Raw genomic sequence first — 461,373 nt, forward strand, 5'->3', positions numbered from 1 at the left:
CATGATCTGCACATCGCGCGGCGCTGTCTCGAAGCCGGTGAAGCGCAGACGCAGCAGGGCAACGCCGCTGATCGGAAGAATCAGCACGGCGGCCCAGATCCAGCCGAACACACGTGGGAAAATACCCGCCACATGCTCTAGGCGTTGAGCCCGCGAGGCGCCTGCGAGCCTGGCCGGGCGCAGGATCGTCCAAGTGGCGAGCATGCCGCCCAGCCACATCAGCGCGCCTAGCACGTGCAGGGTTTGGAAGACGCCGTCGGCGCTCATGGTTATCTCCAGCCAGCACATCGAAGTCGAGCAGGGTATGATAGCGACCCGATGAGAAACACTGAAAATATATCCAGCCTTTCGCCATGACCAGTCGATGATCAGTAACGAACTCAAAACCACCATCCAGGGCGCATACACGCGTTTTCTCGAAGCCAAGAGCCTCAAGCCGCGCTATGGCCAGCGTCTGATGATCGCCGAAATCGCCAAGGTGTTGGGCGACATCGCCTGCGACGAAGAAGGTCGCCGCACGGGTGATCCGGCAGTGGTGGCGGTCGAGGCGGGCACGGGTACCGGCAAGACGGTCGCCTACAGCCTGGCCGCGATTCCGGTTGCCAAGGCGGCCGGCAAGCGCCTGGTGATTGCCACGGCCACGGTTGCGTTGCAGGAACAGATCGTCTTCAAGGACCTTCCGGACCTGATGCGCAACAGCGGCCTGAGCTTCACCTTTTCCCTGGCCAAGGGCCGCGGCCGCTACCTGTGCCTGTCCAAGCTCGACGTGTTGCTGCAGGAAGGCCATGCGCAGAGCGCGACCGCGCAGTTGTTCGAAGAGGAAGGCTTCAAGATCGAAGTCGACGAGGCGAGCCAGAAACTGTTCACCAGCATGATCGAGAAACTGGCCGGCAATAAGTGGGACGGCGACCGCGACAGTTGGCCGGTTGCCCTGGAAGACCAGCAGTGGTCACGCCTGACCACCGACCATAGCCAGTGCACCAGCCGCCATTGCCCGAACTTCCAGCAGTGCGCCTTCTACAAGGCACGTGAAGGCATGGGCAAGGTCGATGTGATCGTGACCAACCATGACATGGTGCTCGCAGACCTGGCGTTGGGCGGCGGCGCGGTACTGCCCGATCCGCGCGACACCGTCTATGTATTCGACGAAGGCCATCACCTGCCCGACAAGGCCATCGGCCATTTCGCCCATTACAGCCGGTTGCGTTCCACGGCCGACTGGCTGGAAACCACGGCCAAGAACCTGACCAAGCTGCTGGCCCAGCATCCGCTGCCCGGCGATCTGGGGCGGTTGATCGAGCAGGTGCCGGAGCTGGCGCGCGAGATCAAGACCCAACAGCAATTCATGTTCAGCGCCTGCGAGCAACTGGCGGACTTCAAGCCCGGCGAAGACATGGAAGGCCGCGAGCGCCCGCGCCATCGCTTCGTTGGCGGTGTGGTCCCCGAGCACATGCGCGAAATGGGCATCGAACTGAAAAAGGGCTTTTCCAAGCTGACCGATCTGTTCACGCGCCTGAGCGAGCTGCTCAAGGAAGGCATGGACGGCGAAAAGAACGTCGGCATCGCCAGCCATCAGGCCGAGGAATGGTACCCGCTGTTCGGCAGTCTTCTGGCACGCGCCCAGGGGAGCTGGGAGCTGTGGACGGCGTTCACCGCCGAAGACCCCGAGGACAGCCCGCCCATGGCGCGCTGGCTGACCCTGGCCGACGGTGGCGCGCTGTACGATATCGAGGTCAATGCCAGTCCGATCCTGGCCGCGGAGATGCTGCGTCGCAACCTGTGGAATGTTGCCTACGGTGCTTTGGTAACCTCCGCCACCCTGACCGCCCTGGGCAAGTTCGATCGGTTCCGCATGCGCGCCGGTATTCCCAAGGCCTCGGTGACGGCGATCGTGCCCAGCCCGTTTCACCATGAGCAGGCAGGCGTGCTGCGCGTTCCCGACTTGCGCGCCGACCCCCGCGATGCGGCGGCGCACACGGCGGCCATCATCCGCGACCTGCCGGAGCTGGTGGAAGGCTATCGCGGATCGCTGGTGCTGTTTTCTTCGCGCAAGCAGATGCAGGACGTGTTCGACGGCCTGGACCGCGACTGGCGCAAGCAGGTGTTCATTCAAGGCAACCTGTCCAAGCAGGAAACCCTGAACAAGCACAAGGCCCGTGTCGATGGTGGTGACTCAAGCGTACTGTTCGGCCTGGCCAGTTTCGCCGAAGGGGTCGATTTGCCAGGTGCCTATTGCGAGCACGTGATCATCGCCAAGATCCCCTTTGCGGTACCCGACGATCCGGTCGAAGCAGCCTTGGCCGAGTGGATCGAGGCACGTGGCGGCAACCCGTTCATGGAGATCGCCGTGCCCGATGCCTCCCTGCGCCTGATCCAGGCCTGCGGGCGGTTGCTGCGGACCGAGCAGGACCGCGGCACCATCACGCTGCTCGACCGGCGCCTGGTGACCCAGCGCTACGGCAAGGCAATTCTCAATGCACTGCCACCGTTCCGCCGCGAGATTTCGTGAGCGCCCTTGCAGGCCAAGTAAAACAATTCTCTCCGGCGGGGCGGTTCCCAAAGCGCTGAATCGCTGAAACAATGCCCCGTCATTTTTTTCGCCGTGCGGTCGATGGGAGTCAGGGTGCAGATACAAGGTCACTTCGAACTGCAATTCGAAGCCGTACGTGAAGCGTTCGCGGCATTGTTCGACAATCCCCAGGAGCGCGGTGCCGCGCTGTGCATCCAGATCGGCGGCGAAACGGTCGTCGATCTCTGGGCCGGGACCGCCGACAAGGACGGTGCCGAGGCCTGGCACAGCGATACCATCCTCAACCTGTTTTCCTGCACCAAGACCTTCACCGCGGTAGCTGCCCTGCAACTGGTCGCCGAGGGCAAGCTGGCGCTGGACGTTCCGGTTGCCCAGTACTGGCCGGAGTTCGCTGCGGCCGGCAAGCAGTCGATCACCCTGCGCCATTTGCTCAGCCACCAGGCCGGCCTGCCGGCCCTGCGTGATCTGCTGCCACCCGAAGCACTCTACGACTGGCCACGCATGACCGCCGCGCTGGCAGCGGAAACTCCATGGTGGCGATCCGGTACAGGCCATGGCTATGCCGCCATCACCTACGGCTGGCTGGTCGGCGAGCTGTTGCGACGGGCCGACCAGCGTGGCCCTGGCGAGTCGATCGTGGCGCGCGTGGCCAAGCCACTTGGTCTGGACTTTCACGTTGGGCTGGCCGACGAGGAGTTTCATCGTGTCGCGCACATTGCCCGTGGCAAGGGTAATGTCGGCGACGAGGCAGCCCAGCGGTTGTTGCAGGTGACCATGCGCGAGCCGGCGGCAATGGCCACGCGCGCTTTCACCAATCCGCCCTCGGTGCTGACCAGCACCAACAAGCCAGAGTGGCGGCGCATGCAACAGCCAGCTGCAAACGGGCACGGCAACGCCCGCAGCCTGGCCGGTTTCTACACTGGCCTGCTGGATGGCAGCCTGCTCGAATCCGAGATGCTGGCGCAGCTTACCCAAGAGCACAGTTTGGGCATGGACAAGACCCTGATGACGTCGACCCGGTTCGGCCTGGGCTGCATGCTCGACCAGCCCCAGGTGGCCAACGCCACCTTCGGTCTAGGCGCAGGTGCCTTCGGCCATCCTGGCGCCGGTGGATCGGTGGGCTTCGCCGATCCGGAACATGATGTTGCCTTTGGGTTCGTCGTGAATACACTGGGCCCCTATATACTGATGGACCCTCGCGCGCAGCACCTGGTACGCGTTCTGCGTGGTTGCCTCTGAAGCAATTGATCAGAAATCGACCAGCGGTCATCCGTTGGGCTATGCCTGCTCTACTCTATCAATCAATAATTTAGGCCGGTTTGTTAAACCGGTTTGTATTTACCAACACCTTGTGGAACCACCATGTCACCGAATAAATCCATCGCGTTTGCCTTGTGCCTGGCCGCTACCGGTTGTGCTCAAACTCCCCAGGATTCCTCGGCCCAGGGCGGGCATAGCTGGTGGCCATTTGGCCGTGACGCAGTTGCCAGCAAGGCGGCTGACAAGGAAGTCGAGCAGGCCATCACCGAGAAGGTGGCCAAGGCCGATTCCAAGTCCGACAGCGAAAGCCGCTGGTGGTGGCCGTTCGGCGCCAGCAGCACGCCCGCCCAGGCCAAGGTTGCCGAAGTGCCCAAGGTCGACCCCAAGGTCACCCAGGCCTGGCTGGACGCCTATGAGCCCAAGCTGCGCGAAGCGATCAAGGACAGCAAATTCGAGCTCGAGCGTCGCGAAGACCTGCTGGTGATCACCGCGCCGGTCGACTCTTCGTTCAACCCGGATCGCCCCTCGATGCTGCTGCCGATCAGCCTCGGCCCGATCACCCGCGTGGCCAAGGCCATCGACGCCGACCACAAGACCGCCGTATTGGTCCTGGGCCACGCCGACACCAGCGGCGCCGCGCCGTTGAACCAGAAACTGAGCCAGGAGCGCGCGCAGTCGATCGCTTCGATCTTCCGCCTCAGCGGTCTGCAGCGTGACCGCCTGATGCTGCGTGGCATGGGCTCGGTCATGCCGCGCGCCGCCAACGACAGTGTCGAGGGTCGCTCGCTGAACCGCCGTGTGGAAATTCTCCTGACCCCGCAGAACACCATGCTGGCCCTGCTGGCCAAGTACAACCAGCCGACTTTCACCGCCGCTGAAATGCTTGCCACCCAAGACGTCAAGGCCGTGCCTGCACCGGTTGCCAAGCCTGCTGCCAAAGCTCCAGCCAAGGCTGCAGCGAAAAAAACCGCCGCCAAGCCTGCCGTGGCCAAGAAAGCCGCACCGGCTGCCAAGAAAACCGAAGCCAAGAAGGCTGTTGCCAAAAAAGCTGTGAGCAACGACCAGGCCAAGGCGCACTGATGCAAGGATCGATGCCATGACGCAAGCCCTGGCCGACATGCGCCGTAGCTACACCCGCGATGGCCTGGACGAAGCGCAAGCGCCGTCCGAGCCTTTCGCGCTGTTTCGCCAGTGGTTCGCCGATGCGGTCGACACCGAACAGGCGCCGGTGGAAGCCAACGCGATGACGCTGGCGACCGTCGACGCCGACGGCCGTCCGCATTGTCGCGTACTGCTGCTCAAGGGCCTGGATGAACAGGGCTTCACCTTCTTCAGCAACTACGACAGCGCCAAGGGCCAGCAGCTGGCAGAACGGCCGTTTGCGGCCATGACCTTCTTCTGGCCTACCCTGGAGCGGCAAGTCCGCATCGAGGGGCGGGTGAGCAAGGTCAGCGCGGCCGAGTCCGACGCCTATTACCAGGTCCGCCCACTGGGCAGCCGTCTGGGGGCCTGGGCGTCGCCGCAGAGTCAAGTCATAGCCGACCGAGGCGAACTGGAGGCGCTGCTCCAGGCTACCGAGCAACGCTTCAGTGGTACCGAGCCGCAGTGCCCTGAGCACTGGGGCGGTTATCGTCTTGTGGCTGATCGCATCGAGTTCTGGCAGGGGCGACCCAGTCGCCTGCACGACCGCCTCAACTACCGCCTCGACGCCGGTTCGTGGATTCGCGAACGCCTGGCTCCCTGACCGGCTCTGACCTTTTGCCACTGGGCGTTGTCCAGACGTTCAGTGGTTAGTCGAGCATCCCGGCCTGCGTCTATCCTATCTGACGTAAAATTTTATAGACCGTGTCGTGACAGCCGTCGGCCTGCGGCGTCTAATGTACACATGTCCCATGGAGTCCTGCCAAAATGCGCAAGTCAGTTCTGTTAGTTGCCTGCTTCACCACAATGTCCCTGCTGCTGGGCGGGTGTGCCTCCAATCTGTCGGGCGACTCCTACTCGCGCGATGAAGCGCGCCGCGTGCAAACCGTGCGCATGGGCACCATCGAGTCGCTGCGTCCGGTCAAGATCGAAGGCACCAAGACGCCAATCGGTGGCGGCGCAGGCGCCGTGGTCGGTGGTGTCGCCGGCAGCGCGGTAGGCGGTGGCCGTGGCAGCATCGTCGCTGCCGTGATCGGTGCCGTGGCCGGTGGCCTGTTGGGCTCGGCGACCGAGGAAGGTTTCACCCGCACCCAGGGCGTCGAAATCACCGTTCGTGAGGATGACGGCAGCATGCGTGCCTACGTTCAGGCCGTGCAGGAAAACGAAGTGTTCCGCGTCGGCGAGCGCGTACGCATCATGACGGTAGACGGCACCAGCCGCGTTTCGCACTAAGCGGATCCTGCTACGAAAAAACCGGCCTTGGCCGGTTTTTTCATGCCTGCGGATTGGCCGTTTAAGCCGACTGCAGGCCGAGGATGTCGCGAACAACGGCTTCGGCGATGCGCACGCCGTCCACGCCTGCGGACAGGATCCCGCCCGCATAGCCAGCGCCTTCACCGGCCGGGAACAGGCCCTTGAGGTTGAGGCTCTGGTAGTCGGCACCGCGGGTGATGCGCAGGGGCGAGGACGTACGGGTCTCGATACCGGTCAGCACGGCATCGTGCATCGAGAAGCCCTTGATCTGCCGTTCGAATGCCGGCAGGGCTTCGCGAATCGCCTCGATGGCGAAGTCAGGCAGCGACAAGGCGAGGTCGCCGAGAGTAACCCCTGGCTTGTAGGAAGGCTCGACGCTGCCCAGTGCAGTAGAGGGCTTGCCGGCAACGAAGTCACCCAGCAACTGAGCCGGGGCCTGGTAGTTGCTGCCGCCCAACAGGTACGCCGTGGATTCCAGCTGCTCCTGCAGTTCGATCCCGGCCAGCGGTCCGCCCGGGTAGTCCTGCTCCGGCGTGATGCCGACGACGATGCCGGAGTTGGCGTTGCGCTCGTTGCGCGAGTACTGGCTCATGCCGTTGGTGACCACGCGACCGGGTTCGGACGTGGCGGCGACCACGGTGCCGCCGGGGCACATGCAGAAGCTGTAGACCGAACGGCCATTCTTGGCGTGGTGCACCAGCTTGTAGTCGGCCGCGCCCAGCTTCGGATGCCCGGCGTATTTGCCCAGCCGGGCCCGGTCGATGATGCCCTGTGGATGCTCCACGCGAAAACCGATGGAGAACGGCTTGGCTTCCATGAACACCTTGCGCGCATGCAGCATGCGGAAGGTATCCCGGGCGCTGTGTCCCAGGGCCATGACTACGTGGTTGGCGTGCAGTTGCTCGCCGCTTTCCAGCACCACGCCTTGCAGCCGTTCGCCATCGACCAGCAGGTCGGTAACCTTCTGCTCGAAGCGTATCTCGCCACCCAGGGCGATGATCTGCTGGCGCATGTTCTCGACCATGCCGGTGAGACGGAAAGTACCAATGTGCGGCTTGCTGACGTAGAGGATCTCTTCGGGCGCGCCGGCCTTGACGAACTCGTGCAGAACCTTGCGGCCATGGTGTTGCGGGTCCTTGATCTGGCTGTAGAGCTTGCCATCGGAGAAGGTGCCAGCGCCGCCCTCGCCGAATTGCACGTTGGACTCGGCATTGAGCACATTCTTGCGCCACAGGCCCCAGGTGTCCTTGGTGCGCTGGCGCACTTCCTTGCCGCGCTCGAGCACGATGGGCTTGAAGCCCATCTGCGCCAGCAGCAGGGCGGCGAAGATCCCGCAGGGTCCGAAGCCGACCACCAGAGGCCGCTGGGCGTAGTCCTGCGGCGCGTGCCCGACCACCTTGTAGCTGACGTCCGGGGCCACGTTGACATTGTGGTCATCGACGAAACGCTCGAGCACGTCGGCTTCGCCGTTCACTTGCAGGTCGATGGTGTAGATGAACTGCAGTTCGCTGTTCTTCTTGCGCGCATCGTAGCTGCGCTTGAACAGGGTGAAGTCCAGCAGGTCGGCGTCGGCGATGCCCAGGCGCTGCACGATGGCAGGACGCACGGCGTCGTCGGAATGGTCCAGGGGCAACTTGAGTTCGGTGATTCGTAGCATGACAGGTCCAAAGATCCGGGCGCGCCCCGGGGGCATAACAGAACCCGGCATTATAAACGCGATGCGCTGTCCGGCGTCAGGTAAAAAACGCCGGACGGTTTGGCCTACTGGTTGCGCGCCCCGCCGAAGGTGGCGCAACCGCGCTGTACTTCGCCGTTCACGCGCAATTCAGCGGCCAGGAACTGTACACCCTGGTTGCGTTGATCGACGCAGCGCTGCGGTGCCACCCACAGCTCGATGCGCTGGTTGTTGGCTTCGGTGGAAAGGTTGAAGCGGCCGCCGCCGACCTGTTCTTCGACGTAGGGCAAGGCCAGAGGCGCCTGGCCTTCGCGATCCACGACCATGCCCTGGCCGGTGACCTTGACCTGCCAGCGCGGGGACTCGCCACCGGCGCTCAGGCTGGAGAGTTTGAAGTCCGGGTCTTTGCAGGCCGCCAGCGAGCGGTCGAGTCGATATAACTGGTGCAAGCGCAGCTGGCCGTCGGTGCCGCCGTTGGTGCTGGCATCGAAACGTCCGCGCAGGTCGGCGTAGACCACAGGGCGGTCGCCGGCCAGCTGCGACGCTTCCTGCAGAACCCCGGTGCCATTGCTGTCGGTGACCGCGTAGCGGCGCGGGTCGCCGCAGGGTTGGAAGAACAGCCGGCCGTTGTCACCTTGCAGCGCGCCTTGCATGCGGGTGAGGCCTGCAGTGGAAGGGGCGTCGGGTGCACGGTTGAACGGCGATTGGCAGCTGGCGAGCAGCGGTAGCAGGGCAACGATGGCGAGGGAGCGGGGCAGGTGCATCATGGGTCTCCTGAACGATGGAGGCACGGTAGCACAGGGGGCGTGAAAAGCGTGTTCACGGGGGATTTTGTGTCGGTAATGCTGGCCTCTTCGCGGCCACGGACCGCTCCCATAATTTGTGGGAGCGGTCCGTGGCCGCGAAAAGGGCGGCGCGCAGGGTCTGGCGCGCCGCGGTGATGCTTTCGCGGCCGATGACCGCTCCCACAGGTGGTGTGAAAGTGTGGTCGCCCGTGGGGGCGGAGCAGATTAATCAACCGCCCAGGTAGGCCTCACGCACCTTGGGGTCGGTGAGCAGGGTTTCGCCAGTGCCTTGCATCACCACCCGGCCGTTTTCCAGCACGTAGGCCCGGTCGGCGATCTTCAGGGCCTGATTGGCGTTCTGCTCGACCAGGAACACGGTCACGCCGTCACGGCGCAACTGCTCGATGATGTCGAAAATCTGCTGAATGATGATCGGTGCCAGGCCCAATGAAGGCTCGTCGAGCAACAGCAGCTTGGGTTTGCTCATCAGCGCGCGTCCGATGGCCAGCATCTGCTGTTCACCGCCGGACATGGTCCCGCCCCGCTGGTTGAAGCGCTCCTTGAGCCGCGGGAACAAGCCCAGGACCTTGTCCATCTGCTCCTGATAGTCGCCCTTGTCGGTGAAGAACCCGCCCATGGCGAGGTTCTCCTCGACGGTCAGGCGGGCGAACACCCGGCGGCCTTCGGGCACCACGGCAATGCTCTTGCGCATGATCACCGCAGACTCCTGCCCCACCAGCTCCTCGCCCATGTAGCGAATGCTGCCTGAATGCGCCCGTGGCGAGCCGCACAAGGTCATCAACAGGGTCGACTTGCCTGCGCCGTTGGCACCGATCAAGGTAACGATCTCGCCCTGGCGAACCTCCACGTTGATCCCATGCAACGCCTGGATCTTGCCGTAGAACGTGGAAACGTTTTCGAACTGCAGCATTTACGCTTCCCCCAGGTAGGCTTTGATCACGTCAGGATTGTCGCGGATCTGTTCCGGTGTGCCATCGGCCAGGGGCGTGCCTTGGTTGATCACGACGATGTGGTCGGAAATGCTCATCACCAGCTTCATGTCATGCTCGATCAGTAGCACGGCTGCGTTGTGCTCTTCGCGGAGCACGCCGATCAGCGCCTTCAGGTCATCGGTTTCCCGCGGGTTGAGGCCCGCAGCGGGTTCGTCGAGCATCAGCATGCGTGGGCGCGTCATCATGCAACGGGCGATTTCCAGGCGGCGTTGCTGGCCATAGGCAAGCGTTCCTGCGGTGCGGTTGGCGAACTCCTTGAGGTTGACTTTTTCCAGCCAGTATTCGGCGTACTCCATCGCGTCCCTTTCGCTCTTGCGGAAGTTCGGCGTCTTGAACAGCCCGGCGAAGAAATTGGTGTTCAAGTGCCGATGCTGGGCGATCAGCAGGTTCTCCAGCGCGGTCATCTCCTTGAACAGGCGCACGTTCTGGAAGGTGCGCACCACGCCCTTGCGGGCGATCTGATGGCCGGGCAGGCCCTGGATCGGCTGGCCATCGAGCAGGATCGTCCCGCCGCTGGGCTTGTAGAAACCGGTGAGGCAGTTGAACACCGTGGTCTTGCCGGCGCCGTTGGGGCCGATCAGGGCGACAACCTGCTTTTCCTTCACGCTCAGAGCCACACCGTTGACCGCCAGCAGGCCGCCGAAGCGCATGCTCAGGTCAGTGACTTGCAGAATGTTCTGGCTCATTTGCGCAGCTCCAGGTGGGGACGCTGCATCGGAAGCAAGCCTTGCGGACGCCAGATCATCATCAGCACCATCAGGGCGCCGAACATCAACATGCGGTAGTCGCTGAATTCACGCATCAACTCGGGTAGCAGGATCATCACGATGGCGGCGAGGATCACCCCCAGCTGCGAACCCATGCCACCCAACACGACGATGGCGAGAATGATCGCCGACTCGATGAAGGTGAACGACTCCGGGGTAACCAGGCCTTGGCGCGCGGCGAAGAAGCTACCGGCAAAGCCTGCGAACGCTGCCCCCAGGGTGAACGCGGAAAGCTTGATCACGGTCGGGTTCAGGCCCAGCGCGCGGCAGGCGATTTCGTCTTCGCGCAAGGCTTCCCAGGCTCGGCCGATGGGCATGCGCAACAGGCGATTGATGACGAACAGCGCGGCCAGGGCCATCATCAGGGCGATCAGGTAGAGGAAGATGACCTTGCCGATCGGGCTGTATTCCAGGCCGAAGAACTGGTGAAAGGTCTGGCTGCCCTCGGCGGCGCGGCGTTCGAACGTGAGGCCGAAGAAGGTCGGCTTCTCGATGTTGCTGATGCCGTTCGGGCCACCGGTGATGTCGGTGAGGTTGCGCAGGAATATGCGGATGATCTCGCCGAAACCCAAGGTCACGATCGCCAGGTAGTCACCGCGCAGGCGCAGCACCGGGAAACCCAGCAGGAAGCCGAAGGTGGCCGCCAGCAGGCCCGCCAGCGGCAGGCACTCCCAGAAGCTCAGGCCGAAGTAGTGCGAGAGCAGGGCATAGCCATAGGCGCCGACCGCGTAGAAGCCCACGTAGCCCAGGTCGAGCAGGCCCGCCAGGCCGACCACGATGTTCAGCCCCAGGCCGAGCATGACGTAGATCAGGATCAGGGTGGCGATGTCGACCGCGCCGCGTGAACCAAAGAACGGCCACACGAACGCCAGCAGCACAAGGGCCAGGATCACCCAGCGCTGGGTGCTGGGCAGGGTCAGGAAGTTCGAGGCCTTGGCCGGTATCAGTGGTCGGCTCGAATCGCGGCGCAGACCACCGATGCGCTCGGCGAACAGCACCCGCAGGAACATCAGCACCGAACAGCCGGCGATGGTCAGCAGGGTGCCCGTGCTGGCGTTCTGCACAACCAGGGTGACGCCAGAGAAGGCCAGCTTCAGGCCCAATACCGGGTAGGCCACGGCCCATACCAGTGCCGCGCTGAAGAGCGCGGATCGAAGAGACTTGCTCATACTTTCTCAACCTCCGGACGGCCCAGGATGCCGGTCGGCCGGAACAATAGAACCAGAACCAGCAGGCCGAACGAAACGACGTCCTTGTACTGGTCACCGAAGATATCCGCGCCGAAGGCTTCGGCGACGCCCAGCACCAGGCCGCCCAGCATGGCCCCCGGAATGCTGCCGATACCGCCCAGTACCGCTGCGGTGAAGGCCTTGAGCCCGACTAGGAAGCCGGCACTCGGGTTGATCACCCCGTACTGCATGCTCAGCAGCACGGCCGCGACGGCGGCCAGCGCAGCGCCGATGACGAAGGTCAGGGCGATGATCGCGTTGGTGTTGATGCCCAGCAGGTTGGCCATCTTCATGTCCTCGGCGCAGGCGCGGCAGGCACGACCCATGCGCGAGCGGGAGATGAACAGGGTCAGGCCGTACATCGCGGCCAGCGTCACCAGGAACACCAGGATCTGCATATAGGAAATCTGCACTTCCTCGGCGCCACCGGGGCCGAAGGTCAGGCTGCCAGGGAGCAGGTTGGGAATGGCGAAGTTGCCCGAGCCCTGGGACAGCTGCACCGAGTTCTGCAGGAAGATCGACATGCCGATCGCCGAGATCAGTGGAATCAACCGGTTGCTGTTGCGCAGCGGCCGGTAGGCGACTCGTTCGATGCTGTAGCCATAGGCACTGGTGACCAGGATGGCGGCGGCGAAGCCGGCGATCATCAGGATCGGAAGACTGTGGATGCCCAGCATGGCCAGGCCTGCCAGGACAATGAAGGTGACATACGAACCGATCATGTACACCTCGCCATGGGCGAAGTTGATCATGCCGATGATGCCGTACACCATGGTGTAGCCGATGGCGATCAATGCATAGGTGCTGCCGATGGTCAGGCCATTCACCAACTGCTGCATGTAATGGAATAATTCAGGCATTTACCGCGCTCCTAAAAACCTGTTCGCATTTCTCCAGCCATGTCCGAGCGCTCTCCTTGGCGCAGTGTTGCCGGGCAGGGCAGGTGAACCGCTGGTCACGGTTTCAAGATTTTCAGGGGGCCAGGCGGTGCTTTGCACCGGCTGTACCCGTCACTCGTAAAACAAAGCCCACTGCGGTGCAGTGGGCTTTGTGGGGGTATTGCCAGGCTTACTGGGCGGCTTCGGTCTTCGGCTTGCCGAAGTGCCACTCGTAGACCACGAACTGGAAGTTCTTCAGGTCGCCCTTGTCGTCGTAGCTCAGCTCACCCATCGGCGTCTTGAAGGTACCGGCGTGGATGGCTGCGGCCACCTTGTCGGTGTCTTCGCTCTTGGCGGCGGTGATGCCGTCGGCAATCACTTGCACGGCCGAGTAGGACGGGTAGACGAACGGACCGCTCGGGTCCTGCTTCTTGTCCTGGAAGGCTTTGGTCAGGGCGACGTTGGTCGGGTCCTTGTCGAAAGACTTGGGCAGGGTGACCAACAGGCCTTCGGAGGCTTCTCCGGCGATCTGCGAAATCGAGTCGTTGCCCACGCCTTCAGGGCCCATGAACTTGGCGTTCAGGCCTTTTTCCTTGGACTGGCGCAGGATCTGGCCTAGTTCCGGGTGGTAGCCGCCGTAGTAGACGAAGTCGACATTGGCCTGCTTGAGCTTGGCGATCAGCGAAGAGAAGTCCTTGTCGCCGGCATTGATGCCTTCGAACACGGCGACCTTGACGCCTTTGCCTTCCAGGGTGGTCTTGACCGCGCTGGCAATGCCTTCGCCGTACTGCTGCTTGTCGTGGATCACGGCCACGGTCTTGGGCTTGACCACGTCGGCGATGTAGTTACCGGCGGCAGGGCCCTGGGCGCTGTCCAGGCCGATGGTCCGGAAGACCAGCTTGTAGCCACGCGCGCTGAGCTCGGGGCTGGTGGCCGCCGGGGTGACCATGATGATGCCTTCGTCTTCGTAGACGTCGGATGCAGGCTGGGCGGAGCTGGAGCACAGGTGACCGACGACGAACTTGACGCCGTCGTTGACGACCTTGTTGGCGACTGCAACGGCTTGCTTGGGGTCGCAGGCGTCGTCGTATTCGACCGCTTCGAGTTTCTTGCCGTCGACGCCGCCCTTGGCGTTGATCTGCTCGATGGCCATCTTCGCGCCGTTGAACTGCATCACGCCGTATTCGGCGACCGGGCCGGTCTTGGGACCGGCGATGCCGATCTTGATGGTGTCGGCCGCCATCGAGTGGCTGGCGACGCCGGCCAGAACCAGAGCGGCAAACAGTTTGGAAATCTGCTTATTCATTAGTGCTCCCTTTTTGCGTTGTAGTTTTTATAGTCCTGGCCGAACAGGCGACGGACCGAATCTTGGCCATCCTCGCCGCTTGACCCCCTCGGCGAACATGGCAGACGACATCCGAATCTGCACCCGACAACTGTACCGGTACAGTGTAGAGCGCCGGTTTGTCGGTTGGAAAGCTGGTGTTTGCAGCGAATTCGACTGGTTGTCGCGATATCGACATAAACTTATAGATTCAAGTACCTGTCGACGACTACAAGGGCCAAATAAGGCCATTTCGCCGGGACTGAACTTGCACCTATATATTGCAACCGGGTTTTTCCAGACAGCTCGGACCGCTATGATGGCGCCGATTTTTTCCTGACGGTAAAACCCATGACTGAAAACGTTAGCACCCTCTATGCCAAGCTGCTCGGCGAGACGGCAATTATCGAATGGCAGGCGCTGCAACCCTTTTTCGCCAAGGGTGCCCTGTTGTGGGTCGATCCTGCGTTGGATTTGATCGCTGTCGCACAGGCGCTGGCCGAGGACGCTCAGGCGTTGGTGGCTCAGTGGCTGGCCGCAGGCCAGGTCGAAAAGCTGTCTGCGTCGCGGGCCCTGGATTTTTGCGAGCGCGATCCAACGCTGTGGGCTGTGGTGGTCTCGCCCTGGGTCGTGATCCAGGAAAGGGCAGCGCTATAAGCGACGCACCGTTGCGGTGCGACACTGTCGGTAACAGCCGGGTGTAACCGTAACGCCATGCCGGGCAGGTACGGGCCTGCCAGGCATGGCATGGATCAGCCGGCCACCAGGACCCGAATCGCCTCAAGGCGCAGGGCGGCCTTGTCGAGCATGGCCAGGCCTTCCTCGCGCTGCTTGCGCAGGGCGACCAGTTCACTGTCACGCACGGTTGGATTGACCGCCTGCAGGGCGGTCAGGCGTGCCAGTTCTTCATCCGTCTCGGCGGCCAGGCGATGTTGCGCCTGTGCCACGCGTTCGGCATGGCGTGGCGCGATCTTGCTTTCACCGGCAGTGATGCGCGGTGCCAGCACGTCGCGCTGGGCCTGGATGAACTTGTTGGCGCTGGCCTTGGGTACGCTTTCGAGCTGGTCGTTGAGGGTTTCGAACGACACCCGCGAGGACAGGTCGTTGCCGTTGGTGTCGAGCAGGCAGCGCAGCGCGGCAGGCGGCAGGTAACGCCCCAGCTGCAGCGAGCGAGGTGCCACGACTTCGCTCACGTAGAGCAATTCCAGCAGCACGGTCCCAGGCTTGAGCGCCTTGTTCTTGATCAGCGCCACGGCGGTATTGCCCATGGAGCCCGCCAGAACCAGGTCCATGCCGCCCTGCACCATGGGATGCTCCCAGGTGATGAACTGCATGTCCTCGCGCGACAATGCCTGCTCGCGGTCGTAGGTAATGGTCACGCCTTCGTCGTCGCCCAGGGGGAAGCTGGCATCCAGCATCTTTTCGCTGGGACGCAGGATGAGGGCATTGTCGGAGTGATCCTCGCTGTCGATACCAAAGGCATCGAAGAGGGTTTCCATATAGATGGGCAGGGCGAATTGATCGTCCTGCTCTTCGATCGCGGCCACCAGGGCCTGGCCCTCGCCATCGCCGCCGGAGTTGAGCTCCAGCAGTCGGTCGCGCCCGGTGTGCAGCTCGCTTTCCAGCGCCTCGCGGCGGCTGCGCGCTTCGTCGATCAAGCCTTGCCATTCGCCGTCGTCGGCATTTTCCAGCATGGGCAGCAGGCGCGGGCCGAACGCATGCTGCAGCGCATTGCCGGTAGGGCAGGTGTTCAGAAAGGCGTTGAGCGCGCTGTGGTACCACTGGAACAGACGCTCCTGCGGACTGTTTTCCAGGTACGGCACGTGCAGTTCGATAATGTGCTTCTGGCCGATCCGGTCGAGACGGCCGATGCGCTGCTCCAGCAGGTCGGGGTGCGCAGGCAGGTCGAACAGCACCAGGTGGTGGGCGAACTGGAAGTTGCGCCCCTCGCTGCCGATTTCCGAACAGATCAACACCTGGGCGCCAAATTCCTCGTCGGCGAAGTACGCCGCCGCGCGGTCGCGCTCCAGGATGCTCATGCCTTCGTGGAACACCGTGGCCAGGGTACCGGAGCGCACGCGCAGGGCGTCCTCGAGGTCCATCGCGGTTTCGGCGTGGGCGCAGATGACCAGCACCTTGGTGCGCTTGAGCATCTTGAGGGTGTCGATCAGCCATTCAACGCGCGGATCGAAGCGCCACCAGCGCTCGGTTTCACCGTCTTCGGCCTGGGCCTGGAAGCTGACTTCCGGGTACAAATCGGCGTGCTCGCCCAGGGGCAACTCGAGGTACTGATCGGGGCATGGCAGAGGGTAAGGGTGCAGCTTGCGTTCGGGGAAGCCTTGCACGGCGGCGCGGGTGTTGCGGAACAGTACGCGCCCGGTGCCGTGACGGTCGAGCAGTTCGCGGATCAGACGCGGGCCGGCTTCCTCGTCGCCGGCGTTGACCGCCGCGACCAGGGTATCGCCATCGGCGCCGAGCAGGCCATGAATGGTCTGTTGCGCAGTGGTCGACAAGCGGCCTTTGTCCAGCAGCTCCTGCACCGCTTCGGCGACCGGGCGGTAGTTCTCGCTTTCGGCGCGGAAGGCCGCCAAGTCGTGGAAGCGGTTCGGATCGAGCAGGCGCAGGCGCGCGAAGTGGCTGTCCTGGCCCAGTTGCTCAGGGGTCGCAGTGAGCAGCAGGACGCCGGGAATGACCTCGGCCAGCTGCTCGACCAGGGAGTACTGCGGGCTGGCCTTTTCTTCGTGCCAGACCAGGTGATGCGCCTCGTCGACGACCAGCAGGTCCCAGCCGGCGGCGAACAGCGCGTCCTGGGCCTTCTCGTCTTCGGTCAGCCATTCCAGCGAAACCAGCGCCAGTTGCGCGTCCTCGAAGGGGTTGCTGGCATCACTCTCGATGAAGCGCTCGGCATCGAACAGTGCCACCTGCAGGTTGAAGCGCCGGCGCATCTCCACCAGCCATTGGTGCTGGAGGTTCTCCGGGACCAGGATCAGTACGCGGCTGGCGCGCCCGGACAGCAGTTGGCGGTGAATGACCAGGCCGGCCTCGATGGTCTTGCCCAGGCCTACTTCGTCGGCCAGTAATACCCGGGGCGCGATGCGGTCGGCCACTTCGCGGGCGATGTGCAGCTGGTGCGCGATGGGTTGCGCACGCACGCCACCCAGGCCCCATAGCGAGGACTGCAACTGCTTGCTGGTGTGCTCAAGGGTGTTGTAGCGCAGCGAGAACCACGGCAGCGGGTCGATCTGGCCGGCGAACAGGCGGTCACTGGCCAGACGGAACTGGATGAAGTTGGACAGCTGGGTTTCAGGCAGCGTACGAGGCTCGTTCTGCGCATTGAGGCCGTGGTAGACCAGCAGGCCGTCGGCGTCGTCGACTTCGCGTACGGTCAGTTTCCAGCCTTCGAAATGGGTGATCACATCGCCCGGAGAGAAGCGCACGCGCGTCAATGGGGCATTGCGCAATGCGTACTGGCGGGTTTCGCCGGTGGCCGGGTAGAGCACGGTGAGCAAGCGACCGTCCTGAGCCAGGACGGTGCCCAGGCCGAGTTCCGCTTCGCTGTCGCTGATCCAGCGTTGCCCCGGTTGATACTGCTGCGCCATGCTGCCTGTCTCCCGCTTTTGAAAAGGCGCTGATTCTAACGGATTGGGGGGCGCAGGGCCAAAGGTATGCTGAATAATCTGGGCGTCGCGCCCCGATCCAAAGGCCCGTGCCCGAGCTGCACGCAAATCCAATCTGCCGAGCGTTGTGCAGACGCGTTAGGATAGCCGCCTGTTTTGCTCAGTCTTTGATCGGGAGTAGCCATGAGCACCGTGAATCGCGCAGCGGTGGAAGCCGTCCTTCGCCAGTACACCGACCCCTACCTGAACCAGGATCCGGTCAGCGCCGGCTGTGTGCAGGCCATCGATATCGACGGCGGGCAGGTGGAGGTGCGTCTGCAGTTGGGGTACGCCGCCGGCCTGTTCAAGAATGGCTGGGCCCAGGTGTTGCAGACTGCCGTCGAAAACATCGCCGGGGTAGACCGTGCCCGTGTGCAGATCGATTGCGTGGTTCAGGCGCACAAGGCCCAGGCGCAAATTCCGGGCCTGGCCAACGTCAAGAACGTGGTGGCCGTGGCCTCGGGCAAGGGCGGGGTCGGCAAGTCGACCACGGCAGCCAACCTGGCGCTGGCCCTGGCTCGTGAAGGTGCGCGGGTAGGGATTCTCGACGCTGACATCTATGGCCCCAGCCAGGGCGTGATGTTCGGCATCGCCGAGGGCACACGGCCCAAGGTCAAGGATCAGAAATGGTTCGTGCCTATTCAGGCGCACGGGGTGGAGGTGATGTCGATGGCCTTCCTCACCGATGACAACACGCCCATGGTCTGGCGTGGCCCGATGGTGTCCGGTGCCTTGTTGCAACTGGTCACCCAGACTGCCTGGGACGACCTCGATTACCTCGTCATCGATATGCCACCTGGCACCGGCGACATCCAGCTGACCCTGGCGCAGAAGGTGCCGGTGGCGGGTGCCGTGATCGTCACCACGCCCCAGGACCTGGCCTTGCTGGATGCACGCAAGGGTGTCGAGATGTTCCGCAAGGTGCACATCCCGGTACTCGGCGTGGTCGAGAACATGGCCGTGCACATCTGCTCGAACTGCGGCCATGCCGAGCATCTGTTCGGCGAAGGTGGGGGTGAGAAGCTCGCGTCGCAATACGGTGTGGAGCTGCTGGCATCACTGCCCCTTTCGATGCTGATTCGCGAGCAGGCCGACGGTGGCAAGCCGACGGCCGCAGCTGAGCCGGAAAGCCAAATCGCCATGGTCTATCAGGAATTGGCCCGGCACGTCGGGGCGCGGATCGTCTTGCAGGAAGCCGATGCACCCGTGATGCCCAGCATCACCATGACCGACGACTGATTGCTGCCGAAGGCGCGGCGGGTGCACTGTGGTGTGCTCGCCGCTTTTGGGAAAGCCAACGAATTGCGGGCATAAAAAAACCCCGCCGATGAGGGCGGGGTTCTTTAGAAGCTGTTCAGCTCAAGTTAGATAGCTTGAACTTCTTCAGCTTGCATGCCTTTCTGACCGCGGGTAGCGATGAAAGAGACCTGCTGGCCTTCTTTCAGGCTTTTGAAGCCGTCGGACTGAATGGCTTTGAAGTGTACGAACAGGTCGTCACCGGATTGTGGAGTGATGAAGCCGAAGCCTTTTTCATCGTTGAACCACTTGACGGTACCGGTTTGGCGATTGGACATGGTGTATCTCCTTGGACAAAGTTAACTACGGTTCGGGAAAAGCCCTGGCCGAGACTGAGTGCAAAGAGCAGGAAAATTCATGGGGATGTTGGACATCGGGTAGAGATTCTCAGTGACACAAGCAACACAGTGACGCCACCTTACCCCTTTTTCGAGAACGTGCCAATGGTCTTTGCAGGTTTCTTGCAAATGTTGATCGCAGCCGTTGCTTCTACCTGTGGCAGATTCGCCGGGCCATTGGGCGAGGCAGCCTTTGAACCATGGCGCGAGGCCCGGTAAGATGCCGTTCGAATTCTATTCACCTCGCTATTCAGGACACCCGCCATGAGCATCAAATCGGACAAGTGGATTCGCCGCATGGCGCAAGAACACGGCATGATCGAACCCTACGTCGAACGTCAGGTACGTGGCGAAGGCGCCGATCGGGTGATTTCCTTCGGGGTGTCCAGCTACGGCTACGACGTGCGCTGCGCCGATGAATTCAAGGTGTTCACCAACATCAACTCGGCCACCGTCGACCCGAAGAACTTCGACGAAAAGAGCTTCGTCGACATCAAGAGCGACGTCTGCATCATTCCACCCAACTCCTTCGCCCTGGCACGCACGGTCGAGTATTTCCGCATCCCGCGTAACGTGCTGACCATCTGCCTGGGCAAGAGTACCTACGCGCGCTGCGGCATCATCGTCAACGTCACCCCGTTGGAGCCTGAGTGGGAAGGGCACGTGACCCTGGAGTTCTCCAACACCACGACCTTGCCGGCCAAGATCTATGCGAACGAAGGGGTAGCGCAGATGTTGTTCCTGGAGTCCGACGAGGAGTGCGAAGTGTCCTACAAGGACCGCGGTGGGAAATATCAGGGCCAGCGCGGCGTGACCTTGCCACGCACGTAGCCTCGTCAGGTACGTGAAATCGGCCGCAGCGAACTAGTTGCCGATTCGCCACTCCATATGAGTGACTTGCCCGGTTTACCCACCGTATTCCGGGCCATTGCTCAGGAGTGTCTATGAAAATCGACCCGACTATCAGTGCCCAACTGGCTCAGCTGCAACCCAACCAGATTGGCCTACTCGCCTGGTCGCTTCTGGCCGACTCGTACGGCCACATGGCCGGCGGAGTACCTGGCCAACCCGATCCCGATACCCCGCAACCGAGCGAGCCAGGCAGCCCGACCATCCCGGACGAGCCACCGCCTTCGCCCGTGGCCTGATCGCTCAAGCGACTCGCCAGACCCCGCCGTCACCGACCACGTACACACGTTGATCGGTGGCGTCGTCCATCTTGTATCCGCCCGTGAACGCACCAAATGCCGGCAGTAGGCTGACCTTGTTGCGCAGTAGGTAACAGGGCAGGCGCAAGCTCTGGCGGCCTCGCCCATGCAGACGGTACACCGGGTGTATGTGCCCGGCCAGGACGTGCAGGCTGGGGTGCGCATCGGGTTCGTGCTGCAGTGCGAACGGCCCCATCTCCAATGGCTCGGTAACCACTTCGAAACGTAATTCGACCGGCGGGTCGCCTGCGCGTTTGTCATGGTTGCCTCGGATCAATGTGATGCGCAGATCCGGTAATTCCGTTCGCCAGGCTGCCAAGGTGCTCAGGGTCCCCGCGGAGTGCGATCCCGGCGCATGCAGAAAGTCGCCCAGAAACACCAGATGCTCGGTGGGGTACTTGCCCAGCATCCGGTCGATCACTTGCAGGTTGCTCGTAGTGGTGCCTTGCGGCACCGGTTGGCCCAGCTTGCGATAAGCGGCGGCCTTGCCGAAGTGCGCATCGGCAATCAGCAGGGTCTGGCGCTCGGGCCAGTAAATCGCCTTGTCTGCCAGCAACCACAGTTCGACGCCAGCCAGTTGCACACTGCAATATTCACTCATCCTGCGGCTTTCTCCAGATCGCCGACCATGCGGCGGATGCGGTCGGCGAGTTTCTCCGAGCTCAGGCTCTCACGGAATCGCTCGACCAGCAGCGGGAAGCCCAAAGGGGTCGGACGTTTGATGGCATGCAGATCCAGTTGGCGATTGGCGATCTGCGCCAGTACCTGTTCCAGGCGCTGTACTTCGAGCTCCTGCTTCAGCACTTCTTCCTGGGCCTGGGTCAGCAGCAGGTTGCCGGCATCGTATTGCTTGAATACCTGAAAAAACAGGCCACTGGATGCCTGGACCTGCCGGGTACTTTTCTGCGAACCGGGATAGCCGCCGAACACCAGCCCGGAGATCCGTGCGATCTCGCGAAAGCGCCGCAAGGCCAGTTCGCCAGCATTGAGGCTGGCCAGAACGTCTTCCAGCAGGCCCTGTGCGCTGAGCAAGGCCGGGTCCAGCTGGGTGGCCCAGTCCACTTCGGTGGCGCTGAGCAGTTCCAGGCCGTAGTCGTTCACGGCAATGGAGAATGTCAGTGGCTGGCGCTGGGCCAGGCGCCAGGCCAGCAGGCTGCCCAATCCCAGGTGGACCTGGCGGCCACCGAACGGGTAAAGGAACAGGTGCCAGCCTTCGCGGGACTTGAGCGTTTCCGCCAGCAGAGTGGTTTCACTGGGCAATGCCGACCACTGCTGCTGCACTTCGAGCAGTGGCCGCACGGCGCGCATTTCGGGGCTGTCGTACACGCCGCGTGCAGCGGCGCCCAGCTTCGCCACCAGGGCGTCGGCCAGCTCGCCGGACAGTGGCATGCGCCCGCCATTCCAGCGCGGTACGGCAGCCTTCTTGGCCGTGCTGCGCTTGACGTAGGCGGTCATGTCCTCGACCCGCACCAGTTCTAGCTGGCGGCCGGCGAACAGAAAGCCGTCACCGGGTTTGAGACGGGCGATGAAGCCTTCCTCGACACTGCCCAGGGAGCGCCCGCCACCGCCCTTGCTCCAGTACTTGAGCTGCAGGCTGGCGTCGCTGACGATGGTGCCGATACCCATGCGATGACGGCGGGCCAGCCGTGCGTCGGGCACGCGCCACAGGCCGTGCTCGTCGGGTTCGACCCGGCGATAGTCGGGGTAGGCGGTCAACGAATGCCCGCCGTAGCGCACGAACGCCAGCGCCCATTGCCATTCATCGTCGCTGAGGTCGCGATAGGCCCAGGCGGTGCGTACCTCGGCCAGTAGTTGGTCGGGCAGGAAACCGCCGCCCAGGGCCATGCTGACCAGATGCTGAACCAGCACATCCAGCGGTTTTTCCGGTGATTCGCGCGGCTCGATGCGCCGCTGCGCCACGGCATCGTGGGCTGCGGCCGCTTCCACCAGCTCCATGCTGTGGGTAGGCACCAGGGTCACCCGTGAGGCTCGACCGGGGGCGTGTCCGGAGCGGCCGGCGCGTTGCATCAAGCGGGCGATGCCTTTCGCCGACCCGATTTGCAACACTCGCTCCACCGGCAGGAAGTCCACCCCCAGGTCCAGGCTCGAGGTGCACACCACGGCCTTGAGCTGCCCCTGCTTGAGCGCGCGCTCGACCCACTCGCGCACTTCCCGTGACAACGAACTGTGGTGCAGGGCAATGATGCCCGCCCAGTCCGGACGAGCGTCGAGGATTGCCTGGAACCAGATTTCCGACTGTGCGCGGGTGTTGGTAAAGATCAGGCAGCTGCTGCTGCCATCGATTTCGGCCACCACCTGGTCGAGCATGCGCAGGCCCATGTGGCCGCCCCAGGGAAAGCGTTCGATGGCCGCCGGCAACAGCGTGTCGACTTCGATGGTCTTGGCCTGGGCGCCTTGCACGCTGACGCTGGGTTGCCCGGGGAGCAGCACCTCCTGCGCATGGGCCTGGTTGCCCAGTGTGGCGGAGATCCCCCAGACGATCAGTTGCGGATTCCACTGCCGCAGCCGAGCCAGCGCCAGTTGCAGTTGCACGCCGCGTTTGTTGCCGATCAGTTCGTGCCACTCGTCCACGACCACCATGGCCACGCTGCTCAATTCCTCGCACGCCTTGTCGCGGGCCAGCAGCAGGGTCAGGCTTTCCGGCGTGGTGACCAGCGCCGACGGCAAGCGGCGGGTCTGCTTGGCGCGGTCACTGCTGCTGGTATCGCCGGTACGCAGGCCCAGACTCCAACCGATCTGCAACTCATCTACCGGAGCCTGCAAGGCTCGCAGGGTATCGGCGGCGAGTGCGCGCATGGGCGTGATCCACAGCACCGTGAGCGGTGCCATGACGGGTTTGCGCTTGCCCTTGGGTATGACGGGCCCGGACTTGGCGAAACGTTGCAGGGCCGCGAACCACACGGCGTAGGTCTTGCCGGCACCGGTGCTGGCGTGAAGCATGCCTGAATCACCCCGCTTGACGGCGGCCCAGACCTCCTTCTGGAAAGGAAACGGCTTCCATTGACGGCTGGCGAACCAGTGTTTGGCAAAAGCGCTGGGGGTCGGCATGCCGTATCGAAGTGTCCTGAGGTGTTTCTACAAGGACCTCGACGACCCGGAATGGTTTGATAATTGTACAAAAGCGTATGCGTGTATCAGTATCCGGTCATTTCCAGATAGCCTTCGCCACCGTGGCTGCCGGTCAGGGTCACCGGGCCTTCCCAATAGGGCGTGCCTACCGCCATCCAGGCCTTGGGGTTCAATGCAGTGGTTTGCACATGCAAGGCGTGGCTGGGGATATCAATGGCCCAGCGGGTGGGGATTTGGCGACCGGCCACGGCGGTGTCCTGCAGCGGCCGAAGGCTGATGCTGCCCGGCGCCAGCGGTGTACTGCGGCCTTGCGCGTCGATCCAGTTGCCGCTGAGGAAATGCTGTCCGCCCGCGCCGCGCAGGCGAAACACCATCAACTGCTGACCGTCGTCCAGATGCAACGAAAACCAGTCCCACCCGGACTGATCGGCCGCCAAGGGCTGGCTGCTCCACTCCCGATCTAGCCAGGCACGACCCTTGACCTGGTACTGCTTGCCGTCGATCTGCAGCTGCCCGGCCGCGGTGAAGAACGGCTGGCTGTAGTAGTAGGATGCCTGCCCGGCATCGGACTTGCGGCTGTAGCCTTGCTCGCCCTGCAGCACCAGCGGGCGCTCACTGGTCAGCGCCAACTGGTAGCCAAAGCCGTCGCCATGGGCCTGTACGTCCATGGCTGCCAGGGCATGCTCTGCACCAGGCTGGCTGCGCAAATGCCAGTCATCGATCCAGGCATTGAACGGCACCGCGTTCACACCCGCTTGGCCAATGCCACCTCGAGCCAGGGTTTGCGCACTGTGATGGCCCGTCGCGGAAGTGAGTCCGGCGTGGCCGATCCACAGATTGCGGTTGCTCCAGCCCGTTTCCGTGCTGCCCGGCGCCAGGGCGCTGCGGAACAGGGTCCACTGCACGCCGAAGCGCTGCCCTTGAGCGTCTTCCAGGTTGGCGGTCAGGTACCACCATTCGATGCGGAAGTCCGGATGGGCACCGTGGTCGGCAGGGAAGCTGAAGACCTTGCCCGGCTTCACTTGGGCGAAATCGCCCGCCTGACCGCCCAGACCGGCAAAACCGGCCGGTGGCGGAGTCGGGTCGCAACCGCTCACTGCAAGCAACAGCGCCAGCAACAGGGTTTGAATCGGCTTAGCGTTCACTGGCCATTACTCGCAGCAGGTCGGTGGGTTGGCTGCGTTGCAGGCGCAGCATGGGCCAGGCCGAGGCGAGCATCGCCGCGATCAGTGCCAGGCCGCACAGTTGCAGGATCTGCAGAGGAAAAACCTGCAAGGGCAGGCGCCAGCCGAATGCCTGCACGTTGATCACCGCGACCAGGCACCAGGCAAGCAGAATGCCCAGCGGAATGGCGAGCGCCAAGGTCAGCACGGCGAGGATCAAGGTCTGCGCCACGCTCAACAGGATCAGCTGGCGACGGCCCACACCCATCGCCCACAACGGCGCGAGTTGGCCCAGGCGGCTCTGGCTCTGGGTCAGCAGGCCGATGAACAGGGCCACGCCGGCCACGCCCAGAGTCAGGGCGTTCAAAGCGGCCGTGGCGCTGAAGGTGCGTTCGAAGACTTGCGAGGCCCAGCGTTTGAGCTGCCGTTGCTCCACAACGTGGCTGTCGTCCAGGCCGAAAGCCTGCTGCACCTCGTTTTTCAGGGACGCAGTATCGGCCTCGGCCATGCGCAGCGCGAAACGGGCAGGCGAGGTGCCGGGCCAGTGCTGCTGAAACTGCTCGGCGCTGACCAGGATATGCCCTTTGGGATTGCCATAGTCGGCGTAGATTCCCACCACGGTGGGGTTCCACTGGCCCTGCGCGGCGGGCAGGGCGAGGCGGGCGCCGATGCCCACACCCAGGCGCCGCGCCAGCTGCTCGCTGAGCATCAGGCTGTCGCTGGAAAACAGGGTGTCCCATGGATTGCCGGCGGCCTGTTCGAGCAGCGGCCAATGCTGCCGGTACAGGGGAGCATCGATGACGGCAGCCAATTCGGTCGGCCAACCTTGTTGACGGATCTGCATCTCCCATCCGGGCAAGACCTGCTGCACTTCGTGGCGTTGCTGCAACCATTGCTGCAGCGCTGGCGCCTGCTCGGGGTGCTGCGGGCGCAGGTACAGCTCGGCGCTCAGGCGCTGTTCGAGCCAGCCAGTGAACGTCTGGCGGAAACCCTCGGTCATGCTCGCGGCGCCGATGTTGGCGGCCAGCCCCAGAAGTAGGGCCATGAGTGCCAGGCTCAGCCCCGGCAGTTGCTGGCGGCAGTCGGCGAGAAACCACTGGCCAAGCACCCCCCAACGACACCGCGCCAACAGGGCGAGGGCACTGCTGAGCAGGACCGGCAAGGCCAGCGCGGCTGCCAGCAAGAGGCTGCCCATCAGGATAAAACCACTGGCCAGACCGTTGCCGAACACCGCGCACGACACTGCAACCAGTGCTGCAACGGCGGCCACTACAGCCTGGCGTCGCAGCCATTGCCGATGAGCCTGGTGCCAGGCCTCACCGCCGGACAACGCCAGCAACGGCAGACGTGCCGCGCGCCACAGGCTGTCGGCCCCTGCCAGCAGTACGCCACCCAGGCTCAGCGCAAGGCCTGCCAGCCACCACGCCGGGCTCAGATTCAGCTGCCCGGCCACTTCTGCGCCATACAGGCCACGCAGGCTGGCCGCGACGTCCGGCAGCAGCAGGCTGGCCAGCCAGTAACCGCTGGCAATGCCGGCCAGGCCACCGAGCAGCGCCAGCAGGCCAAGCTCCAGCACCAAGGCCAGTACCAACAGGGCCGCGCTCACGCCGCAGGCGCGCAGGGTGCGCAGCAAGGCGCGGCGCTGCTCCAATGCCAGGCCGATGGCGGCGTGCACGATGAACAGGCCAACCACGAACGCCAGCAGGCCCAGGGCCGTCAGGTTCAGGTGAAAGCTGTCGGTCAGGCGTGCGAGATCGCCATCGGCGTCGCTGCGGTTGATCTGCAGGCGATCGGTGTAGGCGTCGGGCAGGGCTTGCTGGAAGGTCTTGGGCAGCAGCAGTCGGCTGAGTTGTTCGGGTGTTTGCAGGGCTGCCTGGGCCGCGCCGATGTCCATCAGCAACACGCCCGGTGCCATTTGCGCGCGCGTGTGCAAGGGCGGCAGTGCTTGGCCGGTGCTGGTGTGCAGGCGTGCGCCTTCTTCGGCACCCAGCTCGCGCAAGGTCTGCGGTGCCACCCAGGTCCGGCCGGGCGTGCCGATGAATGCGCTCAGCTCGTCGACGTTGGGCACCGCGCCCGCTACCGGGCTGCCCACCGGCAGGGTCAAGGGCTCGATGCCCACCACTTGCAGGCGCAGCTGCGGATGGGAGACCAGCGTGACCCGGCCTTCGAGGACCGGAGACACGGGCCAGCCTTGCAGGCGCAGGGCAATGAAGGTGGATTGTGCAAAATCCGCGCCGTCGCGGGCGACGATGTTCGCCTGCGCTTCACCTCCGACCATCTGGCTTGCCAGCGCGTAGCTTTGCCGAGCCTGGCTGTTCAACGCGAGCACGCCGGTGAACAAGGCGGTGGCCAACCACAGGCCGGTGATCAGTGCCACGCCTTGGATCGGATGCCGGCGCCAGTGGCTGAGCAGGCTGCGCAGGGTCCAATACAGCACCCCCACGTCAGCGATCCGCCCCGGAGACGATGCGGCCCGCCTTGAGCACGACGCGTCGGGCCAGGCGCGCAGCCACCAGTGGGCTGTGGGTGACCATCAGCAGCGTGCTGCCACTGGCCTGCAGCAATTCGAGCATCAGGTCCAGGGCCTGCTCGCTGGTGGCCTCGTCGAGGTTGCCGGTGGGTTCGTCGGCCAGTAGCAAGGGCGGGCGCGAGGCCAGTGCGCGGCCCAGGGCCACGCGTTGCTGTTGCCCGCCGGACAATTGCTCGGGGTAGCGTTGCAACAGTGCCGACAGGCCCAGGCGTTCGGCCAGCTCGCGCTGCCAGTCCGGGTCCAGGCGGCCGGCCAGGCGTGCCTGGAAGGCCAGGTTGTCGGCGACGGTCAGGCTGCCGATCAGATTGAATTGCTGGAAGATCAGACCTATGTCACAGCGCCGCCAGCGGGCCAGCTGCCGTTCGCTCATCTGTGTGAGCACCTGCCCGGCCGCTTCGATCCGGCCGCTGTCAGCCACATCCAGCCCCGCCACCAGATGCAGCAAGGTACTCTTGCCACTGCCCGATTCACCCATCAGGGCCAGGCTGGCACCACGTTCCAGATGCAGGTCGATGCCCTGAAGCACGGGCAGCGGGCCTTGCGGTGTGGAATAGGTCTTGTGCAAACCCTGGATACGCAACATGGGCAGGTTTCTTCCTGAAGATGAGGCTGCGGCGCTTCAGGCCTCGGCAGCGCTGGGGGCTGTGACTGTGAGTGCCAGCCCCCGGGCAGGTTCAAGCTTTGTTGCGTATCAGCCGACGCAGCGCGAAACGATTGGGATGACACGCCCAGGCCACCTCGCGCGGCAGCGGTAGAGGTTCGTCGTCCAGCCAGGCAGCAATCAGTTCACCCGAGATCGGGGCGGTGATCAGCCCCCGTGAACCATGCCCGCTGTTGACGTACAGCCCCGGCAGCCAAGGACACGGCTGCTCAGGCACCTGGCGGGCATCCTTGGCCAGAATCGCGAAGCGCTCGGCGAACGCCTGGGCGTCGGCCACCGGGCCGATAATCGGCAGGTAGTCGGGGCTGGTACAGCGAAATCCGGCCCGGCCCTGCAATTGTTCGGCGGGCAACGATGCGGTGTCCAGGCGTCGTGCCAGATCCGGCGAGATGGCCTCGAGCAAGGCCAGGTTGTCGAGGTTGTCGCGATGGCTGGGTGTCAGATCGTCGCTGTGGAAGTCGAAGCTGGCGCCCAGCGTATGTTCGCCCGATCGGGCAGGGGCCACGTAGCCCTCGGCGCAGACCACCGTCGACAGCGCAGCGCTGCACGCCGTTTCAGGCAGGCGGGTGATCTGCCCGCGAATGCGCTTGAGCGGCAGTGCGGCGGTCTGGGCAAAAGCATCGACGTGCGCGGCACAGGCCAGCACCACCACCGGGGCGCTGGCCAGCAGTCGGTCGCCTTCCCAGGCCTGCCAGTGGCCATCGACCTGGCGCAACGCGGCCACCTGGTGATGACGCAACAGGGTGATGCGCGGGTGTCGCACCAGGTGCAGGCACAGCGCGGGCGGATGGACCCAGCCTCCTTCGGGGTAGAACAGGCCGCCGCTGGGCAACTCGACACCGGCATGTGCCTCGGCCTGGAGGCGATCCAATCGGTGCAGCAGTTCGGGCTGGAACGCATCGGCCAGTTGCTGCTGACGTTGCGCTTCCTTGTCGTCGAAGGCCAGTTGCAGCACGCCGCAGGCGTCCCAGTCAGGCCCGCGTTGCAGCTGTTCGAGCAGGCGGCGAGTGTGGCCGAAGCCTGCCAGGATCAACTGCGAAAGGGCCGTGCCGTGGGCCGAGAGCTTCAGGTACAGCACGCCCTGGGGATTGCCCGAAGCCTCCTGGGCGACCTCGCCATGTCGTTCCAGCAGCGACACCCGCCAACCGCGTGCGACCAGGCTGGCGGCCGTGGCGCATCCCGCCAGGCCGGCGCCGATGACCAGCGCGTGGCGCTCACCGGCAAGCGGTTCGGGGCGGGCGAACCACGGCTTGGCCGCAGGTGCTGTCGCGCAGCCATCGCCCAGGAACACGCCTCTGGACACATGCCATTTGTGGCCGATGCCCGCTACCCGTTTCATCTTGAAGCCGACCGCCGCCAGGCCGCGACGCACCCACCCGGTACTGGTGAACGTCGCCAGCGTGGCGCCCGGTGCTGCCAGCCGCGCCAGTTCGGCGAACAGCTCGGGTGTCCACATCTCGGGATTGCGCGCCGGGGCGAAGCCATCCAGAAACCAGGCATCGACCTGGCCCTCCAGGCACGGCAGCTGCTCCAGCGCATCGCCGATGAGCAGCGTCAGGGTGACCCGGCCGCCCTCGAAGACCAGGCGCTGGAAACCTTCATGCACGGCCACGTACTGCCTCAGCAATGCCTGGCTGTAGGTCGAAAGCTCTGGCCACAGGGCCAGGGCGCGGGTCAGGTCTGCGGCGCTCAGCGGGTATTTTTCCACGCTGACGAAATGCAGGCGGGCGCCAGGTGCGGCCGAGGCGGTGAAGCACTGCCAGGCACAGAGGAAACCCAGCCCGGTGCCGAAGCCGGTTTCGCCGATGACCAGACGGCCGTCGTCGGGGAGGGCGGCGAAGCGTGCCGCCAGCTGGTTCTGCTCGATGAACACGTAGCGGGTTTCAGCCAGACCGTCCGCGGCGAAATAGACGTCGTCGAACGCGCGCGATCGGGGGTGGCCGGTGTCGGTCCAGTCAAGCTGGGCGAGGGTGCTCGGGGTTTTCATGACGGCTTCGGTAAATGGCAAGGGGGCGAGGCAGCGCGCATTGTAGCGTGCGCGCAGCGCTTCGCGCGCCCGCAGACGTTTCAACGGCAACGCCCGCGCAGGTCGTTGCCGTTGCAAGGTGGTGATTATGCGCGTCCCTGCGCCAATCGCACTGGCTACTGTGCGCGCTCCCCCCTTCGGCAAGGAGCCGAACATGCACACTGTCCACCCCCCGATGAGCCAGGGCGGCAACGCCCGCGACCACCGCCATGCGCACATCGTCGCGCAGCGACTGCCCACCTGGCTGACCCAGGCCAGCCCGGCGATGCGCCAGGCATTGAGCGCCAGTCAGAACGAGAGCCACGCCGCCAAGCTTGCCCTGGCCCCCGTGCTGGCCGGATTGCGCGACGTCACGCAGTTTTGCGCCGACCAGCTGGGGCAGGCGATCCATACGCACTTTCAACTGCAGATCGATCCGCGCGGTTATTCGCTGGTGCGCGCCATGCACAACGTCGGCATAGGCTTCAGCCATCGCTTTGCCATCGAACAGAACCTGCTGGTGGCCGCCATGCAGAACTTCGAAGCGAATCTGCAGTTTCATCAAGGTTCGATGGTGCTGCCGGTCGGTGGGCTCGAGTACGTCACTGCCGGCAAGGACATTGATTTTCGCGCGCGCAGCGACACCCCGGCGATCGCCATCGATCCCAAGCGCTTCGCCACCGTCTGCCGTAGCCTGGACCTGGGCCAGCAGTACCAGGCGCATCTGGACACCGTATTCAAGCCCGAACAGAAGCCCGAACAGGTGACGGCGCTGTTCAAGCGCAATGACCGCGCCCACTTCACGGTGCAGGCCCACATTGCCCGCCTGCGCGGAGATGTCGAAGAAGACGGCTACCGCATGCTGCTGCAGATTGCCGAGCAGACCACGCCTACCTGGGCAGGCCACGCGGTGCGCTACCACTGGCTGCGTCTGCTGGGCAGCCCGGATTTCGCTGCCGTGGCGCTGTACGGCGTGCAGTTGATCGAATCGACCGTGGATGGCCGCTGCATCGTGCTGATGCCAGGCGAGCCGGATCATCCGATCAAGCAATACGCCTCGTTCCAGGCGTTCGCCACACACTTGGCGCAAAAACTGAGCAAGGCCGATTATCTGCGCTACTTCAGTGCGTTGGCCGGCGAGAAGTTCGCTGCAGCGTTCATCGAACGTCTGCGCCAGCGACTTGCCAGCCCCAGCGGTGAGTGGCTGCAACGGTTGAACCTGGAAAAACGCCCGGTGGTGGGCGATCTGTTCGAGTTGCAACACAACGACCGTGTGCTCAAGACTTATCAGGATGCTCGAGTGCTGGCGGTGCCGACCGCCGACGAGGACGCCATTGCGCTGGAGCGCGAGCGTCGGCGTTATCTGGATGCCGGGATGACCTTGCTCAATATCGCAGGCCTGGTGGTCCCGGCACTGGGTGCGGCGATGCTGACATGCGCTGCGGCGCAGCTGCTGCATGAAGTGTTCAGTGGTATCGACGATTGGCGCCAGGGCGATGATCACGCAGCCTTCACCCATGCCATGAGCATTGCCGAAAACCTCGCGACCATGGCGGTCTTCGCTGGCGCCGTACAGGCAGGCAAAGCCTGGATCGCGCCAAGGGTGCCGGAAGTGGCAGCCGGGACCCAGCTGGCGGAACTGCTGCCAGTGACCCTGGCCGATGGTCGCCCCCAGCTATGGCGTCCGAACCTGGACGATTACGTCGCCACCCAAGCCTTGCCAGACGATTTGCTGCCCGATACCGATCGCCTCTATCACGATGAAACGCGCGACAGCGTGATCATCGACGGGCGCGTGCACGACGTCCGTTTCGACGATGGACACCAGCAGTGGCGCATCACTCATCCGCGCGATGGGAGCGCCTATCAGCCACTGATCGAAGAAGCCGGTAGCGGTTGGCGACTGGCGGCCGAGCAGCAACCGCACGTGCGCAGCAGTGCCCTGCGCGAGCGTCTGGGCTGGCGCCTGTCGGGCATGGATGCGCAGGATGTACGGCATGCCCTGGCCAGCACCGGCCTGGCGCCGGACGCGTTGGACGAGGTCTATGCCCAAGCCGACAAGCCCACGGCCTTGCTGGTCGACGCACTGCAACGTTTCGCCCTGCATCGTCAGGTGCAACGCGCCGGGCTCGCCGACAGCGCCGCCGAAGCCCGCTTCGCCGAACTTTACGACGCTACGCACTTCGGCAGCGGTCCGGCCACGCAGCTCGTTCGCCGGGATTTTCCTGCCTTGAGTGTCGCGGCCGCTGAAGAGGTGGTGCTTGACGTAGCACCGGGCAAACAAGCGCAGATGCTCGCCAACCGACGCATTCCCCTGGAACTGGCCGAACGCGCGCGTGCCTACCAGCAGTGCCAACGGCTCAACCGCGCATTCGAAGGCCTGTGCTTCAGCGCAGCGCAATCGCTGGACAGCCTTGAGCTGGAACAGGCCATCAAGGGGGTGCTGGGCAAGACCGCGCAGGCCGACGCGGTGCGCGACTATGCGCTCGCCCACCGCGACGCCTGCGCCCGCTGGCTGGGCCAGACGCCGTTGCCGGAAAGTTTCAGGGCGCCGATGCGCGACGGCTACGGGCGAGTGGGTTACCCCATGAGCGGGCGGCGCGAGGTCGCGCTGTCGCGACGGGTGTTGGTGGCACGCATCCGCCGTCTCTATCCGGGCACCAGCGAGCGCGCCGCGCGCGAATTGCTCGGGCTGTACGAGCAGACCGGCATGAGCCGCGCCGACATCATGCAGGGGTTGGACAACCTCACCTACGAGCGAGCACAGATGCATGCCCAACTGGACGCCTGGTCCCGTCAACCGGCCCCGGCCAATCTACCCGCCCGCTACAACGCCAGCAGCGGAGACCTGGTGTACTACCGCGCCGACGTCACCGCGCGACTGGACATCGCCTGGCGCCGCCAGCTGCCGTCCGAACGCATCGCCAATGGCTACAACTATTATCTGAACCTGACCTACGTGCCGCTGCTGGGTTTCCCCGCCCTGAGCGCCGACCTGCGCTTCGTCACGCATCTGAACTTGACCGGCAGCACCTTGGATGCCCCGGCGCTGACCAACCTCTTGGGCAGCTTCACCCAATTGCGCAGCCTGACCCTGCGCGAATGCGCCCTGACCCATCTGCCCGAGGCGGTCGATCGACTGACTCACCTGACCGAGCTGGACCTGACCCTGTGCGACCTGACCCTGGACCAGGCGCTGCTCGACCGCCTCGGCCGGTTGCCCAACCTGAGCCTGCTGAGCCTGAGCGGCAACACCGTCGGGCAGATCGCCACATCCACGGGCTTCGCCCGGCTGCAGCAGCTCAATCTGGCAGGTCTGGCCCTGCCACGCTGGCCGCTGTGGGCATCGCGCCTGCCGACGCTGCGCACATTGAACCTGTACCGCACCCGGCTGCGCCACATCCCCGATTCGGTCTTCGCCGAGCAGAACGAGGGGGCTGGTGTCGATGTCTTCATGGAGCGCAACGCGCTGGATGCCGCGAGCCTGCGCCAGCTCGATCGGCCCCGGCCGAACGGGCGCTTCCAGTTCTTCGCCCATCGCACCAATGATATACGCCCATCACGGGTCGGACGGCCGCTGGTGGATGTATGGCTGCAAGGTGCGAACGAAGTCGAGCGCCGCCACCGCGCCCAGCTGTGGCAAGGGCTGGTCGACGAAGAAGGTTCCGAAGCCTTCACCCACCTGATCGATAACCTGCGCCGGACATCGGACTTCACCCGCGATGCGGCCGAGTTGACGCGGCGCGTGTGGAACGTGATTGCCGGAGCCTCTGCAAACCGTCAGTTGCGCCAGCGCCTCTACACCATGGCCGAACAGCTTGACACCTGCGTGGACGGCGAGCGTTTGATGTTCAGCGACATGGAAGTGCAGGTGTTGCAGCACGACGCGCTGCAAGGTGCGACCTGGGCCCAGCGTGGCCGACGCCTGTTCGAGCTGGCCCGTGGCTTGTTTCGCCTCGATCAGCTCGAGGCGATCGCCCGGCGTATCATCGCCGAGCGTCGGCGCCTGGGCGTGGGCGTTGACGAGGCGGAAGTGCGCATGGCGTTGCGGGCCTATCTGGCCCGCCGTCTGGCCTTGCCCGGTCAGCCGCAGAGCATGGCCTACGCGGCGACTGCGGGCATCGGTGTTGACATCTACGATGCGGCGCAGCGCCAGGTGCTGGAGGCTGAAGCCCAGCCGGCGTTCACCGCGTTCATGAACCGTCAGTCCTTCTGGGTCGACTACTTGCGTGAGCGCCATGCGACCCGGTTGGAGCAGCACCTGGCACCGTTCGCCGAGGAGCTGAGTGCGCTCGACGAGAGCCAGGAACCGGGCAGTAGTGGTGATTACCTGCGGCGCGCCAACGACATCGCGCGACGTCGCGAGGACGCCGAGAGCGCGCTGCTGGCCGAACTAACCCTGCTCGAACAGGTCGGCTTCAATAGCGATACGCAGCGTAGCGCCGAGCCCAGCGAGGTTCAGTCAAGCTAACCGACGAGGAATGCCTGCCCCATGTTCGAATCTGCCGAAATTGGTCATGCCATCGATAAAGACACCTATGAGGCGCGTTTGCCTGCCCTGCGCGAAGCGCTGCTCGAAGCGCAGTACGAGCTCAAGGAGCAGGCGCGCTTTCCGGTGATCGTGCTGATCAATGGGGTCGAAGGGGCGGGCAAGGGCGAGACGGTCAAGTTGCTCAACGAATGGATGGACCCGCGCCTGATCGAGGTGCGGACCTTCGACGAAAAAACCGATGAGGAACTGGCCCGTCCGCCGGCCTGGCGCTATTGGCGCCAGTTGCCGGCCAAGGGCCGCATGGGCGTGTTCTTCGGCAACTGGTACAGCCAGATGATCCAGGATCGCGTACATGGCGATATCAAGGATGGGCGTCTGGAACAGGCCATCAACGGTGCGCAACGGCTGGAGCGCATGCTCTGCGACGAAGGCGCGCTGATTTTCAAATTCTGGTTTCATCTGTCCAAGCATCAGATGAAAGCGCGGCTCAAGTCACTGCGCGATGACCCATTGCACAGCTGGCGGATCAGCCCACTGGACTGGCAGCAATCCAGGACCTACGACCGCTTCGTGCGTTTTGGCGAGCGCGTGGTCCGCCGTACCAGCCGCGATTATGCGCCGTGGCATGTGATCGAGGGCGTCGACGCCAACTACCGCAGCCTGGCGGTGGGGCAGATTCTGCTCGAGGGCTTGCAGGCAGCCCTCGAGGCGCCTGCCGAGCCAGCCCGCCAGGCCGTGGCCGCGATTGGCGAGAGCATCGACAAGCGCAGCCTGATCGGCAGCCTGGATCTGAGCAAGCGCCTGGAAAAGCACGACTACGAACAACAGCTGATTGCCGAGCAGGCTCGTCTGGCCGGCCTGATGCGCGACAAGCGCATGCGTCGCCATGCTCTGGTGGCGGTGTTCGAGGGCAACGATGCGGCCGGCAAGGGCGGCGCGATCAAGCGCGTCGCCGCAGCGCTCGATCCTCGCCAGTACCACATCGTGCCGATTGCCGCGCCCACCCAGGACGAGTTGGCCCAGCCTTACCTGTGGCGGTTCTGGCGACAGCTGCCGGCGCGGGGCAAATTCACCGTGTTCGACCGCTCCTGGTACGGCCGTGTGCTGGTGGAGCGCGTCGAGGGTTTTTGCAGTCCCGCCGATTGGCTGCGTGCCTACGGCGAAATCAACGACTTCGAGGAGCAACTGACTGACGCGGGTGTGGTGCTGGTCAAATTCTGGCTGGCCATCGACGAGCAAACCCAGCTTGAACGGTTCCAAGAGCGTGAACAGATCCCCTTCAAGCGGTTCAAGATCACCGAAGACGACTGGCGCAACCGGGAAAAATGGGGCGCCTATCGCGATGCCGTGGGCGACATGGTCGACCGCACCAGCAGTGAAGTAGCGCCGTGGACGCTGGTCGAAGCCAACGACAAACGCTGGGCACGGATCAAGGTGCTGCGCACCATCAACGATGCCCTCGAAGCCGCGTTCAAAAAAGACAAAAAGGACTGAGCCATTGCCTGGCGGCGCCTGCGGCCGATGACCGCTGGTACGGGATGCGACGCGGACAAAACGGTCGATAACCGATAGAGTGCGCGCCCTGTTCATACATCGAGGACCCTGCCCATGCCCCAGACTTTCGACATCGCCGTGATTGGCGCCACCGGCACGGTCGGCGAAACGCTCGTGCAGGTGCTCGAGGAACGGGACTTTCCGGTAGGCGCCCTGCATCTTCTGGCGAGCAGTGAGTCGGCCGGCGCGTCGGTTGCGTTTCGCGGCAAGAACGTGCGCGTGCGCGAAGTCGATCCGTTCGATTTCAGCCTGGTTAAACTGGTGTTCTTCGCAGCCGGCCCTGCCGTCACGCGCAGCTTCGCCCCGCGTGCCACGGCGGCTGGCTGCACGGTCATCGACCTGTCGGCAGGTTTGCCGGTGGCCCAGGCACCCAATGTCGTGCCGGAAGCCAACGCTGCGCGGCTGACTGACCTGCCGATACCTGTGCAGGTCGCCAGCCCCAGCGCCGCTGCCACTGCCCTGGCAGTGATCCTGGCACCGCTGCGGGCCGTGCTCGAGCTGCAGCAGGTGCACGTCACCGCGTGCCTGGCAGTGTCGGCCCTGGGCCGCGAGGCCGTCAGCGAACTGGCCCGGCAGACCGCCGAGCTGCTCAATGTGCGTCCGCTGGAGCCGCGCTTCTTCGACCGTCAGGTGGCGTTCAACCTGCTGGCCCAGGTCGGCACCCCCGATGAGCAGGGCCATGTGCCGCTGGAGCGCCGCCTGGTCGATGAACTGCGCGAGCTGCTCGGCATGCCGGCGTTGAAGATTTCAGTCACCTGCGTGCAGGCCCCGGTGTTCTTCGGCGACAGCTACAGCATTGCGCTGCAGACCGGCACGGTGCTGGACCTGGCAGTCATCAATCAGGCTCTGGCAACCGCGCCCGGTATCGAAACCGTGGAAGACGACTACCCTACAGCGGTAGGTGATGCAGTAGGGCAGGACGTGGTGTACGTAGGGCGGGTGCGCACCGGCATCGACGATCCCCAGGCGTTGAGTCTGTGGGCCACGGTGGACAACGTGCGCAAGGGCGCGGCCTTGAATGCGGTACAAGTGGCCGAGTTGTTGATTAAAGGGCATGGCTAAAAGATACTTGCCGACAATTTGCAGAGAGTTCGCACGCTTTGCCCAGCTGTTCGCATGCGACAGCGCAAGCTTCTTCTCGCTTGCCGAGGAATGTTCAAACAAGGATTAGGCCATGGTTCAAGTTCGCAAACTGGTGTTAGCAATGGCTGCCGCTTCGGCGCTGTCCTCCGGTATCGCCAACGCCCTGGAGCTGGGTGAATTGACCCTCAGGTCCGCGGTGAACCAGCCTCTGCTGGCCGAGATAGAACTGCTCGATGTGCGCGGCCTGAGCGCGGCTGAGGTCCAGCCGGTGCTGGCGCCGGCCGAGGAGTTCAGCAAGGCGGGCGTCGAGCGCCAGGCCTTCCTCGACAGTCTGCGCTTCACCCCGGTGATCAACGCCAATGGCCGCAGCGTCATCCGCGTGACTTCGACCCAACCCTTGTCGGCACCGCTGGTGAAGTTCCTGGTCCAGGTCAACTTCCCCAGCGGCCGTTTGCTGCGCGACTACAGCATGCTGCTCGATGCGGCGCAGTTTGCTCCGCAGACCCCGCAGGCGGCGCAGAATGCGCCTCAGCCTGCGCTGAGCACGCCAGCCGCCACCGCCAACCAGGCGTCCTATACCACCGGCACGCGTGACACACTGTGGGAGATCGCCGCACGCAATCGCCAGGGCGGCTCGGTCCAGCAAGCCATGCTGGCCATTCAGGCGCTCAACCCCGACGCGTTCCTGGATGGCAACATCAACCGTCTCAAGACCGGGCAGATCCTGCGCCTGCCCGACCCGCAGCAGACCTCCGCCACCGCGCCAGGGCCGGCAGTGGCCGAAGTCGCGCGGCAGAATGCTGCCTGGCGCGAAGGCCGCCGCCTGGGGCCTCGTGCCCAGCAGGTCGACGCCACCCGCCGTGGCAATGGCACGCCCGCGCCGGCTGCTGCGCCGCCGCAGGACAATCTCAGCCTGGTGTCGGGCGCCAGTGAGGCCAATGGCCCGGCGGGCGACGCCAGGGCACTCGACCAGAAACTTGCCGTGACCCAGGAAGCCCTGGACTCAACGCGTCGCGACAACGAGGAACTGCGCAGCCGCAATGCCGACCTGCAGAGCCAGCTCGACAAGTTGCAGAAGCTGATCCAGCTCAAGAACGACCAATTGGCCAAGATGCAGGCAGCAGGTGCCGATGTCCCGGTACCCGCCGAAGCCTTGGTCCCGGCTGAGGCCCTGGCGCCTGCGGGCGATGGCAGCGGGCCTGCCGCCGGTGACCCCGCCGCGGCAACCAACGCCGAGCTGATCCCGGCGCCGACGGTGCCGGGCGCTACCGAACAGGTCAACCCCGACGCGGCTGCCAGTACCCCGGTATTGCCCCAGGGCGAGCCGCTGGATGCCGTCAACGATCCGGCCGATGACGCCGCTGCCGAACAGTCGGGCGACAACTCGACTTTGCTGATGGTGGTCGGTGCCAGTGCCCTGGCGGCGTTGCTGTTGTTGCTGCTGTTGCTGGCCCGTCGCCGCAAGGCGCAGCAGGAAGCCGAGAAGCACATGCGCATGGCCCGTGCCCTGGCCGAAGAGCCTGACCATGGCCCAGACCTCGACCTGCCGCCCAACAGCTTCGAAGGGCTGGAACGCCCATCCGCGACCGTGCACCTGACCCCGGCGATGGTCGCCGCCTCGGTGGCCGGCGCCAGGGCCAGCGCGGCGCCAGCCACCTTCGCTGAACCGCCGGCGCAGACCGTGGTGCCCACGCCACCACTGCGCCCCAGTATCGACACGGACGAAGGGCTGTTCGCGGAAGTGGAGCAGAGCATTGCCCGTGGTCGTCTCAATCATGCAGCCGAGCTGCTCGAAGCGGCGACCGAGCGTGAACCCAAGCGCAGCGACCTGCGCTTGAAGTTGATGGAGGTCTACGGCCTGCAGGGTGATCGCGATGGCTTCGTCAGCCAGGAGCGGCAATTGATCGCCACCGGCCAGAACCATGCCGACGTGGAGCGCCTGAAAGCTCGCTTCCCGGCCATGCTCGGCGTCGCCGCAGCAGCTGCCGGTGCGGCTGCCACAGCAGCGCAGATGGACGCTGATTACGTCAAGCAGCTGCTGCAGGATGAGCCGGGGGCTGCCGATTCGCTGGACGGTACCTTCGATACCGATTTCGATCTGAACCTGGACGAAACTCAGGACCCTGCACCAGCGGCAGACAGCAACATCGACTTCGACACCTTGCTGGCCGAACAGAAAGCGGCAGCGGCGGGCTCGGCCGACGATAACGAGACGACGTTGCCGGAAGACTTCGACCTGTCGTTGGCCGACGAAGCCGAGCAGCCCCCTGCAGCGGAATCGCGCCTGACCGAAATCAACGCCGAGCTGGAAAAACTGTCGGACGGCTTTGCACGCACCCCCATGGCCGAACCGTTCGCCATCCCGCCCAAGCCCGAAGACCTGCCGCCGATCGAAGGCGAAGACGATTTCGACTACCTCGACGGGGGCGACGAAGCCGGCACCAAACTGGACCTAGCCCGTGCCTACATCGAGATGGGCGACAACGACGGCGCACGCGACATTTTGGGCGAAGTGCTCAAGGAAGGCAGCGCCGGGCAGCAGGGCGAAGCACGCGAGATGCTGGGGCGTATCAAGCGCTAACGCGGCGCCGCCATTTCAGGATCCGGTATAATCGCCACCATCGCTTAACCAACAGGCAACAACTTCGTGCAAACCATCGACAACTCGGCCGCCGAATCGGCGGCCGACGGCTTTTATCGTATCGCCCTGGGCGTGGAATACAAAGGCTCGCGCTACCGCGGCTGGCAGCGCCAGGCCTCCGGTGTACGCACCGTGCAGGAAACCCTCGAAGACGCCTTGGGCAAGGTCGCGGCCTCGCCGGTCTCGCTGATGTGTGCCGGACGTACCGATGCCGGTGTACACGCCTGCGGGCAGGTGGTGCACTTCGACACCCAGGCCGAACGCAGCATGAAAGCCTGGGTGATGGGCGCCAACATCAACCTGCCCCACGACGTCAGCGTCACCTGGGCCAAGGTCATGCCGCCGACCTTTCACGCGCGCTTCAAGGCCATTGCCCGACGCTACCGTTACGTTATCTACAATGACCAGATCCGGCCCGCCCACCTGGGCGAGGAAATCACCTGGAATCACCGCCCGCTGGACGTCACCCGCATGGCCGCCGCTGCCCAGGCGCTGGTCGGCACCCATGACTTCAGCGCCTTCCGCGCCGGTCAGTGCCAGGCCAAGTCGCCGATCAAGCAACTGCATCACCTGCGGGTCACCCAGCACGGCAAGATGATCGTCATCGACGTGCGCGCCAATGCCTTCCTGCACCACATGGTGCGCAACATCGCCGGCGTGCTGATGACCATCGGCACCGGCGAGCGGCCCATCGAGTGGGCCGCTGAAGTGTTGCAAAGCCGGGTGCGCCGCACCGGCGGCGTCACCGCCCATCCGTTCGGGCTGTACCTGGTGCAGGTCGAGTACCGTGACGAGTTTCCTCTGCCGGAACGCTACATCGGCCCGCACTTCCTCACCGGGTTCGACACACTGGCTGACGTCGCCGACAGCATTTGCTAACATCCGCCGTTCCCAGCCAAGTCGAGGTACTCGCCGACATGTCAGCCGTTCGCAGCAAAATCTGCGGTATTACCCGCATAGAGGATGCTTTGGCCGCTGCCCACGCGGGTGCCGACGCGATCGGGTTGGTGTTCTATGCCAAAAGCCCGCGGGCAGTGAGCGTGCAACAGGCGCGCGCCATCATCGCTGCGCTGCCACCGTTCGTGACCGTGACCGGCTTGTTCGTCAACGCCAGCCGTTGCGAGCTGGGTGAAATCCTCGATGCCGTGCCGCTGGACCTGCTGCAATTCCATGGCGACGAAACACCGGCCGAGTGCGAGGGTTACCACCGTCCCTACATCAAGGCCCTGCGCGTACGCCCCGGCGACGATATGCAAGCCGCCTGCCGGGCGTACCGCAACGCCAGCGGCATCCTGCTCGACACCTTCGTGGCCGGCGTGCCCGGCGGTACTGGCGAAGCCTTCGACTGGTCGCTGGTGCCCGAGCACCTGGAGCAGCCAATCGTGCTCGCCGGTGGACTTCACGCCGGCAACGTCGCCCAGGCCATTGCCCAGGTCAAGCCCTGGGCGGTGGATGTCAGTGGCGGGGTCGAGTCGAGCAAGGGCATCAAGGATCACGGCAAGATCGACGCTTTCATCAGGGCCGTGCGCGGGAGCGGCATGTGACGGCGCGCCGCCCGGCACCGTCCATACGTTTCGCGAAATGCGCGGCACGCAGGTCCCAAGCCTGCGCCACGCTCGCCCACGCATTCGTTTCATATCTGAACACGCTCAAGAGCATGCGCGGGACCTGGCCAGGCCAGCAGTCCCCGGTACTGGAGAAATAAAGCATGAGCAACTGGTTGGTAGACAAGCTGATCCCTTCGATCATGCGCTCGGAAGTGAAGAAAAGCTCGGTGCCCGAAGGCCTGTGGCACAAGTGCCCATCCTGCGAAGCCGTGCTGTACCGTCCGGAACTGGAGAAGACCCTCGACGTCTGCCCCAAGTGCAACCACCACATGCGCATCGGCGCACGTGCGCGCCTGAACATCTTCCTCGACGAAGACGGCCGCGCTGAGCTGGGCGCCGATCTGGAACCGGTCGACCGCCTGAAATTCCGCGACGGCAAGAAGTACAAGGATCGCCTGACTGCCGCGCAGAAGCAGACCGGTGAAAAGGACGCGCTGATCTCCATGAGCGGCACCCTGCTGGGCATGCCCGTGGTTGCCAGCGCCTTCGAATTCTCGTTCATGGGCGGCTCCATGGGCGCCATCGTCGGCGAGCGCTTCGTGCGCGCCGCCAACTATGCCCTGGAACATCGCTGCCCGATGATCTGCTTCGCTGCCTCCGGTGGCGCGCGCATGCAGGAAGCCCTGATCTCGCTGATGCAGATGGCCAAGACCTCGGCGGTCCTGGCGCGCCTGCGCGAAGAGGGCATCCCGTTCATCTCGGTGCTGACCGACCCGGTCTACGGCGGCGTTTCCGCCAGCCTGGCCATGTTGGGCGACGTGATCGTCGCCGAACCCAAGGCGCTGATCGGTTTCGCCGGCCCGCGCGTGATCGAGCAGACCGTACGAGAGAAGCTGCCCGAAGGCTTCCAGCGCAGCGAGTTCCTCATCGAGCATGGCGCCATCGACATGATCATTTCGCGCCAGGAATTGCGTCCACGCCTGGGCAGCCTGCTGGCCCAGTTCATGGGCTTGCCGACGCCGACCTACGTAGCAGCTCCGATCGAGCCCATCGTGGTCCCGCCGGCGCCTGCCAACGTATGACCGAGCGCAGCCTGAGCCAGTGGCTCGCGTACCTGGAACAACTGCATCCGGCCGCTATCGACATGGGCCTTGAGCGTTGCCGCGAAGTCGCGCAGCGCCTGGGCCTGGGCAAGCCGGCCGAGCGTGTGGTCACCGTGACCGGCACCAACGGCAAGGGCTCGACCTGTGCGTTCATCGCAGCGTTGCTGCAGGACCGCGAGCTGAAAGTCGGGGTCTATGCCTCGCCCCATCTGCTGCGCTACAACGAACGGGTGGTGATCGATGGCCAGCAGGCCACCGACGCTCAGCTGTGCGAGGCATTCGCCGCCGTGGAAGCGGCGCGTGGCGCGACTACGCTGACTTATTTCGAGATGGGCACCCTGGCCGCGCTCTGGCTGTTCCAGCGTGCACAGCTGGATGCCGTGGTGCTGGAAGTGGGCCTGGGCGGTCGCCTCGATGCCGTCAACCTGGTGGATGCCGACGTGGCCGTGGTCACCAGCATCGGTCTGGACCACGCCGAGTACCTGGGCGATACCCGCGAATCGGTGGCCTTCGAGAAGGCCGGTATCCTGCGCGCCGGCAAGCCGGCCCTGTGCGGCGATATCGACCCTCCGCAGCCCTTGCTCGATCAGGTGTCCACGCTGGCTTGCCCGTTCTATCTGCGCGGTCGCGACTTCGACTTCACCCTGCAGGACGACCATTGGTCGTGGCGCGGCGTGGACGTCGAGGGCTATCCGGTCGAGCTGTTGTCGTTGCCATTGCCTTCGCTACCGGTCGAAAACGCCGCGCTGGCCCTGCAGGCCTACATCGCGCTCGATCTACCTCGCGATGCAGCGCGCATTGGCTGGGCCTTGGCGCACGCCCGCGTGGCCGGTCGCCTGGATCGCCACCGCGTGAGCATCGACGGCAAGCACGTCGATATCCTCCTCGACGTGGCGCACAACCCGCACGCCGCCTGCTTCCTGGCCGACCGGCTCGCCCAGCGACCTGTCGCCGGTCGGCGTCTGGCCGTGTTCGGCCTGTTGGCCGACAAGGATCTGCCAGGTGTGGTCGAAGCGCTTGCTCCCGTGGTTTCGCACTGGGCGCTGGCCCCGTTGAAAACCCCGCGCAGCCGGCCGGCCGCCGAGCTGGATGCCGCGCTCCTGAACCTTGGCGCTGCCACGACGTCTCACGCAAGCCTCGCCGATGCGCTCGAAGCGCAATGCGAAGCAGCAGGCGAGGGTGACGAGATTCTGGTGTTCGGCTCGTTCCACTGTGTCGCCCAGGCCTTGAAATGGATGTATGGCAACGTAGAGCGGGAGAACGTGGATGGCATTGCCCAATAAGGTGTTCAAGCAGCGCATGATCGGCGCATTGGTGCTGATTGCGCTGGCCGTGATTTTCCTGCCGATGCTGTTTTCGCGGCAGGACAACACCGTGCGCCAGGTGCAGGTGGAGGCGCCGACTGCACCGCAGACTCCGGCAGCGCCGCAGGTCCAGGTCGAGCCGGTTGCCGTGCCCGAGCCGCAGATCATCGAAGCCAAGCCCGTTCCCGAGAAGGCCCCTGTGCAGGCCGCTGCGCCGAGCCAGCCAATCCACCCGGTGCCGACCGCTCCTGCAGCATCGGCGAAAAAGCCGGTGGAATCGGTGCAGCCTTCCGCACCCGTTGCCGCAGCCAAGGTGGCCCCGGCCGCCAAGCCGGACACGGCAAGCAAGATCGACCCTAACGGGCTGCCGGTCAGCTGGTCGGTGCAGTTGGCCAGCCTGTCCAACCGCGCCGGCGCCGATACTTTGCAGAAGAGCCTGCGCGCGCAGGGCTACAACGCCTACGTGCGGTCGTCCGATGGCAAGAATCGGGTCTTCGTCGGCCCGTTGGTCGAGCGTGCCGAAGCCGAGCGTCTGCGCGATGTGATCAACCGCCAGCAGAAGCTGCAAGGGTTCGTGGTGCGCTTCGAGCCGGAGCGCGGCTGAGGACCGGGTTCGCCATAGGATCGTGTCGCTTTGTTCGCGGCCGCTGACCGCTCCTACGGGTAGTGGGATTGTGTTGCTTTCTTCGCGGCCGCTGACCGCTCCTACGGGTAGCTGTGGGAGCGGTCAGCGGCCGCGAAGGGGTGCGCCGCGGTGCAGGCGACAATCGCCGCTTACTCCCAGGCCTGCGCTCTGCTAAAATGCGCCGCCTTATCCGTATGCAGGCCGCACCGTGGCATTTACCTGGGTCGACTGGGCGATCATCGCGATCATCGCCATCTCCGCACTGATCAGCTTGACACGCGGCTTCGTAAAGGAAGCCCTGTCGCTGGTCACCTGGATAGTCGCAGGCGCCGTGGCCTGGCTGTTCGGCGGTTCCCTGGCCACGTATTTCGAACACTATATCCAGACCCCTTCGGCGCGAGTCATCGCCGGGTGTGCCGTACTCTTCGTGGCCACCTTGCTGGTCGGCGCCATGGTCAACTACCTCATTGGCGAACTCATTCGCGTCACCGGGCTGTCGGGCACCGACCGCTTTCTGGGCATGGTCTTCGGCGCCGCACGCGGTGGCCTGCTGGTGGTGGTGGCTGCCGGGCTGATGAGCCTGGGGCCGGTTCAACAGGATGCGTGGTGGCAGGAATCACGGCTCCTGCCCCAATTTCTTTTGGTTGCTGACTGGTCGAAAAACCTCATTCTGGGGATGTCCAGTCAGTGGCTCGCCAGCGGAATCAGCGCACCGGCTGACATTCCGTTCAAAGAACACCTCTTGCCTGCCGCGAAAGCGCAGTGAGTGGTGCTCAGTTCAGATCCATTAAGTAGGGGTTGCGTCGCATGTGTGGCATCGTCGGTATCGTCGGTAAGTCGAACGTCAATCAAGCGCTGTATGACGCGCTAACGGTCCTCCAACACCGCGGCCAGGATGCTGCCGGTATCGTTACCAGTAGCGATGGCAAGTTGTTCCTGCGCAAGGACAACGGGCTGGTACGGGACGTTTTCCAGCAGCGCCATATGCAGCAGCTGATCGGGCACATGGGCATTGGCCACGTGCGTTATCCCACGGCGGGCACCTCGACCTCGGCCGAGGCCCAGCCGTTCTACGTCAACTCGCCCTATGGCATCACCCTGGCGCACAACGGCAACCTGACCAACGTCGAACAGTTGGCCAAGGAAATCTACGAATCGGACCTGCGCCACGTCAACACCAGTTCGGACTCCGAAGTGCTGCTCAACGTGTTCGCCCATGAGCTGGCGGTGCGCGGCAAGCTGCAGCCTACCGAGGAAGACGTGTTCGCCGCCGTCACCGACGTGCACAAGCGCTGCACCGGTGGCTACGCGGTAGTGGCCATGATCACCGGCTACGGCATCGTCGGCTTCCGCGACCCCCACGCGATCCGCCCGATCGTGTTCGGTCAGCGTCACACCGACGAAGGCGTGGAATACATGATCGCCTCCGAAAGCGTGTCCCTGGACGTGCTCGGCTTCACCCTGATCCGCGACCTGGCACCGGGCGAAGCGGTGTACATCACCGAGGGCGGCAAGCTGCACACCCGTCAGTGCGCGCCGAACCACCAGTACGCACCGTGCATCTTCGAACACGTCTACCTGGCGCGTCCGGACTCCATCATCGATGGCATCTCGGTGTACAAGGCGCGCTTGCGCATGGGCGAGAAGCTGGCCGACAAGATCCTGCGCGAGCGTCCCGAGCACGACATCGACGTGGTCATCCCGATTCCGGACACCAGCCGCACTGCGGCGCTGGAACTGGCCAACCATTTGGGCGTGAAGTTTCGCGAAGGCTTCGTCAAGAATCGCTACATCGGCCGAACCTTCATCATGCCCGGCCAGGCCGCGCGCAAGAAATCGGTCCGCCAGAAGCTCAACGCCATCGAACTGGAATTCCGCGGCAAGAACGTGATGCTGGTGGACGACTCGATCGTCCGCGGCACTACGTGCAAGCAGATCATCCAGATGGCACGCGAAGCGGGCGCCAAGAATGTCTATTTCTGCTCGGCTGCTCCAGCCGTGCGCTACCCGAACGTCTACGGCATCGACATGCCGAGTGCGCATGAGCTGATCGCGCACAACCGCAGTACCCAGGAAGTGGCCGATCTGATCGGTGCCGACTGGCTGATCTACCAGGACCTGCCCGACCTGATCGACGCGGTCGGTGGGGGCAAGGTCAAGATCGAGAACTTCGACTGCGCGGTGTTCGACGGCAAGTACGTCACCGGCGATATCGACGAGTTCTACCTGAACAAGATCGAACAGGCGCGCAACGACTCCAACAAGAGCAAGTCTCAGGCAGTCAGCGCGATCATAGACCTCTACAACAACTGATTGGGAGCAACGGCATGACACAGGAATGGGATGCCGGGCGACTGGATAGCGATCTGGAAGGGGTGTCGTTCGACACCCTGGCCGTTCGCGCCGGCCAGCACCGCACGCCGGAAGGCGAACACAGCGATCCGCTGTTCTTCACCTCCAGCTACGTTTTCCGCACTGCAGCCGATGCCGCAGCGCGTTTTGCCGGCGAAGTGCCGGGCAACGTCTATTCGCGTTACACCAACCCCACCGTGCGCTCTTTCGAGGAGCGCCTGGCCGCCCTGGAAGGCGCCGAGCAGGCCGTCGGTTTTGCCACCGGCATGGCGGCGATCACCGCGGTGGTCATGAGCCTGTGCAGTGCGGGCGACCATGTACTGGTTTCCCAGAGCGTGTTCGGTTCGACCATCAGCCTGTTCGAGAAGTACTTCAAGCGCTTTGGCATCGAGGTGGACTACGTGCCACTGGCCGACGTCGGCGGCTGGGAGCGGGCCATCAAGCCCAATACCAAGCTGCTGTTCGTGGAATCGCCGTCCAACCCGCTGGCCGAACTGGTCGACATTACCGCCCTGAGTGCGGTGGCCAAGGCCGCTGGCGCCATGCTGGTGGTGGACAACTGCTTCAGCACACCGGCCCTGCAGCAGCCGCTGGTTCTGGGTGCCGACATCGTCGTGCATTCGGCGACCAAGTTCATCGACGGCCAGGGCCGTTGCATGGGCGGCGCTGTGTGCGGTCGCAGCAAGGAGATGAACGAGGTGCTGGGCTACCTGCGCACCGCCGGCTCGACCCTGAGCCCGTTCAACGCCTGGATCTTCCTCAAGGGCCTGGAAACCCTGAACCTGCGCATGCGTGCCCATTGCGCCAGCGCCCAGGTGCTGGCCGAGTGGCTGGAAGCGCAGGACGGTATCGAGAAGGTGCATTACTCGGGCCTGGCGAGCCATCCTCAGCACGAACTGGCCAAGCGGCAGACCAAGGGCTTCGGTGCGGTGGTCAGTTTCGAGGTCAAGGGAGGCAAGGAGGGCGCCTGGCGCTTCATCGATGCCACGCGCTTGATCTCCATCACCGCCAACCTGGGTGACAGCAAGACCACCATCACCCACCCGGCCACCACGTCGCACGGGCGCCTGTCGCCCGCCGAGCGGGAAGCGGCCGGGATTCGCGACAGCCTGATCCGGGTGGCAGTAGGCCTGGAAGACGTGGGCGACCTGCAGGCCGATCTCGCGCGCGGGCTGGCGGCGCTGTAAGCGTTTCTTCGCGGCCGCTGACCGCTCCTACGGTGATCACCGCAATGACAAGGATCACCGTAGGAGCGGTCAGCGGCCGCGAATGCTTTCTACACCTTCGCAATCGCTCGAACTGAACCTTTTTCAAAAAAACTTCATACAGGGTATTGACTTAGGTTCGGTACCTGCGTAAATTTCGCGGCCTCAGCGAAGCAAAGGGTGATTAGCTCAGCCGGGAGAGCATCTGCCTTACAAGCAGAGGGTCGGCGGTTCGATCCCGTCATCACCCACCATTTCGTTGAAATGCAGCTGAGAACGCAACAACGAGCAACACGTGCTGAAGTTAGAGAGCACACACTGCGCAGCGGTAGTTCAGTCGGTTAGAATACCGGCCTGTCACGCCGGGGGTCGCGGGTTCGAGTCCCGTCCGCTGCGCCATTTTATGCACTGATTCGGTTCGCCGGGTCAGCGATCGAGAAACTCGAGAGTTCTCGATCAACAGGTTTCAAACGGACGCAAGTCCGAGCGATACGCAGCGGTAGTTCAGTCGGTTAGAATACCGGCCTGTCACGCCGGGGGTCGCGGGTTCGAGTCCCGTCCGCTGCGCCATACATAGCTTCGAGGCCCTTGAACTCCTTGAAGCGAACAAAGAAAGCGACCTCAGGGTCGCTTTTTTTGTGGGCGCGATTTGGCTTGGCCGTTGTCCAAACCTTTCGGCCATCCTTGAGTACCGTCATCCATGAGCAGCAAGAACCCCTGTATCAGCGTCTGCAAATTCACCGACGACACCTGCATCGCCTGCGGACGGACCAAGCCTGAGTGCAAGGCCTGGAAGAAGATGGACAAGGATGAGCGCCGCGACGTGAACGAGCAGGCCAAGCTGCGCTTGAAAGACATGAAGGGCACCGCCAAGCGGAAAAAGAAGAAAGCCTGAAAAAATCGGCTAGCCTTGGATGCGCAACATCTGTGTTGCGCGTATCATTCGCGGCCCTCCGGCGCGCCTGCGCCGAGCAGTATTCCATTCGACCCACCGGGAGGTGCTTACGATGAAAGATCTCGATCAGCAAGACGGCAGCCAGGAAATCGGCCCCGCCGGCGAAAAACTACAGAAAGTATTGGCCCGTATCGGCGTGGGTTCGCGCCGTGACGTAGAGGCGTGGATCAGCGAAGGCCGGATCAAGGTCAACGCCAAGGTCGCCACCCTCGGCCAGCGCGTCGACTTGCACGACGCCATCACCGTCGATGGCAAGGTGATCAAGCGCGAAGAAGCCTCGGAAACCGTGCGCCGCGTGATCATCTACAACAAGCCCGACGGCGAAATCTGCACCCGCGACGACCCTGAAGGCCGCCCGACCGTCTTCGACCGCCTGCCGCGCCCGCGCGAAGGCCGCTGGATCAACGTCGGCCGCCTGGACATCAACACCACCGGGCTGTTGATGTTCACCACCGATGGCGAGCTGGCTAACCGTCTGATGCACCCCTCGTTCGAAATGGACCGTGAGTACGCTGTACGTGTCCGCGGTGAAGTCGACGAAGACATGCTGTTGCGCCTCAAGAACGGCGTGATCTTGGAAGACGGCCCTGCGCGTTTCACCGACATCCAGGAAGCGCCGGGTGGCGAAGGCTTCAACCACTGGTACCACTGCGTGGTGATGGAAGGCCGTAACCGCGAAGTGCGTCGTCTGTGGGAATCCCAGGGCCTGGTGGTCAGCCGCCTCAAGCGCGTGCGCTTCGGCCCGGTGTTCCTCAACTCCGACCTGCCGATGGGCCGGTGGCGTGAGCTGACCCAGGGTGAAGTTGATACCCTGAGCGCCGAAGTGGGGCTGGCAGCGGTCGCCATGCCGTCGATGACCACCAAGACCAAGGACAAGCTGGAACGCATGCAGCGCAAGTCCTCGCGCCCGATGGGCCGTGGCGAGCGTGTGCGTACCCTGCGTCCGGCCCACGACGGCGCGCCGTCCACCGAACAGCGTCCGGCTCGCCAGCCGCGTGGCGATTCGGCGCCGGCTTCGCGCAAGGACAGTGGCCGTGGCACGCCCGTGGCCGAGCGTCCGGCGGACATGAACAAGCGTCCGGCCAAGCCAGCCGCCAAGCCGGGTGCCAAGCCCGCTGCAAAACGTCCAGGCATCAAGCTGGTGGACGACGCGCCTTCGGGCAATCGTCGTGGCCCGGCAGCGGGTACCGGCCAGCGTCCAGGCTTCGGCCGTCGCAAGCCCAAGCCCGAGTAAGGACAGCTGATGTCCACGTGCGCCAACCTTCCAGGGTTGGCGTTTTTTTGTGGGGTGTCGGTGGGGGCCTCTTCGCGGGCAGAGACCCGCTCCCACAGAACACCAGCGTGAAGCGATAGGCTATTGCGCCTTCAATACTTCAAGCATTGAACAAGTGACTTCTCCCTGATGACTGAACAAAACCAGCTCAAGCGTGGGCTGAAGAATCGCCACATCCAGTTGATCGCCCTGGGCGGTGCCATCGGCACCGGTTTGTTCCTGGGTTCTGCGGGCGTGCTCAAGTCGGCTGGGCCGTCGATGATCCTGGGTTACGCCATCTGCGGCTTCATTGCCTTCCTGATCATGCGCCAGCTGGGCGAGATGATCGTCGAGGAGCCGGTTGCCGGCTCTTTCAGCCACTTCGCCCACAGCTATTGGGGCCGCTTTCCTGGTTTTCTGTCGGGATGGAACTGCTGGGTGCTGTACATCCTGGTGGGCATGTCGGAGCTGACCGCCGTCGGCAAGTACGTGCACTACTGGTGGCCGGAGATACCCACCTGGGTGTCGGCCGCGGTGTTTTTCCTGATGATCAATGCCATCAACCTGACCAACGTCAAGGTGTTCGGTGAAACCGAATTCTGGTTCGCCATCATCAAGGTCGCGGCGATTGTCGGCATGATCGCCCTGGGCAGCTACCTGCTGGTCAGCGGTGACGGTGGCCCGCAGGCAGGTATCAGCAACCTGTGGTCCCATGGCGGCTTCTTCCCCAACGGTGTCGGCGGCTTGGTCATGGCCCTGGCGATCATCATGTTCTCCTTCGGCGGGTTGGAAATGCTCGGTTTCACGGCCGCCGAGGCCGACAGCCCGAGGACGGTGATTCCCAAGGCTATCAACCAAGTGATCTATCGCATTCTGATCTTCTACATCGGCGCGCTGGTGGTGCTGTTGTCGCTGACCCCCTGGGATGGCCTGCTGGCCAGCCTGAATGCGTCGGGCGATGCCTACAGCGGCAGCCCGTTCGTGCAGGTGTTCTCGATGCTGGGCAGCGACACGGCGGCGCATGTGCTCAACTTCGTGGTACTGACCGCAGCTTTGTCGGTGTACAACAGCGGCACCTACTGCAACAGCCGCATGCTGCTGGGCATGGCCGAGCAGGGCGATGCGCCACGGGCGCTGGCCAAGGTGGATGCCCGCGGTGTGCCGGTACGTGCGCTGCTGGTGTCGGCGGCAATCACGCTGGTGGCCGTGGCGTTGAACTACTTCGTGCCACAGCAGGCCCTGGAGCTGTTGATGTCGCTGGTGGTCGCGACCCTGGTGATCAACTGGGCGATGATCAGCTATTCGCACCTCAAGTTTCGCCAGCACCTGTTGCGCCAAGGCCAGGCGCCGTTGTTCAAGGCGCTGTGGTATCCGTACGGCAACTACCTATGCCTGGCGTTCGTGGCGTTCATCCTGGTCATCATGCTGATGATTCCGGGCATCCGGGTGTCGGTGTACGCCATTCCGCTGTGGATCGGCGGGATGTACCTGTGCTATCGCCTCAAGCCCAAACCCCTGTCCTGACTGGAGCGCTGCATGCTGGAGATCTCCAACGCCGTTCATCTGCCCGACGCTGAAATCGAACTCAGCGCCATCCGCGCGCAAGGCGCGGGAGGGCAGAATGTGAACAAGGTTTCCAGTGCCATGCATCTGCGCTTCGACATCGGCGCGTCGTCGTTGCCGCCGTTCTACAAGGAGCGGCTGCTGGCGCTGCGCGACAGTCGGATCACCAGCGACGGCGTGATCGTCATCAAGGCGCAGCAGTTCCGCACCCAGGAGCAGAACCGCGCCGATGCCTTGCAGCGCCTGCGCGAGCTGATCCTAATGGCCACCAAGGTCGAGAAGAAGCGGCGCCCGACCAAGCCCACCCTGGGCTCCAAGACGCGCCGCCTGGAAGGCAAGACCAAGCGGGGCGCGATCAAGGCCGGGCGCGGCAAGATCGACTTCTGAAGGGCGTTATCGTCAGACCCGCGTGTCTTCAGCCGGTGGCAGTTTGGCCGCCTGGCGATACAGATAGAAGGTCAGGCCCAGGCCCGTGCACGCAGCAGCAGCGGCAAACAGGAAAATTGCACTGAAGCCGTAGCCTGCGGCAATGGCGCCGGCCACCGGCCCGGTGATGCCCAGCGACATGTCGATGAACAGCGAGTAGGCACCCACTGCCGCGCCGCGGCTGGACGCCGGCACCAGATTGACCGCTTCGACCCCGAGCGCCGGGAATACCAGGGAAAAACCGAAACCGGTCAACGCCGCACCGGCCATGGCCAGTTCCTGGCTGGGCGCCAGCCACAGCAGCAGCAAGCCCAGGGTCTCCACGCTCAAACAGACGATCGCCACGCGAAAGCCGCCCAGGCGGTTGATCAAGTTGCCGAACAAGAGCCGGGCGAGGATAAAACTGGCACCGAACAGGCTCAGGCACAGTGCTGCGTTGTCCCAGGCATTGCTGGCGTAGTACAGGGTGATGAACGTGGCGATGGTGCCGAAGCCGATGCCACCCAGGGCCAGCCCGGTGCCATGGGGCAGCACGCGACCCAGAACATGCAGGAACGGCAGGCGTTCGCCGACCACTACGGGCGCGGGGACCTTGTTCCACGCCAGGGCGATACCCATGCCCGCCAGCACGATGATGCTCGCGCCCATGCTCCACAAGCCCAGATGCTTGACCATCAGCACGCCCAGCGGCGCACCGATGGCCAGCGCGCCGTAGCTGGCGATGCCGTTCCAGGAAATGACCTTGGCCGTGTTGGCTGCCCCGACGCGGCCAATCCCCCAGCCGATGGACCCGGAACCCACCAGGCTTTCCGCCGACCCCAGCAGCACCCGACCCAGCAGCAGACTGGTCAGGCTCAGTGCCGGCCAGCTTTGCAGCCACCCGGCCAGCAGCATGAACAACCCGCTGATGCCGCAGCCGACCAGCCCGTAGATGACCGCTTTCTTGCTGCCCAGGTTGTCGATGATCTTGCTCGCCTGGGCGCGGCTGAGCAGGGTGGCCAGGTACTGAACGCTGATCACCAGCCCGGCGATCACGGCGCCGTAGCCCAGGTCGCTGTGGACGAAGCCGGGCAATACCGCCAGCGGGATGCCGATGCTGAGGTAGCCGATGAAGGTGAACAACACGATGGAGACGACTTGCAGCGTGACCGTCATGGGGCGCTGGGAGTGGGGCATGGGTAGTCCGGAAATGGGCTGGGGAGTGGAAAAAGATGCAGGCCATAGCCTGACGTTCATGATAGACGCGCAAGACACAAAAAAATCAGCCCGCTTTGGATCTTCGGCTTTTCGAGTTGCGCAGGGTCTCGATGATTGGCGCCGCAAGGACAGACATCTGGGCAGTTGTCGGTCGGAGGATGACATTTGCGGAGCTCTGACGGAGGCGGGCTGGCCGGGTATGTTCGTTCGTTTTTGCATTTCGAGACTGATCGTGATTACTCAACAACAAGCTTCACTTCACAGCAAGACACCGGCCATCAGCGTCCGTGACGGTCGTGGATGCGTCATTCGGTCGATCGCCTATCTGCGCAGTAGCGTCGATGACACTGCCCAACCCATGGTTACCGTTACGCGGCATGACGCGCAAGGGCGACAGCGGGAAAGCTTCGATCCGCGTCGGCTCGCGGCGGGCTCGACCGATCCGGGCCCCAATATGTGCTGGTCCTACGGTCTTTCGGGAAATGTGGCGCGCGAAGACAGTCGCGATTCCGGCAGCTCCCTAATCCTTCGCGATGCCCAGGGCAGGGTTTCTCTCTGTCGCACCGGCAATGACGTCATCAAACACTATCGCTATCAGGCGGCGACCCTGCCAGGCCGCCTGCTGGCCATTGAGCTACAACCTTCGCCAAACGCAGCCTCGGTGGTGGCGGAGCGATTCGTGTGGGGTGCTTCCGGGGCTGAGGCGCGCAGTGCCAATGTGGCTGGACAACTGATACGCCACTACGACGGCGCGGGACTGCAGGTGGTTGAGTCGCAGTCGGTGCACGGTGCGGTGATACGTCAAAGTCGGCAGCTGCGACGCGACAAGCGTTTGTCAGACTGGCCTGGCGAAGTCGAATCGAGTTGGTGCGAAGCGCTTGCCGACGATGTATTGACGAGTGTGGTCACGCTCGATGCGTGCGGGCAACCGTTGCTCAAGGTTGACGTCGGCGGTCACCGCCAGCGTTACCGATACGATGTCAGCGGACAGTTTGCCGCCGGCTGGCTGCAACTCGCTGGGGCAGCGGAGCAACCGGTCGTCAAGGCAGTGCAGTACGGTGCCGACGGTCAACTGCTGTGCCAGATCCAGGGTAACGACGTTATCGGTCGCTATCGCTATGAGCCAGGCAGCCAGCGTCTGCAGGCAGCCAGCATCAGTCGACCGGCAGGGCATCCTAGTGGCGCGCGAACGTTGCAGGACTTGCAGTACCGATACGACCCTGTAGGTAATGTGCTGGCGGTGGTCGATGATGTTCAAGCCACGCGCTATTGGCGCAACGTACGCATCGCTCCGGAAAGCACATTCAGCTATGACACGCTCTACAGGCTGACCAAAGCGACCGGCCGAGAGATGGCGCAGCGCGTTGCCGGTCGAGGCCGCTTGCCGGCTACCGTCCCCCAGTTTCTGGATGCGGCGACCTACACCCAGTACACACGTACCTACAGCTACGACATCGGGGACAATCTGATAGGCATGCGCCATCAGGCTGCCGCCAGCGGCAACGACTTCACGCTGGACATGACGGTCGCTCGTACCAGCAATCGTGCGGTGATCAGCGACATGTGCGCGGACCCCGAGCAGGTGGACGACTGCTTCCTTGCTGCTGGCCAGCAGAAGCGGCTTCCCGAGGGTCAGGCCTTGTCGTGGGGAATGGACGGTGACCTCGAGGAGGTTGGACACTCTGGAGCCGCCTTGTGGGAGTGGTACCGCTATGGCGGCGAGCACCAGCGCCGCGTGAAAGTCAGCACGGCACGGGAGGGTGATCTGACGTGCGAGCAGACAACGCTCTACCTGCCGGATATCGAGCTGCGCTCCACCCATCGGGCCGGCAGGCTCACCGAGCAGTGGGAGGTCCTGAATGTCGCAAGCCCCGGCCCGGTACAGGTGACGGCTTTCAACTGGCAGGTTGGAGAGCCCCAGGGCTTGCAGTCCAGTAGACTTCGCTACAGTCATCGCAATCAGATCGGCAGCGTCGGCCTGGAGCTGGACGCCGATGGCCAGATCGTTTCGCGGGAAGAATATTACCCCTTCGGTACGACAGCCCTGTACGCGGCACGCACTGAAATCGAATCCAGCTACAAGACCCTGCGCTATTCAGGCAAGGAGCGAGACGCATCAGGGCTCTACTACTATGGATATCGTTACTACCAGCCTTGGGCGGCCCGTTGGCTGAGTGCCGACCCGTCGGGTGCGGCCGACGGCTTGAATCTGTACCGCATGGTGCGCAATAACCCGGCCACCTTGCATGACCCCAATGGCTTGCAGCCGCCGCCACCTCCACCGATGCCAGGGGCGGCAAGTGAACCACCCCCTCCGCCGCCCCCTGCGATGTCAGCCGCCGTTCCAATGATGCTCCCGCCCCCGCCACCGCCAGGCAGTGGCTTGTCCGGGCCGCCTCCGCCGCCACCCCTTGGGGGCGTGGGTTCGTCGGCTGGTGTGGCGCCGCGCAAGAAATGGGTGATCAAGGAAGATCCCGCATTGCATAAACAGCAAGGCGGGGACTATCCCTATTATTCATCCATGACGATTGCCCTGCAGAAAGCCAATATCGAGCACTATTCGAATATTCCGGATCCTGAAAGCTTTCTGAAGATCTGGAAGACGGTCGCCGATACGATGAAGCCGTCACCCCAACACATCAATCTGGAAAAGTTGAGTGAAATACAGGGCACTCTGGCGCGCATGGACAAGGAGTGGTCGGGTTATAACAAGGCCACTGTCAGCGAGACGTTTCGTGGAGATACGCCAGCGGTGCTGGGCAGTTATCCGTGGCTGGCAAGTTTCGTCGAGCAAACCCACGCCAGCGATACGGCGATGGAGCAGCGATTGGACCTGGACATGGATTCACCGATCATTATGTCTACCTCGAAAGACCCGTTGATGGACTACGTCAAGCCGAAGAACATCCTTTGGCATCTCACATTGGATGAAGGGCACGCGGGCGTTTCCGAAGGCTTGTATGCCTCCGAGGGTGAAGTGACATTCCCGCTCTACAACCGCATGAGGATCGAATCGGTGGCGTCTATCCCGAAGGGTCAAGCCTATCAGGGTAACGCAGAACGATTCGGCACGGCTCACCGGTATGTCATCAAGGCAAACATGCGCCCGCGAGGCTGATCACACATGCCAGTGCCTCGGCAGCCACCAACTGCGGATAGCTGATCCAGCTATCCGCTTCTGCCAGTTTTTCAAACCGTTGCCAAGCGTTGGATGTCAGCTATTGGTACAGCCGTTACCCATCACATGGTATTCCATGATGTGGCGCTTGCCCTGCGAGTCTTCGTAGGTCAGGCGCGCTGGCACCACGGCACAGACGTTGGGGATCGCCGAGTTGGAAATGACATGGGCGATGTCCGGATGCTGTGAATAGTCATAGGGTTCTACCACGGGTTTCTGTGTGGCGGCAGTGGTCGTCTCATCGGCCAGGGCGATACCGCTCGAGCCAATCAGCGCAAGAATTAACAAAGCTTTCATGTCGATTTTCCTATTTTAAAGGCGTCAGGGTGCACGCAGCCCTTGTGAGGTCACGTGTGAAACTTGAGAGTGGGAAAGTGCGATCGACAGGCCTTCGTGGGGGGATACAGTCGTTGTCGATCGCGGTGCCGTTGCTGGCGAAGTGGATTCTAGGCGCCCGTACCGTGGGTAAACAGAGCCGGTTCGGATAAACAGTTTTATCCGAATCTGCACTAATCGCCTGTGGCCGGGCGGGTAGCGTTACTACCATCGTCGAATGGCTGCACAGGCCAGATACCCTTAAAACGTTTGCATACAACAACAACTATTTACTCGACCGAGGTATGAAAGATGAGTGCGGCTTCCCTGTATCCCGTTCGTCCCGAAGTGGCGGCGTCCACGCTGACCGACGAGGCGACCTACAAGGCCATGTACCAGCAGTCCGTGGTCAACCCGGACGGTTTCTGGCGCGAGCAGGCGCAGCGCCTCGATTGGATCAAGCCGTTCACCAAGGTCAAGCAGACCTCGTTCGACGACCACCACGTCGACATCAAATGGTTCGCCGACGGTACCCTCAACGTTTCCTACAACTGCCTGGACCGGCACCTGGCCGAGCGCGGCGATCAGGTCGCGATCATCTGGGAGGGCGATGATCCTTCGGAAAGCCGTCACATCACCTACCGCGAACTGCATGCCGAAGTGTGCAAATTCGCCAATGCCCTGCGCGGCCAGGACGTGCACCGTGGCGACGTGGTGACCCTGTACATGCCGATGATTCCCGAGGCGGTGGTGGCGATGCTCGCCTGTACGCGCATTGGTGCGGTGCATTCGGTGGTGTTCGGCGGGTTCTCGCCCGAGGCACTGGCGGGGCGCATCATCGATTGCCAGTCCAAGGTGGTGATCACCGCCGACGAAGGTCTGCGCGGCGGCCGCAAGACGGCGCTCAAGGCCAACGTCGACCGGGCCCTGACCAATCCTGAAACCAGCAGTGTGCAGAAGGTCATCGTGTGCAAGCGCACCGGCGGCGACATTGAGTGGAACCGTCATCGCGACATCTGGTACCACTCGCTGCTGGAAGTGGCGTCGAGCACCTGCGCGCCGAAGGAAATGGGCGCTGAAGAAGCGCTGTTCATCCTCTACACCTCCGGTTCCACCGGCAAGCCCAAGGGCGTGCTGCACACCACCGGCGGCTACCTGGTGTATGCCGCGCTGACCCATGAGCGGGTGTTCGACTACAAGCCTGGCGATGTCTACTGGTGTACGGCGGACGTGGGCTGGATCACCGGCCACAGCTACATCGTCTACGGCCCCCTGGCCAACGGCGCCACCACGCTGCTGTTCGAAGGCGTGCCCAACTACCCGGACATCACCCGGGTGTCGAAGATCGTCGACAAGCACAAGGTCAACATCCTCTACACGGCACCCACCGCGATCCGCGCGATGATGGCCGAGGGCTCCAAGGCGGTCGAGGGCGCCGATGGCTCGAGCCTGCGCCTGCTGGGTTCGGTCGGCGAGCCGATCAACCCCGAGGCTTGGAACTGGTACTACAACACGGTCGGCAAGCAGAACTGCCCGATCGTCGACACCTGGTGGCAGACCGAAACCGGCGGCATCCTGATCAGCCCGCTGCCGGGTGCGATCGGCCTCAAGCCCGGTTCGGCGACCAAGCCGTTCTTCGGCGTGGTGCCGGCGCTGGTGGACAACCTGGGCAACATCATCGAAGGCGCCGCCGAGGGCAACCTGGTGATCCTGGATTCGTGGCCGGGCCAGTCGCGCACCCTGTACGGCGATCACGATCGTTTCGTCGATACCTATTTCAAGACCTTCCGCGGTATGTACTTCACCGGCGACGGCGCGCGCCGCGACGAAGATGGCTACTACTGGATTACCGGGCGGGTCGATGACGTGCTCAACGTTTCCGGGCACCGCATGGGCACGGCCGAGATCGAAAGCGCGATGGTCGCCCATCCCAAGGTGGCCGAGGCCGCTGTGGTGGGCGTGCCTCACGACCTCAAGGGGCAGGGCATCTACGTCTATGTCACGCTCAATGGCGGCGAGCAGACCAGCGAGGAACTGCGCCTGGAGCTCAAGAACTGGGTGCGCAAGGAGATCGGCCCGATCGCGTCGCCGGATGTGATCCAGTGGGCGCCGGGGTTGCCCAAGACGCGCTCGGGCAAGATCATGCGGCGCATCCTGCGCAAGATCGCCACAGCCGAATACGACGCGCTGGGCGATATCTCTACCCTGGCCGATCCGGGCGTGGTGCAGCAGTTGATCGATACCCACAAGGACATGAACCGGGCTTCCGCGTGATGTGATGTGATCTTGAGGACGTCTTCGCGGGCAGAGCCCGCTCCCACAATGTGTGGATTGCAGTGATGCATTGTGGGAGCGGGCCTCTGCCCGCGAAGGGGCCATCAGGGCCGTCCACTGCTGCTTACCGCTTGATCTCTATTCACCCCCGCCAACAACACCAGACTTGCCGTCCCACAAGGCTTTGCCAATAATGGGCGCGCTCACGACCCGTGGGCGAGCGAGTATTTCTGTGCCTGTGCATGATTAACAAATCCTGTCAATGCTTCGCTCTGGTCGACTTGGTGCTTCTGTAACTTCTTGTCGCATGGAAGCAATATCGACTGGCACAGTGCCGTTAAAATGCGCTCACTCGCCGAACCCTGCGGCGTCGCCTGTTCAGCCTCATTTTTCGCATTCTGGGCCTGCCCTCACTCTGCCCTTACTGCCCTTTTTCGCTGGAGCTCACCCGATGAAGAAACTCGCACTGTTTGGCGCATTGGCACTGTCCGTGCTGTCGGCGACATCGTTCGCCGATGAAAAGCCGCTGAAGATCGGTATCGAAGCCGCCTACCCTCCGTTCGCCTCCAAGGCGCCGGACGGCAGCATCGTCGGCTTCGACTACGACATCGGCAACGCGCTGTGTGCCGAGATGAAGGTCAAGTGCACGTGGGTCGAGCAGGAATTCGACGGCCTCATTCCTGCTCTGAAGGTCCGCAAGATCGACGCCATCCTGTCGTCGATGTCGATCACCGACGACCGCAAGAAATCCGTCGACTTCACCAACAAGTACTACGCCACGCCGGCACGGCTGGTCATGAAGTCCGGCACTCAGGTGAGCGACTCCATGGTCGAGCTCAAGGGCAAGAAGATCGGCGTGCAGCGCGGCACCATCCATGATCGCTATGCCAACGAAGTGCTCAAGCCACTGGGCGTCGAAGTGATGCCGTATGGCTCGCAGAACGAGATCTACCTGGACGTGGCTGCTGGCCGACTGGACGGTACCTTGGCCGATGCCACGCTGTTGCAGGACGGCTTCCTCAACACCGACGCCGGCAAGGGCTACGCCTTCGTGGGCCCGTCGGTGAACGATCCGAAATACTTCGGTGACGGCATCGGCATCGCCGTGCGCAAGGGCGACAAGGCCAATGTGGACCGCATCAACGCGGCCATCCAGGGCATTCGTGCCAATGGCGAATACAAGAAGATTCAGGACAAGTACTTCGACTTCGACATCTACGGCAAATAAGCCGGCAGACGTCACCTGACTGATGGTGCAAACGGCGGGGAACCGCGGTTTGCACCATTTTTCATTCTCCGGGCGAGGATCTCTACATGTTGAAAGGCTACGGGGCCGTCATTCTCGATGGCGCTTGGCTGACGCTGCAGCTCGCCTTGTCGTCCATGGCACTGGCCGTCGTGCTGGGTCTGCTCGGCGTGGCCTTGCGCCTGTCGCCGGTACGCTGGCTGGCCTGGCTGGGCGATCTGTACGCCACGGTAATTCGCGGCATACCCGATCTGGTGCTGATCCTGCTGATCTTCTACGGCGGCCAGGACATCCTCAATCGCGTAGCGCCCCTGGTAGGGTACGACGACTACATCGACCTCAATCCGTTGCTGGCCGGTATCTTTACCCTGGGCTTCATCTTTGGTGCCTATCTGTCGGAAACCTTTCGAGGGGCCTTCATGGCCATTCCCAAGGGCCAGGCCGAGGCTGGCATGGCCTATGGCATGAGCAGCCTGCAGGTGTTCTTCAGGGTACTGGTGCCGCAGATGATTCGGCTGGCGATCCCGGGCGTGACCAACAATTGGCTGGTGCTGACCAAGGCCACGGCATTGATTTCGGTGGTCGGCCTGCAGGACATGATGTTCAAGGCCAAGCAGGCGGCGGATGCCACCCGCGAGCCGTTCACCTTCTTCCTCGCAGTGGCGGCGATGTACCTGGTGATCACCAGCGTGTCGCTGCTGTTGCTGCGCGCCCTGGAAAAACGCTACTCGGTGGGCATCAAGGCGGCTGAACTATGATCTTCGATTACAACGTCGTCTGGGACAGCCTGCCGCTGTACCTCAGTGGCATGCTGGAAACCCTGAAGCTGCTGGCGATTTCACTGTTCTTCGGCCTGCTGGCGGCGCTGCCGCTGGGGTTGATGCGGGTGTCCCGGCAGCCGCTGGTCAATGGCATTGCGTGGCTTTATACCTATGTGATTCGTGGCACGCCGATGCTCGTGCAACTGTTCCTGATCTACTACGGACTGGCCCAGTTCGAGGCCGTGCGCAACAGTGTGCTGTGGCCATGGCTGTCGAGTGCCACGTTCTGCGCCTGCCTGGCGTTCGCCATCAACACCAGTGCCTACACCGCCGAGATCATTGCCGGCAGCCTGCGTGCCACACCGCCGGGCGAGATCGAGGCGGCCAGGGCGATGGGCATGTCCAAGGCCGGGATGTACCGGCGCATCCTGCTGCCATCGGCACTGCGCCGGGCGCTGCCGCAATACAGCAACGAAGTGATCATGATGCTGCAGACCACCAGCCTGGCCTCGATCGTGACCCTGATCGACATCACCGGCGCGGCGCGCACAGTGAATGCCCAGTATTACCTGCCGTTCGAAGCCTACATCACGGCCGGTGTGTGCTACCTGTGCCTGACGTTCATTCTGGTGCGCCTGTTCAAGCTGGCCGAGCGCCGCTGGCTGGCCTACCTGGCTCCGCGCAGGCACTGACCGCGTGCAGCGGAAACCCTTTCGTCACGGGCCAGTGACCCGTGACTGACCGATTTGCGAGACCCCCGATCATGTACAAACTTCAAGTTCAGGACCTGCACAAGCGCTACGGCTCGCACGAGGTGCTCAAGGGTGTCTCGCTGGCGGCGAAGGCGGGCGATGTGATCAGCATCATCGGCTCCAGCGGATCGGGCAAGAGCACGTTCCTGCGGTGCATCAACCTGCTCGAACAACCCCATGCGGGCAAGATCCTGCTCAACGACGAAGAGCTCAAGCTGGTCCCCGGCAAGGACGGCGCGCTCAGGGCGGCCGATCCCAGGCAGTTGCAGCGCCTGCGCTCGCGCCTGTCCATGGTGTTTCAGCATTTCAACCTGTGGTCGCACATGACGGCGCTGGAAAACATTATCGAGGCGCCGGTGCACGTCCTGGGCGTTTCCAAGAAGGAAGCCTTGGAGAAAGCCGAGTATTATCTGGCCAAGGTAGGCGTCTCGCACCGCAAGGATGCGTATCCCGGGCACATGTCCGGCGGCGAGCAGCAACGTGTGGCCATCGCCCGCGCGCTGGCGGTGGAGCCGGAGGTGATGCTGTTCGACGAGCCGACCTCGGCACTCGATCCCGAGCTGGTCGGTGACGTGCTCAAGGTGATGCAGGCGTTGGCCCAGGAAGGGCGGACCATGGTCGTGGTGACCCACGAGATGGGTTTTGCCCGCGAGGTGTCGAACCAGCTGGTGTTCCTGCACAAGGGGCTGGTCGAAGAAACCGGCGATCCGCGCGAGGTGCTGGCCAACCCACGCTCAGAGCGGCTGCAGCAGTTTTTGTCCGGCAGCCTCAAGTGACACTTGCTTGAAACGCTTGCTGGGTGTTTTGGTGGGCGCAGGGCATGCTTGACGCGGCGCAGTGCAATTTCCCATTCTGCTTTTGATACTTAAGGTTTCGGTCCGCATCAGATGACAGCCCAACGAATCGGTTTCCTCTATTGGCCCAGCACGCGAGCCCTGACCCTGGCGCTGGCCGAAGAGGCCCTGCGAGTGGCGCAGAAGGTGCACCCGGACGTGACCTACGAATTGCTCTTTCTGCAGGCCGAGCCCCCCGTACCGGGTGGCTGGCAATTGCCGGGCGAGGCGTGGCACGGTCGCCTCGAAGGCTGCCAGAAGCTGTTCCTGCTGGCCGACGAGCCACCGGCGGCGTTGGCGCCGGCCCTGTCTACCGCGCTCAAGCAAACCGTGCGCGCCGGGTGCCTGGTGGGTGGGCTGTCGGCGGGGGTCTATCCACTGGCGCAGTTGGGGCTGCTCGATGGCTACCGTGCGGCTGTGCATTGGCGCTGGCAGGATGATTTTGCCGAGCGCTTTCCCAAGGTCATCGCCACCAGCCATTTGTTCGACTGGGATCGCGATCGCATGACCGCCTGCGGCGGTCTGTCGGTGCTCGACCTGCTGCTGGCGGTGCTGGCCCGTGATCACGGCGCCGAGCTGGCCGGTGCGGTGTCCGAGGAACTGGTGGTTGAGCGTATCCGCGAAGGTGGGGAGCGCCAGCGCATTCCCTTGCAGAATCGCCTAGGGTCCAGCCATCCGAAGCTGACCCAGGCGGTGCTGTTGATGGAAGCCAATATCGAAGAGCCGTTGACCACCGACGAGATCGCCCAGCACGTGTGCGTATCGCGGCGGCAGTTGGAGCGCATTTTCAAGCAGTATCTGAACCGCGTGCCCAGTCAGTATTACCTCGAGCTGCGCCTGAACAAGGCCCGGCAGATGCTGATGCAGACCAGCAAGTCGATCATCCAGATCGGCCTGTCGTGCGGGTTCTCTTCGGGGCCGCATTTCTCCAGCGCCTACCGCAATTTCTTCGGCGCCACCCCCCGCGAAGACCGCAACCAGCGCCGCAGCAGCAGCCCGTTCGAGCTGTCCTCGGTGCCGGCCGAGCGCGGCTGATCTCCTTCTGCGCTGTACCAGATGAACCGAGGTATGGCTTTCGCGGCCACGGACCGCTCCCACAGGGCGCGTGTTCTCTGTGTGGGAGCGGTCATCGGCCGCGAAGCAGGCACCGCGGTGTGCCAGCTGAACCGCGGTGTCGCGTTCGCGGGCAGAGCCCGCTCCCACAGGGTACGCATTTTTCGTAGGAGCGGTCATCGGCCGCGAAGGGCGCGCTGCGGAACCTCTGACACGACACAGGCGCCAGCGTCTTTCTATCCCTATATGTCGCATTCGCGACAACCCCCGTAGAATGGCGGTTTGGCGCTGTAACAAGTTGTCGCATGGCGGCAATGCCGCGCGTGCACCAGTCCTTACAATTCCTCATCGCTCGCCCATTTTGCGCTGAGCGTTCCTTGACAGGAGACTCCGATGTCCGTTGAGCAAGCCCCCGTGCAACGTGCCGATTTCGACCAGGTAATGGTGCCCAACTATGCGCCGGCCGCTTTCATTCCCGTGCGCGGTGCCGGTTCCCGGGTATGGGATCAGGCCGGTCGCGAGCTCATCGATTTCTCCGGTGGCATCGCTGTCAATGTCTTGGGCCACGCGCACCCGGCCTTGGTCGGCGCGTTGACCGAACAGGCCAACAAGCTGTGGCACGTGTCCAATGTCTTCACCAACGAACCGACCCTGCGCCTGGCCAAAAAGCTGGTCGACGCCACCTTCGCCGACCGCGTGTTCTTCTGCAACTCGGGCGCCGAAGCCAACGAGGCCGCCTTCAAACTGGCCCGGCGCGTGGCGCACGACAAGTTCGGCCCCGAGAAATACGAGATCGTATCGGCCATCAATAGCTTCCACGGCCGCACGCTGTTCACCGTCAGCGTCGGCGGCCAGCCGAAATACTCCGACGGCTTCGGCCCGAAAATCACTGGCATCCGCCACGTTCCCTACAACGACCTCGAAGCATTGAAGGAGGCGGTGTCCGACAAGACCTGCGCCGTGGTGCTGGAGCCGGTCCAGGGCGAAGGCGGCGTGGTGCCGGCCGACCTGGCCTACCTGCAAGGTGCCCGCGCCCTGTGCGACCAGTTCAATGCCCTGTTGGTGTTCGACGAAGTGCAGAGCGGCATGGGCCGCAGCGGCGAGCTGTACAGCTACATGAACTACGGCGTGACCCCGGACATCCTCTCCAGCGCCAAGAGCCTGGGTGGCGGCTTCCCCATCGGCGCGATGCTGACCACCGACGCCCTTGCCAAGCATTTCGCGGTCGGCGTGCACGGCACCACCTATGGCGGCAACCCCCTGGCCTGCGCCGTGGCCGAGGCTGTGCTCGATGTGATCAACACCCCCGAAGTGCGGGCGGGCGTCAAGGCCCGGCACCAGCGCTTCAAGACGCGCCTGGAGCAGATCGGCCAGCGCTACGGCGTGTTCACCGAAGTTCGCGGCCTCGGCCTGCTGATCGGTTGCCCCCTGACCGACGCCTGGAAAGGGCGCGCCAAGGACTTTTTCAATGCGGCCGAGCAGCACGACCTGATGATCCTGCAGGCAGGTCCCGACGTGGTGCGCTTTGCCCCCAGCCTGGTCATCGACGAGGCCGACATCGACGAAGGCCTGGACCGCTTCGAGCGCGCCGTGGCGCACCTGACCCAGGCCTGAATGGCCTGTTCGCAGCGTTGGCCCCAGGCCGGCGCTGCCTTGGCAATCGACCGTTGCAATCGACCGCTTCAATCGCCTGCTTCAATGGACAAGGAGTGACACCATGCTGGTAATGCGCCCTGCGCAAATGGCTGACCTGGCCGAGGTTCAGCGGCTGGCCGCCGACAGCCCCATCGGTGTCACCTCCCTGCCGGACGATGCCGGTCGGCTGAGTGACAAGATCACCAAGTCCGAAGCCTCTTTTGCCGCCGAAGTCAGCTTCAACGGTGAAGAAAGCTACTTCTTCGTCCTCGAGGACCTGGCCACCCAGCGTCTGGTCGGCTGTTCGGCGATCGTCGCCTCCGCGGGCTACTCCGAGCCCTTCTACAGCTTTCGCAACGAGACCTTCGTGCACGCCTCGCGCGAGCTGAAGATCCACAACAAGATTCACGTGCTTTCGCAGTGCCACGACCTGACCGGCAACAGCCTGTTGACCAGTTTCTACGTGGTGCCCGAGCTGGTCGGCAGTATCTGGGCCGAACTCAACTCGCGCGCGCGCCTGCTGTTCATGGCCAACCATCCGGAACGCTTTGCCGATTCGGTGGTGACCGAGATCGTCGGCTACAGCGACGAGCAGGGCGATTCGCCTTTCTGGGATGCGATTGGACGCAACTTCTTCGACCTCAACTACGCCGAGGCCGAACGCCTGTGCGGCATCAAGAGCCGCACGTTCCTCGCCGAACTGATGCCGCACTACCCGATCTACGTGCCACTGCTGCCCGACGCAGCCCAGGAGGCCATGGGCCAGGTGCATCCACGGGCGCAGGTGACCTTCGACATATTGATGCGCGAAGGTTTCGAGACCGATCACTACATCGATATCTTCGACGGCGGGCCGACCTTGCATGCGCGCGTGTCGGGCATTCGCTCGATCGCCCACAGCCGCGTGGTCCCGGTCAAGCTGCTCGCGGCCAGCGATGAGCGCGGCGGTCCGGGCCGTCCCTATCTGGTGTCCAACGGCTTGCTGCAGGATTACCGCGCGGTGCTGCTGGAGCTCGACTGGGTACCCGGCAAGCCGGTCGGTCTGGACCTGGCGACCGCCGAAGCGCTGGGTGTGGGCGAGGGCGCCAGCGTGCGCCTGGTTGCAGTTTGATACCTGGTTGAACAGGCCGAGTTCTGCGGGTGCCGTACGGCGCTCGCTCGAGGAGAAAGCATGATCGTTCGTCCCGTACGCAGCAGCGACCTGCCAGCGCTGATCGAATTGGCCCGCAGCACCGGCCCCGGCCTCACCACCCTGCCAGCCAACGAAGAACGGCTGGCGCACCGGGTCGGCTGGGCCGAAAAAACTTTCCGTGGCGAAGCCGAGCGTGGCGATGCCGATTACCTGTTCGTGCTCGAAGACGACGACGGCACGGTGGTGGGTATTTCGGCCATCGCCGGCGCCGTGGGCCAGCGCGAGCCCTGGTACAACTACCGGGTGGGGCTGACGGTCAGTGCCTCGCAAGAACTGAACATCTACCGTGAAATTCCCACGTTGTTCCTGGCCAACGACCTGACCGGCAATTCGGAACTGTGTTCGCTGTTCCTGCGCGAGGGCTATCGCAAGGGCTTGAACGGACGCTTGCTGGCCAAGGCGCGGTTGCTGTTCATCGCCCAGTTTCCGCACCTGTTCGGGCGCAAGGTGATCGCCGAGATGCGGGGCATTTCCGATGCCGCCGGTCGTTCGCCGTTCTGGGAAAGCCTGGGTCGACATTTCTTCAAGATGGAGTTCAGCCAGGCGGACTACCTGACCGGCGTCGGCAACCGTGCCTTCATCGCCGAGCTGATGCCCAAGTTTCCGCTGTACAGCTGCTTTCTGTCGCCTGCAGCACGTGAAGTGATCGGCAAGGTTCACCCCGACACCGAGCCGGCCCTGACCATGCTCAAGGCCGAAGGCTTCAGCTACCAGGGTTACGTCGACATCTTCGACGCAGGCCCGGCCGTGGAATGCGAGACCAGCAAGATCCGCGCGGTCCACGACAGCAAGAGCCTGGTGCTGGCGATCGGCACCCCCGGGGACGACGCGCCGCCGTTTCTGATCTATAACCGCGAGCGCGAGGAGTGTCGCATCACCGCAGCACCCGCGCGCTTCGCCTCCGGCACGCTGGTGGTCGACCCCTTGACCGCCCGCCGCCTGCAACTGAGCGTAGGCGACCAGGTGCGCGCGGTGCCCATGACCCCGCTAGCACGGGAGGTGCTCTGATGAATACCCTGTACATCGATGGCCAGTGGCTGGCAGGCGAAGGTGAACAACTGACGTCGCTCAATCCCGTAGGCCAGGCCGTGGTCTGGCAAGGGCGCAGTGCCAGTGCCAGCCAGGTGGATCAAGCCGTCCTGGCCGCGCGGCATGCCTTTTTCAACTGGGCGAGCCAGCCGTTGTCGGCGCGCATCGCCGTGCTGCACGCGTTCGCCGAGCGTCTGAAGGCCTGCGCCGACGAGCTGGCGCAGTGCATTGGCGAAGAAACCGGCAAGCCGTTGTGGGAAGCGGCCACCGAAGTCACCAGCATGGTCAACAAGGTCGCCATTTCGATTCAGAGTCACGCCGAGCGCACCGGTGAGAAGGGCGCACCCCTGGCCGATGCCACGGCGGCCCTGCGGCACAAGCCCCACGGCGTGGTGGCGGTGTTCGGTCCGTACAACTTTCCCGGGCACCTGCCCAACGGCCACATCGTACCAGCGCTGCTGGCGGGTAACTGCGTGCTGTTCAAGCCTAGCGAGCTGACGCCCAAGGTGGCCGAGCTGACCGTGCGCTGCTGGGCCGAAGCCGGGCTGCCAGCGGGCGTGCTGAACCTGCTCCAGGGTGGTCGCGAGACGGGCATGGCGCTGGCCGCCAACGCCGGGCTCGACGGGCTGTTCTTCACCGGCTCCAGTGCCACCGGCAATCTGCTGCACCGGCAATTCGCTGGTCAGCCGGGCAAGATCCTGGCGCTGGAAATGGGTGGCAACAACCCCCTGGTGGTCGAGCAGGTCCAGGACCTGGATGCGGCGGTCTACACCATCATTCAATCGGCGTTCATTTCCGCCGGTCAACGTTGCACATGTGCGCGGCGCTTGCTGGTGCCCACCGGCGAGTGGGGTGACCGGTTGCTCGAGCGGCTGGTGCAGGTCTGCGCCACCCTCGAAGTCGGCGAATACGACCGCCAGCCGGCGCCGTTCATGGGCTCGGTGATCTCCCTGCACGCGGCGCAGGCGCTGCTCGAGGCGCAGGAGCAACTGCTGGGCAGCGGCGCGGTCAGCCTGTTGAGCATGACCCAGCCACGGGCCGACGCTGCCTTGCTCACTCCCGGCATTCTCGACGTCACCCTGGCCCATGGCCGTCGTGACGAAGAATTGTTCGGGCCGTTGCTGCAAGTGGTGCGCTACGCCGATTTCGATACGGCCATCGCCGAGGCCAACGCCACCGAGTATGGGTTGGCTTCCGGTTTGCTATCGGATTCCGAAGAACGCTACCGTGAATTCTGGCTGCGCAGCCGGGCCGGTATCGTCAACTGGAACAAGCAACTGACCGGCGCCGCCAGCAGCGCGCCGTTCGGCGGTGTCGGCGCGTCCGGCAACCACCGCGCCAGCGCCTACTACGCCGCCGACTATTGCGCCTATCCGGTGGCCTCGCTGGAAACCCCCGCGCTCAGTCTGCCTTCGACCCTGAGTCCGGGCATCACACTGTAGAGCGTCGTAGCAACGTTGCGTACAAGAACAGATCCACGGAGCCGAACCGATGAAACCCTGTGAAGTGAATTTCGATGGCCTGGTGGGGCCTACCCACAACTACGGTGGGTTGTCCTACGGCAACGTGGCGTCGCAAAGCAACAGCCAGCAAGGCTCCAATCCGCGCGAAGCGGCGCGCCAGGGCCTGGCCAAGATGAAGGCGCTGATGGAACTGGGCTTCACCCAGGGTGTGCTGGCGCCCCAGGAGCGTCCCGACGTGGCCGCGCTGCGGCGCCTGGGCTTTGCCGGCAGCGATGCCGACGTGATCGCCCAGGCGGCGCGTGACGCCATGCCGCTGCTGGTGGCCAGCTGTTCGGCCTCGAGCATGTGGGTCGCCAACGCGGCCACCGTCAGCCCCAGCGCCGACACCGCCGATGGCCGCGTGCATTTCACCGCCGCCAACCTCAACTGCAAGTTCCACCGCAGCATCGAACATCCCACCACCAGCCGTGTGTTGCAGGCGATGTTCGCCGACGCCACGCACTTCGCCCACCACGAGGCCCTGCCTGCCGTTGCCCAGTTTGGCGACGAGGGCGCCGCCAACCATACCCGCCTGTGCCGTGACTACGGCGAAGCTGGCGTGGAATTCTTCGTCTACGGTCGCAGTGCCTTCGATGCGCGCCTGCCCGCGCCGCAGAAATACCCGGCGCGTCAGACCCTGGAAGCGTCCCAGGCCGTTGCCCGGCTGCATGGGCTGGGTGAGGAGGGCGTGGTGTTCGCCCAACAGAATCCAGCGGTGATCGACCAGGGCGTGTTCCATAACGACGTGATCGCGGTCGGCAATGGCGAACTGCTGTTCCACCATGAGGATGCTTTCCTCGACAGCGACCGCGTGCTGGCCGAACTGCAGACCAAGCTCGCCGCGCGCGGTGGCCGCCTGCAACCGATCAGCGTGCCCCGCGCCGAGGTGTCCGTGGACGACGCCGTGCGTACCTACCTGTTCAACAGCCAGTTGCTCAGCCGCGCCGACGGCAGCATGCTGCTGGTGGTGCCGGAGGAATGCCGCGCCAACCCCCTTGTCTGGAGCTACCTGGAGCGCCTGACCGGGCAGGGCAGCGGTATTGCCGAGGTCAAGGTGTTCGACCTCAAGCAAAGCATGCGCAACGGCGGAGGACCTGCGTGCCTGCGATTGCGCGTGGCGCTCAAGCCCGAGGAACTGGCGGCGGTCAACCCGGGCGTGATCCTCACGCCTGCGCTGCATGACACCCTGAACGACTGGGTCGAGCGCCATTATCGCGACCGCCTGGTCGAGGCGGATATGGCCGACCCGCAACTTCTGCTCGAATGCCGCGAGGCATTGGACGAGCTGACCCAGATCCTGGCGCTGGGTTCGGTCTATCCTTTCCAGCTCTGACGATCATTTCCAATTCTGAATATCACCGAGGTACATGTATGTCCGACGCCCTGCGCTTGATTCTCGAAGACACCGACGGCACCCAACTGGAAACCTCCTGCACGCGCTTCTGCGTGGTCTGGCAAGGTAAGGAAGTCTGGATCCAGCACGATGGCCGCGGCCAGTTGCTGATCGGCGTCGATGTGGAAGAAGGCGATGCCGAATACGCCAACCTTCTGCTGCGGCCCCTGGCGACCAACCTGGTCAGCCTGCAGCTGGAAATGGAACCGGCCGATGCCGGTGCCGAGGAAGAAGACGGCCACGTTCACGGTCCGGACTGCAACCACTAAAACTTCATCCTTCAGGGACGCCGCCCCATGCTCGCTCTTGGCAAACTGCTCGAATTGACCTTGGCCGGCCACGAGCCGGCGCAGAAGATCCAGCTGACGACCGGCGGCGTTTGCCTGCGCTGGTTGGGGGAAGGCGCCCTTGAGGTGCGTCCCTCGGCAGCGACGGACAGTGGCCTCGACCTGCTACTGTCGGCGGGTGTGCACGGCAATGAAACCGCGCCCATCGAACTGCTCGACAGCCTGCTGCAGGCCATCGCCCGGGGCCAGCTGGTCCCCCGCGCACGCATCCTGTTCCTGTTCGGTAATCCCGAGGCGATGCGCCGCGGCGCTCGCTACATCGAGCGCGACGTCAATCGGCTATTCAACGGCCGACACACGGCGGTCAGCGGCAATGAAGCGCTGCGTGCCTGCGAACTGGAGCGCCTGGCCACGACTTTCTTCAGCCTGCCGCAACGCACGCGCCTGCATTACGATCTGCACACTGCCATCCGTGGCTCACGGATCGAGCAATTTGCCCTGTATCCTTGGAAGCAGGGCCGCGAGTATTCCCGGCAAGAGCTGGTGCGCCTGCAGGCGGCAGGCATGCGCGCCGTGTTGTTGCAGAACAAGCCTTCGATCACGTTCAGCGCGTTCACCTACGAGCAGCTCGACGCCGAAGCCTTCACCCTGGAGCTGGGCAAGGCCAGGCCGTTCGGGCAGAACGCCGAGGTCGACCTGAGTCGTCTGGAGACCAGCCTGCGGCAGTTGATCGAAGGGGTCGAGACGGACCTCGAGCAGCCACTGGATCAGTTGGCGCTGTTTTCGGTCTCGCGCGAAGTCATCAAGCACACCGATGCCTTCCGCCTGCACCTGGATGACGACATCGAGAACTTCACCGAATTGGACCAAGGCTACCTGTTGGCCGAGGACGATCGCCAGCAGCGCTGGGTCGTGGAAGAGCAGGGCGCGCGGATCATCTTTCCCAACCCCAAGGTTGCCAATGGCCTGCGCGCCGGCATTCTCATCGTGCCGACGCCGCAGGCCTGAGGCTCAGGCGCTTTTCTGTTGCTGCTGCAGGCGACGCAGCGCGCGTACTTTCTGCACGGTGTCGGCCACGGTGCGCGCGGCTTCCGCGCCCTTGTGCAGGAAGTGGTTGAAGAAGTAGGTGCGATGCTGCTCGCCATCGTGGAAGTGATGCGGGGTCAGTACCACCGAGAATACCGGCACTTCGGTTTCCAGCTGCACTTGCATCAGCGCGCTGACCACTGACTGGGCGACGAACTCGTGACGGTAGATACCGCCGTCGACCACCAGGGCCGCGCCGACCACGGCGGCATAGCGGCCGCTCTTGGCCAGCAGCTTGGCGTGCAGCGGGATTTCGAAGGCGCCGCCGACTTCATAGAAGTCGATGTCGGCTTCCTGATAGCCCAGTGCGCGCATTTCTTCGACGAAGCCCTTGCGGCTCTGGTCGACAATATCCTTGTGCCAGCAAGCCTGGACGAAAGCGATCCGATCGTGGGTGTGGCTCTTGCTATCAATTGCAGTGGGTTGCATCGGTTCATTCCTGTTCGAGAAAAAAACAGGGCATGTGGATCGAAGGGGATCTGTGGGTACATGCGCATGGCACGGCCCTGCGTTGGCCTTTTGAAGGTGTCGCAATCCCGTTCTCTCTTCATCCGGACTATGACCGTCGGCCCCGGGATCACACCGGGTCTGCTGACCTTGCAGGCCGTTGCCGACTTGCAAGCGCTCGCGGGCTCGACGCATTGCGCGCCATCACCGCCGGTGGGGAGTTGCACCCCGCCCTGAGAACGTTCGCCACCCCATGGGGCAGCGCGAGTTTTGTAACATACTTGCGGACGCGCTGAACAGCGGCCCGGACAATTGTTTCACCAAGGCTTGATTCATGGCCGCGCAACCCGCAGTAATAGAGGCTGACACGAACCCGAGGCCATCATGTCCATCATCGACCTGCGCAGTGACACCGTTACTCAGCCCACGCCCGGCATGCTCGCGGCCATGCACGCAGCACCGACCGGCGATGATGTCTATGGCGAAGACCCGACGGTCAACCGCCTCGAAGCCGAGCTGGCAACCCGTCTGGGTTTCCAGGCCGGGTTGTTCGTGCCCAGCGGCACCATGAGCAACCTGCTCGCCCTCATGGCCCACTGCGAGCGTGGCGAGGAATACATCGTCGGTCAGCAGGCGCACACCTACAAATACGAAGGCGGCGGGGCTGCCGTGCTCGGTTCGATCCAGCCCCAGCCATTGGAATTCCAGGCCGACGGCACGCTGGACCTGGACCAGGTCAAAGCGGCGATCAAGCCCGACGATTTCCATTTCGCCCGCACCCGTCTGCTGGCCCTGGAAAACACCATGCAAGGCAAGGTGTTGCCCTTGTCCTACCTTGCCCAGGCGCGTGACTTCACCCGCGAAAACGGCCTGCAACTGCACCTGGACGGCGCTCGTTTGTACAACGCGGCGGTCAAGCTGGGCGTTCCGGCCGGTGAAATCACTCAGTATTTCGATTCGGTCTCGGTGTGCCTGTCCAAGGGCCTGGGCGCGCCGGTCGGTTCGGTGCTGTGCGGCACCAAGGCCTACATCGCCAAGGCGCGGCGCCTGCGCAAGATGGTCGGCGGCGGCATGCGTCAGGCTGGAATTCTGGCAGCAGCCGGGCTCTATGCGCTGGATCACCAGGTGCAGCGCCTGGAACAGGACCATGCTCACGCTGCCCAGCTCGCCGAGGGCCTGCAGGCTCAGGGTTACACCGTCGAGCCGGTACAGACCAACATGGTCTACGTGCAGCTGAACACGCGCGCCAGTGAGTTCAAGGCATTCGCGGCCGCCCGTGGCGTCACCGTGACGGCCGCGCCCCGGCTGCGGATGGTCACTCATCTGGATGTCGATGCGGCGCAGGTCGAGCAGGTGGTCGGTGTATTCGCCGATTTCGCGCGCAGCTGAACGCTTTGCTGTCCAATTGAGTGGACCAATCGTATAAACACACTGTACCCAGGCCGCAGGGCCTATATAATGCGGCCCTTTGCCGTCGCATCGCCTGCCGGGCGTGCGCACTGGCCTCTGGCCGCAGCCTGTCGTGGAAGAACCTATGAAAAGCGCAGAAATCCGTGAAGCCTTCCTTCGCTTCTTCGAGGAGCAAGGCCATACCCGAGTCGCCTCCAGCTCCCTGATCCCGGGCAACGACCCGACCCTGCTGTTCACCAACGCGGGGATGAACCAGTTCAAGGACTGCTTCCTGGGCCAGGAGAAGCGCGCCTACACCCGTGCCGTGAGCAGCCAGAAATGCGTACGCGCCGGTGGCAAGCACAACGACCTGGAAAACGTCGGCTACACCGCCCGCCACCACACCTTCTTCGAGATGCTGGGCAACTTCAGCTTCGGCGACTATTTCAAGCGTGACGCGATCACCTATGCCTGGACGTTCCTGACGTCCGAGCTGTGGCTGAACCTGCCCAAGGAAAAACTCTGGGTCACGGTCTACGCCAGCGACGACGAAGCCTACGATATCTGGACCAAGGAAATCGGCGTGCCGGCCGAGCGCATGGTTCGCATCGGCGACAACAAGGGCGCTCCCTATGCGTCCGACAACTTCTGGACCATGGGCGATACCGGCCCCTGCGGTCCCTGCACCGAGATCTTCTACGATCACGGCGCCGACATCTGGGGTGGCCCGCCCGGCTCGCCCGAGGAAGACGGCGATCGCTACATCGAGATCTGGAACAACGTGTTCATGCAGTTCAACCGCACCGCCGATGGTGTTCTGCACCCGTTGCCGGCGCCGTCGGTGGACACCGGCATGGGCCTGGAGCGGGTCAGCGCGGTCCTGCAGCATGTCAATTCCAACTACGAGATCGACCTGTTCCAGAGCCTGCTCGAAGCGTCGGCCAGCGCCATCGGCTGCGCCAACGAGGGCCAGGCCTCGCTCAAGGTCGTGGCCGACCACATCCGTTCCTGCGGCTTCCTGATCGCCGACGGCGTGCTGCCGTCCAACGAAGGCCGTGGCTACGTGCTGCGCCGCATCATTCGTCGGGCCTGCCGGCATGGCAACAAGTTGGGTGCCCAGGACAGCTTCTTCTACCAGATCGTCGCCGCGCTGGTCGCGGAGATGGGCGATGCCTTCCCGGAACTCAAGGGTCAGCAGGCGCACATCGAGCGTGTGCTCAAGGCCGAGGAAGAGCAGTTCGCCAAGACCCTGGAGCAGGGCCTGAAGATCCTCGAACAGGATCTGGCCGAGCTCAAGGGCAGCGTCGTGCCGGGTGATGTGGTGTTCAAGCTCTACGACACCTACGGCTTCCCGATGGACCTGACCGGCGACATCGCCCGCGAGCGCGAGTTGACCCTGGACGAGGCGGGCTTCGAGCGCGAAATGAACGCGCAGCGCGAGCGCGCCCGTTCGGCCAGCTCGTTCGGCATGGACTACAACAGCCTGATCAAGGTCGATGTACCCACCGTGTTCCTGGGCTACGACGCCAATCACGGCAATGGCAAGGTCATTGCGCTGTACAAGGACGGTGTCGCGGTCGACGTATTGAAAGAGGGCGAGGAGGGCGTGGTCATCCTCGACCAGACGCCGTTCTACGGCGAATCCGGGGGCCAGGTCGGTGACCGTGGCTACCTGCTGGCCGGCGGTTCGCGCTTCGACGTGCGCGACACCACCAAGACCAGCGGCGCCTTTGTGCACCACGGCGTGGCCGTGCTCAGCGACCTGGCGGTCGGTGTCGAAGTCAGTGCCGTGGTCGACGAAACCCTGCAGCGGGCCACCGGCCTGAACCACTCCGCGACCCACTTGCTGCACGCGGCCCTGCGCCAGGTGCTGGGCGATCACGTGCAGCAGAAGGGCTCGCTGGTCGACAGCCAGCGCCTGCGCTTCGACTTCAGCCACTTCGAGGCGATCAAGCCCGAGCAGATCAAGGCGCTGGAAGACATCGTCAACGCCGAGATCCGCAAGAACACCCCGGTGCAGACCGAAGTGATGCCGATCGACGAGGCCCGCAAGAAGGGCGCCATGGCGCTGTTCGGCGAGAAATACGGCGACACCGTGCGCGTGCTGACCATGGGCGGCGATTTCTCGGTGGAACTGTGCGGCGGCATCCATGCCAAGCGCACCGGCGACATCGGCCTGCTGAAAATCACCAGCGAAGGTGGCGTGGCTTCAGGCGTGCGCCGTATCGAAGCGGTCACCGGCGCGACTGCGCTGAACTACCTGAACCAGGCCGAAGAGCAGCTCAAGGAGGCCGCGCAGCTGGTCAAGGGCAGCCGCGACAACCTGATCGACAAGCTCTCGGCAGTCCTCGAGCGCAACCGTGCCCTGGAAAAGCAGCTGGAACAGTTGCAGGCCAAGGCCGCCAGTGCCGCTGGCGACGATTTGTCCGCCTCGGCGGTCGAGGTCAAGGGCGTGAAGGTGCTGGCTGCGCGCATCGACGGTCAGGACGGCAAGGCGCTGTTGGCGCTGGTCGACCAGTTGAAGAACAAGCTGGGCCAGGCCGTGATCCTGCTCGGCGGCGTGCACGAAGACAAGGTCGTGCTGGTGTCCGGCGTGACCAAGGACCTGACGACCCGGCTCAAGGCCGGCGACCTGATGAAACAGGCCGCAACGGCCGTTGGTGGCAAGGGCGGCGGTCGTCCGGACATGGCCCAGGGCGGCGGCGTCGATGCCGGTGCCCTGGATGCGGCACTGGCCCTGGCCGTGCCGTTCGTGGAACACGCGAACTGATTCAACCCTCGCCAGGGCCCGTGCTGTCCACGACGGGTCCGGTGTTGTACTTAATGGGCGCCCGTCACGGGCTGAGGCGGCTTTGAAATGGCTTTGATCGTACAGAAATTTGGCGGCACCTCGGTGGGCACTGTCGAGCGTATCGAACAGGTTGCCGACAAGGTGAAGAAATTCCACGATGCCGGCGATGACCTGGTGGTCGTGCTGTCGGCCATGAGTGGCGAGACCAATCGCCTGATTTCACTGGCCAAGCAGATCAGCGACCAACCGGTCCCTCGCGAGCTGGACGTCATCGTCTCCACGGGCGAGCAGGTCACCATCGCACTACTGGCCATGGCCCTGATCAAGCGCGGCGTGGATGCGGTGTCGTACACCGGCAATCAGGTGCGCATTCTTACCGACAGCGCGCACAACAAGGCGCGCATCCTGCAAATCGACGACCAGAAGATTCGCGCCGACCTCAAGGCCGGCCGAGTGGTCGTGGTGGCAGGTTTCCAGGGGGTCGACGAAAGCGGCAATATCACCACCCTGGGCCGCGGCGGTTCGGACACCACCGGCGTCGCCCTCGCGGCTGCGCTGAAGGCCGACGAGTGCCAGATCTACACCGACGTCGACGGCGTCTACACCACCGACCCCCGTGTGGTGGCCCAGGCCCAGCGCCTGGACAAGATCACCTTCGAGGAAATGCTGGAAATGGCCAGCCTCGGTTCCAAGGTGCTGCAAATTCGCGCGGTGGAATTCGCCGGCAAATACAACGTCCCGCTGCGCGTCCTGCACAGCTTTCAGGAGGGGCCGGGCACCCTCATTACCATTGACGAAGAGGAATCCATGGAACAGCCGATCATTTCCGGCATCGCCTTCAACCGCGATGAAGCCAAGCTGACCATCCGTGGCGTGCCAGACACCCCCGGCGTGGCCTTCAAGATCCTCGGCCCGATCAGCGCGGCGAATATCGAAGTCGACATGATCGTGCAGAACGTTTCTCACGATAACACCACCGATTTCACCTTCACCGTACACCGCAACGACTATCAGGCGGCCCTGGCCGTGCTGGAGCAGACGGCGAGCGAGATCGGTGCGCGGCAGGTGGTGGGCGATACCAAGATCGCCAAGGTGTCGATCGTCGGTGTCGGCATGCGCTCGCACGCGGGCGTGGCCAGCCGCATGTTCGAGGCCCTGGCCAAGGAAAGCATCAACATCCAGATGATCTCCACGTCCGAAATCAAGGTTTCGGTGGTCATCGAAGAGAAGTATCTGGAGTTGGCCGTGCGCGCGCTGCACACGGCCTTCGAGCTCGATGCCGCCCGACAGGGTGATTGACAGGTAGTGAGAGAAGGGCGCGGCTATCACCGCGCCCTTTTTGTTTTCGGGCTATGTCCGTGGCTTCCCACCACGGGTGCGTGCCCTTTTTGCAGACTGTGTTGTCCCTGAAATGAAAGCGTAAGGAGAAAGGTATGCTGATTCTGACTCGCCGGTGCGCGGAAAGCCTGATCATTGGCGACGGTGAAATCACCATTACGGTACTCGGTGTGAAAGGTGGCCAGGTACGAATCGGGGTGAATGCACCCAAGGAAGTAGCCGTCCACCGTGAGGAAATCTACCTGCGGATCAAGAACGAGAAGGACGACGAACCAAGCCATTAATTTTTATCGTTTTTTATGTTTGCAAACGGGGAAGAAGCTGGTTAATATACGCCCCGTGTTGCGGAGAGCTGGCCGAGTGGCCGAAGGCGCTCCCCTGCTAAGGGAGTACACCTCAAAAGGGTGTCGGGGGTTCGAATCCCCCGTTCTCCGCCATTATTTGCGTAGTACGTTGAACCTGGCTTTTTCTGTAAGTTGTTGAAATTACTGAAAAAAGTGCTTTACAAAAGAATTCGACGGCCTATAATGCGCGGCAACAAATGCACTCGTAGCTCAGCTGGATAGAGTACTCGGCTACGAACCGAGCGGTCACAGGTTCGAATCCTGTCGAGTGCACCAATCAAGAAGCTGTTTTCAGCAATGTCTGCGGCTTCTGCTTCAACCAGTGGTAACCTGGTCCAACAAACTGCCAACTGCACTCGTAGCTCAGCTGGATAGAGTACTCGGCTACGAACCGAGCGGTCACAGGTTCGAATCCTGTCGAGTGCACCATACAAGTGAAAAGCCCGCATTTATTGCGGGCTTTTTGCTTTCTGCGTTTTGGGTTTCTTGATGGGCAGCGTCTGCTCCCCAGCCAGATACCTGGGCGTTCTCCTTTTCTTCGAACGACTGGCTTTTTTCGGTGCCTTCAGTAGCGGCCTGGATGGCGCTGCCGACGGAGTGCGCGTCCCGTCCTTGACGATGGTCACCGGCAAGGGGCGAGGCGCAGCCTTGCGCGCCATGGGCTTTCTGCCGGATGAGGGGTTCAGCGCTCGCTGATAGACCCACGGCTGGGTTTCGGGGCAGTTCGAGTGAGTGAACGTGATATGGCCTTGGGGGCCTTGGCAACGCTGCACCACGGCGGCATTGGCCGAGTGTGCCGCCAAAGCCAGCAGCAGGAGCGTGGAGAAGGGTCTGTGCACCGTGTTCGTCCTTGGTTGCGGTTGTGTCGCCTTGCAGACTAGCCACCACGGTTGCCGGACGCATTGTGCTTTGTTTACCGAATGCGTCGTTCCACCTCCGGTGCTGCGCAATTGCCTGCGCTGCACGCAAGCATTTGTTTCACCCTGATTTTTTCACTATGAATCCGTACAAGTTGTGTATGATTGCGCCCGTCAGCCCCGCCGGGGCTTTGGAAAACCTCCATGGACTTACCCAGTAGTTACTCATTGAAGCTGTATACCAATCAAGAATCGACTGATTGATTCTCCCGGCGTGCCCACTGCTGGGAGTGGAGTTCGCCTATGTCTGAAGTAGAAGCAAAAAAAACGCAGGAAAGCCTGCAGGATCGCCTGGCCCAGGTCATCGACCTGTTGCAGCGCCAGCGCATCGTCGAAAGCCTGGCTCATCGCCAGGAAGGTCAGCACAACGAGCTGGTCGAAAACCTGGTTCACCGGCAGAACCTGGTCGAGCTGCAACGCAAGCTCGACGATCTTCACTCCGCCGACGTCGCCTATATCCTCGAAGCCTTGCCCCTGGAAGAACGTCTGACGGTCTGGCAGTTGGTCAAGGCCGAGCGCGATGGCGATATCCTGCTTGAAGTCTCCGATTCGGTGCGTGAAACGCTGCTCGCCGACATGGACGACCACGAAATTCTCGCCGCAGCCAAGGAAATGGACGCCGACGAGCTCGCCGACCTGGCTTCCGAACTGCCGCGCGACGTGGTTCACGAGCTCATGGAAACCCTGGATGCACAGCAGCGCGAGCGCGTGCGTTCGGCCCTGAGCTACGAGGACGAGCAGGTCGGGGCCTTGATGGACTTCGAGATGGTCACCATCCGCGAAGACGTCAGCCTGGAAGTGGTGCTGCGCTACCTGCGCCGACTCAAGGAACTACCTGGCCACACCGACAAGCTGTTCGTGGTCGATTCGGACGGCATTCTCAAGGGTGTACTGCCGATCAAGCGGCTGCTGGTCAACGATCCGGATAAACAGGTGGCCGATGTCATGGCCAGCGATACGGTGAGTTTCCACCCTGACGAAGATGGCTACGAAGCTGCACAGGCGTTCGAGCGTTACGACTTGATCTCGGCCCCCGTGGTCGACAAGCATGGCAAGCTGATTGGCCGTTTGACCATCGACGTGATGGTCGACCTGATTCGTGAGGAAAGCGAAAGCGAAGCGTTGCGCACGGCCGGTCTGCGCGAAGAAGAAGACATCTTTGCCTCCGTCTGGCGTTCGCTGCGCAACCGCTGGTCGTGGCTGGCAATCAACCTGATCACTGCCTTCATGGCCTCGCGGGTGATCGGTCTGTTCGAAGGCTCGATCGAAAAACTGGTGGCCTTGGCGGCCTTGATGCCGATCGTGGCCGGTATCGGCGGCAACTCCGGCAACCAGACCATCACCATGATCGTACGCGCCATGGCGCTGGACCAGGTCAGCCACGGCAACGGCAATACCAAGCGGCTGATGCGTAAGGAATTGGGCGTTGCGCTGGTCAACGGCGTGGTCTGGGGTGGTGTGATCGGGGTCGTGGCGTATCTGTTGTACGGCAGCTGGTCGCTGGGCGTGGTGATGACGGCGGCGATGACCTTGAACCTGCTGCTCGCTGCGTTCATGGGCGTGTCGATCCCCATGGCCCTGGCCCGGTTCGGGCGCGACCCGGCGATGGGCGCCAGCGTGATGATCACCGCTGTCACCGACAGTGGCGGCTTCTTCATCTTCCTGGGCCTGGCCACGCTGTTCTTGATGTAGTCCAACACCCCGTCGCCGGACCGCCGGACCGCCGGACCGCCGGATAGACATCCGGCGACGGGGTAGGACTCTTGTTTTCATCCCTTCGATTTACGCCTGCACCCCCTCGAAGTGTTTCTTGGCCAACGGCTTGCCGATAGGCCCGCGCCAGATGCGTTGCGCCTCGGGGCCGTGCTCCTTTTGCCAGCGCAAGCCGAGCATGCGTTGCTCCGGGCGCTTGATGTGCGCCTTGTCGAATTGCTCGAAGGCGGCCCGTTCCCGGCCATAGTGGAAGTGGGCATACCACAGCGAAACGGGCGGCTGGACGCTGATATCGCGAATCACGTACTCCTGAAGAAAATCGGCTTCGGCGCGTGCGGTACCGATGGGGATGCGATCTCCCACCTTGACGATGTCCACTTGGCGCTGCTCCAGAAGATAGTCCAGGTACCCTTCGGTTGGCGTCTGGCTGCTCATCGCCTGTCGGATACGCAGGGCTCGACCTTTGGCCCGCAGCTCCTCGGCACGCACGCGCAGACGTTGTACCAGCTCATTCGAGGGTTGCTGCTGCTCGATGGCTGCGGCGCGCAATTCCAGTTGTTTGCCCTGGTTGACCATCAGGTCTTGCAGGTTCGCCGGCGCCTCGCCCGGCACTGCATAACTTTCCACTCGGCGTTCATGGGCAGCGCTGGCATCCAGCCATTTTCGACCTTCGGCGAGCAGTTCGGCCAGGGGCTGCGAAGGCCCTGGCTGCGGCGCGTCCTGCAGGCGCCATTGGCCGCCTGCGCGTCGGTAGGTTTCAAGCCTGCCGCCGGTGCCTGTAAGGGTGAATATCTGCTCGCCGTCTGCCTTGCGGCTTTCCTCGCCGATGAAAAAGTCATGCTCGTGGGTTTCGAACACCCGGCGGGTGGCAGAGCCAGGCTGCTTGGGCTTGCGGGAGACGCTACTCAGGTGCGGCATGGTTTTGTCCACGTGGTCGATGAGCCGATCCAGGGACTGGATGAGCCGCTCGAACGCCTCGGGGTCGAAGCGATCCGGGCGGTTGCGTATCCAGGTGTTCAGCTGCTTGCGGTAGTCGACATAGATCTGTCGTGAACTGAGCAGCACGCTTTGCCGGTCGCGCAACCCGGCCGTGGTCTCCGACAAGCGCAAGTGACTTTCCAGACCGTGGTGAAAGCGGTTGCGCATGGCCTGGGTATCGAGCAGGTGGAACATGTCCGAGATTTTGCTGACGTCTGCGGTTTCGTGTGCCAACTGAGTCAGGTTCGAGGCGCGGGCAATCTCCAGGTCAGCTGCACCCACAGCGTCCAACACCTCACGCAGGTGGGCACGATCGCTGCGCAGGGTGACCCGATCGGCCCACGTTCGTGCGTGCTGCAGGCGCTGCTCCATAAAACCGTATTGCTGATCCAGGGTCAGGCGTGTGCGACGCTGTTCGAGCATTTGCGAAAGAGGCAGATCGAACAGCTCGCCGGGCGCGCGGGGCTGGTTGAGCGTTTCGGTCAGCTCGTTGATCCAGCGTCCGGCCAGTTTGGCCTGGTTGATCCTACGGCCAGCGACGATGTAGGCCACTTCGCTCTGGAACTGCTTGTTACGCCTGAGAAAGTCGCGAGACACATGCACCTCATGTTCCTGCAGCAGCACGTACAGCGCTTCGGCCCGCTCGATGTCACTGGCGCAGGCCGCTTCGGCACTGGGGCGCCGCTGTGGGTCGGCAGCATGTTCCATGATCAACGATTCATTAAGGTTCAACTGCTCGCGCAGTACCTTGTTTCCATGCTCGATACTGCTGGAGAGTTCGAAGTGGCGACGGTACTGGCGATCCACCAGCCAGCGCGGCAGGCGCTCGCGGATGGCGGCAGGCCAGAGCGGTTGCAGGCCATCGGCGGCGCGATGGCCCAGGTAGCCCAGGACGCCACCGCCGCCGGCCAGGCCGTCCTTGATCAGCGTGCCATACAGCGCACCGTGGGTTTGCCAGCGCCCGGTCGGATCCAGGGCGATGGGCTGGGCATAGCTCTTGCTGGCGGTGCCGTGCAGGCGCCAGGTCTGCGGGCTGGAGTGAAGGGTGACACGGTAGGGCTGACCGTCGCGCAGGATGAAATCGCCGTCGGCATGGCGATAGACAGCACGGTACAGACCCTGGGTGGCCGGTTTCAGCTCGCTCAGGTCCAATGGCAACCTGTATTGATAGCCGGCAAAGGGGTTCGAGCCGCCGGCCATGGCTTGTTTCGTCGCGACGGGTGCACCTGCGCGCCGTGCCAGCATCGACCACTGGCGACCGCGGGTCAGCAACCCGCCGCCGGGCGCGGACACAGCCCCGGGCACGATATCGATGGCCGCATCGATCAGTGCCGCGAGCATGGCTTCGAGCTGGTTCAGCCCTTCACCGAACGCACCGGTGCGCAGTGCGCCGACTGCGGCGTTGGCGGCTGCCCAGGCGTCATACAAGGCCAGTGCAGTGCCCACGAACGGTAGCATGCCGAACGCCATTTTCAGGTAGTCGAACACATTGCCGTGGGACAGTGCCGCCTGCTCCAGGTACAGGGCATCGTTGCTGCGGCCACGCCGACGTTGGGCTTCGATGAGTTGACCCATGTACGCATCGAGCAGGTGGCTGGCCATCGAGGTCGTGGCCGGCCACGGGTGGCCGACGCCGATCAGCCCGTCGAACCGACGCAGCCCTGCCTGCTCGATGCGGGCCTTGTGGCTGGCGGGGCTGCCGCTAATCGCTCGATTGGCCAGGTAGTCGACCACCTTGCCGTCCAGGGTCAAGTCGAATAGTCCCAGGCGTGCGGCCGCAAGGCTGGGGTATTCGCGCAGGCAGCGATGGTCGGGAGCGTCCGGCAGGTAGAGCAGGGTCTGGCCGCCGTTGCGGTCGTGAACGAAGGTCACGCCGGACAGGGTGGTGGGGCGGTCGTCGGTATCGCGGCCGCCGACCATCAGGCGCGCCGGCAGCAACTGCACATCGCGGCCATCCGATTTGAAAGCTGCGGCGTTGCTGGCATCGGTGGCGAGCACTGCCAGGCGGTAACCGCTGGCACTGATCCGGCCTTGGTGCCGGGCGTATTCACTCTGTAGGTGCAACATCAGACGCACGGGTTCGAGCAGGCATTCGCGTTGATGGGCGTTGGCGTACGGGTGCTGGCTGGCACTGCCGAGAAAGGCCTGGCGAATCTTGTCTTCACAGGCTTGTGCAAGGTTGAGGTCGGTGACTGTTTTGCGCACATAGCTCAGGTCGATACCGGCCAACACCCGCCCACGTTGTTCGGCGTCGGCGCCGGTTACCTGAACGCGCATGAAGCCCAGGCGCTGCAGCAGGTCGGCATCGATATTGTGCTGGGCCAGGTTGGCGAGCGGCCAAGACGTCCACGTGGGGCCGGCTGTGGCCGTGGTCTGCTGCGGTGTGCCCGGCGCGCCGGAACCGGCCACCGGGTGTTTGCGCTGGATGAGTCGGTCGGGAATGTCGATCAGTACATCCACCCCATCGGTCAGCTTGAAATCGCTTTGCAGCCGTTGCTGAAGCCGTGCGTTGGCAAACTGCCCCAGGTCCGGGAGGTCGCGTTCCAGTTGCGAGTTGGAGGCGCGCGCCGCGCGGATGTAATCGCTGATCAACGACTTCAGGCGCTGACGATCGTCCATTCCAAGTGCCTTCAACCAACTCGGCGAGCCAGCGGTCAGGCTTTCACTGAAGCCTTCCTGGGCCAGCTGCACGTAGGCCCTGTCGCGCGCGGCATGAGCGGGCACCAGCAGGTGCTCGTAGGTCTGCGCCGTCAGTTGCTGCAAGCTTTCCAGACGCTCTCGCGAATGGGTGGCCGAGGGCAGACGCTCGATGAGTCCGCTGGCCTGTTCCTCGCAAGCGTGCAGTTGACCCTGAAGGCCGTGGTCGAAGAAATCTCCGGTGATGGGGGACAGTTGCAAGGCAACGGTGTCGGTGTCGGCGCTCAGCCGAAACAGCGTGCGTTTGAGGTGAGCCAGCGATTCGAACGGCTCCAGACCACCGCCTAGCCCTGGCCAATAGGCCAGAACGAAACCTTCACCTGCCAGGGCATTCGCCGGCATGAATGCGACCACGCCGTGCAATTGCTGAACCTGAGTCGTGCTGGCGGCGTCGCTCGCGCGGGTGAAGGAAAGTGACACTGCGCAGGCGATGCCGTGTTCGGCTTTGCGCTTGCTGGCTTGAGGATTCGACAGCATCGCCTGCATCAACTGCACTTGAGGAAGGCTTAACAGGCCCAGCGCTTCCTGCAGGGCGACTTCGGCGCGCACGCCGTCCAAGCGTGCCTGGTACAGGGCCGAATAGTGCGCATTGGGCAGATATCGCAAGCGATACAGATCTTCCAGCTTGTCGGCCGCCAACAGACCGGCTGCAGCCTGTGAAGCGCGCGTCTGGGCATGGGTCAAGGCCGCGAACAGGGCTTTCAGACGCACCCACCCAGGGCTGTCGGTGCCTGCCCGCAGGTCGTCTGCGAGCAGGTTCAGCATTGCCTGATGCTGACGCTTGAGTTCGGCCCAGCGATGGCTCTGTGGAATGTCCGGACTCAGGCTGCCGAACGCTGCAAAATTGTCGGCGTTTTCTGTCGGCTCAGGCGTCTGGAAGGCGGGCAGGGTGGCGAAGGGCACCTGGCATGGGGGCTGGCGGGTTGCCGTGGTGGCTGCGCAGGCCTCCTCGCCATTGCAGGGCGTGGATGCGCGCGCGGCTTCCAGGTACCCATGGCGGCAATGGCTCAGCCACTGCTTGCAGGCACTGGAAAGTCGTGCGGTTTGGTAGCTCAGTTCGACGGCCGTATCGACGGGCAGCGTTGTGCTTTGAAACACGCCAGAGCGGTTGCGCAACAGGTCGGTCTGCAACGCCTGGCGATCGGCGAAGGCCCGCAGCGCCGGGTTCTGCGTGGGTAGATAGAGCAGTTGCGCAGCGCTGTCTGCCGTTATGACCAAGGCGCCGACTGCCCTCAGCTTGGTACCTTCGCCAGGCTTCAGCGCAACCGTCTCGACCAGGACCGGTTGCGTTTCGCTGTCGCCAGCGCCTTCGAGCAGCCTCAGCAGCGGCAGCAGTTGGGCGTGGGTCAGTTGGCCATGGTAGTAGGCCAGCTGCGCAGCCGCTTGCAGGTGATCGAGAAACGACTGTTCGGCTGCAACGCGACGCGAGGCTGACGTGTGCGGCGCACGGCCGTTCCAATAGTTGATCCAGCGCTGTTTGTGCTGCTCTTCGAGCGTCTGTTCGGCCAGTGCAGCAGGCGGCGGCAGAGGATCGATCGCACGCGGTACTTGCGCCAGCAGCGCCTGCAGGCGTGTACGTGCGCGCTCCCAGAGCAGTGAGCCTTCCTGCACCAGGTTGTCATGGCGCATCGGGTAGGCACGGTACGGCAGGGGGCGTGAAACGAAGAGGGTATTGGCATCGCTCATGTAGGCGGTTTCCTGATGTCGAGGCGATGACCGAAAGGGTCGTCGCCCGGGCATTACGAACCGTCTGCGAGGGGGCAGGGCGCTACTTAGATAGCGTTTTCGGCCAGCGTTGCGCCTGCCGGACTCAACTGCCGGACTCACCGCACTGCGCTGACGCCGTCCAGGGTGGAGAACGAGGTGTCCTTGGCCGTGAGAAGAAAGTCGCGCATGTACGGCGCATCGAGCATGTCGGTGCGCACCGCCGCATACAGCGTGGCGAACAGGCCCTTGTCGCCCAGGCGCTTGGCCTTCACATAGCCGCGCGAACTGTATTCGTGCAGCGCCCAGTGGGGCATGCCGCAGACGCCCCGACCGCTGGCCACCAGTTGCATCATCATCACCGTCAGCTCGGACGTGCGCACCTGCGCCGGCTCGATGTCGGCGGGCTCGAGGAAACGCGTGAAGATGTCCAGACGATCACGTTCCACCGGGTAGGTGATCAGTGTTTCGCTGGCCAGGTCTTCCGGCACGATAAACGGCTTGCCCGCCAGCGCATGCTGGTTGGCCACCGCCAGCATGGCTTCGTAGGTGAACAGCGGCACGTAGGTGATGCCTGGCAGCTCCAGGGGGTCGGAGGTCACCACCAGGTCCAGGTCGCCGCGGGCCAGGGCGGGCAATGGCGCGAAGGCGAAGCCGGAGGCCAGGTCCAGTTCCACTTCCGGCCAGGCATCGCGGAATTGGTCGATGGTCGGCATCAGCCACTGAAAGCAACTGTGGCATTCGATGGCCATGTGCAGCCTGCCCGCCGTGCCACCGGCCAAACGGGCAATGTCACGCTCGGCGCCGCGCAGCAGCGGCAACGTGGCATCGGCCAGTTGCAGCAGGCGTAGCCCGGCGCTGGTGAAGCGGATGGGTTTGGTCTTGCGTACGAACAGCTGCAGGCCCAGGCGCTCCTCCAGTTCCTTGAACTGGTGGGACAGCGCCGACTGGGTCAGGTGCAGGCGCTCGGCGGCTTCCACCAGGCTGTCGGCTTCGCGCAGGGCGTGCAGGGTTTTCAGGTGGCGGATCTCGAGCACCTTGGTCTCCATGAGTAGAACTTGTGATCAACACGAGAAGATTGAGTTTGTCTCATGTTGCCCTGGTTGTCGACAATGGCGCCATTACTTACAAGGAGCTGCACCCATGGCACTGGCCCACACCCTCGGCTTTCCTCGCATCGGCGCCGACCGCGAACTGAAGAAGGCGCTCGAAGCGTATTGGAAAGGCGACATCGACCAGGCCGCGCTGCGCCAGACCGGCCGCGAGCTGCGTGCCTGCCACTGGCAGTTGCAAGCGCAGGCTGGCATCGAGCTGCTGCCGGTGGGCGACTTCGCCTGGTATGACCAGATGCTGGCCCATTCGGCCGCGTTCGGCGTAGTGCCCAGCCGCTTCGCAGGTGCCTTGGGCGCCGACGGCAGGCCTACGCTCGATACGCTGTTCGCCATGGCGCGTGGCGCCGGAGCCTGTTGCGGCGGTGCAGCGGGCGAGACCCGACATGCTCTGGAACTGACCAAGTGGTTCGATACCAACTACCACTACCTGGTGCCCGAATTCAGCGCTGACCAGCGTTTCGTGCTCAGTTGGGAGCAGCTGTTCGAAGAGGTCGACGAAGCCATCGCGCTTGGCCACAAGGTCAAGCCGGTGCTGATCGGGCCGCTGACCTACCTGTGGCTGGGCAAGGCCAAGGGCGCAGCCTTCGACAAGCTCGACCTGCTCGAACGACTGCTGCCGGTGTACGGTGAAATCCTTTCGCGCCTGGCCCGGCAAGGGGTGGAGTGGGTGCAGATCGACGAACCGATCCTGGGCCTGGATTTGCCCCAAGACTGGAAGAATGCGTTCGAGCGCGCCTACCACATTCTCCAGTACTCACCGCTCAAGAAGCTGCTGGCGACCTACTTCGCCAGCCTGGACGACAACCTCGGCCTGGCCGCAGGCCTGCCGGTGGACGGCCTGCACGTGGACCTGGTGCGTGCCCCCGAGCAACTGCCGGCAGTGCTCGACCGCCTGCCCAGCTACAAGGTTCTCTCGCTGGGCGTGGTCAACGGCCGCAACGTCTGGCGCTGTGACCTGGAGGCTGCATTGGAGCAGTTGCAGCAGGCCCGCGCGCGCTTCGGCGCCAACCTGTGGGTGGCCAGTTCCTGTTCGTTGCTGCACAGCCCGGTCGATGTGCGCCGTGAAGACCGCCTCGATGCCGAACTCAAGAGTTGGCTGGCCTTCGCCGTGCAGAAGTGCGAAGAAATCGCCGTGCTTGCCCAGGCGCTGAACACGCCCGATGCGCCCCAGGTGCGCCAGGCGCTGGCGCAAAGTCAGGCGGTGCAAGCCAGCCGCGAACGCTCACCGCGTATTCACAAGCCCGCCGTGCAAGCGCGGCTGGCCGCAGTGTTGCCGGCCGATTGCCAACGTTCGTCGACCTTCGCCACGCGCAGCGAAGTGCAGCGCGCTCAGTTGCGTTTGCCGGCATTTCCCACGACTACCATCGGCTCGTTCCCGCAGACCGCGTCGATCCGGCTGGCCCGGCAGGCTTACAAGGCCGGCAAGCTCTCGGCCAATGATTACACCGATGCGATGCATGTGGAGATTCGCCATGCGATCCAGGTCCAGGAGCGCTTGGGGCTGGATGTACTGGTGCATGGCGAGGCCGAACGCAACGACATGGTCGAGTACTTTGCCGAGCAGTTGGATGGCTATCTGATCACGCGTTTCGGCTGGGTACAAAGCTATGGTTCGCGCTGCGTCAAACCGGCAGTCATCTACGGCGACATCAGCCGTGAGCGCGCCATGACCGTGGACTGGATCACCTATGCCCAGCGGCAGACTGGCAAATGGGTCAAGGGCATGCTGACCGGCCCTGTCACGTTGTTGATGTGGTCGTTCGCCCGCGAGGACTTACCCCGGGAAGTGCAGGCCCGGCAGTTGGCCCTGGCGGTGCGCGACGAAGTGCAGGACCTGGAGCGCGCGGGTATTCGCATCATCCAGATCGACGAAGCAGCGTTTCGCGAGGGCCTGCCGCTGCGCCGGGCACAGTGGCCAGCCTACCTGGAATGGGCGGTGCAGGCGTTCAGGCTGTGCGCCAGTGGCGTGGCCGATGCCACGCAGATTCATACGCACATGTGCTACAGCGAATTCAACGACGTGATCGAGGCCATCGCCGCCATGGACGCGGATGTCATCACCATCGAGACCTCCCGTTCGGACATGGAGCTGTTGCAGGCCTTCGAGGCTTTCGAGTACCCGAACGACATCGGTCCGGGGGTGTACGACATCCATTCACCGCGGGTCCCGGACACCGAACAGATGCTGCGCTTGCTGACCCTGGCGGCAGCGCGCATCCCGGTCGAACGGTTGTGGGTCAACCCCGACTGTGGGCTCAAGACCCGTGCCTGGCCTGAAACCGAGGCGGCGCTGGTCAACATGGTGGCAGCCGCGCGCCAGGCCCGGCAGCGGCTGGCCTGACACTGAACCAAGGACCGTACAGCGGAGTTCATCAAACGGTCACAGAAGTGTGGCAGCGCGCTGTACGAAAAGTCATCAGACTTGCGCCTCAATGGGGTTCTGCGTTCTGGTGTAAGTCATGCGTCTATTGGTGTTCCTGGCCGCGCTGCTGTGCGGTCAGTGGGTTTTTGCAGCTGCGCGCTGCGATGTCGATGTTCCGCTTCAACACGCTCAACTGGCTCAGGTCAGCCTGGCCTATCAAAGTATCGGACGCACCCAGGACCCAGCACTGCTGCTGGTAATGGGGCTGGGTGGCCAGTTGATCGATTGGCCCGACGAAGTGGTCAGCGCTCTGTGCGAGCAGGGTTTTCGGGTGATTCGCTACGACAATCGCGATGTCGGCCTGTCGACCTGGTCGCAGCCGCCGCCGGCGGTTAACCTGACCATCGAGGTGCTGCGCTACAAGCTGGGTTTTGCCGTATCGGCGCCCTACAGCCTGACCGACATGGCCGACGATGCGTTGGGCTTGATGGACACGCTGCAGGTGCAGCGCTTCCATGTGCTGGGTGCGAGCATGGGCGGGATGATTGCTCAGCACCTGGCCGATCGTGCGCCCCAGCGGGTTCAGAGCCTGACGCTGATCATGTCCAGCTCCGGTGCACCGGGCTTGCCCGAGCCGCGTCCAGCGTTGCTTCAGCTGCTGGCCAAGCGCAGCGCGCCGAGCCGGGAGTTGGCGCTGCAGCAGCAGGCTGACTTGCTGGCAGCGTTGGGGAGCCCGCAGGTCGCCGACGATCGCGCCGAGTTGCTGCACCAGGCGCAGGTGTCCTACGACCGTGCGTTCAATCCGCAAGGGGGGCAGCGGCAGATCCTGGCGATCCTGGCCGAGCCCAGCCGGGTGGCCTTGCTCAACCGCCTGCGGGTGCCGACGCTGGTGGTGCATGGCACGGCCGATCCGCTGCTGCCGGTGATGCATGGGGTGCATCTGGCGGCGCATATCAAGGGCAGCCAGTTGCGGCTGATACCGGGGTTGGCGCATCGCTTCCAGGAGGCCTTCAAGGCGCCGCTGTTGGGGGCGGTACTGCCGTACCTGGCGCAGCAGCGGCAGCGGGAAGGGGTGTTGGCGGGGTTGTAACGGGTTTTGGGGTGTCAGGTAGGGCCTCTTCGCGGGCAGAGACCCGCTCCCACAAGTAAAGGCTCACTAGGTCTCTGTGGGAGCGGGTCTCTGCCCGCGAAGAGGCCCGCAAGCCAACCCCATATATCAGTTCAATCCGTACTTCTTGACCTTGTCGAACAGGGTGGTCTTGGCCATACCCAGCTCCTGGCTGGCCTGGCTGAGGTTGCCCGCGGTTCGCTGCAGAGCCTCGGTCAGCAAGTTACGCTCGAACGCCTCCACCGCTTCGGAAAAGCCCAGGCTGACCACGCTGGCCGCATCGCTCTTCTTGAAGGCCGGTAGGCCCAACGCATAGCGCTCGGCCACGTTGCGCAGTTCGCGGACGTTGCCGGGCCAGTCGTGGCTCATCAGGCGCGACACTGTCTGCGCATCGAGTTCCGGCGGCTCGCGGTCGAAGCGCAAGGCGGCCAGCTGCAGGAAATGCTGGAACAGCTCGAGAATGTCCTCACGACGCTCGCGCAGTGGCGGCAGCTCCAGCGTGACCACGTTGAGGCGGTAATACAGATCGCTTCGGAACTGGTTCTGCCGGCTCAACGCGTCCAGATCCGACTTGGTGGCAGCGATCAGCCGGCAATCCACGGCAATGCTCTGGTTTGAACCCAAGCGCTCCAGGGTGCGCTCCTGCAGCACCCGTAGCAGCTTGATCTGCAGCGGGATTGGCATGCTTTCCACTTCGTCGAGAAACAGCGTGCCCTGGTCGGCGTGTTCGATCTTGCCGATGCGGCGCTTGCCGGCGCCGGTGAAGGCATTGGCCTCGTGACCGAAAATCTCGCTTTCGAACAACTGTTCCGGCAGCCCACCGCAGTTGAGCGCCACGAACGGTTGCGGTTGGCGCCGGCTGAAGTCATGCAGGCAGCGGGCGACCAATTCCTTGCCGGTGCCGGTTTCGCCTTCGATCAGCACGTTGGCCGAGGTGTCGGCAACATTGGCGATCAGCTCGCGCAGGTTCTGCATGGCCGGCGAGCGACCGATGATGCGACCTTCCAGGGAACTGCGCTCGGCCAGTTGCCGACGCAACGAGCTGACCTCGCGGGCCAGGCCGCGCTGCTCCAGCGCGCGGCGGACCACGTCCACCAGGCGTTCGGGCGAGAAGGGCTTTTCCATGAAGTCGTAGGCGCCGCTACGCATGGCACCCACGGCCATGGAGATGTCGCCATGGCCGGTGATCAGCACCACTGGCAGGCTGGGGTCACGCGCCTTGAGTTGACTCAGCAGTTCCAGGCCGTCCATGCCGGGCAGGCGGATATCGCTGACGACGATGCCGGCGAAGTCGTCGCCGATGCACGCCAGCGCGGCCTCGGCACTGGCCACGCCCTGGCTGGGAATGTCTTCCAGCGCCAGGGCCTGCTGGCAGCCGAGCAGTACATGGGGGTCGTCTTCGACGATCAGGACGGTCAAGGCGTTCATGGCGACTCGCTGGGCGACGCTGCCGCAAGCGGCAGGCTGAGAATGAAAGTGGTGCCACCGTCGGCCGGGTGCTCGACGGCCAGGTTGCCACCGGCGGCGGCCGCCAGGCTGGCCGACAGGGTCAGGCCAAGGCCCAGGCCGTGATCGCCGGGCTTGGTGGTGAAGAACGGTTCGAACAGGTGCTTGCGGGTCTCGACATCGATGCCGTGGCCGTTGTCGCGCACGCGCAGGGCGTAGCGCTCACCCTCCATGCGGCCGTCCAGCCACAGCGTCGGTTCCGATGCGCCGGCGGTGGCATCCAGCGCGTTGCCGATCAGGTTGACCAGAATCTGCTCGAGACGGGTCTGGTCGATGGCCAGTTGCAGCTCGGCGCAGGTGCGTTGCACGCTCAGGTGGCTGGCCTCGATGCGGCTGGCCAGCACCTGCAGCGCACCGTCCAGGGCCTTGCCCAGGCTGGCCTGACCCTTGTCGTCGCCACGCCGAGCGAAGGAGCGCAGGCTGGCGGTGATACGCCCCATGCGGTCGATCAGTTCATTCATGGTGCTCAGGTTGGTGCTGGCCGTGTCCAGCGCACCGCGCTCCAGAAAGCGCACGGTGTTGCCCGACAGGGTGCGCAGCGCTGCCAGCGGCTGGTTGAGCTCGTGGGCGATGCTGGTCGACATCTGCCCGATGGCGGCCAGCTTGCCTGCCTGGACCAGCTCGTCCTGCGCCTTGCGCAGGGTTTCCTCGGCCTGGCGGCGCTCCCGAATCTGGCCCTTGAGGCGTTCGTTGCTGGCACGCAGGTCCTGGGTGCGCTCGGCGATGCGCCGTTCCAGATGGCTGTTGGCCTGTTCCAGGGCTTCACGGGCGGCCAGGCGGGTGGCCAGGACCTTGCGCCGTTCGTTCCAGGCGATCAGCAGAAATGCCAGCAAGGCAAAGGCCACGGCCACCAGCACGCCCTGGACGATGGCTTCGTGCCGCAGTTCCTGCATGGACGTCAACAGGGTGAAGCGCCAGGGCGTGTCGGCCAGGCGCCGCGACTGCGACAGGTAGGTGACGTTGATGTCCTTGCCCGGCTTGTCGGTGTGGGTGGCGAAGGTGAGCAGCTCCACGCCGTCGGCCAGGCGCTGACGGGCCAGGGGTTCGAGCTCGTTGAGCGGCCACCAGTAATACTGCAGGCTGCGCGCCAGGCGTTCCTTGATTTCCGGGGTCAGCGGGCGCACCGATTTCAACCGCCGCGCCGGATCGCTGGAAAGGATGATGATGCCGTTCTCGTCGCTGACGAAGGCCTCCAGGCGCGCTTTCTGCCAGCGTTCCTCGAGGGCCTCCAGGCGCACCTTGATCACGGCCACGCCGATCAACTTGCCGTGTTCTTCCAGGCCATGGGCGAGGAAGTAGCCTGGCTCGCCGGTGGTGCTGCCGATGCCGTAGAAACGGCCGGGCTGGCCGCGGATCGCTGCCTGGAAGTAACCGCGAAAAGACAGGTCTTCGCCGAGAAAACTGTCGGCATCGCGCCAGTTGCTGGTGGCCTGCACGCGGCCGGTGGTGTCGAGCACATAGATGGCGCGGCTGCGGCTGCGCCGGTTCAGGCCTTCCAGGTAGTCGTTGACCGCTTGGCGATGTTCGCCGTCGGGGTCGTTGAGCAGGGTCGAGACGCTGTCTTCGAGCTCCAGCAGGCTGGGCAGGTAGGTGTACTTGGTGATTTCGCTTTCGACCGCACGCGCGTGCAGTTCGAGCTGCCGCTCGCCGTTCTCGGACAGGGCACGAATACTGTTGTGCTCGCTGACCAGAAAGCCCACGTAGCCCAGGCCCAGCGTCAACAGCAGGATCAATGGCGGCAGGAACAGTTGGCGAATCAGGCGGGGCTTCACGATCAGGTCAGGCTTTGTGGCGGGCAGGCATTTCATCACAGTCGCCTTCAAGCAGCCAGCGTCCCGCGCCCGACAGTGCGGGCGCGGGACGGCCGGTCATCAGTGCTGCAGGATCTTGGCGAGGAATTGCTGGGCGCGGTCGGAGCGCGCGCTGACATCGCCGAAGAACTCTTCCTTGGGGCAGTCTTCGACGATCTGTCCCTGGTCCATGAAGATCACCCGGTTGGCAACCTTGCGCGCGAAGCCCATCTCGTGGGTCACGCACATCATGGTCATGCCTTCGTGGGCCAGTTGCACCATCACGTCGAGCACTTCGTTGACCATTTCCGGGTCGAGCGCCGAAGTCGGCTCGTCGAACAGCATGACTACCGGATCCATCGCCAGCGCACGGGCGATCGCCACACGCTGCTGCTGGCCACCGGACAGTTGGCCGGGGTGCTTGTGCGCGTGGGCCGACAAGCCGACGCGTTCGAGCAGTTGCAGGCCCTTTTTCGTGGCTTCTTCCTTGCTGCGGCCCAGCACCTTGATCTGCGCGATAGTCAGGTTTTCGGTGATGGTCAGGTGCGGAAACAGCTCGAAATGCTGGAACACCATGCCCACTCGCGAGCGCAGCTTGGGCAGGTTGGTCTTGGGGTCGGCAATGGAGGTGCCGTCGACCACGATGTCGCCCTTCTGGAAAGGCTCCAGGGCATTCACGCACTTGATCAGGGTCGACTTGCCCGAACCCGAGGGCCCGCACACCACGACCACTTCGCCTTTCTTGACCTCGGTGCTGCAATCGGTGAGCACCTGGAAGTCGCCATACCACTTGTTGATGTTCTTGATGGAGATCATACGGCTAACCTTTTTTGCAGACGCTTGACCAGAAGGGAGGCGCTGAAACTGATGACGAAGTACACCACGCCGGCGAAGATCAGGAACTCGTTGGCCCGACCGATGATGTCGCCGCTGGCACGCGCCGAGTTGAGGAAGTCCACCAGGCCGACGGTGTAGACCAGCGAGGTGTCCTGGAACAGGATGATGCTTTGCTGCAGCAGCAGCGGGGTCATCTTGCGGAACGCCTGGGGCAGGATGATCAGGCGCATGGTCTGGCCGTAGTTCATGCCCAGGGCTTGCGCGGCGCCCATCTGGCCCTTGGAAATGGACTGCACGCCGGCGCGCACGATTTCGCAGAAGTACGCCGCCTCGAACATCATGAAGGCCACCAGGCACGAGGTGAAGGCGCCCACGGGGGTGTCTTCGCCGGTGATCCAGCGCAGCACGAAGGGCACCGCCAGGTAGAACCAGGTGATCACCAGCAGCAACGGGATGGAACGGAAGTAGTTGACGTAGGCACCGGCGAAGCGCGACAGCAGCTTGTTCGACGACAGGCGCATCAGCGCCAGCACGGTGCCCAGCGCGATGCCGCCGATGACGCCCAGCACCATCAGCTGCAGGGTCATGACCATGCCGTTCCACATGCCCGGCAGGGCCGGAACGATTCCACTGAAGTCCATCATTTACCTCCCAGGGAGATCAGCCCAGGCACGGCGAGCTTGCGCTCGAACATGCGCATCAACAGCATCAGGCTCATGTTCAGGGTGAAGTAGATCAGCGTGGCCAGGGTGAACGCCTCGAACAGATTGGCCGAGAACTCCGCGGTCTGCTTGGTTTGCGCCAGCAGCTCCATCAGGCCGATCAACGAGGCCACCGACGAGTTCTTGAACACGTTGAGGAACTCGGAGGTGAGCGGCGGAATGATGATGCGGTAGGCCTGGGGCAGCAGCACGTTCCAGTAGATCTGCGACAGGCTGAAACCCATCGCCCGGGCGGCCGATTCCTGGCCGCGCGGCAGTGCCTGGATACCGGTACGCACCTGCTCGCAGACCCGTGCGGCGGTGAACAGGCCCAGGCAGACCACCACGCTCAGGAACGCCGAGGTGGTCGGATTGAGGTCCTGCTTGTACCACTCCTGCATCCCTTCGGGCAGCAGGTCGGGTACCAGGAAATACCAGATGAACAGCTGCACCAGCAGCGGCACATTGCGGAACAGCTCGACGTAGCAGGTCGCGATACCCGAGACCCAGCGGCTCGGTACGGTGCGCATGACACCCAGCACGGAGCCCAGCAGCAGGGCGATGATCCAGGCGACCACGGCAATGGCGATGGTCCAGCCCAGGCCGGAGATGTACCAATCCAGGTAGATCTCGCTGCCGACGCCAGTGGACTTGAAGAAGACGCTCCAGTCCCAGTTGTAATTCATGGGGAATACCCCTCGGAAATTGATTCACGGGCACAGGTTTTCACTCGAACGCCGGCTGGCGTTCGAGTGAAAACAGGGTGGTGCTTACGACTTCTTGTCGGGAGCCGGCTTGTCGTTGGGGTTGGCGATCAGTGCCTTGAGCTCGTCGCTCATGGGGAAGCCCAGGTTAAGGCCCTTTGGCGGGATTGGCTGGTTGAACCACTTGTCGTAGATGCCGTTGATGTCGCCGGAGGCATAGGTGGCCTTGATGGCGTCGTCGACCGCTTTCTTGAACGGCTCGTCGCCCTTGCGCACCATGCAGCCATAGATTTCATAGGACTGCGGGGTGCCAGTGACTTCCCAGTCGGTCGGCTTCTTGGCCTTGGCCATTTCGCCGGCGAGCAGGGCGTCGTCCATCATGAACGCCACAGCGCGGCCCGACTCGAGCATCTGGAACGACTCGCCGTGGTCCTTGGCCGAAACGATGTTCATGCCCATCTGCTTGTCGGCGTTCATCGACTTGAGGATGCGCTCGGAGGTGGTGCCGGCGGTGGTGACGACGTTCTTGCCTTTCAGGTCGTCGAAATCCTTGTAGGACGAATCTTTCTTGCTCAGCAGACGGGTGCCGATCTCGAAGATGCCAACGGAAAAGTCGACTTGCTGGGCGCGTTCGGCGTTGTTGGTGGTGGAGCCGCATTCCAGGTCGATGGTGCCGTTCTGCACCAGTGGGATACGGGTCTGCGAGGTCACCAGGTTGTATTTCACCTTCAGGTCGGGCATGTCGAGGTCCTTTTTCAGGGCCTCGACCACCTTGAGCTGGATGTCGTGCGAGTAGCCGACCGGCTTGCCGGACGCATCGGCGATGTACGAGAAGGGGATGGAGGCGTCACGGTGACCGAGGGTGATGGTGCCCGAATCCTTGATTTTCTTCAGGGTGCCGGTGAGTTCGGCGGCCAATGCTGGAGTACTGATCAGCGCGGCGGCAATGGCGGCGCTCAGGAGTTTTGGAACGATACGCATCATGAATCCTCGACTTTGTTTTTTTTATCGAGCCCGCAGGCCCTCGGGGTACGGCGAAGTCCGGAGGCTGGGTAAGCGCCGGTTTCGTTGAAGAGTGTAGAGCATGAGTCGTGCCAAGGCGGGGGAAGTGGCTAACAGGCAGGCTGGCTGGGGCGGCCGGGCAGAGAGTAGGGCATCAGGGTTGAGAGTCTCGTTCGGAAATCCGAATATCCAAGGGCGCCATGGACGGATTTCCGAGTCGCTGCAAGCATTCGCAGGCAGAGCGCTCGCCGCCCGCCCAGCTCCCACAGGTGAGACATAAGCATTCGCGGGCAGAGCCCGCTCCCACAGGGATAGCGGTGCCCGCGGTCCTTGTGGGAGCGGGCTCTGCCCGCGAAGAGGCTTTTAGATCAGCCCCAAAACTCAAAACCTCGGCTTCACCGCCTTCCAATCAGGCTTATACCTAGCCATCTGCCGCACGTCGTCCCGTGAACGAATCCCGCAGCGCAGGAACTGCTCGTGCAGCATGCCCAACTGGTCGCGATCCAGCTCCAGACCCAACCCAGGGGTGGTGTTGATCTTCACGCAGCCATTAACGATCGGCAGCTTGCCGCCCTTGATCACTTCTTCGTCCGGCTCTTGCCACGGATAGTGGGTATCACAGGCGTAATCCAGGTTCGGCACCGACGCCGCCACATGGGCCATGGCCATCAGGCTGATGCCCAGGTGCGAGTTCGAGTGCATGGACACGCCCAGCCCCCAGGTCTGGCACATGCTCGCCAGCACCTGGGTGTCACGCAGACCGCCCCAGTAATGGTGATCGGCGAGCACGATCTGCACACTGTTGCGCTCGACGCTGCGGCGGAATTCGGCAAAATCGGTCACCACCATGTTGGTCGCCAGGGGCAGCCCGGTGCGCTTGTGCAGCTGGGCCATGTCGTCCAGGCCGGGGCAGGGGTCCTCGTAGTACTGCAGGCTGTCTCCCAGCAACTCGGCCATCCTGATCGACGTCTCCAGCGACCAGTTGCCGTTGGGGTCGATGCGCAGGGGATGGTCGGGAAAGGCCTTCTTCAGCGCCAGAATGCAGGCCACTTCACGCTCGGGTTCCAGGGTCCCGGCCTTGAGCTTGATGCTCTTGAAACCGTACTGCTCGATCATGCGCCGGGCCTGGCCGACGATCTGCTCCTCGTTCAACGCCTCGCCCCAGTTGTCTGCAGCGTAGGGCGACTCGACGTGCTCGGCGTACTTGAAGAACAGGTAGGCGCTGAAAGGCACTTCATCGCGCACCGCACCGCCGAGCAGGTCGATCAGTGGCCGATTCAGCGACCGCGCCTGAAGATCGAGCAGCGCCACTTCGAAAGCCGAGTAGGCATTGGTAACGGCTTTGCTGGCATGGGAGCCGGGCGCCAGTTCGGCGCCGCTCACGTTGGCCGGCTTGTGCCGGGCCACCGTGCTGGCGACGATCTGGCGCAAGCCGTTCAGGTTGAACGGGTCCAGGCCCGGCAATTGGTCCTTGATGGCCATCTGGATGGCCAGGGCCGGGGCATCGCCGTAGCTTTCGCCCAGGCCGACGTAGCCGTTGTCGCTCTCCACTTCGATGATCGAGCGCAAGGCATAGGGTTCGTGGATGCCGCTGGCATTGAGCAGTGGCGGGTCGCGGAAGGCGATGGGGGTGACGGTGACACGTTTGATCTTCACAGGCGTTCTCCTCGGTATGCAGGCCCGCCGCAGCGGGCCGTTCCTTGTGGGGGCGCGGCGGTCAGTGCGCGGCGGCGGGTTGCAGTGGCTTGTCATCGGGCTTGTGCCCGCGCGGCCGGGTACGGGCGAAGAACACCACGATTGCGGCCAGCACCGAGGTGGCGGCCAGACCGTACAGGCCGCCCTGGATCGAGCCGGTCTTCTCTTCCAAAAAGCCGAACACGGTGGGCGCGACGAAGCCGCCCAGGTTGCCCACCGAATTGATCAGCGCCAGCACGGCGGCGGCGATCCGGGCGTCCAGATAGGCCTGGGGGATGGGCCAGAACAGGGCCGAGGCTGCCTTGAAACCCACCGCGGCAAAACAGATCGCGACGAAGGCGAACACCGGCCCGCCGTAGGTCGACATGAACATGCCAGCGGCTGCGATCAGCAGCGTCGTCGCCACCCATGCCTGCTGATGCTTGAAGCGCGCAGCCAGTGCGGCGAAGCCATACATGGCGGCAATCGAGATGATCCAGGGAATGGAGTTGAACAGACCCACTTCGAAGTCGGACACGTTGCCCATCTTCTTGATCATGCTCGGCAGCCAGAACGTAGCGCCGTAGATGGTCAGCGCCACCGAAAAGAAGATGAAGCAGAACACCAGGATCTGCGTGTCGGCGAGCAGCTTGAAGATCGATGGCTTGACCACGTGCTCGGCTTCGCGGGCACGCTGCTCCTCGGCGATTACCCCGCTCAGGGTCGTCTGCTCGGCAGGGGTGAGCCACTTGGCCTCATGGATGTGCGATTGCAGCCAGTAGTAGACGAACCCGCACAGCGCCACCGAGGCGCCGCCTTCGATCAGGAACATCCACTGCCAGCCATGCAGGCCCAGCCCGGTCACGCTCAGCAGGGCGCCGGTGATCGGGCCGGAGATGATCGAGGCGATCGCCGAGCCACTGAGGAAGATCGCCATGGCCTTGCCGCGTTCGCTGGCCGGCAACCACTGGGTAAAGTAGTAGAGCACGCCGGGATAGAAGCCCGCCTCGGTGACCCCGAGCAGGAAGCGCATGACGTAGAAGCTGGTTTCACCCTGGACGAACGCCATGCCCATGGCCACCAGGCCCCAGGTGAACATGATCCGGGTCAACCAGGCGCGCGCGCCGAAGCGCTGCAGAAGCATGTTGGAAGGCACTTCGAACAGCGCATAGCCGACGAAGAACAGCCCTGCACCCAAACCGTAGGCCGCCGCGCCAATGCCCAGGTCGGTTTCCATGTGGGTACGGACGAAACCGATGTTCACCCGGTCAATGTAATTGACGATGAACATCACGACGAAGAGTGGCAGCACATGCCGTTTGACCTTGGCCACCGCGCTGGCAAGCACGCTGGGGTCGATGGCACCGGATTGAACGTTCAAGGGCGACTCCGATCGTTATTTTTTTAGGAGGGCTCGATCATGAACTTGGGGTATTGTTTCAGTCCAATTCAAGTTGGCACTTGATTGATACCGAGGTTGAATCAATGTTCGAACTCAGTCAGCTCCGTTGCTTCACTACCGTGGCCACCGAGCTCAACTTTCGACGGGCCGCCGAGCGGCTCAACATGACCCAGCCGCCGCTGAGTCGGCAGATTCAGTTGCTGGAGCATCAGCTGGGCGTGGAGCTGTTCACCCGCAGCACGCGCAGCGTGGCGTTGACCGCAGCGGGACGGGCCTTTTTCGTCGAAGCGCAGAACCTGCTGGAACGCGCGCAGCAAGCCGCGCTTTCTGCGCGGCGTTTCGCCGATGGCGACATCGGCTCGGTGAACATCGCTTTCGTCGGCAGCGCGGTGTACGAATTCCTGCCCAAGGTCATCGCCGAAGCGCGGCTCAAGCAACCGCAGGTGAAAATCGACCTGTCGGAGATGAACACCTACCAGCAGCACGAGGCCTTGCGTGCCCGGCGTATCGATCTGGGCATCGCCCGCGCGCCGTTGCTCGACAGCGGTTACCTGACCGAATGCCTGGTGCGCGAGCCGTTCGTGCTGGCAACGCCGGCCACCCATCGGCTGGCCAATGCAGCCCAGGTACGTGTGCAGGATCTGGACGGCGAACCCTTCCTGATGTACTCGCACGCCGCCTATCCACCGTTCAACGAATTGCTCACCGGCATGCTGCGTTCGGCTCAGGTGACCCCGCAATACGTGCAGTGGCTGGGGTCGTCGCTGACCATCCTGGCGCTGGTCAACGCTGGCATGGGGGTGGCGTTGGTGCCGCGCTGCGCCACCAGCGTGGTCTTCAAGAATGTGGTGTTCCGCGATATCGATCTGGGGGGGGGTGTGCAGAGCGAACTGCACTTGATCTGGCGCGAGAGCAATGACAATCCGGCGTTCGCCATGCTGCTTGAGGCAATCAAGGGCGCGGCACGGGACGGCTGGGGTGGGGAAGAAAGTTGATCGAAAATTGATCAGTATCGGCAAAGCCTTGCGGGCCGTGGCTCACGGCGTGTTCTCCCAAGCTTATCCACAGGCAGGTGCACGTCGAATGTGTACAACCCATTGAAACCGCTCGTTTTTTGAGCAACGGTCGGAGACGCTTGCGGGCCGTGGTCTGCAGGGTATTGCACCCAGCTTATGCACAGGCTCATGCAAGCTTTTCTGGGATAACCGCAAAAGTGCCGATGACTCTCCCAAGTGCAGGCACACTTGGGAGGTCCAATGCCCATCAGCGGTTGCGTGCGTCCTTGGCATCCATTTCGGCATTGCGCTCGTGCACCTTCTTGAGCTGCTCATCGGTCAATGGCAGCTTCTGGGCGCTCTGCTTGAGCACCATCAATCCACCGACGATCGAGCCGATGGCCACCAACAAGATCAACCAGGCATACCAGGGCATGGGACACTCCTCGAAGGGTGCGCCGAAAATGCGCGGCGCTTGTGATTGTTGGAGCGACAGGGTGTCGCAGTGGTTCCATCATAGCCTGTTACGGCCAAGCCGAGTCGCCGCTTCACGTCACTGCAGGTGAGCGTGGGCGACGCCCGCGGCCCGGCAAAATCCGCTACAATGCGCGCCGATTTCGACCCGCCTTCAGAGAGCCCGCCATGTCCGCCTGCCAGACTCCCATCATCGTCGCCCTGGATTACCCGACCCGCGAGGCGGCCCTGAAGTTGGCCGATCAGCTGGATCCCAAACTGTGCCGGGTCAAGGTAGGCAAGGAGCTGTTCACCAGCAGCGCGTCGGGCATCGTCGAAACCTTGAACGCCAAGGGCTTCGAAGTGTTCCTGGATCTGAAATTCCACGACATCCCCAACACCACCGCCATGGCCGTCAAGGCGGCCGCGGAGATGGGCGTCTGGATGGTCAACGTGCATTGTTCCGGTGGCCTGCGCATGATGGCGGCCTGCCGCGAGGTGCTGGAGCAACGCTCCGGTGCCAAGCCGCTGTTGATCGGGGTGACCGTGCTGACCAGCATGGAGCGCGAAGACCTCGCCGCCATCGGCCTGGACATCGAGCCGCAGGAGCAAGTGCTGCGCCTCGCGGCCCTGGCGCAAAAGGCCGGTATGGACGGCCTGGTCTGTTCGGCACTCGAAGCGCAGGCGTTGAAGGCAGCCCATCCAGCCCTGCAACTGGTTACGCCCGGCATTCGCCCGGCGGGTAGTGCCCAGGACGACCAACGCCGTATCCTCACCCCACGCCAGGCGCTGGATGCCGGGTCCGACTACCTGGTGATCGGCCGTCCGATCAGCCAGGCCGCCGACCCTGCCCAGGCGCTGGCCGATGTGGTGGCACAGATCAACGCCTGATCAGGCCTGCTTGGGCTGACCGTTGGACGCGTGCAGCCCGCCGTCGACCGGCAGGTTCACGCCGTTGACGAAACGCGCATCGTGGCTGGCGAGGAAGGCAATCACGTCCGCCACTTCTTCGGCCTCGGCCGCGCGGCCCATGGGAATGCGCTCGGCGAATTTGTCCATCAGGGCCTTATCCTCGGCCATGCCGGCGGTCAATTCGCTCTTGGTCAGGGCAGGGCATACAGCGTTCACTCGTACGCCTTGGCCGCCGTATTCAAGGGCCAGGGAGCGGGTGAAGTTACTGACCGCGCCCTTCGCAGCGTTGTAGAAACTCATGCCCCAGTCGCCACCCAGGCCTGACACCGACGACACGTTGATGATGCTGCCGCCACTCTTGAGCAGATGCGGCATGGCGGCGCGGCAACCGTAGAAGACGCCGTCGACGTCGATCGACATCACGCTGCGCCAGTCCTCGAGCGAGGCCTCGGTCAGGGCACCCGACGGCGCCACGCCAGCATTGTTGACCAATATATCCAACTGGCCGAAATGCTCGACGGCGCTTTTGACCAACTGCTGTACGTCGTCCCATTTCGACACGTCACCGGTGGCGACCAAGCTCTGGCCGGGCTTGATGCCCTTGGCCACCGCTTCGAGCTTGTCACGGGTGCGCCCCACCAGCACGACGCGCGCGCCTTCCTTGGCGAAGCGCAGCGCCGTGGCGGCGCCAATCCCGGAGCCTGCGCCGGTGACGATCACGACTTTGTCCTGGAAACGATTCATGCCTGTGTCCTCTGTGAAGTGGAAGTACAGGTGTGAAAGCGCTGCCACGGGTGGGGTTCAGTCGGGTTGATGACAATCGTTTAATGAACGTGCGGCTCAGGCCTTGCGCGCATTGAGGATGAGCAGCGTCAGTACGCCGGCGATGATGCCCCAGAACGCCGAGCCCACCGAGAACAGCGTCAGGCCCGAAGCGGTGACCATGAACGTGACCAGTGCCGCTTCGCGCTCCTTGGGCTCGCTCATGGCCTGGGTCAGGCCGTTGATGATCGATCCGAACAATGCCAGTGCGGCAATCGACAGTACCAGCTCCTTGGGCAGTGCAGCGAACAGCGCCGCCAGCGTTGCGCCGAACGTGCCGGCAATGGCGTAGAACACCCCGCACCACACGGCCGCGGTGTAGCGCTTGCTGGGGTCTTCATGGGCCTGCGGGCCGGTGCAGATCGCTGCGCTGATGGCGGCCAGGTTGACGCCGTGAGAACCGAACGGCGCCATCAACAGCGAGGCGATGCCGGTCACCGAGATCAGCGGCGAGGCGGCCACCTGGTAGCCATCGGCGCGCAGTACGGCGATACCCGGCATGTTTTGCGAAGTCATGGCGACCACGAACAGGGGAATGCCGATGCTGATGGTCGCGGCCAGGGAGAAGGAAGGCGTGGTCCACTGAGGTTGGGCCACCTGCAGGCTGAAATGGCTGAAGTCGAGCAGGCCGAGCAGCCCGGACACCAGCGTACCGATGACCAGTGCCGCCAGTACCGCATAGCGTGGCGACAGCCGTTTCACGATCAGGTAGGTGAAGAACATGCACAGCACCAGGGCGGTACGGTGTTGCGCAGCGATGAAGATTTCGCTGCCGATCTTGAACAGGATGCCCGCCAGCAGCGCGGCCGCCAGCGAGGCGGGCAAGCGCTTGAGCAACCGCTCGAAACTGCCAGTCAGGCCGCAGATCGTGACCAGCACAGCGCAGGTAATGAACGCGCCGATGGCCTCGGCATAACTGACGCCGCCCAGGCTGGTGATCAGCAAGGCTGCGCCCGGCGTCGACCAGGCCACCGTGATCGGCGTGCGGTAGCGCAGGGAGAGGCCGATGCTGCACACCGCCATGCCGATCGACAGCGCCCAGATCCAGGAGGATATCTGCGCGGTGGTCAACCCTGCGGCCTGGCCGGCCTGGAACATCAGGACCAGGGAGCTGGTGTAGCCGGTCATCATGGCGATGAAGCCGGCCACTACGGCAGAAGGCGCGGTATCGGCCAACGGGCGCAGCGGGGCAGAGGTGATGGGGTTAGGCATGGCGGTCGGGTCCTTGTCCTGAACAGCGTCGGTCAAGGGTAAGCCAAGGCGTGCGGCCAGAAGCGGTACAGCGGCGCGATCAATCGACGATACAGCTGGGCGATGGCGATCAGGCGGCCGCGAAGCGCTCGTTCAGGTAATTGATGATGACCTTGGAGTCGTACATCCAGGTGACCTTGCCAGCTTCCTCGATACGCAGGCACGGGACCTTGATCTTGCCACCTTCGGCCAGCAGGGTTTCCCGAGCCACGGCATCGTTCTTGGCATCGCGCAGGCTCGCCGGCACGTTGAGCTTGTGCAGCGTGCGGCGGGTCTTGACGCAGAACGGGCAGGCATGGAACTGGTAGAGCGTCAGGCCAGTGGCCGCGCGGTCGACCTCGGCCTGCGCCTCGGCGCTGCGCTTGCGACGCGGTGGCCGCGTGAGCAGGTCGCCCGCCACGATCACCTGGCCCAGTCCGATACGCAAGGCTTTCATCAACATGTGGCAGTCCTCGAGATTGGGGTACGGCTTATTTGATCAGGCTGAGAAACTCGCTGCGGGTCGCCGCGTTGTCACGGAACTCGCCCAGCATCACCGAGGTGATCATCGAGGAATTCTGCTTTTCGACACCGCGCATCATCATGCACATGTGCTTGGCTTCGATGACCACCGCGACACCCAGCGCGCCGGTGACCTGCTGCACTGCATCGGCGATCTGCCGGCCCAGGTTCTCCTGGATCTGCAGGCGGCGGGCGTACATGTCGACGATCCGCGCGACCTTGGACAGCCCCAGCACCTTGCCATTAGGGATATAGGCGACATGGGCGCGCCCTATGAACGGCAACAGGTGATGCTCGCACAACGAATACAGCTCGATATCCCGGACCATCACCATCTCGCTCGCATCGGAGCTGAACAGGGCTCCGTTGGTGACCTCGTCGAGAGTCTGCTCGTACCCGCGGCAAAGGTACTTCATGGCTTTGGCAGCGCGTTTGGGCGTGTCGAGCAGGCCTTCGCGGGTAACGTCCTCGCCCAGCTGGCCAAGGATCTCGGTGTAGTTCTGTTCCAGGGACATGATCAAACCTGTGGGGAAATATTTCGCAGACGCGAAGGGTACGGCTCCGCTCGCACGGGTGCAAGCGGGGCGTTATTCGTCACGCCCTTCGAGCATGGTGCGCTTGAGCATCACGTAAACCGCGCCGGCGCCGCCGTGGCGGGGCTGGCAGGAGGTGAAGCCGAGCACCTGCGGGTGCTGGCGAAGCCAGGTGTTGACGTGGCTCTTGATCATCGGCCGCTTGCCGTCCAGGCGCACGGCCTTGCCGTGGGTCACGCGTACGCAGCGGATTTCGAAACGGGTGGCTTCGGCGAGGAATGCCCAGAGGGTTTCGCGAGCCTTTTCCACGGTCATGCCGTGCAGGTCCAGGCTGCCTTCGAAGGGAATCTGGCCGACCTTGAGCTTGCGCATCTGGCTTTCCTGCACACCATCGCGGGCCCAGTGCAGGTCGTCCTCGGGGCCGACGTCGATGACGAACTGATCGGACAGGCCATCGACGGTAGTGGTGCGGTTCCCGACGGTCGCTGCCTGGCGCAGCGCCTGCAACTTGGCCTTGTCGGCCTTGGGCTTGCCGGTGTCGGCGCGGTCGTGCCGAATGGGCTTGACGCCGCGCATCTGGTCCTTGAACAAGGAAAATTCGTCGTCTTGCATGAAGGTCTCCACCACGGGAGCGCTAGTCTACGCGACTCAATCGTGCTTTTTCATCAGGTGCGGGGCCAGATCGAGTTCACGGCTGCGGCGCATCCCGCGGCGACTGCGACGCCAGCACCACAGGCCCAGATAAAGTACCAATACCCCTGCGCCAGCCAGTATGGCAGCGCCGGTGGCGGTGGTGTCCAGCCCGGCGACCTGCGGTGGATGCCCCAGCAGAGTGGCGATGCCGGCCATGGCCAAGAGCAGGCCAAGGGTCAGCAGCACGGCGCCCAGCGCCGCGCCCAGGCGGTAACGCCAACCACCAGGGCCACGTTTTCTGAGCCTGCGCGCATTGAAACCCTGGGATGACTTCATTGAATCCTCGATGGCGATCGGGCCGGCTGGGGGTCAGAGCAAGTCGCCGGTCATGGCGACCGCCGCGAAGTTGTCGCGCATGATGGCCATTTCGGCTTCCTGCACCTTGGCTGCCGCCAGCACACCGTCGCCCTGGGGCAGATCACGGGTCGCGCAGGCATCGGCTACCAGGGTACAGCGATAACCGTAGTCCTTGGAGGCGCGCACGGTGGTGCTGACGCTGGAATGGCTCATGAAGCCGCAGACGATCAGGTCCAGGTGGCCGTAGCTCTGCAGCAGCTCATGCAGCCCGGTGTTGTTGAAGGCGTTGGGCATGCGCTTTTCCACCACCGCTTCGTCGCCCTGGGGTTCGAAACCTTCGATGAACTCGCCACGCCGGCCCTGGGGGTCGAACAGCCCGCCGACAGTACCCAGATGGCGAATGTGCACCACCGGACGCTTGGCTGCGCGCGCCGCCGCCATCAGCTTGGCGATGTTGGCCAGCGCCTCGTCCATGCCCGACAGGGCCAGGTCGCCACTGAGGTATTCCTTCTGTGCATCGATGATGATCAGGCTGGCGTTGGCGATCCGCGTGGGCGGGAAACCGCGGCCGCTGAGTTGGAACATCGTCTTTGGAACGGACATCGGGGGCTCCTTTGGCTAGGGCTTTTGCCGCATTGTCCTCTGCTCGAGCCGTTCTGTGAATCGGATTGAGCGAACATGGCAAAAATCGCCCACGGCCCTCTGTTAATATCCGTGCTTGATTCGACCGAGGAGCTTTTGTGATCACTTCCCGCTTGCGCACCGTGCGCGACCACATCCGTTGGGCCGTCAGCCGTTTTCATGGCGAAGAACTGTTCTTCGGCCACGGTACCGATAACGCCTGGGACGAGGCCCGCCTGCTGGTGCTGGGCGCGTTGAACCTGCCCTACGAAATTGCCGACAGCTACCTGGATTGCCGCCTCGAAGACGACGAGATCGTGCGCGTACAGCACTTGCTCAAGCGGCGCATGGAAGAGCGCGTGCCGGCGGCCTACCTGATCGGTGAGGCGTGGTTCTGTGGCATGTCGTTCATCGTCGACGCACGGGTACTGGTGCCCCGTTCACCCATTGGCGAGTTGATCGAGAACGGCTTCGAGCCGTGGCTGAGCCAGCCGCCGGCGCGGATCCTCGACTTGTGCACCGGTTCGGGCTGCATCGGCATCGCCTGCGCCGACGTTTTCCCGGAAGCCGAAGTCATCCTGGCAGACCTGTCTTTCGAGGCGCTCGAGGTGGCCAATCAGAACATCGAGCGGCATGGCCAGGAAGAACGGGTCTATACCGTGCAGGGCGATGGCTTTGAAGGCTTGCCGGGGCAGCGGTTCGACCTGATCGTGTCCAATCCACCGTATGTCGATGCCGAAGATTTTGCCGACATGCCGGCTGAATACCAGCACGAGCCCGAGTTGGGCCTGGCCTGCGGTGACGACGGCTTGAACCTAGTGCGACGCATGCTCGCCGAGGCGGCGGATCACCTGAACGACAAGGGCCTGCTGATCGTCGAGGTCGGCAACAGCCAGGTGCACGTCGAGGCGCTCTATCCGGAAGTGGATTTCGCCTGGTTGGAGTTCCAGCGCGGTGGGCATGGCGTGTTCATGCTCAGCGCCGAGCAGTGCCGCGAGCACCAGGCGCTGTTCGTTTCGCGCATCTGATCACGTTCGCTTACGTCACCGCGGCTGATGCTAGCGGTGGGTGGCGATCCATATCAGCAGCGCGGCCTGGAATACGGCGAACGCAATCAGGCAGGCGATGGTGAAGCGCAGGCCGCCTTCATCGCGGGAAAACTTGCCGATCCGCTCTTGCTGGGTGTGCAGTTTCAACTCCATCTCCTGCAACTGCTGTTCGGCCAGTTGCAGCATCTCGCTGGCCGCCAGCACCTCGACCACCTGGACCTTTTCCGGGTTCCAGGTGCTCAGCAACTGGCTGACGGCAATGGGATGATACTGGCCCTTGAGGCGTTGCACGTCGGCGTATTCGACGTTCAGGCCCTGGGTGCGAAGGGCATGGTCGCGGCCATCCAGGCCAGCCGGTTGCAGGGCTTCCTTGCTCGACAGCGTTGCGCCTTGCAGTGTGTAGTGCGGCCAGTGATGCTGCAGCCACGCGGTGGCCTGGGCCATGACGAAACGGCCCAGGCCGCGATTGACCGGCTCCAGTTGCAGGCCCGTTTCACTGCCCAGGCTGACCTGTCGCAGGTGATGGTCGACCCACACGTCCAGCCGGTTCTGCTCCTTGCGCACGCGCTGGCCGGGCAGCTGGATGTCCAGCCGCAACAGGCTCAAGGCAGGGTCGTGGCGCTCGGCCAGGCCGAACTGCACGAAACGCAAGGGCCGCGGCCCGGTGGCCCGGTCGGCGGGCAGGGGCGCCAGACGCAGCATCTTGAACTGCTCGGTAGTGACTTCGGCCCACGGCCGCGGCACTTCTTCGGGTTCATCGATGGCGGCGAGTGGCGGGTCTTGTTCGGTCATGGCGCGATCCTCTTCACGCACTTGTATCGGCCACCTCGACCCGCTCTTGAATGCGCACCGCGCAGACGCTCTCTACAGGCCCTTTATGAAGGGCACCACGACACGCCCCAGCTCCGCCGCCAGCGGACGGTTGTGGTCGCGATAGGACTTGAGCTGTGACGGCAGGTCCATCGGCACGATGCGCAGCACATGGTTCATGCCGGGAATGATCGCCAGCTGTGCATCGGGCTTGGCGCGCTGCAGTGCCTGTGCGTCACCGACGCCTACCTGGATGTCGTGGCTGCCCTGCACGATCAACGCCGGGACTTTCAATGCTGCGAAGGCCTGGGCAGGGTCCTGGCGCAGCAGCGAAATCAGGTAGGGCTGCACGCTCGGGCGAAACAGCACTTGCAGGGGCTGGGGCACGTCGGGGTCGTACTGTCCGGCTTCCAGGCGCTCGATCAGCTGATAACTGCGCGGTTGCAGTTTGGCCGGCAGGCGCTCGCCGATCTGCTCGCGCAGCACTTCGCCCAAGGGGCGACCGCTGCCCGACAGCGATACCACAGCGTTGGCACCGGCGCGCTGGGCCGCCAGGGTGGCGATCAGCGCGCCTTCGCTGTGGCCCAGAATGATCAGCGGGCCGAAACGCGGGTCGCGTTTGAGTTGCGCGCTCCAGGCCACCGCATCGTCGACGTAGCCCGCCACGCTCAGATCGCGCTCGTCGGGGGTGGCCTTGCGGCCGGTGGCAACGCCGCGCTTGTCGTAGCGCACGCTGGCAATGTTGTTCTGCGCCAGCAGTAGCGCGAGCTTTTTCAGGCTGTCGTTACGGCCTGCCTCGGGGTTGTTGCCGTCCCGGTCGGTAGGCCCGGAGCCGGAAATCATCAGCACCACCGGTACCGGCCGGTCGGCGCGTGGAACCAGCTGCGAGCCGTACAAGGTGCCCTGGGCGGTCTGCAGTTCGATGGGGCGTCTGGCGATGTCGGGCGTGGCGGCCAGTGCAGCGGCGCTGCCGGCGAACAGGAACAGGGCAACTAATCGGAACGTCGTGCGCAACATCATCGAGCCACTATGCAGGGAAGTGCGATTTGGACTGGGACGCGCGGGTAAGGTTCAGGGATGAACTGGCCGTCGACCCTGCGTATACTGGCGCCCTGTCTGATTCGGTTGATTTCGCGGAGCGCCCTGCATGTCCGGCAATACCTACGGCAAGCTGTTCACTGTCACCACCGCTGGCGAAAGCCATGGCCCGGCGTTGGTCGCCATCGTCGACGGCTGCCCGCCAGGCCTTGCGATTTCCCTGGACGACTTGCAGCGCGACCTGGATCGACGCAAGCCGGGCACCAGTCGGCACACCACCCAGCGCCAGGAGCCGGACGAAGTCGAGATCCTCTCCGGCGTGTTCGAAGGGCGTACCACCGGTACCTCCATCGGCCTGCTGATCCGCAACACCGATCAGAAGTCCAAGGATTACTCGGCAATCAAGGACCTGTTCCGCCCGGCCCACGCGGACTACACCTACCATCACAAGTACGGCGAGCGCGACTACCGCGGCGGCGGCCGCAGCTCGGCCCGCGAGACGGCCATGCGCGTGGCCGCCGGGGCGATTGCCAAGAAGTACCTGGCCACCCAGGGCATCCTGATTCGCGGCTACATGAGTCAGCTGGGCCCGATCCAGATTCCCTTCAAGAGCTGGGACGGCGTGGAAGACAACGCCTTTTTCAGCCCCGACCCGGACAAGGTCCCGGAACTGGAGGCCTACATGGACCAGCTGCGCCGTGACCAGGACTCGGTCGGCGCGAAGATCACCGTGGTCGCCGAAGGCGTCATGCCGGGCCTGGGCGAACCCATCTTCGACCGCCTGGACGCCGACCTGGCGCACGCCTTGATGAGCATCAACGCGGTCAAGGGCGTGGAGATCGGCGCCGGTTTCGCCAGCGTCGCCCAGCGCGGCACCGAGCACCGCGACGAGCTGACGCCGGAAGGGTTTCTCAGCAATCACGCCGGCGGCGTGCTGGGCGGCATTTCCTCGGGGCAGCCGATCGTTGCCCACCTGGCCCTCAAGCCCACGTCGAGCATCACCACCCCGGGTCGCTCGATCGATGTCCATGGCCAGCCGGCCGACATCATCACCAAGGGCCGCCATGATCCATGCGTGGGTATCCGCGCCACGCCCATTGCAGAAGCGATGATGGCCATCGTGCTGATGGACCACCTGCTGCGCCATCGCGGGCAGAACGCCGACGTCAAGGTCGACACCCCGGTGCTGGGCCAGCTTTGAGCACGATGTCGCCGCCAGCGGAACACACCGTTCCGTACTGGCGGCTGTCCACTTTCTACCTGTTCTATTTCGCCTTGCTGGGCTCGACCGCGCCGTTCCTGGCGCTGTACTTCCACCATTTGGGTTTCGACAGCGCGCGCATCGGCGAACTGGTGGCGATTCCCATGCTGATGCGCTGCGTGGCGCCCAACCTGTGGGGCTGGCTGGGCGACTACACCGGTCGACGGCTGGCCATCGTGCGCATCGGTGCGCTGTGTACGCTGGCCAGTTTCTCGCTGATCCTGCTGGACACCAGCTACGCCTGGCTGGCGCTGGTCATGGCCTTGCATGCCTTCTTCTGGCACGCCGTGCTGCCTCAGTTCGAAACCCTGACCCTGGCCCATCTGCAAGGCCAGACGGCGCGCTACAGCCAGATCCGCCTGTGGGGCTCGATCGGTTTCATTCTGGCCGTGGTGGGCCTGGGTCGAGTGTTCGAGAGCCTCAGCCTGGATGCTTATCCCTACACCCTGCTGGCGATCATGGCCGGGATCGTCGCGGCGAGTGCCTGGGTCCCGGATGCGCCCGTCGGCGAAGGCACACGTCGTACGCCGGGGGACGGCTTCATGAAGCAATTGATTCGCCCCGGTGTATTGGCATTCTACGGCTGCGTGGGGCTCATGCAGCTCAGTCACGGCCCGTACTATACGTTCCTGACCCTGCACCTTGAACAGTTGGGATACAGCCGCGCAGTGATCGGCATGCTGTGGGCGGTGGGGGTGGTGGCCGAGGTGTTGATGTTCCTGGCCATGAGCCGGATCCTGACGCGCGTTTCCCTGCGCCGGGTGCTGGTCGCCAGTTTTCTCCTGGCCGCGGTGCGCTGGCTGCTCCTGGGCAGTTTCGCCGAGCACCTGTGGCTGCTGGTACTCGCCCAACTGATGCATGCCGCCACGTTCGGCAGCTTCCATGCCGCTGCGATCCATTTCGTGCAGCGCAGCTTCGGTGCCCATCAACAAGGTCAGGGGCAAGCCCTGTATGCAGCGCTGGCCGGTGTCGGCGGCGCCCTGGGTGCTCTGTACTCCGGTTACCTGTGGCAACCGCTGGGCGCCGCGGGCACCTTCGCCCTGGCCAGCCTTGCCGCGTTCGCTGCAGCCCTGATCATGCTCAGGCGCACACCCCATGACCCTGCGCCCGTGGCCAGCCACTGAGACCCACTCGAGGAATTTGCATGACCCGCCTTACCGTCTACCACTGCAGCACGCCGGATATTCCCAACAAGGTGCTGAGCCACCTCGAAGACATCGCCGCGACCCTGGGCGAGCTGGCCATTGGTTTCGAACGTGCCGAGGCGACGTTGCCCGTGTCGTTCGAGATGAGCGCGGAGGAGGTGATGACGACCTGCCAGGGCGAAGTGGATGCCTGGATGGCCAAGGGCGGCTACGAGAGCGTGGACGTGCTCAGCATTGACGAGGATCACGGGCAGCAGACCTCTACCCGGAGCCAATGGCTGCGCGAGCACCGTGTTGCCGGAAAATGGGTGCTATGCGTCGTGGCCGGACGCGTTCAATTGAGTCTGCATGCCGGTGACTATGTGTACGCAGTGCTATGCGAGCGCGATGACCGAATCACGGTGCCAGCAGGCATGGCTTACTGGCTGGACATGAGTGATCGTCCGCGGTTGGTAGCGCTGCGTGTGCTGCCCGATCCAGACGGCTGGCGCCCCGAGTATGTAGAGCAGCCTGTGCACGACCGGTTTCAAGGATTCGATGACTGATTTCGGCCTTTCACCAGACGAAAAAAAACCCGATACCAGGATGCGCCAGGTATCGGGTTTTGCAAGGACAGAGCATTAGAAACAGAGGTAGAGCAACAACGTAGGTGGATCAATTCAGGTGGATCAATTTGGGCCAAGCACCGCTTGCCAGGCAAATCAGCGCAGGCTGATCAGGCCGAGTGATAGGTCGGCAGCGCGAAGCGGTTCTGGCTCTGCAGCATGTTGATTGCTGGCAGCTGGCTGGCTTCACCGGCCAGGTCGCGACGGATGGCGCTAATGACCCAAGTCAGTTGTTCAGGGGTGTGCAACTGGGCGTAAGAAATCGAGCGTTTGATCTGCTTGCCGTCGGTATCGCGCAGGGTCAGCAAAACGGCGCCATCAGGACGCGGTTGAGTGGTCACTTCGTACTCGGAGAAGACGGAAACGAATTTTTCGTGGAGGAAGTTCATGTGCAGCTCCTAGCAAGTTGGCGGGCATGTCTAGGTAGTTGCAGCGAGTGTGCCAAGTTCTGGTAAAAATAAAACCCTTTTAAATCAGTAGCTTGAAAATATAGCCAATTTTGGCTTCCGTGCAATTTGCATGAATGCTCTTCGGGCATGCTGCATTTTGCGCGGCGGAGCAGGGCGGGCGGTGGCTCGCCGGAAGGGAAACGCAGGCGCGAGAAGGATTTTTTCCCGCAGCACTACTGTCTATGACCACAAATCGCCAATAAATTCCTGCCTCGTGGGCGATAGCCAAGCTCTGTTGCAGGCTGAAGTCCGAGCGGGAAGACTGCCTACCGTGAACCCATTGCCAGGAGGTTTTGCCATGACCCAACCCGAAGCGCGTCAGATGAACGACGAAGAAGCTGCACAGTTTGCAGAGCAAGTGTTCGACGTCGCCCGCAACGGTGACGCGCAGATGCTCGAGCGTCTGCTCGAGAAGGGCCTGCCGCCCAATCTGCGCAATCACAACGGCGACACCTTGCTGATGCTCTCGACCTACCATGGTCATCTGGACGCTGCGCGCGTGTTGCTGCAATACAAGGCTGATCCGTTGATCGCCAATGACAAGAACCAGCTGCCCATGGCGGGCGCCGCCTTCAAGGGAAACCTGCCCATGGTGCAGCTGCTCATAGAGGAAGGGGCTCCGGTCGACGGCGCGTCGGCTGACGGGCGCACTGCCTTGATGATGGCGGCCATGTTCAACCGGACCGAAATGGTCGACTACCTGCTGGCCCAGGGCGCCGACCCGGCTGCGGTGGATGCGCAAGGCATCAACGCCCTCGGTGCGGCTCGCGCCATGGGTGCCACGCTGACCATCGAGCAGTTGCAGAAGCTGGCAGGCTGATACCCGCCTGGCCGATTTGCCTATATCCTTGCGGCCTTTTTCCAGCGTCGCAGGGGTTGCCTCATGAAACAGTCACTTGTCGAACTCATCGGTAACATCAGTTCCGGCTGCATGCGCCAAGAAGACATCGATCGCGTTGCCGATGAGGCGGCCCAGGCCTACGCCGATCCCCAGGCGTTCCTAGTGGCCAATCCGGACATCAATTACGACGACAGCTTTCCCATCCCGCTTGGCGAATGGATCGTGGTGGGCAGCCTGCCCGACACGGTGATTTTCCAGGCCGACACCTACCCCGAGCTGCTGCAGCAGATCATCGATTCGTTCGGGCCCGACGTTACCTTCAACATCAAGCCCAAGCAGTTGAGCAAGGTCGACGCATTGACCGCGCTCAATCGTATCCAGGTGCAACTGGCTGCCATGAGCAAGGACGAGGGCGGGTATGTGCTGTTCGATTTCAGCCAGCCACTGGACGATGAGTTGCAGATGGTGCTGGTGTACGGCAAGGACGCGGATCGGGTGGCGGCATTGGGCGCCGAGTTGCACATCACCGCCGTACCCGCCCTGGAGGCATTGCGCGTGGCCTTGCACGTCTGAACGCAGGCTTGACCTTTCATTCGCCGACCACGGAACCCCTGCGACACGCCGCTATCCTAGTTGATGCATGCCATCCACAAGGAGTATCACATGGGTTCCACTTTCAATAGCCTGATCGGCCTGATCATCCTCGCGCTGGACATCTGGGCGGTCATCAACGTCATCAAGAGTGGTGCCTCGACCGGGGCCAAGGTCCTGTGGGTACTGCTGATCATCCTGCTGCCGGTACTGGGCCTGATCATCTGGGCCATTGCCGGTCCACGCGGCAACGTGCGGGTCTGAATCAAACAGGTCGAACCTGCAACGGGTTCGACCTGTCCGCCCTGGCGACGTATCATCCCCGGCCCGACCGCCGTTTCGCGGCCGATGCGTAGACTCTGAACGGAATTTTCACCTGTCTTCACGGACAATCCGCGCCCAGAATTAACCTTCGCACCCTTAACAGACCTCAACGACAGACCTCAACGGACCTTTCCCACACATGGCTACTCCGGACGCCTTGAGTCAAAAGCAGGCCGCGCGCGGCATGCTGCAACCGACCGTCAAATCGCACCTGGCTTATACGCTGCTCAGCGGCCTGGCAATCATGCTGATGCTCAGCGGGTTGCGCCTGGCATTGCTGATGTACAACCGCGAGATGATCGGCGATACGCCTACCAGCACCTTCGTCGAAGCCTTCGCCAATGGCTTGCGCTTCGACCTGCGCCTGGTGGTGTACCTGCTGATTCCGTTGCTGCTGGCAGTACTCAGCGCGCGCGTCATGCGCTGGCGCGGGCTGTTCCGGGCGTGGCTGACGGTGGTATCCAGCGTGGTGCTGCTGTGTGGCTTGATGGAAATGGACTTCTACCGCGAGTTTCACCAGCGCCTCAATGGCCTGGTGTTCCAGTACGTGAAGGAAGACCCCAAGACCGTGCTGAGCATGATCTGGTACGGCTACCCGGTAGTGCGCTACCTGCTGGCCTGGGTCTTCGTGACCTGGCTGCTGAGCCTGGTGTTCAAGGGCTTCGACCGGCTGACCCGTCCGCGTGTCGCCACGGCGGCCGGTGTCGGCAAGCCAGTGGCGCCGTGGTATGCGCGGGTAGGTGTGTTCGTGGTCATTCTGCTGATCGCAGTGGTCGCCGCGCGCGGCACCCTGCGTCAGGGTCCGCCGCTGCGCTGGGGCGACGCGTACACCACCGATTCGAACTTCGCCAACCAGTTGGGCCTCAACGGCTCGCTGACGCTGATCGCCGCCGCGAAAAGCCGGATGTCCGAAGACCGCGACAATATCTGGAAGGCGACCCTGCCGCAGGACGAGGCGCAAAGCGCCGTGCGCAATATGCTGCTGACGCCCCATGACACCCTGGTCGACAGCGACACCGCTGCGGTTCGGCGCAACTTCCAGCCGCCTCAGGCCAATACCCTGCCGATCAAGAACGTCGTGGTGATCCTGATGGAGAGCTTCGCCGGTCATTCGGTGGGGGCATTGGGCGCCGAAGGCAGCATCACGCCGTACTTCGACAAGCTGGCCCAGGAAGGCCTGCTGTTCGACCACTTCTTCTCCAGTGGTACCCACACCCACCAGGGCATGTTCGCCACCATGGGTTGCTTCCCCAACCTGCCGGGCTTCGAATACCTGATGCAGACCCCCGAAGGCAGCCACAAGCTTTCCGGCCTGCCGGAGATGCTCAGCGCCGCGCGGGGCTACGACGACGTCTATGTCTACAACGGTGACTTCGCCTGGGACAACCAGTCCGGGTTCTTCAGCAACCAGGGCATGACCACGTTCATCGGCCGTAACGATTTCGTCAATCCGGTGTTTTCGGATCCGACCTGGGGTGTGTCCGACCAGGACATGTTCGACCGTGGCAACGAAGAACTGGCCAAGCGCGGCGCCGCCGGCAAGCCGTTCTACGCACTGCTGCAGACCCTGTCCAACCATGTGCCCTACGCCTTGCCGGCCAACCTGCCGGTGGACAAGGTCACCGGGCGCGGCAGCCTGGACCTGCACCTGACCGCCATGCGTTACTCGGACTGGGCCCTGGGCCAGTTCTTCGAGAAGGCGCGCAAGGAGCCGTACTTCAAGGAAACCCTGTTCATCGTGCTGGGCGACCATGGCTTCGGTAATCAGAAGCAGATCACCGAGATGGACCTGGGCCGCTTCAACGTGCCGCTGTTGCTGGTCGGTCCCGGTATTCAGGAGAAGTTCGGCAAGGTCAACCACACCGTCGGCTCGCAGCCTGACGTGGTACCGACCATCATGGGCCGCCTGGGCGGCGCCAGCCAGCACCAGTGCTGGGGGCGCGACCTGCTCAACCTGCCTGCCGGCGACCCCGGTTTCGCCGTGATCAAGCCGTCGGGCAGCGAGCAGACCGTGGCGATCATCAAGGGTGACCGTATTCTGGTCGAGCCGCGGGACATGGACACCCGTCTGTATCGCTATCAGCTGGGCCGCGAGTTCGATGCACAGTTGATCCCCGATACCGACGCCAACGCCGCCGACGTACCGCAATTGCGCGCCAAGCTGGACTCGTTCATCCAGACGGCGACCAAGAGCCTGCTCGACAACACTGCCGGTGCAGTGGAGAGCAAGCAGGAGTAAGTCACTACCGATCGGTAAAAAGGCCCTGCGGGGCCTTTTTACATGGGGGGATCGGGCTCGTCCCGGTCCGGCTTGGGCCGTCCACTGTCTGGAACGAATCCCTGCCGTTGCGAGTCAACGTTGTGTGAGCGTATCAGGCAGATTCCTGCCTGAATTCCGTCGAGGAGATGTACACCGATGAAAGAGTGGAAAATCAGCTTCTTCAACAAGGACGGCGTGCAGGACAGCATGACGATCAGTGCTGATACCTGTCCGTCGATAGAAGAAGCAGCGACCCTGGTTCGCTCCAAGCTGTATCCGGTTGCAGCCGAGCTGGATGAAGTCAATCTTCCCGATACCGTCGCCTCGCCGGTCGCCAAGACGCTCAAGTCGCAGCACAGCGTGGAAATTACGGCCATTACCGAAGTCGCGTGAATTTCAGCTGATCCGGGCCATTGGCACAGGCCCGGCCTTCGCGTTACTCTGCGGTCAAGGTCTTCGCGGATCTTGCTGCTCGTTCCCATACCCTGCGTCATGCCACACGCTCGATTCCAGCTGCTGCGTCACCGACGTCGCACCGCACTCATTCCTTGTCCGAGGAGGTTCTGGAAGTACTGAAAGTCTATCCGTCGTTATTGCTGAGGGAGACGATTCATGAGCACAGCCTATCAAGAAGACATCAGCAGCAATGTATTACGTCGCATGAAAGAGGGCGGTTTCGACTTTGCCCGCATCCACCCCATCGAGTTCTACGCGGTCTTTCCCGATGAAGACCGGGCGCGCACGGCTGCCGGCAAGTTTCGCGGCGAGTCGCTCAACGCTCAGATCAGCGAGCGCGACGACGGTGCCTGGCACCTGGAGTTGAGCAAGCTGATGTACGCCACCCACGGTGGCATCGGTGAATTCGAGCAGGATTTCGAAGCCGTCGTCGAGCCGCTGGGTGGTGAAATCGAGGGCTGGGGCGTGAAGCACGAAATGAGCCGCCCTGAGGCCTGAACCCAGGTGAACCACGGTAGCCCCGTGGTTCTTTTGCCGACCCTTGTCGAAGGCAAAAAAAAGCCGCCCACTAAGGGGCGGCGAATGGGAATTCGGAAAATCGAGATGGGCGCCAAGCTTCCGCCGGTACCGCTGAAAGAATTATCAACGAACGCCGCAAGCTATTGAATTCAACCCTGTCTATGCTGGTCATAGAGACAAGCCGCTTGAACAATCCGCTTCGCAATGAAGCGTATGTCATCGGTGTTCGGACATTGCCGCACAAGAACGGTGCACGGTTCCCGACAGGGAATCCCAAGCACTTGATTTAATGGCACATATGCCGATGGCACGGGCCTTGCGAAGGCTCTTGGGTCCGGGTGACAAGGAGTACGGCATGAGCCGCACCTATTATGATGAAATGTACGATGCCGACGGCCAGGTTCGCCCGCATTACCGGGAGTTCGCCCGTTGGTTGGCCGACACGCCGCAGGAACTCCTTGCCCAGCGTCGACGCGAGGCCGATTTGCTGTTTCATCGCGCCGGTATCACATTCACCCTGTACGGCGACGAGCAGGGCACCGAACGGCTGATTCCCTTCGATACCATTCCGCGCAGCATTCCTGCCAGCGAATGGCGGATCGTGGAACGCGGCTGCATCCAGCGCGTCAAGGCGCTGAACATGTTTCTGGCGGACCTGTACCACGACCAGCGCATCATCAAGGCCGGCATCATTCCCGCCGAGCAGGTATTGGCCAACGAGCAGTATCAGCTGGCCATGCAGGGGCTGGACTTGCACCGCGACATCTACTCGCACATTTCCGGGGTCGACCTGGTGCGCGACGGTGACGGCACCTATTACGTACTCGAAGACAACCTGCGCACCCCCAGTGGCGTGAGCTACATGCTCGAAGACCGCAAGATGATGATGCGGTTGTTTCCCGAGCTGTTCGCGGCACAGCGCATTGCGCCTGTGGACCACTACCCCAATCTGCTGCTCGACACCCTGAAAAGCTCGAGTGCCATCGACAATCCCAGTGTGGTCGTACTGACGCCGGGCCGCTTCAACAGTGCATTCTTCGAACACGCCTTCCTGGCGCGCGAGATGGGCGTGGAGTTGGTGGAAGGGGCGGACCTGTTCGTCCGTGACGACAAGGTGTTCATGCGCACCACCGACGGACCCAAGCCGGTGGACGTGATCTACCGCCGCCTGGACGACGCCTTCCTCGATCCCCTGGCCTTCAACCCCGACTCCATGCTGGGCGTCCCCGGCCTGCTGGCTGCGTATCGCTCCGGCAACGTGGTACTGGCCAATGCCATCGGCACCGGCGTGGCCGACGACAAGTCGGTCTACCCGTTCGTTACCGACATGATCCGCTTCTACCTCGACGAAGAGCCCATCCTCAAGAACGTGCCGACCTGGCAGTGCCGCAAGCCATCGGAGTTGTCCCATGTGCTGGCCAACCTGCCCGATCTGGTGGTCAAGGAAACCCAGGGTTCGGGTGGCTATGGCATGTTGGTGGGCCCGTGCGCGAGTGCCGCAGAGATCGAAAATTTCCGGGCGCGCCTCAAAGCCCGACCCCATGCCTACATCGCCCAACCCACGCTGTCGCTGTCGACCTGCCCGACGTTCGTCGAGAACGGCATAGCGCCCCGTCATATCGATCTTCGTCCCTTTGTCCTGGCCGGTCGCGAAACCCGCGTGGTGCCCGGCGGCCTGACCCGCGTCGCCTTGCGTGAAGGCTCGCTGGTGGTGAATTCGTCGCAGGGCGGCGGGACCAAAGACACCTGGGTGGTCGAGGATTAAGGATGCCTGCCAATGCTAAGTAGAACTGCCTCTGATCTGTATTGGATGTCACGCTATCTGGAGCGCGTGGAGAATCTGGCGCGCATGCTCGATGTGAGTTATTCACTGTCGCTGATGCCGCAGGATGGCCGGGGTGACGGGCTGGACGAGATCGCCATGCCGCTGTTGATCACCGGCACCCTGGAAGATTACCTCGAGCGTCACGGCCAGTTGCACGCCGAGCGCCTGTTGCACTTCTTCGCCCTGGACCCGGCCAATCCGGCCAGCATCTACAGTTGCCTGGGCGCGGCACGTGCCAGTGCCCATGCAGTGCGTGGACGCATCACCGCCGACATGTGGGAAAACATCAACTCCACCTGGCTCGAGATCCGTGGCATTGCCGAGCAGGGTGTGGGTCGCTACGGCATGAGCCGATTCTGCGACTGGGTCAAGGAACGCGCCCACCTGTTCCGCGGGGCCACCTACGGCACCCTGATGCGCAACGACGCGTTCCGGTTCATCCGCCTGGGTACCTTCATCGAGCGCGCCGACAACACCCTGCGCCTGCTCGATGCACGCTACGAAATGCTCGGCGAAGATGCCTATTCGGTCGACGACAGCTCGGCTCGGGGGTACTACCAGTGGAGTGCGCTGTTGCGCGCGCTGTCGAGTTTCGAGGCCTATACCGAAATCTACCGCGACGCGCCGGCGGCCAAGCCGGTAGCCGAGCTGTTGCTGCTGCGTGCCGACGTACCTCGCTCGCTGCGCGCCTGTACCGAAGAGATCAACCAGATCCTCGCAGACCTGCCTGGGGCCAACGGCCGTCCGGCCCAGCGCCTGGCGGCCGAGCTGGACGCGCGCCTGCGCTACACCGGCATCGACGAAATCCTCGACGAAGGCCTGCATGAGTGGTTGAACGAACAGATCCCACTGGTGCGCCAGCTGGGCAATGCGATCCACACTGCCTATCTGGAGGCTGTATGAGGCTAAACATCAGTCACGAAACTGCCTATCACTACGATGATGAGGTACGTGCCAGCATCCAGTACCTGCGCCTCACGCCCCACGACAGCGAGCGCCAGCGCATCTTGAGTTGGCAACTGGACCTGCCGCGCCCGGTGCGGGCCCAGCTCGACCCGTTCGGCAACATCCTGCACGTGCTGACCTTGGACGACCCCCATGATGCGATCATCATCGGTGCACGGGGTCAGGTGGAGATCGACGAAACCCGCGAGGCCGAGCACGAAGCGCAGTCCCCGCTGCCGTTCCTGCGTTTTACTCGCCTGACCGAAGCCGACGAGGCATTGCGGGCCTTTGCAGCCGAGCAGTGCCATGCGCGGCGCGACCGCAACGGTTTGATCGACCTGATGCAGGGCCTGCATCAGCGCATCACCTACACCACCGGCGCCACCGCTGTAGACACCAGTGCTGCCCAGGCTTTCGCCAGCGGCGCAGGGGTCTGCCAGGACCACACCCATGCTTTCCTGGCCTGTGCCCGTAGCCTGGGTGTGCCCGCACGCTATGTGTCCGGCTACCTGTTCACCGAGGATACCGAGCACATGGCTAGTCATGCCTGGGCCGAAGCCTGGCTCGACGACGCCTGGTACAGCTTCGACGTGACCAATCAGCTGGCGCGTCCGGAGCGTCATTTGAAGCTGGCGATCGGCCTGGACTACCTCGATGCCTGCCCGGTCCGCGGCATGCGTCGCGGCGGTGGGTTCGAGCAGATGCACGCCAAGGTGCTGGTTGCGCCGAGCGCGCCCGTGGTCACCGTGGCGACTGCTCCACAGTCGCAGCGGCAAACCCAGGGCTAGCCCTGCAAGACAGCCTGGAGCAGGGCGGGGGTGGCAAACTCATGAACCACCCGACCCTTCGTCTGCCTTTCTCAGCTGACCAGCCTGCCCAGATTGGGCAGGATGAGTACCAGCGTCATGGTGAACACGATGAGTCCGGCCTGGCGGATTTTTGGATGTTTGAACATGGCGAACCGCCTATGAGTTATGTTCTTCCTGGCGCCAACGCATGCCACAACCTGGGTTGAGCTTGACGAAAAGGTGCACCCCCACGACTCGATGTGCCCATTTGGCTGCATCAATAGTCATGCTTTTACCTTAGAGCCCTCGAACCACGTGCCTTAGAACACTTTGCTGCGGTGCGACATGCTTTTTCGATCAGGTTCGACTAAGGAACTCTTCTGCAAAATTCGAACATGCCGAGCTAGACGCTCAAGTAGCAGAATGCAAGGCGAGACCTGCAATCTACCGTTCATCGGCCAAATTCGCCGCAGCTTTACTTGCCAGCGAGACCGCTTAACGGGCAGGCTTGTCACCTGCGTTCCTTGTCCATCGAGTAACCTATGACCCTCAACATCTGCATCCTGGAAACCGACGTCCTGCGGCCTGAATTGGTCGAGCAATACCACGGCTATGGACGCATGTTCGAAAGGCTGTTTGCCAGCCAACCGATTCCGGCCCAATTCACCGTATTCAACGTGATGAACGGTGAATACCCACCGGTCGATGCTCGCTATGACGCGTACCTGGTGACCGGCAGCAAGGCCGATTCGTTTGCCACCGATCCGTGGATCGAAACATTGAAGGCGTTTCTGCTGGAACGCTATGAGCGTGGCGACAAACTGCTCGGCATCTGCTTCGGTCATCAGTTGCTGGCGCTGTTGCTCGGCGGCAAGGCCGAGCGTGCTACCCAAGGCTGGGGCGTGGGCACCCATGAATACAGCCTGGCCAGGCGTGCACCCTGGATGACTCCGGAAATCGAGACACTGACCCTGCTCATCAGTCACCAGGACCAGGTCACTTCACTGCCGCCGGACGCGTCGGTGGTGGCATCGAGTGAATTCTGCCCGTTCGCGGCCTACCAGATCGGCGACCAGGTGCTGTGCTTCCAGGGTCACCCGGAGTTCATCCACGACTACTCCCGGGCCCTGCTCGACATTCGTCAGCAGCACCTCGGCGAGCCGGTGTACCGGCAAGCCATTGCCAGCCTCGAGCATGATCACCACGGCATCACCGTGGCCGAGTGGATGATGCGCTTCGTGGCGCAAGGCGCCCGGCCCGCTGAATGAAGGAAGCCGTTGGCGACAACGGCTCACTGCGCGCGGCTATAGCCAGCCCGCGCGTTTGAAACCGATGAACAAGCCGCTGCAGCCCGAGATGATGACACCCAGCACGATGTAGTAGCCGTAGTGCCAGCTCAACTCAGGCATGTTCTCGAAGTTCATCCCGTAGATGCCGGCAATGGCCGTGGGAAACGCCAGGATCGCTGCCCAGGCGGCGAATTTGCGCTGGGTGAGGCTCTGCCGCGACGATTCCAGCAGCAGACCGATCTCGATGGTCTGCGTGGCGATGTCGCTCATGGTGCCCAGGTCTTCCATCTGCCGGTTCACGTGAATCTGCACGTCACGGAAGTAGGGGCGCATGTTCTTGTCGATGAACGGAAAGTCCAGCCGTTGCAGGTCCTCGCTGATCTCGACCATGGGAGCCACGTAGCGGCGCATGCGCAGCAGCTCGCGACGCAGACCGTGCAGGTGCTGGATGTCGGCTTCATTGAGCGAGCCACCGAGCACCCGACGTTCCAGCGATTCAATCTCGCCGTGGATGGTCTCGCTGACCGGCTGATAGTTCTCGGTGACGAAGTCGAGCAGTGCGTAGAGGACGAAATCCTCACCGTGATCCAGCAACAAAGGCCGGGCCTCGCAACGTTTGCGTACCGAGGCGTAGGAGGCCGAATGGCCATTGCGACAGGTGATGATGTAGCCGCGCCCGGCAAAGATATGGGTCTCGACGAACTCTACCTTGTCGCCCTGGCGGATGGGCGAGTAGGTCACGATGAACAGTGCATCGCCAAAGGTTTCCAGCTTGGGCCGGCTGTGCACTTCCAGGGCGTCTTCGATGGCCAGTTCGTGCAGGTCGAACTGCTTCTGCAATTGCGCCATCTGCTCGGCACTGGGCTGCTCCAGGCCGATCCACACGAAATGCCCCGGACGCCGCGCCCACTGCGCGCCTTCGTCGAGGCTGATATCGGTAATCTTCTTGCCCGCACTGTATACGGCGGCGGCGACCACTCGGCCCATGATGTTCACTTCTTCGATTGGCGGGGCGGCCCGGTATGGGCCTGCTGTGGATAGGAGTGTTCAGGCGCGGCGCAGTTCGGGGGCCGGAGCATTGATTGCGTGCCGCATCGGTATACGCCGGCACGGCGGTCGTCCGGCGCTTGTCGCAGGCCCAGGCAGCAGTCAGAAACCCTGGTCTTGATCGAGCAGGATGGCTTCGTCCAACGTCTGCAGAAACGCTGCCCGAGCCTTGAGCTTGGTTCTCGCGTGGGCTTTCATGTTCAGCTTCTGCAACCGTTGCGCTGCGGCAAGTGCGGCTGCCTGCAACTGCTCGGGCGCTACCACCTGATCAAGGAAACCGGCCTGCAATGCCCCGGCCGGGTCGAACATTTCCGCGCCGATCACCGAGCGCTCGAAGGCCGCGCGCCCCAGGCGATCGCGCGCCAGCTCGATACCGGCATGGTGCATGGTCATGCCGATCTGCACCTCGTTCAAACCGATGTGGAACGGCCCTTCGACTCCAATCCGGTAATCGGCCGACAGCAGCAGGAAAGCACCCTTGGCCACCGCGTGCCCCGGGCACGCCACGATGACCGGGAATGGGTGACTCAACAGCCGGCGGGCGAGGGTGGAGCCCTGGGTGACCAGGCTGATGGCGTTCTGCGGGCTCGAGGTCATGACCTTGAGGTCGTAACCTGCCGAGAGAATGCCGGGCTGGCCGGTGATGATCACCACCGCACGCGCCTGCACGGCCTGGTCCAAGGCCTCGTTGAACGCCGCGATGACCTCGGGCGAGATGGCATTCACCTTGCCGTTGTTCAGGGTCAAGGTGGCAATGCCGCCTTCGAATTGGTAGTCGATCAGCTCGCTCATGCGGTATTCCTTGTCATGTTGTGGCGCCGACGTTACCCAGCCTTGTCGGCCGGGTAAAGCGCCGTGACTGACTGCCCAGTCACGCCAGCCCCTGCAAAGAAATCCGCGGCTTTGCTTAAGCGCATGAAAATCTTGCAAAAAAGCTTTGCCATCAGCAACGCTTTCGACTACATTAGCGCGCCTCGACAGACCGAACAGGTTTGCCGAGAAACGGTGAAGTGTCCGAGTGGCTGAAGGAGCACGCCTGGAAAGTGTGTATACAGGAAACTGTATCAAGGGTTCGAATCCCTTCTTCACCGCCATATTCGATACGTCAAAAACCCCCGGAGCGCTTAGCGTTTCGGGGGTTTTTGGTTTCCAGGGAAATGATTCAGGTCATTCCCAGGGCGAAGAACGCAGAACCAAGACCGCTACGACTGCGGCCCCGTTGAACCCACGCATCATCACTGCGGTTTGCGAAACCTCAGTGTCATTCGATCGCTCTCGCCGATAGCCTGGTATTTCTCGACCTCACCTGACATGAGCAACGGCGGGAGGGACCATATTCCCTTGGGGTGATCCTTCGTGTCCCTGGGATTGGCATTGATCTCGCTCTTGGCCTCGAGAACGAAACCGGCACGCTCTGCTAGCTCGATTACGTACGCTTGCGTCACATAGCCCGTGGTGCGCATGCTGTGCATGTCAGCATGTTCTGGAGCCCTGTGTTCCTCGACGCCTAAAACGCCCCCGGGTTTGACCGCCTTGAAGAACGCGGCGAAATACTCATGCTCCTGGCCCGCCATTATCCAGTTGTGCACGTTACGAAAGGTCATCGCCAAGTCTGCCTTCCCAGCAGGTGCCACACTGATTTCTCTCGGCGGGTTGATATGCCGAACGATCACCCTGCTGAAAGTTTCAGGTTCGTTGACCTGCCGATCCTCGAACATCTCCAGAATCACGGGCATGTACGACTCCACGCCATCGGGTGAGAAATGCGCCGCATACAGGCGGCCATTTTCGGCCAGATAGGGCGCCAGAATCTCTGTGTACCACCCTCTGCCCGGGAGTATTTCCAGCACGGTCATGTCGGGTTGCAGGCCGAAAAACTCCAGCGTTTCGAGCGGATGGCGTGCGGCATTACGGGCAATGTTGTCTGGGCTTCGGTGGCTACCAATGACCAGCGACTCAAGCGTAGTACACGGCATAGAACGTATTTCCATCTGATTTAGTTGTTTGACAGTACTAATACTAGTAGCATCAAAGGACTAAATCAAGCATGGTTCCTCCTGTGAAACTGAAATCCTTCGAGCAGTTCAACTGCTCCCTTGCGCAAACCTTGTCGGTGATCGGCGAGCACTGGACGCTGCTGATCATCAGGGATGCGTTTTTTGGTCTTACCCGTTTCGATCAGTTTTACAAGAGCCTGGGCATCTCACGCAATGTCCTGACCCTCAGATTGAAAAAGCTGGTAGAGGAGGGCGTTCTGCACAAGTCAGAGGGTCCAGGCCATCCGGAATACCGGCTTTCGGAGAAAGGATTGGCACTGCAGCCCATCCTCGTTGCCATGACGCAATGGGGTGAGCATCACATGCCACACCCCGAAGGTGAGCGAATTGTTTTCACGGATCTGCAGAACGGCAGACGCATCAGGCCCGTGTCCATTTGCGCAGATGACGGCCGCGTGCTCGGCCCCAGCGATCTGCGAACCCAGTTTGGCCCTGGGGTATGGAATGGCGAGTCTGCCCCCCGTCAACCCGACACGCTGACAGCCGTCTTGAGTGGCTTGATCGGCACAGGCAGCGACAGCTCAGAACATTGACCACACCTATTTCACGTCCCTGTAAAAGGAGCTACCCATGAGCAATTCAAACAAGCCATTGGCCCTGGTGACCGGAGTGGGTCCGGGTACAGGAGCGGCAATTGCCCGACGCTTCGCCGAGTCGGGTTATCGCGTGGCCATGTTGGCCAGAGATGCGCAGAGGCTGGCCCAGCTGGAACGCGAGATTCCCAATTCCATCGCGGTCCCTTGCGATGTGGCTAATCATGAGGACCTGGCGAGCGCGATCCAGCGGATCGGCAACCCCGAGGTGGTGATCCACAATGCCGTAGGCGGGGCTTTCGGTACATTCACCGAAGTCGATGCAGACATCTTGCAGCGTAACTTCGAGATCAACACCATGGCGCTGTTTCACCTGGCACGACTGACGACACCTGCCATGATCGAGGCAGGTAAAGGTGCTCTGATCGTCACCGGCAATACCTCTGCGCTGCGGGGCAAAGCAGCCTTCGCAGGTTTTGCGCCAACCAAGGCCGCCCAACGCATTCTGGCAGAGTCCTTGGCCAGGGACCTGGGGCCCAAGGGCATCCATGTCGCCTACCTGATCATCGACGCCGTGATCGATGTGCCTTGGCAGCGCGAGCTGCGTCCCGAAGCTGCGGATGATTTCTTTATCTCCCCGACATCAATCGCCGGTGAAGTCCATCACTTGGCACATCAACCCAGGGATGCATGGTCGTTCCTGGCGGAGGTAAGGCCCTTCCACGAGCCTTGGTAACCGTCGCTCGCCACTAGCTCGCCTTGGATGCCACGATCCGAGGCGTCTGCGCTCGTGTGACGAGCCCGATACCCGCGGACACGAGCACCAGCGCTGCCAGATTTTTCCACTCGAAAATGCTCTCGCCTAGGAACAGTGCCGACAGTGCGGCGCCGAACACCGGCACCAGAAAAGCGAACACGCTGACCCTGCCGACCGGGTTGTATTTGAGCAGCAGGCTCCACAGCGTGAACGCCACCGCTGACAACAGGGCCAGATAGGCGAGCAGTAGGGCGGATGCCGGTGTCATCTGACCCAGAGTGCCACCCGTGGCGTAGCCGCCCATGAGCAAGGCCATGCCGCCGATAGCCAGTTGCCAACCGGTCATCACCATCGCATCCATGCGGTGGGAGACGTATTTGCCATAGATGGACGCGGCCGACACTACGAACGCGGCAATCACAATGAAGCCCTCACCGTGCAGGGACGGCAAGGCATCGAGTGGGCCCGCGCCGGCGTTGACTGTCAACACACCGGCAAAGCCGAGCAGGCAGCCCACACTTTTGCGCGTGGACAGTTTGTCGTTCTGGTAGACGAAGTGTGCCAGCAGCACGCTGAAAAAGGTGGTGGTCGCATTCAGAATCGAGGCGCGGACGCCCGTCGTGAACGCCAGGCCAATGTAGAAGAACACGTATTGCAGGCCGGTTTGCATGACACCCAGCAGGGCCACCTGGCCAAACGTGTGCCGGCTCAAGCGCAAGACCGGCTTGCCCATGATGGCGGCGAGCAGCAACACGCACAGGCCGGCCAGCAAGAAACGATAGCCTGCAAAAATGAGCTTGGACGACACGTCGTGCGGGGCGATCTGGAGCATTTCATACCCGTTCTTGATCGCCGGGTAAGAGCTGCCCCACAGGGCACAGCACAGAGTGGCTAGAAGCAGTACGATTTTAGGGTCGGATAGAAACTGCGACACGTTGCGCGCGGCGGGTGCGTTCATGGGGTGACCCACGATTCGACGACGGACAAAGTGTTTTCATCGCGCAAAACACACGGGCCACTGGCGCGTTTGCGTTCAATCGGGAAGGTTTCGGGGCAGGCAGGCAGTGACGAGTCCATCTGGGCGATCTCCATGATCTTATTTTTCTGGATGTGCAGTAATACCCTCTGATAAGACATCGTACAAGTAGGTCGACGTTCGTATGCCTGATGACAGTGCGCGCAGATGTCCCGGAATAAAAAAACCAGGTCTACAGACTTGCGGCCCGAGGATCTGGTTTATGTCGGCTTTTATCGACAATCCGTATCTTGCGTAAGGTTATGCGCAAAACGCCCACACTCGGCGGGCATTGAGTTCGCGCTCAGGCAACCAGGCGATGTACCGCAGCGGCGATCTCATCTCCGTGCTCTTGCTCTGCCTTGCGTAGCTCGTACGCTGTTTGTAGGTTGAGCCAGAACTCTGGAGTTGTATCCAGGCAGATGGCCAATCGCAGAGCCATGTCAGCAGAAACGCCGCCGCGCTCAAGTAAAATGTTATTTACGGTGGGCGTGGAGACATTCAAAGCACGGGCCAAGGCAGCAGCGCTAAAGCCCATCTCGCTCTGGAAGTCCTCGCGAAGAACCTCGCCAGGATGTACCGGACGCATGCCATTCTTGAACATGATGCACCTCAGTGATAATCGACAATTTCAACGTTTTCGGGGCCGCTTTCGGTCCATGTGAAACAGACTCGCCATTGCATGTTGATACTAATGCTGTGCTGTCCCCGTCTGTCATCCTCTAGGGAGTGAAGTCGATTTCCAGGCGGTGACCGCAAGTCTCGAAGCTCGTTTGCTGCATCCAGTGCAGCCAGTTTTCGCTCTGCGACTTGCTTGATGTCGGGCCAGCGCCTGGTTCTGCCAGTGGTAAAAAGCGCTTCCGTGTCGGCACATGCAAAGCTTCGGATCATGGCTTGAATGCTTAACGTTATTCGTTAAGGTTGAGTGTACGCCCTTCACCGTTATATTCAAGTGATCGTTGGCTGCACAGGTGCGGCCCGGATCAATTCGCCTTGGAGGCGGTCAGCGCCGAGTAGCTGTTCATCAGGTTGCGGTAGTTGGGGATGCGCTGGGACAGCAGGTTGCCCAGGCCTTCAATGTCGTTGCGCCAGTCGCGGTGCAGCTCGCACGCCACCGAGAACCAGTTCATCAGCTGTGCGCCTGCCGCGCTCATGCGGGCCCAGGCGGCCTGTTGCACGGTGGTATTGAAAGTACCGGAGGCATCGGTGACCACGAATACATCGAACCCTTCCGCCAGCGCCGACAGGGTCGGGAATGCGACGCACACATCGGTGACCACGCCGGCGATGATGATCTGCTTGCGGCCGGTGGCCCTGATCGCCTTGACGAAATCTTCGTTGTCCCACGCGTTGATCTGGCCGGGGCGGGCAATGTAGGGCGCGTCGGGGAACATCTCCTTGAGCTCCGGTACCAGGGGGCCGTTGGGGCCTTGCTCGAAGCTGGTGGTGAGGATGGTGGGCAGCTCGAAGAATTTGGCCAGATCAGCCAGGGCCAACACATTGTTCTTGAACTCGTTGGGCGAGAAGTCCTGCACCAACGAAATCAGGCCGGTTTGATGATCGACCAGCAGTACGATGGCGTCGTCTTTGTTCAGGCGATTGTAGGTGGCGTTGGTCATGGGAAAATCCTTTTGAGCTGAGGGTTTGGGATTCGGTTGTCGTTCAACCGGAGCTCAGATTAATTCCTGCATGGGATGCGATAAATACGCTCGAATAGCCTTTTCCGTCTCTCTGAAGTTGACAATTGTAGTCTGCGATCAAACGTTCCAAGCGGTTTGTCGATCACTCATGGCGATCACCTTGAAATCCGCTACCTAATGGGTTTGCCACTCATGCAAAAGTGTTCCGCGCCGATACAAGTCAACAAGATTAACAATCCTCCACATCGCGGATGCACCCATCATGCTGCAGACCATTCAAGCTCGTTATACCGCTACATTCGTAGGCTTTGTTCTGCTGGTCGCCGTGTTGACTGCGGTTGGAATCAGTTACTTCATCACACCCAGCCTGACGAGCACCGATGAACGCAAACTGGTTACCGAAGCGGGCGAAATCAGTGCCGTCATCAAGGGCGAGTTGGCACGGGTGCAGGCGCAGCAGCGTGTGATCACCGAAACGGTTCCGCAACTGGACAGCGACAGTATCGACCGCCTGCTACCGAGCATGGTCAATCAGTACGCAGAGCTGAAGGTATTCGGCGGCGGGATCTGGCCCCTGCCGAACAAGCGTACCGAGGGTCGGGCCAAGCACAGTACGTTTTATCATCGCGATGCCAGCGGCAAGCTCATCGTCAATACGCACTGGAATTCGCCGGAGTCGCAGAACTACTTCGAGCAGTCCTGGTACCTGGGCGGCCTCAAGGCTCCGGCGGGGCAGTGCAACTGGGCCGCAGCGTATCAAGACGACGCCAGCCCCGAGCCGCGCACCAACTGCGCCATGGCCATCACCAAGGATGGCGCCGCCTATGGCGTGGCCACCATCGATGTGACCCTGGGTTTCTTCAATGACCTGATTGCCCAGAAAGAGCGCGAGATCAACGCCGAGTTGATGATCGTCGAAAGCGACGGCAAGGTGCTGAGCAACCAACCGGAAATTCCAGGCAACAACGTACTCAAGAATCTCAGCGATCTGGCCGGCCAGTATCCCTTCGCTGCCGCATTGCAGGGTTTGCTGAAAACCCCCGGTGGCATGCGCTCGACGTTCATCGGCAGCAGTGGCAAGGAGTACACCCTGTTCCTTCTGCCCGTGGAAGGCACGCCATGGAAGATGGCGGTAGCGCAGCCCACCGAGGTGCTGACGGCGCAGAGCAGCCATGTGCTCAAGACCTTGGCGATGCTGCAGATCCCGATGGTGATCATCATGCTGCTGGTGATCGTCTTTGCCCTCAGGCAGCTGATGAATCGCTTGGCAGTGCTCAAGAGCAACATCGATACGTTGTCGGCCGGTGATGCCGACCTGACCAAGCGCATCGTGATCCGCGCCGAAGACGAAGTGGGCGCGGTAGGCCATTCCATCAACCGCTTCATCGTTTACCTGCAGAAGATGATCAGTGAAGTGTCGGACTCCTCTTCGCTGATCGCCGAGGGTATCGAGCAGTTGCGCGGACAATCCCGTGGCACCAACAGCATTCTCACGCGCCATGCGAGTGAAACCGATCAAGCGGTGACAGCGATCACCGAGATGAGCTCTACCGCTGATGACGTCGCCCGCAATGCGGCGCAAACGGCGAGCATGACCCAGGTGGCGAGTGAGAAGGCGCGGCATTCCAAAGTGGTGGTCGAAGACGCTTCAAGCAGTGTCCGCGAACTGATTTCAGAAGTTGAACTGGCAACCAGCAAGGTCCGGGCAATGGAACACGATGCCCAGCGCATCAACTCCGTGCTCGGCGTGATCGGTGATATTGCCGGGCAGACCAATCTACTGGCGCTCAACGCTGCAATCGAAGCGGCGCGTGCAGGCGAGCAAGGCCGTGGCTTTGCGGTGGTGGCCGATGAAGTCAGGGCACTGGCCGGACGTACCCAGACCAGTACCTCGGAAATCAATGAAATGCTGACGCGCCTGCAGCAGGGCGTGAGTGCGGCAGTCGTGGCGATGGAGAATACCAAGGAACGTTGCCAGGCCACGGTCGACAAGACCTCCAGGGTGAACGAAGGCCTGGATGGCATGACCGAGTCGGTGGTGCGCATCAACGATTTGAGCACCCAGATCGCCACTGCGGCTGAAGAGCAAAGTGCAGTCAGCGAAGAGATCAACCGCAACATGGTCGCGGTGCGGCAAATAGTCGACGAGCTGGTTGCCGGTGGTGCTCAGAGTGAGAAAAGTACATCGGCGCTCGCGACGTCCAACGACAATCTGATAGCGGTCGTGAGACGTTTCAAGGTGTGAAGGGCAGAGCTGTTGCCATCGGCGGCACGCCCGTCGGCAATGAGCTAAGGCACCAGGCAGGTGGCGTATGCGTTGCCTGCCTGGGCACTGAGCAGCTCGTTCGCTTCGACGCGGTTCCGGCCTCGGTTCTTGGCACGGTAAAGAAGACGATCCGCTTCTTTCAGAGCGGCGGTGTAGGCGTCTTGTTTCGGTGCATTGATCGCCACCACGCCCAAGCTGACCGTGACATTGCCCAGCGGACTGGCTGAATGCTCTATGCAGGCATCGACGATCGACTGCCTGACCTTTTCGGCCACGCTCAGCGCGCCGGCGAAATCCGTTTCAGGCAACAGAATCACAAACTCTTCACCGCCATAGCGCGCCGCAAGGTCACCCGCCCGATGCACGGCGGCGCCGATCAGGCCGGCCACCTGCACAAGGCAGTCATCGCCGCGGATGTGCCCGTATTGATCGTTGTACTGCTTGAACCAATCGATGTCCAACAAGATGATCGCAAGCGTCGAGCGATTCCGACTGGCGCGTCCCCATTCCTGTTGCACGGCAACGTCGAAGCGGCGTCGATTCGCCAGCTGCGTCAAGCTGTCAGTCTGCGCGATGATCTCCAGCGCATCCTGGGCGTTCTGCAATTCGCTTTCCGCCGTGATCAGTTGCTGGATCTGCTTGTACAACAAGACGCTCAACGCTATCAGCGCCAGGCAGATCAAGCCAAGCAAGCCCATCGACCGATAGGCGTAGGCCCACCACGGAGCGAGTACGTGTTGGGAAGACACACCGGCCGCTGCGACCATCGGCAGGCCGGCGACGCGTCGGTAGGCATAGATTCTTTCCACCGAATCCACCACGGACCTGGTCACGGCGATGCCGCTGTCGCTCTGGGGAAGATAGTGCGAAAAGATCTCGCCTTTGGCGAGATTGGTGGTCATCAACGCGGTCAAGCTGGGACGTCGAGCCAGCAGATCACCGTTGTTCAGCGCCAGGAAAATTACGCCTTGATCGTCCACGTCCATGCGTTCGAAGAAGGTTTGAAAGTAGGCGACAGGCACAGTGGCCAACACCACGCCGGCAAACGTGCCGTCGGCATTGTTGATGCGTCGGCTGATGGGGATGACCATATCCCCTGTGAGGCGACTTTTCACGATGGAGCCGATATGAATGGATCGGTCGACGTTGTCACGGTGATAGATGAAATAAGGGCGGTCGCCGTTGTTGTTCGTCCGCAGCCCTTGCGAGAAGGAATTGACTACCCAGTTGCCTTGGGCGTCGAAGATGAACAGCCCCTGGATCGCTTCGACATTCGTCACGTTTTGCGCCATCAGCGTTGCCAACCGAATGCGCTCGCCTGCGGCAAGACCGTCGTGCTCAACGCGCTCCACAAGGTCACGCAAGGTATTGTCAGCCTGCCGGACGGTATCCTGCGCTTGCTGTTCCGCGGCACGAACGATGTTGGACACCGCCACTTTCGCAGTCGCCAGCCGTTCCTCCCTGGACAAGCTCATCTGCCAGGCAGTAGCCAGAATCAACGATAGGCAGACCAGCGCAATAAAGCCCATCAAGGCTTTTTTCAGCGACGACGGCGAAAGTCTGGCTGGAGTGAAGTGACGTAGTTTCATAAAGGCGTCATAGGATTGTCGGCAAAACTGACAGATGCAGTTTTCGTACCGACCCCCGGGCCAGTTACGCTCTAAGTGGGCCGTTAACGCCATCCGCCCCTATCAATGCCGTGATCTGTGCAACGGGTAGGGCTCGTCCGAACAGATAGCCTTGGGCGAAATCGCACTCATGTTTGACCAGCCACTCAGCCAGTTGCTCATGCTCCACGCCTTCGGCTGTGATCTGCATGTGCAAACTTTTGCCCAGGGCCAGGACGGCTTTGACCATGTCGCTTTGGTTCTTCAGGGAAGTGTCGAAGAAGGACCTGTCGATCTTGATTTTATCGATGGCCAACTGAGTAAGGTGGTACAGGCCCGAATAACCCGTGCCGAAATCGTCCAGAGCGACACCTACACCCATCTCACGCAGCCGTTCGAGGTTCATTCGGGCACTTCCCATATTGGCGATGAGTGCATTCTCGGTGACTTCGACTTCCAGCTGAGCCAACGGAAAGTTGCCTTGCCGCGTGATCTGCTCCAGCCATTGCGGAAACTCGCTGCTTTCGATCATCGAGGACGTCACGTTAATCGCCAAGGTCAAGGCGCGTGGCCATTCTCGCGCTTGCGCAAAGGCTTGAATCAAAAGGCTCTCGGTCAATGGTTTGATCAAACCGAGCTCTTCGGTCAGCGGTATGAAATCCTGCGGCATGATGATGCCGCGTTCAGGGTGTATCCACCGAGCCAGGAGTTCGAACCCCGCCAGGCGTTGATCGGGCAGGCTGACAATGGGCTGGTAGAATGGCTGGATCTGTTGCTTCTCTATGGCTTGGCGCAGCTCTTGCTCGAATCGCATCTGCTCGCGTTGCGCTTCTTCGAAGCTGGCTTCATAGAAGTGGAACACAGCGCGGCCGCTTTTCTTTCCTCGGTACATCGCTCCGTCGGCTCTCTGCAGCAACGTCTCGGCGGCCGTACCGTCCTGCGGTGAAACAGCGATACCCAACGTCGCGCCCAAGGCCAAGCCTGGCAGCTCGGTGATTCCACTAGCGATCTTGGCAAGAATATTTTCTGCCAGCGTCGCCAGCTCGTGGCGGGAAAAATTACCCGTCACCGCCAGGGCGAATTCATCCCCTCCCAATCGTGCTACAGCTGCGTGCCAGCCACTGGTGACTTCACGCAGGCAATCGGCGACTGCACAGATGGCACTGTCACCCGCAGCATGACCATAGGTGTCATTGATGACTTTGAACCTGTCCAGGTCTATGAGAAACACTGCCGTTTCCTTGCCAGGCTGCTCCAGCCGTCCCGCGAGTTGCTCGTGAAAGACGCGACGGTTCAGGAGGCCCGAAAGCGGGTCGTGGCGAGCCAGCGAATCACTGTAGGCCTGGGCCTGCACCAGGTTGTTGTAGCTCAAGTGCAGGCGGGCAATCAGGCGCTTGAGGAGAACGAAGGGCATGACCATCGCGAACACGGCAAACCCGGTTGAAGTCAGAACGAAGCGCCAGCGCTCGCTGGTTTCGAAATCCCCGTCGTAGGGCAGGTTGAGGACCCACATGACAGTGGCTTCAAGCTTGAACTCCCATGCCACTGCCAGGAAGAAAATGGACAGCAGGTAGAAAGCGAGCAGGGCGTAGAGGTTGCTCCGCTCAAGATGCGGCGTGGGGATGACTGACATGGGTGCGCTCGTAGGGCAGGGTGGCCATGTGAGGTTATCGGTCATTCAAAGCAAGTCTTGACCCGATTTCGACCGATCTGTTGCCGGGCTGCACTCACAGCTCATCTGGCAACACACCTTGGTTTGCGGCATGCACATACCTACGGGCTTGAAAGACGAACGTTGTAAAAGCCTCTTCTTGCGGAAACCTCATGTAATAAACGTTAAGGCGCAGACGTCTCTTCCCGCTCATTGTTGTACAACAATAGGCAGATTCGTATACATGAAAGTGTAGCCTGTATAAGAACTTAATTCTGCCGGGGAGCTTTGAAAGGTGTACCCTCAGTTCACATTTATCAGAATTTACCCTCATGTCACCTGAAAGCGGAGCGAGCCAAAAAATCGCAGCAGCCCTGGCGTATCGGGTAGGTAGCCTCGTTGACCGCTCTCAAGTCGCTAGTGCGATTATCTCCATGTTCGAAGATATAAATGCCGCCCTTACGCCCATCATCGGACCCAAAGGCGTTGCTGCCTTATATCGGCGAAGTCTGTTTCTTTGCATGTCAACACATCCGATATATGCAGATAGATATAAAGGGCTCGCGGTAGCCATGAATTTGACTGAATTTCGCTCCATTTTAAGCGAGCAGGAAAAAACCGATGCAGTCTGTTTTAGCGAGCAATTGCTGAAAACATTCTATGAGCTCCTCGCCACCCTGATCGGACGATCACTCGCTGCACGATTGCTACTGGACGTGTGGGGAAACTTTCTTAGCGGCTCAGTTTCGCAGGACACACCACAATGAGTACCAAAGTAACCATCAACCGCCTGAAGACCGGCGTGCCAGGCTTTGATGAAATCCTCGGAGGGGGGCTGCCCGAGTTTTCGTTCAACTTGATCGCGGGTCCACCCGGATGCGGGAAAACCACACTTGCCCATCAAATGATGTTTGCCTTGGCAACGCCTGAACGTCCGGCCATTTTCTTCACGGTGCTGGGTGAGCCACCGCTCAAAATGTTGCGCTATCAGCAACAGTTCGACTTCTTTGACGAAAGCGCCGTCAATACTTCGATTCGCTACGTGAACCTTGCAGACGATACGCTGGCCGGGGATCTGGACGAAGTGCTTCGGCGCATTGTCAGCGAAGTGGAAACCCATGCGCCCGCGTTGGTGTTCGTGGACTCGTTCCGATCCGTGGTGTTGGCCAGCGAAACTGAATGCAACCCCAACAATAACTTGCCGCAGTTCGTGCAACAGCTGGGCATGTTGATGACCACCTGGCAGGCAACGACATTCCTTCTGGGCGAGTACTTCAACGAGCTCGACAGCAACCCCATCTTTACCGTTGCAGACGGATTGATCTGGCTTCGACAAAGCGTGCAGCGCAACTCGATGGTGCGCAAGATGGAAATCATGAAGATGCGCGGGCAACCGACGCTGCCGGGGTTGCATACCTTCCGGATCGCGGAAAGCGGCGTCACTGTATTTCCGCCTGCGTCCGTGGGCACTCAGCAAAGTGATGAGCTGTTTCACGGTGCGCCCTCGCAACGGTTGAGCATGGGCGTGACCCACTTGGACGACATGCTCGGGGGAGGGCTCCCGCAGGGATATTCGCTGTTGATTGCAGGGCCTTCGGGCTCAGGAAAGAGTCTGCTGGCCGCCGCGTTTCTCGAGGAAGGCGCGCGGTGTGGCGAGAAGGGCGTGATAGCCGTTTTCGAACAAAGGCCAAACCACTTGCGCAGCCTGGAGCTGACCCGATTGATCAAAAACGATCAGGTGGGTGTGGTCGACAGGCGTGTGCCGGATCTGTCCATCGACGAAATCGTGCAGCAGTTGTTCAGCGAGATCCAGAGACTGGGCGCGACCCGCGTCGTGATCGACTCGTTGTCAGGTTTCGAGCTGGCGGTTGCACCCGCGTTTCGCGAGGATTTTCGGGAGTCCTTGTCCCGCATGGTGAGTGCTCTCACCGGAACGGGAGTGACCGTGCTCATGACGTCCGAGCTGGAAGACCGTTACAACGATCTGCGCTTCAGCCCTTACGGAACGGCGTTTCTAACCGATGCGATCATTGTGCAACGTTATATAGAAGTCGACAGTCGCCTGCAGCGCATCATGGCGGTCGTCAAAGTACGGGCAAGCGCGCATTCCGATGAGCTACGGATGTATCGCATCGATGATAACGGCGTGCAAATTGGCGGCAGGGTTCAAGGTCAGGAGGGACTGCTCGGTGGTCGACCGACTCGGCGTTATTCGATGTCACATTCTGGAGAAGATATCTCATGAGAGGCCTTGGTGAATGACTCGAATGACACAAACGAGCGTGACGACAAGGAGGATGCTCACAGGCTGACTCCGACGGACCACAAGAAAAAGCGCCATGTTCTTGCCCACTTGGCCGCCCTGCAACGAGAGCTGCTCGAGGCTGAAACGGCGGCGGGCAATGGCGTACACATACAGCTGCTGGTCGAAGCCAATCAACGGCTCATACGCGCCGCTTTGGTTACGCCCGATCTTCCGTCGGAATTCGAACCGATGACGCTCCGAAGCTTGCATCAAGAGATGCAGGAAGCCAACGAGCACCTGGTACTCGCTGCGCTGCGCGCGCAAAAGCTCCAGGCCGATGCCGAAAAATCACTGTCGCAACAGAAGAATGCGCTGGCTTCGGTGGTCCACGAAATGCGCAACCCGCTGACGCCGATCACTTTGCTCGCCCAGCGCATGCGCCAGACACCCAGTGACAATGTTCCGCAGATGTGTACGCTGATTGAAGGTCAGGTCAAGCATCTTTCGCGGATGATTGAAGACTTGCTGGACATCTCCCGTGTGAGTACGGGCAAGTTGAGTTTGAATCGCACACCAGTAGATATCGTTTCCGTCCTCGCGGATGCAGTAGCCAATTGCGCATCTTTGGTGTCGTCGAAAAAGTTGGAATTTGAAGTTTCGATTCCGCCGGGTGTGGTCATGGTAAGCGGTGACAAGGTTCGCATCATGCAGATCTTCACCAATATCATAACCAACGCCGCGAAATACACGCCCCGAAACGGCACGGTGACACTGAGCTGCATCGAGGCTGAAAAGTATCTCAGCGTCATTATCTCGGACAATGGCATCGGCATACCTGCAAGCATACTTCCGCGCATATTCGATCCTTACGTCCAGGACGTCGAAGCCATCGGTTTCGATGGCTCGGGCTTGGGCATCGGGCTCACCGTAGTCAGGGAACTGGTGGATGCACACGGCGCCAGTATCGTTGCGCACAGTGAGGGTGCCGGGTTGGGTAGCCAGTTCACGGTTACATTCCCCGTAATCGAGGGATAAAGCCTTTCAGCTATCTGCGTGTGCACCAGGCGCAGCCAGCTTGTTATGTCCGAGATCGGATCAGCCCATCATTCGATTTCTTCATACGGCAATCCGACGTAGTTCTCGGCAATGGTCTGGCGCCCGGCGGCCGAGCCTACGAAATAGTCGAGCTCGGTTTGCTGGATGCGCTGACCGAAGGCATCGGTGTCGGGAAAGCGATGCAGCAACGAAGTCATCCACCAGGAAAAGCGCTCGGCCTTCCAGACCCGGCGCAGGCAGATCTGCGAGTACTGCTCCAGCAGATCGGTACGCCCTTCGCCATAGACCTTGAGCAGAATGCGATACAGGGTACTGACGTCACTGGCTGCAAGGTTCAAGCCCTTGGCGCCAGTAGGGGGGACGATATGGGCAGCATCCCCCAGCAGGAACAGACGACCGTATTGCATCGGTTCGACCACGAAGCTGCGCAACGGCGCGATGCTCTTTTCGATGGACGGGCCGGTCACCAGTCGCTGCGCGATGTGCGGCGGCAGGCGAAGCTTGAGCTCGTCCCAGAAACGCGCGTCCGACCAGTCCTCGACCTTTTCTTCTGCGCCCACTTGCACGTAATAACGCGTGCGGGTGGCTGAGCGCATGCTGCACAGGGCGAAGCCACGCTCATGGTTGGCGTAGATCAGCTCGTGATTGACCGGCGGGGTATCGGCGAGAATGCCCAGCCACCCGAAGGGGTAAACCCGCTCGAAAATCTTCAGCGCTTCGGGCGGAATCGCTTGTCGTGAAACGCCATGGAAGCCATCGCAGCCGGCGATGTAATCGCAATCCAGGCGAACCGTCTCGCCGTCGCGCTGGAAGGTCACATAAGGGCTGTCGCTCTTCATGTCATGGGGCTGAACGTCGTCGGCATCGTAGACCGTCAACGCACCCACTGCCGCACGGGCTTCCATCAAATCACGGGTGACTTCGGTCTGCCCGTAGACCATCACCGTTTTTCCACCCGTCAGCGCTTTGAGGTCGATGCGTTCACAGCGTCCGTCGAACGCCAGTTCGAACCCATCGTGGACCAGGCCGTGGGCATCCATACGCGCACCCACCCCGGCTTCGCGCAGCAGATCGACCATGCCTTGCTCCAGCACACCGGCACGAATTCGGGAGAGGATGTAGTCGGGGTTCTTGCGTTCGACGATGACGTTGTCGATGCCCGCGCGATGCAACAGTTGGCCGAGCAACAGGCCGGACGGGCCGCAGCCGATGATAGCGACTTGGGTTTTCATGAGATCAGTCCTCAGGTATGCGACTGCGGCCATGAAGCCGTGCAGTGCATTTTTATTGTTGTCTCCTGTATTTTTGATGACTGAACTCGAGATAAGAAGGCAATATCCGGCGTATTCCATGGACTTTCGGTGGATCGTTACCGGGGAGTGGCAAAGATGTCCAAAGCGCTCGCAATACCCGTTCCAGTGTTCAAGCTCTACGGGGAGACCGGCGCCTGGCCGACCCCCGACCTGATTCACTGCGAGTCGATCCCCGAGCGCAGCCAGCTGCACGGCTGGGAAATCAAACCTCATCGGCACAGCGACCTGGTTCAGCTGCTGTACGTGCAAGCGGGGCAGGCGAGCTTGAAAGTCGAGGACGTGGTCAACCACGTCGATTCTTCCTCGCTGCAGGTCGTTCCTGCGCTCAGCGTGCACACCTTTACGTTTTCGGAAGATGTCCAAGGCTACGTGCTCAGCCTCGCGCAACCCTTGGCCGAGCAACTGGGCGACTTGCTCAACAGCCCGGTGCTGACCACGGCGGCGTGTTATTCGATCGGGACCGAGCGCCCCTATCTGGACACGCTGTTTTCAACCCTTGCTCGGGAATACAACCAGCAGCAATCCGGTCGCGATGCAATGCTGCAATCATTGATCACGGTACTGTCGGTGTGGCTCAGTCGCCAGAAACAGGCATCTTTGCTGGCGCGCACCGAGCAGCCCGACCGTGGTCGCGAGTACGTGCAGGCGTTCACCCGGACCCTGGAATCGCGCTTTCGCGAGCACCTGCCCATCGAACACTACGCCGCGACGTTGGGGATCAGCACCGCGCACCTGAACGCCCTGTGCCGACGACTCTCCGGGCACTCCGCGTTGCAGATGATCAATCAGCGGTTGCTGCTCGAAGCCAAGCGCGACCTGGTCTACACCACCATGACCATCGGCCAGGTGTCCGACACGCTCGGGTTTTCCGATCCGGCGTACTTTTCGCGGTTTTTCAAGCGGGGCACAGGGCAGTCACCGAAGCAGTTTCGGGTGCAGCGGTAACAGCGCCGTGCTCCGCTCATTCAGGCACGTCTTGCGCATTGACGACCTTGGCCAATCGCACCACGGTCACGCCCGGGCCCAAGTGACGCAACGAGGGTTGAACCAGCACGCAGTTGTCGTAAGGCGTGACAATGGCCCGATCGCCGTCTGTCGCGATCACCGTGCCTGCTCTTTCGATCAACTCAAGGCCACGAAAATCGTCGCTGAAGCTGAAGTCCATGGTACTGGCTACCACGGCGTTGGTGACCTGCAAAAACCGCTGCTGTGTTGGCTGTAGAGGCGTCAGGAACGTGGCGACGTCGGTTTCCTCGACGGCGCCGGTGACCATCAAGAAGCGCGCGGCGATATCGCGCGCCACACGTTCGCTGCGCCGGGAAAAATGCTGGCCGGTTTCAATGAGCAACGCGTTTTTATGCGGCGTGGCATCACCGAAGCCTTGGTAATCGCGCATGCGCTTGCCGTTGGGGTGGCCGCCGTCGACGATGACCACCTCGGGCACGCCCAGCGCAGCGGCGAATTCCAGCCCTTTGCGACGCGCGCCGCTCATCATCACCGGCGGCGCTTCTTCGTGCATCGAATGGATGTCCAACAGAAGATCGACGCTGTCGATCACCGGCCGCAACGCGCGCGCCCGGTTCAGTTCGATGGATTCCTCGGCGCCCTCGAGCCGTTCGACCTGCCACACCCGGTTCATGTCTTCTTCGACATAGCGGGTGGCATCGATGTCCTGGGGATCGAAGCGTTCATAGGCTTCGACGTTACCGAACGCCAGCGTCAGACGGCCCTGGCGTGGTTTTATTCCTGCTTGCAACAGGGCATCCACGGTAATTGCACCACTGACTTCGTTGCCATGCGTCAGGGCCATGATCATTACATGGGGGCCTGGCTGGCCGCTGTCGAAAGTGTGCACATAGTCGATGCCATGGGTACCGGCCTGCCAGCGACTGATATCGGGGAATTCAACTTCCACTGGATAGGGCTGCAGCGTGGCACGGACTTGATCTAGGGTCTTCATGGAAATCTCCAACGATAAAACATTACTTGGCTGGCCTATGGGATGGCTGGCGTATTTTTATATCGGGTCAAGTGCGGTTCACTGTGCCGGGGCACGGCGCATGCGACGACCCAGGACGATAACTGCGACGACACTGATCAGCGCCGTACTGGTCACATAAAAGCTGGGCGCCAGTTTGCTGCCCGTGATTTCAATCAGCCAGGTCACGATCAAAGGCGCAAAGCCGCCGAACAAAGTGACCGAAAAGTTGTAACTGAGCGCCAGACCGGTACCGCGAATACGCGTGGGGAAAATGTCCGCCAGCATGGCCGGAATAGGTCCAAGGCATGCGGCAATCAAGATCCCTACGATGGCTTGCACCCACAGCAAGGTGGTGACCGTGGGGTAGGCATTGAGCAGGACGAACAGGGGGTAGGAGGAAAGGCCGGTGATCAACAGCGCAAGGCTCAGGACTCGAAAGCGTCCATAGGTGTCCGACAGCGTGCCGAACACAGGCGCCATCAACATCAGGGTCAGGCCTGTTACCAGTGCGCCCATGTAGGACGAAGTCGCGGTGATGTGCAGTTGCTTCAGCGCGTACGTCGGCATGTAGAGCTTATGGACGTAGTTGAATGCAGTGGCGCCGGCGACTACACCAATTGCCAGGATCAAACTGACACGACCGGTGACCAGCACATCGCGCAAGGGCGTTCGCTTGGGGGTATCGGCGGCCACTTTCTGAAAATCCGGTGTCTCGTCGATTTGGCTGCGGATATAAAAGCCTACAGGACCAATGAGCAGCCCAACGCCAAAGGCGACTCTCCAGCCCCAGTCACTGAGTTGCACGTCCGTGAGCACGTAACTTAGCAATGCGCTGACGCCAGCGGCCAGAACGGTCGCCAGTCCTTGGGTCGATAACTGCCAGCTGGCAAAGAAACCGCGGCGTTTGGCTTCGGCGTGTTCCACCATGAACGCCGTCGCTGCGCCGAACTCGCCGCCCGTTGAAAATCCCTGGAGCATCCTCGCAACGATGATGATCAGCGGTGCGGCCACGCCTATCTGCTGATAAGACGGCGTGAAGGTGATCATTGCCGTGCCTACCATCATGATCAGGATAGACATCGTCAGCGAAGCCTTGCGTCCGGCCCGGTCAGCGTAGGAACCCAACACCATCGCGCCCAGCGGACGCATCAAAAACGAGATGCCGAACGAACCCACGCTCAGTAGTAATGAAGTGGTTTCGTTGTCGGAAGGGAAAAAGAGTTTGCCGATGACCACGGCAAAGTAGCCGTAGATGAGCAGGTCGTAGAACTCCAGAGCATTGCCGATACTGGCGGCGATGATTTCCTTCCAGGGGCCGCGCTTGGGCTTGGCCAATGGAACATGGGTTGCGGTCGATTGAGTGGTCATCAGTGGATCCCGGCTTTTAGTGCCCCTGCGCTTGTCGCTGATAATGACAATGCACTGGCGGCGTTTTTATAGACGGGCCGAATTACCTGAGCGCCTCGGTCCGCTTACCCAGGCCTTAACTTGATTCATCCACAAAATCGGTACAATTGCTCATTGGGCACAGGTCTGGTCCAAATCAGCACGTCACTTGCCCCTGTTGGGTTACAGCCCGGCGCCATCGAAGTACTTTTATTCAATTGCCCGTTATGAGTGCGTCTTCAACGAGGCCATGCCATATGCGCATGACCCGTTCCGCCTGGTTGGAACGACTGCGATGCAGGGATATGTCGAAGCCGATGGCCATTTCCGCCCCGCCAGCGAGCACCAACTCACCTGCCTTCAAAGCGGTATCGACGACCATATGGGGGAGCCACGCCAGTCCGGCTCCGCGCTTGGCCATTTGCAGGATCGACTCGTAGGAATCGGCTTGGTAACTCATCCGCAAGGCTAGCCGCTGTGGCAAGGCGGCGAGATGCTGTGCCAGTACGCCACGCAAGGCGAGCGTAGGAGCAAAGGCCAGCCACGGCACGCTCGAGGCGCCGGCGCCCGAGCGTATCTGGAAACGAGGCAAGCCTTGGCTGTCCGGAGCACTGACAGGCACCATTTGCTCGCGCGCCAATACCAGGGAGTCGAACCGATCCGAATCGAGCAGAATCCTGGTCAACGGACTGGAAAATATCAGCAGCAAGTCGACCTCGCCGGCCGACACACGCGCGATGGCCTCCTGAGAACCACTGGTAACGAGCGACACGGGAAATGCGCCAAAACGTCGGTTCAAGCTTTCGTACCAGTCAGGAAAGAAGTGGCTGGCCAAGGTGCGCCCCGTTGCAATCCTCACAGGCTCGTCACGGCTCGATCCTACTGTTTGAAACTGTGCTCGAGCGTTGTTCAACAAGCCCAGGGAGTGACTGGCTGCTTCGAGAAACAACAAGCCTGCGGGTGTCAGTGACAAGGGCTGTTTTCGCTCGATCAGCGCGACGCCAAACCAGTCTTCCAACGCCTTTATCCGTCGGCCGAACGCCGGGTGCGTCACGCAGCGATTCTGCGCTGCGCGCGAAAGGCTGCGAGTGCGGGCGAGCTCAATGAAATCTTCCAGCCATTCCAATTGCATGTCGAGTTCCTATGGCGCCTACGGGATGATCACCCCACAGTAGGGTTCAGTGCTGTGGCACTGATTCAAGGTGAGCGGTCATTCGGTCTACAGCCGGGCGGGTACTGGCACTCCCTTGGCGCCGCTCGACGATAGAGTATGCGATGTCCGGCAACTGCGGCAGTGATGGGTCGGATATGGCCGGTAGGCAAAGCCCTGCTTCAGTGCGGCAGGTGATACCCAACCCTGCCTCGACTGCGGCGCGTAGACCCTCCAGGCTTGGGGTGGTGAGCGCCATGCGCCACGGCCGCCCGGCAGCATCCAGTACCCGCTGCGCGGCCAGGAGAAACGGGCAGGGCAGGGTGATGCCCACCAGCGGAACCACGTCGTCGAGCAGCAGATTCGGATGGCCGAACCACTTCATGGGCAGGCGGGTGACTCGGTTGCCGCCGAACGGCTCACCTGCGCACAAGGCAACGTCGATTCTATCTTCGCCCAGGGCCTGCAACAGTTCTGCCGTGCTCGCAACGACGATCGAAAAAGCAGCTCTTGGCGTGGCGGTCAGGACGTCGGCCAATGTTGGGCGCAAAACCGCTGCCACGAAATCCTGGACCACGCCGATTCGAACCGGCACCGCCGTGCCCGGTGCAAGGTCCGCGCGTGCTGCGTCTATTCGGCCAAGGATCGAACGCGCATGCCCCAGCAAAAGCGCGCCAGTGGCGTTGATCCGCAATGCGCGCCCATCCCTGTCGAAAAGCGGCTGACGAACGATGTCTTCAAGACGCCCAATCTGAAGGCTGAGCGCCGACTCGCTGCGCGCAACACGCGCGGCCGCCGCCAGCGAGCCGCAATCGACCACCGCGACAAAGGTGCGAAGCAAAGGAGACGGGATATCTGCAATCATGAGAAAAACTCAAGCCAGAGCCTGGGAAGACCTCAACTATAGTTTCGTTTTTCTCAAATAGAATTCGATCTCCATCACTGCAGGAGAACGAACATGCCTTTTGCCAGACTGACGATGTCACTTGATCTACCGGTCGACCAGCGCCGCGACCTCTGCAATGAACTGACCGACTTGATTGCCAGTGCGTTGGGAAAGCGTAGAGAGCTTACTTCGGTGTTGATGGAGGTAATGGACGTACACCACTGGACCGTGGGCGGTACTGATCAGCCGACGGCGGCCCATCTAGAAGTGTGCGTGACAGCTGGGACGAACACTGAAGAGCAGAAAGCCGTGTTCATGGTTGGCGCCATGGCCCTGTTGCGCAGTGCGTTGCCCGATCTCAATCCTGCGACTTACATCGTCGTAAAGGAACACCCCGGAACAGACTGGGGCTACGACGGAAGAAGTCAGGCTGACCGTGCGAGGCGAAGAGGGTAGCCGAGCGCTGCATTAGGGGGATGTCAGGACAATCATCCCCCTGCATTGCTGCTGTGCAACGAATTCAAAGCGGCGGACGTTGAAGTGCCACCCACGTCTGTACGCTGGGACGCTGCCATTGACGTTGCGCATACGCCACGAGAGCCGCGGGCACTGGATCGCCATTAAGTATGAGCCGGTTGAGCATAAGCGCGAGATCAACGTCGGCTATAGACCACTCGCCGAACAGATATTCCGCACCGTCCTTGAGAAGTGCTTCCGCTGCCTGGAACAACTTATTCGCTGCCGTGCTGGCAGCCGGCGACAAGGGGCCTGATTTCTCGCCGTAGAAGACGACAAGCGTGGAGCGCTCTTCCCGGATGGGCAGCAGGTCGCTGCGGATCCAAGCCTGAACCTGCCGTGCTTTCGCGAGTAGCCGTACATCGCGCGGATAAACCGGAAACTGAGGATAAGCGTTCTCGAGATATTCAGTGATCGCAGAGGACTCGGACACGGCGAAGTCACTGTCCGCCAGGGTCGGGACCCGCTGGGTTTGCGAGAGTGCTGCGTAGGCCTCCGTTTGATTCTCGAGGGCTTGCAGGTCCACGGTAGTCATCTGGAAGGCGATGCCTTTCTCAATCAGCGAGACGAAGACCGACATGGCGTAGGGGCTGATGAATCGCGAATCGACGTATAAGCGCAGTGGGTTCACTGAGTGATCTCCTTATGCAGAAGTCAGCACACTACGAGACTGGAGAGGGAGAGTGAAATCAATGGTTTTCATGGGGGTATTCCTGGTTGGAATGCACGGAATTTAAGATCAAATGCGGTTGAGGGAGATTTGACGATTGATCGTTATTTCTTCGTCAGAACTGTGCGCTTCCGGCTAAAAGCAGACTATGAGACTCAGGCGAATCCGAATGCAATCTAGATACACCCAAATCATCTTAGCCGAGCTTTAGCGGCTTGAGCCACCGGCGCTCATGAAGTAGCAACCGCCATAGGTCGAATGGCAGTCGTCCTTTATAAATGGTGCGGAAAGGCCAATGTTCGAAGCCCACAAGCATTCTAACTCATCGTGGTGTGTGAGGGAGATCAAAGTTTCTTGAGTACCACCATAATTTTGTAATTATGCTTCCGTTCTTTTTCGATCATGAGATTTTCTAAACCTCCGATGCTGCATAAATCATGTGATTCGTCATCCAGGCAGGTGAGCTAGTTTTCGAAGGTTAGCCGTTTTTCCACACGTTCTGTCCAGACATGGACCAGTACGATGGCGTACCGGTGTTCAAACTCCACCTTCCTTGATCTTACCTCTAGCGTGGCATGATAGGCATGATATCAAAACTGCTGAATATTATGTATGGTTTCAGCATTATCTCTGCGGTTGAAAATCTATTAGCTTCAATTAGATTCCAGCTTTCGTGGTGAGGTCATAAACGATCGCATCAAGGTGTAGTTTTTTTGGCGCTTGATGGGGCCTCAAACCACGCACGTAGGCCCTTGCTAATTGTTCAGGATTTGGCGATATTAGCAATGATTCACTCAAATGCTGCCATCAGCGAACTGTACTGTGGCGGATCATATTTCTACTCAACGCATTGTGGGATTGCTGCAACGTAGGTCTGAGAACGGAATCATCATGTGTCCGTCGCTCGATTCTCCTGATTCATCTCTGATTACAAGGAAAGGAGTACTGGATGTTCATTGGTCCGGAGCAGTACCCAAAGGCTCTTCGCGCGATGGTTGCCCAAGAAGCTTCGTTGGATGTGGCTGTAGCTTTCTGGGGCGCTGGCGCAGATGCAACAATTCATCCTGACGACGGAAAGCCGTTGAGAGTTATCTGCAATCTCAGAAGCGGGGGAACGAATCCTGCAGTGATCAAACTGCTATGTGATCGAGCAAAAACAATGGCTCATGTCCAGATCCGCCAGTGCGACCGGCTACACGCCAAACTGGTGGTAGGACCCACTTCGGCAATCATCGGCTCTGCAAACGTTTCTGCGAATGGGTTGGGATTTGAAGGGATTGAAGTTGCGCACTGGCTCGAAGCGGCAATTAAAACCGTCGACAGAGATGAAGTCGAGTCGGCACAGAAGTGGTTTAATCGGCTGTGGTTATCAACCGACAGCAGGCCAATCACAGACCAAGACCTAGCCGATGCTACCGAGACTTATAAGAAAAATCGGGATGGCCGTCCTGATTACAGTCGGAAGGGGCCGTTCGCTTTCGAAAACTATTCAGTGACCGATCTAGAAGGTCGGAACGCCTACGCCCTTCTGTACACTTCAAGACCTGGACCTGAGGCCGAAGCACGGGCCAAGCAGCACGAAGACGAGGAGCACATTGAGCATGGAAGCAATGGGCAGGGCGGCCAGGGCGTAGAGCGTTGGTCGTTTGAGACTTGGCCAGAAATTCTAGATACCACAGAAAAGAATGAATATCTTTGCATTATCTGGAACGAGAACGGTGGAGTCGCCGTTGACGGTGCATGTCGTATGACAGGTACGAAACTAAATTTCATTTATGAGGACAGCAATAAGGATGGTTGGGTGGATCTTGCCAAACCATCAACAACGCTACTCGGTCGGCGGCTTCTCCAAGTGGATTGTCAGCGGATCGCGAAATCAGTGAGGCCAAAGATCGAAGCGATTTGGAATGCTGCTGAGGAGCTTGATCCCGATGCCAGGCGCATTCACCTCTCCGAGCTTAAACGAATCCTTCAAGCGGAATAAACAGTCTTTGAGCGAGGCGGGCGGAGGTTGGATTCGATGATCGCCTTTATTATTAGGCATGCAACGTTCTCCATGACTCCATTGAGGTCTTGCTGCATCTGCCTGACGGGTGCACTCAGCCAGAGGCTGCTTCCAGCCGAAAGCAGCCTTTCAGCCACCGTCCCAAAACAGCCATTCCCTACATCACTCCATTCTTGCCTTCACCCCCCACCTCCGCTAACCTCCTCACCGTCGCTGCAAATTCAGCGACCGGGTTTAGCAGCTCGAACAATTCGTCAGGCGCACAGCGCCTCCATACCCATTGCCGGCGTTTTTTTTCGCCTGCAATGTCGATCTATGGCGGCTGTGCGTGGGGCACCTTCGGGTGCGCCGGGTGCCTGACGGTCCGGTCTGCTAACCCGCGTACAGCTGCCACCCTTTTCGTTTAGCAGCGGAAGGTGGCGGTTCATCAAAGCCGTCAGGAGTTGCACCATGGTCAAGCCGACCCCCGATCCACCCGTTGTCAATCTCCCTCCCGATCACCCGTTGTTTCATTTTTCCTCGGACCTTTCTGAAACCGACGGCGATGTATTGGCCGAGCGTTTCAGGCGTCAGCGTGTCGTGATGGAGCAAGCGCGGCGCAATGCGCAACGTGAGAGTCAGCCGCTGCGGCGCTTTTGGCAGTTTTGGCGGCAGTAGATTGCAGCAGGGCTTTCGCGGGCAGAGCCCGCTCCCACAGGGGTCTGACATAGCAGACCGGCAATAGGTATGCCTGTGCAGGGTTTATCGTTGATAAGGAGTTTGACCATGATCGATATCACAGAAACGAACGTCTTGCCGTTCGGCCACTTTGGCTCAGACAAGCAGCCGATATTCAGTGTCAATTCGGGCGTCGCGTTGGAAGATGCTTTGACGCAATTGTCCCACTTGCTCACATGCGCTCACGCTTCGGCGTCCGAAATGGGCGATACCCGAGTGGTAGATCCAGGACTGCTCGGTGCTACGGTGCACTGTATTGAAGGCGCGAAGGCATTGGTGGATGCGTTGCTGATTCGTGGCTAGCGATCTCTCGGAGAGCGGCGCGATTTTCGGAATCGCGCCGCAGCACGCTGCCAACTGTGCTGGCGCGGCTAGGCAGTCATCCTTGACGATCCGCTTTGTCTCACGTGCCGGGAACTGCTCAAGAGCATGAGCAGAAAAGTCGCGCTTCAGGTTGATGGCGACCTACTGCCAATCATTCAGCAGTGCATGGCGGCGCAGGCTCAGCACGGTGGATGGTGTCGAGTCGAAGAAGGGCATAACCAGGCGTTCAAGCGCCAAGTAATCGGCTATCAATGGTCAGGAGACAAGATGTTTATCAAGTCATCAATAGGGTTGCTGCTTGCATGCATGCTCATGCCCAGCGCAGATGCGGCAAGCCGTTGCGGAACAAGGCTGGTCAATCCAGGAGACAAGCTTGATGACGTTTTGCAGTCGTGCGGTAGGCCAGTTGCGCAGGCTAGCGATGGTCCGGTGGTGCGCAACAATGGTGTGCCAAGAGAGGGCTCGCAAAAAACGGATGTGGTCGTCTATGGCCCGAGGGGCGGGGCCTATCAGTACATGCTGTTCATCAATGACGAGTTGATCAAGGTTGACGTTCGCAGGGAGGCGCCCACCGGGAATATTCTCAAATGGTGAGCCTTGATTTCCTACTTCCGTGTTCAGGTCAGTGCCGGCGCGACCGAGCCATCGCTCAACCATTGCCTGAGCGTCCGCAGGAGCTGCATGACGTTCAGGGCTTTGAAGACCACGCGACAGAAAATTAGGGGCTACAGTGCTTTTCGCCTCCCATTCTATTCAGTGAGGCGGCGATACTGTTGGCCAACGAATGTCGTTACCACAATAAGCCAGGCGATCCAGGCGCAGACTATCTGCCAATGTCCTATCGCCGTTACGTCGCCCATGAAGAAGCCGACGGAGACGGAAAAAAGCAGGAGTGATACGCCTGCCAACAGCACTCGCGGAACGCCGACTACGATACGCCACCAGTTACCGGGGGCAAATCTGCGGGCAATCCAGCGATTGAGTGCTGTTATTGCTGAAAGGACAACAGCCAAAATGATCAGCAGCAGAGGGATCATGACGAGCGCCATGGCAGGCTCAACCTCGCCGCCGTCCTCTCCGGGCGTGTAGTGGGCCGCATGCCACATGTCCTGACACAGGACTGACAGGACGGGGATCACGACTATTGGAGCAATCGGAAATATCAACATGTTCACGATTGCGCGGTTGTCCTGGGGGTTCATCTCTCATCTCCTTATGAAGGATCTTGGTCATCAGAGCGCCTATGATGACTTCATCGCCGCGAGACTGTAAGGATCAATGCAGATCGAAGGGGCCAGTGATTTGCCCTCATTCAGCCGATGCACCAACGCCGTAGCCTTCCGGACAACCAGGAAACCACCACGGCAGGAATGGAAAGAAGGATCACGTAGATGAACCCGGCAGCCAGCAGCGGTGATGCGCCGGCCGACGCTACCGCCACCGGAAGTTGAGCGAACATCACTATCGCGCCTGCCGTCAGGCTGAAACGCAGAAACGTTGCGCCCAGAATACCTGACAGCACCAATGCTGCCGGGTAGACGGTGGTCCAGAAACTGGCAGCGTCCCACGGCTCCGCGGTATCCGTGAACCAAGACGCGGCAGCCCAGAAAGCGATGCTCATAATCCAGATCAAAATCATGTTCACGAACATCACTCGTTGGGCGTCTACCGATTGGTAGTGAACCCGGCAAAACGCTTGTTGAAGCCGGCGATACGTCCTTCCGCCTGTGTCTTGCGAACCTGGCCGGTATACACCGGATGTGAAGCGCTCGACACATCAAGGGCAACATACGGGTACTCGTTGCCATCCGTGTGAGTCTGGGTTCGAGTCGTTTCTACCGTAGAACCGATCAGGAAGTAAACGTCGGCGGCAGTGTCGTGGAACAGGACTGTTCGATAGTCAGGATGAATTCCAGATTTCATAATCATTACCTCGCGCCATTTGTAGATGTTATACCGTAACATCTGCATAGGAAGCTGTCGATGGGTCTCTATCAGTCCGAAGGCGTTGGTGGATGCGCTGCTGATTTGCGACTAAGCAGCAGTAGCGGCGCAGCGGCGCTGGGGAATCCCAAGTAGGTGGCGCACATCAAGGAATCGCGCCACAGATTGCGCCAGATGTTGGCGCGATTCTCGAAATCGCGCCACAATTGCGCCACGCCTTTATCGAATCGCGCCAAATATCAGCTCACGCGTAGCTTTCACACCAAGCTGAAAATACTCGCTTCCCCAGTCTGCATGTCATAGGCGACTAACGCTTCCTGAACGGCATCGGCGCTGCACACGATTTCACCCTGTCTGTTCCAGACGGCGGAACAGCCCGCCGCAACACAGTCATCGGCGGCCCCTACACAGTTTGCCATCAGTACCGTCATGGAATGCTTTTTAGCAATCATCGGATAATGCTCGTTAGCCAAGGCAGTCCCGCGTTCAGACTTCGCCACGCTTGCCAGATACACCTGAGCACCCGACTGTGCAGCTTCTTGGGCGTGGCTTGGCTGCAGTGATTCGTAGCAAATAGCAGGGGCCAAGACGACATCTGCGTGATTCAGCACAAGCTTGCGGCTACCGGCGGCGAAGAACGGTAATTCGTCGGCATGCAGAAGCTGTTTTGAGTAGCAGGTACGCGGCTGTCCAGGCTGGAAACTGATCATGCTGATTTCGATACCCTCGCGTCCCTGGGTGGGCGCGCCCACGGCGATGAGCATCCCATATCGATCGCTCAGTTGCTGGAACTCATCAAGACGGCTATCGCTCGTATCCATCGCCAAGGTATCAGCCAGCCTTGGCTCGTAACCGGTGAGGGAAAGCTCGGGAAAGAGCACGAGATTGGCGCCCAAATTTGCGGCCTGCTGGATGGCAGCCATATGTTTGGCGATGTTTGCTTCACAGTCGCCCGGTACGGGGCGGATTTGCGCGGCGATCAGCTTCATTTGCTCTTTCTCTTCAACGTGTAGTGACGGCTCTGAGGCGAATGAATCTGTGCCGAGAGCGAACTCAAAAAATACAGGGCTAGCTTGCACCAAACTGTGCGCTGATCGCCCAGCTTCTCGGCAAGCCGCTCAAGTTTCAACGCCTGGCGTGGATAGCGTATTACAACAATCTATTCGCAGTCCGGAGCTTCTACATGTTCTCCCACTTGAAAGTCCGCACAGGCATGATCGGCGTGTTGGTGTTATTCGTTATCGCGCTGATGTTCTCGATCGTCAACAGTTGGTCATCAGCGGTGCGCAGCTATGATCAGGTCGACGAGCTCAGGCACACTTCACAACAGATTGACGGCATCAACAATTCCCTGCTGTTGGCCATCCGTACCAGTGCCAATGTGTCATCGGCGTTCATCGAAACCGTGGGCGGTCGATTCGAGGATGCAGAAGCCCGGCTGGTGCGCAGTGAAGGCATCTGGAACGATGCCATTGCCAAACTCAATGCCTCGACGGCCGATATACGCGACCCGAAACTTCAGGCGCTCGCCGACGACTTGAAGGCCGCGTTCGCCGAGTACGGCACCGCCATCGTCGGCCAGCGCGCCGCCACTCGTGCACGCTCGGCGGACCAGTATTTCGTGGTCAACATCAGCGCTGGCAAGGGCATGACCAAACTTCAGGAAATCCGCGTGAATCTGGTCGGCGCCCTGGATGCTCGTGCCGCTGAGATCAACCAGGACGCCAGTGACCGCCTGGCGACCGCCAAGCGGCTATCCCTGGCACTGGCGTGTATCACGCTGGCGCTGGCGGTGATTTGCTGGATGTTCATCTCCGGCCGTGTACTGCGCCCGCTTCGTGAAGCCGGCGAGCACTTCAAACGCATCGCCAACGGCGACCTGACCCAAGAGGTCGTGGCCACGGGCCGCAACGAGATCGGTGACTTGTTCGTCGAGCTTCAGCGCATGCAAGCCAGCCAGCGCAACACCCTGATCCTGATTTCCGGTTCCGCGACCCAGCTGGCCTCGGCGGCCGAAGAGCTCAACGCGGTGACCGAAGAAAGCAACCGTGGCCTGCAGCAACAAGACATGCAACTTGAACAAGCCGCCACTGCAGTCAACCAGATGACCAGCGCCGTCGAAGAAGTCGCGCGCAATGCCGTGTCCACTTCGCAAGCGGCGACAGCGTCAAACACGCTGTCGGAGAAAAGCCGTCAACAGGTTCGCGAAAACATCGCCGGTACTCAGTTGATGACAACTGAAATCCAGGGCAGCGCAGAGCGTATCCAGCAACTGGCCGGCGAAGTACGCAACATCGGCAAGGTACTGGACGTTATCCGTGCCGTGTCGGAGCAGACCAACCTGCTGGCCCTCAATGCCGCCATTGAGGCCGCCCGTGCCGGTGAGGCGGGGCGCGGTTTTGCCGTGGTCGCCGATGAGGTGCGAACGCTCGCCTATCGCACTCAGGAGTCCACCCGCGAGATCGAGCAGATGATCGGCAGCGTGCAGACCACTGCCGAGCAAGCTGTCGACTCGATGCGCGATAGCACCCTGCGTGCGCAAGGGACTCTGGAAATCACACAAGCCTGCGGCGCGGTACTGGAAGACATCTTTGCTGCCATCGGTCAGATCAACGAACGCAATCTGGTCATCGCCAGTGCCGCGGAAGAGCAGGCTCAGGTCGCCCGTGAAGTGGACAGCAACCTGGTCGCCATTCGTGACCTGTCCGCGCAGTCTGCGGCCGGCGCCCTGCAGACCAATGCGGCAAGTCACGAGCTGTCGCGTCTGGCGGTCGAATTGAACGACCTCGTGTCTCGTTTTCGTACCTGAGTGAACCGAGATCAGATATAGGCTCCGACCACCCGCTTTACGGTGGTCAGCGCCTCACGCAGTGTCTCCATGCTCACCGAACCGAGCGCCAGCCGTATGGCATGAGGGACATGAGCCGAGGTGCAGAACGGCTCGGCCGTCGAGACCGACACGTGTTCGCGCATCAATTCCAGGGTGACCTGGTCCGCCCTTGCGTCCTCCGCCAGCGGCAGCCACAGAAAGTACGAAGCGGGGTGACGTATCACGGGCAACCCTGACAGCAGCGAGTCGGCCAACGCCTGCCGGGCTCGGGCATCTGCGCGCTTTTGCGTTTCCAGTGCGGCGACCGTGCCATCGTCGAGCCAAACGCAGGTGATGGCCGTCATGACGCCTGGGGTGTTCCAGGTCGTGGCCTTGACCGTGCGCTTCAAAGCGTCCAATCGGTCCATCGGCGCTGCGACGTAGCCGACGCGCAATCCAGTGGCGATGTTCTTGGAAAACCCCGACACATAAAGGGTTCTTTCAGGCGCCAACTCGATGATCGGCGGAGGAGGATCCTGCACCAGAAACGCGTAGGCTGCATCCTCGATGATTGTCAGATCATGTGCGCGGGCGATCGCCACCAGGCGCTCGCGGTGATCGGTCGGCAGCACCCAACCCAATGGGTTATGCAACGTGGGCATGGTGTACACGGCGCGCACTGGACGACGGCGGCAGAGCGAGGCGAGGGCATCCAGATCCGGCCCTTGGGCCGTGACAGGAACGGGCACCACTTCAAGGTGCAATGTTTTGGCCAGCAGCTTGAACCCCGGATAGGTCAGTGCATCGGCCGCAATCACGTCCCCCGGTTGCAGCAACGCCATCAAGCTCACCGCCAAACCATGTTGGGCGCCACTGACAATCAGAATCTGCTCGGCATCGACCGTGACGCCATGCTGGAGGAGATGACGGGCGATAGAAGCCCGTTCATGCAAGCGGCCCGCATGTGGCTGATAGCGCAAATGAGCTTCCAGGTCGCCGGACAGCGCCAGTTGGCGCAGGGCCCCGCGCAACAGATCGGCTTGCCCCGGCATGGCCGGATAGTTGAAATTGAGGTCGATCACGCCCGCCGCAACGTCCGGCTGATCGATGCCTTGTCCGGGCGGCAACGACGTCTCGCGCACGAACGTCCCGCGCCCGGTTTCCCCGCTGACCAGTCCCATGGCCTCCAATTCGGCATACACCCGGCTGGCGGTGACCAGGGCCAAGCCATGGGTGGCCGCAAGTTGGCGATGGGTCGGCAAACGCGTACCCGGCGGCAAACGCCCGGCGCGGATATCGGCTGCAAAGGTGTCCACCAACGACTTGTACCGGGAGCCCGCCATCTCGAAATGTATCCATGACAATTTTTTGATTGTCGTGATAGTCGGTCATAGGATGCGCTGCACGCAACCCAGCGCAGAGTGGACGCACTATGGAACGCACCTCTAACCAGAACCCGGCAACAGAGAAACCCGCGAGCGGTGTGATCAATGGCCTCATTGGTGTCGTGATCTTCAGCGGTTCACTTCCCGCTACGCGTATCGCGGTGCTGGAATTCGACCCGGTCTTTCTGACCGTGGCGCGGGCAGCCATCGCCGGCGTGCTTGCGCTGTGTCTGCTCTTGCTGTTCAAGGAACAGCGACCGGCCCGCCGGCAGATACTGTCGTTGATCATCGTGGCGATGGGCGTTGTGATCGGTTTTCCGCTGCTGACGGCCCTGGCATTGCAACACGTGACGTCGGCCCATTCCATCGTGTTCGTCGGCCTGCTACCGCTGGCCACCGCCGTGTTCGGTGTCCTGCGCGGTGGTGAACGTCCTCGGCCGGCGTTCTGGTTTTTCTCGGTGCTGGGCAGTCTGCTGGTCATCGGGTTCGCCGTCACCCAGGGACTGAACGCCTCACCGACCGGCGACATTCTGATGCTCCTGGCCATTCTGGCCTGCGGCCTCGGCTATGCCGAAGGGGCGAAGATTTCCAAGACATTGGGTGGTTGGCAGGTGATCTGCTGGGCGCTGGTGTTGTCGCTGCCGGTCGTGATGCCTTTGACCGCGTGGTTGGCGCCCGTGTCGTTTTCGCGCATCAGCACACCGGCCTGGTTGAGCCTGGCGTACGTGTCGCTGTTCAGCATGCTGATCGGCTTCGTGTTCTGGTATCGCGGCCTGGTGCAGGGCGGCATCGCAGCGGTCGGCCAGCTTCAGTTGCTGCAACCGTTCTTTGGCCTGGCGCTGGCCGCCGCACTCCTGCACGAACAGGTCAGCCTCGGCATGTTCGGCGTCACCGTTGCGGTGATCCTGTGTGTCGCCGGCGCCAGGCGTTACGGCCGGATCAATCCTCTTCCTTCACGGTAGCGACTTCATTCGCCTTGACCTTCACATGCTTGCCCGACACGTCTTCAAATTCATAGAAGCCATCCTTCGTCTTGGTGTCAGGCACGTCCTTGGTAATGTACTGTGTCCCGTCCTGCAACGTGACGACCGTGTTGGTGGAGCAACCGGCCAACGTGGCGGCGCACAGAAACGCAGCGCCATAGTAGAAGGTTTTCAGTTTCATGAAGTTGACCTTGTTCTGGATGTCCGAAGTTATCTGCGCAAACACAGACTTCGATGCTGATGCCTTGTCCGAGTTCCAGAACGGCCAGCTCGTCGATGGTCCGCCCAGAGCAATCGGATACATTCACGTCACGTGACTGGAGGACCCATGTCTCACTACTGGCGGCATCCCGCGGTTCCGCATCTGGAAATCCGCAACGTCGAAGACGGTCGCCGTTTCAGCCACGCGCGCCATTCACATTCGACGTTCTCGATTGGCGCGATTACGCAGGGGCAAAGTACTTACCTCAATGGCGACAGTAGCCGTTTGATCGGCGCCGGAAGTGTAGTACTCATGAACCCCGGTGCAGTGCATGCCTGCAACCCCGTTCATGAACAGCCCTGGGCATACCGCATGTTCTACGTGGATGCCCAGTGGCTTGCGGCGCTGCAACAGCAACAACGTTCGCGCACACAAAAAGGCTTCGTGCCTTTCGCGCAGACCTATAGCGCCGACGTCAGGCTGTTCGAAGATTTGGACGATCTGTACCACACGCTCACAGCCGACGACTGTCTGCCAGACACCATGCAGGATGCAGCATTGTTTTTTTTCCAGCGACTGGTAGCACGGCTGCAGCCCGCCAGTGATGACGCCAGAACTGAGCCGCAAAAAATGGCCCAGGCAGCGGCATTCATCCGCGAGCATTGCGCCAGTGAGTTGCGTCTGGAGGACATCGCGTCAGCCGTACAGCTGTCGCCTTCTTACCTGATCCGTGCCTTCAAGGCGTGCCATGGGCTCACGCCTCATGGTTACCTGATCGACTGTCGCCTCAAGCTGGCCCGCGACCATTTGCGCCAGGGGGAGGGCATAGCCCAGGTCGCGGCGCGCGTCGGCTTCGCCGATCAAGCGCATCTGCAGCGGCTGTTCAAGCGCGCCTTGGCGACCACCCCAGGGCAATATCGCGGCGTGCCTACTCAAGCAACAGATACACGGCGCAGCCCCCGAGCAATGCAGCCATGACACGATTGAACCCGCGCAGTCTCGCAGGGCTGTCCAGATAGTCGCGCAACGAAGCACCGGCCCAGGCCCAGCTGGCCAGTGACAGCCAGCAGACCACCAGATAGATCAGCGCGAAGACCCACACCATCTGCCTGTCGCCATCGGCGACGAACGCGCCCATGCCCGCAAGGCACGCGAGCCAGGCCTTCGGATTGAGCCATTGCATCAGCGCGCCCATGAAGGCGGAAGGGCGCGTCTGCGCCTGCACGGTGTCCATGCGGCCATCACTGCTTGCCAGTCGGTAGGCCAGGTACAGTAGGAAGATCACGCCAGCGATGCGAATGAGCTGCGTCAGCCAGGGCCAGCGGTTCAGCACTTCGTGCAGTCCCAAGCCCATGAGCAACAGCAGCAGGATGAACCCCAGGGTCGCGCCCGTGACGTGGGGCAAAGCGGCTCGCACGCCGTGGCGTGCGCCACAGCTCAGGGAGACAAGGTTGACCGGGCCGGGGCTTATGGAGGAGGCCAGCGCAAAAACGGCCATGGAAACGACGATACTCATCAGGCACCTTCAATACGGGTAACGGAGCACTGACGGTAAAGATCGATGCTGGGCTCGTATTGAAAGAAATTGCCCTTGGGGGGTGTGAACGGTTGATTTGCTGGGTTGCGGATGCTGTTCTTTAGTGAGCTGCGGTGTTGTGAGTTGGGCGTTTTTATTCGCGTTGTGAAAACACGATCAACCTCACGCCCCTGACTCTTCTATTTGCAGAGTTGCATGGCGAGGCTATCGAACTCTCGGTCGAAACTGGCGTTCTCAGCTGCGCTCAAGAAGCCTTGCTGTTGTACAAACTGATCGGTTTGATGGCGGATAGATGCGATGCGTTCGATCATACGGTCGGCTTCAGCTTGGGTGATCTTGCGGGCTTTTCGCGTGGTGCCGATGTCCGCGCTCAGAATGTTGGCGCGTACCGAGATGTGGGCTTGTCGGAGGTCGGTGATCTTTCCGCCTGTTTCGCCCACCAGTTCGCGTTGGGCTTTGATGTTGCAGCTTGGTAGATCAAGACTCTGCTGAGCTGCCGAGGCGTTCAGGCTCAAAACCAATAGCGAAGCCGGGATGCTGTATTTCATAGGTCTATCCAGTGTGAGCCGGTGGGTGTCGGTAGGGTTAGGCCGCAAGGTGCATCGACCGGTTCCCGAGGGAGGGCCAGCGCTGTCGGCAGTTCACCTTCGTAGCACAGGCACGAGGCCTGATACCCTGATGAGCTACCCAAGCTCAAGCCCTGCTGAAAAGGAATTCATCATGCTAGAACGTAACAAGTTGGTCCCTGAGTTGATGGTCACTGACCTGGATACCAGCTTGGCGTTCTGGGTGTCTTGCCTGGGTTTCGAAGTGGCTTATCAACGTCCAGAGGATGGCTTTGCCTACCTCGATCTGAACGGCGCTCAAGTGATGCTCGAGCAGGCAGATCCGCACGCCGGCCAATGGCTCACTGCGCCGTTGAGCAAGCCTTTTGGAAGGGGGATCAACTTGCAGATCGATGTCGCCGCTGTCGCGCCGATCATTCACAAGCTTCGCCAAGCGGGATACACGCTTTACCGCGAATGTGTGGACACTTGGTATCGGGTGGACCAGGGCGAGGTTGGGCAGCGAGAGTTCATCGTGCAAGATCCTGATGGCTATCTGATCAGGCTGGTTGAGCGTTTGGGGAAGCGGTGTATTGCTGCAATGGAGTAGGCGTACTTGGTTGGAAGGATGCATTGCTTGACCAGAAGAAGGCTGGATGAGCAGCAGCAGGCGCGATCTCATGGACCAAGGCCGTGGCGTCAATGACGGCTCTTGGCCGAAAGCCGCTAGCCACGACCGGATGCCTTCGACCCGAAGCAGACGCTTAGGACAGAGGAGCCCTGCGGCCCTCAGCAGTGATAGACGTTGGATGTGAATTGTGATCATCGAGCCCACAAAGTTGTTCTAGTTGCTCTCCCTACACAATAGCTACCGAAGTGTCCGGCTTCCATCTCTGTCTGCGTATTCAAGAAGCACACGTGGAGATGATCGCCCGTTCGCTTTATCGAGTAGTCATATCCGACGCGAAAGAAGCCTCGATCCGCTCCAGTCGACGTGTTAAGTGCGACCTCAATCCTGTGACTTTTCTGCGCATCGTAATGAACAATTCCTTCATGGTCTGGGAGCCATACGCACACGACCTCGGTCGCGTCTGGAACCGAAAAACTTTCAAAATACCAGCATTGCAGTGCTTTCAGATCGTCCAAGTTCAGGCTTTGCGCATCAAGGCAGGAGGAGTTTACCGCGATAGATTTTGCGGGATGCTCGTCTCGGATCGATTGAAAACGGTTTCTCAATATCGCGTTATGTATCAGGCCGTTAATCCAGGCGCGGCGTGCATCCACTGCGAAGTGCCTAATGTTCGCAGATGACGGTTTCTCGCTCGCAGCTAGACCTAGCTCATGGAGTTCGAATAGCAGAGATACAGCAAAATCAGTAGCCGTAGGTACGGAGCGATCGGATTTGAACGTATTGATCATGAGCCGTTTGAGGGCGGAAGATTTTGCTAAGCCAAGTGCTAATTTCGGATCGACGTTAGCGCTGATCGCTGCGCGTTTAAAGCAGCTCGTCCATAAAAGTCCAGGAGCGAAGTACCCTACCAGCATTCGCCAAATCGGCCCTAACGATACCTTGAGTATAGGACTGAGCAATTTCGCCCAAGCGGTTTCCATGCCTTGATCTCGGTGGTTTTGTGCACTGATGTTATTGAGCACGGAGCCGTTTATCAATCGTCAGAATTGTACAGCCAAGCGTCTATCGTCTTTTACGCGTTGGTCATGTTAAAAGCCACCTAAATCCACAGACCGCTCCTGGCCGATTGCAGCCCGTCGCCACCGGCTGCAGTCGGCCAAAAGTGGACGTATGTAGCTGGGGCTCCCCGGTTTTAATCACCCGGTTCGCCTGGTTTTTTTTCACATTGCGATAGCAAGCTCTTCGACATTGTCGCTTCCAAACAGGTTGTTTATCGCTTCGAGGGCGGTTCCCGGCATGGTTTGCGTGGCAAGCACTGCGAGCCGAGTCATGGGTCGGGATATGGAGACATAGAAGAGGTTGCGGGCACGATAAAAGCCCTTCGTATTCTTGCTATTTAGCGCCTTTGTCTTAACAAGCTCGAGTAGTTGAGGCCAGTTGTAGTGATTCCAGCCCCCTCCCAGCACTACCAAAACATTCTCAAACTCGGCGCCCTTGACGCTATGCTGTGTGGCAAAGGAGGTCTGTTTCTCAATGAATTTGACCACCTCGATAACCTCTCCGTAAGGTATTTCCCGCAGCTTGTTGTACCGCTGAAGTGCTGAGGCATCGTCAGGTATGGGGTCGCCATTTAGGGCTCTGAGCTCTTCGTCGCGCCGGAGCAGACGATCCGGTGGCGATGGGCGTTTCGTTTCTTTTAGGTGATCAATTACCTGTCCAATCGTGCCATCTGCACGCAGCATCTGGAGGGTATCCATGTCGCGACGCCAACAGGATTTGTCTTCATGCTTGGTGATCGTAGGGCCGGAGCCGAACACCCTGAACATATCGCCGAAGCGAGATGCGCCATAGGCCGCGCACATGGGTTCGACTACTTCTACAAAGAACTTGATCGCCGGGTCTTCCTTTTTTACGAATTGTTCGGTGCGACCGCTGAATACCTCGGCGATGTTGGGATAACCCTGTTCAGCGGCCAAGACGTTGTGGGTGAGCATCAGTACCTTCGTCTTGCTCAGGTCCCAGCCCTCGGCTTGCAGTCGCTGCATCAAGTCTTCTCGAGTGCGTCGCGCTAGGTCGGGTGGAAGATCCTCTTTGGACTGCCTGTCATTGGTCCGTTGACCTTTGTAGGCGTTGGTGTGAAAGAACCGTGCCTCGCCCTTCGCCTCGGGTTCATGGACGGCTTGCTTCAGTTCAGGGCGCAGTTTGTTCAGCACATCGACAACTGCAGGTACCGATCGAAAGTTTGAGCCTTTGGGAATTTCTTCTATCGGGTACTCTGCGAGCTCGTATTCACTGCGATAAATAGTCTGCCAGTGGTCCCCAAATAGACCAATGAGCGGACCTGTGGCGGGCCTCAAGAAGTGCTCGGTAATTGCCTCCATAAACTGGGGATGGGTATCTTGATACTCGTCGATGAAGATCACCGGAAACTGTTGGCTCAAGAGACGTCGAAACTTTTCCTTCTGCAGGAGATTGGCCATCATCTCCGGAATGTCGTCGTGGCTCAGCGTGATTCTGTCGGTATCGACGCTAAAGTATCCTAAGTTGTAATCCACAGACTTTGATCCGATTCCTCCGCCTTGTTCGATTTTTTCTTTCCGGTCATCCATTTCACCCACGAGGTCGCGCAGCGCTTTTTGAAACTGATGTAGGAACGCCCAGGAAAAGCCGTGGATGGTATTGACCAATATGGCGGGGTGATCCTCAATCTCCTGGGCAATTTCGTTACGGGCAACCTCGGTGTAGGTGATGCAAGCTACCTTTTGCCCTGCTTGAACCAAGGCTGGGCCTCGCTCTGTAATCAATCGCTTAAGCGCCGCGACCAGGGAATACGTCTTGCCTGCGCCGGCGCCGGCTTCAAGGCGAAAGCTATAACCAGCATCAAGGGCCTCATTGATCTTTCTTTGGGCCTCTTGTGCAGCAACGAGTGCGGGATTCTCAGTAGGCTCCTTCATACCGCCTCCTCCTTAACTGGTGCTTCCACGTTCTGCGCGGGAGGAGGCGGGGCAGAAAGCCATCCTAGGCCTTCCTGGATGTAGCGGGGTACCGTCCATTCCTTTTCGCGAATGGCAAACCGCAAAGCCGTATCCGCTTTCGCGAGCCCCTTGGCGATCTCCCATGCCTCAGATGCCTCGTCCTGTTCCTTAGGCCATTTAAATCGATCGGGGTTTGCTAGGACGAGTGCATCTTCATAGCTGCGGGCACAAATGTTAGTGCCAGGCTTCTCTGCAATCTGATAGGCAATGCGACGGTAACCGCTTTGCTTCTCTTCGGCAGTTTTGGCAACAAGCTCTGCCGGAGTAATCTGCCAGCCATCCTTATCCGCGGCGTCGTCGGGACGAAACCAATCCTTGATTGCTGCATTCGATGTCCGCTCACCTTCAGCCACGGGGCACTTGTCCCAAGTCGTAATCTTTTTCCCATGCTTGTTCTGCTTTTCCACCGGCTTGGTTGAATCCAGGTCGGTGACGACCAAAGTCTTGAGCTCGAGAAAGTCGAGGAGTGGATAAAAGATCTGCGCATATGCTCCGCCGACCTCGACGCAGGTCACATACTGTCTGGCCAGCTTGTGCTTGTCCTCGAGCGACTTATCAACTAATTCGCACAGACGGGGCATCAGTAGCCTCTCCGTTGTTCCCTCAACCATGATGGCCTTGTCCGCAAAGTACAGGTCACACTTGGTTAACGTCATGTACTGGTGCAGGAAGTCTTGGTCGTCGGGAGAAATGCTGCTCAAGCCCTTTTTGAAGTCTTTGACCTTGGTCTGACGGGCGTTTGCCGGGGTTGGCGACTCATTTAGGAAATACCGTACTGCTTCAAACGATGCGGTATTTGCCACATGCGGAGAATGCGTCGTGATGACGAACTGAACGTTCCACGCAGCCTCTTCAGGATAGCTCGTCGACAGTTTTCCAATGGCAGCATTGAGCTGGTTGATGAAAACTTCTTGCATCTGCGGATGCAAGTGAGCCTCAGGCTCTTCGATGAATATTAGGTGAGTTGCTGGACGGGTTGTCTTGGCTCGGTAGGCCTTGTGGTAACTCTCGAGCTGCAACAGCATGTAGATCAGGTTTCGAGTGCCGAGACCATTATAGCCTTCCGGGAGATGTACCCCGTCTGTGCCTGTGTAGACCACCTTTGTGTGGTCCGACAGCAGGGCCTCAATGTTCAATGAGGTCTCGGGTCGAAGCTCGGTATCATTGAGGCTCGGAAAGCCCAGTACCTCCATGGCTGGCAAAAGCTTTTTCAGCATCTCGTCGAAGTCGCCTTGAACATTGCGCTCGATGTCTTCGACGGATGCCTTCAGCTTCGCCGCCAGCTCCTGATCTGCAGCCGCAGCAGTTGGTGCGGAGGCAGTTTTGAATAACGCGCTGAGCAATTTCCCAATGACATCGGCATCGCCATGCTTCGCATGGTCGAGAGTTCTTTGTGCCCGAACGAAATTACACTGCAGCAAAGCCGTTAGTGCGGCCATGCCCTCAAAATCACGGCGATTGGTATCGTCGGTGGGGTCGATGGCGAACACATGGATGCTGTATGCCTTGGGCACCGTGTCGCGCAACGAGCGGAAGAAGTGTGTTCTTGGTTCGACACCTTCTGGTGCGGGAGGGGTATCGAGCAGTGTGTGGAGGGTTGCCAGTGTCGCTCGGTATTCGAGGCGCACAATGGCAGTGGTGGAGTCTAGATCCAAGTCAATGACGAAAGGCGAAAGAGGTCCTAAATTCGGGGCGGTGCTGTCGTAGCGGAAGATGAGCGTAAGAGCAAGCGTCGGGAGTGCCGCGAGTACGTCCTCCGGCTTTGTCGCTTGTTCTCTAAGCATCTTTGCAGCGAAGAATCGCTCGCGCTGTGCGGGCGAGAAGTCTTCAAGGCGAAACCGCGCCCCGGTCTCTCCAGTGAAGCGATCAAAAATGTCGGTAAACGATGTCTTTCCGCTGTTGTTGCGTCCCACGATCACTGTGGAATTTTCTTCCAGCATGATCTCAACATCCTGAAGCAGTCGGAATCCCTCGACTCTAACCTTCTCGACTCGCATTCTAGCTCCCCCGATTGGCTGTCCTATGCGGCTTCTTATTCGTCGGAAATGTATATTTTTTGTTCTTACTTTGTGAACGGTATGTGTGGCGCCTTGCTAACAAAACGTTACCGTCAAATACCACTTCTAGCCGAGCCAGCCCTTACTGTCTCATTTTTTCCATAAGCCTACGCGATTCGCGTTGCTTTTAATCATCCATGTTAGCGTGAGGTCAGCGAAGGGTCGCAAGTCGAGTAAGAAACCTGGCATGCAGCTGACGTCTTTGCAGCAGGCCAGTTGTCCTTTGACGAGCACTGATGGGGCGCTTTTGGCCGAACGCTGCCTGTGACTAAGCTCCTGGCCGAAAGCGGCCCGAGCAACGAGCGGATCACAACGTGCGCAACACTAAAACCATCCCACACATTCCAAGCCTAGGCCATCACCCAACAGCCCAATACATCGCCTGAACCCAGATATGCGGATGACTTTCCAAAGGTTCCCATCCATCCAAAAACACAAAACCTTGCCTAAGATAGAAATTGGCAACCCTTGCGTTTTCCGGACAAACGTCAAGATAAACCCCATCCACTCCAATCACCTCGGCACGAGCCTTCACCGCATCAACCAACCCAGCAGCCACTCCAGAACCCCGCACAGCACGCTCGACCCACATCCCGATCAAGCAATAACGACCTTCACCACCAACGGCCGCACCCACCATCCCGATCGGTCGGTCACCGTCGAACGCCAGCCAAAACGCGGTTCCAGCGGACGACGCTCGATCTTTCCACTGCTCGTCGGTGTACTTAGCCGCAGTCTGATAGCTCACGCCAAATGCCGTCGGCGTGTCCAAAAGGGCCGCAAGCCGTGTCTGTTTCAACAGCATCCAATCCGCTGTCTCTGTCAGTCGAATATGCACCTCACACCGGCGCCGGGCTTTGCAGCAACGGATACAACGACAACACCAGCAACGCCGCCATGCTCCAGTTGAACAGTCGCAACCAGCGCGGCACTCGCAGCACGTTGCGCAAGACGCTGCCGAAGCCGGCCCAGACGCACACGCTGGGCAGGTTGACCAGTGCGAACACCGCAGCGATGACCACCACGTTATAGACGTAGCCCTGAGCTGGAACATAGGTGGTGATGGCGCCAACCGCCATTACCCAAGCCTTGGGGTTGACCCATTGGAAAGCGGCGGCGCCGAGGAAAGTCATTGGCCTGCTGTCCTGGTCTCCTGCTTCGCTCACACTGCCTGAGGTGGCGATGCACCATGCCAGGTAAAGCAAGTAGGCAGCGCCTATCCAGCGCAGGGCGGTGTAGGTCCAGGGCACGGCGGTGAAGATTTCACCCAGTCCCAGTCCGACCGCCAACACCAGTAGCATGAACCCCAGGCTGATGCCCAGGGCGTGGGGAATGGTGCGCAGGAAACCGAAATTCACTCCCGAAGCCAGCAGCATGGTGTTGTTGGGGCCTGGGGTGATGGAGGACACCAGAGCGAAAAGGGCGAAGGCAGGCAGCAGGTCGATGAGCATGTCCGTAGGGTCTCTGGGATGTTGTAGAAGTGAAAGTACCTCACGACCCGGCCAGCGATACCGTACAGACAATGTTGAATTCACCAGTACACACTCACAGCCACTTGGCCTTTTGCAGGTGCGACCGGTCTTCTGCTCAGACCCAGAGGGTTGCTTAATAAGGGGAGCGGGGGTAGTGTTTACGCTATGCGCAGATGTATACAGCGTAAACAGTTACGTCAGGAGTACTGCCATGGGTTCGCCCGTTCTTTCTTTCCGTGTGGAAGCAGAGCTGATCGATCAGCTCGATCAGCTTGCCGAAGCCACCGATAGAGATCGCCAATACCATTTGAAACGCGCTTTGGCCCGCTATGTGGAATCCGAGTCGTGGCATTTTCGTGCTGTAGCAGAAGGCATTGCTGATGCAGAGGCAGGCAACTTGGTCGATTTGGATGCCGTGAAGGCTAAGTGGGTGGCGCGTGCCGAAAGTCGCATTAACCAGCAAGGCGGCAAGTGATCTCGACGGGATTTATGAGCACCACGAAGCGCTCAGAGGACCCCAAAAAGCAGAAGAAACCATTTTTCAGATGTTGGATAGCCTGAGCCAGTTGGAGGTGTTTCCCCAACTGGGCAAGGCGTCGGGCATTCCCGATTGCAGGGAGCTGATCTTCGCGAGGTATCCCTACCGTGCGATCTACAGCCTGAAAGGCAATGTCATTCTGGTGTATCGAATTTTGCACCAGCATGCAGAGCGCCCTGAGGAGTGGTAACGAAGACGTTCATTTCAGTAGTGTTGGTCACTCTGTTGGTCGCGCGTGCATCTGGTGTTCGCTTCCCTACGTAAACAAATAACTGTCCATCGCCAACACCCCATACTCCACGCCGCCTTCGATCACCCGCGTTTCATAACGCTCACCGGCCGCACCGACGGCGATGAACAAGGGCAGGAAGTGCTCGTCCGTAGGGTGCGCGCGTTCGGCTGAAGGCGCGTATTGCCGGTAGTCCAGCAGCGACTCCAGATTGCCTGAGGCCAGGGTCTGCGCCGTCCAGGCAGCAAAATCCTTGACGTATTGAGCGCCGTGGGGCGTGGCACCGCGGAACTCGTAGAGGTTGTGCGTCAGGCTGCCCGAGGCCACGATCATCACGTTCATGTTGCGCAGTGGCTTGAGCGCCTGGCCCAGCTTCCACGCCTCGCGAGTGTCGAGCGATGCCGGCATGGAGACCTGTATCACCGGGATGTCCGCGGCTGGCGCCAGGTAGAGCAGGGGTACCCAGGCGCCATGGTCCAAACCCCGATCGGCATCCAAACGAGAGTTCCAGCCGGCGGCCTGCAGCAGGTTGACGATCTGCGCGGCCAGGGCTGGTGCGCCGGGCACGGGGTATTGGATCATGTACAGCGCGTCGGGGAAGCCGCCGAAGTCATGAACGGTGGCGGGAGCTGCGCTTGCGGTCACGCCGACCTCGCCACGGGTCATCCAGTGCGGGGACACGATGACGATGGCTTGAGGCCGCGTCAGCTCACGCCCCAGCTCGGCCAGGTGTTTGCCCGCCAGGCCGGGCTCGACCGCGAACATGGGAGAGCCATGGGACACGAACAGTACGGGCGATCGAATATTCATCAGCGGGCTCCACATCAAGATGTTGCGGTTTGAGGACTCCAGCTTTCACCAAGCCGGCATTTGACCCAGTATTCAAAGCTGGCGCAGAGCCAGATGCCGTAGGCGAGCAGTTCCACGCCTTCTTCGGCAGTGGTCTTGGCCAGGCGCTGGTAACCATCGCCCATGACCTGGTGCCAGAACGAGCCCATGCCGAAGATCCTGGAGAAGATCAGCACCGCGAAGCCCGTCGCCAACGCGGCGAACGTCGGGGTACGCATGAACGACCCCAACGCCTGGACAGTTTGCTGTCTGTGCTTGGCGCTTACCGCGTTGCCGATGGCGATAATGGCGATAGCCACGAAGGGCCATAGCCAGGCGCTGTGGCTGATGGGGTCGAACAGGCCGTCCAGTTCACGCGTTAGCAGGCAGGCGAAGAAGCCTGCGGCGAGGAATTCGAAACCGCCTTTGCGGCCGGTTCCCGGTGCGGTCCAGAACAGCAGGGCGCACAGTGCGAGCATCAGCTCCTGGGTGATCTCGGTGAATGACATTTCCAGAATTTCTGTGTGAAACACGGCAATGTCCAGCCACACCATGGCAAAACACAAAACGGCAACCGAACATTTGGCCAGGGCGAACAGGAGCGGGTATTTCAAATCGGGGCGGGCGTACACGTGAAGCTCCAAAGCGGGACGATGTCTATAAGTCGCGCATCTAAGCGTCTGGCACGGGGAATGTGAAGCGTTGTTTAACGATAGTTAACATCGATGTATTTGATGCGATGAACAGCGCGCCGTGCCACGGCGCGCTGTTTGCCGAGGATTTAGAACGCCGCGGTATAGATCGCCAGCGCATCGGCTTCGCTGACCTCGCGCGGATTGTTGACCAGCAGCCGTTGCTGCAGCATCGCGCTGCGAGCCAGCTCCGGCAGACTTTCGCGGGTCACGCCGGCATCGCTGAGGCGTAGCGGCAGGCCGGTGGCTTGATGCAGCCTGAGCAGCTCGTCGATGAATTGCTGGGCCGCGTCGCCTGATTGCAAGCGCTCGCCCAGCACCACGGGGGCAAGTTCGGCGTACAGGCCCTGGGCAGCGGAGAGGTTGAATCGCAGCACTTGTTGCAGAACCAGCGCATTGGACAGGCCATGGGGCAGGTGGAAGCTGACGCCCAGCGGGTAGGCCAATGCGTGCACGGCGGCGACCGGCGCGTTGGCAAACGCCTGCCCGGCCAGACAGGCGCCCAGCAACATGGCCTGGCGGGCTTCCAGGTCGTGCGGCGTGTTGACCGCGCGCTCGAGGTTGGTCGACAACAGGCGCAAGGCTTCACGTGCCAGCAGGTCGGAGAGGGGATTCTTGCGGTGTTTGCTGGTGTAGGCCTCGATGGCATGCACCATGGCGTCGATGCCGGTGGCCGCCGTGACCGGGCCGGGCAGGCCGATGGTCAGTTGGGCGTCGAGAATTGCCAGGTCCGGCAACAGCTGGTTCGCCACTACGCCGGATTTGCCGGTGGCGGTGGTGACGATGGAGATGGGCGTGACTTCCGATCCGGTGCCTGCGGTGGTGGGCACCTGAATCAACGGCAAGCGCGGGCCGGTGGCCTGGTTCACGCCGTAGATGTCGCTCAGGCCCTGTCGCTGTGCAGGGTGCGCCAGGTAGGCGACCAGCTTGGCGGTGTCCATGGAGCTGCCGCCGCCGAAGCCGACGATCAGGTCGGCGTTCATGCGCCGTGCCTGTTCGGTGGCGGCCAGCACCAACGCTTCCGCCGGGTCGGCGAGCACATCGCTGTACACCGCGTATTCGATATCGGCGCTGGCGAAGCCCGGCAGCACGTCATCGAGCAAACCGTGCTTGAGGATGCCGGCATCGGTGACCAGCAAGACACGCCGGGCGCCGCGGCTGGCGCATTGTTCGGCCAGGCCGGCGGCGCTGCCGGTGGCGCAGATGAGGTGGGCAGTGCTGCTGAAGGTGAATCCTTGCATGGGTAACCTCATGTTCTTGTCTTTGGGGGCTATGGCTGTTCAGGTTCGGCAGGTCGATCCGCATCGATGATCTGCTGGGCGATGGCTTCCATGCTGGTCCGGCGCGTCATGGCTTCGCGTTGCAGGCGCCGGTGGGCATCGTTTTCGCCGAGGCGATGGCGGGCCATCAACAGCGCCTTGGCCATGGAGATCTTCGACACCGCCGGTTGCCGGCTTTGCAGCTTGCGCAGCTCGGCGAGCATGTCGATGCGCGCCCGCCAGGCGGCGCGGGCCATCAGCAACTGGGTCAGCAGACCGAACGGCCGCAACGGCCGTTCGATGACCGCCGCCGGTTGCGTTTCCAGCACCAGTTGCAGCATCGACGGGTTCTCGTAGCCGACCACGGCGATGATCGGCGGCGCCTGTTCGCTCAGGCTTTCCACCAGCGTTTGCGTGTTGCTGCGCTGGCTGAGTTCCACGGCCAGCAGCACCACGTCGACTGCTTCGGGCAGCGTCGTGGGCACCGGCCAGCGTTGTTCGACGATGCAACCGATACGCTGCAACTGGTCGAGGACGATGCGCGCCTCAGCGTCCTGGGGGTGAATCACCAGCACGCGCAGGCCCTTGAGTTCGCGCAGCAGGGACGGCGCGCTGGTCATCGCGACCTCCGGCAACTCATGGCTGCACGTCCATCTGGTAGTCGACCATGTAGGGGCTGGGCGGCACCGCTTCGGCGCTCTCCAGCACCGGCTGAAACTGGCGTCGGTGATCGAGCCGGGCAATGCGCGGCCACAGCCAGGTGTGCTGGGTCTGCGGGTCGATCTGCACCGTGCCTTGAGGCGCATCAAAACGCGCGCCGGCCAGGGCTTCGCGCAGGGCCTGCACCGAATCGTCGGCGGCGCGGCGCGCGGCCTGGGCGAACAGGTGCACCTGAAAATAGGCGGCCTCGGCGCCGGCAGTGATGGCGGCACCTTCGCCGAAGCGCGCGCGATAGCGGCTGACGAACGCCTGGCTGGCGGGCGTCTGCAACGTCGAGAACCAAGGCGCGGCCGAGATGTGGCCTTCGGCTTCTTCGTCGGTCATGGCCTGCACGTCGACCTCGTTGGTGGCCAGGCTGACGATGGGCAGGCGTGCAGGATCGAAGCCCGCCTGGCGGTAGGCCCGGTGCAGCGAGGGAATGTCGCTGCCGACGATGGTCGAATAGATGGCGTCGGGTGCGGTCTCGCGCACCCGCTGCATGACCCGCTCGAAGTCCTCTGCGGTGGCGTGGAACGGCAGGTAGATCTCGTCGACGATCTCGCCGCCCGCCTGCTCGAACAGTTCGCGCATGATGCGGTTCGATTCGTAGGGGTAGACATACGAGCCGCCCACGAACAGCACCCGTCCGCCATAGGTCTGCAGGACGTAGCGGGCCAGCTGCAACGAGTTCTGGTTGGGGGCCGAGCCGGTGTAGAAGCAGTACGGCGAGTATTCGAAACCTTCGTATAGGGTTGGATAGAACAGCAAGCGCCGACGGCTTTCGACCACCGGCAGCACGACCTTGCGTGTGCTCGACATGTGCGTGCCGAACAGTACCTGCACCTGATGGTGGTCGCACAGGTGCAGCGCACTGTCGCGGTAATCGTTCGGATCGGCGCCGGGGTCGCCATCGATCGCGGTCACGCGGCGGCCGTCGATGCCGCCGCTGTCGTTGACCTCGGCGATGGCCAGGTGGGTGGCATTGGCCTGTGCGGTTTCCGACGCCGCCGTGAGGCTCGCGCGGGAGAACAGCAGGCCTACCTTGTAATCGTCACCGTTCATGAGCTCAGGCTTTCCCAGTCGATGTGCTGTTCGAAGTGGTGCGCGGCCTGGTAAAGGGTTGCCTCATGGTAGTCGCGGGCGATGAGCATCAGGCCCACCGGCAACCCGGCAGCCAGCCCGCAGGGGATGGACATGGCCGGGTGGCCGGTGACATCGAACGGGGCGGTGTTGGCGTTCATTTCCAGGGCGCGGGTGACCCAGGTCGCGGGCGTGGCATCGGCTGCCGGCAGTTTCGGCGCCTTGAGCGGCACGGTCGGCATGAGCAAGAGGTCGTAGCGGGCGAACTGCTCGTCGTAGGCGGCGCGCAGCTGACGCGCGGCGTTCTGTGCACGGGCGTAGTACTGGCCGCCGAATCGCTGATGGGCATAGTGGCCTGCCAGCAGGCAGGTCTTCAGGTCATGGGGGAACGCGTCGGCCTGCTGTTGCCAGTCTTGTTGCGCGCGCATCAGGCTCTCCACGTACAAGCCCTTCCAGTTGGAGCCGTAATTGTAGCCGCGCAGCAGCTGCGTGGTGCCTTCCACGGCAATTGGCGTCCAGATGGCATGACCCAGCGCGTGCAGGGGGATGGAAACCTCTTCCACCTGCGCGCCCCATTCGGCGAACAGACCGGCGGCACGGCGCACTGCAGCGTCGACATCGGCTTCGGAATTGGCGTGGCCGAAGCCCTCGCGGACCACACCGATGCGCAGCCCCGAAACACCGGCGCCGAGCGTCTGGGTGTAGGCCTGCACCGGCATCTGCCGATCCTGGCGCGGATCCAGGCCGTCGGCACCGGCGAGCACTTCGAGCAGCAGGGCATTGTCGGCCACCGTGGCGCTCATCACGCCGGCGTGGTCCAGGGTCATTTCGATGGGCATGATGCCGGTGTAGGGCACCAGCCCGTGGGTCGGCTTCATCCCGTAGATGCCGGAATAGGCCGCCGGAATGCGCACCGAACCGCCTTGATCGGTGCCGATGCCCAGATCCACTTCGCCCGCGACGATCAGCGCGGCGCAGCCTGAAGACGATCCTCCGGTCGAGTGACCCGGATTGCGCGGATTGTGCACCGCGCCAGTGGCGTTGGTATGGCTGCTGCCCGACACGCAGAAAAACTCGCAGTGGGCCTTGCCCAGAATGCTGCCGCCAGCGTCGAGCACACGCGTGGCCACGGTGGCGTCGACGTCCGGCACGTACCCTTGCAGGGTGGAGGCGCCATTCATCATGGGTACCCCGGCCAGGCAGATGTTGTCCTTGAGGGCGACGCGCTTGCCGCTGAGCTTGCCGCCCGCCGCCCCATGCAGATCGGTGCGCACGTACCAGGCGTTGTAGGGATTCTGCGCAGGCGTCGGCAGGTGCCCGGCGCTTCTGGGGTAGCGTTGCGGGACGCTGGCAGGCTGCAACTGGTCGAGGCGGTCATAGTCCTGCCAGACGGCTTCGAGGATGTCGGCGTATTGCTCGAGTAACGGTGCTTGCAGGTGCAGACCCAGCTGGCGGCCGGTTTCGGCAAGCTCAGCCTGGGTGGGACGTTGAATGGACATGACGATGAATCCTCAGGAATGAAAGCCCATGAAGCGCTCGGCAAGCGCTTCGGCGGTGGTGCTGGCGGGGTCGACTTCATCGACCAGTTGGCCGTTCTCGATGATCAGGATGCGATCGGCCAGCGCCGTCAGGAAGTCGATGTCCTGTTCCACCAGAATGATGCCCAGGCCTTGTTCGCGACGCAGGCGTTGCAGGGTTTCGATGATCTCGTCGCAGATGGAGGGCTGGATGCCTTCGGTGGGTTCGTCGAGCAGGATCAGCTTCGGGTTGCCGCACAGGCAGCGCGCCAGGGCCAGCAGTTGTTGTTCGCCGCCCGACAAAGCACCACCGGGTTGGTCGAGCAGCCGTTGCAGACGCGGGAAATACGCCAGGATCCGCTCGATGGTGGCCGGGGCCTGGGCGAAGTGCTTCACGCAGCCCATGCGCAGGTTTTCGCCGACGGTCAGGAACGGGAAAATCTGCCGTCCCTGGGGCACGTAGCCAATGCCGGCCCGTGCCCGCTGGCTGGCGTCGGCGCGGCTCAGGTCCTGGCCTGCGAACTGCACGCTGCCCGACAGCGCCGGCAGCTCGCCGATAAGCGCGCGTAGCAGGGTGGTCTTGCCCATGCCGTTACGCCCGAGCACGCCGATGCAGCTGTCGGTGGCGCCGCGCAGAGCGATGTCGCGCAGCACCGGCACGCGCCCGTAGCCGGAACACAATCCATTGACTTCAAGCATGTTTGATCTCCTGTTTGCCCAGATAGGCTTCGCGCACCAACGGGTCCTGAGTCACCTCGGCAAAGCTGCCCTGGGCCAGAATCGCACCTTGATTGAACACGGTGACCGTGCCGGCGATCAGCCGGATGAATTCCATATCGTGCTCGACCACTACCACCGTGCTGTGCGTGTTGATCTCCTTGATCAGGGCGGCGGTCTTGCGCACTTCCTGATAGGTCATGCCGGCAGCGGGCTCGTCCAGCAGCACCAAGGTCGGCTTCGAGGCGAGGATCATGCCCAGCTCGACCCATTGCCGTTGACCGTGGGCCAAGTCGCCCACCAGACGGTGGCGGTGTTCGCTCAGGTCGATGCGTTGCAGCGTCTGCTCGGCGGTTTGCCGGGCCTGCGCGGCGCTCTGGTTGCGGCCGGCGGCCAGGCGCAGGTTTTCCAGTACATCGAGGCCGTCGAACACACTGGGTGTCTGCGTCTTGATGCCGATGCCCAGGCGCGCGATACGGTGCGGCGGCAGGCCGCTGATGCGCTCGGCCTGGAAGTGGCAGCTGCCGTGGGTCGGCTTCAGCTGCCCGCTGAGCAGTTTGAAGAACGTACTTTTACCCGCACCGTTGGGACCGATGAGGCAGCGAAGTTCACCGCGGTGCAGGGTGAAATCCACCGCTTTTACGGCGTGCACGCCGCCGAAACTGACGCCCAGACCTTGGGTTTGCAGAAGCACGCTCATACGGCGCCCTCCTGTGGCACGGCGCTGGTGGAGGCGGAACGACGCTTGAACACGCGCCCGGCCAACGTGCCAAGGCTGGGCAGCAAGCCACGCGGCAGCAGCATGACGAAGGTCAGCAGAATCGCACCCAATACCAGGCCGCTGTCCACCGTCTGCTGTTCGCCCAGGCGCGCCATCAGCGCCTGCAGGCCGATGCAGGCCAGGATCGGCCCGAACAAGGTACCGCGACCGCCGACGATGACCCAGATGATGATCTGTGCCGACTGCGCCAGGCCAAACACACCCGGGCTGACGAACGCGCCCCAGTTGGCGTACAGGCACCCGGCCAGGCCAGCGATGCCGCCGCCCAGGCTGAAGACGATCAGCTTGTGCAGGCGCGTGTCATAGCCGAGCAAACCGGCGCGCTGCTCGTTTTCACGGATCGCCACCACCACCTTGCCGAAGCGACTGGCGAGCAGGCCGCGCAGGCCCAGGTAGCAGAGAATCAAGGCGCCGCCGATCACCTGAAACAGTGTTTCGGGTTCCAGCACACGCTCCGGATCGAACGGCACGTTGAGCGTCGGGATCGCCGGAATGCCGTTGAAACCGCCGAGCAGCGCACTGCCGATGTGGTATTCGCTGCCCGAGGTGGAGTTCATCACGTTGAAGAGAATCAGCGTCACCGCCAGGGTGATCACGCCCAGGTACACATCGCTGATGCCACCGTAGAACATGAAGTAGCCCATGGCCGCAGCGAATAGCGCGGGCACGGCAATGGCCAGCAGCACCGGCCAGGTGCTGTCGCCGATGTTCAGCACACCGACCGCATAGGCATAGGCCCCCAGGCCGAAGAACGCGGCCTGCCCGAAACACAGGATGCCACCGAAGCCCCAGATGAACGCCAGGCTCAGCGCCAGCAGGGCCATGACCAGGTAGATGGTCAGCGAGAGCAGGGTGAACAGGTCCAGCCAATACGGCAGAACGCCGACCAGCAAGGCGGCCAGCGCGCAGCCGAGCACCGGCAGCAGATCACGAAATGCGACAGGCATCAGAACGCCCTCCGAAAGAAACGACCGGTGATGCCCTGGGGCAACACGCGAATCAGGACGATGGCGGCCAGCAGCAGGGCCACTTCGCCGAACACCGGGGTGCTGAAGAAGGTCACCACCTGGCTGATGACGCCGAAGGCGCCCGCTGCACTCAAGGTGCCGGTGATCACTGCACTGCCGCCGCCGATCACGGTGATGAAGGCCTTGGCGATGTAGCTGGCGCCCAGCGTCGGGATGACCCCGGTGAGCGGCGCGAGCACTGCGCCGCCGAGCCCGGCCAGCGCCGCGCCCAACCCAAACGTCAAGCTGTAGATCCGCCCGGGGTTAGCACCCAGGGCAGCGGCCATCTTGGCGTTCTGCATGGTCGCCCGGGCGCACAGGCCGAACTGGGTGAAGCGCAGCAGCGCCCACATCCCCAGCAACACCGCCACGGCCACGGCGATGACGAACAGCCCGTAGCCACTGGTTTGATAGGCACCCAGGGTGATGCCCGGCAACGGTGAGCTGATGCCCACGGTGGTGTTGCCGAACAGCATGGTCGCCGTGCCCGTCAACGCCAGGCTCAAGCCCCAGGTGGCCAGCATGGTGTCGATCATGCGGCCGTACAGGTGGCGTATCAGCAAGCGCTCGACCAGCATGCCGAACAGGCCCACCGTCAGCGGCGCCAGCACCAGGATCGAGATCCAGATCGGCACATGCAGGTGGTGGGTTGCCAGGACGGCGACGTAACCGCCGAGCATCATGAACTCGCCATGCGCCAGGTTGATGATCTTCATCATGCCGAACACCACCGCCAGACCGATGCTGAGCAGCACCAGCGTGGCGATGGCGCCGACGATCTGCAGGGAAAAAATCGCGGCCCAATCCATGTCCGTCTCCTTACAGCGCGATGCTGTATTGCTTGGCATCGCGCGGGTTCTTGATCAGGTCGCAGACCGCGGCAGTGTCCGAAGGAGCCTGCTGGGCGAAGCTTTGCACCACCTCCAGGCGGCGATCGCGCACCTCGGCGATGTGCACGTCCAGGATGCAGTGGTGGGTAGCCGGATCAATGCTGACCTTGCCGCTGGGCAGGTCCAGGCTGATGCCTTTCTCCAGCGCTTCGATGACCGCCATGCGCTCGATCGAACCGGCCTGGCGGACGCCCTCGGCCCACAGCATCATGCCCTGATACGCGCCCATCGCCAGTTCGGTGATGTACGGATAGTCGGCGCCGAAGCGGGAGTGGAAGCGTTCGACGAACGCGGTATTGAGTGGGGTCTGCAGTTCCTGCACGTAGTTCTGGCAGATCAGGATGCCGTTGCACTCTTCGGGCGAGAGCACGATGTGCTCGTTGCCCCCGGCGAAGGTGGTCGACGCGATCGGCAGCTTGCCGGTCATGCCGGCGGCCTTCCACTGGCGATAGAACGACATGTGAGCGCCGCCGACCAGAGCCGACCAGACGAAGTCGGGCTTGGCTTCCTGAATCTTCGAGATGGTGGCGCCGAAGTTGGTCACGTCCAGCGGGAAGAACTCGATCCCCACGCTCGACCCACCGGCCTGCTCGACGTATTTCTTCACCCAGGCGGTGACGATCTGCCCGTAGTTGTAGTCCGCCGCGACGATGTAGACCTTCTTGCCCCATTTCTGGGTCACGTGGGACACCAGCTTCTCCACGGTCTGGCCTGGGGTCACGCCGGTGCCGAAGAAGTTCCGATCGCACACGCCGCCTTCGTACTGGTTGTCGTAGAAGTACAGCGTCTTGTAGCGGTCCAGCACCGGACGCACCACTTCACGGGAGGCGGAGGTGATGCCCGCATGCACCACTGCGGCGCGATCCTTGAGCGCCGCCTGCTGCGCGTACTGGGCGTACAGCTGCATGTTGGACTGGGTGTCGTACTTGATCAGGCTCAGCGGCCGGCCGAGCAGGCCGCCCTGGGCGTTCAGCTCTTCGGTGGCGAACGTCAGTGCATCCACGATCGGCTTGCCATAGATGTCCAGGCCGCCCGAGCTGTCGTACAGCGAGGCGATCTTGATCGCGTCGTCGGCGGCGAAGGCCGACAGGCTCTTGAAGCTCAACGCCGACAATGCGGCAGCGGAAATGGCGGACGAACGCAGGAAGGTACGACGGTTGATAGCCATGCTCAGTGCTCCTGAAACCAGCCCGTCGGCCCATCACCTAGCGATTCGCGGACAGCCAAACAGGCCGCCGAGCAAAGGGCGAGGAAAGGGGAGTGGGGGCTGGATGAAATGCAGGCGGGAGGGGGTTAGGGCCTGATTTCACGTACCGACGACGCTGTCGGCTGAACGGGTGTCGAGCGTTTCGCTTGTGAACCGCAGCCGCATCGTTGGGGCCGGGTCACCCAGGGCGAGGAAGCCGCTGGGGGAAACAGAAGTCACGAAGCAAGTGACCTGATACAGAGAGCCAGATTGCTTGCCGATAATATTTCAGCAATAACCAGGCCATTAACGATAAGCACCTGATTTTAGTATGTTTTGCTCAATAGGCAGCTGTCAGACATGGCGCTGTTGGATTACCGAATGGGAATCCCGCACTCAAATCGAGCACGGGTGCCCGCCTTGGTAACATTCGAGGCAACACTTGCCGACGGTGCCTACCCCCCGGATGCAAGCCTTGAGATGGCCGCTCTGCTGCCGGCGCGTTCGCGCAGCAGGAATTTCTGAATCTTGCCCGTTGCCGTCTTCGGCAGTTCGGTAAAGATGACGTATCGCGGGCATTTGAATTTGGCCAGGCGCGTCTGGCAGAACGCTATGAGGTCTGCGGAGCTGGGTACGACAGCGCCTGCCTTGAGCTCGATGAAGGCACAGGGCACTTCGCCCCACTTGTCGTCGGGCTGGGCCACCACGGCAGCATGCAAGACGCTGGGATGGCAGTGGATGACATCCTCGATCTCGATCGAGGAGATGTTCTCACCGCCCGAGATGATGACGTCCTTGGAGCGATCGGTGATCTGCACGTAGCCGCCTTCATGCACCACCGCGACGTCTCCGGTGTGAAACCATCCTCTCTCGAATGCCTTGGCAGTGGCTGATGCGTTCTTCAGGTATCCCATCATTACAGTGTTGCCGCGCAGCAACAGCTCACCCGTGGTGACCCCGTCGTGCGGCACCGGGACCAAGGTGTCCGGATCGGCCACCATCAACCCCTCGAACGTCGCGGCCCTGGCGCCTTGTCGGACACGCAATGCGCGCTGCTCGCCATCGGTCAAGGCGTCCCAACCGTCTTGCCAGACACAACTGACAGGCGTACCGGACACTTCGGTGATCCCGTAGACGTGATCCACATCGAAGCCCAGGGCGACCACGGCGCTGAGCACCGATGCCGGCGGAGGGGAGCCGGCTGTCAGCACCCGGACAGGGGCACGCAGTGGTGCGCGATCACGTGCGTCGGCGATCATTGCCATGACCACCGGTGCGGCGCAGAAATGATCCACGCCGTGCGTATCGATCGCGTCGAACACGGCGTCGGCATTGACCTTGCGCATGCACACGTGGGTGCCTGCAGCCGCAGTGATCGCCCAGGTGAAACACCAGCCGTTGGCGTGGAACATCGGCAGCGTCCACAGATAACGTGGAGCGCGTGGCAGCGGCCAGTTGGTCATCTGCAACACGCTCATCAGGTAAGTTGCGCGGTGGCTGGTAACGACGCCCTTGGGATCCCCGGTGGTACCGGACGTGTAGTTCAGTGCAATGGGTTGCCACTCATCGACCGGCCAGACGCCTTCGAAATACGGGTCGCCGCTGGCGAGCAGTTCCTCATAGCCCACCACACCAATTGACGGGCCTAGGGGGGCGAAGGGGTCGTCGATGTCGATCACCATCGGTGGGTGTTCAAGTAACTCCAACGCAACGGCCACCATGCCTGCGTACTCGCGGTCCACCAGGATGGCCTTGGACTCGGCATGCTTGAGGATGAATGCCACCCCCTCGGCATCGAGCCTACAGTTGATGGTGTTCAGCACCGCACCGCACAGTGGTATGCCGAAGTGCGCCTCAAGCATCGCCGGCGTGTTGGGGCACAGGATAGAGACCGTGTCGCCGACGCCCAGCCCTCTGGCGACCAGTGCGCTGGCCAGACGCATGCAACGCTCGCGCGTCTGCGCCCAGGTCCGGGTGATCGATCCGTACACCACTGCAGCACGGGTCGGGTGGACCAACGCGGCTCTGTCCAGAAAACCCAGCGGTGTCAGCGGTAGATGATTGGCCGGGGTCTTGTCGAGGCGCTCGTAGAGGTCGGCAGGCGTCATGGGCGAGTTTCCTTGTTATTGTGGTGAAAGGTGGTGAACGTGCTCACCGCTTCGCGCTCTGTGACCAGGTCGTTCTCGACACTGGAGTCGTCGGCGTAGCCCAGGCTCATGCCGCACACCAGCATGTGCTCGTCGGGAATGCCGAGTACCTCGGCGATGACGTGGTGATATTTCAGAAAAGCGGCTTGGGGGCAGGTATGCAGACCACGGGCCCTGGCGGCCACCATCACGCTTTGCAGGAACATGCCGTAGTCCAGCAGGCTGCCTTGTTGAAGCACGCGGTCGATGGTGAATAGAAGGCCCACCGGTGCGTCGAAGAAGCGATAGTTGCGACCATGCTGTTCGTGCATGCGCTGCTTGTCGCCCTTGGCAATGCCGAGCAGTCCGTACAGCTCCCAGCCGACTTTCTTCTTGCGATCCAGATAGGGCGTCACCCACTCCCTGGGGTAGTACTCGTAGGGGTCGAGCAACGTGTCGGCGTACGCCGGGTTGTTGTCGATGTCCGCGATGGCGTTCGACAAACGCAGCTTCATGTCCCCGGTCACCACGTGAACGCGCCAGGGCTGCATGTTCACGCCCGTGGCGCAGAACCTAGCGACGTCGAGGATGCCCACCACGTCTTCATGTGCCACAGGGTCCGGCAGAAACGCCCTGATGCTGCGCCGAGAGGTAATGGCCCAGTCCACGGCCTGCGCCAGAAGCGGCGGGCTCATGGGGGGTTGTGACAGTCGATTCATACAGGCCCCGATTCAAGTGGGTTTGGATATCTCAGGATTCAGGGCAGCGGTGTGAGCGTTCGATGCCGAGCGCTTCGCCGAGCGTGTCTGGGAGGAATCGGCAAGCGACTGGTTGATCAGGGACACCGCGACGGCACCGATCAGCCCGGCAAGTGCAATGGCCATGAAGTTTTGCTCCAGGGGCAAGTGCATGGAGATCAGCCAACCGATCAGCACGGGGGCGACGATTGCGCCTATCCGTCCCACGCCCGATGCGAAGCCCACACCGGTGGCCCTGATGGTCGAGGGGTAGAAATCCCCGGCGTAGGCGTAGGCCAGCAATTGCGTGCCCAAGGTCGACGCGCCCACCGTGAACACCACCGCATAGAGCAGGGCAGGCGAGCGTGTGTAGGCAAGAGTGACCAGCGCCAGTGCGCCGATCACGTAAAAGCACACCAGTACGCGCTTGATGTTGAACCTGTCGCCTAGCCAGCCACCGCCCAATGCACCGGCGATTGCGCCAACGTTGAACACGATCACGAAATTGAGCGCCGAGCCCAGGCTGAACCCCGCCATCGCCATCAACTTGGTCAACCAGGAATTGAGCGCATAGACCATGAACAGCCCGGTCATGAACGCCGCCCAGATCATGACCGTGCTGAAACCGCGACCATCGGCGAACAGATTGCGCACGGGAGAATCCTGTTGGTCGAGTATCTCGGGGTTGCCCGCCATCACCGTGTCTTCGGAGATCGAATGGTCAGGGTCGAGCTTTCGCGCAATGTCTCGGAGTTGTTTCTGCTGACCCTGTTTGAGCATGTAGCCGATGGAGTCGGGCATGGTCTTGAGAATGAACGGGATCAATACCACAGGAAGGGCGGCAACGTAGAACACCCATTGCCAGCCATGACTTTCGATGAGCTGTTTGGCGGTGAGGGCAACCAGGATGCCGCCGACCGAGTAGCCGGCAAACACCAGCGTCACCAGGCGTGTGCGCAGTTTCAAAGGCGAGAACTCACCCATCTGCGCCGTGCAGATAGGCAGGACGCCACCAATGCCCAGCCCCGCGATAAAACGCATGATGCTGAAACTGATGGGGTCGTTGGTCAGCCCGGCGCCGGCGGTGAACAGGCTGAACAGCGCGACGCAGATAGCGGTCATCTTCGGGCGCCCGATGCGATCGGCCAGGGTGCCGAGGAAGATCGCACCGAGCATGGTTCCGAACAGCGCCGAGCCGGCCATGATGCCCGCACTGGTCGCTTCGATGTTCATGTCCTTCATGATGGCCGGTAGCGCCGCACCGACGACGGCGAGGTCATAGCCATCGATGACGAGTATCAGCACGCACCAGAACAGGATCAAACCGTGAAATCGGTTGAACCTCGAATCTTTTGCGAGGGCGAATACGTTGACTGACTGCATAGCGTGTCTCCTTCGGTTTTATTCTTGTTTTGAAGTGCACAGGTGTTCTATCGACCAGGCCACGGACGGGGCCATGGCTCGCGTTTGAATATCCTAGGCGCAGGCGTGGAGTAGGCCCATGTCCAAAGTCATCGTTATGACTGAGGTGTTTGGACACTTCCAAAACCGGGAGCAAGCAGGGCAGGCATGCTGCTTATCGATTGGCGAGAACCATGAAACCAGGAAGCCCTGTCAGGCCTGCGATTCATCGGTCCCGGTGCGGCGATAGCATCCAGGACTTACGCCCGTCCACTTCTTGAATGCCCGATGGAAAGCGCTGGCATCCTGAAAGCCGGTCTGCAGCGCCACCTCGTTGACCGTCAGCTCTTCGCGGCCCAACAGATGAATGGCCATGTCCCGGCGCAGATCGTCTTTCAAGCGCTGGTAGTTCAAGCCTTCGAGTTGAAGCCGTCGCTGCAGGGTCGAACTCGAAGTGCCCAGCGTTTTTGCCAACCTGTCGAATTCGGGCCAGTCTTCAGGATGCATACCTCGAAGCCTCTGGCGGACTTTCGCGCCAGTGCTTTCATCGTTGCGGTACTTGACCAGCAGGTTGCCAGGCGACTCGTCCAGAAAGCTCGCCAGGTGTGCAGGCGTTTGAACCACCTTGAGGGCCAAGAGACTGCGATCGATCCGCACGGCGGTCTGGGTGGCTCCGAACGTCAAGGACTCGCAAAAGCGCAGGCGGTAGTCGCTGTCATCCGCCGGCTGGGCCGGCCGGAAGCTGATGCCCTGGATCGGCAGCCGTCGGCCGCCCAGCCAGCAGAGCAACCCATGCACGAGAATGAGCCAGGTGCCGTAGCTGAACAGGCGCCTCTCGATGCCGCAATCATGAATGATCAGAACCGCCCAATCCCCTTCGTATGTCAGCTCGCCGTGGATATCGTCCAGCGCCATGCGCAGAAACGCCAGAATCCGACGCAACGCCTGTTCAAGGGAGTGACAGCTCAGGGCGACATGGCACAGCAGGCGGAAGCTGCCCCGGCGCAAGGGATGGCTGTCGATGGCGAAAAACTCGTCGTCCAGCACATCGGCAAGAGCGATCCAGAGTCGAGAAAACGCCACCGCGGAAACTCTCGCCTGGGGCGCATCGAGCAATCCCGGGTCGATGCCTGCTGCCCGCAGCACTGGCTGCACATCGACACCGCGCTGCAGGGCGCCGAACAGGGCTTCGTGCACCAGACTCATCGACGTGGTGCCTTTGTCTGCGATTACTGCCATGACCTGTCCATGTAAGCACTCCGCACCCGTGTTGAACCGCGCTTTGCAAGCTAAACAAACTTGAAAGTGCAGGCAATCGGCACTTCAACACGGGTCAAATAATTATTGGCCAATTGCTGCGCCTCATGCAGGTATATACTGCAATTCCACCGTCTTGTAGAACGCCGAGTGAGTTTCCATACTCGGTCACCCTTATGACCGACTGGAGAACCCCATGGCCGCAGTGATCCGTTTCAATCAACCGGGCGAACCTTCCGTGCTGTGGGAGGACACTGTGGCCGAGCAGGCGCCGGGGGAGGGGCAGGTGTGGCTGCAGCAGGCGGCCATTGGCGTGAATTACCTCGACGTCACCCAGCGCAACGGTGCGGTCAAGCTGCCGCTGCCATCCGGCCTCGGCCTGGAAGGCGCCGGCACCGTGGTTTCGGTGGGGCCTGGTGTCACCCACGTGCAGCCGGGCGATCGCGTCGCCTATGCCACAGGCCCGCTGGGCGGCTATGCGGCGCAGCGGCTCTATCCTGCGGAACGTCTGGTGAAGCTGCCCGCTGGCGTCAGCTTCGAGCAGGCGGCGGCAGTACTGTTCAAGGGCATCACAGCGCAATACCTGCTCAAATCCACCTACCCCGTAGGTCCGGAAACGACGATGCTGCTGTACGGCGTCGCCGGTGGCCTTGGGCAGATCATGGGCCAGTGGGCCAAGCACCTGGGGGCGTACGTCATCGGCGTGGTGTCCAAACCTGAAAGCGTCGAACGGGCCAAGGCAGTGGGCTGCGACGAGGTGCTGGTGTTCGATGCAGCCACGCTTGCCGCGGATGTGGCGAAACTGACTCAAGGGCGCAAGGTCGATGTGGTCTACGACCCGATCGGGCGAATTTCCTTCGAGGCGTCCCTGGACAGCCTGCGCCCCCGCGGCTTGATGGTGTCGTTCGGTGCGTCCTCGGGCGCTACGGCTGCGGTCGAGCTGTCCACCCTCAATGGCAAGGGCTCGCTGTTCCTGACCCGGCCGTCGATCGTGGCTCATACGGCGTCCATTGCGGAATACCAGGAGCGCGCTGCCGACGTGATTGCAGCAGTCGAGGCGGGCATCATCACGCCGCGGATCTGGAAGACCTATCCGCTGGCCGAGGCTGCCCGTGCCCATGAGGCACTCGAGTCGGGGCAGTCGGCCGGAGCGATCATTCTGACGCCATGACCCCGGACCTGCTCGACAGTCAGCACAGCGACGAGATCGCCGCCTTCCTGGCCGTCGCCAGCCAGGGCTCGTTCGTGGCTGCCGGGCGCTTGCTTCAGCGTCATCCCACGGTGATTTCCAAACGCCTGGCCGCCATGGAAAAGCGGCTGGGTGTGCGGCTCATGGAGCGCTCGACACGCCAGGTGCGCATCACCGACGTCGGCGCGAAGCTGGAGCAGCGCTTGCGCTCGGCGCTGTCCCAGATCGTCGAAGCCGAGCAGCAGGCCACGTCCGGCGTGGCGCAGGTGCGCGGCGTCCTGCGCCTGGCGCTGCCGGCGGCCATGGGACGCCTGTGGGTGGCGCCGCTGCTGCCTGATTTTCTAAGCGCGCACCCTGGCGTGTCGATCATTGCCGACTACAGCGAACACGTCGTCGACATCATCGAGCAAGGGTATGACCTGGCCTTGCGCATCGGTGAGCTGGAAGACAGCCGATTGATCGCCAACAAGCTCTGCGACCATCGCCGCCTACTCTGCGCGTCTCCCGCCTACATTGAACAGTTTGGCATGCCGCTGACACCGGGCGATCTGGTACGGCACAACTGCCTGCGCTTCAGCGGGCTGGCTTCGTTTCCGGAGTGGCGGCTGCACCATGCACAGCGCCAGGAGAGCGTGACGACCCAGGGCACCCTGACCTCCAACGACAGCGAAACCCTGCTCAGCGCTGCATTGGCGGGCACGGGCATTCTCGGCGCTGGCGAATGGTTGATGAGCCGTCAGCTGGCGTCGGGCGAACTGGTTCAGGTACTGCCCGACTGGCGGCTCGACTCGGAGGGCGGGGTCTATTTGATACGGCCTTCCTCGAAATTCCCGGCGGCCACGGTCCTCGCATTCAAGGCGTGGATCGAATCCAGATTCGCCAGTGGGCCGCCTTGGGGGTTGCTACATCCGTAGCGCTGCCATGTCAGTGAATGATCCAGTCAAACGATTTGTCCTGACGCCAGCGAGTCGGTAAACGGCATTGGCCCCTCGACGCTGGCGCGTTGCGCCATCATCAGGCCGCGGATCTTGTTCTTCACTTCAGTCAGTTCGACATGGGCGGCGGACAGATCGCGTTGGTAGGAAGCCAGCAGGTGCAGTGCCTGGTCGCGCTGCAGTGCGGTGACGCCATGGATTTCCACCAGTTTGGCGATATTGGCCCGCGCTCGGCGCAATTCGCTTGCCACCTCTTCGTACTCGGCCTGCACTAGGTCGGCCTGCTGCTTCCACATCTGTGCTTCGGTGGGCACGCCCAGGCACCCGAAGTCTTCTTCTTCTCTGTCCATGTCACTGCTCATAACTACTGGTTGCGCATACAGTAGTTCAGCCAGCACTCGGGCTCAAGAGAACGGCGACGCACGGGGGCTAATACCATGTTCTCCTTGCGTTGAACCGCGTGGGCGGCAGGCGTTCAGCTAGAGCGCTCGGCTTGGAAAGGGCGGAACCACGTCACAGTAGTATCACATTGATATTAAAGACTTGGAAAACTCGACCGATACCCCTATCACTGAGCAACGGCAGAAAATGGCTATGTGCCACTATTTGTGTTGTCAGTTTGCAATGAGTGATGGCACAATGTCATCACTGGTCATTACGTCCCCTGAATCGAGGGTCGTAGTGCCTTGGTTGGTCCGGCATGGCACGCAAAGCCTATAAAGACATTGCGTTCATGTCCGCTGACACCCGATCACGCTGTCAATCACGATCCGACAGGATCGCCAGGGAACAATGGCGGCCTGGATCACCGCGTAGCGCTATATGAATGCGCCGGTATCCAGGGTCTTTACAAACACTCGCGCAAGCGAACCTATTCTCATCCAGAGGGGTGAGAACCACGCAAGCAAGGTTGCTTTTATAATCCCAGAAATGGGATTGCTACATTGGAACACAATGAATCGATCTATCTGCCTGACGCTCGGTCTGCTTCTTTCCGGCTGTAATGGCATCCCAACTCCCTTTGTCAGCGATGCCGCCTACAAAGACGCTTTCATGGTCACCTCAAGCCTTCCCGCCCCTCTCCTGTATCAGGCCTCGGCCGTGCAATGGAACGAGGACTACGCAGTTTCCGCCAAGCACACACCTTACCTCAGTGACGTTGCGCACCGGGGTCGTGGCGATGTGGTCTTCATCAAGCGCAAGGCCCCTTCGGCACCGCACTGGCGCCAGGCCTCGGTCGGCGAGAGCGTCACTGCCGTCGGTTACAGCCCGTTGCTGATGCCCGTCAAAGGCAGCGGTCACGTGAAGGAGGGCAAGCTGATGCTCAAGAACCTGAACGATGGCGTGCTCTATTCCATCCATGATGGTCCGAGTGCCATGGGCATGTCGGGCGGTCCGGTGTATGCCGATGATGGCTCCGTGGTTGGCATGACGGTGGCCTTCGTGCCCACGCGCTATACCGAGTCCATGACCAACACCGATCTGGCCGATGCCAAACGCGTGAGCGTGTTCATGAGCTACAAGGAAATCGAGAAGGAATGGCGTCGCTTTCAGGGTGACGTCAAGGTACCGGCCCCGGTTGCAGGCTACGTGATACGTTGAATGGGTTGCGCAAGGGCAGGAGTGTTGTCGAGGCGGGGGGCGTGGCAGGAGAAGCACGGCTCGGGCGGCCTTGGCAGCCGCCCGAGCCCTTCACTCATTTCTGAGCGCGAGCTGCGTCACGCAGGGCCTTGATCTTGTCATGGTTGCGCATTACGCCTTCGAATTGCTTCTGGATCAGGGCGTGTGCCTCAGGGGTCACGTCCTTGTTTTCCAGAGCCTTGGTGTAGCTTTTCTTGGCTACGTCTTCGCCACGCTCGGCTTCGTTGAGCAGGGCAACGTCGTCTTTGCCAGTGATGGCCGACTTCAGGTCGACCCAACGGCGGTGCAGGTCGCCAGCAACGCTGGTGGTGGTTTCAGCCTCGCCACCCAGTTGACGGACGTAGGCTTGCAGCTCGGCAGCGCCGGAGGCGGTGTCAGCGGCAGCGGTGGTGAAAACGCCTTTGAGCTCGACGTTCTTGGTGTTCTCGGCGAGATCCTTGAAACCAGCCTCACCATCTTTCGATGTCTCGATGAGGTCGTTGAGTACCTTGATCGTTTCTTTATGAGCGTCGGTCATTTCAAAATCTCCGTGATGGACGGTCTGGCTCAGACCCAAGAGGCAGCCATGGCGTATGCATGGTACGTACGCTGTGATTAGGTAGCCCTGTTCTGCCGAAGGTTCCGATTTTTTTGCGATCGATGTGCGAAAGAGGGCTCGAGTCCGCCCGTCCAAGGTCGCTTGGATTCCCCAGACGTCCCGGAAACTCAGGGGCTTGGCGCTGTCGCGTCAGCCAATTGCCGGACCAGCTTATCCAATTCGTCGAGTTCGAACGGTTTGCGCAGTACTACTGCCCCGGCAATGGCGTCCAGCGCCAGAGTGTCGGCGTAACCGCTGATGAAGATGATTGGTAACTGCGGAACGAACTGGCGGGCCTTGCGTGCCAGTTCGGCGCCGTTCATCTCCGGCATCAGGAAGTCGATGACGGCCACGGCGCACTGCGTGTGTCCCAGTATCGCCAATGCCTTGCTGCCGCGATCGACTTCGAGCACCTGATAGCCTCGGCCACGCAGGTCGTCCACCAGCACCGTGCGCACTGCATCGTCGTCGTCGACGATCAGCACGGGGTGGGCGAGGGGGGTGGACGGCGCAGTCACCAACGTTGGCACCGCACCCAGCGAGGATGCCCGTGGCCGCTCGGCCGCCGGCAATACCAGCTCGAACGTCGAGCCCTGGCCCGGTTCACTGGTGATCTTCAGATCCCCGCCGCATTGACGGCACAGGCCGTAGACCTGTGCCAGACCCAGGCCGGTGCCGCGCCCGGATTCCTTGGTGGTGAAAAACGGCTCGCACGCCTTGGCCAGGACCTCTGGTGACATGCCAGTGCCGCTGTCGCTGACATGGATCGATACCGTGGGCGGCACGCCCGGTGGAGTGGTCGGCGAGCATTTGACGGTGAACCAACCGCCTTCGGGCATTGCATCCCTGGCGTTCAGGGCCAGGTTGAGGATGGCCATTTCCAACTGCAAGGGGTCGGTGCTGACGAACAGGCTGCGGTTTGGCGTCTGCATGTCGATGTTGATGTCCGGTCCCAGCGCGTTGCCGACCAGTTCGAAAGCAGCGGTGACGGTATCGGCGAGGTTCACCGCCGATACATTCAGCCGCTGGGTGCGTGAGAACGCCAGCAACTGCCCGGTCAGGCGAATGCCTTTTTCCGTGGACAGCGTGGCCCGCGTCACGTACTTCAATGCCTTGGGATCGCTTTCGACGTGGCGATGGAGCAATTCGAGGTTGCCGGAAATGCCCATCAGCAGGTTGTTGAAATCATGGGCGATGCCCCCTGTCAGTTGCCCCACTGCGTCCAGGCGCTGGGCACGGTTCATTGCCTGTTCGGCAACGATGCGTTGTGCCGACTCCTGTTCCAGTTCGACTCGCTTCTGGTCCAGCTCCAGTTCCAGTCGCTGCCTGATGGTGGTTTCCAGGCGGCGCTGCTTGAGCCGTTGCAGGTCCAGGCGGGCGGTGACTCGGCCGTCCTTGATGATCAGGATGACCAGCGGCATGAACACCGTGGCTACCACCAGCGCCAACGCCGCAGGCGCGCCGATGGCCTGAGCGTTGATGGCCGACAGCAACATCCAGCCGATTACCGGCAGGATGGCGGTCAGCAGCAACTGGCGACGGGTCACGGCGCCGGCACGATTGCTCAGCGTGACCACGTTCAACCAGCCCTGGTCGGCCTGGAACAGCATCATCGACACTGCCAGGCAGACCAGTGCCAGGGCCGTGTGCACCGCCATGGCGTTGAACAGCAGCACCGAGTACAGGTCTTTCACGCCATAGGCATAGCCCAGCAGGCCGATGCCGGCCACACCGAAAGCCAGCAGGGCAAGCACGTCGCAGGCCTTGTGGCGACCGCCGAGCTGAGCCATGCGGGCCACGGCCAGCAGCGCCAGGCAGGTTGCCGTGGCGGGTGAAACGTTGCCGATGACCAGGCTTGATGGCGCAAACAACCAATCGTTGACCGGATGACTGAAAATGTCTGCGCCGGTGAGCAGGTGCGCGCCCAGCAAGGCAAAAGCGATGCTTGCGGCGACTCCGGCGAGTAGCCAGCTGGGTCCCGCGCGGCGTCCCAGAAGGTTGGAAAGCGCCAGTCCGCAAAGGGCCATGGCGGTCAACGGCGACATGCCCCTCAAACCTGGAATCAAATGGTTCAGCAGGGGTTCACCCAGGGTGTACTCGCACAGCGCTGTGGCACCGGTAAGCAGCGTCACCCATGCCAGCAATTTGGCGACCCACCTGACCGAGGTGGCGGCGTGCAGACGGCTCAATCCCCAACCAGAGGTCTGTGCTCCGGTGTCCAGGTTGTCGTCGGGAGCAGGCATCGGCACTGGGCCTCCGTGGTTGCGTGGGTGATCGAGGGCAGATCGGTGTGCAGCCATTGCAACCTGGCCATGTCCTTTGTAGAGCCAACGCCGCCAAGTCTCAAGCGTTTGGCGATGTTCATCACTGCGAGAAGCTAGGCCCCCAACTGGACAGGCGGGGAATCGTTGCCAACTGGCAAACCCCTGTGCAGCCCAGCAATCTGGCAATGCCCGGCCGTTCATACGCAGAGATCAGCATGATACACATTCAACAGGTACACGATGTCGTTGCACGAACGCTGTGGGGCGAGGCCCGTGGCGAAGGCATCGCAGGCCAGATCGCCGTGGCGTGGGTCATCCGCAACCGTGTGCATGACACCCATGCGCGATCGTGGTGGGGCGAGGGCTACATCGGCGTGTGCCGCAAACCCTGGCAGTTCAGTTGCTGGAACCTGCGCGATCCCAACTACCCCTACGTCAGCGGTGCTCGTCCCATTGCGCCAGCGCAATGGGCGCAAGCCCTGGCGGTGGCCGAGCAGGTCGTGGCGGGCCGCGTGGCAGACCCTACCGACGGTGCCACCCATTACCACGCCGTGAGCCTATGCCCACCTCCGGCCTGGACCAAAGGCGCCAACTGCACGCTCGTGCTGGGCGGTCATGCGTTCTTCAAGGACGTGCCGTGAGCCAAGGCATGGCTTGGCAACTCTACCCAGTGTTACCGCCTCTGCAACAGTGTTTCGCCATGCAGCGCTATGGCGATTTGTCGCAGTTGGGGGTTTTTTTTGATATCGTTGCGTAACTAACTAATTAGTTAATGCTGTAGCGGCGCCTGGTTCCTTGCTGGGGACATCGACGGGCAGCCGCACAGGTCGTGGAACCATGTCACCCATCGTGTCATGACAAGCGTGTCTTACAGGCTTGCCTACACTGTGTTCGACCTTCCAGAAACGTTCATGCGTCAACAGGATCATGCAACATGACTAAGCCTCAACCTTCGCCATCGGTGCGCCGTTGGCCCATCTGGGCCGCTGCCTTGGGCGTACTCGTATTCGGACTGCTCTACCTGGCAGGCGGCGGCTACCTTGCCGCGCTGGGCGGGAGTTGGTACTTCCTGCTGGCCGGACTGGGCATGACCGTCGCCGCCATCGCCCTGTTCAAGTCACGCCTCTTGGGCGCCTGGCTGTTCGCCGCCGTCATGGTGCTGTCGGTGATCTGGGCACTGGTCGACGCCGGGCTGAACTTCTGGCCACAGATTTCCCGTCTGTTCGCCCCGGCCGTCTTGAGCCTGGTGGTGGCACTGGCCTATCCGACCTTGCGTCGCGCCAATGGCCTCAATGGCGGGCGCGCTGGCTATGTGCTCGGCGCCGTGCTGGCGGTGGCGGTGGTTGCCGGCGGCGCCGGCATGTTCGTGCCGCACGCTTCGGTCTCGCCGACCGGTGAAGGCCCGGGCCTGACCCAGGTCAACCCAGCCAGCGCGCAGAAAGACTGGGCCCATTACGGCAACGACGAAGGCGGCAACCGCTTCGCCGCCCTGGACCAGATCAACCGCGACAACGTCGCCAGCCTGGTACCGGCCTGGACCTACCACACCGGTGACGTCGCCATCAGCAACGGCAACGGCGCGGAAGACCAGGCCACACCGCTGCAGGTGGGCGACAAGGTCTTCGTCTGTACACCGCACAACAACATCATCGCGCTCAACGCCGACACCGGCAAAGAGCTGTGGAAAAACGAGATCAATGCCCAGGCTGCGGTCTGGCAACGTTGCCGCGGCCTGGCGTATTTCGACGCCAGCAGCCCAGTGGTTGAGTCCAGTGAAGGCAACACGCCGGTCCAGGCCGTGTCGGTCGCGCCCGGCGCCAACTGCCAGCGTCGCCTGCTGACCAACACCATCGATGCGCGTCTGATTGCCATTGACGCCGACACCGGCGAGTTCTGCCAAGGCTTCGGTACCAACGGCCAAGTGGATCTGAAAGCCGGCCTGGGCAGTGTCCCGGATGCCTACTATCAGTTGTCGTCCGCGCCGTTGATGGCGGGCACTACCGTAGTGGTCGGCGGCCGCGTCGCCGATAACGTGCAGGCCGACATGCCCGGTGGCGTGATCCGTGGTTTCGACGTGATCACCGGCGAAATGCGCTGGGCCTTTGACCCTGGCAATCCTGAAGACAAGCAAGCGCCTACCGGCGACAACACTTACGTACGCAGCACGCCCAACAGCTGGGCACCGATGTCGTACGATCCGAAGATGAACACCGTGTTCCTGCCCATGGGCAGCTCGTCCACCGACATCTACGGTGTCGAGCGTACGGCGCTGGATCACCGCTACGGTGCTTCGATCCTGGCGCTGAACGCGACCACGGGCGAGGAGAAGTGGGTCTATCAGACCGTGCACAACGATCTGTGGGACTTCGACCTGCCGATGCAGCCCACCTTGATGGACTTCCCCAAGCCCGATGGCAGCAGTGTGCCAGCGGTGGTGATTGGTACCAAGGCCGGGCAGATCTATGTGCTGGACCGCGCCACCGGTCAACCGCTGACCGCCGTGCAGGACATTCCGGTCAAGGGCTCGGACATTCCTGGCGAACCCTATGCCAAGACCCAGCCGTTGTCGGTAGGCATGCCGCAGATCGGCGCGCAACACCTGACCGAATCGGACATGTGGGGTGCCACGCCGTTCGACCAGATGCTGTGCCGTATCTCCTTCAAGAAGATGCGCTATGAAGGCTTGTACACCGCGCCGGGCACCGATGTGTCGCTCAGCTTCCCAGGTTCCCTGGGTGGGATGAACTGGGGCAGCCTGTCGACCGATCCGGTACATGGCTTCATCTTCGTCAACGACATGCGCCTGGGCCTCTGGGTGCAGATGGTGCCGCAGCAGAAGGACGCCAAGGCATCTTCGGGTGGCGAAGCGCTGAACACCGGCATGGGTGCGGTGCCGCTCAAGGGCACGCCGTATGCGGTGAACAAGAACCGCTTCCTGTCCATCGCCGGCATTCCGTGCCAGGCGCCGCCGTTCGGCACCTTGACCGCGATCGACATGAAGACCCAGAAAGTCGCCTGGCAAGTGCCCGTCGGTACCGTGCAAGACACCGGTCCGCTGGGTGTGAAGATGGGCCTGCCGTTGCCGATCGGCATGCCGACGCTGGGTGGCACGCTGTCGACCCAGGGTGGTCTGGTGTTCATTGCCGGTACCCAGGACTACTACCTGCGCGCGTTTAACTCGGCCACCGGTGAAGAGGCCTGGAAAGCCCGTCTGCCGGTTGGCAGCCAGGGCGGTCCGATGACCTTCGTCTCGCCCAAGACCGGCAAGCAGTACGTGGTCATCACCGCTGGCGGCGCGCGCCAGTCCCCAGACCGCGGCGACTACGTGATCGCCTACGCACTGCCCGACAAGAAGTAAGTAACCCGCCCATCGCCGCTGCCACACCCCTGTAGCAGCGGCGCAAGCCGCGTCATCGGTATACGCGGTGAACCAGGCAAACCGCGTCGCGTTTTTCGCGGCCACAGACCGCTCCTACAGGGTCGGTGGCGATGGTGTTTGTGGGAGCGGTCATCGGCCGCGAATCGGCGACGCGGTGAACCAGGCAAACCGCGTCGCGCCTTTCGCGGCCACGGACCGCTCCTACACGATCAGCGCACGCCGGTGTTTGTGGGAGCGGTCATCGGCCGCGAATCGACGACGCGGTGAACCAGGCAAACCGCGTCGCGCCTTTCGCGGGCAGAGCCCGCTCCCACATGACCTGCACAATGCTTCAAATCACCTCGACAATGACTTGAACCTTGCCGGCCATGCCGACTTCATCGTCGACGCCTTTGCCCAGCAGGCTTTGCCCCAGCGGCGAGCGTGGGGTGATGACCATGACCGTGCAGCCTTCGAATTCGAACTTCAGTCCCGCTGCATCGGGCCCCAGGAAAAACCACTGGCGCACGCCTGATTCCGACTCCAGCGCCACCAGCGCACCCAGTGCGATCCCTGCCTGCCCATCACGCAACTGCAACGCACGAAATTTCGCCAGCCCCTGGCGAATTTCTTCCATGCGTCGTGCCTGTCCGGTGGCCAGGTAGGACGCTTCCAGCCCCAGGGTGTCGTATTTGTTCTCGGCCACGTTCTCTTCATGGGTGGCGGTTTCATAGGCCGTCTGGGCCGCACGCTGAGCCACGTCCAGGTCGAGGGTCAGGCGTTCTATGATCGATTGCAGCAGGGCAGGCTTGTTCATGGGCAGACTGATGATGAGGACAAGAGGCAATTGTCGCACGAACGGCCGTTAGTGCTTCTGTGCGCAGGTGTTTATGAGGACAATAGCGGGCTTTGTGTAACCGTTTGCGTTGGAGTCAGCCATGAAGGCCACCTGGGACATTTTCTGCACGGTCGTGGACAACTACGGCGACATCGGCATCACCTGGCGTCTGGCCCATCAGCTGCAGGCCGAACACGGTATGCAAGTGCGCCTGTGGGTCGACGACCTGGTGCCATTCGCCCGTCTGTGGCCCGCGGCCAGCGCCGACCAACCGCAACAGTGGCACGAAGGCGTGGAAGTTCGGCACTGGAGCGGCGAATGGCAGGCGACCGAGGTTGCCGATGTGGTGGTGGGTGCCTTCGCCTGCAAGTTGCCGCCTGAATATGTGGACGCGATGGCGGTTCGCAGCCCGTCACCATTGTGGTTGAACCTCGATTACCTCAGCGCCGAAACCTGGGTCGATGGCTGCCACGGCCTGCCGTCGCCGCAACCGTGTGGGCTGCGCAAGTATTTCTTTTTCCCCGGTTTCACCACGGGTACCGGTGGGTTGCTGCGCGAAGCCGGACTGCTCGAGCGCCGCGAGGCCTTCGAAGCCGATCCCTCCGCGCGCCAGACGTTTCTGGCCGACCTTGGGGTCGAACCTGAACCCGGTGCGCGCCTGTTGTCGCTGTTCGCCTATGAACACAGCGGGCTGGCATCGTGGCTGGACGCGCTGGCTGACGACACGCGCAGCAATCATTTGCTGGTGCCCGAGGGACGAGTGCTGGCCGACGTGCGGCAATGGCTGGGCGACGCAGCGCTGGATGTTGGCAGCCAGGTGCAGCGCGGCAGCCTGAAAGTGCAGGTTCTGCCGTTCGTCCGCCAGAGTGACTACGACCGGCTGTTGTGGAGCTGCTACTTCAATGCCGTGCGCGGCGAGGACTCCTTCGTTCGCGCCCAGTGGGCCGCCGCGCCGATGGTCTGGCACATCTATGTTCAGGAAGAATACGCCCACTGGGAGAAGCTCGAGGCATTCCTCGACCGTTACGGCCAAGGCCTCTCGCCTGCCGCCTACGCCGCGCTGCGTGGCCTGTGGCGTGCGTGGAACCAGAGCGTGGAGGGCGCCGACATCGGCCCGGCGTGGCGCGAGGCGCTCGAACACTGGCCGGAACTGGTCGCGCACGCGCGTCAATGGTGCGCGATACAAGCCGCTCAGCCTGATCTTGCAACGGCGCTGGTGCAGTTTTACCGAAATTGGCTATGATACGCGGCCTAGATTTTTGTAAATCACCATCCAAATTCGGATATTCGTAATGAAAACTGGTAAAGAACTGAAACCCGGTACCGTGATCCGTCTGGAGAACGACCCATGGCTGGTTCAGAAAGCTGAATTCACCAAGTCGGGCCGTAACAGCGCGATCATGAAGACCAAGCTGAAGAACCTGCTGACCGGTTACAAGACCGAAATCGTCTACAGTGCCGACGACAAGCTGGACGACGTGATCCTGGACCGCAAGGAAGCGACCCTGTCGTTCATCAGCGGCGATACCTACACGTTCATGGACACCACCGACTACACCATGTACGAGCTGAACGCCGAAGACATCGAGTCCGTGCTGCCATTCGTGGAAGAAGGCATGACCGACGTCTGCGAAGCCGTGTTCTTCGAAGAGCGTCTGGTCAGCGTAGAGCTGCCGACCACCATCGTGCGTCAGGTTGACTACACCGAAGGTTCCGCTCGCGGCGACACCTCGGGCAAGGTCATGAAGCCTGCCAAACTGAAAAACGGTACCGAGCTGAGCGTTGCGGACTTCATCGAGATCGGCGACATGATCGAGATCGACACCCGTGAAGGCGGTTCGTACAAAGGTCGCGCCAAGTAAGCGATATGCCTGCTTGAAAGCGATGCAAAAACCCGACCTCGAGTCGGGTTTTTTTATGCCCAATTACCGCCTATTCCGTAGGAACGGTCATCGGCCGCGAAAAAATCGCCGCGATCCAACCTGATACACCGTGGCGCTTTCTTCGCGGCCACTGACCGCTCCTACGAGCAAGCGGGGCGGGGTGGTCAATGCGAATGCCGCGGCACCTCGGACCCCCGGCACCCCACCAGGAAATCGAAATCGCAGCCCTGGTCGGCCTGCATCACGTGGTCGATGTACAACTGCCGGTAGCCGCCCACCAGCAACGACTGCGACGGTGCCTGCCAGTCGGCCAGGCGAGCTTGCAGTTCGCTGTCGGGGATGTCCAGGTGCAAGCGCCCGCTGGCGCAATCGAGCTCGATGTAATCGCCTTCGCGCACCACCGCCAACGGCCCGCCTGCCGCCGCTTCCGGCGCCACGTGCAACACCACCGTGCCGTAGGCCGTGCCGCTCATGCGCGCGTCGGAAATGCGCACCATGTCGGTCACCCCTTGCGCCAGCAGTTTGGCCGGCAGGCCCATGTTGCCGACCTCGGCCATGCCCGGGTAACCCTTGGGTCCGCAGTTCTTCATGACCAGGATGGAGCTGGCATCCACGTCCAGGTCCGGGTCGTTGATGCGCGCCTTGTACATGTCGAAGTCCTCGAACACCACTGCGCGACCGCGATGGGTCATCAGCGCCGGTGTGGCAGCCGAAGGCTTGAGCACGGCGCCCAGCGGCGCCAGGTTGCCGCGCAGTACGCAGATGCCGCCGTCGGCCACCAGTGGATTGTCGATGGCGCGAATCACCTCGTCATCACCATAGATCGGCGAGTTCTGCACGTTCTGCCACAGCGTCTGGCCGTTGACGGTCAAGGCATCGGGGTTGGGGATCAGATTGTTTTCCCCCAGGCGGCGCAGGACGGCTGGGAGACCGCCCGCATAATAAAACTCTTCCATCAGAAAACGCCCCGACGGTTGCAGGTCCACCAGGGTCGGGGTGCCACGGCCGATGCGGGTCCAGTCGTCGAGCTCCAGCTCTACGCCGATTCGGCCGGCGATGGCCTTGAGGTGAATCACCGCATTGGTCGAGCCGCCGATGGCCGCGTTGACCCGAATGGCGTTTTCGAACGCCCCCTTGGTGAGGATCTTCGACAAGCGCAGGTCTTCGCGGACCATCTGCACCGCGCGCATGCCCGACATGTGCGCCAGCACGTAGCGACGCGAATCCACCGCAGGAATGGCGGCGTTGTGTGGCAGCGAAGTGCCCAGCGCTTCGGCCATGCAGGCCATGGTCGAGGCAGTGCCCATGGTGTTGCAGGTACCGGCCGAGCGCGACATGCCGGCTTCGGCCGAGAGAAACTCGTCGAGGCTGATCTGGCCGGCTTTGTAAGACTCGTGCATCTGCCAGACGATGGTGCCGGCGCCGATGTCGCGGCCCTTGTGCTTGCCGTTGAGCATCGGCCCACCGGTCACGACGATGGCCGGCACGTCGCAACTGGCCGCGCCCATCAGCAGGGCAGGGGTGGTCTTGTCACAGCCGGTGAGCAGCACCACGCCGTCGATCGGGTTGCCACGGATCGCTTCCTCCACATCCATGCTGGCCAGGTTGCGGGTGAGCATCGCCGTGGGGCGCAGGTTGGACTCGCCGTTGGAGAACACCGGGAACTCCACGGGGAAACCACCGGCCTCGATCACGCCACGCTTGACGTGTTCGGCGATGGTGCGGAAGTGCGCGTTGCACGGAGTCAATTCGGACCAGGTGTTGCAGATGCCGATGATCGGCTTGCCATTGAACTGGTGATCGGCGATGCCCTGGTTCTTCATCCAGCTGCGGTACATGAAGCCGTTCTTGTCAGCCGTACCGAACCATTGGGCCGAGCGCAGGGTGGGTTTGTTGTCAGGCATGAGGGCTCTCTTATTGTAAGACTTGTTTTTGTGTATGCCCTCAAAATAGGCCATTGGATCGTCGATTGGAAGAGCTTGTGAAGCAAATAGTAATACTATAAAGTCGATTTCAGTGAAGGCTGAGTGTCATCGAATGCCCCGAACAGGGGCGAACGTGCGCTGAAGCCTTCCCACCTAAAACAAGCATAAAAACAAGAAAGTGGAGATCGATCCCATGAGCCAGGAACTCGGGCTTATACGCCGCATCACCTTCAAATTGATCCCGTTCCTGATTCTGCTGTACCTGATCGCCTACGTGGATCGCTCCGCAGTGGGCTTCGCCAAGCTGCACATGGGCGCGGATGTGGGCATCGGCGACGCCGCCTACGGCTTGGGTGCAGGGCTGTTCTTCATTGGCTACTTTCTGTTGGAAATCCCCAGCAACCTGATGCTCGAACGCTTCGGCGCCCGTCGCTGGTTCGCCCGCATCATGATCACCTGGGGCGCCATCACCATCGGCATGGCGTTCGTGCAAGGTCCGCACAGCTTCTATGTTATGCGCTTCCTGCTGGGGGCGGCCGAAGCCGGCTTCTTTCCCGGCGTGCTGTACTACATCACGCAGTGGTTCCCGGTCCGTCACCGCGGCAAGATCCTCGGTCTGTTCATTCTGTCCCAACCCATCGCCATGATGATCACCGGGCCTGTGTCCGGCGCGCTGCTGGGCATGGACGGCGTGCTCGGCCTGCACGGCTGGCAGTGGTTGTTCATCGTCATCGGTACCCCAGCCATCCTGCTCACCTGGCCGGTGCTGCGCTGGCTGCCCGATGGCCCGCAGCAGGTCAAATGGATGAACCAGGCAGAAAAGGACTGGTTGGCCACTGAACTGCAGAACGACTTGCAAGCCTATGGCCAGACCCGCCATGGCAACCCGTTGCATGCGCTCAAGGACTTCCGCGTATTGCTGCTGGCGCTGTTCTACCTGCCGGTAACCCTGAGCATCTATGGCCTGGGCCTCTGGTTGCCGACCTTGATCAAGCAGTTCGGCGGCAGCGACCTGACCACCGGATTCGTGTCCTCGGTGCCCTATGTATTCGGCATCATCGGCCTGCTGATCATTCCGCGCAGCTCGGACCGCCTCAACGACCGCTATGGCCACCTGGCGGTGTTGTACGTGCTGGGCGCGGTGGGTCTGTTTCTCAGCGCCTGGCTGAGCGTGCCGGCTGCGCAGTTGGCTGCGTTGTGCCTGGTCGCGTTCAGCCTGTTCTCCTGCACGGCCGTGTTCTGGACCCTGCCGGGCCGCTTCTTCGCCGGCGCCAGTGCGGCCGCCGGCATTGCCCTGATCAACTCGGTGGGCAACCTGGGCGGCTACATCGGGCCGTTCGTGATCGGCGCGCTCAAGGAGTACACCGGTAACCTGGCCAGCGGCCTGTATTTTCTCAGCGGCGTGATGGTGTTCGGGCTGGTGTTGACCGCAGTGGTCTATCAGTTGCTCGAGCGCCGTCACGTGCTGCCGGTCGACACGTTCGCCGCCAGCGCTCGTTCCTGAACCCAGCAAGAGGAAGATCGATCATGCATCTGGTGCAATTTGAATTGAACAATGGCGAGCGTCGGGTCGGCGTGGTCGACGGCGAGCGTGTACACGAAGTGCGCGGCGCGAACAGTGTCCGTGAGTTGGCCATGGCCGCGATCGCCGCTGGCCATGGCCTGGCCCAGGCCGTGGACGGATGCGGCCTGGGTGAGCACCACGACTACCCGCAGCTGCGTGAACAGGGCCGCATCCTGCCACCGCTGGACCACCCCGACCCGGCGCACATGCTGGTGACCGGTACCGGCCTGACCCACTTGGGCAGCGCCGCCACCCGCGACAAGATGCACCAGCAGAGCGGGGACGCCGCGATCACCGACAGCCTGAAGATATTCCAGTGGGGCGTGGAGGGCGGCAAGCCTGCCTCGGGCCAGCCCGGCGTGCAGCCGGAGTGGTTCTACAAGGGTGACGGCAGCATCGTCGTGCGGCCCGGCCAGGCGTTCCCCGTTCCGCCCTTTGCCGAAGACGCCGGCGAAGAGCCCGAGCTGGGCGGGCTGTACGTGATCGGCCCGGACCGCCGCCCGTATCGCCTGGGATTCGCCTTGGGTAACGAATTCTCCGACCATGTGATGGAACGCAAGAACTACCTCTACCTGGCCCATTCCAAGTTGCGCAGTTGCAGCTATGGTCCGGAGCTGCGCGTGGGCGAGCTGCCCGAGCACCTGTCCGGCACCAGCCGTATCCGGCGTGCTGGCGAGGTGATCTGGGAAAAGGAGTTTCTCAGCGGCGAGGCCAACATGTGCCACAGCTTCGACAACCTCGAATACCACCATTTCAAGTACGCGCAGTTCCTCAACCCCGGCGACGTGCACATCCATTTCTTCGGTACCGCTACGCTGTCGTTTGCCGACGGCGTTGCCACGCAGTTGGGCGACCACTTCGAGATCAGCCTGCCGGCCTTCGGTGCACCGCTGGTGAACAGCGTCGGCCAGGCCGAAGCCGCGTTCGCGCCGGGGACCGTAGGCGTCCTCTAGCCGCTGCGCGCAGGCAGACCAGATCGATGCGGCACGGGTATCATGGTCCGACATCACCCAGGAGGTCCGACCATGACCCTGCCCAGCGCTCTAGAAACCTGCGACATGCTGCTGATCGACACGCTGCACGCCTTCGACTTTTCCATCGACGAGCAGCAGACCCTGCACGTCCAATGCATGGACGGCCGCGAGCTCAAGCGTTGGCAGTTCACCCTGCAGGAACAGCAGGCTGCCCAGCCGGGCGCCGAGCCGAACAGCTTTGTCGTCGATCATGCCGGCACGTCGCACCAACTGATCTGCCTCAGCGCCTTTTCGGCCCGCGAAGAAGAAGATGAAACCCAAACGTAAACGCGGCGGTCTGTAGAGACCGATCCACGTTCGCTCCTGCTGCCGCAACAATACGGGGTGGCGCGAAAGATTGGCCACCTACAACAGGCTTCGGAGAAACCTTCATGAAGCGAGTTCTGCTATCCATGCTTGTCAACGGCTTGGCCCTGACCTCCCTGCACGCCGGTGCAGCCGAAAAATATGACCTCTTGGTAGGCACCTACACCCAGGGTGCCAGCGAGGGCATCTATCGCTATGCTTTCGACAGCGCCACTGGCCAGATCGAAGCCCAGCCCCGGCAGACGGTCAAGAGTTCCAACCCTTCCTGGCTGACCTTGTCCCAGGACCAGCGGCGCCTGTTCGTGGTCAATGAAAACGGCCCCGGCCAGAAGGAGGTGATCGGCAAGGTCACCAGCTTCACCGTAGACGGCAAGACCCACGACCTCCACCAGGTCAACCAGGTGGCCACCAGCGGCGACGAGCCGACCCATTCCAGCCTGAGCCAGGACGGGCGCCACCTGTTCGTGGCCAACTATGCCGTCAGTGCCAATCCGGGCGGCAGCCTCAGCGTGCTGAAGGTGGCCGAAGACGGCACCCTCAGTAACGTCGTGCAGGAACTCAAGCACGTGGCCAGCCAGGTCAACCCCGAGCGCCAGGCCGGGCCGCACGTGCACTCGGTGGTGTCACTGCCTTCGGGTGGCTACGTCTACGCCAGCGACCTGGGTGCCGACCGGGTCTACGTGTACCGCTACCAGCCCGAGTCTGCCGAGCGTCCGCTGGTGCCTGCCCAACCGGCCTCGGTGCAGTTGCCGGACGGCAGTGGCCCGCGTCATCTGCTGTTCAGTCGTGACGGCAAGCACGCCTACCTGACGCTGGAGATGAGCGGCCAACTGGCCATGTTCGACGTCAAAGATGGCAACCTGGTACGCCAGCAGCTGCTCGAACTGGGCACCGTAGGCAAGGAAAGCGCCAGCGGCGCCTTGCACCTGTCTGCCGATGGCCGCTTCCTGTACGTGAGCAACCGTGGCACGGCCAACCAGATGCTGGTGTTCAGCGTCGCCTCCGGCAATGGCCAGCTCAAGGAGATCCAGCGTCGGCAGGTGGACGGCGATCACCCACGCGAATTCGCCCTCGACCCCACCGGCCATTTCCTGTTGATCGCCAACCAGAAGAGCAACCAGATCACCGTGCTCAAGCGCGATGCCGGCACCGGGATGCTCGGTGAGACGGTACAGAGCTTCAAGCAGGACGCGCCGTCGGACCTGAAATTCCTGACTCAGTAACATCCCAAACCGCAGCACGGCGTGCCAGGCACGCCGCGTTGCCGGGTCAGGGTGCTAGCCGCTGACCTCGACGCTGCTCAGCCCATTGCCCAGACGCCGCACCTGAATCTGCACCGGAATACGCTCGTGCATCTCCTGCACGTGGGAAATCACCGCCACCTTGCGCCCTTGTGCCTGCAAGCCGTCGAGTGCGTCCATGGCCAGTTGCAGCGATTCGGGATCGAGGCTGCCGAAGCCTTCGTCGATGAACAGCGACTCGATGCGCAGCGTGCTCGACGCCATCGACGCCAGCCCCAAGGCCAGCGCCAGCGACACCAGGAAGGTCTCCCCGCCCGACAGTGAATGCACCGAACGCAGTTCGTCGCCCATTTCGGTGTCCAGCACCAACAACCCGAGCATGCTGCCGCCGCGCTTGAGACGGTAGCGGCGCACCAACTGGCGCAACTGCACGTTGGCGTGGTGCACCAGCAGGTCGAGGTTGTAGGCCTGGGCGATTTTGCGGAAGCGATCGCCTTCGGCCGAGCCGATCAGTGCCGCCAATCGGGCCCAGCGCTGGTAGTGCGCGTCAGCCTCGGCAATCTGCGTCTGCAGGGCATGGTTGGCGCTGTGCCGGCGCTGGTCTTCGGCTTGCCGGGCGCGCAGCTCGGCGCAGTGGTGCTCCTGCCGTTCGACGTCCATCAGCAGGGCGGCGTGCTGTGCGTCCAGTGCCTCGACACTGGCAATCGCGTCGACCTGTGTCCGATGAGACTGCTGGCGCTGCTCGCGTTCGTGCAAGCGGATGCGTGCCTGTTCCAGGGCTTTTTCCGTGCTCTGCAGGCGGCTGCGCAGCTCATCGACCTGGGGTTCATCGATGGCGAGCAGTGCCTGCAACCCGTCGTCTTCCAGTTGCGGACGCTGCTCGCGCCAAGCGTGCAGGGCCTGCTCCACGTCAGCCAGGGTTTGCTGCAATTGGGCCTGCTGCGCAGTGTCGGCCTCCAGGGCGCTGGCGGTCTGCACTGTCCGGGTTCGTAGATCCTGTTGCTGGCGGTCGGTTTGCCGTTCCTGGTCGCGCGCCATCTCAACCTGATCGTGCAAGGCCGTCTGCCAGGCGGACGCCTGGGCATGCTCGCCCAGCAATTCGCGCAGCCGTGCCTCACAGGTCTGCAGTTGCGCGGACAGCGCCTGGACCCGCTGGCGTTGCTGCTCGCAATCGGTCTGGTGCCGCGCATGCTCGCTGCGGGCCTGCTCGATGCGGCGCGCGCGGGCGTCGAACTCGCCCTGTTCTTCATCGCGCTGTTCGATTTGCGCCAGGCGCTCGCCGATGCTTTGTTCCAGCGCCATGAACGTCTGCGCGGGGTGTTCGCGCAGGGCCTGCAGGCGAGCGGCGGGCAACTGACTGGCCAGCGCCTGCAACTCTTCGTCGAGCCGCTGCTGGTCGGCGTCCAGGTGGGCCTGATGCGCTTGTAGAAGCTGCTGCGCCTGCTGGCTGGCTTCCCTGGCCTGGGCCACGGCGCGTTGCAAGGCGCTCGCCTGCTGTTGCAAGGCCAGCAGGCTGTTCTGCTGACGTTCATCCTCGTCGATCGAACGCGTGTGGCCAGCCAGGGTGTCGCACAGCCAGTCCGCCGGCTGCTCGGCGTCGCACAGGGCAGGGTAGAGCGGATGCCGGGCCAGCTCAGCGTCACCCGGCTGGTCGAGCCATTGTTGCTCCTGCGCCTTGAGCTGCTTGTGCTGCTCGATCAGCGCGCCGACTTCGGTACGCAGCTCGACCAGGCGTTCGGACACCGGCTTCAACGCAGCGCGGGCGCGTTGCTCTTCGTCGTCATCGTGTGCCGACAGCGCCTGCAACAGCGCCTCCGGAGCATGATAGGGGTGCTCCACACTGCCACAGACCGGACAGGGCTGCTCGGGCTGCAAGCGTTCGCGCAACTGTTCGACGCTTTCACTGCGCGCCAGGCGCTGGCGTTCGAGCAGTTGCAGGGTCACCTTCAAGGCTTGCTCGGCCTGTTCGTGGGCTGCGCGGACCTCCAGTCCCTGAGCAGTCAGTTGTTCACGCCGGGCCAGCAGGCTGGCCTGTTGCTGACGCCCCTGTTCAAGACGTTCCTCAATTGCGCTGCGCCGCTGCCACAGCCGTTCCAGTTCCTGCACGGCGCGCAGTTCCTGGTGTTGCTGTTGCAGCCGTTGAGTCAGTTGCTGCACGCGCTCGGGCAGTTGCTCGGCGCTGCACGGCGCATTCTGAAATACCCGGGCAAGGTCGCTTTCATGCTCTGCAAGGCTCGTGCGTGTGGTGTGCGCCTGCGTCTGCAAGGCAGGCAGTTCGGCCTGGCCCTGGCGCAGGCGACTGCTCAGTGTCACCACCTGTTGCAGACGCGGCAAGTACGCCCCCCACGTGCCAGCCAGGGGGGCCAGCTCGGCGCTGCGCTCAAGCGCTTCGGCGACCTGCTGCAGGCGTTCGCCACTGCCGGCCTGCTGTTGCTCCATGACGTGCAGCGCCTGCTGCCCTGCGGACAGCTGGCGTTCGGCCTCGGCCAGTGCCGGACGCAGTGGTTCGATCTCGGTGTGCAAACGACCACGATTCGACTGCGCGTCGAAGGCCTGCTGCAGGAGCGGCTGGGCCTCGGCCTGTTGCGCCAGCGCTTGTTGCAACTGGTGCCCGGTCTGTTCGCGTTGCACGTCCAACTGCTCGCGCTGCACCTGTTGTTGCACCTGTTGCGCGCGCGCCTGCTCGATGCGCTCGGCCAGGGGCTGGAGCTGAGTCTGCAACTCATGCTGGCGGCTGAACAGGTGCCGTTGCGGTGCCAGTTGCTCGAGCATGTGTAACTGCAGACGCTGCTCGGCGCCTGCTTCCCATGCCTGGGATGCGTCTTGCACCTGCTGCCGTGCCGCCTGGCAGTCGTCGCTCAGGCGCCGGTCTTCGCAGTGCCACTGTTGTTGCTGTTCCACTTGCTTGAGGTGCGCCTGGTGCTGCCGCAGTTGCTCGCTGGCGGTGTGAAACTCCAGATCCAGCGCTTCGCGCGCTTCGGCGGCCAGTGGCGCGATACCGGTGGCCTGGTCCTGCCAGTGCTTGAGCTGCTCGCGGGCGTCGCGGCTCTTTTCGAAGGCGCGTTTGCCCAGGCGCGTATAGAGCGCGGTGTCTGTGAGCTTTTCCAGCAGTTCGCTGCGTTCGTTGTCGTCGGCTTTGAGAAAGGCACTGAACTCGCTCTGCGCCAGCATCACCGCACGGGTGAATTGCTCGAAGTTCAGCCCCAGGCGGGCTTCCAGCAGTTGTTTGTATTCACCTTTCTGGCTGGCGAGCAGCTGGTCATTGTCCAGATCGCGCAGCGACTGCCGGCTGTTCTGCAACTTGCCCGCCGGTTTGTCCCGTGCCCGGTTGGCCTCCCAGCGCGCGCGATAGCGACGACCGTCGACGCCGAGGAAGTCCACTTCCGCATAGCCCGCCCCGGTACCCCGACGCAACAGGGTGCGCGGATCGTAGCTGCCGATTTCACCGTCGGCGTCGGGCACCTTGGCACTCTGCGACGCATTGCCCAGGCGCGGTACGGCGCCGAACAGCGCCAGGCACAGGGCGTCGAGCAGGGTGCTCTTGCCCGCGCCGGTAGGGCCGGTGATGGCGAACAGACCGGCGCTGACCAGCGGTTCGGCGGTGAAGTCCAGTTCGAACGGGCCTGCCAGCGAGGCGAGGTTCTTCAGGCGGATGGCCAGAATCTTCATGGGGTTTCGCCCTCCAGCTGCACTTCCTGCAACAACTGCGCGAAGTCATCCAGGGTCTGTTCGTCCACCTCGCTGCCATAGCTGTCGAGCCAGGCGCGGCTGAACAGTTCGTGGGGGCTGAGCTGGTCCAGCTCAATCAGGGCGCCGACATCCTCGTTGTCGGCGTTGACCCGCCCGGCGTACTCGGCAGCGATCCGCACCAGACGCACGGCCTTGCCTTGCAGCGCGGTTTCGATGTGCTGGCGCAGGTCCGGTTGCGGCTCGTCGAGTACCACCCGCACTTCCAGCCAGGGGTAGCCCAGCACATCGGCCAACAGGTCCACGTCCGGTAGTTGCTGCAACTGTTCGCGGACCTGCGGCAACGGCGCCGGGCCGATGCGCAGCAGGTCGACCGCGCGCGGGATCAGGATCGGTTCCACGCTCACCAGCTGCTCGCCGGCGCACTCGATCTCGAGGATCTGGTGCGGGTATTCGATTTCGGAAAACGACAGGGGTATGGGCGAGCCGCTGTAGCGAATGCGCGATTCGCCGTTGACCTTCTGTGGCTTGTGCAGATGGCCCAGCGCAACGTAGCTGATGCTGGCGTCGAACAGGCTGGCCGGCAGCGCCTCGGCGCTGCCGATCACCAGGCTGCGCTCGGACTCCATCGACACCGAACCCCCCGCCATGTGCGCGTGGCTGATGGCGATCAGGGCCTGACCCGGCGAGCGTCGGGCATTGGCAGCGGCGATCAGCATCTCGTGCACCCGGGCGATGCCTTGCAGGTAATCCTCGCCCAGGGTTGCGCCGGTCACCTCGGCAGGGCGCAGGAAAGGCAGGGCCAGGCACCAGGCCTGCACCTCACCACTGGCATCGGGCAGCGGGAGCAACAACCGCTCGCTGTCGAGGCGGCCGTCTTCGAGCCACATCACCCGGCCCAGCGCGTGGGTGCGCAAGCGGCGCATCAACGGCCCGGGCAGTTCGATTCGCGAACCGGAGTCGTGGTTGCCGGCGATCATCACAATGGTCAGCTGCGGTTGTTGCTCGTGGGCGCTGACGATGAAGTTGTACAGCCGCTCCTGCGCCCGCACCGGCGGATTGACCGTGTCGAAGATGTCGCCTGCCACCAGCAGCACGTCGGGCTGGCGCTGGGCGAGCTGACGCAGCAGCCAGCGCAGGAAGCTTGCGTGCTCGAAGTCGCGCTCCTGACCGTGCAGGCTTTGGCCGAGGTGCCAGTCGGAGGTGTGGAACAGGCGCATGAAGGCTCCAGGGGGCAGGGAAGGCCGCCATGATAGCCGTTCGGCCCCGCGCTTCCCATGCGCCCGCTCGTGGCCAGATGTGACGAGTGATTTTTACGCTTTCTTTACGGCCAGGCCCGGGTATCGATCTCGCGCCTTTACGCCCAGGCCTTGGAGAATATCGGCAAGCGGCGCCCGCCGTGCCTGGAGATTTCCCCATGTCTGTTCTGGACGGCCTGTTCCTGCTGCTGGCCATCGGCTTGTTTGTGTACCTGCTCGTTGCCCTCTTGCGCGCCAGTGGAGGCTAGTCACTCATGCACAGTCACGATTTCGCTCTGATAGCGGCCTTTTTCGCCCTGATATTGCTGCCGGCGCCCTGGCTCGGACGTTTCTACTACAAGGTCATGGAAGGCCAGCGCACCTGGCTCAGTGTGCCGCTGCAACCCGTGGAAAAACTCTGCTACCGCTTTGCCGGTATCGATGCGCAACAGCAGCAGACTTGGCAGCGCTACGCCCTGGCCCTGCTGGCCTTCAACCTGGCAGGGTTCGGCGTGCTGTTCGCCATCCTCATGCTGCAGGGTTATCTGCCGCTCAATCCCCAGCACCTGCCGGGCCAGGAGTGGACCCTGGCGTTCAACACGGCGGTCAGCTTCATGGCCAACACCAACTGGCAGGCCTACAGCGGCGAAACCTCGCTCAGCTACCTGAGCCAGATGGCCGGCCTGGGCGTGCAGAACTTCCTCAGTGCCGCCACCGGGCTGGCCGTGCTGGTAGCGCTGTGTCGCGGTATCAGCCGGCGCTCGGCCAGCACCCTGGGCAACTTCTGGGTCGATGTGACCCGCGCCACTCTTTATGGTCTGCTGCCGTTGGCTCTGCTGCTGGCCGTTTTTCTGGTATGGCAGGGCGTACCCCAGACCTTCGCTCCCTACGTGGATGCGCTGACCTTGCAGGGCAATGCCCAGACCATCCCGCTTGGCCCGGCGGCCAGCCAGATCGCCATCAAGCAATTGGGCACCAACGGCGGCGGGTTCTTCGGTGTCAACTCGGCGCATCCGTTCGAGAACCCCACGGCCTGGAGCAACCTGTTCGAACTGGCCGGCATTCTGATCATCCCGGTCGCCCTGGTCTTCACCTTCGGCCATTACGTCAAGGACCTGCGCCAGAGCCGGGCGATCCTGGCCTGCATGTTGACCTTGCTGTTGCTGGGCCTGGGGCTGTCGCTGTACGCCGAGCAGCAACCCAACCCATCGCTGGCCAGTGCCATGGTCGATCAGGCCGCGCCGCTGGAAGGCAAGGAAAGCCGCTTCGGTACCACGGCCAGTGTGCTCTGGTCGGTGGCCACCACGGCCGCCTCCAACGGCTCGGTCAATGCCATGCACGACAGTCTCAGCCCGCTCTCCGGGATGGTCGCCCTGGTCAACATGATGCTCGGCGAGGTGATTTTCGGCGGTGTCGGCGCCGGTCTCTACGGCATGCTCCTCAACGTGCTGCTGACGGTGTTCCTGGCCGGCCTGATGATCGGTCGGACCCCGGAATACCTGGGCAAGAAACTCCAGGCACGGGAAGTTCGCTGGCTGGTCGCGAGCCTGCTGGTAATGCCCGTGGGGGTGCTGGTGCTCGGCGCCATTGCCGTCAGCCTGCCGGGCCCTGCCGGAGCGGTCAGCAACCCCGGCCCCCATGGCTTCACTCAGCTGCTGTATGCCTACACCTCGGCCAGCGCCAACAACGGTTCGGCCTTCGCCGGCCTGTCTGCCAACACGGCCTTTCACAACCTCATGCTGGCTTTGGGCATGTTGCTTGGCCGCTTCGGCTACATCCTGCCGGTGCTGGCGCTGGCCGGGGCCCTGGCCAGCAAGAACGCCAGCGCGCCGAGCGCCGACAGCTTCGCCACCCATGGCCTGTTGTTCATCACCCTGCTGACCGTGACCCTGCTGATCGTGGGCGGCCTGACTTTCCTGCCGGTGCTGGCCCTGGGGCCGATCGCCGAGCACCTGAACATGCACTTCTGAGGCCTGGACCATGAACCGATCGACCGTTGCCGCTGCCACGCAACCACAATCGCCCGCCGGGGCCACCTTGAGTGCCCTGTGGCGACCCGCGCTACTGCAGGCGTTCGTCAAGCTCGACCCCCGCCGGCTGCTGCGCAGCCCCGTGCTGCTGGTGGTGGAGTTGTGCGCCGTACTGACCACCGGCCTGTGCCTGCTGCCTGACCCGGCGGTGTCGGCCGGGGTTGCCGTGCAGATTGCCGTGTGGCTGTGGTTTACCCTGCTGTTCGCCAATTTTGCCGAAGCACTGGCCGAAGGCCGCGGCCGCGCCCGGGCCGACAGCCTCAAGGCCGGCAGCCAAGGCTTGCAGGCTCGCCGGCAATGCGCCGACGGCAGCTTCGAAACCGTTGCCGCCACCGCCCTGCGCAAGGGCGATGTAGTGCGCGTCGAAGCCGGGCAGATGATTCCCGGCGACGGCGAGGTGTGCGAGGGCATCGCCGCCGTCAACGAGGCCGCCATCACCGGCGAATCGGCGCCGGTGATCCGTGAATCCGGCGGCGACCGCTCGGCGGTCACCGGCAATACCCTGGTGGTGTCGGACTGGCTGCTGATCGAGATCACCACCGACCCCGGCGAGTCGACCCTGGACCGCATGATCGCCCTGGTGGAAGGCGCGAAGCGGCAGAAGACGCCCAACGAAGTGGCCCTGGACATCCTGCTGATCGGCCTGACCATGGTTTTCCTGCTGGTGGTCGTCACCCTGCAGCCCTTCGCCCGTTTCTCCGGGCAAAGCTTGCCGTTGGTGTTTCTCCTGGCATTGCTGGTGACCCTGATCCCGACCACCATCGCCGGCCTGCTGTCGGCCATCGGTATCGCCGGCATGGACCGCCTGGTGCGGCTCAACGTCGTGGCCAAGTCCGGCCGCGCCGTGGAAGCGGCCGGTGACGTCCATGTGTTGCTGCTCGACAAGACCGGCACCATCACCTTCGGCAACCGCCGCTGCAGCGCTTTGCATGCCGCGCCTGGGGTTAGCGACGCACAGATGGCCGAGGGTGCGCTGCTGGCTTCGCTGGGCGATGAAACGGCGGAAGGGCGCTCGGTGGTCGAGTTCATCCGGCCGCTGTTCAGCATCGACGAGCCGGCCACCGAACGTTGGCAATCGGTGCCGTTCAGCGCCCAGACACGGCTGTCGGGCGTCGACCTCGACCAGCAGAGCTACCGCAAGGGCGCGGTGGACTCGCTGCTGGCGTTCATCGGCCAGTCCAGGGCGCAGCTTGCGCCCGCGCTGGCCGAACACATCGAGCGCATCGCGCAGAGTGGCGGCACACCGCTGCTGGTGTGCCGCGACCGCCAACTGCTGGGTGTTATCCACCTCAAGGACGTGGTCAAGCCCGGCATTCGCGAGCGCTTCGAGCAACTGCGCAAGCTGGGCATCCGCACCGTGATGGTGACCGGCGACAACCCACTGACCGCCGCCGCCATCGCTGCCGAAGCCGGGGTCGACGACGTGCTGGCCGAAGCCACGCCACAGAAGAAGCTGGCGCGCATACGCCAGGAACAGGCCGACGGCCGCCTGGTGGCCATGTGTGGCGATGGGGCCAACGATGCCCCCGCGCTGGCTCAGGCCGACGTCGGCGTGGCGATGAACGACGGCACCCAGGCCGCGCGCGAGGCAGCCAACATGGTCGACCTGGACAGTGATCCGACCAAACTGCTCGACATCGTGCGCATCGGTAAGGAACTACTGGTCACCCGTGGGGCGTTGACCACGTTTTCCATCGCCAACGACGTGGCCAAGTATTTCGCCATCCTGCCGGCGCTGTTCGCCGCGGTGTACCCGTCCCTGGGCGTACTCAACGTGATGAATCTGGCCAGCCCGCAGAGCGCGATCCTCTCGGCCATCGTCTTCAACGCCTTGATCATCATCGTGTTGATCCCCCTGGCCCTGCGCGGCGTGCGGGTGCAGGCCGACAGCGCCGCGCAACTGCTGCGGCGCAACGTCCTGATCTACGGCCTGGGTGGCTTGGTGGTGCCCTTCATCGGCATCAAGGCCATCGATATCGTCCTCACCGCTTTGCACCTGGTCTGACCCTGGAGCTTGAATGATGAACAGTTTGTTGCGTCCGGCCTTGAGCCTGATTCTGTTGATGACCTTGCTCACCGGCGGTGCCTATCCGCTGCTGGTGTGGGCGGTAGGGCAGTGGGCCTTTCCCGCCCAGGCCAACGGCAGCCTGGTGCGCGATGCGCAGGGTGAGGTGCGCGGTTCAGCCTTGCTCGCCCAGGCCTTCACCGATGAGCGCTGGTTTCATTCACGGCCTTCGGCGGCCGACTACGCGACCCTGGCCAGTGGTGCGAGCAACCTGGCGCCGAGCAATCCTGCGCTGGGCACTCGCGTGCTGGCGCAGGCCGATGAACAGTTCGATGCGCAGCAAGGTCCGGTTCCGCTGGCGCTGTTGACCACCTCGGCCAGTGGTCTGGACCCTGATCTGCCACCGGCAGCGGTGAGCTATCAGGTCCCCCGGGTGGCGCGCGAACGCGGGCTGCCCGAGTCGACTCTGCGCGCGTTGGTGCAGGCGCAGACCCGATCGCCGGCCATCGGCCCGGAGGTAGTCAACGTGCTGGCTTTGAACCAGGCGCTGGATCGGCTAACGTCACAGTCCCGATGACCACGAGGCGATGCCATGAGCCCAGACCATGAGTGATTCCGGCCGCGCCGACGCCTTGCTGGCCGCCTTGCCCCGCAATGGGCGTGGGCGTTTGAAAGTGTTCCTCGGCGCCGCGCCCGGTGTCGGCAAGACCTACGCCATGCTCCAGGCCGCCCACGCTCGCCAGCGTCAGGGCATCGAGGTACTGGCTGCCGTGGTGCAGACCCACGGCCGCGCGGAAACCGAAGCGCTGCTGGTCGGGCTGCCCCAGCAGGCATTGCGGCGCAGCCAATACCGCGACGTGATCCTCGAGGAAATGGACCTGGATGCGGTGCTCGCCGCCCGCCCGGCGCTGGCGCTGGTCGATGAACTGGCGCACAGCAATGCGCCTGGCAGCCGCCACGCCAAACGCTGGCAGGACGTGCAGGACCTGCTCGCCGCCGGTATCGACGTCTACACCACGGTCAACGTGCAACACCTGGAAAGCCTGAACGACCAGGTCCAGTCGATCACCGGCGTGCAGGTGCGCGAAACCCTGCCCGACTGGGTGGTGCAGGAAGCCGATGACTTGCTGCTGATCGACCTGCCACCGCGCGAGCTGCTCGAACGCCTGCGCGAGGGCAAGGTGTACGTGCCGGAGCAGGCGCGGGCGGCCATCGACGCCTTCTTCACCCAGACCAACCTTAGCGCTCTGCGCGAACTGGCCATGCAGACGGCCGCCGCCCAGGTCGATGACGATCTGCACGAAGGCTACCGTAGCCTCGGCCAGCAGGCGCCCAGCGTGCGCGGACGACTGCTGGTAGGCATCGTCGCCGACGAGCAGGCCGAGCGCCTGGTGCGCCACGCCAGCCGCGTCGCGCGCCGTCGTCACTTGCCGTGGTCCGTGGTCCATGTGGACAACGGCCGGTTGCTCGACGAGACGGCGCGTCAGCGCCTGCAACTGGCCCAGCAGATTGCCGAACGGCTCGGCGGCGAGGTGGTGGAACTGCGCGATGCGGAAGTGGCCAGGACCTTGCTGCAACATGCCGGCGACCGCCGCGCCAACCTGATCCTGGTCGGTCAGTCGCGGCGCCGACGCTTCGGCGCAGGTCTGGCCGAGCGCTTGCTGCGTAGCCACAGCGGTGTGGAGATCAACGTGCTGGCGCGTGCCCAGGTGCAGCCATCCAAGCCAAGGCGTCCGCGGCCCGTCGGACGCTGGCGCGAGTATGTCCTGGCACTGCTGGCCACGCTGCTGGCCAGCGGGCTGGCCTGGGCCGTGGCGCAGGTGCTGGACCTGCCCAATATCTCCCTGGTGTTTCTTGCCGCCGTATTGCTGGTGGCGGTGCGCAGCAGTCCGGGGCCGGCCCTGAGCTGCGCGGCGTTATCGTTCCTGGCGTACGACTTTTTGTTCATCCCGCCCAACTTCTCCTTGAGCATCCAGCGTCAGGAAGACGTGTTGACCCTGCTGTTCTTTCTGCTGATGGCGGCGCTCACCGGCAATCTCGCCGCGCGGCAGCGGCAGCAGCTCAGTGCCCTGCGCGAAACCCAGGCGCACACCGCGCAACTGCTGGAGCTGTCCCGGTTGCTGGCGGCGGCGACCGACCGCCAGGCGGTGTTCAGCGCGGCGGCGCAGCACCTGCACGGTTGGCCGGGGCTGGACATCTGCCTGCTCGAGCGCGGCGAGCAAGGCTGGAAGGTGGCCCATGGCAGCGCGGCGCCGTTCACGACCACCGAACTGGCGGCAGCGCAGTGGGCCGGCAACCATGCGCAACCGGCCGGGCTGGGCACGGCAACGTTACCGGCTGGGCGTTGGTGGTGGCTGCCGGTGACCTTGGAAGGCCGGGTGCTGGCGCTGCTGGCGGTGGCCGAACGGCAGCCCGGCCGGCTCGACGGCCATGGCCGCCGCTTGCTGGGGGCGCTGGTCCAGCCGGTGGCCCAGGCGTTGGCGCGAGCCGACCTTGCCCACGACCTGGAAGCGGCGCGCCTGCACGGGGAAACCGAACAGTTGCGCAGCGCCTTGCTGGCTTCGGTGTCCCATGACCTGCGCACGCCGCTCACAGCCATGCGTGGCAGCATCGACAGCCTGCTGGCCCTGGGCAGCGCCCTGGCGCCGGACGATCGCCAAGCGTTGCTCGAAGTCACCCGTGACGAAGCCGAGCGCCTGGACCGCTACATCCAGAACCTGCTCGACATGACGCGCCTGGGCCACGGTGCCCTCAAGCTGGCTCGAGACTGGGTGGCGGTCGGTGACATCGTCGCCAGCGCTGTAGGTCGATTGCGTGCGCCACTGGCGCCGTTGCAGGTCCAGGTGCAGGTGCCCGCGCAACTGCCCTTGCTGTACGTGCATGCGGCGTTGATCGAACAGGCCCTGGTCAACGTGCTGGAAAACGCCGCGCGGTTCTCGCCCGTGGGCGGTCGCTTGCAAGTGTCGGCCCGTGTGCGCGACGACAGCCTGCTGCTCGCGGTCAGCGACGAGGGCCCCGGTATTCCCGAGGCCGAGCGGACGAAGATTTTCGACATGTTCTACACCGCTGCCCGCGGTGATCGAGGTGGGCAGGGCACGGGGCTGGGCCTGGCCATCTGTCAGGGCATGGTCGGCGCCCACGGCGGTCGCGTCGAAGTCAGCAGCGGCATCGATGGCCAAGGCACCTGCATCGCCTTATGCTTGCCGCTGCGCGCTCAACCGGGCGCCGATGCGGACACTTGAGCATGAGCCTTCCCGATTCCCCTCTGGCCAGCACTTCTTTGCCCAGCACCCTGCTGGTCATCGACGACGAACCGCAGATCCGCAAGTTCCTGCGCATCAGCCTGGCTTCCCAGGGCTACAAGGTGATCGAAGCCGGCACCGGCGCCGAAGGCTTGGGCCAGGCCGCGCTGATGCGTCCGGACCTGATCGTGCTGGACCTCGGCCTGCCGGACATGGACGGTCAACAGGTGCTGGAGGAACTGCGCCAATGGAGCACGGTGCCGGTGCTGGTGCTCTCGGTGCGCGCCAGCGAGGCACAGAAGGTCCAGGCCCTGGACAGTGGCGCCAACGACTACGTGACCAAGCCCTTCGGCATCCAGGAGTTTCTTGCCAGGGTGCGCGCGCTGTTGCGCCAGGCCAGCGGCAGCCCGGTCCACGAAGCGGCCTTGCAACTGGGCCCGCTGCAGGTCGACCTGGCATCGCGCCGGGTCACCCTCGATGGCGCCGAGGTGGCCCTGACCCGCAAGGAGTACGCCGTGCTCGCACAGCTGGCGCGCTATCCGGGACGGGTCATCACCCAGCAGCAATTGCTCAAGGACATCTGGGGCCCGACCCACCTCGACGACAGTCACTACCTGCGCATCGTCGTCGGCCACCTGCGCCAGAAACTGGGCGACGACCCCGCCGCCCCACGCTTCCTCATCACCGAACCCGGCGTAGGCTACCGCCTGGCAAGCCCCGACTGAAGCGCCGCCCCCCCAGCCCACACCTATCCCCTGAGGTCGCTATCCCCTGTGGAAGCTATCCCTGTGGGAGCGGGTTCTACCCGCGAAAACGCCAGCCCCCACACCACCAATCTCGCGGCACCCACCCCGTCCCCCTGTGGGAGCGGGTTCTACCCGCGAAGACGCCAGCCCCTACACCATCAATCCCGGATTTACCCTCGAATCCAGCGGTGCCAGTGCCGACGCCTTCGCGGGTAGAACCCGCTCCCACAGGAACCCGCTCCCACAGGAACCCGCTCCCACAGGAACCCGCTCCCACAGGAACCCGCTCCCACCCAACGGCACTTTTTAGATGGCACATCGTCTGACCCAGCATTACCCTGACGTTTTTCCCGAGGTGTCATCGATGAAAGCCTGGATCTGTGTGCCGCTGGTGGCACTGGCCTTGAGCGGTTGTGCCGGCAAGACCGCCTACCGCGACAGCTGCGCCACGCAGCTCGATGGTGCCTGGCACGAGCTCGACCTGGCAAAGGCCGAAGGCCTGGCCGGCACCGTAAGCTATTCCAAGGCGCTGTCACTGCTCACCGGGGCCAAGACCCAGCAGCAGTTCGAAGCCTTCGAGGGCTGCACCAACAAGGCCGAAAAAGCACGCTTCTACATCCGCGAGTCGCGTGCCGGACGCTGAAGCACTTCGGTCGCCCAGGACCGCCTGACAGCGAGCCGGAAGACGGCCAGCAGACGTAGTATCGACAAGGAGTGTCTGCCATGCGCAGCCGATTGGATGAATGCCTGCAAGCCGTCAATGAAGTCCTGCTGGGCAAGGAAACCCAGGTTCGCCTGGCGTTGACCTGCCTGATCGCTGATGGCCACCTGCTCATCGAGGACCTGCCCGGCATGGGCAAGACCACCCTGAGTCATACCCTGGCCAAGGTGCTGGGCCTGAGCTTCCAACGTATCCAGTTCACCTCCGACCTGCTGCCCAGCGATATCCTCGGCACGTCGGTGTTCGACAAGGACAGCGGTCGTTTCGTCTTTCACCCCGGACCGATCTTCGCCGAACTGGTGCTGGCGGACGAAATCAACCGCGCTACGCCCAAGAGCCAGAGTGCCCTGCTCGAAGCCATGGAGGAGGGCCAGGTCACCATCGAGGGCGCCACCCGTCCATTGCCCCAGCCGTTTTTCGTGATCGCCACGCAGAACCCCACCACCCAAGGCGGCACCTTCGCGCTGCCCGAGTCGCAACTGGACCGTTTTCTCATGCGCCTGTCGCTCGGCTACCCGGCCAAGGCGGCGGAAAAGGCTTTGCTGATGGGTGAAGCCCGACGCGATCTGCTGCCTCGCATGAGCGCTGTGCTCGACCATGCGCAACTGTCCGCATTGCAAGCCCAGGCCCGTGCAGTGCGCGCCAGCGATGCGTTGGTGGACTACGTACTGCGCCTGGTGGAAGCCACGCGCACCCAGCCGCAGTTCGCCTATGGACTGTCGCCACGCGGCAGCCTGGCGTTGCTGGCCGCTGCCAAGGCCTGGGCATTGTTGCTCGATCGCGACTACGTGATTCCCGAAGACGTGCAAGCCGTGCTGCCCTCGGTGGTCAGCCACCGCCTGCGCGAGCGAGCCGACCCCACCGGCCAGGGCGGTGGCGCGTTGGTGCAATGGCTGCTGCGGGAGGTGCCTGCGCTGTGAGGCGCAGGTTGGGCGAGCACTGGCGGCGCTGGCAGGCGCGCCGCTTGCCGACAGCGCCGCGCATCGAGCTGGACCAGCGCCGGATCTTCATCGTCCCCAGCCGCAGCGGCATTGGTTTCATCGTCGTACTGCTGCTGATATTTCTCGCCGCCATCAACTACCAAAACAGCCTGGCCTATGCCTTGGTGTTCCTGCTGAGCTCGGTGTTCGTCGTCGCCATCCTGCACACCTATCGCAACCTCAGCGGCCTGCTGGTCAGCGGTAACGGCGCCACCTCGGTGTTCGTCGGCGAGCAGGCGCGCTTCGGTCTGCGCCTGGAAAGCGGCGGTAAAGAGCATCAGGCCATCGGCGTGGGCTGGAACGCGCAGCAACTGCAACGCAGCGACGTCGCCCCCGATCACGTACAGGCCTTGGAACTGAGCCTGCCGACCGAGCGCCGCGGCTGGCTTCCAGCACCGCGCATGCGCGTGGAGACCAGCTTTCCCCTCGGCGTGCTCACCGCCTGGACCTGGGTCGACCTGGGCCAGCGAGTGCTGGTCTATCCGCAACCGTTGCAGGGCGAAGTGCCGAACTTGCACAGCGAGTCGGCGGATATCGAAGACCAAGCGCAACGCCTGCACGGCCAGGGCGTGGACGATTTTCAGGGCCTCAAGCAATACCAGCCGGGCGATTCCTGGCGACGCATGCATTGGAAGGCCTATTCACGCGGCGAAGGGCTGCTGGTCAAGGACTTCGCCGACCTGCGCGGCCAGGAGCTGTGCCTGGACTTCGTGGCCCTGGGCGGCGATGTCGAACAACGCTTGTCGCGCCTGTGCTACTGGGTGCTGGCCTTGTCCCGCGAGCAGCGGCCTTTCGCCTTGCAGTTGCCCGGCAATCGGCTGGACACCGACAGCGGCGACGCACACCGTGAGGCCTGCCTGCGCGCCTTGGCGCTTTTTGGAGAACAGCCATGAGCACGGCCGCAGCGATTCCCCGGGTCAGCCTGACCTGGCTGCTGCTGGCACAGTCGCTGGTCCTGCTGCCGCTGTGGTGGCACGTGCCGTTATGGCTGCTGGTGCTGTGGCTGGGTTGCACCCTTTGGCGCGTCCAGGTGTTTCGCATGCGAGCCCGCTACCCGGGGCGGTTGATCAAGCTGGCGCTGATGCTTGCCGTCGCCGCCGGGGTGTACCTGTCCAGCGGCACCTGGGTGGGCCTGGAGGCCACCGCCGCGCTGCTGGTGGCCGCGTTCCTGCTCAAGCTTCTGGAGATGCAGAGCGCTCGTGACGCCCGCGTGGTGATCTTTCTCGGCCTGTTCTGCCTGGCAGTGGCCTACCTGTTCGATGCCAGCCTGGGCTGGGCGCTGTACAGCGTACTGCCACTGCTGGCCTTGCTCGCGGCCTTGATCGGTTTGCAGCAGACCCAGCTGATTGCCCAGCCCATGGCCACGTTGAAACTGGCGAGCAGCCTGGTGTTGCAGGCGTTGCCGCTGATGCTGCTGCTGTTTGTGTTCTTCCCACGCCTGGAACCGCTCTGGTCGCTGCCGTTGCCCAAACCGGGGCAGGGCGTTACCGGCTTGTCGGAAAGCATGAGCCCGGCCGACGTGGCCAGCCTCAGCCAATCCGGTGAAGTGGCCTTTCGCGCCAGCTTCGACGGCGCCATACCGGCCAAACGTGATCTGTACTGGCGGGCGCTGAGCCTGGATGTGTACGACGGCCGCACCTGGAGCCAGTCGCCCTGGATCCAGACCCAGCTGGCAGCGCAGTGGCAACCCACCGGACCTTCGCTCACCTATCAGGTCATCCAGCAGCCCAGCGGCAAGCCCTGGCTGTTCGCCCTGGACGTCGCGCGCACGGCATCGCCCGGCGTGCGCCAGCTGAGCGACGGACGTCTGCAGCGTCGTCGCCCGGTCGACCAACCGTTGATGTACGCGGTCACGTCCTGGCCACAGGTGCTCCGCGAGCCGCAGCTGTCAGCGCCAGCGCTGCGCACGGCGCTGCTACTGCCGGCCCAGGGCGACCCGCGCACGCGCCAGTGGGCGCAAGACTTGCGTGCCCGGTTCACCACGGCGCCAGCACTGGTCAACGAAATGCTCCGGCAGTTTCGCGAACTGCCTTTCCACTACACGCTCAATCCGCCGGTGCTGGGCCGCGAAAGCATCGACGAATTCCTCTTCGACAGTCGTCGGGGCTTTTGCGCCCACTATGCCGGCGCCATGGTCTATGCGCTGCGCGTGGCCGGTGTGCCCGCGCGCGTGGTAGCCGGCTATCAGGGCGGTGAGGTCAACCCGGCGGGCAACTACCTGACCGTGCGCCAATTCGAAGCCCACGCCTGGGTCGAGTACTGGCAGTCGGGGATCGGCTGGCAACGGGCGGACCCCACTGCAGCAGTGGCACCGGCCCGTGTCGAGCAGGGCCTGCAGCAGGCACTGTCGGCGGATGAAGAATTTCTCGCAGGCTCGCCGTTCTCGCCCTTGCGCTACCCGCAGCTGACCTGGCTCAACGACCTGCGCCTGCAATGGGACAACCTCAATTACGGCTGGCAGCGCTGGGTGTTGGAGTACCAGGGCGAGCGCCAGATCGAATTTCTCGCGCGCTGGTTCCAGGGTCTGCAACGCTGGGCGCTGCCGGTCGGCGGGCTATTGTTCATGGTGTTGGCCAGTGTCTGGCTGCTCAAGCCGTGGCGACATCGGGTCGATCCGCAACTCAAGGATTTCGTCGCCTTCGAGCGCTTGTTGCGTCGACGTGGCATCGTCCGTCAGACCGGCGAGGGCGCCATGGCCTTCGCCGAGCGGGCAGCGGCCCAGTTGCCCTCGCAAAGCGAGGCCATCCTGAAGTTTGCCTACGCCTTCATGGCTCAGCGTTATGCCGGCCGCCCGGTGTCGCGCGAGCAACTGCGCGCTGCGTTGGCCACCTTGCGCCGACAACTGGCCCGCAGGCCGGGGAACATGCCCCGGTAGCTGCGCGAACTGTAAGCTGCGCACACTGTAAATTGGCCGATATGAAACCTGCGGTCGGGCGCCGACCTGGCTACCATCAAGCGCATCTACCCTCACCCTCAAGGCCGGCCCATGAACCTTCACGACCTGCTCGCCAGCGCACGACGTCCACCCCACAGCGTCACCGTACCCCGCGAATGGAGCCAGGGCCGCGCCTGTTACGGCGGGCTCATGGCAGCCTTGTTGCACGAGGCCATGGCGGCGCACGTTCCCGACCGCCCGGTCCGCTCGATGGCGATCACCTTCGTTGGCCCGGCGGAACTGGAGGTGCCGATCGATTTGCAGGTGGAAATACTCCGGGAGGGCAGCGCGGTGACGTCGGTGCTGGCGCGTGCGGTCCAGGGCGGGCGGACCATGACGGTGGTGCAGGCCAGCTTCGGCCTGGCGAGGGAATCGGCAATCAGTATCAGCGCAATGCCGGTGGCCGCCATGAAGCCCCTGGCCGAATCCACTGCGCTGCCGTATTTGCCAGGGGTGACGCCCGAGTACATCCGTCATCTGGACATGCGTTGGGGCATCGGTGCGTTGCCCTTCAGCAATACGCCGGTCGCCGGTATAGGCGGTTGGGTGCAGCTGCGTGACCATGATCGGGACGAGCCGATCACTGAAGCCCTACTACTGGTGCTGGGCGATGCCTGGCCGCCTGCACTCTTGCCCTATCTGAGCCAACCTGCACCCGGCAGCAGCCTGACCTGGACCATCGAGTTCATCCAACCCATGCCCGCGCTGCGAAGCCTTGAGTGGTGTCGCTACCAGGCCGTGATCGAACACGCTCGGGACGGCTATGGCCACACGTCCGCGGCCATGTGGAACCCGGAAGGCGAGCTGCTGGCAATCAGCCGACAGACGGTGACGGTGTTTGGCTGAGCGCGTGCTGCGGGCGACCCAGCGCGAAGGCGGCAACCAGGCCGATCACGCCGATGGCAGCTTCGGCAATGCTGGAGCAGGCGGCGGCATCGACCAGCATCAAGGCAGACAGTGCCAAGAGCGGCAGAGCGATCGCCCGTGAAACACGGATACCATTGTTCGGGTCGTTGATGATGCTCAGGGCGTTCATATCGTTCATGGCTCAATGCTCCATAGTTATGGTGCAGCAGGACCTGGGTTCAGCAAGGCGGGTGGCATGAAGTGTAGAGTCCAGCCAAGCGTCGATTGTTCAAGCCAGATCCAGATCCGGATCGGTTGAGAACGATAATAGTCACCGCTCGCATCGGCCGCGAATCAAGCTTCGCTATCAGCGTCATAGAGAGCGGACGCTGCCGCGCTGATCTCAGGCAGACCAAAAAATGCCCGGGCGCACGCGGTCGTACTTGCCGCCAGCTCGACCTGGCTTTCACCTCGATGCAGGGCCACCTCGCGCAGCACTTCAGTGAGAAAGGCCGGTTCGTTGCGGCCACTCTTGGGCTTGGGCCGCAAGGTGCGCGGCAGCAGGTACGGCGCGTCACTCTCCAGCATCAGCCGCGAGGCGGGAATGCTGCCCACCAGCGGGTGCAGGTGGGTGCCGCGACGCTCATCGCAGATCCAGCCGGTGATACCGATGTGCAGGTCCAGGTCCAGATAACCGAACAGCGCCTGGCGCTCACCGGTGAAGCAGTGCACGACCGCGGCAGGCAGGTGGTCGCGGTAATCCTTGACGATGTCCAACAGGCGTTGATGGGCATCGCGCTCATGGAGAAACACCGGCAACTGCAGTTCCACTGCCAGGGCGAGATGCTCGTGCAGCACTTTTTCCTGCTGTGGACGCGGCGAAAAATCACGGTTGAAATCCAGGCCGCATTCGCCCACCGCCTTGACCTGCGGCTGACCCAGCAGATCGCGCAGGCAGGTGGCGCTGTCGCCGTTCCACTCGCTGGCGCTGTGCGGATGGATGCCAGCGGTGGCGAACAAGCGCTCACCGGATTCGTCCCATTGCCGACACAGCTGCAAGGCCTGCTCGCTGCCCTCGACACTCGTGCCGGTGAGCACCAACTGAAAGACGCCCGCATCGTAGGCCCTTTGCAGAACGGCTTCATGCTTTTGCGCGAAGCTGTCGTTGGTAAGGTTGACGCCAATATCGATGAGTTGCATGGTGCTACCTCAAAGCAGGAGGCGAAAAGCATACCAGAGCTTGGGGGTCGGCAAGAAACCCAAGAACTTCAGAAGGTTAGGGCAGTCATTGAAGGCTGCTCAGCACAATTGCCGGGGAACCATGGGCCTGAGATCACTGATTGTCGCGCTGTGTCTGGCCCTCGTGCTGCCCTCGGCTGCGGCCGCTCGTCCGGCGGGTCCGCCGCTTGCGGCGCACCCGACCAAGGTCCGCGACCTGGCGCAGATTCAGTCGAGCCGCGTCTTGCGCGTGCTGGTCAACCAGAGCCGCAACAGCTCCGGCCAGGTGCGCGGCCAGGCCATCGGTGTCGAATATCACCGCTTGCAAGCCTTCCAAAGCTATCTCAATAGCCACGCCGGCAAAGGCCAGGCGCTGCAACTCAAGATCATCCCGCGTGCCAAGGAACAACTGCTCGGCGCCTTGCAGCGCGGCGAAGGCGATCTGGTCGCACCGGGCGAACTGATGGAGCTGCACCCTACCAGCAAGGTCGCGGCCAGCGATGCCGTGATCGCCAATGTGCCGTTCGTGCTGGTCAGCGGCAAAGGCGGCCGGCGCCCCGTGCGGGTCGAACAACTGGCAGGCAAAACCCTCGCCTTGCCCAATGGTAGCGCTGCGGGCGCTGCCATCGAACGCCTGAATCAGAAACTGGCCCTGCGCAAACTGGCGCCCATCGACATCGAATGGGTCGACCCCAGCCTGGCCGTGGAGGACGTGCTGGAAATGGTCCAGGCCGGGATCTACCCACTGACCGTTGTCGAGCTGCCCATCGCCGAGCGTTGGGCCAAGGTCATGCCGCGGCTGCGCGTTGACCGCCGAGTGGTGCTCAGCGCGCCCGGCTCGGTGAGCTGGTACGTGCGCCGCGACGCACCGCAGCTCGGCGCCAGCGTCGATCGCTTCCTGGCCTCGTACAAGGCGCCAAGCGACCAGGACGCCGCGTTCGTCAAGGTTTACCGTGGCCTGTACAAGGTTCACTATCCCCTGGCTCGCAGCGACCGCCAGCGTCTTGAAAAGCTGCGTCCGGTCCTTCAGCGTCATGCTCGCGAGCAGCACATGGACTGGCTCAACCTCGCCGCGCTGGCCTTCAAGGAATCCAAGCTCGACCCGGCTGCCCGTGGCGGCAGTGGCGCCACCGGCCTGCTGCAGATCACCCCGGCGGCGGCTCGTCGGGTAGGCGTGGGCAACATCCAGAACGTCGACAACAACGTGCAGGCCGGAGCCAAGTACCTGGCGATGATTCGCCGCAAGTTCTTTTCCAGCAACAAGCTCAACGAGCGTGAACGCATGGCCTTCACCCTGGCCGCCTACAACATGGGCCCGGAACGGGTACAAGCCATGCGCAAGGAAGCCCGCCGCCGCGGCCTGAACCCAGACCAGTGGTTCTTCCAGACCGAACGCATCGCCATGGAGCAGATGGGCATGGCCGCGGTGAGCTACGTCAACAGCGTGAACAAGTACTACCTGGCATTCGCCCGCGAACGCGATTCGCTGGAGCCAGGCGCGCGCAAGCTGGCGTCGGCGCGTTGAATCATGAACCTCGCTGGCAGGGCAGAGTGATTGCTGTAGGCTAAGGCTTTGTGTCTGGCCGGAGGCCGCGTTGGCAACGAACATCATTACCCGTGAAGGACACGAGGCGCTGAGGTCAGAGCTCGATCACTTGTGGCGTGTCTATCGGCCAGAGATCACGCAGAAGGTCGCTTGGGCGGCTTCTCTGGGCGATCGGAGTGAGAACGCGGACTACCAGTACAACAAGAAGCTGCTGCGCGAGATCGACCGTCGCGTGCGTTATCTGCGCAAACGCTTGGAAGACGTCAGGGTCGTCGATTATTCGCCCGAACAGGAAGGCCGAGTGTTTTTCGGCGCTTGGGTAGAGATTGAAAATGACGCAGGCGAGACGAAGACCTTTCGTATTGTTGGCTATGACGAAATCTATGGTCGCAACGACTATATTTCCATCGATTCACCCATGGCCCGCGCGCTGCTGAAGAAGCAGGAAGGCGACGAAATTGTCGTACAGATCCCCGATGGCGAGGCGCTGTGGTATATCAATCAGATCCGCTACAAGCCGGTCTGACCTGTACACCAGGCGGTTGACACCCTGCCGACCGATTCAATAGGATTACCCCTCATGCGCCGATTTAGACAGCTACTTGCGGGGCGCCTGGAGGTTCTTGCGAGCCTTCGAAATACCGCTAAAGCGCTGGTTCGGTGATGCCTCCCACCGCTGCCCAGCTCTCCCACATGAAGCGGTCGAGGCTGAGAACACCATCATGAATTGTCCCCGCCCCATCGTTTGTCTGGCGCCCATCCCGGCCAGTCCGTCCCTGCGCAACCCCCGCATTCTGCTGGTAGGCCAGCATCAACCGAACCTGCTGCGCAGCCTGGATGGTTGGCCCCGCCGGCGCGGCAAGCCTGGTGCCTTTGTCGCGCGCTTCATCGACCAGCACAGCGCCTTGAAAAACCTGCCCGACAACAGCTTCGAACTGGCCGTGATCCAGGCGCCGTCGGCGCAGGATGCCCATGAGGTGATCGCCCATGCCGTGCGCATTGCCCGGCAAGGGCTAATCACTCTGCGCTGATTCGCGCTTAGGGTTCAGCCCTCCCTGAGCACTTGCAACGGGCTTGCATTCAATGCCCGGCGAGTGCCGAACACACCCGCACCACCCACCAGCAGCGCACCGATCAGCGGCAGGCAGAGCAACCAGGGGTGCGGAGCCCACACCAGGTCGAACGCATAGCGATACAGCACAAAGCTGATCAGTTCGCTACCCAGTGCGGCCAGCACACCGCTGGCGGCGCCCAGCAGGCCGAATTCAATGCGCCTGGCCTTGACCAGCAGCCGGCGCTCGGCGCCCAGCGCGCGAAGCAACGCGCCTTGCCGAATGCGTTCGTCCAGCGTGGCTTGCAGCCCGGAAAACAGCACCGCCATACCCGCTGCCAGCACGAACAACAGCACGTATTCCACCGCCAGTGTCACCTGAGCAAGGATGCTGCGCAGCTGTTCCAGCAGCGCCTCGACCCCTAATATGGTCGCCGCAGGGAAGGCGCGAGACAGCTCGACCACCTGCGAATCATGCCCGGGCGCGATGTAAAAGCTGGTCAGGTAAGTGGTCGGCAGGTCGTCGAAGGTGCCGGGCTGGAAGATCATGAAAAAGTTGGGCTGGAAATTGTTCCAGTCCACCGTGCGCAGACTGGTCACCACGGCGTCGCGGTTGGAGCCGCCGATGTTGAACGTCAAGCGGTCGCCTAGCTTCAGTTTCAGACTTTGTGCAACGCCTTCTTCGACCGATACGCCGGGCAGGTCCTTGTTCTGAGCGTCGCTCCACCACTGGCCTGCAGTGATTCGATTGCCGTTGGGCAGATGCTCGGCCCAGGTCAGGCTGAGGTCACGCTGCACCGCGCGTTCACCGCGCGAGTCCTTTTCCACCAACTCCTGCACCGGCGCATCGTTGATGTCGACCAGACGGCCCGGCATCACCGGGTACAAAGGTGCGGCGCGCGCGCCGGCGTCCTGCAGGTGACGGGCGAAGGCATCGCGCTCGTCCGGCAGGATGTTCAGGGCGAAATAGTTCGGCGCATCCTTGGGCAACTGGTTCTGCCAGTTGTCCAGCAACTCGCCACGCAGCAGCGCGATCAGTGTCATGGCCAGCAGGATCAGGCCGAAGGCCAGGGCCTGGCCGGCGGCAGCCAATGGATGACGCAGCAGTTGGCCAAGGCCCAGACGCCAGGGCAGGGTGGAGCGGGCCAACAAGCGTCGCAGGCTTTTCAAACCCAGCAGCAGCAAGCCGCCCAGGATCAGCGCGGCCAGTAGGCCACCGGCGAGCAGCGCGAAGGTCAGCACCAGGTCCAGGCTCAGCCGCCACATGATCAAACCCAAGGCCAGCAGCGCGGTACCGTACACCAGCCAAGTGCTGGTCGGCACCGGCAGCAGGTCACGACGCAACACGCGCAGCGGCGGCACCGCGCCCAGGGCTGCCAGCGGTGGCAGGGCGAACCCGGCCAGTGCGACCAGCCCGGTGCCGATGCCGGCCAGCGCGGGCAATACGCCCCCGGCCGGAACCACTGCGGGCAACAAGCCATGCAGCATCTGGAACAGCACCAATTGCGCGAGCCAGCCGATCAGTGCGCCGCTCAGGCAGGCCAGCACGCCGAGCAAGGCCAGCTGCACGCAGAACATCAACATCACTTCGCGCCGCGACAGGCCCAGGCAGCGCAGCAAAGCGCTGGCATCGAAACGTCGCGCGGCGAAGCGACTGGCCGACATCGCCACTGCTACGCCAGCCAGCAGCACTGCCACCAGGCTGGCCATGTTCAGGTAGCGTTCGGCCTTGCCCAGGGCCCCACCGATCTGCTGGTTGCTGTCCTTGGAGTCACGCAGACGCTGGTTAGGCTCGAGCGCCGATTCCAGTTGCTGCTGATAGCTAGCCAGTTGCTCGGGCGTGCCGCGCCAGAGTTCGCGGTAGGTCACCCGGCTACCTGGCTGCACCACGTTGGTGGCGGCCAGATCCTGCAGGTTGATCATCACTCGAGGCGTCAGGCTGTAGAAGTTGCCGGCACGGTCCGGTTCATAGGTCAGCACACGCGCCAGGCGCAGGGTCTTGCTGCCCACGTCCAGAGTGTCGCCAACCTTCAGATTCAACGCCGCCAGCAGCCGCGATTCCGCCCAGGCTTCACCAGAGGCTGGGCCTGCGCCGGCGGTTTCCTCGCCATAAGGTTGCGCCGCGCTCTTGAGTTCGCCGCGCAAGGGATAGGCCGCGTCGACTGCCTTGACGCTGGACAGCTGGATGCCGCTGTCGGCGGCAATGACGCTGGCGAACTCGACCACCCGCGCGTGTTCAAGACCGGCCTGGTTGCCAGCGTCGATCTGTTCCTGGCGGGCCGGGCTGCTGCCTTGCAGAATAAGGTCGGCGCCGAGAAACTCGGTCGCGCGCAGCTGCATCGCGCCATTGAGGCGGGCGCCGAAATAGCCGATCGCAGTACTGGCGGCGACGGCCACCAGCAAGGCGAAGAACAGCACGCGCAGCTCACCAGAGCGGGCATCACGCAGCAACTGCCGGGCGGCCAGGGCCACCAGGCGGAACATCGGCAAGCCGACCATCAGGGCTCCAGAGGCGCGACGAGGCGCCCGGCATCGAGGCGGATCAGGCGCTGGCAGCGGTGCGCCAGACGCTCGTCGTGGGTCACCAGCACCAGGGTCGTGCCGCGCTCCTTGTTGAGTTCGAACAGCAGATCGCTGATGCGCTCGCCGGTGTGGCTGTCTAGGTTGCCGGTGGGTTCATCGGCGAACAGCACGTCCGGTTCGGCCGCAAAGGCGCGGGCGATCGCCACGCGTTGCTGCTCACCCCCTGACAGTTGGCGTGGCGAGTGGGTCAGGCGCTGGCCCAGGCCTACCCGCTCAAGCAGCGTGCGCGCATGTTCGCGGGCATCTTTGCGCCCGTCGAGCTCCAGCGGCAGCATGACGTTTTCCAGGGCGTTGAGGCTGTCGAGCAGTTGGAACGACTGGAACACGAAACCCACGTGTTCGGCCCGCACACGGGCACGTTGGTCTTCGTCGAGAGTGCCCAGGTCCTGTCCGGCCAGGGTCACGCTGCCCGCACTGGGCAGGTCGAGGCCGGCCAGCAGGCCGAGCAGGGTGGACTTGCCCGAACCCGAGGCGCCAACGATGGCCAGGCTGTCGCCTTTCGCCAATTGCAGCGAGAGTTCGTGCAGTATGGTCAGTTCACCTTCCGCGCTGGTAACCACTTTGCTAAGGTTCCGCGCTGTGAGAATGCTTGCGCCCATGGAGAGTCCCGATGCGAATGTGGTTGATGAGTGCTGGCCTGGGCCTGATGTTGGCTGCCCAGAGTGCAGCGGCAGGTACCGTACTGATCGTTGGCGATAGTATCAGCGCGGCTTTCGGCCTGGATACCCGCGCCGGCTGGGTCGCGTTGCTCGAGCAGCGCCTGAAGCAGCAGGGTTTCAGCGACAAGGTGGTCAATGCCTCGATCACCGGCGACACCTCGGCCAACGGCTTGGCGCGGCTGCCCGCGCAGCTTGCAGCGCATAAGCCGGACCTGGTTCTGCTCGAGCTGGGCGGCAACGACGGCCTGCGCGGGATGCCTGTCGCGCAATTGCAACAGAATCTTGCGTCGATGATCGACCGCTCCCGCGAGGCCGGCGCCGAGGTCCTGTTGCTGGGCATGCAGCTGCCGCCCAACTACGGCGCGCGCTACACCCAGGCGTTCGCCCAGGTCTATCACACACTGGCGCAGGAGAAAAAAGTAGCCTTGGTGCCGTTTCTGCTCGAAGGCGTGGGCGGGGTGCCGACACTGATGCAGGCCGACGGCGTGCATCCCACCGCCGGTGCCCAGGGCAAACTGCTGGAAAACGTCTGGCCGACGCTGAAACCGTTGCTTTGACGCTTTTCTGGATGCTGGCTTTCGGCTAATGTGGCGCCCCCTGTTTGGAGCCCCCGATGCCGCGTCCCGCCTGGTCTCTGTTTGCCTATCAACTGATCGAGCCCGATGATCAGCTGGACCTGTTCGCCTGCCAGGAAAGCCGGGTGCATCTGGCGGCGCGTCAGCTGGAACTGGGAGGCTCGATAGACCGTACCTTGTGCGGCACCTTGCTGCCGGCCCAGCCGCGCTGGCTGGAAGTGCACAAGCTGATCTTCCGCGATCAGCGCCTGTGCAAGCTGTGCCGGGCCATTCTGTTCGCCCAGCGCAAAGGCACGCGGCCGGTGTGGCCGGAGCTGCAATCGATCCCCTGATCGGAGCCAAGGGTGTCTGTCTACACCTGCCCGGCATCTGCGCGTACAATCGCAGCATTGTTCCGTTCAGTTCGATCAAGGATTTCCTGGATGCCGCCGAGTCTTTCCGTCTTCACTCGCTGCCTGTCGCTGGCCGTCGCATTCGTGGCTGCCCCGGTCATGGCGCTGGAGTTTCCGTTGCCGCCTCCGGGTGAGGACATCATCGGCCAGGTGCAGACCATCACGGCCAAGTACGAGGACACCTTCGCCGACATCGCGACGGCCAACGACCTCGGCTACCTGGAAATGGTTGCCGCCAACCCCGGCGTCGACCCCTGGCTGCCGGGTGCCGGCACGCAGATCGTTCTGCCGACCCGCTTCATCCTGCCGCCGGGTCCGCGCGAAGGCATCGTCATCAACCTGGCCGAGTACCGCCTTTATTATTACCCCAAGGGCGAGGACGTCGTACGTACCTATCCGTTAGGCATCGGCCGGGAAGGGTGGGGCTCGCCCATCGGGGTGACAAAGGTCACCGCCAAGACGCCCAATCCAACCTGGACGCCTCCTGCCTCCATCAAGGCCGAGCATGCTGCCGACGGCGATCCACTGCCCAATGTGGTGCCAGCCGGTCCCGACAACCCGTTGGGGCCTTTCAAGTTCACTCTCGGCCTGCCGGGCTACCTGATCCACGGTTCGAACAAGCAGTTCGGCATTGGCATGCGCACCAGCCACGGCTGTTTCCGCATGTACAACGACAACGTGCTGGAATTGGCGAGCATGGTGCCAGTAGGCACTGCTGTGCGCATCATGAACGAGTCCTACAAGTTCGGCATGAGCGGCGGCAAGGTGTACCTGGAAGCCCATGCGCAACTGACCGACAAAGGCGATCCGGTCGCATTGGACAGGCATACCGCCGTCATCAACGCGCTGCTCAATCGCAGGGACTTCGCGCCAGATATCAAAATGAACTGGGACGTGGTGCGCGACGTGGTTGCCGCAGAAGATGGCCTGCCCGTCGAGATCGCCGTACCGGGCGCGCCGATGATCAGCAGCGCACCGGGCAGTCCGTCTGCGCCTTGATCTGCCCTTTGGGTGCACGCATAAAAAAACCGACCCAGTGGGTCGGTTTTTTTACAGCCTCGAAAAGCTGTTACTTGCGGCTTGCCTTGTCGAGCATGCGCAGGGCGCGCTCGTTGGCTTCGTCAGCAGTCTGCTGAGCTTTCTGAGCAGCGGTCAGTGCTTCGTCAGCCTTGCGGTAGGCTTCGTCGGCACGGGCTTGCGAACGTGCAGCGGCGTCTTCGGTAGCGGTCAGACGAGCTTCGGTTTCTTTGGATGCGCTGCTGCAACCGGTAGCCAGAACGGCGGCCAGGGCCAGTGCAGAGAATTTCAGAGCGTTGTTCATTGTGTTCCCCTTCGAAGGACATTCTTTTAAGTAGCCATTTCTCATGAATGAGAAACTAGCCGCCGTACATACTACTCATTACTTGTAGTAAGTAAACGGACGCAGCGCAAGAGATGAAAAAAAATCCACGAACGCTCCAAGGTGTGGAACATAACCTAGAACCCACGGTCTAGGGCTGGTTGAACCGGGGTGTAAATGTATTTACTCATGCGCTGTTTAATTGCCAGGCGCATGAACTAAGGCATGGGGTGAATGTCTCGCGTCGATGGAAAGTCGAACGGATTTTGGAGGCGATCATCGATGCAGTGCCACGACCATCAACTAGCACGGGCGGCATTGTTTGAGGACGGGCGCACGCAGAATGAGCGCTCTTGATGACAAAAACAGTACACCTCTGCACAACTGTTTCTTCGTTGTACAAAGGGCGGTAAGGTAGACACCAAAATCCAAGACCCGCGAGGAAATGCGATGAGCGAGGCGCTATCGATCCACCACGACCAGGCCGGTCATCAGTTCGAAACCAACATCGACGGCCACCGTGCGTACCTGACCTACATGGACCTGGGCAAACAGACCCTGGACATCTATCGCACCTTCGTGCCCAACGCCCTGCGCGGACGTGGCATTGCAGCGGCGCTCACCGAGCAGGCCCTGGACTACGCCGAACGCAACGGTTATACGGTGATTCCGTCCTGTTCGTATGTCGAACGCTACATGGAACGGCACCAGCGGCGGGCGGCCAAGCTGTAGTTGCAGGTCAAACCACGGAAGCACAACGCTGTGATCAAGAGGCCGGGTAACCGAAAGCTCGACTGACCCGGCGCCTGTGGTCAGCGAGTACGCTTGGGCAGTACATCCTTGAGTTTCGCATGCATGCTGCGCAAGGTCTTCTCAGTGCTGGCCCAGTCGATGCACGCATCGGTGACCGATACGCCGTATTGCAAGTCGCCCAAGTCCTTGGGAATCGACTGACTGCCCCAATTCAAATGGCTCTCCACCATCAGGCCGATGATCGACTGATTGCCTTCCAGGATCTGGTTGGCCACGTTTTCCATCACCAACGGTTGCAGCGCGGGGTCCTTGTTGGAGTTGGCATGGCTGCAGTCGACCATGATGTTGGCCTTGATGCCGGCCTTTTCCAGCGCTTGCTCGCACACCGCCACGCTGACCGAATCGTAATTGGGCTTGCCGTTACCGCCGCGCAGGACCACATGGCCGTAGGCGTTGCCCTTGGTGGTGACGATGGAAACGCCGCCTTCCTGGTTGATGCCCAAAAAGCGATGGGGGCTGGACACCGACTGCAATGCGTTGATGGCAACGGTCAGGCCGCCGTCGGTACCGTTCTTGAAACCCACGGCCGAGGAGAGGCCCGACGCCATTTCGCGGTGGGTCTGGGATTCGGTGGTGCGCGCGCCGATGGCCGACCAACTGATCAAGTCCTGCAAGTACTGCGGCGAAATCGGGTCGAGTGCCTCGGTCGCGGTGGGCAGGCCCATCTCGGCCAGGTCCAGCAGCAATTGCCGACCGATATGCAGGCCATCCTGGATCTTGAACGAGTCGTCCAGGTACGGGTCGTTGATCAGGCCTTTCCAGCCGACCGTGGTGCGCGGCTTCTCGAAGTACACGCGCATTACCAGGTACAGGGTGTCGGAGACCTCGGCGGCCAGCGCCTTCAGGCGTCGGGCATATTCGTGCGCCGCATCGATGTCGTGGATCGAGCACGGGCCGATCACTACGAACAGGCGATGATCGCGGCCATCGAGAATATCGCGCACCACTTCTCGGCCAGCGGCCACCGTCTTGTGCGCGGCGGCACTGAGCGGAATTTCCCGCTTGAGCTGCGCAGGGGTGATGAGGGTTTCGTTGGAGGCGACGTTAAGGTCGTCGATCGGTAGGTCAGCCATCGTGTTACTCGTCAGGTCACGGGTGCCGGCCGCCAGCGAACCCCGCACGGCGAGGCACAGCATGATTATGAGCGGCGGGGGAGTGGAACCTTAGCGCGTTAGAGCGCTCGCAGACAACGGATTTGTGCCATTGCGATGCCGACGACCGGTGCACTGCGGGCGGCGCTGCTACGCTCAAGTGTGCCCTGTCGCCTTGGCCACTTCGGAGGTCGCATGATCCGCTCCATGCTGTACGCCACTGACTTGGGGTTGTACGCCCCGTTCGTCATGCAGCACGCCGTCGCCCTGGCGCGCAGCTTCAATGCGCAGCTGTACGTGATCCACGCCGTGGAGCCGATGGGCCTGATCGCCGAATCGGTGCTGCAGAGCTATCTGGACGAGTCCACCCTGGACCGCCTGCACAACCATGGGTTGAACACCGTCATGGCGGGAATCGAGGAAAAGGTCCTGCAGAGTCTGCGCAGCGACCTGGGCGACGACGAACCGGACCTCGCCCTGATCCGCGCCGTGCGTGTGCGCCAGGGCGATCCGGCCCAGGTCATTCTCGACCAGGCCCAGCGCCTGGCCGTGGACTTGCTGGTCCTGGGCAGCCACAGCCACGGGGCCGCCTTCGACGTCTCGCTGGGGCGCACGGCCACCCGTGTGCTGCAGTTGTCGCCCGTGCCGATCTATATGGTCCCCTTGACCGAGCACCGCAGCCGCATGAAAAGCTGAGTACCTGGTTGGTTATTTTTCCTACAAATTTAATAAAAAGTTCTAGATTTCTTGTTACAACCTTTAATATAGTTATAAACCCGTTATAACCCGTCGCCGACGATTGGCGGTTTTCCTGTGTGAGGGATTCATATGAAGCTTCAGCAACTGCGCTACATCTGGGAGGTAGCGCACCATGACCTCAACGTCTCCGCCACAGCGCAAAGCCTGTATACCTCGCAGCCAGGTATCAGCAAGCAGATCCGCCTGCTGGAAGACGAATTGGGTGTTGAAGTCTTCGCACGCAGCGGCAAGCACCTGACCCGCGTCACTCCGGCCGGCGAGCGCATCATCACCACGGCCGGCGAGATCCTGCGCAAGGTGGAAAGCATCAAGCAGATCGCCCAGGAATTCTCCAACGAGAAGAAGGGCACGCTGTCCATTGCCACCACCCACACCCAGGCGCGTTATGCCCTGCCAACGGTGATCAGCAGCTTCATCAAACAGTACCCCGACGTGGCCCTGCACATGCATCAGGGCTCACCGATGCAGATCGCCGAAATGGCCGCCGACGGCACCGTTGATTTCGCCATCGCCACTGAAGGCCTGGATTCGTTCGGTGACCTGATCATGATGCCGTGCTACCGCTGGAACCGCTGCATCGCGGTGCCCCAGGGGCATCCCCTGACCAAGGTGCCGAAGCTGACCCTGGAAGCGCTCGCCGAATACCCGATCGTCACCTACGTGTTCGGTTTCACCGGCCGTTCCAAATTGGACGAAGCGTTTTCGCGCCGTGGCCTTGCGCCCAAGGTGGTATTCACCGCCGCCGATGCCGACGTCATCAAGACGTATGTGCGCCTGGGTCTGGGGGTGGGGATCGTGGCCAAGATGGCCGTCGATACCAAGCTCGACAATGACCTGGTAGTGCTGGACGCCGACCATCTGTTCGAATCCAGCGTGACCCGTATCGGCTTTCGCCGTGGCACCTTTCTGCGCGGCTTCATGTGCGACTTCATCGAGAAATTCGCGCCGCACCTCACCCGCGAGGTCATGGCCAAGGCCATCCAGTGCCATAACAAGCAGGAGCTGGAAGCGTTGTTCGAAGGCGTCGAGCTGCCCGAGCATTGATCGAGCCGCAACATTGAAGGCAGCGACGGGCGTCGCTGCCGGGCTTGGCGCTTGGTAATCAGGGCTTGCTAATAATGGTCAGGTCTTGGCGATCAGGTTGCCGGCATGTAGCCCGCATTCCTTCTGAGTGGCTTCTTCCCACCACCAGCGCCCCTCGCGTTCGTGCTGGTTGGGCAATACCGGCCGCGTGCACGGCTCGCAGCCGATGCTGATGAAACCGCGCTCGTGCAGGCTGTTGTAGGGCAGTTCGAGCATGCGGATATAACCCCACACCTCTTCACTGCTCATCTGCGCCAAGGGGTTGAACTTGTACAGCGTGCGCTCGGGCGTCGAGAACGCGCCGTCCACTTCCACTGCCGCCACCTGGCTGCGGGTACCCGGGCTCTGGTCGCGCCGCTGGCCGGTGGCCCAGGCACTGACGGTCGAGAGCTTGCGCCGCAGCGGCTCGATCTTGCGGATGCCGCAGCATTCGCCGTGGCCATCGCGATAGAAGCTGAACAGGCCCTTTTCCTTGACGAAAGGGTCCAGCAAAGCGTTGTCCGGCGAGACCAGTTCAACGGTGATCTTGTAGTGCTCGCGCACCTGCTCGATGAATCGATAGGTTTCCGGGTGCAGGCGGCCGGTGTCCAGGCTGAATACCTTGACGTTCTTGTTCAGTTTCCAGGCCATGTCCACCAGCACCACGTCTTCGGCGCCACTGAAGGAAATCCAGAGGTCGTCGCCGAAGTGGGCGAAGGCGAGCTTGAGAATGTCCTGGGGGGACTTGTTCGCGTAGGTCGTCGCCATCTCGGCGACATCGAAGGGCTGGCTCATCAGGCGGCTTCCTGGTCAAAGTGGCGCTGGGCGCTCTATGTCGCGCAATGGTAACAAAAAACGCCGGGCGGCATGGCCGGGATCAGAGCCCGGCCAGGGTGTCCAGCAGCACCTGGACCTTGAAGATCGACTCTTCGTATTCGGCCTGCCACTGCGAGTCGGCCACGATGGCGCCGCCGCCCCAGCAGCAGACCTGATCGTCCTTGACCAGCAGCGTACGGATGGCGATGGAGCTGTCCATTTCGCCGCGCACATCCAGGTACAGCAACGAGCCGCAATAGATGGCACGCCGGGTCGGCTCTACCTCGTCGATGATCTGCATGGCGCGGATTTTCGGTGCGCCGGTGATCGAGCCACCGGGGAAGCTGCCAGCGATCAGGTCCAGGCAGTCCTTGTCCGCCGCCAGCTCACCGGTGACTGCGCTGACCATATGATGCACGTTGGGGTAGCTTTCCAGCGCGAACAGCTGCGGCACCCGTACCGAACCGATCCGGCAAGTGCGGCCCAGGTCGTTGCGCAGCAGGTCGACGATCATCAGGTTTTCCGAACGGTCCTTGGCGCTCGCCAACAGCTCGCGACCCTGGCGTGCGTCTTCCTCGGGGTCGAGGCTGCGGGGGCGGGTGCCCTTGATCGGCCGGGTTTCGACGTGACCTGCGCTGACCTTGATGAAGCGTTCCGGGGAAAAGCTCAACAGCGCCGCGCCGTCGGCCAACTGCAGATAGCCGGAAAACGGCGTGGAGCAGGCGGCGCGCACGGCTTGATAGGCCGTCCATGGATCGCCTGTGCAAGCCGCGCGAAAGCGCTGGGTCAGGTTGACCTGATAGCAGTCGCCGGCCTGGATGTAGGCCTGCACCGTGTCGAATGCCCCTCGGTACTGCTCCGGGGTCTGGTCCGGGGCCATCGGCGCATGCAGCCGGAAGGGCTGCGCGGCGAGCCGGGCCGGCTGGGCGAACAGGTCGACCAGGCGTTGCCGTTCCCGTGCATCGAGCGCGGGGTGGAACATCAGTCGGCTGGTCTGCAAGTGGTGATCGCTGATCAGCGCCCAGGCATACAGGCCAAGGCTGGCGTCGGGCAGGTCGAGGTCGTCGCGGTTGGGCTCTGGCAGTGTCTCCAGCCTGCGGCCGAAATCGTAGCTCAGGTAGCCGATCAAGCCGCCGGCGAACGGCAGCTCGCACCCCACAGGCAGTTGCGCTGGGCCCAATCCGGCGAGCGCGCGGCGCGCACGTTGCAGATACTGCTGGCCCGACTCGCCGGCCTGGGTGCCCAGGGTCTGCAGCGGCCAGGCGCTGATCAGGTCGAAACGGCCGCGCTGGGCAATCGGCTGCGCGCTGTCGAGCAGCACAGCGCCCGGCGCGTGGCGGACCGCAGCGAAATAGGGCGCCGGATCGGCCAGGTAGGGGAGAGCGTGAAGCGAGCAGGTTGGCATGGTCGGTCGGTGGCCAGTGACGGGGCTGGGATTGTAATGCACCCGGGCCGTGGGTGTGAGGGCGGCGTAGCGCCTGCCCTCAGGTCACCACGGCAGGCACGTGGCCGAACAGGGCTTGGACGAACCGCGTGCGCTCTTCTGCGGTTTCCGTGATGCCTTCGGCGGCCAGTTCTTCCAGGTGTTTTTCGACGGCTTGGGTGCGCAGGGTCAGGCCGCAGTCGTTGGCGATCTGGATGTTCAGGCCGGGACGGGCATTGAGCTCGAGGATCAACGGGCCTTTCTCCTGGTCCAGCACCATATCGACGCCGATGTAGCCCAGCCCGCACAGCTCGTAACAGCCGGCCGCCAGGCGCATGAAGCCGTCCCAGTTGGGCAGTTGCACGCCGTCCACCGCGTTGGTGGTGTCGGGGTGCTTGCTGATGATGTTGTTGAGCCAGGTACCGCGTAGGGTCACCCCGGTGGCCAGGTCGACGCCCACGCCGATGGCGCCCTGGTGCAGGTTGGCCTTGCCCCCCGATTGTCGGGTCGGCAGCCGCAGCATGGCCATGACCGGGTAGCCCATGAGCACGATGATGCGGATGTCCGGTACACCTTCGTAGCTGATGCTTTTGAAGATCTGGTCGGGGATTACCCGGTATTCGATCAGGGCACGGTCGCGGTGCCCACCCAGCGAATACAACCCGGTCAGGATGCTGGAAATCTGGTGCTCGATGTCGGCGCGGCTGATGATCTTGCCCGACACCGTGCGAAAGCGCTCCTCGAAGCGGTCCGCGACCACCAGGATGCCGTCACCGCCTGCGCCCTGGGCTGGCTTGACCACGAAGTCACTGCGCCCGCCGATGATCTCGTCCAGGCGATCGATCTGCTTTTCCGTGGAAATCACCCCGAACATTTCCGGCACATGGATGCCCGCTGCAATCGCCCGTTCCTTGGTGATGATCTTGTCATCGACGATGGGGTAGAGGCTGCGCCGGTTGTACTTGAGCACATAGTCGGCGTTACGCCGGTTGATCCCCATGATGCCGCGGGCTTCCAGCGCTTTCCAGGTCTTCCACAGGCCGAACATCAGGAGTCGCCCTGCTTGAGGAAGGCCTTGAAGCGCACCAGTTCGGTCAGGCGATAGCCACGGTAGCGGCCCATTGCAAGCATGAAGCCCACCAGGATCAACAGGATCGCCGGGAAGGTGAACACGAAGTACACAAGCTCCGGCACGCTCATCAACAGATGCGCCAGGGAGGCGGCGAACAGCGTGCCCACCGCGACTTTCAAGGCATGCCCGCTGCCGCGCTCTTCCCAGGTGATCGACAGGCGCTCGATGGTCATGGTCAGGATCACCATCGGGAACAGCGCCACCGACAGTCCGCGCTCCAGGCCCAGCTTGTGACTGAACAGGCTGATCGCGGCAATCAGCACCACGACGAAGGTGAGCACCACTGACAGCCTGGGCAGCATCTGCAGCTTCAGATGTTCCAGGTAGGAGCGCAGCGACAGCCCCAGCGCAGTGATCACCGTAAACAGGATGATGCCGAAGCCCAATTGGGTTTCGCGGAACGCCAGGGCGATCAGCACCGGCGTGAAGGTGCCCAGGGTCTGGATGCCGATCAGGTTGCGCAGGATCAGAATGACCAGCACACCGATCGGGATCATCACCATGATCATGAAGGTTTGCTGGGTCTGCAGCGGCAGGCCGTAGAGGCTGTACTCGAGAAAATCGGCGTCGGTGTTTTCGTCGGTCAGCTTGGCCAGGCGAATGGCGTTCATTTCGCTGTTGTTCATGGTGAAGGTCACGGTTGCCTTGCGCCCGCCCTCGACGCTGACCAGATTCTCGTCGCCCGTCCACCACAACAGGCGATCCTCGGGCAGGCCCTGCTCGCCGGTGTCCGGGTTGAAGTACAGCCAGTCGCTGCCGTTGAAGCTGCGCAGCCACAGTTCCGGCGTCTGCGCCTGGTCGGCGAGCAGGCGCACGGTATGGACCTTTTCCATCGGCACGTGGGCGATGGACAGCAGCAGATCGATGATCCGCGCCTTGTGCAATGTCGAGGTGTCACCGGCCAGCAACAGCTTGACGTTGTCGTCGGCCAGGTTGTTGACCCGCTTGATGGTTTCGCCGACGAAGGTTTCGACGTCGGCCGAATGCTGGCGAATGGGTGCCAGCAAGGCTTCGGCGGCGATCTTCTCCGGGCCTTCCACGGCCAGGCTGTCACGGAAGATCGGCCCCTTGACCTTGAGCTTTTCGCCGCTGTAGCGCTTGGTCAGCACCAGGCGGTAGTACAGCGTCTGGTTGCCCGAAGCACGCCGCGCCGACCAGGTCACCTTGCGGTTGCCGTCCAGCCGGTTGACGCTGACCCCGTAGTTGTTGGAGATGAAGCTCTCGTTGAGGCTCACGTAGTCGCGGCTCAGCGGCGGCACGAACATCTGCACCTTCACCGGGTCCTTGGCGCTGGCAACGAACTCGACCTTGGCATCGATGTTCCACAGGTCGTCGGTCTCGTCTTCGGTCACCGGGATGCCGAGTACCAGAATCTGATAGGCGGTAATGGCGATGCCCAGGGCCACCAGCGCGGTGATCAGGATCTTCAAGTGCAGGGTTAAAGCGCGCATTGAAATTACTCTGCGATTGTGGCGACAGTGGCGCAGGCGGGTTTGCCGGCAGCGTGTTTGCGGCTGGGGTCGACCAGCGCATCGAAGCGGGTGAGCGCGTCGGAGCCGATCAGGAGCGGGTAGTCAAATGCGGTACGGTCGGTGAGGTTGACCTCGATGCGCCGTTGGGTATTGCCCATGCACACGTCCAGTTCGATCACCGGCCGCTGGGTGTGGGTCTTGCGTTCCCGGTCACTGCATTCGCAGTCATCGGCCCGGCGCTTGATGGAGCTGACCCGCACCAGTGGCCGTTCGATGGGATGGGAATGGGCATTGTCGATGGCCAGATAGAAGCGTACCCAGCGTTCGCCGTTGCGCTTGAAGCGCTTGATGTCGCGGGCACTGAGCGAGGCGGTCAGGGCGCCGGTGTCGAGCTTGGCCGGCACCTGCAAGTTGATGTCGGTCAGCTGCGCGTATTCGTTCAAGCCGTAGGTGGTCTTTTCGGCGGCCAGGCTCAGGCCCGGAATGAACAGGAGGCTAAGCAGGCGGGAGAGGGGCTTGAGAGTCATGAATTGAAATTATGAATACCGAATCGGGCGCCGCGAAAACGCATCGCGGCTGGCAGGAAGGAAGCGCCGCATTCTAGCACGGTGCTTTTCGGGCACGATGCTTTCGTGCCGCCAGCGCAGGCACTACCAGGCGAGGCCTTGGAGTGCGAAGCGATCCAGAAGTTCGCCACGCGCTCGCGTGGCAAGCCTGGCGATAGCTATTTGAAACGCCGTTCCACGCCTTTTTCGACGAGGATCTTGGCGGAAATTTCTTCCACGGAAAAATGCGTCGAGTCGATATTGGGAATGTTCTCGCGGCGAAACAGCCCTTCCACCTCGCGCACCTCGAACTCGCACTGGGCGAAGCTGGCGTAGCGGCTGTTGGGCTTGCGTTCGTGACGGATCGCAGTCAACCGGTCGGGGTCGATGGTCAGGCCGAACAGCTTGTGCTGATGGGCCCTGAGCGCAGGTGGCAACTGCAGGCGCTCCATGTCGTCCTCGGTCAGCGGGTAGTTGGCGGCACGGATGCCGAACTGCATGGCCATGTACAGGCAGGTCGGGGTTTTGCCGCAGCGCGAAACGCCTACCAGTATCAGGTCGGCCTTGTCGTAGTAGTGGGTTCGTGCACCGTCGTCGTTGTCCAGGGCAAAGTTGACCGCTTCGATGCGTTCCATGTAGTTGGCGTTGTGGGCAATGGAGTGTGACTTGCCGACCGAATACGAGGAATGCGCGCTGAGTTCCATTTCCAGCGGGGCAAGAAAGGTCGAAAAGATATCGATCATGAAGCCGTTGGACGTGGCCAGGATCTCGCGGATGTCCTGATTGACGATGGTGTCGAAGATGATCGGTCGCACGCCGTCCTTGTCAGCGCAGTTATTGATTTGCTGTACCATGGCCCGAGCCTTGTCCACGCTGTCGATATAGGGCCGCGTGAACTTGCTGAAGGTAATGTTTTCGAACTGCGCCAGTAGACTTTGCCCCAGCGTTTCGGCGGTAATGCCGGTACCGTCGGAGATGAAGAATGCAGATCGTTTCATTGTGCGCCCCGGCCCTTAAGCAACTGACGATTCTTGGATATGATAGGCCCGATTGATGGCCAACATTGCCAGGCATTCTCGTTCATTTCCCGGGCTGCGGCCACAGCCCCCGTGTGCGTTCATTCGCGCCGGGCACCCGAGCTTTTCCAACCCAGTCAGTGGAGAGATCACCTTGGTAGAGTACGTAGTTTCCCTCGATAAGCTTGGTAATAATGATGTGGAACACGTGGGGGGCAAGAACGCGTCCCTGGGCGAGATGATCAGCAACCTGGCCGGTGCCGGCGTGTCGGTCCCCGGCGGCTTTGCCACCACTGCCCAGGCCTATCGCGATTTCCTCGAGCTCAGTGGCCTCAACGAGCAGATCCACGCCGCCCTCGACGCCTTGGACGTGGACGACGTCAACGCCCTGGCCCGCACCGGCGCGCAGATCCGCCAGTGGGTCATGGAGGCCGAGTTCCCCGAGCGTCTCAACGAAGAGATCCGCATCGCCTTCGCCGAACTTTCCAAAGGCAACCCGGACATTGCCGTGGCCGTGCGCTCGTCGGCCACCGCCGAAGACCTGCCCGATGCTTCCTTTGCCGGTCAGCAGGAAACCTTCCTCAATATCCGTGGCGTCGAGAACGTCATTCGTGCGGCCAAGGAAGTCTTCGCCTCGCTGTTCAACGACCGTGCCATTGCCTACCGCGTGCACCAGGGCTTCGACCACAAGCTGGTCGCCCTGTCGGCCGGCGTGCAGCGCATGGTGCGCTCGGAAACCGGTACCGCAGGGGTGATGTTCACCTTGGACACCGAGTCCGGGTTTCGCGACGTGGTGTTCATCACCGGCGCCTATGGCCTGGGCGAAACCGTGGTGCAGGGCGCGGTCAACCCCGACGAGTTCTATGTCCACAAGAACACCCTGGAAGCCGGGCGTCCGGCGATCCTGCGGCGCAACCTGGGCAGCAAGGCGATCAAGATGGTCTACGGCGACGAAGCCCGCGCCGGTCGTTCGGTCAAGGTGGTGGATGTCGACAAGGCCGAACGTGCACGCTTCTGCCTGACCGATGCACAGGTCAGCGAGCTGGCCAAGCAGGCCATGATCATCGAGAAGCACTACGGCCGCCCCATGGACATCGAATGGGCCCAGGACGGCGACGACGGCCAGTTGTACATCGTTCAGGCACGGCCCGAGACGGTCAAGAGCCGCTCCAGTGCCAACGTCATGGAACGCTACCTGCTCAAGGAAAAGGGCACCGTGCTGGTCGAAGGCCGGGCCATCGGCCAGCGCATCGGCGCCGGCAAGGTGCGCATCATTCACGACGTTTCCGAAATGGATAAGGTCCAGGCCGGCGACGTGCTGGTTTCCGACATGACCGACCCGGACTGGGAACCGGTCATGAAGCGCGCCAGCGCCATCGTCACCAACCGCGGCGGGCGCACCTGCCACGCGGCGATCATCGCCCGTGAACTGGGCATTCCTGCGGTGGTGGGCTGCGGCAACGCCACCCAGTTACTCAAGGACGGGCAGGGCGTGACCGTTTCCTGCGCCGAGGGCGACACCGGCTTCATCTTCGAAGGCGAACTGGGCTTCGACATCAAGCAGAATTCGGTCGATGCCATGCCCGAGCTGCCGTTCAAGATCATGATGAACGTCGGCAACCCGGATCGCGCCTTCGATTTCGCCCAGTTGCCCAACGCCGGCGTCGGCCTGGCGCGCCTCGAATTCATCATCAACCGCATGATCGGCGTGCACCCCAAGGCGCTGCTCAACTACGACACCCTGACGCCGGACATCAAGGACAGCGTCGACAAGCGCGTGGCCGGCTACAGCGACCCGGTGAATTTCTACGTCGACAAGCTGGTCGAGGGCATCAGCACCCTGGCGGCGGCCTTCTGGCCGAAGAAGGTCATCGTGCGCCTGTCCGACTTCAAGTCCAACGAATACGCCAACCTGATCGGCGGCAAGCTCTACGAACCCGAGGAAGAAAACCCAATGCTGGGCTTCCGCGGGGCATCGCGCTACATCAGCGAGTCGTTCCGCGACTGCTTCGAGCTCGAATGCCGGGCAATGAAGCGGGTACGCAACGACATGGGCCTGACCAACGTCGAGATCATGGTGCCGTTCGTGCGCACCTTGGGCGAAGCGTCGCAGGTGATCGACCTGCTCGCCGAGAACGGCCTGGCCCGCGGCGAAAACGGCCTGCGTATCATCATGATGTGCGAGTTGCCGTCCAACGCCATCCTGGCCGACGAATTCCTCGAGTTCTTCGACGGCTTCTCGATCGGCTCCAACGACCTGACCCAGTTGACCCTGGGCCTGGACCGCGACTCGGGGATCATCGCCCACCTGTTCGACGAGCGTAACCCGGCAGTGAAGAAGCTTCTGGCCAACGCCATCCAGGCATGCAACAAGGCCGGCAAGTACATCGGTATCTGTGGCCAGGGCCCGTCCGACCATCCCGACCTGGCCAAGTGGCTGATGGAGCAGGGCATCGAGAGCGTGTCGCTCAACCCCGACTCGGTCCTGGAAACCTGGTTCTTCCTGGCTGAAAAGGAGAGTGTGATCTAAGCGCTGCGTCATCCTTCACAGCCACCGGTCCCCCGTAGCAGCGGCGCAAGCCGCGTAGCTTTTGATTTGCCTTTGAAAAGCAAGATCAAAAGCTACGCGGCTTGCGCCGCTGCTACGGTTCCATTCATTCAGATGCAAGAGCCCTATGCAAAGCAGCAGTACCCTCTTTCCCGTCGCGCTGCTGAGTGCCGAGCGTCGCGGCGACCTCAGTGAAGACATCTACCGCATCAAGGCCGCCAACAGTCCCGACCCCAGCGTCGAGCTGGCATTGACGCGCTTGGGCCTGGCCGATCAACCAGGCGCTCGCGGGGTACCGGTGATTCTTTTGCATGGCAGTTTTTCCAACCGGCGCTTCTGGTACTCGCCCAAGGGTATCGGCTTGGGGCCCTGGCTGGCACGCCGTGGCTTCGACGTGTGGATCGCCGAAATGCGCGGGCACGGCCTATCGCCGCGCAACCAGCATTACGTCAGCAACACCGTGGCCGACTATGCCCGGTACGATCTGCCGGTGATCGGTGCGTTCGTCGCCGAGGTCAGCGCCCAGACGCCGCACTGGGTCGGGCATTCGCTCGGCGGCATCACCTTGGCGGCGGCCCTGGGCGGCGGCTATCTGCAAGGCGATCTGGCTGCCTCGGCGGCCCTGTTCGGCGCGCAGGTCAGCCGTCGTCACTGGCAATTGCGAATCCCGCCGCTGAACTGGGCTGCGCGTCGTTTGCTCAAGCGCTACCCGCACATTTCCGGCGCCCGGCTCAAGCGCGGCCCTGAAGACGAACCCGTAGGCGTCGGCCTGGAATGGCTGCGCTGGAAAGGCCTGTTCGGCCGCTTCGGCGACAGCCAACGTGACTGGTGGGAAGGGCTGCACGAGGTGAAGCTGCCGATCCTGGCCGTGGCCGCGGCAGGTGACCAGCAGGATCCGAGTTGGGCCTGCCGGGATCTCTTCGAGCAGTTTGCCGGCAGCCACAATCAGTTCGTCGATCTGGGCCGCAGCCAAGGTTTCAGCGACGACTTCGACCATGTGCGCATGCTGGTCAGCCCGCAGGCACAGGCCGAGGTCTGGCCGCTGGTCGGCACTTGGCTGAGCGACCCCTACCGACCACTGCTGCCTGGCACGACGCCGTTGGCGGCAACTTGAGCATGGTCTAGGCTGTGGTGGCCGCGCCGCGTACGGCGCAGGCTTCTGGCTCTTGCAGCCGCCATCCGCCCCAGGAGCAATGCCATGCACTATCTGACCCCCGACCTGTGCGACGCCTACCCCGACGTCGAAGTGCTCGAACCGATGTTCAGCAATTTCGGCGGCCGTGATTCCTTCGGCGGCCAGATCGTCACCATCAAGACCTTCGAAGACAACTCGCGGGTCCGCGAACAGGTCACCCTGGATGGCACCGGCAAGGTGCTGGTGGTCGACGGTGGCGGGTCGCTGCGCAAGGCGCTGCTGGGCGACATGCTCGCGCAGAAGGCCGCCGAGAACGGCTGGGAAGGCCTCGTCATCTATGGCTGCGTGCGCGACGTAGACATGCTGGCGCAAACCGATGTCGGTGTTCAGGCCCTGGCCAGCCACCCGATGCCCACCGTCAAGCGTGGTCTGGGCGACCTCGACGTGAAGGTCAGCTTCGCCGGGGTGACGTTCGTGCCCGGCCACTATCTGTATGCCGACAACAACGGCATCATCGTCTCGCCAGAGGCGCTGACCATGCCTGAATGAAGATTTTCCATCAGTAGCGGGGATACGATGTTCGAGGAAGAAAACGCGCAATGGGGGCTGGTGCATGCCCTGGTGCTGGACGGCAAAGGCGGCGCGCGCTCGATTGCCCGGACCGAAATCGACGAATTGCAGCTGCAGCCTCACCAGAGCCTGTGGCTGCACTGGGACCGCAGCCACCCCCAGACCCGCAGCTGGTTGCGCAGCAGCAGCGGACTGAGCGAATTCAGCTGCGACCTGCTGCTCGAGGAAAACACCCGTCCGCGCCTCGTGCCGCTGCCGGACGACGAACTGTTGCTGTTCCTGCGCGGGGTCAATCTCAACCCCGGCGCCGAACCGGAAGACATGGTCTCGGTGCGCATCTTCGCCCAGGCCCAGCGCATCATTTCCCTGCGCCTGCGACCGCTGCGCGCGACCGACGACCTGCTCGAGCAGTTTGCGGCGTGCAAGGGCCCCAAGACCGCGTCCGAGCTGATTCTCTATCTGGCCCAGCACCTGACCGAAAAGGTTCAGGCATTGGTCGAAGGCCTCTCCGAAACCGTCGATCTGGAAGAAGACAAGCTCGATGCCGACGAGCGGTACACGCCCGAGCATGGCAGCATTCTGCAGCTGCGACGTCGTGCCGCAGGGCTGCGACGATTCCTGGCGCCGCAACGTGATATCTATGGCCAGCTGGCGCGCAACAAGGTGCCCTGGTTCGTCGACGATGACGCCGACTACTGGAACGAGCTGAACAACAGCCTGACCCGCTACCTGGAAGAGCTCGAACTGGCGCGCGAGCGCGTCGGGCTGGTGCTCGAGGCCGAAGACCGGCGCCAGAGCGAGCGCATGAACCGCACCATGTACCGCTTCGGGGTGATTACCGGGATCTTCCTGCCCATGAGTTTTCTGACTGGCCTGCTGGGCATCAACGTCGGCGGGATTCCCGGTGCCGACAACCCCTATGGGTTCACCATGGCCTGCGGCTTGATGGTGGCAGTGGCGCTGGGGCAATGGTTGTTGTTCCGACGCTTGCGCTGGGTCTGAGCCAGAATTTAACCTCTGCTCGAGGTGGCCGTAACTGACCGGTGAATGTGACTCACTGTTGAACGGTCTCGTCTTTGAATGAAATTCGCGAGGTGTGCATGCCTGATCCGTTCGAAGAATCCCTGCGAGACATGCTCAATGCCCAGGCGCCAGGTCGTGACGATCACGCCGCGCTGGGGCGAGTGCTCAAGACCGCCAACCGACAAGTCGGCGCGGGCGACCTCTTCAGCCTGATGGGGCGCTGGGGGCAGGCGTTCATGATTGCGGTGAACAGTGGTTCGGCGAATATCGCGCCGGTGTCGCGTCGTAAAAACTCTGCCGCTGCTGCGGATAAGGCTGATTGATCAATGGAACTGGATCCCTGGACCCAAAGCCTGGTAGCGGCGATGACTGCCTTGTGGACCAAGGTTGCCAACTTCATCCCCAACCTCTTCGGAGCGCTGGTTGTGGTGATATTGGGTTTCCTGGTGGCCAAGCTGCTGGATACCTTGTTGTCCAAATTGCTGGCCAAGTTCGGCCTCGACCGCCTGATGGCCGGTACGGGCCTGACCAAGCTGCTGGGCAGGGGCGGCCTCAAGGTGCCGATCTCCACCCTGATCGGCAAGATCGTTTACTGGTTCGTGCTGTTGATCTTCCTGGTGTCGGCTGCCGAGTCACTGGGTTTGCAGCGGGTATCGGCCACATTGGACATGCTGGCGCTGTACCTGCCGAAGGTGTTCGGCGCAGCCCTGGTGCTGCTGGTGGGCGTACTGCTGGCGCAGCTGGTCAATGGCGTGGTGCGCGGCGCGGCCGAGGGAGTCGGGCTCGACTATGCAGCTGGCTTGGGACGGGTGGCACAGTGGCTGGTGATCATCATCAGCATTTCGGTGGCGATCAGTCAGCTCGAGGTCAAGACCGACCTGTTGAACCACGTCATCGTCATCGTCTTGATTACCGTTGGTCTGGCCGCAGCCTTGGCGATGGGGCTGGGTAGCCGACAAATAGCCAGTCAGATAATGGCCGGGATCTACGTACGGGAAATGTTCCAGGTCGGCCAGCAGGTGCAGATTGGCGAGGTCGAGGGGCAGATCGAGGCGATCGGTACAGTGAAGACAACGGTGCTGACCGACGACGGCGAGCTGGTCTCGATGTCCAACCGGGAGCTGCTGGAACAGCGGGTGAGTAGCCGATAGGTCAACGTTTTGCTAATGTATGCCGCCGCAAAAAGGCTGAGCGATCATGCCGTGGCGGACAATGACCTGACTTTCGGGGAACTGACCTTCGGGCCGACCTGTTTTGAATAAAGTACATACGCTGCCCGTGCGCTACGACCCCCGCGAGCTCTCTGACGAGGAGTTGGTGGCGCGTTCGCACGAGGAGCTGTTCCATGTCACGCGGGCGTATGAAGAGCTGATGCGTCGCTACCAGCGAACCCTTTTCAACGTTTGCGCAAGATATTTAGGGAACGATCGTGATGCTGACGATGTCTGTCAGGAAGTGATGTTGAAGGTGCTGTACGGGCTAAAGAATTTCGAGGGTAAGTCGAAATTCAAGACGTGGCTCTACAGCATCACCTATAACGAATGCATCACGCAGTACAGGAAGGAAAGGCGTAAGCGCCGCTTGATGGATGCCTTGAGTCTCGATCCGCTCGAGGAGGCATCCGAAGAGAAGGCGCCCAAGCAGGAGGAGCGCGGTGGTCTCGACCGTTGGCTGGTGTTCGTGAATCCGATCGATCGGGAAATCCTGGTGCTGCGATTCGTCGCGGAGCTGGAGTTCCAGGAGATCGCCGACATCATGCACATGGGCCTGAGCGCCACCAAAATGCGGTATAAGCGGGCCTTAGATAAGCTCCGCGATAAATTTGCAGACCTGTCCGAAACTTAGTTCGGCGCAAAGGTCTCTAACGTATCGGCAAGGTCTGCTAGACTTGTCGTCGAGCTGCCCCTGGATTAGGGGCGCTTAACAATCACCAGATGGGGATTTAACGGATGAAACTGAAAAACACCTTGGGCCTTGCCATTGGTTCTCTTGTTGCCGTGACTTCGTTCGGCGTATTGGCACAAGGCCAAGGCGCAGTCGAGGTGGAAGGCTTCGCCAAGAAGTACATGACTGACAGCGCCCGTGACTACAAGAACGACGGCAACCTGTTCGGTGGCTCGATTGGCTACTTCCTGACCGACGACGTTGAACTGGCTCTGTCCTACGACGAAGTCCACAACATCCGTAGCGATGCTGGCAAGAACATCAAGGGCTCCGACGCTGCCCTGGACGCTTTCTACCACTTCGGTACTCCAGGCGCTGGCCTGCGTCCGTACGTCTCCGCTGGTTTCGCACACCAGAGCATTGGCCAGGATCGCGGTGGTCGTGACCACTCCACCCTCGCCAAACTGGGCGGCGGCGCCAAGTACTACTTCACCGAGAACTTCTACGCCCGTGCCGGCGTTGAAGCTCTGTACAACATCGACAAGGGCGACACCGAGTGGGCTCCTGCCGTCGGCGTTGGTGTGAACTTCGGTGGCGGCTCCAAGCCTGCTCCAGTCGCTGCTCCAGCTCCAGTAGCTGAAGTTTGCGCTGACTCCGACAACGACGGCGTCTGCGACAACGTCGACAAGTGCCCTGACACCCCTGCCAACGTTACCGTTGACGCTGATGGCTGCCCAGCCGTTGCCGAAACCGTTCGCGTTGAGCTGGACGTCAAGTTCGACTTCGACAAGTCGGTCGTGAAGACCAACAGCTATGGCGACATCAAGAACCTGGCTGACTTCATGAAGCAGTACCCACAGACCACCACCACTGTTGAAGGTCACACTGACTCCGTCGGTCCTGACGCTTACAACCAGAAGCTGTCCGAGCGTCGCGCTGCTGCTGTCAAGCAAGTGCTGACCGGTCAGTACGGTGTTGAATCCAACCGCGTTCAGTCGGTTGGCTACGGCGAAACCCGCCCAGTGGCTGACAACGCCACTGACGCTGGCCGCGCTGTAAACCGTCGCGTAGAAGCTGAAGTAGAAGCTCAAGCTAAGTAATTAGCGACCGCTTCAACGAAAAGCCCGGCTCAGGCCGGGCTTTTCTTTGCCTGCGATTTGGTGGTGGGCACGCGTGCCATACCTAACCGAGCCCGAATCTGGCACAATTGCAGCCCTCAATCGCTTCCTCCGAGCCAAGCCCGCCTATGTACAATCTGGCCCGCCAGCTGCTGTTCAAACTGTCTGCAGAAACCTCCCACGACCTGTCCCTGGACCTGATCGGCGCAGGTGGCCGCCTGGGCCTCAATGGCCTGCTCGCCAAGCCACCGGCACGCTTGCCGGTCACGGTGATGGGCCTGCATTTCGACAACCCGGTTGGGCTGGCGGCAGGGTTGGACAAGAACGGTGCGGCCATCGATGGCTTTGCGCAGTTGGGCTTCGGTTCAGTTGAAATTGGCACCGTGACCCCACGTTCACAGCCGGGCAACCCCAAGCCCCGCCTGTTTCGCCTGCCGCAGGCCACTGCGATCATCAATCGCATGGGCTTCAACAACCTGGGCGTCGACAACCTGGTGGAGCGCGTGAAAGCCGCGAAGTACCGCGGTGTACTGGGTATCAACATTGGCAAGAACCTGACGACCCCCGTCGAGCAGGCCGTGGATGACTACCTGATCTGCCTGAACAAGGTCTACGATCACGCCAGCTACATCACCGTCAACATCAGCTCGCCCAATACCGCCGGCCTACGCAGCCTGCAGTTCGGCGACTCGCTCAAGCAACTGCTCGACACCCTGGCCGAACGCCGGGTGGTGTTGACTGGCCAGAGCGGTCGTCACGTTCCCCTGGCGATCAAGATCGCCCCCGACATGAGTGACGAAGAAACCGCGCTGGTGGCTCAGGCGCTGGTCGATGCGGGGATGGATGCGGTGATCGCTACCAACACCACGCTCGGCCGGGCAGGGGTCGAGGGGCTCGTGCATGGGGACGAAGCTGGGGGGCTGTCAGGGGCGCCGGTGCGCGAACAGAGCACGCACATCGTCAAGGTGCTGGCGCAAACCCTCAATGGCAAGTTGCCGATCATTGCGGCTGGGGGTATCACCGAAGGCGGGCATGCGGCTGAAAAGATCGCCGCCGGTGCCAGTCTGGTGCAGATTTATTCGGGTTTCATCTACAAGGGGCCGGCGTTGATCCGGGAATCGGTGGATGCCATCGCGGCGCTGCAGGCAACTCGCTGAATCCCGGCGCGAAAGGGGCCTCGTCAAGAGGCCCCTGGGCGCTAGCCCGCCGCCCTGGTTGGGCGTGCATGGTGAACCTGTAAGAAAGTTTTCAGCCGACGGCGTGAAGTTCGTTGAGCCTATGGATTCCCGCAGTGCCGGTCATACCGTCCCAGTTGTCGCCGCGTCCTTCGCGCCAGCCGTTGATCCAGGCTTGGCGTACCGACGGTAGAGTAAAAGGGCAAAGCTCGCGGGATTTGCCATGGATGCCATACTGGTATCCGCGTAGAAATGCTCGTTCCAACGGATCACGCTTAAGTCTTCTCATAGGGTGTTGCCCTCTGTCTATTGACTGTAATGTCCCGTCGGCCTCGTGTGAGGCCAGGCAGATGGTCTGCCGGTATCGCGCTCGCTGCCGGCGTGGCGAGCAGTGATGCCATCGCCATTGCAGCGACGACCTGAGGTGATTTCTAAACGTTGAACCGCGTGATGTGAATGATCGTTTTGTCATAAGCACGTAACGATTTCGCGGTAAGGGCGATAAGTAAGCCGATGCTTCAAGCCTCGAATGTCTGCAAATCCGTCACAGACAGGGCTTGCAGCGTTGGGTGGGGTCAATATGCCATTGCGAATCATCCTGATTTCGATGGCGTATAAAATCGACGAAGGGTCGCCCAGGCGATCTCTTTTTCAGCAGAATCACGTTCTGCCTCATCCATGTGCCGACCAGCGCAACGGGTGGGGTGGGTTGACACCATGGTGGTGTCGTTCGGGTGCTCTATTGCGTAAAGCGCCTGGTTGAACCTCGAGACGGCAATGCGCTTGCCGTCTCATCGATGCCCGCAAGGGCCAGGAAATACCATGTCGGACCGTTTTGAACTGTTTCTCACGTGCCCCAAGGGCCTCGAAGGCTTGCTAGCCGAAGAAGCCACCGCCCTGGGGCTGGAAGAAACCCGCGAACACACTTCCGCCGTGCGCGGGATGGCTGACATGGAAACCGCCTACCGGCTGTGCCTGTGGTCGCGCCTGGGCAATCGCGTGCTGCTGGTGCTCAAGCGCTTCGCCATGAAAGATGCCGAAGACCTCTACCACGGCGTGCTGGACGTCGAGTGGCAAGACCACCTGCTTCCCGACGGGACCCTGGCCGTGGAATTCAGCGGGCACGGTTCGGGCATCGACAACACCCACTTCGGTGCGCTGAAGGTCAAGGATGCCATCGTCGACAAGCTGCGCACGCCCAGTGGCGAGCGTCCCAGCGTCGACAAGCTCAATCCGGACCTGCGCGTGCACCTGCGCCTGGATCGCGGTGAGGCCATTCTCTCGCTTGACCTGTCCGGGCACAGCCTGCACCAGCGCGGATATCGTTTGCAGCAGGGCGCCGCGCCGCTCAAGGAAAACCTTGCCGCGGCCATTCTCATCCGTGCGGGTTGGCCACGCATCGCTGCCGAGGGCGGCGCCCTGGCCGACCCGATGTGTGGTGTAGGCACCTTCCTGGTGGAGGCGGCGATGATCGCCGCCGACATCGCGCCCAACCTCAAGCGTACCCGCTGGGGATTCAGCGCCTGGCTGGGTCACGTCCCGGCCATGTGGCGCAAGCTGCACGATGAGGCGCTGGCGCGGGCCGAGGCCGGGCTGGCGAAGCCGCCGTCGTGGATTCGAGGCTACGAGGCCGACCCACGGTTGATCCAGCCTGCGCGCAACAACGTCGAGCGAGCGGGGCTCAGCGACTGGATCAAGGTTTATCAGGGCGAGGTGGCCACCTTCGAGCCACGTCCCGATCAGCATCAGAAAGGCCTGGTCATTTGCAACCCACCCTATGGCGAGCGCTTGGGTGACGAGGCCAGCTTGCTGTACCTCTACCAGAACCTGGGCGAACGCCTGCGCCAGGCTTGCCTGAACTGGGAAGCGGCGGTGTTTACCGGCGCGCCCGACCTGGGCAAGCGCATGGGCATTCGCAGCCACAAGCAGTATTCGTTCTGGAACGGCGCCTTGCCCTGCAAGCTGTTGCTGATCAAGGTGCTGCCCGACCAGTTCGTCACCGGCGAGCGGCGCACCCCGGAACAGCGCCAGGCGGCGCGCGAACAGGCCGAGCAGGTGGATACCACGGCCGCGGTGGCCGATCCGTATGCACGGGTCAACAAGAACGGTAACCCGGTCAAGCCCGTTCCGGCGCCCGCGCCAGTGGTCGAGCAGGCACGGCTGAGCGAAGGCGGGCAGATGTTCGCCAACCGCTTGCAGAAGAACCTCAAGACGCTGGGCAAATGGGCACGCCGCGAGGGCATCGATTGCTATCGGGTGTATGACGCAGACATGCCCGAGTACGCCATGGCCATCGATCTGTACCACGACTGGGTGCACGTGCAGGAATACGCCGCGCCCAAGTCGATCGATCCGGAAAAGGCCTCGGCGCGTCTGTACGATGCCCTGGCGGCCATTCCGCAGGCACTGAACATCGACAAGAGTCGGGTCATCATCAAGCGCCGCGAGCGCCAGAGCGGCACCCGCCAGTACGAGCGCCAGAGCGCCCAGGGCCAGTTCACCCAGGTGCAGGAAGGGGGTGTGCAGTTGCTGGTCAACCTGACCGATTACCTGGACACCGGCCTGTTCCTCGATCACCGGCCAATGCGCCTGCGTATCCAGAAAGAGGCGGCCGGCAAGCGCTTCCTCAACCTGTTCTGCTACACCGCCACGGCCAGCGTCCACGCGGCCAAGGGCGGGGCACGCAGCACGACCAGTGTCGACCTGTCCAAGACCTACCTGGATTGGGCGCGGCGCAACTTGTCGTTGAACGGTTTTTCGGACAAGAACCGCTTGGAGCAGGGCGACGTGATGGCCTGGCTGCAGGCCAGCCGCGATGAATACGACTTGATCTTCATCGATCCGCCGACCTTCTCCAACTCCAAGCGCATGGAAGGCGTGTTCGACGTGCAGCGCGATCACGTCGAGCTGCTCGACTTGGCTGTCGCGCGGCTGGCAGCGGGGGGCGTGGTGTATTTCTCCAACAACTTCCGCAAGTTCCAGCTGGATGCGAATCTGGCGGAGCGCTATGCAGTGGAGGAAATCACGGCGCAGACGGTGGATCAGGACTTCGCCCGCAACGGCAAGATTCACCGGGCCTGGAAGATCCAGGCGCGGTGATTCACTGAGAGGGGGGCGCTGCCTCTGCAAGCAGCGCGCCCCGTTCTAGAGGGTTTAGGTAAATTACTGAATGTTGGGCGAGGTAGACGCGGCTTTTGGCTGCGAGTACAGGTCCAGCAGGGCTTGATCCAGCACTGACGAGGCGCCCCATGGGCGCGGATCGTTGAGAATGGCGACCACCGCCCAGGTGTTGCCGTTACTGTCGCGGCTGTAGCCGGCAATGGCGCGCACGGTGTTCAAGGTGCCGGTCTTGATGTGGCCTTCACCCTGCAGGGCCGTGCGTTTCAAGCGTTTGCGCATGGTGCCGTCCATGCCGACGATCGGCATCGAGGCCATGAATTCCGCGGCGTATGGGCTTTTCCAGGCGGCCTGCAGCAAGGTCGCCATCTCCCGCGCGCTCACCCGTTCGTCACGGGACAATCCCGAACCGTTCTCCATCACCAGGTGCGATGCGGTGATGCCTTTTTTAGCCAGCCAACCACGAATCACGCGCTGCGCAGCCTTGGCGTCGTCGCCGTCGGCCTCGTTGCGATAGCGCTCGCCCAGGCTCAGGAACAGCTGCTGGGCCATAGTGTTGTTGCTGTACTTGTTGATGTCGCGAATGATTTCCACCAGATCCGGCGAAAAGGCCCGCGCCAGCACGCGCGCGGTCTTGGGCACGGTGCCGACACGGTCGCCGCCCTGGATGCTGCCGCCCAGTTCGTTCCAGATCGCCCGCACGGCGCCGGCTGCATAGCTCTGGTGATCGAGCAGAGACAGGTAGGTCTGCGAGCTGCAACCTTCGGCCAACTGGCCGCTGACCACCACCGTCATGCCGTCGGCCTGGGTGATCGGGTTGTAGCGCACATCGCCCGTGCATTTGCTGCCCGGCAGGGCCTTGACCTGGTTGTCGATACGGATGGTGGCGATCGGTGGTTCGACCGATACCAGCACCTTGCCGGTGTCGTTACGGGTGACGAAGCGCAAAGCCTTGAGGTTGACCAGCAGGGAGTCGGGACGTACCAGGAACGGCGCGTTCTCATCGCCACCGTCATCGTTAAACGCCGGCAGTTGCGGCTGTACGAAATGGCTGCGGTCCAGCACCAGGTCGCCGGTCACCTGACGCACGCCATTGGCGCGCAGGTCACGCATCAGCAGCCAGAGTTTTTCCATGTTCAGTTTGGGGTCACCGCCACCCTTGAGGTAGAGGTTGCCGTTGAGGACACCGTTGCTCAGGGTGCCGTCGGTAAAGAATTCGGTCTTCCACTGATAGGTCGGGCCCAGCAGTTCGAGGGCTGCGTAGGTGGTGACCAGCTTCATGGTCGAGGCCGGGTTGACCGACACGTCGGCGTTGAACACCGTCGGGCTGCCTGGGCCGTTGAGCGGCAGCATGACCAGCGACAGGGCGTCGTTCTGCAGCTTGCTGGCCTTGATGGCCTGTTGAACCTTGGGCGGCAGTGTGGTGTTGAGGGGCGCAGCGCAAAGGGGAAGGGCCAGCGGCAGCATTAGGCCGGCGAGCAGTATTGGACGAAGAGATTTGATCATGTGCGTAAAAACCCTGCGGGCGAGGGGTGACGAAAACGAGGGCCGTATAGGTAGATGAAGGCCCCCACTGCGGGTAAAACCGCCAGCATTATGCCCCAAGCGTCGCCCGCTTTGGCCAGCGGGCATCGGGATGGGGTGAATTTTTCCCATCAAAGCGACCGATCGGCTTAAACGTTAGCAAGCTAACCATTGCCTTGACATTGTCTGCCTAAGCAGTAACATTATGGTTCGACGATGTGCATTGTGCGTTCACGCACATGCTCAGGCATGCATTTGGCCAACAGGTAGACAGCTCCGGCCCATGAATCACTACACTCCCGAGAACTTCCATACCTGCAACCTGGGTCTGTTGCTGGGCCGCGGATCGGCGTTGAAAGATCGGCTGCTGGACGCGCACCTGGTGCCCTACGGCGTGACGGCTGCGCAGTTCAAGGTGCTGATCATCAATGCGCGGTTCGGCATCGACACCCCGGCGGAAATGTCGCGCTACCTGTCGCTGGACAGCGGCTCGATGACGCGCATGCTCGATCGCCTGGAACACAAGCAATTGATCACGCGCCAGCGCAGCGCTGCCGACCGACGCCAGGTGCAGCTGGTGCTGACCGATGAAGGCCAGGCACTGGCAGCGCGCCTGCCGGTCATTGGCGCCAACGCCATGAACGAGTTGGTAGGCATGCTCGACCGAGACGAGATCGTCGAGCTGGAACGGATTCTCAAGAAACTGCTGCAGGCTTCCGGAGACCCGTTGCTGGCGCTGGGCGCCGCAGCCGACTGAGCTTGCCAACGTGAACAGCTCAACCGATCTGCTCGACGCAACACCGACCGAACCCTTTCAGGTGAACTGCCATGGCCACTGCCACTGACTCCAATGCTTCCCAGCAATCGCCTGCAGCACCCGCTGCAGAAGACAAGGCCCCGGCCAATCGGCGCAAGCGCAAACTCTGGCTGTTCATCCTGCTGGCCCTGGTGGTGCTGGGTGGTTTGGGCGTCTGGGCCTGGTACACCCTGTACGGGCGCTGGAACGAGAGCACCGACGACGCCTACGTGAACGGCAACGTGGTGGAAATCACGCCGTTGACCACCGGCACGGTGATCAGCATCGGTGCCGACGATGGCGATCTGGTCCACGAAGGCCAGCCCCTGGTGCAGTTCGACCCGAACGATTCGCAGATCGATCTGCAGAATGCCCAGGCCAACCTGGCCAAGGCGGTACGCCAGGTGCGCGGCCTGTACAGCAACGTCGACGGCATGAAGGCCCAGGTCGCTGCGCGCAAGGCGGAAGTGCAACGCGCCCAGGACAACTATGGCCGACGCAAGAACTTGGCGTCCGACGGGGCGATCTCTCAGGAAGAGTTGTCCCACGCCCACGACGATCTGATCTCGGCGCAGAGTGCCCTGAGCAATACCCAGCAGCAATTAGCGACCTCGACCGCACTGGTCGATGCCACCCAGGTGTCCAACCATCCCGACGTGCGCGCCGCAGCCGCACAGTTGCGTCAGGCGTACCTGGCCCATGCACGCACTACCCTGATCGCGCCGGTGACCGGCTATGTGGCCAAGCGCACCGTGCAGTTGGGGCAGCGTATCGAACCGGGCACGGCGACCATGGCGGTGATCCCGCTGAACCAGCTGTGGATCGACGCTAATTTCAAGGAAACCCAGCTGCGCCACATGCGCATCGGCCAGCCGGTGGACATCACCAGTGACCTGTATGGCGACGAAGTGAAGTACAGCGGCACCATCGACAGCCTGGGCGCGGGCACCGGCAGCGCGTTTGCCTTATTGCCGGCACAGAACGCTACGGGCAACTGGATCAAGATCGTCCAGCGGGTGCCAGTGCGGGTACACATCAATCCGCAACAGTTGAGCGAGCATCCGCTGCGCATCGGCCTGTCGACGGTGGTGGATGTCGACCTGCATGACCAGAGCGGGCCAGTATTGGCCCAGCAGCCCCCGCAGCAGGCGTCCTTCACCACCAACGTCTACGACAAGCAGTTGGGTGAGGCGGACGCCATGATCGCCCAGTTGATCCACGACAACAGCGCAGCGTCCGGCACTACGGCTACCCGCTGATCTACTCGAGCTGGCCCGTTACGGGTCGGCTCGGTCTCGCATTGCAAAGGGTGGATCATGGATTCCAAAGCCTCGTTCACGCCGCCAAGCCTGTTGCTCTGCACCATCGGCCTGTCGCTGGCGACCTTCATGCAGGTGCTCGACACCACCATCGCCAACGTGGCCCTGCCGACGATTTCCGGCAACCTGGGGGTCAGTTCCGAGCAGGGTACCTGGGTCATCACCTCGTTCGCGGTGAGCAACGCCATCGCCTTGCCGCTGACCGGCTGGCTGAGCCGGCGCTTCGGCGAAGTAAAGCTGTTTCTCTGGGCCACGATGCTGTTCGTGGTGGCGTCGTTCCTGTGCGGTATTTCCACCTCGATGCCCGAGCTGGTCGGTTTTCGCGTGGTGCAGGGATTGGTTGCCGGGCCGTTGTACCCGATGACCCAGACCTTGTTGATTGCCGTGTACCCGCCGGCCAAGCGCGGCATGGCCCTGGCGCTGCTGGCCATGGTCACGGTGGTGGCGCCGATCGCCGGGCCGATTCTGGGAGGCTGGATCACCGACAGCTACAGTTGGCCGTGGATCTTCTTCATCAACATTCCCATCGGCCTGTTCGCCTGTGCGGTGGTGCGTCAGCAGATGGCCAAACGGCCCGTGCACCTGAGCCGGCAGCCCATGGACTATGTCGGGCTGATCACCTTGATCATCGGCGTCGGTGCCTTGCAGGTGGTGCTGGACAAGGGCAACGACCTGGACTGGTTCGAGTCGAGTTTCATCGTTATCGGTTCGGTCATCTCGGCGGTGGCGCTGACGGCGTTCGTCATCTGGGAACTGACCGACGAGCATCCGGTGGTGAACCTGCGGCTGTTCGCGTTCCGCAACTTTCGCATCGGTACGCTGGTGCTGGTGTTCGGCTACGCGGGGTTCTTCGGTATCAACCTGATCTTGCCGCAGTGGCTGCAAACGCAGATGGGCTACACCGCCACCTGGGCGGGCCTGGCCGTAGCGCCGATCGGGATCCTGCCGGTATTGATGTCGCCCTTTGTGGGTAAGTACGCGCACAAGTTCGATTTGCGCCTGCTGGCCGGCCTGGCGTTCGTGGCCATCGGCACCAGCTGCTTCATGCGCGCCGGGTTCAACAGCCAGGTGGATTTTCAGCATGTGGCCCTGGTGCAGATGTTCATGGGGGCAGGGGTGGCGCTGTTTTTCATGCCCACCTTGAGCATCCTGCTGTCGGACCTGCCCCCGCAGCAGATCGCCGACGGGTCGGGCCTGGCGACATTCCTGCGCACCCTGGGCGGCAGCTTCGCTGCGTCGCTGACGACCTGGATCTGGATCCGTCGGGCCGATCAACACCATGCCTACCTGACCGAGAGCATCAGCACGTACGATCCGGTCACGCGCCATGCGCTGGAGCAGATGGGCGGCAATACGCCCCAGGCGTATGCACGGATGGAGCAGATGGTGAACAGCCAGGCCTACATGCTGAGCACGGTCGATTACTTCACCCTGATGGGGTGGATCTTCGCCGGGTTGGTGCTGCTGGTGTGGCTGGCCAAGCCGCCGTTCACCGCCAAGGCAGGGCCGGCGGCCGGGGGTGGGCATTGAGAACAGCGTTACCAGTTCGCGGCCGCTGACCGCTCCCACAAAGGCGCTGCAGTTCACTGTCTGTGGGAGCGGTCATCGGCCGCGAACAGGGCGGCGCGGTGCCTCAGGCAGACTGCGCCGGGAACTCGAACGGCGACAGCTTGAAACCCTGCTCATCCACCTGCAGTGCCCAGCCTTGCGCATCCCAGTCCCCCAGCACGATACGCCGCGCCGGTCGATCGCCAACCTGCAGCGCGTGCACCGCCGGGCGGTGAGTGTGCCCATGAATCAGGGTAGACACACCGTGCTGGCGCATCACCTGCAGCACCTCTTCAGGCGTCACATCGACGATGTCGCTGGCCTTCATCCGCGTCTGCGCCCGGCTCTCGTTGCGCAGCTTGCGGGCAAGCTTGCGGCGGGTGGCCAGCGGCAGGTGACGCAGGATGAACAGCGTCAGCGGATTGCGCAGCACGCGACGCAGGCGCATGTAGCCTTCGTCGAGGGTGCACAGGCTGTCACCGTGCATCAACAGCACCGGTTCGCCATTGAGGCGTACCACGCTCGGATCGGCCAGCAGGGTGCAGCCGGCTTTTTTGCAGAACGTGGAACCGATCAGGAAATCACGGTTGCCGTGCATCAGGAAGATCTTCGTGCCACCGTCGCTGAGCGCACGCAACGCTGCGCAGATGGACGATTGAAAAGGGGTCATGGCGTCGTCGCCGATCCAGGCTTCGAAGAAGTCGCCCAGGATGTACAGCGCCTCGGCCGAGCGCGCGTGCCCGCCGAGGAAATCCAGAAACGCCCGGGTGATGTCCGGGCGTTCTTCCTGCAGGTGCAGATCGGAGATCAGCAGTATCACTCAGCGATCTCGGCTTTCTCGATGATCACGTCTTCGGCCGGCACGTCTTGGTGACCTGCCTTGGAGGTGGTGGACACGCCCTTGATCTTGTCGACCACGTCCTGGCCTTCGACCACTTCACCGAACACGGCGTAGCCCCAGCCCTGGGTGGTTTTCGAGGTGTGGTTGAGGAAGCTGTTGTCGCCCACGTTGATGAAGAACTGCGCCGACGCCGAATGCGGCTCCATGGTGCGGGCCATGGCGACCGAGTACTTCTTGTTCGGCAGGCCGTTGTCGGCTTCGTTCTGGATGCTCGGACGCTTGTCTTTCTTCTCTTTCATGCCTGGCTCGAAACCGCCGCCCTGGATCATGAAGTTACCGATCACGCGGTGGAACACGGTGTTCTCGTAGTGGCCGGCCTGCACGTACTCGAGGAAGTTGGCCACGGTCAGCGGGGCCTTTTCGGCGTTCAGTTGCAGCACGATGTCGCCGTGGTTGGTGGTCAGTTTGACTTTGGACATGGGTCTCTCTCTGTCTATGGAGCGTGTTCTGTAGGGAATGCTCTGCGGAGCGTTCGTTAACGACGGCGCCCAGTTTACAGGCGACGATCGGCATTCAAAGGCTGTTTTTTCGCGCGGTGCAGGATTTACCCGATAGTTTGTCCGGGCTGGCCTGTCAGCCGGTTGACCGCTTCGGCTATGATAAGCGCTTTGATTTGGTCGGCCTACCCTGGCTGCCGCCGCCTCGTTCGTTCAAGGATTCCAATGAGCAAGCCCACCGCCGACAACGCTCCCACCTCCAAAGGCAATGGCCCTGCCGTGCCGACCAACTTCCTGCGCCCGATCGTCCAGGCCGACCTGGACGCCGGCAAGCACAGCCAGATCGTCACGCGTTTTCCGCCCGAGCCCAACGGCTACCTGCACATCGGCCACGCCAAGTCGATCTGCGTCAACTTCGGCCTGGCCCAGGAATTCGGCGGTGTCTGCAATCTGCGTTTCGACGACACCAACCCCGCCAAGGAAGACCAGGAATACATCGACGCCATCAAGCGCGACATCAAGTGGCTGGGCTTCGAGTGGGCCGGTGAAGAGCGTTACGCCTCGCAATACTTCGACCAGTTGCACGATTGGGCCGTCGAGCTGATCAAGCAGGGCGATGCGTACGTCTGCGACCTGACCCCCGAGCAGGCCCGCGAATACCGCGGCAACCTCACCGAGCCGGGCCGCAACAGCCCGTTCCGCGAGCGCAGCGTCGAGGAAAACCTGGACCTGTTCGCCCGCATGAAGGCCGGTGAGTTCAAGGACGGCGAACGCGTGCTGCGCGCGCGGATCGACATGGCCTCGCCGAACATGAACCTGCGCGACCCGATCCTCTATCGCATCCGCCACGCCCACCACCACCAGACCGGCGATGCGTGGTGCATCTATCCCAACTACGACTTCACCCACGGTCAGTCCGATGCCATCGAAGGCATCACGCACTCGATCTGCACCCTGGAGTTCGAAGGCCATCGGCCGCTGTACGAGTGGTTCCTGGACCACCTGTCGGTGCCGGCGCACCCGCGCCAGTACGAGTTCAGCCGCCTGAACCTCAACTACACCATCACTTCCAAGCGCAAGCTCAAGCAACTGGTCGACGAGCAGCACGTGCACGGCTGGGACGATCCGCGCATGTCGACGCTTTCCGGTTTCCGCCGTCGCGGCTACACCCCGGCGTCGATCCGCAACTTCTGCGACATGATCGGCACCAACCGTTCCGACGGCGTGGTCGACATGTCGATGCTCGAATTCAGCATCCGTGACGACCTCGACCGCACCGCACCGCGCGCCATGTGCGTGCTGCGTCCGCTCAAGGTGGTGATCACCAACTACCCGGAAGGGCAGGTCGAGCAGCTGGAATTGCCGCGTCATCCCAAGGAAGACATGGGCGTGCGCGTCTTGCCCTTCGAGCGCGAGCTGTACATCGACCACGACGACTTCATGGAAGAGCCGCCCAAGGGCTACAAGCGCCTTGAACCGGGCGGCGAAGTGCGCCTGCGCGGCAGCTACGTGATTCGTGCCGACGAAGCGATCAAGGATGCCGACGGCAACGTCGTCGAGCTGCGTTGCTCGTACGACCCGGACACCCTGGGCAAGAACCCTGAAGGCCGTAAGGTCAAGGGCGTGATCCACTGGGTACCGGCCGCCGCCAGTGTCGAGTGCGAAGTGCGCCTGTACGATCGCCTGTTCCGCTCGGCCAACCCGGAGAAAGCCGAAGACGGCGCCACGTTCCTCGACAACATCAACCCCGATTCCCTGCAGGTGCTGCGCGGCTGTCGCGCCGAACCGTCGCTGGCCAACGCCGCGCCGGAAGATCGTTTCCAGTTCGAACGCGAAGGTTATTTCTGCGCCGACCTGGCCGACACGCAACCCGGTCGTCCGGTGTTCAACCGTACCGTCACCCTGCGTGACTCGTGGGGCTGAGCCTCGCCAGGCCAAGTTGAGGAATCGTTGTGCTTAACATCTACAACACGCTGAGCAAGAGCAAAGAAGTTTTCACGCCGCTGGACGGCAACAAGGTACGCATGTACGTGTGCGGCATGACCGTGTACGACTACTGCCACCTAGGCCATGGGCGCAGCATGGTCGCCTTCGACCTGGTCACGCGCTGGCTGCGCTACAGCGGCTATGAGCTGACCTACGTGCGCAACATCACCGACATCGACGACAAGATCATCAACCGTGCGCGGGACAACGGCGAAAGCTTCGATGCCCTGACCGCGCGCATGATCGACGCGATGCACGAGGACGAGGCGCGCCTGAACATCCTCAAGCCGGACCAGGAGCCGCGTGCCACCGACCACATCCCGGGCATGCTGACGATGATCCAGACCCTGATCGACAAGGGTTATGCCTATGCGCCGGGCAACGGTGACGTGTACTACCGGGTCGGCAAGTTCCAGGGCTACGGCAAACTGTCGCGCAAGAAGATCGAAGATCTGCGCATCGGTGCGCGCATCGAAGTGGAAGAGGCCAAGCAGGATCCACTCGATTTCGTCCTGTGGAAGGGCGTCAAGCCCGGCGAGCCGAGCTGGGAATCACCCTGGGGCCCTGGCCGTCCGGGCTGGCACATTGAGTGCTCGGTGATGTCCACCTGCTGCCTGGGTGACACCTTCGACATCCATGGTGGCGGCAACGACCTGGAGTTCCCGCACCACGAGAACGAGATCGCCCAGAGCGAGGCGGCCACCGGCAAGCCGTACGCCAACGCCTGGCTGCATTGCGGGATGATCCGCATCAACGGCGAGAAGATGTCCAAGTCGTTGAACAACTTCTTCACCATTCGCGATGTGCTGGAGAAGTATCAGCCTGAAGTGGTGCGCTATCTTCTGGTGTCGAGCCACTACCGCAGCTCGATCAACTATTCCGAAGACAGCCTCAAGGAAGCCAAGGGTGCGCTGGAGCGTTTCTACCATGCGCTCAAGGGGCTGCCGAAAGTCGCGGCAGTGGGTGGCGAGGCATTCGTCGAGCGTTTTGCCAATGCCATGAACGATGACTTCGGTACGCCGGAGGCCTGTGCGGTGTTGTTCGACCTGGTGCGCGAGATCAACCGGTTGCGCGACAGCGATGTCGACGCTGCCGCTGGCTTGGCCGGCCGCCTGCGCGAATTGGGCGGATTGCTCGGCGTATTGCAGCTGGACTCCGACGAGTTCCTGCAGGCCGGCGCTGCCGGTCGCGTCGATGCGGCCCAGGTGGACACCCTCATCGCCGCACGCCTGGCGGCCCGCGCCAACAAGGACTGGGCCGAATCGGACCGCATCCGCGACGAGTTGACGGCCATGGGTGTGGTCCTGGAAGACAGCAAAGGTGTCACTAGCTGGCGGTTGGCGGACTGACCAGGTTCACGGTTGGCTTGTCCCCAGCCACTGAGCCATAGTGCTATCTGCGGTTAATGAATGTGCTGGATACGCTCCGCAGCGGCTGGTTCTGGACAATACCCAGAAGTGTCGTTTTGCCTGTTTCGGCAATCCCGAGAGAGTTGATTCGAGGTGTATCAATCGGATTGACGAACCTTGGACGGCACGGTGTAATTGATCCAACAAATGCTTGCCAGCTGTTTTGTATTCAGCCTTAGTACCACAGGTAACCGGAGGGTCAAGCATCTGCCAGACCCTCGACCCGAAAGGGATATTCCATGCAGACCCCACCCAAATTCGAACCCGTCGAACTCGAGCAGATCCATGCCAATATAGGCAAGCTGATGGCCGAGACCGCCAAGCTCAACGCCGAAGCCGGAAAGCTTGCGAGGGAGCGGACGCTGTACCCCATGATGGTCCTTGCAGGATTCATCGGTGCCATCGGCGCTACGACAGGCGCAGCTTTGACGATCCTGTTGAAGTTTTGAATGCAGAAAGCCCCGTATCAGCGGGGCTTTCCTGTTTCAGGATTCTGATCGAGTGTCACGACGGTAGCCATCAATGCACCACTGTCACCAGGTAGTGCACAACGTCGGCCACCTACCTAGCGCTCGATCGAACGGCTCCAGCGGGCGTTCCAGGCGGGGCGGAGCTGGTTGACCTGGTCCCAGTCGATGGCCACTGCCGTCTCCAGGTACTTTTCCATTGCCTGCACCTGGCCACGGGTCTTGTCGGTGGTCGGCGTGTTGGGGTTGGACGGTATCTGGTCGCCTTCCTCCAGTGCCGGTGACTGCGCCTTGGGGCTCAGCAGGTAGGCCGCCAGCTTCTGCGCAAGCTCGGGCTGATCGTTCTTGGCGATCACGCACTCGGCCACGTTGAGCACCACCGCGCCTTCCTTGGGCTGCGCGTATTCAACCGGCACACCGCGCAGTTTCAAAGCGGTCACCTGGGTAGGCGTCAGTGGGAACAGCGCCGCTTCGTCGGTCTGGACCATCTCGGAAATCTTCGCCGAACTGGCAATGTACTCCAGCACATTGGGGCCCACCGTCTTCGGCCACGCCTTGAACCCCGGCTCGACGTCGGTTTCGCTACCACCCTGCAAGCGGTTGAACATCAGGAAGCCGTGCAGCCCGAAGGTCGAGGACGCCAAAGACTGGAATACCAGTTTTTCCTTGAAGCGGCTATCGGCCATGTCCATCCACGAAGTCGGCGCAGCCCAGCCATTTTTCTTGAACAAGCGCGTGTTGTAGGCAAGCCCGGTCACGCCCAGGCTGACCGCGGCCGCCTGGTCCTTGATCCGCGCCTTGGCCGGTATTGCAGCCAGGCCGTCGCTGTCCTGCAAGGTGTCGCACAGGCCCATGGAAATGGCTCGGTACATGATGCCGTCATCGAGGAACATCACATGGATCTGTGGGTTGTCCTTGCTCGCCTGAACCTTGGCGAGAATGTCCGAAGAGGTGCCTGGCACGATGACCACCTTCACATCGTTGGCCTGTTCGAACGCCGGCAGCACCTTGTCGGCGTACAAGCGTTCCATGGTGCCGCCGTTCATACCCAGGTACAGCGTGGGACCGGCCTGAGCGCCGGTGGCGGCCAGCAGGGCAGCGAGGGAGAGTGCGTGAACCGTGCGTTTGACTGGCTTCATGAAAGCGACCTTCCTTTATGCAGTTCAAGGGGAGAAAAGCGTTGGATGGAAAACGCGTCGATCGGCGCTCGACTGCGGCCCTCGACGATCAGTTGCGACAAAGCTTCACCGACCGCCGGACCGATCTGGAAACCGGCCCCGGCAAAGCCGAACGCATGGATCAAGCCCGGCTGCGCCTGACCGTGCCCGATCACCGGCTCGCGATCGGGCAGGTAGCCTTCGGTCCCACTCCAGGTACGGATCGCCTGCGCGCCGTGCAGGAACGGATACAACTCGACGGCGTTGCGCAGGATGTCCAGGGTGGCCAGTTGGCCGGGCCGCGCTCGCAACGGGTCCAGGGCAAAACCCTGCCCACCGCCGAGTACGCAATTGCCACGTGCCACCTGGCGAGCATAGATACCGCCGCCTTCGACACCGGTGCTGACGTCCATGACCACCGGTAGCGGCTCGGTGACCAGCATGGCCGGGTGCCCGCTGGTCATGGGTACGTGCTCGCCGAATTGCTCGGCAATGTGATTGGCCCAGGCCCCAGCGCAATTGAGCAGCCAGGGCGCGCGCAGCCGTTCGCCATTGCTGCAGGACACCTCGAACGCCTGGCCGTCATGGTCGAAGGCCAGCGCCTGAACCTGCTCCACGATCCGTGCACCGGCCCGCCGGGCGGCGGCTGCGAAAGCCGGCGACACCAGGCGCGGGTTGGCATGCCCATCACCGCTGCACAGCGACGCACCAACCGCCACGTCGCCGACCCAGGCAAACCGCTGGCGTAACTGACCGTGGTCGAGCAACTCCACACCCAGGTCGAAATCGGCGGCAGCGTCGGCCCAGGCTTGCAGCTTGGCCATGTCGGCGTCGCTGCGGGCCAGCTTCAGGTGGCCCGAACGCACATACTCGCCGTCGATGCCGATCAGTCCGGGCAGGTCGCTCCACAGTTCATGGGCACGCTGTGACAGGGGCAGTTGCACCAGCGAGCGGCCCTGACGGCGTACGCCACCATAGTTCACGCCGCTGGAGCGCGATCCACAGTAATCGCGCTCCAGCAGCACCACGCGCTGACCGCGCAACGCCAGCATCAAGGCCGCCGACGCACCGACGATCCCCCCGCCGATGATGATCACATCGGTTTCAGCGACGCGGCTCATGGCTGCACCTCGACACCGAAGGGCAGGGGTTTGATCGGCGCCTGGGCGCGCAGGCGGCCGACGTCCTGCACTGGGCGCGCCGCAGCCTGGGCGATGATTTCCACCGTTGCGCTACCGCACATGCGCCCCTGGCAGCGGCCCATGCCGACCCGGCAATGGGCCTTGACCCGGTTGATATCGGTGTGTCCCTGAGCGACCACCTGGCGAACTTCGCCAACGCTGATTTCCTCGCAGCGGCACAGCATCAATTGGTCGGGCGCCTGGCTGGCCCAGCTGTCGGGGAACGGGAATGCGGCTTCCAGGCCAGCGCGAAACCCCTGGATGCGCGCCAGCTGTCGCTCGAGCTGTGTGCCACGTACGCGGTCAATGGTGATGCCCATGTCTTCGAGCAGGGCCAGCGCTGCGCGCTCGCCGGCCATTTCCGCCGCATCGGCGCCCATGATTCCGGCACCGTCGCCGGCCAGGTACACGCCCGGCACGCTGCTGCGCCCGGCTCGATCGCGGCTCGGCAACCAGGCGCGATTGAGCGGGCTCCAGCTGAATTGGCAGCCAAGCAGGTCCGCCAGCTGTGTTTCGCTGCGCAACGCATGGGCGAAGGCCAGCCCGTCGCAGGCCAGGCTGTGTCGGCTGCCAGCGCGTTGCCAGGTGACGGCTTCGACTTTTTGCTCGCCGACGACCTCGACCAAGGTCGCGCCCTGATGCACGGCAATCCCATGGGCCGTCAGCCAGGCCCGGTAGTACAGGCCCTTGGCCAGGGTCGCAGGCTGAAGCAACAGCCGTGGCAGGGCAGCGACCTGCGCACCGAAGGGCGAGCTGTCCAGCACGGCCAGCACCCGGGCGCCTGCCTTGGCGTATTGATAGGCCACCAGGTACAACAACGGCCCGCTGCCGGCGAACACCACCTGCTCGCCGATGGCGCAGCCCTGGGACTTGAGGGCGATCTGCGCGGCGCCGAGGCTGTAGACGCCCGGCAAGGTCCAGCCTGGTACTGGCAGAATACGGTCGGTGGCGCCGGTGGCAATCAGCAGGCGGTCATACTTGACTGTGCTGACCCGCTGCTGGCTGAGCGTGTGCAGGTGGCCATCCTCGGCGTTCCACACCAAAGTGTCGGGACGGTAGTCGATCTGCGCGCTCATCGCGTCCAGCGTCTGATGCACCGCCTGCGCCTTGCGCGCTTCGAAGCCATAGAGTTGATTGGCCGGGCGCTGGAAATTGCCCGGCGCACGTCGGTAGACCTGGCCGCCGCCCTGCAGGGCTTCGTCCACCAGGCACGGCCGCAGGCCATGGGCGGCCAGGGTCTGCGCCGCGCGAATGCCAGCCGGTCCGGCGCCCACGATCACCACCGCGCTCACGAGCGCCGTCCCGGGTCGCGTTCGACCTGCATGCCCGCTTCCAGCGGCGTGGCGCAGGCACGTACGCGACGACCGTCGCCCAATCGAACCCAACAGTCCTGACAGGCGCCCATCAGGCAAAAACCGGCGCGGGCCTGGGCACTGAAGTCGCTGCCGCGCAGGTGCTCGGCGCAGGTCAGCACGGCGGTGAGCAGGGTATCCCCCGCCAGGCCGCACATGGCCTGTCCGTCGAGGGTGAACGGCACCGACGGGCGATCGAGTTCGGTCAGACGCTTGAACAGGGCCATCAGTTTTTCCCCACCAGTACGCGGTCCAGCCCATACACCCGGTCGAGCAGAATCATGGTCGCGGCGGTCAGGGCGATCACCAGCGCCGACACCGCTGCCATCATCGGGTCGATGGACTCGGTGGCATACACGTACATGCGCACCGGCAAGGTCTGGGTCGCAGGGGAGGTGACGAAGATCGACAGTGTCACCTCGTCGAAGCTGTTGATGAACGCCAGCAACCAGCCTCCGGCGACCCCCGGCAGGATCATCGGCAGGGTGATCTGGCGAAACAGGGTGAACCGACTTGCGCCCAGCGATTCCGCCGCCTGTTCGGCGCTGCGGTCGATACCGATGGCGGCGGCGATCACCAGGCGCAGTACATAGGGCGTGATCACCACCACGTGGGCCAGCATCAGCCAGACGAAACTGCCATTCACGCCCATCAGCGCAAACAGGCGCAGCATGGCCACGCCCAGCACCAGGTGCGGAATGATGATCGGCGACAGAAACAGCGCATTGAGAAAGTTGCGTCCGGGAAAGTGGTAACGGGTGATCGCCAGCGCCGCCGGCACGGCGATCAAGGTCGCCAGGGTCGCGGCGACCACCGCCAAAATCAGGCTGTTATAGAACGCATCGATGAAGTCGGCGCGCTCGAACACGGCACGGAACCAGCGCAGGGAAAAACTGGAGGTGGGCAGGGTCAGGGTGTTCTCCGGCGTGAACGCCACCAGGCACACCACCACCAGCGGCGCGAGCATGAACACTACTACCAGGGCATGAAACGACAGGGCCAACGGACCGTTCTTGGACATCGATCATTCCCCCAGGGCTTTTTTGTAGCGACCTTCGACCAGGCGGTTCCAGGACAGCATGATCAGCAGGTTGGCCAGCAGCAGCGCCACAGCAATGGTCGCGCCCATGGGCCAGTTAAGTTCCGAGAGGTACTGGTCGTAGACCACCGTGGCGACCATCTTCAAGCGTCGGCCGCCGAGCAGGCCGGGGATGGCGAACGAACTGGCCGCCAGGCCGAAGACGATCAGCGTGCCCGACAGCACACCGGGCATGATCTGTGGCAGCACCACCATGCGCATCACCTTCGCTTGGCTTGCGCCCAGTGACTGCGCGGCCTGCTCGGCGGCTGGGTCGAGTTTCTGCAGCGAGGTCCAGACCGGGATGATCATGAACGGCAACATCACGTGGACCAGTGCCAGGATCACCGCGAACGGTGTGTAGAGCATTTTCAGCGGGCGTCCGCCCAGCGCGGCGATGGCCTGGTTGATCAGCCCGTCGGCACCCAGCAGCAGGCTCCAGCCGAAGGCACGCACTACCACTGAAATCAGCAGCGGCGTGAGGATCAGAATCAGGAAGATCGAACGCCACGGTGTACCCATGCGGCTGAGAATGTAAGCCTCCGGTACGCCGATCACCACGCACAGGAAAGTCACCAGTGCACTGATCCAGAAGGTCCGCCAGAAAATTTCATAAAAGTAGCTGTCGCTGAGTAGGCTGGCGTAGTTGGCCAGCGTGTAGCTGTCGCTCTTGACCCCCACTTCGTAGTCGAACAGGTTGAACGACAGCACCAGCGTCAGGCCCAGCGGCACGATCAGCAGGGCGACGAACAGCGCCAGCGCCGGCGCCGAAAGCAGGTATCCACGGCTCATGCGCAGGCCTCGCGATCCAGGACGCGAAGCAGTTCGTGCGGCCAGTCCAGGCCGACCGCGACACCCGTGCCCAGCGGTGCGCTGCCATCGTTGCGGCGCACCACGGTGATCTCGCCGAGCACGGTTTCCAAGCGGTACAGCCACTGGCTGCCAAGAAAGTAACGGGTGACGATGCGCCCCTGGATACGTCCCTCACCGGCGTTGCAGAGGTCGATCTTTTCCGGGCGCAGGCTCAGCATCAGTTCACCTTCACCGGCCTGGGCCAGCACCTGCGGCTGGCCCAACGTGTCGTACTCGCCGGGCAGCAGGTTGGCCTTGCCGACGAAGCCGGAGATGAACGGCGTGCGCGGGTGCTCGTAGAGTTTGTAGGGCTCGTCGATCTGGGTGACCTGGCCGGCTTGCATCACCACCACCCGGTCGCTGATGGACAGGGCTTCGGCCTGGTCGTGGGTCACCATCAGGGTCGTGATGCCGACTTCGCACTGGATGCGGCGAATCTCGAACTGCATCTCCTCGCGCAGGCTCGCGTCGAGGTTGGACAACGGCTCGTCGAGCAGCAGCACCGGCGGCTGGATCACCAGGGCACGCGCCAGGGCCACGCGCTGGCGCTGGCCTCCCGAAAGCTCTCGCGGGTAGCGCTCGGCATGCGCGGTCAGGCGCACCAGCGCCAGCACCTGGTCGACGCGGGTGCGAATGTCGCTGCTGCTCACCTTGCGCATCTTCAGGCCGAACGCGACGTTGTCGCGCACGCTCATGTGCGGGAACAGCGCATAGCTCTGGAACACCACGCCCAGGCCGCGGCTGCTGGGTTTGGCGTGGGTGATGTCGCGTCCGTCGAGGACGATCCGGCCGCTGGTCACGTCGACGAAGCCGGCAATCATCTGCAGCGTGGTGGTCTTGCCGCAACCGGAGGGGCCGAGCAGCGAAACGAACTCGCCCTGGCTGACGCTCAGGTCGGTCGCCACTACGGCCTGCACGGGTCCGTAGCGTTTGCACAGTGCTTGAAGTTCGAGAAAGGCCATGGCTGCGTTCTACCTGTCGTTGTCGGCCGCATGTGCGGTGCGTTGATCGAGGGCAGAGGCGAAAGGGGTCCTGCGTTGGGGTGGCGCTCGTTCTGAGTCGGCTGCCGGCTATTGTTGGTCTCGCCCCGTGGACGAAGAGTAGGACGAAGGCTAGGATGGCGAAAGCGGTTATTTCACTGAGCGGGTGTCTATTTTCAATTTAATCCTTTCAATGAAATCGGATGAGCAAAATATGAAAGACGATTCCACTGAGCGGAATGTAGAGCCAGGTGTAGGCAGTGCGTCGCGGTTGTTTGCCGTGTTGCGGGGACTGTCGGCCGCGTCGGCCGAAGGTGAGCGGGTCATCCAGCTCGCCGAACGCATCGGCCTGTCGCAACCCACCACCCACCGTTTGTTGCGCGGGCTGGTGGAGGAGGGCATGGTCGAGCAGGACACCCGCAGCAAGCGCTATCGGCTGAGCCTGGAATTCTTCGCACTGGCCGCGCGGGCCGGTAACGGCGGCAACTTGCGCGAGCTGGCACGGCCCAGCCTGCTGCGCCTGTCGGCCTCGTTGGGTGACTCGCTGTTTCTGCTTGCGCGCAGTGGTTTCGACGCGATCTGCCTGGACCGCAGCGAAGGGCCTTACCCGATACGTACCTTCACCGGCGACATCGGTGGCCGTGTTGCGCTGGGGGTCGGCCAAGGGAGCCTGGCCATTTTGGCGTTCCTGCCCGAGGATGAACGGGAAACCGTGATCCACTACAACCTGCCTCGGCTCAAGGACCTGCACCTGTACGACGAGGTATTGCTGCGTTCGGAAGTCGACAGCGTGCGCCGGCTCGGCTACGCCGCGCGCAACACCGGCGTGCTGCCCGGCATGGCGGGCCTGGCGGTGCCGATACTCGACCGTAACGGCCATGCGGTCGCAGCCCTGAGTGTCGCCACCATCAGCGATCGGCTCGGCCCCGACCGGCTGCCCACGGTGGTCGAGTTGCTCAAGCGCGAGGCTTCGGCCATCGGCCCGCGCCTGAACCCCTTCGACCCGACCTTGCGCCGGCCCTCGCAGACCTTCGGTCGGGCGTGAACACCAGCGTCAGAGTGCATGCCCCTGCTCACGCAGGCGCTTGTACAAGGTGTTGCGGCTGACCCCCAGGCGCCGCGCCAGCCGGGAGATGTTGCCGTCACTGGCCTGCAACAACTCGCCCAGATCGCTGACCTTGGTCAGGGTCAGCAGTGGGCGCGCCGAGGCGTTCTCCTGCGCAGGTTGCAGACCGGCTTCGAGCAGGAAATCTTCGGGTAGATGCTCCAGGCCAATGACGTCCTGGTCGGCCAGCACCAGCGCGACCTTGACCACCGCCGCCAGCTGACGCACGTTGCCCGGCCAGGGGTGGACCATGAACGCTGCCCACACCTGGTCGCTGAAGCCGGCGGTCTGCTGCGCTTCGCGCTGCGTTTCCCACACCTGTTCGATCAACTCGCGCTTGTCACTGCGTGTGTGCAGGGTCGGCAGGTGCAGGGTCATGCCCGCCAGGCGATAATAGAGGTCCTCGCGGAACAACCCGGCCTGTACCCGTTGCCGCAGATCTTCGTGGGTCGCTGAAACCAGGCGGATGTCGACCGGTATCGGATCGCCACAGCCCAGCGGCTGAATGCAGCGCTCTTGCAGTACGCGCAGCAGCCGCGCCTGGGTCGGCAGCGGCATGTCACCGATCTCGTCGAGGAACAGAATGCCCTTGTCGGCCTTGCGCACCAGTCCTGGGCTGCCCTTGTGGCTGGCACCGGTGAAAGCGCCGCGTTCATAGCCGAACAGTTCCGACTCCACCAGTTCGGCGGGAATCGCCGCGCAATTGACCGCAATCAGTGGGTGCGCCGCACGGCTGCTGGCCTGGTGCAGGGCCTTGACCAGCACCTCCTTGCCGGTGCCGGTGTCGCCGCGCAGCAGCAGCGGCACGTCCTTTTCCAGCAGGCGCAATCCCTGTTGCAGGGCTTTGTCCAGACGCGGATCGGTACCGCGCTGCGCAAGGCTGGCAGCCGCTCGCTGCAACGGCTTCTTGAGCAGGCACTGCAAGCGGTTGCGCCCCGGCGGCTGCAGGGCAAAGGTGCGCTCCAGCGGGTGCTCGAGCAGCGCCTGTGGCGTCAGTCTGAACACTTGCTGCAGGGTCAGCCCAGGCAGCTCCACACCCAGCAGGCTGTCGGCGCGGCGATTGGCGGCCAGCACGCGACCGCTGTCGTCGAACACCAGTAGCCCGGCCCACTGGCTGTCGAGGTTGTTCACCCCGGTGTTGAAAATCAACTGGTGATGCCGATCGGCGAACGCCTCCAGGATCAGTCGATTCTCGACCGTCTGGCTCATCATCTTCACCAGCCCCAGAGTATGTGAAGGCGGCAGGTGACTGTCGCTGGACACGTCCAGCACCGCCACCATGTTGCGTTGCGCATCGAAGATCGGTGACGCCGAGCCATTCATCAGGCGATTGGCCAGCAGAAAGTGTTCGTCGGGCTCGACGTGTACGGCCTGGCGGCACGCCAGCGCAGTACCGATCGGGTTGGTTCCTGCCGTCGTTTCCAGCCAGCAGGCACCGGGCGCATGGCCCGACTGGCCGGCACCGACGCCCGGCTGCGCCCCCCACGACCGCATCAGCCGGGCCTGCGGGTCGGCCAGGCGGATCAGACAACGCGAGTTGCCCAGGATGTGTTCGTAATAGGGCAACACCTCGCGGTGGGTGGTGTGCAGCAGGGCCTGATGCACGTCGAGCATCTGTTGCAGCGCAACGCGCGCCAGCGGCTCGAAGCGAGGCGCGTGATGATGCTCCAGCCCCGCTTCGCGACAGCGCGCCCAGGAGCTTTGAATCAGTTGGTCATGTGCCAGTGTGGGAGTGGATACGGGCATGGTTCAGGTATCCCGGCGCGCGGCCTTGTTGTTTTTGTTCATGCAGTGTTGTTCACGGTTGTTCATTGTCAATGCGCCAGGCGTTCATTTTTGTTCAGGGGCGAACCTGGCCTGTGACCCGCCCACGCGTCCGAACGGTCTGGCTGGCGCGTGCAAGCGTTGCGCACGGAAATTGGCACGCTTATCGCTCTGGGTTTGCCAGCAGTCGTACCGACGCGAAGCCGCAATCGCTTCCAATAATAAAAAAGGCGCCGCCATGTCCCTAGTGCTCGAGCAGGTCACTCGTCGTGTGGAAAACCAGTTGTACATCGACAATGCGTCGCTGGTACTGGAACCCGGTTCGTTCAACGTCCTGCTGGGGCGCACACTGTCCGGCAAGACCAGCCTCATGCGCCTGATGGCCGGCCTGGATAAACCCGACCAGGGCCGTGTGTTGATGAACGGTGTGGACGTGACCGGCAAGCCGGTGCGCCAGCGCAACGTCTCCATGGTCTACCAGCAGTTCATCAACTACCCGACCATGACCGTCTTCGACAACATCGCCTCGCCGCTGCGTCAGGCCGGCATGGCTCGCGAGCAGATCGAGGAGCGGGTGCTGCAGACCGCGCGGATGTTGCGCATCGAGCCGTTCCTCAAACGCCATCCACTGGAACTGTCCGGCGGCCAGCAGCAGCGCACGGCCATGGCCCGGGCGCTGGTCAAGGATGCCGAGCTGATCCTGTTCGACGAACCCCTGGTGAACCTGGATTACAAGCTGCGCGAAGAACTGCGCTTCGAAATGCGCGAGCTGTTCCTCACTCGCCACACCATTGCCGTCTACGCCACCACCGAACCCAACGAAGCCTTGGCGCTCGGCGGCACCACCACCATTCTCCACGAAGGGCGGGTGATCCAGAGTGGCAGAACCCCCGAGGTCTACCACCGGCCGGCCAGCGTCCTGGCAGCCGAACTGTTCTCCGAGCCACCGATCAACCTGATTGAAGGCCGCATCGGCGGCCAGGAAGTCAGCTTCGCCAACTTCGTTCACTTTGCGCGCAACGTTGACCTGTCCGGCGTCCCGGATGGTGATTATCGCTTCGGCGTGCGACCCAGCCATATCGGCCTGACGCCCAGCAACGACGACGATCTTGAGCTGGCGGTAACGGTGGAGCTGGCGGAAATCAGCGGCTCGGAAACCTTCCTGCACGTGCGCAACGAGTATTTCTCCTTGGTGCTGCACTTGCCGGGCGTTCATGACTATGCCGTGGATGCAGCGATACCGGTGTATATCCCGACCCACAAGCTGTTCGTCTTTCAGCGCAGCGGGCAATTGGTCCAGGCCCCCGGCCTGCGTGTAGCGAGGGCTGCCTGATGGCCGAGATCCGTTTGCAGCACCTGGCGCACAGCTACAGCGCGCATCCGTCGGGTCCGGAAGACTACGCCATTCGCGAGATGGACCACATCTGGGAGCAGGGCGGCGCCTATGCCTTGCTCGGCCCGTCCGGCTGTGGCAAATCGACCTTGCTCAACATCATTTCCGGGTTGCTCAGCCCCTCCCATGGGCAGGTGCTGTTCGACGGCAAGGTGGTCAACGACCTGCCGCCCGAGCAGCGCAACATCGCCCAGGTGTTCCAGTTCCCAGTGGTGTACGACACCATGACGGTGTTCGACAACCTGGCCTTCCCCCTGCGCAATCAGGGCAAGTCGCCCGAACAGGTTCAGGCCCGGGTGCAGGAAGTCGCCGAAGTCCTGGACCTGCAACGACTGCTGCAGCGCAAGGCGCGCAACCTCAGCGCCGATGAGAAGCAGAAGGTGTCGATGGGCCGTGGCCTGGTTCGCGACGACGTTTCGGCGATCCTCTTCGACGAGCCGCTGACGGTCATCGACCCGCACCTGAAGTGGAAGCTGCGGCGCAAGCTCAAGCAGATCCACGAGCAGTTCAACATCACCATGGTCTACGTCACCCACGACCAGCTCGAGGCCTCGACCTTCGCCGACAAGATCGCCGTGATGTACGGCGGCCAGATCGTCCAGTTCGGCACCCCGCGCGAGCTGTTCGAGCGACCGGCGCACACCTTCGTCGGCTACTTCATCGGCAGCCCCGGCATGAACCTGGTCGACGTGCAGCCCGAGCGTGGCGGCGTCGGCTTCGGTGGCATCCATGTGCCCCTGTCCGAGGCTTTGCAGGCGCGTATTGCACAGGGCGGCTGGCAACGCCTGCAGATCGGCATTCGCCCCGAATTCATCCGCGTCTGGGACGATACCTTCGAAGCCGCCCTGCACAGTGAACGGGTGCACCTGGAAGACCTGGGCACCTACAAGATCCTTACCTTGCTGCTCGGCGGGCAGACCTTCAAGGTGCGCCTGCCCGAGGACCGCGTGGTACCCGAGGGCACGGTGTTCATCAGCTTTCCCGCGCAGTGGCTGATGGTCTACGCCGACGATCGCTTGCTGGAGGTGAACCCATGAACAAGGTCCAGAACAACAAGGCCTGGTGGCTGGTGCTGCCGGTGTTCCTGCTGGTGGCGTTCAGCGCGGTGATCCCGATGATGACCGTGGTCAACTATTCGGTGCAGGACATCTTCGACCAGTCCAGCCGCTACTTCGTGGGCGCCGACTGGTACCGCCAGGTCCTGCAGGACCCGCGCCTGCACGATTCGCTGCTGCGCCAGTTCATCTACTCGGCCTGCGTGCTGCTCATCGAAATACCCCTGGGCATCGCCATCGCCCTGACCATGCCGGCCAAGGGCCGCTGGTCATCGCTGTGCCTGATCGTCATGGCCATCCCCCTGCTGATCCCGTGGAACGTGGTCGGCACCATCTGGCAGATCTTCGGCCGCGCCGACATCGGCCTGCTGGGTTACACGCTCAATGCCATGGGGATCAGCTACAACTATGCCTCCAACACCGTGGATGCCTGGGTTACGGTGCTGATCATGGACGTCTGGCACTGGACCTCGCTGGTGGCGCTGCTGTGCTATTCGGGCCTGCGCGCCATCCCCGACGTGTACTACCAGGCCGCACGCATCGACCGCGCCTCGAACTGGGCGGTGTTCCGCCACATCCAGCTGCCGAAGATGAAGAGCGTGCTGTTGATCGCGGTCATGCTGCGTTTCATGGACAGTTTCATGATCTACACCGAACCCTTCGTGCTGACCGGCGGCGGGCCAGGCAATGCCACCACGTTCCTCAGCCAGACCTTGACGCAGATGGCCGTGGGTCAGTTCGACCTTGGCCCGGCCGCGGCTTTCTCGCTGGTGTACTTCCTGATCATCCTGCTGGTGTCCTGGCTGTTCTATACCGCCATGACCCACAACGACAAGCAAGGTTGAGGCAGCCATGAGCAAGCGCAAACTGATCCCCCTGCTGCTGTATATCCTGTTCCTGCTGGTGCCCATCTATTGGCTGCTGAACATGTCGTTCAAGAGCAACGGCGAAATCCTCGGCGGGCTGACGCTGTTTCCCCATGACTTCACCCTGGCCAACTACCGGGTGATCTTCACCGACCCCAGCTGGTACACCGGCTACATCAATTCGCTGTACTACGTGAGCCTCAATACGCTGATCTCGCTCAGCGTCGCGTTGCCGGCTGCGTACGCCTTTTCGCGCTACCGCTTCCTGGGCGACAAGCACCTGTTCTTCTGGTTGCTGACCAACCGCATGGCCCCGCCGGCGGTGTTCCTGCTGCCGTTCTTCCAGCTGTATTCGTCCATCGGCCTGTTCGACACGCACATCGCCGTCGCGCTGGCCCACTGCCTGTTCAACGTGCCACTGGCGGTGTGGATCCTGGAAGGCTTCATGTCCGGCGTGCCCAAGGAGATCGACGAAACCGCCTACATCGATGGCTACAGCTTTCCGAAATTCTTCGTGAAGATCTTCATGCCGCTGATCGGCTCGGGGATCGGCGTGACAGCGTTCTTCTGCTTCATGTTCTCGTGGGTCGAGCTGCTGCTGGCGCGCACCTTGACCTCGGTCGACGCCAAGCCGATCGCGGCGGTGATGACCCGTACGGTCTCAGCTTCCGGTATCGACTGGGGCGTGCTGGCTGCGGCCGGCGTGCTGACCATCGTGCCCGGCATGCTGGTGATCTGGTTCGTTCGCAACCATGTGGCCAAGGGCTTTGCCCTGGGCCGCGTATGAGGAGCCTGTGATGGAGTGGATGGCCTGGACTTTACCGACTGCCTTGTTCTTCGGCGCCATTGCGCTGTTGCTCGCCGGCATGACGTTCTACGAACTGCGCGCGCCCTGCACCGAGCGCCGCGGGTTTCTGCCGATCGCCACCACGCGTGGCGACCGGTTGTTCATTGGTCTTCTCGGTAGCGCCTACCTGCACCTGCTGGTGATCGGCGTGACCGACTGGAACATCTGGGTGGCGTCAGCGCTGTCCCTGGTGTGGTTGCTGGCGGTAATGCGTTGGGGCTGAGCCATACCTGGGTTTGCGCAGCGCAAAAAATTCAAACAGGAGGTCACTATGTACAAGAACAACAACAAATTGCGACATAGCATTGCCCTGGCGACCGCGCTGGCGTGCGCCGGCCTGAGCGTCGCGGCCTGGGCGGATGCCTATGAAGACGCCGCGAAGAAATGGGTTGGCGCTGAATTCAAGCCGTCCACCCTCACGCCCGAGCAGCAGATGGCCGAGATGCAGTGGTTCATCGAAGCGGCCAAGCCCTTTCGTGGCATGAGTATCAATGTGGTGTCCGAAACCCTGACCACCCATGAATACGAAGCCAAGACCCTGGCCAAGGCCTTCAGCGAAATCACCGGGATCAAGCTTACCCACGACCTGCTGCAGGAAGGCGACGTGGTGGAGAAACTGCAGACGCAGATGCAGTCGGACAAGAACATCTATGACGGCTGGGTCAACGATTCCGACTTGATCGGTACGCACTTTCGCTACGGCAAGAGCGAGTCGATCACCGACATGATGGCCAGCCCCGAGGGCAAGAAAGCCACCTCGCCGACCCTGGACCTGAAAGACTTCATCGGTATCTCCTTCACTACCGCACCCGACGGCAAGGTCTATCAGCTGCCCGACCAGCAGTTCGCCAACCTGTACTGGTTCCGCGCCGACTGGTTCGAACGGCCCGAGTTGAAGGCCAAGTTCAAGCAGATCTACGGCTACGAGCTGGGGGTGCCGGTCAACTGGTCCGCCTATGAAGACATCGCCAAGTTCTTCTCCGAAGACGTCAAGGAAATCGACGGCAAGCGCATCTACGGGCACATGGACTACGGCAAGAAAGACCCGTCCCTGGGCTGGCGCTTCACCGATGCCTGGTTCTCCATGGCCGGTGGTGGCGACAAGGGCCTGCCCAACGGCTTGCCGGTGGACGAGTGGGGCATTCGCGTGGAGGACTGCCATCCTGTAGGTTCCAGCGTGACCCGTGGCGGCGACACCAACGGCCCGGCTGCCGTGTATGCCACGCAGAAGTACGTCGACTGGATGCGCGCCTACGCACCGCCCGAAGCCCAGGGCATGACCTTCTCCGAATCCGGCCCGGTGCCGGCCCAGGGCAACATCGCCCAGCAGATCTTCTGGTACACCGCGTTCACCGCCGACATGACCAAGCCCGGCCTGCCGGTGATGAATGGCGACGGCACGCCCAAGTGGCGCATGGCGCCATCACCCAAGGGACCTTACTGGGAAGAGGGCATGAAGCTGGGCTACCAGGACACCGGCGCGTGGACCTTCCTCAAGTCCACCCCCGAGAAGCAGCGTCTGGCCGCCTGGCTGTATGCGCAGTTCGTGACGTCGAAGACGGTATCGCTGAAGAAAACCATCGTTGGCCTGACGCCGATCCGCGAATCGGACATCAATTCCCAGGCCATGACCGAGCTGGCGCCCAAGTTGGGTGGGCTGGTGGAGTTCTACCGCAGCCCGGCCCGCGTGCAGTGGACCCCGACCGGCACCAACGTGCCTGACTATCCACGTCTGGCGCAGCTGTGGTGGAGCCATATTTCCGAGGCGGCCAGCGGCGAGAAGACTCCACAGCAGGCGCTCGACGGCCTGGCCAAGGATCAGGACGCGATCATGACCCGCCTGGAACGCAGCAAGGTGCAGCCGGTGTGTGGGCCGAAGATGAACCCCGAGCGTGATGCCCAGTACTGGTTCGACCAACCCGGCGCGCCCAAGCCCAAACTGGCCAACGAAAAACCCCAGGGCCAGACCGTGGGCTACGCCGAGCTGGTCAAGTCATGGGAGGATGCAAGGAAATAGCAGCGCTGCGGTGCGTCTGATAAACCGTGGCGCCTGCTTCGCGGCCACGGACCGCTCCTACGGGGGAATAGATTCATTCCGTGGGAGCGGTCATCGGCCGCGAAAGGGGCTCACATCAGCGGTGCAGCGTCTGGGCTGCATAGAGGGTATTTTCCAACAAGCAGGCGCGGGTCATTGGGCCTACGCCGCCTGGCACCGGAGTGATCCAGCCCGCGCGGGGCAGGGCGGTTTCGTACACCACATCGCCCACTAGCTTGCCATCGGCCTGACGGTTGATGCCCACGTCGATCACGATCGCGCCTTCCTTGATCCATTCGCCCTTCACCAGCCCCGGCTTGCCGGCAGCGACCACCACCAGGTCGGCGCGACCCACATGGCCAGCCAGGTCCTGGGTGAAACGGTGGGTCACGGTCACGGTACAGCCCGCCAGCAACAGCTCCATGGCCATGGGCCGACCGACGATGTTGGACGCTCCCACCACCACTGCATCCATCCCGTACAGATCCTGGCCGGTGCTTTCCAGCAGCGCCATGATCCCCTTGGGGGTGCAGGGGCGGAGCAACGGAATGCGCTGGGCCAGGCGGCCGACGTTATAAGGGTGGAACCCATCGACGTCCTTGTCCGGACGGATACGCTCGAGCAGCAACGACGCGTCCAGATGCTCGGGCAGCGGCAGCTGTAACAGGATGCCGTCGATATCGGTATCGGCATTGAGCGTGTCGATCAGCGTTTCCAGCTCCAGCTGGGAGGTCGCGCTCGGTAGGTCGAACGCCCGAGAAACGAACCCGACTTCTTCGCAGTCCTTGCGCTTGTGCGAAACGTAGACCTGGGAGGCGGGGTCGGTACCCACCAGAATCACCGCGAGCCCTGGCGTGCGCAGGCCTTGCTGACGACGCTCGGCAACCTGATGAGCGATCTGCTGGCGCAGGTTGGCGGCGATCGCCTTGCCGTCGATAAGTTGTGCAGTCATGACGCGTGATTAACCATCGAAAAGGAATGAAAATGTGCGCGCATTCTCGCATGTCGCACGCCCAGGGCAAAGGCGCTTGCTTGGCGAAACCTCCTAAGCCCTTTAATTAAATGAATTTTTTTCAAAAAAGAGTTGACGACCCCAAGGCTCGCCTATAACATTCGTCGCACTTGTCGGGCAGGGCCTAGCACTGGTGAAGAAGGTAAGGCGAAGCAGGCGGTTTCAAAGCTTGTTTGCCATCACCGACTGAAGCTCTGGATTTGTAATCTGCAAGGACTACAGACTCAAAAGCGCCCGTAGCTCAGCTGGATAGAGCATCCGCCTTCTAAGCGGATGGTCGCAGGTTCGAGTCCTGCCGGGTGCGCCATTAGGCAGCTTTGGCACAAGTAACGCAGCAAACGCAATATGGTGGGCGTAGCTCAGTTGGTAGAGCACAGGATTGTGACTCCTGTTGTCGTGGGTTCGATCCCCATCGTCCACCCCATATTCCGAAAGGCGCCCGATTCTTACCGATCCGGCGCCTTTGCTTTAAAAGCTACACGCGGACGTGGTGGAATTGGTAGACACACTGGATTTAGGTTCCAGCGCCGAAAGGTGTAAGAGTTCGAGTCTCTTCGTCCGCACCAACTAGAACAGCAAGGCCTGGGCCTGCTGGGCAACGAAAAAGCCGCCTTCGGGCGGCTTTTTCGTGTCTGCGGTCTGGCGAGCGCTCAAAGCGCTGGAGGCGTCACGCCTCTACAGGCTGGACCATGCTGAACGTGATGACATTACCGTTCTGCTCGACGCTCAGGTTGCCGCTGTGGGCCACCGCGATCGCCTGGGAAATGTACAGTCCAATCCCCAGGCCGTTCTTGTTGCGCAGGTTTTCGGCACTGTGCGGCTTGAACGGCTGAAACAGTGTTGCCAGTCGTTCAGGCGCGACCGGCGTGGTCTGGTTGAGAACCGACAGGCGAGTATTCCCCTGCTCGGCGCTTAAGCTGATCAACACCGGCGTGTCGGGCGTGCCATGGTAGCGGGCATTCCCCAGCAGGTTGGTGATGACCTGTGCATAGCGATCCGGATCGATCATGGCGCGCACATTCGGCTCGATACGTGCTTCGATGGTCAGGCCAGGGAAGGCCACGGCGGTTTCGTGGACAATGCTTTCCACCAGGACCGACAAATCGGTATCGACACGGTTGACCATGATGCCCAGGCCAGATTGCAGGCGACTCATCTCCAGAATCTGGCTGATCAGCCGCTCCATGCGACCGCTGGAATGGCTGATGTGCTTGCGCAGTTCGGTGTCGCGCGTCTCGTTCGAGGACAGCATGGCAGCGGCCATGGAGATGGACTGCAATGGATTGCGCAGGTCGTGGCCGAGCATGGCGATCAGACGCTGACGCATGCCATCGATCTCGCTGGCACGGCTCAGGCACAGCTCGACCAGATCGCGTCGCAGCTTCTCGGCGATAGTGATGTCGGTATCGCTCCAGCTGGCCGAGCGCCCGCGCACCACTTCTTCCCAGGCCTCGAACGAGCCGCGTGGCGTCAACCGTGCCCCGGATGGCCCGACCTTGATGATCTTCTCCGGCTTGCCGCCCCAGCGCACATTGTTGATTTCTTCCTTGCGCAGCCACAGCACCCAGCCCGATTCCTGTCGATGGAAACGCACCGCCAGGATGCCGCAGTAGCCGCTGGTATTGCGTTCGCTCGGCGAGCCTTGCCAGTGCTCGGTTTGGAACACCTCGAGGTTAGGGTCCTGCTCGACGTGTTCCAGCACCTGGCGGCACAGTTGATCGAAGTGCCCGCCGATACTCTGGGTACGGCCCGACATCACCACGGCGGCGCCGTCGCAGGGTATCAGGGAGGCAATGTTGTCCGGGTCGCCTGCCAGTGCGCTGACCAGATCTTCAGAGTCGCGGGCCTGGGTCATGAGCTTCTGCTGCTGGTCGCTCGCCTGCTTCAGGGTCTGGGTAGCCTGGTTGTGCTCCAGCCGTTCGACCAGCGCGCTGCACACCTGCGAGATGACCTGGAAGGACATGCGCAAAGGGTGAGCCATGGTTTTGGGTGACATGTGATGGCAGGAAAACAGCCCCCACAGCTTGCCGCCCACCACGATCGAAACGCTCATCGAGGCGCGCACGCCCATGTTGGTCAGGTATTCGCAATGGATCGGCGAAACGCTGCGCAGGGTGCTGAAGCTGAGATCGAACGGTTGGCCGGTCCGCGGATCCAGTGCCGGGGTCAGTGGCGCCGGCGCATAGGCCACATCGGCGATCAGGCGAATCGGGTTCTGGATATAGAGCAGGCGCGCCTGGGCCGGAATGTCCGACGCCGGGTAGCGCTGGCCCAGATAGCTTTCCAGGTCCTCGCGATGGGCCTCGGCAATGACTTCGCCGGATAGATCGGGACGAAAGCGATAGGCCATGACCCGATCGTAGCCGGTCATGTTGCGGATTTCCTGGGTGACTCGGCTCAGCAGCGCATCGATGTCATGGCGATTCTGCATCTGGCTGATGATGCGCTGCGCATAAAGGGCGAACTGACTGAACGAGCCGCTGGCCGTGCGCCGCGGTTCGAACTCCAGATACAGCACCTGCAGATGGCGGTGGGCGACCACGTCGAACAGGCGCCCGAGCAGTACGCTTTCGACACTGTTGGCCCAGTGGTCGCTGCTGGCAAGGCCCTCGCCGATCAGCGCCAGGATATCGGCACCGAGCAATTCGCCGTCCGGCGTCGTGCCCGGCAGTACATCCAGGCCGGTGATCGCCATCAGGTTGGTGCTGCGGCTCAGTACACGGCCTTCGGCATCCAGCGCGATCAGTGCGCCGTGAGGCTGGATCGCGCCCGGTCGATGAATGGGTTCGTCCTCGCAATTGGCGAGGGAGACCGACGTCACGGGGCTTATGGCCATGAAGGTCCTGCAATGATGGGCATTGTTACGGGGAGCGACAAAATGGTCATGTTCTCCACATAGAAGTACGAAGTAGTGACTGTATCCTTTCACAGGATACCAGCGAGCCGATCATTGTCTTGCAAAACTTGTCCGGCACGACACTTTTCATACCTGGATTGGCCTTGTTTTGCTGCCGTTGGACGGTTTCTGCAGCGACTTTGCGCGCATCCATGTGCATAGGGTGACTTCTTGAGTTCGAGCCACTAGAATGCTTGCCCTTGATCTGGGGTCGGAAATGGCCGGCTAACGTCTGTGCAACGAGGAAAATCCATGCAAGTTTCTGTTGAAAACACTTCCGCTCTCGAGCGCCGCATGACCATCGGCGTTCCCGCCGAGCGCATCGAGGCCGAAGTCAACAAGCGTCTGCAACAGACCGCCCGTAACGCCAAGATCCCGGGCTTCCGTCCAGGCAAGGTGCCTATGAGCGTCATCCGTCAGCGCTACGAGGCTGACGCGCGCCAGGAAGCCCTGGGCAACGTCATCCAGGCTTCCTTCTATGAAGCCGTGGTCGAGCAGAAGCTCAACCCAGCCGGCGCACCCGCCGTCGAGCCTAAAGTGTTCGAAAAGGGCAAGGATCTGGAATACATCGCCACCTTCGAAGTGTTCCCCGAGTTCGAAGTCGGCGCGTTCGACAGCATCGAAGTCGAGCGCCTGAGCGCCGACGTCGCCGACAGCGACCTGGACAACATGCTCGAAGTGCTGCGTAAGCAGAACGTGCGTTACGAGCAGGTCGAGCGCGCTGCCCAGACCGAAGACCAGCTGAACATCGACTTCGTCGGCAAGATCGAAGGCGAGGAGTTCTCCGGTGGTTCGGCGAGCGGTACCCAGCTGGTACTGGGTTCGGGCCGCATGATCCCTGGTTTCGAAGACGGCCTGGTGGGCGCCAAGGCCGGTGAAGAGAAGGTCCTGAACCTGAACTTCCCCGAGGACTATCAGAACCTCGAGCTGGCCGGCAAGGCTGCCGAGTTCACCGTCACCGTCAACAGCGTTTCCGAAGCCAAGCTGCCTGAGCTGGACGAAGCGTTCTTCGGCCAGTTCGGCATCAAGGAAACCGGTCTCGACGGCTTCCGCGCCGAAGTTCGCAAGAACATGGAGCGCGAGCTGCGTCAGGCCATCAAGGCCAAGATCAAGAATCAGGTGATGGACGGCCTGGTGTCGACCAACCCGATCGAAGTGCCAAAGGCTCTGCTGGACAACGAAGTCGACCGTCTGCGCGTTCAAGCCGTGCAGCAGTTCGGTGGCAACATCAAGCCCGATCAGCTGCCGGCCGAGCTGTTCACCGAGCAAGCCAAGCGCCGCGTCGTGCTGGGCCTGATCGTCGCCGAAGTGGTCAAGCAGAACGAGCTCAAGCCGGACGAAGCGCGCGTACGCGAGCTGATCCAGGAAATGGCCTCGGCCTACCAGGAGCCCGAGCAAGTTGTATCGTGGTACTACAAAAATGATGAGCAGCTGAACGAAGTCCGTTCGGTTGTGCTGGAAGAACAAGTTGTGGATACTGTTCTGCAGAAGGCTAAGGTGACCGATAAAGCGGTCTCTTACGAAGAAGCAGTCAAGCCGGCAGAAGCAGCACAAGCCGACTGATTGTCCAACTCGTTGGAAATACAACCACAAGCCAGCCTCGCGCTGGCTTGTGCGTTTTCAAGACATGACTATTTGGGAGTAACTGCAGAGCATGTTCCGTAATTCTTATATTCAGCAGAACTCTGACATCCAGGCCGCCGGCGGCCTGGTCCCGATGGTTGTCGAGCAGTCCGCTCGCGGCGAACGCGCCTACGACATCTACTCGCGCCTGCTGAAGGAGCGAGTGATCTTTCTGGTTGGTCCGGTAGAGGATTACATGGCCAACCTGATCTGTGCGCAGCTACTGTTCCTTGAGGCGGAAAACCCGGACAAGGACATCCATCTCTACATCAACTCCCCAGGCGGTTCGGTCACTGCAGGCATGTCGATCTACGACACCATGCAGTTCATCAAGCCGAACGTGTCGACCACCTGCATTGGCCAAGCCTGCAGCATGGGCGCATTCCTGCTGACCGCCGGTGCCGAAGGCAAGCGTTTCTGCCTGCCGAACTCACGCGTGATGATTCACCAGCCACTGGGCGGCTTCCAGGGCCAGGCGTCGGACATCGAAATCCATGCCAAGGAAATCCTGTTTATCCGTGAGCGTCTCAACTCGCTGATGGCCAAGCACAGCGGGCACACCCTGGAAGAAATCGAGCGCGACACGAACCGCGACAACTTCATGAGTGCCGAAGCTGCGCAAGCCTATGGCTTGATCGACAAAGTGATTGACCGTCGCCCCGCTTAACATGAGCCGCTCAAAATAGGGCTGGTTGGCACGTCCGACCATTGCCGGGCTTGAAAAAGCCTGCAATAGCCTTCATCTTGTGTTGCAAGCCTATCGGATTTGGATCGATCGAATGACTGACACCCGCAACGGCGAGGACAACGGCAACAAGCTGCTCTATTGCTCCTTCTGTGGCAAAAGCCAGCATGAAGTGCGCAAATTGATTGCCGGCCCCTCGGTCTTTATCTGCGACGAGTGCGTCGACCTGTGCAACGACATCATCCGCGAGGAGGTGCAGGAAGCCCAGGCCGAGAGCAGCGCGCATAAATTGCCCTCGCCCAAAGAAATAAGCGGCATCCTGGATCAGTACGTGATTGGCCAGGAGCGTGCGAAGAAGGTTCTCGCGGTAGCGGTGTACAACCACTACAAGCGCCTGAACCAGCGTGACAAGAAGAATGACGACGTCGAACTCGGCAAGAGCAACATCCTGCTGATCGGCCCGACCGGTTCGGGCAAGACGCTGCTGGCCGAAACCCTGGCTCGCCTGCTCAACGTTCCGTTCACCATCGCCGACGCCACCACCTTGACCGAAGCCGGTTACGTGGGTGAGGACGTCGAGAACATCATTCAGAAGCTGCTGCAGAAGTGCGACTACGATGTGGAAAAGGCCCAGATGGGCATCGTCTACATCGACGAGATCGACAAGATCTCGCGCAAGTCGGACAACCCGTCCATCACCCGCGACGTTTCGGGCGAGGGCGTGCAGCAGGCGCTGTTGAAGCTGATCGAGGGCACCGTGGCCTCGGTACCGCCGCAAGGTGGTCGCAAGCATCCTCAACAGGAGTTTCTGCAAGTCGATACACGCAACATCCTGTTCATCTGCGGCGGTGCGTTCTCCGGGCTGGAAAAAGTGATCCAGAATCGCTCCACCCAGGGCGGCATCGGTTTCAGTGCCCAGGTGCGCAGCAAGCAGGAAGGCAAGAAGGTTGGCGAGTCGCTGCGCGAAGTCGAACCCGATGACCTGGTCAAGTTCGGGCTGATCCCCGAGTTCGTCGGTCGTCTGCCGGTTCTGGCGACGCTGGACGAACTGGACGAAGCGGCACTGATGCAGATCCTCACCGAGCCCAAGAACGCGCTGACCAAGCAGTACGGCAAGCTGTTCGAAATGGAAGGTGTGGACCTCGAGTTCCGCAGCGACGCCTTGAAGTCGGTTGCTCGCCGCGCGCTCGAGCGCAAGACGGGTGCCCGTGGCCTGCGTTCGATTCTCGAAGGCATCCTGCTCGACACCATGTATGAAATACCTTCGCAGACCGATGTAAGCAAAGTGGTCATCGATGAAAGCGTGATCGAAGGGACGTCCAAGCCGCTGTTGATCTATGAAAACAGCGAGCCACCGGCGAAGGCTGCACCCGACGCCTGATCGACAATCTGAGCTGAAACAAGGAAGGGGCCTACGGGCCCTTTTCGTTTTTCAGGCAGCGAACTTGTTTTTTGCGGGGCGAGCCCCCACATTGAAGACATGTTCAATTCCATCTGTTTACGGCCATCAGGGCCGCTGTAGAGGCGAAATCATGAAGACAACCATCGAATTGCCTCTCCTGCCATTGCGCGATGTCGTGGTCTATCCGCACATGGTTATCCCGCTGTTCGTGGGGCGTGAGAAGTCCATCGAGGCCCTCGAGGCGGCAATGTCCGGCGAAAAACAGATCCTTCTGCTCGCGCAGAAGAATCCTGCCGATGACGATCCCGGTGAAGACGCCCTGTACCGTGTCGGTACCGTTGCCACAGTGCTGCAATTGCTCAAGCTGCCCGATGGCACCGTCAAGGTGCTGGTCGAGGGTGAGCAGCGCGGCAGTGTCGAGCAGTTTCTGGAAATCGACGGCCACGTGCGTGCCGAAGTGCAGCTGATCGACGAGACCGACGCGCCGGATCGCGAGTCCGAGGTGTTCGTGCGCACGCTGCTGGGCCAGTTCGAGCAGTACGTGCAGTTGGGCAAGAAGGTCCCGGCCGAAGTGCTGTCCTCGCTCAACAGCATCGATGAGCCCGGCCGCCTGGTCGATACCATGGCCGCGCACATGGCGCTGAAGATCGAGCAGAAGCAGGAGATTCTCGAGATCATCGAGTTGCCGGCGCGTGTCGAACACGTGCTGGCCCTGCTGGATGCCGAGATCGACCTGCTGCAGGTCGAGAAGCGCATTCGTGGTCGGGTCAAGAAGCAGATGGAGCGCAGCCAGCGCGAGTACTATCTGAACGAGCAGATGAAGGCCATTCAGAAAGAACTGGGCGACGGCGAGGAAGGGCACAACGAAGTCGAGGAGCTGAAGAAGCGCATCGACGCCGCTGGCCTGCCCAAGGACGCGCTGGCCAAGGCCACGGCCGAGCTGAACAAGCTCAAGCAGATGTCGCCGATGTCGGCGGAAGCGACCGTGGTGCGCACCTACATCGACTGGCTGGTGCAGGTGCCATGGCAGGCGCAGAGCAAGGTGCGCCTGGACCTGGCGCGCGCCGAGAGCATTCTCGATGCCGACCACTACGGTCTGGAAGAGGTCAAGGAACGCATCCTCGAATACCTCGCCGTGCAGAAGCGGGTGAAGAAGATCCGCGGTCCGGTGCTGTGCCTGGTGGGGCCACCCGGTGTGGGCAAGACGTCCCTGGCCGAATCCATCGCCCATGCCACCAACCGCAAGTTCGTGCGCATGGCCCTGGGCGGCGTGCGTGACGAGGCCGAGATTCGTGGCCATCGTCGGACCTACATCGGTTCGATGCCCGGCCGCCTGATCCAGAAGATGACCAAGGTGGGCGTCCGCAACCCGCTGTTCCTGCTCGACGAGATCGACAAGATGGGCAGCGACATGCGCGGCGACCCGGCGTCGGCCTTGCTGGAGGTACTGGACCCCGAGCAGAACCACAATTTCAACGACCATTACCTGGAAGTCGATTACGACCTTTCCGACGTGATGTTTCTGTGCACCTCGAACTCGATGAACATCCCGCCGGCGTTGCTGGACCGGATGGAAGTCATCCGTCTGCCGGGCTACACCGAAGACGAGAAGATCAACATCGCGATCAAGTACCTGTCGCCCAAGCAGATCGAAGCCAACGGCCTGAAGAAGACCGAGGTCGAGATCGAGGTCGATGCGATCCGAGACATCATCCGTTACTACACCCGCGAGGCCGGCGTGCGTGGCCTGGAGCGTCAGATTGCGAAGATCTGCCGCAAGGTGGTGAAGGAGCACGCCCACCTGAAGAAATTCACGGTCAAGGTCACACCCGATTCGCTGGAGCACCTGCTGGGCGTGCGCAAGTTCCGCTACGGCCTGGCCGAGCAGCAGGATCAGGTCGGCCAGGTCACGGGCCTGGCCTGGACCCAGGTGGGCGGCGAGTTGCTGACCATTGAGGCTGCCGTCATCCCGGGCAAGGGCCAGTTGATCAAGACCGGTTCGCTGGGCGACGTGATGGTTGAGTCCATCACGGCGGCGCAAACGGTGGTACGCAGCCGTGCCAAGAGCCTGGGCATCGCGCCGGACTTCCATGAGAAGCACGACACGCACATCCACATGCCCGAAGGCGCCACGCCCAAGGATGGCCCGAGCGCCGGTGTCGGCATGTGCACCGCACTGGTTTCGGCCCTTACCCAGATTCCGGTGCGCGCCGATGTCGCCATGACCGGCGAGATCACGCTGCGCGGCCAGGTACTGGCCATTGGTGGGCTCAAAGAGAAGTTGCTGGCGGCTCATCGTGGTGGAATCAAAACGGTAATCATCCCTGAAGAAAACGTGCGCGATCTCAAGGAAATTCCCGACAATATCAAGCAGGATCTGCAGATTAAACCTGTTAAATGGATTGACGAAGTCCTGCAAATTGCGCTGCAATACGCGCCGGAGCCCTTGCCCGATGTGGCTCCCGAGATTGTCGCCAAGGATGAGAAACGCGATACGGATTCCAAGGAACGAATCAGCACGCATTGAGCCTTGATTTGACTGGGTGGCTTTCTTGACAGTTTTTTGGAGCCCTTGTTATAAAGCGGCACTTACTGTGTCGACAGCCACCCGGCGCCTGTTTCACCACATACTTTGAAACAACTCAAAAGATCGATATAAGGGGACTTATAGTGAACAAGTCGGAACTGATTGACGCAATCGCCGCATCTGCTGATATCTCCAAAGCTACAGCTGGCAAGGCGCTGGACGCCGTGATCGAATCCGTTACGGACGCTCTGAAATCCGGTGATTCGGTTGTGTTGGTAGGTTTCGGTACGTTCTCCGTGACTGATCGCCCGGCGCGTACCGGTCGCAACCCGCAGACCGGCAAGGCCCTGGAAATCGCGGCTGCCAAGAAGCCTAGCTTCAAAGCCGGTAAAGCCCTGAAAGAAGCTGTCAACTAAGCTTCGGCCACGCCTTTGCTACCTGCTGCCTGGCGATGCCGGCATCAGGAGTGGAGCTGAGCAAGCTCCGCGAGTTACGAGAAGGCGCATCCTCGGATGCGCCTTTCTTCTATCCGGATTCCTATTACTCTCCGCGGTCGCTCTATCTGTACGACCGTTTTCGGGGGATGCATGCTGCAGAACATCAGGGATAACTCCCAGGGCTGGATTGCCAAGACCATCATCGGTTTGATCATCGTACTGATGGCACTGACCGGTTTCGACGCGATCTTCCAGGCCGCCAGCCATAGCCAGGACGCTGCAAAGGTCAACGGTGACGAGATCACCTTGAACGAACTCAGTCAGGCCACCGAAATGCAACGCCGCCAGCTGATGCAACAGCTGGGCAAGGATTTCGATCCGGCCCTGCTTGACGACAAGATGCTGCGTGAAGCAGCCCTCAAGGGCTTGATCGACCGTAAGTTGCTGCTGCAAGGCGCCCATGACGCCAAGTTCGCCTTCTCCGAAGGCGCGCTCGACCAGATCATGCTGCAGACGCCGGAATTCCAGGTGGACGGCAAGTTCAGCGCCGAACGCTTCGACCAGGTCATTCGCCAGATGGGCTATGGCCGTCTGCAGTTCCGCCAGATGCTTTCCGAAGAGATGCTCATTGGCCAGCTGCGTGCCGGTCTGGCGGGCAGCAGCTTCGTCACCGACGAGCAGGTTGCCGCCTTCGCGCGCCTCGAGAAGCAGACTCGCGATTTCGCTTCGTTGACGTTCAAGGCGGACCCATCGGCGACCAAGGTCACCGACGACGAGGTCAAGGCGCATTACGACGAACACGCCAAGGAGTTCATGAGCCCTGACCAGGTGGTCATCGACTACGTGGAACTGAAGAAGTCTTCGTTCTTCGATCAGGTCAGCGTGAAAGACGAGGATCTGCAGGACGCCTATCAGAAAGAGATCGCCAACCTGTCCGAGCAGCGTCGTGCGGCGCACATTCTGATCGAGGTCAACGACAAGCTCGATGATGCACAGGCCAAGGCCAAAATCGAAGAAGTGCAGGCGCGTCTGGAGAAGGGCGAGGACTTTGCCAAGTTGGCAAAGGAAGTGTCCCAGGACCCAGGTTCGGCCAACAATGGCGGCGACCTCGGCTTCGCCGGCAATGGCGTGTACGACCCGGCGTTCGAAACCGCGCTCAATGCCTTGAGCAAGGGCCAGGTCTCGGCGCCAGTGCGCACCGACTTCGGCTGGCACCTGATCAGGCTCGAAGACGTGCAGGCGCCGGACGTGCCGACTTTCGCCAGCCTGAAAGCCAAGCTGACCAGTGACCTGAAGACCCAGGAAGTGGAACAGCGCTTCGTGACCGCCACCAAGCAATTGGAAGATTCGGCGTTTGAAGCCTCCGACCTTGGTCAGCCAGCCCAGGAGCTGGGCCTCAAGGTGCAGACGTCCGAGCCATTCGGCAAGGATGGCGGCAGCCAGGGCGTGACGGCTAGCCGAGCCGTGGTTCAGGCCGCATTCAGCCCTGAAGTGCTGGAAGAAGGTTCCAATAGCGCTGCACTGGAGCTGGATCCGGAAACCATGGTCGTGGTGCGTGTGAAGGAGCATCGCAAGCCTGCGCAGCTGCCGCTCGAAGCCGTGGCCGGTCCGATTCGTACCGAGTTGGCCAAACAACATGCTGCAGCCCAGGTGAAGGCCAAGGGCGAGGCGCTGCTGGCCGGCCTGCGCGACGGCAAGGTGCCTCTGGCGGCCAGCCAGGAAGGCCAGCGTTGGAAAGTGCTGGAGGCGGTCAACCGCGGTCAGGACGGCATCGAGCCGGCCGAACTGCAGGCGCTGTTCCGCATGCCCAAGCCGCAAGCCAAGGAAAAGCCTGAGTTCAGCAGCGTGACGCTGAAAGACGGCAGCTTCGTGATTTTGCGCCTGGACGGCGTGAACGAAGCCGCAGCCCCTAGCGATGAAGAGAAAACCCAATACCGCCGCTTCCTGGCGTCGCGCATGGGTCAGCAGGATTTTGCGGCCTACCGCAAGCTGCTGGAAACCAAGGCGGACATCACCAGGTATTGAGGTGATGGATGTTTGAACAAAAGGCCGCGTATGCGGCCTTTTGTTTTTTGGTGGATTCAAGGGCCTCTTCGCGGGCAGAGCCCGCTCCCACATGTCACCACTACTCCTTGCGCCACCGATAAACCCAGCCATAAAAAAACGCCGCTGGAATCAGCGGCGTTTCTTCAACCAGCCGAAGCCGGCTTATTCTTCGATATCACCCATGGCGGTGGTGTTGAAGCCGCCGTCCACGTACATGATTTCACCGCTGATACCCGACGCCAGGTCGGAGCACAGGAACGCGCCGGCGTTGCCGACTTCGTCGATGGTGACGTTGCGGCGCAGCGGGGTCTGCGCTTCGTTGGCGGCCAGCATCTTGCGGAAGTTCTTGATGCCCGAGGCTGCCAGGGTGCGGATCGGGCCAGCCGAAACGGCGTTGACGCGCGTGCCTTCCGGGCCCAGGGAGCCGGCCAGGTAGCGCACGCCGGCTTCCAGCGAAGCCTTGGCCATGCCCATGACGTTGTAGTTGGGCATGGTGCGCTCGGCGCCCAAGTAGGACAGGGTCAGCAGGCTGCCGTTGCGGCCTTTCATCATTTCGCGCCCAGCCTTGGCCAGGGCCACGAAGCTGTAGGCGCTGATGTCGTGGGCGATGCGGAAGCCTTCGCGGGTGGTGGCCTGGGTGAAGTCGCCATCGAGCTGGTCGCCCGGGGCGAAACCGACGGAGTGAACGATGACGTCCAGGCCGTCCCACTTCTTGCTCAGGGCTTCGAAGACCGAGGCGATTTCAGCATCGCTGGCCACGTCGCAAGGGAAGCACAGATCGGCGCTGGAGCCCCAGCCTGCGGCGAATTCCTCGACGCGGCCCTTGAGCTTTTCGTTCTGGTAGGTGAAGGCAAGTTCAGCACCCTCGCGATGCATGGCGGCGGCGATGCCGGATGCGATGGACAGTTTGCTGGCGACACCGACGATCAGGACGCGCTTACCGGCGAGAAAACCCATGTGTTGTTCCTCTTCAGGTTAATCGACAGCCGTTGGGGCCAAGAAGGCTGCTTCCAACAGCTGCTGTGTATAAGGGTGCTGCGGCGCGGCAAAGATAGCCCGCGCCGCCCCTTGTTCGACGACCTGACCGTGCCTGATCACCATCAACTGGTGACTCAAGGCTTTGACTACCGCCAGGTCATGGCTGATAAACAAATAGGTCAGGTTGTATTTCAGTTGCAGTGAACGCAACAGCTCCACTACCTGGCGTTGAACGGTGCGGTCGAGCGCCGAGGTGGGCTCGTCCAGCAGGATCAACGCCGGTTTCAAAACCAAGGCCCGGGCAATGGCGATACGTTGCCGCTGCCCACCGGAGAACTCGTGAGGGTAACGATGCCGGGTCTGTGGGTCCAGCCCAACCTCTTCGAGCGCGGCAATGATAGCCTGTTCCTGCTCGGCTTCGTTGCCGATCTTGTGTATTCGCAGGCCTTCGCCGACGATCTGGCTCACGCTCATGCGCGGGCTCAAACTGCCGAACGGGTCCTGGAAGACCACCTGCATCTGCTTGCGCAGCGGTCTCACCTGCTGCTGGGGCAGGCCGTCCAGGGACTCACCCTGAAAGCGGATCGAGCCACGACTCGCGATCAAACGCATGATGGCCAGGCCCAGCGTCGATTTGCCCGAGCCACTTTCACCGACGATACCCAGGGTCTGCCCACGGGGCAGCTCGAAGTGGATACCGTCGACCGCCTTGACGTGATCCACGGTACGGCCCAGCAATCCCTTCTTGATGGGAAACCAGACGCGCAAGTCGTCGACCGACAGAATCGGCTCGCCAACCCGTGTCGCCGCAGGCTCGCCGCTGGGTTCGGCACCCAGCAGCACCTGGGTGTACGGATGCTGCGGTGCGCGAAACAATTCTTCGCACGTAGCCTGTTCGACGATGCGACCGCGCTGCATGACACATACCCGGTGTGCAATTCGCTTCACCAGGTTCAGGTCGTGGCTGATCAGCAGCAGGGCCATGCCCAGTCGGGCCTGCAGTTCCTTGAGCAATTCGAGGATCTTCAGCTGCACCGTGACGTCGAGGGCAGTGGTGGGTTCGTCGGCGATCAGCAGTTCAGGCTCGTTGGCCAGGGCCATGGCGATCATCACACGCTGACGCTGGCCGCCTGACAGCTCGTGGGGCAATGCCTTGAGCCGTTTGTGCGGTTCGGCGATACCTACCAGCTCCAGCAACTGCAGGGTGCGCTGGGTAGCGGCTGCTCCGGTCAGCCCTTTGTGCAGGGCCAGGACTTCGCCGATTTGCTTGCCGATGTTGTGCAGTGGGTTGAGCGAGCTCATCGGCTCCTGGAAGATCATCGCAATGCGATTGCCACGGATCTGCCTGAGTTGTTTTTCCGGCAGCGTGAGCAGGTCGCTGCCCTTGTAGGCGATGGTACCGTTGGGGTGCTGGGCGAGCGGGTAGGGCAGCAGGCGCAGGATGGAGTGCGCCGTCACCGACTTGCCCGAGCCACTTTCGCCCACCAGCGCCAGGGTTTCGCCGCGGCGGATATCGAAGCTGATGTGCTCGACCACGCGCTGGCGGCTCTCACCGGTCACGAACTCGACGGCCAGGTCGCGGACCTCGATCAGATTGTCCTGGCTCATGTCATTTCCTCGGGTCGAAGGCATCGCGGGCGGATTCACCGATGAATACCAGCAGGCTGAGCATCAGGGCCAGCACGGTGAAAGCGCTGATGCCCAGCCAGGGCGCCTGCAGGTTGGACTTGCCTTGGGCCACCAGCTCGCCCAGCGACGGTGAGCCGGCAGGCAGGCCGAAGCCGAGAAAATCCAGCGCAGTCAGGGTGCCGATCGCGCCCGTGAGGATGAACGGCATGAACGTCATGGTCGATACCATGGCATTGGGCAGGATGTGGCGGAACATGATCGCGCCGTTCTGCATGCCCAGGGCGCGTGCCGCGCGCACGTATTCCAGGTTGCGGCCACGCAGGAATTCGGCGCGCACCACGTCCACCAGGCTCATCCAGGAGAACAGCAGCATGATGCCCAGCAGCCACCAGAAATTGGGCTGCACGAAGCTGGCCAGGATGATCAGCAGGTACAGCACCGGCAGTCCGGACCAGATTTCCAGGAAGCGCTGACCGGCCAGGTCCACCCAGCCGCCATAGAAGCCCTGCAGGGCACCGGCGATCACGCCGATCACCGAGCTGGCAATGGTCAGGGTCAGGGCGAACAGCACCGAGATGCGGAAGCCGTAGATGACGCGCGCGAGCACGTCGCGGCCTTGATCGTCGGTACCCAGCCAGTTCTGCGCAGACGGCGGTGCCGGTGCGGGCACGTTGAGGTCGTAGTTGATGCTCTGGTAGTCGAACGGGATCGGTGCCCAGAGCGTCCAGCTACCCTTGGCTGCCAGCAGCTCGCGGATGTAGGGGCTCTTGTAGTTGGCTTCCAGGGGAAACTCGCCGCCGAAGGTGGTTTCCGGATAGCGCTTGAAGGCAGGGAAATACCATTCGCCGTCGTAGCGCACCGCCAGCGGTTTGTCGTTGGCGATCAGCTCGGCGCCCAGGCTCAGGCCGAACAGCACCAGGAACAGCCACAGCGACCACCAGCCACGCTTGTTCGCCTTGAACCGTTCGAAGCGACGTCGGTTGAGGGGAGACAGGTTCATCTCAATGCTCCCGATGGCCGAAGTCGATGCGTGGATCGACCAGGGTGTAGGTAAGATCGCCGATCAGTTTCACTACCAGCCCCAACAAGGTAAAGATGAACAGGGTGCCGAACACCACCGGGTAGTCACGGTTGATCGCCGCCTCGAAGCTCATCAGGCCCAGGCCGTCGAGGGAGAAGATCACCTCGACCAGCAGCGAGCCGGTGAAGAAGATGCCGATGAAGGCCGAGGGGAAACCGGCGATCACCAGCAGCATGGCATTGCGGAACACGTGGCCATAGAGCACGCGATGATTGCTCAAGCCCTTGGCCTTGGCGGTCACCACGTACTGCTTGCCGATTTCGTCGAGGAAGCTGTTCTTGGTCAGCAGGGTCATGGTGGCGAAGTGGCCGATGACCAGCGCGCTGACCGGCAGCACCAGGTGCCAGAAGTAATCGAGTACCTTGCCGCCCCAGCTCAACTCCTCGAAATTGTTGGAGGTCAGGCCGCGCAGCGGGAACCAGTCCAGGTAGCTGCCGCCGGCGAACACCACGATCAACAGGATGGCGAACAGGAATGCGGGAATGGCGTAGCCGACGATGATCGCCGAGCTGGTCCAGACGTCGAAATGGCTGCCGTGGCGGGTGGCCTTGGCGATGCCCAGGGGGATCGACACCAGGTACATGATCAGGGTGCTCCACAGGCCCAGCGAGATCGACACCGGCATCTTCTCCACGATCAGGTCGATGACCTTGGCGTCGCGGAAGAAGCTGCTGCCGAAATCCAGCTGCGCGTAGTTCTTGATCATGATCCACAGGCGTTCGGGCGCCGGCTTGTCGAAGCCATACATCTTCTCGATTTCTTGCACCAGCGCAGGGTCCAGGCCTTGCGCGCCACGATAGCTGGAGCCGGCGACCGCCACTTCGGCGCCACCGCCGGCGATGCGGCTGGTAGCGCCGTCGAACCCTTCGAGCTTGGCGATCATCTGTTCCACCGGGCCGCCGGGGGCGGCCTGGATGATGGCGAAATTGATGATCAGGATCCCCAGCAGCGTGGGAATGATCAGCAGCAATCGGCGCAGGATATAGGCCAGCATCTTATGGCGTCTCTGAAGGCGTGGTGGTGACTGCTGGCGGGGTCTCGGGCTTGTTCCACCACGTCTGCAGGCCAACGTCGTAGCGCGGCGTGACGGTCGGGTGGCCGAAGCGATTCCAGTAGGCCACGCGCCAGGTCTTGATGTGCCAGTTGGGGACAACGTAGTGGCCCCAGAGCAGGACGCGGTCCAGGGCACGGGCATGGTCGACCAGTTCCTGGCGCGAAGTGGCGTTGATCAGGCTCTCCACCAGGCTGTCGATGGCCGGGTCCTTGAGTCCCATGTAATTGCGGCTGCCGGGCTTGTCGGCGCTGGAGCTGGCCCAGTACTCGCGCTGCTCGTTTCCGGGCGAAGTGGACTGGGTGAAGCTGCTCACCATCATGTCGAAGTCACGCGAGCGCACCCGGGTGACGTATTGGGACATATCGACGCGACGAATCACCAGTTCGATGCCCAGATCGGCCAGGTTGCGCTTGTAGGGCAGCAACACCCGGTCGAAGTCGGCCTGGGTCAGCAGGAATTCGAGTTTCACTGGCGTGCCTTGGGCATCGACCATCTTGTCGTCGACGATGCGCCATCCGGCCTCCTGCAACAGTTTGTAGGCCCTGCGCTGCTGCTCGCGCAGCATGCCGCTGGCGTCGGTGACCGGGTTGCTGAACGGCGTATCGAAGACGCGCTCGGGAACCTGTCCGCGCAGCGGTTCGAGTATCTTCAGTTCGGCCGGGCTGGGGAGGCCGGAAGCTGCCATCTCCGAGTTCTCGAAATAGCTGTCGGTGCGCGTGTAGGCGCCATTGAACAGCTGTTTGTTGGTCCACTCGAAGTCGAACACCAGCGCCAGGGCCTCGCGCACACGCACGTCCTGGAACAACGGCTTGCGCAGGTTGAAGACGAAGCCCTGCATGCCGGTCGGGTTGCCGTTGGGGATTTCCTCGCGCAACAGGCGTTTCTCGCGCACCGCAGGAATGTCGTAGGCGGTGGCCCAGTTCTTCGCGCTGCTTTCGAGCCAGTAGTCGAACTGCCCGGCCTTGCCCGCTTGCAGGGCCACGGTGTTGTCGCGGAAGTATTCGATCTCGAGCGCGTCGAAATTGAACATCCCACGGTTCATCGGCAAGTCTCGCCCCCAGTAGTCATCGACCCGCTCGTAGCGTATCGAGCGGCCCGCCTTGACCTCGGCGACCTTGTACGGCCCGCTGCCCAGCGGCATGTCCAGGCCGCCCTTGGCGAAGTCGCGGCCTTCCCAGAAGTGTTTGGGCAGTACCGGCAGCTGACCGAGGATCAGCGGCAGTTCGCGATTGTTGCTGTGCTTGAACTTGAACAGCACCCGTTGCGGGTCTTCGGCGACCACGTCGGCGACATCGGCATAGTAGCCACGGTACAACGGCGATCCGCTGTGCATCAGGGTCTGGAAACTGAACACGACGTCTTCGGCGCGCATGGGCTGGCCGTCGTGGAAGCGTGCCTCGGGGCGCAGGTAAAAGCGCACCCAGCTGTTGTCCGGGGCTTTCTCGATGCGGCCGGCGACCAGGCCATATTCGGTAAAGGGCTCGTCCAGGCTCTGCCGCGCCAGGGTGTCGTAGGTCAGGTCCATGTCGTCGGCCGGTACGCCCTTGCTGATGAAGGGGTTGAGGCTGTCGAAGCTGCCCACGCCTTTCTGGCGAAAGGTCCCGCCCTTGGGGGCGTCGGGGTTCACGTAGTCGTAGTGCTTGAAGTCTGCCGGGTATTTGGGCGCTTCGTCGTACAGCGTCAGCGCATGCTGCGGCGCGGCGTGCGCCACGCTGGCTGCGATGCACAGCGCGACAGCGCTCAGGGCCTTGCTCAGGGCACGTAAGGGCATCATCGAATCTTCTCCGTAGGCTTGATCCACCAGGCACTCAGGCCCAGGGTGTACGGCGGGGTAGTGACGAAGGCCAGCCGGCTGCGGTACGCCAGGCGGTGGTAGTCCAGGTACCAGTTGGCAACCATGTAGTGCTGCGACAGCAACACGCGGTCTAGCGCCCTGGCGGCGGCCACCTGGTCATCGCGGCTCTGGGCACCGAGCAGTTGTTCGAGCAAGCGGTCGACCACCGGATTGGCAACGCCTGCGTAATTCTTGCTGCCGCGTACGACGGCTTGGCTGGAATGAAAGTACTGCCATTGCTCAAGCCCCGGGCTGAGGGTCTGCGGCAGGGTCAGCGAGATCATGTCGAAGTCGAACTGGTCCAGCCGTTGCTTGTACTGCGCGCGATCCACGCTGCGCAGGTTGGCCTGCACGCCGATTCTGGCCAGGTTGGCCACATAGGGCCCCAGGATGCGTTCCAGGTTGGAATTGACCAGCAGGATCTCCAGGCGCAACGGCTGGCCAGCGGCATTGCGCAGGCCGTCGCCCTGCAAGGTCCAGCCAGCGTCGGCCAGCAGTTGCAGGGCCTGGCGCAACGTTGCCCGGGGAATGCCGTTGCCGTCGGTGCTGGGCATGCTCGGCGCTTCAAGGAAAAGCGCCGGGCTCAAGGCGCTCTTGTGCGCTGACAGCAGCAGTCGCTCCTTGCCGCTGGGCAGGCCGGTAGCAGCAAACTCGCTGTTGGGGTAGTAGCTTTCGGTGCGTCGGTAGGCGCCGCTGAACAGCGCCCGGTTGGTCCATTCGAAATCCAGCAGCAGGCCCAGCGCCTCGCGCACGCGTGGGTCGCTGTAGGCCGGGCGGCGGGTGTTGAAGAACAGGCCTTGGGTCTGCGTCGGAATCTTGTGCGGAATCTGCGCCTTGATGACCTCGCCGCGGCGCACGGCTGGAAAGTCGTAGCCATTGGTCCAGTTCTTCGCCTGGTGCTCGATGTAGATGTCGAACTCGCCGGCCTTGAACGCTTCGAAAGCCACATCGCTGTCCCGGTAGAACTCGACTTCCATGCGATCGAAGTTGTACTTGCCGCGGTTCACGGGCAGGTCCTTGCCCCACCAGTTGCGATCCCGCTGCAGCACCAGCCGCCTGCCCGGCACCACGTGCTCGATGCGGTAGGGGCCGCTGGTCACCGGTGCCTCGAAGGTGGTGGCTTGAAAATCCCGACCTTGCCAGTAGTGCTTGGGCAAGATAGGTAGCTCACCCAAGCGCAGGATCAGCAGCGGGTTGCCCGAGCGCTTGAACACGAAGCGGATCCGCGTCGGGCTCAGTACATCGACCCGCAGCACTTCCTGCAGGTTGGTCCGGTACATCGGATGGCCCTGGGTCAGCAACGTCCGGTAGGAAAACGCCACGTCGGCGCTGGTAATCGGATGGCCATCGTTGAAGCGTGCCTGCGGCCTGAGGTTGAACACGACCCAGCTGCGGCTCTCGTTGTATTCCACGGATTGGGCGATGAGGCCGTAACTGGAAGTAGGCTCGTCGCCCGAGGGCGCGTATTGCCCGGTGCCGACCATCAAGGGCTCGTTCAGCTCATTGATGCCGTACTGCAGGAAGTTGGCGGTCTGGACCGGGCTGGTGCCCTTGAAGGTGTAGGGGTTGAGCGTGTCGAACGTACCGAAGGCCATCGTTCGCAACGTGCCACCCTTGGGGGCGTCGGGGTTGACCCAATCGAAATGGCTGAAACGTGCCGGGTATTTGAGCGAACCGAATTGCGCATAGCCGTGGCTTTGGGTGATCGTCGCGTTGGCACAGGTGCTCAACGCAAGGCCCAGCAGGCAGAAGAAGAGGGGACGCATCAATTCATGAATCCGAACCGGTCGGCAATGACTTTGTTGCGCTTACAGTAACAGTTTGTCTCTATGGGAAGAAGGGTGGTGATGGCATTGAGCTGGCGCCGCGACGATCGACAAGGCCGATCGTTGCGGCGCCGGGAGCGGTCAGCGGCGGTTCAGATAGACCGTGAGCGTCTGGCCTGGCTTGAGCGCGTGTCCGCTGCGCGGGTTCCAGCGCTTGAGGTGCTGCATCTCGACATTGAAGCGCTTGGCGACCAGGTACAGCGAGTCGCCCTTGCGCACCTTGTAGGTGGTGGTCTTCTGCGCATCGCTGGCCGCCGACCCGGCCTTGGCCAGCACACGGCCCTTGGCCGAAGTCTCGGCCTGCATGACCAGGGTCTGGCCGACCTTGAGGTTCTTGCCGGTCAGGCGGTTCCAACGCTGCAGGTCGCGGGTGTCGACCTTGTTCGCCTTGGCGATGGCCGCCAGGTTGTCGCCGCGGCGCACGGTGTACGACTTGGGCCGGCTGGGCTGCACCACTGCCACTTCGTCGAAGACGCGCTGGGCGGGCGCCAGGGTCAGCAGTTCTTCGGGCTTCATGTTCGACAGGCTGGCGGTCAGCAGCTGCGCCTTGGCCGTGGGCACCAGCAGGTGCTGGGTCGGCTCCATGGTCACGCGCTTCTTGAACGCCGGATTGAGCTGGAACATCTCGTCTTCGTCGATGCCGGCCAGTGCCGCGACGCGGGACAGGTCGACGCGCTGGTTGACCTCGACCACATCGAAGTAAGGTTGGTTGGCAATCGGGTTCAGATTGACGCCATAGGCCTGTGGCGACTGCACCAGTTCGGCCAGGGCCAGCAGCTTGGGCACGTAGTCACGGGTTTCCTGCGGCAGTGGCAGGTTCCAGTAATCGGTGGGCAGGCCCAGTTTCTCGTTGCGTTCCATGGCCCGGCTGACCGTGCCTTCGCCGGCATTGTAGGCTGCCAGGGCGAGCAGCCAGTCGCCGTTGAACATCTCGTGCAGCTTGCTCAGGTAGTCCAATGCGGCGCCGGTGGAGGCGGTGACATCGCGACGGCCGTCGTAGAAGTTGGTCTGGCGCAGGTTGAAGTAGCGGCCAGTGGACGGGATGAACTGCCACAGCCCGGAGGCATCGGAGCGCGAGTAGGCCATCGGGTTGAAGGCGCTTTCGATGACCGGCAGCAAAGCCAGCTCCAGGGGCATGTCGCGTTCTTCGAGGCGCTCGACGATGTAGTGCATGTACAGGCTGCCGCGACCGCTGGCACTTTCCAGGAACGAAGGGTTGCTGACGAACCACAGGCGTTGCTGTTCGACGCGCGGGTTCATGGCGATGCTGTCCTGCAGTTGGAAACCATCGCGAATGCGCTCCCACACGTCGTGCGGGGCTTTCTTGGGCTGGGACTGGTTGACGAAGATCGGCTTGGGCCGCATGTGAGCGGTCAGGGCATGGGGCCGGGCGTCCGGGCCAGCGCCCGAAGAGACGCTCGCGGTGCTCTGGCAACCGGCGAGGCCGGCGCACAGGGTGACCGCGATCGCTTGGGCCAGTCGCGTCAATGTGTCGGACTTGATGGTTTTGCGTATGGATGACGACATTGGCTGGAGGGTAGTTCCGCGCGAAAATGTCGGGCGATTCTAGAAAGTGACCGAAGGTCGGTCAACCTTTGAGAAATTTCCGACACAAATCAGCGGCCTTCAGAACTTATCTTTCCAACTACGTAAGGTTGCAAAGACCGCCTGCGCCGTGCCGTGAGAGGTTCCGGCCCGTTCGTCTGCTTTTTGTTTAACGGATGTTTCAGCGACCCGCAGAAAAGGATTCGTGCGCTTTTCCAGGCCGATCGAGGTAGGCAGCGTGATGGCGTTTCGTTCGCGCAGGGCCGTGACTTCCTGTAGCCGCCTGGCGACGTCCGGATTGCCGGGCTCCACGGCGCTGGCGAATTTCAGATTGCTCAGTGTGTACTCGTGGGCGCTGTAGACCTGGGTATCGTCGGGCAGTTGAGCCAGGCGCGACAGAGAAGCGTGCATCTGCTGCGGAGTGCCTTCGAACAGGCGGCCACACCCAGCGGCGAACAGCGTGTCACCCGGGAACAGCAGGGGCTGGGTATCGCTGGCGTGATAGAAGGCGATATGGCCTGCTGTGTGCCCCGGTACGTCGTGCACCTGCAGGTGCAGACCGAGCACGTCCAGGGTGTCGCCGTCGCGCAGCGCCCGGTCGCGGGCTGGAATCGATTCGCCGGCCGGCCCGCTGACCTGCGCTGCGCTGCGACGCTTGAGCGCTTCGACGCCGCCGACATGGTCGTTGTGGTGGTGGGTGATGAGGATATCGGTCAGGCGCATGTCGGGGTGGGCGTCGAGCCATTGCTCGACCGGACCGGCGTCGCCCGGGTCCACCACGGCGCACTGGCCCGCCGCAGTGTCTTGTAACAACCAGATGTAGTTGTCGGAGAAAGCGTTCAGCGCGTGAATCTGTATCATGGCCCGGTTCGCTTGATTTCGATTAATGGTCCATCTTAGTGCCCTGTCGGCATTAGGTGAACCTCAGCGTGGGAGATCGTCATGACCGATACCGCCTTTGCTCAGGCCGACCCGCAGTGGCTGGCCCTGATCGGCCAGGCCCGCGAATGGTTTGCCGGGCCGCATGGCCAGTTGCTGCTGCGTGAAGAGCAGCGCTTGCTCGAAGAAGAACTGGCGCGCTTTTTCGGCGGCTACCTGGTGCATTATGGACCCAGTGCCGAACCGCCCCCGGTAGCCGGGCAGATCCATCGCAACGTACGCATGGGCGCGCCCTTTCCAGGCGTCGAGATCGTCTGCGAGGAGCAGGCCTGGCCGCTGGGTGAACACGCCGCCGACGTCGTGGTGTTGCAGCACGGGTTGGATTTCAGCCTGTCGCCCCATGGCCTGCTGCGCGAGGCGGCTAGCGCGGTACGGCCGGGCGGGCACCTGCTGATCGTCGGCATCAACCCGTGGAGCGCCTGGGGCGCACGCCGGGTGTTCGCCAAGGACGCCCTGCACAAGGCCCGCTGTTTCTCTGCCTCGCGGGTGGCCGATTGGTTGAACCTGCTGGGCTTCGGGCTGGAGAAACGCCGGTTCGGGTGCTATCGTCCGCCGCTTGCCTCGCCCCGCTGGCAAGCGCGTCTGGCTGGTCTGGAGCGGGTTGCCGGCAAGTGGCAGAGCGGCGGCGCAGGCTTCTATATATTGGTTGCGCGCAAGATGGTGGTAGGGCTGCGGCCGCTGGTGCAGCAACGCCGCGAGCCGATGGGCAAGCTGCTGCCGCTGCCGATGGCCAAGGTCAACCGAGACAATCCGAACATCGATGGAAAAGCCTGATGAGTGACACTGTGGAAATCTTCACCGACGGCGCCTGCAAGGGCAATCCCGGCCCGGGTGGCTGGGGTGCGTTGCTGGTGTGCAAGGGCGTGGAGAAAGAGTTGTGGGGTGGCGAAAGCACCACCACCAACAATCGCATGGAGCTGACCGCCGCCATTCGCGGATTGCAGGAGCTCAAGCGCGGCTGCAGCGTGCTGCTGGTGACCGACTCCGAGTACGTGATGAAAGGCATCAACGAGTGGATGGTCAACTGGAAGAAACGCGGCTGGAAAACCGCCGCCAAGCAGCCGGTCAAGAATGCCGACCTGTGGCAACAGCTCGATGAGCAGGTCAATCGCCATGAAGTGAAATGGCAGTGGGTTCGCGGTCACAACGGCCACCCTGGCAACGAGCGCGCCGATGACCTGGCCAACCGCGGGGTCGATGAAGTGCGCGGGATGCGTCAGGCGTAGGCAGGCAGCCGGTAGGTAGCCCGAGGCAGGTCGCTGGGAGCGCCTGCCGTGCTGTGCTAGAGTTTCACCACTTGCGGTTCGATCTTCTCGAACCGACAGCTCTTCGTTTTACCCCCGATTTCCGCTCACCCGTTCGAGAGTTTCTGCCCATGGCCGTTCGTTCCGTAGTATTCGACACCGAAACCACTGGTATGCCGGTCACCGATGGGCACCGCGTGATCGAGATCGGCTGCGTCGAACTGATGGGGCGCCGGCTGACCGGGCGCAACTTCCACGTCTACGTGCAGCCGGACCGGCCCAGTGACGAGGGCGCCATTGGCGTCCACGGCATCACTGATGAGTTTCTGGTGGGCAAGCCACGCTTCGCCGAGGTTGCCGACGAGTTCTACGAGTTCATCCAGGGCGCGCAGATCATCGCCCACAACGCGACCTTCGACGTCGGCTTCCTGAGCAACGAATTCAAGATCGCTGGCATGCCCGAGCGGGCCAACATCGCCGAGTACTGCACGGTCATCGACAGCCTGGCAATGGCCCGCGAGCGCCATCCAGGGCAACGCAATAGCCTCGATGCACTGTGCAAGCGCTACGGCATCGACAACTCCGGGCGCGAACTGCACGGCGCGTTGCTCGACTCCGAGATCCTCGCCGACGTCTACCTAGCCATGACCGGTGGTCAGACCAGCCTGTCGCTGGCCGGCAATGCCAGCGATGGCGACGGTGGTGGCCAGCAGGGCAGCGAGATCCGTCGCCTGCCTGCGGACCGTCGGCAGACGACGATCATCCGCGCCAGCCAAGCCGAGCTGGACGAGCACATGGCGCGCCTGCAAGTCATCGCCAAAGCCGCCGGGGCCGATGCGCTCTGGACGCAACTGGGTACATAAGCCGTTTTGTCGCACCCCCGAATGTCTTCCACGGACGGCTCGAGCCAAGGCTTGGCTGACAGCCAGCCGTGCGTTCGCCTGGCCGATGAGCATTTCGACGATTACGTGCTAGGTGCCGACTTTACTGCCCAGGTGTGCGGCTATGCCTCACCGGTGTTCAACCAGCCGGTCGCCGATTGGCCGTTTCGGTCGATTCGGCCCTACCGCAAGGATTACGGCATCGACTCGGCCGAATTTGCCCGTTATCGCGAGACGGGGGCCGGGGGCGCCATCTTCATGGCCTGGCTGGGCGAGCGCGCGGTTGGCCATGTGGTGGTCAGCCGGCACTGGAACAACCTTGCCTACGTCGACGAGCTGGCGGTCGATGTCTCGGCCCGTGGCCTCGGCGTGGCCAGGGCTCTGCTCGATGTGGCGCAGTTCTGGGCAGTCAAGCAGGGCTTGCCGGGCATCATGCTGGAAACCCAGAACAACAACCTGCCGGCCTGCCGTTTGTACGAGCGCTGTGGCTTTCGCCTGGGCGGCATCGACTACCTGCGTTATCAGGCGATCGATGCCGCCAGCCATGAGACGGCGTTGTTCTGGTACCGGTTATTCGCGGACGGGTGAGAGCAGCGCCTGCGCGTTCTGCGCGATGATTTCGAGCAGGGTCTTTTCGGCTGCGGAGCTCGAGGCTGCGCTGCGCGTGAGGGCGTACAAGGTCACCGGTACGGCCGGCGACAGCGGGCAGGTATCCAAGCCCTGGGCGCGCGCGCCTGCTGCGGTGAACGGGTCGACCACGGCCAGGCCTTCGCCCGCCTCGACCATGCTGCGCATCATCTGGTAGGTCTGCACCCGCGTCTGGATACGCGGGGGCGGGTTCAACGATTGCAGCCTGTGCTCGAGGACCAGGCTCAGTGGTTCTTCGCCTTCCAGGCCGATCATCGCCTGTCCCGCCAGCTCGTGGAGTGCAATGTAGCGATGCTTGGGAGAAAGCCAGCCTTGGGGAGCGAGCAGTTGCAGCTTGCCTTCGGCCAGGACCTGACTGGTGATCGAGGGGTGATCGGGGCAGTGCAGGCTCAGGCCGACGTCGGTCTGGTGCAGCAGCAGGCTGCGCACCATTTCGTCGGTGTTCTGGACGCCCAGCGTGCAAGGCGTTTCACGAAAGCGTCGGCGCAGGGCGGCGATGCTCTGGGGCAACAACTGGTGAGCCAGGGACGCGGTACACACCACGTGCAGGGCAGGGTCCTGATGCTCGCGCAGGCTGTCGGCCAAGCGCTGCAGACGCTCGACCTGACTCTGCACGGCGGCGATTTCCGCCTGCATGCGCAGGGTTTCCGGGGTCGGCTGGAACCTGCCGCGGACCCGCGCGAACAGCAGGAAGCCCAACTGGCGTTCGGCATCCTGCAAAGTCTGTTCGAGGGTCTGCGTGCAGATGTCGAGCATCTGCGCAGCGCTCTTGAGTTCGCCGGTCTGGCAGAGCGCCTGGATGATTTCGATGTGGCGCAGTCTCATGCGCGATCCATACCTGCTAGGGGGTCGGCGGGCATGCTAACGCAAATCGGTGCGCGAACGGTCAAGGGATGCGGATGATTTCCACGCCACTCTGGACCAGTTGGAAACGGTCTTCGCCCAGGTGATTGACGCGATCGCCGATGGCCAGCTTGTAGGTGGAGGTCGGCGCACTGCCTTCGACCGCCGGGGTCGATTCCTGAAACTCATGCACCGGGTAGATGCGACCTTCCGCATCGCGTGCATGAAATTGCCCAACCAGCACTGCAGCCATTTTAGTTCCAACCTCTGAAGAATTTCGCGTGTATCTCGCTGGCACTGTAGACCTCTGTTTATAAAGGTAGTTTTACCCGCGAGGAAAAATAGTGCGGTTGCCGGACAGATGGCGGACAAACCGGGCCAAGTCATCTATAACTACCCCTCGATTCATTCATACAGGGGTAAGGGCATGAGCAAGGTCTATTCGGTTGCGGTACTGGTCGGCAGCCTCAGAAAGGATTCGCTCAACCGCAAGGTGGCACTGGCGCTGCAGTCCATGGCACCTGACAACCTGGCGCTGAAGATCGTTGAGATCGGCGAGCTGCCGCTCTACAACGAAGACATCGACGTCACGCCACCCGCTGCTTATACCACTTTTCGCCAGGCGCTGGGCGAAGCCGATGCCGTGCTGTTCGTCACCCCCGAGTACAACCGCTCGGTGCCGGCGCCGTTGAAGAACGCGATCGACGTGGGTTCGCGCCCCTATGGCCAGAGCCACTTCACCGGCAAACCGGGCGCAGTGATGAGCGTCTCGCCCGGCGCGGTGGGCGGTTTCGGGGCCAACCAGCACCTACGCCAGTGCATGGTGTTTCTCGATGTGGCCATGATGCAGCAGCCTGAAGCGTACCTGGGTCACGCCGGCGGTCTGTTCGACGAGCACGGGCAGGTGGTGGAGAAGAGCCGGCCGTTTCTGCAGGGTTTCATCGATGCCTTCGGCAAGTGGGTAACGCGCGTCGCTTGATGCCGTGCTCGGTGGATTTTGGTCGATCCGCTCCCGGTGGGCAGGTAAACTGCGCCGCAACGCGCGGGCAGCAGTCGCCCGCGCATGGGTCAAGCGAACAAGAGAACGGGTAAATGGGCGCACAGTGGAAAGCTAAACATCGCGAAGCAGCAGCCAACGCCAAGGGGCGGATTTTCGGCAAGCTGTCCAAGGAGATTTCGATTGCGGCACGTTCCGGCATCGATCCAGACACCAACGCCCGCTTGCGACTGGTGATCGAACAGGCCAAGAAGGCTTCGATGACCCGTGAGACGCTGGAACGCGCCATCAAGAAAGGCGCCGGCGTGGGCGCCGATGCGGTCAACTACACCCTGGTCAAGTACGAAGGCTTCGCGCCGCACCAGGTGCCGGTGATCGTCGAATGCCTGACCGACAACGTCAACCGCACCGTCTCGCAGATTCGCGTGTTGTTCCGCAAGGGTACGCTGGGCGCCGAGGGTTCGGTGTCCTGGGATTTTCACCATTACGGCATGATCGAGGCCACGCCTGATTCGGCTGACGTAGACGCCGAGGAAGCGGCCATCGAAGCCGGGGCCCAGGAAGTCGAGCCGGCCGAGGAGGGCGCGTTCCTGTTCCTGACCGAAGCCACCGACCTGGACGCCGTTTGCAAGGCATTGCCGGGGCAGGGCTTCACCGTGGTGTCGGCGAAGATCGGCTACGTGCCGAAGAACCCGGTGACGCTGGACGATGCCGAGCAGTTGGCCGAAGTCGAAGATTTCCTCGATGCCATCGATGGCAACGACGACGTGCTGAACGTCTACGTCGGCCTGGCCGGTTGATTCAATCGGCGCCTTGCGTCGCCGTGGATCGTTTGTGGGAGCGGTCAGTGGCCGCGAACGAGCACTGCGGCGCATCAGTTGATCCGCAGGGCCCTATTCGCGGCCGCTGACCGCTCCCACGGGATAGAGCAGCGGCGCGGTGTACCTCAGGCATCCAGATTTCGGGTGATTTCCGCGAAGCTGGGACGCGCCAGGACTTGGGGCTGGACGCACTGGCGTTGCAGGGCCCACAGGTCGTCGTGCACTTCTTCGCAATGCGTCAGCAACTCTTCGAACAGTAGGCCGAAGGCGCGGACTTCGATGCGCTCCAGCGCCTGCGATACTTCGCCGCCGTCCCCGGGGTAGAACGAGGCACCACCGAAATCGCCGAACAGGCACTCGCCGCTTTTGCGCCACAGCACGTTGTGGGCGTAGAAATCGCCGTGGTTGATCCCGCGCGCATGCAGATGGGCGCCGACTCCGGCCATACCCCGCAGCAGGCGCAACAGGGCATCGCGATCGATGGCGAAATCGGCCGAGTAGATGTCGCGCGTGCAGGACGCCAGGCTGGGCGGCCCTGCCAGGTTGGCGAACGAGGGGTCGATAAGGGCCATGACCAGCCCGGCGGTGCCATCGGGATGCCCGCTCAAGCGTCCCAGCACCTCGATCAATTGCGGATGTTCACCGGCGGCCATGCAGGCATTCATCTCGTTGACCGGCGAGCCGTCGCTGGTCATCGCGCCCTTGTACAGCTTCACGGCCACCGGCTGCCCGCTGTCCAGGTGGGCGCGGTAGATGATGCCCGAAGCCCCTTCACCCAACTGCGCGTCCAGGCGCAGGTCGCTCCAGGCGACGTGCCCGCGCGTGCCCTCGCTGTGCGGTGTGGTGAAGGCTTCGCTCATCGGGTTGCCGGCATAGGCCAGCCAGGCCAGGCGCGGCAGACGCAGCAGCCAGTCGGGCAGCGCCGGCAGACGGTTCGCCGACAGGCGCAGCAGCTCGAGATTTTCCAGCCGGGCCAGGCTTTCGGGCAACGCCTGCAGGCGGTTGCCCGAGAGCATCAGTTTCTGCATCTGCAGGCAGTCGCCCAGTTGCTCGGGCAGGTGTTCGATACGGTTGTCGGTCAGGATCAGCCAGCGCAACTGTGCGGGCAGCGCCTCTGCCGGCACGTGTTCGATCCGGTTGGCCTTGAAGCCCACCATGCTCAACTGCGGGCAGCGGCCGATGCAGGCCGGCAGCTCGGTGAAAGGATTGTCCGAGCAGAACAGCACCTTGAGCTTGTGCAGCCGGTGCAGGTCATCGGGCAGGCGGGTCAGCGCGTTGCCGCTGAGGTTGAGCACCTCCAGGCTGTCGGCCAGGGTGAAGATGGCCTGGGGGAATTCGGTCAGTCCGCAGGACAGGTCCAGTCGGGTGGCGCCAGCCAGTTGGCCGGCTTCGAGCAGCTCGAGGGTATTCATGGGACAACCGTCATCAAGGAAATCGCGGTGGCCATCATAGCGGTTCGTGCGCCGCACGCCACGTTCGGCGTTCGACCTTGGTCGGCTGGCAGGTCGGCCAACGCCAGCCATACTCAATGCTCGCCCTTCAATAACAACAATCCAGGGTTGGCTATCGATGAACTATCAGCAAGCGTACGAACGCTCCATTTGCGACCCTGCCGGGTTCTGGGCAGAACAGGCCCAGGCAGTGGCCTGGTCGCACCCTCCGCAGCAGACGCTGGATGTACAAGCCGACGGCACCCATCGCTGGTTCGCCGATGGCCGTCTAAACACCTGTTATCTGTGCCTGGACCGGCAAGTGGCACTGGGCCGCGGCGCGCAGACCGCGCTGATCTACGACTCACCCGTGACCGGGGTGCAGCAACGCTTCACCTATCAGCAGCTGCTCGACCAGGTGGCGCGCCTGGCGGGTGTGCTCACTCGCCTGGGGGTGGGCAAAGGCGACGGCGTAGTGATCTACATGCCGATGGTCCCTGAAGCCGCCATGGCGATGCTCGCCTGCGCGCGGATCGGTGCCGTGCACTCGGTGGTGTTCGGCGGCTTCGCTGCCAACGAGCTGGCGCTGCGCATCGACGACTGTCGGCCCAAGCTGCTGCTGACCGCCTCCTGCGGCGTGGAGTTCGACCGGGTGATCGCCTACAAGCCGTTGGTGGACAAGGCCATGAGCCTGGCACGCCATGCTCCCGAGCAGGTATTGGTGCTGCAACGCCTGCAGGCCCTGGCGCAACTGCAGGAGGGGCGCGATCTGGACTGGCAATCGCAGTTGCAGGATGCCGAGCCGGTCGCGGCCGTCGACATGGCCAGTGGCGATCCGCTGTACGTCATGTACACCTCCGGGACCACCGGCAAACCCAAGGGCATCGTGCGTGAAACCGGTGGCAACGCAGTGGCGCTGACTTTCGCAATGGGCGCCATCTACGGCATGCGCGCAGGTGATGTGTGGTGGGGGATTTCCGATGTCGGCTGGGTGGTGGGCCACTCGCTGATCGTCTACGGCCCGCTGATGTGCGGTTGCACCAGCATTCTCTACGAGGGCAAACCCATTCGCACCCCCGACGCCGGCAGCTACTGGCGTGTGGTCGAGCAATACCGGGTCAATGCGCTGTTCTGCGCGCCCACCGCCATGCGCGCGATTCGCAAGGAAGATCCTGAAGGTAGGTTGTTGCGCAATTACGACCTGAGCTCGCTGCGGCAACTGTTCCTGGCCGGCGAGAAGCTCGATTCCAGCACCCATCGCTGGCTCGAGGAGCAGACAGGCAAGCCGGTCCACGACCACTGGTGGCAGACTGAAACCGGCTGGCCGGTGACCGCACCCTGCATGGGTCTGGAAGGCTCGGCGGTACGAGTGGGTTCGAGCAATCGGGCGGTGCCCGGGTACCACGTGCAGGTGCTGGACGAGCAAGGCGAGCTGCTGGCGGCGGGCGAGCAGGGTGACATCGTCATTGCGCTGCCGTTGCCGCCGGGATGCAGCCAGACCCTGTGGGGCGATCATCCGCGCTACCTGCAAAGCTATCTGGAACGCTACCCTGGGTATTACCACACCGGTGACGGCGGCTACCTGGACGCCGACGGCTATGTCCACATCATGGGTCGCACCGACGATGTCATCAACGTCTCGGGCCATCGGCTGTCGACCGGTGAAATGGAGGACGTGGTGGCCCGGCATGCCGACGTGGCGGAATGTGCGGTGATCGGTGTCAGCGACGAGATCAAGGGCGAGGTGCCATTGGCGCTGGTGGTGCTCAAGGACGGCAGTACGGTAAGTGTGCAGCAGTTGCAGGCGCAATTGGTGGCGCAGGTGCGCGAGTCCATCGGCGCGCTGGCGTGCCTGCAGCAGGTGCTGGTGGTCAAGCGCTTGCCCAAGACCCGTTCGGGCAAGATCCTGCGTGCGGTGTTGCGCAAGATTGCCGCCCAAGAAGTGTTCGTCGCGCCTTCCACCATCGATGACCCTGCGATACTGGAGGAGATCGCCCAGGTGCTCGCGGCACGCTAGCGAACGCGCTAACGGGGCAGTTGTTCGTCCAGCATGATCAGCTGTCCAAGCCGGCTGCGCGTGCGCATCAGGTCGATCACCGCGCCCGCCAGGCTCTCGGCCAGGGGACGTGCGCCGATCAGGGTCAGGGTCTTGTCCTGGTCGTAGAGCACGTCGATGAGGTTGATGAAGCGCTGTTGCACGGCGGTCGAGCAGTCTTCCAGCAGCGGCAGGTGGTCGATGCTCCAGTGCTCGAAGCGCTTGCACAGGGCCAGGTAATCGATGACCGCAGTCGGCTCTTCGCACAGGTCGGCGAAATCGAAATGGACACGCTCGTCATCGACCAGGCGTGCGTGCAGTTGGCGATGGCCGACATCCAGCGGCACCGACGCGAGGTCGGCGGGCGGCAGGTGCAGCCGTGCACGTTGCGCCGCCGTGCCGGGCCATACGTACCGTCCCTGAGTGAAGCGTTGCTGTGGCCGTGCCTGGCCCAGGCTGCGGTAATCGGTGGCACCGCCCACTTCCAGCACCTGCATGCGGGCATTGATCAGCTCGATGACGGGTAGGAAGCGCTGGTGATAGAGCGGGTTGGGCAGCAGGCCTTCGGGTGGGTAGTTGGAGGTCACCACCAGCAGTATCCCGCGTTCGAACAGCGCCTTGAACAGCCGCGTGATGAGCATGGCGTCGCCGATGTCGTGCACGTGGAATTCGTCGAAACACAACAAGCGGCAGTGATCGAGCAGCTCATCCAGGGTGCTCGCCAGTGGGTCATTGGCCTGACGATGGCGGAACATGCCCTGATGCAGTTGAGCGAAGAAATCATGGAAGTGCAGGCGGCGTTTTTCTTCCAATGGGGCCGCGCGGAAAAAGCCATCGAGCAGCCAGCTCTTGCCACGGCCCACTGCACCGTACAAGTACAGGCTTTGCACCGGGGCATGCTGCAGCAGCGCGGGCATGCGCTCGGCCATGCTGGCGATGACCTGCGTTTGATCGACGCCGAGGGTGTAGCCCGATTGCCTGGCCCGTTCATCGAACCAAGTCTGCAACGCCACAGCGGCGTCGCTGGTTTCAGCCTTTGGCTCGGGTTTGAACAGGCGTTTGTAGAGAGCGTGCAGCGACGGTAATGCGGCCAATCGGGGTGCTCCATGACGAACCGTGGGTCAACGCAAACCCGAGACCATCTGCGCAAGAACGCTCAGCACGTCGCCGCCCAGTCGCGCCGATCGCAGGCCGTTCCAGCCCGTATGGCTGTCCGGGGCGTCGTCGTGGTCCTTGAACGGCATCTCCAGGGTCAGTGACAGGCAGTCGAACCGTTCTCCCACACTGTTGCACGCCAGGGTCATGTTGGCCTCGCCGGGCTTGTCGCGGGTGTAGCCGTGTACCGCCTGGAAATCAGCGGTCTGGGCACACAGCAAATCGCGAAACGTCTGCTCCAGCCCGGCGATGCGCGGAGTGTAGCCGGGATTGCCTTCGCAGGCTGCGGTGAACACGTAGGGGATTTCTTCATCGCCGTGGGCGTCGATGAACAGGTCGACACCGTGCTTGTCCATCTGCTGCTGTACGAAGAACACTTCGGGTGTGTATTCGGCACTGGAATCCTGCCAGGCGCGGTTCAGGTCACGGCCGCGGGCATTGGTGCGCAGATGGCCATGGTAGGCGCCATCCGGATTCATGTTCGGCACCAGGTACAGGTCGGCTTCGGCCAGCAGGGCCTGGATCTGCGGATCATTGGCCTGCAGACGTTCGATCACGCCTTCCATGAACCACTGCGCCATGTGTTCACCCGGATGCTGCTGGGCGATCAGCCAGAGCCGACGCTTGCCGGGCGCCCCATCACCCTTGCGCAGCAACGGTATTTCCCGGCCTTCGCAGCTGTGTCCCACGGCGAGCAACTGAAGACCGGCCTGCATCACCGCACGATCGATCAGTGCATCGTGGCGCTGACGGCTATACGGCTCGAAGTAGGCGAACCACATGTCGGTGTTTTGCGCTTCAAGCCCGAAGCGCAGGGCCTGGCCGTCGAATGTGCTGGGCACTCGGAACCAGGTTCGCTGATCGCATGACGCCACGGCATGGTAACCGTGCCAGGCATTTCCATAGGAAGACTGCGCGGCGTTCTGCAGCCTGAATGCGTAGCGTTGCCCAACCTGCAGCGCGGCGGCCTTGAAGTGAAACCATTGAAAGTGCGCGCTCTGGCGGTCCGGGCGGATGGCCAGGTGGACGTCGAGCGGGTCGCGCGCATCGATGACTTCGATGTTGCCGCTATCGAAGTCGGCACTGATCAGCGGGGCTGGGCGTGTCACGGTGTCGTTCCTGTGCATGAGTTCTTGTACCGCCACTGTACACCCAGCGGCGGGCTATCTCACAACTAGTGAACACTTCGTTGCTGCATGTCGTTGCTGCATGGCCAATGCAGTGCTCATACCCGTGAATCGCAGATGTAGCTGTTCACCCTACAGGCCTGCGCCTGCGCGCTGACCTTCGTCGATGAACTGTGCACCGGTGACTTGAGGTGAATCCCTTATAATCGCTTACTTACCGCGCTAACTATTGCCGTGCCACTTATTGTGATCTTCAGTTCTATCGTGATAGCAATCTGATATTTTAAAAATGTTATAAATCGTCAGCTCTTGAGTGCCATCACGTACTAGCCTATCGGATATGTGGCGCAGCGCCATAACGCTGATCAACTTTCAGCGTGATTATAAAAGTCGATCTAAAACAGGAAGTTAGAAGTTTAAGGTGGGCTCGGTATGGAAAACCGTCAATTGTTCATCGTGCCGTTTGATGGGTACGGATGAATCGATTCAATTTGCGATCTCCCGTTCGGGACACGTACAGGAACAGACCCTGAATCACTGGCGTCGGTTGTCGCCGAGTGCGAGTGAAGTTGTGTGTGTGGTGCCTCGTAGTGCGCCGCAAGAATCTGCTAGGAGCAAGTATGGACAGTATCGTTGTTGCTGCGAAGTCGGCGGAAAACACTTCGGAAATCGCGTGGGGCAATATAAAGCTGCTGGATACCAGCCTGGTCAAACTGCCAGTAGACCCCAGCGATGTCGCGTCAGCCACGCGGTCCGGCAACAACCTTACAGTAACCCTGAAATCCGGCGAACAAGTCACGCTGGGTGACTTCTTCAAGGTCGACGCGGCCGGACAGCAAAGCGAGCTGGTGTTCGAAGGCCAGGACGGCTTTCTCTGGCGCGCCAGTTACGGCGAACCATTCACCGGCTTTACTTTTGCCGAAGCCACGACCGCGGAAGAGCTGCTGCTGGCTGGTGCGGCGGCAAGCGGCGCAACGTCCGGCTGGCTGCTGGCCGCGTTCGGCTTGCTCGGCGTAGGCGCCACCGGTGCTGCGGTATCGGGCGGTGGTGGCGGCGGTGGCGGAGGCGGTGGTGGTGGTGTCGTGACACCGCCGGTGGACCCCGTCCCGCCTATCGATACCACGCCGCCAGGTGCGCCCACCGGTCTCAGCTTCGCTGCCGACGGCAGCAGCGTATCGGGCCGGGGCGAAAGCAATGCGTCGGTGATCGTTCGCGATGCTCAAGGCAATGTCGTCGGCAATGGCACGATCGACGCCGATGGCAATTTCCAGGTGGTCTTCCCTGCGCCCCAGGCCAATGGCGAATCACTGGAAGTGATCGTCACCGACGGCTCGGGCAACAGCTCCGATCCAGTGGTGATCACTGCGCCTGATATCACTGCGCCTGCGGCGCCGGCTGGATTGGCGCTGAGTCCCGATGGCAGTACCCTGATTGGCACTGGCGAACCGGGCGCCACTGTCACCGTGACCAATTCAACCGGTGTGGTGCTAGGCTCGGCCGTGGTGGCGGCCGATGGCTCGTTCAGCCTGACCCTGACCCCGCCGCAAATCAACGGCGAAGCCTTGAGCGCCGCGCAGACCGACGCGGCGGGCAACCAGTCGCCGGCCGCAGGACTGATCGCGCCTGACCTGACGCCTGGACCGACCCCCGACCCGACGCCAGACCCTATCCCTGACACCACGGCTCCGAATGCTCCAACCGGCCTGGCTGTCAGTGCCGATGGCAGCGTTCTGACGGGGCGTGGTGAAGCGGGCACCGTGGTCAATGTCACCGATGCCGCTGGCAACGTGATCGCCACCGGGACGGTGGATGCCAATGGCAACTTCCGCGTGGACCTCAGTCCGGCCCAAGCCAACGGGCAAGGCCTGGGCGTGACCCTGACCGATGCGTCGGGCAATGTCTCGGCAGCCAGCAACGTGACCGCCCCGGACATCGAGGCCCCTGCAGCACCGAGCAACCTGAGCATCGATGGTACTGGGCTGGTGCTTAGCGGGCGCGCCGAAGCCGGCGCCATCGTGGTCGTGCGGGACGCCGCTGGCAACCTGCTGGGCTCGGGCACGGCGAATGCCAACGGCAGCTTCCAGATCACCTTGAACGCGGCCCAGGTCGACGGTGAGACCCTCACCGTGGTGGCCACCGATGCAGCGGGCAATGCGTCGCTGCCCGGCCAGTTGCAGGTGCCAGACCTTACCGTTTCCGAGCCGATCACCGAATTCGTCATCAGCGCCGATGGCTTCTCCTGCGGCGGGCGTGGCCAGGCTGGCGATACCGTGACCATCACCAATGCCGCCGGCGATGTGATCGGCAGTGCGCAGGTCAACGCCTTCGGGCGGTTTTTCATTCGCTTCGCGCTGCGCCTGACTCCGAACGAGGCGATCACCGCCACCCAGACCGATGAAAACGGCACCATCACCTCCACGCTGAGCGCGCTGGTGCCCGATGACATCGGCCCCGGCACCCCGGACAACCTCAACCTCAGCCAGGATGGATTGACCCTGACCGGTACCGGCAATGCCGGCGACACCGTACGCGTCTTCACCAGCCAGGGCGTGTTGCTGGGCAGTGCCCTGGTCAATGCCGACGGCACGTTCTCGATCACCCTTGGCCAGGCTCAGACCAATGGCGAGACCCTGACCCTCATTGCCACCGATTTCGATAACGAAAACTCGGTGCCCGTGCCGTTCGTGGCCGCCGACAGCACGGCTCCGGCCCTCGTCGGCAACGTTGGCTTTGGCGCCGACGGGACGACCCTGACCGGCACCGGCGAGCCGGGTGCCACGGTGACCGTGCGCGATGCGCAGGGCAACGTGATCGGCACCGCTACGGTGGACCAGGCCGGCAATTTCGTCGTGGCGCTGGCTCCGGCCCAGGCCGATGGACAAGTACTCAGCATTACCCAGACCGACGCGGCGGGCAACGTCTCGGCCGCGGTGCAAACGACAGCGCCCGATATCACCGCTGGCGTGGAGCTGAGCCAGGTGACCATCAGTGCTGACGGCACTCTGGTCAGCGGCCGTGGCCAGCCCGGCGACACCATTACCGTCACCGGCACGGGCGGGGTGGTCCTGGCCAGCGGCCCGGTTGCCGCCGACGGCACCTTCAGCCTCGTCCTCGATCCGGCGCAGACCAACGGCCAGGCGCTGCTGGTCGGTCAACAGGATGCGGCCGGCAATGCGTCGGCCACTGTCGGCCTGACCGCGCCGGACCTGGAAGCGCCCGTGGCGCCCAGCAACCTGGCGCTGGACGCCACCGGTACGCTGCTCTCGGGCCTCGGCGAGGCCGGTACGACGGTGACGGTCAAGAACGCTACTGGCATCGTGCTGGGTACGGTGCTGGTCGCTGCGGACGGCACCTTCCAAGTCACGCTTTCAGCGGCTCAGGTCAACGGCCAGGCGTTGACGGTGAGTGCCGTGGATGCCGCTGGCAACGGCTCGCCTGCGGTACCCTTCACGGCGCCGGACACGACCGCGCCGAATGCCGTCACCAATCTGCTGGTCAGCGCCGATGGCCTGACCCTGACCGGTCGCGGTGAGCCCGGCGCCACGGTCACCATCACCAACGCCAGTGGCGCGATCGTCGGCACCGCTACGGTCGGTGCCAACGGTAATTTCAGCACGGGCCTGGCTCCCGCCGTGGTCGAAGGCGATGTACTCACCGCCGTGCAGGCCGACGCGGCCACCAATGTCTCGCTGCCGGCGACCGTCGTTGCGCCCGATGCCATCGGCCCCGGAACGCCTGGCAATCTGGCCCTGAGCGGTGACGGTGTGCAGCTGACCGGTACCGGCAGCGTGAGTAACACGGTCAACGTGTTCGGCCCCCAAGGCAACCTGTTGGGCACTGCCACCGTCGGCGCCAATGGCACCTTCGTCATTACCCTGAACCCGGCCCAGACCAACGGCGAAGTGTTATCGGTGCTCGCCACCGATGCGCGAGGCGAGGACTCGGTACCGGTCGAAATCACCGCATTCGATTCGACCGCGCCTGATCCCGTGGGTGGCGTGACCATCAGCGCCAACGGTACGACTGTGACCGGTACCGGCGAAGTCGGCGCCACCGTTACGGTGCGTGGCGCCAACGGTGCCGTGATCGGCACGGCCACGGTGGCCACAGATGGCGCCTTCAGCGTCACGTTGAACCCGCCACAACTCAATGCGCAGTTGCTGCAGGTCACGCAGACCGATGCCGCCGGCAACAGCGCCACGGCTGTCGACCTGGTCGCGCCTGACCTGACCGCGCCCACTGCTCTGTCGCAGCTGGCCGTGAGCAATGACGGCCTGACCCTGACCGGACGTGGCGAGGTCGGCGCGACGGTCACAGTGCTGGCCCCGAACGGCGTGGCCCTGGGCAACGCGACGGTGGGCGGCGACGGCTTGTTCAGCGTTGCCTTGAACACGGCACAGACCAATGGCCAGAGCCTGAGCGTGAGCCAGAGCGATGCCGCTGGCAACCGCTCGCCGATCGCCATCGCACAAGCGCCCGACACCGATGCGCCTGCTGCGCCCGGCGCGCTGCAGCTCAACGGCAGCGGCACCGTGTTGAATGGTGTGGGCGAGGCGGGCGCCACCGTGCGCGTGGTTGATGCCAATGGCGTCGCGCTGGGCACTGCCGTGGTTTCCGCCAACGGCACCTTTCAAGTCACCCTCGTTCCGGCCCAGGCTAATGGCCAATTGCTGGAGGTGACCCAGACCGATGGCGCCGGGCAGACTTCGGTGCCGGTGGCAATCACCGCTGGCGACAGCACGGCGCCAGGCGCCTTGGCCAATGTGGCCCTGAGCCGCGATGGGCTGAGCGTGACCGGTACCGGTGAAAGCGGCGCCACGGTCACGGTACGCGCGGCCAACGGCGCCGTGCTCGGCAGCGCCGTGGTGGGCACCGACGGCACCTTCAGCATCGGGCTGACCAGTGCGCAGGTCAATGGCGAACGGCTGGGTGTGGCCCAGGCCGACCCAAGTGGCAATCTGTCGCCAACCACATTCGTTACCGCCGCCGATGTCACTCCGCCCGGCGCTCCAGCGGCGCTGGCGCTGGACGCCAGCGGCCTGGTGCTGAGCGGTACCGGCGAGGCCGGCGCCACGGTGCGCATCACCAACGCCCAGGGCACGCTGCTGGGCACTGGCACGGTTGCCGCCAATGGCACGTTCAGCATCACCTTGAGCGCACCGCAGACCAACGGCCAGAGCCTCAAGGCCGTGGCCACCGACGCGGCCAGCAACAGCTCGGCGGCCAGTACCCTGGTCGCTGCGGACACTACAGCGCCGGTTCCGGTCGGCAACCTGGCGATCAGCCCCAATGGGCTGACGCTGTCGGGCACCGGTGAAGCCGGTGCCAGCGTAGCAGTACGTGCTGCCAACGGCGATCTAATCGGCACCGGCACCGTGGGCGCCAATGGCATTTTCCTGATCACCTTGACGCGGGCGGCGGTGCAGGGCGACGTCTTGAACGTGATCGAGACCGATCCGGCGGGCAACGCCTCCACACCTGTCACCGTTAGCGGTCCGGACGGCACTGAACCGGTCGCCCCCGGCAACCTGGTGATCAGCCTGGACGGTGTGACCCTGACCGGTACCGCGCTGGCGGGCAACACAGTGACCGTGGTCAATGCGCAAGGTGTACTGCTGGGGTCGGCCGTGGCCAACGCTTCCGGCCAGTTCACTTTGACCCTGGCCCCGGCCCAGCACAACGGCGAGCTGCTCAGCGTGCAGGCCAGCGACGGTGTGCGGGTGTCTGTGCCCAGCTTGCTCACGGCGCTGGACGACACGCCACCGTCGGCCCTCGACAATGTGCTGCTCAGCGCCAACGGCAGCACCCTGAGCGGTACCGGTGAAGCCGGTGCCACGGTCAACGTGCGCGGTGCCCAGGGGCAGTTGCTCGGTACCGGCACGATTGGCACCGATGGCACCTTCAGCATCGCCTTCGTCCCCGCGCTGGTCGACCGGCAGGTGCTGACCGCCACGCAGACTGACCTGGGGGGCAACGTGTCGCCTGCGGTCAGCGTTACCGCGCCGGATTTCACGGCGCCAGCGGCTGCTTCGGGCTTGAGCCTGAACGCTGTGGGCACGTTGCTCAGTGGCCTGGGCGAAGCCGGCACCACGGTCGCCGTGCGCGACGCTGCGGGCACCGTCATCGGCAGCGGCAGCGTGGCCGCCGATGGCACGTTCCAGATCACCCTGAGCCCGGCGCAATTGACCGGTACGATTCTGCAAGTGACCTTGACGGACGGCGCCGGCAACGTCTCCCCGGTGGCCGCTCTGCCGGTTGCCGATGTCACCGCGCCTGGTGTGGTGACTGGCCTGCAACTCAACGTGGCGGGCACGGTGCTGACCGGCAAGGGCGAAGTGGGTGCGACCGTCAGCGTGACAGGCGCTGATGGCAGTGTGCTGGGCAGCGCCATCGTCGGCGCGACCGGCAGCTTCGTCGTCAACCTGGTGCCTGCGCAAGCCAATGGCGAAGTGCTCGACGTTCAACAGGCGGACGCGGCCGGCAACCTGTCGTTGCCGGTGGCAGTGATTGCCGCCGACGTGACCGCGCCCACCGCCTTGAACAATGTGGTCATCAGCGCCAACGGCGCGGTGGTCAGCGGCGTAGGTGAAGCCGGCGCCACGGTGCGGGTCTTGACCAGCGCGGGCGGCGAGCTGGGCACGGCAACGGTCGGCGCCGATGGGCGCTTCTCGATCAACCTGACGACGCCGCAGATCAATCTGCAATCGCTGACCGTGACCCAGGCCGATGCGGCGGGTAATTTCTCGGCCAACGTCAACCTGCTCGCGCCCGACCTGCAAGCCCCGAGCGCTCCGACCAATGTCGTGCTGACCGCGCAAGGCTCGGCCGTGACCGGCCTGGCCGAGACTGGCACGGTAGTCTCGGTGGTGGTCAGCGACGCCCAGGGTAACGTGCTGGGTACCGCGACCGTCGCTGCCAACGGCACCTTCCAGGTCAACCTGAACACCCCGCAGACCAACGGCCAGACCCTGCTGGTGACGTCCACCGACGCCGCTGGCAACGTGTCTACATCCATCACGGTCATTGCCGCCGACCTCACGGCGCCCACCCAGGCCACCGACCTTGCGGTCAACCCGGGCGGTACGTTGCTGGCCGGTAAAGGTGAAGTCGGTGCCACGGTCACGGTGTTCGATGCCCAGGGCACGCAGATCGGCACTGGTACCGTCGGGCCGAACGGAAGCTTTCTGGTCAACGTGACACCAGTCGCGCAGAACGCCGTGTTGAGCGTGATTCTCACCGATGGTGTTGGTAATGCTTCGTTGCCGGCCACGGTGACCGTGCCCGACGCCAACGGACCCGATCAACCGACCGCGCTGGCGCTCAGCGCCGATGGCCTGCGCCTGAGCGGTATCGCCGACGCGGGCAACATCATCACCGTGCGCGGCCCCAATGGCGTGCTCGGCACCACCACGGTCAATGCCGATGGCACCTTCCAATTGACTTTGAGTGCTGCGCAGACCAATGGCGAGTTGCTGGATGTGGTTGCCAGCACCGGTGGCTTCAATTCGCTGCCTGGCCAAGTCACGGCCGTGGACAGCACCGCGCCGGCATTGACCAACGTGGTCATCAGCAACGACGGCAGCCTGATCACCGGGCGCGGCGAGGCCGGTGCCACGGTGACTGTGCTCAACCCGGTCGGTGTGGCGATTGCCACCGCCACCGTTGGCGTCACTGGCCAGTTCAGCGTGACCTTGACGCCGCCGCAGATCGACGCGCAACGCCTGCAAGTGAACCAGGTCGATGCGGCCGGCAACAGCTCGACGCCGTCCACCGTGACCGCGCCAGACCTGACGGCGCCTGCAGGGGTGCTGCAGCCCCTGGTAAGCGCTGATGGCCTAGTGGTCACCGGGCGCGGTGAAGCCGGTGCGACAGTCACCGTGTTCGCCAGCAATGGCGTGGTACTGGGCAGCGGCGTGGTCGATGGCAATGGCGTGTTCAGCGTCAACCTCAACCAGGCACAGAACAACGGCCAGACCCTGACCCTGTTGCAGCGCGATCTGGCGGGTAACGAATCGCCGGTCGTCAACGTGCAGGCCGGCGACACCTCGATTCCCCTGGCGCCCGCTGCGCTGGGACTCGACAGCAGCGGGCTGTTGCTCAGCGGCACCGGTGAACCCGGCGCGAGCGTGCAGGTCAGAAACGCCAACGGTGACGTTGTCGGCAGCGGGGTGGTAGGCGCCAATGGTCGCTTCCAGATTACCCTGGACACGCCACAGGTCGCCGGGCAACTGTTGGCGGTCACGCAGAGCGATGCGGCCGGTAATACTTCACCTTCCACACCCGTGACCGCAGCGGACACCACGCCACCGACCGTGCTGATCAACGTTGCGTTGAGCAGCGATGGGCGGGTGGTGACCGGTACCGGTGAAGCCGGTGCCAACGTGACGGTACGCAGCGCTGCTGGCGTACCCCTGGGCAGCGCCGTAGTGGCCGCCGATGGCAGTTTCAACGTCATCCTCAGCAGTCCGCAAGTCAATGGCCAGACCTTGTCGCTGGTGCAGGTCGATGCCGCCAGCAACGCTTCACCCACGTTTACCCTGCAGGCCGCCGACATCACCGCGCCTGCCGCGCCGACCGACCTGTCGTTGAGCCGGGCGGGTACGCTGTTTTCCGGTGTCACCGAAGCGGGCGCCACTGTCAGCATCACCGGCGCGCAGGGCCAAGTGCTCGGCACAGGTGTGGCCGGCACTGACGGTACCTTTGCCATCACGCTGGCGTCGGCTCAAGCCAATGGCCAGACACTGCGGGTTACAGCCACTGACGGTGCGGGCAATACCTCGCTGCCAGGCACCCTGGTGGCTGCCGACATCACGCCACCCGTCGCGGTCAGCAATCTGGTGGTCAGCGCCGACGGCACCCTGCTCGGCGGCTCGGGCGAGGCCAATGCCACGGTGCGCATCACTGCCGCCAATGGCGATCTGCTCGGCACCGGCACGGTGAACGCGGGCGGTACCTTCCTGATTACCTTGAACCGGCCGGCCACGCTGGGCGACGTGCTGACCGTGATCGAAACCGATGCGGCGGGCAATCCGTCGTTGCCGGCCCAGGTCAACGGTCCGGATGGCGGCGCTCCGAGCACCCCGGCCAATCTGCTGCTGACCCTGGAAGGCGCGATCCTGACCGGTACCGGTTCGGCAGGCGCGGTTATCCGCGTCACCGGCAGCACTGGCGTGCTACTGGGCAGCGGCACCGTAGATGCATCGGGGACGTTCAGCATTCTGCTCGATACCCCGCAACGCAATGGCGAAGTGCTCAGCGTGCAAGCCAGCGACGCAATCGGCCGCGTGTCGATTGCGGTGCCCTTGACGGCCGCTGACACCACCGCGCCCGATGTCCTCGCTAACGTGCAGCTCAGTGCCAACGGCGCGCTGGTCACCGGTACCGGCGAGGCCGGTGCCCAGGTCACCGTACGCAATGCGTTGAATCAGTCGGTCGGTACCGCTACGGTGGCGACGGACGGCACGTTCACCGTGAATCTGGTACCTGTCCAGAACAACTTGCAAGTGCTTACCGTGACCCAGGCCGACACGGCTGGCAATTCGTCGCTGGGCGTGACCCTGATCGCACCGGACCTGACTGCGCCCGAAGCGCCGATCACGCTGGTGCTCAACGATGTGGGCACCGTGCTGACCGGCGTCGGCGAGGCAGGCGCTATCGTGGTGGTGCGCAATGCCTTGGGCGTTCAGGTCGGAACCGGTACCGTGAGCGCCTCCGGTACCTTCCAGATCACCCTGGACACGCCGCAGATCGACGGCGGTGCGCTGCGGGTCACCCTCAGCGACAGCGCAGGCAACGTGTCCCTTGCAGGCAACGTGGTCGGCCGCGACACCCTCGCTCCGGTGGCGGTGGTAACCCCGCTCATCAACGCCGACGGCAGCCTTGTCACCGGACGCGGCGAAGCAGGTGCTACCGTTACGGTGACCAGTGTCAGTGGCGCTGTACTGGGCTCGGCCCTGGTGGCGGCCAATGGTACCTTCAGCCTGGTGCTCAACCCGCCCCAGGCCAACGGCCAGCTGCTGGATGTGTTGCAGACCGATGCCGCCGGCAACGCTTCAGTGCCGGTGGCGATCAGCGCCCCGGACATCACCCCGCCTACTGCCCTTGACGCCGTGCTCATCAGTGCCGATGGCCTGGTGGTCACCGGCCGTGGCGAGGCCGGTGCGACCGTTCGTGTGCTGGTGGGCACGACCGAACTGGGCAGCGCCCAGGTCAATGCCAGCGGCCAGTTCACCGTCACCCTGAGCAACCCGCAGGTCAACCTGCAACAGCTCACCGTCAGCCAGGTCGATGCTGCGGGCAACTTCTCCGCCAACGTCACCGTGATCGCCCCGGATCTGCAGGCACCGGCAGCACCGACCAATGTGGTCCTCAGCCCACAGGGTGGGGCAGTGATCGGCCAGGCGGAGCCGGGCAGTGTGGTCTCGGTGGTGGTCAGCGACGCCCAGGGCAATGTGCTGGGCAGCGCCACGGTGGCCGCCAACGGTACCTTCCAGGTCGACCTGGCGTTCCCGCAAACCAACGGCCAGACACTGCTGGTGACCTCCACCGACGCTGCCGGCAATACTTCGACCAGCGTCACCGTGATCGCCGACGACCGCACCGCGCCGGATGCGCCGATTGCCTTGGGTGTCAGCCTCGATGGCCTGACCGTGGTCGGCCAGGGCGAAGTCGGCGCCACCGCCAACGTGCGCGCCGCCAACGGCGACCTGCTCGGCACCGGTATCGTCGGCCCGAACGGCACCTTCAGCGTCGTGCTCAATCGCGCTGCCACTGAAAACGAGGTGCTCAACGTCACCTTGACCGATGCGGCCACCAACGTTTCGACGGCGGCAACCGTCGTGGCGCCGGACGTGAACGGTCCTGATCAACCCACTGCACTGCTCCTGAGCGGCGACGGCTTGAGCCTGAGCGGGCAGGGCGATGTGGGCAACACCATCACTGTACGCAGCGTGACCGGCGCAGTCCTGGGCACGGCTGTGGTCGACGCCAACGGCAACTTCCAGGTTGCACTGAACGCGGCGCAAACCAACGGCGAGACATTGGAAGTCGTCGCCACCAGCGGCGCCCTGGTGTCGTTGCCGGCGCTGATCACGGTGGCCGACATCACGCCACCCGGTGTCATCACCAATCTGCAGGTCAGCCTCGACGGCACCCAGGTCAGCGGGCGCGGCGAAGCAGGGGCCACCGTGACCATTCGCGGCCCTGACAACGCCGTACTGGGCACGACGACGGTCGGTGTCACCGGCGCATTCAGCGTGGCACTCAACGACGCACAAACCAACGGCGAGGTGCTCACGGCCGTGCAGGTCGACGGTGGCAACAACCCGTCGGCTGCGGCCACCGTCACCGCTCGCGACAGCACGCTGCCCAATGCCCCGGTAGCGACTCTCAATCCTGGCGGCACGGCGGTCAGCGGCACTGCCGAGGCGGGTACCGTGGTCAGGGTCATCGTCAGCGATGCCCAGGGCAACATACTCGGCACCACGATCGTAGCGCCCGATGGCAGCTATGAGATCGATCTGCTTGAAGCCCAGGCTAACGGCCAGACCTTGCTGGTGACCTCGACCGATGCGGCAGGCAATGTATCGGCGACCACCATGCTGTTTGCGCCGGACATCACGCCACCGGCGCAGGTGACCGGTCTGGTCATCAGCCCCAACGGCGACCTGCTGGCCGGGCGCGGCGAGGCAGGTGCCCGAGTGACCGTGCGCGATGCTGGCGGGAACAGCGTCGGTACCGGCCTGGTCGGTGCCACCGGCAGCTTCATTGTCACCCTGACTACCCCCGTCGTTCCTGGCGCCGTGCTCACAGTGGTGCAGCAAGATACCGCCGGTAATCCGTCCATTGGCCTGAACATCACTGCACCGGACGGTACCGGTCCGGATCAACCGAGCGCCTTGGTGCTCACTACCAATGGCCTGCAACTGAGCGGCCAGGCCGACGCCGGCAACACCGTGACCGTGCGCAGCGCCACGGGCGTGGTGCTGGGTACGGCCGTGGCCGACGTCAATGGTGCGTTCACGATCGTTCTGTCGACCGCGCAACTCAACGGCGAACAGCTTGAAGTGATTGCCAGCCTGGGTGCGCAGGTCTCGGTACCTGCGCCATTCCAGGCGCTCGATGTGACCGCGCCCGGGGCGCTGACCGATCTGGTGGCCAGTGCAGATGGCACCCAATTGACCGGTCGTGGCGAAGTGGGCGCGACGGTCAGGGTCATTGCACCTAATGGCGATGTACTGGGCAGCGTGGTCATCGGTGTCACCGGCACCTTCACCGTGCCGTTCAGCGCAACGCAACTGAGCGGCGGCAACCTGGTGGTGTCGCAGACCGACGCGTCGGGCAACGTCTCACCAACCTCGCTGGTACCAGCGGTGGACAGCACGCCGCCGGTGGCTCCAAGTGCCACCGTCGAGCTCAACGGCAACGCCGTGGTGGGCACGGCCGAACCGGGCACCGTGGTCACGGTGATCGTCAGCGATGCCCAGGGCAATGTTCTGGGAAGCGCCACGGTTGCTTCCGACGGCAGCTACCAGGTCGTCCTCGATGCGGCGCAGACCAACGGCCAAACGCTGCTGGTCACCTCCACCGATGCGGCTGGCAACGTGTCGTCGACAACCATCGTGGTCGCACCCGACATCACGGTGCCCGATCCGGTCACCAACCTGGTGGTCAGCGCCGATGGGGCACTGTTGACCGGCAAGGGCGAGATCGGTGCGCTGGTCACGGTACTTGGTGCGGGCGGTGCGTCCGTGGGTACAGCCACGGTCGACGGCAATGGCAACTTCACCGTCACGCTCAATCCGGTCTCCGGTGACCGCACCCTGCTGAGCGTTACCCAGGCCGACCTGACGGGCAACGTCTCGGCCCCTGCCACCGTTACCACGCCCGACACCAATGGTCCGGATGTGCCGACGGCGTTGGTGCTCGGCGTCGACGGTCTGCAGGTGACAGGGCAGGGCGACGTCGGCAACCTGATCACCGTGCGCAACCTGCAGGGCACCGTATTGGGTACGGCGATCGTCGATGGCAACGGGGTGTTCCAGGTCCAACTGTCCACGGCGCAGCTCAATGGTGAGATCCTTCAGGTCACTGCCGCCGACGGCGCGCTGATCTCGCTGCCCGCACAATTGACGGCAACCGACGTAACCGCACCGACCAACCTCGGCGACCTGGCGGTGAGCCTGGACGGCACCGTGCTGACCGGTCGCGGTGAAGCCGGCGCCACGGTGGTCGTTACTGGCCCTGGCAACGTCATCCTGGGCACCGCCGTAGTGGCAGTGACCGGAATCTTCACCGCCACCCTGGCCACGCCACAGCTCAACGGCCAAGCCTTGAGCGTGGTGCAGACCGACGTTGCCGGCAACGCTTCGCTGGCGCTGGTCACCCTCGCCGGCGACCGTACCCCACCGGCGGCACCTGTCGATCTGCTGGTCATCAACCAGGGCCTGGTGCTGACCGGTACCGGTGAGCCAGGTTCGCTGGCCACCGTCACCAATGCCCAGAACATCGTTCTGGGCACCGCCACGGTCCTGCTGGACGGCAGCTTCCAGGTCGTATTGAACCAGGCCCAGGTCAATGGCCAGGCGCTGGGAGTGACCCTCACCGATGCCGCGGGCAACGTATCGGTGCCAGGCGCTGTCCTGGCCGGCGACACCACCGCTCCGGTGGCCTTGACCAATATCACCATCAGCAACGACGGCGCCCTGACCAGTCTGCTCAGCGGCAAGGGAGAACCCGGCGCCGTGGTGACCGTGACACGGGTCGACGGGACCGTGCTGGGCAATGGCACCGTGTCGGCTGCGGGTAATTTCAGCATCACCCTGACCCCGGCGGTTGCTACTGGCGAGCCACTGAATCTGGTGCAGATCGACGCAGCGGGCAACGTCTCGCCGACTGCGACCATCAATTCACCGGACACCACCGCGCCTGATCCGCTGACCCAGGTGGCGATCAATCTCACCACCGGGGCCACCGTGACCGGGCGTGGCGAAGCCGGGGCCACCGTGACCGTCAAGGATGCGGCCGGCGTGGTGCTGGGCACCGCGCAGGTGGCCGGTGACAACAGCTTCGTGGTGACCTTGTCGCCAGCGCAGATCAATAACCAACCGTTGACCGTCGCGCAGACGGACAGCGCCGGCAACGTCGGCGCGAGCACAGCGATTTTCGCGCCCGACCTGACCCCCCCGGCGGCGCCGACGCAACTGGTCCTCAATACGGCAGGCACCGTGCTCAGCGGCGTGGGCGAAGTCAATGCCACGGTCATCGTGAAGAATGCGGCGGGCGCGACCCTGGGCACGGCAACCACCGTGGGCGCCGATGGCACCTTCCAGGTCACCCTCCCGGCGCAGCTCAACGGCCAGTCGCTGGTGGTGACCTTGACCGATGCGGCCGGCAATGTATCAGGGCCGGGCAGCTTGGTGGCGCCCGATGTCACGCCACCGGCGGCGCCGACCATTCTGGCGCTGAACGCGACCGGCACCCTGCTCACCGGTACCGGTGAGCCAGGCGCGCAGCTGGTCATTCGCAACAACCTCAATGTCTCGGTGGGCACCGGTACGGTCAACGCCGACGGCACCTACAGCGTTACGCTGAGCGTGCCGCAGATCAATGGCGAAGTGCTCAGCGTGCGTCAGGTCGACGCCGCCGGCAACGCTTCAGTGGCGGTCACCGTCACTGCCAGCGACCTGCAGGCTCCGAGCGCCCTGGTCAACCTGACGGTGTCGAGCAACGGCCTGCAACTGATCGGCAGCGGCGAAGCCCTGGCGCGCATCGTGGTCAAGAACGTGCTGGGCGTGCAGATCGGCGCGGCGACTGCCGATGCCAATGGCCTTTTCACGGTCAACCTGGCCACCCCGCAGCTCAACGGTCAGGTACTGATCGTTACCCAGGCCGACGTGGCCGGCAACGTGTCGCTGCCGTTCAACTTCCCGGTCCCCGACGTCACCGCACCGCTGGCCCTGACCCTGACCGCGGTCAGTACCGACGGTCGCATTGTCAGCGGGCGTGGCGAAGCGGGCGCGACGGTCACCGTCACCGGACCGCTAAATGCGGCGCTGGGCACGGCAGTCGTTGCCGCCGACGGCACGTTCAACGTCACCTTGAGCACGCCGCAGACCAACTTCGAAGCCTTGCTACTGGTCCAGCGCGATGCCGCAGGAAACGTTTCCACCGGCGTCACCGTCAATGCCCCGGACCTCACGCCACCGGCGCTGCCGACCGGCCTGGGCCTGAGCGTCGACGGTCTGGTGTTCAACGGCACGGCTGAAGCCGGTGCACGGGTGTTCGTGGCCAACGCCCAGGGTGTCTCGCTGGGCAATGTGCTGGTCGGCGCCAACGGCACCTTCAGCGTGCCGCTGAGCCTGGCCCAACTCAACGGCGGCACCCTGGAGGTGTATGCCCAGGATGCGGCGGGCAACAAGTCCGCGTTGGCGCGCTTGAGCGTTCCGGATATCACCCCGCCGAGCCTGGCCACGCAGTTGGTGGTGAATGCCGACGGCACCCTGCTGACCGGCAAGGGCGAAGCGGGGGCGACCGTCAGTGTCGGCCTGGTGGTCGGCCAGACGCCTGTGGTGCTGGGCACCGCCGTGGTCGATGCCAACGGCAACTTCCAGGTGCCGCTGGTGCCGGCTGCGCTGGGCGGGCAATTGCTCACGGTCATCCAGACCGATGCGGCGGGCAATCCGTCGGCAGGCGCTGCCTTGAACATTCCATTGGAGCTGCCACCTGCAGCACCGCTGGCGAGTGCCATCACCAGCAATGGCGTGACCCTGACCGGCACCACCGAGGCCGGCACCACGGTGGTCGTGCGCAGTGCGGCTGGAGTCGTGCTGGGGAGCGGCGTAGCCACGGGTACCACCTTTACCGTGACCCTGAATCCGCCGCAAGCCAATGGCCAGGTGCTGGAACTGCACGCCACCAAAGGCGCACTGACCTCGGTTGCGACTTTCTTTACTGCTGTGGACAGCACTGCGCCAGTGCCGATCACCGAGCTCAACGTCAACGGTACCGGTACGCTCGTAACCGGTCGCGGCGAGGTGGGTGCGACCGTGCGGGTCAGCAATGCCGCCGGCGCAGTGGTCGGGACGGGCATCGTGGGCCTGAACGGCACCTTCGCCGTGCTGCTGCCGGTGGCCCAGGCCAATGGTGGCGTGTTGACGGCGGTGCAGGTCGATGCCGCGCAGAACGTGTCGACACCGGTCACCGTGGCCGCGCCGGACATCATCGCGCCACTGGCCCCGGTGGTAACCGGTCTGGGCAATGCCGGGCAACTTCTGAGCGGTACCGGTGAGGCCGGCGCCATCGCCACGGTGTACAACGCCGCGGGTGCAGCGATCGGTTCAGCCACCGTTCTGCCCAACGGTACCTTCGCCGTGACATTGAACAGCCCGCAGCTCAACGGCCAGTTGCTCAGCGTCAAGCTGACTGACGCGGCGGGCAACGCTTCGGTGGCAACACCGTTCCTGACGCTCGACACCACGCCGCCAGCAGCACTGGTCAACGTCGCCCTGGCCACCAGCGGCAGCACCGTGACCGGGCAGGGCGAGGCCGGCGCGCGGGTGACCGTCAGCGTAGGCGGGGTTGCCCTGGGCAATGCCGTGGTCGATGCCAGTGGCAACTTCAGCGTCAACCTCAGCGCTGCGCAGCTCAATGGCCAGCAACTGACTGTAATACAGACCGACACCGCGGGCCTGACGTCACCGATCACCACGCTTACGGCGCGCGATGTCACTGCGCCGAATGCACCGACCGCTTTGGTATTGGTCGGCGGCCTGAGCTTGAGCGGCGTGGGTGAGGCCAACAGTACCGTCAAGGTCTACGGGGCCAACAACACCCTGCTGGCCGAGGGGCCGGTCAACGCCCTGGGCTTGTTCACCGTGACGCTGGCATCGCCGCAGCTCAACGGCGGTGCTCTGCGCGTGACCCTGACCGACGCGGCCGGCAACGTGTCCGCCGTGGGTCAATTGGGTGTCGCCGACACCACGCCACCCGCTGCGCCTACCGCCGCCATCAGCGCCAGCGGCACCGTGGTTTCGGGCACCGGCGAGGTGGGGGCCACAGTCACCGTGCGCAGCGGTACCAGCGTGCTTGGCACGGCTGTGGTCGCCGCCAACGGCACCTACAGCGTTACCCTCAATGCGGCGCAGATCAACAGCCAGGTGCTGACCGTCAGCCAGGCCGATGCCGCCGCCAATGTGTCGCCGACGGCCACCACCACGGCCCCGGACTTGACGCCGCCAAGCTTGGCGACCGGCCTGATCGTGGCCGGTGACGGCCTGACCCTGCGCGGCACCGGCGAGCCTGGCGCTACCGTCAGTGTCAAAGCTGCCAATGGCGTTGTGCTCAACCTGGCGCCGGTGACCGTTGCCGCCGATGGCACCTTCGTCGTGGCCTTGAACGCTGCGCAGATCAACGGCGAACGCCTGAGCGTCACCCTTACCGACGGGCGCGGCAACGTCAGCGCCGGTGCGGCGGTGGTGGCACCAGACATCGACGTCAACGAACCGGTGATCGCTTCCAGCAACCTGGCGACGGCAACCGTGAACATCACGCCGGTGACGGTGGACAGCGTTTACACCAACACCAGCGTCAGCCTGCTGCTGGGCCAAGTGAAAGCCTTCGGCTTCACTGTCGCCGCCGGTACCGTCACCGATCCGTTGATCACAGTGACCAACAATGCGGCGCTCGGTGTGTTGCCCGCTTCGGCCTTCGCCCTGGAGGTGCAGAACGCTGCGGGCAATTGGGTTACCCTGGCCAACAGCACCACCAATCCGCAGTTGCTCAATCTGATCGGGCTGGGCTCCAACCAGGTCCAGGCCGACATCGGTGTGCTGCAAGCTGGCAACTACCGGCTGACCGTGGCCAGCAACCTGGTGTCGCTGCTCGACAGCCTGACCACCCAGATCCAGTTCTCCACCACCAGCCTGACCCAGTTCACCGGCACGCCGGTTGCGCTGAACGGCAACGTGATCACCGACCCTGGCGTGAACGGCCTGGCCGATCGCACCGGGCCGGACAACGGCGCAGTGCTGCAGGTGCTCAAGAACGGCACCTACGTGAGCGCCGGTGCGGGCACCGTGGTGCAAGGCCTGTACGGTCAGCTGAGCATCGATGGCACGGGCAAGTACACCTACAACCCGAGCGGGGCCGTCGCCAGCGTGGGCAAGGTGGAAGACTTCCAGTACCAGTTGGTGCATCCCAATGGCCTGAGCTCCAGCGCCCATCTGTATGTGCGCATCGACAGCGCCAACGTCGATGAGGTGTGGAACCCCGCTAACCTGGCCGCCAACGCCACGCTGGTGGATGCGGTCAACGATACTGCGGCGAGCGCCTTGAGCCTGGTCGGCCAGTTCACCGACACCACGGCCACGGTGGGTCGCTACGACAGCGGATTGCTCGGCGGGCGTGGCGAGTTCAACTTCAACGTTGCGCCGAACACCTCCAGCGACCTGACCTTGTCCGTGACCGGCAGTGGCTTGTCGTTGCTGTCGCCGGTCACGTTCGTGTTGGCCAAGCTGCAAGCCAACGGTAGCTACGTGCAAGTAGGCTCCTACTCCGGCGCCAACCTGATCGCAGTGGGTAGCGCGGGCCTGGGTGTGCGGGTCGAGGACCAGACGGCGGGCACCTACCGCCTGACCATCACCAACGGCGGCCTGGGCGTGGCGTCCAGCTACACCGCCAACGTGCGTCAGGAGGCCACCTCGACCAATACCTTCGTGGTCGGCAGCGCCACCACAGCGGTGGGCAACCTGCTCACCGGCGTGGGCGCCGATGTGGTGGGCTCGCCGTACACCTCGCTCAGCGTGTTGAGCGCCGGTGCCTTCGTGCTGCCGGGGGTGAACGGCGTCAGCATTGCCGGTGCCCATGGCTCGCTGCTGGTCAATGCTGACGGCAGCTACGCCTACACGCCGACCTTGAACCAGAGCAGCACCGCGGTCGGCCAGAGCGACGTGTTCACCTATCAACTCAACCACCCAACCGGGGCCAGCGATACCGCGACCCTGACCATCAACCTCAACAATGCGGCCACGCCAGCCACGTTCGCGCGCCTGGCAGCGTTCGACAGCGACGACAGCAGCACCGTCCATGCGGCGGTTGCCGACAGCGACCGGCACGATCAGCAAGGCACTTTGGGCGACGACATACTCGATGGCGCCCAGGGCGGTGCGCTGACCCTGCAAGGGCATGATGGCAACGACACCCTCGTCATCTACGACCAGGCCTTCGCCTCGGTGGACGGCGGTGCCGGGACCGACACGCTGAAGTGGAACGGCGGCGATGCCGACATCGACCTGAGCGATCTGGCGGCGCGCATCAACAACATCGAGGTCATCGACCTGAATCAGTCCAGCAAGGTCAACCTGACCTTGAGCCTGAGCGACCTGCTGTCGGTCACCGACGCCAGCACCGACAAGCTGCTGATTCTGGGCGACAGCCACGACACCGTGCACATGACCGGCGCGACCTGGGCGCCGGGCGCCATACAGACGGACAACGGCGTGCAGTACAACGTCTACACTCCCCAGGAGGACCCCTCGCACCATCTGTGGGTCCAGAGCGGTATCAGTGTCGTTTGATACGCGCAACCAACGCCGGGCCCTCGGGCCCGGCGCCGCGGCAGGAAGTCGCACGCCGCCCGCAGTGGGCGTGCCGTCAAGAACAGGAAGTGGGGGATTGGCTTGAAGTGCACCTCTTTGGCAACACAGCTTTCGGTGGCCATCCTGGCACTGGGTATCACACCGCTCTACGGCCTGCCGGCCCACGCCGCAGACACCCTCGAACCCGGGCTCAAGGTCATCAGCCCAAGCAAACTGGAAACCCGCTCCGCCAAGACTGACGGGCGCCGTCCACACAATGCCGTCAGGCCGGCGGCACAGCCCAGTGCCGTAGCCACGGGCGCTCGGCTCGATGACGCCGATCTGCTTGCGCCGCAAGCCGGCAGCCAGCTGGGCCTGATTCAGGCTGCCCGCCTGGCGGTGGAATGGCACCCCAGCATCGGTGAGGCGATCGGCACGCTGTACCAGCAGGGCGAAGGCATCAACGTGGCGCGGGCCGGCTACTACCCGCGGATCACCGGTGGGCTGCGCGGCGGTCTCGACAGCTCCTACGGGGGCAACGGCACCAGCCAGGCGGTGAATATTTCGCTCAAGCAGATGCTCTACGACTTCGGCAAGGTCGACAGCGCGGTCGATGTCGCCAAGGCGCGGGTCGCGCGCAGCCAGGCCCAGGTGCTGCTCAGCATCGACCAGGTGGCACGCGACACGTCCCATGCCTACATCGAGGTGCAGCGCTACCAGCGGCTGCTGGAAGTCGCCCGCGAGCAGATCAAGGGCATCGCCGGCATCGCCGAGCTGGCCCGCCAGCGCAGCGACATGGGCGCCGCGACCCGCTCGGACGTGGTCCAGGCGAAGTCGCGCGAAGACGGCGCGCGGGCCACGCTGCTGCAGTACCAGGCGCTGTACAACCGCTGGCGGGCCAACCTGATCAACCTGGTCGGGCGCGCCGCGCCGTTCGACGTCAACGATGACTTCCCGCAGTCGTTGCAGGCCTCCTGCAACGCTGCCGAGCCCGACATGAACGTCTTGCCGGGCATCCTGCTGGCCAACGCGCAACGCGTCGAAGCCCAGGCGGCGATTCGCCAGGCCCGCGCCGAAGGGCTTCCGACGCTGTCCGTCGACCCCACCCTCAACCACTACCTGGACAGCAACTACAACAGCAACAATTCCAACATCGACCGGACCCAGGCGGGGATTTTCATCAACCTCGACGTGCCGTTTTACCAGGGCGGCGCCACCACTGCGCGCACTGCTGCGGCCACCTACGCCCTGACCGCCGCCGATTCGGCCGAAGACGCTGCACGGTTGCAGGCCCGCCAGGGGCTGTTCGAAGCCCAGGCCCAGACCGCCAGCCTGGACCGTCGGCTCGGCTCGCTGCAGTACCGCCAGACCAGCATCGTCGAAGCCCGCGAGCTGTATGGCCAGCAATACCTGGAACTGGGCACGCGGCCGCTGCTGGACCTGCTCAACGCCGAGCAGGAGATCCACCAGTCGCGCTTCGATCTGGCCAACACCAAGGCTGACCTGCGCCGCCTGCAGATCGACTGCCTGTACAGCACCGGCGCCCTGCGCAGTGCCTACCGGATCGACCGTAGCACCATCCAAGGCGTGGAGATCCTGCCATGAACGATGCCGTGAACCTGCCGTTGGACCCCGAGACGGCGCAACCCCACGAAACCTTTACGCGCCAGGATTACCAGGTCTGGCTCGACGCGATCCTCGCCGTGGCACGCCATTACCGTCTGGAGTGCTCCGCCGAAAACGTGCGTATCGCATCGATGCGTGCCGACGATTCCAGCGTCGAGGACGTGCTGCGGCAGATGGCCCGCCAGGCCGGACTGACGATCAAGTTCGCCCGCTACGACCCCACCACCCTGACCCAGTGGCGCACGCCGCTGGTGGTGCAGCTCAAGGATGGTCAGGTCGGCGTCATCCAGGTGCTGGGCGACGACGAGCAAGTCGGCATCGCCTACAGCGGCGATCAGGGGCTGCAAAGCAGCATCGACCGCCAGACCCTGCTGGACAATGCCCTGCGCACGGTGATCCTGCGCCCGGCCCGGCCGGTCAGCGATGTGCGCACCAACGACTACATCAAGCCCTACGACGAACACTGGTTCCGCAAGATCGTCTTGCGTGACCTGCGGCCCTACGGCCACGTCATGCTGGCCTCGCTGGTGGCCAACATCCTCGGGCTGGGCGGGGTGCTGTTCTCCATGCAGGTGTACGACCGGGTGATCCCGGCCGAATCGCTGCCTACCCTATACGTGCTGTTCGGCGGCGTGCTGCTGGCGATTTTCTTCGATTTCATCATGCGCATCATGCGCATGAAGATCACCGACCTGCTCGGCAAGCGCGCCGACCTGCGCGTCAGCGACCTGGTGTTCGGTCACGCCATGCGCCTGCGCAACTCGGCACGGCCCAAGTCCACCGGCTCGTTCATCTCGCAGCTGCGCGAACTGGAATCGCTGCGCGACCTGATCACCTCCAGCACCGCCACGGCGCTGGCCGACCTGCCGTTCTTCCTGATCTTTCTGGTGGTGTTCTACCTGATCGGTGGGCCGCTGGTGCTGATTCCGCTGTGCGCACTGGTGGCCATGGTGGTGCCGGGGCTGATGGCCCAGCGCAAGCTGGCCCGCCTGGCCAACGAGTCGATGCGCGAGTCGGCGTTGCGCAACGCCATGCTGGTGGAAACCGTGCAGGGCATGGACGACATCAAGAGCCTGCAGGCCGAGCAGCGTTTCCAGCAGCAATGGAACCACTACAACGCCGTGGCGGCAGACAGCAGCCTGCGCCTGCGCACCTTGACCAATGGCTTGGTGGCCTGGACCCAGAACGTACAGAGCGCGGTGTTCGCCATCGTCATCGTGTTCGGTGCACCCATGGTGATCGCCGGCGACCTCACCACCGGCAGCCTGGTGGCGGCCTCGATCCTGGCCTCGCGGATGATGGCGCCGGTCTCGCAGCTGACCCATGTGCTGACGCGCTGGCAACAGGCCAAGGTGGCCCTGGAAGGGCTCAACCGCCTGATGCTGCTGCCTGTCGATCACCCCGAAGGCGCCCAGCGCGTGCACTTGCCGGTCATCGGCGGTCGCTACGAGCTCAAGCGTGCCAGCTTCAAGTACAGCGAGGAATCACGCACCCCGGCGCTGACAGTGAACGAGCTGAGCATCGCCCCGGGCGAACGCATCGCCGTGCTCGGTCGCAACGGCGCCGGCAAGTCGACCCTGCTCCAGGCACTGGCCGGCGGCCTGGACCTGAGCGCCGGCAGCATCAGCCTCGACGGCGTCGCCCTGGGCCATATCGACCCGGCCGACGTGCGCCGCGACATCGGCCTGCTCACGCAGAACTCGCGGCTGTTCCACGGCAGCCTGCGGGAAAACCTGATCATGGGCGCCGGGCAGGCTTCGGACCAGGAAATCATCGCCGCGCTGGAAATCACCGGTGCCCTGGATTTCGTACGGCAGTGCCCGACCGGCATGGATCACCTGATTCTCGAAGGTGGCCTCGGCCTGTCGGGTGGCCAGCGCCAATCGCTGCTGCTGTCGCGCCTGCTGATCCGTCAGCCGCACATCCTGCTGCTCGACGAACCCACCGCGTCCCTGGACGAGACCACCGAGCGCCGTCTGATCCAGAACCTGGCGACCTGGGGCCAGGGCCGCACGATCATCGTCGCCACCCACCGCACCAGCGTGCTGGCCCTGGTCGACCGCATCATCGTCGTCGACAACGGCCAGGTGGTCATCGACGACACCAAGGAAAACGCCATCGCCAAACTGTCGCGTCCCAAGGGCGTGGCTCAATAAAGGAGGGCAGGGCAAATGGACACAGGCAAGGGTTTCAAGGTGCTGGGCCCCGGTGAATTCAAGCGCATTCCGCTGCTCAGCGAAGACGGTGCTCCGGGCCAGTCGTATTACCAGGACGGAGTCGACGACTCTACCGTCGTGCGTGCTACCCGGGTGGTCTGGGCGGCGGTGGCGATGCTGCTGGCGTTCTTCGTCTGGGCCTTCTTCTTCGAGGTGGTGGAAGTGTCCACCGGTACCGGCAAGGTCATCCCCAGTTCGCGGGAACAAGTGATCCAGTCGCTGGAAGGCGGCATCGTTGCCGAGATGAACGTGAGCGAAGGGGCCATCGTCGAACGCGGGCAGGTGCTGGCCCAGCTCGATCCGACCAAGACCGAATCCAACTTTGGCGAAAGCGCAGCGAAGTACCGGGCCACGCTGGCCAGTGTGGCCCGCCTGCAGGCTGAAGTAGGGCTCAAACCGCTGAAATTTCCACCCGAGCTGAATGCCTATCCGGCACTGCTCAAGGCCGAAACCGAGCTGTACAACGTCCGCCGTCGCGGTCTGGACGATTCGCTGGCCGGCATCAACGAGTCCCTGCGCCTGGTCCGCAGCGAATTGCAGATCACCGAAAACCTGGCCAGGACCGGCGCCGCCAGCCGCGTCGAAGTCTTGCGGCTGAATCGGCAGCGCTCGGAACTGGAGCTCAAGCTCACCGAGGCCCGTTCAGACTATATGGTGCGTGCTCGCGAGGAACTGGCCAAGGCCAGTGCCGATGTCGAAACCCTCACCGCCGTGCTCAAGGGGCGCTCCGATTCAGTCTCGCGCCTGACCTTGCGCTCGCCGGTGCGAGGCATCGTCAAGGACATCGAGGTCACCACCATCGGTGGCGTGGTACCGCCCAACGGCCAACTGATGCAGATCGTGCCGCTGGACGAGCGCCTGTTGATCGAGGCCCGCATCTCACCCCGCGACATCGCGTTCATTCACCCCGACCAGCAGGCCAAGGTGAAGATCACTGCCTACGATTATTCGATCTACGGCGGGCTCGATGGCAAGGTCGTGACCATCTCGCCCGACACCATTCAGGATGAGGTCAAGCCAGAGGTGTTCTATTACCGGGTATTCATTCGCACCGATTCCGATTCGCTGGAGAACAAGGCCGGGAAGAAGTTCGCCATCGTCCCCGGCATGATCGCCACGGTGGACATCACCACGGGCCACAAGACGGTATTGGATTACCTGATCAAACCGCTGAACAGGGCCAAGGAAGCCCTGCGCGAGCGCTAGCAACAGCAGCGGGGCTTGCCCGCCAGGCCCGTCGGCGATTTCCAGCTGGAGCAATAGGCCGCCCGCACCACTTGGGCCAGGCAGTAGCCGCGGTTGCGTACCGAACGGATCAGGCGTTCACCACCGCTGCATTGGCCAAACTTGCTTTGCAGGCGGCTCAGGGACATTTCCAGGCCGTTGTAGTGGCTGGGGTCCTTGCCCAGGCCGGCAATCAGCGCTTCCTTGCTGATCACCCGTTCGCTGCTGAAGGCCAGCATGCTCAGTACCCAGCATTCGGTGCGGGTCAGGGCCACGCTGATGCCGTTCTGGGTGAGGGTGCAGTCGACATCGTTGAACCACCAGAAGCCGCGTGCCAGCTGCGCTTCGTCGGTTGTCTGGTGGGCGGTGTAGAGCTGATTGTTGACTGACGAAAATTTGTTGCCAAGGTCCGTAGGCATAGGGTCGTTCCTTCAAAACGTAGAGCTGGAGCAATGTCGTATCACTCCAAGCCTAGTACGCCGTGAAAAAACCGCCAATGGCCATCGGTCTGGTGAACACCGCTTTTCAGTGCAAAGCGCTGGGCGGAGGTGAGATGCACCCGCGGTTCAGGCGGTAGCCGCTGCCGCGCACACTCTGGATCACGTTGGTGCCGAAGACTTTCCGAATGCTGCTGCGCAGGCGACTGACGAATTTTTCCACCACACGCACGTCGTACATCCGCAGGTTCAACCCGAGCAACTGCGCCAAGTCGTCGAAGCTGAGTTGGTGCTGGGGCGCGTACAGCAGCGCCAGCACCACTTGGACCTGTACGAAGGTCAGGTCCAGCCGCCGCGTTTCATCTTCCAGGCACAGGCGCGCAGGGTCCACCACGGGCGGCGCCAGGTTCCAGTAGTCCGGGTTCTGGAACAGCTCGACGTAGAACGTCTCGCGCTCCGGCTCCGCGTTCGGTAGGCGCAAAACATGGTCGGCTCCTGCCTGCTGATAGGCCTGGCGAATGGACGGATCGGCGCCCGTCAGCGCCACCAGCACCGAGGCCCAGGTGTTGCCGCGACGGATGTCGTCGACCCAGCGCACGCCTTTCTGGCGTTCACCACGGCCAGGCTCGACGAGAATGACCTTGTGCCGGCTTTTTTCGTAGTCGAACGTGGGTTGCAGTTCGGGTTGCAGACCTTCGACGGGCAGGGAGAGGGGGTTGAGGTAGCGCTCCAGCGATTGGCTCTGTGAGGTATCGGTGCAAAGCATGAGAAGACAGGGTTCGAGCGGGTGAAACAGTGCAGCCAAAACATCCATGTGTATCATTCCTTCTGTTCGCCGAGCCGGCGGACAAGGCGCAGCATCAAGCTGCCTGGATCCAACATGTACACTGTGTACTGGCGCTACGCTATCGGCAAGCGACTTTGGTCGTAGTCCTCCTTTGCAGATGGCTTGTCACGCGCCTGCCCGGTTGAGTATTTTGTCTGCATCGCCGCCTGCGGCATTCAGCATCAAGGACAGAAACATGAGTAGCGAAGGACTGCGTACGCTCGCCGAGCGTCTGCACGGTGTCGACGAAATCGAATGCGTCACCCCCGACCTGAACGGCGTACCGCGCGGCAAGGTCATGACCGCAGAAGGCTTCCTGGAAGGGCGGCGCCTGCAACTGGCCAGCGGCGTGTTGCTGCAGTGCATCATGGGCGGCTACCCGCCGAGCCGCTACTACGGTGCCGACGATGGTGACGTCGCGCTGGTGCCCGACCTGAACCGGTTGCATCGCCTGCCGTGGAGCGAGCCGGCCCGTGCGTGGGTCATCTGCGATGCGCAGGAGCTGACCGGAGGCTTCTCCCCCCTGTCCACGCGCGGTCTGCTGCAGACGGTCCTGGCCCGCTACACCCGTCTGGGCCTGGCGCCGGTGGTGGCCACCGAGCTGGAATTTTTCGTGTTTGCTGCCAACCCCGACCCGTCGTTGCCGTTCCAGGCGCCGATCGGGCTGGATGGCCGGCGCGAGGACGGCAGCAGTGCGTTCAGCGTGGCTTCCAACAACGGCTTGCGGCCGTTCTTCACCGAGGTCTACCGCTGCATGGCGGCGATGGGCCTGCCGCGCGACACGGTGATGCATGAAATGGGCGTCAGCCAGTTCGAGATCAACCTGCTGCACGGCGATCCGCTGCTGCTGGCCGACCAGACCTTCCTGTTCAAGCACCTGCTCAAGGAAGTCGCGCTCAAGCACGGGCTCAGCGTGGTGTGCATGGCCAAGCCGCTGGCGCGGGTGGCCGGCAGTTCGATGCACATACACCAGAGCGTGGTGGCGCAGGACAGCGGCCTGAATATGTTCAACGACGCGCACGACCAGCCCACCGATACCTTCCGCCACTTCATCGGCGGGCAACAGGCGGCCATGGCCGATTTCACGGCGCTGCTGGCGCCCAACGTGAACTCCTACCAACGCCTGTGCCAGCCTTATGCGTCGCCGAACAACGCCTGCTGGTCCCACGACAATCGCGCCGCCGGGCTGCGCATACCGGCCAGCGCGGCAAGTGCGCGCAGGGTCGAGAACCGCCTGCCGGGCGCCGATGCCAATCCTTACCTGGCCATCGCTGCCAGCCTTGCTGCAGGTCTGCATGGTATCGAACAGCGGCTCGAGCCATCGGCGCCTTTGCAGGGCGACATTGCGGTGCCCGACGAATTGTCTTTGCCATGTACCTTGCACGCGGCTTTGGAGCGTCTGAATCGCAGCCCGTTGGCCAGGGAACTGTTCGGCAATGTGTTCATCGAAGGCTACATTGCGACCAAGACCCTGGAACTGGCGAGTTTTTTCGACGAAATCACTCCCTGGGAGCGCCGGGTGCTGGCGGCCCAGGCTTGATCCTGCAACAGCGTGAATTCAGGTGACGATCCTTTCCCGTAGCGGTCAGCCGCGGTTTAGGAGAGATCGTCGCCCGTGACCTGATCGTTCCGACCTCCTTTACCGCGGACCTGTAATGCGCCAAATCTGGAAAAACTTTCGAGCCCTGTATTTCGCCTCACTGATGATGCTGATCGGCTCCGGTCTGTTGAGCACCTACCTGGCCCTGCGCCTGTCGGCCGAGCAGGTCGACAGCCTGTGGGTCGGCGCCCTGATGGCCGCCAACTATTTCGGTCTGGCGCTGGGCGGCAAGATCGGTCACCGACTGATCGCGCGTGTCGGCCATATCCGCGCCTATGCCACCTGCGCCGGTATCGTTGGCGCCGCCGTGCTGGGCCATGGCCTGGTGAACTACCTGCCTGCCTGGCTGTTCCTGCGGGTCATCGTCGGCCTGGGCATGATGTGCCAGTACATGGTGATCGAAAGCTGGCTCAACGAGCAGGCCGACACCAAGCAGCGCGGGGCGGTGTTCAGCGGCTACATGATCGCCTCCTACCTGGGCCTGGTGCTGGGCCAGCTGATTCTGGTGGTGCACCCGCAACTGGGCCTGGAACTGCTCATGCTGGTCGCGCTGTGCTTCGCCCTGTGCCTGGTGCCGGTGGCCCTGACCCGACGGATTCACCCGGCGCCCATGCACCCGGCGCCCATGGAGCCGCGCTTCTTCATCAGCCGCGTGCCGCAGTCGCTGAGCACCGTGCTGGGCTCGGGCCTGATCGTCGGCTCGTTTTACGGCCTGGCACCCCTGTATGCCTCGCAGCAAGGGCTGAGCACCGAGCAGGTGGGTTTGTTCATGGGCTCGTGCATCTTTGCCGGTCTGCTGGTGCAGTGGCCATTGGGTTGGTTGTCGGACCGCTACGACCGTGCCCTGCTGATCCGCTGTGTGGCCGTCGGTATCGCCATCGCCGCACTGCCCCTGGCGTTGATTCCGGCCGTGCCGCTGGAAGTGCTGTTCGCCGCCGGCTTCCTGGTGTCGTTGCTGCAGTTCTCGCTGTACCCACTGGCCGTGGCGTTTTCCAACGACCACGTCGAAGCCGATCGACGTGTCTCATTGACCGCCATGCTGCTGGTGACCTATGGGGTGGGTGCCTGTATCGGGCCACTGGTGGCAGGGGTGTTGATGAAGCAGTTCGGCAGCCAGATGCTGTATGCCTTTTTCAGTTTCTTCGCCGTGGTGCTGGTGTGGCGAATCCGGCCCAAGGCGGTCACCAACCTGCATGTGGTCGACGATGCGCCGTTGCATCACGTGGCGATGCCGGCGGCCAACTCGCCACTTGCGGCTGCCCTGGACCCTCGTGTGGACGAGCACATGGTGCAGGAACAGATGCAGAACACCGAGCCAGCCGAGCCCGCCGAGGAAGAGCCGGCCAAGGCCGTCTAGAGAACTGCCAGGCCGCGCGTGGCGCGCGGCCTGTGGTCAGAAATCGTCTCTGTCGAAGCGCTGTGCGTCGCGTTGCAACTGATGCACGAAGCGTTCGATCTGGCGCTGCACCAAGCCGGGAATGTTGTGGAAACGCACGCCCACGAACGTGGTGTCGATGCGTTCCTCGAAATGCAGATGGCGCAACTCGACCGGCGTGGTCATGGCGCCGAAGGGCAGGGCGGCGGCGAAGCGCTCGTAGATCTGACCCAGTTGCAGGCGCTCGCTGATGTCGCCCTCGAAACGCAGCTTGCAACCATGAGCCGAGATGTCCAGCAGCTTGCCGACCAGGGTGTTCTTCAGCCGGGAGCCGGCGATTTCCACGTCCACCAGTTGCGACAGCTTGAGCGCAGCGCGGAAGGCGTTGCGCCGCTGGTGGTAGACCACCTGGCCTGGCAGCGCGCCCACGTAGCATCGACCGCATTCTTTCTGGGTGATGGTCCAGGCGCCCTGGCTTTCCCACGCCACGCGCACACCGTCATGAAAGCCTTCTACCTTGAACGGCTCGCCCGCCTCCAGGTACTTCTCGCCTTCACGGGGGATCATTTCATCGAGAACGATGCGCAGGTTGTCCCGGTCCACTTCCACCAGAAAACTCTGACAGCGCAAGGTGCGTTCGTGGAAGGTGATGATCAGGGGGTCATGGGCTTCCTGGAGCATGCGCAGGTTGCCCGCGACTTCCAGCGGCGTGGCCAGCACTTTGGGCGGTTGCGGAGCGTCTTCCACGTTCGATGCGTTTGACACGTTCTTGTCTACTCCGGGAAGCGCCGACTGCGCAGGTGCGGCATTCTGCCAGCTCGTTGAGAAGGTTTAAAGATGGCTGGCGCGCATTGCGTTTTTGCCACTGGCACCGCATTTGCCGCCGACGCGGCTCGCGCCGCTGCTACAGGGACCACGATCACTGTAGATACTCTGACACCGTGATTGTGGCTGGTGTACCAGGAACCCTGTAGCAGCGGCGCGAGCCGCGTCCGGCAGCAACGCACCACTCAAGCCTGGCTCAGGGCACGATACGTGGCCATTTTCGAGGTCGACCCACGGCTGTTGTAGAGCGACGGCGGCTCGGCGCCGGTGATGATGCGGATCTGGTTGGCAGTGGCCACCTGCTGACGCACGATACCCTGGCCAACCTGCGCATTGATCGCCTGGCACTGCGACAGCAACTGGCTCAACGAATCGCCACGTTCCAACAACGCATCGCCCAGGTGCGACTGACGTGCCAGCGCCTGCAACCCTTCGCGATCGGCTGACAAACCAAGCTGCACGAGCAGTTGGCTGCGCCGGCGTCCATTCTGTTCGAGCAACACGATCAACGACTGCTTCTGCGCCAGAATCGTTTCCAGAAGCTCCATGTCGCGGCTCTGCAAGGCCAGCGACTCGTCGCGCAGCAACTCGAGCAGTTGCCCTGCGTACGGGAGGTCTTCTTCAATCAGCTGCAACAGCGTTTGATCGTGCATGGTAAGCCCTGGCGTTGACGCGTCCAGAAGCCCCGGCGCCTAGACTGGACTAGCGCTGGGCTTCGAAGTTGAGCATTTTGCTGGCAACGCGCTCGCTGTCGACTTTATAGCTACCCTCGGCGATGGCCTGTTTGAGCTCGGCGACGCGGGCGCTGTTGACAGTGGGCTGATCGCTCAGCTTGTCGGTGATTTTCTGCATTTGCTGGGCCTGATCGCTCAAAGTGACCGGTTCCCCGCTCTTCACGGCTGGCGTGCTGGGCACGGTCGTGTCGGCGGCCACTTCCTTGGCAGTGCCGGTACGTGATGCACCCTGCACTGAAGGCGAGCTTCCTACTCGGTTGAAGTCGATAACCATTGTTGTGAACCCCTGGGTATTTGGACGCTTGCCTTGTTTTCGGCCAAATCCCGATTAACTTTAGGCGCAATTTCGCAAATGCCCGATGCGGCGGCGACGGGCGCGTATAGCCCCCTAGTGTAGGAAAACTCCTGTTCGCCGACCAGCTTTTACATCGCCACTTCCACCTGTCCGGGGCCGGTGATCCGCGCCTTGACCACGCGTTTGGAGTTCAGGTTGCGCACGCGGATCTGCTCGCTCATCCCACCCTGGGCCAGCGCCTCGCCCGGCATGCGCACCGCCAGGGTGCCGCTGCGGGCGATGATCACCACCTGGTCACCCTTGAGCACGAGGGCTTGCTGCTCCAGGAATACCGGCGTCAGCACCTGGTCGATAACCGTCGGTCGGATCAGCTTCATGCCCACGGCCTCGTCGACCGAGACCAGGAAGCCTTGACCCATGGCACCGATGTCGCGCTCGCGCAGCGCCACGTCGGCTTCGGTCAGCACGCTGTCACGCTTGAGCGGCCGGGTGGTGGTTACTACCTCGCGGAACAGCCGGACCTGCGCCGGAACGAATACCGTCCATGGCGCGCCGCCCTCGCAGCGCACGCGCACGGTGACCCGGCCCAGGGGTTGCGCCGGGCTTTCCAGGGTCGCCGACAGCTGCCGGTCGCACCCCGGCATGCGCAGCCGTGGGTCGAGGTTGTTCACTTCGATCTCGTAACGGCCCTGGATTTGCGAGGTCGCCAGATAATCTTCAACGGTGAACTCAAGAAAACCCTGGGTGACACCGATAAGCTGTTCGGGCAATGTGACATTGTCGGCGCGCGCCGCACTGCCGAGCACCGCGCCACCCACCGTGGCAATGGCCCAGAATAAATACGCAGCGATGTGTCGAGAAACTGTCGTTTTTGCGTTCATGCAGTGCTAATAGCAAGGCCCGTGCCGATTTCGAGCGGGTCGCAAGAGGAGTTTGGGCATGGCGGGTGTAATGGATTCGGTGAACCAGCGCACACAGCTGGTTGGGCAGAATCGCCTCGAGCTGTTGTTGTTTCGCCTCAATGGCAAGCAGCTCTACGGGATCAATGTCTTCAAGGTCAGGGAGGTGCTGCAATGCCCCAAACTGACGGTATTGCCTAAGTCCAACCCGGTGGTTCGCGGCGTGGCCAACATTCGCGGCGCCACCATCCCGATCCTCGATCTGGACATGGCCACGGGGTCCGTGGGCCTTGCGGCGTCCACCGACACCTTTGTCATCATCACCGAGTACAACACCAAGATTCAGGGCTTCCTGGTGCATTCGGTGGAGCGTATCGTCAACATGAACTGGGAAGAGATCCATCCGCCACCCAAGGGCACCGGCCGCGATCACTACCTGACTGCCGTCACCCGCGTGGACAACCAGCTGGTCGAGATCATCGACGTCGAGAAGATTCTCGCCGAAGTGGCGCCGACTTCCGAAGCGATCTCGGTCGGCGTGGTCGACGAAGAGACCCACAGCAAGGCCGTGTCCCTGCGCGTGTTGACCGTCGACGACTCATCGGTGGCGCGCAAGCAGGTGACCCGCTGCCTGCAAACGGTCGGGGTGGAGGTGGTGGCCCTGAACGACGGTCGTCAGGCGCTGGAGTACCTGCGCAAGATGGTCGACGAGGGCAAGCGTCCGGAAGAGGAATTCCTGATGCTGATTTCCGACATCGAGATGCCGGAGATGGACGGCTACACATTGACCGCCGAGATCCGCAGCGACCCGCGCATGCAGAAGTTGCACATCATCCTGCATACTTCGCTGTCCGGGGTGTTCAACCAGGCCATGGTGAAGAAGGTCGGCGCCGATGATTTCCTGGCCAAGTTCCGTCCCGACGATCTGGCGGCGCGCGTCGTCGATCGCATCAAGGCAGCAGTATGAATGCCGGGCGCCAGCGCCCGGCCTACCGAACCAGCAAGAGGCGGCACCGTGTCTACGGGTAATTTGGATTTTGATCAATTCCGGGTCTTCCTGGAAAAAGCCTGTGGCATTCTCTTGGGCGACAACAAGCAGTACCTGGTTGCCAGCCGCCTGAACAAGCTGATGGAGCAGCAAGGCATCAAGTCCCTGGGCGAGCTGGTGCAGCGTATCCAGACCCAACCGCGCAGCGGTCTGCGCGAACAGGTGGTGGACGCCATGACCACCAACGAAACGCTGTGGTTTCGCGACACCTACCCGTTCGAAGTGATGAAAAACAAGGTCCTGCCCGAGAGCATAAAGGCCAGCCCCGGCGCGCGCCTGCGCATCTGGTCGGCGGCCTGCTCGTCGGGCCAGGAACCTTATTCGCTGTCGATGACCATCGACGAATTCGAGCGCAGTAATCTGGGCCAGTTGAAGTCGGGCGTGCAGATCGTTGCCACCGACCTGTCCGGCAGCATGCTGACCAACTGCAAGAGCGGGGAGTACGACAGCCTGGCGATCGGCCGGGGCCTTTCCCAGGAGCGCCTGCAGCGCTACTTCGATCCCAAGGGACCGGGACGCTGGGCAGTCAAGGCACCGATCCGCAGCCGTGTCGAGTTTCGTGCGTTCAACCTGCTCGACAGCTACGCGGCGCTTGGCAAGTTCGACATCGTGTTTTGTCGCAACGTGTTGATCTACTTCTCCGCGCAGGTGAAGAAAGACATCCTTACCCGCATCCATGGCACCCTCAAGCCCGGTGGTTACCTGTTTCTGGGCGCTTCCGAAGCCCTGAACGGCTTGCCCGAGCTCTATCAGATGGTGCAGTGCAGCCCCGGCATCATCTATCAGGCCAAGTGATGTCGTGCCTGACATGACATGACGGACCATCGCAACGCCGGGCGGCAATTTTTCTGACGCCAGCGTTGCCGCTTTTCCCCCTCAGCGGAAAATTCTTGCCGCTTTTCTGGCATCTCTCGTCGCCCGAGTCGCCTGTAACCCGCACGGGGCGGGCATTTCGAGACTTGGCACAGTCATTGCTATCTATCTTGCACGAACCATCTGGTCTGCCGCATAGGTACCAACATGAGCATCAGTTTCGATAAAGCGCTGGGCATTCACGAGCAAGCCTTGGGGTTTCGCGCCAAGCGCGCCGAAGTGCTGGCCAACAACATCGCCAACGCCGACACACCCAACTACAAGGCTCGTGACCTGGACTTCGCCTCGGTGCTGGCAGCCCAGAACGAGCAGAACGGCAAAGGCGCCTTCGGCCTGCAGACCACCAGCAGCAAGCACATCGCCGCCCAGGGTTTCAGCTCGGGCGACGAGACCTTGCAGTACCGTATCTCCACCCAGCCGTCACTGGACCAGAACACCGTCGACGCGCAGATCGAGCAATCGAACTACGCCGAGAACTCGGTGAACTTCCAGGCCAGTTTCACCCTGCTCAACAGCAAGTTCAAAGGGCTGGTATCGGCCCTTCGCGGAGAGTAAGCCATGTCCCTTGCCAGTGTCTTCAACATCGCCGGTAGCGGCATGAGCGCGCAGACCACGCGCCTGAACACCGTGGCGAGCAACATCGCCAACGCCGAGACTGTGTCGTCCAGCATCGACCAGACCTACCGCGCGCGCCACCCGGTGTTCGCCACCATGCTCCAGGGCCAGCAGAACGGCGACAGCGGTTCGCTGTTCAGCGACCAGGATTCGGCAGGGCAGGGCGTGCAGGTCACCGGCGTGGTCGAGGACCAGAGCAACCTCGAGGCGCGCTACGAGCCCAACCATCCGGCGGCGAACAAGGACGGCTACGTCTACTACCCGAACGTCAACGTGGTCGAGGAAATGGCCGATATGATCTCGGCCAGCCGTTCCTTCCAGACCAACGCCGAATTGATGAACACCGCAAAGACCATGATGCAGAAGGTGCTGACCCTGGGTCAGTGATAGAGGCGAGCGCAGATGACGACTACCAGCAGTACTACCGGCGTGAGCTCCTCGGTCCTGGACTCATTGCAGAAAACCACCAGCAGCACCAACAGCTCGACCGGCACCGCCGGCAGTGCCTTGGGCAAGGACGCGTTCCTGCAGTTGCTGGTGACCCAGATGCAGAACCAGAACCCGCTCGATCCCCAGGACAACGGCGAGTTCGTCGCCCAGCTCGCGCAGTTCAGCAGCCTGGAAAGCATGCAGAGCCTGAATTCGTCGGTGAGCACCATCGCCAACAACTACCAATCGTCCCAGGCGCTGCAAGCCTCGTCCCTGGTCGGCCGTTCGGTCATTGCCCAGACCGACACCGCCGTGGTCGACCCCACCAAGGGCCTGACCGGTTCCGTAGCCCTGACCTCGTCCAGCAGCAACACCACGGTCGGCGTCTATAACGCCAAGGGCGACCTGGTGCGCAGCATCGACCTGGGCAGCCAGTCGGCCGGCAACGCCAGCTTCACCTGGGATGGCAAGGACAGCAACGGCGCAGTTGCCGCTGCCGGCACCTATACCTTCAAGGCCGCGGCCACCGTCGACGGTACCGCCACGGCCATGAGCACCTACCTGCCTGCCACGGTGAACAGCGTCACGATGGGCACCAATGGCGGTGAACTGACCCTCAACCTCGCTGGACTGGGTGGCATCGCGCTGTCGAAAGTCCAAACCATCGGAATTTGAGCCGCTTCGTTCGGCGCAGGAGTACAGCATGACTTTCAATATCGGCTTGAGCGGTCTTTCGGCAGCCAACAAGGCGCTTAACGTGACCGGCAACAACATTGCCAACGTTGCAACCACCGGCTTCAAATCTTCCCGCGCGGAATTCGCCGACCAGTACGCCGCGTCGATCCGCGCCACGGCCGGCAAGACCAGCGTGGGCAGCGGTGTGACCACCGCCGCCGTGTCCCAGCAGTTCACCCAGGGCAACATCGCCTCGACCGGCCAGAGCCTGGACCTGGCGATCAACGGCAACGGCTTCTTCGTGCTCAACGACAACGGCCAGAAGCTCTACACCCGCGCCGGTGCCTTCTACAGCGACAAGGACGGCAACGTCGTCGACGTGGGAGGCAACAATCTGCAGGGGTATAACGCCCAAGACGGCGTGGTGCAGACCGGCGTGTTGACCAACCTGAAGATCGATTCCTCGAACCTGCAGCCCAAGGCGACTACGAAGATCGCCGAAACCGTCAACCTGAACTCCAGCGCTCAGCCGCCGACCATCACGCCATTCGATCCGAGCAACGTCAGCAGCTACAACTACACCTTCAACACCGACGTGTACGACAGCCTGGGCAATGCGCACCAGATGAACCAGTACTTCGTCAAGGACGCCGCCAACAGCTGGACCATGCGCACCACTATCGACGGGCGCAATCCAGCCGATCCTTCCTTGACCACTCCATTGGTCAACAAGCTGGATTTCGGGTCCGACGGTAGCCTCATCATGCCTGCTCAAGGCGTGATCGCCGGCGGCCTCGGCATCAATGCAGACAAGAGCTTCAACTTGTCCGACTGGGTGCCCGCCGCTAAAGGCGCCGACGGCACATGGACTGCGAACCAAGCGACGGCCAACGCCGGTGGCGTGACGCTGAACATGCTGGCAACCACACAATACAACGCGGCTTCCGCCACTTCGGCCAAGACCCAGGACGGCTACGCGACCGGCGAGTTGACCGGTCTGTCGGTAGACGGCACCGGCAACATGTTCGCCAACTTCACCAACGGCCAGAACAAGGTCATCGGTCAGGTCGCCATGGCCAGCTTCGCCAACATGCAGGGCCTGGCGCCCAACGGCGGTACCAACTGGAAAGAGTCGTTCGCCTCGGGTACCGCCGTGATCGGCACGCCTGACACGGGCGTCATGGGCAACCTGCAATCCCAGGCACTGGAAGACTCCAACGTCGACCTGACAGCCGAGCTGGTGAACTTGATCAAGGCGCAGAGCAACTACCAGGCAAACGCCAAGACCATCTCCACCGAAAGCACCGTGATGCAGACCATCATCCAGATGACGTAATGAAGGCAGGGCAGTGATGCGGTGTGTGTGGACGGCCCTGGCCTTTGCGGCAACCTGCGCGATGGCCGTTGCCGCGCCGGCGCCCTGGTACAAATACCAGAGCCTTGAGACCGGTCGGTACCTGTGCAGTCAGGTCGACCCCGGGCCGCATTACCGCCGCTTCGCCGGGCCGTTTGCCAGCGCCGGTTGTCGGCGCTGAACGTTTAGCCGCCAGGGCTCGTCCTGGCGGCGCGACGTAAATCCATTCTCCTATTGCCGCTAGCGGCAATGCCGCGCCGACTTTTCGGCGTCAAGCTTTCAATCCTTTCTTGGCGAACCGCTGCAGGCCCCGTCCTAGAAGGGCTGCAGGCATCCATCGGAAGTTGGCCCGCATATTGCTCTACCTCTCTCAGTACAGCAGTAGACGGCATTCGCCCGTCGATGGAGAGACCTGTGGACAAGATGCTCTACGTGGCAATGACCGGTGCCAGCCAGAACGCGCTGGCACAGAAGGCCCATGCCAACAACCTGGCCAACATTTCGACCACCGGTTTCAAGCGTGACCTGGAGCAGGCGCGTTCGATGCCGGTGTTCGGCGACACCTTTCCTTCGCGGGCCTATGCCCTGACCGAACGTCCGGCAACCGATTTCAGCGGCGGTGCGTTGCAGGAAACCGGCCGGGATCTGGACGTCGCGGTGGGCGGCAACGGTTTCATCGCCGTGCAGACCCCCGACGGCGGCGAAGCCTACGTGCGCACCGCCAGCATGAACGTCGATGCGCTCGGCGTGCTGCGCGCCGGCAATGGTTTGCCGGTCATGGGCAACGGTGGTCCGATCGCCGTTCCGCCGGACGAAAAAATCGAGATCGGCATGGACGGCACCATCAGCATTCGTGGTCTGGGGCAGGCCCCCAACGTCATGGCCCAGGTCGACCGCATCAAGCTGGTCAATCCGGACGTGAAAACCCTGACCAAGGGCCTGGATGGCTTGATCCACACGTCCAATGGCCAGCCGGCCCCTGCCGACGCCGCGGTTCGCGTCGAGTCCGGTTTCCTGGAGGCGAGCAACGTCAACGCGGTCGAGGAAATGACCTCGGTGCTGGCGCTTTCCAAGCAGTTCGAACTGCACATCAAGATGATGAGCACCGCCAAAGAAGGCGACGAGGCCATGGCCCGGGTCTTGCAAATCTAATTCCAGCGTAGCGATCGCGCCGTAAACCAGGCGCCTCAGGAGAAGACACATGCTTCCAGCACTTTGGGTCAGCAAGACCGGCCTCCAGGCTCAGGACACCAACCTGACCACCATTTCCAACAACCTGGCGAACGTATCGACCACCGGTTTCAAGCGTGATCGCGCCGAATTCCAGGACCTGCTCTATCAGATCAAGCGTCAGCCCGGCGCCCAGTCGACCCAGGACAGCGAGCTGCCCTCGGGCCTGCAGGTCGGTACCGGTGTGCGCATCGTCGGCACCCAGAAGAACTTCACCGCCGGCAGCCTGCAGACCACCGACCAACCGCTGGACATGGCCATCAACGGCCGCGGTTTCTTCCAGGTCATGCAGCCTGACGGTACCGTTTCGTACACCCGCGACGGCACCTTCCACCTGAACTCCGACGGCCAGATCGTCACCGCCCAGGGTTTGGCCCTGGAGCCTGCCATCGTCGTTCCCAACGAGGCGCAGACCTTCACCGTGGGCACCGATGGCACCGTCTCCATCACCACCGCCGGCAACGCTGCCTCGCAGGTGATCGGCAACCTGCAGACCGCCGACTTCATCAACCCGGCCGGCCTGCAGGCCATCGGTGGCAACCTGTTCCTGGAAACCGCTTCCAGCGGTGCACCGCAGGTGGCGACGCCCGGCTTGAACGGCGCCGGTACCGTGCTGCAGAACACCCTGGAGAACTCCAACGTGAGCACCGTGGAAGAGCTGGTCAACATGATCACCACCCAGCGTGCCTACGAGATGAACTCCAAGGTGATTTCCACCGCCGACCAGATGCTGCAGAACCTGACCCAGAACCTGTAACCCTGGTCCGTCCGTAACCCCCAAGCTACCTGGGCGCCGCGCGCGCCGGCTACACCGTGAGGTCTGTGTCATGCGTCGTGTCTCGATTGTTCTTGCCCTGAGTGGAATGGCCTTGCTGACCGGTTGCGTCGCGCCACCGGCCAAGCCCAACGACCCGTACTATGCCCCGGTGCTGCCGCGCACGCCGATGCCTGCCGCCGCCAACAACGGCTCGATCTACCAGGCCGGCTTCGAGCAGAACCTGTACAGCGACCGCAAGGCGTTCCGCGTGGGCGATATCATCACCATCACCCTCAACGAACGCACCTCGGCCAGCAAGAGCGCCAACTCCAAGGTCGGCAAGGACAGCAACAACAGCCTGGGCCTGACCTCGCTGTTCGGTGCGGGGGTGAACACCAACAACCCGCTGGGCAGCGGCGACCTGAGCCTCAACGCAGGCTACAGCGGCACGCGGGCCACCAACGGTACGGCTGCGGCGGCGCAGAACAACAGCCTGACCGGCTCGGTCACGGTCACCGTGGCCGACGTGCTGCCCAACGGCATCATCTCGGTCCGCGGCGAGAAATGGATGACGCTCAACACCGGCGAAGAGCTGGTGCGCATCTCCGGTCTGGTCCGGGCCGATGACATCGCCACCGACAACACCGTGTCCTCGACCCGGGTGGCCGATGCGCGCATCACCTATTCGGGCACCGGTTCGTTTGCCGAGGCCAGTCAGCCGGGTTGGTTCGACCGGTTCTTCGCCAGCCCCCTGTTCCCTTTCTGAGTGCGTCCGTCCATGCTCAACTTCAAACACCTGATCGCCGCTGCACTGCTGTTGTCCGCCGCGTTCGGCGTTCAGGCCGAGCGCCTCAAGGACATCGCCAGCATTTCCGGCGTGCGCACCAACCAGTTGATCGGCTACGGCCTGGTCGTGGGCCTCAATGGCACCGGCGACCAGACCACCCAGACCCCGTTCACCCTGCAGACCTTCAACAACATGCTGTCGCAGTTCGGCATCAAGGTGCCGCCGGGCTCGGGCAACGTACAGCTCAAGAACGTCGCCGCAGTGTCGATCCATGCCGACCTGCCAGCGTTCGCCAAACCAGGGCAGGTGATCGACATTACCGTGTCGTCCATCGGCAACTCGAAGAGCCTGCGCGGCGGCAGCCTGCTGATGACCCCGCTCAAGGGTATCGACGGCAACGTCTACGCCATCGCCCAGGGCAACCTGGTCGTCGGTGGTTTTGACGCCGAAGGCCGCGACGGGTCGAAAATCACCGTCAATGTGCCGTCGGCAGGACGGATTCCTGGCGGTGCCAGCGTCGAGCGCGCCGTGCCCAGTGGCTTCAACCAGGGCAACAGCCTGACGCTGAACCTCAACCGCTCGGACTTCACGACCGCCAAGCACATCGTCGACAAGATCAACGAGCTACTTGGCCCGGGAGTTGCACAGGCTATTGACGGGGGCTCGGTACGCGTCACTGCACCGGTCGACCCCAGCCAGCGCGTGGACTACCTGTCGATTCTCGAGAACCTCGATGTCGACGTAGGGCAGGCGGTGGCCAAGGTGATCATCAATTCGCGCACCGGCACCATCGTGATCGGCCAGAACGTCAAGGTATCGCCCGCGGCAGTGACCCACGGCAGCCTGACGGTCACCATCACCGAAGATCCGATCGTCAGCCAGCCTGGGCCCTTGTCCGGTGGCGAAACGGCGGTGGTGCCACGTTCGCGGGTCAGCGCCCAGCAGGAAGCCAAACCGATGTTCAAGTTTGGCCCTGGCACCACGCTCGACGAGATCGTCCGCGCGGTCAACCAGGTGGGAGCTGCGCCCGGTGACTTGATGGCCATTCTCGAAGCCCTGAAACAGGCCGGCGCGTTGCAGGCCGACCTGATCGTGATTTGAGGTAACAGCTGATGGAAATGCCGAATGGCGGAGTATCGGGAACACGGGATTCAGGGGCTTACACAGACCTCAATCGCCTGAGCTCGTTGAAAGTCGGGGATCGCGACAGCGAGGCCAACCTGCGCAAGGTGGCCCAGGAATTCGAGTCGCTGTTCCTCGGTGAAATGCTCAAGTCCATGCGTTCGGCGAATGACGTGTTGGCCAAGGACAATCCGCTGAACACCGAAACCACCAAGCAGTACCAGTCCATGTACGACCAGCAGCTGTCCGTGACCTTGTCCAAGGAAGGTGGCGGCATTGGCCTGCAGGACGTGCTCATGCGCCAGCTGTCCAAGACCAAGGGCGTGGCCCGTGCCGGCGCGAACCCGTTCGCCCATGCCGACAACAGCCTCAACAAGCCCCTGGGTGCCACCCGCGACGCTTCGGCCGATGCCAAGGCCGCAGGCACCCCGGCACATAACGACATCGCCCTGCTCAACCAGCGTCGTCTGTCGTTGCCAAGCAAGCTGGCCGATCGTCTGGTGGCCGGCATCGTGCCATCGGCGGCCACCGAGGCAGGCGCTGCCACGGGCAGCAAGAACCTCATCAACGTCCCGGCCAGTGCACCGGCCAACAGCATTGCCAATGCCGTGCGCAGCGGTGCGGCGGTCGAGGGCAGCAGCCTGGCGAAAAGTGTCGCCCAGCCGCCCCTGGCCCCGGCCAAGCGTGCCTTTGGCTCGTCCGACGAATTCATCGCGACCATGCTGCCCATGGCCGAAAAAGCCGCTGCGCGCATCGGTGTCGACCCCAAGGTGCTGGTCGCCCAGGCGGCGCTGGAAACCGGTTGGGGCAAATCGATCATGCGCGCAGACGACGGCAGCAGCAGTCACAACCTGTTCGGCATCAAGGCCACCGGCAACTGGAAGGGCGAGAACGCCCGCGCGATCACCAGCGAATTCCGTAATGGGCAGATGGTCAAGGAAACCGCCGATTTCCGCTCGTACGGCTCCTATGAAGACAGCTTCCACGACCTGGTCAGCCTGTTGCAGAACAACGACCGCTACCAGGGCGTGGTCAAGGCCGCGGACAACCCCGAACAATTCGTCAAGGAACTGCAGAAGGCCGGCTACGCCACCGACCCGAACTACGCCAGCAAGATCTCCTCGATCGCCAAGCAGATGCAAGGCTATGAGACCTACGCTCGCAGCAGCACCAGCGCTACCACGAATCTATAAGGCTTGAACCCATGTCGAATCTGATCTCCATTGGGCTGTCCGGTCTGGCGTCCAGCCAGGCATCCCTGGCGACCACCGGTAACAACATCGCCAACGTCGCGACCGCCGGCTATTCGCGGCAGTCCGTGGTGAACACTGCCAGTGGCTTGCAGAATATCGGCGTGGGCTACCTGGGCACCGGCACCACGATTTCCGACGTGCGCCGTATCTACAGCAGCTACATGGATACCCAGTTGCAGACCAGCACTGCACTGAGCAACGACGCGAGCGCGTACAGCGCCCAGATCAACAGCATCGACAAACTGCTGTCGGACGGCAGCACTGGCATCAGCGCAGTGCTCAGCAGCTTCTTCTCCGCCGTGCAGACCGCCGCCGCCAACCCCAGCGATACGTCGTCGCGGCAACTGCTGCTGACCCAGGCGCAAACCCTGAGCAATCGCTTCAATTCGATTTCGGCGCAGTTCAGCCAGCAGAACGACAGCATCAATGCGTCGCTGACCACCTTGACCGGGCAGGTCAACAAGCTCAGTGGCAACATCGCCGAGCTCAACAAGCAGATCACCGCGATGTCGGGCACCGGTGCCACGCCCAACAGCCTGCTCGATGCGCGCAACGAAAACGTCCGCCAGCTCAACGAGCTGGTCGGCGTGACCGTGCAACAGCGCGACGGCAACTACGACGTCTACCTGGGCTCGGGCCAGTCACTGGTCACCGGCGGCTCGGCGAACTCGCTGGTGGCAACACCCGGCGTGGCCGACAAGAGCCAGTACGGTTTGAGCATCCAGTACCAGGGCTACAGCACCGACGTGACCTCGGTGACCACCGGCGGCGAGATCGGCGGCCTGCTGCGTTTTCGCAGCGACGCCCTGAACCCGGCAATCAACGAGCTGGGGCGCACTGCCATTGTCGTGACCGACACCCTGAACAGCCAGTTGGGCAGGGGTATCGACCTCAACGGTGATTTCGGCTCCTCGGTGTTTTCCAGCATCAACAGCGCGACCGCCGTTGCCAACCGCAGCCTGGCGGCGTCCAGCAACAGCGCAGGGTCGGGCAACCTCAGCGTGAGCGTGGCCGATTCCAGCAAGCTGACCATCTATGACTACAACGTCAAGTTCAGCAGCGCCAGTGCCTACAGCGTGACCCGTTCGGACGGCACCTCGATGGGCAACTTCGACCTGGGCACGACCCCTGCGCCAGTAGTCGACGGGGTCACCCTGGGCCTGAACGGCAAGGTCGCGACCGGCGACAGCTTCGTCGTCACGCCAACCCGTAGCGGTGCAAGCGCCATCACCACCACGCTCACCGACTCGAACAAGCTGGCCTTCGCCGCGCCGCTCACGGGCACCGCGACAGTCGGCAACTCCGGCACCGGCACCTTCACCCAGCCGGTGCTGAGCAGCAAGCTGGACATCTACAGCGGCACGGCCCTGAGCCAGTTGCAGAGCGGCATCGAAACCTCGTCGCCGGTCAAGCTGGTGTTCGGCAAGACCACCGACGGCGCGCAGGGCTACAGCCTGTACAACGCTGCCGGCACCAGTATCGGCAGCGGCACCATCGTGCCCGGCCAGAGCAACAACCTCAGCCTGACCGTGCCGGTGGTGGGTGCCGATGGCCAGCCCGTCAACGGCGCCGACGGCAAGCAGCTGACCTTCAAATTCGAAACCACCGTGGGCGGCACCCCGGCCGTCAACGACAGCTACACCGTGTCGTTCAACGCCGACGGCAAATCCGACAACCGCAACGCCACGCAACTGCTGGCGCTGCAGACCAAGGCCACCGTCGGCGCCACGGCAGGCAACCCCGGCATGAGCTTCACCAGTGCCTACGCTTCGCTGGTGGAGCGGGTCGGCGCCAAGGCCAGCCAGGCCACGGTCGACACCAAAGCCACCGGTGCCGTCCTGACCCAGGCCAAGACCAATCGCGACTCGGTATCGGGCGTCAACCTGGACGATGAAGCGGCCTCCCTGGTGAAGTTCCAGCAGTACTACACGGCGTCCTCGCAGATCATCAAGGCTGCGCAGGAAACATTCAGCGTCCTGATCAACGCCCTTTAAGGAATAGTCGACCATGCGAATTTCCACCTCTCAGTATTTCGAGACCAGCGCGACCGGCTATTCCAAGAATTTCTCGGACACCGCCAAGACCCAGGCGCAGATCAGCTCGGGCAACCGCATCCAGAGCGCCGGCGACGATCCGGTCGGTGCCGCCAAGCTGTTGCAGTTGCAGCAGCAGAGCACCTTGCTGACTCAGTACAGCGGCAACATGACCAGCGTTACCAATTCGCTGACCCAGGAAGAAAGTGTGCTCGACAGCATCACCACGGCGTTGCAGCGGGCGCAGGAGTTGACCATCCAGGCCGGTAACGGTGGCCTGAGCGACGCCGACCGTACTTCCATCGCCAGCGAAATCGGCGAGATCGAGAAAAACGTCCTGGGCCTGCTCAACACCAAGGACTCCAACGGCCAGTACATGTTCTCCGGTTCCAAGACCAGCACGCCGCCTTATGTGCAGAACAGCGACGGCAGCTACACCTATCAGGGCGACCAGACTCAGCTCAGCCTGCAGGTGTCCGACACCCTGCAACTGGCCACCAACGACACCGGCTACGGCATCCTCGAAACGGCGGTGAACACCAGCCGCACGCAGACCAGCATGACCGCTCCAGTGGATGCAAACGGCGCCGTGGTCGACGACGGCCGGGTGACGGTGTCCGATGGCCGCCTGGAATCCTTGACCACCTACAACAAGGCCTTTACCGACGGTCAGCCGTACACCCTCAAGTTCGCGAGCAGCACGCAGTTCACCATCACCAGCAGCAAAGGCCTGGACGTGACGTCGCAGGTCGGCGGCAACGGCACGTTCGACCCCAAGGCGAACGGCGGTACCACCATCAGCCTGTACGGTGTGGAGTTCGACATCGACGTGGCGGCCAAGGACAGCGACCTGGGCACCGTATCCGATGCCGACATCGCCGGGCGCACGTTCAGCCTAGGCAGCAAGCCGGACAGCCTCAGCTCGACGCGCAACGCGGCCAATACCTCCACGGCGCAGCTGACCAGCGCGAACGTGACCAATACCGATGCCTACGCGGCCGGTTTTCCAGCCGGTGGGGCGGTGATCAAGTTCACCAGCAACAGTGAATACGAGGTCTATGCCCAGCCGCTGACCGATTCCAGTCGGGCCATCGGCAAGGGTACGGTGGACGCCGCTGCCAGTGGCAGTACGATCACGGCTGCAGGGGTGACTTTCAAGCTTTCCGGTGAAGCGGGCGCGGGCGACAGCTTCAGCGTCAACGCCAACAGCCACAAGACCCAGAACGTGCTGGACACGCTGCACCAGCTCAAGACGGCCTTGGAGAAACCGGTGACGGACGCCAAGTCCGCGCAGGCGCTGAAGAATGCCACCGATTCGGCTTTGGGCAATCTGGCCAGTGCCAACGAGAATATCGACATCTCCCGCGGGCAGATCGGTGCGCGGCTCAATTCGCTGGCCATCCAGAACGACGAGAACGTCAGCCTGGCCCTGGCCAACAAGAGCACTCAGTCGGCGATCGCCGACACCGACTTCGCCACGGCGTCGGTCACCCTGAGCCTGCAACAGACCATGCTGCAGGCGTCGCAGCTGGCCTTCGCGAAGATCTCCCAGCTGAGTCTGTTCAACAAACTGTGATGGGCGGGGCGCACGCCCTGCCTGCCGTGCCCGTGCACCGCGCGCCATTTCCTACGGCCTATGGCACAATAACTGTGTGACCAATGGGTCGAATCGTGCATCTTCACCCTTATGTAATGCCAGGCCGCTGCATCAGCGGCCTGCAGCTGCTTGTTTTTCGGCAGCGCTGGCGCCGTCCCCCGAGGTCGGCGCCGCCTGACACCCTTTTCGATGGCATCGCGCAAACGCCCCGCGCGATGGCCTCCAGCTACCTTTGTATTGGGAAGCCACAATGATTGGCATAAAAAGCATCGCGAGTTACGTGCCTGCCGAAGGCTTGGACAACTACGCCCAAGGTGCCAAATTCGCCAAGGATGAAGATTTCATCATCGGCAAGATCGGCTCGGCCTTCCTGCCGCGCAAGGCTGCCGAGCAGGAGACGTCCGACCTGTGCGTGGAGGCGGCCAATGCGCTGTTCGCCAGCAACCCGCAGTTGTCTCGCGAGTCCATCGACGCTCTGATCGTCGTCACCCAGAACGGGGACGAGGAAGGCTTGCCGCACACCGCCGCCATCGTCCAGGACAAGCTTGGCCTGGGGACCCACGTCGCAGCCTTCGACATCAGCCTGGGTTGCTCGGGCTATGTGTACGGCATCTATGCGCTCAAGGGCTTCATGGAAGCGGCCGGGCTGAAGAACGGCCTGCTGATCACCGCTGACCCGTACTCCAAGATCGTCGACCCCGAAGATCGCAACACCACCATGTTGTTTGGTGACGCGGCCACTGCAACCTGGATGGGCGAAGATGCGCCCTGGCAGTTGGGCAAGGCCAAGTTCGGCACCGACGGTTCCGGCGCGCCGCACCTGAAGGTCACCGATGGCGTGTTCTTCATGAACGGCCGTCAGGTGTTCAACTTCGCATTGCTCAAAGTGCCCGCGCACCTGCACGAGTTGCTCGACGAATCGGGGCTGACCAGTGCCGACGTCGATGCCTACTGCATCCACCAGGGCAGTGCGGCAATCGTCGACGCCGTGGCGCGACGGTTCGAGGAGGAGCCGGAGAAGTTCATCAAGGACATGGTCGAAACCGGAAATACCGTGTCCAGCAGCATTCCGTTGTTGCTGGAAAAACACGTACTGGATTCGTCCTGGAAACGAGTCGCCCTGAGCGGCTTCGGTGTCGGCCTGTCCTGGGGCTCGGCGCTTATCTACCGTCCCTGACACACCGCGCCGCCCGCCGACGCGGCTCGCGCCGCTGCTACAGACCCGGGCCGCGCGCCAGCGCAGCGTCGATCCAACCCCACCGCGTTGCCCGCCGACGCGGCGTCGATCCAACCCCACCGCGTTGCCTGCCGACGCGGCATTGATCCAACCCCACCAACCCACCGTTGCTCGCCGATGCGGACACTGCGATTCTCTGTAGCAGCGGCGCGAGCCGCGTCCGGTGTCACCGCGTTCTTGCAGACACACCACGTCCATCGCGTCGTGGCCCGCACCGGTGCGACCGTCTATCCGTTGACGCCAGAAATCCACGCTTTTCCCATTTACCTCCCTCAAGTTCCCCGTTCCCCGGACGAAATAGTTATCAAGAGAGATCAAGCCAACGCTTGCTTTTTCCGGCTACAGCGGCTCGAAGGCGAAAAAACATTGCAATCGCCCTCAAGCAAAGCGCTGAACCGACGATAACTACTATGAAGGTTCTCTAGGCCACACCCGGCGCTCGCCAGGGCCGGAAGCCACAGCTAACAACCCCGAGGAATTTGTCATGGCCTTATCCGTAAACACCAACACCGCTTCCTTGACCGTTCAGAAAAACCTGAACAAGGCTTCCGATGCGCTGAGCACCTCGATGACCCGTCTTTCCTCGGGCCTGAAAATCAACAGCGCCAAGGACGATGCCGCCGGCCTGCAGATCTCCAACCGTCTGACCAGCCAGATCAACGGCCTGTCGGTTGCAGTGAAGAACGCCAACGACGGTATCTCCATCGCCCAGACCGCTGAAGGCGCGATGCAGGAATCCACCAACATCCTGCAACGTATGCGTGAACTGGCTCTGCAATCTGCGAACGGTTCGAACAGCACCGACGACCGTACTTCGCTGCAGTCCGAGTACACCCAGCTGACTTCGGAACTGACCCGAATCGCCAACACCACCACCTTTGGTGGTCGTAACCTGGTCGACGGCTCGTTCGGTTCAACCGCCTTCCAGATCGGTGCCAACGCCAACGAAACCATCAACGTAACGTTGGGCGATGTGTCCGCCAACGCTATCGGTTCCCAGCAGGTCAAGAGCGTCGGCGTGCCTGTATCGGCTACCGGTGTCGCAGGCGGCGCAATCAAGGTTACCGGCGGCGGCACCACTGCAGATGTCACCATCGCTGCAAAAGCCTCGGCCAAGACCATCGCAGGTCAACTGAATGGTGCAGTGCCTGGTCTTACTGCCAGGGCAAGCACTGAGGCATCCTTCACTGTAGATGCAGCTGCCAAGACTGCTCCCGCGACTTTCACCATGAAAGTGGGCGATAGCGCAGCGGTGAGCATGGTCGGTGTGACCGATACAGCTTCCTTGGCCGATCAGCTGAACTCGAACGCTGCCAAACTGGGTATCAGTGTCAGCTATGACAGCAAAGCTGGCACTCTTTCGGTCAAGTCTGATACTGGTGAGAACATCGTATTCGGTGTAGATGCAGTGGCGGGGACTGGCGCAGGCAATGTGAAAGTGGCTACCAAGGACGCCAAAGGTGATCTCGGGACAGCTGTTGCCGTGACCGACGCCTTCATTGCCACCGGCGCAGTGTCTCTCGATTCGGCCAAAGGCTACTCTGTTGCGGGTGCTGGCGTAGAAGGTCTGTTCGCGGCTACCGGTACTACCAGTGCGGCCTCTGAACTAACTTCGGTGAGCAAAACCGACATCACCACCGCTTTCAACGCCCAGAACGCCATCGCTGCACTGGACAAGGCCATCTCCAACATCGACGCCCAGCGCGCCGACTTGGGTGCGGTGCAAAACCGTTTCGACAGCACTGTATCGAACCTGCAGAGCATCTCCGAGAACTCCTCGGCCGCTCGTAGCCGTATCCAGGACGCCGACTTCGCTTCGGAAACTGCCGAGCTGACCAAGCAGCAAACCCTGCAGCAGGCATCCACCGCGATCCTGTCCCAGGCCAACCAGCTGCCATCGTCGGTACTGAAATTGCTTCAGTAATACGGCGCTTTGGCTGACTAACGGAAGGGTGCCCACGCGCCCTTCCGTTTTTTGATTTTCGGGGTGATGAACATGGACATGAGCGTTACAGCGAGATTGCCTCTTGCCGCCACGTCAACGCCAGCGCTGCCCAGCGCCGCCTCCCTGCCTGCTCGGCAGGTCAAGCAAGATGAACCCGCGATGCAATCCGTTGCACCCGAGCGGGCCGAATTGGAACAAGCGGTGAAGGATATTCAGGCGCACGTCGATACTGCGCAGCGCAACCTGGAGTTCTCCATCGACGACTCGACCCACCACGTCGTGGTCAAGGTCATCGCTACGGACAGCGGTGAAATCATTCGTCAGTTGCCGACCGAGGCCGCGCTCAAGCTAGCGCAAAGCCTCGCCGACGGTCGCAGCGGTCTGCTCGACGCGAAGATCTGAACTGGCACGAAAAATGTAGCTGGGTGTGCTTGGGGCGGTATCCGTCAAAAACACGCCTGACTCGATTCTAGGAGATTGCGATGGCTACTGTTTCCTCCACCACCGGCACCACGGCCACTACCGCGACCGCCAGTACCTCCAGTACCAGTACCACGACCAGCACCAGCGGCGCGATCAAGTCCAGCGGTGTAGGCTCAGGCATCGATACCGACGCTATCGTCAAAGCGTTGGTGAATGCTGAAAAAGCGCCCAAGCAGAAGCAGATCGATACGCAAACGCTGACCACTTCCACGACCTTGACCGCCGTGGGCACCGTCAAGAGCGCGCTGGAAACCTATCGCACTGCCGTTGCAGCGATGAACAAGGCCTCGACCTTCAGTGGCTTGACCAGTGCTTCGTCCAACGAGAAGACCGCGTCGGTGACCGTGACCGATTCTGCCTCCAACGGTACCTACTCGCTGGAAGTGACCAGCCTGGCCAGCGCCTCGAAGATCTCTTCCGGCGTGTATGCCGAGAAGAGCGCGGCGGTGGTCAACGCTACGTCGTCGGCTCAGGACCTGACGATCAGTCAATCCGGCAAGGACAGCAAAGTCAGCATTCCGGCAGGCGCCACGCTGGCGCAGACCCGTGATCTGATCAATACCCAGATGGCCAGCCGTGGCATCAGTGCCAACATCCTGACCGACGCCAGTGGCTCGCGTCTGGTACTGAGTTCGTCGACCACAGGCTCGGGCACCGAAATTTCCATGTCGGCCAATGCCGACAGCGGGCTCGACAAATTGACTACTACCACCACCGTTACTGCGCCAGGCAATGCGAAATACAAGATCGACGGCATCGAGATGGAATCGTCGACCAACACAGTAGCAGCTGCTATCAGTGGCGTGTCGATCAAACTGTTGGAGGCCGGCGGTGAAAAGACGACCATCAGCGTCACCACCAACACCGACACCCTGAAAAAAGCCACCACCGGGTTCGTCGACGCCTACAACGCGCTCATGACCCAGCTCAACACCTTGACCAAGGTCAGTACCAGTGCCGATGGGACGACCAGCGGAGGAGGCCTGACCGGCGACTCCACCGTGCGCCATTTAATCCAGTCGATGCGTAACGAGCTGGTATCATCCTCGGGCTCAAGCAAGCTGACGCTGGGGCAGTTCGGGATCAACACCGACCAGAAAACCGGCCTGCTGGTGATGGACGATGCCAAGTGGAACACTGCCATGGCGGACACCGCCAGCGTGGCGGCCATCCAGGACATGTTCACCGGCAAGGACGGCCTGCTGTCGCGCATGACAACTGCGACCGACGCCTATGCCGTAAAGGGTGGCATTTTATCTTCACGTTCGGACTCACTCTCCGGCACGTTGACCAAACTGACCGAGCAGCAGCAAGCCCTGGATCGCCGGATCAAAAACCTCACCGATACATTGAACGCCAAGTATTCCGCGATGGACACCCTCGTTGCGCAGCTGAACGCCACCAGCAAGAGCATCATGACCACGCTCAATGCGCTGAACAAAACCGATAGCGATTGATTCCTGGTGAAAGCCGCGGGCCCGGTTCCTACCGGGCTTTTGCGTATCCACACCCTGCGAATTCCTCTATATCGCCGACGTTATCGGCCTGATGTCACATTCCCTCGCATATTCCCTTTTGGCTGGCTAAAGTTTTTCCCGCCCGCGACGACATAGTAACCAAGCGATACAACATCAAATCATGTGTTACGAGGTCCGCGACAATGAACGCCATGAGAGCGCTGAGCCAATACCAGAAGGTCGATTCCCATGCCCAGACATCCGAGGCCACGCCGCACAGGCTGGTGCAGATGCTGATGCAGGGGAGCCTCGATCGCATGGCCCAGGCCAAGGGTGCGCTGAGCCGTGGCCAGGTGGCGCAGAAGGGCGAAATGCTCGGCAAGGCCGTGGCCATCATCGGTGGCCTGCGCCAGGGGCTGGATCCGAGCAAAACTGCGAATGAAAAGTCCGTCAAGGACCTCGACGACCTTTACGCCTACATGTCCGGCCGCCTGACCGAAGCCAACATCAAGAACGATCCACAGCTGATCGACGAAGTCGCCCGGCTGATGATCACCGTCAAGAGCGGTTGGGACGCCATCGCCAACCACGATTCGGCCCTGCCAGCCTGAGGAGTTTGCCATGAGTGCACTACAGCGGATTCAGCAGACTCGCCATGCTCTGGTGGACGCGATGCAGGCCGGTGACTGGGATGCGATTGGCGTTCTGGACATCGAATGCCGCGCTTGCGTCGACAGCGTGTTGCAGGAGGTTCCGGAAGACCCTTCCCAGCTGCGCAGTCATCTGGAAGATCTGCTCGAGGTCTACCGTCAATTACTCAACGTCACTCGTTTAGCGCGTCAGTCAGTTGTCGACGAAATGTCACAGTTCACCCAAGCGAAGAACGCTGCAAAGGTTTACCATCTGTTCCGTTGACAGCCACTGCGCCATAAATTTGACTAAGTCGATTTTTTTGACTTTACTAGTGGCTGTTACGATTCGTCTGGCGTCTGTTAGCTGAAACCATGGCCGAAAACGTCGAGAGCGCCCTTTGGGGCTTCGAGTTGACTAGGGAAGTTGCTATTGCATGTGGCGTGAAACCAAAATTCTGCTGATCGATGACGATAGCGTTCGCCGCCGGGATCTGGCGGTCATCCTGAACTTTCTTGGCGAAGACAACCTGGCCTGCGGCAGCGGCGACTGGCAGATGTCAGTCGATGCGTTGTCGTCCAGCCGCGAGGTGTTGTGCGTCCTGGTAGGGGAGGTTGCATCGGGCAATCTTGCCGGCCTGTTGAAGACGCTCGCCAACTGGGACGAGTTCCTGCCCGTGCTTCTGCTGGGCGAGCCAGGCGCCGTCGAGCTGCCCGACGACCTGCGGCGTCGCGTGTTGTCCCACTTGGAGATGCCACCCAGCTACAGCAAGCTGCTCGATTCGCTGCACCGCGCTCAGGTCTATCGCGAGATGTACGACCAGGCCCGCGAACGCGGCCGTCAGCGCGAACCCAACCTGTTCCGCAGCCTGGTCGGCACCAGCCGTGCCATCCAGCATGTGCGGCAAATGATGCAGCAAGTGGCCGATACCGATGCCAGCGTGCTCATCCTTGGCGAGTCGGGTACCGGCAAGGAAGTGGTCGCGCGCAACCTGCACTACCATTCCAAGCGTCGCGACGCGCCGTTCGTGCCGGTCAACTGCGGCGCCATTCCGGCCGAGTTGCTCGAAAGCGAGCTGTTCGGCCACGAGAAAGGCGCCTTCACCGGGGCGATCACCAGTCGCGCCGGGCGTTTTGAGCTCGCCAACGGCGGCACCCTGTTCCTCGACGAGATCGGCGACATGCCGCTGCCGATGCAGGTCAAGCTGCTGCGAGTGTTACAGGAACGGACATTCGAGCGCGTGGGCAGCAACAAGACTCAAAGTATTGACGTACGCATCATCGCTGCTACCCACAAGAACCTGGAAAGCATGATCGAGGTCGGCACCTTCCGTGAAGACCTGTACTACCGCCTGAACGTGTTCCCCATCGAGATGGCGCCGTTGCGTGAGCGGGTGGAAGACATTCCGCTGCTGATGAACGAGCTGATCTCGCGCATGGAGCATGAGAAGCGCGGCTCGATCCGTTTCAACTCGGCGGCCATCATGTCGCTGTGTCGTCATGGCTGGCCGGGCAACGTGCGTGAGCTGGCCAACCTGGTCGAGCGCATGGCGATCATGCATCCCTATGGCGTGATTGGCGTGGTCGAGTTGCCGAAGAAATTCCGCTACGTGGACGACGAAGACGAGCAGTTGGTCGACAGCCTGCGCAGCGATCTGGAAGAGCGCGTGGCAATCAACGGCCATACGCCCGACTTCGCCTCCAGCGCCATGCTGCCGCCCGAAGGTCTTGACCTCAAGGACTACCTGGGCGGCCTGGAACAGGGCCTGATCCAACAGGCACTGGACGACGCCAACGGCATCGTCGCGCGCGCTGCCGAACGCCTGCGCATCCGCCGTACCACCCTGGTGGAGAAGATGCGCAAGTACGGCATGAGCCGCCGCGAAGGTGAAGGCGAAGAGCAACAGGCAGAGGATTGACGCCTGTAGCCGGAATGGCCGCTGCTTCTCCAGCAGCGGCCAGGGTTGTTGCACTACCTAGCGCTTCGTTCGAAACGCGCCAAGCGTCTGAACTCACAGGCTTTCCTCGCGGTTCCCAACATACACTCACACTCCCTGCATCCCTCGGGCTTTCATCCGGCACGGCTATTGCTTTTATCCCTTTCACGATACCGTTTTTGACGGTGAGCCAAGTGAGAGAGAGCCATGCCACAGGCCGCTATCCAGCCGTCCGCTTCCCAGCCCCGTAGCGACGTTGCCGTGCCTACCGACGGTCGCCAGGCCTTGGACCAGTCCTTCCTCCTGTTCGACCGGATGTCCGACCGCCTGAGCGACTCCTACAGCATGCTCGAAGAGCGCGTGGCAGCACTCAAGGGTGAACTGGAAGTGGTCAGCGCGCAGCGTCTGGCTGAACTGGCGGAAAAGGAGCGCTTGGCAAATCGCTTGCAGAACCTGCTCGATCTGTTGCCCGGTGGGGTGATCGTCATCGATGGGCAAGGGCGCGTGCGCGAGGCCAATCCGGCCGCTCTGGACATGCTCGGGGCGCCACTGGAGGGTGAGCTGTGGCGCGAAGTGATCGTCCGCAGTTTTGCCCCACGTCGCGACGATGGCCATGAAATTTCCCTGATCGATGGGCGACGCCTGTCGATTTCCACCCGCTCGCTCGACGCCGAACCCGGTCAATTGGTGCTGCTCACCGACCTTACCGAAACCCGCCGATTGCAGAGCGACGTGGCGCGCAGCGAACGGCTGTCGTCACTGGGCCGGATGATGGCCTCGCTGGCCCATCAGATTCGCACGCCGCTGTCAGCCGCGCTGCTGTACGCCAGCCATCTGACCGACAAACCCCTGCCGGTGCAGACCCAGCAGCGTTTCGCCAACCGTCTCAAGGAGCGTCTGCACGAACTGGAACATCAGGTGCGCGACATGCTGGTGTTCGCCCGCGGCGAGCTGCCGTTGTCCGATCGCCTGGCGCCCAGGCAGTTGTTGCAGGCCTTGCAGGCCGCCGCCCAGCCTCACGTGCGAGAAGTGGCCGTGCGCTGGCAGTGCGACAGCCACGCTGGCGAGCTGCTGTGCAACAAGGACACCCTGGTCGGTGCCGTGCTTAACCTGGTGAGCAACGCGATCCAGGCCAGCGCCGGGCAGGCGCGCTTGAAAGTCCATCTGTATAGCCGTGGCGATAACCTGCGCCTGTGCGTCAGCGACGACGGGCCCGGTATGGCGGCGGCGACGCTGGCCCGCCTGGGCGAGCCGTTCTTCACCACCAAGGCTACCGGGACCGGGCTCGGCCTGTCGGTGGTCAAGGCAGTGGCGCGGGCGCATCAGGGGGATCTGGTGCTGCGTTCCACCGTTGGCCGCGGCACCTGCGCCACCTTGACCTTGCCGCTGGTGGCCCTGCAGGAGCGCGAACCATGAGCATTAAGGTGTTGCTGGTCGAGGATGACCGTGCGCTGCGCGAAGCCCTGGGCGATACGCTGGAGCTGGGCGGGTTCGAATTCGAAGCGGTGAGCTGCGCCGAGGAGGCGTTGCTGGCGGTAGCACGCGAGCCTTTCGGGATCGTCGTCAGTGACGTCAACATGCCCGGCATCGATGGGCATCAACTGCTTGCGCTATTGCGCGCCCGACAGCCGCAACTGCCGGTATTACTGATGACTGCCCACGGGGCGGTCGAGCGGGCGGTAGACGCCATGCGCCAGGGTGCAGCCGATTACCTTGTCAAGCCGTTCGAGCCGCGCGCCTTGCTCGATCTGGTGACCCGCCATGGCCGCGGCCTGATCCCGCCCGGTGCCGATCAAGGTCCGGTGGCCCTCGAACCGGCCAGCCTGGCCTTGCTCGAGCTGGCGGCGCGGGTCGCGCGCAGCGATTCCACGGTGCTCATATCCGGCGAGTCGGGTACCGGCAAGGAAGTACTGGCGCGCTACATCCACCAGCAGTCGCGACGCGCAGACCAGACCTTCGTGGCCATCAACTGCGCAGCGATTCCCGACAACATGCTCGAGGCCACCTTGTTTGGCCATGAAAAGGGCGCGTTCACCGGCGCCATCGCAGCCCAGGCCGGCAAGTTCGAACAGGCCGATGGCGGCACCTTGCTGCTCGATGAAATCTCCGAGATGCCCTTGGGGCTGCAGGCCAAGCTGTTGCGCGTGTTGCAGGAGCGCGAGGTCGAGCGGGTCGGCGCGCGCAAACCCATTGCCCTGGACATACGCGTCATCGCCACCACCAACCGCAACCTGGCGGCGGACGTGGCGGCGGGGCGCTTCCGCGAAGACCTGTTCTATCGGCTGTCGGTGTTTCCGTTGGCCTGGGCGCCCCTGCGCGAGCGCCGCGGCGACATCCTGCCGCTGGCGCGACGGCTGCTGGCTCGGCATGTCGACAAGATGAAGCACGTGCCGGTGCGCTTCTCGCCGCAGGCTGAACAGACACTGCTCGACCACCCCTGGCCAGGCAATGTGCGCGAGCTGGACAACGCCATCCAGCGCGCGTTGATCCTGCAGCACGGCGGCCTGATTCAGGCGGCTGATTTCTGCCTGGTCGGTTCGGTGGCCGCGGCACCGTTGCCGCCGTTGAGCCTGGTGGTGCAGTCTCGCGCCCCAGTGTTGCCATTGGAGTCGCAGGCGCCGGCCGGGCTTGCGGCCGGTGCGTTGGAAGACGATCTGCGCCGACGCGAATTCGAGATGATCATCGACATCCTGCGCAGCGAGCGTGGCCGCCGCAAGGAAGCCGCCGAGCGCCTGGGCATCAGCCCGCGGACCCTGCGCTACAAGCTGGCGCAGATGCGCGATGCCGGAATGGACGTGGAGGCCAGCCTGTTCGCCTCCTGAACCGCGCCCGCTGACCGCCAGTGGGTGTGGTGATTTGTCGCCATCGATCTGTTTCGCAACCCTGCCACCGCAACTGGCACCCTCCTTGCTAATACCTCTGTAGTGAATGCAGCAGTGTCAAAAAAACGCAGGTCGTCGCAGAGGGTCACCCATGAGCCAAGGTATTGAATTCAACCGCTTGATGCTGGACATGCGCGCCATGCAGGCGGACGCCATGGCCAGACCCAAGGCGGTTGCGGCGCCGGAAGTCGGCGCCAGCAGCTTTGCCGACATGCTTGGCGGCGCCATCAACAAGGTCGCGGACGTGCAGGGCGCTTCCAGCCAGCTGGCCTCGGCGTTCGAGATCGGCAAGAGCGGCGTCGACCTCACCGATGTGATGATCGCCTCGCAGAAAGCCAGCGTCTCCTTCCAGGCCTTGACCCAGGTGCGCAACAAACTGGTCCAGGCCTACCAAGACATCATGCAGATGCCGGTCTGAGGACGAATTGAGTCATGGCTGAAGCGACCACCGACAATCTCCCGGCCAAGAGCGGCAACAAATCGCCGCTCATGGGTCTGTCCGTCCTGCAGAATCTGTCGCAGATGACCATGCTGCGTCAGGTCGGCCTTTTGGTCGGCCTGGCGGCCAGCGTCGCCATCGGCTTTGCCGTGGTGCTGTGGTCGCAACAGCCCGACTATCGTCCGCTGTACGGCAGCCTGGCGGGCATGGACACCAAGCAGGTGATCGACACCCTGACTACGGCCAACATCCCCTACACCGTCGAGCCCAACTCCGGCGCCTTGCTGGTCAAGGCCGACGACCAGTCGCGCGCCCGCATCGCCCTGGCGTCGGCCGGCGTCGCCCCCAGCGACGGCAATGTCGGCTACGAATCGCTCGACAAGGAACAGGGCCTGGGCACCAGTCAGTTCATGGAAACCGCGCGTTATCGCCGCAGCCTGGAAGGCGAACTGGCCCGTACCATCGGCAGCCTGAACAACATCCGCGCAGCGCGTGTGCACCTGGCCATTCCGAAAAGCTCGGTGTTCGTCCGCGACGAGCGCAAGCCGACCGCCTCGGTACTGGTGGAAATGTACCCCAACCGCACCCTGGACGCCGGGCAAGTGGCGGCCATCGTCAATCTGGTGGCGACCAGCGTCCCCGAACTGAACAAGTCCAACGTGTCGGTCGTCGACCAGAAGGGCACCTTGCTGTCGGCCCAGCTGGAAGACAACGCGCTGACCATGGCTGGCAAGCAGTACGATTACAGCCGACGCATGGAAAGCATGCTGACCCAACGCGTGCACAACATCCTGCAACCAGTGGTGGGCAACGATCGCTTCAAGGCCGAAGTCTCTGCAGATCTTGATTTCAGCGCGGTCGAGTCCACCTCCGAGCAGTTCAACCCGGAGCAACCAGCGCTGCGCAGCGAGCAGTCCACCACGGAACAGCGTTCAAGTGGTTCCGGCCCTTCGGGTGTGCCGGGGGCGTTGAGCAACCAGCCACCGGGGCCGGCCACCGCGCCACAGAACGCCGCCCAGGGTCAGGCCGCGGCCGGTGCGATCCAGCCGGGCCAACCGCTGCTCGACGCCAACGGCCAGCAGATCATGGATCCGGCCACCGGCCAGCCGATGCTGGCGCCGTACCCGGCCGACAAGCGTCAGCAGTCGACCAAGAATTTCGAGCTCGACCGTTCCATCAGCCACACCAAGCAGCAGCAGGGTCGCCTGACTCGGTTGTCGGTCGCCGTGGTGGTGGACGATCAGGCCAAGATCAACCCGGCCGACGGTACGGTGACGATGGCGCCCTGGAACGCCCAAGAACTGGCGCGCTTCACCCGCCTGGTACAGGACGCGGTGGGCTTCGATGCCAGCCGTGGCGACAGCGTGACCGTGATCAACGTGCCGTTCGCGGCCAATTCGGCTGAAGTCATCACCGAGCCTGCGTTCTACAAGGAACCGTGGTTCTGGGACATCATGAAACAAGCGCTGGGCGTGTTGTTCATCCTAGTCCTGGTGTTCGGTGTGCTGCGTCCGGTGCTGACCAACATCACCGGTGGTGGCAAGGGCAAGGCAGGCGATGCCGAACTCGGTGCCGCTGGCGCGCTGGGCGGTGTAGCCGCCTTGGGCATGGACAGTGAGCTGGCCAACGATCGGGTCAGCCTGGGTGGTCCGCAGAGCATTCTGCTGCCCAGCCCGACCGAGGGCTATGACGCCCAGTTGAATGCAATCAAGAGTCTTGTGGCCGAAGACCCGGGCCGTGTGGCCCAGGTCGTGAAAGAGTGGATCAATGCCGATGAGTAGTTCACAAGCCGTCACCCCCAAGCTGACCAAGGTCGACAAGGCCGCCATCCTCCTGCTCTCGCTGGGTGAAACCGACGCGGCGCAGGTGCTTCGCCACATGGGCCCCAAGGAAGTCCAGCGCGTGGGCGTGGCCATGGCGCAGATGCGCAACGTGCACCGCGAGCAGGTCGAGCAGGTGATGAGCGAGTTCGTCACCGTGGTCGGCGACCAGACCGGCCTGGGCGTAGGCTCCGACAACTACATCCGCAAGATGCTGACCTCGGCCCTGGGCGAAGACAAGGCCAACGGCCTGATCGACCGGATCCTGCTGGGCGGCAATACCAGCGGCCTGGACAGCCTGAAGTGGATGGAGCCGCGGGCCGTGGCCGACGTCATTCGCTACGAACACCCGCAGATCCAGTCGATCGTCGTGGCCTACCTTGACCCCGACCAGGCTGGCGAGGTGCTGGCGCATTTCGAGCACAAGGCGCGCCTGGACATCATCCTGCGCGTGTCCTCGCTCAACACCGTCCAGCCGGCAGCGTTGAAAGAGCTCAATACCATTCTGGAGAAACAATTCTCCGGCAACTCCAACGCCACGCGGACCACCCTGGGTGGGGTCAAGCGTGCTGCCGACATCATGAACTTCCTCGACAGTTCGTCCGAGGGCCAACTGATGGACTCCATCCGCGAGGTCGACGAAGAACTGTCCGGGCAGATCGAGGACCTGATGTTCGTCTTCAACAACCTCAAGGACGTCGACGATCGCGGCATCCAGGCACTGTTGCGCGAAGTGTCTTCGGACGTGCTGGTGGTGGCCCTCAAGGGCGCCGACGAAGGCGTGCGCGAGAAAATCTTCAAGAACATGTCCAAGCGTGCGGCCGAGTTGCTGCGCGACGACCTGGAAGCCAAGGGGCCGGTACGCGTCAGCGACGTCGAGTCGGCGCAGAAGGAAGTGCTCACCATCGCCCGGCGCATGGCCGAAGCGGGTGAAATTGTGCTCGGTGGCAAGGGCGGGGAAGAGATGATCTAATCATCCCTTTCCCAGACCTCTGTCGTTGCAGTCGGCTGCCCTGCGGCAGCCGGCTCCGAGCGGCCCCACTTCGCACCCAGGCGTCAGGAATCGCAAGCCATGTCCCGCCCCCCGCAAGAACCCGTCAGTGAACTGATTCGCGCCGTCGACGCGCGCAGTGCCGACCTGTGGGCGTTGCCCAGCTTCGATCCCGAGCGGCCCGTCGCCGAGGTGGTACCGGCCCCGGTGTCGGTCGAGGAGATCGAAGAAGTTCCGCTCGACGAAGTGCAACCCATCACCCTGGAAGAGCTGGAAGCCATTCGCCAGGAGGCCTACAACGAGGGCTTCGCCACGGGCGAGAAGGAAGGCTTCCACAGCACCCAGCTCAAGGTGCGCCAGGAAGCCGAAGCCGCGCTGGCTGCCAAGCTCGCCCAGTTCGACCGCCTGTTGGGGCACCTGCTGACGCCCATCGCCGATCAAGACACCCAGATCGAAAAATCCCTGGTCGAGCTGGTGGGGCACATCGCGCGCCAGGTCGTTCGTCGCGAGCTGGTGACCGATTCCAGCCAGATCGAAAAAGTGCTGCGCGAAGCGCTCAAGCTGCTGCCCATGGGCGCCAACAATATTCGCATCTTCATCAACCCCCAGGACTTCGAGCAGATCAAATCGCTGCGCGAGAAGCACGAGGAAAACTGGCGGATCCAGGAAGACGATGCATTGCAGCCCGGTGGCTGCCGTATCGAAACCGAACACAGCCGCATCGATGCCAGCATGGAAACGCGCATCACCCAGGCCATCGCGCAACTGTTCGACCAATTGCACGAGCAGAACATGCATCCGGCTCCGGCCGACATCAACATCGACCTGGAGGCGCCCGATGAAGCTTGATCGCACCAGCTTCGGCAAGCGTCTGGGCAGCTACGAGGCGGCCATCGACCTGCCGCGCCAGCCCATCGTCGAAGGGCGCCTGCTGCGCATGGTCGGCCTGACTTTGGAAGCCGAAGGGCTGCGCGCCGCCATGGGCAGTCGCTGCGTGGTGATCAACGACGACAGCGACCAGCCGGTGCAGGTCGAAGCGGAAGTCATGGGCTTCTCGGGCAGCAAGATCTACTTGATGCCAGTGGGCAGCGTGAGCGGCATCGCGCCCGGCGCGCGAGTGGTGCCGGTGGCCGATACCGGGCGCCTGCCCATGGGCATGAGCATGCTCGGGCGCATCCTCGACGGCGCCGGGCGCGCGCTGGACGGCAAGGGCGGCATGAAGGCCGAGGACTGGGTGCCAATGGACGGCCCGACCATCAACCCGCTCAAGCGCGATCCCATCAGCCAGCCGCTGGATGTCGGTATTCGCAGCATCAATGGCTTGCTGACGGTGGGCCGTGGCCAGCGCCTGGGCCTGTTCGCTGGCACCGGCGTAGGCAAGAGCGTGCTGCTGGGCATGATGACGCGCTTCACCGAGGCCGACATCATCGTCGTCGGCCTGATCGGCGAACGTGGGCGCGAGGTCAAGGAGTTCATCGAACACACGTTGGGCGAGGAGGGGCTGCGGCGTTCAGTGGTAGTGGCCTCGCCCGCCGACGAAGCACCGCTGATGCGCCTGCGCGCCGCCATGTACTGCACGCGTATCGCCGAATATTTTCGCGACAAGGGCAAGAACGTCCTGCTGCTGATGGACTCGTTGACCCGTTTCGCCCAGGCCCAGCGGGAAATCGCCCTGGCCATCGGCGAGCCGCCGGCGACCAAGGGCTATCCGCCATCGGTGTTCGCCAAGTTGCCCAAGCTGGTCGAGCGCGCCGGCAACGCCGAGGCCGGCGGCGGCTCGATCACCGCGTTCTACACCGTGTTGTCCGAAGGCGACGACCAGCAGGACCCTATCGCCGACTCGGCGCGAGGTGTGCTCGACGGCCACATCGTGCTGTCCCGGCGTCTGGCCGAGGAGGGGCATTACCCCGCCATTGATATCGAAGCGTCGATCAGCCGGGTCATGCCCAGCGTGGTCAGCCCGCAGCATCTGGGCCAGGCCCAGCAGTTCAAGCAGCTGTGGTCGCGCTACCAGCAGAGCCGCGACTTGATCAGCGTCGGTGCCTACGTGCCCGGTGGCGACCGCGAAACCGACCTGGCGATTGCCTTGCAGCCGCAACTGGTGCGCTACCTGCGCCAGGGCCTGAACGACAACGAAAGCCTGCAAGCCAGCGCCGAGCGCCTGGCGGCGGTGTTCACACCTGTGGCACCGGGGTAAACGCCGATGGCGATGAGTCGCGCAGCCCGCCTGGCCCCGGTGGTGGAAATGGCCGAAAGCACCGAGCGCAAGGCCGCCCAGCGCCTGGGTCATTTCCAGGGCCAGGTGAACTTGGCCGAAGCCAAGCTGGCGGAGCTCGAGCGGTTTCGCAACGACTACCAGCAACAGTGGATCAGCAATGGCAGCCGTGGCGTTTCCGGGCAGTGGCTGATGAACTACCAACGCTTTCTCAACCAGTTGGAAACCGCCGTCGGTCAACAGCGGCAGAGCCTTGTGTGGCATCAGAACAACCTGAACAATGCGCGCACCACCTGGCAACAGGCCTACGCCCGTGTGGAGGGGCTGCGCAAGCTGGTACAGCGCTATATTCTCGAGGCCCGGCAGTTGGAAGACAAACGTGAACAGCGCCTGCTCGACGAGTTGTCGCAGCGCCTGCCCAGGCACGACAGCTTTTAATCAGAATTCGTCAGTACCCTGTTGAACGTCCTGCAGCGCAGTGCTAAACCTTGCCTGCAGGGCACACCCAAGGAGCATTACTACATGGCTGTAACTCAGAGTTCGGTAAGCCACAGTTTCGATGAAAAGGAAAACACGGCGTGCATTGCCATCAAGGGCCGTTTCGACTTCAGCCTGCACCAGCAATTTCGTGAAGCCTATGAAAGCGCAGGCACGCCGGGCAGCTATATCATCGACCTGAACAACACCACCTACATGGACAGCTCGGCACTGGGCATGCTGCTGTTGCTGCGCGACCACGCCGGCAGCGACAACGCCAACATCAAGTTGGTGAACATCTCCACCGATGTGCGCAAGATCCTGGCTATCTCTAATTTCGACAAGTTGTTCACGATCTCCTGATGCAGCCCGTCAACGAAGAATCGCTGACGGTTCTGATCGCCGACGACAACATGACCGACCGCATGCTGCTGTCCAGCATCGTGCGTCGGCAGGGGCACGCGGTGATTACCGCCAGCAACGGCCAGGAAGCCATCGAAGTGTTTCGCGAGCAGCGTCCGCAACTGGTGCTGCTCGATGCCATGATGCCGGTCTTGGACGGTTTCGAAGCGGCGCGCGAGATCAAGCGCCTGGCCGGCGAAGCGCTGGTGCCGATCATTTTCCTCACCTCGCTGACCGAGGAGCAGGCCCTGGTACGCTGCCTGGATGCGGGTGGCGACGACTTTCTGGCCAAACCCTACAACCAGGTAATCCTGGCTGCAAAGATCAAGGCCATGGATCGCCTGCGCCGCTTGCAGGCCACGGTGCTGGAGCAGCGCGACCAGATCACCCGTCACCACGACTACCTGATCAACGAGCAGCGCGTGGCCAAGGCGGTGTTCGACCAGATCGCCCATTCCGGCTGCCTCGACGCACCCAACGTGCGCTACCTGCAGTCGCCCTATGCGCTGTTCAACGGCGATCTGCTCCTGGCAGCCTATACGCCCTCGGGCGACATGCACGTATTGCTCGGCGACTTCACCGGCCATGGCTTGCCGGCGGCGGTCGGCGCGATGCCCCTGGCCGAGGTGTTCTATGGCATGACGGCGAAGGGCTATGGGCTGACCGAAATCCTTCGCGAGATGAACGCCAAGCTCAAGCGCATCCTGCCGGTCGACATGTTCTGCTGCGCCACCCTGCTGCGGCTCAGCTTCCAGCGTTGCACGGTGGAGGTCTGGAACGGTGGCATGCCCGATGGCTACCTGCATCGCCAGGACGGCTCGGAACGCGTTGCGCTGGTGTCGCGGCATCTGCCGCTGGGCGTGCTGCCGGCTACGCGCTTCGAAGACCGGACCGAAGTCTGGCCGATGGCGCCGGGGGATCGCTTGCTGCTGCTGTCCGATGGTGTCATCGAAACCAGTAACGCCCAGGATGAGTCGTTCGGGGTGGAGAGGCTCGAGCGAGTCTTCGACACGCACAAGGACCCCGAGTCACTGTTCGATGGCATCCTGCAGGCCCTGCATGATTTTCGCGGTGAGTCCCGCGACGACGTCAGCATGGTGCAATTGGCGTTGTTCGACGCCGAACGCCAACCGCCCGCGAGTTTGATCTATTCCGACAGCGGTCAATCCAGCCCACTCGACTGGTCGGCCATGTTCGAGTTTCGTGCCGACACCCTGCGCCGTTTCAATCCGCTGCCGTACATCCTGCAATTGTTGCAGGAGATTCATGGTCTGCGCTCGCAGAGCGGAGAACTCTATAGCGTGTTCGCGGAGTTATACTCCAACGCCTTGGAGCATGGGGTGCTGGAACTCGATTCCGCGCTCAAGCGCGATACCGCCGGTTTCGCCCACTACTACACACTGCGCAACCATCGGCTGGCGGCTTTGGAAGACGGCTACATACGCATACACTTGCAGGTGAGTCCGAAAGGCGCCGGCGGCCTTCTACGGATCGTCGTCGAAGACAGCGGCAAGGGCTTCGATCCGAAAAAGGTCCTGGCCAAGCCGCCCGATGTGCATGGGCTGTCGGGCCGCGGTGTCAACCTGGTTCGTCAACTCAGCCACAGCGCAGGATGGTCGGAAGACGGGCGCAGCGCCCACGTTGAATTTACCTGGGAGTCTCAAGCGTAATCGGCTTGATCAAGGAGCGAACAAGTGACTATCGAACAGGTGGCCGCCAGTGAATCGGCCAGTGATCCATCAACGGGTGAGCATTCAGCCGTTACCCAGACAGCAATCAACCAGTCAGAACGGCCCCATGTCGACCCCGCAGCCCTCATGGCCCTGGAGGACGTCATGGAGGATGAATATCCCCTGCTGCTCGATACCTTCCTGAACGACTCGCAACTGCGCCTGAACGAACTGCACCGATCCCGCGATCTGGTCGAGCTGGGCCATGCCGCCCACAGCTTCAAGGGCAGCAGCGGCAACATGGGCGCCTTGCGCCTGGCGCAGTTGTGCAGCGAGCTGGAGCAGTATTGCCGCCAAGGCACGCTGGAAGGGGTCGACGCGCATGTGCAGCGCATCGACGGCGAGTTCGCGCTGGTACTGGAGCTGTATGCCGAAGAGCGTGCGCGTTTTCCTCGTTAAGAGTCGGCAGTAACCACAGCTGTACGCCTGGCCCGATACTTGCTTCCTCCACGGCTATCAGCGTTAACGCCACCGTATCGGGGAGATCTTCATGGCCGTCGCTTCAAACCCTCTGTTGCTGCAACTGGGTGCTGCGGCACGCGCGGCATCCGCCTCCGGAGCAGCCAAGCCGTCTGCGGCGGACACTGATTCTTCGCCGCGTTTCGCCGATCTCTATGCGCGCCAGAGCCACGAAGTGGCGGTCAAGGCCAAGACCGAGCCCACGCCGGTGGCTGCCAGGGAAACCGCCATCGCACCTGTCCACAAGGGCGCCAGTGCCAACCCGGCGGTTGCCGATAGCGGCAAGAAGTTGCCAGCGGCCAAGGCTGACAAGCCGGAAAAGCTCGAAAAACCTGAAAAGGCGGACAAGCCCACTTCCAAGGACGCCGACAAGGTCGCTGATGCCGCCGACAAGGACGACGCATCGGTGACCGCCGCAGCCACACCTGTCGACCCTGCGACGGTGCCAGCTGCGGCCGATCCGGCTGCCAATCCGGCCGTCGTGCAGGCGCTGCCAGCGGCAGTGACCACGGCCAGCCTGGTCGATGTGGATACCGATGGCGCCGTCGAGGATTTCGACCCTGCCCAGGACGTGCTCGCCGATTTGCCGGCGTTACGCCTGGCGCTCGAGCAAACCGCCAAAAATAATGGCACCACCTCGGCACATGCCAGCCAAACGTCGCCGACCGATCCAGCGGCGGCCAATGAGCGTGGTGTCGAAGGCAATTTCGTCAACGGTCTGGCGGCCATGATGGGCAAAGAGCAGGCAGGTGAGGCAGGCGAGGGCGGTGAATCCGCGTTTGCCGGCTTGATCGACAGTGGCCTGAAGGATGCCGATGGGGCCGCCGGTGACACTCGCCTGGACAACTTTGCGGACCGTCTTCAAGCCCTGACCCAGGCCAGCACTGCCAAGACCGGCAGTGCGGCGCCGGTGGCCAGCCCATTGGGCCAGCCCCTGGCCATGCAGCAGTCGGGGTGGACCGAGGGCCTGGTCAACCGGGTCATGTACCTGTCCAGCCAGAACCTGAAGTCCGCTGACATCCAGCTGACACCCGCGGAACTGGGGCGCCTGGACATCCGCGTCGACATCACGCCCGACCAGCAGACCCAGGTAACGTTCTCCAGTGCCCACATCGGCGTGCGCGAGGCGCTGGAGAGCCAGCAGCATCGCCTCAAGGACATGTTCAACCAGCAGGGTATGGGGCAACTCGACGTCAACGTGTCTGACCAGTCTCGTCAGTCCCAGGGCGAGCAGCAGGCGCAGCAGAGCCGCCGCAGCACAGGCGAGCGCTCCGGCGCGGATGCGATCGATGGCGGCGAGCCCGCAGTGGCCTCTGCGCAGTCGGTGGCCGCGAGCACGGTGCTGGGCACCAGCGCGGTGGACTATTACGCCTGAACTGGCAGGGTGATCCCTGCCATGTGCCATACAGCCTTGCCAGAAGGTTTGTTGGCACAACCCTTGCTCCATCGTCGCCATGGGTACGCTTACCCCTCATTGGTGACGGATTATTGGCATGGCAAAGACCGAAGAAGCAAAAGAACCCGCAGCCAAGGAAGGCAAGGGCAAGCTCAAGCTGATCATTCTGGTGGTGGTGGGCCTGCTCCTGGCCGTTGGTCTGTCGGTCGGCGCAACCTGGTTCTTCATGCACAAGTCCGCCAGCGCGCCGGCCGAAGAAACCCCTGCCGCCGCTACTCATGCCAAACCTGCGGCGATCTACGAGCCACTGACGCCCGCCTTCGTGGTCAACTTCAAGCAGAACGGCCGTGACCGCTACATGCAGGTGAGCATCGTCCTGCAGGCGCGGGACAGGGCTGACATGGATGCCTTGAAGGTCCATACGCCGGTCATCCGCAACAACCTGGTGATGCTCTTCTCCGGACAGCCGTTCGAAACCCTGACCACGCCGATCGGCCAGGAAATGCTGCGCCAGAAGGCCACCGCCAGCGTTCAGGAAGTGGCGCAGAAAGAAGTGGGCAAGCCAGTCATCGACCAGGTGCTCTTCACTAACTTCGTATTGCAGTAGGAACAACTCATGGCCGTGCAGGACCTGCTGTCCCAGGACGAGATCGACGCGCTTCTGCATGGCGTCGATGATGGCCTGGTGCAAACCGAAGGCAATGGTGAACCTGGGGGCATCAGGAGCTACGACCTGACCACCCAGGATCGCATCGTGCGTGGGCGCATGCCGACGCTGGAAATGATCAACGAGCGTTTCGCTCGCTATACCCGTATCAGCATGTTCAACCTGTTGCGTCGCTCCGCCGATGTGGCGGTCGGTGGCGTTCAGGTAATGAAGTTCGGCGAGTACGTGCATTCGCTGTACGTGCCGACCAGTCTCAATCTGGTCAAGATCAAGCCACTGCGTGGCACCGGCCTGTTCATCCTCGATGCCAAGCTGGTGTTCAAGCTGGTCGACAATTTCTTCGGCGGCGACGGCCGCCACGCCAAGATCGAGGGCCGTGAATTCACGCCGACCGAACTGCGCGTGGTACGCATGGTGCTCGACCAGGCCTTCCTCGACATGAAGGAAGCCTGGCAGGCGATCATGGAAGTCAACTTCGAGTACATCAACTCGGAGGTCAACCCGGCCATGGCCAACATTGTCGGCCCCAGCGAGGCGGTGGTGGTCTCCACCTTCCACATCGAGCTCGATGGCGGCGGCGGCGACCTGCACGTGACCATGCCGTATTCGATGATCGAACCGGTGCGCGAGATGCTCGATGCCGGTTTTCAGTCCGACCTGGACGACCAGGACGAACGCTGGAGCAAGGCGCTGCGCGAAGACGTGCTGGACGTCAGCGTTCCGCTGAGCGCTACCGTGGCACGTCGCCAGTTGAAGCTGCGTGACATCCTGCACATGCAGCCCGGCGACGTGATTCCGGTGGAGCTGCCCGAGGAGCTGATCCTGCGCGCCAATGGCGTGCCCTCGTTCAAAGCCAAGCTCGGCTCGCACAAGGGCAACCTGGCTTTACAAGTAATCGAACCGATCGAGCGCCGCTGACCGGTTCAACCTGACGATTTAGATGCCCGCCGAGGACCACTGATGGCCGATCAAGACGAAACAATCTCCGCCGAAGACCAGGCTCTGGCCGATGAATGGGCTGCCGCTCTGGGCGAATCCGGGGATGCCGGGCAGGACGATATCGACGCGCTGCTGGCCGCCGATGCACGCGGTGGTTCCGGCTCTTCGCGCCTGCCCATGGAAGAGTTCGGCAGCTCGCCCAAATCGGGCAGCGGGCCGGTGACCCTCGATGGCCCGAACCTGGATGTGATCCTCGACATCCCGGTGACGATCTCCATGGAGGTCGGGGCCACCGATATCAGCATCCGTAACCTGCTGCAGCTCAACCAGGGTTCGGTGATCGAACTTGATCGCCTGGCCGGCGAGGCTCTGGACGTGCTGGTCAACGGCACGTTGATCGCCCACGGCGAAGTGGTGGTGGTCAACGAAAAGTTCGGCATTCGCCTGACCGACGTGATCAGCCCCAGCGAACGCATCAAGAAGCTGCGGTGATGGGCCGGTTCCTGTGGGCCTTGCTGCTGTTGCCCGTGGCGGTTCTGGCAGCGCCCGAAGCGGTTCCCGCTACCGCGCCGGTAGTGGCGTCCGGGGGCACCGGCGTGGCCGGTCAGTTGGTGCAGACCGTGCTGGGTCTTTTAGCGGTAGTGGCCTTGATTTTCGGCCTGGCCTGGCTGATGCGCCGCGTCCAGCAGGCCGCGCCGCGCCAGGGCCAGGTCATCGACGTGATCGGCGCCAAGGCGCTGGGTCCGCGTGACCGGCTGGTGCTGGTACAGGTGGGCGAAGAGCAGATCCTGCTGGGCGTAAGCCCGGGCCGCATCAGCGCCTTGCATGTGATGAACACCCCGGTCGAGCCACCCGACAGAACCACCCAGGCTACGCCCGAATTCGCCCAGCGCCTGATGGAACTGCTGGGCAAGGACCAGAAGGATAAGAAGTGATGGGTGCGTTGCGCATAGTCCTGCCGCTGACCCTGATGTTGGCGGCGCCCCTGGCGCTGGCCGCCGACCCGCTGCAGATACCGGCGCTGACCATGACCAGTGGCGCCAACGGGCAGCAGGAGTACTCGGTCAACCTGCAGATCCTGCTGATCATGACCGCGCTGAGTTTCATTCCGGCGTTCGTCATGTTGATGACCAGTTTCACGCGGATCATCATCGTGTTCTCCATCCTGCGCCAGGCCCTGGGCTTGCAGCAGACCCCGTCCAACCAGTTGCTGACCGGCATGGCGCTGTTCCTGACCATGTTCATCATGGCGCCGGTGTTCGACAAGGTGAACCAGCAGGCCCTGCAGCCCTACCTGAACGAGCAGCTCAGTGCCCAGGACGCGGTCGCCCGCGCTGAAGGCCCGATCAAGGACTTCATGCTGGCACAGACTCGACAGAGCGATCTGGAACTGTTCATGCGGCTGTCCAAACGCACCGACATCGCCAGCGCCGACCAGGCGCCGCTGACCATCCTGGTGCCGGCGTTCGTGACTTCCGAGCTGAAGACGGCGTTCCAGATCGGCTTCATGATCTTCATTCCTTTCCTGATCATCGACCTGGTAGTCGCCAGCGTGCTGATGGCCATGGGCATGATGATGCTCTCGCCGTTGATCATCTCGCTGCCGTTCAAGATCATGCTGTTCGTCCTGGTCGATGGCTGGGCGTTGATCATCGGGACCCTGGCAGGGAGTTTCGGTGGTGTCTGACCTTGCCTTGTCCAGGAGCCTGAACCCATGACCCCAGAAGTCGCCGTCGACCTGTTTCGCGAAGCGCTGTGGCTGACCACCGTGATGGTCGCGATCCTGGTTCTGCCGAGCCTGATCGTCGGCCTGATCATCGCCATGTTCCAGGCCGCCACGCAGATCAACGAACAGACCCTGAGCTTCCTTCCGCGCCTGCTGGTCATGCTGGTGACGCTGATCGTCATCGGGCCGTGGATGGTGCGCACCTTCATGGAATACATCACCACTTTGTATTCCAACATCCCGCAGGTGATCGGCTGATGCAGCCGCTGCTGCAACTGACCGACGCGCAGATCGGCGGCTGGGTCGCCAGTTTCATCCTGCCGCTGTTCCGCGTGGCGTCGATGCTGATGACCATGCCGATTTTCGGTACCCAGGTGATGCCGCAGCGGGTGCGGCTGTACGTTGCCGTGGCCATCACCGTGGTCATCGTGCCGGGTTTGCCGCCGGCGCCCACGGTCGATGCGATCAGCGTCCAGGCGCTGCTGCTGGTCGCCGAGCAGATCATCATCGGCGCGCTGTTCGGCTTCTCGCTGCAGTTCCTGTTTCAGGCCTTCGTCGTCGCCGGGCAGATCCTGGCGATCCAGATGGGCATGGCCTTCGCCTCCATGGTCGATCCCACCAACGGGGTGTCCGTGGCGGTGGTCGGCCAGTTCTTCAGCATGCTGGTGACCTTGGTGTTCCTGTCCATGAACGGCCATCTGGTGATCTTCGAGGTGCTGACCGAGAGTTTCACTACGCTGCCCATTGGCGGTGGCCTGTTGACTGCGCATTTCTGGGACGTGGTGCTGCGCATGGGCTGGGTGTTGAGCGCCGGCGTGCTGCTGGTGCTGCCTGCCATCACGGCCTTGCTGGTGGTCAACATCGCCTTCGGCGTGATGACCCGCGCCGCGCCGCAGCTGAATATCTTTTCCATCGGTTTCCCGCTGACCCTGGTGCTGGGGATGTTCATCCTCTGGGTCAGTTTGGGCGATATCCTCAACCAGTATCAGCCGCTGGCGACCAACGCCTTGCAGTGGCTGCGCGAATTGGCGCGAGCGGAGTAGGCAATGGCCGAAAGCGAAAGCGGTGCCGACAAGACAGAAGACCCCACGGACAAGCGCAAGAAAGACTCGCGCGAGAAGGGCGAGATCGCCCGTTCCAAGGAGCTCAACACCCTGGCGGTGATGGTCGCCGGGTGCGGCGCGCTGCTGGCGTTCGGCGGCCACCTGGCGCAGAGCCTGCTCGAACTGATGCGCAGCAACTTCACCTTGAGTCGCGAGGTGCTGCTCGACGAACGCTACATGGGCATCTTTCTGCTGCAGTCGGGCAAGGTGGCGATCCTGGCCACCCAGCCGATTCTGGTGACGATGCTGCTGGCGGCGTTGATCGGCCCGGTCGCGCTCGGCGGTTGGTTGTTCGCGGCCAGTTCCATGGCACCCAAGTTCAGCCGCATGAACCCGGCCGCCGGACTCAAGCGCATGTTCTCCATGCACGCGCTGACCGAGTTGCTGAAGGCGCTGGCCAAGTTCGCCATCATTCTCATCGTGGCCATCGTGGTGCTGGCCAAGGACCGTCCCGCCTTGCTGGCCATTGCCAACGAGCCACTGGAAATGGCGATCATCCACAGCGTGCAGCTGGTGGGGTGGAGCGCCCTGTGGATGTCGTGCGGGCTGGCGTTGATTGCCGCCGTGGACGTGCCGTTCCAGCTGTACAGCAGCAAGCAGAAGCTGATGATGACCAAGCAGGAGGTCAAGGACGAGCACAAGGATTCCGAAGGCCGGCCCGAGGTGAAGGGCCGGGTGCGCCAGTTGCAACGCGAGATGTCCCAGCGACGGATGATGACGGCCATTCCCGAGGCGGACGTGATCATCACTAACCCGACCCACTACGCAGTGGCGCTCAAATACGACCCGGAGAAAGGCAATGCGCCGGTGCTGCTGGCCAAGGGCTCGGACTTCATTGCCTTGAAGATTCGCGAGATCGGCAACGAGCACCGTATCCAGGTGCTGGAATCGCCGGCATTGGCGCGCTCGATCTTCTATTCCACGGAGATCGAGCAGCAGATTCCGGCAGGGTTGTACCTGGCGGTGGCCCAGGTGCTGGCTTATGTCTACCAGATTCGCCAATACCAGGCGGGGCGAGGCAAGCGGCCGGATCCGCTGCATGACCTGCCGATCCCACCGGATTTGCAGCGAGACAGCTAGTGCGTGTCGGACTTTTCGCGGCCGATGACCGCTCCCACAGATGCCCCCCTTGTGGGAGCGGTCATTGGCCGCGAAGGCTGCGCCTCCGATAGAAGGGATTTACTCCATCTCGGCAGCCCCCCAATAATCTTTAACCCCCTCCAACAAAAGTTGGACCCCTTCTTGCACTGCCCCCTGGCAGGACGCCTCGCGCGTCAAAAGTTCGCTTGGGGAAGTGGGGAATGCCGGTGGATCGCTCTCAATTAATCAACACCGCTCGTAGCAACATCGTTGGCCTGGGCCGCGGCAACCTCGGGGTGCCGCTGCTGTTGCTGGTGATGCTGGCGATGATGATGCTGCCGATCCCGGCACTGCTGCTCGACGTCTTCTTCACCTTCAACATCGCCTTGTCCATCGTCGTTCTGCTGGTGTGCGTCTACGCCATGCGGCCGCTGGATTTTGCCGTGTTCCCCACCATCCTGCTGGTGGCCACGCTGCTGCGCCTGGCACTCAACGTAGCGTCGACGCGGGTCATCATGCTCCACGGCCAGGAAGGTCACGCCGCTGCGGGCAAGGTGGTCCAGGCGTTCGGCGAAGTGGTGATCGGCGGTAACTACATCGTTGGTATCGTGGTGTTCGCCATCCTCATGATCATCAACTTCGTGGTGGTCACCAAGGGCGCCGGGCGCATCTCGGAAGTGAGCGCGCGTTTCACCCTGGATGCCATGCCCGGCAAGCAGATGGCCATCGACGCCGACCTCAACGCCGGCCTCATCGATCAGAACCAGGCCAAGGCCCGCCGCAGCGAAGTGGCCGCCGAAGCCGAGTTCTACGGTTCCATGGACGGTGCCAGCAAGTTCGTCCGCGGCGACGCCATCGCCGGTCTGCTGATTCTGTTCATCAACCTCATCGGCGGCATCCTGGTCGGGATGCTGCAGCACAACATGCCGTTCGCCGAGGCGGGCAAAGTCTATGCCCTGTTGACCATCGGTGATGGTCTGGTAGCGCAATTGCCCTCGCTGCTGCTCTCTACCGCAGCGGCGATCATGGTGACCCGCGCCTCGGGCTCCGAGGAAATGGGCAAGCAGATCCAGCGGCAGATGTTCGCTTCGCCCAAGGCGCTGGCCGTCTCTGGCGCGCTGATGGTCATCATGGGCCTGGTGCCCGGCATGCCCCACGTGGCCTTCATCACCCTGGGTGCCGTCGCCGGTGGCGCGGCCTACCTGCTGTGGAAAAAGCAGAACGACGTCAAGGAGCTGGCCCTGGCCGAAGTGCAGCGTCAACAGGAACTGCTGCCGTCGCCGACGCGCACCCAGGAAACCAAGGAGCTGGGCTGGGACGACGTGACGCCCATCGACATGATCGGCCTGGAAGTCGGCTATCGCCTGATTCCTCTGGTGGATCGCAACCAGGGTGGCCAACTCCTGGCGCGGATCAAGGGTGTACGCAAGAAGCTGTCCCAGGACCTGGGCTTCCTGATGCCCACCGTCCATATCCGCGACAACCTCGACCTGGCGCCCAGCGCCTATCGTTTGACGCTCATGGGGGTGATTCTCGCCGAAGCCGAGATCTACCCGGACCGAGAGCTGGCGATCAACCCTGGTCAGGTGTTCGGATCGCTCAACGGCATCACCGCCAAAGATCCGGCGTTTGGTCTGGACGCGGTGTGGATCGATGTCAACCTGCGCAGCCAGGCCCAGTCGCTGGGCTACACCGTGGTCGATGCCAGTACGGTAGTGGCCACGCACTTGAACCAGATCTTGCAGAAGCACGCCCACGAGTTGATCGGTCACGAAGAGGTCCAGCAATTGCTGCAAGTGCTGGCAAAAGGCTCGCCAAAGCTGGCTGAAGAGCTGGTTCCGGGTATCCTTTCGCTGTCTTCGCTGCTCAAGGTGTTGCAGGCGTTGCTGGCCGAACAGGTGCCTGTGCGGGATATCCGCAGCATCGCCGAAGCCATCGCCAACAATGGTCACCGGAGTCAAGATACCGCCGCTCTGGTTCAGGCGGTCAGGGTCGGTTTGTCCCGCGCAATCGTGCAAAGCATTGTAGGCATTGAGTCTGAGCTGCCAGTTATCACCTTGGAGCCAAGGTTGGAACAGATATTGCTCAATAGTCTGCAGAAGGCTGGTCAGGGTCAGGAAGAAGGCGTTTTGCTGGAACCGAGCATGGCGGAGAAGCTGCAACGATCCTTGATCGATGCGGCGCAGCGGCAGGAGATGCAGGGCCAACCGGTGATACTGCTGGTGGCCGGTCCGGTCCGCGCGATGCTCTCGCGCTTCGGGCGCCTGGCGATCCCCAACCTTCATGTACTGGCCTATCAGGAAATCCCTGATAACAAGCAAGTCACCATCGTTGCGACAGTAGGGCCCAACGGCTGAGGTAGTGGGTTATGCAAGTGAAGCGATTTTTCGCCGCCGACATGCGTCAGGCCATGAAATTGGTCCGCGATGAGCTGGGTGCCGACGCTGCCATCATTGGCAACCGTCGCATCGCTGGCGGCGTCGAGCTGACCGCTGCGCTGGACTACAAGCTGTCGGCCCTGGCGCCGCGCGTGCCCAACCTCGAGTTGGAAGAAGAGCTGCGCAAGACCCAGTCGCGCATCGTGTCTGCCCAGGCCGAGCTGAGCACCCGCGGCGAAACCGATGCGGCCACCAACCGTCAACTGGTTGCCGGCCTGCCGCTGACCGCCGCCGAGCCGCTGGTGGAACCGCGTCGCGAAGAGCCCGTGCGTGCCCAGGCCGCGCCGGCGCCACAGCCTGCCGTCGACCAGCGCCTGTTCGATTCCATGCGTTCGGAACTCAACGGCCTGCGTCAGCTGCTCGAAGTGCAGCTGGGCTCTCTGGCCTGGAGCCAACTGCAGGGCAGCAAGCCAGCGCAGGCCAATCTGTGGCGTCGCTTGCAGCGCATCGGCCTGTCCGGCCCGATCGCTCGCGAACTGTTGAACCTGACCAGTGAAATTCATGAGCCCCGGCAGGCATGGCGCATGCTGCTGGCGCACTTGGCGCGTATGATTCGCACGCCGGAAGTCGAACCGCTCGAAGAAGGCGGCGTGATCGCCATGGTCGGTCCTGCCGGCATGGGCAAGACCACCACCCTGGCCAAGCTGGCAGCGCGCTATGTGCTCAAGTACGGCTCCCAGAGCGTGGCGCTGGTGAGCATGGACAGTTTTCGCATCGGTGCCCAGGAGCAGCTCAAGACCCTGGGCCGTATTCTCAATGTTTCGGTGACTCAGGTCGATCCGGGCCAGTCATTGGTACAGGCGCTGGAACCCCTGCTGCGCAAGCGCGTGGTGTTGATCGACACCGCTGGCCTGCAAGCCAGCGATCCGGCACTGCGCATGCAGCTCGAGAGCCTGGCCGGGCGTGGGATCAACGCCCGCAACTACCTGGTGCTGGCAACCACCAGCCAGAAGCAGGTACTCACCGCGGCTTACCACAGTTACAAACGTTGCGGTCTGGCCGGGTGCATCCTGACCAAACTCGATGAAACGGCCTGTCTCGGCGAAGTGCTGAGCCTGGCCATCAGTCAGGAACTGCCGATTGCCTATCTCACCGATGGGCCGCGCATCCCCGACGACTTGCATTTGCCGCGCCGGCACCAGTTGGTCAGCCGCGCGGTCAGCGTGCAAATGCAAGAAGAGCCCAGCGAAGAGGCCATGGCCGATATGTTCGCAGGGCTCTACCACAGCCCCGACAAGCGAGTTGGCTGAGGTGAAGAACGTTAGGCAAGCACAATCTTCCTGCATCGTAGGGTTGCCAGGAAATACTCGAGCAATCGAACTGGCAGCCACTGGTGTGGCCTCGGTCTAGACAAGGTAAAGAACGAACATGGGCAGCATGCATCCCGTACAGGTGATCGCGGTGACCGGCGGCAAAGGTGGCGTCGGCAAGACTAATGTGTCAGTGAACTTGTCCCTGGCGTTGGCCGAGCTCGGCCGCCGGGTCATGTTGCTGGACGCCGACCTTGGCCTGGCCAACGTCGACGTGTTGTTGGGCCTGACCCCCAAGCGCACCCTGGCGGATGTGATCGAAGGCCGCTGCGAACTGCGCGACGTGATGTTGCAGGGCCCTGGCGGAATCCGCGTCGTGCCGGCGGCTTCCGGCACCCAGAGCATGGTCCACCTGACCCCGGCCCAGCATGCCGGTCTGATCCAGGCCTTCAGCGATGTGGGCGACAACCTCGACGTGCTGATCATCGACACGGCCGCCGGCATCGGCGATTCGGTGGTCAGCTTCGTCCGCGCGGCCCAGGAAGTCCTGCTGGTGGTGTGCGACGAGCCCACCTCGATCACTGACGCCTACGCCCTGATCAAGCTGCTCAACCGCGACTACGGCATGAACCGTTTCCGGGTCCTGGCCAACATGGCGCAGAGCCCTCAGGAAGGGCGCAACCTGTTCGCCAAGCTGACCAAGGTGACCGATCGCTTCCTCGACGTTGCCCTGCAGTACGTCGGCGCCGTGCCGTACGACGAGTCGGTGCGCAAGGCCGTACAGAAGCAGCGCGCCGTCTACGAGGCATTTCCCCGCTCCAAATGCTCGCTGGCCTTCAAGGCCATCGCGCAGAAGGTAGACACCTGGCCGTTGCCGGCCAATCCCCGCGGCCACCTGGAGTTCTTCGTCGAACGCCTGGTGCAGCAAACCAGTGCAGGGCCCGTATCATGAGCGCCAGCGGATACCGTATGTACAGCAAGGCGTCGCGCGACTCGCAGCAGCATCAGCTGATCGAGCAATACGCACCGCTGGTCAAGCGCATCGCCTATCACCTGCTGGCGCGACTGCCGGCCAGCGTGCAGGTGGAAGACCTGATCCAGGCCGGCATGATCGGCCTGCTGGAGGTCTCGACCAAATACGATTCGAGCAAGGGCGCCAGTTTCGAGACCTATGCCGGCATTCGTATCCGCGGCGCGATGCTCGACGAAGTGCGCAAGGGTGACTGGGCGCCGCGTTCGGTACACCGCAATACGCGCATGGTCAGCGACGCCATTCGACGAATTGAATCGAAAACCGGCCGCGACGCTAAAGATCACGAGATTGCGGCCGAACTCAATCTGAGTCTGGATGATTACTACGGGATCCTGAACGATACCCTGGGCAGTCGCTTGTTCAGTTTCGACGACCTGCTGCAGGACGGCGAGCACGAGGGCCTGCACGAAGACGGCGCCAGCGGTTCGCTGGAGCCTTCGCGGGATCTGGAGGACGAGCGCTTCCAGGGCGCGCTGGCCGAGGCCATCGCCAACCTGCCCGAGCGGGAAAAGCTGGTCTTGTCGCTGTATTACGACGAAGAGCTGAACCTCAAGGAAATCGGCGAGGTACTGGGTGTCAGCGAGTCGCGCGTCAGCCAGCTGCACAGCCAGTGCGCCGCGCGACTGCGCGGGCGCCTGGGGGAGTGGCGGGCACGCTGAAGTACTGGGTTTCCCAAGCGTTCGGGGCTGGTCTGCAGTGGTAGTGGATGTAATCGGATTCGATTGTTATGCACGTCCAGGGGCTGGGCGTGTTCAAGACTGCTGGAGGTCTAATTGGACAAGAACATGAAAATCCTCATCGTCGACGATTTCTCGACGATGCGGCGCATCATCAAGAATCTGCTGCGTGACCTGGGCTTCACCAACACCGCCGAGGCCGATGATGGCAACACGGCCTTGCCGATGCTGCTCAGCGGTAACTTCGATTTCCTCGTCACCGACTGGAACATGCCCGGCATGTCCGGCATCGACCTGCTGCGCCAGGTGCGTGCCGACGATCGCCTCAAGCACCTGCCGGTGCTCATGGTGACCGCCGAAGCCAAGCGCGAGCAGATCATCGAAGCCGCCCAGGCCGGGGTCAACGGGTATGTGGTCAAGCCTTTCACTGCGCAAGTGCTGAAAGAAAAAATCGAAAAGATTTTCGAGCGCGTCAATAGCTGAATTCTGCAACGGGGGCGCAATGGATCACAAACAAAGCACATTGGGGGACTTCGAGTCGACCCTGAAGAAACACGCCGTGGAGCTGGTGGACAGCCTTGAAAAAGGCCGGTTCGGTGAAGCGGTGCAATTGATCCACGAGCTGAACCAGACCCGCGACCGCGGCCTGTACCAGGAAGTGGGCAAGCTGACGCGCGAGCTGCACAGCGCCATCGTCAGTTTCCAGATCGATCCGAACATTCCCCAGGCCGAAGAAGTTTCGCAGATCACCGATGCGACCGAACGCTTGTCGTATGTGGTGCGCCTGACCGAGAGCGCGGCCAACCGGACGATGGACCTGGTCGAGCAGAGCACGCCGGTGCTCAACACCTTGAGTGCCGAGGCCAGCGCCTTGAGCGTCGACTGGCAGCGCTTCATGCGCCGTGAAGTGGCCGCCGACGAGTTTCGCGAACTGGCGCGCCGGGTCGACGGGTTTCTGACCCGCAGCGAGCAGGGCAATCGGGAAGTGGCCAGCCACCTGAACGATATTGTCCTGGCCCAGGACTACCAAGACCTCACCGGCCAGGTCATCAAGCGCGTCACTGCGCTGGTCACCGAAGTGGAGAGCAACCTGCTCAAACTGGTCCTGATGGCCAGCCAGGTTGATCGCTTCGCCGGCATCCAGCATGACCACGAACAGCTGCGTGCCGAAAAAGATCAAGAAAAACATCCCGCCAAGGGTGAAGGTCCGCAGATCCATGCCGATAAACGTGAAGACGTCGTATCCGGTCAGGACGATGTCGACGATCTGCTGTCCAGTCTGGGCTTCTAGGCCGACGCCTCGCCCGACTGTGTTGACCGTTAATCACGTACTCCAGGGAGCATCCACATGAGCTTCGGCGCCGACGAAGAAATCCTTCAGGATTTCCTGGTAGAGGCCGGCGAAATTCTCGAGCAACTGTCCGAACAACTGGTCGAGCTGGAAAGCCGTCCCGATGATGCCGACTTGCTCAATGCAATTTTTCGCGGTTTTCACACTGTAAAAGGCGGCGCCGGCTTCCTCCAGCTCAACGAGCTGGTGGAGTGCTGCCACATCGCCGAGAACGTCTTCGACATCTTGCGCAAAGGTGAGCGCCGGGTCGATTCCGAACTCATGGACGTGGTGCTCGAAGCACTTGACGCGGTCAACGGCATGTTCTCCGAGGTGCGTGAGCGCGCCCCGGTCACGCCGGCCAGTCCGCAGTTGCTCGATGCCCTTGCGCGTCTGGCCGAACCGGCAGCTGTCGTTGCACCTCCAGCAGCGCCCGTGGCGGTGCCGGTGCCGGTCGCCGCGCCGGCTGCAACGCCCAGCGAAGACATCACCGACGACGAATTCGAGCAACTGCTCGATTCGCTGAACGCAGCCAAGGCGCAGGCCGCAACGCCGATCGCTGCCGCTGTTGCACGCGATGGCGCGGCCAGTGACGAGATCACCGACGACGAATTCGAATCGCTGCTCGATCAGTTGCACGGCAAGGGTCAGTTCGCGGTCGATGCGCTGGCACCGACCGTGACGTCCGAGGCTGCGCCTGGATCTGGACCTGCCAGTGCGGCACCGGTTTCCAGCACGCCCGCCGCACCTGGCGACGAGATCACCGACGACGAGTTCGAGGCGCTGCTCGACCAGCTGCATGGCAAGGGCACGTTCACCTCCGAAGCGGTCAAGGTGCAACCGCCTGCCGAGGTCCCGGCTCCGAAAAGCGACCAGATCACCGACGACGAATTCGAATCACTGCTCGACCAGTTGCATGGCAAGGGCAAGTTCAGCGATGTCGCCAGCGTGCCCGACGCCCAGCCCGTAGCTGCCGCCGCTGCCGTGCCAGTGGCGGCGCCGCGCAAGACCGAGGCAGCGCCTGCGCGTGCTCCGGTGGCCGAGAAGCCGGTCGCCAGCGAGGCCGAGACGACGGTAAGGGTCGACACTGCGCGCCTCGACGAAATCATGAACATGGTGGGCGAGCTGGTGCTGGTGCGTAACCGTCTGGTACGCCTGGGCTCCAACAGCAGCGACGAGGCCATGTCCAAGGCGGTGTCCAACCTGGACGTGGTTACGGCCGACCTGCAGACCGCGGTCATGAAGACCCGCATGCAGCCGATCAAGAAGGTCTTCGGGCGCTTCCCGCGCCTGGTCCGCGACCTGGCCCGGCAATTGAAGAAGGAAATCAACCTTGAGCTGGTCGGTGAAGAAACCGACCTGGACAAGAATCTGGTCGAAGCCCTGGCCGACCCGTTGGTGCACTTGGTGCGCAACGCCGTCGACCATGGCATCGAGACGCCCGAGGAACGCGAGCGCAACGGCAAGGCGCGCGGCGGGCGCGTGGTGTTGTCGGCGGAGCAGGAAGGCGACCACATCCTGTTGTCGATCAGCGACGACGGCAAGGGCATGGACCCTGCGGTCCTGCGCGCCAAGGCCGTGGAAAAGGGCCTGATGGACCGCGACGCGGCCGACCGCCTCAGCGAATCCGACTGCTACAACCTGATTTTCGCGCCGGGCTTCTCCACCAAGACGGAAATTTCCGACGTGTCGGGCCGCGGCGTCGGCATGGACGTGGTCAAGACCAAGATCAGCCAGCTCAACGGCTCGATCAACATTTTCTCGGCCAAGGACCAGGGTTCGAAGATTGTCATCAAGGTGCCGTTGACCTTGGCGATCATGCCCACCCTGATGGTGATGCTGGGCAACCAGGCGTTTGCTTTTCCGCTGGTCAACGTCAACGAGATCTTCCACCTGGACCTCTCGCGCACCAACGTCGTCGACGGTCAGGAAGTGGTCATCGTGCGCGACAAGGCACTGCCCTTGTTCTATCTCAAGCGCTGGCTGGTCAAGTCGGCCGCGCACGAGGAGCAGGGCGAGGGGCACGTGGTCATTCTCACGGTCGGCACCCAGCGCATCGGCTTCGTGGTCGATCAATTGGTTGGCCAGGAAGAAGTGGTGATCAAGCCCTTGGGCAAGATGCTGCAGGGCACGCCCGGCATGTCCGGCGCCACCATCACCGGTGACGGCCGAATCGCCTTGATCCTCGATGTACCGAGCATGCTCAAGCGCTACGCCACGCGGCGTATCTGATCGTAGTGGAGTGTTTATGGCAGTCAAGGTCCTGGTGGTGGATGATTCTGGTTTCTTCCGCCGCCGCGTCTCGGAAATTCTTTCGTCGGACCCCACCATCCAGGTGGTCGGGACCGCCACCAATGGCCGCGAAGCGATCGACCAGGCCCAGGCACTCAAGCCCGATGTAATCACCATGGACTACGAGATGCCGATGATGGACGGCATCACGGCCGTGCGTCATATCATGCAGCGCTGTCCTACCCCGGTATTGATGTTTTCCTCCCTGACCCACGAAGGCGCCCGAGTGACCCTCGACGCCCTCGATGCAGGGGCCGTGGATTACCTGCCAAAGAACTTCGAAGACATTTCTCGCAACCCCGAGAAGGTCAAGCAGATGCTGTGCGAGAAAGTCCACACCCTGTCGCGTAGCAACCGCCGACTGGGCGCGCATGTCGCCGCGCCAGTGCCGACGGCTGCAGCCGGGGCGAGCGCCGCTCCTGTGTCTTCGCGGGCAGCGCCGACGCGCACACCGGCACCAGTCACCCCGGCACGTGCTCCGGCGCCGACGGCCAGCAGCGCGGCACCGCGGCGCAAGCCCTACAAGCTGGTCGCTATCGGTACCTCCACCGGCGGACCAGTGGCGTTGCAGCGGGTATTGACCCAGCTGCCCGCTCATTTTCCGACGCCCATCGTCCTGGTCCAGCACATGCCGGCCGCGTTCACCCGAGCGTTCGCCGAGCGGCTCGACAAGCTGTGCCGAATCACCGTCAAGGAAGCGGAAGACGGTGATGTGCTGCGTCCTGGGCTAGCCTTGCTGGCGCCCGGTGGCAAGCAGATGATGATCGACGGCCGCGGCGCGGTGAAGATTCTCCCGGGTGACGAGCGGCTGAACTACAAGCCATGCGTGGATATCACCTTTGGTTCGGCGGCCAAGTCCTACGGTGACAAGGTGCTGGCGGTGGTACTCACCGGCATGGGCGCCGACGGTCGCGAAGGCGCGCGCCTGCTCAAGCAGGGTGGCAGCCAGGTCTGGGCCCAGGACGAAGCGAGCTGCGTCATCTATGGCATGCCCATGGCCATCGTCAAGGCAGGCCTGGCCGACGCCGTCTACAGCCTCGACGATATCGGTCGGCACCTGGTCGAGGCGTGCGGCTGATGGATGTACTGAGCCTGATCGGGATCATCCTCGCGTTCGTCGCCATCATCGGTGGCAACTTTCTCGAGGGTGGTCACCTGTCGGCTCTGCTCAACGGTCCGGCGGCACTGATCGTGATCGGTGGAACCTTGGCTGCCGCACTCATCCAGTCACCCATGAGCGCGTTCAAGCGGGCCTTGCACAACGTTCGCTGGATCCTCTTTCCGCCCCGTATCGACATGGCCGGCGGTATCGATCGGGTGGTGAACTGGAGCCTGGTGTCGCGCAAGGAAGGTTTGCTGGGGCTGGAAGCCAGCGCCGAAGCGGAACCCGACGACTACGCCCGCAAGGGCTTGCAGCTGCTGGTCGATGGCGCCGAGCCGGCCGCCATCCGTAGCATTCTCGAAGTCGATCTGTACAACCGTGAAACCCGTGACCTGCATGCGGCCAAGGTATTCGAAAGCATGGGCGGCTATGCGCCCACCATCGGGATCATTGGCGCGGTCATGGGGTTGATCCACGTGATGGGCAACCTGGCCGACCCCAGCCAGCTGGGCAATGGCATCGCCGTGGCGTTCGTGGCGACGATCTACGGCGTGGCCAGCGCCAACCTGCTGTTACTGCCCGTGGCCCATAAGCTCAAGGCACTGGCCCAGAGGCAGGCGGCCTACCGGGAAATGCTGCTCGAAGGCTTGCTGTCCATCGCCGAGGGTGAGAACCCGCGCTCCATCGAAACGAAGCTGCAAGGCTACCTCGACTAGGAGAGCATGCCATGGCCCGTCGTCGACGCATTGAAGAGCCGGAAAATCACGAGCGTTGGCTGGTGTCGTACGCCGACTTCATTACCTTGCTGTTTGCGTTCTTCGTGGTGATGTATTCGATCTCGTCGGTCAATGAAGGCAAGTACAAGGTGCTTTCGCAAGCATTGGTCGGGGTGTTCAACGATCCGGACCGCAGTATGAGGCCCATCCCGATTGGCGAGGAACGACCTTTGACGACGCGTGCGGCGCAGCCTCTGGTGACTGACAGCGAGCAAACACAGGCGGCCATCGACGAAGCGGTCGATCCGCTGCAGACCATCGCCAACGATGTGCGCCAGGCATTCGGCGACCTGATCGCTTCGGATCAACTGACCGTGCGCGGCAACGAGCTGTGGATCGAGATCGAACTCAAGTCCAGCCTGCTGTTCGGCAGCGGCGATGCCATGCCCAGCGACATGGCGTTCTCGATCGTCGACAAGGTCGCGACCATTCTCAAGCCGTTCGACAACCCGGTGCATGTCGAGGGTTTCACCGACAACCTGCCCATCAGCACGGCGCAGTACCCGACCAACTGGGAGCTGTCGACCGCTCGCGCGGCGAGCATCGTGCGCATGATGGCCATGGAAGGGATCAATCCACGGCGCATGGCCGCAGTCGGCTATGGCGAATTCCAACCCGTGGCCAGCAACGCCACCGCCGACGGGCGAGGGCGCAACCGTCGGGTGGTGCTGGTGATCTCGCGCAACCTTGATGTGCGTCGCAGCATCACCAGTTCAGGCAGCGCCAATGCGCAGCCGGATGCAGCGTTGCGCCGGGCTGGCACACAAACTGCACTGACGCCGCTAACAGTGCCGTCGGCGGCTGGCTCTGTCAAAAGTCCGCCGCCCGGCCCATCACCCGAAGCCTCACTATCTCGGTAGTGCGCCGTTTTACCGAGGGGAACCACCATCATGAGAGTCTGGGCAGTAGCCAATCAGAAAGGCGGGGTCGGCAAGACCACCACCTCGATCGCCTTGGCGGGTTTGCTGGCCGAGGCAGGCAAGCGTGTGGTTGTGGTCGATCTCGATCCCCACGGTTCGATGACCAGCTATTTCGGACACAACCCGGACGAGCTGGCCCACAGCTGTTTCGACCTGTTCCTGCACAAGGGCGCCGTGCCCGCAGGCCTGGCGCAGCAACTGCTGCTGCCGACCGGTGAGGCCAATGTCTCGCTGCTGCCGTCGAGTACCGCACTGGCCACTCTGGAGCGCCAGCAACCGGGGCAAAGCGGGCTGGGCCTGGTGATCGCCAAGACGCTGGCGCAACTGTGGCAGGATTTCGACTACGCGGTGATCGACAGCCCGCCGTTGCTGGGCGTGCTCATGGTCAATGCATTGGCGGCCAGCCAGCAGCTGGTGATTCCGGTGCAGACCGAGCACTTGGCGGTCAAAGGCCTGGAACGCATGGTCAGTACCTTGACCATGATCAACCGTTCGCGCCGGCAGGCCCTGCCGTACAGCATCATCCCGACCCTGTTCGACCGTCGTACCCAGGCTTCGCTGAGCACCTTGCGCACCCTGCGCGACGACTACCCGCAGCACATATGGCCGGGGTACATCCCGGTGGACACCCGTCTGCGCGATGCCAGCCGGGCCGGACAGACACCCTCGCGCTTCGACGGCAAGAGCCGTGGCGTGGTCGCCTATCGTGCCTTGCTCAAGCATTTGCTGGCCCAACAACTCGTCGCGCAGGTAGCCTGATGAACCGTCCCGTCGACATTGCCCAGCGGCCCCAGGTGGCGTTGCAGTCCTACCTGGACGGCCTGTTGCAAGAAGCCACCGAGGCGTTCGAAGCACATGAGCTCGATCTGGGCCTGGACAGGCTCGACGAGTTCCAGGCTGCCGTTCTCGAAGAGCAGGCACGCGATGCCGTCAGCCTGCAGCCATCACCATTGCCAGGCCCGGTGCCATTGATACCAGCACCGGTGCAGACGTCGACACCCGCGCCCGTTGCCGATCCACAGCCGCAGGCCGAGCCCGCGCTGGTCGCCCCCGTGGTCGAAGTCCATCTGCCGGCCGCCGGCCCGCGGCCGCTGCTGGCCGCACTCGACGGCCGGCCCAGTTGGGCCGACGAGCCGTTCGAGTGCTTGCTGTTCGACGTCGCCGGGTTGACCCTGGCGGTTCCGCTGGTGTGCCTGGGCTCGATCTATGCGCTGGCCGGTCAGACCCTGACGCCGCTGTTCGGCCAACCGGACTGGTTTCTCGGCATCCTGCCCAGCAACAGTGGCAACCTCAAAGTGCTCGATACCGCGCGCTGGGTCATGCCCGATCGCTACCGCGACGATTTTCGCCAGGGTTTGCAGTATGTGATTTCGGTGCAAGGTTACGAGTGGGGCCTGGCCGTGCATCAGGTCAGCCGCTCGTTGCGCCTGGATCCCAGCGAGATCAAGTGGCGCAGCCAGCGCGGCCAGCGGCCCTGGCTGGCAGGAACCGTCATCGAACACATGTGTGCGCTGCTGGACGTCGCCGAGCTGGCCGAGCTGATCGCCAGCGGTGGCGCGCGGCATCTGCACGCGGTCACCTCGGCGCCGGGCAAGCCTGCCGCCACAACCACCACCAAGAATTGAATGAACACGCCGCCGTCATGGCATTTGAGGGGTTAGTAGCATGAAGAAGTCGTCCGCCCAAGGTTCCGAAGATCCGATCCTGCAGTGGGTCACCTTCCGTCTGGACAATGAAACCTACGGCATCAATGTGATGCAGGTGCAGGAGGTGTTGCGCTACACCGAGATCGCGCCGGTGCCCGGTGCACCCAGCTACGTGCTGGGTATCATCAACCTGCGCGGCAACGTGGTCACCGTGATCGATACGCGTCAGCGCTTCGGCCTGGACTCCAGCGACGTCAGCGATAACACGCGTATCGTCATCATCGAGGCCGACAAGCAGGTGGTGGGGATTCTGGTCGACAGCGTGGCCGAGGTCGTCTACTTGCGCCAGTCTGAGGTCGAGACTGCGCCCAACGTCGGTAACGACGAGTCGGCCAAGTTCATCCAGGGTGTGTGCAACAAGAATGGCGAGTTGCTGATTCTGGTGGAGCTGGACAAGATGATGTCCGAGGAAGAGTGGTCCGAACTGGAGAACATCTGATTGATCTTTGAGGTTGCTGTCGTCCTGCTGGCAGTGCTGTGGGTCGGAACGGTCTCGCTGTTCCTGTCCTATCAGAAAGGCCAGCGCCAGTTGGCCGCCGAACAGGCGGCTGGCGATGCGCTGCGTGACCAGCGACTGCGCGAGCTGACCAAGCGCCTGGACGACTATCAGAATCTCAACGTGCGCCTGGGGGATGCGCTGCACGAGTTGCGCGCCGTGGTGGGGCCATTGCCGGAGAAGCTGGCCCAACTCGAGCAACGCGACCCTGGCAGTTTGTCGTTCGCCCAGGCGGGCAAGCTGGTGGCCATGGGCGCCTCGGTGGATGAACTGACCCAGGCGTGCGGCCTGACCCAAGCTGAAGCCGAGCTGATGAGCAAACTGCACCGTGGGTGACACAGATACGGTGCAGCCTGTCATCGGATTCAAGAGCAGACGCCATTCAGGCATCTGGGCCGTGGGCCATCAAGTGTGCATCCAGCTCGCGGTACTCCCCACCCGAGAGAACTTACTCAGGGGCGTCAGTGCCTGGTACGCTTCCATGACTTCGGACCAATCGATCGTCGCGGCCTGATTGCGCAAGGGCAGTGCAATCATGTTCCAGACCTCACAGTACTGCGCCAGCTCCAGCAGCCGCTCACGAATGGTGTCGGTGAGTGCTTTTGGCCCGCTTATGTGGTTCAGGGCAATGGCGTAGCGTTGAAACCCTGCAGGGTCGTCAGAGGGATCCGGACGGCTGTTGTAGAAGTCCGGTTGCGCCTCGAAACGCTGGCGAATGGTGTCCGATATCGCGTTCAGGGTGGGGTTGCCCGGATGACTGCCGATCATGCTGCCGTTATATTGAGTGTTCATGCCCAAGGTTTCATTGGACATCGGCAAGCCCACAATCAAGCCTCGGTGCGAGGTGCGTAACGGCACCGAATCGATGGGCACCGACGTTTGGTACATTGGAGTCTTTTGCCCCGGCGGCAGGATGACATCGTCCAGATCCATGTACAGCCCCCCTTCGTTGTAGAGCAGCCGATAGCGCAGTACGTCCGATGCCGATGAGAAGTTGGAAGCCACACCGCCGTTGCCGTCTATGGCTGCTTTGTACTGGGCGTAATAGGGGCTTCGCTGAAACTCCTCGTACAGTGGTTGAGATTCGAGCGGGATGACTTCGAGGGTTGGAGCATGCGCGGCCAGCAGTTCGACGTTGCGAGCATAGACACTTGGCGAAGTCGTGGAGAGAAACAGACGATACGCGTAATTGGAGTTGCGCAGCAGGGCGTCGTTGCGACCCACGTTTTCCAGGAGTTGGGGGCTGATGACCTTGTTGCCCACCCAGATGCACGAGATTTTCTGCGCAATGGGTTTGGCACTTGGCGGACGCAGTTCGGCGAGGCTCATGGGCAGTATCACGTCCACGCCCAAGGCGCGCAGTGTTTCCATGCGTTGTTCATCGGTAACGGGGCGTTCTGGGTCTTCGAGTTTTACCAGAGACCGTTCGCCTGACTGACTAGGCACATAGTATGGCGGATCGATGTCATTCAGATGCATGCTCTGGATGAATGCATTGCGCTCCAGGTCGTAGTGCACATCTGCCATGTATCCATCGATCTCGCACTCGAGAAGGTCATGCTTGCCGTTGTAGCTGGGCACCCTGACGACCGCATCTGCGATGTCTTGACGAGCACCGGCCACAGGCGGCACGGCGTGGGGCAGACTGAACGCGGTTTCCAGGATAGGTTCGATAGGCGGCAGATGTGGGGCGTTCAGCGGGCTCAAGGGGTAGCCGATCTGGCCATTGACCCGCGAGGGAGGCACGAACTCCAGACGTTTCACGCGGAAGATCGCTGGTCTTTTCGGCAGTGGCATATGCAACAGGGGTTCGGCGTTGAGCAAGCCCCATGCAGCGTCTATCGCGCCGTCGGCCCGCTGTGCCAAGGTCTTGGCATTGAGCGCGCGGTCCAGGCCCAGGCCCAGTTCGGCCAACCCGCCCAGTGCGAAAACCGGCGCCAGTTCAGGCACCACCATCGCGATAGGTGCCAGTGTATTGACCGCCGAGTCAAGGTAGCCGCGCCATTTTTCCTTGGTCACCGAACTGTCGGTGCTGATGATGAAGTCGGCGTCTTGTTCACTGCGCTTTTTCTGTTGCTTGGCCATGGCCAGGAACAGGTCGCCCTGAATGGACGGGCTGTATTTGTCGGTGCGGTAATTGACGGTGTCATTGGGCGTCCATAAGCCGCTGGTAGCAAAACCGGGATGTCGGTCAGGGTCGAAATGGTGATAGGCCGGGTACAGGCCCAACCCGGTCAACGCCGTGTTCAAGCCACTGAAGCCCAGAGTGTCGGCTTCGTCACCCGGCGGGAAGTGGCTTTCCAGCGCCTGACGGGTGTGTGGGTGCTTGCACTGCTCGGCGACCCAGTGCTTCATCGCCGATTCGTCGGCGAATTCGTGGAATGGCCAGCTGTTGCCCGGTATGTACAACAGGGTCAGCCCCGTAGTGGTGTTCTTCAGGCACAGCAGGTTGGTGGCTGCGTAGCCGTAGATGTTCAGGCATGCCACATGCACGGCATGCGGTCGTGTCTGCAGACCGGCCACCTGCCAGGCCAGCACGCGCCCGGCATCGCTCAGGCTCGCGTTGCTGACCTGCCGGTTGCAGGCCGCAATGAAGTTGACCTTCGCGGCATCGCGGTAGCGATTCAGCCCGTCTTTCCAAAACGTCTTGAGCATCTGCCCATAGGGGCGGTGGAAATCCAGATTCCAGATGAACTGCTGGAAATCTTCGGCTGGAATGCGGACGTGATGCGCCACATCGAAGGTGGCCGGCGAGACCTGTCGGTACAGGCCGTTGTACACCAGGTACTCGGCGCCGTTGTCGAACAGGCCGTGTTCGTCCAGATGGTCGACCAGCGTGATGGGGTAGGGGGGCGGATCGCCCGCCCAGGCTTCATGCAGGGCCGCGCCGATCAGGTTGTTGTTCGACTCGCCTTGCCAGTTCGACAACAAGGCCTGGGTCATGCTGATCTTTTGCACGATGCGAGCGATGCAGCGCTGACCCTTGACCTGGTAGTGCAGGGTCACGGCATCGACCTTGCCTGGATTGAGCTCCAGGCCGCGGCTCGATGCCCACTTGCGCACGGCGTCGGCGGCGGCACGGTCGGGCCGGGGGTAGTCGTCCAGCGCATCGCGAACGGTCTGCACACCTTGTGCGGTGATGAATGGGTCGGTCATGGCGGTGTTCCTGTATGGGCACGGAAAGTCGTGCCAGGCCATGATTGGTGTCGGGCCACCGGTGAACGCGATACATATGTAAGGCGCGGCGAGTGCAGAGGCGCAGGCGGGGGAGTCTGGTTCTCCTTCTGCCAACGGGCCAGGATACTGGCGCTCATTGATCGGAAGGGGCCATGCGGCCCCGGTTTTACGGGTGTTTGGGCGTGATGTCGCGCTCGGTCGGCGCCGGCATCAACTCGAAGCCTGCGGGGGTCTTGCCTTGCAGGTGCCAGGCAAAGGCGATGATCTCTGCGATGGTCAGGTACAACTCGTGGGGAATGCTGTCGCCCAGTTCCATGCGTGCCAGCATCTTCACCAGTTCGGCATTTTCGTACACCGGCACTTCGTATTCACGGGCCATGGCCAGGATCGCCTCGGCCAGCTCGTCGTCGCCCTTGGCAGTGAGGGTCGGCGCCTTCTGGCCGTCATAGCGCAGGGCAATGGCTTGGCGTGGGGTTCGTTCGGTCATGCGGTTTCGTCCACCCAGCGTTGTTCCAGTCGTGTGCGTGCACCTTGCGGTGCGGTGCCCTGATGACACTGCAGATCGGCCACGTTCAGGCCGCTGGCCTGCAGGCGCTGGCGCAGGTCGTCCAGTTGGTTCTCGATGAGCAAGGCCGTTTCCGGACGCTGCGCCCACAACTGGCTGGACAGGCTGCCGTGGGCCAGTTGCGCTTGCACCTGCAGCGGCCCCAGCGCATCCAGATCGAAGGCCAGGTCCAGGCGCCAGATCTTTTCCTGGGCAGGCCGGGCATCGTTCCTGTCGGCGGGCTGTTGGTCCGGTGGCGGATCCTCGCGTTGCACCTTGACTTGCAAGGGGATGAAGTCGTGCAGATGGCGCATGGGAATCTCCAACTGCCAGGTCGTCTGCGTGGCGCCCTCGGGGGTGCGCCCGGTTTGCTCCAGGCCCGCGAGTTGATGGCTTTGCAGGCGTGCCACGGCGGCACCGGCAAGGCGCAGCAGATGTTCGAGATCGTCTTCGCCTTCGCTTTTCTGTGCCGTGCGGGCAGGCAAGGGGAAACTTGCGGGTACGGTTTTTTCGCTGACCTGCCCCCAGGCGTTCAACGCATTGCGCACACGCCCCGGCAGTACCTGGGCCAGCACGTTGGCTGCCACGCCCGGGTGCGCCGTCGGGTTGGGCAGGGCGCCTGGCGCGATCTGCGCCATCAGGCGCAACAGCGCCGACTTGAGATCGGGCGCCGGTTGGCCGTTGAGCAGGTTGGCTTCCAGAAATGCGCCGCTGGCGACCACGGCCTGGGCCACGGTTTTCGGATCGGCCATCTGCTGTACGTCCGGCAGGGTGGCCAGCAGGCGCTCCAGGCCCGCGCGCGTCGGCGGTGCCAGGTCAGGGTTCTGGCGCAGGTTCTGCACCGCGCTCAGCAGGCTGTCGAGCGATCCCTGTCGGGATTGCTGGGCGCCCAGTTGCTGGGCCACGGCCAGCTGGTCCATGCGCCCGCTCAGGGGCACGAAATTCAGGCTCTGGTCACTCATCACCTGGGCACTGAGCAGACTGCCCAGGCGCAGCGGCTGCGGGCTCTCGATGGCCAGAATGTTGCCAGCCTGGGCGGTATTGAGCAGGGTCACCATGGCTTTGTACACCGCCGGTTGCCCGGCGATCTGTGGCAGCATCTGGCTGCTGCTGACCTTGCCCTGCAACAGCGTGCCCACCGGCAAGGCCTGGGTGTCGATGCGCGTCAGGATCAGCGGTGCGCCATTGCCGCGCTCCTGGGTCGCCACCAAAGCTGCGCCGCCGGCCAGGTGTGAAACCAGCAGGGCGGTGCCTTGGGGCAGTGGCTTCAGGCTGCTGGCGGTGATCGTGGCCACGCCGCCACCGGCCAGGCTCAGGCGCAACAGCAATTGAAAGTCCTGCGCACCGGCCTTGACCGACACCACTTCGGCGTCCACCGTCTCGCCCAAGGCCAGCAGGCTGTCCAGTGGCTGGGTGATCTTCACCGTCTCGATGCTCGAGGCACTGGCGCGCGCGGCCCCGCTGGCGGAAGGAAGCGCGGCGAGGTTGCTGATCAGGTCAGGCATGGATGAAACCTGTGTCGGTTGCGCCCTTGGGCAGGAGCTGCGCATGTATAATGCGCGGCCACGGCGGCCGGCTCTGCTATACAGCGCCATGGAAGTATAGCGGCCATGCTCCCCGGAACTTGAACGCGGCGCCATGCTGCAACCTGCGACCGAACCCGATAAGGCCGATTCTTGACCCCATACCTGCACGCCACCGACCTTGCCTGCGACCGCGATGGGCGGCTGCTGTTCGAGCACCTGCAGGTTCAGGTGGGTGCTGGCGACATGCTGCAGGTGTGCGGACCCAACGGGTGCGGCAAGACCAGCCTGCTGCGCCTGCTGGCCGGGTTGATGCAGCCGGCTGAAGGGCAGGTCGCCGTGATGCCTGCCGAGCAACCGGCGCACCGGCGCGAACGGGGTCGCCAGCTGCTGTGGATTGGCCATGCGCCCGGTATCAAGGATGTACTGACCGCTGAAGAAAACCTGGCCTGGCTGGGTGCGCTGCACACTCCGGCCAGCCGCGAACTGATCTGGGCGGCCCTGGCGGCCATCGGCCTGCGCGGTTACGAAGACGTTCAGTGCCACAGGCTCTCGGCCGGCCAGCAGCGCCGCGTAGCGCTGGCCCGTCTTTATCTGCCTGGCCCGCCATTGTGGATCCTCGACGAGCCCTTTACCGCGCTCGATGCGCAGGCGGTGGCGCAGTTGGAGCAGCACCTGGCCGAACACTGCGCGCACGGCGGCATGGTGGTTCTGACCACCCACCATCTGCTTGCGCAGACGCCAATCCGCTACCGGCGCCTGGCACTGGGCGCGAACGCGGCATGAGCGTCTTTGTCCTGTTGCTCAAGCGCGAAGCCCGTCTGTTGTATCGACGGCCGGCCGAGCTGGCCAACCCCCTGGTATTCTTCGCCATCGTCATCGCGCTGTTCCCGCTTGCCGTGGGCCCGCAGATGCACGTGCTGGAAAGTCTTTCTCCGGGCCTGGTCTGGGTGGCCGCACTGCTGGCCGTGTTGCTGTCCCTCGACGGGCTGTTTCGCAGCGACCTGGAAGATGGCTCGCTCGAACAATGGGTATTGTCCGAACACCCGTTGCCGGTGCTGGTGTTGGCCAAGGTACTGGTGCACTGGGTGTTTTCCGGGCTGGCGCTGGTGCTGGTGTCACCGCTGCTGGCGCTGATGCTCGGCCTGCCCGCGCGGTGCCTGCCGGTGCTGCTGGCCTCGTTGCTGCTGGGTACGCCGGTGCTCAGCCTGCTCGGCGCAGTAGGCGCCGCGTTGACCGTGGGGCTCAAGCGCGGCGGCCTGCTGTTGGCCTTGCTGACGCTGCCGCTGTACATCCCGGTGCTGATTCTGGGCAGTGGCGCGCTGCAGGCGTCGTTGCAGCAACTGCCGAGCGCTGGCTACCTGTTGTGGCTGGGCAGCCTGACGGCACTGGCCGTGACCCTGGCGCCCTTCGCGATCGCGGCCGGGCTCAAGATCAGTGTCGGCGAATGAACGGACGAGGCCGGATGTGCGACCGGCTCATGCTTTTGAATACGGGGTCTTGAAGAACAAGGTGATGAACTGGACGTGGTTTCACAAGCTCGGCTCGCCCAAGGCGTTCTATGCCCTGAGCGGGCGCATGCTGCCTTGGCTGGGCGTGGCGGCGGCGTTGTTGATCGGCGCAGGGGTGGTGTGGGGCCTGGTCTTCGCGCCACCGGATTACCAGCAGGGCAACAGTTTTCGCATCATCTACATCCACGTGCCGGCGGCCATGCTTGCCCAGTCCTGCTACGTGATGATGGCGCTGGCCGGCGTGGTCGGGTTGGTGTGGAAGATGAAGATCGCCGACATCGCCTTGCAGTGCGCCGCGCCGGTGGGCGCCTGGATGACCGCGCTGGCGCTGGCCACCGGTGCCATCTGGGGCAAGCCGACCTGGGGCAGTTGGTGGGTCTGGGATGCCCGCCTGACTTCCATGCTCATCCTGCTGTTTCTCTACCTGGGGCTCATTGCCCTGGGCCAGGCCATCGGCAACCGCGAGAACGCAGCCAAGGCCTGTGCGGTGCTGGCCATCGTCGGCGTGGTCAACATTCCGATCATCAAGTATTCGGTGCAGTGGTGGAACACCCTGCACCAGGGCGCCACCTTCAGCCTGACCGAAAAACCGGCGATGCCCGCGCAGATGTGGCTGCCGCTGTTGCTCACGGTGCTGGGTTTCTATTGTTTCTTCGGCGCCGTGCTGCTGCTGCGCATGCGTCTGGAAGTGCTCCGGCGCGAGGGTCGCAGCCGCTGGGTGCAGGAGTACCTGGCCGGCGTCGTGACGACGAGGGTCGGGCCATGAGCTTCGCTTCGTTCGCCGAGTTCCTGAGCATGGGTCGCCATGGCGTCTACGTCTGGTCAGCCTATGGCCTGTGCCTGCTGGTGCTGATCGTCAACGTGGCCGGACCCTTGCTGGCCCGTCGCCGTTACCTGCAGCAAGAGGCGCGACGTCTGCGTCGGGAGAGCCAACCGTGAAACCGCAACGCCGCAAACGCCTGATGCTCATCCTCGCGCTGTTGGCGGGTATCGCGCTTGCCGTGGGGCTGGCCCTTGGCGCCTTGCAACAGAACATCAACCTGTTCTACACGCCGACCCAGATCGCCAACGGCGAGGCGCCGACGGGCACTCGCATTCGCGCCGGTGGCATGGTCGAAAAGGGCTCGCTGCAACGCTCCGGCGACTCGCTGGATGTGCGCTTCGTGGTCACCGACTTCCAGCACAGTGTCACCATCACCTACCGTGGCATCCTTCCCGACCTGTTTCGCGAAGGGCAGGGCATCGTCGCCCTGGGCACCTTGAACGCCGACGGCGTCGTGGAAGCGGACGAGGTGCTGGCCAAGCACGATGAAAAATACATGCCACCGGAGGTCACCAAGGCCTTGAAGGATTCCGGCCGAATGGGAGCTTCACAATGATCGGTGCTCTGCTGGTGCCCGAACTGGGCCACCTGGCGATGATCCTGGCGTTGTGTCTGGCTCTGGTGCAGGCCAGCGTGCCGTTGGTAGGCGCGTGGCGTGGCGACCCGCTATGGATGAGCCTGGCGCGGCCAGCCGCCTGGGGCCAGTTCACGTTCCTGGCATTGGCGTTCGCGTGCCTGGCGGCAAGCTTTCTGAGCGACGACTTTTCCGTGCGCTACGTGGCCGAAAATTCCAACAGTGCGCTGCCCTGGTACTACAAATTCAGCGCCGTATGGGGTGCCCACGAGGGCTCCTTGCTGCTGTGGGCGCTGATCCTGGGCGGCTGGACCTTCGCCGTGTCGATCGGCTCACGGCAGTTGCCCCAGGTCATGCTGGCGCGGGTGTTGGCGGTGATGGGCATGATCAGCGTCGGCTTTCTGCTGTTCCTGATCCTCACGTCCAACCCCTTCACCCGCGTGCTGCCGCAGATTCCGGCCAACGGTCGCGACCTCAACCCATTGCTGCAGGACATCGGTCTGATCGTCCATCCGCCGATGCTGTACATGGGTTACGTCGGCTTTTCGGTGGCCTTCGCCTTCGCCATCGCCGCGTTGCTGGGCGGCAAGCTGGACGCCGCCTGGGCACGTTGGTCGCGCCCCTGGACCATGGTGGCCTGGAGCTTTCTGGGCATCGGCATCACCCTGGGTTCGTGGTGGGCGTACTACGAACTGGGCTGGGGCGGCTGGTGGTTCTGGGACCCGGTTGAAAACGCCTCGTTCATGCCCTGGCTGGTCGGCACCGCGCTGATCCATTCGCTGGCGGTGACCGAGAAGCGCGGCGTGTTCAAGAGCTGGACGGTGCTGCTGGCCATCGCCTCGTTTTCCCTGAGCCTGCTGGGCACGTTCCTGGTGCGCTCCGGCGTGCTGACCTCGGTGCATGCCTTCGCCTCGGACCCGACTCGCGGGGTGTTCATCCTGATCTTCCTGCTGTTCGTGGTGGGCGGCTCGTTGACGCTGTTCGCGCTGCGCGCGCCGGTGGTCAAGAGCCACGTGGGCTTTGGCCTGTGGTCGCGGGAAACCCTGCTGCTGGGCAACAACCTGATTCTGGTGGTGGCCGCTTCCATGATTCTGCTGGGCACCCTGTACCCATTGGCGCTGGATGCCCTGACCGGCGCCAAGTTATCGGTCGGTCCACCGTATTTCAATGCGCTGTTCGTGCCCCTGATGGCATTGCTGATGCTGGCCATGGCCATCGGTGTGCTGGTGCGCTGGAAACACACGCCGACCGCCTGGCTGCGTAGCATGCTGGTGCCGGTGTTGATCGGCAGTGCCGTGCTGGCGCCGCTGGCCGCTTGGTGCCTGGGGGATTTTGCCTGGCCGGTGCTGAGCACGTTCGCCCTGGCGGCCTGGGTGGTACTAGCCGGCGTGCGCGACCTGCACGACAAGACTCGCCACACCGGCCTGCGCCGCGGGATCACCGGCTTGCCGCGCAGCTACTGGGGCATGCAACTGGCTCACCTGGGCATTGCCGTCTGTGCCCTGGGCGTGGTGTTGTCGAGCCACAACAGTGCCCAACGCGATCTGCGCATGGCGCCGGGCGATGCGGTCGATCTGGGTGGCTATCAGTTCATCTTCCACGGCGCCGAGCCTTACCGGGGGCCGAATTTCAGCGCCCAGCGGGGCAGTGTTCAAGTCCTGCGCAATGGCCTGCAAGTGAGCCTGCTGCATCCGGAAAAACGCTTGTACAGCGTGCAGCAGTCGGTGATGACCGAGGCGGGCATCGACGCAGGCTTCACTCGCGACCTCTATGTCGCACTGGGCGAGCCCCTGGAAAACGGTGCATGGGCAGTGCGCATCCACGTCAAGCCATTCGTGCGCTGGATCTGGCTAGGCGGCTTGTTGACTGGCCTCGGCGGCTTCCTCGCCGCACTGGACCGGCGCTATCGCATCAAGGTCAAGGCTCGCGTGCGCGACGTACTGGGCCAGGGAGCGGTGACATGAAGCGTTGGCTGTTGGCCGTTCCGCTAGGGGCTTTCCTGATACTGGCCGTATTGCTTTACCGCGGGCTCTACCTCGACCCAGCCCAGTTGCCGTCGGCCCTGATCGGCAAGCCGTTTCCCGAGTTCAGCCTGCCTGACACTCAGGGCCAACGAACGCTGACCCGAGCCGATCTGCTGGGCAAGCCGGCGCTGGTCAACGTCTGGGGCACCTGGTGCGTGGCCTGCCGCGTCGAACACCCCGTGCTCAACACGCTGGCCGGGCAGGGCGTGCGGATCTACGGCATCAACTACAAGGATGACAACGTGGCAGCACGGCGCTGGCTGGCCGATTATCACAATCCCTACACGCTGGACATCAACGACAAGGACGGCAGCCTGGGCTTGAACCTGGGCGTGTACGGCGCACCGGAGACGTTCCTTATCGACGCCAGGGGCGTGATTCGCCACAAGTGGGTCGGGGTCATCGACCAGACCGTTTGGCGTGAGCAACTGGCGCCGTTGTACCAGGCGCTGCTTGACGAGGCCCGGCCATGAAGCGCTGGCTGCTGCTGTCGATACTGCTGTTGAGCCTGTCCGGCGTGGCACGGGCTGCCATCGATACCTATCAGTTCGCCAACGACCAGATGCGCGAGCGCTTTCACCAATTGACCCTGCAACTGCGCTGCCCCAAGTGCCAGAACCAGGACATCGCCGATTCCAATGCGCCCATCGCCAGTGACCTGCGCCGCGAGATTCATCGGCTGTTGACCGAGGGCAAGGATGACGGGCAGATCATCGAGTTCATGGTCGATCGCTACGGTGAGTTCGTCCGTTACAAGCCAGCGCTGACCGCGCGTACCGGATTGCTCTGGTTCGGACCTGCAGCCTTGCTGGTGATCGGGATGGGCGTGATCGCGGTGACCCTGCAGCGTCGGCGCCGGCAACCCGAGACCAGCCCGCGCGATCTCGACCCCGCCGAGCGGGCCCGTCTGGCCGCATTGCTCGCGCAACAACCGTTGGATGAAGACCGCCCATGATCGATTTCTGGCTCGCCGCCGGCCTGTTGCTGCTGCTCGCCCTGGGTTTCCTGCTGGTACCGCTGCTGCGTGCCCGTCGCACCCAGCCCGAAAAGGACCGCACGGCGCTCAACGTGGCGCTGTATCAAGAGCGCCTGGCCGAACTGAATACGCAACACGCCGCAGGCGTATTGACGGCCGCGCAACTGGAAAGCGGCCAAGCCGAGGCGGCCCGCGAGTTGCTGGCCGATACCGAAGGCGGGGAGGTGGTGACGCAGACCCGTCTGGGCCGCTCGATCCCGTTGGCGGCGGCGCTGCTGGTCCCGGTATTGGGCCTGGTGCTCTACCTGCACTATGGCGCCAGCGATCGAGTCGAGCTGAGCCGCGAGTTCGCCGTACCGCCCACGTCCGTGGCGCAGATGACCACGCGCCTCGAACAGGCCGTGCAGATGCAGCCGGAAGCTGTCGAGGGCGTGTATATCCTTGGTCGAACCTACATGGCGCAAAACCGGCCGGCGCAAGCGGCGGAATTGTTCGAGCGCGCCGCCAAACTCAGCGGTCGCCAGCCAGAGGTGCTGGGGCAATGGGCGCAGGCGCTGTATTTCGCCGCAGGCAGGCAGTGGTCCGAACAGATCCAGGCCCTGACTGATGAAGCCCTGTTGGGCGATCCAAAAGAGGCGACGAGTCTAGGCTTGCTGGGCATTGCCGCCTTCGAGAGCAAACGCTTCGACAAAGCCATCGGCTATTGGGAGCGTTTACTGGCTACCTTGCCGGACAAAGACCCTGCGCGCGCTGCGCTGCAGGGCGGAATAGAACGTGCCCGTGGCCAACTGGCCGCTGATGGCAAGTCACCTGTTTCCGAGCCCGCTCCGGCACGCACCGGATTGAAAGTGCAGGTGGCTCTGGCACCCGCGCTGGCCGCCAAGGTGCAGCCTGGCGACAGCGTGTTCGTCTTCGCCCGTGCGGTGTCCGGCCCACCCATGCCGCTGGCGGTCAAGCGTCTGACGGTCGCCGACCTGCCGGCGCAAGTCGAGCTGGCAGACAGCGACGCGATGATGCCGCAGCTGAAACTGTCGAACTTTCCCGAAGTCCAACTCATCGCTCGGATATCCAGGGCTGGCCAGCCCACCAAGGGTGAATGGCTGGCGCGAAGTGCGCCGATCGCCAGCGACAGCGCCGCCGTGCAGCATTTGATGATCGACCGTCCCGACCCGTAGAGAGATGTTATGAACCGTTTAGCTCGAATGGCCGTGATCGGCCTGGCCCTGGGCATGAGTGCCTGCGCCGTGCAGCGCCCGTCCGAACCTGCGCCGCAGCCACCGGTGCAGACCCTGCCGCCAGCAGGACCGAGCACCGCGCCGACTCCCACGCCGCCCGTGACACCGACCCCGCCCGCACCCAAGCCGATGCCCCGTACCTCGGCCAGCTTTGCGCCACCGCCCGGTGGCGCCAGTCATTGGGACCCGAGCCTGGGCGTCTATGTGCTGGAAGATCAGCCCGACACCTACTACCGGCAGCGCACCTACTACCGCTGGAACGAGGGCTGGAGCTGGGCTACCAGCCCCAAAGGTCCGTGGGAAGCCACCGACACGACCGGCGTGCCGGCAGGATTGGGTCGCAAACATCCCTGAAGCACGGCAGGCGTGGGTCAGTTCTGCAGGATCTGACCCACCAGATTCGTTACCCGCTCGACCCCGTGGGCACTCAAGTGATCGTGGTCCTTGTACCACGACCCACTGTCACCGATCAGGCACGTTTGCCGGCTGCACAGTGCTTCATCGAGGCTGACCAGGCGAATACGTTCGCGCGCGCTGTCGGCAGCGAACAGCGTGCGCGTGTAGTGCTGGAACTGCAGGTGTTTCGCGTAGGGCACCGACAGGCCGTCGAGCAGCCGTTGCGTGCGCTCGGCATCGTCCCCCTTGTCGCGCGCCAGACGATAGTAGAGCTGCTTCGGACTGGTCTGCTGTTGTGGCGCCTGAGCCACCACGTAGACCTCTGCGCCCAACGCCCGGTAGGCATCGATCGTCTGTTCCAGAGCTTTTTCGAACACGGCGCGCGAGGCCTCGCGGGTGCGCGTCTGGCTGGCTTGATCGACCAGGAAATAGCCACTCATGTGGCTCTGGTCGTAATCGCCGTCGGTGTACAGCGTCCAGCGTGAAACCAGCACCACCTTCTTGATGCGATGGGCCTTCACATAGTCGTACTCGCGCTGGGCCAAAGCCGGGCACGCCCCCGGTGCATAGTTGCCGACCGCCACGTCGACATCCAGCAACGGCGGGCAGCCACCCATGCCGATGTGGGCGATGCGCCGGTCGTACCGCTTGCCTGCGGCATCGAACGCCGGCAACAGGGCTTCGGCATGGCTGTCGCCGAACACCGCAACGTCTGCAGCCTGCTGCTGACGGTCGGCACCAAACAGGCAGAAGTCCATGCCCCAGCCCTTGCCGTCATAGTTCGTGTCGCAGGCGTCACGGATGTGCGGGTCTTCGAAGGCGGCCATGATGCTGGGGTCCACGTCGAAACGCTGGGTGAAACCCTGCTGCGTGAACCCGGTAATGCCGAGCACGACGAACAGCGCCGAAGCGCCCGCGCTGTAACGCCACAAGCGGGCAGCGGGTACGCTGCGTCGGTCACGAAAGCCACGTTCGACGAAGCGCCAGCTCAGCCAGGCCAACACCAGCGACAGCCCGCTCAAGCCCAGCATGGTCAGCGGGCTGGGCGCCACCAGGCTGTTGTTGCGGGCGAAGGCGAAGAGCGGTTGATGCCACAGGTAGGCGCTGTAGCTGATCAGGCCAATGCCTACCAACGGGCGGCTGGCCAACACCTGGCCGACAACGTTACCCGGATGAGCGAAAACGATCACCAGCGCCGCACCTAGCGTCGGCAACAGGGCATTCACACCGGGAAATGGCGTGGCGTGGTCGAACGCCAGCACGCCATAGCCGATCATGGCCACGCCCAGCAGACTGCCCACCTGCGCCTGCAGGCTAGGCTCGACCGAGCGTGGTCGCCAAGTGAAGTAGAAGGCGATGAAGGCGCCGATCAGCAGCTCCCAGGCGCGGGCGTGCAGCAGGTAGAACGCGGCCACCGATTCCTGACGGGCGCCGTGTTCGGCCAGGGCCAGGCTCGCCAGGGCCAGCACGGCCAACAGTGCCACGATCGCGCCACGGCCCAGCCGCGACCCGGCCATCAGCAGCAGCGGGAACAGCACGTAGTACTGCTCTTCCACCGCCAGGGTCCAGGTGTGCAGCAGGGGTTTGAGCTCGGCGGCGGCATCGAAATAACCGCTTTCGCGCCAGAACAGCAGGTTCGAGGAAAACAGCGGCACCGCCGCCAGGCTCTTGCTGAACGCCTTGAGGTCCGGCGGATCCAGCCACAGCCACGCCATGGGCAGGCATACCAGCAGCATCACGAAGAGCGCCGGAAGAATGCGTCGCGCCCGGCGTTCGTAGAAGCGCAGCAGGGAAAATTCGCCCTTGCTCATCTCCGCCAGAATGATCGAGGTGATCAGATAGCCGGAGATGACGAAGAACACGTCGACGCCGACGAATCCGCCGGAAAACAGGCTGAAACCGGCATGGAACAGAATGACCGGCAATACGGCCAGCGAACGCAGGCCGTCGATTTCCGGGCGGTATTTCAATAGGCCGTCGGGTGATGTGCTCATGATGATCGAACTCGCGCCAACGCTGGAGCGTGCGCGATGAAAAACCATCGGGCAGGCTACCGCCGAACGTTTGACGTAGGAAAGAGGAGGGGGGAAGCGAAAGGTAGGGCGTTACAGGCGAGGTTTTACCCCAAGCCTGCAACGCTGTCCAGCGGTGGATCGATTACTGGCCGGTGTAGATCTGGTCGAACACGCCGCCGTCGTTGAAGTGGGTCTTTTGCACACTGCGCCAGTCGCCGAAGGTTTTCTCCACTGAAAGGAATTCGACCTTCGGGAAGCGATCGGTGAACTTGGCCAGCACCGCTGGATCACGCGGACGCAGGTAATTGTTGGCGGCAATCTCCTGGCCTTCCGGAGACCACAGGTATTTCAGGTATTCATCGGCTGCGGCACGCGTGCCTTTGCGCTCGACCACTTTGTCGACCACGCTGACCGGTGGCTCGGCCTCGGCGGAAACGCTGGGGTAGACCACTTCGAACTGGTCGCGGCCGAACTCGCGGGCGATCATTTCCGCTTCGTTCTCGAAGGTGATCAACACGTCGCCGATCTGGTTGGTCATGAACGTGGTGGTTGCGCCACGGCCACCGGTGTCCAGGACCGGCGCCTGCTTGAACAGCTTGCCGACGAAGTCGCGGGCCTTGGTTTCATCGCCGCCGTTCTTGAGCACATAGCCCCAGGCCGACAGGTAGGTGTAGCGACCGTTGCCGGACGTCTTGGGGTTGGGCACGATGACCTGTACGCCATCCTTGAGCAGGTCGGGCCAGTCTTTCAGCGCCTTGGGGTTGCCCTTGCGCACGATGAACACCGTTGCCGAGGTGAACGGCGCGCTGTTGTTCGGCAAGCGCGTGACCCAGTCCTCGGGCACCAGCTTGCCGTTGTCGGCCAGGGCATTGATGTCGGTGGCCATGTTCATGGTGATGACGTCGGCGGGCAGGCCGTCGATGACCGAGCGCGCCTGCTTGCTGGAGCCGCCGAAGGACATCTGCACGGTGATGGCTTCATTGTGTTCGGCTTGCCAATGCTTCTGGAAGGCGCTGTTGTAGTCCTTGTAGAAGTCGCGCATCACATCGTACGAGACGTTGAGCAGGCTGGGCGCGGCCTGGACCAGGCCGGTCAGGGTCAAGCCTGCCGCCAACAGCGAGGCACCGATCAATTTCTTCACTGCAGTTCCCTCTTCGAGCGTTCTTGGAAATAGGCGGCATTATGCCTGCGCCCTGTCGCCGGGCGTTATGGGTACGTTTAGATCAAAATCGGCTGTGCTTAGAGCGCTTTCTTGAACAGCGCATTGCCGCATTGCGAGCAGAAGGACGCCGTCTGTTCGTGGCTGCGTTTGTGGCACACCCCGCACTCGTGCTGCAGGCCTTCGCCGCGCATGGCATTGGCCAACTCGGCAGTGAAAATGCCCGTGGGCACGGCGATGATCGAATAACCGGTGATCATGACCATGGCCGACAGTATCTGGCCAATCGGTGTAGTGGGCACGATGTCGCCATAACCGACAGTGGTCAGGGTGACGATGGCCCAGTAGATACCGGTGGGGATGTTGGCGAAGCCGTTCTGCGGGCCTTCGACCACGTACATCAGGGTGCCGAACACCGTCACCAGGGTGCTGACGCTGACCAGGAACACGATGATCTTCTGTTTGCTGCCGCGCAGCGCTGCCAGCAGGTAATTGGCTTGCTTCAAGTAGGGGCTGAGCTTGAGCACGCGGAAGATCCGCAGCATGCGCACCACGCGCACGATCATCAGGTACTGGGCGTCGCTGTAGTAGATGGCCAGGATGCCGGGGACGATCGCCAGCAGGTCGATCAGGCCGTAGAAGCTGAACGCATAGCGCAGGGGCTTGGGCGAGCAGTACAGACGCAGCAGGTACTCGACGGCAAAGATGAACGTGAAGCCCCATTCGATCCATGCGAACAGGTCGGCGTACTGGCTGTGTACAGTCTCGACGCTGTCGATGATCACCACCAGCAGGCTGGCGAGGATGATCAGCAACAGGGTTTTGTCGAAGCGGCGTCCGGCAGGGGTGTCGCTCTGGAAGACGACGACGTACAGGCGATCACGCAGAGTGGTCATGGCTAGGTGGTTCCCAAGAAGGCGCACAGCGTAGGAGCTTTGCCGCCCCCGTGCAAGGGCGTGCGCGGGATGTCCTACTCCGGTGCGCAGCCCTTGAGCACCAGTCGCGTGATGGTGTCGATGGCCGCTTCGTAGTCGGTGTCGTCGAGCTTGGCCTTGCCGGTGATCGAGGCGATCTGCCAGTCGAAGTCGGCGTAGGTCTGGGTCGCGGCCCATATACTGAACATCAGATGATGGGGGTCGACGGGCGCGATCTGCCCATGATCGATCCAGGTCTGCAGGCACTGGATGTTGTGCAGGGCCTGGGCATTGAGTTGCTCGACCTGGTCGGCGCTCAGGTGGGGCGCGCCGTGCATGATTTCACTGGCGAACACCTTCGAGGCGAAGGGCAGATCGCGGGAGATGTGGATCTTGGCGCGGATGTAGGCTCGCAGCACGTCCTGTGGCTCACCGGCCGTATCGAATGGCGTCGACGCGCGCAGGATCGGCTCGATGATGCTTTCCAGCACCTCGCGGTAGAGGTTTTCCTTGGACTTGAAGTAGTAATAGACGTTGGGCTTGGGCACGCCGGCCTTGCTGGCAATGTCGTGGGTCTTGGCGGCGGCGAACCCCTTGTCGGCGAATTCTTCGCTGGCCGCGCGCAGGATGAGGGCCTTGTTGCGCTCGCGAATACTGCTCATGGTGGGCAAAGATCCTTGTTTCTGCGCAAAGGCCTCCGGCCGCGCCGGAGGGTCCGCGATGGTAGCACCGGCTTTGCCGAGCGCTCAACAACGGCCCGGCGGGGAACTAAGCCGCTGCTCCATGCGTCAGCCACCTAACTCACCCATAAGGATTCTCCCCCGTGGCCGCAGGCAATTTGCTTACGCTTCTCGACGATATCGCGACGTTGCTCGACGACGTTTCCCTGGCTGCGAAGAAAACCGCCGGAGTGCTGGGCGATGATCTGGCGCTCAATGCCCAACAGGTGACCGGGGTCAAGGCCGATCGCGAACTGCCGGTGGTCTGGGCGGTGGCCAAGGGATCCTTGTTGAACAAGGCGATCCTGGTGCCCGCAGCGCTGTTGATCAGCGCGTTCGCCCCGTGGCTGATCACACCGTTGTTGATGATCGGCGGTGCTTATCTGTGCTTCGAAGGCTTCGAGAAGGTCGTGCACAAGTTCCTGCACAAGGATTCGGCAGAAGAGCTTGAACGTCGCAAGGCGGCCATGGCCGATGCTCAGGTCGACATGGTTGCGTTCGAAAAAGACAAGATCAAAGGCGCGGTGCGTACCGATTTCATTCTTTCTGCAGAGATCATCGTGCTGGCACTGGGTGTGGTGTCGACGCGGCCGTTCCTGGACCAGGTCGGCGTGCTGGTGATCACGGCGGTGCTGATCACCGTTGGTGTCTATGGATTGGTGGCCGGTATCGTCAAGCTTGACGACGTTGGCCTGTACCTCAAGCAGAAGACCGGATCGGCCAGCCAGGCGCTGGGCAATGGCCTGTTGTGGCTGGCACCGGTGCTGATGAAGGTGTTGTCGATCCTGGGCACTATCGCCATGTTCCTGGTCGGCGGCGGCATCATCGCGCACGGCCTGCCGTTCGTGCATCACCTCAGTGAAGCGGCCGTGGCGTTTGTCGGTGGCGGCGTGATGGGAACCGTGGCCAGCACCCTTGTGGACGCGCTGACCGGCATCCTCACCGGTGCCCTCGTCCTGGCCGTGGTTTCCCTCGGCAAAAAATTGTTCGGCAAATCCAAACCCCTGTAGCAGCGGCGCAAGCCGCGTCCGGGGAACGACGCGGTGCCTGCCTGCCTGCGCTCACACCGCCTCCAGTATCTGCAGGAGCGGTCATTGGCCGCGAAAAACTCCCCGCGGTCCTACCGATCCATCGCCGTGGCTCTTTCGCGGCCAAAGACCGCTCCTACGAAGTATCTACACCACCGCGCCCTGTAGCAGCGGCGCAAGCCGCGTCCGGGGACGACGCGGTGCCATGCTTGCCTGCGTCCCCGGGTTGTTGATGCCCAGCCTTGGCTCAGGGCTCGATGCCCAGCCCCGAAGACAGATCGGTGCCCTCGCTAGCCGACGTAGGCGTGACCGGATGCTCGCCAATGCTGCGCTCGCTAGCGGAAGAAGTACTGTCGGCGGGTGACGCAGGCACTGTGTCCGTTGCCTGTTTCACCGTGTCCTTGGCCGCCGCATAGGCCTGCTGACCCTTGGCCTTGAGAGAATCGGCAAGATCGTCACGCGCTTGCCCCATCAGCTCATTCTCCTTGCGCGTGGATGGCAACGCCGCACCCAACGCCGCCCCCAGGGCAATGCCGATCGCCGCGAGCACCAACGGCTGCTCCTTGAGCAAGTGCTCCAACTGATCCTTCACCTCGCTGGCCTGGGCCTGCACGCGCTGGCTGACGTCGTGCGCCTTGTCGGTCAGCTGGCTGGACGTGGCATCGAAGGAATCCCCGGCGCGGTGCGACAGATCGCTCGCCTTCGAGCGCAAGGTCTGTCCGTGGTCACGCGCCGTATCGGCGGCCCCGTGCAGATGCACGCCAGCGCTGGACAACGCATGACTGACTTTATCCACCGCTTGATTGACCTTGTCGCCCAACCCCGGTCCGGTCGACGCAGGCCCTGGCTGAAAGGGCTTGTTCTGGTTCATCGCCAGCCAGGCCAGACCAACGCCGGTAAGCACCGTAGGGACTGGATTGTTTTTCAGGGTCGTGCCCAGGTTCTGGAAAAATTCGCCGCCGTTGCCCTTGGTATAGGACATGGCCTGGTCGAACAGCTGCCCCGGCGTGAACCGGCTTTCCAGGGAATCGACCAGATTGCTGATGCTGGCACGCTTGGCGTCGATTTCGCGCTCCAGGGCTTCCGGGCTTTTTTCCAGATCAGTATCGAATGAGCTGCTCATGAGACTTTCCTCTTCAATGCTTCCTTGTCCTGCTGCATGGCGTGCAGGGTGCGGTCCGGCGTGAAGTGCGAGGGTTCGAACTGCTTCTTGCCCGACTGCAGCATGATGAAACCGATGACCAGGGTGATACCGCCCACGATCAGTGCGGCCAACCACAGCTGCATCATGGTGCCCAGGCCGTACACCGCCGCCATGAGCAGAACGATGAAGCCCGCCAGCAACACGATTGCACCCCCTGCGACGGCAACGATGCCGGCCTTGAGCGTGACCAGGCTTTGCTGCATTTCTGCCTTGGCCAGTGCCAGCTCCTTGGTGAACAGCTCCGGCACCTCGCGAGTCAGTTGGCGCAACAGGCCACCGATCGAAGCATCGTCCTGACGCACCGGGTCAATCGGCTGCCTGGGCGTATCGAATGGATCGTTGTGTACTCCGTCATTGTTCATTACAAGGTCTCCCGTGGCGGCGTGGGCGTGGAGTACAGGGTGCTCCCGCCCAGCGGCGGGCTGGCAGCACCCTGGGTGGCAGGCTCAGGCAAGCTGCTCGCTGCAGGGTCTGCGGACAACGGCGGCACTGAAGTCTGATACTGCGGCGGATCACGTGGCTCGGACGAATCCGAACCGTGCGCGGTTGCCGAGCTCCGTTCAGAGGAAGCTGATGCGCGACCGTCGGATGCCGAATTGGCACTGGCACGCAGGAAGCGCGACAAACCGAAACCAATCGCCACGCTACCAGCGAGAAACACGGCCGGATTGTCACGCGCCAACTGGGCGCCCTTGTGCAGCAGCTCTTCCGCGCTCTGATCACGCACCTGATCGGCAAAGGTACCAAGGCCACTAGCCAGCTGGGCCAGATACTGCGAAAGACCCAGGCTATCCTTGCCCTCCATGGCAGAGGCTGCGGACTGCGCGCTCTCCACCAGCGTATCTATCTGCTCGGTCGCCAGGTCGCGTAAATGCTCGTACTGCTCGGCGCCTTGCTGTTTGGCGTCGCTCAATGCAGCGCCGGCCTCGTCCGCCAGCACCTGCAGATGTTCTTGTGGCGTGCTGCCCGTAGCCGTCTTGGCATTCGCCTCGTCGGTGGCAGATCGTTGCGTCGTATCCATTGCCTTTCTCCCATCATTGGAATGAGCACAGGGCACACCGCACAGCTTGCCGAGCACAGGTTATAACGACCCTCAAGCGGATGACGCATGGCCATTGCCAATAGTTCACAGCCACGGATGAATGCACTACTGACACAGACGCATTATTGATTATTGGCCAGGTTGAATAACTATCATTGCAATAACATTGAATCGATAAACCCATGTTAATGTGCCAGCAGTCATTCTTTCTCAAATAACCTTTCGTCCGGCTGCGCGATATAAATGGCATTAACGGCGAGAACTATCTTCCTAGTTAGGACGGCGTTGTTTCAGTCACTCTCGTTCATCGGGAGTCTCGGTGTGCCGATCCATGAATAGACAGCATAACTAGATAGCCTGAGGAATTGACCATGTTCTTGCATAACAAGCGTTTGCAATACACCGTGCGTGTTGCGGCACCCAACCCCGGGTTGGCTAACCTGTTGCTGGAACAATTCGGCGGCGCCCAAGGTGAACTGGCTGCAGCGGCACGCTACTTCACCCAGGCGTTGGCCGAGGATGATCCAGGCCGCAAGGACCTGCTGATGTCGATCGCCACCGAAGAGCTGAGCCACCTGGAAATCGTGGGTTCGATCATCGTCATGCTCAACAAGGGCGCCAAAGGGCAACTGGCCGAAGGCGTGCAGGAAGAAGGCGAGTTGTACCGTGCCATCAACGGCGCTGGCAATGATTCACATATCACCAGTCTGCTGTACGGTGCCGGTGCGCCATTGGTCAATTCGGCCGGTGTACCTTGGACCGCCGCTTATATCGATACCATCGGTGAACCCACTGCCGATATGCGTTCCAACATTGCCGCCGAGTCGCGGGCCAAGATTGTCTATGAACGTTTGATGAACGTGACGGACGATCCAGGCGTGAAAGAAGCACTGGGCTTCTTGATGACCCGTGAAATAGCGCATCAATTGTCCTTCGAAAAAGCCCTGCACTCCATTCAACCCAACTTTCCCCAGGGCAAGTTGCCGGGTATGCCAGAGTTCACCAACAAGTATTTCAACATGTCGGGTGAGCCCAATGTACGCGGGCCGTGGAACCAGGGTGAAGAGTGGGAGTTCGTCGAGTCGCCCGAACCCGCTGTCGATGGCGGTGACGGCAGTGCGTCAGTGACCTTGTCGGCAGACGATGCCGATGTACTGGACGCCATGAGAATGCGCACCCAGTCCGATCCGGATGCCAATCCGATCACCGGTGCCGATCTGGGTTCAGGCAAGGCGTAACGCATTTCGACCTGACTGCTATACAGGTCAGACGGTATTGAAAAAACCTCCCCGCAGTCTGACTGCGGGGAGGTTTTTTTATGCTGCCCGATCGCTACGGTGCCGTCAGTTCTGAACAGCTTGCACCGAACCGCCGTCGACCCGAACGTTGCTGCCGTTGACGAAAGACGCCCGTTCCGAAACCAGCATGGCGATCACCGAAGCCACTTCTTCGACCTTGCCACGGCGTTTCTGCACGATGCCTGGCCGTTCTTCTTCCAGGAAACTTTCAATGGCCTCTTCGAACGAAACGCCCATCTGCTGTGCGCGCTGTTCCATCATGCCGTCGGTCATCGGCGTTTCGATGAAGGCGGGCGCAACGGTGTTGCACAGTACCCCAAAGCCTGCCTCCTTGTAGGACAGGTTCTTGATGAATGCGGCCAGTCCTGCCTTGGCCACGTTGTACACCGCTTCTTCCCAGTACGGCTGTACCGCGTTCTCCGAAGTGATGCAGACAAAGCGACCCCACTGGCGTTCGCGCATGTGTGGAATGGTCGCCCGAGCCACGCGCACGGCGGAAAAGAAGTCGGTGTTCCAGGCTTCCAGGTAGTCAGCGTCGGACAATGCCAGTGGGTCGCCCTTGGCACCGGTGACACCTGCGGTGTGCACCACGATGTCGATCTGGCCGAAACGGGCTTCTGCCTGCGCCACCAGATGATCGACCTGCTGCTGGTCGGTAACATCGGCCACGACCGTCAACACGGTGTCGGGCAATTGCGCGGCCACCTGTTCGAGCTTGCTCGCATCGTTGTCCGACAGCACGATGCTGACGCCTTCCTCGCCCAGCAATTTGGCAGTCGCCAGACCCAGGCCACCGCTGCCGCCAGTGATGAGCGCCACGCGCCCTTTGATTCCCAAATCCATACCAGCCTCTCGTTCGCACAATGAGTGAATGTGCAGTTGTGACAGGCAAGGCCTGACTGGGATTCAATCATTCTTCTTGAGCGGGCTGCACGGGCCGGGAAGGGCAGGGCGGTGCTTGCAGGTCAAACCGCTTCGATGCGCCACGGTGCGCTGTGCAGCTTGATCCGGCGCGGTTGCAGCGGCTCCAGGGGTGCCGTCGTCAGGGCCTGGAGCAGTGCTTCGGGTTGTTCCATGGGCAGTTCGGCCAGCGCTTCGGGCGCCACTTGCCACCACTGGCTGGCCAGCAATCGCGCAATGGTATCGGGGTCGAAGCGGTAGCGAATCACCCGCGCCGGGGTCCCGGCGACGATGGCATAGGGCGGCACGTCTTTGTTGACCAACGACTGTGCCCCCACCACCGCGCCCGTGCCGATGCTGATGCCGTCCATGATCATTGCATCGCGTCCGATCCACACGTCATGCCCCAGCGTGGTTGGGGCGCTCACGTAATAGCCGGCCGCCTCGGGCGTGCGCGCGGCACGCAAGGCGAACAGCTTGCTGTGGGTGGACAGCCAGCCCAGCGGGTGCGACTGGCGGCTATGGCCGATGACCGTTCCAGCGGCGATGGAACAGTAGCGGCCGATCTCGGACACTTCATGCAGTTCGGCACCGCTCATGATGTCAGTGTGCGCGCCGATGCTCAGACGCTGCCCGAACAGCTTGACGTCATGCAGCTTGACGCCTTCCTCCAGCGTCAGCTCGATGCCATTGCGCAATCCGCGACTGCCACAGTCCAGGCGACACTTGCGCGCCGCCAGGGCTTTCTTCAGCTTACGGTCGAGAAGGGCGCGTTTGAGAACGTTCATTGCAAGGGTCCGGATCAGCCAAACGGTCCGCAAGCATATCTCATACACTACCCCTGTAAACGCCCTGTGGGAGCGGTCTTTGGCCGCGAAGAGTGCGCTGCGGTGCATCAGTTGATTGGCGAGACTCTCTTCGCGGCCAACGACCGCTCCCACTGATGCAGACCACAGCTCAATGCACTGCTATCTCCCGGACACAGCGCCGACGGTCTCAAGGAATCAAACGCTCGCTACGCAGCTTCTCGAACACGTCGAAAAATGCCTGATCGCTGGCCTGGAACTCGGTGAAACCCAACCGACGGCTCTTGGACACGTCGGTGACCACCTCGATCGGCCGGCCAAGGTCGGCATCGGTGTGCCACGGCGAAACCAGGCGGTCGATATCGGCTTCGCGCAGGCCATGCTCGTTCGCCAACTGCTGCCACACCGCAGCATCGTCGGCCATCTGCTCGGCCAGCGGCGTAACCTGCTGCGGGAAAGGCGCGGCCTCGACGCCGAACCAATTGGCGATCTGCTGCCACATCCAGCTCCAGCGAAACACATCGCCATTGGTCACGTTGAAGGCCTGGTTGGCCGCCGCAGGCGTAGTGCTGGCCCAGAGCAGTTGCTTGGCCAACAGTCGCGCGTCGGTCATGTCGGTCAGGCTGTCCCACTGCACCCGCGAACCAGGGAACACGAACGGCCGGCCGGTCGCCTTGCAGACGGACGCGTACACCGCCAGGGTGGTGGCCATGTTCATGGCGTTGCCTACCGCGACACCGGTAATGGTGTGCGGGCGGTGCACGCTCCAGGTGAAACCATCGCGCTCGGCCGCAGCGAACACTTCGTCTTCCTGGGCGTAATAGAAGTTCTCGACGTCCAGGCGGCCCTGTTCTTCACGAAAAGGCGTCTGTGGCAAGCTGCCCTTGCCGTAGTTCTCGAACGGGCCCAGGTAGTGCTTAAGGCCGGTGACCAAAGCCACGTGCTTGATGCTGCCGGCCGCGCGCAAGGCATCGAGCACGTTGCGCACCATGGCGGCGTTGACGCGGATGTTCTCCGCTTCGGTGTCCTGGCGTGCCCAGGTGGTCAAAAAGACGTGGCTGGGCGTGTGGTCGGCCAGTGCCGTGGCCAGGGACTCAGGGTCCATCAGGTCGGCCTGGACAGGGATGACACCCTCGGCCACGGCGGGCTTGCGGGCCAAACCGGCAACCTGCCAGCCCTGGTCCAGCAGCAGCCGTGACGTGGCGCTGCCAACGATGCCGCTGGCGCCTACTACCAATGCAGAATGAGTCATGTTGTCTCCAGTTGTGAGTGGATGCTGCGGTTTTGGACCGCAACATCAAGCTGGGGACTGCATTGGATCGTCTGCGACGGGGAGTCGCGGGTCTGCTCCCGGAGGTGTTAGCGCTCGTCCAAGGCGAAGCGAGTCAGGCAGAACGTACCAACGCCAGCGTCTTGCAGACGCTGCGAGCCCTGCAGCTCGGGCAGGTCGATGATGGCGGCGGCCTCGAACACCTCGGCGCCCATGCGCCTGACCAGATTGGCCGCGGCGATCAGCGTGCCGCCGGTGGCAATCAGGTCATCGAACAGCACCAGCGAATCGCCTTCGCACAGGCTGTCGGCGTGCACTTCGAGAAACGCTTCGCCGTATTCGGTTTGGTAACCCTCGCACAGCACATGCGCTGGCAGCTTGCCTTGCTTGCGGAACAGGATCAGCGGCTTGTTCAGTTCATGGGCGACGATGGATCCGATCAGAAACCCGCGCGCATCCATCGCCCCGATGTGGCTGAACTGGGCGTCGATGTAGCGGTGCACGAAACTGTCGATCACCAGACGCAAGGCCTTGGGCGACTGGAACAGCGGGGTGATGTCGCGAAACACCACGCCCGGCTTGGGGAAATCCGGCACGGGGCGGATCAGGAACTTGAAACTGTGTTCGTCGAAAACCATCGGTCATAGCTCTGGAAGGGCAGGGATGGCGCAGTATAACCTTCACCGCTTGCCAGTACTGCCCCACCGGCTGCGTTCAGTCGAGCATCGTACCGCCAGCCACGGCACACAGCTGCTGCGCATCCAGGATGCGCACTTCCTTGCCTTGGGCCTGGAGCAGGCCGCCCTGCTGGAAGCGGGTGAACACCCGCGACACCGTCTCCACTGCCAGGCCGAGAAAGTTGCCGATCTCGTTGCGCGACATGCTCAGGCGGAACTGCACCGCCGAATAGCCGCGCGCGGTGTGCCGAGCCGAAAGGTTGACGAGAAAAGTGGCGATGCGCTCGTCGGCGGTCTTTTTCGACAGCAGCAGCATCATCTGTTGATCGTCGCGGATCTCGCGGCTCATCACCCGCATCAGTTGGCGACGCAACTGCGGCAGTTGCACCGACAGTTCGTCCAGGCGCTCGAAGGGGATCTCGCACACCGACGTGGTTTCCTGCGCCTGCGCAGTGACCGGGTACGTCTGCGTGTCCACCCCGGACAGCCCGAGCAGTTCACTGGGCAAGTGGAAGCCGGTGATCTGCTCCTCACCGTTGTCGCTGAGGCTGAACGTCTTCAAGGCGCCTGAACGTACCGCGTACACCGCGTCGAAGGCTTCACCCTGGCGGAACAGGTACTCGCCTTTCTTCAAGGGACGGCCGCGCTTGACGATGTCGTCCAGGGCGTCCATGTCAGCCAGCTCCAGGGACAAGGGCAGGCACAGGGGCGCCAGGCTGCAGTCCTTGCAGTGGGCTTGATGGGGGGCACGGTTTTTCGCCGGCTCAGGCATTGTTTCGATCCTTGTTGAAACATTTCTATGAGTACGTGTGACGGCACAAGGGTAACCCAGCCAGCGTCTTCCAGGCCAACAGCCGCCATTGGGCTGGAGGAACAGTCGAGCTTGGGAAACAGGAGCCAGGGGAACTACGCGTGCACCACAGGCTCAGCTACAACAGGAATCCCACCGCGTCACAGCCAAAGGTACACACCCATGAACACGCTTTTTCGTGCCCTGAAATACAGCGGGGTGATCGGCATGCTCCTGTCGGCCTCATGCGGCGTCGGTGCCGCGCCAGGCGTGAGCGCCGCAAGCCCCGCAGCGGGCTCGGTGTCCGCTCCTGCGGTCAATTCCGCTCCGGCTGCCAACAGCGCACCGCCCCAGGCCAATACCACGCGCAACCCGTCCAGCAGCATGAATCGCGCCCCGGCCAATCGAAGTTCGAGTACGATCCTACAGCCTGCGCCCGCTTCAGTACCCGATACCACCGACACGCTGCAGCAACAGCGCCAGCAGAGCGGCGAGCAGATGATCCAGGAACGCAAGGGGCGAGCGGCGGACAGCAACTGACCTAAACCGGAGAAACAAGCATGTCGAAGAAGATAGCGTTGGTGACAGGTGCCGGCAGCGGCATTGGCCGAGCGACCGCCCTGGGGCTTGCAGCGGATGGATTCTGCGTGGTGCTGGCAGGCAGGCGCCTGGAAACCGTGCAGGCTGTGGCTCACATGATCGCCGAGCAGGGCGGTGAAGCTCTGGCAGTGGCGGCCGACGTCCGCGACAGCGACAGCGTCGATGCCTTGTTCGCCACGGTCGAGCAGACCTACGGGCGCCTCGACGTCATCTTCAACAATGCCGGCATCGGCGCGCCCGCAGTGCCGATCGACGAGTTGGACGTGGCCAAGTGGGCCGACGTGCTGCAGACCAACGTCACCGGAGTGTTCCTGTGTTGCCGCGCAGCGTTCGGCCTGATGCGCCGACAGCAGCCGCAGGGCGGGCGGATCATCAACAACGGCTCGATCTCGGCGCACACACCGCGTAGCTTCAGCATGCCCTACACCGCCAGCAAGCACGCGGTGCTGGGCATCACCAAAAGCCTGGCGCTCGATGGCCGCGAGTTCAACATCGCCTGCAGCCAGATCGATATCGGCAATGCCCTGACCGAGCTGTCGGCACGCATGACCAAAGGCGTTCGCCAGGCCAATGGCGACATCGCCATCGAGCCCATGGTCGACATGGTCCATGTCGTCGACGCGGTGCGCTACATCGCCAAGCTGCCGTTGTCGGCAAACGTACTGAACATGACGGTCATGGCAACCAACATGCCGTTCGTGGGGCGAGGCTGAGGCGAGTCCTTCCAGCTTTCAGGCCTTCAGTGGGCGTGCGAGTGTTACGAGACTGTCGACCGGGGCTGGCCAGGGTTTATCATGCGCGCTCGTTCACTCGCGCGCATCCAGCCGGAGCCTTGCCACCGATGTCACTGATCCATCATTCCAGTTCGGCACCTAGCGAAGACATCAAAAGTCATTTGCTGCAAATGGTGGTCGATTACCTCACCGATATCAGCAGCCTCGGCATCACGCCGAGCAATCCGCTGTATCAGCTCTACCAGTACGGCGTCGGCTACGAAGTGCACCTGTACCTCGAAGCGATGGCGGGTGGCCGTGAGGTGAAACCGGAGCTGGTGTTGGCGTTCGATGAAGCGCACCCGGACATCCTGGACGGCTTTGCCCTGTTCCTGCGAGCCGAGCACGATCCCTCGGTGTGCACCGTGGCCTACGTGGCCGTGCGTACGCCTCGGCGCCGTATGGGTGTGGCGCGTGCCATGTTAGATGCGATCACGCAACGCCATGCGCACGTCGAGCTGGCATGTGTGCCGGGCAAGGTAAGTTGGTTCGAAAAGTTGGGGTTTCAGATCATTGGCGCTCAGGGACCGCAGATCAAGCTGAGCAGCGATGGCACAGCCACCGACCAGCCCATTGCGGTGCTGGATGTGGCGCCTATCTATGCCTCAGTGGAAGTGAGGCAGATTCACGCCTATCTGCTCAATCAACATGGCCGCAAGGCAATGCTCGAGGCCGAGAAGAAACGCGACAGGCAGCTCGACCAGATGACCCGCCAAGCCGCCACCTTCGCCAGAGATTCACTCTGAACCATCCACCACCGAACACCACCCCTGTAGCAGCGGCGCAAGCCGCGTCAGCGATCTACGCCACACCGCCCAAACGCGCCTCAATGCATATGCAAAGACGTGTTCACCTTGCTCAACAACCGCTCATTACTCCACGGCTTGGGCAGAAACTGCACATTGGGCCCCAACTCCAGGTCGCGACCCGAGTAACCGGAGGTCAACAGGATGGGCAGATCCGGCCAGCGCTCGGCGGCCATCTTGCTCAGATCGTAGCCGTCCATTTGCCCAGGCATGCGGATATCGCTGACGACCATGTTCACTTCGCCCGGATGCGTTTCCAGAAAGCTGTAGCCCTGGTCGGCGGTCGCGAACGCCGTCACTTCGAAACCTGCGTCTTCGAGCACCGTCGTCAGCAGAAGGCGAATAAGGTCCTCGTCTTCGAGGACAAGAATGGAGGCGGTAGTCATAGGGCGTCTCTTCAATGAGGCATCAGCGTCTATGCAATCGACTGATACAACTTGCAAGGGTTCTATGCTGCAAAAAAAAGACTGACGAAAGGGCATAAACTGTTGCGTACAAGTAACGAATATGCAAAGAGATTCCCGCTGGTCGGAGGTTATCGAACCCAGTCATGGGCAGTATCACTTTCCCGCCCTGGGGGTTTCCTTTGCTTGGTTGCTCAGCCTGTGCAAATGCTAACCTGCCGCGCAATGCGTCGTCGTTGTCGCTCGGCCATTTGCTTGCGCCATAGCGTCGCCGTAAGCCCGGTATCCTTTCAATGAGTCCGATCATGAACAAAGCAACAGGCATCATCGGTGGCATCGTCGTCGTGGCGGCCGCCGCCACCGTCGGCGGGGCCTGGTACACCGGCACCCAGCTGGAGCCGGTGCTGAGCAACGCCATCGCCCAGGCCAACCGTGAGCTGGCGGCCTCCTTGGCTGTCGACGGCCAGCCGGGCATGCAGATCGAACTGGCGTCCCTGGATCGACGCTTCTTCACCAGCACCGCGCACTATCGAATCCAGCTCCATGGCGTGCAAGCCGACGGTAAGCCGCAAAGTCGTGAACTGCTGCTCGTCGATCACATCGAGCACGGCCCGTTGCCCTGGTCGCACCTCAAGGCCTTGCGGCTGATGCCGGTGATGGCGGCGAGCAACTTCGAGCTCGAGCGCAATGCCGACACCCAGGCCTGGTTCGCCATGAGCCAGAATCAGCCGCCATTGCGCGGCCAGGTCAGCATCGGTTACGACGGCGCCAGCGATACACGCTTGCAACTGCTGCCACTCGACGCCCGCGAGGGCAACGACACCGTGAAATTTTCCGGATTGACCGCCCGCCTGGTGTTGAGCGCCGACGCCAGCCACTACAGTCTGACCGGTCACAGTGACGAACTGCTCGCCGACGTCGCAGGTCAGGCGGGTCGTCTGCAGGCGCAGTTCAAAGGCTTGAGTTTCGATACCGGAGGCACCCTGGGTGCGTCCGGCCTGTACCTGGGGCACTCCGACCTCAAACTGGCCCGAGCCAGCCTGCAGGGCGCCGAGGTCGCACCCGTTCAGGTCGAAAACCTCTCCGTTTCCGGGCTGATGCAGGAGGTGGAGGGCAATCTGGATATCCAGGCCAGCTACAGCGTCGCAGCCCTGAACTACGCCGGCCGTCCGGTCGGGGCGCTGCAGATGAGCGTCAAGCTGGCCAACGTCGATATCGCCGCCAGCCGCGAGTTCGGCGATCTGTATCGAACCGTCATTGCACCCCAGTGGCAGACGCCATTGCCCGACGGCACGCTACCGCCGCTGCGTCTGAGCCTGGCGCATCGCCAACAGCTGGAAACGGTTGTCGGCAAGTTGCTGGATGCCAAACCCTTGCTGCAGTTGGAAAAGCTGAGCCTGGCCACCGAGCATGGCGAGAGCCATCTGAGCATGACGGCCCACCTGGCCAACCCGGCACCGGCACAGCTGGGCTCGCCGGCCTATTGGCCAGCCCTGATCGGCAGTCTGCAAGCCGACTTGCAACTGTCCAAGCCCATGCTGGCGGACGTGGGCAGCCTGCAGGCCGGCCTGCAGGGGCAGACCGACCCGGCGCGTGTGGCCCAGGCCGGAAGCGATCTGAGCGCCACCATCGCCGGACTGGGGCAAATGCTCGGCCTGGTCAAGGATGAAGGCGAGCACCTGCGCGCCACCTTGCGCTACGACGATGCCATGGTCGATTTCAACGGTCGGAAAATGCCCCTGCAGCAGTTCGCCCAGGTGCTTGGCCAAGTCGGCATCATGGGGCAGCGCTGACGCCGCGTCGGCTGCGCGTTTCACACGTGTCAGTCGCGCTGTGGCGGCAGCATGCGCTCGAGCATGCCGTCCCGGCGCACCGCCACGTGCCACACCACGGCTGCCACGTGCATGACGATCAAACCGTACACCGCAAATTGGCCCCACACATGTACGGTGTTGGCCAATTTGCCCAAATCCTCGTTCCTGGCGAATCCTGGCAGTGATACCAGGCCGAAGAACGGCACGTCCTGGCCATTACCGGCCATCATGTAGCCGGTCACTGGCATGGCCAGTAACACCGCGTACAGAAGACCATGGTTCAGGTGAGCCAACGCCCGCGTGCCGGCTCCGATCTCGGGCTGATAGGCCGGCGCTCGATGGCGCCAGCGCCAAGTCAGCCGGATCAGCACCAGCAGGCCGACACTGATGCCCATGGATTCGTGCGCCAGGTACCACAGCACCCGCACCGGGCCGGGCGGAAAATTCTCCGCGACCCATACACAGGGCAACACCAGGCACAGTGCAGCGACCGTCAGCCAATGCAGCGCCTGCGCGAAGCCGTTATAGCGTTCGATCGCCATTTTTCCACTCCACAAGACCCATCCATTCCCAATCCGGGTTGGACCCGCCGGCTGGATCGCTGTTCATTGGCGGATCCATCGTCCGTGACCGTCATTTGCCAATTACTACCGGCAGCGCTACCGGCAGTCGGAAATGACTAATGGCTTCAGGCTATTATTGGATCCACGCTAAATACCGTCACATTTCTGCCGATAGTCCCCGCAATCACACAGCGGACCTATCGGCCATGCAAAAAACACTGAAATTCAGCCACAAGATTCTCCTGGCCGCTTCGCTCATCGTGACCGCAGCCTTTGCGCTGTTCACGGCCTACAACGACTACCTGCAACGCAATGCCATCCGTGACGATCTGGAAAGCTATCTGCACGAAATGGGCAGCGGCACGGCCACCAATATCGAGCATTGGCTTTCGGGTCGTATCCTGTTGGCCGAAACCCTGGCCGAAAGCGTTGCGCTGAACCCCAGTGCCGAAGCGGTAGGTACCCTGCTCAAGCAGAAGACCCTGCTGGCCAACTTCGACTTCGCCTACCTGGGCGATGTGTCCGGCAACTACTTCCTCGAGCCGCCGGACACCATGCCCGAGGGCTACGATGCGCGCACCCGGCCCTGGTACACCGATGCCATGAACGCGCGTGGGACCGTCCTCACCGAACCCTACATCGATGCTGCCAACGGCAAGACCATCCTCACCATTGCCACCCCGGCCATGGGTGCCAACGGTCAGCCGGTGGGCGTGGTGGGTGGCGACCTGAGCCTGGACATTCTGGTCAAGACCATCAACTCGCTGGACTTCGACGGCGGTGGCTATGCCTTCCTGGTCAGCGCCGACGGCAAGATCCTGGTGCATCCCGACAGCCAGCTGGTGATGAAGTCGCTCAAAGACGTGTACCCGCAGAACACGCCACGTATCACTGACGAAGTCAGCGAAGTGGAGCAGGACGGGCGTCCGTCCATCGTTACCTTCGCCAAGGTCCAGGGGCTGCCCACGGTGGACTGGTACATCGGTCTGAGCATGGACAAGGCCAAGGCCTACGCGATGCTCAGCCAATTCCGCAGCTCGGCGGTCATTGCCACGATCGTCGCCGTGGTCCTGATCATCGCCTTGCTCGGCATGCTGATTCGCCTGTTGATGCAGCCGCTGCACACCATGGGCCGGGCCATGCACGACATCGCCGAAGGCGAGGGCGACCTGACCCGACGCCTCACCGTCCATAGTGCCGACGAATTCGGTGCCCTGGCCTTGTCCTTCAACCGCTTCGTCGAGCGTATCCACGATTCCATCCGCGAAGTGGCCTCGGCCACAGGCCAGGTCAACGAAGTCGCCCTGCGCGTGGTCAGCGCCTCGAATTCCTCGATGCTCAACTCCGATCAACAGGCCAATCGCACCAGCAGCGTGGCTGCGGCCATCAACGAGCTGGGCGCCGCTGCGCAGGAAATCGCCCAGAACGCTGCTCTGGCCTCGCAGCACTCCAGTGCCGCACGCAACCTGGCCGCCGATGGCCAGGCAGTGGTTGGCCAGACCATCAGTGCCATGAACCTACTGTCGCAGAAGATCAGCGGTTCGTGCGGCAACATCGAGAGCCTCAATGCCAGCACGGTGAACATCGGTCAGATCCTGGAAGTGATCACCAGCATTTCCCAGCAGACCAATCTGCTCGCGCTCAATGCTGCCATCGAAGCGGCACGAGCCGGTGAGGCAGGGCGCGGCTTTGCCGTGGTCGCCGACGAGGTGCGCAACCTGGCGCACCGCACCCAGGAATCCGCCCAGCAGGTGCAGGGCATGATCGAGCAGTTGCAGGTGGGCGCACGCCAGGCGGTTATCTTGATGAACGAGAGCCAAGGCCAGAGCGAGTCCAGCGTGACCATCGCCAACCAGGCCGGCGAACGTCTGGTCAGTGTGACCCAGCGCATTGGCGAGATCGATGGGATGAACCAGTCGGTGGCCACGGCAACCGAGGAGCAGACCGCGGTGGTGGAATCGATCAACGTCGATATTACCGAGATCAACACGCTCAATCAGGAAGGCGTGGAAAACCTGCAGTCCACCTTGCGCGCGTGTGCCGACCTCGAGCAGCAGGCATTGCGCCTCAAGCAACTGGTCGGCAGTTTCCGCATCTGACCGCTGGGCCCGCACCGCTGCGGCGACTTCCTGGGAAGACGTCGCCGTAGCGCTGGCCGCGTGCTACAGATCCATCGCCACGCTGAAGGTCAGGTTGCGTGGCTCGCCAGGCATTGCCCAGTAGTTGCTGTAGGAACGCTCGAAGTACTTCTCGTCCAACAGGTTGTTCAGGTTGACGCCCAGAGTGACCTTGTCGCTGGCCTTGTAGTGCGCCAGCAAGTCGACCGTGTGGTAGGCGGGCAACTCGAACTTGCCCCCCGACTGACCGGACCGGTCGCCTACGTAGGTGAACGCTGCACCGATATCGGAGCCGCGTAGCCGGCCATCCTGAAACTCGTAGACGCCCAGCAGGCTGGCACTGTTGCGTGCCACACCGAGCATGCGGCTGCCCTTGGGTACGTTGGCGTCGCCTTCGGTCACCTCGGCATCGATCCAGGCATAGGCGCCGATCAGGCGCACGGCGTCGGTCAACTGGCCGCTGAACTGCAGGTCGATGCCCTGGCTGCGTGCCTTGCCGATGGCGCGGTTGAGATTGCTCGCCGGATCCAGCGCCAGTACGTTTTCCTTGTCGATGTGAAAGGCTGCCAGGGTGGCGCTCAGGCGTTCGTCGAACAGCTCGGCTTTGAGTCCAGCTTCGTAGCCGACGCCTTCTTCGGGGTCGAACGATCGGCCGCTGGCATCCAGCCCGTTGTTGGGCTTGAACGAGGTCGAGGCATTGGCGAACACGCCCCATTGTGGTGTGAGTTGGTAAAGCAGGCCGGCGCGCTGGGTGAACGCGTCCTGGCGCTGGGTGCTGCGGTTGCCCGTGGTGTAGTCGGCGATGCGCTGGTCGAAATGCTCGTAGCGAACCCCCAGCATGCCGCGCAGCTTTTCGCTGAAGACCAGTTGATCCTGCAGGTTCAGCGCGTGGCTGCGCACATGCTCGCGGAAATCGGTGCCCGAGCGCGCACCGGTGGGCTTGGGCTGGCCATACACCGGGTTGAAGATGTCGATAGGGTAGGCGCCGGCGGTGGCCGTTACCCGTTCGTTCTTGCGGTAGTCCTCGTACTCGCTGCCAATCAACAGCTCATGCTGCACGCTGGCGGTGTCGAAAAAGCCGCGCAGCTCGACCTGGCTGATGCTGTCGTGCCAATCCATGTCGCGCTCGCGATAGCGGCGGTTGACGGTGCGTCCGTCGGCGTTGAGCGCGCGGGCCTCGCTGGCATCGCCGCTCAGCTCGCCCTGTTTGTAGTGGCTGGCCACGCGCAGTTGCCAGTCGTCGCTGAGGCGGTGCTCCAGCGTGGCCTGGATACGGTTGTTGTCGTTGTCGATGAAGCCATCGTTCGGCTCGCCCAGAAAGGTGCGTCGCGAACCGCCACCCCAACCGTTGCCAGGTGCCACCACACCGCGGTCGAACACCGACTGGTGGCGCACCAGTTCGGTCTCCACCAGCAACGAGGTATCGGGGTCGAGCTGCCAGCTCAGCGAGGGCGCCACGTACACCCGCTTGTTCTGCACATGGTCACGGAAGCTGTGGTTGTCTTCCACCGCCAGGTTGACCCGGCTAAGCACCTTGCCCTCGTCGTCGAGCGGCGTGTTCAAATCCAGGCTGGTGCGGTAGCGGTCCCAGGAGCCGGCGCTGCCGTACAGGCGAGCGAAGGAGTCGGCCTGCGGTTTCTTGCTGACGATGTTGACCGTCCCACCGGGGTCGCCCCGCCCGTACAGGCTGGCGGCCGGCCCCTTGAGCACCTCGATGCGCTCGATGCTGGACACGTCCGGTGTAGCGGGGTAGCCACGGTTGGCGCTGAAACCGTCGCGGTAGAACTCCGAGGTGGTGAAGCCGCGCACGCTGTATTCGTACAGGGTCAGCCCGCCGAAGTTGTTCTGCTGGGACACCCCACCTGCGTATTGCAGGGCCCGCTCCACGTTGGTGCTGCCCAGGTCCTGAAGAACCTGTACCGGGACCACGCTCACGGCCTGGGGGATGTCCTTGATCGCAGCGTCGGTCTTGGTCGCGCTGCCCGAGCGCGTGGCGCGGTAGCCTGTGACCGGGCCATTGGCCGTCTCCATCTCGCCGCCAGCGGTGACGCTGATGGCTTCCAGTTCAAGGGTCTCGGGTGGGGTTTCGGCATAGGCGGGCAACCCCAGCACGCTGAAGGCGAAGCCGGCCAGGGGGGCGAAGCGAGGTGAGCGCATGTGCAGCAGTCCATTGATGATTATAGTTATATTATAACGTCATGAATTGCGCCGCTGCCTAGCTCTTTTCAACATCCTCTGGAAGCGGTGTTCCTTCCTGAGCCAACCGATGTGGCGCTTGGTCGCAGCTTGGCGCTCGAGAATCATTGATCTGGATCAATAGCCGTCTGGCGGTGCGGGCAGAAAATCCGCCCACCTACCGACCCGCCCGACACCGAGTGCCACCCATGTCCGGACACTTCGACTTCCTCAAGAAACCGCTCGCCCGGGAAATCGCCGTGATTGTGCTGATCAAGCTGGTCCTGCTGCTGGGCATTCGCAGCCTGTGGTTCGACGCGGGCGTAGACGTCAACGATGACGGCACCACCGTCGGCCAGCATGTGCTCGGCTCCGCTTCCCCACCTCTCGAGAAGAACTTGAAATGATCTCCGAATCAGTCGTCGACCTCTCTCGGCTGCAGTTCGCCATGACCGCGCTCTATCACTTTCTGTTCGTGCCCCTGACCATCGGCATGGCGTTCCTGCTCGCCACCATGGAATCGGTCTACGTCATGACCGGCAAGCAGGTGTACAAGGACATGACCCAGTTCTGGGGCAAGCTGTTCGGCATCAACTTTGCCCTGGGCGTGACCACCGGGCTGACCATGGAATTCCAGTTCGGCACCAACTGGGCCTATTACAGCCACTACGTAGGCGATATCTTCGGTGCGCCGCTGGCCATCGAAGGGCTGATGGCGTTCTTTCTCGAATCGACCTTCATCGGCTTGTTCTTCTTCGGCTGGGACCGCCTCTCACGCAAGCAGCACTTGGCGGTGACCTGGCTGGTGGCGCTGGGCTCGAACCTTTCCGCGTTGTGGATCCTGATCGCCAACGGCTGGATGCAGAACCCGGTGGGCGCCGAGTTCAACTTCGTCACCATGCGCATGGAACTCACCAGCTTCACCGACCTGCTGTTCAATCCGGTGGCCCAGGTCAAGTTCGTCCACACCGTGGCCGCCGGCTACGTGACCGGCGCGGTGTTCATCCTGGCGATTTCCAGTTGGTACCTGCTCAAGGGCCGCGACATCGCTTTCGCCCGGCGCTCGTTCGCCATCGCCGCCGCGTTCGGCATGGCCTCGATCCTGTCGGTGATCGTGCTGGGCGATGAGTCCGGCTACGAGATCGGCGACGTGCAGAAAACCAAGCTGGCGGCCATCGAGGCCGAGTGGGAAACCGAACCGGCGCCGGCCGCCTTCACCTTGTTCGGCCTGCCCAACCAGGCTGAACAACGCACCGACTACGCGGTGAAGATCCCCTATGTGATGGGCATCATCGCTACTCGCTCGCTGGACAAGCAGGTCACCGGCATCAAGGACCTGGTGATCGAGCACCAGGCGCGCATCCGCAACGGCATGCAGGCCTATGCACTGCTGGGGCAACTGCGCGGCGGCGATCTCAGCGAACAGACCCTGAGCGCCTTCAACCTCGTCAAGAAGGATCTGGGCTATGGCCTGCTGCTGAAGAAATACACCGACACCGTGGTCGACGCCAGCGACGCGCAGATCGAAGCCGCCGCGCTGGACTCGATCCCCGGTGTGGCGTCGATCTTCTGGACCTTCCGCCTCATGGTGCTCAGCGGTGTGCTGATGCTCGGGCTGTTCATCTGCGCCTTCTGGGCCTCGATCCGCCGCAATGAAACGCGCAAGCCCTGGCTGCTCAAGTGGGCGCTGTTCAGCCTGCCGTTGCCGTGGGTTGCGACCCAGACCGGCTGGTACGTCGCCGAACATGGCCGCCAACCGTGGTCGATCGGTGAGGTGCTGCCCACCCACCTGTCGGCTTCCAGCCTGTCCACGGGCGACGTCTGGGGTTCGCTGCTGGCCTTGGCCGCGTTCTACACGGTGCTGCTGGTGATCGAGATGTACCTGATGATCAAGTTCACCCGGCAGGGCCCGAGCAGCCTGCACACCGGTCGCTATCACTTTGAGCGCGGGGCCGCATTGCCCCACGGTCTGCCACAGGGAGCCAACTGATGTTCGATTACGAGAGTCTCAAGCTGATCTGGTGGGTGTTGGTCGGTGTGCTGTTGATCGGCTTTGCCCTGACCGACGGGTTCGACCTGGGCGCCGCCGTGTTGATGCCTTTCGTCGGCCGCAACGATAACGAGCGCCGCGTGGTGATCAACACCATCGCGCCGCACTGGGATGGCAATCAGGTCTGGCTGATCACGGCCGGCGGCGCCTTGTTTGCAGCCTGGCCACTGGTCTACGCGGCGGCCTTCTCCGGTCTTTACTGGGCCTTGCTGCTGGTGCTGTTCGCCCTGTTCGTGCGTCCGGTGGGCTTCGATTACCGCAGCAAACTGGCCAACACCCGCTGGCGGCAGAGCTGGGATTGGGGCTTGTTCGTGGGCGGCGTGGTACCGGCGCTGGTGTTCGGCGTCGCCTTCGGCAACCTGCTGCTGGGCCTGCCGTTCCGTTTCGACGACACCCTGCGCTCCAGCTACCACGGCTCGTTCTGGCAGCTGCTCAGCCCCTTCGGCTTGCTCGCCGGTGTGGTCAGCCTGAGCGTGTTGAGCCTACACGGTGGGACTTGGCTGATGATGCGCACCGAAGGCGCCATCGCCCTGCGCGCCCGCCAGGCGGCCGTGGCCATGGCGGTGCTGTTCGTGCTGGCCTTCGGCGGCGCCGGTGCCTGGCTGGCGACCGGGCATGTGCAAGGCCTGGTGCTCAGCTCGATGCTCGATCCACAGCTGGCGCTCAACCCCTTGGCCAAGACAGTGGTCAGCGGCAACCCAGGCTGGATGGACAACTATGTACACCATCCACTGACCGCCATCGCACCGGTGCTGGGTATCCTCGGCGGTGCGCTGGCACTGTTGGCTGCCGCCGCCCGGCGAGCGTCGCTGGCGTTTGCAGGCAGCAGCCTGGCCATCGTCGGCACCCTGTGCACCGCAGGCTTCGCCCTGTTTCCGTTCGTGATGCCCTCCAGCCTCGATCCGGCGTCGAGCCTGACCGTGTGGGACGCGGTGTCCAGCCACAAGACATTGGGCATCATGCTGGTCGCCGCCGGTATCTTCGTACCCCTGATCCTCTGCTACACCCTGTGGTGCTACAGCCGCATGTGGGGGCGCGTCACCACCGCTCAGATCGAGCAAAACTCGCACAGTCTTTACTGAAGGAGCCTGACTATGTGGTATTTCGCCTGGATTCTGGGTGTCCTGCTGGCCTGCAGCCTGGGCATCATCAACGCCCTGTGGCTGGAAGCCTCCAACGCGCTGGACGAGGAACCTGTGGATGAACGTTGAAGCCGCACCTGCGCTGCGCACCCCCGGCTGGCGCTGGCTGTCATTGCTGCTCGCCGGGCCGATCAGTCTGGTGTTGCTGCTGCACCCGGTGGCAGTGCTCGACGCCCAAGGCCAGTACAGCCACGGTCTGCTGACCCTGACGATGTGGGGCATCGCCGCCGGTTACGTGCATGGGGTCGGCTTCGACCCGCGTGCCTGGGCGTGGCGGCTGATCTTTCACCCGGTGCTGGGATGGGCCTTGATGGCCCTGGGTTACTGGGTACTGTTGCGTAACCTCTGAACCCACCCACAACGGTTGTTCAGGCCGCGCGACGCAGCGAGATGAACATGGCGTCGTCGGCAAGGATGGCGGCGATCATCGCGCCGGTTTCAGCCAGGCGCCGGGCCAGGTCCTCATCCGGGATGTGCAGGTCCCAGCGCGTCGGGTTGTCCGCCGGCATCGGCATGTTGTCGACTTCGCGCAGCGCAGCAAGGAACGCGGCAGGCTGCGGCAAGTAGGTGGTGAAACCGTCGCCCTTGAGCGCAGCGGTATGGATGCCCAACTGTGCGCAGACCTGTGCCTTGGCGGCAATGTCGTCACGGTCGGCCTGGCGCGACTGCTCGATGAGCGCCGCCAGCGGTGCGTCCACCAACTGTCCGCCGGCAATCAGCGCAGGGCCCGTGGCCCAGGCTTCGCTGGGGCAGTCCTTCATGTCCGGACGCAGGGGAATATGCGGGTTGATCTCCATCGGGTAGATCCGGCACACCAAAGGCCGCTCGGCGTAGATACCGCAGCGGTTGTCGGCGTTCAGATTGCGGCAGGGGCCCAGGTTGTAGGCGGCGAAGGTGATCGACACGTAGGCGGGCGCGCTGCCGCACAGCACCGGCAGTGAACGACGGCGTGCATGTTCCTGCTGCGCGTGGCTGAGGTTGAGGCTGTGCAGGCCGGGGCCGTTTTCCAGGAAGGCTTCGAGCAGCACGATCAACTGACCGCCATCTTCCGCCCAGCCGCGGGCCTCGGCCAGGGTCAACGGTACGTGATGATCGCTGCAGCACTTGCCGCAACCGGTGCAAGAAAAACGTGTGTCCATGCAAACCCCGTCTGAACTGGATGAATGACGAAAACATGGCGCTTCGTCATCAGTGAGAGGGGAGAGAGCAGATTCCGTGCCAGCCTGGCTTCAGCCGCCGAGCAGGTCGTGGGCGTCCAGCAACCTGTACGCCACTTGAGGGTTCTTTTCCAAACCGCGACGAATCGCTGCCGGAATCGCTTGCCGGGTCTTGCGGCACAGGCCCGGCAATGCCTCGATGTGGATGGCGATGCCACGCATGCTGCGCACCGTGCTCGACCCCGGCGTGACGTCCACGCGCAGTCCCAGCTGATCGAAGATGCGCTGTTGCAGGCGGCGCAGTTCGTCCAGGCTTTCCACGTTCTCGAGCCGTTCGAGCAGGCGTTTCTCTTCCTCGCGGGTCAGGCGCAGGATGCGCCAGTCCGCATCCGGTGACGCGTGCAGGCGTTCGCGCTCGCAGATGCAAGCGCCGGGTGGGCAGGGTTGGCGAGCGATAGGGGCCATGTTCATGACCAGCAGCATAGCCATCGCACGGGGTATTTGCACAGGGGCTGTCGACAGGCCGACTGCTCGTCCATACTGGCGCGAATTCATTCTTCGCCAAGGCCTTACATGTCCAGAAGCCGGCTCGCTGTGCGCCATGGCGCACTGAGCATCCTCCTCGTACTGCTCGCTGCCTGTTCCAGCCAGCGCGGCAGCCAGGCCCCGGCGCCTTCGCCCGAGCAGGTTCGGGCCAAGCTCGTGCAACTGTTGCCCGGCAAGGTCGCCGACCGCGAAGGCTGGGCCGCCGATATCGAAACCGCCCTGAACGTGCAGGGCATTCCCGGTACCGATGAAAACCTCTGCGCCGTGCTGGCAGTGGCCGAGCAGGAGTCTACGTTTCAGGTCGACCCCACCGTACCGGGGCTGGGCAAGATCGCCCGCCAGGAAATCGATCGCCGCGCCGGTCGCGTGCACGTGCCCGGCTTTTTCGTCGATACAGCCTTGGGCATCCGATCGCGCGACGGCAAGTCCTATGCGCAACGACTGGAAGCCGCACGCTCGGAGAAGCAGCTCAGCGAAATCTTCGATGACTTCACCGGCATGGTCCCCTTGGGCCGGCAACTGTTCGGCACCTTCAACCCCGTACGCACGGGCGGGCCGATGCAGGTCAGCATCGAGTTCGCCGAAAAGCACCGCGCAGGCTACCCCTACACCGTGGACGGTTCGATTCGCCGTGAAGTGTTCACCCGGCGCGGCGGCATGTACTTCGGCATCGCCCATCTGCTTGGCTATCCGGCCAGCTACGAGCGACCCCTGTACCGCTTTGCCGATTTCAACGCCGGCTGGTACGCCAGCCGCAACGCTGCGTTCCAGAATGCCGTGAACCAGTTGTCCGGTGGCCGCCTGGCGCTCGACGGCGACCTGATCCGCTACGACTCCAGTGCGGCGAGCAACACCGAGCTGGCGGTACGCGGTCTGGGCAACCGCTTGAGCATGAGCGACCGCGACATTCGCCGTGGCCTGGAAGAGGGTGAAACCCTGGATTTCGAAAGGACCACGCTCTATCAGCGCACCTTCGCCCTGGCCGACAAGGCCGCAGGCAAGCCGGTGCCGCGGGCGATCCTGCCGGGCATCAAGCTGCAGAGCCCGAAGATCACCCGCAACCTGACCACGGCCTGGTTCGCCCAACGGGTCGACGAGCGCTACGCCCGCTGCATGACCCGTGCCCGCTGAGCGCTCGGGCCGTGCTCAGTCGGCCCGTAGCAGCAGGGGCTCGGCCAGGCTGTAGCCAAAACCGCGCAGGGTCTGCAGAGCCTGCGGGCAATCGAGTTGAGCCAGCTTGCGGCGCAGGTTGCACACGTGGCGTTCGATCAGGGCGGTCTTGGGCGCAAGGCCCGCGCCCCACAGTTGGTGCTCGATGGACTCCCGACTGACCGCTCCGGGCGTACTTGCCAGCATGGCCAGCAGGCGATGCTCGCTGACCGTCAGATTCTGCTGGCGCTTGCCCCGTCCGATCACCAGCCGCGAGGGCGATAGCCACAAGCGCGAGGGCGGCAGCAGCGCAGCACGCGAACGTGGACGGGTCAGTGCGTGCAAGCGCGCCAGCACCTCGGCAGGGGCGACCGGCTGCGCCAGGCAGGCATCGGCCCCGGCGCGCAGGGCGGCAATACGCGCCTGACGATCGTCGTTGGCCAGCAGCACCATCACCGTAGCGGCGCCTCGGTGCGCCAGGCAGTGTTCCAACAGCCCGTGCCCGGCGTGTTCCAGTGCCAGCACGATGAACCCGTACCGGCCTTGCGCCAAGGCCGACGCGGCCGCGGCCAGGCCAACCGTGCACAGTGTGCTGTCGTGTTCCGCCAGCCCACGTTGCAGGGCCAGATCGGGCGTATCGCTGATGTAGAGCAGGTTCATATCACACCAATGCTTTGCTTTGCCGGCACCACAGGGTCATCCGCGTGCCACCTTGTTCGCTGCTGCCCACTTCGAGGGTAAACCCGTGCAGCTTGACCACGGCCGCCACGATTGACAGCCCCAGGCCGAAACCGCTGTGCTGGCCATCGCCCTCGCAGCGATAGAAACGTTGAAAGATCGCCTCACGTTCCTCGGGCGCGATGCCCGGCCCGCTATCGCTGATCTCTAGCCGCGTGGCGCCGTTTTCCGCAGTAGCACGCAGCACCACCAGGCCGTCGGCCGGGGTGAACTTGATGGCGTTACTGAGCAGGTTGCCGACGGCTTCGAACAGCAGCGCGCGGTCACCATGCAGCATTGGCAGCGTGTTCGGCACGTCCAGGCGCAGATTGATGCCCTCGTCTTCGGCCAGGGGCAGGTAGAAGTCGTGCAGTTCGTGCAGCAGCGGTTGCGGGTCGAAGGAAATGAAGCCCGAACGGCGGCGGTGGTCCTCGATCTCCGAGATACGCAACAGCCCGCGAAACCGCGCCATCAGCGTGTCGGTTTCGGCAATCACTTCGTCCAGTTGCAACGCCTGGCGCGAATCCGCTGGCGCCTCCTGCTGGATGCGGTACAGCTGGGCCCGCAGGCGGGTCAGGGGCGTACGCAAATCATGGGCGATGTTGTCACAGACGCCCTTGACTTCGATCATCAGCTGCTCGATGCGCTCGAGCATGGCATTGACGATGGCCGCGAGCATGTCCAGTTCGTCGCGACGGTCCGACAACGGCAGGCGGGTGGTCAGGTCACCTGCCACGATCGCATTGGCGCTCGCCTCGATGGCGCGGATCCGTCGCAACGGCCGGCGGCGCAACAGATGCCAGCCGGCAATGCCCGGAATGATCGTCAGGGAGATTCCCCACAGCAGTGCGCGCAGAATGATGTGGGTTACCGCGAACAACGAGCCGTTGTCGCGCACCAGTACCAGCCAGCGGCCATCCAGGGTGCGCATGGCCACCGCGTCGCAGCTGTTCTGCGGCATTTGCGGATTGTCGCTGTCCAGGCAACTGTCCAGGTCGTGGATACGGCCGTCCAGCGGCAGGCCGCGCGGCACCTGCAGCAACTGGCCGGACAACGGTCGCAGTTGCAGGTCGAACAGGCCATAGGCGTCGAACGTGCGGTCGTCGAACGCTTCGCTGGCGGCCAGCGCTTCGTTCAGCGCTTCGCCGTGAAAACGCGAGAACAGATGTTGACGCTGCATCAGGGAGTGCCGCGCCAGGTCGGCCAGGTAGGTCGAGACCTCGTAGTACAGCACCCCCATGAGAAGGCTGCTCCAGGCCACGAACAAAAAACTGTAGAGCGCCAGCAGCCGACTGCTGGAAGAACGCCAGCCTTTAGACAGGTTCGGCAATGACATAGCCGGAGCCTCGCACGGTCTTGATCAACGGTGCGGTGCCCGGTGGGTCGATCTTCTTGCGCAAGCGGCCGATGTGTACATCGATCAGGTTGGTGCCCGGGTCGAAGTGATAACCCCAGACTTCTTCGAAGATCATCATGCGCGTCAGGATCTGCCCGGCATTGCGCATGAGGAACTCCAGCAGCTTGTACTCGGTGGGCAGCAGGTTCAACGCCTGCTCGCCACGGCGTGCCTCGCGTGTCATCAGGTCCAGGGTCAGGTCGGCCACGCGCAGCGTATTGTCGGCGGCGGCCACTGCGTTGTTGCGGCGCAGCAGTACCTCGACCCGCGCCGCCATCTCGTCCGACGCGAACGGCTTGGTCAGGTAGTCGTCGCCACCGGCGCGCAGGCCGCGCACGCGTTCATCCACATCCGACAGCGCGCTGATCATCAGGATGGGCGTACTCACGCCGATGGTGCGCAGGGTCGTGACGATGGCCAGGCCATCCAGCTCCGGCAACATGCGATCCAGGGTGATCACGTCATAGTTGCCGCTGACCGCCTTGACCAGTCCCTCGCGGCCGTTGTCCACCCAGTCGACCTGCAGGCCGTGGCTGCTCAGTTCCGCCACGATTTCCCGAGCGGTCACGGCATCGTCTTCGATGGTCAGTACGCGAGTCATGTTGGTCTCTACCCGATGATGTCTGCTGAGGATGGCGGCATTGTGACAACAATCCGCGCCGGGCTCGTTGAAGTTTTTTTCATCTTGCGCCACCTCTTCGTTTCTGGCCAAGGGCAAGGGCCTGCGCCGACTCCGCGCCGACGAGCGACGGGTCAGCTCCACGGTTCTGCTAAAGCCTTGCCGATTCGGGCCGATGTAACGGTCACAGACCATTGGGACGCAACTGCCATGACCACCCTGAGCAACATCGCCAACACCTTGAGCATTCGCCCTGCCGCTGTCAGCACTGTCGCCTCTGCGCCCGTAGCGGTCACCGACGGTGAGGCAGCAGAAGCCGTCGGCACGTCTACCGCAAGCGAGCAGGGCGCCCCGGTCGGTGGAGCAGGTGGCGCAGGCGCCGCGCAGAGCAGCAGCGACACCTCGGACACGATCAAGCAACTGCAGAAGCAGATCGCCGAGCTGCAGAAACAGTTGCAAGAGCAGCAACAGGAGATGGCCCGTATCCAGGCCAGCCAGCAAAGCGAAGACAGCAAGGCCGCCGCCGTGGCCGCCATTCAGGCCCAGGTGGTCGCCACCTCCGCAGGCCTGCAGACCGCCACCGCCGCACTGCTCCAGGCCATGCAGGAATCAGGCAGCAGCACCGCGGGTTCCATGGTCAGTACCACGGCCTGAGGCCCACGGGCTGCTTGCTCCGATCAGCTCGCGCGCAAGCGCGAGGCAGCGTCGAGTAGAGGTCGGTTCCGTCAGTCCGCGGCCTGGCGCATCTGTTTTTTCTGCGCCTTGTAGTCCATCGCCGCCGCTGGCGGCGCGCTGCTCTTGCCGGTTTCCACCCATTTGCGCAGGCGGCTGGCATCGGCAAAGTGCGTGTACTTGCCGAACGCATCGAGGATCACCATGGCCACCGGCCGACCGCCCATGCGCGTTACCAGCACCAGGCAGTGGCCCGCCATGTTGGTGAAACCGGTCTTGGTGATCTTGATGTCCCAGTCATCCTTGTTGATCAGATGATCGGTGTTATGGAAGCCCAGTGTGTAGCTGGGCTTCTTGAACGCCACGGTCTTTTCCCGAGTGGTGCTCAACTCGCTCAGCAACGGATACTGCTGTGCTGCCACCAGTAGCTTGGCCAGATCGCGGGCGGTCGACACGTTGCTGGTCGACAGCCCGGTCGGCTCCACATAGCGTGTGTGGGACATGCCCAGCGACCGCGCCTTGGCATTCATCGCCGCAATGAACGCGCCGTAGCCGCCCGGGTAATGATGCGCGAGGCTCGACGCCGCGCGGTTCTCCGACGACATCAGGGTGATGAGCAGCATGTCCCGGCGATTCATCTCGCTGCCCAGCTTGACCCGCGAGAACACACCCTTCATTTCCTTGTTGTGGGTGATGTCCACGGAAATCACTTCGCTCATCGACTGCTTGGCGTCCAGCACGACCATGCCGGTCATCAGCTTGGTGACCGACGCGATAGGCACCACATGGTCGGCGTTGTTCTCGTAGACCACCTTGTTGGTCTGCAGATCGATCAGCAGGGCACTGCCCGAGGCCAGGTGCAACTGCGATGGGTCGCGCGGGATGGCGGCTTTTTCCGCCGCTTGCAGGTTTGGGGCGGCAACGAAAGTAGTCAAAGCCAACAACAGGCTGAAAAGAGATAGCGGGGTCTTCACGCGGAGCGCTCACTGAAAAAAGAGGTCGATCGGGCTGAGGGTCGAGGCGGGGTCGAGAGTGTCGAATGTCACACGGCCGGAGTATGGCAAAGCGCCTGTCGATTGTCGCGCCCGGTAAGGTGCGTTGCGTGAAGAAAACATCATCCAGTGCACAGTTCGACAATCACAGCCCAACAAAAAGCCCCGCAAGGCGGGGCTCTGCAGTATTGCGCGGGGTCAGGCCAGGGCGTGGGACTGCTCAGCGTTGAGCGTGGCGTACGCTTGTTTGGCATGGGGCAGGGAGGGCAGGGGCCCGCTGATAGGCTCGCCGTCGCGCACCACGTACCAGCACGCCAAAAGGCCCAGGTCACGCAATTTTTCCGGGACCGCGCTGCCGACTACCGACATGATTCTTAATACAGGCATGAGACACCTCCGGTGGTTCCTGCCATCCACCTTACGAGGTTGGCCCACATCGTAGAAATCACCTTGCTCGATAGTCACCATCGACAATCCCTATCACCGCTCGCTCGCAACTCACCAGCGTGGCGGGCCGTAATACGCTGGCGGCGGTCCATAATAGCCGCGTGGCGGCGGCGGTGCCGCGTACACGGGGTAAGGGTGTACATACACAGGCGGCGACTGGACATACACGGGCTGCTGCACATACACCGGTTGCTGCACGTAGCTTGGTTGCTGCACATAGACGGGCGGCGGGCTCTGCACATAAACCGGCTGCTGCTCCACATAGACCCGTTGCGGTGCGTTGGACGTCACCACCGCGCCCACTACGGCTGCGCCCAGTACCGCACCCAATAGGCCAGGCCCGGCGCCATGCCAGCCGCCGCCGTGTGCAGAGGCCTGGCCGGCCATTGCCAGCGCGCCTACCAGCAGAGCGATCTTGGGAAGTTGACGCATCATGATAGATTCCTCGTGTTTCGCGCCCTGGCGTTCGAACCTGCGATAGGTTCAAATCATTTCGCCGGGGACATGACTATGACAAAAAAACCGTCACAAGCGTCCCCGTCGATGGGTAAATTTTGTGTAAGGGCAGGGCCTCGTCTGCCTGCCCCTGCATGCCACACGCCGCTCGGAGGCCACCGATGTCCATAGCTCCCAACCGCGATACCATCCTGTGCATGTCGCTCGCGGCACGTCCCGGAACGTTCGGGGTGCGCTTTCACAACCATCTGTACGACCAACTGGGTCTTGATTACTACTACAAGGCCATGACCACCGATGATCTGCCGGCGGCCGTCGGTGGCATTCGAGCCCTGGGTATTCGCGGCTGCGGCGTCTCCATGCCATTCAAGGAAGCCTGCATACCGTTAGTGGACGAACTCGATGCATCGGCCTCGGCCATCGACTCGATCAACACCATCGTCAACGACAACGGCCATCTGAAGGCCTACAACACCGACTACCTGGCCATCCGCCAACTGCTCGACAAACACGCCGTCGACCCCCAGACCTCGTTCGCCCTGCGCGGCAGCGGCGGCATGGCCAAGGCCGTGGCGTCGGCCATGCGCGATGCGGGTATGAGCAATGGCCTGATCATCGCCCGCAACTATGAAACCGGCCGCGCCCTGGCCGACAGCTGCGGTTATCCCTGGCAGGCCGAGCTGGGCGATTCGCGCCCGCAGTTGCTGGTCAACGTCACCCCTATCGGAATGAGCGGAGGCGACCAGGCCCAAGAGCTGTCGTTCGAAAGGGCCGCCATCGAAGCGGCGCAACAGGTGTTGGACGTCGTCGCCTTGCCATGGCAAACGCCGCTGATCACAGCCGCCCTGGAGCTGGGCAAGCCGGTGATCACCGGCCTGGAAGTCATCGCAATCCAGGCCCTGGAGCAGTTCGTGCTCTACACCGGCGTGCGTCCGACGGCCGAACAGGTATGCCTGGCCACCGAGTACGCCCGCGGCTAGCCATACCTCATTCCAGTCGCGACAGACGTTCTTCCAGCGCTGCGATCCGCGCTTCCAGCTCATCGAAGCGAGCGTCTTCGGGCCTGTAATTGCCGCGCTCGGATACCACGCCTCGGGCGCTCATGATGGCCTCGATGGCCGCAGGATCGCCCAGGGCGTGGGTATAGCGATCCTCGCGCTGACCCGCCTGGCGCGGCACATGCACGGCAAAATTGCGACTGATCAAACGCTCGAGCTGATGCACGATCTGCTCCACGTCTTCGAAATCATGCAGGCGTGCGCTGCGCGTCAGCAGCTCACCCACGGTCTGCGGTCCGCGCAGGAACATCAGGCCCATCAGAATGACTTGGGCGGGGACCAACTCGAGCACCTTGTCCAGCCGATGCTCCCAGCGATCGGCCCGGCTGCCCATTACCAGCCGGGTCATCTGCCGGCCTTCGAGCGCCCGCAGGCTCTGCCCGATCTGCCCTTGAGTGTATTGAGTCACCGGTTCACGACTGGTTTTCTGATTGCACGCCAGCACCAGCGCATTGAGCGTGAGTGGGTAGGTTTCAGGATTGCTGGCCTGCTTCTCGATCAGCGCGCCCAACACGCGGATCTCGACGGCATCGAGCCTGAGCGGTTCGGAAGTGGTTGTTTCAACATCGGTCATGGCGGAACCCCAGGCAATCGTCGCAGGCAATCTGCAGTGGGCCAGTATGCTATAAAAATTCTCGTCAAGCCTGCCTGCCGCCGCCTGTGGCGCGGCCACGTACTGCCTGGCACGCCATCACCCGAACGCGCGCCAAATTTAGGGTTGCTGCGCGTGAAGCCCGGCCTTAGACTGCCGCCCCTCTTGACCATGTGCCGTGTGGTGCTTGAAGAATTCTGCCTGCGTCGCTTCCGGCGTCGCGGGCTTCCTGTTTTGCCCTAGCGCATTATTCGTTTGCAGAGAAATCAATGACAAAGGAAAAGTTGCTGGCCATGCCGGCTGATGACTACATGAACGCCGAGCAACTGGCCTACTTCACCGAATTGTTGAAGGCCATGAAAATCGAGACCCAGGAGCGTATCGAGCAAAGCCGTGTAGCCATCGAAAGCCTGGATACGCCTGCCGATCCTGCTGACGCTGCCTCTGTGGAAGAGGAGCGTCACTGGCTGGTCAATGTCATCGATCGCGACCAGCGCCTGCTGCCGCAATTGGAAATGGCCTTGGGCCGTATCAACGACGACAGCTTCGGCTGGTGCGATGACAGCGGCGAACCGATCGGTTTGAAGCGTCTGCTCATCAGTCCTACCACTAAATACTGCATCGAGGCGCAAGAGCGCCACGAGCAGATCGACAAGCACCAGCGTCAGGCCTGATTGCTGCCACGCAGGCGTTTGCTACGCCTGCGGATGCAGAGCCACATTGAGCTCATCCACGATGGGCGCCCATTCGGCATCACTGTGCAGCTCTTCCTTCAGAAAGCTGCGTTGCTGGTCGCTCCAGAAGGGCGCATCGATCAGCTTGGTGTCTTGATCGAGCTGATGCTCGGCAATGAATTTCTGAATACTGGCCTCGTCACTGTCCAGGCCCAGTTGATCGAAAAGGCCAGTAAGGCTTGGGTTCGGCAGATCCATGATGACTCCTCTGTGGCTGTTTCCAGCCATGATTGAAAGGTTACCCAGTATCTGAGGCGAGGGCCTCGCCAGAGTTCGCTTGCAATGGCGGGTTTGTTTGCGGCACGAACAACACGTGGTATCGACCACTGCAGCGCTTTCATTCCGACCGGGGCGTGCAACAAACTTCTTGACCGCGCCGGGGTTCGATTCGGTACTATTCGCGCCAGATCACCGTCATGCGCTCCAGCGCCCTGTCCATGTGGGTTGTCGCTTGCTCGATGCCGCCCCGGCGCCGCTCTGCCACACATGTTCAGGTTTGCCTTTTTCCTTCGCGGTCATCGGCAATTTTCCCTACAGCAGGGTCGACGCTGCGCATCCCGGATCAAGGTTCGATCCTTTAGTCTTTCGTTAGCAGGTCGGTGGCAATCATTGCACGTGCTGCCGACCGTTCGGCGCTCCCCGCGTCTTCAGGTTATTACCACGCCAACAGCGTTCGGTAGTCTGTGTTTCGATTTGAGGATTCTTCATTGGCAGTAAGTAATCTGGATATGCACGCACTGTTTGTGCTTGGCGACTTGCGTGCGAAGTTGGTCAAACTCTTTCATTCGCGCTTTGTCTATGTCACTGAACAAAGCGCGGAAGGCATCTACATGGCCGAACTCGATACCGAGTCCGCGCTGGTGGTCGACGACAAGCCCAGGCTTGAACTCAAAGTGGGTGACCACTTTCGCGCCGCCGTCCTGCCCAGCCGCGAAGGCGGCAAGTTCGAGCTCAAGTTCCGTGACATCAAGCTGACGGTTTATGGGCTGGGCGAATATGCATTCGTCAGCATGGCGCAAGGCGAAGGCATCGTGTTCAAGGAAGGCCAGACCGTGATGCTGGTGTTTGCCGCCAACGAGCGCATCGAGGAAAACCTGGGCAAGATCTTGAAGGCTGCCACGGCCAAGGCAGCCAAATGGCGCAAGGGCGAGTTGACTTTCAAACCCAGCGAATAACCCCCGGGGAACCTGCGCTACAGTAAAGTGACTTAACCACGTCATCGACTGTTTACCGAGGAACCCCGCATGAAAGGATTACGTGCCTGGCTGGCAGCCTGTGGCGCCGGCTTCTGGCTGTCGACTGCAGCCTTGCCCGTTCACGCGCAGACGGCGCCCATCCATTTCGCCGATCTGAATTGGGAAAGTGGCAGCCTCATCACCGAGCTGCTGCGCTATATCGTCGAGAAGGGCTACGACTTGCCCACCGATACCCAACCCGGCACGACCATCACCCTGGAAACGGCGCTGGCCAAGAACGACATCCAGGTCATCGCCGAAGAATGGGCAGGGCGCAGCCCGGTGTGGGTCAAGGCCGAAGCCGAAGGCAAGGTCATTGGCCTGGGCGACACCGTCAAAGGCGCCACCGAAGGCTGGTTCGTTCCCGAATACGTGATCAAGGGAGATACAGCCAAAGGCATCAAACCCATGGCGCCGGAGCTACGCAGCGTCGCCGATCTGCCGCGCTACAAAGACGTCTTCAAAGACCCGGAAAGTCCCGACAAGGGCCGCTTTCTCAACAGCCCCATCGGCTGGACATCCGAAGTCGTCAACGCGCAGAAACTCAAGGCCTACAAGCTGACCGACGACTACGTCAATTTCCGCTCCGGCTCGGGCGCCGCACTGGACGCAGAGATCGCTTCATCTATCCGTCGCGGCAAGCCAGTGCTTTTCTATTATTGGTCACCGACCCCACTGCTCGGGCGCTACAAGCTCATCCAGCTCGAAGAGCCGCCTTTCGATGCCAAGGCCTGGGCCACCCTGACCGACGCCGACAATCCTGCGCCGCTACCGACACGCTCGCTTCCCTCGAAGCTGTCGATAGGGGTGTCCAAGGCGTTCCAGCAAGAGTATCCGCAACTGGTCGATTTCTTCGCCAAGGTCGACCTGCCCATCGAGCCCCTGAACAAGGCCCTGGCCGACATGAGCGAAGCCCGTACTTCGCCGCGCCAGGCCAGCGAAACGTTTCTCAAGGATCATCCACAAGTGTGGAAAGCCTGGCTACCTGCAGAAGTCGCCAGCAAGGTCAGCGCCAGCCTGAAGTGATTCAGTGACCGCTATCGCTGCGGTGGCTGCTGACTTCGGCAGGCACTGCTTCCCCCGCGGTACGTTTACGAAACAGTGCCGCCCTGGCTAACAGCAGCGTGGTCACCGGTACGGTGATCGACAGCAGAATGGGTATGAGCCAGGCATGCACGACTGGCCCGTGCTTGAGCCAGGAAAAGTACAGGATCGACGCCAGTGCCACGCACCACGCGCCCAGCGTGGATGCCAGTGCCGGCGGGTGCATGCGCTGGAAGTAATCCTTGAAGCGCAGCAGCCCCAGGGCGCCGGTGAATGCGAACAGGCTGCTGGCGAGCAACAGTACGGCCGTGGCCACTTCCACCCAGAATGGCAATATCTGTAGCGAGTTCATTCGATGACTTCTCCACGCAGCAGGAATTTGGCCAGCGCGAACGACCCCACGAAACCGAACAGGGCAATCAGCAGGGCAGCCTCGAAGTAGGTGTCACTGGCGTAGCGAATACCCAGCACCAGCATGACCAGCATCGCCAGAATATAGAGGTAGTCCAGGGCCAGTACCCGGTCCTGGGCGGACGGCCCCTTGAACAGCCTTATCAGCGTGAGGAGCATGGCCAAGGCAAAAATGAACAGGCTCGCAACGATGGCGTTGGACAGCAATGCGCTCATTGGAAGATCTCCATCAGCGGACGCTCGTAGGTGTCCTTGAATTCCTCGATGAACTGCGCCTCGTCATCCAGGTCCAGCACGTGCATCAGCAACACGCTACGGTCCAGCGCCAACTCGGACCATACGGTACCGGGAATCACAGTGGCGACGGCCGCCAGGGCGGCCAGTCCGTTGGCATTGTGCAGCTGTAGCGGAATCTCCACGAAAGCCGAGCGTGGCGGACGAGCGTCCATGGTCCATACCTGCCAGAGCACCTGTAGGTTGGACACCAGCACGCCGCCGCCAACGCGCAGCAGCAATCGCAGCACCACCATGGGCCGGCTAATGCGTACTGCCTGAGGCCGCAGCGGCGACATCAGCAATGGCGCCAGCCACCCCAGCAGCACCGCAAGCAGTAGGTTGCCAGCGCTCAGGGATACATTGAGCAGCAGCCACAGGATAGCGAGGGCGATCGACAGCATTGGGGCAGGGAGCAGACGGCTCATGGTTCACCCTCCAGGCTGGCTGTGGTCGGACCTGGCACCGGTTGGGCGCCCAGCACTGTCATCACATATTGTTTGGGGTCATCGAGCATGGCCGCAGTGTCCGCCGTGTAGCGCAACAGCGGCTCGGCACGCATGGCCAGCAACACGCAGAGCCCCAGCAAGACCATGATCGGCACGCACTCGTTCAGACGCAGCAGCGGTGAAGGCCGCTCGTGGGGCGTCCAGAAGCGCTGCATGCCGACGCGTGCCAAGGCAATCAGCGATGCCAGCCCCGAGAGAATCAGCAGCGCCAGATAGGCCCAGGCGCTTGCGCTCAGGGTCTGCTCGCTGGCAACCCCCAGGCCCTGGGGGTTGAACAGTGCGGCGATCAGGTTCAGCTTGCCGATGAAACCGGACAGTGGCGGCATGCCGATGATCAGCAGTGCGCAGGCAATGAAACTCAAGCCTAGGAATGCCATCGTCCAGGGAATCACCTGGCCCACCACGGCCTTCTGCTCGTCGTCCAGGTTGATGCCCTTGGGTGGATGCAGTGCCTCGACCGCTGCGGGCAGCGGTTCGGCATCGTACTCCAGCGGAATTTCGTTGGCCGAGCGCGAACGTTCGATCAGCTCGGCCAGCAGGAACAGCGCGCTGAGCGCCAGAGTGGAGCTGACCAGGTAGAACAAAGCGGCAGCGATCAAGCCGCTTTGCCCGAAGCCGATCGCCGCCAGCAGTATGCCCGCCGAAATCAGGATGCTCAGGCTGGCCATGCGTTCTAGGCGCTGCGCCGCAAGGATGCAGACGGCAGCCACGGCAATGGTCGCCAATCCACCGTATATCAACCATTGGCCGCCGAAGTGAGCCGAAGCACCGGCCTGGCCGGAAAACATCAGCGTCCACAGCCTCAGCAGGGTATAGAACCCTACCTTGGTCATGATGGCGAACAAGGCCGCGACCGGCGCACTGACAGCCGAGTAGGCAGGCACCAACCAGAAATTCAACGGCCACATGCCGGCCTTGGCCAGGAAGGCTGCTGCCAGGATGGCCGCGCCGGCGTGCAGCAAGCCGCGATCCGCCTCCGGAACCAGGGGGATCTTCAACGCCAGGTCAGCCATGTTCAGGGTGCCCGTGACGCCGTAGATCATTGCCGCACCGATCAGGAACAACGACGAAGCCAGCAGGTTGATTGCGATGTAGTGCAAGCCTGCCGACACTCGGGCCTTGCCCGAACCATGCAGCATCAAACCGTACGACGCGGCCAGCAGCACCTCGAAGAACACGAACAGGTTGAACAGGTCAGCCGTCAGGAACGCACCGTAGAGCCCCATCAACTGGATCTGGAACAACGCATGAAAACTGGCGCCGGCGCGATCCCATCGGGCCATCGCAAACAGCAGCGCGCAGACCCCGACGATGCCCGTCAGCACCAGCATCAACGCCGACAGTCGATCTACCACCAGCACGATACCGAATGGCACCTGCCAGTTGCCGGGCAGGTATACGCCTATCGAGCCCGCCTGGCCCTGGTCCTGCACCCACCACATCAGGTAACAGGCGATGGCCAATCCGAGCATGCTGGAGATGATGTTTATTCGCGCTCTCAGCGAACGATGCTTTTCTCCAAGCAACATCATCAACGCTGCGGTGAACAGCGGCAGGATGATGGGCGCGACGATCAAATGGGGCATCCAGCTCATTCCTTGGGCTCCCGGCCGTCTACATGGTCAGTGCCGGTCAAGCCCCGCGATGCCAGCAGCACCACCAGAAAAAGCGCGGTCATCGCGAAACTGATGACGATGGCTGTCAGTACGAGGGCCTGGGGCAGTGGGTCGGTGTAATTGAGCAGGTCCTGCGGCACGCCTTCCTTGATGATCGGCTCCTTGCCGATGAACAGGCTGCCCATGCTGAAGATGAACAGATTAACTCCATAGGACAGCAGGCACAGGCCCATGACCACCTGGAACGTCCGCGGACGCAGAATCAACCAGACGCCTGACGCGGCGAGTACGCCGATGGCGATCGCTATCACTTCTTCCATCAGACGGCTCCTTTGGGGGCAATGCCTTTGGGCAGGCTCGACGGGCGATGACTACGCACCGACTGGTGACCCAGGGCGGTAAGAATCAGCAAGGTCGAGCCGACCACCACGGTGAAGACGCCGATGTCGAAGAAAAGCGCGCTGGCCACATGCAAGTCACCCAGCAAGGGCAAATGTACGTGCGCCGTGTGCGTGGTCAGGAACGGATAGCCCAGAGCCACGGCACCCAGGCCGGTGACGGTGGCGCACAGCAACCCGGTACCCATCCAGCGCAAGGGTCGCAGTCGCATCTGCGCCTCGACCCACTGCGTGCCTGCCACCATGTATTGCAGGATGAACGCTACCGACAGCACCAGGCCGGCAACGAATCCGCCACCCGGCTGGTTGTGCCCGCGCATGAACAGATACATCGACACGATCACCGCCACGGGCAGCAACAGGCGAACCAGAACCGCCGGCACCATCATGAAGCCCAGCGCCGTATCGTCCGCACCGCGCGGGTTGACCAGGTCGGTGGCTACGTCGGGCGCCAGCGAACGCTGCTGCGCGGGCAGTTGCATGCTTTCCTTGGGGGGACGAAAGCGTCGCAGCAGCGCGAAAACGGTCAGCGCCACTGCGGCCAGGACGGTGATCTCGCCCAGGGTGTCGAAACCGCGGAAATCCACCAGCATGACGTTGACCACATTGGTCCCGCCGCCTTGGGGCAGGGCGCGGCTGAGGTAGAACTCGGAAATGAAGTTGGGCGTTGCACGTGTGAGCATCGAATAGGACAACAGTGCCATGCCGCCGCCGACCGCCAGTGCCAGCACCAGATCCCGCAGGCGGCGCAGCTTGGCGCGGTCCAGGGTCGCCCGGGACGGCGCGACTTCCTCGATCCGTCGTGGCAGCCAGCGCAGTCCGAGCAGTATCAATACCGTAGTGACCACTTCTACCACCAGCTGCGTAAGCGCAAGATCCGGCGCCGAGAACCAGACAAACGTGACGCACGTCATCAATCCGCACACGCTGACCATGGTCAGGGCGGCCAAACGGTGGTATTTCGCCTGCCAGGCCGCACCCAGCGCACAGGCAATGGCAATCAGCCAAAGGATCACGAACACGCCCGACCCCGGGATTTTTGGCCGGTCACCCCAGCTCAGGCCGCTGTAGAGCATCGGCGCCAGACCGGCCAGGACGGCGACCAGCACCAGCATGAACAACTGCGCCTGCAGGCGTCGTGTCGTCAGCAGCAGCTCGATCCGGCGTGCCAGCCGCATCATCACCACCTGCGAACGCTCGAACATGCGCTTGCCGTTGAAACGCTCGATCACGGGTGGATAGCGCAAGCGACCGTGACGGAACTGGTTGCGCAGCAATACATAAAGAAGAACGCCCGCGCCCATCGCAATCAGGCTCATGACCATCGGTGCGTTCCAGCCATGCCAGATCGCCAGGCTGTACTCAGGCAGCTCGCCACCTACGACTGGCAATGCCGCTGCAGCAAGAAACGGCGCCACCGACTGAGCAGGAAAGACGCCGACCACCAGGCACGTCAGCACCAGCAACTCGACGGGTGCACGCATCCAGCGTGGCGGCTCGTGGGGAGTGTGAGGCAGGTCGGTCGCTTTCGGTCCGAAGAACACGTCCACCGTGAAGCGCAGCGAATAGGCAACGCTGAAAATGCCGGCCAACGTTGCCACCACGGGCAGGGCGATCTCCACCCAGGCTGTCGAGCTGATGAAAACCGTCTCCGCGAAGAACATTTCCTTGGACAGGAAGCCGTTCATCAACGGCACTCCGGCCATGGCCGCGCTGGCAACCATGGCCAGTGTTGCGGTAAATGGGATCAGACGGAACAGTCCACTCAAACGGCGGATGTCTCGCGTCCCGCTTTCATGGTCGATGATGCCGGCCGCCATGAACAGCGACGCCTTGAACGTGGCGTGGTTGAGAATATGGAACACTGCCGCGACCGCCGCGAGTGGGCTGTTGAGGCCCAATAGCAGGGTGATCAGCCCCAGGTGGCTGATCGTCGAGTAGGCGAGCAGACCTTTCAGGTCGTTCTGGAACATTGCCGCATAGGCACCGAGCATCAGGGTGCAGGCCCCCGCGCCACTGACGATCCAGAACCATTGCTCGCTGCCCGAGAGTGACGGCCATAGCCGTGCCAGCAGGAACACCCCGGCCTTGACCATGGTTGCCGAGTGCAGATAGGCCGACACCGGTGTTGGCGCGGCCATCGCGTGAGGCAGCCAGAAATGAAACGGAAACTGCGCACTTTTGGTCAGCGCGCCCAGCAGGACCAAAGTCAGCATGACGGGATACAGGCCATGGGCACGGATCGCGTCTCCAGCCACCAGCACCTTGTCCAGGTCGTAGCTGCCGACGATATGGCCTAACAGTAGAACCCCGGCGAGCAGGCACAGGCCGCCGGCGCCGGTCACCATGAGCGCCATGTACGCGCCGCGGCGAGCGTCGGCGCGATGATGCCAATAGCCGATCAGCAGGAAGGAGAACAGGCTGGTCAGCTCCCAGAAGAACACCATCTGGATCAGGTTGCCGGAGATAACCAGGCCCAGCATGGCCCCCATGAACGCCAGGAAAAAGGCAAAGAAGCGAGGTACCGGGTCCTGGGGAGACATGTAATAACGCGCATAGAGCGCCACCAGTGTCCCGATGCCCAGCACCAACAGGGAAAAGAGCCAGGCGAAGCCGTCCAGGCGCAGTACCAGGTTGAGTCCCAGGCTGGGCAGCCAGAGGAATTCCTCGCGTATCACGCCGCCGTCGGCAATTTGCGGATACAGCATGGCTACCTGTACCGTGCCGACCAAGGCGACCAGTCCGGCCAGAAGGGACTCTGCGTTGCGTGCGTTGTGCGGCAGAATGGCTGCCACGCAACTGCCTACGAAGGGCAGAAGCAATAGTACTATCAAGGACATAGGCTTCTAATCTGCAGGAATATTGAAAAGGATCATACGGGGTCACTGGGGGATCACCAACCCGCAAGCTGTGCCAGAATCGTACAGGCACGCCGTAACGACTTGTTTTTTTATGACAATTTTTTACTATCGATAGCTCCGTCCAGATCGTATCGATCGGCGGGGCCACCCACAGCGAGCGCACATCCCATTGGTCAAAGACCCCAGCCCCAGAGCCTCAGTGCTCCAGCATGTCAGCCATAACGTACGTCGCCTGCGTCAGTCCGCTGGACTCTCGCAAAGTGCACTGGCCGAACGCTCCGGCGTCAGCCGTCGCATGCTGGTGGCCATAGAGGCGGGCGACAACAATGTCAGCCTGACTACCCTGGATCGCGTCGCGGAAGCACTCGATGTCGCCTTCAGCGACCTCATCCAGCCGGGGGAAAACCGCGACCCCAGCCGCATCAACGAACTGGCCTGGGTTGGCACACTCCCCGGCAGTCGGGCTGTCCTGCTCGCCAGCACAGTGGCCAGCAAGGAGGTCGAACTCTGGGAGTGGCTGTTGCAGTCCGGCGAATCCTACATATCGGAAGCCGACGCCGAGGGCTGGAGCGAGCAGATCTACGTGTGCGAAGGCCGCCTCACCATTGTCTTGTCCGGGCGCTCCCATGACCTGGCGGCCGGTGACTTCTTCGTCTACCCCAGCAACCAGCCCTATGCCTATCGCAACGACAGCGACACCGAGGTTCGCTTCGTGCGCAACGTCGTCATCTGAAGCCTTCGACCCGCACCTGTCATAAGGTTGCCCTGCGCCGCCAGGTTCGCCATGATCAGGCTACAAGCAGTCCACACTATCCAGCCCCCACACCACCCACCACCCAGCACCCGAACCGGAGCGCGAATGAGCCTGACACCTTCTGCCCACTTCCCTGTTACCGAGCGCCTGCGACAGATGCGAGCACTCATGCAGCGCGAGGGTATCGATGCCTTGCTGGTACCGTCGGCAGACCCGCACCTGTCCGAATACCTGCCAGAGCACTGGCAGGTCCGTCAATGGTTGTCCGGGTTCCACGGCTCGGTCGCAACCTTGATCGTCACGGCTGAATTTGCCGGGCTCTGGGCTGACAGTCGCTACTGGGAGCAGGCACAGGTCGAGCTTGCCGGAAGCGGCATCGAGCTGGTCAAGCTGTTGGCCGGGCAACCGGGTCCACTGGATTGGCTGGGTACACAGGTACGTCCCGGCGCGACGGTTGCAGTCGACGGCGCGGTCATGGCAATTGCCGCCGCCCGCCAGTTACAAGAAAAGCTGCAGCGGATCGGTGCAGCCCTGCGTACCGATACCGACCTTTTCGCCCAGGTCTGGTCCGATCGTCCTGCATTGCCGGTCCAGCCCGTCTATGCACACCTGCCGCCGTACGCGGTACGCGAACGCAGCGAGAAACTGAAGACGCTGCGCGAGCAGATTCAATCTCAGGGCGCCCATTGGCATCTATTGGCAACCCTGGACGACATCGCCTGGTTGTTCGACTTGCGCGGCTCCGACGTACCCTATAACCCGGTCTTCGTCGCCTTCGCACTGATCGGGGAGCACTCGGCAACGCTGTTCACGGCACTCTCCAGGATCGACTCCACACTGCGCGACAGCCTGGCACAGGCTGGTATCCAGGTCCGTGAGTACGGCGAGATCGCCTCTGCTCTGGCTGCAGTACCTGCTGGTGAAAAACTCTTGTTCGACCCGGCGCGCGTCACCGTGGGCATCATCGAAAGTCTCGGCACCGGTGTCACCCTGGTGGAAGCGCTGAACCCGACGACCCTGAGCAAGTCCCGAAAAACCGCAAAGGAAGCACAGCATATCCGGCATGCCATGGAGCAGGACGGTGCGGCGCTGTGCGAGTTCTTTGCGTGGCTGGAGGGCGCTTGGGGAAACCAGCGGGTAACCGAACTGACCATCGACGAGCAGCTGACTGCGGCGCGGGCACGTCGGCCCAATTTCGTCTCACTTAGCTTCTCGACCATTGCGGCGTTCAATGCCAATGGTGCGATGCCGCATTACCGTGCCACTGAAACCGCCCATGCCGTGATCGAAGGCGACGGTTTGCTGTTGATCGACTCCGGTGGCCAGTATCTAGGCGGCACCACTGACATAACCCGCATGGTCCCTGTTGGTACGCCCACGGCAGACCAGCGGGCAGACTGCACACGGGTACTCAAAGGCATGATCGCCTTGTCTCGTACCACCTTTCCCAAGGGGATCATGTCGCCGTTGCTCGATGCCATCGCACGTGCGCCCATCTGGGCGGATCAAGTCGACTATGGGCACGGCACTGGGCACGGAGTGGGTTACTTCATGAATGTCCATGAGGGTCCGCAGGTGATTGCCTACCAAGCCCCCACCACGCCGCAAACGGCCATGCAGCCCGGGATGATCACTTCCATCGAACCCGGCACCTATCGGCCCGGCCAGTGGGGTGTGCGTATCGAGAACCTGGTGCTCACAGGCGAAGCCGGGCAAAGCGCTTTCGGCCAGTTCCTGAACTTCGAAACCCTGACGCTTTGCCCTATCGATACCCGCTGCATCGATGTTCCGCAACTGTCCGCAGCAGAACGCCAGTGGCTCAACGACTACCATGCCGAGGTCGCGCGGCGGGTGGCGCCACTGCTTATAGGCGCCTCGTTGCAATGGCTGCACGAACGCACCCAGCCGATCTGACTCGCTAAGTCAGTCGGCGGCCACCGCGGGGGCATGGTCGGCGCGGATCGTCAGCGTGGCTCCCACGGAAGCCATGATGATTGCGCCAATCGCCAACCACTGTGTGGTGCTCAACACTTCGTGCAGGAAAACCAAGCCTGACAGCGCACCGATCGCCGGCTCCATGCTCATCAAGGTACCGAAGGTGCGTGCCGGCAATCGTGTCAGCGCGATCATCTCGAGGCTATAGGGTAGCGCTGTAGAGAGGATTGCTACGGCAATGGCCGTCGGAATCAGTGCCAGGTCGAGCAGCGCGGTACCCGCGTGCGCAATGCCGACAGGGGCAATGAACACTGCAGCGATCATGACCCCGAGCGCGGCAGTCTGCACACCATTGTCCGCGCCGGCCTTCTGACCATAAAGAATGTACAGCGCCCAGCACACCCCTGCGCCAAGGGCATAGCAAACGCCCACCGGATCGAGCCCAGCCTGTGCATCGCCCATCGGGATCAGCAGCAGCAATCCGACGACGGCAAGTGCTACCCACGCAAAATCCAGCGCTTTACGCGAAGCCAGAATCGCCACTGCCAGAGGCCCGGTAAATTCCAGGGCCACGGCTATCCCCAGGGGAACCGTGCGCAGAGACATATAGAAGAGCAGGTTCATGCAGCCCAGGGCGATGCCGTAGATCATCACGGTCTGCAATGTCCTCCAGGTCAGCCGAGCGCGCCATGGGCGCAACAGGATCAGCATGAACACGCTGGCAAATATCAATCGAAGGGCAGTTGTACCTTGGGCGCCTATCAGGGGGAACATGCCTTTGGCCAGAGAGGCACCTGTCTGAATGGATGCCATGGCTATGATAAGAAGAACGATGGGGTAGAGCTTGTTGGTGAGCGAAGGCGGGGTCATGGATTGGCTACTTGGCAGAGGTGAGACACACGTTTCCCCAGTATGATGGCCAAGCCGCGCAAAATGAGCAATATATTGCCCATTTAAATTTTTTGAACTTTCTATGCCGTTAGCTATTGACCTGTTTGGGAATCGCTCTATAATTCGCCCCACTTCCGGCGCAGCCGAAACGATAAACGCTTTGTTAATCAATGAGTTAGTCGTTCAAGCAGTGAGGAAGTGCTTCGATCTTGCAGGTCGAAAGCGGTGAGAAAAGGTGGTTGACAGCGGTTTGAAACGCTGTAGAATTCGCCTCCCGCTGACGAGTGATCGAAGCGAGTCAAGTGTTTGAAGTTGTTCAGGTTTCTGGAAAAATACTTCGAAATAAACGCTTGACAGGATGTGAGGCTAGCGTAGAATGCGCGCCTCGGTTGAGACGAAAGAATCAACCCACCGCTCTTTAACAATTGAATCAAGCAATTCGTGTGGGTGCTTGTGAGTTAAGACTGTTAGTCAACAAGATTATCAGCATCACAATGACTCCACGAGAAATCAAAGAGTTACCTCGATCCTTCGGGCTCGAGTTTGCGATTGCTGAGCCAAGTTTATAAGGTTTTCTCAAAACCTAATTGCAGTATTGAACTGAAGAGTTTGATCATGGCTCAGATTGAACGCTGGCG

General features: G+C 62.7%; 408 protein-coding genes, 10 tRNA genes, 1 rRNA gene and 1 riboswitch (2 of these 420 only partly in view). Of the genes, 250 read left to right on the plus strand and 169 right to left on the minus strand.

Features of this window, described 5'->3' with window-relative positions; all coding sequences use genetic code 11:
- Positions 1-267 carry the 5' portion of a DUF2269 family protein gene (locus LT40_RS00820; protein WP_043185256.1) on the minus strand. The gene continues 204 nt to the left of window position 1, outside the view, so only the first 267 of its 471 coding nucleotides appear in the window; the start codon lies at positions 265-267; the stop codon falls past the left edge of the window.
- Between the two features lie 97 nt (positions 268-364).
- Here LT40_RS00820 and dinG point away from each other — a divergent pair, with 97 nt between their 5' ends.
- The 5 genes from dinG (at position 365) to LT40_RS00845 (ending at position 6,163) form a co-directional block, all read left to right on the plus strand.
- Entirely contained in the window at positions 365-2,509 is a 2,145-nt protein-coding gene (gene dinG, locus LT40_RS00825; RefSeq protein ID WP_043185257.1) for an ATP-dependent DNA helicase DinG, read from the plus strand.
- 114 nt (positions 2,510-2,623) lie between these two features.
- A complete protein-coding gene (locus LT40_RS00830; protein ID WP_043185258.1) occupies positions 2,624-3,769 on the plus strand; it encodes an EstA family serine hydrolase in 1,146 nt (381 codons plus the stop codon).
- Positions 3,770-3,892: 123 nt separating this feature from the next.
- Positions 3,893-4,870, plus strand: a complete 978-nt coding sequence (locus tag LT40_RS00835) for an OmpA family protein (RefSeq protein WP_043185259.1) — start codon at positions 3,893-3,895, stop codon at positions 4,868-4,870.
- 16 nt (positions 4,871-4,886) lie between these two features.
- On the plus strand, positions 4,887-5,534 hold the full coding sequence (gene pdxH, locus LT40_RS00840; RefSeq protein ID WP_043185260.1) for a pyridoxamine 5'-phosphate oxidase: 648 nt from the start codon (positions 4,887-4,889) through the stop codon (positions 5,532-5,534).
- A gap of 164 nt (positions 5,535-5,698) precedes the next feature.
- Positions 5,699-6,163: an outer membrane lipoprotein gene (locus LT40_RS00845; protein ID WP_043185261.1), complete on the plus strand. Its 465-nt coding sequence runs from the start codon at positions 5,699-5,701 to the stop codon at positions 6,161-6,163.
- Between the two features lie 61 nt (positions 6,164-6,224).
- On the opposite strand, the gene LT40_RS00850 is transcribed toward LT40_RS00845, so the two are convergent.
- From LT40_RS00850 to LT40_RS00880, 7 genes are all read right to left on the minus strand, one after another.
- Positions 6,225-7,841, minus strand: coding sequence for an NAD(P)/FAD-dependent oxidoreductase (locus LT40_RS00850; protein ID WP_043185262.1), 1,617 nt, complete (start codon positions 7,839-7,841; stop codon positions 6,225-6,227).
- A gap of 104 nt (positions 7,842-7,945) precedes the next feature.
- Entirely contained in the window at positions 7,946-8,623 is a 678-nt protein-coding gene (locus LT40_RS00855; RefSeq protein ID WP_043185263.1) for a membrane protein, read from the minus strand.
- A gap of 250 nt (positions 8,624-8,873) precedes the next feature.
- Positions 8,874-9,575, minus strand: coding sequence for an ABC transporter ATP-binding protein (locus LT40_RS00860; RefSeq protein WP_043185265.1), 702 nt, complete (start codon positions 9,573-9,575; stop codon positions 8,874-8,876).
- Positions 9,576-10,343 (minus strand): high-affinity branched-chain amino acid ABC transporter ATP-binding protein LivG, encoded by a 768-nt coding sequence (livG, locus tag LT40_RS00865; protein ID WP_043185266.1) that lies wholly within the window; start codon positions 10,341-10,343, stop codon positions 9,576-9,578.
- On the minus strand, positions 10,340-11,593 hold the full coding sequence (locus tag LT40_RS00870) for a high-affinity branched-chain amino acid ABC transporter permease LivM (protein ID WP_043185267.1): 1,254 nt from the start codon (positions 11,591-11,593) through the stop codon (positions 10,340-10,342). The genes livG and LT40_RS00870 overlap by 4 nt, the downstream gene beginning before the upstream one ends.
- Positions 11,590-12,513, minus strand: a complete 924-nt coding sequence (gene livH, locus LT40_RS00875; protein ID WP_043185268.1) for a high-affinity branched-chain amino acid ABC transporter permease LivH — start codon at positions 12,511-12,513, stop codon at positions 11,590-11,592. Before livH ends, LT40_RS00870 begins: the two co-directional genes overlap by 4 nt.
- A 208-nt stretch (positions 12,514-12,721) precedes the next feature.
- The gene (locus tag LT40_RS00880) at positions 12,722-13,837 is read right to left on the minus strand and encodes a branched-chain amino acid ABC transporter substrate-binding protein (protein WP_043185270.1); all 1,116 of its coding nucleotides are present in this window, start codon (positions 13,835-13,837) and stop codon (positions 12,722-12,724) included.
- A gap of 369 nt (positions 13,838-14,206) precedes the next feature.
- Here LT40_RS00880 and LT40_RS00885 point away from each other — a divergent pair, with 369 nt between their 5' ends.
- Positions 14,207-14,512 (plus strand): DUF2288 domain-containing protein, encoded by a 306-nt coding sequence (locus LT40_RS00885; RefSeq protein WP_043185273.1) that lies wholly within the window; start codon positions 14,207-14,209, stop codon positions 14,510-14,512.
- A gap of 95 nt (positions 14,513-14,607) precedes the next feature.
- Here LT40_RS00885 and rapA read toward each other — a convergent pair whose 3' ends face one another.
- Complete coding sequence (gene rapA, locus LT40_RS00890; protein ID WP_043185275.1) at positions 14,608-17,454, minus strand: RNA polymerase-associated protein RapA; 2,847 nt, start codon at positions 17,452-17,454, stop codon at positions 14,608-14,610.
- Between the two features lie 201 nt (positions 17,455-17,655).
- Between rapA and apbC the strand changes: the two genes are divergently transcribed.
- Positions 17,656-18,750, plus strand: coding sequence for an iron-sulfur cluster carrier protein ApbC (gene apbC / locus LT40_RS00895; protein ID WP_043185278.1), 1,095 nt, complete (start codon positions 17,656-17,658; stop codon positions 18,748-18,750).
- Between the two features lie 125 nt (positions 18,751-18,875).
- Here the strand turns inward: apbC and LT40_RS00900 are convergent, their stop codons facing one another.
- Complete coding sequence (locus tag LT40_RS00900) at positions 18,876-19,085, minus strand: cold-shock protein (protein WP_043185281.1); 210 nt, start codon at positions 19,083-19,085, stop codon at positions 18,876-18,878.
- 324 nt (positions 19,086-19,409) lie between these two features.
- Here LT40_RS00900 and dcd point away from each other — a divergent pair, with 324 nt between their 5' ends.
- Positions 19,410-19,976: a dCTP deaminase gene (dcd, locus tag LT40_RS00905; RefSeq protein WP_043185284.1), complete on the plus strand. Its 567-nt coding sequence runs from the start codon at positions 19,410-19,412 to the stop codon at positions 19,974-19,976.
- A gap of 113 nt (positions 19,977-20,089) precedes the next feature.
- The gene (locus tag LT40_RS00910; RefSeq protein ID WP_043185287.1) at positions 20,090-20,293 is read left to right on the plus strand and encodes a hypothetical protein; all 204 of its coding nucleotides are present in this window, start codon (positions 20,090-20,092) and stop codon (positions 20,291-20,293) included.
- Positions 20,294-20,297: 4 nt separating this feature from the next.
- On the opposite strand, the gene pdeM is transcribed toward LT40_RS00910, so the two are convergent.
- The 6 genes from pdeM to mnmC all read right to left on the minus strand — a co-directional run bounded on the left by pdeM (position 20,298) and on the right by mnmC (position 29,784).
- Positions 20,298-20,954: a ligase-associated DNA damage response endonuclease PdeM gene (pdeM, locus tag LT40_RS00915; protein WP_043185291.1), complete on the minus strand. Its 657-nt coding sequence runs from the start codon at positions 20,952-20,954 to the stop codon at positions 20,298-20,300.
- The gene (locus LT40_RS00920; protein ID WP_043185295.1) at positions 20,951-23,422 is read right to left on the minus strand and encodes a ligase-associated DNA damage response DEXH box helicase; all 2,472 of its coding nucleotides are present in this window, start codon (positions 23,420-23,422) and stop codon (positions 20,951-20,953) included. Before LT40_RS00920 ends, pdeM begins: the two co-directional genes overlap by 4 nt.
- 86 nt (positions 23,423-23,508) lie before the next feature.
- A complete protein-coding gene (locus LT40_RS00925; protein ID WP_043185297.1) occupies positions 23,509-24,588 on the minus strand; it encodes a lipocalin-like domain-containing protein in 1,080 nt (359 codons plus the stop codon).
- A complete protein-coding gene (locus LT40_RS00930; RefSeq protein WP_043185299.1) occupies positions 24,578-27,049 on the minus strand; it encodes an ABC transporter permease in 2,472 nt (823 codons plus the stop codon). The genes LT40_RS00925 and LT40_RS00930 overlap by 11 nt, the downstream gene beginning before the upstream one ends.
- A 1-nt stretch (position 27,050) precedes the next feature.
- Positions 27,051-27,719, minus strand: a complete 669-nt coding sequence (locus LT40_RS00935; protein ID WP_043185302.1) for an ABC transporter ATP-binding protein — start codon at positions 27,717-27,719, stop codon at positions 27,051-27,053.
- A gap of 91 nt (positions 27,720-27,810) precedes the next feature.
- On the minus strand, positions 27,811-29,784 hold the full coding sequence (mnmC, locus tag LT40_RS00940) for a bifunctional tRNA (5-methylaminomethyl-2-thiouridine)(34)-methyltransferase MnmC2/FAD-dependent 5-carboxymethylaminomethyl-2-thiouridine(34) oxidoreductase MnmC1 (RefSeq protein WP_043193198.1): 1,974 nt from the start codon (positions 29,782-29,784) through the stop codon (positions 27,811-27,813).
- Positions 29,785-29,977: 193 nt separating this feature from the next.
- Here mnmC and LT40_RS00945 point away from each other — a divergent pair, with 193 nt between their 5' ends.
- The 19 genes from LT40_RS00945 to arfB all read left to right on the plus strand — a co-directional run bounded on the left by LT40_RS00945 (position 29,978) and on the right by arfB (position 51,865).
- Positions 29,978-34,273 carry an NEL-type E3 ubiquitin ligase domain-containing protein gene (locus LT40_RS00945; protein ID WP_148308495.1) on the plus strand — a complete coding sequence of 1,432 codons (4,296 nt, stop codon included), beginning with the start codon at positions 29,978-29,980 and terminating at the stop codon, positions 34,271-34,273.
- Positions 34,274-34,294: 21 nt separating this feature from the next.
- Complete coding sequence (pap, locus tag LT40_RS00950) at positions 34,295-35,788, plus strand: polyphosphate:AMP phosphotransferase (protein ID WP_043185306.1); 1,494 nt, start codon at positions 34,295-34,297, stop codon at positions 35,786-35,788.
- A gap of 114 nt (positions 35,789-35,902) precedes the next feature.
- Positions 35,903-36,910: an aspartate-semialdehyde dehydrogenase gene (locus LT40_RS00955; RefSeq protein ID WP_043185308.1), complete on the plus strand. Its 1,008-nt coding sequence runs from the start codon at positions 35,903-35,905 to the stop codon at positions 36,908-36,910.
- A gap of 112 nt (positions 36,911-37,022) precedes the next feature.
- Positions 37,023-39,512 (plus strand): motility hub landmark protein FimV, encoded by a 2,490-nt coding sequence (locus tag LT40_RS00960; protein WP_043185310.1) that lies wholly within the window; start codon positions 37,023-37,025, stop codon positions 39,510-39,512.
- Positions 39,513-39,578: 66 nt separating this feature from the next.
- On the plus strand, positions 39,579-40,451 hold the full coding sequence (gene truA / locus LT40_RS00965) for a tRNA pseudouridine(38-40) synthase TruA (RefSeq protein WP_148308496.1): 873 nt from the start codon (positions 39,579-39,581) through the stop codon (positions 40,449-40,451).
- A gap of 38 nt (positions 40,452-40,489) precedes the next feature.
- Complete coding sequence (locus LT40_RS00970; RefSeq protein WP_043185311.1) at positions 40,490-41,116, plus strand: phosphoribosylanthranilate isomerase; 627 nt, start codon at positions 40,490-40,492, stop codon at positions 41,114-41,116.
- Positions 41,117-41,280: 164 nt separating this feature from the next.
- Positions 41,281-42,201, plus strand: coding sequence for an acetyl-CoA carboxylase, carboxyltransferase subunit beta (gene accD, locus LT40_RS00975; protein ID WP_043185313.1), 921 nt, complete (start codon positions 41,281-41,283; stop codon positions 42,199-42,201).
- Positions 42,198-43,505 (plus strand): bifunctional tetrahydrofolate synthase/dihydrofolate synthase, encoded by a 1,308-nt coding sequence (gene folC / locus LT40_RS00980; RefSeq protein WP_052393169.1) that lies wholly within the window; start codon positions 42,198-42,200, stop codon positions 43,503-43,505. Before accD ends, folC begins: the two co-directional genes overlap by 4 nt.
- On the plus strand, positions 43,489-44,130 hold the full coding sequence (locus LT40_RS00985) for an SPOR domain-containing protein (RefSeq protein ID WP_043185316.1): 642 nt from the start codon (positions 43,489-43,491) through the stop codon (positions 44,128-44,130). Before folC ends, LT40_RS00985 begins: the two co-directional genes overlap by 17 nt.
- A 229-nt stretch (positions 44,131-44,359) precedes the next feature.
- Positions 44,360-44,917 carry a CvpA family protein gene (locus LT40_RS00990; RefSeq protein ID WP_043185319.1) on the plus strand — a complete coding sequence of 186 codons (558 nt, stop codon included), beginning with the start codon at positions 44,360-44,362 and terminating at the stop codon, positions 44,915-44,917.
- A gap of 41 nt (positions 44,918-44,958) precedes the next feature.
- Complete coding sequence (gene purF, locus LT40_RS00995) at positions 44,959-46,464, plus strand: amidophosphoribosyltransferase (RefSeq protein ID WP_043185322.1); 1,506 nt, start codon at positions 44,959-44,961, stop codon at positions 46,462-46,464.
- 14 nt (positions 46,465-46,478) lie between these two features.
- Positions 46,479-47,690 (plus strand): O-succinylhomoserine sulfhydrylase, encoded by a 1,212-nt coding sequence (locus LT40_RS01000; RefSeq protein WP_043185325.1) that lies wholly within the window; start codon positions 46,479-46,481, stop codon positions 47,688-47,690.
- A 196-nt stretch (positions 47,691-47,886) separates the two neighbouring features.
- Positions 47,887-47,962, plus strand: a tRNA-Val gene (locus tag LT40_RS01005).
- Between the two features lie 68 nt (positions 47,963-48,030).
- Positions 48,031-48,107: transfer RNA gene (locus LT40_RS01010), tRNA-Asp, on the plus strand.
- 94 nt (positions 48,108-48,201) lie between these two features.
- Positions 48,202-48,278: transfer RNA gene (locus LT40_RS01015), tRNA-Asp, on the plus strand.
- A 130-nt stretch (positions 48,279-48,408) separates the two neighbouring features.
- On the plus strand, positions 48,409-48,603 hold the full coding sequence (locus tag LT40_RS01020; protein WP_043185329.1) for a DUF1289 domain-containing protein: 195 nt from the start codon (positions 48,409-48,411) through the stop codon (positions 48,601-48,603).
- A gap of 112 nt (positions 48,604-48,715) precedes the next feature.
- On the plus strand, positions 48,716-49,897 hold the full coding sequence (gene rluB / locus LT40_RS01025) for a 23S rRNA pseudouridine(2605) synthase RluB (protein ID WP_043185332.1): 1,182 nt from the start codon (positions 48,716-48,718) through the stop codon (positions 49,895-49,897).
- 168 nt (positions 49,898-50,065) lie between these two features.
- Positions 50,066-51,439 (plus strand): amino acid permease, encoded by a 1,374-nt coding sequence (locus tag LT40_RS01030; protein ID WP_043185334.1) that lies wholly within the window; start codon positions 50,066-50,068, stop codon positions 51,437-51,439.
- Positions 51,440-51,451: 12 nt separating this feature from the next.
- Positions 51,452-51,865, plus strand: coding sequence for an alternative ribosome rescue aminoacyl-tRNA hydrolase ArfB (gene arfB, locus LT40_RS01035; RefSeq protein ID WP_043185336.1), 414 nt, complete (start codon positions 51,452-51,454; stop codon positions 51,863-51,865).
- Between the two features lie 12 nt (positions 51,866-51,877).
- Here arfB and LT40_RS01040 read toward each other — a convergent pair whose 3' ends face one another.
- Entirely contained in the window at positions 51,878-53,080 is a 1,203-nt protein-coding gene (locus tag LT40_RS01040) for an MFS transporter (protein ID WP_043185338.1), read from the minus strand.
- Between LT40_RS01040 and LT40_RS01045 the strand changes: the two genes are divergently transcribed.
- Positions 53,079-56,219, plus strand: a complete 3,141-nt coding sequence (locus tag LT40_RS01045; RefSeq protein WP_158497433.1) for an RHS repeat domain-containing protein — start codon at positions 53,079-53,081, stop codon at positions 56,217-56,219. The genes LT40_RS01040 and LT40_RS01045 overlap by 2 nt on opposite strands.
- A gap of 96 nt (positions 56,220-56,315) precedes the next feature.
- On the opposite strand, the gene LT40_RS01050 is transcribed toward LT40_RS01045, so the two are convergent.
- Entirely contained in the window at positions 56,316-56,576 is a 261-nt protein-coding gene (locus LT40_RS01050; protein ID WP_043185340.1) for a DUF2790 domain-containing protein, read from the minus strand.
- A 330-nt stretch (positions 56,577-56,906) separates the two neighbouring features.
- Here LT40_RS01050 and acs point away from each other — a divergent pair, with 330 nt between their 5' ends.
- From acs to astE, 13 genes are all read left to right on the plus strand, one after another.
- Positions 56,907-58,868: an acetate--CoA ligase gene (gene acs / locus LT40_RS01055; RefSeq protein WP_043185341.1), complete on the plus strand. Its 1,962-nt coding sequence runs from the start codon at positions 56,907-56,909 to the stop codon at positions 58,866-58,868.
- A gap of 451 nt (positions 58,869-59,319) precedes the next feature.
- The gene (locus LT40_RS01060) at positions 59,320-60,096 is read left to right on the plus strand and encodes an ABC transporter substrate-binding protein (protein ID WP_043185343.1); all 777 of its coding nucleotides are present in this window, start codon (positions 59,320-59,322) and stop codon (positions 60,094-60,096) included.
- A gap of 86 nt (positions 60,097-60,182) precedes the next feature.
- Positions 60,183-60,872 carry an ABC transporter permease gene (locus LT40_RS01065; RefSeq protein WP_043185347.1) on the plus strand — a complete coding sequence of 230 codons (690 nt, stop codon included), beginning with the start codon at positions 60,183-60,185 and terminating at the stop codon, positions 60,870-60,872.
- On the plus strand, positions 60,869-61,567 hold the full coding sequence (locus tag LT40_RS01070) for an ABC transporter permease (protein ID WP_043185350.1): 699 nt from the start codon (positions 60,869-60,871) through the stop codon (positions 61,565-61,567). Before LT40_RS01065 ends, LT40_RS01070 begins: the two co-directional genes overlap by 4 nt.
- 71 nt (positions 61,568-61,638) lie before the next feature.
- Positions 61,639-62,403 (plus strand): ABC transporter ATP-binding protein, encoded by a 765-nt coding sequence (locus LT40_RS01075; protein WP_043185353.1) that lies wholly within the window; start codon positions 61,639-61,641, stop codon positions 62,401-62,403.
- 111 nt (positions 62,404-62,514) lie between these two features.
- Complete coding sequence (gene argR, locus LT40_RS01080; protein ID WP_043185354.1) at positions 62,515-63,495, plus strand: transcriptional regulator ArgR; 981 nt, start codon at positions 62,515-62,517, stop codon at positions 63,493-63,495.
- Positions 63,496-63,906: 411 nt separating this feature from the next.
- Entirely contained in the window at positions 63,907-65,127 is a 1,221-nt protein-coding gene (locus LT40_RS01085) for an aspartate aminotransferase family protein (protein ID WP_043185357.1), read from the plus strand.
- Positions 65,128-65,230: 103 nt separating this feature from the next.
- Positions 65,231-66,259: an arginine/ornithine succinyltransferase subunit alpha gene (aruF, locus tag LT40_RS01090; RefSeq protein WP_043185363.1), complete on the plus strand. Its 1,029-nt coding sequence runs from the start codon at positions 65,231-65,233 to the stop codon at positions 66,257-66,259.
- A gap of 60 nt (positions 66,260-66,319) precedes the next feature.
- Positions 66,320-67,348: an arginine N-succinyltransferase gene (gene astA / locus LT40_RS01095; RefSeq protein ID WP_043185366.1), complete on the plus strand. Its 1,029-nt coding sequence runs from the start codon at positions 66,320-66,322 to the stop codon at positions 67,346-67,348.
- Positions 67,345-68,811, plus strand: a complete 1,467-nt coding sequence (gene astD / locus LT40_RS01100; RefSeq protein ID WP_162473362.1) for a succinylglutamate-semialdehyde dehydrogenase — start codon at positions 67,345-67,347, stop codon at positions 68,809-68,811. Before astA ends, astD begins: the two co-directional genes overlap by 4 nt.
- Positions 68,812-68,860: 49 nt before the next feature.
- On the plus strand, positions 68,861-70,204 hold the full coding sequence (astB, locus tag LT40_RS01105) for an N-succinylarginine dihydrolase (protein ID WP_043185372.1): 1,344 nt from the start codon (positions 68,861-68,863) through the stop codon (positions 70,202-70,204).
- Between the two features lie 38 nt (positions 70,205-70,242).
- A complete protein-coding gene (locus tag LT40_RS01110) occupies positions 70,243-70,533 on the plus strand; it encodes a hypothetical protein (RefSeq protein ID WP_043185377.1) in 291 nt (96 codons plus the stop codon).
- Between the two features lie 27 nt (positions 70,534-70,560).
- Positions 70,561-71,559 carry a succinylglutamate desuccinylase gene (gene astE / locus LT40_RS01115; RefSeq protein ID WP_043185378.1) on the plus strand — a complete coding sequence of 333 codons (999 nt, stop codon included), beginning with the start codon at positions 70,561-70,563 and terminating at the stop codon, positions 71,557-71,559.
- Positions 71,560-71,562: 3 nt separating this feature from the next.
- On the opposite strand, the gene LT40_RS01120 is transcribed toward astE, so the two are convergent.
- Positions 71,563-72,066, minus strand: coding sequence for a 6,7-dimethyl-8-ribityllumazine synthase (locus LT40_RS01120; protein ID WP_043185386.1), 504 nt, complete (start codon positions 72,064-72,066; stop codon positions 71,563-71,565).
- Positions 72,067-72,171: 105 nt separating this feature from the next.
- Positions 72,172-72,329, minus strand: a riboswitch (FMN riboswitch).
- A 139-nt stretch (positions 72,330-72,468) separates the two neighbouring features.
- Here LT40_RS01120 and ltaE point away from each other — a divergent pair.
- From ltaE to mgtE, 8 genes are all read left to right on the plus strand, one after another.
- A complete protein-coding gene (ltaE, locus tag LT40_RS01125) occupies positions 72,469-73,473 on the plus strand; it encodes a low-specificity L-threonine aldolase (protein WP_043185387.1) in 1,005 nt (334 codons plus the stop codon).
- Between the two features lie 145 nt (positions 73,474-73,618).
- Positions 73,619-76,243 carry an alanine--tRNA ligase gene (gene alaS / locus LT40_RS01130; RefSeq protein WP_043185388.1) on the plus strand — a complete coding sequence of 875 codons (2,625 nt, stop codon included), beginning with the start codon at positions 73,619-73,621 and terminating at the stop codon, positions 76,241-76,243.
- An 87-nt stretch (positions 76,244-76,330) separates the two neighbouring features.
- Positions 76,331-77,563, plus strand: a complete 1,233-nt coding sequence (locus tag LT40_RS01135) for an aspartate kinase (RefSeq protein ID WP_043185392.1) — start codon at positions 76,331-76,333, stop codon at positions 77,561-77,563.
- A gap of 134 nt (positions 77,564-77,697) precedes the next feature.
- A complete protein-coding gene (gene csrA, locus LT40_RS01140) occupies positions 77,698-77,886 on the plus strand; it encodes a carbon storage regulator CsrA (protein WP_043185394.1) in 189 nt (62 codons plus the stop codon).
- A gap of 62 nt (positions 77,887-77,948) precedes the next feature.
- Positions 77,949-78,039, plus strand: a tRNA-Ser gene (locus LT40_RS01145).
- 106 nt (positions 78,040-78,145) lie between these two features.
- Positions 78,146-78,222, plus strand: a tRNA-Arg gene (locus tag LT40_RS01150).
- Positions 78,223-78,298: 76 nt separating this feature from the next.
- A tRNA-Arg gene (locus LT40_RS01155) sits at positions 78,299-78,375 on the plus strand.
- 731 nt (positions 78,376-79,106) lie between these two features.
- Complete coding sequence (mgtE, locus tag LT40_RS01165; RefSeq protein ID WP_043185399.1) at positions 79,107-80,555, plus strand: magnesium transporter; 1,449 nt, start codon at positions 79,107-79,109, stop codon at positions 80,553-80,555.
- Between the two features lie 90 nt (positions 80,556-80,645).
- Here mgtE and LT40_RS01170 read toward each other — a convergent pair whose 3' ends face one another.
- Both LT40_RS01170 and metR read right to left on the minus strand, forming a co-directional pair.
- Complete coding sequence (locus LT40_RS01170) at positions 80,646-85,937, minus strand: dermonecrotic toxin domain-containing protein (RefSeq protein ID WP_043185402.1); 5,292 nt, start codon at positions 85,935-85,937, stop codon at positions 80,646-80,648.
- A 137-nt stretch (positions 85,938-86,074) separates the two neighbouring features.
- Positions 86,075-86,992 (minus strand): transcriptional regulator MetR, encoded by a 918-nt coding sequence (gene metR, locus LT40_RS01175; protein WP_043193202.1) that lies wholly within the window; start codon positions 86,990-86,992, stop codon positions 86,075-86,077.
- A gap of 106 nt (positions 86,993-87,098) precedes the next feature.
- Between metR and metE the strand changes: the two genes are divergently transcribed.
- Both metE and LT40_RS01185 read left to right on the plus strand, forming a co-directional pair.
- Positions 87,099-89,408: a 5-methyltetrahydropteroyltriglutamate--homocysteine S-methyltransferase gene (gene metE, locus LT40_RS01180; RefSeq protein ID WP_043185405.1), complete on the plus strand. Its 2,310-nt coding sequence runs from the start codon at positions 87,099-87,101 to the stop codon at positions 89,406-89,408.
- 118 nt (positions 89,409-89,526) lie between these two features.
- On the plus strand, positions 89,527-90,519 hold the full coding sequence (locus tag LT40_RS01185) for an alpha/beta fold hydrolase (protein WP_043185408.1): 993 nt from the start codon (positions 89,527-89,529) through the stop codon (positions 90,517-90,519).
- 126 nt (positions 90,520-90,645) lie between these two features.
- On the opposite strand, the gene aauR is transcribed toward LT40_RS01185, so the two are convergent.
- The 8 genes from aauR to LT40_RS01225 form a co-directional block, all read right to left on the minus strand.
- Positions 90,646-91,965 carry a two-component response regulator AauR gene (gene aauR / locus LT40_RS01190; protein ID WP_043185410.1) on the minus strand — a complete coding sequence of 440 codons (1,320 nt, stop codon included), beginning with the start codon at positions 91,963-91,965 and terminating at the stop codon, positions 90,646-90,648.
- Positions 91,962-93,851 carry a two-component sensor histidine kinase AauS gene (gene aauS, locus LT40_RS01195; RefSeq protein WP_043185414.1) on the minus strand — a complete coding sequence of 630 codons (1,890 nt, stop codon included), beginning with the start codon at positions 93,849-93,851 and terminating at the stop codon, positions 91,962-91,964. The genes aauR and aauS overlap by 4 nt, the downstream gene beginning before the upstream one ends.
- Before the next feature lie 63 nt (positions 93,852-93,914).
- The gene (locus tag LT40_RS01200; protein ID WP_043185416.1) at positions 93,915-94,649 is read right to left on the minus strand and encodes an amino acid ABC transporter ATP-binding protein; all 735 of its coding nucleotides are present in this window, start codon (positions 94,647-94,649) and stop codon (positions 93,915-93,917) included.
- Entirely contained in the window at positions 94,646-95,314 is a 669-nt protein-coding gene (locus LT40_RS01205; protein WP_043185418.1) for an amino acid ABC transporter permease, read from the minus strand. Before LT40_RS01205 ends, LT40_RS01200 begins: the two co-directional genes overlap by 4 nt.
- On the minus strand, positions 95,311-96,057 hold the full coding sequence (locus tag LT40_RS01210) for an amino acid ABC transporter permease (RefSeq protein WP_043185424.1): 747 nt from the start codon (positions 96,055-96,057) through the stop codon (positions 95,311-95,313). The genes LT40_RS01205 and LT40_RS01210 overlap by 4 nt, the downstream gene beginning before the upstream one ends.
- A gap of 84 nt (positions 96,058-96,141) precedes the next feature.
- A complete protein-coding gene (locus tag LT40_RS01215) occupies positions 96,142-97,056 on the minus strand; it encodes a glutamate/aspartate ABC transporter substrate-binding protein (protein WP_043185427.1) in 915 nt (304 codons plus the stop codon).
- 402 nt (positions 97,057-97,458) lie between these two features.
- Complete coding sequence (locus tag LT40_RS01220) at positions 97,459-98,733, minus strand: glucarate dehydratase family protein (RefSeq protein WP_043185429.1); 1,275 nt, start codon at positions 98,731-98,733, stop codon at positions 97,459-97,461.
- A gap of 61 nt (positions 98,734-98,794) precedes the next feature.
- Entirely contained in the window at positions 98,795-100,099 is a 1,305-nt protein-coding gene (locus LT40_RS01225; RefSeq protein WP_043193203.1) for an MFS transporter, read from the minus strand.
- Between the two features lie 137 nt (positions 100,100-100,236).
- Between LT40_RS01225 and LT40_RS01230 the strand changes: the two genes are divergently transcribed.
- Positions 100,237-101,148 carry a LysR family transcriptional regulator gene (locus LT40_RS01230; RefSeq protein ID WP_043185432.1) on the plus strand — a complete coding sequence of 304 codons (912 nt, stop codon included), beginning with the start codon at positions 100,237-100,239 and terminating at the stop codon, positions 101,146-101,148.
- Positions 101,149-101,416: 268 nt separating this feature from the next.
- On the opposite strand, the gene LT40_RS21030 is transcribed toward LT40_RS01230, so the two are convergent.
- Positions 101,417-101,584, minus strand: a complete 168-nt coding sequence (locus LT40_RS21030; protein ID WP_084139696.1) for a DUF2897 family protein — start codon at positions 101,582-101,584, stop codon at positions 101,417-101,419.
- Positions 101,585-101,790: 206 nt separating this feature from the next.
- On the opposite strand from LT40_RS21030, the gene pyrF reads away from it, so the two are divergent.
- Entirely contained in the window at positions 101,791-102,492 is a 702-nt protein-coding gene (gene pyrF, locus LT40_RS01235) for an orotidine-5'-phosphate decarboxylase (protein ID WP_043185434.1), read from the plus strand.
- On the opposite strand, the gene budC is transcribed toward pyrF, so the two are convergent.
- From budC to LT40_RS01270, 7 genes are all read right to left on the minus strand, one after another.
- Positions 102,493-103,257 carry a meso-2,3-butanediol dehydrogenase gene (gene budC, locus LT40_RS01240; RefSeq protein WP_043185440.1) on the minus strand — a complete coding sequence of 255 codons (765 nt, stop codon included), beginning with the start codon at positions 103,255-103,257 and terminating at the stop codon, positions 102,493-102,495.
- 96 nt (positions 103,258-103,353) lie between these two features.
- Entirely contained in the window at positions 103,354-104,547 is a 1,194-nt protein-coding gene (locus LT40_RS01245) for a benzoate/H(+) symporter BenE family transporter (RefSeq protein ID WP_043185443.1), read from the minus strand.
- Between the two features lie 109 nt (positions 104,548-104,656).
- Positions 104,657-105,028, minus strand: coding sequence for a glutaredoxin (locus tag LT40_RS01250; protein ID WP_043185446.1), 372 nt, complete (start codon positions 105,026-105,028; stop codon positions 104,657-104,659).
- Positions 105,029-105,056: 28 nt separating this feature from the next.
- Positions 105,057-105,602, minus strand: a complete 546-nt coding sequence (gene folE / locus LT40_RS01255) for a GTP cyclohydrolase I FolE (RefSeq protein ID WP_043185450.1) — start codon at positions 105,600-105,602, stop codon at positions 105,057-105,059.
- Positions 105,603-105,674: 72 nt separating this feature from the next.
- Positions 105,675-106,232 carry a Smr/MutS family protein gene (locus LT40_RS01260; protein ID WP_043185453.1) on the minus strand — a complete coding sequence of 186 codons (558 nt, stop codon included), beginning with the start codon at positions 106,230-106,232 and terminating at the stop codon, positions 105,675-105,677.
- 36 nt (positions 106,233-106,268) lie between these two features.
- On the minus strand, positions 106,269-106,589 hold the full coding sequence (locus tag LT40_RS01265; RefSeq protein ID WP_043185456.1) for a hypothetical protein: 321 nt from the start codon (positions 106,587-106,589) through the stop codon (positions 106,269-106,271).
- A gap of 33 nt (positions 106,590-106,622) precedes the next feature.
- On the minus strand, positions 106,623-107,213 hold the full coding sequence (locus tag LT40_RS01270) for a cysteine hydrolase family protein (RefSeq protein ID WP_043185460.1): 591 nt from the start codon (positions 107,211-107,213) through the stop codon (positions 106,623-106,625).
- 137 nt (positions 107,214-107,350) lie between these two features.
- Between LT40_RS01270 and prmB the strand changes: the two genes are divergently transcribed.
- Positions 107,351-108,259, plus strand: coding sequence for a 50S ribosomal protein L3 N(5)-glutamine methyltransferase (prmB, locus tag LT40_RS01275; protein WP_043185463.1), 909 nt, complete (start codon positions 107,351-107,353; stop codon positions 108,257-108,259).
- Positions 108,260-108,289: 30 nt separating this feature from the next.
- Here the strand turns inward: prmB and LT40_RS01280 are convergent, their stop codons facing one another.
- Together LT40_RS01280 and LT40_RS01285 are read right to left on the minus strand one after the other, a co-directional pair.
- Complete coding sequence (locus LT40_RS01280) at positions 108,290-109,072, minus strand: hypothetical protein (RefSeq protein WP_043185467.1); 783 nt, start codon at positions 109,070-109,072, stop codon at positions 108,290-108,292.
- 72 nt (positions 109,073-109,144) lie between these two features.
- Positions 109,145-110,110 carry an alpha/beta hydrolase gene (locus LT40_RS01285; RefSeq protein WP_043185470.1) on the minus strand — a complete coding sequence of 322 codons (966 nt, stop codon included), beginning with the start codon at positions 110,108-110,110 and terminating at the stop codon, positions 109,145-109,147.
- Positions 110,111-110,237: 127 nt separating this feature from the next.
- Between LT40_RS01285 and aroC the strand changes: the two genes are divergently transcribed.
- From aroC to LT40_RS01300, 3 genes are read left to right on the plus strand one after another with little or no spacing between them, the layout of a single operon-like run.
- Positions 110,238-111,329, plus strand: coding sequence for a chorismate synthase (aroC, locus tag LT40_RS01290; RefSeq protein ID WP_043185474.1), 1,092 nt, complete (start codon positions 110,238-110,240; stop codon positions 111,327-111,329).
- A gap of 5 nt (positions 111,330-111,334) precedes the next feature.
- Positions 111,335-112,513, plus strand: a complete 1,179-nt coding sequence (locus tag LT40_RS01295) for an MFS transporter (protein WP_052393173.1) — start codon at positions 111,335-111,337, stop codon at positions 112,511-112,513.
- A gap of 20 nt (positions 112,514-112,533) precedes the next feature.
- Entirely contained in the window at positions 112,534-113,079 is a 546-nt protein-coding gene (locus tag LT40_RS01300; RefSeq protein WP_043185478.1) for a hypothetical protein, read from the plus strand.
- Between the two features lie 170 nt (positions 113,080-113,249).
- Here the strand turns inward: LT40_RS01300 and LT40_RS01305 are convergent, their stop codons facing one another.
- Positions 113,250-113,528: a DUF3509 domain-containing protein gene (locus tag LT40_RS01305; protein ID WP_043185483.1), complete on the minus strand. Its 279-nt coding sequence runs from the start codon at positions 113,526-113,528 to the stop codon at positions 113,250-113,252.
- A 358-nt stretch (positions 113,529-113,886) separates the two neighbouring features.
- Between LT40_RS01305 and LT40_RS01310 the strand changes: the two genes are divergently transcribed.
- From LT40_RS01310 to LT40_RS01355, 10 genes are all read left to right on the plus strand, one after another.
- A complete protein-coding gene (locus LT40_RS01310; protein ID WP_043185486.1) occupies positions 113,887-114,408 on the plus strand; it encodes an ankyrin repeat domain-containing protein in 522 nt (173 codons plus the stop codon).
- 63 nt (positions 114,409-114,471) lie between these two features.
- A complete protein-coding gene (locus LT40_RS01315; protein WP_043185488.1) occupies positions 114,472-115,002 on the plus strand; it encodes a hypothetical protein in 531 nt (176 codons plus the stop codon).
- Positions 115,003-115,092: 90 nt separating this feature from the next.
- Positions 115,093-115,284, plus strand: coding sequence for a PLDc N-terminal domain-containing protein (locus LT40_RS01320; protein WP_043185491.1), 192 nt, complete (start codon positions 115,093-115,095; stop codon positions 115,282-115,284).
- 199 nt (positions 115,285-115,483) lie between these two features.
- Positions 115,484-117,583 carry an LTA synthase family protein gene (locus LT40_RS01325; RefSeq protein WP_043185493.1) on the plus strand — a complete coding sequence of 700 codons (2,100 nt, stop codon included), beginning with the start codon at positions 115,484-115,486 and terminating at the stop codon, positions 117,581-117,583.
- Positions 117,584-117,760: 177 nt separating this feature from the next.
- On the plus strand, positions 117,761-117,997 hold the full coding sequence (locus LT40_RS01330) for a hypothetical protein (RefSeq protein WP_043185496.1): 237 nt from the start codon (positions 117,761-117,763) through the stop codon (positions 117,995-117,997).
- A gap of 219 nt (positions 117,998-118,216) precedes the next feature.
- The gene (locus tag LT40_RS01335) at positions 118,217-118,558 is read left to right on the plus strand and encodes a ribonuclease E inhibitor RraB (RefSeq protein ID WP_043185499.1); all 342 of its coding nucleotides are present in this window, start codon (positions 118,217-118,219) and stop codon (positions 118,556-118,558) included.
- 376 nt (positions 118,559-118,934) lie between these two features.
- The gene (locus tag LT40_RS01340; RefSeq protein ID WP_043185501.1) at positions 118,935-120,344 is read left to right on the plus strand and encodes a circularly permuted type 2 ATP-grasp protein; all 1,410 of its coding nucleotides are present in this window, start codon (positions 118,935-118,937) and stop codon (positions 120,342-120,344) included.
- A 12-nt stretch (positions 120,345-120,356) separates the two neighbouring features.
- Entirely contained in the window at positions 120,357-121,307 is a 951-nt protein-coding gene (locus LT40_RS01345; RefSeq protein ID WP_043185505.1) for an alpha-E domain-containing protein, read from the plus strand.
- On the plus strand, positions 121,304-122,137 hold the full coding sequence (locus tag LT40_RS01350) for a transglutaminase family protein (protein WP_052393176.1): 834 nt from the start codon (positions 121,304-121,306) through the stop codon (positions 122,135-122,137). The genes LT40_RS01345 and LT40_RS01350 overlap by 4 nt, the downstream gene beginning before the upstream one ends.
- Before the next feature lie 542 nt (positions 122,138-122,679).
- Complete coding sequence (locus LT40_RS01355; protein ID WP_043185508.1) at positions 122,680-123,405, plus strand: amidotransferase; 726 nt, start codon at positions 122,680-122,682, stop codon at positions 123,403-123,405.
- A gap of 36 nt (positions 123,406-123,441) precedes the next feature.
- Here LT40_RS01355 and LT40_RS01360 read toward each other — a convergent pair whose 3' ends face one another.
- Both LT40_RS01360 and LT40_RS01365 read right to left on the minus strand, forming a co-directional pair.
- On the minus strand, positions 123,442-124,413 hold the full coding sequence (locus LT40_RS01360) for a magnesium and cobalt transport protein CorA (protein WP_043185513.1): 972 nt from the start codon (positions 124,411-124,413) through the stop codon (positions 123,442-123,444).
- 162 nt (positions 124,414-124,575) lie between these two features.
- The gene (locus tag LT40_RS01365; protein WP_043185515.1) at positions 124,576-125,265 is read right to left on the minus strand and encodes a crotonase/enoyl-CoA hydratase family protein; all 690 of its coding nucleotides are present in this window, start codon (positions 125,263-125,265) and stop codon (positions 124,576-124,578) included.
- A gap of 212 nt (positions 125,266-125,477) precedes the next feature.
- On the opposite strand from LT40_RS01365, the gene LT40_RS01370 reads away from it, so the two are divergent.
- Positions 125,478-125,567 (plus strand) — tRNA-Ser (locus tag LT40_RS01370).
- A gap of 141 nt (positions 125,568-125,708) precedes the next feature.
- On the opposite strand, the gene LT40_RS01375 is transcribed toward LT40_RS01370, so the two are convergent.
- Positions 125,709-126,464 carry a class I SAM-dependent methyltransferase gene (locus LT40_RS01375; RefSeq protein ID WP_052393178.1) on the minus strand — a complete coding sequence of 252 codons (756 nt, stop codon included), beginning with the start codon at positions 126,462-126,464 and terminating at the stop codon, positions 125,709-125,711.
- 68 nt (positions 126,465-126,532) lie between these two features.
- Between LT40_RS01375 and LT40_RS01380 the strand changes: the two genes are divergently transcribed.
- Both LT40_RS01380 and LT40_RS01385 read left to right on the plus strand, forming a co-directional pair.
- Complete coding sequence (locus LT40_RS01380; protein WP_158497434.1) at positions 126,533-127,063, plus strand: winged helix-turn-helix transcriptional regulator; 531 nt, start codon at positions 126,533-126,535, stop codon at positions 127,061-127,063.
- A 37-nt stretch (positions 127,064-127,100) separates the two neighbouring features.
- Positions 127,101-127,799: an SDR family NAD(P)-dependent oxidoreductase gene (locus LT40_RS01385; protein ID WP_043185522.1), complete on the plus strand. Its 699-nt coding sequence runs from the start codon at positions 127,101-127,103 to the stop codon at positions 127,797-127,799.
- Between the two features lie 13 nt (positions 127,800-127,812).
- Here the strand turns inward: LT40_RS01385 and LT40_RS01390 are convergent, their stop codons facing one another.
- The 4 genes from LT40_RS01390 to ycaC all read right to left on the minus strand — a co-directional run bounded on the left by LT40_RS01390 (position 127,813) and on the right by ycaC (position 130,454).
- Positions 127,813-128,778: a DMT family transporter gene (locus tag LT40_RS01390; protein WP_043185526.1), complete on the minus strand. Its 966-nt coding sequence runs from the start codon at positions 128,776-128,778 to the stop codon at positions 127,813-127,815.
- Between the two features lie 361 nt (positions 128,779-129,139).
- Entirely contained in the window at positions 129,140-129,439 is a 300-nt protein-coding gene (locus tag LT40_RS01395; protein WP_043185531.1) for a HigA family addiction module antitoxin, read from the minus strand.
- Positions 129,440-129,447: 8 nt separating this feature from the next.
- Positions 129,448-129,726, minus strand: a complete 279-nt coding sequence (locus LT40_RS21035) for a type II toxin-antitoxin system RelE/ParE family toxin (protein WP_084139697.1) — start codon at positions 129,724-129,726, stop codon at positions 129,448-129,450.
- Between the two features lie 92 nt (positions 129,727-129,818).
- Positions 129,819-130,454, minus strand: a complete 636-nt coding sequence (gene ycaC, locus LT40_RS01400; protein ID WP_043185534.1) for an isochorismate family cysteine hydrolase YcaC — start codon at positions 130,452-130,454, stop codon at positions 129,819-129,821.
- Positions 130,455-130,737: 283 nt separating this feature from the next.
- On the opposite strand from ycaC, the gene LT40_RS01405 reads away from it, so the two are divergent.
- Positions 130,738-132,720 (plus strand): methyl-accepting chemotaxis protein, encoded by a 1,983-nt coding sequence (locus tag LT40_RS01405; RefSeq protein WP_043185537.1) that lies wholly within the window; start codon positions 130,738-130,740, stop codon positions 132,718-132,720.
- 44 nt (positions 132,721-132,764) lie between these two features.
- Here the strand turns inward: LT40_RS01405 and LT40_RS01410 are convergent, their stop codons facing one another.
- Entirely contained in the window at positions 132,765-134,330 is a 1,566-nt protein-coding gene (locus LT40_RS01410; RefSeq protein ID WP_043185541.1) for a sensor domain-containing diguanylate cyclase, read from the minus strand.
- A gap of 64 nt (positions 134,331-134,394) precedes the next feature.
- Positions 134,395-135,981, minus strand: coding sequence for a putative bifunctional diguanylate cyclase/phosphodiesterase (locus LT40_RS01415; protein ID WP_043185544.1), 1,587 nt, complete (start codon positions 135,979-135,981; stop codon positions 134,395-134,397).
- A 350-nt stretch (positions 135,982-136,331) separates the two neighbouring features.
- On the opposite strand from LT40_RS01415, the gene LT40_RS21040 reads away from it, so the two are divergent.
- From LT40_RS21040 to LT40_RS01425, 3 genes are read left to right on the plus strand one after another with little or no spacing between them, the layout of a single operon-like run.
- On the plus strand, positions 136,332-136,766 hold the full coding sequence (locus LT40_RS21040; RefSeq protein WP_237749276.1) for a hypothetical protein: 435 nt from the start codon (positions 136,332-136,334) through the stop codon (positions 136,764-136,766).
- Positions 136,763-138,244, plus strand: a complete 1,482-nt coding sequence (locus LT40_RS01420) for an ATPase domain-containing protein (RefSeq protein ID WP_043185547.1) — start codon at positions 136,763-136,765, stop codon at positions 138,242-138,244. The genes LT40_RS21040 and LT40_RS01420 overlap by 4 nt, the downstream gene beginning before the upstream one ends.
- A 9-nt stretch (positions 138,245-138,253) precedes the next feature.
- A complete protein-coding gene (locus LT40_RS01425) occupies positions 138,254-139,279 on the plus strand; it encodes a sensor histidine kinase (protein ID WP_148308498.1) in 1,026 nt (341 codons plus the stop codon).
- Positions 139,280-139,347: 68 nt separating this feature from the next.
- Here LT40_RS01425 and pobA read toward each other — a convergent pair whose 3' ends face one another.
- Positions 139,348-140,532 carry a 4-hydroxybenzoate 3-monooxygenase gene (pobA, locus tag LT40_RS01430; RefSeq protein ID WP_043185549.1) on the minus strand — a complete coding sequence of 395 codons (1,185 nt, stop codon included), beginning with the start codon at positions 140,530-140,532 and terminating at the stop codon, positions 139,348-139,350.
- 156 nt (positions 140,533-140,688) lie between these two features.
- Between pobA and LT40_RS01435 the strand changes: the two genes are divergently transcribed.
- On the plus strand, positions 140,689-141,558 hold the full coding sequence (locus LT40_RS01435) for a helix-turn-helix domain-containing protein (RefSeq protein ID WP_043185550.1): 870 nt from the start codon (positions 140,689-140,691) through the stop codon (positions 141,556-141,558).
- 16 nt (positions 141,559-141,574) lie between these two features.
- Here LT40_RS01435 and LT40_RS01440 read toward each other — a convergent pair whose 3' ends face one another.
- The 4 genes from LT40_RS01440 to LT40_RS01455 form a co-directional block, all read right to left on the minus strand.
- Positions 141,575-142,573 (minus strand): M14 family metallopeptidase, encoded by a 999-nt coding sequence (locus LT40_RS01440; RefSeq protein ID WP_043185552.1) that lies wholly within the window; start codon positions 142,571-142,573, stop codon positions 141,575-141,577.
- 78 nt (positions 142,574-142,651) lie between these two features.
- Positions 142,652-143,929, minus strand: coding sequence for an MFS transporter (locus LT40_RS01445; RefSeq protein ID WP_237749277.1), 1,278 nt, complete (start codon positions 143,927-143,929; stop codon positions 142,652-142,654).
- A 265-nt stretch (positions 143,930-144,194) separates the two neighbouring features.
- Complete coding sequence (locus LT40_RS01450) at positions 144,195-145,112, minus strand: LysR family transcriptional regulator (protein WP_043185560.1); 918 nt, start codon at positions 145,110-145,112, stop codon at positions 144,195-144,197.
- A 46-nt stretch (positions 145,113-145,158) separates the two neighbouring features.
- Positions 145,159-145,995 (minus strand): LysR substrate-binding domain-containing protein, encoded by an 837-nt coding sequence (locus tag LT40_RS01455; protein WP_043185563.1) that lies wholly within the window; start codon positions 145,993-145,995, stop codon positions 145,159-145,161.
- Between the two features lie 93 nt (positions 145,996-146,088).
- Between LT40_RS01455 and LT40_RS01460 the strand changes: the two genes are divergently transcribed.
- Positions 146,089-146,472 carry a tautomerase family protein gene (locus LT40_RS01460; RefSeq protein WP_043185567.1) on the plus strand — a complete coding sequence of 128 codons (384 nt, stop codon included), beginning with the start codon at positions 146,089-146,091 and terminating at the stop codon, positions 146,470-146,472.
- Positions 146,473-146,536: 64 nt separating this feature from the next.
- Here LT40_RS01460 and yfcF read toward each other — a convergent pair whose 3' ends face one another.
- On the minus strand, positions 146,537-147,163 hold the full coding sequence (yfcF, locus tag LT40_RS01465) for a glutathione transferase (protein ID WP_043185571.1): 627 nt from the start codon (positions 147,161-147,163) through the stop codon (positions 146,537-146,539).
- 988 nt (positions 147,164-148,151) lie between these two features.
- Here yfcF and LT40_RS01470 point away from each other — a divergent pair.
- From LT40_RS01470 to LT40_RS01485, 4 genes are all read left to right on the plus strand, one after another.
- Positions 148,152-149,186: a phospholipase D family protein gene (locus LT40_RS01470; RefSeq protein WP_043185574.1), complete on the plus strand. Its 1,035-nt coding sequence runs from the start codon at positions 148,152-148,154 to the stop codon at positions 149,184-149,186.
- 471 nt (positions 149,187-149,657) lie between these two features.
- The gene (locus LT40_RS01475) at positions 149,658-149,864 is read left to right on the plus strand and encodes a hypothetical protein (protein WP_043185578.1); all 207 of its coding nucleotides are present in this window, start codon (positions 149,658-149,660) and stop codon (positions 149,862-149,864) included.
- A gap of 108 nt (positions 149,865-149,972) precedes the next feature.
- Positions 149,973-150,227, plus strand: a complete 255-nt coding sequence (locus LT40_RS01480; protein ID WP_043185581.1) for a DUF3077 domain-containing protein — start codon at positions 149,973-149,975, stop codon at positions 150,225-150,227.
- 126 nt (positions 150,228-150,353) lie between these two features.
- Positions 150,354-150,842, plus strand: coding sequence for a DUF2845 domain-containing protein (locus LT40_RS01485; protein ID WP_052393186.1), 489 nt, complete (start codon positions 150,354-150,356; stop codon positions 150,840-150,842).
- Positions 150,843-150,997: 155 nt separating this feature from the next.
- On the opposite strand, the gene LT40_RS01490 is transcribed toward LT40_RS01485, so the two are convergent.
- The 4 genes from LT40_RS01490 to LT40_RS01505 all read right to left on the minus strand — a co-directional run bounded on the left by LT40_RS01490 (position 150,998) and on the right by LT40_RS01505 (position 153,181).
- On the minus strand, positions 150,998-151,450 hold the full coding sequence (locus LT40_RS01490) for a hypothetical protein (RefSeq protein ID WP_043185582.1): 453 nt from the start codon (positions 151,448-151,450) through the stop codon (positions 150,998-151,000).
- A 110-nt stretch (positions 151,451-151,560) separates the two neighbouring features.
- A complete protein-coding gene (locus LT40_RS01495; RefSeq protein ID WP_052393189.1) occupies positions 151,561-151,899 on the minus strand; it encodes a hypothetical protein in 339 nt (112 codons plus the stop codon).
- Between the two features lie 14 nt (positions 151,900-151,913).
- Positions 151,914-152,171 carry a type B 50S ribosomal protein L31 gene (locus LT40_RS01500; protein WP_043193214.1) on the minus strand — a complete coding sequence of 86 codons (258 nt, stop codon included), beginning with the start codon at positions 152,169-152,171 and terminating at the stop codon, positions 151,914-151,916.
- A gap of 278 nt (positions 152,172-152,449) precedes the next feature.
- Complete coding sequence (locus tag LT40_RS01505; RefSeq protein WP_043185585.1) at positions 152,450-153,181, minus strand: carbon-nitrogen hydrolase family protein; 732 nt, start codon at positions 153,179-153,181, stop codon at positions 152,450-152,452.
- Positions 153,182-153,375: 194 nt separating this feature from the next.
- On the opposite strand from LT40_RS01505, the gene LT40_RS01510 reads away from it, so the two are divergent.
- The gene (locus LT40_RS01510) at positions 153,376-155,001 is read left to right on the plus strand and encodes a methyl-accepting chemotaxis protein (RefSeq protein WP_043185587.1); all 1,626 of its coding nucleotides are present in this window, start codon (positions 153,376-153,378) and stop codon (positions 154,999-155,001) included.
- 11 nt (positions 155,002-155,012) lie between these two features.
- Here LT40_RS01510 and LT40_RS01515 read toward each other — a convergent pair whose 3' ends face one another.
- A complete protein-coding gene (locus tag LT40_RS01515; RefSeq protein WP_043185590.1) occupies positions 155,013-156,344 on the minus strand; it encodes an aminotransferase-like domain-containing protein in 1,332 nt (443 codons plus the stop codon).
- Between the two features lie 89 nt (positions 156,345-156,433).
- Here LT40_RS01515 and LT40_RS01520 point away from each other — a divergent pair, with 89 nt between their 5' ends.
- The gene (locus LT40_RS01520) at positions 156,434-157,348 is read left to right on the plus strand and encodes a DMT family transporter (RefSeq protein ID WP_043185593.1); all 915 of its coding nucleotides are present in this window, start codon (positions 156,434-156,436) and stop codon (positions 157,346-157,348) included.
- Here the strand turns inward: LT40_RS01520 and LT40_RS01525 are convergent.
- Entirely contained in the window at positions 157,326-157,550 is a 225-nt protein-coding gene (locus LT40_RS01525) for a YgdI/YgdR family lipoprotein (RefSeq protein WP_052393191.1), read from the minus strand. The genes LT40_RS01520 and LT40_RS01525 overlap by 23 nt on opposite strands.
- A gap of 147 nt (positions 157,551-157,697) precedes the next feature.
- On the opposite strand from LT40_RS01525, the gene LT40_RS01530 reads away from it, so the two are divergent.
- Positions 157,698-158,549 carry an AraC family transcriptional regulator gene (locus LT40_RS01530; RefSeq protein ID WP_052393194.1) on the plus strand — a complete coding sequence of 284 codons (852 nt, stop codon included), beginning with the start codon at positions 157,698-157,700 and terminating at the stop codon, positions 158,547-158,549.
- Here LT40_RS01530 and LT40_RS01535 read toward each other — a convergent pair.
- Together LT40_RS01535 and LT40_RS01540 are read right to left on the minus strand one after the other, a co-directional pair.
- Positions 158,500-159,087, minus strand: a complete 588-nt coding sequence (locus LT40_RS01535) for a LysE family translocator (protein ID WP_043185599.1) — start codon at positions 159,085-159,087, stop codon at positions 158,500-158,502. The two genes, LT40_RS01530 and LT40_RS01535, sit on opposite strands and share 50 nt — an antisense overlap.
- Positions 159,088-159,287: 200 nt before the next feature.
- On the minus strand, positions 159,288-159,656 hold the full coding sequence (locus tag LT40_RS01540) for a hypothetical protein (RefSeq protein WP_043185601.1): 369 nt from the start codon (positions 159,654-159,656) through the stop codon (positions 159,288-159,290).
- Between the two features lie 172 nt (positions 159,657-159,828).
- On the opposite strand from LT40_RS01540, the gene LT40_RS01545 reads away from it, so the two are divergent.
- The 3 genes from LT40_RS01545 (at position 159,829) to LT40_RS21505 (ending at position 161,271) form a co-directional block, all read left to right on the plus strand.
- On the plus strand, positions 159,829-160,263 hold the full coding sequence (locus LT40_RS01545) for a bleomycin resistance protein (RefSeq protein ID WP_043185604.1): 435 nt from the start codon (positions 159,829-159,831) through the stop codon (positions 160,261-160,263).
- Between the two features lie 308 nt (positions 160,264-160,571).
- Positions 160,572-160,964: a hypothetical protein gene (locus LT40_RS21500; protein ID WP_148308499.1), complete on the plus strand. Its 393-nt coding sequence runs from the start codon at positions 160,572-160,574 to the stop codon at positions 160,962-160,964.
- A gap of 91 nt (positions 160,965-161,055) precedes the next feature.
- Positions 161,056-161,271 (plus strand): hypothetical protein, encoded by a 216-nt coding sequence (locus LT40_RS21505; protein ID WP_148308500.1) that lies wholly within the window; start codon positions 161,056-161,058, stop codon positions 161,269-161,271.
- A 233-nt stretch (positions 161,272-161,504) separates the two neighbouring features.
- Here LT40_RS21505 and LT40_RS01550 read toward each other — a convergent pair whose 3' ends face one another.
- The 4 genes from LT40_RS01550 to LT40_RS01565 all read right to left on the minus strand — a co-directional run bounded on the left by LT40_RS01550 (position 161,505) and on the right by LT40_RS01565 (position 166,827).
- On the minus strand, positions 161,505-163,238 hold the full coding sequence (locus LT40_RS01550; RefSeq protein ID WP_043185606.1) for a UvrD-helicase domain-containing protein: 1,734 nt from the start codon (positions 163,236-163,238) through the stop codon (positions 161,505-161,507).
- On the minus strand, positions 163,235-165,316 hold the full coding sequence (locus LT40_RS01555) for an ATP-dependent nuclease (protein ID WP_043185609.1): 2,082 nt from the start codon (positions 165,314-165,316) through the stop codon (positions 163,235-163,237). Before LT40_RS01555 ends, LT40_RS01550 begins: the two co-directional genes overlap by 4 nt.
- A 418-nt stretch (positions 165,317-165,734) precedes the next feature.
- Positions 165,735-166,181 (minus strand): GNAT family N-acetyltransferase, encoded by a 447-nt coding sequence (locus LT40_RS01560; RefSeq protein ID WP_420329671.1) that lies wholly within the window; start codon positions 166,179-166,181, stop codon positions 165,735-165,737.
- 34 nt (positions 166,182-166,215) lie between these two features.
- Positions 166,216-166,827: a LysE family translocator gene (locus LT40_RS01565; protein ID WP_043185611.1), complete on the minus strand. Its 612-nt coding sequence runs from the start codon at positions 166,825-166,827 to the stop codon at positions 166,216-166,218.
- A 232-nt stretch (positions 166,828-167,059) separates the two neighbouring features.
- Here LT40_RS01565 and LT40_RS01570 point away from each other — a divergent pair, with 232 nt between their 5' ends.
- Positions 167,060-167,323 (plus strand): CopG family ribbon-helix-helix protein, encoded by a 264-nt coding sequence (locus LT40_RS01570; RefSeq protein WP_043185612.1) that lies wholly within the window; start codon positions 167,060-167,062, stop codon positions 167,321-167,323.
- Entirely contained in the window at positions 167,286-167,576 is a 291-nt protein-coding gene (locus LT40_RS01575; protein ID WP_043185614.1) for a type II toxin-antitoxin system RelE/ParE family toxin, read from the plus strand. Before LT40_RS01570 ends, LT40_RS01575 begins: the two co-directional genes overlap by 38 nt.
- Positions 167,577-167,642: 66 nt before the next feature.
- Here the strand turns inward: LT40_RS01575 and LT40_RS01580 are convergent, their stop codons facing one another.
- The 15 genes from LT40_RS01580 to LT40_RS01650 all read right to left on the minus strand — a co-directional run bounded on the left by LT40_RS01580 (position 167,643) and on the right by LT40_RS01650 (position 183,774).
- Positions 167,643-168,425, minus strand: coding sequence for a DODA-type extradiol aromatic ring-opening family dioxygenase (locus LT40_RS01580; protein WP_043193220.1), 783 nt, complete (start codon positions 168,423-168,425; stop codon positions 167,643-167,645).
- A gap of 14 nt (positions 168,426-168,439) precedes the next feature.
- The gene (locus tag LT40_RS01585) at positions 168,440-169,075 is read right to left on the minus strand and encodes a hypothetical protein (protein ID WP_052393196.1); all 636 of its coding nucleotides are present in this window, start codon (positions 169,073-169,075) and stop codon (positions 168,440-168,442) included.
- Positions 169,076-169,224: 149 nt separating this feature from the next.
- The gene (locus tag LT40_RS01590; RefSeq protein WP_043185617.1) at positions 169,225-170,376 is read right to left on the minus strand and encodes an iron-containing alcohol dehydrogenase; all 1,152 of its coding nucleotides are present in this window, start codon (positions 170,374-170,376) and stop codon (positions 169,225-169,227) included.
- 29 nt (positions 170,377-170,405) lie between these two features.
- Entirely contained in the window at positions 170,406-171,014 is a 609-nt protein-coding gene (locus tag LT40_RS01595; RefSeq protein ID WP_043185619.1) for an ANTAR domain-containing response regulator, read from the minus strand.
- A 16-nt stretch (positions 171,015-171,030) separates the two neighbouring features.
- Positions 171,031-172,155 (minus strand): transporter substrate-binding domain-containing protein, encoded by a 1,125-nt coding sequence (locus LT40_RS01600; protein ID WP_043185621.1) that lies wholly within the window; start codon positions 172,153-172,155, stop codon positions 171,031-171,033.
- Entirely contained in the window at positions 172,152-173,672 is a 1,521-nt protein-coding gene (locus tag LT40_RS01605) for an amidase (protein WP_043185623.1), read from the minus strand. The genes LT40_RS01600 and LT40_RS01605 overlap by 4 nt, the downstream gene beginning before the upstream one ends.
- Positions 173,673-173,684: 12 nt before the next feature.
- Positions 173,685-174,389 (minus strand): ABC transporter ATP-binding protein, encoded by a 705-nt coding sequence (locus LT40_RS01610; protein ID WP_043185626.1) that lies wholly within the window; start codon positions 174,387-174,389, stop codon positions 173,685-173,687.
- Positions 174,382-175,107 carry an ATP-binding cassette domain-containing protein gene (locus tag LT40_RS01615; RefSeq protein ID WP_043185628.1) on the minus strand — a complete coding sequence of 242 codons (726 nt, stop codon included), beginning with the start codon at positions 175,105-175,107 and terminating at the stop codon, positions 174,382-174,384. The genes LT40_RS01610 and LT40_RS01615 overlap by 8 nt, the downstream gene beginning before the upstream one ends.
- The gene (locus LT40_RS01620) at positions 175,104-176,135 is read right to left on the minus strand and encodes an ABC transporter permease subunit (RefSeq protein WP_052393198.1); all 1,032 of its coding nucleotides are present in this window, start codon (positions 176,133-176,135) and stop codon (positions 175,104-175,106) included. The genes LT40_RS01615 and LT40_RS01620 overlap by 4 nt, the downstream gene beginning before the upstream one ends.
- Positions 176,135-177,004, minus strand: a complete 870-nt coding sequence (locus tag LT40_RS01625; RefSeq protein ID WP_043185631.1) for an ABC transporter permease subunit — start codon at positions 177,002-177,004, stop codon at positions 176,135-176,137. The genes LT40_RS01620 and LT40_RS01625 overlap by 1 nt, the downstream gene beginning before the upstream one ends.
- 10 nt (positions 177,005-177,014) lie before the next feature.
- Positions 177,015-178,253, minus strand: a complete 1,239-nt coding sequence (locus LT40_RS01630; RefSeq protein WP_043185635.1) for an urea ABC transporter substrate-binding protein — start codon at positions 178,251-178,253, stop codon at positions 177,015-177,017.
- Between the two features lie 473 nt (positions 178,254-178,726).
- The gene (locus LT40_RS01635; RefSeq protein WP_043185638.1) at positions 178,727-180,379 is read right to left on the minus strand and encodes an AMP-binding protein; all 1,653 of its coding nucleotides are present in this window, start codon (positions 180,377-180,379) and stop codon (positions 178,727-178,729) included.
- On the minus strand, positions 180,376-181,092 hold the full coding sequence (locus tag LT40_RS01640; RefSeq protein ID WP_237749279.1) for a nitroreductase: 717 nt from the start codon (positions 181,090-181,092) through the stop codon (positions 180,376-180,378). The genes LT40_RS01635 and LT40_RS01640 overlap by 4 nt, the downstream gene beginning before the upstream one ends.
- Positions 181,093-181,128: 36 nt before the next feature.
- Positions 181,129-182,517: an MFS transporter gene (locus LT40_RS01645; protein ID WP_052393201.1), complete on the minus strand. Its 1,389-nt coding sequence runs from the start codon at positions 182,515-182,517 to the stop codon at positions 181,129-181,131.
- Positions 182,518-182,748: 231 nt separating this feature from the next.
- Entirely contained in the window at positions 182,749-183,774 is a 1,026-nt protein-coding gene (locus tag LT40_RS01650) for an AraC family transcriptional regulator (protein WP_043185644.1), read from the minus strand.
- Positions 183,775-183,988: 214 nt separating this feature from the next.
- Here LT40_RS01650 and LT40_RS01655 point away from each other — a divergent pair, with 214 nt between their 5' ends.
- Positions 183,989-184,963, plus strand: a complete 975-nt coding sequence (locus LT40_RS01655) for a quinone oxidoreductase family protein (RefSeq protein ID WP_043185646.1) — start codon at positions 183,989-183,991, stop codon at positions 184,961-184,963.
- Entirely contained in the window at positions 184,960-185,895 is a 936-nt protein-coding gene (locus LT40_RS01660) for a LysR family transcriptional regulator (protein ID WP_043185650.1), read from the plus strand. The genes LT40_RS01655 and LT40_RS01660 overlap by 4 nt, the downstream gene beginning before the upstream one ends.
- A 26-nt stretch (positions 185,896-185,921) precedes the next feature.
- On the opposite strand, the gene LT40_RS01665 is transcribed toward LT40_RS01660, so the two are convergent.
- Positions 185,922-186,266 (minus strand): hypothetical protein, encoded by a 345-nt coding sequence (locus tag LT40_RS01665; protein WP_043185655.1) that lies wholly within the window; start codon positions 186,264-186,266, stop codon positions 185,922-185,924.
- 604 nt (positions 186,267-186,870) lie between these two features.
- On the opposite strand from LT40_RS01665, the gene LT40_RS01670 reads away from it, so the two are divergent.
- A complete protein-coding gene (locus LT40_RS01670; RefSeq protein ID WP_043185657.1) occupies positions 186,871-187,518 on the plus strand; it encodes a trypsin-like peptidase domain-containing protein in 648 nt (215 codons plus the stop codon).
- A gap of 94 nt (positions 187,519-187,612) precedes the next feature.
- On the opposite strand, the gene LT40_RS01675 is transcribed toward LT40_RS01670, so the two are convergent.
- A complete protein-coding gene (locus tag LT40_RS01675; protein WP_043185659.1) occupies positions 187,613-188,074 on the minus strand; it encodes a PA2169 family four-helix-bundle protein in 462 nt (153 codons plus the stop codon).
- A 188-nt stretch (positions 188,075-188,262) separates the two neighbouring features.
- Complete coding sequence (locus LT40_RS20880) at positions 188,263-190,377, minus strand: ATP-binding protein (protein ID WP_052393203.1); 2,115 nt, start codon at positions 190,375-190,377, stop codon at positions 188,263-188,265.
- 236 nt (positions 190,378-190,613) lie between these two features.
- Here LT40_RS20880 and LT40_RS01685 point away from each other — a divergent pair, with 236 nt between their 5' ends.
- Positions 190,614-191,039 (plus strand): cell wall hydrolase, encoded by a 426-nt coding sequence (locus tag LT40_RS01685; protein ID WP_043193231.1) that lies wholly within the window; start codon positions 190,614-190,616, stop codon positions 191,037-191,039.
- Between the two features lie 293 nt (positions 191,040-191,332).
- The gene (locus LT40_RS01690; protein WP_043185660.1) at positions 191,333-193,756 is read left to right on the plus strand and encodes a glucose/quinate/shikimate family membrane-bound PQQ-dependent dehydrogenase; all 2,424 of its coding nucleotides are present in this window, start codon (positions 191,333-191,335) and stop codon (positions 193,754-193,756) included.
- A gap of 352 nt (positions 193,757-194,108) precedes the next feature.
- Here LT40_RS01690 and LT40_RS01695 read toward each other — a convergent pair whose 3' ends face one another.
- Positions 194,109-194,573 carry a GreA/GreB family elongation factor gene (locus tag LT40_RS01695; protein ID WP_043185662.1) on the minus strand — a complete coding sequence of 155 codons (465 nt, stop codon included), beginning with the start codon at positions 194,571-194,573 and terminating at the stop codon, positions 194,109-194,111.
- Positions 194,574-194,694: 121 nt separating this feature from the next.
- Here LT40_RS01695 and earP point away from each other — a divergent pair, with 121 nt between their 5' ends.
- Together earP and LT40_RS01705 are read left to right on the plus strand one after the other, a co-directional pair.
- Positions 194,695-195,837 carry an elongation factor P maturation arginine rhamnosyltransferase EarP gene (gene earP / locus LT40_RS01700; RefSeq protein WP_043185665.1) on the plus strand — a complete coding sequence of 381 codons (1,143 nt, stop codon included), beginning with the start codon at positions 194,695-194,697 and terminating at the stop codon, positions 195,835-195,837.
- Between the two features lie 49 nt (positions 195,838-195,886).
- On the plus strand, positions 195,887-196,456 hold the full coding sequence (locus LT40_RS01705; protein WP_043185667.1) for an elongation factor P: 570 nt from the start codon (positions 195,887-195,889) through the stop codon (positions 196,454-196,456).
- 185 nt (positions 196,457-196,641) lie between these two features.
- Here LT40_RS01705 and LT40_RS01710 read toward each other — a convergent pair whose 3' ends face one another.
- Positions 196,642-198,381, minus strand: a complete 1,740-nt coding sequence (locus tag LT40_RS01710) for an IlvD/Edd family dehydratase (RefSeq protein WP_043185672.1) — start codon at positions 198,379-198,381, stop codon at positions 196,642-196,644.
- A 214-nt stretch (positions 198,382-198,595) separates the two neighbouring features.
- On the opposite strand from LT40_RS01710, the gene LT40_RS01715 reads away from it, so the two are divergent.
- The 4 genes from LT40_RS01715 to LT40_RS01730 all read left to right on the plus strand — a co-directional run bounded on the left by LT40_RS01715 (position 198,596) and on the right by LT40_RS01730 (position 202,529).
- Positions 198,596-199,906 carry an MFS transporter gene (locus LT40_RS01715; protein ID WP_043185676.1) on the plus strand — a complete coding sequence of 437 codons (1,311 nt, stop codon included), beginning with the start codon at positions 198,596-198,598 and terminating at the stop codon, positions 199,904-199,906.
- 23 nt (positions 199,907-199,929) lie between these two features.
- On the plus strand, positions 199,930-200,919 hold the full coding sequence (gene araD1 / locus LT40_RS01720) for an AraD1 family protein (RefSeq protein WP_043185680.1): 990 nt from the start codon (positions 199,930-199,932) through the stop codon (positions 200,917-200,919).
- A gap of 72 nt (positions 200,920-200,991) precedes the next feature.
- Positions 200,992-201,267 carry a DUF5629 family protein gene (locus LT40_RS01725; protein ID WP_237749280.1) on the plus strand — a complete coding sequence of 92 codons (276 nt, stop codon included), beginning with the start codon at positions 200,992-200,994 and terminating at the stop codon, positions 201,265-201,267.
- Between the two features lie 104 nt (positions 201,268-201,371).
- The gene (locus LT40_RS01730; protein WP_052393205.1) at positions 201,372-202,529 is read left to right on the plus strand and encodes a lactonase family protein; all 1,158 of its coding nucleotides are present in this window, start codon (positions 201,372-201,374) and stop codon (positions 202,527-202,529) included.
- Positions 202,530-202,583: 54 nt separating this feature from the next.
- Here the strand turns inward: LT40_RS01730 and LT40_RS01735 are convergent, their stop codons facing one another.
- Positions 202,584-206,216, minus strand: a complete 3,633-nt coding sequence (locus tag LT40_RS01735; protein WP_043185689.1) for an AAA family ATPase — start codon at positions 206,214-206,216, stop codon at positions 202,584-202,586.
- Positions 206,213-207,454: an exonuclease SbcCD subunit D C-terminal domain-containing protein gene (locus tag LT40_RS01740; RefSeq protein ID WP_043185691.1), complete on the minus strand. Its 1,242-nt coding sequence runs from the start codon at positions 207,452-207,454 to the stop codon at positions 206,213-206,215. Before LT40_RS01740 ends, LT40_RS01735 begins: the two co-directional genes overlap by 4 nt.
- A gap of 197 nt (positions 207,455-207,651) precedes the next feature.
- Here LT40_RS01740 and LT40_RS21045 point away from each other — a divergent pair, with 197 nt between their 5' ends.
- The 11 genes from LT40_RS21045 to LT40_RS01790 all read left to right on the plus strand — a co-directional run bounded on the left by LT40_RS21045 (position 207,652) and on the right by LT40_RS01790 (position 220,977).
- Positions 207,652-207,741 carry a potassium-transporting ATPase subunit F gene (locus LT40_RS21045; protein ID WP_082223535.1) on the plus strand — a complete coding sequence of 30 codons (90 nt, stop codon included), beginning with the start codon at positions 207,652-207,654 and terminating at the stop codon, positions 207,739-207,741.
- 6 nt (positions 207,742-207,747) lie between these two features.
- Positions 207,748-209,442, plus strand: a complete 1,695-nt coding sequence (gene kdpA / locus LT40_RS01745) for a potassium-transporting ATPase subunit KdpA (RefSeq protein WP_043185694.1) — start codon at positions 207,748-207,750, stop codon at positions 209,440-209,442.
- Between the two features lie 10 nt (positions 209,443-209,452).
- A complete protein-coding gene (gene kdpB / locus LT40_RS01750) occupies positions 209,453-211,507 on the plus strand; it encodes a potassium-transporting ATPase subunit KdpB (RefSeq protein ID WP_043185696.1) in 2,055 nt (684 codons plus the stop codon).
- A gap of 16 nt (positions 211,508-211,523) precedes the next feature.
- Positions 211,524-212,084: a potassium-transporting ATPase subunit KdpC gene (gene kdpC / locus LT40_RS01755; protein WP_043193234.1), complete on the plus strand. Its 561-nt coding sequence runs from the start codon at positions 211,524-211,526 to the stop codon at positions 212,082-212,084.
- Between the two features lie 28 nt (positions 212,085-212,112).
- Positions 212,113-214,749, plus strand: a complete 2,637-nt coding sequence (locus tag LT40_RS01760; RefSeq protein WP_043185697.1) for a sensor histidine kinase — start codon at positions 212,113-212,115, stop codon at positions 214,747-214,749.
- A 2-nt stretch (positions 214,750-214,751) separates the two neighbouring features.
- Positions 214,752-215,474, plus strand: coding sequence for a response regulator (locus LT40_RS01765; protein WP_052393207.1), 723 nt, complete (start codon positions 214,752-214,754; stop codon positions 215,472-215,474).
- A 385-nt stretch (positions 215,475-215,859) separates the two neighbouring features.
- Positions 215,860-216,138, plus strand: a complete 279-nt coding sequence (locus LT40_RS01770) for a hypothetical protein (RefSeq protein ID WP_043193238.1) — start codon at positions 215,860-215,862, stop codon at positions 216,136-216,138.
- A gap of 80 nt (positions 216,139-216,218) precedes the next feature.
- Complete coding sequence (locus LT40_RS01775) at positions 216,219-217,136, plus strand: AAA family ATPase (protein ID WP_043185699.1); 918 nt, start codon at positions 216,219-216,221, stop codon at positions 217,134-217,136.
- A complete protein-coding gene (locus LT40_RS01780; protein WP_043185701.1) occupies positions 217,106-218,089 on the plus strand; it encodes a DUF58 domain-containing protein in 984 nt (327 codons plus the stop codon). The genes LT40_RS01775 and LT40_RS01780 overlap by 31 nt, the downstream gene beginning before the upstream one ends.
- A complete protein-coding gene (locus LT40_RS01785) occupies positions 218,086-220,071 on the plus strand; it encodes a transglutaminase TgpA family protein (protein ID WP_043185705.1) in 1,986 nt (661 codons plus the stop codon). The genes LT40_RS01780 and LT40_RS01785 overlap by 4 nt, the downstream gene beginning before the upstream one ends.
- A gap of 111 nt (positions 220,072-220,182) precedes the next feature.
- Positions 220,183-220,977 (plus strand): acyl-CoA thioesterase, encoded by a 795-nt coding sequence (locus tag LT40_RS01790; protein ID WP_043185707.1) that lies wholly within the window; start codon positions 220,183-220,185, stop codon positions 220,975-220,977.
- Here the strand turns inward: LT40_RS01790 and LT40_RS01795 are convergent.
- Together LT40_RS01795 and LT40_RS01800 are read right to left on the minus strand one after the other, a co-directional pair.
- Complete coding sequence (locus LT40_RS01795; protein WP_043185709.1) at positions 220,946-221,176, minus strand: hypothetical protein; 231 nt, start codon at positions 221,174-221,176, stop codon at positions 220,946-220,948. The genes LT40_RS01790 and LT40_RS01795 overlap by 32 nt on opposite strands.
- 155 nt (positions 221,177-221,331) lie before the next feature.
- Positions 221,332-222,177, minus strand: coding sequence for a TatD family hydrolase (locus tag LT40_RS01800; RefSeq protein ID WP_052393209.1), 846 nt, complete (start codon positions 222,175-222,177; stop codon positions 221,332-221,334).
- A 121-nt stretch (positions 222,178-222,298) separates the two neighbouring features.
- Between LT40_RS01800 and LT40_RS01805 the strand changes: the two genes are divergently transcribed.
- The 3 genes from LT40_RS01805 (at position 222,299) to LT40_RS01815 (ending at position 224,772) form a co-directional block, all read left to right on the plus strand.
- The gene (locus tag LT40_RS01805) at positions 222,299-223,720 is read left to right on the plus strand and encodes an MltF family protein (RefSeq protein WP_043185712.1); all 1,422 of its coding nucleotides are present in this window, start codon (positions 222,299-222,301) and stop codon (positions 223,718-223,720) included.
- A gap of 70 nt (positions 223,721-223,790) precedes the next feature.
- Positions 223,791-224,267 (plus strand): transcription elongation factor GreB, encoded by a 477-nt coding sequence (gene greB, locus LT40_RS01810; protein ID WP_043185715.1) that lies wholly within the window; start codon positions 223,791-223,793, stop codon positions 224,265-224,267.
- A gap of 196 nt (positions 224,268-224,463) precedes the next feature.
- Positions 224,464-224,772, plus strand: a complete 309-nt coding sequence (locus LT40_RS01815) for a hypothetical protein (protein ID WP_043185718.1) — start codon at positions 224,464-224,466, stop codon at positions 224,770-224,772.
- Positions 224,773-224,786: 14 nt separating this feature from the next.
- Here the strand turns inward: LT40_RS01815 and LT40_RS01820 are convergent, their stop codons facing one another.
- Together LT40_RS01820 and LT40_RS01825 are read right to left on the minus strand one after the other, a co-directional pair.
- Positions 224,787-227,291, minus strand: a complete 2,505-nt coding sequence (locus LT40_RS01820) for an ABC transporter permease (RefSeq protein ID WP_043185721.1) — start codon at positions 227,289-227,291, stop codon at positions 224,787-224,789.
- Positions 227,291-227,974, minus strand: coding sequence for an ABC transporter ATP-binding protein (locus LT40_RS01825; protein WP_043185725.1), 684 nt, complete (start codon positions 227,972-227,974; stop codon positions 227,291-227,293). The genes LT40_RS01820 and LT40_RS01825 overlap by 1 nt, the downstream gene beginning before the upstream one ends.
- Before the next feature lie 11 nt (positions 227,975-227,985).
- Here LT40_RS01825 and LT40_RS01830 point away from each other — a divergent pair, with 11 nt between their 5' ends.
- The 3 genes from LT40_RS01830 to LT40_RS01840 all read left to right on the plus strand — a co-directional run bounded on the left by LT40_RS01830 (position 227,986) and on the right by LT40_RS01840 (position 230,000).
- The gene (locus LT40_RS01830) at positions 227,986-228,591 is read left to right on the plus strand and encodes an arylesterase (protein WP_043185727.1); all 606 of its coding nucleotides are present in this window, start codon (positions 227,986-227,988) and stop codon (positions 228,589-228,591) included.
- 56 nt (positions 228,592-228,647) lie between these two features.
- Positions 228,648-228,941 (plus strand): hypothetical protein, encoded by a 294-nt coding sequence (locus LT40_RS01835; RefSeq protein ID WP_043185731.1) that lies wholly within the window; start codon positions 228,648-228,650, stop codon positions 228,939-228,941.
- 90 nt (positions 228,942-229,031) lie between these two features.
- Positions 229,032-230,000, plus strand: coding sequence for a L,D-transpeptidase family protein (locus tag LT40_RS01840; protein ID WP_043185733.1), 969 nt, complete (start codon positions 229,032-229,034; stop codon positions 229,998-230,000).
- Between the two features lie 70 nt (positions 230,001-230,070).
- Here the strand turns inward: LT40_RS01840 and LT40_RS01845 are convergent, their stop codons facing one another.
- Positions 230,071-230,322, minus strand: coding sequence for an Lpp/OprI family alanine-zipper lipoprotein (locus LT40_RS01845; RefSeq protein WP_043185736.1), 252 nt, complete (start codon positions 230,320-230,322; stop codon positions 230,071-230,073).
- A gap of 468 nt (positions 230,323-230,790) precedes the next feature.
- Between LT40_RS01845 and LT40_RS01850 the strand changes: the two genes are divergently transcribed.
- Entirely contained in the window at positions 230,791-231,072 is a 282-nt protein-coding gene (locus tag LT40_RS01850; RefSeq protein ID WP_043185738.1) for a GNAT family N-acetyltransferase, read from the plus strand.
- 80 nt (positions 231,073-231,152) lie between these two features.
- Here LT40_RS01850 and LT40_RS01855 read toward each other — a convergent pair whose 3' ends face one another.
- On the minus strand, positions 231,153-232,226 hold the full coding sequence (locus LT40_RS01855; RefSeq protein WP_043193240.1) for a 3-deoxy-7-phosphoheptulonate synthase: 1,074 nt from the start codon (positions 232,224-232,226) through the stop codon (positions 231,153-231,155).
- A 213-nt stretch (positions 232,227-232,439) separates the two neighbouring features.
- Between LT40_RS01855 and LT40_RS01860 the strand changes: the two genes are divergently transcribed.
- Both LT40_RS01860 and cysB read left to right on the plus strand, forming a co-directional pair.
- Positions 232,440-232,940 carry a universal stress protein gene (locus tag LT40_RS01860; protein WP_043185741.1) on the plus strand — a complete coding sequence of 167 codons (501 nt, stop codon included), beginning with the start codon at positions 232,440-232,442 and terminating at the stop codon, positions 232,938-232,940.
- A 132-nt stretch (positions 232,941-233,072) separates the two neighbouring features.
- The gene (gene cysB / locus LT40_RS01865; protein WP_043185743.1) at positions 233,073-234,047 is read left to right on the plus strand and encodes an HTH-type transcriptional regulator CysB; all 975 of its coding nucleotides are present in this window, start codon (positions 233,073-233,075) and stop codon (positions 234,045-234,047) included.
- 78 nt (positions 234,048-234,125) lie between these two features.
- On the opposite strand, the gene LT40_RS01870 is transcribed toward cysB, so the two are convergent.
- The 6 genes from LT40_RS01870 to ppsR all read right to left on the minus strand — a co-directional run bounded on the left by LT40_RS01870 (position 234,126) and on the right by ppsR (position 240,451).
- Positions 234,126-234,860: a phosphoadenylyl-sulfate reductase gene (locus LT40_RS01870; protein WP_043185745.1), complete on the minus strand. Its 735-nt coding sequence runs from the start codon at positions 234,858-234,860 to the stop codon at positions 234,126-234,128.
- Between the two features lie 82 nt (positions 234,861-234,942).
- Positions 234,943-236,286, minus strand: coding sequence for an aminodeoxychorismate synthase component I (pabB, locus tag LT40_RS01875; RefSeq protein ID WP_043185749.1), 1,344 nt, complete (start codon positions 236,284-236,286; stop codon positions 234,943-234,945).
- A 79-nt stretch (positions 236,287-236,365) separates the two neighbouring features.
- Positions 236,366-237,352: an alpha-L-glutamate ligase-like protein gene (locus LT40_RS01880; RefSeq protein WP_043185752.1), complete on the minus strand. Its 987-nt coding sequence runs from the start codon at positions 237,350-237,352 to the stop codon at positions 236,366-236,368.
- Positions 237,352-238,887, minus strand: coding sequence for an osmotic stress tolerance membrane protein RloB (gene rloB, locus LT40_RS01885; RefSeq protein ID WP_043185754.1), 1,536 nt, complete (start codon positions 238,885-238,887; stop codon positions 237,352-237,354). Before rloB ends, LT40_RS01880 begins: the two co-directional genes overlap by 1 nt.
- A 5-nt stretch (positions 238,888-238,892) precedes the next feature.
- Positions 238,893-239,435 (minus strand): retropepsin-like aspartic peptidase RloA, encoded by a 543-nt coding sequence (gene rloA / locus LT40_RS01890; protein ID WP_043185757.1) that lies wholly within the window; start codon positions 239,433-239,435, stop codon positions 238,893-238,895.
- Positions 239,436-239,632: 197 nt separating this feature from the next.
- Positions 239,633-240,451 carry a posphoenolpyruvate synthetase regulatory kinase/phosphorylase PpsR gene (gene ppsR, locus LT40_RS01895; protein WP_043185761.1) on the minus strand — a complete coding sequence of 273 codons (819 nt, stop codon included), beginning with the start codon at positions 240,449-240,451 and terminating at the stop codon, positions 239,633-239,635.
- A 172-nt stretch (positions 240,452-240,623) separates the two neighbouring features.
- On the opposite strand from ppsR, the gene ppsA reads away from it, so the two are divergent.
- From ppsA to LT40_RS01940, 9 genes are all read left to right on the plus strand, one after another.
- Positions 240,624-242,999: a phosphoenolpyruvate synthase gene (gene ppsA, locus LT40_RS01900; protein ID WP_043185764.1), complete on the plus strand. Its 2,376-nt coding sequence runs from the start codon at positions 240,624-240,626 to the stop codon at positions 242,997-242,999.
- 145 nt (positions 243,000-243,144) lie between these two features.
- Positions 243,145-244,131, plus strand: coding sequence for an alpha/beta fold hydrolase (locus LT40_RS01905; protein ID WP_043185767.1), 987 nt, complete (start codon positions 243,145-243,147; stop codon positions 244,129-244,131).
- 84 nt (positions 244,132-244,215) lie between these two features.
- Positions 244,216-244,701 carry a ribonuclease E activity regulator RraA gene (rraA, locus tag LT40_RS01910; protein ID WP_043185772.1) on the plus strand — a complete coding sequence of 162 codons (486 nt, stop codon included), beginning with the start codon at positions 244,216-244,218 and terminating at the stop codon, positions 244,699-244,701.
- A 27-nt stretch (positions 244,702-244,728) separates the two neighbouring features.
- Positions 244,729-245,724, plus strand: a complete 996-nt coding sequence (locus LT40_RS01915) for a zinc transporter ZntB (RefSeq protein ID WP_043185775.1) — start codon at positions 244,729-244,731, stop codon at positions 245,722-245,724.
- A gap of 98 nt (positions 245,725-245,822) precedes the next feature.
- Complete coding sequence (locus tag LT40_RS01920) at positions 245,823-246,068, plus strand: hypothetical protein (protein ID WP_043185778.1); 246 nt, start codon at positions 245,823-245,825, stop codon at positions 246,066-246,068.
- A 3-nt stretch (positions 246,069-246,071) separates the two neighbouring features.
- The gene (locus LT40_RS01925; protein WP_043185781.1) at positions 246,072-246,896 is read left to right on the plus strand and encodes a mechanosensitive ion channel family protein; all 825 of its coding nucleotides are present in this window, start codon (positions 246,072-246,074) and stop codon (positions 246,894-246,896) included.
- 103 nt (positions 246,897-246,999) lie between these two features.
- Complete coding sequence (sigX, locus tag LT40_RS01930) at positions 247,000-247,590, plus strand: RNA polymerase sigma factor SigX (protein ID WP_084139702.1); 591 nt, start codon at positions 247,000-247,002, stop codon at positions 247,588-247,590.
- A gap of 104 nt (positions 247,591-247,694) precedes the next feature.
- Positions 247,695-248,729 (plus strand): OmpA family protein, encoded by a 1,035-nt coding sequence (locus LT40_RS01935; protein WP_043185785.1) that lies wholly within the window; start codon positions 247,695-247,697, stop codon positions 248,727-248,729.
- A gap of 146 nt (positions 248,730-248,875) precedes the next feature.
- A complete protein-coding gene (locus LT40_RS01940) occupies positions 248,876-249,904 on the plus strand; it encodes a quinone-dependent dihydroorotate dehydrogenase (RefSeq protein ID WP_043185790.1) in 1,029 nt (342 codons plus the stop codon).
- Between the two features lie 91 nt (positions 249,905-249,995).
- On the opposite strand, the gene rmf is transcribed toward LT40_RS01940, so the two are convergent.
- Positions 249,996-250,211, minus strand: a complete 216-nt coding sequence (gene rmf, locus LT40_RS21050) for a ribosome modulation factor (protein ID WP_008368461.1) — start codon at positions 250,209-250,211, stop codon at positions 249,996-249,998.
- 533 nt (positions 250,212-250,744) lie between these two features.
- Between rmf and rlmKL the strand changes: the two genes are divergently transcribed.
- Complete coding sequence (gene rlmKL / locus LT40_RS01945; protein WP_043185795.1) at positions 250,745-253,021, plus strand: bifunctional 23S rRNA (guanine(2069)-N(7))-methyltransferase RlmK/23S rRNA (guanine(2445)-N(2))-methyltransferase RlmL; 2,277 nt, start codon at positions 250,745-250,747, stop codon at positions 253,019-253,021.
- A gap of 63 nt (positions 253,022-253,084) precedes the next feature.
- On the opposite strand, the gene dacB is transcribed toward rlmKL, so the two are convergent.
- Complete coding sequence (gene dacB / locus LT40_RS01950) at positions 253,085-254,545, minus strand: D-alanyl-D-alanine carboxypeptidase/D-alanyl-D-alanine endopeptidase (protein ID WP_043185797.1); 1,461 nt, start codon at positions 254,543-254,545, stop codon at positions 253,085-253,087.
- A 301-nt stretch (positions 254,546-254,846) separates the two neighbouring features.
- On the opposite strand from dacB, the gene LT40_RS01955 reads away from it, so the two are divergent.
- The 3 genes from LT40_RS01955 to LT40_RS01965 all read left to right on the plus strand — a co-directional run bounded on the left by LT40_RS01955 (position 254,847) and on the right by LT40_RS01965 (position 258,208).
- Positions 254,847-255,320 (plus strand): MarR family winged helix-turn-helix transcriptional regulator, encoded by a 474-nt coding sequence (locus LT40_RS01955; protein ID WP_043185804.1) that lies wholly within the window; start codon positions 254,847-254,849, stop codon positions 255,318-255,320.
- A gap of 71 nt (positions 255,321-255,391) precedes the next feature.
- On the plus strand, positions 255,392-256,618 hold the full coding sequence (locus LT40_RS01960) for an HlyD/EmrA/EmrK family protein (protein WP_043185807.1): 1,227 nt from the start codon (positions 255,392-255,394) through the stop codon (positions 256,616-256,618).
- A gap of 57 nt (positions 256,619-256,675) precedes the next feature.
- Positions 256,676-258,208, plus strand: coding sequence for a DHA2 family efflux MFS transporter permease subunit (locus tag LT40_RS01965; RefSeq protein ID WP_043185811.1), 1,533 nt, complete (start codon positions 256,676-256,678; stop codon positions 258,206-258,208).
- Between the two features lie 103 nt (positions 258,209-258,311).
- Here LT40_RS01965 and lpxH read toward each other — a convergent pair whose 3' ends face one another.
- The gene (gene lpxH / locus LT40_RS01970) at positions 258,312-259,046 is read right to left on the minus strand and encodes a UDP-2,3-diacylglucosamine diphosphatase (RefSeq protein WP_043185814.1); all 735 of its coding nucleotides are present in this window, start codon (positions 259,044-259,046) and stop codon (positions 258,312-258,314) included.
- Positions 259,043-259,546, minus strand: a complete 504-nt coding sequence (locus LT40_RS01975) for a peptidylprolyl isomerase (RefSeq protein WP_043185817.1) — start codon at positions 259,544-259,546, stop codon at positions 259,043-259,045. The genes lpxH and LT40_RS01975 overlap by 4 nt, the downstream gene beginning before the upstream one ends.
- Positions 259,547-259,789: 243 nt before the next feature.
- Here LT40_RS01975 and LT40_RS01980 point away from each other — a divergent pair, with 243 nt between their 5' ends.
- The 3 genes from LT40_RS01980 to LT40_RS01990 all read left to right on the plus strand — a co-directional run bounded on the left by LT40_RS01980 (position 259,790) and on the right by LT40_RS01990 (position 263,408).
- Positions 259,790-261,487, plus strand: coding sequence for a glutamine--tRNA ligase/YqeY domain fusion protein (locus tag LT40_RS01980; protein ID WP_043185821.1), 1,698 nt, complete (start codon positions 259,790-259,792; stop codon positions 261,485-261,487).
- 29 nt (positions 261,488-261,516) lie between these two features.
- Positions 261,517-262,899, plus strand: a complete 1,383-nt coding sequence (gene cysS / locus LT40_RS01985) for a cysteine--tRNA ligase (RefSeq protein WP_043185823.1) — start codon at positions 261,517-261,519, stop codon at positions 262,897-262,899.
- A gap of 299 nt (positions 262,900-263,198) precedes the next feature.
- A complete protein-coding gene (locus LT40_RS01990) occupies positions 263,199-263,408 on the plus strand; it encodes a hypothetical protein (protein WP_043185825.1) in 210 nt (69 codons plus the stop codon).
- Between the two features lie 116 nt (positions 263,409-263,524).
- Here the strand turns inward: LT40_RS01990 and LT40_RS01995 are convergent, their stop codons facing one another.
- Genes LT40_RS01995 through LT40_RS02025 form a run of 7 tightly spaced genes read right to left on the minus strand, consistent with a single transcriptional unit; the run spans position 263,525 to position 270,008 of the window.
- Positions 263,525-264,565, minus strand: a complete 1,041-nt coding sequence (locus tag LT40_RS01995; protein ID WP_043185830.1) for an ABC transporter substrate-binding protein — start codon at positions 264,563-264,565, stop codon at positions 263,525-263,527.
- Positions 264,562-265,704, minus strand: coding sequence for an NAD(P)/FAD-dependent oxidoreductase (locus LT40_RS02000; RefSeq protein ID WP_043185833.1), 1,143 nt, complete (start codon positions 265,702-265,704; stop codon positions 264,562-264,564). Before LT40_RS02000 ends, LT40_RS01995 begins: the two co-directional genes overlap by 4 nt.
- Complete coding sequence (locus tag LT40_RS02005; RefSeq protein WP_043185836.1) at positions 265,701-267,056, minus strand: FAD/NAD(P)-dependent oxidoreductase; 1,356 nt, start codon at positions 267,054-267,056, stop codon at positions 265,701-265,703. Before LT40_RS02005 ends, LT40_RS02000 begins: the two co-directional genes overlap by 4 nt.
- Positions 267,053-267,343 (minus strand): (2Fe-2S)-binding protein, encoded by a 291-nt coding sequence (locus LT40_RS02010; protein WP_043185841.1) that lies wholly within the window; start codon positions 267,341-267,343, stop codon positions 267,053-267,055. The genes LT40_RS02005 and LT40_RS02010 overlap by 4 nt, the downstream gene beginning before the upstream one ends.
- Positions 267,343-268,137 carry an ABC transporter permease gene (locus tag LT40_RS02015; RefSeq protein WP_043185846.1) on the minus strand — a complete coding sequence of 265 codons (795 nt, stop codon included), beginning with the start codon at positions 268,135-268,137 and terminating at the stop codon, positions 267,343-267,345. Before LT40_RS02015 ends, LT40_RS02010 begins: the two co-directional genes overlap by 1 nt.
- A gap of 3 nt (positions 268,138-268,140) precedes the next feature.
- Positions 268,141-268,986, minus strand: coding sequence for an ABC transporter permease (locus tag LT40_RS02020; RefSeq protein WP_043185849.1), 846 nt, complete (start codon positions 268,984-268,986; stop codon positions 268,141-268,143).
- Entirely contained in the window at positions 268,983-270,008 is a 1,026-nt protein-coding gene (locus LT40_RS02025; protein ID WP_043185852.1) for an ABC transporter ATP-binding protein, read from the minus strand. The genes LT40_RS02020 and LT40_RS02025 overlap by 4 nt, the downstream gene beginning before the upstream one ends.
- A gap of 232 nt (positions 270,009-270,240) precedes the next feature.
- Here LT40_RS02025 and LT40_RS02030 point away from each other — a divergent pair, with 232 nt between their 5' ends.
- On the plus strand, positions 270,241-271,071 hold the full coding sequence (locus LT40_RS02030; RefSeq protein WP_148308502.1) for an IclR family transcriptional regulator: 831 nt from the start codon (positions 270,241-270,243) through the stop codon (positions 271,069-271,071).
- Between the two features lie 9 nt (positions 271,072-271,080).
- On the opposite strand, the gene LT40_RS02035 is transcribed toward LT40_RS02030, so the two are convergent.
- Positions 271,081-272,877 carry a sigma-54-dependent Fis family transcriptional regulator gene (locus tag LT40_RS02035; protein ID WP_043185859.1) on the minus strand — a complete coding sequence of 599 codons (1,797 nt, stop codon included), beginning with the start codon at positions 272,875-272,877 and terminating at the stop codon, positions 271,081-271,083.
- Positions 272,878-273,133: 256 nt separating this feature from the next.
- On the opposite strand from LT40_RS02035, the gene LT40_RS02040 reads away from it, so the two are divergent.
- The 6 genes from LT40_RS02040 to LT40_RS02065 are packed head-to-tail and all read left to right on the plus strand — an operon-like array spanning position 273,134 to position 279,073.
- A complete protein-coding gene (locus LT40_RS02040) occupies positions 273,134-274,228 on the plus strand; it encodes an ABC transporter ATP-binding protein (RefSeq protein ID WP_043185864.1) in 1,095 nt (364 codons plus the stop codon).
- A complete protein-coding gene (locus LT40_RS02045; RefSeq protein ID WP_043185869.1) occupies positions 274,228-275,325 on the plus strand; it encodes an ABC transporter ATP-binding protein in 1,098 nt (365 codons plus the stop codon). The genes LT40_RS02040 and LT40_RS02045 overlap by 1 nt, the downstream gene beginning before the upstream one ends.
- Entirely contained in the window at positions 275,322-276,188 is an 867-nt protein-coding gene (locus LT40_RS02050; RefSeq protein WP_043185874.1) for a carbohydrate ABC transporter permease, read from the plus strand. The genes LT40_RS02045 and LT40_RS02050 overlap by 4 nt, the downstream gene beginning before the upstream one ends.
- Positions 276,189-276,195: 7 nt before the next feature.
- Positions 276,196-276,996, plus strand: a complete 801-nt coding sequence (locus LT40_RS02055) for a carbohydrate ABC transporter permease (protein ID WP_043185878.1) — start codon at positions 276,196-276,198, stop codon at positions 276,994-276,996.
- Between the two features lie 10 nt (positions 276,997-277,006).
- Positions 277,007-277,279 (plus strand): DUF2160 domain-containing protein, encoded by a 273-nt coding sequence (locus LT40_RS02060; protein WP_043185881.1) that lies wholly within the window; start codon positions 277,007-277,009, stop codon positions 277,277-277,279.
- Positions 277,280-277,327: 48 nt separating this feature from the next.
- Positions 277,328-279,073, plus strand: coding sequence for an ABC transporter substrate-binding protein (locus LT40_RS02065; protein WP_043185886.1), 1,746 nt, complete (start codon positions 277,328-277,330; stop codon positions 279,071-279,073).
- Between the two features lie 115 nt (positions 279,074-279,188).
- On the opposite strand, the gene folD is transcribed toward LT40_RS02065, so the two are convergent.
- A complete protein-coding gene (folD, locus tag LT40_RS02070) occupies positions 279,189-280,043 on the minus strand; it encodes a bifunctional methylenetetrahydrofolate dehydrogenase/methenyltetrahydrofolate cyclohydrolase FolD (RefSeq protein WP_043185889.1) in 855 nt (284 codons plus the stop codon).
- Between the two features lie 290 nt (positions 280,044-280,333).
- Here folD and LT40_RS02075 point away from each other — a divergent pair.
- The 3 genes from LT40_RS02075 (at position 280,334) to LT40_RS02085 (ending at position 280,669) form a co-directional block, all read left to right on the plus strand.
- Positions 280,334-280,410: transfer RNA gene (locus LT40_RS02075), tRNA-Arg, on the plus strand.
- A 41-nt stretch (positions 280,411-280,451) separates the two neighbouring features.
- A tRNA-His gene (locus LT40_RS02080) sits at positions 280,452-280,527 on the plus strand.
- 57 nt (positions 280,528-280,584) lie between these two features.
- A tRNA-Leu gene (locus LT40_RS02085) sits at positions 280,585-280,669 on the plus strand.
- Between the two features lie 101 nt (positions 280,670-280,770).
- Here the strand turns inward: LT40_RS02085 and LT40_RS02090 are convergent.
- Positions 280,771-282,939, minus strand: a complete 2,169-nt coding sequence (locus tag LT40_RS02090) for a GAF domain-containing protein (protein ID WP_272945804.1) — start codon at positions 282,937-282,939, stop codon at positions 280,771-280,773.
- A gap of 312 nt (positions 282,940-283,251) precedes the next feature.
- Between LT40_RS02090 and tig the strand changes: the two genes are divergently transcribed.
- The 6 genes from tig to LT40_RS02120 all read left to right on the plus strand — a co-directional run bounded on the left by tig (position 283,252) and on the right by LT40_RS02120 (position 291,698).
- On the plus strand, positions 283,252-284,562 hold the full coding sequence (gene tig, locus LT40_RS02095) for a trigger factor (protein WP_043185893.1): 1,311 nt from the start codon (positions 283,252-283,254) through the stop codon (positions 284,560-284,562).
- Positions 284,563-284,653: 91 nt separating this feature from the next.
- Positions 284,654-285,289: an ATP-dependent Clp endopeptidase proteolytic subunit ClpP gene (gene clpP / locus LT40_RS02100; RefSeq protein WP_043185896.1), complete on the plus strand. Its 636-nt coding sequence runs from the start codon at positions 284,654-284,656 to the stop codon at positions 285,287-285,289.
- Positions 285,290-285,401: 112 nt separating this feature from the next.
- Positions 285,402-286,688 carry an ATP-dependent Clp protease ATP-binding subunit ClpX gene (gene clpX, locus LT40_RS02105; protein WP_043185900.1) on the plus strand — a complete coding sequence of 429 codons (1,287 nt, stop codon included), beginning with the start codon at positions 285,402-285,404 and terminating at the stop codon, positions 286,686-286,688.
- A 151-nt stretch (positions 286,689-286,839) separates the two neighbouring features.
- Positions 286,840-289,236 carry an endopeptidase La gene (gene lon / locus LT40_RS02110; RefSeq protein ID WP_043185903.1) on the plus strand — a complete coding sequence of 799 codons (2,397 nt, stop codon included), beginning with the start codon at positions 286,840-286,842 and terminating at the stop codon, positions 289,234-289,236.
- A gap of 143 nt (positions 289,237-289,379) precedes the next feature.
- Positions 289,380-289,652, plus strand: coding sequence for an HU family DNA-binding protein (locus tag LT40_RS02115; protein ID WP_043185907.1), 273 nt, complete (start codon positions 289,380-289,382; stop codon positions 289,650-289,652).
- Between the two features lie 171 nt (positions 289,653-289,823).
- A complete protein-coding gene (locus tag LT40_RS02120; RefSeq protein ID WP_043185911.1) occupies positions 289,824-291,698 on the plus strand; it encodes a SurA N-terminal domain-containing protein in 1,875 nt (624 codons plus the stop codon).
- 183 nt (positions 291,699-291,881) lie between these two features.
- Here LT40_RS02120 and fabI read toward each other — a convergent pair whose 3' ends face one another.
- From fabI to gloB, 8 genes are all read right to left on the minus strand, one after another.
- Positions 291,882-292,676, minus strand: coding sequence for an enoyl-ACP reductase FabI (gene fabI / locus LT40_RS02125; protein WP_043185915.1), 795 nt, complete (start codon positions 292,674-292,676; stop codon positions 291,882-291,884).
- A gap of 18 nt (positions 292,677-292,694) precedes the next feature.
- Positions 292,695-294,305, minus strand: coding sequence for an ABC transporter ATP-binding protein (locus LT40_RS02130; RefSeq protein WP_043185918.1), 1,611 nt, complete (start codon positions 294,303-294,305; stop codon positions 292,695-292,697).
- A 1-nt stretch (position 294,306) separates the two neighbouring features.
- Positions 294,307-295,326: an ABC transporter permease gene (locus LT40_RS02135; RefSeq protein ID WP_043185922.1), complete on the minus strand. Its 1,020-nt coding sequence runs from the start codon at positions 295,324-295,326 to the stop codon at positions 294,307-294,309.
- A 1-nt stretch (position 295,327) separates the two neighbouring features.
- Positions 295,328-296,401 carry a microcin C ABC transporter permease YejB gene (locus LT40_RS02140; RefSeq protein WP_043185925.1) on the minus strand — a complete coding sequence of 358 codons (1,074 nt, stop codon included), beginning with the start codon at positions 296,399-296,401 and terminating at the stop codon, positions 295,328-295,330.
- 1 nt (position 296,402) lies between these two features.
- On the minus strand, positions 296,403-298,235 hold the full coding sequence (locus LT40_RS02145) for an extracellular solute-binding protein (protein ID WP_043185928.1): 1,833 nt from the start codon (positions 298,233-298,235) through the stop codon (positions 296,403-296,405).
- Complete coding sequence (locus LT40_RS02150; RefSeq protein WP_043185931.1) at positions 298,232-300,064, minus strand: extracellular solute-binding protein; 1,833 nt, start codon at positions 300,062-300,064, stop codon at positions 298,232-298,234. The genes LT40_RS02145 and LT40_RS02150 overlap by 4 nt, the downstream gene beginning before the upstream one ends.
- 138 nt (positions 300,065-300,202) lie before the next feature.
- The gene (locus LT40_RS02155) at positions 300,203-301,648 is read right to left on the minus strand and encodes a lytic transglycosylase domain-containing protein (RefSeq protein ID WP_043185934.1); all 1,446 of its coding nucleotides are present in this window, start codon (positions 301,646-301,648) and stop codon (positions 300,203-300,205) included.
- Between the two features lie 99 nt (positions 301,649-301,747).
- Positions 301,748-302,527, minus strand: a complete 780-nt coding sequence (gene gloB / locus LT40_RS02160) for a hydroxyacylglutathione hydrolase (protein WP_043185937.1) — start codon at positions 302,525-302,527, stop codon at positions 301,748-301,750.
- Between the two features lie 81 nt (positions 302,528-302,608).
- Between gloB and LT40_RS02165 the strand changes: the two genes are divergently transcribed.
- The 4 genes from LT40_RS02165 (at position 302,609) to LT40_RS02180 (ending at position 305,318) form a co-directional block, all read left to right on the plus strand.
- On the plus strand, positions 302,609-303,379 hold the full coding sequence (locus LT40_RS02165) for a methyltransferase domain-containing protein (RefSeq protein ID WP_043185941.1): 771 nt from the start codon (positions 302,609-302,611) through the stop codon (positions 303,377-303,379).
- Complete coding sequence (gene rnhA / locus LT40_RS02170; RefSeq protein ID WP_043185945.1) at positions 303,379-303,831, plus strand: ribonuclease HI; 453 nt, start codon at positions 303,379-303,381, stop codon at positions 303,829-303,831. Before LT40_RS02165 ends, rnhA begins: the two co-directional genes overlap by 1 nt.
- A gap of 149 nt (positions 303,832-303,980) precedes the next feature.
- Positions 303,981-304,712, plus strand: a complete 732-nt coding sequence (gene dnaQ / locus LT40_RS02175) for a DNA polymerase III subunit epsilon (protein WP_043185950.1) — start codon at positions 303,981-303,983, stop codon at positions 304,710-304,712.
- A 21-nt stretch (positions 304,713-304,733) separates the two neighbouring features.
- Positions 304,734-305,318 carry a GNAT family N-acetyltransferase gene (locus LT40_RS02180; RefSeq protein ID WP_052393211.1) on the plus strand — a complete coding sequence of 195 codons (585 nt, stop codon included), beginning with the start codon at positions 304,734-304,736 and terminating at the stop codon, positions 305,316-305,318.
- Here the strand turns inward: LT40_RS02180 and LT40_RS02185 are convergent.
- Complete coding sequence (locus LT40_RS02185; RefSeq protein ID WP_043185959.1) at positions 305,301-306,203, minus strand: LysR family transcriptional regulator; 903 nt, start codon at positions 306,201-306,203, stop codon at positions 305,301-305,303. The two genes, LT40_RS02180 and LT40_RS02185, sit on opposite strands and share 18 nt — an antisense overlap.
- A gap of 61 nt (positions 306,204-306,264) precedes the next feature.
- Positions 306,265-306,474, minus strand: a complete 210-nt coding sequence (locus tag LT40_RS02190) for a hypothetical protein (RefSeq protein ID WP_043185963.1) — start codon at positions 306,472-306,474, stop codon at positions 306,265-306,267.
- A 174-nt stretch (positions 306,475-306,648) separates the two neighbouring features.
- On the opposite strand from LT40_RS02190, the gene LT40_RS02195 reads away from it, so the two are divergent.
- Together LT40_RS02195 and LT40_RS02200 are read left to right on the plus strand one after the other, a co-directional pair.
- Positions 306,649-307,200: an NADPH-dependent FMN reductase gene (locus LT40_RS02195; protein WP_043185966.1), complete on the plus strand. Its 552-nt coding sequence runs from the start codon at positions 306,649-306,651 to the stop codon at positions 307,198-307,200.
- A gap of 113 nt (positions 307,201-307,313) precedes the next feature.
- Positions 307,314-308,018, plus strand: a complete 705-nt coding sequence (locus LT40_RS02200) for a YebC/PmpR family DNA-binding transcriptional regulator (protein WP_043185971.1) — start codon at positions 307,314-307,316, stop codon at positions 308,016-308,018.
- A 146-nt stretch (positions 308,019-308,164) separates the two neighbouring features.
- Here LT40_RS02200 and LT40_RS02205 read toward each other — a convergent pair whose 3' ends face one another.
- Positions 308,165-309,451: a leucine-rich repeat-containing protein kinase family protein gene (locus tag LT40_RS02205; protein ID WP_043185976.1), complete on the minus strand. Its 1,287-nt coding sequence runs from the start codon at positions 309,449-309,451 to the stop codon at positions 308,165-308,167.
- A 157-nt stretch (positions 309,452-309,608) separates the two neighbouring features.
- Between LT40_RS02205 and LT40_RS02210 the strand changes: the two genes are divergently transcribed.
- On the plus strand, positions 309,609-311,486 hold the full coding sequence (locus tag LT40_RS02210; protein WP_043185978.1) for a propionyl-CoA synthetase: 1,878 nt from the start codon (positions 309,609-309,611) through the stop codon (positions 311,484-311,486).
- Between the two features lie 8 nt (positions 311,487-311,494).
- On the opposite strand, the gene zapE is transcribed toward LT40_RS02210, so the two are convergent.
- Together zapE and LT40_RS02220 are read right to left on the minus strand one after the other, a co-directional pair.
- Positions 311,495-312,598, minus strand: a complete 1,104-nt coding sequence (zapE, locus tag LT40_RS02215; protein ID WP_043185979.1) for a cell division protein ZapE — start codon at positions 312,596-312,598, stop codon at positions 311,495-311,497.
- A gap of 27 nt (positions 312,599-312,625) precedes the next feature.
- Positions 312,626-313,786 (minus strand): M14 family metallopeptidase, encoded by a 1,161-nt coding sequence (locus LT40_RS02220; protein WP_052393213.1) that lies wholly within the window; start codon positions 313,784-313,786, stop codon positions 312,626-312,628.
- A gap of 620 nt (positions 313,787-314,406) precedes the next feature.
- On the opposite strand from LT40_RS02220, the gene LT40_RS02225 reads away from it, so the two are divergent.
- The 4 genes from LT40_RS02225 (at position 314,407) to LT40_RS02240 (ending at position 338,408) form a co-directional block, all read left to right on the plus strand.
- Positions 314,407-333,360, plus strand: coding sequence for a BapA/Bap/LapF family large adhesin (locus LT40_RS02225; RefSeq protein WP_043185981.1), 18,954 nt, complete (start codon positions 314,407-314,409; stop codon positions 333,358-333,360).
- 117 nt (positions 333,361-333,477) lie between these two features.
- Positions 333,478-334,965 (plus strand): TolC family outer membrane protein, encoded by a 1,488-nt coding sequence (locus tag LT40_RS02230; RefSeq protein WP_420329672.1) that lies wholly within the window; start codon positions 333,478-333,480, stop codon positions 334,963-334,965.
- Positions 334,962-337,142 (plus strand): type I secretion system permease/ATPase, encoded by a 2,181-nt coding sequence (locus LT40_RS02235; RefSeq protein ID WP_043185983.1) that lies wholly within the window; start codon positions 334,962-334,964, stop codon positions 337,140-337,142. The genes LT40_RS02230 and LT40_RS02235 overlap by 4 nt, the downstream gene beginning before the upstream one ends.
- 15 nt (positions 337,143-337,157) lie before the next feature.
- Complete coding sequence (locus tag LT40_RS02240) at positions 337,158-338,408, plus strand: HlyD family type I secretion periplasmic adaptor subunit (RefSeq protein ID WP_084139703.1); 1,251 nt, start codon at positions 337,158-337,160, stop codon at positions 338,406-338,408.
- On the opposite strand, the gene LT40_RS21895 is transcribed toward LT40_RS02240, so the two are convergent.
- The gene (locus LT40_RS21895; protein ID WP_052393215.1) at positions 338,405-338,845 is read right to left on the minus strand and encodes a winged helix-turn-helix domain-containing protein; all 441 of its coding nucleotides are present in this window, start codon (positions 338,843-338,845) and stop codon (positions 338,405-338,407) included. The two genes, LT40_RS02240 and LT40_RS21895, sit on opposite strands and share 4 nt — an antisense overlap.
- 106 nt (positions 338,846-338,951) lie before the next feature.
- On the minus strand, positions 338,952-339,677 hold the full coding sequence (locus tag LT40_RS20885; protein ID WP_052393217.1) for a helix-turn-helix domain-containing protein: 726 nt from the start codon (positions 339,675-339,677) through the stop codon (positions 338,952-338,954).
- A 310-nt stretch (positions 339,678-339,987) separates the two neighbouring features.
- Between LT40_RS20885 and LT40_RS02255 the strand changes: the two genes are divergently transcribed.
- The gene (locus LT40_RS02255) at positions 339,988-341,229 is read left to right on the plus strand and encodes a glutamine synthetase family protein (RefSeq protein ID WP_192090976.1); all 1,242 of its coding nucleotides are present in this window, start codon (positions 339,988-339,990) and stop codon (positions 341,227-341,229) included.
- Between the two features lie 115 nt (positions 341,230-341,344).
- Positions 341,345-342,646 (plus strand): MFS transporter, encoded by a 1,302-nt coding sequence (locus LT40_RS02260; RefSeq protein WP_052393218.1) that lies wholly within the window; start codon positions 341,345-341,347, stop codon positions 342,644-342,646.
- A gap of 36 nt (positions 342,647-342,682) precedes the next feature.
- Here the strand turns inward: LT40_RS02260 and LT40_RS02265 are convergent, their stop codons facing one another.
- The 4 genes from LT40_RS02265 to flgA all read right to left on the minus strand — a co-directional run bounded on the left by LT40_RS02265 (position 342,683) and on the right by flgA (position 345,399).
- Positions 342,683-343,429, minus strand: a complete 747-nt coding sequence (locus LT40_RS02265) for a flagellar brake protein (RefSeq protein WP_043185985.1) — start codon at positions 343,427-343,429, stop codon at positions 342,683-342,685.
- 245 nt (positions 343,430-343,674) lie between these two features.
- Complete coding sequence (locus LT40_RS02270) at positions 343,675-344,142, minus strand: flagella synthesis protein FlgN (protein WP_043185986.1); 468 nt, start codon at positions 344,140-344,142, stop codon at positions 343,675-343,677.
- Positions 344,143-344,191: 49 nt separating this feature from the next.
- Positions 344,192-344,497, minus strand: a complete 306-nt coding sequence (flgM, locus tag LT40_RS02275) for a flagellar biosynthesis anti-sigma factor FlgM (RefSeq protein WP_043185987.1) — start codon at positions 344,495-344,497, stop codon at positions 344,192-344,194.
- A 149-nt stretch (positions 344,498-344,646) separates the two neighbouring features.
- Positions 344,647-345,399 (minus strand): flagellar basal body P-ring formation chaperone FlgA, encoded by a 753-nt coding sequence (gene flgA / locus LT40_RS02280; protein WP_043185988.1) that lies wholly within the window; start codon positions 345,397-345,399, stop codon positions 344,647-344,649.
- 58 nt (positions 345,400-345,457) lie between these two features.
- Here flgA and LT40_RS02285 point away from each other — a divergent pair, with 58 nt between their 5' ends.
- The 54 genes from LT40_RS02285 (at position 345,458) to LT40_RS02555 (ending at position 399,560) form a co-directional block, all read left to right on the plus strand.
- Positions 345,458-346,384: a chemotaxis protein CheV gene (locus tag LT40_RS02285; protein WP_043185989.1), complete on the plus strand. Its 927-nt coding sequence runs from the start codon at positions 345,458-345,460 to the stop codon at positions 346,382-346,384.
- A gap of 48 nt (positions 346,385-346,432) precedes the next feature.
- Entirely contained in the window at positions 346,433-347,260 is an 828-nt protein-coding gene (cheR, locus tag LT40_RS02290; protein ID WP_043193249.1) for a protein-glutamate O-methyltransferase CheR, read from the plus strand.
- 225 nt (positions 347,261-347,485) lie between these two features.
- Positions 347,486-347,893, plus strand: a complete 408-nt coding sequence (flgB, locus tag LT40_RS02295) for a flagellar basal body rod protein FlgB (protein WP_043185991.1) — start codon at positions 347,486-347,488, stop codon at positions 347,891-347,893.
- Positions 347,894-347,896: 3 nt separating this feature from the next.
- A complete protein-coding gene (gene flgC / locus LT40_RS02300) occupies positions 347,897-348,340 on the plus strand; it encodes a flagellar basal body rod protein FlgC (RefSeq protein WP_043185994.1) in 444 nt (147 codons plus the stop codon).
- A gap of 15 nt (positions 348,341-348,355) precedes the next feature.
- Positions 348,356-349,057: a flagellar hook assembly protein FlgD gene (flgD, locus tag LT40_RS02305; protein ID WP_043185996.1), complete on the plus strand. Its 702-nt coding sequence runs from the start codon at positions 348,356-348,358 to the stop codon at positions 349,055-349,057.
- Positions 349,058-349,085: 28 nt separating this feature from the next.
- The gene (gene flgE, locus LT40_RS02310) at positions 349,086-350,393 is read left to right on the plus strand and encodes a flagellar hook protein FlgE (protein ID WP_043185998.1); all 1,308 of its coding nucleotides are present in this window, start codon (positions 349,086-349,088) and stop codon (positions 350,391-350,393) included.
- Positions 350,394-350,825: 432 nt separating this feature from the next.
- Complete coding sequence (locus LT40_RS02320; protein ID WP_043186002.1) at positions 350,826-351,563, plus strand: flagellar basal body rod protein FlgF; 738 nt, start codon at positions 350,826-350,828, stop codon at positions 351,561-351,563.
- Positions 351,564-351,612: 49 nt separating this feature from the next.
- On the plus strand, positions 351,613-352,398 hold the full coding sequence (gene flgG / locus LT40_RS02325) for a flagellar basal-body rod protein FlgG (protein WP_043186004.1): 786 nt from the start codon (positions 351,613-351,615) through the stop codon (positions 352,396-352,398).
- Between the two features lie 70 nt (positions 352,399-352,468).
- Positions 352,469-353,164, plus strand: a complete 696-nt coding sequence (gene flgH, locus LT40_RS02330; RefSeq protein WP_043186005.1) for a flagellar basal body L-ring protein FlgH — start codon at positions 352,469-352,471, stop codon at positions 353,162-353,164.
- 12 nt (positions 353,165-353,176) lie between these two features.
- Complete coding sequence (locus tag LT40_RS02335; protein ID WP_043186008.1) at positions 353,177-354,286, plus strand: flagellar basal body P-ring protein FlgI; 1,110 nt, start codon at positions 353,177-353,179, stop codon at positions 354,284-354,286.
- A gap of 11 nt (positions 354,287-354,297) precedes the next feature.
- The gene (gene flgJ, locus LT40_RS02340; RefSeq protein ID WP_043186010.1) at positions 354,298-355,500 is read left to right on the plus strand and encodes a flagellar assembly peptidoglycan hydrolase FlgJ; all 1,203 of its coding nucleotides are present in this window, start codon (positions 354,298-354,300) and stop codon (positions 355,498-355,500) included.
- 11 nt (positions 355,501-355,511) lie between these two features.
- Positions 355,512-357,554, plus strand: coding sequence for a flagellar hook-associated protein FlgK (gene flgK / locus LT40_RS02345; protein ID WP_043186013.1), 2,043 nt, complete (start codon positions 355,512-355,514; stop codon positions 357,552-357,554).
- 13 nt (positions 357,555-357,567) lie between these two features.
- Positions 357,568-359,169, plus strand: a complete 1,602-nt coding sequence (locus LT40_RS02350) for a flagellar hook-associated protein 3 (RefSeq protein ID WP_043186015.1) — start codon at positions 357,568-357,570, stop codon at positions 359,167-359,169.
- A gap of 271 nt (positions 359,170-359,440) precedes the next feature.
- Entirely contained in the window at positions 359,441-360,367 is a 927-nt protein-coding gene (locus LT40_RS02355; RefSeq protein WP_043186017.1) for a ketoacyl-ACP synthase III, read from the plus strand.
- Between the two features lie 544 nt (positions 360,368-360,911).
- The gene (locus LT40_RS02360; protein WP_043186020.1) at positions 360,912-362,351 is read left to right on the plus strand and encodes a flagellin; all 1,440 of its coding nucleotides are present in this window, start codon (positions 360,912-360,914) and stop codon (positions 362,349-362,351) included.
- Positions 362,352-362,423: 72 nt separating this feature from the next.
- Positions 362,424-362,774 (plus strand): flagellar protein FlaG, encoded by a 351-nt coding sequence (locus tag LT40_RS02365; protein WP_043193251.1) that lies wholly within the window; start codon positions 362,424-362,426, stop codon positions 362,772-362,774.
- Between the two features lie 80 nt (positions 362,775-362,854).
- Complete coding sequence (fliD, locus tag LT40_RS02370) at positions 362,855-364,312, plus strand: flagellar filament capping protein FliD (RefSeq protein ID WP_084139706.1); 1,458 nt, start codon at positions 362,855-362,857, stop codon at positions 364,310-364,312.
- 203 nt (positions 364,313-364,515) lie between these two features.
- A complete protein-coding gene (gene fliS / locus LT40_RS02375; RefSeq protein ID WP_043186022.1) occupies positions 364,516-364,923 on the plus strand; it encodes a flagellar export chaperone FliS in 408 nt (135 codons plus the stop codon).
- A 10-nt stretch (positions 364,924-364,933) separates the two neighbouring features.
- Positions 364,934-365,227, plus strand: coding sequence for a flagellar protein FliT (locus tag LT40_RS02380; protein WP_043186025.1), 294 nt, complete (start codon positions 364,934-364,936; stop codon positions 365,225-365,227).
- Between the two features lie 151 nt (positions 365,228-365,378).
- A complete protein-coding gene (locus LT40_RS02385; RefSeq protein WP_043186027.1) occupies positions 365,379-366,860 on the plus strand; it encodes a sigma-54 dependent transcriptional regulator in 1,482 nt (493 codons plus the stop codon).
- 225 nt (positions 366,861-367,085) lie between these two features.
- On the plus strand, positions 367,086-368,294 hold the full coding sequence (locus LT40_RS02390) for a sensor histidine kinase (RefSeq protein ID WP_043186029.1): 1,209 nt from the start codon (positions 367,086-367,088) through the stop codon (positions 368,292-368,294).
- Positions 368,291-369,700: a sigma-54-dependent transcriptional regulator gene (locus LT40_RS02395; RefSeq protein WP_043186031.1), complete on the plus strand. Its 1,410-nt coding sequence runs from the start codon at positions 368,291-368,293 to the stop codon at positions 369,698-369,700. The genes LT40_RS02390 and LT40_RS02395 overlap by 4 nt, the downstream gene beginning before the upstream one ends.
- A gap of 151 nt (positions 369,701-369,851) precedes the next feature.
- The gene (gene fliE, locus LT40_RS02400) at positions 369,852-370,178 is read left to right on the plus strand and encodes a flagellar hook-basal body complex protein FliE (RefSeq protein WP_043186035.1); all 327 of its coding nucleotides are present in this window, start codon (positions 369,852-369,854) and stop codon (positions 370,176-370,178) included.
- 14 nt (positions 370,179-370,192) lie between these two features.
- Positions 370,193-371,980, plus strand: a complete 1,788-nt coding sequence (gene fliF, locus LT40_RS02405) for a flagellar basal-body MS-ring/collar protein FliF (RefSeq protein WP_043186038.1) — start codon at positions 370,193-370,195, stop codon at positions 371,978-371,980.
- Entirely contained in the window at positions 371,973-372,992 is a 1,020-nt protein-coding gene (fliG, locus tag LT40_RS02410) for a flagellar motor switch protein FliG (RefSeq protein ID WP_043193255.1), read from the plus strand. The genes fliF and fliG overlap by 8 nt, the downstream gene beginning before the upstream one ends.
- Positions 372,993-373,091: 99 nt before the next feature.
- On the plus strand, positions 373,092-373,859 hold the full coding sequence (fliH, locus tag LT40_RS02415) for a flagellar assembly protein FliH (protein ID WP_043186040.1): 768 nt from the start codon (positions 373,092-373,094) through the stop codon (positions 373,857-373,859).
- Positions 373,849-375,207 (plus strand): flagellar protein export ATPase FliI, encoded by a 1,359-nt coding sequence (gene fliI, locus LT40_RS02420; RefSeq protein ID WP_043186043.1) that lies wholly within the window; start codon positions 373,849-373,851, stop codon positions 375,205-375,207. Before fliH ends, fliI begins: the two co-directional genes overlap by 11 nt.
- 6 nt (positions 375,208-375,213) lie before the next feature.
- Positions 375,214-375,663 (plus strand): flagellar export protein FliJ, encoded by a 450-nt coding sequence (fliJ, locus tag LT40_RS02425; RefSeq protein ID WP_043186045.1) that lies wholly within the window; start codon positions 375,214-375,216, stop codon positions 375,661-375,663.
- Between the two features lie 84 nt (positions 375,664-375,747).
- Positions 375,748-376,065: an STAS domain-containing protein gene (locus tag LT40_RS02430; RefSeq protein WP_043186048.1), complete on the plus strand. Its 318-nt coding sequence runs from the start codon at positions 375,748-375,750 to the stop codon at positions 376,063-376,065.
- Positions 376,065-377,774 carry a fused response regulator/phosphatase gene (locus LT40_RS02435; protein ID WP_043186050.1) on the plus strand — a complete coding sequence of 570 codons (1,710 nt, stop codon included), beginning with the start codon at positions 376,065-376,067 and terminating at the stop codon, positions 377,772-377,774. The genes LT40_RS02430 and LT40_RS02435 overlap by 1 nt, the downstream gene beginning before the upstream one ends.
- Positions 377,775-377,798: 24 nt before the next feature.
- Positions 377,799-378,233, plus strand: coding sequence for an Hpt domain-containing protein (locus LT40_RS02440; protein ID WP_337587996.1), 435 nt, complete (start codon positions 377,799-377,801; stop codon positions 378,231-378,233).
- Between the two features lie 91 nt (positions 378,234-378,324).
- The gene (locus LT40_RS02445; protein ID WP_043186052.1) at positions 378,325-379,668 is read left to right on the plus strand and encodes a flagellar hook-length control protein FliK; all 1,344 of its coding nucleotides are present in this window, start codon (positions 378,325-378,327) and stop codon (positions 379,666-379,668) included.
- A gap of 118 nt (positions 379,669-379,786) precedes the next feature.
- Complete coding sequence (fliL, locus tag LT40_RS02450; RefSeq protein ID WP_043186054.1) at positions 379,787-380,296, plus strand: flagellar basal body-associated protein FliL; 510 nt, start codon at positions 379,787-379,789, stop codon at positions 380,294-380,296.
- A 9-nt stretch (positions 380,297-380,305) separates the two neighbouring features.
- The gene (fliM, locus tag LT40_RS02455) at positions 380,306-381,274 is read left to right on the plus strand and encodes a flagellar motor switch protein FliM (RefSeq protein WP_043186057.1); all 969 of its coding nucleotides are present in this window, start codon (positions 380,306-380,308) and stop codon (positions 381,272-381,274) included.
- Positions 381,275-381,316: 42 nt separating this feature from the next.
- Positions 381,317-381,787, plus strand: coding sequence for a flagellar motor switch protein FliN (fliN, locus tag LT40_RS02460; protein ID WP_043186059.1), 471 nt, complete (start codon positions 381,317-381,319; stop codon positions 381,785-381,787).
- A complete protein-coding gene (fliO, locus tag LT40_RS02465) occupies positions 381,787-382,230 on the plus strand; it encodes a flagellar biosynthetic protein FliO (protein ID WP_043186060.1) in 444 nt (147 codons plus the stop codon). Before fliN ends, fliO begins: the two co-directional genes overlap by 1 nt.
- Positions 382,230-382,982, plus strand: a complete 753-nt coding sequence (gene fliP, locus LT40_RS02470; protein WP_043186062.1) for a flagellar type III secretion system pore protein FliP — start codon at positions 382,230-382,232, stop codon at positions 382,980-382,982. Before fliO ends, fliP begins: the two co-directional genes overlap by 1 nt.
- 27 nt (positions 382,983-383,009) lie before the next feature.
- A complete protein-coding gene (gene fliQ, locus LT40_RS02475; protein WP_043186065.1) occupies positions 383,010-383,279 on the plus strand; it encodes a flagellar biosynthesis protein FliQ in 270 nt (89 codons plus the stop codon).
- Positions 383,279-384,064, plus strand: a complete 786-nt coding sequence (gene fliR / locus LT40_RS02480; protein ID WP_043186066.1) for a flagellar biosynthetic protein FliR — start codon at positions 383,279-383,281, stop codon at positions 384,062-384,064. The genes fliQ and fliR overlap by 1 nt, the downstream gene beginning before the upstream one ends.
- Before the next feature lie 3 nt (positions 384,065-384,067).
- Positions 384,068-385,204 carry a flagellar biosynthesis protein FlhB gene (flhB, locus tag LT40_RS02485; RefSeq protein WP_043186069.1) on the plus strand — a complete coding sequence of 379 codons (1,137 nt, stop codon included), beginning with the start codon at positions 384,068-384,070 and terminating at the stop codon, positions 385,202-385,204.
- 227 nt (positions 385,205-385,431) lie between these two features.
- Positions 385,432-387,561, plus strand: a complete 2,130-nt coding sequence (flhA, locus tag LT40_RS02490) for a flagellar biosynthesis protein FlhA (RefSeq protein ID WP_043193259.1) — start codon at positions 385,432-385,434, stop codon at positions 387,559-387,561.
- A gap of 11 nt (positions 387,562-387,572) precedes the next feature.
- Positions 387,573-388,892, plus strand: a complete 1,320-nt coding sequence (gene flhF, locus LT40_RS02495) for a flagellar biosynthesis GTPase FlhF (RefSeq protein ID WP_043186072.1) — start codon at positions 387,573-387,575, stop codon at positions 388,890-388,892.
- A 118-nt stretch (positions 388,893-389,010) separates the two neighbouring features.
- Positions 389,011-389,844 (plus strand): flagellar synthesis regulator FleN, encoded by an 834-nt coding sequence (fleN, locus tag LT40_RS02500; protein WP_043186074.1) that lies wholly within the window; start codon positions 389,011-389,013, stop codon positions 389,842-389,844.
- Positions 389,838-390,584, plus strand: a complete 747-nt coding sequence (gene fliA, locus LT40_RS02505) for an RNA polymerase sigma factor FliA (protein ID WP_236690444.1) — start codon at positions 389,838-389,840, stop codon at positions 390,582-390,584. The genes fleN and fliA overlap by 7 nt, the downstream gene beginning before the upstream one ends.
- A 126-nt stretch (positions 390,585-390,710) precedes the next feature.
- Positions 390,711-391,085 (plus strand): chemotaxis response regulator CheY, encoded by a 375-nt coding sequence (locus LT40_RS02510; RefSeq protein ID WP_162473357.1) that lies wholly within the window; start codon positions 390,711-390,713, stop codon positions 391,083-391,085.
- A gap of 19 nt (positions 391,086-391,104) precedes the next feature.
- Positions 391,105-391,893: a protein phosphatase CheZ gene (locus LT40_RS02515; protein ID WP_043186079.1), complete on the plus strand. Its 789-nt coding sequence runs from the start codon at positions 391,105-391,107 to the stop codon at positions 391,891-391,893.
- Between the two features lie 57 nt (positions 391,894-391,950).
- Positions 391,951-394,164, plus strand: a complete 2,214-nt coding sequence (locus tag LT40_RS02520; protein WP_043186081.1) for a chemotaxis protein CheA — start codon at positions 391,951-391,953, stop codon at positions 394,162-394,164.
- A gap of 16 nt (positions 394,165-394,180) precedes the next feature.
- The gene (locus LT40_RS02525; protein ID WP_043186083.1) at positions 394,181-395,302 is read left to right on the plus strand and encodes a protein-glutamate methylesterase/protein-glutamine glutaminase; all 1,122 of its coding nucleotides are present in this window, start codon (positions 394,181-394,183) and stop codon (positions 395,300-395,302) included.
- Positions 395,302-396,042, plus strand: coding sequence for a flagellar motor protein (locus LT40_RS02530; RefSeq protein ID WP_043186086.1), 741 nt, complete (start codon positions 395,302-395,304; stop codon positions 396,040-396,042). The genes LT40_RS02525 and LT40_RS02530 overlap by 1 nt, the downstream gene beginning before the upstream one ends.
- An 11-nt stretch (positions 396,043-396,053) precedes the next feature.
- Positions 396,054-396,962 carry a flagellar motor protein MotD gene (gene motD / locus LT40_RS02535; RefSeq protein WP_043186089.1) on the plus strand — a complete coding sequence of 303 codons (909 nt, stop codon included), beginning with the start codon at positions 396,054-396,056 and terminating at the stop codon, positions 396,960-396,962.
- Between the two features lie 30 nt (positions 396,963-396,992).
- Positions 396,993-397,781: a ParA family protein gene (locus LT40_RS02540; RefSeq protein WP_043186091.1), complete on the plus strand. Its 789-nt coding sequence runs from the start codon at positions 396,993-396,995 to the stop codon at positions 397,779-397,781.
- Entirely contained in the window at positions 397,781-398,647 is an 867-nt protein-coding gene (locus LT40_RS02545; RefSeq protein WP_043186094.1) for a chemotaxis protein CheW, read from the plus strand. Before LT40_RS02540 ends, LT40_RS02545 begins: the two co-directional genes overlap by 1 nt.
- A 40-nt stretch (positions 398,648-398,687) precedes the next feature.
- On the plus strand, positions 398,688-399,167 hold the full coding sequence (locus tag LT40_RS02550) for a chemotaxis protein CheW (protein WP_043186096.1): 480 nt from the start codon (positions 398,688-398,690) through the stop codon (positions 399,165-399,167).
- On the plus strand, positions 399,168-399,560 hold the full coding sequence (locus LT40_RS02555; protein WP_043186099.1) for a DUF2802 domain-containing protein: 393 nt from the start codon (positions 399,168-399,170) through the stop codon (positions 399,558-399,560). It abuts the gene before it with no gap.
- Positions 399,561-399,629: 69 nt separating this feature from the next.
- Here LT40_RS02555 and LT40_RS02560 read toward each other — a convergent pair whose 3' ends face one another.
- The 3 genes from LT40_RS02560 to fliK form a co-directional block, all read right to left on the minus strand.
- Complete coding sequence (locus LT40_RS02560; protein ID WP_043186101.1) at positions 399,630-402,380, minus strand: dermonecrotic toxin domain-containing protein; 2,751 nt, start codon at positions 402,378-402,380, stop codon at positions 399,630-399,632.
- Between the two features lie 187 nt (positions 402,381-402,567).
- Complete coding sequence (locus LT40_RS02565) at positions 402,568-402,888, minus strand: EscU/YscU/HrcU family type III secretion system export apparatus switch protein (protein ID WP_043186105.1); 321 nt, start codon at positions 402,886-402,888, stop codon at positions 402,568-402,570.
- The gene (fliK, locus tag LT40_RS02570; protein ID WP_043186108.1) at positions 402,885-404,450 is read right to left on the minus strand and encodes a flagellar hook-length control protein FliK; all 1,566 of its coding nucleotides are present in this window, start codon (positions 404,448-404,450) and stop codon (positions 402,885-402,887) included. Before fliK ends, LT40_RS02565 begins: the two co-directional genes overlap by 4 nt.
- 171 nt (positions 404,451-404,621) lie before the next feature.
- On the opposite strand from fliK, the gene ccmA reads away from it, so the two are divergent.
- The 10 genes from ccmA to LT40_RS02620 all read left to right on the plus strand — a co-directional run bounded on the left by ccmA (position 404,622) and on the right by LT40_RS02620 (position 411,965).
- Complete coding sequence (gene ccmA / locus LT40_RS02575) at positions 404,622-405,254, plus strand: cytochrome c biogenesis heme-transporting ATPase CcmA (RefSeq protein WP_043186112.1); 633 nt, start codon at positions 404,622-404,624, stop codon at positions 405,252-405,254.
- The gene (ccmB, locus tag LT40_RS02580; protein WP_043186115.1) at positions 405,251-405,919 is read left to right on the plus strand and encodes a heme exporter protein CcmB; all 669 of its coding nucleotides are present in this window, start codon (positions 405,251-405,253) and stop codon (positions 405,917-405,919) included. Before ccmA ends, ccmB begins: the two co-directional genes overlap by 4 nt.
- A 61-nt stretch (positions 405,920-405,980) precedes the next feature.
- Positions 405,981-406,745, plus strand: a complete 765-nt coding sequence (locus tag LT40_RS02585) for a heme ABC transporter permease (RefSeq protein ID WP_193385567.1) — start codon at positions 405,981-405,983, stop codon at positions 406,743-406,745.
- Positions 406,742-406,918, plus strand: coding sequence for a heme exporter protein CcmD (gene ccmD / locus LT40_RS02590; protein ID WP_043186122.1), 177 nt, complete (start codon positions 406,742-406,744; stop codon positions 406,916-406,918). Before LT40_RS02585 ends, ccmD begins: the two co-directional genes overlap by 4 nt.
- Complete coding sequence (gene ccmE, locus LT40_RS02595) at positions 406,915-407,358, plus strand: cytochrome c maturation protein CcmE (RefSeq protein ID WP_043186124.1); 444 nt, start codon at positions 406,915-406,917, stop codon at positions 407,356-407,358. The genes ccmD and ccmE overlap by 4 nt, the downstream gene beginning before the upstream one ends.
- Positions 407,359-407,369: 11 nt before the next feature.
- Positions 407,370-409,340: a heme lyase CcmF/NrfE family subunit gene (locus LT40_RS02600; protein WP_193385576.1), complete on the plus strand. Its 1,971-nt coding sequence runs from the start codon at positions 407,370-407,372 to the stop codon at positions 409,338-409,340.
- Entirely contained in the window at positions 409,337-409,873 is a 537-nt protein-coding gene (locus tag LT40_RS02605) for a DsbE family thiol:disulfide interchange protein (protein WP_043186130.1), read from the plus strand. Before LT40_RS02600 ends, LT40_RS02605 begins: the two co-directional genes overlap by 4 nt.
- A complete protein-coding gene (locus tag LT40_RS02610; protein ID WP_043186133.1) occupies positions 409,870-410,355 on the plus strand; it encodes a cytochrome c-type biogenesis protein in 486 nt (161 codons plus the stop codon). Before LT40_RS02605 ends, LT40_RS02610 begins: the two co-directional genes overlap by 4 nt.
- On the plus strand, positions 410,352-411,551 hold the full coding sequence (gene ccmI, locus LT40_RS02615; protein ID WP_043186135.1) for a c-type cytochrome biogenesis protein CcmI: 1,200 nt from the start codon (positions 410,352-410,354) through the stop codon (positions 411,549-411,551). The genes LT40_RS02610 and ccmI overlap by 4 nt, the downstream gene beginning before the upstream one ends.
- Before the next feature lie 9 nt (positions 411,552-411,560).
- Positions 411,561-411,965 carry a hypothetical protein gene (locus LT40_RS02620; protein ID WP_043186137.1) on the plus strand — a complete coding sequence of 135 codons (405 nt, stop codon included), beginning with the start codon at positions 411,561-411,563 and terminating at the stop codon, positions 411,963-411,965.
- 17 nt (positions 411,966-411,982) lie between these two features.
- Here LT40_RS02620 and LT40_RS02625 read toward each other — a convergent pair whose 3' ends face one another.
- The 4 genes from LT40_RS02625 to LT40_RS02640 form a co-directional block, all read right to left on the minus strand.
- Positions 411,983-414,001 (minus strand): acyltransferase family protein, encoded by a 2,019-nt coding sequence (locus LT40_RS02625; protein ID WP_043193260.1) that lies wholly within the window; start codon positions 413,999-414,001, stop codon positions 411,983-411,985.
- A gap of 163 nt (positions 414,002-414,164) precedes the next feature.
- Positions 414,165-415,163, minus strand: coding sequence for a sulfate ABC transporter substrate-binding protein (locus LT40_RS02630; protein WP_043186140.1), 999 nt, complete (start codon positions 415,161-415,163; stop codon positions 414,165-414,167).
- Positions 415,164-415,261: 98 nt separating this feature from the next.
- Positions 415,262-416,077, minus strand: coding sequence for an ion transporter (locus tag LT40_RS02635; RefSeq protein WP_043186143.1), 816 nt, complete (start codon positions 416,075-416,077; stop codon positions 415,262-415,264).
- A 74-nt stretch (positions 416,078-416,151) separates the two neighbouring features.
- Complete coding sequence (locus LT40_RS02640) at positions 416,152-416,757, minus strand: TetR/AcrR family transcriptional regulator (RefSeq protein ID WP_043186146.1); 606 nt, start codon at positions 416,755-416,757, stop codon at positions 416,152-416,154.
- 161 nt (positions 416,758-416,918) lie between these two features.
- On the opposite strand from LT40_RS02640, the gene LT40_RS02645 reads away from it, so the two are divergent.
- On the plus strand, positions 416,919-417,824 hold the full coding sequence (locus tag LT40_RS02645) for a DUF808 domain-containing protein (protein WP_043186149.1): 906 nt from the start codon (positions 416,919-416,921) through the stop codon (positions 417,822-417,824).
- 265 nt (positions 417,825-418,089) lie between these two features.
- Here LT40_RS02645 and LT40_RS02650 read toward each other — a convergent pair whose 3' ends face one another.
- The 3 genes from LT40_RS02650 to LT40_RS02660 are packed head-to-tail and all read right to left on the minus strand — an operon-like array spanning position 418,090 to position 420,067.
- A complete protein-coding gene (locus LT40_RS02650; RefSeq protein WP_043186153.1) occupies positions 418,090-418,965 on the minus strand; it encodes a DUF3618 domain-containing protein in 876 nt (291 codons plus the stop codon).
- Positions 418,962-419,408, minus strand: coding sequence for a phage holin family protein (locus LT40_RS02655; protein ID WP_084139707.1), 447 nt, complete (start codon positions 419,406-419,408; stop codon positions 418,962-418,964). Before LT40_RS02655 ends, LT40_RS02650 begins: the two co-directional genes overlap by 4 nt.
- Positions 419,408-420,067, minus strand: coding sequence for a hypothetical protein (locus LT40_RS02660; RefSeq protein WP_148308503.1), 660 nt, complete (start codon positions 420,065-420,067; stop codon positions 419,408-419,410). The genes LT40_RS02655 and LT40_RS02660 overlap by 1 nt, the downstream gene beginning before the upstream one ends.
- Before the next feature lie 392 nt (positions 420,068-420,459).
- Between LT40_RS02660 and LT40_RS02665 the strand changes: the two genes are divergently transcribed.
- Entirely contained in the window at positions 420,460-421,326 is an 867-nt protein-coding gene (locus LT40_RS02665) for a manganese catalase family protein (protein WP_043186156.1), read from the plus strand.
- A 105-nt stretch (positions 421,327-421,431) separates the two neighbouring features.
- Here LT40_RS02665 and LT40_RS02670 read toward each other — a convergent pair whose 3' ends face one another.
- The 5 genes from LT40_RS02670 to fnr form a co-directional block, all read right to left on the minus strand.
- Positions 421,432-422,229 (minus strand): SDR family NAD(P)-dependent oxidoreductase, encoded by a 798-nt coding sequence (locus LT40_RS02670; RefSeq protein WP_043186159.1) that lies wholly within the window; start codon positions 422,227-422,229, stop codon positions 421,432-421,434.
- A gap of 122 nt (positions 422,230-422,351) precedes the next feature.
- A complete protein-coding gene (locus LT40_RS02675) occupies positions 422,352-423,074 on the minus strand; it encodes a CatB-related O-acetyltransferase (protein WP_043186161.1) in 723 nt (240 codons plus the stop codon).
- 208 nt (positions 423,075-423,282) lie between these two features.
- Positions 423,283-424,344, minus strand: coding sequence for an SDR family oxidoreductase (locus LT40_RS02680; RefSeq protein ID WP_043186163.1), 1,062 nt, complete (start codon positions 424,342-424,344; stop codon positions 423,283-423,285).
- 107 nt (positions 424,345-424,451) lie between these two features.
- A complete protein-coding gene (locus LT40_RS02685) occupies positions 424,452-425,000 on the minus strand; it encodes an adenine phosphoribosyltransferase (protein ID WP_043186164.1) in 549 nt (182 codons plus the stop codon).
- 76 nt (positions 425,001-425,076) lie between these two features.
- Positions 425,077-425,811, minus strand: coding sequence for a fumarate/nitrate reduction transcriptional regulator Fnr (gene fnr, locus LT40_RS02690; RefSeq protein WP_043186166.1), 735 nt, complete (start codon positions 425,809-425,811; stop codon positions 425,077-425,079).
- A gap of 201 nt (positions 425,812-426,012) precedes the next feature.
- Here fnr and LT40_RS02695 point away from each other — a divergent pair, with 201 nt between their 5' ends.
- The 3 genes from LT40_RS02695 to LT40_RS02705 all read left to right on the plus strand — a co-directional run bounded on the left by LT40_RS02695 (position 426,013) and on the right by LT40_RS02705 (position 427,948).
- Positions 426,013-426,369, plus strand: a complete 357-nt coding sequence (locus LT40_RS02695) for a hypothetical protein (protein ID WP_043186169.1) — start codon at positions 426,013-426,015, stop codon at positions 426,367-426,369.
- A gap of 20 nt (positions 426,370-426,389) precedes the next feature.
- A complete protein-coding gene (locus tag LT40_RS02700) occupies positions 426,390-427,142 on the plus strand; it encodes an SDR family oxidoreductase (protein ID WP_043186171.1) in 753 nt (250 codons plus the stop codon).
- A gap of 128 nt (positions 427,143-427,270) precedes the next feature.
- Positions 427,271-427,948 (plus strand): GNAT family N-acetyltransferase, encoded by a 678-nt coding sequence (locus tag LT40_RS02705; RefSeq protein ID WP_043186172.1) that lies wholly within the window; start codon positions 427,271-427,273, stop codon positions 427,946-427,948.
- Between the two features lie 80 nt (positions 427,949-428,028).
- Here the strand turns inward: LT40_RS02705 and LT40_RS02710 are convergent, their stop codons facing one another.
- Positions 428,029-428,394 (minus strand): response regulator, encoded by a 366-nt coding sequence (locus tag LT40_RS02710; protein ID WP_043186176.1) that lies wholly within the window; start codon positions 428,392-428,394, stop codon positions 428,029-428,031.
- Positions 428,395-428,717: 323 nt separating this feature from the next.
- On the opposite strand from LT40_RS02710, the gene LT40_RS02715 reads away from it, so the two are divergent.
- Positions 428,718-430,205, plus strand: coding sequence for a YdgA family protein (locus tag LT40_RS02715; protein ID WP_043186179.1), 1,488 nt, complete (start codon positions 428,718-428,720; stop codon positions 430,203-430,205).
- Between the two features lie 29 nt (positions 430,206-430,234).
- Here LT40_RS02715 and LT40_RS02720 read toward each other — a convergent pair whose 3' ends face one another.
- Complete coding sequence (locus LT40_RS02720) at positions 430,235-430,768, minus strand: cytochrome b (RefSeq protein WP_043186181.1); 534 nt, start codon at positions 430,766-430,768, stop codon at positions 430,235-430,237.
- A 227-nt stretch (positions 430,769-430,995) separates the two neighbouring features.
- Here LT40_RS02720 and LT40_RS02725 point away from each other — a divergent pair, with 227 nt between their 5' ends.
- Positions 430,996-432,888 (plus strand): methyl-accepting chemotaxis protein, encoded by a 1,893-nt coding sequence (locus LT40_RS02725; RefSeq protein ID WP_043186184.1) that lies wholly within the window; start codon positions 430,996-430,998, stop codon positions 432,886-432,888.
- 63 nt (positions 432,889-432,951) lie between these two features.
- Here the strand turns inward: LT40_RS02725 and LT40_RS02730 are convergent, their stop codons facing one another.
- On the minus strand, positions 432,952-435,063 hold the full coding sequence (locus LT40_RS02730) for a TonB-dependent siderophore receptor (RefSeq protein WP_043186186.1): 2,112 nt from the start codon (positions 435,061-435,063) through the stop codon (positions 432,952-432,954).
- A gap of 227 nt (positions 435,064-435,290) precedes the next feature.
- Here LT40_RS02730 and cydP point away from each other — a divergent pair, with 227 nt between their 5' ends.
- Genes cydP through LT40_RS02755 form a run of 5 tightly spaced genes read left to right on the plus strand, consistent with a single transcriptional unit; the run spans position 435,291 to position 438,622 of the window.
- Positions 435,291-435,488, plus strand: coding sequence for a cytochrome oxidase putative small subunit CydP (gene cydP, locus LT40_RS02735; RefSeq protein ID WP_043186189.1), 198 nt, complete (start codon positions 435,291-435,293; stop codon positions 435,486-435,488).
- Positions 435,485-437,071, plus strand: a complete 1,587-nt coding sequence (locus LT40_RS02740; protein WP_043186191.1) for a cytochrome ubiquinol oxidase subunit I — start codon at positions 435,485-435,487, stop codon at positions 437,069-437,071. The genes cydP and LT40_RS02740 overlap by 4 nt, the downstream gene beginning before the upstream one ends.
- Positions 437,071-438,213 carry a cytochrome d ubiquinol oxidase subunit II gene (cydB, locus tag LT40_RS02745; RefSeq protein WP_043186193.1) on the plus strand — a complete coding sequence of 381 codons (1,143 nt, stop codon included), beginning with the start codon at positions 437,071-437,073 and terminating at the stop codon, positions 438,211-438,213. Before LT40_RS02740 ends, cydB begins: the two co-directional genes overlap by 1 nt.
- A gap of 12 nt (positions 438,214-438,225) precedes the next feature.
- Positions 438,226-438,342: a cytochrome bd-I oxidase subunit CydX gene (gene cydX, locus LT40_RS21060; RefSeq protein WP_043186195.1), complete on the plus strand. Its 117-nt coding sequence runs from the start codon at positions 438,226-438,228 to the stop codon at positions 438,340-438,342.
- Complete coding sequence (locus tag LT40_RS02755; RefSeq protein WP_043186199.1) at positions 438,332-438,622, plus strand: cyd operon YbgE family protein; 291 nt, start codon at positions 438,332-438,334, stop codon at positions 438,620-438,622. The genes cydX and LT40_RS02755 overlap by 11 nt, the downstream gene beginning before the upstream one ends.
- 19 nt (positions 438,623-438,641) lie before the next feature.
- Here LT40_RS02755 and LT40_RS02760 read toward each other — a convergent pair whose 3' ends face one another.
- Both LT40_RS02760 and LT40_RS02765 read right to left on the minus strand, forming a co-directional pair.
- Positions 438,642-439,412, minus strand: a complete 771-nt coding sequence (locus LT40_RS02760; protein WP_043186203.1) for a YkgJ family cysteine cluster protein — start codon at positions 439,410-439,412, stop codon at positions 438,642-438,644.
- 90 nt (positions 439,413-439,502) lie between these two features.
- Complete coding sequence (locus LT40_RS02765; protein ID WP_084139868.1) at positions 439,503-439,901, minus strand: hypothetical protein; 399 nt, start codon at positions 439,899-439,901, stop codon at positions 439,503-439,505.
- Positions 439,902-440,003: 102 nt separating this feature from the next.
- Here LT40_RS02765 and LT40_RS02770 point away from each other — a divergent pair, with 102 nt between their 5' ends.
- Positions 440,004-441,107 carry a DUF1615 domain-containing protein gene (locus LT40_RS02770; RefSeq protein WP_043186206.1) on the plus strand — a complete coding sequence of 368 codons (1,104 nt, stop codon included), beginning with the start codon at positions 440,004-440,006 and terminating at the stop codon, positions 441,105-441,107.
- A gap of 15 nt (positions 441,108-441,122) precedes the next feature.
- Here LT40_RS02770 and LT40_RS02775 read toward each other — a convergent pair whose 3' ends face one another.
- Genes LT40_RS02775 through LT40_RS02785 form a run of 3 tightly spaced genes read right to left on the minus strand, consistent with a single transcriptional unit; the run spans position 441,123 to position 443,839 of the window.
- Positions 441,123-441,785 carry a response regulator transcription factor gene (locus tag LT40_RS02775; RefSeq protein WP_043186209.1) on the minus strand — a complete coding sequence of 221 codons (663 nt, stop codon included), beginning with the start codon at positions 441,783-441,785 and terminating at the stop codon, positions 441,123-441,125.
- A 1-nt stretch (position 441,786) separates the two neighbouring features.
- A complete protein-coding gene (locus tag LT40_RS02780) occupies positions 441,787-443,178 on the minus strand; it encodes a sensor histidine kinase (protein WP_043186210.1) in 1,392 nt (463 codons plus the stop codon).
- Positions 443,156-443,839: a response regulator transcription factor gene (locus LT40_RS02785; protein WP_043186214.1), complete on the minus strand. Its 684-nt coding sequence runs from the start codon at positions 443,837-443,839 to the stop codon at positions 443,156-443,158. Before LT40_RS02785 ends, LT40_RS02780 begins: the two co-directional genes overlap by 23 nt.
- Positions 443,840-444,067: 228 nt before the next feature.
- Between LT40_RS02785 and LT40_RS02790 the strand changes: the two genes are divergently transcribed.
- The gene (locus LT40_RS02790; RefSeq protein ID WP_043186216.1) at positions 444,068-444,511 is read left to right on the plus strand and encodes a hypothetical protein; all 444 of its coding nucleotides are present in this window, start codon (positions 444,068-444,070) and stop codon (positions 444,509-444,511) included.
- A gap of 71 nt (positions 444,512-444,582) precedes the next feature.
- Here LT40_RS02790 and pbpG read toward each other — a convergent pair whose 3' ends face one another.
- From pbpG to LT40_RS02805, 3 genes are all read right to left on the minus strand, one after another.
- Positions 444,583-445,503 carry a D-alanyl-D-alanine endopeptidase gene (gene pbpG, locus LT40_RS02795; RefSeq protein ID WP_043186219.1) on the minus strand — a complete coding sequence of 307 codons (921 nt, stop codon included), beginning with the start codon at positions 445,501-445,503 and terminating at the stop codon, positions 444,583-444,585.
- A 216-nt stretch (positions 445,504-445,719) separates the two neighbouring features.
- The gene (locus LT40_RS02800; RefSeq protein ID WP_043193264.1) at positions 445,720-445,908 is read right to left on the minus strand and encodes a hypothetical protein; all 189 of its coding nucleotides are present in this window, start codon (positions 445,906-445,908) and stop codon (positions 445,720-445,722) included.
- A 111-nt stretch (positions 445,909-446,019) separates the two neighbouring features.
- On the minus strand, positions 446,020-446,403 hold the full coding sequence (locus LT40_RS02805) for a hypothetical protein (RefSeq protein WP_043186222.1): 384 nt from the start codon (positions 446,401-446,403) through the stop codon (positions 446,020-446,022).
- 182 nt (positions 446,404-446,585) lie between these two features.
- On the opposite strand from LT40_RS02805, the gene LT40_RS02810 reads away from it, so the two are divergent.
- Entirely contained in the window at positions 446,586-447,404 is an 819-nt protein-coding gene (locus LT40_RS02810) for a shikimate 5-dehydrogenase (protein ID WP_043186224.1), read from the plus strand.
- A 7-nt stretch (positions 447,405-447,411) separates the two neighbouring features.
- On the opposite strand, the gene LT40_RS02815 is transcribed toward LT40_RS02810, so the two are convergent.
- Entirely contained in the window at positions 447,412-448,056 is a 645-nt protein-coding gene (locus LT40_RS02815; protein WP_043186226.1) for a YceH family protein, read from the minus strand.
- A gap of 287 nt (positions 448,057-448,343) precedes the next feature.
- Between LT40_RS02815 and LT40_RS02820 the strand changes: the two genes are divergently transcribed.
- A complete protein-coding gene (locus LT40_RS02820) occupies positions 448,344-448,748 on the plus strand; it encodes a TraR/DksA family transcriptional regulator (protein ID WP_043186228.1) in 405 nt (134 codons plus the stop codon).
- 21 nt (positions 448,749-448,769) lie between these two features.
- Here LT40_RS02820 and LT40_RS02825 read toward each other — a convergent pair whose 3' ends face one another.
- Positions 448,770-449,006 carry a DUF2789 domain-containing protein gene (locus LT40_RS02825; protein WP_043186230.1) on the minus strand — a complete coding sequence of 79 codons (237 nt, stop codon included), beginning with the start codon at positions 449,004-449,006 and terminating at the stop codon, positions 448,770-448,772.
- Between the two features lie 509 nt (positions 449,007-449,515).
- Here LT40_RS02825 and LT40_RS02830 point away from each other — a divergent pair.
- Together LT40_RS02830 and LT40_RS02835 are read left to right on the plus strand one after the other, a co-directional pair.
- Positions 449,516-449,983: a hypothetical protein gene (locus LT40_RS02830; RefSeq protein ID WP_084139709.1), complete on the plus strand. Its 468-nt coding sequence runs from the start codon at positions 449,516-449,518 to the stop codon at positions 449,981-449,983.
- A gap of 69 nt (positions 449,984-450,052) precedes the next feature.
- Positions 450,053-451,069: an ABC transporter substrate-binding protein gene (locus tag LT40_RS02835; protein WP_043186234.1), complete on the plus strand. Its 1,017-nt coding sequence runs from the start codon at positions 450,053-450,055 to the stop codon at positions 451,067-451,069.
- A 1-nt stretch (position 451,070) separates the two neighbouring features.
- Here the strand turns inward: LT40_RS02835 and LT40_RS02840 are convergent, their stop codons facing one another.
- Genes LT40_RS02840 through LT40_RS02865 form a run of 6 tightly spaced genes read right to left on the minus strand, consistent with a single transcriptional unit; the run spans position 451,071 to position 457,134 of the window.
- Positions 451,071-451,439 (minus strand): Na+/H+ antiporter subunit G, encoded by a 369-nt coding sequence (locus LT40_RS02840; protein ID WP_043186237.1) that lies wholly within the window; start codon positions 451,437-451,439, stop codon positions 451,071-451,073.
- Positions 451,436-451,714 carry a K+/H+ antiporter subunit F gene (locus tag LT40_RS02845; protein ID WP_043186241.1) on the minus strand — a complete coding sequence of 93 codons (279 nt, stop codon included), beginning with the start codon at positions 451,712-451,714 and terminating at the stop codon, positions 451,436-451,438. The genes LT40_RS02840 and LT40_RS02845 overlap by 4 nt, the downstream gene beginning before the upstream one ends.
- The gene (locus LT40_RS02850; RefSeq protein ID WP_043186244.1) at positions 451,711-452,199 is read right to left on the minus strand and encodes a Na+/H+ antiporter subunit E; all 489 of its coding nucleotides are present in this window, start codon (positions 452,197-452,199) and stop codon (positions 451,711-451,713) included. Before LT40_RS02850 ends, LT40_RS02845 begins: the two co-directional genes overlap by 4 nt.
- Positions 452,196-453,875 (minus strand): monovalent cation/H+ antiporter subunit D, encoded by a 1,680-nt coding sequence (locus LT40_RS02855; RefSeq protein ID WP_043186249.1) that lies wholly within the window; start codon positions 453,873-453,875, stop codon positions 452,196-452,198. The genes LT40_RS02850 and LT40_RS02855 overlap by 4 nt, the downstream gene beginning before the upstream one ends.
- A complete protein-coding gene (locus LT40_RS02860) occupies positions 453,872-454,216 on the minus strand; it encodes a Na+/H+ antiporter subunit C (RefSeq protein WP_043186251.1) in 345 nt (114 codons plus the stop codon). The genes LT40_RS02855 and LT40_RS02860 overlap by 4 nt, the downstream gene beginning before the upstream one ends.
- The gene (locus LT40_RS02865; protein ID WP_043186254.1) at positions 454,216-457,134 is read right to left on the minus strand and encodes a monovalent cation/H+ antiporter subunit A; all 2,919 of its coding nucleotides are present in this window, start codon (positions 457,132-457,134) and stop codon (positions 454,216-454,218) included. The genes LT40_RS02860 and LT40_RS02865 overlap by 1 nt, the downstream gene beginning before the upstream one ends.
- 190 nt (positions 457,135-457,324) lie before the next feature.
- Between LT40_RS02865 and LT40_RS02870 the strand changes: the two genes are divergently transcribed.
- Positions 457,325-457,888, plus strand: coding sequence for a helix-turn-helix domain-containing protein (locus LT40_RS02870; protein ID WP_043186257.1), 564 nt, complete (start codon positions 457,325-457,327; stop codon positions 457,886-457,888).
- A 126-nt stretch (positions 457,889-458,014) separates the two neighbouring features.
- A complete protein-coding gene (locus tag LT40_RS02875) occupies positions 458,015-459,823 on the plus strand; it encodes an aminopeptidase P family protein (protein ID WP_043186260.1) in 1,809 nt (602 codons plus the stop codon).
- 9 nt (positions 459,824-459,832) lie between these two features.
- Here LT40_RS02875 and rhtA read toward each other — a convergent pair whose 3' ends face one another.
- On the minus strand, positions 459,833-460,714 hold the full coding sequence (gene rhtA, locus LT40_RS02880) for a threonine/homoserine exporter RhtA (RefSeq protein WP_043186263.1): 882 nt from the start codon (positions 460,712-460,714) through the stop codon (positions 459,833-459,835).
- Between the two features lie 618 nt (positions 460,715-461,332).
- Between rhtA and LT40_RS02885 the strand changes: the two genes are divergently transcribed.
- A 16S ribosomal RNA gene (locus tag LT40_RS02885) occupies positions 461,333-461,373 on the plus strand; it runs 1,496 nt beyond the window's last position.

This window comes from Pseudomonas rhizosphaerae (genome assembly GCF_000761155.1).
GTDB lineage: Bacteria > Pseudomonadota > Gammaproteobacteria > Pseudomonadales > Pseudomonadaceae > Aquipseudomonas > Aquipseudomonas rhizosphaerae.

Coding starts and splice junctions, on each gene's coding strand:
- dinG (WP_043185257.1), top strand. CDS start 365: ATGATCAGTAACGAACTCAAAACCACCATCCAGGGCGCATACACGCGT.
- LT40_RS00835 (WP_043185259.1), top strand. CDS start 3,893: ATGTCACCGAATAAATCCATCGCGTTTGCCTTGTGCCTGGCCGCTACC.
- pdxH (WP_043185260.1), top strand. CDS start 4,887: ATGACGCAAGCCCTGGCCGACATGCGCCGTAGCTACACCCGCGATGGC.
- LT40_RS00845 (WP_043185261.1), top strand. CDS start 5,699: ATGCGCAAGTCAGTTCTGTTAGTTGCCTGCTTCACCACAATGTCCCTG.
- LT40_RS00850 (WP_043185262.1), bottom strand. CDS start 7,841: ATGCTACGAATCACCGAACTCAAGTTGCCCCTGGACCATTCCGACGAC.
- LT40_RS00855 (WP_043185263.1), bottom strand. CDS start 8,623: ATGCACCTGCCCCGCTCCCTCGCCATCGTTGCCCTGCTACCGCTGCTC.
- LT40_RS00860 (WP_043185265.1), bottom strand. CDS start 9,575: ATGCTGCAGTTCGAAAACGTTTCCACGTTCTACGGCAAGATCCAGGCG.
- livG (WP_043185266.1), bottom strand. CDS start 10,343: ATGAGCCAGAACATTCTGCAAGTCACTGACCTGAGCATGCGCTTCGGC.
- LT40_RS00870 (WP_043185267.1), bottom strand. CDS start 11,593: ATGAGCAAGTCTCTTCGATCCGCGCTCTTCAGCGCGGCACTGGTATGG.
- livH (WP_043185268.1), bottom strand. CDS start 12,513: ATGCCTGAATTATTCCATTACATGCAGCAGTTGGTGAATGGCCTGACC.
- LT40_RS00880 (WP_043185270.1), bottom strand. CDS start 13,837: ATGAATAAGCAGATTTCCAAACTGTTTGCCGCTCTGGTTCTGGCCGGC.
- LT40_RS00885 (WP_043185273.1), top strand. CDS start 14,207: ATGACTGAAAACGTTAGCACCCTCTATGCCAAGCTGCTCGGCGAGACG.
- rapA (WP_043185275.1), bottom strand. CDS start 17,454: ATGGCGCAGCAGTATCAACCGGGGCAACGCTGGATCAGCGACAGCGAA.
- apbC (WP_043185278.1), top strand. CDS start 17,656: ATGAGCACCGTGAATCGCGCAGCGGTGGAAGCCGTCCTTCGCCAGTAC.
- LT40_RS00900 (WP_043185281.1), bottom strand. CDS start 19,085: ATGTCCAATCGCCAAACCGGTACCGTCAAGTGGTTCAACGATGAAAAA.
- dcd (WP_043185284.1), top strand. CDS start 19,410: ATGAGCATCAAATCGGACAAGTGGATTCGCCGCATGGCGCAAGAACAC.
- LT40_RS00910 (WP_043185287.1), top strand. CDS start 20,090: ATGAAAATCGACCCGACTATCAGTGCCCAACTGGCTCAGCTGCAACCC.
- pdeM (WP_043185291.1), bottom strand. CDS start 20,954: ATGAGTGAATATTGCAGTGTGCAACTGGCTGGCGTCGAACTGTGGTTG.
- LT40_RS00920 (WP_043185295.1), bottom strand. CDS start 23,422: ATGCCGACCCCCAGCGCTTTTGCCAAACACTGGTTCGCCAGCCGTCAA.
- LT40_RS00935 (WP_043185302.1), bottom strand. CDS start 27,719: ATGTTGCGTATCCAGGGTTTGCACAAGACCTATTCCACACCGCAAGGC.
- mnmC (WP_043193198.1), bottom strand. CDS start 29,784: ATGAAAACCCCGAGCACCCTCGCCCAGCTTGACTGGACCGACACCGGC.
- LT40_RS00945 (WP_148308495.1), top strand. CDS start 29,978: ATGCACACTGTCCACCCCCCGATGAGCCAGGGCGGCAACGCCCGCGAC.
- pap (WP_043185306.1), top strand. CDS start 34,295: ATGTTCGAATCTGCCGAAATTGGTCATGCCATCGATAAAGACACCTAT.
- LT40_RS00955 (WP_043185308.1), top strand. CDS start 35,903: ATGCCCCAGACTTTCGACATCGCCGTGATTGGCGCCACCGGCACGGTC.
- LT40_RS00960 (WP_043185310.1), top strand. CDS start 37,023: ATGGTTCAAGTTCGCAAACTGGTGTTAGCAATGGCTGCCGCTTCGGCG.
- LT40_RS00970 (WP_043185311.1), top strand. CDS start 40,490: ATGTCAGCCGTTCGCAGCAAAATCTGCGGTATTACCCGCATAGAGGAT.
- accD (WP_043185313.1), top strand. CDS start 41,281: ATGAGCAACTGGTTGGTAGACAAGCTGATCCCTTCGATCATGCGCTCG.
- folC (WP_052393169.1), top strand. CDS start 42,198: ATGACCGAGCGCAGCCTGAGCCAGTGGCTCGCGTACCTGGAACAACTG.
- LT40_RS00985 (WP_043185316.1), top strand. CDS start 43,489: ATGGCATTGCCCAATAAGGTGTTCAAGCAGCGCATGATCGGCGCATTG.
- purF (WP_043185322.1), top strand. CDS start 44,959: ATGTGTGGCATCGTCGGTATCGTCGGTAAGTCGAACGTCAATCAAGCG.
- LT40_RS01000 (WP_043185325.1), top strand. CDS start 46,479: ATGACACAGGAATGGGATGCCGGGCGACTGGATAGCGATCTGGAAGGG.
- LT40_RS01020 (WP_043185329.1), top strand. CDS start 48,409: ATGAGCAGCAAGAACCCCTGTATCAGCGTCTGCAAATTCACCGACGAC.
- rluB (WP_043185332.1), top strand. CDS start 48,716: ATGAAAGATCTCGATCAGCAAGACGGCAGCCAGGAAATCGGCCCCGCC.
- LT40_RS01030 (WP_043185334.1), top strand. CDS start 50,066: ATGACTGAACAAAACCAGCTCAAGCGTGGGCTGAAGAATCGCCACATC.
- arfB (WP_043185336.1), top strand. CDS start 51,452: ATGCTGGAGATCTCCAACGCCGTTCATCTGCCCGACGCTGAAATCGAA.
- LT40_RS01045 (WP_158497433.1), top strand. CDS start 53,079: ATGGGTAGTCCGGAAATGGGCTGGGGAGTGGAAAAAGATGCAGGCCAT.
- LT40_RS01040 (WP_043185338.1), bottom strand. CDS start 53,080: ATGCCCCACTCCCAGCGCCCCATGACGGTCACGCTGCAAGTCGTCTCC.
- LT40_RS01050 (WP_043185340.1), bottom strand. CDS start 56,576: ATGAAAGCTTTGTTAATTCTTGCGCTGATTGGCTCGAGCGGTATCGCC.
- acs (WP_043185341.1), top strand. CDS start 56,907: ATGAGTGCGGCTTCCCTGTATCCCGTTCGTCCCGAAGTGGCGGCGTCC.
- LT40_RS01060 (WP_043185343.1), top strand. CDS start 59,320: ATGAAGAAACTCGCACTGTTTGGCGCATTGGCACTGTCCGTGCTGTCG.
- LT40_RS01065 (WP_043185347.1), top strand. CDS start 60,183: ATGTTGAAAGGCTACGGGGCCGTCATTCTCGATGGCGCTTGGCTGACG.
- LT40_RS01070 (WP_043185350.1), top strand. CDS start 60,869: ATGATCTTCGATTACAACGTCGTCTGGGACAGCCTGCCGCTGTACCTC.
- LT40_RS01075 (WP_043185353.1), top strand. CDS start 61,639: ATGTACAAACTTCAAGTTCAGGACCTGCACAAGCGCTACGGCTCGCAC.
- argR (WP_043185354.1), top strand. CDS start 62,515: ATGACAGCCCAACGAATCGGTTTCCTCTATTGGCCCAGCACGCGAGCC.
- LT40_RS01085 (WP_043185357.1), top strand. CDS start 63,907: ATGTCCGTTGAGCAAGCCCCCGTGCAACGTGCCGATTTCGACCAGGTA.
- aruF (WP_043185363.1), top strand. CDS start 65,231: ATGCTGGTAATGCGCCCTGCGCAAATGGCTGACCTGGCCGAGGTTCAG.
- astA (WP_043185366.1), top strand. CDS start 66,320: ATGATCGTTCGTCCCGTACGCAGCAGCGACCTGCCAGCGCTGATCGAA.
- astB (WP_043185372.1), top strand. CDS start 68,861: ATGAAACCCTGTGAAGTGAATTTCGATGGCCTGGTGGGGCCTACCCAC.
- LT40_RS01110 (WP_043185377.1), top strand. CDS start 70,243: ATGTCCGACGCCCTGCGCTTGATTCTCGAAGACACCGACGGCACCCAA.
- astE (WP_043185378.1), top strand. CDS start 70,561: ATGCTCGCTCTTGGCAAACTGCTCGAATTGACCTTGGCCGGCCACGAG.
- LT40_RS01120 (WP_043185386.1), bottom strand. CDS start 72,066: ATGCAACCCACTGCAATTGATAGCAAGAGCCACACCCACGATCGGATC.
- ltaE (WP_043185387.1), top strand. CDS start 72,469: ATGTCCATCATCGACCTGCGCAGTGACACCGTTACTCAGCCCACGCCC.
- alaS (WP_043185388.1), top strand. CDS start 73,619: ATGAAAAGCGCAGAAATCCGTGAAGCCTTCCTTCGCTTCTTCGAGGAG.
- LT40_RS01135 (WP_043185392.1), top strand. CDS start 76,331: ATGGCTTTGATCGTACAGAAATTTGGCGGCACCTCGGTGGGCACTGTC.
- csrA (WP_043185394.1), top strand. CDS start 77,698: ATGCTGATTCTGACTCGCCGGTGCGCGGAAAGCCTGATCATTGGCGAC.
- mgtE (WP_043185399.1), top strand. CDS start 79,107: ATGTCTGAAGTAGAAGCAAAAAAAACGCAGGAAAGCCTGCAGGATCGC.
- LT40_RS01170 (WP_043185402.1), bottom strand. CDS start 85,937: ATGAGCGATGCCAATACCCTCTTCGTTTCACGCCCCCTGCCGTACCGT.
- metE (WP_043185405.1), top strand. CDS start 87,099: ATGGCACTGGCCCACACCCTCGGCTTTCCTCGCATCGGCGCCGACCGC.
- LT40_RS01185 (WP_043185408.1), top strand. CDS start 89,527: ATGCGTCTATTGGTGTTCCTGGCCGCGCTGCTGTGCGGTCAGTGGGTT.
- aauR (WP_043185410.1), bottom strand. CDS start 91,965: ATGAACGCCTTGACCGTCCTGATCGTCGAAGACGACCCCCATGTACTG.
- aauS (WP_043185414.1), bottom strand. CDS start 93,851: ATGAAATGCCTGCCCGCCACAAAGCCTGACCTGATCGTGAAGCCCCGC.
- LT40_RS01200 (WP_043185416.1), bottom strand. CDS start 94,649: ATGATCTCCATCAAGAACATCAACAAGTGGTATGGCGACTTCCAGGTG.
- LT40_RS01205 (WP_043185418.1), bottom strand. CDS start 95,314: ATGATGGACTTCAGTGGAATCGTTCCGGCCCTGCCGGGCATGTGGAAC.
- LT40_RS01210 (WP_043185424.1), bottom strand. CDS start 96,057: ATGAATTACAACTGGGACTGGAGCGTCTTCTTCAAGTCCACTGGCGTC.
- LT40_RS01215 (WP_043185427.1), bottom strand. CDS start 97,056: ATGCGTATCGTTCCAAAACTCCTGAGCGCCGCCATTGCCGCCGCGCTG.
- LT40_RS01230 (WP_043185432.1), top strand. CDS start 100,237: ATGTTCGAACTCAGTCAGCTCCGTTGCTTCACTACCGTGGCCACCGAG.
- LT40_RS21030 (WP_084139696.1), bottom strand. CDS start 101,584: ATGCCCTGGTATGCCTGGTTGATCTTGTTGGTGGCCATCGGCTCGATC.
- pyrF (WP_043185434.1), top strand. CDS start 101,791: ATGTCCGCCTGCCAGACTCCCATCATCGTCGCCCTGGATTACCCGACC.
- budC (WP_043185440.1), bottom strand. CDS start 103,257: ATGAATCGTTTCCAGGACAAAGTCGTGATCGTCACCGGCGCAGGCTCC.
- LT40_RS01245 (WP_043185443.1), bottom strand. CDS start 104,547: ATGCCTAACCCCATCACCTCTGCCCCGCTGCGCCCGTTGGCCGATACC.
- LT40_RS01250 (WP_043185446.1), bottom strand. CDS start 105,028: ATGTTGATGAAAGCCTTGCGTATCGGACTGGGCCAGGTGATCGTGGCG.
- folE (WP_043185450.1), bottom strand. CDS start 105,602: ATGTCCCTGGAACAGAACTACACCGAGATCCTTGGCCAGCTGGGCGAG.
- LT40_RS01260 (WP_043185453.1), bottom strand. CDS start 106,232: ATGCAAGACGACGAATTTTCCTTGTTCAAGGACCAGATGCGCGGCGTC.
- LT40_RS01265 (WP_043185456.1), bottom strand. CDS start 106,589: ATGAAGTCATCCCAGGGTTTCAATGCGCGCAGGCTCAGAAAACGTGGC.
- LT40_RS01270 (WP_043185460.1), bottom strand. CDS start 107,213: ATGTCCGTTCCAAAGACGATGTTCCAACTCAGCGGCCGCGGTTTCCCG.
- LT40_RS01280 (WP_043185467.1), bottom strand. CDS start 109,072: ATGACCGAACAAGACCCGCCACTCGCCGCCATCGATGAACCCGAAGAA.
- LT40_RS01285 (WP_043185470.1), bottom strand. CDS start 110,110: ATGATGTTGCGCACGACGTTCCGATTAGTTGCCCTGTTCCTGTTCGCC.
- aroC (WP_043185474.1), top strand. CDS start 110,238: ATGTCCGGCAATACCTACGGCAAGCTGTTCACTGTCACCACCGCTGGC.
- LT40_RS01295 (WP_052393173.1), top strand. CDS start 111,335: ATGTCGCCGCCAGCGGAACACACCGTTCCGTACTGGCGGCTGTCCACT.
- LT40_RS01300 (WP_043185478.1), top strand. CDS start 112,534: ATGACCCGCCTTACCGTCTACCACTGCAGCACGCCGGATATTCCCAAC.
- LT40_RS01305 (WP_043185483.1), bottom strand. CDS start 113,528: ATGAACTTCCTCCACGAAAAATTCGTTTCCGTCTTCTCCGAGTACGAA.
- LT40_RS01310 (WP_043185486.1), top strand. CDS start 113,887: ATGACCCAACCCGAAGCGCGTCAGATGAACGACGAAGAAGCTGCACAG.
- LT40_RS01315 (WP_043185488.1), top strand. CDS start 114,472: ATGAAACAGTCACTTGTCGAACTCATCGGTAACATCAGTTCCGGCTGC.
- LT40_RS01320 (WP_043185491.1), top strand. CDS start 115,093: ATGGGTTCCACTTTCAATAGCCTGATCGGCCTGATCATCCTCGCGCTG.
- LT40_RS01325 (WP_043185493.1), top strand. CDS start 115,484: ATGGCTACTCCGGACGCCTTGAGTCAAAAGCAGGCCGCGCGCGGCATG.
- LT40_RS01330 (WP_043185496.1), top strand. CDS start 117,761: ATGAAAGAGTGGAAAATCAGCTTCTTCAACAAGGACGGCGTGCAGGAC.
- LT40_RS01335 (WP_043185499.1), top strand. CDS start 118,217: ATGAGCACAGCCTATCAAGAAGACATCAGCAGCAATGTATTACGTCGC.
- LT40_RS01340 (WP_043185501.1), top strand. CDS start 118,935: ATGAGCCGCACCTATTATGATGAAATGTACGATGCCGACGGCCAGGTT.
- LT40_RS01345 (WP_043185505.1), top strand. CDS start 120,357: ATGCTAAGTAGAACTGCCTCTGATCTGTATTGGATGTCACGCTATCTG.
- LT40_RS01350 (WP_052393176.1), top strand. CDS start 121,304: ATGAGGCTAAACATCAGTCACGAAACTGCCTATCACTACGATGATGAG.
- LT40_RS01355 (WP_043185508.1), top strand. CDS start 122,680: ATGACCCTCAACATCTGCATCCTGGAAACCGACGTCCTGCGGCCTGAA.
- LT40_RS01360 (WP_043185513.1), bottom strand. CDS start 124,413: ATGGGCCGAGTGGTCGCCGCCGCCGTATACAGTGCGGGCAAGAAGATT.
- LT40_RS01365 (WP_043185515.1), bottom strand. CDS start 125,265: ATGAGCGAGCTGATCGACTACCAATTCGAAGGCGGCATTGCCACCTTG.
- LT40_RS01375 (WP_052393178.1), bottom strand. CDS start 126,464: ATGGAAATACGTTCTATGCCGTGTACTACGCTTGAGTCGCTGGTCATT.
- LT40_RS01385 (WP_043185522.1), top strand. CDS start 127,101: ATGAGCAATTCAAACAAGCCATTGGCCCTGGTGACCGGAGTGGGTCCG.
- LT40_RS01390 (WP_043185526.1), bottom strand. CDS start 128,778: ATGAACGCACCCGCCGCGCGCAACGTGTCGCAGTTTCTATCCGACCCT.
- LT40_RS01395 (WP_043185531.1), bottom strand. CDS start 129,439: ATGTTCAAGAATGGCATGCGTCCGGTACATCCTGGCGAGGTTCTTCGC.
- LT40_RS21035 (WP_084139697.1), bottom strand. CDS start 129,726: ATGATCCGAAGCTTTGCATGTGCCGACACGGAAGCGCTTTTTACCACT.
- ycaC (WP_043185534.1), bottom strand. CDS start 130,454: ATGACCAACGCCACCTACAATCGCCTGAACAAAGACGACGCCATCGTA.
- LT40_RS01405 (WP_043185537.1), top strand. CDS start 130,738: ATGCTGCAGACCATTCAAGCTCGTTATACCGCTACATTCGTAGGCTTT.
- LT40_RS01410 (WP_043185541.1), bottom strand. CDS start 134,330: ATGAAACTACGTCACTTCACTCCAGCCAGACTTTCGCCGTCGTCGCTG.
- LT40_RS01415 (WP_043185544.1), bottom strand. CDS start 135,981: ATGTCAGTCATCCCCACGCCGCATCTTGAGCGGAGCAACCTCTACGCC.
- LT40_RS21040 (WP_237749276.1), top strand. CDS start 136,332: ATGTCACCTGAAAGCGGAGCGAGCCAAAAAATCGCAGCAGCCCTGGCG.
- LT40_RS01420 (WP_043185547.1), top strand. CDS start 136,763: ATGAGTACCAAAGTAACCATCAACCGCCTGAAGACCGGCGTGCCAGGC.
- pobA (WP_043185549.1), bottom strand. CDS start 140,532: ATGAAAACCCAAGTCGCTATCATCGGCTGCGGCCCGTCCGGCCTGTTG.
- LT40_RS01435 (WP_043185550.1), top strand. CDS start 140,689: ATGTCCAAAGCGCTCGCAATACCCGTTCCAGTGTTCAAGCTCTACGGG.
- LT40_RS01440 (WP_043185552.1), bottom strand. CDS start 142,573: ATGAAGACCCTAGATCAAGTCCGTGCCACGCTGCAGCCCTATCCAGTG.
- LT40_RS01450 (WP_043185560.1), bottom strand. CDS start 145,112: ATGCAATTGGAATGGCTGGAAGATTTCATTGAGCTCGCCCGCACTCGC.
- LT40_RS01455 (WP_043185563.1), bottom strand. CDS start 145,995: ATGATTGCAGATATCCCGTCTCCTTTGCTTCGCACCTTTGTCGCGGTG.
- LT40_RS01460 (WP_043185567.1), top strand. CDS start 146,089: ATGCCTTTTGCCAGACTGACGATGTCACTTGATCTACCGGTCGACCAG.
- LT40_RS01470 (WP_043185574.1), top strand. CDS start 148,152: ATGTTCATTGGTCCGGAGCAGTACCCAAAGGCTCTTCGCGCGATGGTT.
- LT40_RS01475 (WP_043185578.1), top strand. CDS start 149,658: ATGGTCAAGCCGACCCCCGATCCACCCGTTGTCAATCTCCCTCCCGAT.
- LT40_RS01480 (WP_043185581.1), top strand. CDS start 149,973: ATGATCGATATCACAGAAACGAACGTCTTGCCGTTCGGCCACTTTGGC.
- LT40_RS01485 (WP_052393186.1), top strand. CDS start 150,354: ATGAGCAGAAAAGTCGCGCTTCAGGTTGATGGCGACCTACTGCCAATC.
- LT40_RS01490 (WP_043185582.1), bottom strand. CDS start 151,450: ATGAACCCCCAGGACAACCGCGCAATCGTGAACATGTTGATATTTCCG.
- LT40_RS01495 (WP_052393189.1), bottom strand. CDS start 151,899: ATGTTCGTGAACATGATTTTGATCTGGATTATGAGCATCGCTTTCTGG.
- LT40_RS01500 (WP_043193214.1), bottom strand. CDS start 152,171: ATGAAATCTGGAATTCATCCTGACTATCGAACAGTCCTGTTCCACGAC.
- LT40_RS01505 (WP_043185585.1), bottom strand. CDS start 153,181: ATGAAGCTGATCGCCGCGCAAATCCGCCCCGTACCGGGCGACTGTGAA.
- LT40_RS01510 (WP_043185587.1), top strand. CDS start 153,376: ATGTTCTCCCACTTGAAAGTCCGCACAGGCATGATCGGCGTGTTGGTG.
- LT40_RS01515 (WP_043185590.1), bottom strand. CDS start 156,344: ATGGCGGGCTCCCGGTACAAGTCGTTGGTGGACACCTTTGCAGCCGAT.
- LT40_RS01520 (WP_043185593.1), top strand. CDS start 156,434: ATGGAACGCACCTCTAACCAGAACCCGGCAACAGAGAAACCCGCGAGC.
- LT40_RS01525 (WP_052393191.1), bottom strand. CDS start 157,550: ATGAAACTGAAAACCTTCTACTATGGCGCTGCGTTTCTGTGCGCCGCC.
- LT40_RS01530 (WP_052393194.1), top strand. CDS start 157,698: ATGTCTCACTACTGGCGGCATCCCGCGGTTCCGCATCTGGAAATCCGC.
- LT40_RS01535 (WP_043185599.1), bottom strand. CDS start 159,087: ATGAGTATCGTCGTTTCCATGGCCGTTTTTGCGCTGGCCTCCTCCATA.
- LT40_RS01540 (WP_043185601.1), bottom strand. CDS start 159,656: ATGAAATACAGCATCCCGGCTTCGCTATTGGTTTTGAGCCTGAACGCC.
- LT40_RS01545 (WP_043185604.1), top strand. CDS start 159,829: ATGCTAGAACGTAACAAGTTGGTCCCTGAGTTGATGGTCACTGACCTG.
- LT40_RS01550 (WP_043185606.1), bottom strand. CDS start 163,238: ATGAAGGAGCCTACTGAGAATCCCGCACTCGTTGCTGCACAAGAGGCC.
- LT40_RS01555 (WP_043185609.1), bottom strand. CDS start 165,316: ATGCGAGTCGAGAAGGTTAGAGTCGAGGGATTCCGACTGCTTCAGGAT.
- LT40_RS01560 (WP_420329671.1), bottom strand. CDS start 166,181: ATGCTGTTGAAACAGACACGGCTTGCGGCCCTTTTGGACACGCCGACG.
- LT40_RS01565 (WP_043185611.1), bottom strand. CDS start 166,827: ATGCTCATCGACCTGCTGCCTGCCTTCGCCCTTTTCGCTCTGGTGTCC.
- LT40_RS01570 (WP_043185612.1), top strand. CDS start 167,060: ATGGGTTCGCCCGTTCTTTCTTTCCGTGTGGAAGCAGAGCTGATCGAT.
- LT40_RS01580 (WP_043193220.1), bottom strand. CDS start 168,425: ATGAATATTCGATCGCCCGTACTGTTCGTGTCCCATGGCTCTCCCATG.
- LT40_RS01590 (WP_043185617.1), bottom strand. CDS start 170,376: ATGCAAGGATTCACCTTCAGCAGCACTGCCCACCTCATCTGCGCCACC.
- LT40_RS01595 (WP_043185619.1), bottom strand. CDS start 171,014: ATGACCAGCGCGCCGTCCCTGCTGCGCGAACTCAAGGGCCTGCGCGTG.
- LT40_RS01600 (WP_043185621.1), bottom strand. CDS start 172,155: ATGAACGGTGACGATTACAAGGTAGGCCTGCTGTTCTCCCGCGCGAGC.
- LT40_RS01605 (WP_043185623.1), bottom strand. CDS start 173,672: ATGTCCATTCAACGTCCCACCCAGGCTGAGCTTGCCGAAACCGGCCGC.
- LT40_RS01610 (WP_043185626.1), bottom strand. CDS start 174,389: ATGCTTGAAGTCAATGGATTGTGTTCCGGCTACGGGCGCGTGCCGGTG.
- LT40_RS01615 (WP_043185628.1), bottom strand. CDS start 175,107: ATGAGCGTGCTTCTGCAAACCCAAGGTCTGGGCGTCAGTTTCGGCGGC.
- LT40_RS01620 (WP_052393198.1), bottom strand. CDS start 176,135: ATGCCTGTCGCATTTCGTGATCTGCTGCCGGTGCTCGGCTGCGCGCTG.
- LT40_RS01625 (WP_043185631.1), bottom strand. CDS start 177,004: ATGGATTGGGCCGCGATTTTTTCCCTGCAGATCGTCGGCGCCATCGCC.
- LT40_RS01630 (WP_043185635.1), bottom strand. CDS start 178,253: ATGGCTATCAACCGTCGTACCTTCCTGCGTTCGTCCGCCATTTCCGCT.
- LT40_RS01635 (WP_043185638.1), bottom strand. CDS start 180,379: ATGACGCCTGCCGACCTCTACGAGCGCCTCGACAAGACCCCGGCCAAT.
- LT40_RS01640 (WP_237749279.1), bottom strand. CDS start 181,092: ATGAGCCCGCCGCTTCTGGCGCAGGCCGTGGACTGGGCCATTACCTCT.
- LT40_RS01645 (WP_052393201.1), bottom strand. CDS start 182,517: ATGCAGTCAGTCAACGTATTCGCCCTCGCAAAAGATTCGAGGTTCAAC.
- LT40_RS01650 (WP_043185644.1), bottom strand. CDS start 183,774: ATGGCAGTAATCGCAGACAAAGGCACCACGTCGATGAGTCTGGTGCAC.
- LT40_RS01655 (WP_043185646.1), top strand. CDS start 183,989: ATGGCCGCAGTGATCCGTTTCAATCAACCGGGCGAACCTTCCGTGCTG.
- LT40_RS01660 (WP_043185650.1), top strand. CDS start 184,960: ATGACCCCGGACCTGCTCGACAGTCAGCACAGCGACGAGATCGCCGCC.
- LT40_RS01665 (WP_043185655.1), bottom strand. CDS start 186,266: ATGGACAGAGAAGAAGAAGACTTCGGGTGCCTGGGCGTGCCCACCGAA.
- LT40_RS01670 (WP_043185657.1), top strand. CDS start 186,871: ATGAATCGATCTATCTGCCTGACGCTCGGTCTGCTTCTTTCCGGCTGT.
- LT40_RS01675 (WP_043185659.1), bottom strand. CDS start 188,074: ATGACCGACGCTCATAAAGAAACGATCAAGGTACTCAACGACCTCATC.
- LT40_RS20880 (WP_052393203.1), bottom strand. CDS start 190,377: ATGCCTGCTCCCGACGACAACCTGGACACCGGAGCACAGACCTCTGGT.
- LT40_RS01685 (WP_043193231.1), top strand. CDS start 190,614: ATGATACACATTCAACAGGTACACGATGTCGTTGCACGAACGCTGTGG.
- LT40_RS01690 (WP_043185660.1), top strand. CDS start 191,333: ATGACTAAGCCTCAACCTTCGCCATCGGTGCGCCGTTGGCCCATCTGG.
- LT40_RS01695 (WP_043185662.1), bottom strand. CDS start 194,573: ATGAACAAGCCTGCCCTGCTGCAATCGATCATAGAACGCCTGACCCTC.
- earP (WP_043185665.1), top strand. CDS start 194,695: ATGAAGGCCACCTGGGACATTTTCTGCACGGTCGTGGACAACTACGGC.
- LT40_RS01705 (WP_043185667.1), top strand. CDS start 195,887: ATGAAAACTGGTAAAGAACTGAAACCCGGTACCGTGATCCGTCTGGAG.
- LT40_RS01710 (WP_043185672.1), bottom strand. CDS start 198,381: ATGCCTGACAACAAACCCACCCTGCGCTCGGCCCAATGGTTCGGTACG.
- LT40_RS01715 (WP_043185676.1), top strand. CDS start 198,596: ATGAGCCAGGAACTCGGGCTTATACGCCGCATCACCTTCAAATTGATC.
- araD1 (WP_043185680.1), top strand. CDS start 199,930: ATGCATCTGGTGCAATTTGAATTGAACAATGGCGAGCGTCGGGTCGGC.
- LT40_RS01725 (WP_237749280.1), top strand. CDS start 200,992: ATGACCCTGCCCAGCGCTCTAGAAACCTGCGACATGCTGCTGATCGAC.
- LT40_RS01730 (WP_052393205.1), top strand. CDS start 201,372: ATGAAGCGAGTTCTGCTATCCATGCTTGTCAACGGCTTGGCCCTGACC.
- LT40_RS01735 (WP_043185689.1), bottom strand. CDS start 206,216: ATGAAGATTCTGGCCATCCGCCTGAAGAACCTCGCCTCGCTGGCAGGC.
- LT40_RS01740 (WP_043185691.1), bottom strand. CDS start 207,454: ATGCGCCTGTTCCACACCTCCGACTGGCACCTCGGCCAAAGCCTGCAC.
- LT40_RS21045 (WP_082223535.1), top strand. CDS start 207,652: ATGTCTGTTCTGGACGGCCTGTTCCTGCTGCTGGCCATCGGCTTGTTT.
- kdpA (WP_043185694.1), top strand. CDS start 207,748: ATGCACAGTCACGATTTCGCTCTGATAGCGGCCTTTTTCGCCCTGATA.
- kdpB (WP_043185696.1), top strand. CDS start 209,453: ATGAACCGATCGACCGTTGCCGCTGCCACGCAACCACAATCGCCCGCC.
- kdpC (WP_043193234.1), top strand. CDS start 211,524: ATGAACAGTTTGTTGCGTCCGGCCTTGAGCCTGATTCTGTTGATGACC.
- LT40_RS01760 (WP_043185697.1), top strand. CDS start 212,113: ATGAGTGATTCCGGCCGCGCCGACGCCTTGCTGGCCGCCTTGCCCCGC.
- LT40_RS01765 (WP_052393207.1), top strand. CDS start 214,752: ATGAGCCTTCCCGATTCCCCTCTGGCCAGCACTTCTTTGCCCAGCACC.
- LT40_RS01770 (WP_043193238.1), top strand. CDS start 215,860: ATGAAAGCCTGGATCTGTGTGCCGCTGGTGGCACTGGCCTTGAGCGGT.
- LT40_RS01775 (WP_043185699.1), top strand. CDS start 216,219: ATGCGCAGCCGATTGGATGAATGCCTGCAAGCCGTCAATGAAGTCCTG.
- LT40_RS01780 (WP_043185701.1), top strand. CDS start 217,106: ATGGCTGCTGCGGGAGGTGCCTGCGCTGTGAGGCGCAGGTTGGGCGAG.
- LT40_RS01785 (WP_043185705.1), top strand. CDS start 218,086: ATGAGCACGGCCGCAGCGATTCCCCGGGTCAGCCTGACCTGGCTGCTG.
- LT40_RS01790 (WP_043185707.1), top strand. CDS start 220,183: ATGAACCTTCACGACCTGCTCGCCAGCGCACGACGTCCACCCCACAGC.
- LT40_RS01795 (WP_043185709.1), bottom strand. CDS start 221,176: ATGAACGATATGAACGCCCTGAGCATCATCAACGACCCGAACAATGGT.
- LT40_RS01800 (WP_052393209.1), bottom strand. CDS start 222,177: ATGCAACTCATCGATATTGGCGTCAACCTTACCAACGACAGCTTCGCG.
- LT40_RS01805 (WP_043185712.1), top strand. CDS start 222,299: ATGGGCCTGAGATCACTGATTGTCGCGCTGTGTCTGGCCCTCGTGCTG.
- LT40_RS01815 (WP_043185718.1), top strand. CDS start 224,464: ATGAATTGTCCCCGCCCCATCGTTTGTCTGGCGCCCATCCCGGCCAGT.
- LT40_RS01820 (WP_043185721.1), bottom strand. CDS start 227,291: ATGGTCGGCTTGCCGATGTTCCGCCTGGTGGCCCTGGCCGCCCGGCAG.
- LT40_RS01825 (WP_043185725.1), bottom strand. CDS start 227,974: ATGGGCGCAAGCATTCTCACAGCGCGGAACCTTAGCAAAGTGGTTACC.
- LT40_RS01830 (WP_043185727.1), top strand. CDS start 227,986: ATGCGAATGTGGTTGATGAGTGCTGGCCTGGGCCTGATGTTGGCTGCC.
- LT40_RS01835 (WP_043185731.1), top strand. CDS start 228,648: ATGCCGCGTCCCGCCTGGTCTCTGTTTGCCTATCAACTGATCGAGCCC.
- LT40_RS01840 (WP_043185733.1), top strand. CDS start 229,032: ATGCCGCCGAGTCTTTCCGTCTTCACTCGCTGCCTGTCGCTGGCCGTC.
- LT40_RS01845 (WP_043185736.1), bottom strand. CDS start 230,322: ATGAACAACGCTCTGAAATTCTCTGCACTGGCCCTGGCCGCCGTTCTG.
- LT40_RS01850 (WP_043185738.1), top strand. CDS start 230,791: ATGAGCGAGGCGCTATCGATCCACCACGACCAGGCCGGTCATCAGTTC.
- LT40_RS01855 (WP_043193240.1), bottom strand. CDS start 232,226: ATGGCTGACCTACCGATCGACGACCTTAACGTCGCCTCCAACGAAACC.
- LT40_RS01860 (WP_043185741.1), top strand. CDS start 232,440: ATGATCCGCTCCATGCTGTACGCCACTGACTTGGGGTTGTACGCCCCG.
- cysB (WP_043185743.1), top strand. CDS start 233,073: ATGAAGCTTCAGCAACTGCGCTACATCTGGGAGGTAGCGCACCATGAC.
- LT40_RS01870 (WP_043185745.1), bottom strand. CDS start 234,860: ATGAGCCAGCCCTTCGATGTCGCCGAGATGGCGACGACCTACGCGAAC.
- pabB (WP_043185749.1), bottom strand. CDS start 236,286: ATGCCAACCTGCTCGCTTCACGCTCTCCCCTACCTGGCCGATCCGGCG.
- LT40_RS01880 (WP_043185752.1), bottom strand. CDS start 237,352: ATGTTCGGCCTGTGGAAGACCTGGAAAGCGCTGGAAGCCCGCGGCATC.
- rloB (WP_043185754.1), bottom strand. CDS start 238,887: ATGCGCGCTTTAACCCTGCACTTGAAGATCCTGATCACCGCGCTGGTG.
- rloA (WP_043185757.1), bottom strand. CDS start 239,435: ATGACTCTCAAGCCCCTCTCCCGCCTGCTTAGCCTCCTGTTCATTCCG.
- ppsR (WP_043185761.1), bottom strand. CDS start 240,451: ATGAAACGATCTGCATTCTTCATCTCCGACGGTACCGGCATTACCGCC.
- LT40_RS01905 (WP_043185767.1), top strand. CDS start 243,145: ATGCAAAGCAGCAGTACCCTCTTTCCCGTCGCGCTGCTGAGTGCCGAG.
- rraA (WP_043185772.1), top strand. CDS start 244,216: ATGCACTATCTGACCCCCGACCTGTGCGACGCCTACCCCGACGTCGAA.
- LT40_RS01915 (WP_043185775.1), top strand. CDS start 244,729: ATGTTCGAGGAAGAAAACGCGCAATGGGGGCTGGTGCATGCCCTGGTG.
- LT40_RS01920 (WP_043185778.1), top strand. CDS start 245,823: ATGCCTGATCCGTTCGAAGAATCCCTGCGAGACATGCTCAATGCCCAG.
- LT40_RS01925 (WP_043185781.1), top strand. CDS start 246,072: ATGGAACTGGATCCCTGGACCCAAAGCCTGGTAGCGGCGATGACTGCC.
- LT40_RS01935 (WP_043185785.1), top strand. CDS start 247,695: ATGAAACTGAAAAACACCTTGGGCCTTGCCATTGGTTCTCTTGTTGCC.
- LT40_RS01940 (WP_043185790.1), top strand. CDS start 248,876: ATGTACAATCTGGCCCGCCAGCTGCTGTTCAAACTGTCTGCAGAAACC.
- rmf (WP_008368461.1), bottom strand. CDS start 250,211: ATGAGAAGACTTAAGCGTGATCCGTTGGAACGAGCATTTCTACGCGGA.
- rlmKL (WP_043185795.1), top strand. CDS start 250,745: ATGTCGGACCGTTTTGAACTGTTTCTCACGTGCCCCAAGGGCCTCGAA.
- dacB (WP_043185797.1), bottom strand. CDS start 254,545: ATGATCAAATCTCTTCGTCCAATACTGCTCGCCGGCCTAATGCTGCCG.
- LT40_RS01955 (WP_043185804.1), top strand. CDS start 254,847: ATGAATCACTACACTCCCGAGAACTTCCATACCTGCAACCTGGGTCTG.
- LT40_RS01960 (WP_043185807.1), top strand. CDS start 255,392: ATGGCCACTGCCACTGACTCCAATGCTTCCCAGCAATCGCCTGCAGCA.
- LT40_RS01965 (WP_043185811.1), top strand. CDS start 256,676: ATGGATTCCAAAGCCTCGTTCACGCCGCCAAGCCTGTTGCTCTGCACC.
- LT40_RS01975 (WP_043185817.1), bottom strand. CDS start 259,546: ATGTCCAAAGTCAAACTGACCACCAACCACGGCGACATCGTGCTGCAA.
- LT40_RS01980 (WP_043185821.1), top strand. CDS start 259,790: ATGAGCAAGCCCACCGCCGACAACGCTCCCACCTCCAAAGGCAATGGC.
- LT40_RS01990 (WP_043185825.1), top strand. CDS start 263,199: ATGCAGACCCCACCCAAATTCGAACCCGTCGAACTCGAGCAGATCCAT.
- LT40_RS01995 (WP_043185830.1), bottom strand. CDS start 264,565: ATGAAGCCAGTCAAACGCACGGTTCACGCACTCTCCCTCGCTGCCCTG.
- LT40_RS02000 (WP_043185833.1), bottom strand. CDS start 265,704: ATGAGCCGCGTCGCTGAAACCGATGTGATCATCATCGGCGGGGGGATC.
- LT40_RS02010 (WP_043185841.1), bottom strand. CDS start 267,343: ATGGCCCTGTTCAAGCGTCTGACCGAACTCGATCGCCCGTCGGTGCCG.
- LT40_RS02015 (WP_043185846.1), bottom strand. CDS start 268,137: ATGTCCAAGAACGGTCCGTTGGCCCTGTCGTTTCATGCCCTGGTAGTA.
- LT40_RS02020 (WP_043185849.1), bottom strand. CDS start 268,986: ATGAGCCGTGGATACCTGCTTTCGGCGCCGGCGCTGGCGCTGTTCGTC.
- LT40_RS02025 (WP_043185852.1), bottom strand. CDS start 270,008: ATGGCCTTTCTCGAACTTCAAGCACTGTGCAAACGCTACGGACCCGTG.
- LT40_RS02030 (WP_148308502.1), top strand. CDS start 270,241: ATGAAAGACGATTCCACTGAGCGGAATGTAGAGCCAGGTGTAGGCAGT.
- LT40_RS02035 (WP_043185859.1), bottom strand. CDS start 272,877: ATGCCCGTATCCACTCCCACACTGGCACATGACCAACTGATTCAAAGC.
- LT40_RS02040 (WP_043185864.1), top strand. CDS start 273,134: ATGTCCCTAGTGCTCGAGCAGGTCACTCGTCGTGTGGAAAACCAGTTG.
- LT40_RS02045 (WP_043185869.1), top strand. CDS start 274,228: ATGGCCGAGATCCGTTTGCAGCACCTGGCGCACAGCTACAGCGCGCAT.
- LT40_RS02050 (WP_043185874.1), top strand. CDS start 275,322: ATGAACAAGGTCCAGAACAACAAGGCCTGGTGGCTGGTGCTGCCGGTG.
- LT40_RS02055 (WP_043185878.1), top strand. CDS start 276,196: ATGAGCAAGCGCAAACTGATCCCCCTGCTGCTGTATATCCTGTTCCTG.
- LT40_RS02060 (WP_043185881.1), top strand. CDS start 277,007: ATGGAGTGGATGGCCTGGACTTTACCGACTGCCTTGTTCTTCGGCGCC.
- LT40_RS02065 (WP_043185886.1), top strand. CDS start 277,328: ATGTACAAGAACAACAACAAATTGCGACATAGCATTGCCCTGGCGACC.
- folD (WP_043185889.1), bottom strand. CDS start 280,043: ATGACTGCACAACTTATCGACGGCAAGGCGATCGCCGCCAACCTGCGC.
- LT40_RS02090 (WP_272945804.1), bottom strand. CDS start 282,939: ATGGCCATAAGCCCCGTGACGTCGGTCTCCCTCGCCAATTGCGAGGAC.
- tig (WP_043185893.1), top strand. CDS start 283,252: ATGCAAGTTTCTGTTGAAAACACTTCCGCTCTCGAGCGCCGCATGACC.
- clpP (WP_043185896.1), top strand. CDS start 284,654: ATGTTCCGTAATTCTTATATTCAGCAGAACTCTGACATCCAGGCCGCC.
- clpX (WP_043185900.1), top strand. CDS start 285,402: ATGACTGACACCCGCAACGGCGAGGACAACGGCAACAAGCTGCTCTAT.
- lon (WP_043185903.1), top strand. CDS start 286,840: ATGAAGACAACCATCGAATTGCCTCTCCTGCCATTGCGCGATGTCGTG.
- LT40_RS02120 (WP_043185911.1), top strand. CDS start 289,824: ATGCTGCAGAACATCAGGGATAACTCCCAGGGCTGGATTGCCAAGACC.
- fabI (WP_043185915.1), bottom strand. CDS start 292,676: ATGGGTTTTCTCGCCGGTAAGCGCGTCCTGATCGTCGGTGTCGCCAGC.
- LT40_RS02130 (WP_043185918.1), bottom strand. CDS start 294,305: ATGAGCCAGGACAATCTGATCGAGGTCCGCGACCTGGCCGTCGAGTTC.
- LT40_RS02135 (WP_043185922.1), bottom strand. CDS start 295,326: ATGAACCTGTCTCCCCTCAACCGACGTCGCTTCGAACGGTTCAAGGCG.
- LT40_RS02140 (WP_043185925.1), bottom strand. CDS start 296,401: ATGCTGGCCTATATCCTGCGCCGATTGCTGCTGATCATTCCCACGCTG.
- LT40_RS02145 (WP_043185928.1), bottom strand. CDS start 298,235: ATGATGCCCTTACGTGCCCTGAGCAAGGCCCTGAGCGCTGTCGCGCTG.
- LT40_RS02155 (WP_043185934.1), bottom strand. CDS start 301,648: ATGTCGTCATCCATACGCAAAACCATCAAGTCCGACACATTGACGCGA.
- gloB (WP_043185937.1), bottom strand. CDS start 302,527: ATGATACAGATTCACGCGCTGAACGCTTTCTCCGACAACTACATCTGG.
- LT40_RS02165 (WP_043185941.1), top strand. CDS start 302,609: ATGACCGATACCGCCTTTGCTCAGGCCGACCCGCAGTGGCTGGCCCTG.
- rnhA (WP_043185945.1), top strand. CDS start 303,379: ATGAGTGACACTGTGGAAATCTTCACCGACGGCGCCTGCAAGGGCAAT.
- dnaQ (WP_043185950.1), top strand. CDS start 303,981: ATGGCCGTTCGTTCCGTAGTATTCGACACCGAAACCACTGGTATGCCG.
- LT40_RS02180 (WP_052393211.1), top strand. CDS start 304,734: ATGTCTTCCACGGACGGCTCGAGCCAAGGCTTGGCTGACAGCCAGCCG.
- LT40_RS02185 (WP_043185959.1), bottom strand. CDS start 306,203: ATGAGACTGCGCCACATCGAAATCATCCAGGCGCTCTGCCAGACCGGC.
- LT40_RS02190 (WP_043185963.1), bottom strand. CDS start 306,474: ATGGCTGCAGTGCTGGTTGGGCAATTTCATGCACGCGATGCGGAAGGT.
- LT40_RS02195 (WP_043185966.1), top strand. CDS start 306,649: ATGAGCAAGGTCTATTCGGTTGCGGTACTGGTCGGCAGCCTCAGAAAG.
- LT40_RS02200 (WP_043185971.1), top strand. CDS start 307,314: ATGGGCGCACAGTGGAAAGCTAAACATCGCGAAGCAGCAGCCAACGCC.
- LT40_RS02205 (WP_043185976.1), bottom strand. CDS start 309,451: ATGAATACCCTCGAGCTGCTCGAAGCCGGCCAACTGGCTGGCGCCACC.
- LT40_RS02210 (WP_043185978.1), top strand. CDS start 309,609: ATGAACTATCAGCAAGCGTACGAACGCTCCATTTGCGACCCTGCCGGG.
- LT40_RS02220 (WP_052393213.1), bottom strand. CDS start 313,786: ATGCACAGGAACGACACCGTGACACGCCCAGCCCCGCTGATCAGTGCC.
- LT40_RS02225 (WP_043185981.1), top strand. CDS start 314,407: ATGGACAGTATCGTTGTTGCTGCGAAGTCGGCGGAAAACACTTCGGAA.
- LT40_RS02235 (WP_043185983.1), top strand. CDS start 334,962: ATGAACGATGCCGTGAACCTGCCGTTGGACCCCGAGACGGCGCAACCC.
- LT40_RS02240 (WP_084139703.1), top strand. CDS start 337,158: ATGGACACAGGCAAGGGTTTCAAGGTGCTGGGCCCCGGTGAATTCAAG.
- LT40_RS21895 (WP_052393215.1), bottom strand. CDS start 338,845: ATGCCTACGGACCTTGGCAACAAATTTTCGTCAGTCAACAATCAGCTC.
- LT40_RS20885 (WP_052393217.1), bottom strand. CDS start 339,677: ATGGATGTTTTGGCTGCACTGTTTCACCCGCTCGAACCCTGTCTTCTC.
- LT40_RS02255 (WP_192090976.1), top strand. CDS start 339,988: ATGACCGCAGAAGGCTTCCTGGAAGGGCGGCGCCTGCAACTGGCCAGC.
- LT40_RS02260 (WP_052393218.1), top strand. CDS start 341,345: ATGCGCCAAATCTGGAAAAACTTTCGAGCCCTGTATTTCGCCTCACTG.
- LT40_RS02270 (WP_043185986.1), bottom strand. CDS start 344,142: ATGCACGATCAAACGCTGTTGCAGCTGATTGAAGAAGACCTCCCGTAC.
- flgM (WP_043185987.1), bottom strand. CDS start 344,497: ATGGTTATCGACTTCAACCGAGTAGGAAGCTCGCCTTCAGTGCAGGGT.
- flgA (WP_043185988.1), bottom strand. CDS start 345,399: ATGAACGCAAAAACGACAGTTTCTCGACACATCGCTGCGTATTTATTC.
- LT40_RS02285 (WP_043185989.1), top strand. CDS start 345,458: ATGGCGGGTGTAATGGATTCGGTGAACCAGCGCACACAGCTGGTTGGG.
- flgB (WP_043185991.1), top strand. CDS start 347,486: ATGAGCATCAGTTTCGATAAAGCGCTGGGCATTCACGAGCAAGCCTTG.
- flgC (WP_043185994.1), top strand. CDS start 347,897: ATGTCCCTTGCCAGTGTCTTCAACATCGCCGGTAGCGGCATGAGCGCG.
- flgD (WP_043185996.1), top strand. CDS start 348,356: ATGACGACTACCAGCAGTACTACCGGCGTGAGCTCCTCGGTCCTGGAC.
- flgE (WP_043185998.1), top strand. CDS start 349,086: ATGACTTTCAATATCGGCTTGAGCGGTCTTTCGGCAGCCAACAAGGCG.
- flgG (WP_043186004.1), top strand. CDS start 351,613: ATGCTTCCAGCACTTTGGGTCAGCAAGACCGGCCTCCAGGCTCAGGAC.
- flgH (WP_043186005.1), top strand. CDS start 352,469: ATGCGTCGTGTCTCGATTGTTCTTGCCCTGAGTGGAATGGCCTTGCTG.
- LT40_RS02335 (WP_043186008.1), top strand. CDS start 353,177: ATGCTCAACTTCAAACACCTGATCGCCGCTGCACTGCTGTTGTCCGCC.
- flgJ (WP_043186010.1), top strand. CDS start 354,298: ATGGAAATGCCGAATGGCGGAGTATCGGGAACACGGGATTCAGGGGCT.
- flgK (WP_043186013.1), top strand. CDS start 355,512: ATGTCGAATCTGATCTCCATTGGGCTGTCCGGTCTGGCGTCCAGCCAG.
- LT40_RS02350 (WP_043186015.1), top strand. CDS start 357,568: ATGCGAATTTCCACCTCTCAGTATTTCGAGACCAGCGCGACCGGCTAT.
- LT40_RS02355 (WP_043186017.1), top strand. CDS start 359,441: ATGATTGGCATAAAAAGCATCGCGAGTTACGTGCCTGCCGAAGGCTTG.
- LT40_RS02360 (WP_043186020.1), top strand. CDS start 360,912: ATGGCCTTATCCGTAAACACCAACACCGCTTCCTTGACCGTTCAGAAA.
- LT40_RS02365 (WP_043193251.1), top strand. CDS start 362,424: ATGGACATGAGCGTTACAGCGAGATTGCCTCTTGCCGCCACGTCAACG.
- fliD (WP_084139706.1), top strand. CDS start 362,855: ATGGCTACTGTTTCCTCCACCACCGGCACCACGGCCACTACCGCGACC.
- fliS (WP_043186022.1), top strand. CDS start 364,516: ATGAACGCCATGAGAGCGCTGAGCCAATACCAGAAGGTCGATTCCCAT.
- LT40_RS02380 (WP_043186025.1), top strand. CDS start 364,934: ATGAGTGCACTACAGCGGATTCAGCAGACTCGCCATGCTCTGGTGGAC.
- LT40_RS02385 (WP_043186027.1), top strand. CDS start 365,379: ATGTGGCGTGAAACCAAAATTCTGCTGATCGATGACGATAGCGTTCGC.
- LT40_RS02390 (WP_043186029.1), top strand. CDS start 367,086: ATGCCACAGGCCGCTATCCAGCCGTCCGCTTCCCAGCCCCGTAGCGAC.
- LT40_RS02395 (WP_043186031.1), top strand. CDS start 368,291: ATGAGCATTAAGGTGTTGCTGGTCGAGGATGACCGTGCGCTGCGCGAA.
- fliE (WP_043186035.1), top strand. CDS start 369,852: ATGAGCCAAGGTATTGAATTCAACCGCTTGATGCTGGACATGCGCGCC.
- fliF (WP_043186038.1), top strand. CDS start 370,193: ATGGCTGAAGCGACCACCGACAATCTCCCGGCCAAGAGCGGCAACAAA.
- fliG (WP_043193255.1), top strand. CDS start 371,973: ATGAGTAGTTCACAAGCCGTCACCCCCAAGCTGACCAAGGTCGACAAG.
- fliH (WP_043186040.1), top strand. CDS start 373,092: ATGTCCCGCCCCCCGCAAGAACCCGTCAGTGAACTGATTCGCGCCGTC.
- fliI (WP_043186043.1), top strand. CDS start 373,849: ATGAAGCTTGATCGCACCAGCTTCGGCAAGCGTCTGGGCAGCTACGAG.
- fliJ (WP_043186045.1), top strand. CDS start 375,214: ATGGCGATGAGTCGCGCAGCCCGCCTGGCCCCGGTGGTGGAAATGGCC.
- LT40_RS02430 (WP_043186048.1), top strand. CDS start 375,748: ATGGCTGTAACTCAGAGTTCGGTAAGCCACAGTTTCGATGAAAAGGAA.
- LT40_RS02435 (WP_043186050.1), top strand. CDS start 376,065: ATGCAGCCCGTCAACGAAGAATCGCTGACGGTTCTGATCGCCGACGAC.
- LT40_RS02445 (WP_043186052.1), top strand. CDS start 378,325: ATGGCCGTCGCTTCAAACCCTCTGTTGCTGCAACTGGGTGCTGCGGCA.
- fliL (WP_043186054.1), top strand. CDS start 379,787: ATGGCAAAGACCGAAGAAGCAAAAGAACCCGCAGCCAAGGAAGGCAAG.
- fliM (WP_043186057.1), top strand. CDS start 380,306: ATGGCCGTGCAGGACCTGCTGTCCCAGGACGAGATCGACGCGCTTCTG.
- fliN (WP_043186059.1), top strand. CDS start 381,317: ATGGCCGATCAAGACGAAACAATCTCCGCCGAAGACCAGGCTCTGGCC.
- fliO (WP_043186060.1), top strand. CDS start 381,787: ATGGGCCGGTTCCTGTGGGCCTTGCTGCTGTTGCCCGTGGCGGTTCTG.
- fliP (WP_043186062.1), top strand. CDS start 382,230: ATGGGTGCGTTGCGCATAGTCCTGCCGCTGACCCTGATGTTGGCGGCG.
- fliQ (WP_043186065.1), top strand. CDS start 383,010: ATGACCCCAGAAGTCGCCGTCGACCTGTTTCGCGAAGCGCTGTGGCTG.
- fliR (WP_043186066.1), top strand. CDS start 383,279: ATGCAGCCGCTGCTGCAACTGACCGACGCGCAGATCGGCGGCTGGGTC.
- flhB (WP_043186069.1), top strand. CDS start 384,068: ATGGCCGAAAGCGAAAGCGGTGCCGACAAGACAGAAGACCCCACGGAC.
- flhF (WP_043186072.1), top strand. CDS start 387,573: ATGCAAGTGAAGCGATTTTTCGCCGCCGACATGCGTCAGGCCATGAAA.
- fleN (WP_043186074.1), top strand. CDS start 389,011: ATGGGCAGCATGCATCCCGTACAGGTGATCGCGGTGACCGGCGGCAAA.
- LT40_RS02510 (WP_162473357.1), top strand. CDS start 390,711: ATGAAAATCCTCATCGTCGACGATTTCTCGACGATGCGGCGCATCATC.
- LT40_RS02515 (WP_043186079.1), top strand. CDS start 391,105: ATGGATCACAAACAAAGCACATTGGGGGACTTCGAGTCGACCCTGAAG.
- LT40_RS02520 (WP_043186081.1), top strand. CDS start 391,951: ATGAGCTTCGGCGCCGACGAAGAAATCCTTCAGGATTTCCTGGTAGAG.
- LT40_RS02525 (WP_043186083.1), top strand. CDS start 394,181: ATGGCAGTCAAGGTCCTGGTGGTGGATGATTCTGGTTTCTTCCGCCGC.
- LT40_RS02530 (WP_043186086.1), top strand. CDS start 395,302: ATGGATGTACTGAGCCTGATCGGGATCATCCTCGCGTTCGTCGCCATC.
- motD (WP_043186089.1), top strand. CDS start 396,054: ATGGCCCGTCGTCGACGCATTGAAGAGCCGGAAAATCACGAGCGTTGG.
- LT40_RS02540 (WP_043186091.1), top strand. CDS start 396,993: ATGAGAGTCTGGGCAGTAGCCAATCAGAAAGGCGGGGTCGGCAAGACC.
- LT40_RS02545 (WP_043186094.1), top strand. CDS start 397,781: ATGAACCGTCCCGTCGACATTGCCCAGCGGCCCCAGGTGGCGTTGCAG.
- LT40_RS02550 (WP_043186096.1), top strand. CDS start 398,688: ATGAAGAAGTCGTCCGCCCAAGGTTCCGAAGATCCGATCCTGCAGTGG.
- LT40_RS02560 (WP_043186101.1), bottom strand. CDS start 402,380: ATGACCGACCCATTCATCACCGCACAAGGTGTGCAGACCGTTCGCGAT.
- LT40_RS02565 (WP_043186105.1), bottom strand. CDS start 402,888: ATGACCGAACGAACCCCACGCCAAGCCATTGCCCTGCGCTATGACGGC.
- fliK (WP_043186108.1), bottom strand. CDS start 404,450: ATGCCTGACCTGATCAGCAACCTCGCCGCGCTTCCTTCCGCCAGCGGG.
- ccmB (WP_043186115.1), top strand. CDS start 405,251: ATGAGCGTCTTTGTCCTGTTGCTCAAGCGCGAAGCCCGTCTGTTGTAT.
- ccmD (WP_043186122.1), top strand. CDS start 406,742: ATGAGCTTCGCTTCGTTCGCCGAGTTCCTGAGCATGGGTCGCCATGGC.
- LT40_RS02605 (WP_043186130.1), top strand. CDS start 409,337: ATGAAGCGTTGGCTGTTGGCCGTTCCGCTAGGGGCTTTCCTGATACTG.
- LT40_RS02610 (WP_043186133.1), top strand. CDS start 409,870: ATGAAGCGCTGGCTGCTGCTGTCGATACTGCTGTTGAGCCTGTCCGGC.
- ccmI (WP_043186135.1), top strand. CDS start 410,352: ATGATCGATTTCTGGCTCGCCGCCGGCCTGTTGCTGCTGCTCGCCCTG.
- LT40_RS02620 (WP_043186137.1), top strand. CDS start 411,561: ATGAACCGTTTAGCTCGAATGGCCGTGATCGGCCTGGCCCTGGGCATG.
- LT40_RS02625 (WP_043193260.1), bottom strand. CDS start 414,001: ATGAGCACATCACCCGACGGCCTATTGAAATACCGCCCGGAAATCGAC.
- LT40_RS02635 (WP_043186143.1), bottom strand. CDS start 416,077: ATGACCACTCTGCGTGATCGCCTGTACGTCGTCGTCTTCCAGAGCGAC.
- LT40_RS02640 (WP_043186146.1), bottom strand. CDS start 416,757: ATGAGCAGTATTCGCGAGCGCAACAAGGCCCTCATCCTGCGCGCGGCC.
- LT40_RS02650 (WP_043186153.1), bottom strand. CDS start 418,965: ATGAGCAGCTCATTCGATACTGATCTGGAAAAAAGCCCGGAAGCCCTG.
- LT40_RS02655 (WP_084139707.1), bottom strand. CDS start 419,408: ATGAACAATGACGGAGTACACAACGATCCATTCGATACGCCCAGGCAG.
- LT40_RS02660 (WP_148308503.1), bottom strand. CDS start 420,067: ATGGATACGACGCAACGATCTGCCACCGACGAGGCGAATGCCAAGACG.
- LT40_RS02665 (WP_043186156.1), top strand. CDS start 420,460: ATGTTCTTGCATAACAAGCGTTTGCAATACACCGTGCGTGTTGCGGCA.
- LT40_RS02670 (WP_043186159.1), bottom strand. CDS start 422,229: ATGGATTTGGGAATCAAAGGGCGCGTGGCGCTCATCACTGGCGGCAGC.
- LT40_RS02675 (WP_043186161.1), bottom strand. CDS start 423,074: ATGAACGTTCTCAAACGCGCCCTTCTCGACCGTAAGCTGAAGAAAGCC.
- LT40_RS02680 (WP_043186163.1), bottom strand. CDS start 424,344: ATGACTCATTCTGCATTGGTAGTAGGCGCCAGCGGCATCGTTGGCAGC.
- LT40_RS02685 (WP_043186164.1), bottom strand. CDS start 425,000: ATGGTTTTCGACGAACACAGTTTCAAGTTCCTGATCCGCCCCGTGCCG.
- fnr (WP_043186166.1), bottom strand. CDS start 425,811: ATGCCTGAGCCGGCGAAAAACCGTGCCCCCCATCAAGCCCACTGCAAG.
- LT40_RS02695 (WP_043186169.1), top strand. CDS start 426,013: ATGAACACGCTTTTTCGTGCCCTGAAATACAGCGGGGTGATCGGCATG.
- LT40_RS02700 (WP_043186171.1), top strand. CDS start 426,390: ATGTCGAAGAAGATAGCGTTGGTGACAGGTGCCGGCAGCGGCATTGGC.
- LT40_RS02705 (WP_043186172.1), top strand. CDS start 427,271: ATGTCACTGATCCATCATTCCAGTTCGGCACCTAGCGAAGACATCAAA.
- LT40_RS02710 (WP_043186176.1), bottom strand. CDS start 428,394: ATGACTACCGCCTCCATTCTTGTCCTCGAAGACGAGGACCTTATTCGC.
- LT40_RS02715 (WP_043186179.1), top strand. CDS start 428,718: ATGAACAAAGCAACAGGCATCATCGGTGGCATCGTCGTCGTGGCGGCC.
- LT40_RS02720 (WP_043186181.1), bottom strand. CDS start 430,768: ATGGCGATCGAACGCTATAACGGCTTCGCGCAGGCGCTGCATTGGCTG.
- LT40_RS02725 (WP_043186184.1), top strand. CDS start 430,996: ATGCAAAAAACACTGAAATTCAGCCACAAGATTCTCCTGGCCGCTTCG.
- LT40_RS02730 (WP_043186186.1), bottom strand. CDS start 435,063: ATGCGCTCACCTCGCTTCGCCCCCCTGGCCGGCTTCGCCTTCAGCGTG.
- cydP (WP_043186189.1), top strand. CDS start 435,291: ATGTCCGGACACTTCGACTTCCTCAAGAAACCGCTCGCCCGGGAAATC.
- LT40_RS02740 (WP_043186191.1), top strand. CDS start 435,485: ATGATCTCCGAATCAGTCGTCGACCTCTCTCGGCTGCAGTTCGCCATG.
- cydB (WP_043186193.1), top strand. CDS start 437,071: ATGTTCGATTACGAGAGTCTCAAGCTGATCTGGTGGGTGTTGGTCGGT.
- cydX (WP_043186195.1), top strand. CDS start 438,226: ATGTGGTATTTCGCCTGGATTCTGGGTGTCCTGCTGGCCTGCAGCCTG.
- LT40_RS02755 (WP_043186199.1), top strand. CDS start 438,332: ATGAACGTTGAAGCCGCACCTGCGCTGCGCACCCCCGGCTGGCGCTGG.
- LT40_RS02760 (WP_043186203.1), bottom strand. CDS start 439,412: ATGGACACACGTTTTTCTTGCACCGGTTGCGGCAAGTGCTGCAGCGAT.
- LT40_RS02765 (WP_084139868.1), bottom strand. CDS start 439,901: ATGAACATGGCCCCTATCGCTCGCCAACCCTGCCCACCCGGCGCTTGC.
- LT40_RS02770 (WP_043186206.1), top strand. CDS start 440,004: ATGTCCAGAAGCCGGCTCGCTGTGCGCCATGGCGCACTGAGCATCCTC.
- LT40_RS02775 (WP_043186209.1), bottom strand. CDS start 441,785: ATGAACCTGCTCTACATCAGCGATACGCCCGATCTGGCCCTGCAACGT.
- LT40_RS02780 (WP_043186210.1), bottom strand. CDS start 443,178: ATGTCATTGCCGAACCTGTCTAAAGGCTGGCGTTCTTCCAGCAGTCGG.
- LT40_RS02785 (WP_043186214.1), bottom strand. CDS start 443,839: ATGACTCGCGTACTGACCATCGAAGACGATGCCGTGACCGCTCGGGAA.
- LT40_RS02790 (WP_043186216.1), top strand. CDS start 444,068: ATGACCACCCTGAGCAACATCGCCAACACCTTGAGCATTCGCCCTGCC.
- LT40_RS02800 (WP_043193264.1), bottom strand. CDS start 445,908: ATGCCTGTATTAAGAATCATGTCGGTAGTCGGCAGCGCGGTCCCGGAA.
- LT40_RS02805 (WP_043186222.1), bottom strand. CDS start 446,403: ATGATGCGTCAACTTCCCAAGATCGCTCTGCTGGTAGGCGCGCTGGCA.
- LT40_RS02810 (WP_043186224.1), top strand. CDS start 446,586: ATGTCCATAGCTCCCAACCGCGATACCATCCTGTGCATGTCGCTCGCG.
- LT40_RS02815 (WP_043186226.1), bottom strand. CDS start 448,056: ATGACCGATGTTGAAACAACCACTTCCGAACCGCTCAGGCTCGATGCC.
- LT40_RS02820 (WP_043186228.1), top strand. CDS start 448,344: ATGACAAAGGAAAAGTTGCTGGCCATGCCGGCTGATGACTACATGAAC.
- LT40_RS02825 (WP_043186230.1), bottom strand. CDS start 449,006: ATGGATCTGCCGAACCCAAGCCTTACTGGCCTTTTCGATCAACTGGGC.
- LT40_RS02835 (WP_043186234.1), top strand. CDS start 450,053: ATGAAAGGATTACGTGCCTGGCTGGCAGCCTGTGGCGCCGGCTTCTGG.
- LT40_RS02840 (WP_043186237.1), bottom strand. CDS start 451,439: ATGAACTCGCTACAGATATTGCCATTCTGGGTGGAAGTGGCCACGGCC.
- LT40_RS02845 (WP_043186241.1), bottom strand. CDS start 451,714: ATGAGCGCATTGCTGTCCAACGCCATCGTTGCGAGCCTGTTCATTTTT.
- LT40_RS02850 (WP_043186244.1), bottom strand. CDS start 452,199: ATGAGCCGTCTGCTCCCTGCCCCAATGCTGTCGATCGCCCTCGCTATC.
- LT40_RS02855 (WP_043186249.1), bottom strand. CDS start 453,875: ATGAGCTGGATGCCCCATTTGATCGTCGCGCCCATCATCCTGCCGCTG.
- LT40_RS02860 (WP_043186251.1), bottom strand. CDS start 454,216: ATGGAAGAAGTGATAGCGATCGCCATCGGCGTACTCGCCGCGTCAGGC.
- LT40_RS02865 (WP_043186254.1), bottom strand. CDS start 457,134: ATGTCCTTGATAGTACTATTGCTTCTGCCCTTCGTAGGCAGTTGCGTG.
- LT40_RS02875 (WP_043186260.1), top strand. CDS start 458,015: ATGAGCCTGACACCTTCTGCCCACTTCCCTGTTACCGAGCGCCTGCGA.
- rhtA (WP_043186263.1), bottom strand. CDS start 460,714: ATGACCCCGCCTTCGCTCACCAACAAGCTCTACCCCATCGTTCTTCTT.